We start from the raw sequence: 440,142 nt of genomic DNA, 5'->3' as shown, positions 1-440,142 counted from the left end.
TATGAAAGACTGCTGGCTCAATAACCCGGTGTCAATTAAATCGGGGGAAGATTCCTCGCCAAAGCTGCGCTTTGGCGAGCCGGTTAGCTCTACGTTATGCACTGCACATGAACATCTTTCGAGCGCTGATAATTTGCATCACTATTTTGCTGCCAGCCAGTCACATCCGAGCCGCAGAAAATGACAGCAGTAAATGTACTGCCAGCTGTGCTGCGCTAAAGGCGAAGCTTGCAACACTCGATTGCAACAGTGCCTTGGCTGAAATATCAAGCCTTCTAATCTCTAATAAATCAATCGTTCTTGAGTTTCCAGAAGCAATCCGAAAGCAAAGAAATTCAGTGGCTGAGTTTGAAGCATCTGTTGCAGTTGCATCGCGCGTCACTCAAAACTGCTTGGTGAACAATGCAAAGAGCAAGTCACCGTTAATAAACGTATTGGTCACGATTAATGAATTTCATTATTACGTTTCGCATTGGCTAAACGAGGCTCCGAAGGTGCCACTTGCACTGGAGAAGCAATACCATGACCGGCTCATACGTGGTCACACCAAGACTATCGAGGCAATTTCGACAGCAAGACAGGGTATCTAAGAGTTGCATAACATGGCGCTCAACCTCGCTCCCTTCGGTCGCTGGACGGCGCTAAAGCGCCGCCGGTTAGCTCTACGTTAGGTTTCCGCGCATATGGCAACCATCAAAATAATCCTGCAATGGCTTGGCGGTATTTTTCTGCTGCTGTGTGTCGTCTTTGTTGGTATGGCTATCTCTGCTTTCTTTCAGCCAGAGAAAACCACCAAGGCAAGCCCCAAAGATGTTGAGTTTGTGCTCAACTGGGGCGGCATCGAGAAGAATCAAAAATATTCTGTCGTGTACAGCTACGAGTCGCCGCCAACCTTTAACGGTGACCATGCCATATATCACTGCATCCAGTTGGCCAACTTTGTTGTTGATGCAACACACCAAGCTGAGTGGAGAGCCGGCCCAGAGGCTGACCCGCTTTTCTCAAGTGTTATCGAGAGCGCAGCCGAGAGCGGAAAATACAGGCAATGCTTCTCAAAAGAGGCAAAGCCAAACACCAGCAACGTGCTGGCGTATATGTCGTCGGTCCACCTCTTGGGCCGGTCACAAATTGAAGGAGCCGAGGTACTGCTATATGAACCGGCAACAAAACGTCTGCTCTACTCTAGCCATGAAACCTAACCCGGCGCTCAAGGGCGGACGCTCGGCCAGCCGGCTCACTTCGTGGTTGCGTTTTCACTCGCGCCCCTTAGCTCTACGTTGGGCAGCAAAAAAAGGATCATAGATGTCTTTGCCCGCGCAAACACCACAACCGCCGTACTTTGCTGTCATCTTTACATCCGTCCGCACCGACGGCGACAACGACTATGGTGAAACTGCAAAACAAATGTTGGAGCTTGCCTCCGAACAACCGGGTTTCCTTGGCTTCGAGAGTGCGAGGCAAGAAATCGGGATCTCCGTTTCATATTGGGCGAGCCAAGAGGCAATAGCGGCCTGGAAGGAAAACCTCATTCATCGCCAAGCTCAGAGCCGAGCAAAGGACTGGTATCGGGCATTTCGTGTCCGGGTCTGTCGTGTTGAGCGTGAGTATGGCTTCTGACTTGCTGCCCAACATGGCGCTCAACCCCGCTCCCTGCGGTCGCTGGACGGCGCTAAAGCGCCGCCGGTTAGCTCTACGTTAGGCGTCATAGGAACCATCACTTCATGGCAAGGCCGCCAAAACCTGGGAAATGCATCCATTGCCTCAGAACTCCTGTCGAGAGAAACTGGGACCATGTCTTCCCTGAGTCTTGGTACCCCGAGACCACGCCGGCCAACCTCGCAAAGTGGAAAATTCCAAGTTGCGTTCGATGCAATAGGGAACTCGGCGCGATTGAGAGCGAATTCTTTGTCCGCATCGCACTCTGCCTCGATCCGAACGCACCTGGATTCAAGGGCCTTTCCGAGAAGGCACTCCGCGCTATGAACCCGAAGTACGCCTCAACACCAGCCGACAAACGAGCACGAGAAGCACTTGGACGACGCGTCAGTTCTGAATTACTTCAGGGCGATCAGATACCAAATGAAGGAATCTTCCCTGCACTCGGTGAACGATGGGGAAGGCAGCGCGGCAGCGGCATTGCGCTTGTGATTCCAGCCGAGAGCTTCCGGCGAATTACAGAGAAGATTGTCCGCGGCCTCACATATTTGGAACAGAAGGAATTCATAGAGCCGCCACATGAGATACAGTTCTTCGCGCTCGACGATGAAGGTGCCAAGCCCATTCGAGAGGTTCTCGCCAATGCCGGATCAACACTTGCCCGCGAGCCTGGAATCGTCGTCAGGCGAGCTGTCGCACCGGAGGACGGTGTAAGCGCAATCTACGAAATTGAGTTTTGGCAACAATTCAAAACCTACGCAACCGTCCTCGCAGATGACGCCTAACCCCTCGTTCAAGCGGACGCGCTACGGCAGGACGCCTTGGCCCGGACTGAGGTACGCAATATATTGTCCCAGTCCGGGCCAAGGCGTCCTGCCTTCGCGCACCGGTTAACTCGAACGTTGGGCCCAATAGGACACACCATGTCGAATGTTCAGTATGCATTTATTTCACGGTCGCGCGTCCCGAATCGTTCAGAACTCCAATCCTCAATAGACGCTTTGGGATTCGATCTGAAACTTCACCCTGAGCACACGCCTTTCGAGGATTCTGGATTTTTACCATTTACTCTGAACGGCGAAGAAGGGCCCGGTTTCGAAATTCAGTACGTACCCACAAGTGAAGTCATTGCGGGAGATAAATCGCTACAGGAAATTGCTGCAGGTCGCGATCACTGCATAAGCATGGCGTGGCACGGGAGCATGAAGGACTTGGCTTGCGTGTTGATTGTGAGCTGCGCTCTTATCAAGGATTTCGAATCGGTTGTTTCGTATGAAGGCGATCCCCCTGAGCCGCTTGAAAACTTGCTTTCTGAAATACCGGGAGTCTTATTGGACGCGCAGGCACAAGAAGCCAGGACGACGAACCGTCCAGTACATATAGAGAAGAAAAAACCGTGGTGGAAAATTTGGTAAGGCCCAACCCTGCATTCCACCCGACCAGCTACAGCGGGCTTTGCCAGCTTCCACCGTCGGGTGAATTTGAACGTTGTACGTCAGCTGGCAGGCACTGTCGGCGATGGCCCTGCTGGAGAAGGCGTTGCGCCGGTTTCGCCCGCAGTATTGGCCGCCTCATCCCCAAAACCGCCGCCCAGCGCCAGATGCAGATTCACCCGCTGGGCCAGCCGATCGCCCTGCACCTGCACCAGCGTCATCAAGGCGTTGTAGAGCCGCATCTGCTCCTGCAATACGCCGCGCAAGTCGTTGATCCCCACCTTGTATTGCACGGTGGCCAGTTCCATCGAACGACGGCTGTCGCGCGCCACCTGATCCAGGATCGCCTGCCGCTCGCGCAGCGCGGTTTCGCTTGCCAGCGCCCCTTCCACTTCGTCGAACGCCCGCAGGCCGACCGCCGCGTATTGCGCCACGGCCTGCTGCTGCTCGGCCGTACGGATGTCGACCTGGGCATCGAGCGCGCCGCCGGTAAAAATCGGCCACAGCAATGTCCCGCCCAGCCCCGTGGTGGGGTTGTCCTTGTTTTGCAGCACGATGAGATCGCTGGAAACGGCGCCAAACGTGGCCGTCAGACTGATTTTCGGCAGATGCGCGACGCGCGCTTCCTCGGTGCGGTTGAAGCTCGCCGCCACGCGGCGCTCGGCCGCCACCACGTCGGGCCGGCGCGCCAGCAACTCGGCGGGCAAGCCTGCCGGAACCGGCGCGGGCATCGCGGGCAGACGTGCCGCAGTCTGGATGTCGGCGCCCGGGTAGCGCCCGAGCAGCACTTCCAGCGCACGCAGCGCCTGCGTACGCGCGAACTGGACCTGACGCAGGCGATCGCGGGTCTCGCCCAGGCTGGCCTGTGCCTGCGCCACGTCCTGTTCGTCGCCGATGCCAGACTTGAGTCGCTGCTGCGTCATCTCCACCAGCTTGCTGGCGGATTGCACCATCTCCTGCAGCAAGCTTTCCTGCTGTGTGGTCTGCACCGCCAACAGCCAGCTGCGTACTACCCAGGCAGCCAGCGACTGGCGGGCGTACTGATAATCCAGCTGCGCCGAAGCGTAATCGTCGGCAGCGGCACGCGCGCCGTAACGCTGGCGGCCCCACACATCGATTTCCCAGGTGGCGCCGATCAGGGCGTTTTCCATGCCGCTGTAATCGCCGCTCCATTTGCCGCCGCCCTTGGCCATGGCGGCAACGCCCGGCTTCAGATCCGCTCCGGCCACGGTGACATAGCCCTTCGCCTGCTCGACCCGGGCAGCGCCGGCGCGCAGGTCGGCGTTGTAGGTCAGGGCCTCGCGAATCAGCGCCGCCAGCGCGGCATCGTTGAAACTGTCGAAGGCCTGATCCGCCACCGCGCCGGGCTCGGCCGGCTGCTTCCACTGCTGCGGTAGACTCGCATTGGGCAACGCCTCCTTCTGCAGTTCCGCGGAAGGCGGCGGCGTCTGCAAAGCGCAACCCGCCAGCAGGCTGACGGCCAGAGCCAGGGTGCTGCGCGGAAAAAATCTGGCGGCGCGCATCAGTGCAACTTGGGAATCAGGTAGTTCGTGTAGGACCCCACGCGCAGGATCACCATCCGCAGGATATGGATGGCCTTGAGATGCTGCGAATAGATGGCGGCATCGCCCGCGGCGCCTGCGGCCAGGAAAATGCTTTGATGCCTGGGCTCAACGTCCAGCCTGACCGCGAAGCGGTTGGGAAACTGCGGCGCGGCGCCGGTTTGCGGCAGCGTGCCGGAAACCGGCAGCTGGCCCTGTCCCTGTCCCCAGACGATGGAGTTCACCCGGGCCTTGATGATCTGCCCCGGCAAGGTATTGAGCGCCAGCTCGGCGGCATCGCCCGGTTGCACCTGATGCAGTTCGTTCTGGTGATACAGCGCGATGATCTGGTAGTTGTCCTCGACGAAGGTCATGGCGGGTGCCAGCGGCACGCCCACCACCATCGAGCCGGGACGCAACTGCAAGTTCATCACCCAGCCGTTGGCTGGCGCCACCATCACGGTCTGCGTCAATTCCCAACGCGCATTGTCGAGGTCGGCCTGGGTCGCGGCCAGTTGTGCCTTGGCCGTTGCCACCTTGGCCTTGGCGGTCGCCACGGCCGCCTGATCGCCGCCGGCGCGTGCCGACAACTTGAACTTCGCCTGCGATTCGGACGCCCTGGCAGCAAGCAGTTGCCCTTCCAGTTCGCGCACGCTGGCTTCCCACTGTTCCAGACCGAAGCGGTCGCCGGCGCCGGTGGCCACCAGTTCGCGGTATTCGGCCACCCGCTTTTTCGCGAGCTCCAGGTTGGCCCGAATCGCGCCGGCCTGACCGGCCGCCGCATTCACCGCCTCGCGCATCTCGCCCACGCTGGCGCCGGCCTGACTCAAGCCCGCCAGCGCTTCGTTCATGGCCGCCTGGTTGGCGGCGAGCTTGCCTTCGAGCTGTTTGACGGTATTGCGATAAGGCGTCGGGTCGATCTTGAACAGCACGGCGCCTTTTTTCACGTAGTCGTTGCCGGCGACCGGCACTTCGATGACCCGGCCGCGTACCTGCGGCACCACCTGCACCACGTATTTGATGACGCGGACATCGGCCGACGACGGCGCGAAGATATTCAATAGCAGGATCAGCGAAGCGATGCCGACGATGGGGATGATGACCACGATCACCTGGGACTTGGTGTTCCAGGGCAGCCACTTGAACTTGATGAAAATCAGCCAGACGAAAAAGGAATAAATTCCAAGCAGTATCGCTTCCATCAGCGTGCCCCCTCTGCGCTGGGCGACACAGCCGGCGATAAGGTCTCCGCGGCAATCAGCTGCTCGCGTACCCGCTGAAGTTCCGCCGTGAGATGACCCTTCGCCGCGATCTGGTCGAGCTCCTGGCGCAGCGTGCGGATTTCGTCCTGACTCATTTCCTGCTTCATCGCTTTTTCACCCGCTTCCAGATAGTAGTCGGCATGCTTTTCCGTACCGTAGGCCTGCTTGTATATCACCGGCTTGGTGTAGGCCCACAACCAGGCAAACGGCCACAGCAGGCCGCCGAACACCAGCGACAGCAGACACAGCGTCTTGATCGCATCCTTCTGCGGATGATGGCGCTTCTCGGCAATTTTCTCGGGCAGGATGTGGATCATCCAGAACAGGTAGATGCCGCCGATCGGCATGGCAAAAATAATGAACAGCGCCAGCCATTTCGCCACCGAATCCAGCGCATCGCCTTGCAGGAAAGAGGCCTGCGCTGCCGGAGACAGCAGGCTCAAAACGATGACCAGAGAAATAAGAGAACGCTGATGCTTCATGTCTGAATGCCTTGTCGCTTGATTGGGCTGACTCGCGCTAGTCTGGCCGGAGTTTGCCGTGAAATTTTGCCTCGGCTTTCGCCACCTTCGGCGCCACCACGAACTGGCAGTAGGGCTGTGCGGGATTCCGTTCGAAGTAGCCTTGATGATAAGCCTCGGCAGGATAAAAAGTCACGGCCTCGGCCACCGCCGTCACGATGGGCGCATCGAATTGCCGGGCGGCGGCGAGTTCGGCGATCACCGCTTCGGCTTCGGCTTTTTGCTCAGGCGTATGCCAGAAGATGGCCGAGCGGTATTGCGTGCCGATGTCATTGCCCTGGCGGTTGAGCTGGGTGGGATCGTGCAGGGTGAAAAAGACTGCCAGCAGCTCGCGGTAGGTGATCTCGTCGGGATCGAATGTCACCTGCACGACTTCGGCGTGGCCTGTATCGCCGTTGCAGATGTCCTCGTAGGTGGGATCGGGCGTGTGCCCGCCCATGTACCCGGAAACGGCTGACTCCACGCCGCGCAGGCGCTTGAACACCGTCTCGATGCACCAGAAACAGCCGCCTGCCAGCGTTGCGATTGCATGAGCCATGGGGATTCCTTGTGCGTGAGGATCGGGATTCAGGCAGGCGGTAACGTGTCGACGAACGAAGCACGCGTGGCCAGTTTGTCGGCGAGCCGGGCCAGGTTGGCATGTGCAGCCCGCCAGTCGATTTCAGCGAGACGCAGATCGAGATAACCCAGCATGCAACCGCAGGCAATATCGGCCAGCGTCATGCTGTTGCCAAGGAACCAGGGCTTCTCGCCCAGCGCCTCGGACAGCGCTTCCAGCCCGCGAAACAGGGTTTTCTCCTGCAACAGCAGCCAGTCGCTGCTTTGCTGTTCGGGCGTCCGTTTGCGCTCCAGCACGATCGCCACCGCCGCGTCGGTCACGCCATCGGCCAGCGCTTCAACGCCCCGCACCACCATACGGGTTTTCGGCTCGCCGGGAATGAGGTGGGCAACCGGGCTGACGTGGTCGAGGTATTCGACGATGACGCGCGAATCGAATACCGATTCGCCGCCTTCCAGCACCAGCACCGGCACTTTGCCGAGCGGGTTGAAACTGGGCACGACGCTGTCGGCCTGCCAGGGGTTTTCAACCTGGAGCTGAAACGGGATTTTCTTTTCCTGCAGCACGATCCGGACTTTACGGCCGTAGGGGCTGGTAAGGGAGGTGACGAGTTTCATGGTGTGAATCGGCCGTGATGAGTCGGCGCATTATCCACTGTCGCCGGCACGACACCAACCCGTTCGCGCGGATTGGTCAGGCCTCCGGCCTTGAACCGGGCTGGCCTTGCAGTTTCAGACGTTACAGTCAGGCTGCACTTAGCGGGCGTGTTCGACGATGAACCGCTTGATCGCATTCACATCGGCATCCATGACGTGCTTTTTCTGCGGCTGCGCTTCCAGGTCTTTCAACTCGGCCGGGCGCACCGGCTCGATGCCGAGCGCCTCGCGGATGGCGTCGTCGAACTTGGCGGGCTGCGCGGTTTCCATGCAGATCAACGGCACGCCGGGTTCGCGGTGTTCCATGCCCACTTTCAGGCCGTCGGCGGTGTGCGGATCGATCATGGTGCCGTACACCTCGTACACGGTGCGGATGGTGTCGAGGCGGTTGGCGTGGTTGCTCGAGCCCGAAACCATGCCGAACTCAGCGACGCGCTTGAACAGGTTGCCTGCTTTAACATCGGGGTAGGCATTCAGATCGAAGCTGCCGCCGGATTCGACCGCGCTCCACAGGCTGCGAATCCTGGCAGCGTCGCGTCCGGTCAGGTCGAAGATGAAACGCTCGAAGTTGGACGCCTTGGAAATATCCATTGACGGGCTGGAGGTGTGCTTCGTTTCCGGACGCGGACGGTACACGCCAGTCTTGAAGAACTCGTCGAGCACGTCGTTCTCGTTGGTGGCGACGATCAGCTTGTTGATCGGCAGTCCCATCTGGCGCGCGATGTGGCCGGCGCAGACGTTGCCGAAATTGCCCGACGGCACCGAGAACGACACGCTCTGGTCGTTGCTGTGGGTCGCCGCGAAATAGGCCTTGAAGTAGTACACGCTCTGCGCCGCGACGCGCGCCCAGTTGATCGAGTTGACTGCGCCGATGTGGTGCTTCGTCTTGAAATCGAGGTCGTTCGACACGGCCTTGACGATGTCCTGGCACTGGTCGAACACGCCGCGGATCACCAAGTTGTGGATGTTGGCATCCTGCAGCGCGTACATCTGCGCCTGCTGGAAACGCGTCATGCCGTGCTCGGGCGACAGCATGAACACGCGCACGCCTTTCTTGCCACGCATCGCGTATTCGGCGGCGGAGCCGGTGTCGCCGGAGGTGGCGCCGAGAATGTTCAGTTCGCCGCCGGTTTTTTCCAGCGCGTACTCGAACAGGTTGCCGAGCAGCTGCATCGCCATGTCCTTGAACGCCAGCGTCGGGCCGTTCGACAGCGCCAGCACGTGCAGGCCGGGCTCCAGGGTTTTCAGCGGGGTGATGTCGGCCGCGTTCTCGCCGTTGGTGGTGTAGCGGTAGACGTCGGCGGTGTAGGTTTTATTGATCAGCACGCGCAGGTCGTCGTGCGGGATGTCGTCGATCAGGCGCGACAACACCGCAAACGCCAGGTCGGCGTAGCTCATGCCACGCATCGCCGCGAGCTCGTCGGTGCTGAAGTGTGGATACGCTTCCGGCACGTAGAGGCCGCCATCGCTGGCCAGGCCGCCAAGCAGAATTTCGGAGAAGCGGAGTTGCGGAGCGAGGCCGCGCGTGCTGAGGTAGTTCATTGCCTGACCTTTTTTACTTGGACGCCAGTTCTTCGAGGCGGATGCGCATCACCTTGCCCGCCACGGTATCGAGCGCCTCGATCTTGGCGATCGCGGCGTTGACGTTCTTCTCCACCGTGATGTGGGTCAGCAGGATGATGTTGACCTGCACCTCCCCTTCGGCGGGCTCCTTCTGCACCATGGCGTCGATCGAGATGTTGCTGTCGGCCAGGATGCGGGTGATGTCGGCCAGCACGCCGGGGCGGTCGAAGGCGCGCAGGCGCAGGTAATACGCGGTGCGTACTTCGTCCATCGGCAGAATCGGCGTGTCGGACAACTGATCGGGCTGGAACGCCAGATGCGGCACGCGATGATGCGGGTCGGCAGTGTGCAGGCGCGTGACATCGACGAGGTCGGCCACCACTGCCGAGGCGGTCGGCTCGGCGCCGGCACCGGCGCCGTAATACAGCGTCGAACCGACGGCGTCGCCCTTCACCAGCACGGCGTTCATCGCGCCGTCGACGTTGGCGATCAGGCGGCGCTCGGGGATCAGCGTGGGGTGCACGCGCAACTCGATACCGGCTTCGGCACGGCGGGCAATGCCCAAGAGCTTGATGCGATAGCCGAGTTCTTCGGCGTACTGCACGTCCTCGCGCGTGAGCTTCGAGATGCCTTCGGTGTAAGCCTTGTCGAACTGCATCGGGATGCCAAAGGCAATTGCCGACAGGATGGTGAGCTTGTGCGCGGCGTCGATGCCTTCGATATCGAAGGTCGGGTCGGCTTCGGCGTAGCCCAGGGCCTGCGCCTGTTTCAGCACGTCGGCAAACGCCGCGCCCTTGTCGCGCATTTCGGTGAGGATGAAGTTGCTGGTGCCGTTGATGATGCCGGCCAGCCACTCGATGCGGTTGGCGGTGAGGCCTTCGCGCAGCGCCTTGATGATGGGGATGCCACCGGCGACCGCCGCTTCGAACGCGACCATCACGCCCTTGGCCTGCGCCGCCGCGAAGATTTCGTTGCCATATTTGGCGACCAGATGCTTGTTGGCGGTGACCACGTGCTTGCCGTTGTGAATCGCCTGCAGCACCAGTTCGCGCGCCGGCTCCAGGCCGCCGATCAGTTCCACCACGATATCGATTTCGGGATCGTCGACCACGTCGAACGGGTTGATCGTCAGCGGCAGATCGCCCGCCAGCGCTTTCGCTTTTTCAAGATCGCGCACTGCAGCACGTACTACGCGAATTTCGCGCCCGGCGCGCCGGGTGATTTCTTCAGCATTGCGGCGCAGCACGGTCAGCGTGCCGCCACCGACCGTTCCCAGGCCCAGCAGGCCGACGTTGATGGGTTTCATTAAATAGTCTCAGTCAAAAAATGGAAATCAACGATGCGTGCGATTGCGATCAAGGAAGCGGCTCATGCGCCCGATCGCTTCGGTCAGGTCTTCTTCATGCGGCAGGAACACCACCCGGATGTGATCCGGGTGCGGCCAGTTGAAGCCGCTGCCCTGCACCACCAGTACGCGTTCCTCTTCCAGCAGGTTGAGGATGAACTTCTGGTCGTTGCTGATGTGGTACTGCCTGGGATCCAGCCGCGGAAACAGATACATCGCCGCCTTCGGCTTGACGCACGACACGCCGGGAATCAGCGTCAGCAGTTCGTGGGCCAGATCGCGCTGGCGCGTCAGGCGTCCGCCCGGCGCGACCAGGTCGTTGATGCTCTGGTAGCCGCCGAGCGCGGTCTGGATTGCGTACTGCCCCGGCACGTTGGAACACAGGCGCATCGACGCCAGCATCCCCAGGCCTTCGAGGTAATCCTTCGCGTGACGCTTGTCGCCCGACACGATCAGCCAACCCGAGCGGTAGCCGCAGGCGCGGTAGTTCTTCGACAGGCCGTTGAAAGTCACGATCAGCACATCGTCCGCCAGCGAGGCGATCGAGGTGTGCGTCACGCCGTCGTACAGCACCTTGTCGTAGATTTCGTCGGCATAAATGATGAGCTGGTGCTGGCGCGCGATTTCCACGATTTCCAGCAACAACTCGGTCGGGTACAGCGCGCCGGTCGGGTTGTTGGGGTTGATGACGACGATGGCGCGCGTGTTCGGCGTGATCTTGGCACGGATGTCGTCCAGATCCGGCAGCCAGCCAGCGCCCTCGTCGCACAGGTAGTGGCGCGGCTTGCCGCCGCCCAGGCTCACCGCCGCCGTCCACAGCGGATAGTCCGGCGCCGGCACCAGCACTTCGTCGCCGTTGTTGAGCAAGGCCTGCATCGACATCACGATCAGCTCGGAGACGCCGTTGCCGATGAAGATATCGTCGATCTGCACCCCCGCAATGCCCTTGCGCTGCGTCTCGTGCATGATCGCCTTGCGCGCGGAGAACAGGCCTTTTGAATCGCTGTAGCCGGAGGCGTTCGGCAGATTCAGGATCACGTCCTGCACGATTTCTTCCGGCGCTTCGAAGCCGAATGGCGCGGGATTGCCGATATTCAGCTTGATGATGCGCTGGCCTTCTTCTTCCATCTGTTTGGCGCGCGCCATCACCGGCCCGCGGATGTCGTAGCAGACGTTATCGAGCTTGGCCGATTTATGGATGGTGCGTAAGCATGGCTTGTTGTCAGCCGTCACGTTGAGTTCCCAGTGTGCGTAGAATCATGGCGCGTAAAATCAAGATAAAACAACGCCTTGGAAAACCAGCGATTTTACCGGACGCATCCAGCCCCGGCAAACGTCCTGCGACGCTCTACCCCTGTTTCAGGATGCCGCTCAGGCCATGGACGGTTCAACCTGAAAGCCACAGTTGACTATTCGTCCCACAATTCAAGAGCCGCATGTGTACTTGGATTTTTGGATCAAGCGCGCGGCTAACCCGGCTTGTGTCCGGGGAGCAGCCGTCTGAAAGTGCTTGCGAGGATGCGCAATGGAAATTTGCATAGACGCAGACTAGGGTTGCGTTTCTGGCTCTCCAGCCAGGCGTGCAAGGCCGCGTTGTTCTGGCCGTGGGCTTGCAGGTAATACGCCAGATTGAAGTAGGCTCCCGCACTGGCGTGTCGAAACGTCTTGCGCAAATGCGGATGGAAATTCGCCTCTGTCTGGAATCCGCTACCCAGGCGTTCGCGAATTTCGATACTGGAACGCAGGTGTTTGAGGGTAGTCTCGGCCTGCGAAAAGAAGCCCTGACCTGCGGCCCGCTGACGATACAGCGCGCTCTGGTTGAGCAAGGTTGGGCCATCCAGCGCCGCGCGTAGCGCCCAATCGCAGTCCCATAAAATACAGTGTTCGGTATAGTCGCCTATGCGCTGGAATGCGCTGGCGCGAACGACAATGCGCTGGAATCCCATGGGCACGGTCAGCAGCAGCGCATCAACCAGTGCCGGGCCGAATACCAATGCTTCCGGTTCGACTTCCCGACCTTCTGCATGGTCAAGCAAGCGACGCATGGCCAGTTCGTAGTTTTGCGTCCCACCACTGCTGTAGGGGCCAAACCAAGCCACAGCCATGAAGGTAACGTCAACCTCGTGATGACGCGACAGTAAATTCAAGGCCCGTTCAAGATAGCCCGCTGCATACAGGTCATCATCATCCAGAAAGGCCAACAGCTCCCCGCTGGCAGCATGCGCACCGGCATTTTTGGCGGCGGCACCGCCGAGCGATTGATTGTGGCGCACAACCCGGATCGGAATGCCGTCCGGAGTGTTGAAGTCGGCTGCATTGACCGGAGGGCTGGAGGCATCATCAACAATGATGATTTCCAGCGGCAGGCGAGTTTGCAGACACACGCTATCGACTGCCTCGCGCAGCAATTCAGGCCGATTATGGGTTGGGATGACAACCGATACAGTCGAGCTCACGGCTAGCTACCGCGGCTGGAAATGGCGCGAAACAGGGCATGACCAAAACCACGCCAGGCTTGCGCTGAGGCGGGATGATTGGCGAGAGCGGCGCAGGCCGCGTGCAGCGCGGCGGCGTGATTGCCGAGTTGGCCATTCGCCCAAGCGGCACTCAATCGGCTATCACGCAAGCGTGTCTGGTAGAAGTGCTGCAATTCGGGTTGGGCGCGGGCGGTTACTGCGGCGGCTATGGCTTGCAGTGCGGTCAACCTCGCCAGACCGGCCTTGAGTTGATAAGCCGACTGACGCGTAGCCTGCGCCGCGTGCCGCCGATACGACAACAGCGTATGTGGGTTGTAAATGAAAGACCCGCGCGCCGCCATCTCCAGCCATAGCGCGTCATCCTCGTAGCCACGCATGGCCGTTGTCTGATTGAAGCCGCAGGTCGCTTCGAAGGCGGCGCGGCGCAGCAGCACCAGGCCCGGCGTGACGATGCACGGGCCATGCAACAGTGCGCGCAAAATATCGCCGGACGGGCGCGGGTAACCCAACGCCCCTGTCATAGCGGTGATCTGCCCGGTTTCATCTATGGTGCGGTGGTCGCAATACACTGCATCGGCACCGTCAAACCGGGTCAACAAAGCACCCTGTTGCGCCAGGAAATCAGGATCGAGTAGGTCGTCGCTATCGAGGAATAGCAGCAAGTCGCCACGCGACAGCCGGGCGCCGGTATTGCGCGCTGCGGCTTGACCAGCATTCTGTTGATGGAAAACCTGAATACGACTGCCATAAGCGCTCAACAACTCGGGCGTAGTGTCGGTAGACCCATCGTTGATGACAATGATTTCTGCAGGTGCGACGGTTTGTGCGAGCACGCTGTCGAGCGTTGCCGCGATGAATGCCTCGGCGTTATAGGCTGGGATGATGATGCTGACGCTCGGGGGCATGGCAACATTCAGGCAGCGGTTAACTGACTGCGGAAATAGGCAATGGTTTGCCGAAGTCCGGCATCCAGCGTCACGGTGGGTTGCCAGTCCAGTGCTGCCTTGGCCAGCGTGATGTCGGGACAACGCTGGCGTGGGTCATCCTGCGGCAGCGGCTTGAACACTAGCTCGGCATCGCTGCCCACCAAGCGCAGCACGTGCTGCGCGAGTTCGAGGATGGTGAATTCAGTCGGATTGCCCAGGTTGACTGGCCCGGTGAACTGGTCCGGGCTATTCATCAGGCGGATCAACGCATCAACCTGATCATCGATGTAGCAGAACGAGCGGGTTTGCAAGCCATCGCCATACAGCGTGATAGGCTGGCCTTGCAGCGCCTGCATGATGAAATTGGACACCACACGGCCATCGTCCGGGTGCATGCGCGGACCGTAGGTGTTGAAAATACGCGCGACCTTGATGCGCAGCTTGTGCTGGCGGTAATAGTCGAAAAACAGTGTTTCGGCGCAGCGCTTGCCCTCGTCGTAACAGGCGCGCGGGCCGATCGGATTTACGTGCCCCCAGTACGGCTCTTGTTGCGGGTGCATTTCCGGGTCACCGTACACTTCGCTGGTCGAGGCTTGTAGGATCTTTGCACGCAGCCGCTTGGCCAGCCCAAGCATGTTGATCGCGCCATGCACGCTGGTCTTGGTGGTCTGCACCGGATCGTTCTGGTAATGGATCGGCGATGCCGGACAGGCCAAATTGTAGATTTCATCGACCTCGACAAACAGCGGAAAGGTAACGTCATGACGCAGCAGCTCAAAATGCGGGTGGTCGAGCAGATGCAGGATATTGTCGCGCGTGCCGGTGTAGAAATTATCAGCGCACAGGATGTCGTGGCCTTCCCCCAGTAAGCGTTCGCAGAGATGTGAACCGATGAAGCCTGCGCCACCAGTGATGAGGATGCGCTTACGTGCATGACAGCCGCGTTGCATGGAAACTCCCTGTTATGGTGATGCCAAGCCTATTATTGCCGGTGTATTTGACCTTATCCCCCAAAGAGACTGCAAGCACTTTACGCCCGCAACGCCCTGCGACACAGGAAAGCGAATCTGCTAAGGTTTCGACATGAAACTGCATCTCAATACCGACGCCGGGCAGCGGCTGTTCACCGGCTACGGCACCGATCACGTCCTGATCAACGAGCAGCGCTTCGGCACCAGTTTGCTACTCTCCGCTCAAGGCATCGAGATCGCGCCCTGGGCCGGGCTGGGATTTGACGCCCTTACCGCAGGCCATTTCGAGTGGCTGGCCCAGCACAAGCTGGACATCCTGCTGCTCGGTACCGGCACCCGCCTGCGCTTTCCCCACCCTTCGCTCACACGCGCCCTGATCGATGCACGCATCGGTCTGGAAGTGATGGACATCGGCGCGCTATGCCGCACCTACAATTATCTTGCGGCCGAAGGGCGCAGCGTGGGGGCGGCGGTGTTGATCGAACCGGCTATGCCGGCTTGAGCTGGAGGCGGCCGTAGCTGGCGCATTGCAGCAGTTTGAGCGATTTCACGTCGGCTTGGCATCCCGCAGCAGCGCTGAATGATGATCCAGCGCCCAGCGCGTCTTGGTCTGCTGTTCGCTGTCCCGCTCGGCGCCCACTTCGGCCAGAAACGCCATGAAACCCGCGATGGCGACCGCGGCCTGGATCACCGGGACCTTGATCGACATCTCCATCAAACGCGCACCGTCCTGCCGCTTCCACAGTTCGGCGGTGATGCGCCAGGGACAAGCCGGATCGTCGAACTTCCAGCGATGCGCCTGCAGCGGACCGAGAACGCTCAACGTGTCATAGTCGATGTGCTGTTTGCCGATGGCGGCAAGAAAGTCTTCCTGCTCCTGGGTGAACAGCCTGGCAATGCCCTTTTCCCCGGCGACCACCTGCTTGATCAGGCCGTTTTCCAACGGCATGGTCAGCGAAGCCGATTTGACCATGCCAGTCTCGCTAGCATCGGCCTCGAGCTTGAACCCGTCATATTTGCGCCAGTCCTGCGGCACATCGGCCGGGATGACCGGACGGAACTTCACGGTGCTGTCGTCTTCTTCGCCGACGATGCGCCGTGCCCGGGCGATCATCCCGGCCTTGAACAGATCGAGGTCCGGGGTATCGAAGAAATAGATATGGCGCTCCTCGTCGTTGTCGATGCTCAGCTTGTAATGTTGCAACGCGGCATCGATCTGATGGTCCGGAATCGTCGCCTTGATCTCGATGGCATCGACGCCGTCGAGCTTTTGGGCGACCTGGCCGCGGGTGGCGGCACCCCGTTTCACGGCAGTACTCATGTTGAATTTTCCTTGGGAAAATGCCTGAACAGCGGCCCGACATTCAGCGACGGATGGCATTCATCCTAGACATCGCAGACGCTAATTCAATCGGATCACTTGCCCTTGCTGCAGGGCGGACAGCGTCCAGTCCGGTGCGGCCCGGCGCAGTTCAGCCATGATCGCCGCCTCGTTACCGGGTTTGAGATGGGTAATCCAGACCTGCGGGCGCGGGCCAAGCCGCGCCAAGTCGGCGGCCAGCGAATCCGGCCAGTGGTGCTGCGAATCCCGCGCGATATCGGCGAGTGCGTTTTCGAACGAGGTTTCGACGATGAGGTGGCGCAGTTCGGGGATGGTGTTCAGCGCCGCGACAAAGGCCTCGCTGCGGGTGGTGTCACCGCTGAACACCAGGCTGCCGGCCGGGGTGCGAATCTCGAATGCGCACGCCGGCACCACATGCTGCACCGGCAGCGGAATAAAGCTGCGCGGCCCCAGCGTGCAGCTTTCGCCCAGCGACAAAGGCTCGAAGCGCAGCCACGGCGCGGCGGCGCTGGGGATTTCGCGAAAATCCGGCCACAGCCGCCCGTTGAACAGATCCGTCGCCAGAATATCCAGCACGGCCGGCAAGGCGTGCACTACGACCGGGGTGCGGCGCTGTTCGCCCACCGCGTCGAGCAGCAGTGGCAGGCCCAGCACGTGGTCGAGATGCGAGTGGGTAAGGAAGACGTGATCGATCGTCTGCAGCTGTTCCAGACTGAGCGTAGTGATGCCGCTGCCGGCATCGACCAGGATGTCGTCGTCGACCAGAAAGCACGTGGTGTGACGCCCGCTGCCGATGCCGCCGCTGCAACCGAGGATGGTGAATTTCATGGCGGGTTCCAAGGCTGATTATTTGGTCGAGTATACAAATACGCCATCCCAGTCTGCGGGCGGCGGCGCGGCGCGAAAATGCGCGATGCGTTCCAGATAAACAGTGTAGAGCGTGCGGGGTGCGTGCGCGTTGAGTGTGTGCAACGCGGCTTCGGCGGCGTCCCACTGCTGCGCCTGATAGTGGGCGAACGCCGCTTCGAACGCAGCGGCATCGGCTTGCAGCGCATCCGGCAAACCCGTCTTCGTGCCGAGCGGCTCGAAGATCACCACCGGCAGCGCCTTGCCCTTGACGCGTACCGTATCGACTTTCATGAAGGCATGCAACGGATCGGCCTCGACGGTCGCCTGGGTGACCAGGATGCCGACGCCGTATTGCTTGGTGATGCCTTCGAGCCGCGAACCGAGGTTCACGGCGTCGCCCATCACGGTGTAGGACTGGCGAAATTCCGAGCCCATGTTGCCGACGCTCATGCGCCCGGTATTCACGCCGATGCCGATTTTTACCTCGGGCCAGTTGCGTGCGGCGAACTCGCGGTTGAGCTGCGGCAAGGCGGCCTGCATGTCGAGCGCAGTCTGCACTGCGCGGCTGGCGTGATCGCTCAAATCCACCGGCGCGTTCCAGAACGCCATGATGGCGTCGCCGATGTATTTGTCGATGGTGCCGCGCTGCTGCTGCACGATGCGTGTCATCGTCGACAGATAAGCGTTGAGCACCTCGGCCAGTTCGGCGGGCGGCAGCTTCTCGGAAAAATCGGTGAAGCCGCGGATGTCGGAAAACAGCACACTCATCTCGCGCGACTGTCCTGCCATGGTGTAGTGCGCCGGGTCCAGACTCATCTCGGCCGCCAGTTCGGGCGGCACGTACTGGCCGAACAATTTGGTCATCTGGCGTTTGCTGCGCGTCGTGGCAAAAAAACCATACCCGGTATTCAGCACATACAGCCCCGCCACGGTGAGCATCGGCGCCGCCAGCGGCACCACCCAGAAGCGCGACCATGCCGCCACATATGCAGCCGCCAGAGCGGCCAGCAGCGCCAGCACAGTGGCCAGGCCAACCAGCGGGCTGACGCGCAGCAACACCACGCTCAGCAGGCCTCCCAGCAGCAGCACCGCCAGCAGGCGCGCGTCGTTCGCCCACGGTGGTGTGATGCGCGTGGTGCCGTCGAGCATGCCTGCGAGCAGATGCGCATGGATCTCGACTCCGGGAAAACTGTTGGAGAACGGGGTCACCCGCAAATCGGTGAGCCCAGGCGCGGTGGAGCCCACCAGAACAATGCGGTTTTCCAGTTGCGCCGGCGGTACCGTGCCTGCCAGCACCGCGCCTGCCGAAATATAGGGAAACGGCGCGCCCGCGCGATACGGCACGTATACCTCACCCTCGGCGCCCAGCGGCACGCGCAGGCCGCCCACTTCCAGCCACGGCGTGGCGTAGTGCCGCCCCGCCACGCGCGATCGATCGGCCCCGGCCGCCACCGGTTCCGCGCCGAACGCCACCCGCAAGGTCGAGGTGGACAAGGCCAGATAGGTGCCCGCACGATACGGCGTCAACAGCGGCATTTGCCGGGCGGTGCCGTCGGCATCGGCTCGCATGTTGAAAAATCCCGCGCCCTGCGCCGCGTTCTGCAACAGCGCCAGATTCGCCCCATAGCCGCTGGGCGCGTCGCTGCCCTGGGCCTGCGGCAGTGAAGGCGGCGGCAGCGTGCCGCTTCTGGCGTCGCCCATGCCGGCGGGGATGAAGTAATAACCGAGCGAAACCGGGCGTCCGCTCAACGCCTGGGCAAAGCGGGCGTCGTAGTCGAGGCGCGGCGCAAGTTGTTTCAGGGCTGTCTGAAAATCGCGGCTGGCAGCCAGCTCGTGCTGCGCCAGCTGCTGCAGGGAGGCGAGCCCGGAACTGCTGTCGGGCTCGGCGAATACCACGTCGAACCCGACCGCCGCCACGCCGTAACGGTCGAACAGCTGATCCATCAACAGGGCCATCCGATCGCGGCTCCATGGCCAGCGGCCGACGCTTTTCAGGCTGGCTTCGTCGATGTCGATAATGGCGATGCGGTCGTCCGGCCCGGACGGTGCCGTCCGATGCAGGGTCGTGTCATACAGCCAGGCTTCGGCGCGCTGCATCGGCGCGATCACCCACAGTCCCGCCACATGCGCCGCCATCAGCAACACGAACAGCGCCGACAGCGCGGCCTGTACCCACCGCGACGACAGCGGCTTCACGGGATGCGGTAGAAACGCTTGGCCAAGTCTTTGCCCTGCAGCGCGTCGAACTGCCCGCCCACCGACTCGCCCAGGGCGGTCAGGCGGTCGGCCGGGTGCGGGTGGGTTTTGTACAGCAGGCTGGTGCGTTCATCTTTTGCAGGCAGCCCGGCCAGATCCTGCAGCACGTCGGGCAGACCCCATGGGGTATAGCCCGCGCGCGCCGCGTACACCATGCCGATGCGGTCCGCCTCGTATTCGGCCTGCTTGTCGAGCCCGCGCGCCATCATTTCAGCGCCGTTGCCGATCAGGTTTTGCACCGCCTGGTCACTGCTTTTCGCCTTGCTGCCCGCCACCTGACCCAGCGCACCGATCAGGCTCGACTGCTTGAGCACCTTGAGATGATGCCGCTGGGTGACATGGGCAATCTCGTGCCCCAGCACCCCGGCCAGTTCGGCCTCGTTGTTCAGCCGCCGATACAGGCCCTTGGTCACGAACACGTAGCCGCCCGGCGCGGCAAAGGCGTTGATGTCTTCGGTGTCGAGCACGCCGAAGCGCCACGCCAGCCCCTTGCTGCCGCTTTGCAGCGCCACCCAGTTGCCGACCTGGTTGACGTATCGCTGCAGCTTGTCGTCGCGCACCAGCGGCACCGCGCCCAGCAGGTCGCCCGACACCTGCTTGCCGATGCGGCTTTCCTGCTCGGGGGTGTAGTCGCCGAACAAGGCAAAGCCCAGCTGGTTGACATCGATTTTCTGTTTGGCGGGCGACGTGGCCGTGCCGGGCTGCGTCGCCGGCTCGGCTTTGGGCGCCGGTTGGGAGGATTTGTTCAACTCCTGGTTCAAACGCTCTTCCAGCGCCTTGCCCAGATCGAATCCATGCGCCGTCCCGCCCAGCGCCAGCATCGAAACCAGCAGTGCAATCGTCCGGGTCTTCATTTAATTCACCTCCCACGTAGACGGCGAAGCCGGCGCCTGCGCGGGCTTTGGCTCGACCAGCAGCGGCAGCTTGACTGCGACCAGCCCCGCCTGCCCGGCAAAGCTTCTGCCCTGCGCCGGCGTCATCGTCCATTTGTCCAGTCGGGCCAGTTCTTCCGCATTGAAGCTGGCCTTTTTCAGATCTTCCTCGTTCAGACCACGCAGGCCCGCCACCGCCACCACCCGGCTCGGATCCGATTTCGTGGTCGCCGCGCCCACCACATCGCCGAGGCCGCTACCGCCGAGGCCGCCGGCACCGACGCGCACCGACAGCAAGCGCATCCAGCCGCTTGTCTTGCCGGAGGTGACGCGCAGCCAGCCGCCTTGCTTGGCCAGCACCGTGACACTGGCGCCTTTGGCTGCGCTGCCCGCCACGCTGGCCGTCGCGCTGGGCTGGCTATAAATCTTGTCGGTGCGCAGCACGGTGCCGGACGCCGCCAGCGCAGCACTGGTCGTGGCCATCAGCAGCAGCAAGGCTGCCGGAATCGTATTAGGTTTCATCATGTTGCTATCTCCGTCGAACGGTAAAACTGTATGACCTGCCACCTGGGGAGGCAAGCTGCATCGAAAGCGTTAAGATGCCGCGATGAACTTCCTTGCGGCCTCCATCGAATCCCTCGGCGCCAAGATTGTGGGCGGGCTGAACGTGGGCTATGGCCTGTTCGCCTTGCTGACCGAAGCCGTGCTGGCCCTGCTCGACCGCAACACCTGGAACCGCGCCACCTTCGACGTGGTGATCAAGCAGGTGTATTTCACCGCAGTGCAGATTCTGCCGGTTTTCCTGACCTATGCGCTGGTCATTTCGTGGCTCATCATCAGCATCATCCTCACCACCGCGCGCGACTTCGGTCTGACCGAATTCGCCAGCGAAATGACGATCCGGGTGCTGGTACTCGAACTGCTGCCCTTTCTCACGGCACTCTACATCGCCTTGCGCTCCGGCAGCGCAATGAATACCGAGATCGCGCTGATGCAGGTCAACAATGAGCTAGACGCCCTGGCGCATTGCAAGGTTCCGCCGATGCAGCTCGAATTCCTGCCACGCCTGATCGGCGGGGTGGTGTCGGTGGTCGCACTGGCCACGCTGGCCGGCCTGCTCGCGCTGCTGATGGCTTATCTGGCGATCTACGGCCTGAACCCGGCCGGGTTCGACCCGTTCACCCGCACCCTGGCGAAAATTTTCGATTTCCGGATCGTCGCCGGCCTGTTTTTCAAATGCGCGTTGTTCGGGCTGGCGGTGACGCTGATCCCGATCACGGCCGGACTGGAAACGCCCAAAAAGCTTTTCATGGTGCCGGTCTCGGTACTGCGCGGCATGATGCGGGTGTTCTTCGCCATTGTGGTGATCGAGGTGGTGTCATTAGCGCTCAAATACATCTGACGCCGTTCGCCGACCGCGCTGCGCTGCTGGCGGCGGTTGCCGAACTCGGCGACGACGTGGCGCGGGTCGCCTTCGACCTGCCGCTGCGCGCGAACCTGTCCGCGCTCGACAACATCGCGCTGATTCCGCTGTATCAGCGGCATTACAGCGCGGACGAAGCCGCCCGTCAGGCGCACGCGCTGCTGGCCCAACTGGGGCATGCCGGGATCGCTTCGCTGCGCGACCCCGACCTGACGCCCGCGCAGCGATTCGTGACCCAGCTGGCGCGCGCACTTATGCTCAAGCGTCCCCGACTGGTGATCGACCGCCCCGGCGCGACGCTTTACGATGTGCCCTATCCGGGTTTCATCCGCCAGCTGGCGGCGCAGACCGACACCCCGGGCACCTGGGAAATTTACGATTTCAGCTGGAACCAGCCTCTTTATTCAGAATGAAAACACTGCATTTCAAGGTAGGACTGTTTGCGCTGGCCACCCTGTTGCTGGGGACGGCATTTCTGCTGTATCTGATGTATGCACGCGGCTATTTCGAACACACCTACCGGCTGCAACTCGCCGCCGCCAGTGCCGATGGCGTCGCGCCCGGCATGCCGCTGGTCTTTTCCGGCATCCAGATCGGCAACGTCACTTCACTGGGGCTGAACGACGGCGGCGGTATCGTCATCCAGCTTGAACTGCCGGAATCCCAGGCCAAATGGCTCAAGCAGGACAGCATCTACACCCTGGACAAACCCCTGCTCGGCAGCCCGAAGATCAGCGTGGATTCCGGCAATCTCGGCGGCGAGCCGCTGCCCGAGAATTCCACCATGCTGCTGCTGACGCCCGACATCAGCAAGGACATCCCGCTGCTGATCGCTCGCGTCAATGCGATTCTCGCCAACGTCGAACACATCACGCGCAAGGACGGCGAAGTCAACGCCAGCCTCGCCAACATCCAGACCGTGACCGGACGCATGACGGGCGAATACGGCATGCTCGAAGGCGTGCTCGGCAGCCCGGAAAAAGCCCGCAGCGTGACCGACTCACTCGAGCAGACCCGTGCGCTCATCGGTAAGCTCGACAGCCTGGCACTGAAAATGGACAGCATGGCGGGCAAGGCCGACCAGTGGCTGTTCGCACCCGACGGCGTCGCCGCCAGTACCCGAGATTCGCTGGCCCAGGTCCGGCTCATGCTCGACGACGCGCAGTCCAGCCTGAAAAAGGCCGACGCGCTGATGAGCAACGCAGTTGCCATCTCCGCCGACGTCAAGGCCGGCACCCAGGATCTCGCCGCCCTGCGCGCCGAGATCGACGACGCCGTGCGCAAAGCCAACGCACTGGTCGAGAAGATCAACAACGTCTGGCCATTCGCGCGCGAGCCCGAGGTCAAGCTGCCATGAAATCTGTTTTTGCTTTCGCCTGCATGGTTCTGCTCACCGCCTGCGGCAGTGGCGGACCCCCGCCTCCCGACTGGAAATCCGATGCAGCAGACTTTATCGAGCGGTATCAGAAGCATGCGCTGCGCGGCGAAAACGTCCTCGCCGAGCGCTATTTCCAGCAGGCCATCCAGGCCACCGGCGGCGCCGGACGCATCGCCGACACCGCGCAGCTGTGGCTGGTGCGCTGCGCTACCCGCCGCGCCATGCTGATCGACGACGCCTGCGCCGACTATGCCCGGCTGGCCGGAGCCGAACCCGATGCCACGCAAGAATCCTATTACCGGTTTCTGACCTTGCGCTGGGATACGCTCGACAGCAGCTTGTTGCCGCAGCAGCATCGGGAACTGGTCAGCGCGTCGGCAAGCGCTCGTCCCGCCCTGCTGTCCGGCATTGACGACCCGCTGGCCCGCCTGCTCGACGCCAGCCTGCTCGTCATGCGCCAGGAAGCCGACGCCAGCACCCTGGGCCTGGCGACTGAAACAGCGTCCACCCAGGGCTGGCGACAGCCGCTTCTGACTTACCTCAAACTGCAGCAAACGCGGGCCGCGTCACAAGGCGATGCAGCCGCATCCGCGCGCCTCGCCCAGCGCATTCAACTGGTCGAGCAGAGCCTCTTGGCGGAACCATAAACAAGGTTGGCGAACCCATAAACAGGGCTGTTTTGCCCATAAGAAAAAGTCGTTTCCGGGCTGCTGAAAAAATGACGATTGCATTGACAAGCCAACACGGCATCGTTACCTTCCTGTGTCGAAGCGTCACGCGCCTTCGCAAATCTACCAAGCTGTAACCAAATACTTAAATGGAGGAGTCCCATGAAATACGCATCAATCGCCCTGGCGGCCGCAGCCGTTTTCTCTACCGCAACCCATGCTGCTACCCCTATGTGGTCTGACGAATACACCACTCAGGCATGCGAGACCTGGAACAAGGACGCCACCCTGACCACGGGTCTGGGCGACAAATGGATCAAGAATGACGGCGGCCGCGGCTTCAAGACCATTCGCATCTACCGCACCGAATGCGGCGAAGCGACCCAGACCGAAATGAAGATCGTGCCCAAGGATGGCAAGGCGATTTGCGAATACGGCGGCGCACCCAAGGCTGCCAAAATGGAATACGCGTTCGACTATACGATGCACGCCACCACCGAAAAGTGGACTGAAATGGGTGCAGGCGAATACGGCCCGATGAAGGCGATGATGTTCGGCCGCCTCAAGTTCGTCGGTCCCAAAGTGGAAGCGATGACCGTGATGGGTCCGTTCGAAACCTTCCTGAAACTGCCGGGCAAAATTGCCGGCGACAAGGCCTGCCCTGCCAAGTAAGCAGGACGCGCATAAAAAACCGGGGATTCCCCGGTTTTTTTACGCCTGTGTCAAATGCAGGTCAGATCTCAATGAACGGTCCCGGTTTTGACGTCGAGCGGTCGCCCGTTGTGGATTTCCTCGGGTGTCGCGTCGCGGATATCCACCACGTTCACCAGACAGGTCACGGTCTGGCCGGCCAGGGAAGGATTGCCGTCCAGGGTGAGCTGACCGTTCTCGATCGCCGTCACATAAAACACCTTGGTTTCACCCGACGCGTTCTCGAACAGGACTTCCGCCCCCACCCGGTGAAATTCCGGCGGCACGTTTTCAAGTGTGTCCACAAACACCAGGCTTTCGTCGCGCACGCCGTATCCGTCCTCTGGTGGCAGGGTGATTTCAATCCGCTCGCCGATCTTGCGGCCCGCCACGGCCGCTTCGATGGCGGGCAGAATGCCGCTGTTCGCACCCTGCACATACCCCACTGGGAGATCGTGCTGTTCGACGACCATGCCGCGCTGGTCCAAAATGGAATAGGTGATGAATACGAGTTTATGACGTGCTACGGTAACCATGCTGTCTCATCCTGAACCGTCTAAAAGGGCGCTGCGCACGGCCGGACCGCCACCCGCACAGCGCGCTTATGATACCTTTGAAGCTCTCACAGCACACTGCCTGATCATGACGCCGCTCAAACAACTCCCTGCCTGGAAAGTTCTAGAACAGCACTTCAAGACAATGCGCACGTTCGACATGCGCACGGCATTCCGCGAGGACGCGCATCGCTTCGATCAGCTCTCGCTGCGCTGCGGCAACCTGCTGCTTGATTATTCGAAGAACCGCATCACTGCCGAAACCATGGCCCACCTGATGCAACTGGCCCGCGAATCCGACCTGGAGTCGACGCGCAACGCCATGTTCAGCGGCGAGCGCATCAACTTCACCGAGCGGCGCGCGGTGCTGCATGTGGCGCTGCGCGCGCCGACACGCCCGCGGCTGATGGTGGAAGGGGTGGATGTCGAGCACGAAGTCGCGCTGGTGCTGAAACGCATGCAGCACTTTGTCGAATCCATCCACAACGGCAGCTGGCGCGGCCACAGCGGCAAACCGATCCGCGACGTGGTCAATATCGGCATCGGCGGATCGGATCTCGGCCCGGCCATGGTCTGCGCTGCGCTCGACCATCACGCACTGGAGAGCGTGCGCGTGCATTTCGTATCCAATCTCGATCCCGCGCATCTGGCCACCACGCTCAAGCATCTGGACCCAGAGACCACGCTGTTCATCGTCGCCTCCAAAACCTTCACCACATTGGAAACCCTGGCCAACGCCAATTCGGCCAAGGCCTGGCTGCTGGCTGCGCTGCGTGCGCCGGCTGCAGTCGCCCGCCACTTTGTCGCCCTGTCGACCAACACCGAAGCGGTCGAGGCCTTCGGTATCGACCCGGACAACATGTTCATCTTCTGGGACTGGGTGGGCGGTCGCTATTCGCTGTGGTCGGCGATTGGGCTGTCGATCGCGCTGCAGATCGGCTGGGGCAATTTCCAGGCGCTGCTGGCCGGTGCCCATGCGATGGACGTCCATTTCAAGGAAGCGCCGCTGGAAGCCAACATGCCGGTCATCCTCGGCATGCTCGGCATCTGGTACGCCAACTTCTGGGGCACCGACACCCACGGCATCTTCCCCTACGACCAGCGGCTGCGTTTGCTGGTGCCGTTCCTGCAGCAACTGGACATGGAATCCAACGGCAAGAACGTCAACCGCGCCAACCACATGGTGAACTACAACACCGGCCCGATCGTCTGGGGCGCCCCCGGCACCAACGGCCAGCACGCGTTTTTCGAACTGATTCATCAGGGCACCCGCCTGATTCCCACCGATTTCCTGATGGCTGCGGTCAACCAGACCCCGCTGGCAGACCAGCACGAATGGCTGCTGGCCAACTGCATGGCGCAATCCGAGGCGCTGCTCAAGGGCAAGCCCCGCGGCGTGATCGAAGCCGAACTGATTTCCCAGGGCATGAGCCGCGAAGCCGCCCGGGCGCTGGCGCCGCACAAGGTGTTCCCGGGCAATCGCCCAAGCAACACCCTGCTCTACCAAAAACTCGACCCGCACACGCTGGGCATGCTGCTGGCGCTGTATGAGCACAAGATCTTCGTGCAGGGCGTGGTGTGGCAGATCAACAGCTTCGACCAGTGGGGCGTCGAGCTGGGCAAGCAGCTCGCCCCTCCGATTCGCGCCGCACTCAGTTCGGTGCGCGCGGTCGGCGAGCACGACGGCTCGACCCAGGGGCTGATCGCCGACATCCGCCGCCGGCGCGGACTCAGTACATAGAGCCTGATTCGGCAGGCAAGCGATACGGGGCCCGATTTCTGCTGAATCAGTACCTGACGCGTACCCGGTAGGTCAGCGTCGTCTGCCCCTCGGCCGGCACCGCCACTTTCCACTCGGCGGTGCCGGATGCCGCTTTGGCGTGGGGATGCGATTCGTTCACCATCACCCAGTCGCCCGGCATCGGCTCGCGCACGGTCACCGTCACTGCTTCCGGCTTGGCATTTTTCAGCACGATTTCGTAGGCCGACTCGAACAGATAGTTGTAGCGGCCGCTGCCTGCGAGTTTCTGGAATGCGGTCTGCTTCTTGTCGGCAGTCACGTCGAAGGCATCGCCCAGCTTGAGCCGCACGGTTTCGTTTTTCGGCGTGTGGTCGATGCGGTCTTCGCCGACGAACAGTGCATTGCCCTGGCTGTCCTTCTTGTAGACGCGGATGACGCCCTTGGGCAACGGTATGCCGAGCCCCTCGCCCTTGTTCTGGAAATCGACGAACACGCCGACCTTCAGCTTGCGGCCAATCTCGCCGACCTGCCCCGAGTAGTAATACTCCGCACCCTGCAGCAGGAACTCTTTCTTGACCGGCACCCGCGACGCCGCCATCAACGCCACCTGCTTGGTCTGGTTTTCCGCCAGGGTCGTCGGCCGCTGCAAACTATAGAGGTGGTACTCGAACAGCGATTCCTGCTGCATTTCGGCCGCATTGTCGACCTTGGCCGCCATTGCCATCATCGCGCGCGGTGCAGGCTGCTCCTCCTGCACCCGGTTGAGATCGCCCGCCACCAGCTGCAGTTTGGCGTTGGGGTAGGCGGCACCGCTCTGGTTATTCAGCGTCACCCAGCCGTTCAGGTCGAGCTGGCTGTCATCGGCGTTCAGCTCGGCCACGTAATCCGCGCGCCACGACAGGCCGCCGGTCAGATAGGACAGCTCCAGGTTCTGCACGCCGGCTGTCGGGTTGAGCAGGGTAATCACCAAGGTCGGCTTGTCGCGCAGGGTCTCGGGCACGCTCGGGAAAACCAGTCGTCCCGGCACCCCGGTTTCGATGCGGTCAGCGAATTTGAGCACTACCCCGTTATTGGTCGACAGCACCGTGGCGGTTTCCCGGGTTTCCAGACCGCTGGCGGGATTCGTCTTGACGACCATGACCTCAAGCCCGACATATTTATCCAGCAGCTTCTGCGGCGTCAGCAGATCGAAGTCGAAATTCTGTTCCTGCAGGCGAAACCCGGCCGGGTTCGACATGTTGCGCAGCTGCGCCGTTTCCGGCCGTATCTGCGCCGACACTTCACGCCAGGCCAGGCGGTTGAGTTCGCGATCCAGCCTGACCCGCCGCGCGTCTTTCACCAGTGCCAGATTGTCGTTGTAGATCGTCACCGCCACCGCTTGCTGATCGGCTAGCGTGCTCACGGTTTCATCATGCGGTGCAGCCCAGCTGGCTGGCGCGGCCGCCATCAAGCCCGCGACCACCATGCCCATGCAGTGTGTTGTCCTCATCCGGTTCTCCCTCCCGATAGCAATGACGTATCTTGACCGATGCAGGCGCAAAAGGGTTCACCGCGCTAGAATGAAGATACTCAACACTTGCATGCCCGACATGACGACTGACGACCCCCTCCCCCCCCGTATCGTCGGTGGCGGCATCAATACCCGCGAATCCGAACAGCCTGTCGTCGTCACGCAAATGCTGGGCATCGACGACAGCGAACCGGTGCGGGAAGAAGTCTTGCGTGTGCGTTTTCTGTCGTTCGATCCCCTGTTCGACTCGGCCTCCAATCTGGTTGCGCATCAACTGGTTCTGCGTGGGCGCACCGCAGCAGCCGATGCCCCGCCCGAACTACTGCAGATGGACGAGGACATGCTGCTGACGGGCTTGTACTCCCTCACCCAGGGCAACCTGACCGGCACCCTGCCGCTGCTGGTGCAGATCAGCCCGGGCGTGCTGTTCAGCGACATCCCGCAGCAACTCAATCACCGCCAGCTGGTCTGGCGCATCAACATCGACAATGAGCAGCATCTGGCGCGTGCGCTCGCCCTGCAGGATGCCGGGTTGACCTTCTGCCCCGCGCTCAATCGCGCCAATCCCGTTGTAAAAGAGAGTGAATCCGTCTGGCGCTATCTCGCCTGCGATGCCAACGACACGCCGCCCAGCGTTTCCGCCCGCCCGGTTGTGGATGGCGTGCGCCATGCCCACACCCAGGCCAACTGGCCCGACCACGCGTGGTTCAAGGGCAGCTTCTTTTCCGGCGACACCCAGCCTGCAGACAGCTCACGTGAACTGGCGCTGCAACTCGACCTGCTGGGCATTGCGCTGCGCAGTTCGCTCGACACCCTGATCCAGTTCCTGCGGCTGAATCCGGAAATGGCGCCGCGCCTGCTCGCCATCGCCCACTCGCAGGTGGGCGGCATGAGCCGGCCCGCCGAATCGGCCGCGCACGCCCTCATCATGCTGGGGCCGCAACGCGCCAGCCGCGTGGCCGCTTTGCTCGCGCTGACCGGGATCCACCCCACCGAAGCCAGCCGTCATTACGCGATCACCGCGCTCACCCGTGCCCTGTTCCTCGGCAAGATCACCCGCCTCAGCGCCTCCGCCGAAAATGCGGCCGAAGCCTTCGAAATCGGACTGCTTTCGACCGCCAGCCTGGCCCTGGCCATTCCGCAGGAAAGCCTCGCCCGCAAACTCGGCCTGTCCGCCAGCTGCGCGCGTGCGCTCGGCGTGCACGACTCGGCTGAAGGCGCGCTGCTGCGACTCGCGCACGCCTGCGAAAACAACGACGTCGACACCCTGGCCGCCTATGCCCAGCAGCTGGACGTCCCGCTGCACCAGATTTCCGTGGCCTACCTCGATGCCCTGATTGCCGCGTCGGCGCTCGACGCCGCCTTGCAATAACTCCAGATAATCCGGCAATCCATTCGAACGCAGAATCCGGCGGCCGGGTAACGTAAAATGGCGGTTTTTGCTCGCGCGCCCGCCTCATGCACCCCACCCTGGTTTTCGACATTGAAACCATCCCCGACCTCACCGGGTTCGCCGCAGTCAACGGCATCGACATTGGCAGCCTGCCGCACGCCGAGCTCACCGAAATGGCCTTGCTCGCCCGCCGCCAGAAAACCGGCAGCGACTTCATGCCGCATCACCTGCACCGCATCGTCGCCATTTCCTGCACGCTGCGCAGCGGAAGCACACTCAAGGCCTGGTCGCTCGGCGATCCGGACAGCAGCGAAGCCGAACTGATCCAGCAGTTTTACGACTGCATCGAACACCACACCCCCCAGCTCGTGTCATGGAACGGCAGCGGCTTCGACCTGCCGGTGCTGCATTACCGCGCGCTGATTCATGGCATTGCCGCGGCGCGCTACTGGGACTGGGGCGACGATGACAAGGACTTCAAGTGGAACAGCTACCTCGGCCGCTATCACACCCGCCATCTCGACCTGATGGACGTGCTGGCGATGTACCAGCCGCGCGCCAACGCACCGCTCGACGACATGGCCAAGCTGTGCGGCTTTCCCGGCAAGCTGGGAATGGACGGTTCGCAGGTGCTGGGCGCGTTTCAGCGCGGTGAAATCAACGCGATCCGCAACTACTGCGAAACCGACGCGATGAATACCTGGCTCGTCTACCTGCGCTTCCAGAAAATGCGCGGCACGCTGTCCGACGCGGCTTACACGGCTGAAATCGAACTCGCCCGCAGCACGCTCACCCAGCACAGCGCCCCGCACTGGCAGGCATTTCTGGCGGCCTGGGCATGAGCACAAAATCCGGCAACGTGATCGTCGACATCCTCTCGCTCGACCACGAAGGTCACGGCATTGCGCGCATCGACGGCAAAGTCACCTTCGTCGATGGCGCCTTGCCTGGCGAACAGGTCGAAATCAACGTCTTCCGCCAGCACGCCAAATACAACTCGGCCAATGCCGTGGCCATCCTGAAAGCGAGCGCGCAGCGCACCACGCCTCGCTGCACGCACTTTGGCCGCTGCGGCGGCTGCTCGATGCAGCATCTGGAGCCCAGCGCACAGGTCGCTTCCAAGCAGCGCATTTTGGAAGACAATCTCGCCCACATCGGCAAAGTCCAACCCGAAATCATCCTGCCTGCGTTGCACGGCCCGTCCTGGAACTACCGTTCCCGCGCCCGGCTGTCGGCGCGTCTGGTTGATAAAAAAGGCGGCGTGCTGGTCGGCTTCCGCGAAAAACGCTCCAGCTATATCGTCGACATGACGAGCTGCGAAATCCTCACCCCCGATGTATCGGCGCTGCTGCAACCGCTGCGCGAGCTGACCGTGCAGTTCTCCAACGCCGACCGCATCCCGCAAATCGAAATCGCGGTGGGCGAGCACATCACCGTGCTGGTGTTCCGCCTGCTCGCGCCCTGGAACGACGACGACGCCGCCAAGGTGCGCGCCTTCGCCGAGCAGCATGGCGTGCAGGTGTGGGAGCAGAGCAAAGGCCCCGAAACGGTCCGCCCGTTCTGGCCCGAGACGGCGCCCGAACTTAACTACAGCCTGCCCGAATTCGGCCTCAGCATGCCGTTCAGGCCCACCGATTTCACCCAGGTCAACACCGCCATCAACCGCGCACTGGTCAGTCGTGCCATGCGCCTGCTGCAGCCCCGGACGGGCGAACGCATTGCCGACTTGTTCTGTGGACTGGGGAATTTCACCCTGCCCATCGCCTCCAGCGGTGCAGAGGTGATCGGCATCGAGGGCAGCCCAGAACTGGTCGCGCGGGCGCGCGAGAATGCCTTGCACAACCGCTTGCCGAACGCCCGTTTCGCGGTCGACAACCTGTTTGAAATGACGCCTGAAAAATTCGCTGCGCTGGGACATTTCGACAAACTGCTGATCGACCCGCCGCGTTCCGGCGCGATCGAAGTGGTCAAGTCCCTGCCCGAATGTTCTGAATCGAAACAGCGCGGCGCGCCGCATCGCATCGTCTACGTCTCATGCGACCCCGCCACCCTGGCGCGCGACGCCGAGGTGTTGTGCCACGTCAAAGGCTACCGGCTTGCCGCCGCCGGCGTCGCCAACATGTTCCCGCACACCACACACGTCGAATCGATTGCACTGTTTGAGCGGTAATTTTGGCAACAATCCTTTAAAATCCTGCGCTTAACTTCTGACAACACATCATGGCACTCATCGTACAAAAATATGGCGGCACCTCGGTCGCCAACGTCGAACGCATCCGCGCAGTCGCTGAGCGCGTCGCCAAATTCAAAATGCTCGGGCATCAGGTGGTCGTCGTACTGTCCGCCATGTCGGGCGAAACCAACCGCCTGATCGGACTGGCCAAGCAAATCCAGGCCACGCCCGACCCACGCGAACTGGACATGATGGTGTCCACCGGCGAACAGGTCACCATTGCCCTGCTCGCCATGGCGCTCAAAGACCTGGGGCTCAAAGCCAAGAGTTATACCGGCGCTCAGGTGCGTATCCTGACCGATGATGCCTTCACCAAAGCGCGCATCCTGTCGATCGACGAATCCAGAATGCGCAGCGATCTGGATTCGGGTCACGTGATCGTGGTCGCCGGTTTTCAGGGCGTCGACGAAAACGGCAACATCACCACCCTTGGGCGCGGCGGCTCCGACACCACCGGCGTGGCACTGGCCGCGGCGCTCAAGGCCGACGAATGTCAGATCTACACCGACGTCGACGGCGTCTACACCACCGACCCGCGGATCGTGCCCGAGGCACGCCGGCTCAAGACCATCACCTTCGAGGAAATGCTCGAAATGGCCAGCCTCGGCTCCAAGGTGCTGCAAATCCGCTCGGTCGAATTCGCCGGCAAATACAAGGTCAAACTGCGTGTGCTGTCCAGCTTTCAGGACGAAGGCGACGGCACGCTCATCACCTTCGAGGAAAACGCCAGCATGGAACAACCCGTCATCTCCGGCATCGCCTTCAACCGCGACGAAGCCAAAATCACCGTCGTCGGCGTGCCCGACCACCCCGGCATCGCCTACCAGATCCTCGGCCCGGTCGCCGACGCCAACATCGACGTCGACATGATTGTGCAGAACGTCGGTCACGCCAACACCACCGACTTCACCTTCACCGTCCATCGCAACGACTTTGCCAAGGCCATGGACATCGTCAAGGCCACCGCGACCGCCATCGGCGCACGTGAAATCAGCGGCGACGACAAGATCGCCAAGGTCTCCATCGTCGGCGTCGGCATGCGTTCGCACGTCGGCGTCGCACGCAAGATGTTCGAAACCCTGTCGAAAGAAAACATCAACCTGCAGATGATCTCCACCTCGGAAATCAAGATCTCGGTAGTGGTGGAAGACAAGTACATGGAACTCGCCGTGCGCGCCCTGCATCAGGCCTTCGAACTCGACAAAGCCACCGCTTGAGGTGGCTTTGTCCCGCGCATTCCGCTACAATGCGCGGCGGTTCGGAGACGTGGCCGAGAGGTTGAAGGTACTCCCCTGCTAAGGGAGCATGCGGGCTTAAACCTGCATCGAGGGTTCGAATCCCTCCGTCTCCGCCAAACCAACGAGTTGTGTCACTCACGCGAAATCTGCGTATAATGCGCAACCTCAAATGCGCCGGTAGCTCAGCTGGATAGAGTACTTGGCTACGAACCAAGGGGTCAGGAGTTCGAATCTCTTCCGGCGCACCAAAATACAAGGGGTTAGCTTAGGCTAGCCCCTTTTCTTTTCGGCTTTGTGCCGTTGCCTCCCTATCCACTTGCTAATCAGCAACGGACGCTTGTCACGTTTTGCTGTCCACGCTCATGGTGTTGCAGGCGGGATTGCCGCTGCTCAATTTTGGTGTAATCAAGGGCAAGCAGCGCGAGACCTACTTTGCTGCAGTGCGGACCGGAATGGCTAGAAACCAAGAACCGATGCGGGAGATTTTCAGGCGAGTGGTTCAGGCGAGCAATCAACGGGCTTTAGCTGGCTGCTTGGCAACTGCAGGAGGCAGCGCACGTTCCGCTGCTTTTTTCACGCCTTCGATCGCCATTGAGGAAAGCACGTTAGTGCGCAAAGCGCGCTGATAGTCCTGCTCATTGCGCAAGTGTGGATTCTGCTGAAGTAAGGATTTCGGAGCCATGCCTGCACTATATGGAACATGGAGCGATATTCAACACCGCTAAGGCAAGATTACAAGATTGGCACGGCGCCCGCCTTGTTGGCAGCTAGTCCCCTCCCCCAGATCCACGACGAAACTGACCTCGCAAGCTGATTGCCAACAAAATGAGTAGGACCAGATTCATAAGTGACTGACTCACGCCCTGCGTAAATACCGCCCCATCGTATATTTGTACCCAGGTGTTCTTGGGGGACAGGAAGGCCACGGGGTTAAAACTCTGCATGGACAACGCCAGCCAAGTGTGTTCTCTGTCCCAACGAGGAAGCTGGGCTGTCGCTTTACTTCCACCCTGTTGCTCAACAATTGCAAACCTAGGCTGCCCCGCAGTGGTGTCTTGCTGCTCTTGAATAAGGTAGCCAAAGGTAAATATCGCATTGATTAAAAGCATCCAAAACAAGACACGCCCAGCCGATTGTCCAAACTCTGAAAAAAAGTCGTACAACTGTGAGACAAAATAATGGACCGGCTGTTTTAACCCGAACTCCCGCCGCCTACAACGCATCTCACCAGCAAAAAATCGCGACGCCTCATGTTGAGCCTGATGCTTTGACATTAAGAGCTTCAACGTACGATATGCCCGTGCCTCACCCCCCCAGTTGACTCTGGTGTCCCCCGCCGAAAAAGTTTGTTGGAATTTTTGGAGTACGCGCCCAACAAGTGGAAGCGAGGCAAGCATTTGTTGAACCCTTTTTGTAAGGGCCATTGAATCAAACCTAGCCCCAGTAAAGGAAGTGTCTTGGTGCAAAACCGCTTCATGAAACCGCGGGCAAAGTGCGAACCGTGACCGGGAGAAAATGGTCTGTTTTTTGAACTGACAATCGAGGAACCTGGCTTGGCGCGTAAAAACTGCGCCCTCGAAGTTGGCTAAATCTGGGAATTTTGAGTCGCTGAAATCAACGTTGTCTGAGAAAACCGCCCCCTGAAAGGTGGCTCCTTTTAGAAAGCTCACCTTTCTAAACGTTGTCACACCTAAAAATTTTGCTTCCTCGAAATCAGCAAACCCATTGAAGGTGGCTTCATCTAGAAAACTCAAGCCAGAGAGGATTGACCTATGGAACATTCCTCTATTATGAAATTGGGAGCTTGTGAAATTGGAGCCCAAGGTGAATGCTGCATCTGTGAAATAAGCATCACCCATAAAAATGGAGTTGGGGAAATCAGCATAGCTGGAAAATTCAGTACTACTAAAATACGCATTCCCGGAAAATTTCGTATCCGTCAGTAGCGCCACACCAGAAATCACCGCGTGATTGAAATACACGTCATCTAGGAAGTCTGTATATGAGGCTACTACTTGGCCGAGAAAGCGGGCCTTTGTGAAGTCGACCTCCCCAGAAATGGTTGAGCTAATAAATACCAAGCTTGGTAGGCGGGCCTTAGCCAGACGTAAACTGCCTTCGATTCTTAGCCGATGAAACTCAGCAGTTATCTTCGGCTCGTCGTGCGTCCAGTCATATCTTGATGCTTCCTCTGCAAGACCGCCCAACTTTCTGCAATAGTCACTTACTATTTGCGCATCCACTATGCCAACTAGATCTTGTTTGTTAGGCCGCCCCCCGCTCTCGGCTCTCGGCTGAATTGTGGGGATAAATTCTCTGCGAAAGAATTCTGCGCGGCTCTCAAAGTCTTGTTTTTTCTTTACGCGCTCATCTTCGTCGAGGAACTGAATTTTTGCCTCAGGCGAAGAGTCTGGAGATAAATCTTTCATATGTGAGGAAATAATGCCTTGAATAAGAGACATATCCATAATTGTTTCCGACCGTGGGACTCAAATAACCCCTTGTTCCGGGTAATCATATCTCTTACAAACGTAGCCAAAACGTAACCACATGAAAGCACGCCCCTCATTAACTATGGCTTCGTGGGGCTTCGTATCAATGTTTCGGGTGGTGCCAGACATTGATTAAATACAGTTAATTATCGAATTCCCATCCTACGAACCAAGGGGTCAGGAGTTCGAAACCCTTCCGGCGCATCAAAATACAAGGGGTTAGCTTAGGCTAGCCCCCTTTTATTTGTTCTTCCGGCAGCAGGCCTGATCCGGCAGCGCACAAAAAACCCGGCACATGGCCGGGTTCGGTTTTGCTACCAGAGACTTGAACCCGATTATTTCGGCTTGGCGACCCAGGCGACACAATAGCCTTTGGGGGAAATCTCGGTGTCGCCGGCAAAAATCTTGCAGCCGCCGAGATCTTTTGCCGTTTTGCCCGGGACGAACTGCATGCAAGTTGCACAGCTCTTGTCGCCAAGGGGTTTGTCCTGGTATTTCATCGAGGTGCGCATTGCGGCGTTGGTGGCGGCCATCGCCTTCCCGGATACGGCCAACACGGGAATCATGGCGAGTGCGGCACCGCCGACCTTCAGGAATTGTCGGCGTGAAGTTTTCATGGCTTCGTTCATTACTGATTTCCTTTTCAAGTGGTATCGATCAATCTCACAGCACTCGGTGCTGCGTCTCCAGCCGGTTCGCCTAAAACCCAAACAGGTCTGCAGGCAAAATTAGCTTCTGCCAATATACATCACAAAACAAGATGCTTCTATCCTGTTTTATTGGTTGTTGCCTGAAAATCAGCGACCATAAAGCTGGCGCAGACTATGGTCGATCGACAGCTTTCCCGGGCCAGACAAGACCAGTGGAATCAGCATCGTCAGATACATCAAGGGCAGCTTGAAGCCGTTGTCGCAGACGTTGTAGCCGTTGCCCGCATGGACGGCCTGCCAGGCGACGACATCCAGGATCAGCAGAGAAAATGCCCAGAAACGCGTGCCCAGCCCCAGAACCAGCATGACGGGGCCGATCAGTTCGGTCCAGGTCGACAGGAACCAGCTGGCATCCACCGGCACCATGCTGAACGGAAACGGGAATTGCGACTGGATATCGCCGAACCAGTTGTCGCCGCGAAACTTTTCCACCCCGGACTGCCAGAACTCGTAGGCCAGCAGCAGCCGCAGGCCGAGCATTCCCAGCCAGCCGCCCAGATTGTCAAGAATAGTGAGGCCACGCGTGGCGCAGGTTTTGACGCTAGTGATCATGTTGTTCTCCTGAATAAGCCTGTTGTCGGCCGGGTCGTTCAAACCTTACAAAGCCTTAAAATCGAAGCATGGCAAAATTTGAATCGCTCACTTTCGACAACGGCTTTGCCCGTCTGCCCGAAGCGTATTTTTCGCGCGTCTGCCCGACCCCGGTTCCCGATCCCTATCTGGTTTGCTACAGCCCGGAAGCGCTGGCGCTGCTCGATCTGGATGCCAGCGAAATAACGCGCCCCGAGACGATCCAGACGCTGGCAGGCAACCAGCTGCTGCCCGGGATGGATGCGCTGGCCGCGCTGTATGCCGGCCACCAGTTCGGTCATTTTGTGCCGCAGCTGGGCGACGGCCGGGCGATCCTGCTGGGCGAGGTGAAAAACGCAGCGGGCGAGGGCTGGGAACTGCAGCTAAAGGGTGCCGGGCGCACGCCCTATTCGCGCGGTGGCGACGGCCGCGCGGTGCTGCGTTCGAGCATCCGCGAATTCCTTTGCTCGGAAGCGATGCATGCGCTCGGCATTCCCACCACCCGCGCGCTGTGCATCGTCGGCAGCGACCGCCCGGTCTATCGCGAGGACGAGGAAACCGCGGCGCTGGTGACGCGTCTGGCACCGAGCTTCGTGCGCTTCGGCTCGTTCGAGGTGTTTTATTACCGCAACCAGATCGAGCCGATCAGGCATCTCGCCGACTACGTCATCGCGCGCTACTACCCGGAGCTGGCGACGCGCGCCGAACCCTATGCCGAACTGCTGCGCGAGGTCGCGCGTCGTACCGCCGAACTGATGGCGCAATGGCAGGCGGTGGGCTTTTCGCACGGGGTGATGAACACCGACAACATGTCGATCCTCGGCCTCACGCTGGACTACGGCCCGTTCGGTTTTCTCGACGCGTTCGACCCCGGCTACATCTGCAACCATTCCGACACCGGCGGCCGTTACGCCTTCGACCAGCAGCCGGACGTGGCGGCGTGGAATATCACCAAGCTGGCGCAAACGCTGGTGCCGCTGCTATCGGTGGAAACCGCCTCCGCTGCAATTGCCGACTATCCGCAGCAATTCGGCCAGGCCTATGTCGCGCGCATGGCCGCAAAGTTCGGCCTGCCCGCCAGCGGCGAGACGGTACCGCTCTTGATGGATGCACTACAACTGCTGGCGCAGAACCACGTCGATTACACGATCTTCATGCGCCGCCTGGGCGATTTCGACAGCGCGACAGCGGCCAGCAACGCGCCGCTGCGCGACCTGTTCCTCGACCGCGCCGGCTTCGACGCCTGGGCGCTGCGCTATGCAGCCGCGCTACGCCAACAGGGTTCGGACGACACCGCGCGCGGCCAGGGGATGCGCGCGGTCAATCCCAAATACATCCTGCGCAACCATCTGGCTGAAGTGGCCATCCGCCGTGCGGCGGACGAACGCGACTACAGCGAAATCAACCGGCTGCACCGGTTGCTGGCCCGCCCGTTCGACGAGCAACCAGAAAACGCCGCCTATGCTGCCGAGCCGCCTGACTGGGCACGAAAGATTGAGGTAAGCTGCTCTTCGTGAAACGGACCGCCTTCGCCTGCCTGATAACCCTTCCCCTGATTGCCTGCAGCGGGCACACCATTCAGCGCAAGGACGGCAGTAGCAGCGTACGCAGTTTCAGCATCAAGGATCTGGCCAAGAGCGATGTCGACAGCGTGGTCGAAATCCACCAGCAGGAAGCTATCGCCAGTCTCAAGGCGCTCACGGTCAAGCTCTATCGCTGCAATCCGGACGAATGGAAAAAATCCGGTTACGCCAGCGCCGACGCAGCCACCGCCGCACCGTTCAAAGCCCTGCCCTACTGGCACCTGTCTCCGCATAAAGACCTGGACTGGAAGGACTTGCTGACCCAGGCGAGCCGCTGGGATTTTTCCGGCGACCGGGTGATGGCGATGATGAACGGGCTGCTGATCATGAACATGGCTGCCTACAATCACCAAACCGAGTTCTATCTGCTCTCCGAACTGGACGCGCAGAAGTTTTACAACGCAGCGCGCAACACCGAATATGTCGCGTGGGAGCTTGCCACCACGCGCCGCGATCAAGACGGCTTGCTGCTGCTCGTATCCGACACGCCCGGCAAAAAAAGCTCGAGCGATCTCAGCATAGAGCGCGAATTCGGCAAGCTCATCGGCATCCAGGACACGCTGGCCAAAGTCATCGAAGACAAGAGCAACCGCGCGATCCGCTTTGGCGTGGTCAACGCCGCCGGCACGCTGTTCCTGCCGATCTGACATGGACGATGATGTTCACTACACGAAGCTGACGCGTGACCAGTGGGCCTGGGAATTCCTGCGCCGCAACCCCGCTTATCAAGCCGATTACCGCCAGTTCATCGCCCTGTGGCACGCACTCGAAACCGACTACGGCGCCCCGCCCCATCGCGATTACCCGCGCTGGAAACTCGACCCGCGCGCTTATGGACCGCTGCCGGGCAACGACGCCGTGGATCAGCCCACGGGCGAACTCTGCATTGCTGAAAACGACCGGGTCCTGCTCGAATGCTGGATGGGTGCGAAATGGGGGTTCTACAAATTTCCACTCGATCCGCAACGCCCCGTTCCACCTGGCCCCGACGAGCTGGCATGGCGGCCGCCACCTGCAAACACTGCGCCACTTGACCCGGCTTACCGGCTGGACATCAGCTTCGATCTGTCACTGCCCTTGCCGCCGCAACTGGACGCCGCGAAATTCCGCCTCGTCAGCCGCGCGACTGAACTGCGCCGCAACGGGCTGACCGCACCGAAAATGGTAGCCAATCAGCGCGTACGCTGGGTACAGATGCTGCGTCGGCTGGATGCACAAACGGCAGGTGATTCGGTGGTCGATGAAGACGACGCATTCCTGCAGGAAGCGCTGGCCATGGTACGCGGAGGCTATCTGGACATCCTGCGGCTTGCCGACGCGGAATGAGCGCACAAATAAAAACCGGGGCTGAATGCCCCGGTTTCGATTTCACGGTCTGGCCAAGACTCAGGCGAAATTCGCTTCCGCAAACTTCCAGTTCACCAGATTGTTGAGGAAGGTCTCAACGAACTTGGGACGCATATTGCGATAGTCGATGTAGTAGGCGTGCTCCCACACGTCGACGCACAGCAGGGCCTTGTCGCCGGTGGTCAGCGGGGTGCCGGCGGCGCCCATGTTGACGATGTCGACCGAACCGTCGGCCTTTTTCACCAGCCAGGTCCAGCCGGAACCGAAGTTGCCGACGGCGCTGGTCTGGAACGCGGTCTTGAACGCATCGAAGCTGCCCCACTTGGCGTTGATGGCATCCGCCAGCGCGCCGCTGGGTGCGCCGCCGCCGTTGGGCGTCAGGCAGTTCCAGAAGAAGGTGTGGTTCCACACCTGGGCGGAATTGTTGTAGACGCCGCCGGCAGGCGCGCTCTTGATGATGTCCTCAAGCGACTTGCTCTCGAAGTCGGTTCCCTTGATCAGGTTGTTGAGGTTGGTGACGTAGGCCTGATGGTGCTTGGCGTAGTGGTATTCGAAGGTTTCCTTGGACATGTGCGGTGCGAGCGCATCCATGGCAAAGGGCAGTGCGGGCAAGGTGTGTTCCATAACTCTCTCCTGATATTGAACAAACGGCTACAAACTGTGACGACCCAACGTTACATCCAAGGTGTGACAACACGCGACACCTTAAAGAACACTTTAAAGAAAAAGGGCCGGTCTGAGCCGGCCCTTTCTTATATTTGTGGTCGGGACGAGAGGATTTGAACCTCCGACCACTTGACCCCCAGTCAAGTGCGCTACCAGGCTGCGCTACGCCCCGACGAAGCCCGAGATTCTACCAGACAAGCGCCCCCTGACGGAAGCCAATCAGTCCAATATTTTCAGAATCGCTGAAATTTCGGCACGCAGTCCTGCAACGTCCAGGGCCGGTTTGGCCGCCGCAGGCGCTGATTCGGGGCCCAGCCCCGCCTCATGCTCAAGGCGCTGCCGCGCACCGCTGATGGTGAAACCTTCTTCGTACAGCAGTTCACGGATGCGGCGGATCAGCAAGACTTCGTGGTGCTGGTAATAACGACGGTTACCGCGTCGCTTGACCGGGCTCAGCTGGGTGAATTCCTGTTCCCAATAGCGCAGCACGTGGGCTTTGACTGCGCATAGCTCCGACATTTCACCAATGGTGAAATACCGTTTGGCCGGAATCGGCGGGAGTTCACTCCGGGATGGGCGTTCCAACTTGGGCGCCTTCCACCTGGGATTTGAGTTTCTGGCTGGCGTGGAACGTCACCACCCGACGCGCAGAGATCGGCATTTCTTCACCCGTTTTGGGGTTGCGTCCTGGCCGCTGCGGTTTTTCCCGGCATTGAAAATTGCCAAAACCAGACAATTTGACGATGTCGCCCTTTTCGAGCGACTGGCGTATTTCATCGAAAAAAGACTCGACGACGTCTTTCGCCTCGCGCTTGTTCAAACCCACTTTTTCGAACAGCAATTCGGCCAGATCAGCTTTGGTGAGGGTGGTCATACGTGTTGATAATTGGCGATGAACAGGCTTCAAAAATGCGCATCAAGTACGCAAACTGGCATTGCACTGATTGAGCGCGGTATCGACCAGTTTCTGCACTGCGTCGTCCACTTCCTGATCCGTCAATGTGCGTTGAGTATCTTGCATAACTACCCGGATAGCAAGGCTTTTTTGGTTTTCTGGCACGCCTTTCCCACGGTAATCGTCAAACACCTCGATCGACTGCACCTGGGGCAACGCCGCCTCGCGCAGGGCTGATAGCAAGACTCCGGCTGGCGTATTCACGTCCAGAACAAAGGCCAGATCGCGCCTGACCAGGGGGAAACGCGACAGGCTGGCGTGGCGCGGCACACTGCGTCGCGCGAGCACCGCGCTGTCGATCTCGAACAGGACAGGCGCGCCCGGCAGGTCAAAGGTTTGCACCAGACGCGGATGCAGCGTCCCCAGCCAGCCCACAGCCTTGCCATCGATCCACAGCTCGGCCGACTGCCCGGGATGCAGGGCCGGATGGGTGCCGCGCCGCGTATCCAGCGCATGGCCAAACAGGCGCTCCAGATCGCCCTTGATATCGAAGAAATCGGTTCGCCGCGCGGCCGCCCCCCACTGCTCGGGCTGCACGTCGCCATAGGCCAGACCGCCCAGCTTCATCGGCTGCTCAGCCAGCGACGCGTACACGCGCCCCATTTCGAAAATGCGCACACGCTCCTGCTGGCGGTTGAGATTGTGGCGCAGGGTTTCGAGCATGCCGCCCCACAAGGTGGTGCGCATCGCCGACAACTGGCTGGCGATGGGGTTGGCCAGCACAAGCGGACGCGCGTCGGCATCCAGCGCGCTCTCCCAGGCCGGATCGACAAAACTGTAGGTAATGACTTCCTGATAATCGAGATCGACCATTTTCTGCCGGATGACATCGTCAGCCAGCACGGTTTCATCCTGCGGCAGCATGCGCGAGGGCGCGGCCGGCGGCTGGGCGGGAATGTTGTCGTAGCCGTACAGGCGCACCGCCTCTTCGATCAGGTCTTCCTCGATCGTCAGGTCGAAGCGAAAGCTCGGCGGCGTCACGACAAACTGGTCCGCCTGCCGCTCAACCTGCGCGCCCAGCGCGAGTAGGCCGCGCTCGACCTGATCCGCATCCATCTCGATTCCCACCACGCGCTTCAGGCGAGCCAGGCGCAGGGTAATCGGCGCGCGCGACGGCAATGCAGCCAGCGCCTCGGTGATCGGCCCCGCCTGCCCGCCGCAGATATCGAGCAGCAATTCGGTTGCGCGCTCCATCGCCTGACGGCTCGCGCCAAAATCCACGCCACGCTCGAAGCGATGCGATGAATCCGTGGACAGGCCCAAACGCCGCGCGCGCCCGGCAATCGCCGCGGGCGCAAAGAAGGCCGCCTCGAGGAACACATCGGTCGTTTCGGCTTCCACACTGGTCGGCAGCCCACCCATGATGCCGGCCAGCGCGACCGGCCCACTGGCATCGGCGATCACCAGCATGTCGGGGGCTAATTCAGCCGTCTGGCCGTTGAGCAATGCCAGCTTTTCGCCCGTACGTGCCAGCCGCACCTCGATGCCACCATCGAGGCGCGGCAGGGAAAAGGCGTGCATCGGCTGCCCCAGCTCGAGCAGCACGTAATTGGTGATATCAACCGGCGCCAGCAAGGGACGGATCCCGCTGCGCTCCAGCCGCTCAGCCATCCACAGCGGTGTGGGCGCCTGGGCATTGATGCCGCGCACCACGCGCCCCAGATAAAGCGGGCAGGCTTCGCTGGCCACCACCTGCACTGGCAGGCTGTCCTGGATCTGCACGGGCGCATCGCTTATCTGCGGCAAGCGCGTCGGCGCGCCCGTAATCGCGCCGACCTCGCGCGCCAACCCTTGCATCGACAGGCAATCCGCGCGGTTGGGTGTCAGTTTCAGGGTAATCAGCGTGTCGTCCAGGTTGAGCCAGCTGCGGAAATCCGCGCCCACCGGCGCGTCTGCCGCCAGCACCATCAAGCCCTCAGCCGCGCCTTCCAGTCCAAGTTCTCTGGTTGAGCAGAGCATGCCGAAGGATTCGACACCGCGTACCTTGGCCACCTTGATTTCGATGCCGGGCAGCTTGGCACCCGGGCGCGCGCACGGCACTTTGAGACCAGCTGCAGCGTTGGGTGCGCCGCACACGATGGTGACCGGATGGGCTTCGCCTACATCGACCTGACAGACGCGCAGGCGGTCGGCGTCGGGGTGTTTTTCAGCCGACAGGATTTCGGCCACCAGCACATTGCTGAACGGCGGCGCAACCGGGGCCAGCGCCTCCACTTCCAGTCCGGCCATTGTCACGGCGTGAGCCAGTTGAGCGGTGTCGAGCGCGGGATTAACGAGATTGCGCAACCAGGATTCAGGAAATTGCATGATGAATGCGCTCTAGTTAATTGAATTTCTTGAGAAATCTAAGGTCGTTCTCGAAGAACAACCGCAAGTCATCGACGCCATAGCGCAGCATGGCCAGACGCTCGACTCCGAGGCCAAAGGCGAAGCCGACGAAGCGTTCGGTATCGATTTCAACGTGCCTGAACACATTGGGGTGCACCATGCCGCAGCCCAGTACTTCCAGCCAACCGGTATGCGAACACACCCGGCAACCGTCGCCGCCGCACATCACGCAACCGATATCCATTTCAGCAGAGGGTTCGGTGAACGGGAAAAACGAAGGACGGAAACGCACCGGCAAATCATCGCGCTCGAAAAAGTTGCGCATGAAGTCGGCCAGCACGCCTTTGAGGTCGGCGAACGAAACCGACTCGTCCACCCACAGCCCTTCGACCTGATGGAACATCGGCGTATGCGTGACATCGGAATCGCAGCGATATACCCGACCCGGCGCGATGATGCGCAACGGCGGCTGGTTCGTCTGCATGTAGCGCACCTGGACCGGCGAGGTATGGGTACGCAGCAAGCCCTCGGTCTGCAGATAAAAGGTATCGTGCATGGCGCGCGCCGGATGGTCTTCCGGAATGTTCAATGCAGTGAAATTGTAGAAATCCGTTTCGATCTCCGGGCCGGTCGCCACTTCGAAACCGATCGAGCGGAACAGCGCCTGAATCCGCGTCAGGGTGCGTGAAACCGGGTGCAGCCCGCCATGCGACAGCCCACGCCCCGGCAAACTCACGTCCAGGGTTTCGGCTGCCAGCTGGCGGTCCAGTTCGGCCTGCTGGAGGTCGTCTCGACAGGCCTTGAGGGCCGCTTCCACAGCCTGCTTGGCCTCATTGATGCGCGCGCCCGCCGTTTTGCGCTCATCCGCAGGCATCGCACCCAGGCTTTTCAGCAGTTCCGTCAGCTGGCCACTCTTGCCCAGATAGACCGCCTTGACCTGCTCCAGTGCAGGCAAGTCGGAGCAGGACCGAATCGCGGTAAGGGCATCAGCAACGATTTCGTTGGGATTTCGCATGGCGTGTTCTCAATTAATTCACAAACAAAAAAAGGCCTTGCGGCCTTTTTTTGTTACTGACTGTCAGCTCAGGCTGCCAGCTTGGCCTTGACCTGATCGACGATCTTGGCAAAAGCGTCCTTGTCGAAAATTGCGATGTCGGACAACACCTTGCGGTCGATGCCGATTTCGGCGCGCGACAGGCCGTTCATGAACACGCTGTAGGTCAGGCCGTGTTGACGCGAAGCCGCGTTGATACGGGCGATCCACAATGCGCGGAACTGGCGCTTGCGCTGACGACGGTCGCGATACTGGTACTGACCGGCTTTCATCACCGCTTCGTTGGCGACGCGGAATACGTTCTTGCGACGGCCGCGATAGCCTTTGGCAGCGTTGATGATTCTCTTGTGACTGGCTCGGGCGGTTACACCCCGTTTGACGCGTGGCATCTAAATCTCTCCTTTATGCGTAGGGCAACATGCGCGAAATCGCTTTGTGGTCGCTGGCATTGACTGTTTCCATGCCGCGCAACTGACGCTTACGCTTGGTGCTCTTCTTGGTGAGAATGTGACGCATGAACGCGTGCGAGCGCTTGAACTTGCCGCTGCCCAGCGCGCGGAACCGCTTGGCGGCGCCGCTCTTGCTTTTCATCTTAGGCATGATGCTTCCTTTTATCTCATGCGGCCAGGTGATCCCACGGTGTGGAATGCTTCACCAACCCGACTGCACGTATTGTGTGGCGCTTTAGTCCCCAGCTTGAACCACCGGGGACAGAGACACGCCGGTCTCGTATTCATCTGCATTCAATCGAATACAGAAAAACAACCTCAAATTTTCTTTTTCGGCGCCAGCATCATCACCAACTGGCGGCCTTCCATCTTGGGGAACTGCTCAACGATCGCAATTTCGGCCAGATCGGTGGACACGCGTCGCAACTGGGCCATGCCGATTTCCTGGTGCGCCATTTCGCGGCCCCGGAAACGCAACGTGATCTTGGTCTTGTCGCCTTCTTCGAGAAACTTGGTCAGGTTGCGCAGCTTAATCTGGTAGTCGCCTTCATCCGTTGCCGGTCGAAACTTGATTTCCTTGATCTGCACCTGCTTTTGCTTGAGCTTGGCTTCGTGCTGCTTCTTGCTTTCCTGGTACTTGAACTTGCCGTAGTCCATGATTTTTGCGACCGGCGGCTGTGCCGTCGGCGCAATTTCAACCAGATCCAGATCAGCCTCTTCCGCCTGACGCAGCGCATCGACAATTTTCACGATGCCAAGCTGCTCGCCTTCCACACCGACCAAACGCACTTCCGGGCATGTAATTTCCCCGTTGATGCGTGTCTGTTTCTTTTCTGTTGCGATGAGCCGTTCTCCAAAACATCACCCGGAATCTGCCGGGGCAAAAATGCAAACAAGGCGCGGGTTCCACCCCAGCGCCTTGTCTGACCTATCCTATTGGCGCGCCACGATGTCTGCTTTCAGGCGCGCTATCAAGTCATCCAAACCGAGCTGCCCCAAGTCCTGGTTGCCGCGGGCCCGGACGGAAACTGCACGGGTTTCCATTTCCTTGTCGCCCACGACCAGCAGATACGGCAGCTTCTGCAAGCTATGTTCGCGGATTTTATAGGTAATTTTGTTGTTACTCAAGTCCGACGTGGCGCGGATCCCGGCGGCGCGCAACTGCTTCACGACTTCGAGCGCGTAATCGGCCTGCTTGTCGCTGATATTGAGCACCATGGCCTGCACCGGCGCCAGCCACGCCGGGAAATTGCCCGCGTGGTGCTCGATCAGGATGCCGATGAAGCGCTCCATCGAACCGAGAATCGCGCGATGCAGCATCACCGGCGGTTTGCGGCTGTTGTCCTCATCGACAAATTCGGCGCCCAACCGCACCGGCAAATTGAAATCCAGCTGAATCGTGCCGCACTGCCACAGGCGGCCGAGCGTGTCTTTCAGCGTGAACTCGATCTTGGGGCCGTAGAACGCGCCTTCGCCCGGCTGCAGGTCGTAGGCCAGCCCGTTTTTGTCCAGCGCCGCGGCCAGCGCGGCTTCGGCGACGTCCCACGACTCGTCCGACCCCACCCGCTTGTCCGGCCGGGTCGACAACTTGACCAGCACGTCGCTGAAACCGAAGTCGGCATACACCTTTTGCAGCATGACGATGAAATCGGCCACTTCCGGCTCGATCTGCTCTTCGGTGCAGAAGATGTGGGCGTCGTCCTGGGTAAAGCCGCGCACCCGCATGATGCCGTGCAGTGCGCCCGAAGGTTCGTTGCGGTGGCAGGAGCCGAACTCGGCCAGCCGCAGCGGCAGATCGCGGTAGGAATGCAGGCCGCTATTGAAAATCTGTACGTGACCGGGACAGTTCATCGGTTTCACCGCGTAGTCGCGGTTCTCCGACGACGTCGTGAACATGTTGTCGCGATAGTTGTCCCAATGGCCGGATTTTTCCCACAGGCTGCGGTCCATTACCGCCGGGGTGCGCACTTCCTGGTAGCCATACTCGACAAATTTCTGCCGCATGTATTGCTCGATCTGCTGCCACACGATCCAGCCTTTGGGGTGCCAGAACACCATGCCCGGCGCCTCTTCCTGCATGTGCAGCAGATCGAGCTGCTTGGCGAGGCGGCGGTGATCGCGCTTCTCGGCCTCCTCCAGCCGATACAGATAGGCTTCCAGATCTTCCTTCTTCGCCCACGCCGTGCCGTACACGCGCTGCAGCATTTCGTTCTTGCTGTCGCCGCGCCAATAGGCGCCGGCCAGCTTCATCAGCTTGAAATGCTTGAGCTTGCCGGTCGACGGCACGTGCGGGCCGCGGCACAGGTCGATGAAATCGCCTTCGCGATAGAGCGAGATATCCTCGTTGCTCGGGATCGACGCGATGATCTCGGCCTTGTACGCCTCGCCCATGTCCCGGAAGAAAGTCACGGCCTCGTCGCGCAGCATCACGCTGCGGGTCACCGGAGTATCCTGCTTGGCCAACTCAGCCATTTTCTTTTCGATAGCGGCCAGATCGTCCGGCGTAAAGGGGCGCTTGTAGGCAAAGTCGTAGTAAAAACCATCTTCAATAACCGGACCGATGGTCACCTGCGCGTCGGGGTACAGCGACTTCACTGCATAGGCCAGCAGGTGCGCAGTCGAATGGCGAATCATGTCGAGGCCGTCGGCATCCTTGTCGGTGACAATCGCCAGCGCCGCGTCGGCATCGATGAGATGACTGGTATCGACCAGCTCGCCATTCACCCGCCCGGCGAGCGCTGCCTTGGCCAGGCCGGCGCCGATGCTGGATGCAACCTGGGCGACCGTGACCGGCGCATCGAACTGCCGGACCGAACCATCGGGAAGCGTGACGTTAACCATGACCCAAACTCCAGAATGAAAAAAAGCGCGGACTGCCCGCGCTTTTAGATACTACAAGAAGATGCTTGATGTTTTGTGAACTGCAATGCGCCAGTGTTTATCCAGTGACCCACTTGCTAGTTCGCAGCGACATCGTGTATCCCCAAGGTCATCCCGACCCATAAATATTGGTAGGCGCGAATGGACTCGAACCATCGACCCCCACCATGTCAAGGTGGTGCTCTAACCAGCTGAGCTACGCGCCTAATGCGGGGCGCATCTTAACCGAAACACGCAGGACGTGTCGAGAAAAACCCGTAAACAAGGATATTTTCACTGGCCACCCCGGTCAGTCGACCATGACACAGCGCTGCTGTGCCCACCCGCGCAAACGCTCAAAATCTTCAGCACGGATCACCGAGAGCGGCCGCGTTTGCATCAGTTCGCTTTCAACATGGGCATGCATGAGCGGCCCGTTTGCTGCCAGGGCGGCATATTGGGCGGCAATAATGGCCTGCTCGATTTCTGCGCCCGAATACCCCTCGCTGTGCTCGATCAATCGGGCCATCTGGAAGTGGGCCGGGTCGAGGCCGCGTTTTTTCAGATGTAGCGAGAAAATTACCTCGCGCACGGGGCCCGATGGCAAATCCACGAAAAACAGTTCGTCGAAACGCCCTTTGCGCAGCAATTCGGGAGGCAATTTGCTGATGTCGTTCGCCGTTGCGACCACGAAGACCGACGTGTCGCGCTCGCTCATCCAGGTCAGCAGGGTGCCCAGGATGCGCTGCGAAATGCCATCGTCGGCATCGCCTGCCGAGAGGCCTTTCTCGATCTCGTCCATCCAGAGCAGGCACGGCGCCATACGCGACGCCTCATCCAGAGCCTGGCGCAGATTCTTTTCGGTTTCGCCGATGTATTTGTTGTAGAGCGTCGCGAAATCCAGACGCAACAACGGCAGCTTCCAGCTACCCGCCACCGCTTTGGCCACCAGGCTTTTCCCCGCGCCCTGCACGCCGAGCAGCAAGATGCCCTTGGGCATCGGCAGACCCGGAGCAAGCGCCGGGTTCTGGAAAACCGCCTGGCGTTGCGCGATCCAGGTCTTCAGACGGGCAAAGCCGCCGACCTGATCCAGCGTGACGTCGGGCAAGGTCATTTCCAGCGAGCCGGCCTGCTGATCCTGCTTGAAACGCGCAATGCGTTTGGCGTCATTGAGGTTGAGTTCGCCGTCCACGCTGATTGCCTGGCGGATCAGGCGTTGCGCCTCTTCCTCGCCGAGCCCGGCAAGCTGATGAACCAGAATGGGCAAGCTTTCCCGGTCCAGCACCAGTTGGCGACGCGATTCGCGCTGCCAGCGTTCAATCTCTTCTTTCAGCAAACTGCGCACCCGGTCTGCCGTAATGCCCAGCATCGCAATGCGCGCCGACATGCGCGCAAGCTCGGAGGGCAGCTCAAGACGGGGGCTCACGAACAACAGCGTGCGATCCCGGCGGTAATGATCGAAGGCAATTTCACGCACCAGGCGCGTATTCAGCGGGTTATCGAAAAACGGATGCGCATCGAGGAAGACGTACAGACCGTTTTGCGGTGTGGCATCGACATGCTTCAGGGCATCGGTGAATTCACTGGTGTTGTAGACGGCGTTCGTCTCCGTACTGCGTTTGAGGCCGTCCGCCAGGCTCCACAAAAACAGCGGGACATTCCGCGCATTGCAGATCTCGCGCAAGCGCGCCAAGACCCGCGACTCTTCGTGCGTCTCGCAGAGCAGGATCGGAAAACGCGCATCCAGCAGCGCGTTGAAATCGTCATTGAACTGGGGCATGGCAACAATCAGTCCGGCGTCGGCGAGGCCTCAAGCGCGAAGCGGTCGAGCCGCAAGGTCAAGCGTTCGCCGGATTCCGTCTCGGCCAGCATCCATTCCGTGCCCTCGCGGGCATAGATATCCAGCGGCAACACGCGCAGCGACTCGCCCTCCACGCGTATCTGCAATCGCTGCCGGGTCAACGCGGCAAACTCCAGCCGCTCGTGATCGACGCAGGCGATCGGCCGGTAGTCAGTCACCGCAGGCTTACCCCGGTCTTTTCAAACGGCGTCCACGCCTGGGCGACTGACGCACCCAGACGGCCGGCGAGCCGCTCGGCCAGACCTTCCTGCTGCGTGTAGTCGACGACATCCTCGACCTTGATCACATCGCGGGCGACCGACTCAACGCTGCCGAGGCCGTCAGCCAGACCCAGCTGGATGCTTTTTTCGCCGCTCCATACCAGGCCGCTGAACATCTCGGGGGTTTCCTTCAGGCGTTTGCCGCGGCCTTCACGCACCACGCCGATGAACTGGCCGTGGATCTCTTCGAGCATCTGCTTGGCGAAGGCCTGCTGTTTGGGGTCGACCGGCGAGAAGGGGTCGAGGAAGCCCTTGTTTTCACCGGCGGTCAGCAGGCGACGTTCGACGCCGAGCTTCTCCATGGTCTGGGTGAAACCGAAGCCGTCCATCAGCACGCCGATGGAACCGACGATGCTGGCCTTGTCGACATAAATCCGGTCGGCCGCAGCCGCGACGTAGTAGCCGCCGGAGGCGCAGATGTCGTCGACCACCGCGTACAGCGGAATTTTCGGATACTTGGCGCGCAGGCGCTTGATCTCGTCGTAGATCTGGCCGGCTTGCACCGGGCTGCCGCCGGGGCTGTTGATGCGCAGGATCACGCCTTTGGTTTTCTTGTCTTCGAATGCGCCCTGCAGGCTGGCGATCACCGAATCGGCACTGGCCTGGTCGGAGGCGATGACGCCTTGCAAGTCGATCAGCGCGGTGTGCTCCTTGATCGAGACGCCGTCCGAACCGAACCAGCCCGCAGCCAGAAACAGCACCACGAACAGATACAAAAACGTCAGCGTTTTAAAAAGGATGCCCCAGTGACGGGTGCGCCGTTGCTCCTGCACGGCTGACATCGCCAGCTTTTCCAGCACGCTGCGTTCCCAGTTTGCGGGGGCGGATTTTTCAGGTTCACTCATTGGTTTTCCATCAAGGCGGGTTCAAGTAAATACACATGGCCGTTGCGCTCGACAACGGGCAAGGGGATCAGCCCGCGCCCGGCGCAGCGTCCGCCCACGCACGCGCCGGTGGCAGGATGATACAGCGCGCCATGCGTGGTGCAGATCAGATAGTGCCGCGAGACGTCGAAGAACTCGCCTTCCTGCCAATCGAGTTCCACCGGCACGTGGCCGCACTGATTGAGGAAGGCGCGCGGCATATCGTCGAAACGGATCACAAATGCAGGCTGCGACCGGCCGTGCCGCTCCAGCTCGAAGCGCACCCCCTTGCCCTGCTCGGCGAGATCGCCGGCCGCACAGATCAGGCGTTCGCGTTCAGCCATGCGTGCACCTCGGCAAAACTGTTCATCAAGGCCAGCGGCGCATGCGGGTGCAGATCATCCGGTTCATGCGCGCCGTAGGTCACGCCCAGGCTGGCCACCCCGGCATTCGACGCCATCAGCAGATCATGGCTGGTATCGCCGATCACCAGCGTGCGGGCCGGGTCGGCGCCCAGTTCCTCGATCAGTTCCAGCACCATGGCCGGATGCGGCTTGGAATGTGTCTGGTCGGCACAGCGGGTGGCGACGAACCACTCGCCCAAGCCGCTGGACGCAAGCGCCCGCTCAAGACCGTGACGGCTTTTGCCGGTGGCGACGGCCAGCTGGAATCCGCGGGCATGCAGCTGGCTGATGCCGTCCGCCACGCCGTCGAACAACGGGATGGCGTCGTCGCGCCCCAGGTAGTGATGGCGGTAGCGTTCGACCAGTCGCGGGTAATCGTCGGCCGGCAAATCCGGCAGCAAGGTCTGCAGCGCCTGTATCAGGCCCAGTCCGATAATCAGGCGCGAGGCGCGATCGCTCGGCGCGGCCAGCCCGATGTCTTCGCAGGCGCGCTGGATCGAATCGACGATGACCCCGGCGGAATCCATCAGGGTGCCGTCCCAGTCGAAAATCAGCAGGTCAAATTGGCGGGGGGGGAAGCTCATGGTGTACGCAGGGAATCCAGGAAGGCTGAAAGTTCGTCGGGCAACGGTGCTTCGATCAGCAGCCGCTCCTCTGTAATGGGGTGGACGAACGAAAGCTTGGCCGCGTGCAGAAACATGCGCTTGAGTCCCTGCCTGGCCAGCGTCTTGTTCAATTCGAAATCGCCATATTTATCGTCGCCCGCAATCGGAAACCCCAAATGCGAGGTATGCACGCGTATCTGATGGGTGCGGCCGGTTTTCAGTTCCGCTTCCAGCAGGGTGAAATCGGCAAACGGCTCCAGCCGGCGAAAGATGGTGTGCGCGGTCTGGCCGTCGTCGCGCACGGTGACGCGCTTTTCGCCGTTGTCGTCCACCCGTTTGTGCAGCGGCAGCTTCACGTGCTGAACCGGGTTCGGCCAGCGCCCGGCCACCAGAGTCAGATAGCGCTTTTCGATCTTGCCGTCGCGCATCGCGGCGTGCAGCCCGACCAGCGCGCGCCGCTTCAGCGCGATCAGCAACACCCCGGAGGTTTCACGGTCGAGCCGGTGCACCAGTTCCATATAGCGGCATTCCGGCAACTCCAGCCGCATCTGCTCGATCACCCCGCGCGAGATGCCGCTGCCGCCGTGCACCGCCATGCCGGCAGGTTTGTTCAATGCAATCAAGGCCTCGTCGCGGTACAGGATGCGCGGCAACAGGCGAATGCCGCCCTGCGGCAAATGGGTGGCGGGCGTGATCAGCGGGGTGGCAACCCGCACCGGTGGAATCCTCACCTCGTCACCCAGCTGCAGGCGATAGCTGACGTCGACCCGGCCGCCATTGATGCGCACTTCGCCGCCGCGCACGATCTTGTAAATGCGGCTTTTCGGCACGCCTTTCAGCTTCGCCATCAGAAAGTTGTCCAGCCGCTGGCCATCGGCGCTGTCGTCAATCTTCACGCGGCGGACAGAATCTTTCTCTAAGTCATTATTTTTCATATACACTACTGCCGGTTCAGGCCTTGTTTTGGCTGACAAATTTAGAGGCTAGACCGCTGTCGACTAGACCTCTAGCGAATACCGCCGGTTACAACGCTCACCGGCCGCCGCCTGCCCGGCCCGTCTGGATTCCTGCCGCACCGCTCACAATCGAGCTGGCGCGAACAGTCGAAACCACCCTGCCCCGCCAGTCGGCAAAGCAGCGATGTTATCAATAATGACGCGACAACACGCATACGAAAAACAAGCATTCACGCCCGGCCCATGCCAGCGGGAATCGGAAAGACCGCCTCGGCTCTGCCGACGACACTCTCCAGGAACAGGACAACCTAACCCATGCCGTTTCACTTACAACATCTGTAATCGCATGAGCCGCTGACATCAGCGGCAGTCTGGCCTGTCCCGTATGCACGCGCGCGGGAGTAAACAATGAAGCGCATGCTATTCAACGCAACCCAGGCGGAAGAACTCCGGGTTGCCATCGTCGACGGGCAAAAACTCGTCGACCTTGACATCGAGTCCGCCAGCAAGGAACAACGCAAGGGCAATGTCTACAAGGGTGTCATCACCCGCGTCGAGCCCAGCCTGGAAGCCGCGTTTGTCGATTATGGCTGCGAGCGCCACGGCTTCCTGCCGTTCAAGGAAATTTCCCGCGCCTGCCTGCCCGGCAATGGCCGCGCCCCCGAAAACCTGAAAGAAGGCATGGAATTGCTGGTTCAGGTGGAAAAGGACGAGCGCGGCAACAAGGGCGCCGCCCTCACCACCTACGTTTCGCTGGCTGGCCGCTATGTCGTGCTGATGCCGACCAACCCGCGTGGCGGCGGCGTCTCGCGCCGCATCGAAGGCGAAGACCGCAACGAACTTCGCGACACCCTGGCGCAGCTCGACATCCCCGAAGGCATGAGCCTGATCGCCCGCACCGCCGGCATCGGCCGTACCGCCGAGGAATTCCAGTGGGACCTGAACTACCTGCTGAGCCTGTGGAAAGCCATCGACGGCGCCTCCACCTCGCAAAAAGGCGCGTTCCTGATCTACCAGGAAGGCAGCCTGGTCATCCGCGCCATCCGCGACTATTTCTCGGCAGACATCGGTGAAATCCTGATCGACACCCAGGATATCTATGACCAGGCGCAGCAGTTCATGGCCCACGTGATGCCGGCCAACGTCAACAAGGTCAAGCTCTACCACGACGACGTGCCGCTGTTCTCGCGTTTCCAGATCGAACACCAGATCGAGTCGGCGTATTCGCGTCAGGTCAACCTGCCGTCCGGCGGCGCAATCGTGATCGACCACACCGAAGCGCTGGTGTCGGTCGACGTCAACTCGGCGCGCTCCACCAAGGGCAGCGATGTCGAGCACACCGCCACCGCCACCAACCTCGAAGCGGCAGACGAAATTGCCCGCCAGATGCGCCTGCGCGACCTCGGCGGATTGATCGTGATCGATTTCATCGACATGGAGAATCCAAAGAACCAGCGCGACGTCGAAAATCGCCTGAAGGACGCGCTGCGCCACGACCGCGCGCGCGTGCAAACCGGCAAGATCTCGCGTTTCGGCCTGCTCGAAATGTCGCGCCAGCGACTCCAACCGTCTTTGGGCGAAACCAGCTACAACCCCTGCCCGCGCTGCCACGGCACCGGCCACATCCGCGGCACCGAATCGTCGGCGCTGCACATCCTGCGCATCCTGCAGGAAGAAGCGATGAAGGACAGCACCGGCGCCATCCACGTCCAGCTGCCGGTCGATGTCGCCACCTTCCTGCTGAACGAAAAACGCGTCGACATCTACACCATCGAGTCGCGCCTCAAGGTCAATGTGGTGTTGATCCCCAACATCCACATGGAAACCCCGCACTACACCATGACCCGGCTGCGCCACGACGAGCTGAACCAGCGCGATGTGGCCGAGCCGAGCTACAAAATGGCCACCCTGCCGGAAACCGAATCGGGCTACCAGGCCGAACAGGCGCCCACGCCTGTCCGCCAGGAAGCTGCGGTCAAGTCGATTGCGCCGCCGCAACCCGTAGCGGCCGCGCGCCCAGTCGTCGCAGCGGCGCCGCAGGCCCAGGGCGGCCTGCTCGACCGCATCGTCGGCTGGTTCAAGAAGCGCGCCGACGAGGCGCCCTCCAGCGAATCGGCTCCGGTTGAAGCGGTTGCTGCGATTACCCGCAGTGAACGCAGCGAACGTCCGAACGAACGCCGCGAACGTTCCAGCGAGCGCAAGCCCGGCCAGCGCCGCGGTCGCGGCGAAAGCCGCAATGCCGAAGCGCGCAATGGCGAGACGCGTGGCGAAGCGCGCCAGAATGCGCCGCGCCAAAACGAGGCACGCCCAAGCGATGCAGAAAAACCCGCGCGTCCCCCCCGCCAGCCGAAACCGCGTCCCGAAACGGAAGCTGCACCGCGCGTAGCCGAAGCGGCAGAAGCGCCGCGTGAAAACGGTGCAGAAGAAAAGCGCGAACCACGCAGCCGTCGCGGCCGCGGCAATCGCCGCCCCCGTGAAGCGCGCCCCGAAGGCGCAAGCAGCACGCCGATGGCCGTGATCGAAATCGCCGGCTTCCGCGCCATCGTCGAGATTGCACGTCCACCCAAGGCCGCCGCAGCCCCGCAGACCTCGACGCAGCAACAGGATCTGCAACTGGAAGCCACCGCAGCGCCCAGCCTGCCGCCCACCGCGGTCACGGCTTCGCCGACTGCCATCCTGGCCGGCATGGCGTCGAGCGCCGCCAGCCTGCAGCAGGTGGAAACCCAGGGCATCGCAGCCAGCGCATCGGACGCGCAGGACGCCGGGCGTCCACGCCGTCGCCGTCGCCCGGCTGCCAAGCCCGCGGCTGAAGCGAGCGGACTGATGCAGGTGGAAACCAGCGCAGCGGCAGCCCCCGTCGTCGAGGCCGCAGTGGCCGATGCGCCCCACCCCACGCGTCGCCGCCCGCGTCCGCAGGTCGCAACGACGCAGGAACCGCTGGTTCAGGTGGAAACCCAGGCAAAGTAAGCGCCTGCAATGCAAGAAAAAGAGCCGCTTGATGCGGCTCTTTTTCCGCCATCTGTGTCAGGACATGAATCATTCTCCGTACACAATGCAGCCACATAGCCGCAGTATGCTTGGATCAATATGTCGACCACGCAAACAGACTTAGCCCGAACCCTTCTCGCAGGCGCGCAGGACAAAGTGGATGCCCTCCGCAGCATCCGCCCCTACCTGATCGACTTGTCCCTGCGCGAAAACCCCGTGGGGGCACGTATCGGACAAACACTGGCAGACAAGCTGGCCATTCTGCCCAGGCTGCGTGCATTCGGGTTCAGCAACATCCTGTTGGGCACGCTGGATTACGCCCTGCCGGACGAGCCCGAGGTAGACGACGACTTCATGCTCTACCTGCGCGATCACCAGATCGATATGTGCGGCTGTTTTGCGTTTACCGACATCGGAATCGCCCAGCCCGATGGCAGCTTTACGCCTTCGCCTTCCCTTCTCAAGCTGCAGGCTTATGGCGTGCCCAACACGCTGCACGAAATCTATCTCAGCAAGGCGGGTATGCGGGGACAGTACGATCTCGCGACCTTGTTTCGCAGCCTGCCCGCCAGCATCCAGTGGCTCAACGACAACGTCCGCGGCGACGCGGGCGCCAAGCCGCGCATCCTGATCAACATCGTGGACGGCTGCGATGCCTTTGCCGAGTCCCCCGAGACGGTGTTTTCAGTCCTGAATCTGCTTGCCGGGCTGCCGATCGAAGGCGTCAGCATCGAGGATGACCGCGGCACCTATCTGCCTTTCCAGGTGGGTGCGTACGTCGCAGCGGCGCGGGTGTTCCTGCCGCCGCCGCTGAAAATTCTGGTGCATATGCATGCCGGCGCCGGCTTCGAAAACGCCTCCGTGATCGAGGCGCTGCTCAATGGTGCCGATGGCGCATGGGGCGGTCTGCCCAAACGCGCCGCGATCATCGGCCATGCCTCGCTTGGCGAATTGATTGCCAATCTGGTGCGGGTGGGCAATCCGCACATGCAAGACTACCAGCTCGACCAGTTGCTGCCGCTGGCAAGCGGGTTGCAGACGCTGGACGAAAACGAACCGGTGCCAGACGACCTGCCCATCCTCGGCCGGAATGCCTACCGCTTGCCCCTGAGCTTTTTCCGGCAACAAGCCGATCGCTTTATGGATCTCGTGCCGGAAGCTATCGGCGGCGAATACCGTTACCGTATCTGCCCGGTCGTCAGCGACCCGGCCGTGATCGCCGGGCGGCTGGCCGAAGTCACCGGACATCCAGCGGACTTCTTCCCCGTCGAAGTACTCCAGCAGATGATCCGGCTGATGCGCCGCGACCTGCGTGCCGGGCGGCGCATCGTTTATGATGACCCGGAATCCCTGATGGAACTTTTTGAGCGGGCCTCGCCTGCTTAGGCGCAGTGCGTACCATTCCACATGAGCAATGCAGCAGGAGGAGTCTCGAGCAATGACCGATTTTTCACACGACATTGAAACCGACACTGGCATCTACAAAACCCTGCTGGAATCGACCAAAGCGATTCCGTGGAAAATCGACTGGGCCAGCATGCGCTTCGACTACATCGGCCCACAGATCGAAAGCCTGCTCGGCTGGACGCCCGCAAGCTGGGTGAGCGCCGAGGACTGGGCGACCCGCATGCATCCGGAAGATCGTGCATGGGTGGTGGACTTTTGCGTCTCGCAATCCCAGGCCGGAACCGACCACGAGGCGGATTATCGTGCGCTCACCAAGGCGGGCGACTATGTGTGGATCCGCGATGTGGTGCACGTGATACGCAACGCCGCCGGCGATGTGGAGGCACTGGTCGGCTTCATGTTCGACATCAGCGAGCGGAAAAAAACCGAGCAGAAACTGCTCGACCTGCAAAAGGAACTCGAGGCCCTGTCGTTCAAGGACGGTCTGACCGGCGTCGCCAACCGGCGCATGTTCGATTCGATCATGGAAATGGAATGGGCCCATGCCCGACACAGCAGCCAGCCGCTGTCGCTGATCATGCTGGACATCGATTATTTCAAGCAATACAACGATCACTATGGCCATATACAGGGCGACCAGTGCCTGAAACAGATCGGGCAGGTGCTGACCTCCGCCGCGACCCGCTCACGCGATTTTGTCGCCCGCTTCGGCGGTGAGGAATTCGTACTGGTCCTGCCCGAAACGGACGAGGCGGCCGCCGCCAAAATTGCCGAGCGCTGCCGCAACCTGCTGTTCAAGGAACAGATCCCGCACGAAAACTCCCCGGTGAGCCAGATCCTGTCCGTCAGCATCGGCGTGGGCACCGTCGTTCCCACTCATGCCGATGAGCCTGTCGCATTCATCGAAGCTGTGGACCGGCGGCTGTATCAGGCGAAGGAAAACGGCCGCAATTGCATCGTCAAGGCAGGTTGATCGACTGGCGCGAATTCAGGCGCCAGAGCGTCCGCCGGCCTGGCGATCGCCGGTAATCTCGCGGATCAATCCCTGCACCGCATCCTCGATCATGTCGAGGTTTTCTTCGAAGCCCTGCGGGCCGCCGTAATACGGGTCGACCACGTCCAGATTGGGGTACTTGCGGCTGAACGCCAGCAAGCGTCGAATTTTGCCGTGATACTGCGCCGGCGCACGCTCGACCAGGCGGCTGTGATTGTCGCCATCCATCGCCAGAATGTAATCGAACGCCTCGAAATCCGCGTCCGCCACCTTGCGCCCGCGCAAGCGGCTGATATCGGCGCCGCGCTGACGCGCCGCCTGCTGCGCACGCGGGTCGGGCGCATCTCCGACATGGTAGGCGTGAGTGCCGGCGGAATCCGTTTCCACCTGCTGCTCCAGTCCCGCTTCGCGGATGGCCTTGCGGAACATGCCTTCCGCCATCGGCGAACGGCAAATATTGCCCATGCAAACGAATAAGACTTTGGTCATGTATCGTGCTCTTCCACTCCTCTATTGATTCGATTCGAATCAATAACAATTGAATTTCGGCAGTTATTCATGATTGATTCAGATTTCTGGATCAATCATGAATAACACCTGCTTGAGGTCCTTCAACTGGTCGCGAAGTTCCGCTGCTTTCTCGAATTCGAGATTCTTTGCCGCGTCGGCCATCTCTTTTTCCAGCGTCTTGATTTTCTTCGTCAGCGACTTCTCGTCCATCACCTTGTATGCGGCGACGGTCTGCGCGGCCTTGAGTTCCTGGCGCGATGCGTCGGCATCGTATACGCCATCAATGATGTCCTTGATGCGCTTGACCACTCCGCGCGGGGTGATGCCATGCTCGACGTTGAAAGCCAGCTGCTTGATGCGGCGGCGGCTGGTTTCGTCCATCGCGCGGCGCATCGATTCGGTGATCTTGTCGGCGTACAGAATCGCGCTGCCGTTGAGGTGACGCGCGGCGCGGCCGATGGTCTGGATCAGCGAACGCTCGGAACGCAGAAAGCCTTCCTTGTCGGCATCGAGAATTGCCACCAGCGACACTTCGGGGATATCCAGCCCTTCGCGCAGCAGGTTGATGCCGACCAGCACATCGAACACGCCCAGGCGCAAATCACGCAGGATTTCGACGCGCTCGACGGTGTCGATGTCCGAATGCAGATAGCGCACCTTGATGCCATGTTCGGCCAGGTAATCGGTCAGGTCTTCCGCCATGCGCTTGGTCAGCGTGGTCACCAGCACGCGCTCGCCGACTGCGATGCGTTTGCGGGCTTCGCCCATCAGGTCATCGACCTGGGTGCCGACCGGGCGCACCTCGACCTGCGGATCGACCAGCCCGGTCGGACGCACCAGTTGCTCGACCACCTGACCGGCGTGCTCGGCCTCGTATTTGGCCGGAGTTGCCGACACGAACACGGTCTGCCGCATCAGACCCTCGAATTCCTCGAACTTGAGGGGACGGTTGTCGAGCGCAGACGGCAGGCGGAAACCGTAATCGACCAGGTTTTCCTTGCGCGAACGGTCGCCCTTGTACATGCCGCCGACCTGCGTCACGGTGACGTGCGATTCGTCGATGAACATCAGCGCATCGCGCGCCAGATAGTCGATCAGCGTAGGCGGCGGCTCGCCCGCCTTGCGGCCCGACAAATGGCGCGAGTAATTTTCAATGCCTTTGCAGAAGCCCAGCTCGGCCATCATCTCCAGATCGAAGCGGGTGCGCTGTTCCAGCCGTTGCGCTTCGACCAGCTTGCCGTTGGCGTAGTACCACTCCAGCCGGTCGCGCAACTCGACCTTGATCTGCTCGATCGCGCGCAGCGTGGTTTCGCGCGGGGTGACGTAATGGCTGGACGGGAACACGGTAAATCGCGCCACCTTCGACAGGATCTGTCCGGTCAGCGGGTCGAACAGATGCAGGGTCTCCACCACGTCGTCGAACAGTTCGACGCGGATCGCGGTCTCGGCGTGTTCCGCCGGAAAGATGTCGATGACGTCGCCGCGCACGCGGAAATGACCGCGCGAAAAATCGACGTCGTTGCGCTCGTACTGCATCTGCGTCAACCGCGTGATGACGTCGCGCTGGCTCATTTTTTCGTTCACCCGCAGCAGCAGGATCATGCTGTGGTAATCCGACGGATCGCCGATACCGTAAATCGCCGACACCGTCGCAACGATCACCGTGTCGCGCCGCTCCAGCAGCGACTTGGTCGCCGAGAGACGCATCTGCTCGATGTGTTCGTTGATGCTGGAGTCTTTTTCGATGAACAGGTCGCGCGCCGGCACGTAGGCTTCGGGCTGGTAGTAGTCGTAATAGGAGACGAAATATTCGACCGCGTTTTCCGGGAAGAACTCGCGCATTTCCGAATACAGCTGCGCCGCCAGTGTCTTGTTCGGCGCCATCACCAGCGCCGGCCGCCCGAGACGGGCGATCACATTGGCCATGGTGAAGGTCTTGCCCGAGCCCGTCACCCCGAGCAGGGTCTGGAAAGCCAGCCCGTCCTCGATGCCTTCGACCAGCTTTTCGATCGCGTTCGGCTGGTCGCCGGCCGGCGGGAACGGCTGGAACAGGCGGAACGGGCTATTGGGGAAGGTGACGAACACAGGTAAAATCGCGCGGCAAAAACCAACCGATAGTAGCACTCCGTCAAGACGGATGCATGAAGGAACCAAAGTGGAACTCTCCCGCCGCGTACAGGCCATCAAACCCTCCCCCACCCTGGCCGTCACCGCCCGCGCCGCCGCCCTCAAGGCAACCGGCCGCGACATCATCGGCCTGGGCGCCGGCGAACCCGATTTCGACACCCCGCAGCACATCAAGGATGCGGCCATCGAGGCGATCAACAAGGGCTTCACCAAGTACACCGCGGTGGACGGCACGCCGGGCCTGAAGGCCGCAATCATCGCCAAATTCAAGCGCGACAACGGCCTCGACTACACGCCCAAGCAGATCCTGGTGTCGTGCGGCGGCAAGCAGAGTTTCTTCAATCTGGTACAGGCCGTGATCAACGCGGGCGACGAAGTCATCATCCCGGCGCCTTACTGGGTGTCCTACCCGGACATCGTCATCCTCGCCGACGGCAAGCCGGTGATTGTCGAAGCCGGCATCGAGCAGGGCTTCAAGATCACCCCGGCGCAGCTAGAAGCGGTGATCACCCCGAAAACCCGGCTGGTCGTCATCAACAGCCCGTCCAACCCCACTGGCGCGGTGTATACCGGCGCCGAACTCGCCGCGCTCGGCGCCGTGCTGCGCAAACATCCGCAGGTGCTGATCGCCACCGACGACATGTACGAGCACATCCGTCTGGATGGCGCGCCCTTCGTCAACATCCTGAATGTGTGCCCGGATTTGTATGACCGCACCCTGGTGCTGAACGGCGTGTCGAAGGCCTATTCGATGACCGGCTGGCGCATCGGCTATGCGGCCGGCCCTGAAGCCATCATGCGTGCGATGACCAACGTGCAGTCGCAGTCCACCTCCAACCCCACCTCGATCTCGCAAGTGGCGGCCGAGGCGGCATTGAACGGCGATCAGAGCTGCATCACCCCAATGCTCGACGCCTTCAAAACCCGCCATCGCTATGTCGTCGACGCGCTCAACGCCATTCCGGGCTTCAAGTGCGTGGACAGCGGCGGCGCCTTCTACGCCTTCCCCGACGTGCGCGACGCGATCATGAATCTGCTGGCGCGCGACATCATCGAAGAACCGACCGACATCGCCTTCTCCGAATACCTGCTCGAATCCGCCGACGTCGCCGTCGTGCCCGGCTCGGCTTTCGGCGCCGAAGGCTATATCCGGCTGTCGTTCGCCACCTCGCAGGCCAACCTGGAAAAAGCCATCAAGCGCATTGCCGCCGCGCTGGCATAGCGTGCCGACACGGGCAAGCCTGGATCATGCGCTTTCCCGTCCTGGCTTTTCTGCGTGAGCGCCTGAGCGGGCCGCTCCAGCTCGCCCACACCACCGCGCGTCTGTTCGGCCGCAACGGTCTGCAGAATCACGCGGCGGCGGCGGCTTTCTACTTTCTGTTGTCCGCCACCCCGCTGCTGCTGTTGCTGAGCTACGCCCTGCAGCTGCTTGGCCACATTGCCGAAAACTCGGTGCCTGCCACCATCCTGATGGCCGCGCTCTACGACCAGATGCGGCTGGACAATCTGACCGCGCTGGGCTTTATCCCGCGCCAGGCCCAACTGACAGTGGGCGGCATCGGCCTGCTCACGCTGGTGCTGTCGTCGCGCGGACTGGTCAACGCAGTACAAGGTGCGTTCAACGTGATTTTCCCCAGTCCGGACAAGCGCAACCTGATGCTGTCCTGGGTGTTGCCCCTGATCATTTTGCCGCTGCTGTTTGCGCTGATGGGGCTGGCCATGCTGGCGCAGATGACGCTGAGTTTTCTGGCGCAAAACAATTTCATCGGCAGCGGCAATGCACAACTGCTGCAGACGCTTAATTCATTGTTCGGCTTTGCCATGGTGTGGTCGCTGCTGTTCGCAGCGTATTGGCGGCTGCCGCGCCAGCATCCACCTGCGCGGACTGCGGCGCTGTTCGCCCTCGCGGCCACGCTCAGCCTGGCTGTTCTGCTGTCGCTATTCGGCACATTTTTCAAGCTCGAAAGCCTGCGCAGTCTCTACGGTGCGCCCGGCAGCGTGGTGTTCGTGTTGATGGGCGCCTATTTCAGCTTTCTGTTGCTCTATCTGTGGGCGCAAGCCTTGTACGCCCATGGCAAGGCGGACATCACCGCGCTGGAGAAACTGTTTCTCGGCAACACGAGCGGCATTGGCAGGCTCGAAGCCTTCGTCTTCGGCGACCCCCATCGCCTGCTCGAAAAATACGGCGAAACGCACCCTGCCGGTCACACCCTGATCGAGGAAGGCAGCGATGGCCGTACTTCCTACTTTCTCCACACGGGCCGCGCGGCGGTCTACAAGCGCACCGATGAAGGTCAACACCAGATCGGCAGCCTCAACGCAGGCCAGCTGTTCGGTGAAATGGCTTATTTATTGAATGAAAAACGCACCGCTTCGATCATTGCCCAAACCAACATCACGGTACTGGCCTTGCCGCCGCACATCCTGGAAGAGTTGATGACACACTCGGCCCCGCTGTCGCGCCGCATCATCGACACCCTGTGCCAGCGCCTGCAGCAGATGATATTGGTCAGTTCAGCCTGATTCTCCCCGGCACGGAAGCGCGCCCAATTCCGCAATCTCGGTTAAAGTATCGGGCTTTGTTTCTGCCCGGGTTCGATTTCATGGCCAAATCCCGCGCCGCCACACCCCCAAAAGATTACGAGTCCGCACTGGCCGAGATTGAAGCCATCGTGGCTGAAATGGAATCAGGCCAATTGCCGCTGGACGCCTCGCTGGCGGCCTACAAACGCGGCGCCGAACTGCTGAATTACTGCCGCCAGCAACTGGCCGATGCCGAACAACAGGTGAAAATCCTCGAAAACGGTACGCTGCAGAACTTCAAGCCCGATCCTTCCGCCCAAACCGCGTCTGCCGATGACTGATTTTGCCGCCTGGACGCGCGCCTGCCAGACACGCATCGAAGGCGTACTGGCCGCGCATCTCCCCCCCGCCCACATTGCCCCTGCGCGCCTGCACGAAGCCATGCGCTACGCCGTGCTTGACGGCGGCAAGCGGGTGCGTCCGCTGCTGGCGTTTGCCGCGGGCGAGTTCACCGGCGCCGATGTCGAACAGGTGCAGCACGCGGCCGCGGCAGTCGAATTGATCCATGCCTATTCGCTGGTGCACGACGACATGCCGACCATGGACAACGACACCCTGCGACGCGGCAAACCCACGGTACATGTCGAATTCGACGAAGCCACCGCGCTGCTGGTAGGCGATGCGCTGCAAAGTCTGGCGTTCGACATCCTTGCCGCGCAACCGCTGACTGCCGACGCGAACACCCAGCTGAAAATGCTGCAGCTGCTGGCGCAGGCGGCCGGTTCGCGCGGCATGGCGGGCGGCCAGGCAATCGACCTGGCCAGCGTCGGCAAACCGCTCGACCTGACCGAACTCGAGTTCATGCACATCCACAAAACCGGTGCGCTGATCCGTGCCTCGGTACTGCTGGGCGCCCAGTGCGGATTGCTGTCCGCAGCCACGGCCGGCGCGCTCGATCACTACGCCAAATGCATCGGACTCGCCTTCCAGGTGGTCGACGACGTGCTCGATGCCGAAGCCTCGAGCGCCACGCTCGGCAAGACCGCAGGCAAGGATGCCGCCAACAACAAGCCGACTTACGTCAGCCTGCTCGGCGTGGCGCGTGCACGCGAACTGGCACAGGAGCTGCGTGCCGACGCGCACGCCACGCTGGCGCAGGCCGGCGCATCGGCCGACCGCCTGCGCCAGCTGGCGGATTTTGTCGTCGAGCGCGCTTTCTAAATGACGGGGCCTTTGCTCGACACACTGAATTCGCCGGCCGACCTGCGCGCCCTGGCGCCCGCCGACTTGCCGAAACTGGCGCAGGAACTGCGTACGTTTCTGGTCGAATCAGTCGCGCAAACCGGCGGCCATCTGGCCTCCAACCTGGGCGCGGTGGAACTGACACTGGCCCTCAACTACGTATTCGACACGCCGAGTGACCGCATCGTGTGGGATGTCGGCCACCAGAGCTACACCCATAAAATTCTCAGCGGCCGCCGCGCCGCCATGGCCGGACTGCGGCAGCCGGGCGGCATCGCCGGTTTCCCGCGCCGCGCCGAGAGCGAATACGACGCGTTCGGTGTCGGCCATTCCAGCACCTCGATCTCGGCGGCGCTCGGCATGGCCGAGGCCTTCCGCCAGACAGGCTCCAGCCAGCGCGCGGTCGCGGTGATCGGCGACGGCGCGATGACGGCGGGCATGGCGTTCGAAGCGCTGAACAACGCCGGCGCCACCGACCTGCCGCTGCTGGTGGTGCTGAACGACAACGACATGTCGATTTCGCCCAACGTCGGCGCGCTCAACAACTATCTGGCACGGCTGATGTCCGGCAAGTTTTACGCCGCAGCCCGTCGCGCCGGCGAAAAAGTCCTGTCGGTTGCGCCGCCGATCCGCGAACTCGCCAAGCGTGCCGAGGAACACATGAAGGGCATGGTGACGCCCGGCACGCTGTTCGAGGAATTCGGCTTCAACTATATCGGCCCGGTCGACGGCCACGACCTCGACGTGCTGCTGGATACGCTGTCCAATATCAAGCAGCTCAGCGGCCCGCAATTTCTGCACGTGGTCACCCGCAAGGGCAAAGGCTACGCCCAGGCCGAAGCCAATCCCTGCCTGTATCACGGCGTATCGCGCTTCGACCCGGCCGCCGGCATCGCCGAAAAAACCGGCGGCAAGCCCACCTACACCCAGGTCTTCGGCGACTGGCTGTGCGACATGGCGGCGGCCGATCCGCGACTGGTCGGCATCACGCCGGCGATGCGCGAAGGCTCGGGCCTGGTGCGTTTCTCGCAGGACTATCCCAAGCGCTATTTCGACGTAGGCATCGCCGAGCAGCATGCGTTGACGTTTGCCGCAGGCCTCGCCTGCGAAGGCGTCAAGCCGGTCGTTGCAATTTACTCGACCTTCCTGCAGCGCGCGTACGACCAGCTGATCCACGACATCGCCCTGCAGGATTTGCCGGTGATGCTGGCGATCGACCGCGCGGGCCTGGTCGGCGCGGATGGCCCCACCCATGCGGGCAGCTTCGACCTGAGCTTCCTGCGTTGCATCCCCAACATGCTGATTGCCGCGCCTTCGGACGAAAACGAATGCCGCCGCCTGCTGACCACCGCCTATCTGCACAAGGGCCCTTCGGCGGTACGCTACCCACGCGGCAGCGGCAAAGGCGCGGCCATCGAGCCCGGGCTCGAACCGCTTGAACTGGGCAAAGGCATCCTGCGCCGTAGCGGCCGCGACATTGCCCTGATCGCATTCGGCAGTCTGGTCGCGCCCGCGCTGACGGCCGCCGAAGCGCTCGACGCCAGCGTTGCCGACATGCGTTTTGTGAAACCGCTGGACCTGGATTTGCTGCGCGCGCTGGCCCACCAGCACCGGCTGCTGGTGACGCTGGAAGAAAACGTGGTGGCTGGCGGCGCCGGCGCCGGCGTGGCCGAAGCGCTGTCCGCACTCGGCATTCAGGTGCCCGTGCTGCATCTCGGCTTGCCCGACCGCTTCATCGAACACGGCGACGTGCCTGCCATGCTGGCCGAATGCGGCCTCGATGCGGCAGGAATTGAACGCGCCGTCCGCCAGCGGATAACCCTATTACCCTAGTAGTTTACTCAACTATTATGGCAGTTTATACTGAGTCTAAACTGAACCCATAAGGAGCCTGCCATGAACCAAGTTTGCGATACCGCCGTCTGCATGCCGGACGTACAAAACTCGGTCGACACCCGGCAAATCGCCATCGACAAGGTCGGCATCAAAAGCATCCGCCACCCAGTCCGGGTCGCGGACAAGACAGGCGGCGTCCAGCACACCATCGCCAACTTCAACATGTACGTGTACCTGCCGCACAATTTCAAGGGCACCCACATGTCGCGTTTCATCGAGATCCTCAACACGCGCGAGCGCGAGATTTCGGTCGAAAACTTCGAAGGCATGCTGCGCCAGATGGTCGAACGCCTCGAAGCCGAATCGGGCTACATCGAAATGAGCTTCCCCTACTTCGTCAACAAGACCGCGCCGGTTTCTGGCGTGCAAAGCCTGCTCGATTACGAAGTCACCTTCATCGGCGTGATCGAGAACGGCAAATTCACCCACACCACCAAGGTACTGGTGCCGGTGACCAGCCTGTGCCCCTGCTCGAAAAAAATCTCCGAATACGGCGCGCACAACCAGCGTTCGCATGTGACTGTCACCGCGAGAACCAATGGATTCCTGTGGATCGAGGATCTGGTGCGCAAGGTCGAGGATCAGGCTTCATGTGAACTGTTCGGCCTGCTGAAACGTCCGGACGAGAAATACGTCACCGAGCGCGCCTACGACAACCCCAAATTTGTCGAAGATATCGTGCGCGACGTGGCCGCAGCCATGAACGCCGAGCCGCTGATTGACGCCTACATCGTGGAAGCCGAAAACTTCGAGTCGATCCACAATCACAGCGCTTATGCGCTGATCGAGCGCGACAAGACCAAGCATTGATTTCCGCTGCTTGAATTGAACAAGGCCTGCGATTGCAGGCCTTGTTTTTTGGCACGCGGAGAATCAGAAGCGCTGTGTCAGCGTCATGGTCTGTCCGTCGCGCTTCATTTCCATCCGGTTGAGAAAGCTCATGCCCAGCAGCGGCACACTCAGGCCCGACTCCACCACCATGCCGTCCACCTGATTGAGCACGATCCCGCCCACTTTGACCGTGTTGAATTTGACGTGCCAGGCCGGCACGACGCCCCCTGCCGTATTCACCCCCGTGGCTTGCCCAGCCCGGTAATCGAGTCCGATGCGGCGCGCCTCGGATGCATTGATGGCGATCGTGGTGGCGCCCGTATCGACCAAAAAAGTAACGGGAAAGCCATTCAGGGCGCCCATCGCCGCAAAGTGCCCGCGCGAATCGGCTGTCAGCGACACGGACTGGCGCGTTCCCACCGGCGTTCCACCCGCGAACGATTGCCCCATGGCGAGGCTGCGGCGCTTGCCGTCGACCTCGATGCTGGCGCTGGCGGAATCGGCCGCAACCAGCTTCACGCCCTGCACAGTCTGCCCGACGCTCAGCGTGCGCGGCTTGCCGCCGTCGATGCTGACGATGGCCTTGTCCTTGAACAAGCCCATGACCGAAACGCTGGCTGCCCATGCCGCCGAACTGGCGACACAAACTCCGGCTAAGATAGCGACGGAAATTTTTTGCTTGAGGGTCATCATGAATCCTGTTCTGGTATTTCGTCATTCCCCGACCGAAGGGCCGGGCTATTTCACCACGTTTCTGGATCGCCACGGCATCCCCTGGCAGTTGGTACGCATCGACGCGGGCGATGCCGTGCCCGAAACCCTTAACGGCATCTCCGGGCTGTGCTTGATGGGCGGGCACATGAGCGTCAACGACGACCTGCCCTGGATCCCGCCGGAGCTGAACCTGATACGCCAGGCAGTCGCGGCCGGCGTGCCCGTGATCGGCCATTGCCTGGGCGGACAGCTAATGTCGAAAGCGCTCGGCGGTTCCGTCAGCCAGAACCCGGACAAGGAAATCGGCTGGGGCGATGTCCGCATCACGGATATCGAAGCGGCGCGCCCCTGGCTGGGCGACACCCCGCAGTCAATGCCCGCCTTTCACTGGCACGGCGAGACCTTCAGCGTACCGCCCGGCGCCACCCGGATTCTCGAAAGCGCCTGGTGCACCAACCAGGCCTTCGTTCTGAACGATCGCCATATCGGAATGCAATGCCACGTCGAAATGACACCCGAACTCATTGCCAGCTGGTGCGAAAACGGGGCAGCCGAAATCGCCGCCAGCGGGAGTCCAGGCGTGCAGTCGCCCGATTTGATCCAGACAGACGTCGAAGCGCGTGCCGCCCAACTGCACCAACTGGCCGACAAAATTTATTCCCGCTGGATTCAAGGGCTTAGCCGATAAGCCCCGAGCCCTGCTGGACAGTCGCTTGATGCGGCGTAGGATAAGCGCCGGGTTAAACCCTGCCTTACCCGCATCATCTGAAATAACGGAGGATTTATGGAAAACGTCGACTACACCCATTTCGATTTTGGTGAACGCCTGAATGGTTTCATTCACGAAGTCATGAACTATGGCGGTGCACCCCGCGCCGAGAGCGACCTCACCGAAGGCCAGAAGGTCTTTACGCGGGCAGTCAAGCGCGAGATGGTGAAATACGCCGATCCCAACCGCCATGGCTATCCGCACAACCTGCTGGAACAAATGGAATCCTTCACCCGCACGATCGGGGATCTGCACAATTCCTATTTCGATTCCGGCATGCGCAAGGTCAGCGACTGCCTCTACAACCGCTGGAAAATGCTTTACGACGAGACCAAAAAACTCGCCGCAGCGGGTGGCGACACCAAGCCGGCCTGGGTGGATGTCATCAAGACCGAGCAGACCGACATGCCTGCCTTCTTCGACGCATAAGCCACTGTTTATAAATAAAAAAGCCCGGTTTTCCCGGGCTTTTTTATTGCCCACCCGCAATATCAGCCCCACTTATCCTTTTATAAAAATAAAGCATTATTCATGCGCCAACCGCGGTGCTATCCTGCCCGGACTCTAATACCCACATAAAATCTGAGGAGACAGCATGTCCAAACTGGTACGCCCCCACGGCGGCGGAGAACTCAAACCCCTGTTGCTGACAGGAGATGCCCTTGCCGCCGAGAAAACGCGTGCCGCGTCGCTGCCCAAGATCAAACTGAGCTCGCGCGAAACCGGCGACCTCATCATGATGGGCATCGGCGGCTTCACACCGCTGGACGGCTTCATGACCCGCGCCGACTGGGAGGGCGTATGCGACGGCTACAAGATGGCCAGCGGCCTGTTCTGGCCGATCCCGGTCACCCTCTCCACCGACGACGAAACCATCAAGGCGGGTGACGATGTCGCGCTGCTGGACGGCGAATCCGGCGAGATCATGGGCACCATGAAGGTGACCGAAAAATACGGTATCGACAAGGCCCACGAGTGCATGCAGGTCTACAAGACCACCGACCTCGAACACCCCGGCGTGAAAATGGTCATGGCCCAGGGCAAGTACAACCTGGCCGGCCCGGTCAAGGTGCTGTCCACCGGCAGCTTCAAGGAAGAATACGGCGACCAGTTCATGACCCCCGCCGAAACCCGTGCCAAGTTCGAGCAATTGGGCTGGTCCAAGGTCGCCGCCTTCCAGACCCGCAACCCGATGCACCGCAGCCACGAATACCTGGCGAAAATCGCCATCGAAACCATGGACGGCGTGCTGGTTCACTCACTGCTCGGCGCACTCAAACCGGGCGACATCCCTGCCGAAGTGCGCTCCGAAGCCATTTCGGTACTGGTCGAGAACTACTTTGCGCCCAATACCGTCATCCAGGCCGGTTACCCGCTCGACATGCGCTATGCCGGCCCGCGCGAAGCGCTGCTGCACGCGCTGTTCCGCCAGAACTACGGCTGCTCGCACCTGATCGTCGGCCGCGACCACGCCGGTGTAGGCGACTACTACGGCCCGTTCGACGCACAGAAAATTTTCGACGAGATCCCCAAGGGCTCGCTCGAAACCCAGAACATGAACATCGACTGGACCTTCTGGTGCAACAAGTGCGGCGGCATGGCCTCGCAGCGCACCTGCCCGCACACCAAGGACGACCGCATCCTGCTGTCCGGCACCAAGGTACGTTCGATGCTGTCCGAAGGCCAGGACCTGCCGGTCGAATTCAGCCGTCCGGAAGTCGCCAAGGTGCTGCAGAAGTATTACGCCGGCCTGACTGCCGAACAAAACGTCAAGGTCGAACTGAAAGGCCATTCGGCCGCATGATTTTTTCCGGGCAACCGCCATGCGGTCCCGGACAAGGGTTTTAGGACACGAGCCTACCGGAAGCGGACTCGCGATACGCCCCGGCCAAGGACGGGTTCAGTTCTAATCGGACCGCGACGTACGCGGATTGTTAGCTAACTTTAGGAGACTGTAATGCCAACCTATGTTCGTACCGATAAGTGCGACGGCTGCAAAGGTCAGGATAAGACCGCTTGCATGTACATCTGCCCGCACGATCTGATGAAGCTGGACAAGGACGGTTCGGAGACCGGCCACGCCATGCGTGCATTCAACCAGGAACCCGAGCAGTGCTGGGAATGCTATTCCTGCGTGAAAATCTGCCCGCAACAGGCGATCGAATGCCGCCATTACGCTGACGTTGTGCCGCTGGGCGGCATGGTGCAGCCGCTGCGCGGCTCCGACTCCATCATGTGGACCATCAAGTTCCGCAATGGCGTACTGAAGCGCTTCAAGTTCCCGATCCGCACCACGCCCGAAGGTTCGATCGATCCCTATGGCAATAAGCCCATGCCCAAGATGGCTGAAATCGAATCGACCGGTTCGTTCACCCGCGACATGATGGGTGGCTACCGCGCTGGCAACCCTGCCGAACTGATCCGCAAGTAATCCCGGTTAAATAGAGAGGTAAACGAAATGGCTGGAACATTTGGTAATCCCGAAGTTATCCAGGAGGAAGTAGACATCCTCCTGATCGGCGGTGGCATGGCATGCTGCGGCGCCGGTTACGAAGTCATGCGCTGGGCCGATGCGGCCAAAGCCGAAATGGGCATCGACCTGAAAATCAAGCTGGTCGACAAGGCTGCAATGGACCGCTCCGGCGCTGTGGCGCAGGGTCTGTCCGCAATCAACACCTACATCGGCTCCGAGCAGGATCCCGCCGACTACGCCCGCATGGTCTCCAACGACCTGATGGGCATCACCCGCGACGACCTGGCCTACGACCTGGGCCGCAACGTCGATGATTCCGTGCACCTGTTCGAAGAATGGGGTCTGCCGATCTGGAAAACCGACGAAAACGGCGAGCGTCATGACGGCGCCCAGGGTCTGCCCGCACTGAAGGACGGCGGCAAGCCCGTGCGTTCCGGCAAATGGCAGATCATGATCAACGGCGAATCCTACAAATGGATCGTTGCTGAAGCCACCAAAAAAGCGCTCGGCATGGACCGCATCGAAGAGCGTATTTTCATCGTCAAGCTGGTCAACGACAAGAACGACCCCAACCGCATCGCCGGCGCCGTCGGTTTCTCGACCCGCGACCATAAAGTCGTGGTGTACAAGGCCAAGGCCATTCTGCTGGCTGCTGGCGGTTGCGTAAACATCTTCCGTCCGCGCTCTGTCGGTGAAGGTACCGGCCGCGCCTGGTATCCGGTGTGGAACGCAGGTTCGACCTATGCGATGGCTGCCGAAGCCGGCGCCGAGCTGACCATGATGGAAAACCGCTTCGTGCCCGCCCGTTTCAAGGACGGCTACGGCCCGGTTGGTGCCTGGTTCCTGCTGTTCAAAGCCCAAGCCGTCAACGCCTACGGCGAAGTCTACATGGTGAAGAACAAGGAACTGCTGAACGACTACCCCCCCTACGGGCAGGCAGCCGTTCCCGCATCGTGTCTGCGTAACCACCTGATGCTGAAGGAAATGAAAGAAGGCCGCGGCCCCATTTACATGGACACCGTGACCGCTTTGGCAAAACTGCGTGAAACGCTGACCCCGCGCGAAGTGAAGCACCTGGAAGCAGAAGCCTGGGAAGACTTCCTCGACATGTGCGTCGGCCAGTGCGGTATCTGGGTCGGGGAAAACATCGAGCCGGAGAAGAAAAACTCTGAACTGATGCCGACCGAGCCCTACCTGCTCGGCTCACACTCCGGCTGCTGCGGCATCTGGGTGTCGGGTCCGACCGATATCGGCGCACCGACCTCCGAAGACCACGCCGATGCAGACAAGATCCCGGCTCACCTGCCCAAGGGCTGGAACTGGGGCTACCGCTCGATGACCACGGTCAAGGGTCTGTTCACCGCCGGCGACGGCGTGGGCGCATCCGGCCACAAGTTCTCCTCCGGCTCGCACGCCGAAGGCCGCATGTGCGCCAAGTCCATGGTCAAGTACTGCATCGACAACAAGGATATGAAGCCCGAACTCGACACCTCCGTCGAGCAACTGGTGGAAGACATCTACAAGCCGGTGCGTACCTTCCTGGAGCACAAGGACTACACCACGGCGATCGACGTCAACCCCAACTACATCACGCCCAAGATGCTGCAGTTCCGTCTGCAGAAGATCATGGACGAGTATGTTGCGGGTGTCGCCACCTACTACACGACCAACGCAAACATGCTGGGCGTGGCAGAAGACAAGCTGAACATGCTGAAGGAAGATGCCGAGAAGATGCGTGCAAAAGACCTGCACGAACTGCTGCGCGCGTGGGAAAACTACCACCGCATCCTGACCGCCGAAGCCCACATGAAGCACATCCAGTTCCGCCAGGAAAGCCGTTACCCCGGCTTCTACTACCGCATGGACAAGAACTTTGTCGATGAGGAAAATTGGCACTGCTTCGTGAACTCGGTCTACGACAAGAACTCCAAACAGTGGAACTGCTTCAAGCGCGCCCACGTGGATCTGGTCGACAAGTCCAAGCTGTTCAAGCCCGCTGCGCATTAATCCGCGCATACAGCATGAAGACGGGCACCTTCGGGTGTCCGTTTTTTTTCCGGCAGGCAAAACAGCATGCCCGACAAGGTTTAGCATCCAGCCGAAAGCGCGTAACCTCGCGTTTTCATGTGTGTGTTAAGTAATGGGGTTGCCCCCACAGAAAGCTGAAATGAACGAAAACGAATTCAAAGACCTGATCGACGACTCTCCCTTCGCGGGCAGCCCGGTCAAACCCATCATGCTGGCAGAAGACGCTTCGCTGCAATTCCGTTGCCACCGCAACGTCAAATGCTGGAATGCCTGCTGCAGCAACATCGACATTCCCCTCACCCCCTACGATGTGCTGCGCCTGAAAAAGCGCTTGGACATGTCGTCGGGCGACTTCCTCAAGCAGTACTCGATCCCGTTCGAAATGGACAAGGAAGGCATGCCCGGCATCAAGCTGAATCCAGTCGAAGGCGGGACCGCCTGCCAGTTCATGACACCCGAAGGCTGCGGCGTCTATGAAGACCGCCCCACCGCCTGCCGTTACTACCCGGTCGCGCTGTTGACCATGCGCCGTTCCGATGAATACGTCGATCGCAGCGCCTATGCCCTGGTGCGGGAATCGCACTGCCTCGGCCATTTTGAAGACAAAACCCAGACCATCGAGCAATACCGCGCCGAGCAAGGCGTGGTCGAATATGACGAAAAAGCGCATGCGTGGCGGCAACTGGTGGTCAAGCGCAAGTCGGCCGGCCCCACCATCGGCAAGCCTTCGCCAGTCTCGAACCAGCTGTTCTTCATGGCCAGCTACGACATGGACCGCTTCCGTGCTTTTGTCATGAGCCCGAGCTTCAATGACACCTACGATATTCCGGTCGAAATCATGGCGGCGCTGATCGCCGACGACGAAGTCCTGCTCGATTTCGGCATGAATTTTTTGCGCCACGCCTTATTCGGCGAAGAGTTCGTCAAACAGCATCCGGGTGCCTACGAAAAACGTGTGGCACGCCGCCGCGCCCTGGCCGAGCAAAATCCGGAAGCCGAAATCGAGCAGAAAATGGCGAACGAGGACGACAAATACTCGGGTGAACATTAAGCGATGCGGATGACCTTCGTGACCGGTGTGACAGCCCTGCTGCTGGCGAGCAGCGCGCAGGCTGCCACGCTCAACAAATGCATCGATGCGATGGGACAGGTGACGTATTCCAACCTGCCCTGCCGCAACGCGCACAAGACACAGGCGGTGGAAATCGATCCGGCTCCTGCGCCCGATCCGGTCAAACCGGCTGCGCCCAAGCTGGCTCCGGTGAAAGTCGCGCCGGTGAAAACCCCGCCGGAATCCGACAGCGCACCGCAGCTCAGCACCAACTCCAATGGCAAGCCCGCCAAACCCGCCTCGGCACGCCAATGCGACAGCCTGAGCGACAAATTGGGCTCGATTTTCGACAAGATGGACGAAGCGCGCCGCAAGGGCTACACCCAGGAACAGATGAACAAGTGGAACCAGGAAATTCAGTCCCTCGAAGCCAAAAAACAGCAGTCCGGCTGCTTCTGATTGCCTCCCCATGAACGCACGCACCCTCGACCCCGCCCATCATCTGATCGAAAAAGAGCCTTATTACGAGGCCGTCGGCGACGAAATTCAGCTGTTCGAAGCCGCCTACCGGCAGCAGATTCCGGTCCTGCTGAAAGGTCCCACCGGCTGCGGCAAGACGCGTTTCATGGAACATATGGCCTGGCGCCTGAAGCGCCCGCTCATCACTGTCTCGTGTCACGACGATCTCACCGCGTCCGACCTGGTGGGGCGCTATCTGGTCAAAGGCGGCGAAACCGTCTGGGTCGACGGCCCGCTCACTCGCGCGGTGCGCTGCGGCGGCATCTGCTACCTCGATGAAATTGTCGAGGCGCGCAAGGACACCATGGTGGTGATCCACCCGCTGGCAGACGATCGTCGCAATCTGCCGATGGAAAAACTCGGTCAGGTGGTCGAAGCGCCGCCCGAGTTCTGCATGGCGATTTCCTACAACCCGGGCTATCAAAGCGTGCTCAAGGACTTGAAACAATCCACCCGGCAACGCTTCGTCGCACTTGAATTCGACTACCCCGGCGCAGCGCTGGAGCGCCGCATCGTCGCCACCGAATCCGGCGTCTCCGACGCCATCGCCGACAACCTGGTGCGCTTCGCCCAGATGACGCGCAACCTCAAGGGCAGCGGGCTGGAGGAAGGCGCGTCGACGCGGCTGCTGGTGCACGCCGGCAAACTGATCGCCGACGGCGTCAGCCCCGTTTCGGCATGCAAAGCGGCCGTGGCGCAGGCCGTCACCGACGATGCCGATATGCTGAAAGCCATCCAGGAACTGTCCTCCTCGATCTTCTGATGGCGTCGCTTTAATCATGGCGTTGGCGCCGCTCACTGCCGGCGAAATGGAGGCCAGCCTCCACGTCTGGCTGGACACCGAGTTCACGTATTACAAGGTCGACCAGCTCGCGCGCGAACTGGACCGGCTCACGCGCGACGAGCAGGATTTCATCCTCGGCTGGATCCGCCGCATCGCCTCCACCCACATCACGCTCGCCTGGCAATTCGGCCGCCGTGCGCCGGCCTTGCTGCCGCATATGGAACTGCGCCTGCTCGAAGCCTGGGCGCTGCATACCTGCGACGTGTTCGATCGTACCGGCCTGCAGAATGCGCTGCGCGTGATGGAACAGGTCGACAGCTTCGACGTGGTGCAACACAAGAACGATGCCGCTGGCGCACTGTTTGAAGAAATCTCGCCAGTGCTGGGAAATTTTGTCTGCGGTTTATCGGGGCGCCGCTTGCGGATCGAGGAAGGCGACGCCGCCTGGACCGACGGTGAACGCATCGTGCTGCCGCCGCTGATCGCCGCCCTGCCCGATCGAGACGATAATTTTCAGCTCGCCAAAGTCATGGTGGCGCTACTGTGGGCACAGACCCGCTTCGGTACCCTGCGTATCGATCTGGTCGCCGTCGCAGCCGGCTACCCCGACCCCGAGCGTGCGCTGAATCATTTGTACGCGCTGGAAATCCTGCGGCTGTCGGCGCAGATCAAGCGCGAGTTGCCCGGTTTGCATCGCGCGATGCAAGGTTTGCGCAGCCGACTCGACGCGCCGCTGTCACCCGCATGGCAAGCGTTCGAGACCCGACTCGCCGCATCCGGGGCTACGGTGGACGACAGCCTGGCCCTGCTCGATTCAGCCTATGCCGAAACCGCATGCCCGCAATTTTCGGATCAGGGCTGCCTGCGCCCGGATGCCATCGCCGCCGCCCGTGCCGCACGCCTGGACAAGGAAAAAGCGCGGCTGCGCATCAAGCTCGCCGAACTGCTGGCGGAGCAGCAGGCAACGCAGCCGGAAACCCGGCCTGCATCCGAGCCGCCCCCCGAATTCGAAGTCGCACCACGGGACGAAAACGGCCGGCTCGATTTTGAAATCACCCTCGACGATGCGCCCATCGCGCCGCCCGATGGTGTCAGGCAACTTCTGACCTCGATCTATCTCGACTTTGGCGATATCCCGCCGGACTACCTCACCCCGGCAGGCGAAGGCGAATACGATGCAAGTCGGGTGTTCGACCAGCCCGAAGATCCCGACGCGGTGTGGCAGGGCACCTATCACGAGAAGGGCGCCGAGCTCTACCCGGAGTGGGATCATGGACGCCAGCACTACCGCAAGAACTGGTGTGTGATGCGCGAAAAGACCGTCGCTCCGGTTTACGACAACTTCCACCGCGAGACGCTGGGGAAATACGCGGGCGTAGTGAAACACCTGCGCAAGAAATTCGAGGCGCTGCGCGACGAAAACCGCCTCGACAAGCGGCAAACCCAGGGCGATGAAATCGATCTCGACGCGCTGATCGAGGCGCTGGCGGATGCCCGCGACGGCAGCGAAATGAGCGATCGCCTGTTCCAGCGCATGCACCGTGCCGAGCGCAACATCGCGGTGGTGTTTCTGGTGGACATGAGCGGATCGACCCAGGGCTGGATCAACGAGGCCGAGCGCGAAGCGCTGATCCTGCTGTGCGAAGCGCTGGAACTATTGGGCGACCGCTACGCGATCTACGGCTTTTCCGGCACCACGCGCAAACGTTGCGAACTGTTCCGCATCAAGACTTTCGACGACCGTTACGACGACGAAGTGAAGGCGCGCATCTCCGGTATTCGCCCGCAGGAATACACCCGCATGGGATTTGCACTGCGCCACATGAGCAAACTCCTGAATCAGGTGGAAGCCAAAACCCGCGTGCTGATCACGCTCTCGGACGGCCGCCCGGACGACTATTTCGACGTCTATCGCGGCGTCTACGGCGTGGAAGACACACGCATGGCATTGCTGGAAGCCGCACGCACCGGCATTCACCCCTTCTGCATCACCCTCGACCGCGACGCACGCGACTACCTGCCGCACATGTACGGCGCGGCGCGTTACGTCATTCTGGATGACGTGCGACAATTGCCGGTCAAAGTGACAGACATTTACCGCCGCATCACAACCTGAACCCGCACGACATGAGTCTCGACGAACTGAAAATCGGATACTTCTACAGCAACGGCGCCTATGGCCGCACCTGGGGCGTGCGCCAGCTCGCCGCAATCGGACACGATGCCGAAAGCGGTGAGGCGGTTTATCACTTCAAGGGTGTGGCAGGCATCTGCCGCCGCAAGAAAGGCCATTGCAGCCCGATTGAGTTTGCGCGCTGGGCGCGTTATCAGGTGGCCTTGCAGGAAAACGACTGGAAGCGCGTCGGCGGCGAAGCGTATCCGCCCGACGAGTCGGTCGCGCTTTAACCCGGATAATCCGGCGTCTTGTCGGCCGCCGCCGCTGAGTCCGTCGCGGCCTCATCCCCTGCACGCGCACCCTGCGCAGCCAGATAATCCATGATTGCGTAGGTCAGCGCACTGCATCCCGTGCCATCCAGCGCCGAGATGGCGAACACCGGCCCTGTCCACTGGTAATCCTTGACGAACTGCGCAACGACCGCCTTGCGCTCGGCCTCGTCCACCATGTCCATCTTGTTCAGTACCAGCCAGCGCGGCTTTTCATACAACTGCTGATCGTACTTGCGCAGCTCTTCAACAATCGCCCGCGCCTCGCGCACCGGATCGCTGTCGTCATAACGCGGCGAAACATCCACCAGATGCAACAGCACGCGGGTGCGCTGCAAATGGCGCAGGAACTGGTGGCCCAGACCCGCACCCTCGGCCGCGCCCTCGATCAGACCGGGAATGTCGGCGATGACAAAGCTGCGCTCGCTATCGACCCGCACCACGCCCAGGTTAGGCGCCAGCGTGGTAAACGGATAGTCCGCCACCTTGGGACGCGCCGCCGACACCGCGCGGATAAAAGTCGATTTGCCCGCATTCGGCATGCCCAGCAGCCCCACATCGGCCAGCACCTTCAACTCCAGCGCCAGTTCCAGTTCCTCGCCCGGCTCGCCCAGCGTGTGCTGGCGCGGTGCGCGGTTGGTGCTCGACTTGAAATGCTGGTTGCCCAGCCCACCCTTGCCGCCTCTGGCCAGACAAACCTTCTGACCATTGACGGCCATGTCGGCCACCACCTCGCCGCTGTTGATATCGGTGAACACTGTGCCAACCGGCACGCGCATCGTCAGGTCTTCGCCGCCCTTGCCGTAGCACTGTGCACCGCGCCCGTTCTCTCCCTTTTGCGCCTTGTAAATGCGGGTGTAGCGAAATTCGATCAGGGTATTGATATTGCAGTCCGCCACCGCGTAGACGCTTCCGCCGCGCCCGCCATCGCCGCCATCCGGCCCGCCGTTCGGGATGTATTTTTCGCGCCGGAACGAAGCGCTGCCGTCGCCGCCTTTACCCGCCAGCACCTCGATTTTTGCTTCGTCGATGAATTTCATAGTGGAATAGTCCTAATGCGTGGTCGCAATCAAGGCCGCACAAACAAAAAAGCCCCATCCGGCGGACAGGGCTTTTTGGCGACCGGTTCGGCCTCAGCTCAAATCAAGCAACCAGCGGCTCGATGCGTACCATACGGCGGCGGGCAGCGCCCTTGACTTCAAACTTGACCGTGCCTTCAGCCTTGGCGAACAGGGTGTGATCCTTGCCGATGCCGACGTTATCGCCGGGGTGGAACTGGGTGCCGCGCTGACGCACGATAATGTTGCCGGCCAGAACAAACTCACCGCCGTAGCATTTCACGCCCAGACGTTTCGATTCCGAATCGCGGCCGTTACGCGAACTACCGCCTGCTTTCTTGTGTGCCATTTATCTGCTCCTTATGCGGTAATGCCGCCGATTTGCACTTCGGTGAAGTACTGGCGATGGCCTTGGCTCTTGCGATAGTGCTTGCGACGGCGCATCTTGAAAATCTTGATCTTGTCGCCGCGTGCCTGATTCAGCACCGTGGCGGTGACCGTGGCGCCACGCAACATGGGCGCACCCACTTTGATGTCGGCACCATTGCCCACCATCAACACTTGGTCGAAGGTGATTTCGCTGCCGATGTCGGCCTCGAGCTTTTCAATTTTAAGTTTGTCGCCAGCGCACACGCGATATTGCTTGCCGCCGGTTTTGATGACTGCGTACATGGGGGGTCTCCAACCATTACGAACCCGGGAAAGCGCGAGATTCTAGCGGCGAACCCAGAGTAAGTCAAACCATTCGGCAAGTCTTTATCCGGAACCCGCCCGCTGTGAAAAAGCGGGACGGGGCTGCTACCATGCGGGATTATCTCAATAACAAGCTTGTATAGCCCAAATCGTGTCTCTGGAGAGCCTGCAAACCTATCTGGCCGACGACATGCATGCCGTCGACCATGTCATCCGCCAAAGCCTGTATTCCGACGTGGCCCTCATCCGCCAGGTGTCCGAATACATCATCAATAGCGGCGGCAAGCGGATGCGCCCGGCGCTGGTTCTGCTGTCTGCTGGTTGCTTCAATTATTCGGGCAGCGCCCATCACACCCTCGCCGCAGTGGTTGAATTCATCCACACGGCCACCCTGCTGCACGACGATGTGGTGGACGAATCCGAACTACGCCGCGGCCGCGAAACCGCCAACGCCCTGTTCGGCAATGCCGCCAGCGTACTGGTCGGCGACTTCCTCTACTCGCGGGCGTTCCAGATGATGGTGGCGGTCGACAACATGGAAGTCATGCGCATCCTGTCCGACGCCACCAACACCATCGCCGAAGGCGAAGTGCTGCAACTGCTGAACTGCCACGATCCCGACATCGACGAAGAGAATTACCTGCGCGTCATCCGCTACAAGACCGCCAAGCTGTTTGAAGCGGCCGGTCGGCTGGGTGCGGTTATCAGCGGCGGCACCGATGAGCAGAAAGACGCGCTGGCGCGCTACGGCATGCATCTCGGCACGGCTTTCCAGCTGATCGACGACGTGCTGGACTATTCGGGCGACTTTCTCAAAACTGGCAAAAACATCGGCGACGATCTGGCCGAAGGCAAACCCACCCTGCCCCTGCTTTATGCCATGAAGCACGGCACGCCGGAACAGACCGCCAGCATCCGTCAGGCAATCGAACACGGCGGCCTCACCGAATTCCAGAGCGTGCTCGCCGCAATCAAGGACACGCAGGCCCTGCAGTACACCCGCGAAGTCGCGCAACGTGAAGTTCTGGCCGCAAACGAAGCAATTTCTGTCCTGCCTGATTCAAATTCCAAATCAGCTTTGCTACAATTAGCGGCTTTCGCGGTTGACCGTAGTTTTTAACCGCGCAGTTTTAATCTCCCGTTAGTTCTTCAAATAGAGTTTCAGTTCACCACTGATCTCGCCATCTGCCTCGGGGCGTAGCTCAGCCTGGTAGAGTACTGCGTTCGGGACGCAGGAGTCGGAGGTTCGAATCCTCTCGCCCCGACCACATCCTCATGTGGTTGCCTTTCGCTTCATCACACACACAACGCGCGTCCCGGTCACCGATTGATCCGGTCAAGCAAACTATTTTCCATTAAGAATCAGCCAGATAGGCACCGCCTACGACTAAAGTTGTACATCCATTTTTCTTGATCGGCGCTAAGGTCCTGTCGTGGAATTTCCACGACCAACCAATCTAAGGAGGCAGTATGAAAAAAATGGGTAAATTTGTGCTGATGCTGGTTGCAGGTTTGATGGCGCTCCCGGCGTTTGCCGCGGTCAACATCAACACCGCCACACAATCCGAGCTGGAAGCCGTCAAGGGACTGGGGCCGAGCAAGGCGCAGTCCATCATCGCTTACCGGGATGCCAACGGCAGTTTCAAGAGCGTGGACGACCTGGATAAAGTGAAAGGCTTTGGCAAAGCCAGTATCGACAAACTCAAGGGCGAACTGACTGTTGGCCCGGACAGCAGCAAGAAAAAATAAGCATTGTCCCGAGGCGCTGCGGCGCCTCCTGCGTATCCCGCGGGTGTTCCGCATGCGGGATACGCCCCCATCAATTGCAAGCGAAAGCAGACGGCTCTGGCCGAGCCAGTATAATTCGCGCTTTCCTGGCCGCTCTGCTTCCCCATGTCTACCCTTGCCGTCATTCTGATCGCGACTGCCGCCGGCAGTGTGCTGAGCTTGTTGCTCGCAGCGGCATTGGCCTTTTCGGCGCGTCCCAGCTGGATTCCGGTTCTGGTGAGCTACGCCATCGGCGCGCTGCTGGGCGCTTCCCTGCTGGAGGTTTTGCCTGAGGCCGTGGAAATGGGTGGCGAGATCGAGACCGTCGGCCAGGCCGTGCTGGGCGGCATCCTGATGTTCTTCCTGCTGGAAAAACTGGTGTTGTGGCGACACTGTCACGACGAGGTGTGCGAAGCCCACGGCAGTCACGGCCACGGTCACGACCACGGCCGTTCCGGCGCGATGATCATGGTCGGCGACACCTTCCACAATTTTGTCGACGGCATCATCATCGCCGGCGCGTTCATCGCCGATTTCCGGCTCGGTGTGGTCACCACGCTGGCAATCATCGCGCACGAAATTCCACAGGAAATCGGTGATTTCCTGATTCTGCTGCACTCGGGCTATACACGCACCCGCGCGCTGCTGCTCAACTTTCTGAGCGGTATCGCCACCCTGGTTGGCGCGCTGATCGGGTATTTCGCCCTGTCGATGCTGCAGGGCTGGACGCCAGTTTTGCTGGGGCTGGCCGGCGCGAGCATGCTGTATGTGGCGATGTCGGATCTGATCCCTGGCCTGCACAAACGCGCCGAGATCGGCGCCACCCTGCAGCAGCTAGCGCTGATCGGACTGGGAATCGGCAGCGTCGCCCTGATCGGCCACCTCATCGGCCACGGCCACTGAGCGGCGGCGACGGCCCGGCCGGTCGAATGCGTAGACGAACAAGGCCAGCGGCAACACGCCCAGAAAAACCAGGATGGCCAGCGCCTTGCCGATGCTGCTGGCGGTAATCGCCATCATCAGAATCACATACGCCCAGCCAATCGCTACGATATACATCTCACTGCTCCATCAGGATTGAACGCCATGGTAACCAAAGCTGCTCCCACCCGCTCACCGACCGTCGGTTTCGTTTCGCTCGGCTGCCCCAAAGCGACCGTCGATTCGGAGCGCATCCTCACGCAGCTGCGCGCCGAAGGCTACGGCATCGTGGGCAGTTACGACGATGCCGATGTGGTGGTGGTCAACACCTGCGGCTTCATCGACGCCGCGGTACAGGAATCGCTCGAAGCGATCGGCGAGGCGCTGGCGGAAAACGGCAAGGTGATCGTCACCGGTTGCCTCGGCGCCAAGGCCGACGTCATCCGCGAAGCGCACCCCAAAGTGCTGGCCGTCTCCGGCCCGCATGCACTGGATGAAGTCATGCAGGCCGTGCACACGGCGCTGCCGAAACCGCACGATCCGTTCGAGGACCTGATTCCGCCGGGCGGCGTCAAACTGACGCCGCGCCACTACGCCTATCTGAAAATTTCGGAAGGCTGCAACCACCGCTGCACGTTCTGCATCATCCCTTCGATGCGCGGCGATCTGGTAAGCCGCCCGGTGGGCGATGTGATGCGCGAGGCCGAGGCGCTGGTGGGCGCCGGGGTCAAGGAATTACTGGTGGTGTCGCAGGACACCAGCGCCTACGGCGTGGACGTCAAATACCGCCCCGGCTTCTGGAACGGCCGCCCGCTCAAAACCCGCATGACCGAACTCGCCGGCGCGCTCGGCAGCCTCGGCGCGTGGGTGCGCCTGCATTACGTTTATCCCTATCCCAGCGTGGACGATGTGATTCCGCTGATGGCCGACGGCATCATCCTGCCGTATCTGGACATTCCGTTCCAGCATGCCAGCCCGCGCATTCTGAAACTGATGAAGCGCCCCGGCGCCGTCGAAAAAACCCTCGACCGTATCCAGTCCTGGCGTGCCGCCGTACCCGATCTCACCCTGCGCTCGACCTTCATCGTCGGCTTCCCTGGCGAGACCGATGCCGAGTTCGAGGAGTTGCTGGCTTTCCTCAAGGAGGCGCAACTGGATCGCGTCGGCTGCTTCAAGTATTCGCCGGTCGAAGGCGCGCTGGCCAACGACTTGCCCGACGCGGTGCCGGAAGATCTGAAGGACGAACGTCTGGAACGCTTCATGGAAGTGCAGGCGGAAATTTCGGCAGCCCGGCTCGACGCCAAGATCGGCCGCGAAATCGAAGTCATCGTCGACGAAGAAGATGAAGTCGGCACCCTCGCGCGCAGCCATGCCGACGCGCCGGAAATCGACGGCGTGGTGTATCTCGAAGGCGTGTTCGATCTGGAGCCGGGCACGCGCCTGAAAGTGCGCATCGACGAAGCCGACGAACACGATTTGTGGGCGACGCCGCTCTGATTCTGGAACGCCGGTTCAGGCCAGCATCGCGATAAGCGGACGCGGGCGTCGCCAGATTTTCCAGGCATCCACACGCTGCAACTGCAGCCCCCGGCCATTGACCGGATCGAGCAGCTGCACACCGGTTGAATCCAGCGTACGCAAGGCTGCGCGCAGCGGCACGAACCCGTTCTTTTCCAGCGCCCGCAACGCTTCGCGCCAGCCGTAGGCATCGCCGCACTGGCCGGCCGGCGTCAGTGCATCCAGCAACACCAAGCGCTTCGTTTTCAGCATGGCCGCATCCAGCTGCGGCGGCAGCGGAAAATTTCCGGCCCCGCAGAAGGCGGCCAGCGCACGCGCCGTCGCATCGTTCGCATACAGCGTCGGCGCATCCCCGGGCACGGCAGGCTGACTGCCGCCGCCCCACAACCAAAGTGAATTCACCGGCAGCTCGCCACGCGCTTCGCGTGCCTGATTGACCGGGTGCTCGAACAGCAGCATCTGCAACTCGTTCAGCACACTGCGCAACCGCCGGGCGTCCTCGCCCTGGGGCTGCAAGGGCTGAATGTCGCGCCCACTCGCCACCGACAGGGGCGTGGTACGCAAATCCGGCGGCTGCGCAAAATGCAGATACCAGCGGGTGGGATGCAAGGGCTGCGGACTCAGGCTATCGCCGAAATGCTGGCTGATGCTTTCGACCAGCGCAGCTGCCTCCTGCTGCGTCAATGCAAAGGTCCGGCTGTCCGCCAGCACGATCCGGTCGCGCATCACCCGCAAGTGCACCGGGTCGGCACGCAACCAGTAGCCTGCCCCGCTGCCGCCATCGGCCGCCGCAGTCACCGGTGCCAGCGGCCAGTCCTGCTGGCGGGCGATGCCCAGTGCGCTGCACAGAGCCGCTTCCGTGCCCTCGTCCGGACAGGCTATCCGGGTGCCGCGCGCAAGCAGTGTTTGCAATGCGGGCAGCACCAGGCCCGGCGTGGCCGCTTCGAGCAAACGCGCGGACGGGAACAAATGCGGCACCAGAATGATCATGTGCAAAGTGTAAGCGGATTCGCGACGATCGCGGCCCGGCCGCTGCCAGCCGGACCCGTCGGCTGTGGCATACTCAAAACTCATTTTCAGCGAGTCCTGTTTTGCTTCCCTTCGAACTCCAGATCGGCCTGCGCTACACCCATGCCAAGCGCAGCAATCATTTCATTTCCTTCATTTCCATCGTCTCGATGGCGGGCATTGCGCTGGGCGTGATGGCGCTGATCGTGGTGCTCTCGGTGATGAATGGTTTCCAGGAAGAACTGCGTGCACGCATCCTCGGCGTGGCGGCGCACCTCGAAATCAGCGGCCCCGGCGACCGCCTGCCCGACTGGCGCGGCGTGCTGGCGCAAGCCGCTCAAAACAAGAGCGTCGTAAGCGGCGCACCCTATGCCAACGCGCAAGGCATGCTGGCCAATGGCGGCAACGTGCGTGGCGCGATCATTCGCGGCATCCTGCCGGATAGGGAAAGCCAGGTGGCCGATCTCGCCAGGCACGTCAAGCTGGGCAAACTCGACAACCTGAAGCCCGGCGAATTCGGCATCATCCTCGGCGGCGAACTGGCGCGCATGCTCAACGTGTATCCCGGCGACAAGGTGGTGCTGCTGACGCCGCAGGGCAACATCACGCCGGCCGGCGTGATGCCGCGCGTCAAGCAGTTCACCGTGGTCGGCATCTTCGAGGCCGGCATGTTCGAATACGATTCCGGGCTGGCGCTGATTCACCTGCAGGACGCGCAGAAGCTGCTGCGCATGGGCGACGATGTATCGGGCGTGCGGCTCAAGCTCGACGACCTGTTCCGCGCGCCCTTCGTCACCCGCGAGCTGGCGCAAAGTCTCAGGGGCGATTTCTACCTCACCGACTGGACGCAAAGCCACGCCAACTTCTTTCGCGCCGTCGCCATCGAAAAACGCATGATGTTCCTGATCCTGCTGCTGATCGTCGCCGTCGCCGCATTCAACATCGTTTCCACCCTGGTGATGGCGGTGACCGACAAGCAATCCGACATCGCGATCCTGCGCACGCTGGGCGCAAGACCCGGTTCGATCATGCGCATCTTCATTGTGCAGGGCGCGTTCATCGGCGTGTTCGGCACCCTGCTCGGGGTGGCGAGCGGCGTCCTGCTCGCGCTCAATGTAGAAACCGTGGTGCCGATGATCGAACGCCTGTTCGGCATGGACCTGTTCCCGGCCGACGTCTATTACATCAGCCAGTTGCCGTCCAAACTGATCTGGAGCGACGTCGCCATTATCGGCGGCATCTCGCTGCTCATCAGCCTGCTCGCGACGCTGTATCCCAGCTGGGCTGCGTCGCGCATCAACCCGGCGGAGGCGCTGCGTTATGAATGACATCGTGCTGCGCTGCAGCGGCCTGAGCAAAACCTTCCGCCAAGGCAGGAACGACGTGCCGGTCCTGCGCGGCGTCGATCTCGAAGTCCGCGCCGGCGAGTCGCTGGCCATCGTCGGCGCATCGGGCTCCGGCAAAAGCACCCTGCTGCATCTACTGGGCGGCCTCGATACGCCGACCCAGGGCACGGTCGAACTGCTGGGGCGCAACCCCTTTGCCATTTCCGAAGCAGCGCGCTGCGAACTGCGCAACACCGCGCTGGGATTCGTCTACCAGTTCCATCACCTGCTGCCCGAGTTTTCCGCGCTGGAAAACACCGCGATGCCGCTCACCATCCGCCGGCTCGACCGCACCCAGGCCATGGCGCGCGCGACCGAAGTCCTGACCGAAGTGGGACTGGGCCATCGTCTCCCCCACCGCCCCGGCGAACTCTCCGGCGGCGAGCGTCAGCGTGTCGCCATTGCACGCGGGCTGGTTACCCAGCCCGCCTGCATCCTGGCCGACGAACCTACCGGCAACCTCGACCGCCACACCGCCGATGCCGTGTTCGACCTGATGCGCGACCTCAACCGCAAGCAGGCCACCAGCCTCATCGTCGTCACCCACGACAGCAATCTGGCGGCGCGCATGGATCGGCAGTTGCGGCTGGTCGATGGGATGTTGCAGGCCTAGCGGGCAGTCCGAATTAAGACTATATTCGGCCAATAGCCGCCTGGAGGTACGTAACATGGAACTGTCCACCCGCACCAAACCCATCAGTTATCTGAAAAGCCACGCAGCCGAAATCGTTCGAGAACTGAACGAATGCCGCGAACCCATGCTCATCACCCAAAACGGCGAAGCCCGCCTGGTGGTGATGGATGTCAAATCCTACGAGGCGTATGAAGAAACACTGGCGCTGCTCAAGCTGTTGGCGTTGGGCAGAAAACAAATCGACGCCGGACAGTTTCGCTCTGCCGACGCGGTGTTTGCCGACCTCGACGCGCTGGATAAATGAAGATCGTTTTTCTCAAAGATGCCGAAACCGACCTGCATGACCTGCGCATCTATTTCATCCAGCAGTTTTCCAGCGAGGCGTGGCGCACGCATTCACGCAAACTGAAACAGGCGATCCTGGAACTCGCGGAGTTTCCCCAGATCGGCAACGTGCCGGACGAAATCGCCCACCTTGGACTAACGCATTACCGCCAGTTGATCACTGGGCAAACCCGGGTGATCTACGAAATCCAGCCCGATGTCATCGTCATTCATATCGTGTGCGACACCCGGCGCAACCTGCGCACCTTACTGACGCATCGTTTGCTCAGGGCGTAACCCCCGCGCGATGCGGTTTTATCTCATCGCATTCTGTCTTGGCGTATGGCTGCTGCAACAGCAGGCCACGCTGCCACCCGCGCGCTGGCTGTGGATGTTGCCGCTGCTGGGCAGCGTGTTATGGCTGCCGCGTTTTTCCCAACCCACCCCTGAAGCCCTGCGCCGGCTGGCGGTTGCGCTGCTGAGTCTATCGCTCGGCTTTGCCTGGGCGGGATGGCGTGCCGACCTGCGGCTGGCGGATCGCCTGCCTGGTCATTGGCAAGGGGTGGACATTCGTCTGGAAGGGGTGGTCAGCGACCTGCCGCAAAGCGATGCGCGCGGCGAACGCTTTGTGCTGGACGTCGAACAGGTGTTGACGCCCGATGCGCCGAACCTGCAACGCATCCAGCTCGCGCGGTACTGGCCGCGCGATGACCCCAGCCACACACCCACCGTGCAGGCAGGCGAACGCTGGCAGTTCACCGTGCGGCTCAAAACCCCTTACGGCACCCACAACCCGCACGGCTTCGATCTGGAAGCCTGGATGCTGGAACGCGACATCGCTGCTTCGGGCTATGTGCGCGAACAGTCATCGCCGCAACGCCTGGCAGGCCGCGCCGGCACACTCGCCGCCTGGATCGCCGCCACCCGCGCCACGATCCGCCAACGGATCATGCGCACGCTAGGCGACGCCCCCTATGCCGGCGTGATCAGCGCGCTGGTGATTGGCGACCAGCGCGGCATTCCGCACGAACAATGGCGGGCTTTCACCCGCACCGGCGTCAACCATCTGCTGAGCATCTCGGGACTGCACGTCACCATGATTGCCGCGCTGGCCGGCTGGCTGCTCGCACAGGGCTGGCGGCGTCTGCCGCGCCTGGCGGAACGTGTACCGGCACGGCAGGCCGGCCTCGTCGCGGCCGTGCTGGCCGCAGCGGCCTACAGCCTGCTGGCCGGATTTCAGGTGCCCGCGCAGCGCACCCTGTTCATGCTCGCCGCGCTGGCGCTGGCATTCTGGGGGCGGCGCGAACCGCGGCCCTTTTCGGCGCTGACCTGGGCGCTGTTCATCGTATTGCTGATTGATCCGTGGGCGGTGTTGTCTGCCGGATTCTGGCTGTCGTTTGGTGCCATGGCGGTGATTCTGTGGGTGAGCTTCGGCCGCGTGGCGATGCCTAACAAGCTGCGTGGCTGGATCACCGTGCAGGCCGCGCTGACGCTAGCACTGGCGCCCGCCCTGTTGCTGCTGTTCCAGCAGGTGTCGCTGATCTCGCCGCTGGCCAACGCCATCGCCATCCCGGTAGTGAGCTGGTTGGTCACCCCACTGGCCTTGCTGGGCGTGATCGTCCCGCCGTTATGGCATGCGGCCGCATGGCTGATGGACGGACTGGGACAGGGCTTGCAGTGGGCCAGCGCCCTGCCCTGGGCCGTTGCCGCGCGGCCCGCGCCGGATGGCTGGGCCACCCTGCTGGCCGTCATCGGCACCGTGTGGCTTTTGCTGCCGCGCGGGTTTCCGTTGCGGGCACTGGGCGCCGTGCTGTGGCTGCCGCTGGCGTTTCCACCGCAGGCAAACCTCGCCCCTGGCCGTTTCGAAGCCGACGTGATCGACGTCAGCCAGGGCACCGCCATCCTGATCCGCACTGCCCGCCATACCCTGCTCTACGACACCGGCCCCGCCTTTGCCGACAGCGACGCCGGCGAACGCATCATCGTGCCCTACCTGCGCGCCACAGGCGTCGGCGAACTGTCAGGCATGATCGTCTCCCACGACGACAGCGACCACAGCGGCGGCCTGCGCTCCGTGTTGCGCGACCTGCCCACCGGCTGGCTGCTGCATGGCCTGCCCGCCAGCAGCCCGCTGTTGAAAGGCGCGCCCGCCCCACGCCATTGCCAGCGCGGCCAACACTGGCAATGGGACGGCGTGCGCTTCGATATTCTCAACCCGCCCGCCACGGCCTACGGCGAAGCCAATCGCCGCGACAACGATTACAGTTGCGTATTGAAAATCAGCAGCGGCGGGCAAAGCCTGCTGATCACCGGCGATGGCGAACGGCGCGTTGAGCTCGAACTCATGGAACAGGCGTTACGCAACAACGGCACGGACCTGTCTGCCACCGTCCTGATCGCTGGCCATCATGGTAGCCGCACCTCGTCGCTGGCCGAATTCGTCGAACAGGTGCAACCGCAAATCGGCGTCTTCACTATGGGCTACCGCAACCGCTTCGGTCACCCGCATCCCCAGGTCGTCGCCCAATTCCGGAAGCAGGATGCCCGCATGCTGCGCAGCGATAGCAGCGGGCTCATCAAACTGAGGATCAGCCAAACCGGTGTGGAGACCTTGGAATATCGCCCGTCTCACCGCCGCTATTGGCAGAACAGCTCACCATGAGGCTGCTCTGCCCATGGGGTTCTTTGGAAAATTACGCTTTATCGACAGCCTGATCACTGGCAGTCTCAAGAAAGCTCAGATTGGCATGGCTGTACCCGAGTAGCCGTGAAATCAGTTCATTCATTTGAAGTGATGCACCAAACAAAACAGCCTGGCAAAGCCAGGCTGTTTTGGGGAGATGACCGCCTGAATCCGGCGATCGGCAAGGGTCGTTAAAATTTAAACAAGAATCCACCCGTATACGCATCAACATCGGCTCCATCGACATCGTAGCGTTCCCATTCAGCACGCAGAGTGAAGTAATCACCCATATCGTAACTTACGCCCAAACCGTAATACAGACCCGTACCACTATCCGATTCCGTAGACTGGGTTGCCGTAGTTGCGGTTGGGACGCCAGCAGTGGTGTCTGTAGTCAAGAGTTGCTTACGCCAAAAATTGGCCCCCAGTTTGCCAAACACAGAAAAATCCTGAGTGACCGGATACGATCCCATGGCCGCTAGCATCCAGGCATCACTTTGCTGAGCCAGCCGAGCTGTAGCGGCTGTAGGCGCGGTCGCGGTCACATTTGCGTAGAGATCCTGAAAGGCCATATACCCACCTTCCACTCCGACGAACGGGTTAATTTCATAGCCCGCATAAAATTTCCAGGGAAAGTTCCCATTCGCGTTTGTATTATCGAGATCGGATGTTGCCGTGATGCCGTCGGCCGCGAGGGAAGCGTTAATATTAGATGATTCCCACTTGCTATTACTGGTCTGGCCAATACCCATACCCGCATAGAAACCCCATGGCGTCTGATCTTCTGATGGATCGCCATATTCGCTCACGCCTGGAGCAAGTACCCAGCCCAAGCTCACCCCATATACATTTTGATTCATTCCGATGTCGGCCATACCGATAATATTTTGGTTCCGCGGCGAAGTTTGCGAATTCGTCGGAACACGCATATAAGTGCCGGTTATTTCAAGCTCATCACTGGGCTTGTAGGTAAAACCCACCGATATATGCCTTTCAACAGTAGCCGGCGCTAACGTATTAAATGTCAACTGGGTGTTAGGAATCGTAGTCGCGCCATAGTTGTAGCCTGCACGAACTTGCAACTGACTAGTCACGCCATACTGGATACCCAGCTTATACACAGTCTGATTCTGCCAGCCGAACCCCATGCCTGCATCATTTCCGAGTTCTTTAGACGGATCAACTGTAGAAGGAATGGCTTTTACTGCATTATTTTTTGTGGAAGGACCAGGGCCAGGATATGGGGTTGCAGAAGTGCCCGGCCCCAGGTTACCGAAGGACTTAACATCCCCAAAATTGATCCGTGACACATCAGCGGCAATCACGAGATTCTTCATCGGCTTGATGGAAATGCCTATGCCATAATTTTCGGGAATATCGAAGCCGCCCTGCTCGGCAAACAAGCCCCGGTACTTGTCAAACTTCGTCATTGAAATTCTTGATGTGTACACCAGGCCGACCGTGAGTTTGTCATCCATATACTCACCTTGCCAACCCAGTTTGACTCCCCCACCATAACTGTAATCGTAGCCATTGTTTGTCATATGCGCTGGATCGGATGTGATCGTCGTAAAATCATCAAAAGTCAAAAAAGCACCAAGCCCGTAGGCCTGGAAGCGCGTCGTAGCAAGCACTAACGAAGCACCGACCCCCTGATCTTCGTTGACTTTGTAGGCCACGCTAATCGGAATCAGCACCTGCATCATGTCCACGCCAATTCTGTCGCTTACAGGCGGATCTCCGGCAAACGAAAAGAAATTCGCAGGATAATTGGTGTTCATACCACCGCTGCCTACTACCGCCAAGCCAATCGACAGTTGCTCGGTAAGGGGCATGGTAAAGCCCATTTCCGGCATCAGGAAATACCGCGATTCACTTTCAACATCACCAGTGAACGTACCGGCAAAAGGAGATGTCTGGCCCGCAGGTCTACCTACCGTGGCATATCGTTCCGGGTTAAAAATACTAATGCCCATATCCCCGCGCATACCTGCATTGAGAATATTGACAGGGTTGGCATTGGCAGATAGCGAATCACGTCCATAAGCAATACCGACTCCCCCCATACCCGTCGAGCGGACGCCAGATCCCGGTAGGAAAAAGCCGTTAGTAGCCTGTGCAGAAGTGGTTGTTAGGCAGGCTGCCACCAAGGCAGCATGTTTCAAAGCAAAATGCATAACTCCTCCGTTTGTAATAAATAGTATGTGTTATTAATATTTTGAAAATTGTGCTGATATCTAACCCGTTTTTTGCACAACTATTATTTTTGAACACAAGGGTAGAAATTCTACTAGGGCTTAATGGGAGCCATCCATAATTAACAGCACAAGTTTTTTGGGCTGTTACATTAATGCAGTAAATGAGTAACTTGATCATTGCGGCATTCAATGAAGTTTTCACATTTTCGGAACTGAATCACCATGCAAAAAAATACGGCGGGTTTCCCGCCGTATTTTTTTGCATGCCCGAATTAGATTCAATCCGGGTTTGCAAGCACGACTAACAACAACGTTATTCGTGCTTGCACACCAATTAGGCAACCAGCTTGCGGCGACGTGCAACCATCCCGCCAACCAGACCCAGACCAGCCAGCATCATGCCGTAGGTAGATGCCTCCGGCACAGCAGCAGTAACAGTACCGCTGAGATTCCATACGCCGGTGTTGCCATCAAAAGAGCCGCCGACAATGTAAGACGACCAGTTCAGAGTATAAGAACAGCTATTACCCGAACAGCCCGAAAGCGTGCCGGTTGCAAAAGAGCCGTCAGCCGCACCGTCGACGAGATTCCGGCCGCTACCCTGGTTAAAGTCCGTGCCATTGTAGTTGGCAAACCAAGCGCTCGTGTCCGCCGTAATGCTGGCGCCATTTGTCATGCTTGCAATATTGAATGTTACCGGGGCGAAGCCGGAAATGGTGCCTGCTGCCGAATTAACGTCGCCCAGATTGGCTGCAGCGGTGTAGGTGTTAACCGTTTTCTGGGTTGAACCAGGGATGCCCGCACCGAATCCAAAGCCAACGATCCCGTCCGCGCTAAAAGCGGTATTGGCAACAGCGGAACCGGGGGTGGTGCCGTCATAACCGAGGATATCCGCTGCACCGGTACCAAAGGCTGCAAACGTAATGGGTGCGCCGAAGCCAATCATTTCGAAATTGCCGCCAGTAACAGAAGCGGACGTAACTGTAACAGCCTGCGCGCCCGAAGCAGCGAGAGCCAAAACTGCCGCAGCAGCAATCTTTGTCATTGTGAAATTCATTGTAAATCTCCTCATGTAGATTAAGTATCGATCGATTAAACAACTACATTTGTTGTTACCTACCCGGGCGGAAACTGAGCTCCGATTAATTCCCTTCGCGGCGCTACACATTAAGCAATGGCAATGCCAACCTAATTAAACATTTACTAATACTCTTTGCATATCAACGAAATAAATGTTTATAGCCTCTGGCCAGCCGCCCTCAAATGGTGCTCGCCTATCCGGAAGTGTAAAATTTTCCGACAAAATTCGGGCGGCCAATCGGGTTGTATCCAGTACCAGATATTGATGAGCTATTTGTACTACGTACCAACAAGCAAACTTCCCTAGACAGATCAATTGCTTAAAACATTACCCCGCCATGAGCGCTGCGTGTAAAATTTATCGACAAACCAATATTGATAAATAAAGTTTATTTACGGATAAATTTTATACAGACGATTCGTCTGACAAGGCCATTATTAAGAATGGATTGAATGCTTTGGTGCGTATTCAATCGCTTCAAGTCATTTTGGCTCCACATACGAAAGTGACGACACGGGAAACACGCTGTTCCCCATGCTTAAGGCCTACTAATGGCAGGAACCTGGCGTCTGCTGATCATGGCTGCCGGTATGCGGACACACCTCTATGTATTTAGATGCAAAGGGTAAGGGCTGTAATCTGTCTTGCGCATAAAACTGCTTTGCGGGGTCGTGGATTGCATGCGCCTACAGCGCTTTGGCACCGGCATCCCAGGAAGCCACCATCACCCGGTTGACCACTTTTGCAGCGGATATGCGCCAAGTTTGCAGCCTTGGATGCGGCGGCCGATATTCAGCCTGTTCGCGGGCTACTTCAAGGGGGCGCTGAGATGTCCACACGCGCCAACCCGGCGCAAAGCCGGAATCCAGTCTGATTAACCGAGCTCCGTCCGGATATCTGGGGAGTGTGTAAACAGCAAAACCGCCTGGCGTAGACCCCTGGTAACTTTGGCCGTAAATACGGCACCCCTCGCCCGCACGCGATCAGTTTGCCTAGACGAAGGGGGGCTTCGCCAACAAGAGACTGCGTACCGGGGCTGAAAAACACCTGATGGCGCAAGCTAGGCTAACAGCCCGCTTTTAACACCTTATCAATAAGCGTTCTGATCCCGCCAGACAACCGCCAGGGTCTTGCCAATAATCATGAGATCGAACACGAGCGACCTGTTGCGCATGTAGTCAATGTTGTACTGCACGCGGGCGCGCATTTTGTCGAGGGTTTCGGTTTCGCCGCGCAGGCCGTTGACTTGCGCCCAGCCGGTAATGCCGGGCTTGACCTTGTGGCGCAGCATGTAGCCTTTGATCAGTTTGCGGTATTGCTCGTTGTGGGAGACGGCATGGGGGCGCGGGCCGACGACGCTTATGAGGGGCATCAGCGTATGTCACGCCTGACTGATTCAGCTTGCTCTGTAACCCGCGCTGGTTATACTCCTCAAAACAAATTCAAGAGTATAACCAGATGCCCTACTTCGATGAACTTCCACTCTCAGCCCAGACTGCTTATGCCCAGCTTCTCGATTCGGCGCTATCGGTCGACCATCTCCGCTCGATTGCAGACCTTCCGGGCTCATTTGCGCAAAAGACCGTCAAGGGGACGTCTTATTGGTATTACCAATACTACGAGCCCTCGGGGAAACGTGCCCAGGTGTTCATCGGTCCGGACAACGAAGCGGTCCATCGGCTGATGGCACGCCGCACCCAGCCGGCCGCAAAAGAATCGCTGATACCGCTGGCAAGATCAGCCTTGGCGCTAGGGTGCGCGCCTGTGATTTCACGCCAATTAAAGGTGATCGGCCGGTTGGCTGACTATGGGTTCTTTCGCGCGGGTGGTGTGCTTGTCGGAACCCATGCGTTTCTGGCATACGGAAACATGCTGGGGCTGCGTTGGGGAGATTCGTCACGCACCCAGGATATTGACTTCGCACATTCAGGAAAAAGCGTGTCTCTTGCGCTTCCGGCCACCGTCAAGGTGGAAATGCACAGCGCAATTGAGTCGCTGGAAATGGGGTTTCTGCCAGTGGCCGGACTTTCCGGAAAGTCCGGCGCAACATACCTGAACCCGAAAGAGCCGGAATTCAGGCTGGATTTCCTGACGGTTCCCCACCGAAAGGGCGAGGAGATATATGTACACCCCCAGCTTAATGTCCCGCTCCAGCCACTCAAGTTCATGGAGTTCTCACTGGAAAACATCCAGCAGACCGTCTTGTTCGACGCCGGAAACGCTGTGTTGGTCAGCGTGCCCCATCCCGCCCGCTACGCACTGCATAAGTTGATCGTATACGGAGAGCGGGAAGGTGCCTTTGCCGCCAAGAGCACCAAGGATTTGCGGCAGGCGGCCTCGCTACTCGCATATCATCGAGAGCACCGGCCGTGGGAAATCGACGATGCATGGGCAGATCTCGTGTCCCGCGGAAAAGGCTGGCAGCGTCGTGCCGGGCAGGGCGTGGCAGCCCTGGACAAGTTCTATCCGGATATTGAAGCGGGAAGGTGGCTAACAACAAACTGAATGGAACCGCGCCGCATTTGCCAAACGCGCCAAGAGCATTGCGGACCAGGGCTTGAGGCAATGTTCGTTGTGTGCCAGGGCACGCACGGGCTATCGACGCTCATACGGCCGTGCAACGAACCGGGGTTATCCGCCAGTGGCGCTTATCTCAATTCAGCAGCTTATAGAAAGCGTTGCGCTTTATTCATTCGGCGCTGTCAATACGCGTTCTGATCCCGCCACACAACAGCCAGGGTCTTGCCAATAATCATGAGATCGAACACGAGCGACCAGTTGCGCATGTAGTCGATGTCGTATTGCACGCGGGCGCGCATTTTGTCGAGGGTTTCGGTTTCGCCGCGCAGGCCGTTGACTTGCGCCCAGCCGGTAATGCCGGGCTTGACCTTGTGGCGCAGCATGTAGCCTTTGATCAGTTTGCGGTATTGCTCGTTGTGGGAGACGGCATGGGGTCGCGGGCCGACGACGCTCATGCGGCCTTGCAGCACGTTGATGAACTGCGGCAGTTCGTCGAGCGAGGTGCGACGGATGAAGCTGCCGAAACGGGTGATGCGCGGGTCTTCGCGGCCGGCCTGCTGGATGACCTCGCCTTCCACATGCGGGCGCATGGAGCGGAATTTGTAGATGAGGATTTCGTGGCCGTCGAGGCCGTAGCGGCGCTGCTTGAAGATGATGGGGCCGGGCGAGGACAGTTTGACGCCCACGGCCAGAATGATCAGCAGCGGCCAGATCAGCAGCAGGATGAGGCTGGCGATGACCAGGTCGCTGAGGCGCTTGCCGATGCCGCTGACGCCGAGGGTGGGGGTTTCGGTGAGCGCGACGACGGGCATGCCGTGGATGTGGTCGACCCGCGCCTGGATCAGGTCGGAGACGAAGATGTCCGGCACGAAATAAACCGAGGTGGTGGTGTCGCGCAGGGCGTCGAGCAGGCCCAGGGTGCGCGGCTGGGCGGCCATGGGCAGGGTGATGTAGACGAGGTCGATGCCGTTGCGGTTGACGTACTCGGGGATGGCGACGAGTTTGCCGAGCAGCTTGGCGGGGTCGGTCAGCTCGGTGCGGTCGATGGTGCGGTCGTCGAAGAAGCCGACCACATCCACACCCAGCGCGCTGTCGTCGACAAAGCGGCCGCGCAGTTCGGTGCCCAGGTTGCCTGCCCCGACGATGATGGCGCGGCGGCGGCCGCCTTCGAGCAGCAGCAGGCGCGGCAACAGCTTGCGGGTGATGCGGTGCGCGACGTACATGGCGATGGGGGTGGCCAGCATCCACGCCATCACCAGGTTGGGCGGGAAGAAATCGAGATACCCGGTGGAATAGCCGAACAGCAGGATCAGCCCCGACAGGAAGAACCAGGGCATGACGGACTCATTCCAGAAGGCGCGCAGGGTTACCTCGGGCCATTTGCCCGGAAAGGTCAGGGTAAAGACGATGAGCGCCAGAATCGGATACGGCCCTTTGAAAGGCTCGTCGAAATACAGCGCACACGCAATGAGCACCAGCACGGCCACAAAGGGGTCGAGCAGGATCTTGGTCAGGGAAACAACGGAAAGTTGCTGCCTGAACAGCCACTGGTTGTGGTTTGTCATGACGCGATGTGTATCGTAAACAATGCAGTTGTCCTGAACGGCCCTTAAAAAGGCACTTGGTCTGTTCTTCCTCCGCCACGGGCCGATAGGCTGTGGGCTGGACACATTATCCCGCAAAACTAGCACATTCAGACTACCGGACCTTTAATCGCCGCGCTGCCCAGCAAAACCGCCCCCCAGGCACGCTGCCATGCGGTGCATGCATGGCAGCCCCGCGAGCCGCCATGCTATGCTGAGCGCCATTTTGGAGGGTATGGCGTGATCAAAATCCTGCTGTTGATTGCGATTGGTTTTGTGGTGTGGGCGCTGTTTCGCAGTTACCTGCGCTCGCTCAACAAGCCGCCGGTAGCGAGCCGCGACTCGGTGGTCGAGGACATGGTGAAATGCGCGCATTGCGGGGTCAATCTGCCCCGCAGCGAGGCTATATATAGTAGCGGTGAGTTGTATTGTTCGCCCGAGCATCAGAAACTCGGCAAGAAATGAACGCTGCGACTGCGGCCCGGCCGCGTCTGGCTACTCAGGGCTATTTCGCGTCGCACTGGCGCAGTCTCGACTACTTCAATCTGTATCGCCTGACGCTGACAATGGCGCTGGTGTTCACCGGCGTGCTGTTCGGGGCGTCGGAAATGTTCACCGAAGGTGCGGGCGAACGCTTCCAGGCCTATGCCTTTGCCTATTTAGTCGTCGCCGCCCTGTTTGTGCTGGGCATCCGCGCGCGCTGGCCGGGATTTCAGGTGCAGCTCACGACGCACATCGTCGCCGACATCATTTTCACTGTGCTGCTGATGGGCACCAGCCAGCGACTGGCGGACGGCATGGGCTTGCTGCTGGTAGTGTCGATCGCGTCGGGCGGGCTGGTCGGCAGCGGCCGCCTCACCTTGCTCTACGCTTCCATCGCGTCGATTGCCCTGCTGCTGCAGCACAGCCTCAGTATTCTGGGCTACAGCCCGACTAACAGTTCCTATTTTCAGGTCGGCCTGCTCTGCACCGGCTATTTCGCCATCGGCTGGCTGGCGCACACGCTGACGCAACGCGCCTTGCGCTCGGAAACGCTGGCGCAGCAGCAAGCCGAAGAACTGGCGCTGCTGAATCGCATCAACGCGCTGGCAATCGAGAATTCGCCCGACGGCCTGCTGGCTGTCAGCGGCGACGGCATCGTGCGCCATGCCAGCCCGCGTGCGCTGGCGCTGCTGGGGGTGACGACGCCGGTGGTGCCGGGCCGCACCCGTCTCGAAGCCTGCTCGCCCGAACTGGCGCGCCTGGCACGCCAACTCTCGCCCGACGCCACCCCCACCCTGAATGCACCGAACGGCCCCCTGCGGGTGCGCTGCATCCCGCTGGCCACGGCGGACGGCAGCCGGGTGCTGGTGCTGGAAGACCAAAGCCTGGCGGCGCAGGCGGCACAGCGCCTCAAGCTGGCCGCGCTGGGACGGCTGACCGCCAACATCGCGCACGAAATCCGCAATCCGCTGTCGGCCATCAGCCATGCGGCCCAGCTGCTGAGTGAGGACACCCACGATCCCACCCAGGTCAAACTCACCGGCATCATCGAAAACAACGCACGGCGGCTCGACCGCCTGGTGGAAGAAGTGCTGACGCTGAACCGGCGCGACCGGCTCAAGCCGACCAGCGTCAATCACGCCGCCCTGTCCGCGCTGATCGCCGAATTGCAGCAGGCCGAAGCCATCCCGGCCGACAGGATCAGCGTCAACCTGGACGAGCGCCTGCACTTTCAGTTCGACCCCGACCATCTGCGCCAGATCCTGTGGAACCTGCTGCGCAATGCCTGGCGCGTGTGCAGCAAGAATCCGGGCTGCATCCAGATTCGCCTGCATCAGCAGGCCGAACTGGCATTGCTCGAAATCCAGGACGATGGCACGGGCGTGCCGCCCGAACACCAGAGCAAACTGTTCGAACCCTTTTTCACGACCGACGCACAAGGAACCGGCCTGGGCCTGTTTCTCGCCCGCGAACTGGCCGAGGCCAACCATGCCGTGCTGGCCTACGTGCCGGGCGCCTGGGGGGCGCGTTTCCGCCTGAGTCTGTACGGGAGTACCTAAAATATGGCAAACAGCCCACGTATCCTGCTGGTGGATGACGAACCCGACCTGCTCGACCTGATGGAGCTCACGCTCGTCAAGATGGGGCTGGAAACCGATCGCGCGGCCAGCGTGGCCGAAGCGCGCGCGCAGCTGTCGCACAAGCATTACGACCTCTGCCTCACCGACATGCGGCTGCCCGACGGCGAAGGCCTCGAAGTGGTCGCGCTCGCCAGCGCCCTGGCCGCGCCGGTTCCGGTCGCCGTCATTACCGCCTACGGCAACGCCGGCAATGCGGTGGCCGCGCTGAAGGCAGGCGCGTTCGACTACCTGTCCAAACCGGTGGCGCTCGACCAGTTGCGCGCACTGATCAAATCCGCCATCAAGGTGCCCGGCAGCGCGCAGTCCGACGACCCTGCGCGCGGCCTGATCGGCCAGTCCGCCGCCATGCAGGACATCCGCGCGCGCATCGCCAAGCTGGCGCGCACGCAGGCGCCGGTCCACATCGCGGGCGAATCCGGCAGCGGCAAGGAACTCGCTGCGCGGCTGATCCACCGGCTCGGCAGCCGCGCCGACCAACCCTTCGTCGCGGTCAACTGCGGCGCGATTCCCGAAACCCTGATGGAAAGCGAGTTCTTCGGCTACCGCAAAGGCGCGTTCACCGGCGCCGAGGCCGACCGCAATGGTTTCTTCCAGGCCGCCGACGGCGGCACGCTGTTTCTCGACGAAGTGGCCGACCTGCCGCTGTCGATGCAGGTCAAACTGCTGCGCGTGCTGCAGGAAAAGAAAGTACGCAAGGTCGGCGCCACCGCCGAAGAAGCCATCGACGTGCGCATCGTCAGCGCCACCCACCAAAGTCTGGCCACGCTGGTGGAAGCCGGCCGCTTTCGCCAGGATTTGTACTACCGCCTCAACGTCATCGACCTGCTGATGCCCAGCCTGCGCGAGCGGGTCGAAGACATCCCGGAGATGGCGCGCTTTCTGCTCAACAAGCTGGGCGGGGTCGAGGTCAAACTCGACCGCGACGCCGAGAAGGCGCTCGCCGCCTACGCCTTCCCCGGCAACGTACGCGAACTGGAAAACACCCTGGAGCGCGCGCTGGCCCTGTGCGACAACCAGCACATCCAGGCCGCCGACCTCAACCTTGCTCCTACCCTGCCCGCGTCCAGCACAACGCCCGGCAGCAAATACCCCCTGCAGGATTACCTCGACCAAACCGAGCGCGCCGCCATCCTCGAAGCCCTGGAGCAAACGCGCTACAACAAAACCGCCGCCGCCCGCGTGCTCGGCGTCACCTTCCGCAGCCTGCGCTACCGGCTGGAGCGGCTGGGGATCGAATAGTAGTATGTGTTGTCGCGTCGGATCGCGCCATGGTGGTCTGCTGGCATTGTCGAGATTGATAGCTGACTGGACACCGGCTCACATATGAATTGGCCTCGTAGGTAAATGACTGACCCTCTACAAGAGCTTGCTCTAGCGATTGACGCCGCATGCGGTCGAAATGATGCTGCCTCTCTTCGTAGGGCGCTTGAAATCATCGCGCAATTCGACTACGAATCATTGACGCTTGAGGAGCAAGCCACACTGGATTTCTATGCGGCAAATGCTTACGCGGGACTACGCCGCACGCAGAAAGCTCACCAAGACTGGGCATGGGCTCAGCCACTGTTAGAAAATGAAATCCATCATCTCAGGCTAGCTCTAAACCGACTCGTCAGTGCCCCGAAAGGAAACATAGCGACAGACCTAAAATTTAGGGTAACAACAAACCTTGCGAACGCGCTAAACCATGCTGGCCGCTTTGTCGAAGCGATTGAACTCTGGGATCAGGCTATATCCGAGCATCCGAGTTTTTCGATGGCAATTGGAAACAGGGCGCTAGCCCTATACTGGTATGCGAGATACCTCAACGATGGCACCACACAAGACCTCTTTCTTAAAGAGAGTTATGTGTCATTTCGCTTGGCCGCATCCATTGGTGTCGAAGGCCACGCACAACCCCATATACAAGCCTGGGTGACGCATCTTGGCAACGCAGCCAATTGGGACACGGTGAATCCAAAAGTACCAAGATTCCGAAAGGGCACTTCGAAGGTTGAACGCCAATATCGAAACTGGTGTGTTCAAAATCGACTCGTCCTGAGCCCAGTCAATGACTTGTCGCGAGACTGGGTCAGCCTTCAAGACTCGCTCACTTTACCGGCGATCACATTTACTGCGCGAGAAGCAAGCGCTACGCTGCCGGAAGCGTACGCAATATTCAATCAGCTGAAGCAGGAATATGTCTCCGCGCGTTACCTTGTTTTCGAAGCAATTCAAGAGCAAAGCAAACCACTGCATTTTGCAGATCGAGGCGTAGTCTTATATGACGCCCTTGACTATCGCTACTATCGCCTTTGGATCGAAAAACTAAAGATGGCATTTTTGTCGGCGCACGCAATATTCGACAAGATTGCCTACCTCATCAACGATTATTGGAAGCTCGAATTAGGTGTGCGAGGTGTGAACTTCAATTTGATTTGGTACGCTGACACCTCAAAATCGAAAATCGCTGACAGATTTGCGTCTTCGGATAACTGGCCACTGCGTGGCCTATTTTGGTTGAGTAAGGACTTCTCCTACAAAACAAAGTCTGATCGCGCCGTCGTCGATCCAGAGGCCAAAATTCTGCACGAAATTCGGAATCACATAGCCCATAAATACCTTAGGGTTCATGACCATACGCTGTATGGAACCGCAGAAGCAAGAGCTCGACACGGGCACGACCAAAGCTTCCCGGTTAGCGATCTTGAGCTCAAGGAACAATCAATTAAATTGCTCAAATTGGTGAGAAGCGCATTAATTTACCTTTCGGCGGCCGTCACACATGAAGAAAACAGAAAACTTGAGAAGTTAGAGCCCGGACTTATCGGATCAATGCCAATCACCTCTGTCGGCGACAAATATCGCCTGTAACGAAGAGAGCTATTGAGCACGTATGATTGAGTTCAATTTCCAAGATGCCTGCCCTTCGTTGCCACTCTGTGACATTCATCCTATATCCGCCCGTGCCAAGAGTTGGCTTGCCAGAGCGGCAAAGCAAGACTTGTTAGACAAACCACATGTACAAATTGCGGGCGCGGTCAACATGCTTTCTGGGCTTGACTATCATCATCGCAAGTTCATGCTCCATGTCGAGCAATTGGCGCCCCTTTATACAAGAAGGAATGCGTTTCTGGAGCACGTTGCTGGCCTTCCAGGTGGCAGCACCAGCCACCCCATCTTCCCCACAGTGATAGAGAGAGACCATCTAGATGGTCTTGATCATGAAGCTGTAGCTTACATCGGCAGACTCGGCCAATTCTTTGCCTTTGCGAAAGCAATGCAGCTGGAATCCCTGTTGCCACGGGCTAAAGAATTGATAAGTTTTCGCCACAAACACACTGCCCACAGGTCAATTGACGCCCCCAAAAATGAACCGCTCGAATTGCAGGAAATGCACGCCATGGCATTCAATTTTCATCAGCTGAATAGCGGCCCAAACGACGGCTCATTCCCGTTATTCCAGCTCTATGACCAAGGACGTCACATTACATTTCACATGCGCAACGATCATCCAGTTCTCATGGACGAAGCCATGGCCTTATTTCAATCTTTGCATGCAGTCCTCTAGCATTTACAACAACGTGGGCTGATCCAAGCCCCAGAATGTTACGGAAACAAAAAACCCCGGAAGCCAGGCTTACCGGGGTTTGTGTCAGATAGTGCTACGTGTTGTTATTGAATATTGGTGCCGCTTGTCGGAATCGAACTGACGACCTACCGCTTACAAGGCGGTTGCTCTACCAACTGAGCTAAAGCGGCGACGGGCGACATTATAGCGATGCCGCACGCTTGATTGAGCGATTACTTGACGACTTTGAGCGTCGGCCTTCCCTTGGGCGGGGCCGGTGCTTCACCCGGCGCGGATGGTGGCGCCGGCTCCGGCGGCTCGGTCGCATCGACCGGCTCGAAATGCAGACCCTGACCGTTCTCGCGCGCGAAGATAGCGGCCACCCGTTCGACCGGGATCGAAATCTCGTGCGAGACGCCGCCAAAACGCGCGGAAAACTGGATCCAGTCGTTGTCCAGCATGAGGTTGCGGGTAGCGCCTGCGCTGATGTTCAGCACGATCTGGCCATCTTTGACGAAGCCCATCGGCACGCGGGTGTGCGCATCCACCGAAACCAGCAGCTGCGGGGTGTAACCCGAATCCGTGCACCATTCATACAGCGCGCGGATCAGGTAGGGCTTGGTTGAAAGCTCGGCCACCGTTGTTCCGGAAATGCGCGCTTACTTGCGCAAGGCCTTTTCGGTCGGCGTCAGCGCGTTGATGAACGCGGGACGGCTGAACAGGCGCTCGCGGTATTTGAGTACCGGCGCAGCGACCTTGGGCAGTTCGATGCCGTAATGCTCCAGGCGCCACAGCAAGGGCGCAATGGCGACGTCCAGCATCGAGAACTCGTCGTTCATCAGGTATTTCTGCTTGGTGAGGATGGGCGTGAGTTGCGACAGGCTGTCACGGATTTCCGTGCGCGCCTTGTCCGACGCCTTGCCGAGCGAATGCTGCAGGGTATTCACATGGGTGAACAGGTCGTGCTCGAAATTGAACAGCACCAGGCGGGCACGCGCGCGCATGACGGGATCAGGCGGCATCAGCTGCGGATGCGGGAAGCGCTCGTCGATGTATTCGTTGATGATGTTGGATTCCGTCAGGATCAGATCGCGCTCGACCAGAACCGGCGTCTTGCCGCTGGGGCTGATGCTGGCGATTTCTTCCGGCTTGTTGTGCATGTCGACATCGATGACTTCGAAATCCATGTCTTTTTCGAACAGGACAATACGGCAGCGGTGGCTGTAAGGACAGGTGCTGCCCGAATACAAGGTCATCATGGCGGGGGTTCCCTAATTGTGATGTTGCGTGTGTTTGATGCTTGAAACGTCAACAGCCGGACACAGTCCGGCTGTTGGCTAAAAACAAGTCAGGATCAGTGAATGTCTTTCCAGAACTCTTTCTTCAGGTAGTAAGCCACCACGAAGAAGATCGCCAGGAAGGCCAGCACGATCAGGCCCAGCTGTTTGCGCTGGAGCTGGCCGGGTTCGCCCATCCATACCAGATAGTTGACCAGATCGCCGACCTGGGCATCGTATTCGGCCAGCGTCACGCTACCGGGCTTGGCCAGTTCAAGACGCTCGATGACATCGTGCTCGCCATGTTTCTTGTGGACCGGCACCATTTCGCCTTGCAGGGTCCACAGCACATGCGGCATGCCGACCTTGTCGAACACCAGGTTGTTCCATCCGGTGGCGCGGCTGTCGTCGCGATAGAACGTGCGCAGATAGGTGTACAACCAGTCGGCGCCACGCGAACGGGCAACCACGCTGAGGTCGGGAGGCGCCGCACCGAACCAGGCCTTGGCCTCGCGCCTGGTCATGGCAACCTTCATGAGTTCGCCTGGCTTATCGGCAGCGAACAGCAGGTTGTCCTTGATCTGCTCTTCGGTCAGGCCAATGTCCTGCAGGCGCGAGTAGCGCATGGCGCTTGCACTGTGGCAGTTGAGACAGTAGTTGACGAACATGCGCGCGCCGCGTTGCAGGGAATCCTGATCAGCCAGGTTGACTGGCGCCTTGTCCAGGTGGACACCACCGGCCGATGCAAAAGCCAGGACGGGCGCTGCAGCCAGCAGCAAAAGAAAGTTCTTCAAGCGTTTCATTTAGCCAGTCACCCTTTCTGGTTCCGGTTTGGTTTTATCAATCGAGGTATACCAAGGCATCAGCAGGAAAAACAGGAAGTAAATCACTGAGAACACCTGGGCAAAAATCGTCGCCACCGGAGTGGACGGCAACAGGCCGAGATAGCCCAAGCCAACGAAGGAGATGATGAACAGTGCCAGTGCGACTTTGTAAATCGGGCCGCGATAGCGGATCGATTTGACCTTGCTGCGATCCAGCCACGGCAGGAAGAACATCAGCACGATCGACATGCCCATTGCCACCACGCCGGGGAACTGCGAACCGAACAGCGGCGGCACCGCACGCAGAATCGCGTAGAACGGGGTGAAGTACCACAACGGCGCGATGTGCTGTGGCGTCTGCAGCGGGTCGGCCGGAACGAAGTTGGCCGCTTCGAGGAAGTAGCCGCCCATTTCCGGGGCAAAGAACATGATCGCCGAGAACACCATGAGGAAGACGATCACGCCGACGATGTCCTTCACCGTGTAATACGGGTGGAAGGGAATGCCGTCGAGTGGAATGTGGGTGACCGGGTCCTTGTGTTTCTTGATTTCGACGCCGTCGGGGTTGTTGGAACCGACTTCGTGCAGCGCAACCAGATGCACCACCACCAGACCCAGCAGCACCAGCGGCAGGGCAATGACGTGGAAAGCGAAGAAGCGGTTCAGCGTCGCGTCGCCGATCACGTAGTCGCCGCGAATCCAGATCGACAGGTCTTCACCGATGAAGGGCACGGCAGCGAACAGGTTCACGATCACCTGGGCGCCCCAGTACGACATCTGGCCCCACGGCAGCAGGTAGCCCATGAAGGCTTCGGCCATCAGCGCCAGATAGATCATCACGCCGAAAATCCAGATCAGTTCGCGCGGCTTGCGGTAAGAGCCGTACATCAGGCCGCGGAACATGTGCAGATAGACCACGACGAAGAACATCGACGCGCCGGTGGAGTGCATGTAGCGAATCAGCCAGCCCCAGTCGACGTCGCGCATGATGTACTCGACGGACATGAATGCGAGATCCGCGTCCGGCTTGTAGTTCATGGTCAGGAAAATGCCGGTGACGATCTGCAGCACCAGCACCAGCAGCGCCAGCGAGCCGAAGAAGTACCAGAAGTTGAAATTCTTGGGTGCGTAGTACTCGGACAGGTGCGCCTTGTACGTGGAAGTGAGCGGGAATCGGTCGTCGATCCAACCCATCATTTTTTGCAGGGCAGACATTTATTTAGGCTCCTTTTGCGTCTTCGCCGATCAGCAGCTTGGCGTCGCCGATGTATTGATGAGGCGGAATCACCAGGTTGGTCGGGGCCGGCACGCCTTTGAACACGCGCGCGGCGAGGTCAAAACGCGAACCGTGGCAGGGGCAGAAGAAGCCGCCCGGCCAGTCTGCGCCCAGATCGGCCGCGCCGACTTCGGGGCGATACGTGGGGGAGCAACCCAGGTGGGTACAGATACCGACCGCCACCAGATATTCCGGCTTGATCGAGCGGGTGGCGTTGGTGCAATACTCGGGCTGTTGCGGCTGCTCGCTTTTCGGGTCAGCCAACTGGCCATCGATCGTGGGCAGCTTGGCGAGCATTTCCTTGGTGCGGTTGACCACCCACACCGGCTTGCCGCGCCATTCGACCGTCAGCATCATGCCCGGCTCGACCTTGCTGATATCCACCTCGACCGGCGCGCCTGCTGCCTTTGCGCGCTGGCTCGGCTGCATGCTCATCACCAGGGGAATGGCGACTGCGGCCGCTGCAACACCGCCGACTGCGCTGGTCGCGGCAATCAGAAATTTGCGTTTACTTGGGTTCATTTTTTGTCCATCGACTTCCTGGCTCATGATTACCTGACCTGAACGTGTTGCGATAAAGCCAGCATTCTAACCAATTTGCCGCCCTCACCGGAAGCCTGTTATGGGTATTGAAGAGGGCGCGCTTCGCCCACAGCTATAATCGCCATGTGGCAATTTACGCCAAGTCACTGAATTTACTGAATATGCGCAAAATCTGGTTGCTCTTCGCCCAATCCGCCACCGTGGCGCTGGGCGTGCTGTTCGTCGTCACCCTGTTCAAACCCGATTTGCTGAACAAGCAGCCTGAACCGCAGGGCCTGACCATCCAGCAAGCCCAGCATGCGAGCAGCCCGCACGAGCCGAGCGAATCGTTCGCGACGGCGGCGCAAAAAGTCATTCCGGCGGTGGTGAACATCTTTACCCAGCAAACCATCCGCAGCCCGGCGCACCCTTCCCAGCAGGATCCGGTGTTTCGCTATTTCTTCGGCGACCGTTCGGATGCGCGTCCGCGCCAGGCCTCCAACCTGGGCTCGGGCGTGATCGTCAGTGCGAACGGCTACATTCTCACCAATCACCACGTGGTCGAGGCCGCCGACGAGATCCAGGTCGCCCTGGCGGATGGCCAGACCCTGCCTGCCCGCGTGGTGGGCACCGATCCGGACACCGATCTCGCCGTGCTGAAAATCGATGCCGACAAACTGCCCGCCATCACCTTCGCCCAGGCCGACAGCCTCAAGGTCGGCGACTGGGTGCTGGCGGTGGGCAACCCGTTCGGCGTCGGCCAGACCGTCACTGCGGGCATCGTCAGCGCGCTCGGCCGCACCCATCTCGGCATCAACACTTTCGAAAACTTCATCCAGACCGACGCTGCCATCAACCCGGGCAACTCAGGCGGCGCGCTGGTGGATGCGAACGGCAATCTGGTCGGGGTCAACAGCGCGATCTATTCGCGCACCGGCGGCTCGCAGGGCATCGGCTTCGCCATCCCGGTCAGCATCGCGCGCCAGGTGATGGAACAGATCATCCAGTCCGGCGGCGTCACGCGCGGCTGGGTCGGCGTCGAGGTGCAGGACCTGTCGCCCGAACTGGCTGAGTCGTTCAGTCTGAAAAATGCCGAAGGCGCGCTGATCGCGGGCGTTCTGAAAGGCGGCCCAGCCGATGCCGGCGGCATCCGCCCGGGCGACATCCTGCTGGCGGTCAACAGCAAGAAGGTGACCGACTCGGCAAGCCTGCTCAATCTGATCGCCGCGCTGCAACCGGGTACGCAGGCGCAGCTGACGGTGTCGCGCAAGCAGCAATCGCGCGTGCTGAACATCCAGGTCGGGCGGCGTCCCGTGCAGCGCGCACTGGAATCGGCAGCGGAGCCCGAACTCGACTAGTTGTCGAGTTGCAATAGCGTGTTCCCGGCAACCCGGGAAGCGGGTGGTGTGTAGTCGGGAGCCGCGCGAGGCCTGCTGATACGGGCCGGATCGGCGTGCTTGCCGGGCGCGCTATATAAGCAAAGTCTTGTTGAATATCGGGCCCTCTGCGCCAGCATGAGTAGCGCAGCTGAGTCTCCCAAACCGCCAACGGTTTCAAGATTTGCGCCCTTCTTTCATCCTCTTCCCTGGAGGTGCCCATGAACCAGACAACCACCCTGATCGGCGCCAGCCTCATCGGCCTCGCGCTGGCCGGTCCCATCAGCGCGGCCGACCGGCACACCGAAGTCATCGCGGCCACCTGCATGTCCTGCCACGGTCCCGGCGGAAAAAGCCTCGGCACCATTCCCAGCCTGGTCGACCTCAAGCAGGACGATTTCGTGAAGCGCCTCCAGGAATTCAAATCCGGCAAACGCCTATCGTCCATCATGAAGCGCCACGCGGCCGGCTATACCGACGCTGAAACCGAAGCCCTGGCCGCCTACTTCGCCAGCCTGCAGTAAACCGACGGAGGAAATCCATCATGAGCCTGAATCGTCGCGATTTTCTGAAACTGTCCGGCGCCGGCGCCGCGCTTGCCTTCACCGGATGCGCCAGCCAGTACGGCGCAGCGGCCCGCGGCCATGTCATCGTAGTCGGGGCCGGATTCGGCGGCGCCACCTGCGCCAAATACCTGCGCCAGTGGGGCCCCAACCTCGACGTCACCCTGATCGAGCCGAACGACAGCTTCGTCTCCTGCCCTTTTTCCAACTGGGTGCTGGGTGGCCTGCGCAGCATGGACGACATCACCCACAGCTATGACAAGCTGCCGAAACGCGGCATCCGCATGCTGAAGGACAGCGTCGTCGCCATCGATGCCGACAAGCGCATCGTCAGAACGCAGGGCGGCGCCAGTATCGGCTACGACCGCCTGGTGCTCGCCCCCGGCATCGAAATCCTCACCGACAGCGTCAAAGGCTTCCAGGAAGCCGAAGCTGCCGGCAAGGTCGTGCATGCCTGGAAGGCCGGCCCGCAGACCGCGCTGCTACGCAAACAATTGCAAGCCATGCCGGATGGCGGCACCTTCGTGATGTCAGTACCGGCCGCGCCCTACCGCTGCCCGCCCGGCCCCTACGAGCGCGCCTGCATGGTGGCCTACTACTTCAAGCAGGCCAAGCCCAAGTCCAGGATCATCCTGCTTGACGGCAATCCCGACATCGCCTCCAAAAAGGCCCTGTTCCTATGGGCCTGGAACACCTTCTACCCGGGCATGATCGACTACCGCCCCAACAACGCCCCGCTCGCGGTGGACGGCAACAAGATGACCGTCTCCACCGAGTTCGACGACGTTCGCGGCGACGTGCTGAACGTGGTGCCGAAGCAGCGTGCCGGCACCGTCTGCGATCTCGTCGGCGCGCGCAACGACAGCAACAAGGCCTGGTGCACCGTCAACCTCGCCACCTTCGAATCGACCGCCGCGCCCAACGTCCATATCCTCGGCGACTCGGTGCAATCCAACCTGCCCAAGTCCGGCCACATGGCCACCAACCACGCCAAGGTATGCGCCGCCGCCATCGTCGACCTGCTGGCCGGACGCGCGCCCGACCCCATCCCGGTCGTCGCCAACACCTGCTACTCCGCCACCTCCGGCAGCACCGCTGGCCACGTCGCCAACGTCTACCGCTTCGAGGCCGGCAAAGGCTACGTCAGCCAGCCCGAAGGCGGCGCCACCAGCACGGGCGACGAGGCCAACTTCCACTACGCCGAATCGTGGTCGCAAAACATCTGGGCCGAAGTGCTGGGCTGATCGGGAAATGGCCGCAAACAAAAACGGGGCCGCGGCCCCGTTTTTGTTTGCGGCGTCATCTGCTGAAATCCGCGTGCCTTACACCTTCCGCACAAACTCCGATTTCAAGCCCATCTGGCCGATGCCGTCGATCTTGCAATCGATATCGTGATCGCCCTCGACGAGGCGAATGTTCTTGACCTTGGTGCCCACCTTGACCACCAGCGACGAACCCTTGACCTTCAGGTCCTTGATCACCGTCACCGTGTCGCCGTCCGCCAGCACGTTGCCGTTGGAGTCGCGCACCACCCGTGTGTCATCCGCAGCGGCTACCGCATCCTGCGGCCATTCATGGGCGCATTCCGGGCACACGTACATCGCGCCATCTTCGTAGGCATATTCCGAACCGCACTGCGGGCATTTAGGTGCGCCGCTCATGCTGCACCTCGTTGTACGGTTAAATCACTGTCTTTCACTTCCATTCCGTTTCCCTCTAGCTATTTGTTTTAAATACTTACTTAAAGCCCAAGCAAATCGTGGCCTGAGTTGCTCATCAAATTACGCTTTCCAAACGGATAGAAATGTTAACCAAACAAGCCACCGCACGTTTGCACATCGTCTCGTCGTACTGTCGCGCTCCAAATGATTGGGTACGCCATTCGCCGCTCATCATCTGAAATGCAGCAGGAAGGACATTGCGCAAAAATGTGTAGTCCTGCAGTGGGAGCTTTAGTAGCGCGGCAAGTGTCACTTCACGAACTACTTCCAGATACTCTGTGAGCGATTGAAAGGTTCGCGTATGTCGAGTTCCTGGAATTTTATTAACAATTGAGTCTACATCGCGCAAATTGCGATCCACCTTTGGAAAAAAGTTATCCAATTTAGTGAAAAGCATAGTCTTAGCAATCGCCGCTTCTGTTGCTGCCTTATAAAAATCTCCAGCCTCGATTGATCTTTCAGCTTCCTTTAGCCTTTTTTGAACACCAACATCAGAAACCAAATCGACCAAAGACAAGTCGTCGAAGTCTTGACTGAAGTGATTTTGAAAAGAGGTTCGTAGGAAATCTTCGACGTATGTCTGAAACTTTCCTGCTTCATCTGGCGCAGGAAGATTACCGTAGTGTTTAAAACCAACTCGCGCCTTGTTTAGTTCTATGAGTTTTGCAACATGCTCCAGCACAACACCGGTCTTTTGAACAGTTTCAAGGTTCCCCATAAATGGTGCCCCATCTTTAACCGATATATTTTTCTCTTTGACAAGGGCCCACACATACATTTCGACCGAATCTTGGAAGAGGGATATCGCTAGCCCGCTGGAGACGGAGTCGGAACGTTCGGCAAAAGCCACGCCCTCACCGAAAACTCTCTTACAGAGAAGTAGCTGTTTCACCATGTCTCATTGGCACTTCGAGGATGGCACAGGATTCAAACTACCTTCCGCTCGTACACCACAAAATCAAACCCCAAGGCATCGCCTTTTTCGCCGGTGTGCGACTCGCGGGAGACTTCCCTGAACACGCCGCGATCATAGTCGGGAAACCAGGCGTCGCCCTCGGATTCGATATCGACTTCGGTCAGATACAGCCGATCAGCCAGCGGGATGGCCTGAGCATAGAGGTCGGCGCCGCCGATGAAGAAAACTTCGTCGGCATCCGCGCACAGCGCGAGCGCGGCGGTGATGGAGGCGGCGACCAGGCAGCCGTCCTTGCAATAGTCCGGGTTGCGGGTGATGACGATGTTGGTGCGTCCCGGCAACGGGCGGCCGAGCGACTCGAAGGTTTTGCGGCCCATCAAAATCGGGTGGTTGAGGGTCAGCGCCTTGAAGTGGGCAAGGTCTTCCGGCAGCCGCCACGGCAGGCGGTTTTCGATGCCGATGACGCGGTTTTTGGCGAGCGCGGCAATGACGCTGACGCGGGGTTTGTTTGGGGTCATGTTTTCTCCACTCACTGCTTACCGTTCACCGCTCACTAAACAGCCACCGGCGCCTTGATCGCAGGGTGCGGGTCGTAGCCGCTGAGGGTGAAGTCCTCGAAGCGGAACGCGAAGATGTCTTTCACTTCAGGATTCAGCGTCATCGTCGGCAGCGGACGCGGCGCGCGGGAAAGCTGCTCGCGCGCCTGATCGAGATGGTTGGAGTACAGGTGCGCGTCGCCCAGGGTGTGAACGAAGTCGCCCGGCTCGAGGCCTGTCACCTGCGCCATCATCAGCGTCAGCAAGGCATAGCTGGCGATGTTGAACGGCACGCCGAGGAAGATGTCGGCGCTGCGCTGATACAACTGGCAACTCAGTTTGCCGTCGGCGACGTAGAACTGGAAGAAAGCGTGGCACGGCGCCAGCGCCATCTTGTCGAGATCGGCGACGTTCCACGCCGAGACGATGATGCGGCGCGAGTCGGGGTTGGTCTTGAGCGTCTTCACCACTTCGCTGATCTGGTCGATGGTGCCGCCGTCGGGCTTGGGCCAGCTGCGCCACTGGTGGCCGTAAACCGGGCCGAGGTTGCCGTTCTCGTCCGCCCATTCGTCCCAGATGCTGACGCCGTTTTCCTTCAGGTAGCGAATGTTGGTGTCGCCCTGCAAAAACCACAGCAGCTCGTGGAGGATGGAGCGCAGGTGGCATTTCTTGGTGGTGACGAGCGGGAAGCCTTCGGCGAGGTTGTAGCGCATCTGCCAGCCGAACACCGACAGGGTGCCGGTGCCGGTGCGGTCGTCTTTTCGGGTGCCGTGCTCGAGCACGTGGCGCATCAGGTCGAGGTAGGGTTTCATGGTTGGGCGGGGGCTGCTTGAACGGGTAGATTATCGCCCAGAACGCCTTCGTAATAGCCCGCGAGCTTGCTGGCGGGCGCCTGGCCATAGATATCCCAGAAGGCGATTTCAAAATCGGCATTGTCCTGCACTGCCAGCGCCAGCTGGCGAAAGCGCGCTTCATCCAGCGTTTTCAGCCAGCCGACCAGCAGCATGGACTGGCGGTAAAACTCGTAGACACTGAGATTGGACGAAGCGGCGCGGTGGCGCTTGCCGGGGGCATCACGCAAGTTCAGATTCACCCGCCGCCCGGCACGGATCGCTTCCTCTGTCTGCGCGTCGGTGACAAATTCGGCCCCGCCGCCATTCGCGGTCAGCGACGCCCAGCCTTCGTGAAACCACACGGGCAGGCTGCTGTTGTAATGGCCGATGCGCTGCCCCAGATGCAGATGCGCCAGTTCGTGCGTCAGCAGCGCGGACAAGCGGCGGCTTTCCTTGCCATCGAGATTGGGCGACAGGAAAAGACGGTTATCCGGCACCACAGCAGCGGACAGTTTAGGCGTCAGCACGTAGCGCTTGAAGCAGGCGTCGGTGCCGCACACATACACGCGCGGCGTGCTGGCAAACGCCAGGTAATGCGCGGCCTCGACCTGCGCCATGGCCTGCGGCAAAGCCTTGGCGACGCGCTCGCCATAGGCCTCGTAGCCGGGCTCGACCTGGATGCGCGAATCGGATGCGAGCGGCACGAACCCCTCGACCGGAAGCAGCGCTCGGGAATGGCTGACGGTCAGCGCGCAACCGGCCAGCATCATGCAAATCACAATCAGCAGCCCTGCCTGCATCCGCCATCCTGACGCGACGTTCGACTCGTTCATCTGCGCGCCGTCAACTATATTGACCAGGAGATCGCCCACACCCGCGGCATAACGCATCGGCTGGAGCGTCCCGCTTGATCACAAAGGGAGTCCTGAAAATGAAGTTTTCAACTGTCCGGTTCGCACGCATGTCATGGTTCGCCTTGTTGGGTGCGGGCGTGCTGGCGGCGCTCCCGCCTGCCGGAGCCGCCGCGCCGGTCCCGATGGATCTGACACAATCCGCCGCCGCCATGCCCTGGCTGCGTTACAGCAACTGGACGCGCGCAGACTGGAAAGACTACAACACGCTGACGCAAACCGCATCGCCCGCCTACGCGCCGCCGCCCACACTGACCGGCCCGCTTGCCGGCGACCCCACAAACGGCGAAAAGCTGTCTTTCGACCGCAACCGCGGCGGCAGTTGCGTGGCGTGTCACGTCATGGGCAAGACCACGCCCGCGCTGCCCGGCAGCGTCGGGCCCGATCTGTCCACCATCGGCCTCTGGGGGCGGTCTGACCAGTGGCTGTTCAACTATGTGTACGACCCGCGCAGCGTCAATCCACAATCCATGATGCCGCCGTGGGGCGCCCACCAACTCTTCAGCGTGCAGGAAATCCAGGACATCGTGGCCTTCCTGAAAACGCTCAAGGAACCCAGCACCTTCAAGGATGCGCTGGAGAATCCTGCCAGCCGCCCGATCCCGGTCGAGACACGCGACAACCTAGATCCCTTTACCAACGATGGCATGGCCGCCGTGGAACGCGGCGCACTGGTTTTTTCGCGCGCCGGCACCAGTGGAAAATCCTGTGGCCACTGCCATTTCACGCCAAAAAAGAATTTCAAGAACTGGGCCGCCGGCATGCCGCGCTACGAAGCGCGCCTGAACAAAGTCATCGGGGTAGAGGAGTTCATCGCGCGCCATGCGCGCAGCACCACCGGCGACGCTCTGCTGATGCAAAGCGCGGACAACATCGATCTGTCCATTTTTCTGCGCTATCTCGCCAACGGCACGCCGATCAAGGTGGACACACAATCGAAAGACTCGGTCGCGGCGATCCAACGCGGCAACGCCTTGATGACACGCAAAATCGGCCAGCTCAATTTCGCCTGCATGGACTGCCACAGCCTCGGCGCCAACAAGTGGATCCGCGGCCAGTACCTGACCGAAACCCAGGGCCAGTTCGCCCACTTCCCGACCTGGCGCACCAGCCGCGGCGAAATCTGGGATATCCGCAAACGCTTCCAGTGGTGCAACGTCGCCATCCGCGCCAACGAACTGCCGCCGGACGCGCCCGAATATGGCGACCTGGAAATTGCGCTGGCCGTCATCAACCAGGGACAAAAAATGAACGCGCCGGGCATCCGGCACTAAGCAGCGTTCGCCCGCTGCCGGAAACCCGCGCGGCAATCGGCTCATGCCTGCGTGATCAGCTGCCAGTGCCCGTCGAGCAGGCCTTCCAGCGGCGGGTACTGTTTCTTGTACGCCATCTTGCGGCTGGCCTCGATCCAGTAACCGAGATACAGGTAAGGCAGTTCCAGCCGTTTCGCCAGTTCGATCTGCCACAATACGCCGTACACGCCCAGACTGCCGGCTTCGCGCGCGGGATCGAAAAAGGTGTAGACCGCCGACAGGCCATCGTCGATCTGGTCGATCACCGCCAGCATCACCAGCGTGTCGCCATCGCGGAATTCCACCAGCACGCTGTCGACATTCGAAGACAACAAAAACTGCCGGTACTGGTCGGCGTCATCGCGATCCATGCCGCCGCCAACATGGCGCGCGGCCTGGTAACGCCGGTACAGCTCGAAATGTTCTTCGCGGTAATCGAGCGGCAGGAAGCGCGCGGCGAGATGGCGGTTGCGCTTTTCGCAGCGGCGCTGGCTGCGGTTGGGGACGAATTCGGCCACCCTCACCCGCGCCGGCACGCAAGCGCGGCAGGCCTCGCAATGCGGGCGATACGTGAACTGGCCGCTGCGGCGAAAACCGGCGCGAATCAGCGCGCTGTAGGCATCGGGATCGATCAGGTGGGTGGGGGTAGCGACCTGCGAACGCGAACGCTGACCCGGCAGGTAGCTGCAATCGTAAGGCGCAGTCAGGTAGAACTGGATGCGCTGGAACGGCGGTTCAGTCGGGTACATCGAAAGTCCAGGGGCCGGGTCGATGCGGCAATTTTACCAATTCCGCCAGCCGCGCCACGAACGCCGCGCGCGGCAGGGTGCGCGCGCCCATGCTGGACAAATGCGGCGTCTCCATCTGGCAATCGATCATGCCGAACTCCCACTGCTGCAACTGCTGCGCCAGCCGCACCAGCGCAATCTTTGATGCATCCGGCACGCGGCTGAACATCGACTCGCCGTAAAACATGCGGCCGATGGCCACGCCATACAGGCCGCCCACCAGCTGGCCGTCGTGCCAGATTTCCACCGAATGTGCATAGCCGGCGTCGAACAGTCGGCCGTATGCCGCCACCATCGCTTCCGAAATCCAGGTGCCGGCCGCGCCCTCACCCGGTTTAACCGGGCGTGGTGCGCCGCAGGCGCGCATCACGTCGGCGAATGCGCTGTCGACGCGCAGTTCGAAGCCGCCGTTGCGCATGCGCTTGGCCAGCGAGCGGGTGACGCGGATATCGGCCGGCAGCAACACCATGCGCGGATCGGGGCTCCACCACAGAATCGGCTCGCCGGGATTGAACCAGGGAAAGATGCCGTGGCAATAGGCGTCCAGCAGCCATTCCACCGACAGATCGCCGCCCTGCGCCAGCAAGCCGTTCGGCTCGGTCAGGGCGCTCTCGACCGGCGGGAAGACGCTGAAGTCCGCGTGACATTCGCTCATGCCCCCATGGTAGCGGATGCGTACGGGCTTGCATTCCCGAATAGGATTATATTATGATATGCACATCTTCAATACCGTTATTGTCTTGTCGGCGCATCAAACAAGCGGTGCAGGTTCTGGCCGCTCCCGCTTTTATAATGGCCGATTGACCGGATGCTGTATCGCACACCGGGGAACAGGGCGGTAAGGAAGAATGGCTCAACACACGAACTCGACACAAGCCGGATCGGCGTTGCTTACAGCAGCATGCCCATCCTCCGCGGCCCGGACATCAAACGATCCGCGTGCGCTCCAGCTTGCCGATTCCGGTTTTGCCGTCCGGTTTTTCCCGGTGCTTGCGATGGGTCCGACCTCTCTCCCGGACGCGTTGCGTTACAGCACTTTCTTGCGGGGCGTTTCGTGAGCAGCTCTCCTCGGCTCACGGACGCCCCTTTTTTTTCGGACTGTTTTCACTGCGGCCTGCCGGTGCCTGAAGGCGCCCGCTACCCCATCCAGTTCGAAGGCGAAACGAAAGAAGCCTGCTGTCGCGGCTGCCAGGCGGTGGCGCAAACCATCATCGACAGTGGCCAAGGCGCCTATTACACCCACCGCACCGCGCTGCCCGCCACGCCGCAGGCGGCCGAAGCCGAACTCGCACAACTCGGCCTGTACGACCTGCCGGAAATCCAGGAAAGCTTCGTTCGCGTCGAAGCCGAAAATATCCGCGAGGCGGCACTGATTCTGGAAAACATCGTCTGCGCCGCGTGCATCTGGCTCAACGAGCGCCACATCGCCGCGCTGCCGGGCGTGCTGTCGGTGGAAATCAACTACGCCACCCGCCGCGCGCGGGTGCGCTGGGACAACAGCCGGATCCAGCTGTCGGCGATCCTGAAAGCGGTGTCCGACATCGGCTACATCGCGCACCCGTTCGACCCCGGCCGCTCCGACGATATCTACAAGCGCGAACGCAACATCGCAATCAAGCGTCTCGCCATCGCCGGCCTCGGCATGATGCAGGTGATGATGTACGCCTTGCCGAGCTACACCGCCACCGACATGACCGACGACATCCGCCTGCTGATGCGCTGGGCGAGTCTGGTACTCACCATCCCGGTGGTGCTGTATTCGGCCTGGCCGTTCTTCATCGGCGCCTGGCGCGATCTCAAGCGCCGCACCTTGGGCATGGACGTGCCGGTGGCGCTCGGTGTCGGCACCGCCTTCGTCGCCAGCGTGTACGCCACGTTTTTTGGTCACGGCGAGGTGTATTACGACTCGGTCACCATGTTCATCTTTCTGCTGCTGACCGGGCGTTTTCTCGAAATGAACGCACGCCGCCGCGCTGGTGCGGCGGTGGAAGAACTGGTGAAGCTGATTCCGGCCGCCACCACCCGGCTGCCCAACTGGCCATTACGCGACGAGGAGCAGGTGCCGGTCGCGCGGCTGGCAGTGGGCGACCATATTTTGGTGCGTCCCGGCGAAACCCTGCCCGCCGACGGCGTGGTGGTGGAGGGCGACAGCGCAGTCAGCGAAGCCATGCTGACCGGCGAATCGCTGCCGGTGACAAAAACCATCCATTCAAAAGTGGTCGGCGGCAGCCTCAATCAGGCCAGCCCGCTGGTGGTGAAAGTCGACAAGCTCGGCGCCGACACGCGGCTGGCCTCGATCGTGCGGCTGCTCGACCGCGCGCAGAGCGAGAAGCCACGCATCGGCCAACTGGCCGATCGCGCCGCTGCCTGGTTCGTCGGCCTGCTGCTGGTGATCACCGTGCTGGTCGGTCTCGTGTGGTACGTCATCGACCCGTCGAAAGTGCTGTGGATCGTGGTGTCGATCCTGGTCGTCACCTGCCCCTGCGCATTGGGCCTGGCGACCCCCGCGGCGCTGACCACCGCCACCGGGCGGCTGACCAAACTGGGCTTGCTGACCACGCGCGGCCACGCCCTGGAAACCCTGGCGCGCGCCACCGATCTGGTGTTCGACAAGACCGGCACGCTAACGCAGGGGCGTCTGTCGGTGCGGCGGGTGATCACGCTGAACGGACACACCGAAGACGAAGTGAGCGACATTGCCGCCGCACTCGAAGCCGGCTCGGAACATCCCATCGCGCGCGCGCTGCGTGAAGCGGCGACGGCGACGCGTAGCGCAAGCCAGATTCGCAACACCCCGGGGCGCGGCGTCGAAGGCATGATCGGCGATCAAGTCTACCGCCTCGGCTCGCCCCGCTTTGCCGCGCCTTCCCACACGCTGCCCGAAGCGGCAGAAGGCGCGAGCTGGATCGCGCTGGCTGCCGGCGACGGACTGATCGCCTGGTTTGCGCTGGCCGACACGCCGCGTGCCGATGCGCCCGCCGCGCTGGCTGCGTTGACAGCGCAAGGCCTGCGCCTGCACCTGCTGTCGGGCGACGCCGAAGGCGCGGTGCAGGCGACCGCGCAGCAGCTCGGCATCGCCGACTGGCACGCCGGCGCGTTGCCGGAAGACAAGCTTGCATATGTGAAAACCCTGCAAAGCCAGGGGCGCATCGTCGCCATGGTGGGCGACGGCATCAACGATGCCCCGGTGCTGGCCGGTGCGCAGGTATCGATCGCCATGGGCGAAGGCGCCGACGTGGCGCAGGCCGCCGCCGACATGGTGATGCTCGGCAGCCGGCTGGCCACGCTGTCCGAAGGCGTGGCGCTGGCGCGCAAAACCCAGACCATCATCCGCCAGAACCTCGGCTGGGCGCTCGGCTACAACCTCATCGCCATCCCCGCCGCCGCATTCGGCTATGTCACGCCGTGGCTGGCCGGCATCGGCATGTCGGTCAGTTCACTGCTGGTGGTGCTGAACGCGTTGCGCCTGTCGGACTACAAGCCGAACCCATCAGCCGCCGCATCCACCCACCCCTCGCCGCTCACGGCTCACCGCTGACCCGTTCATGGACATCCTCATCCTGCTCATTCCGCTCAGCCTCGCCATTGTCGGCGTCATCGCCTGGATCATGCTGTGGGCCACCAAGAGCGGCCAGTTCGACGATCTCGAAGGCCCGGCGCACAGCGTCATCATGGACGACGACACGCCGCATCCGCCGCGTGCGGCTCCCGAGGACGAGGCCACACCGCCGTCCTGACGCACGCATCGCGTATGCTGCGGATTTTCAGCCACAGCCTCCGGTGACTCCTGCATGAACGTCCCGCTCCTCTGGTATTTCGCCGACCCGATGTGTTCCTGGTGCTGGGGCTTTTCGCCGGTGATCGAAGCCGTGCGTAACCGCTATCACGAGCGTCTGAAAATCGCACTGGTACTGGGTGGGCTGCGCCCCGGCACCACCACACCGATGACCGCCGCGGCGCGCGACGACATCCTGCATCACTGGCAGCAGGTCCACGCACGCAGCGGCCAGCCCTTCCAGTTCGACGGCGCGCTGCCCGACGGCTTCATCTACGACACCGAACCCGCCAGCCGCGCCGTGGTGACCGCGGGCGGGCTCGATCCGTCGAAAATCTTCGCGATGTTCCAGGCGATCCAGACCGCGTTTTACGCCGAGGGTCGCGACGTCACCCAGCCTGCCGTGCTGGCCGAACTGGCCGCCGGACTCGGCATGGATGCGGCCGCGTTTCAGCAAGCGTTCGACAGCGAAGCGGCCCGTGCCCGCACCCAGGCGCACTTCGCGCAATCGCGCAAAGCCGGTGTGCGCGGCTTTCCCACCCTGATCCTGCAACGCGGCGAACAGCTCGACCGCATCACCGACGGCTGGCAGCCGCTGGATGCCGTGCAGGCGGAACTCGATCGCCTGCTCTTGTGCCCAGGCTGACAAGCCGTCGGGTGCGCAGCGTAAAATGCCGCCAGCTTTCTTACCCCCCGCCATTTCAATTCCGGAGTTCACCATGTCGCGTGCCACCCTATCCGCCAAAGCCGCCCTTTTCCTGCTCACCCTGATGCTCGGCGTAGCCGGTTGCGGCGCCAGCGAGCCGGGCAAGCAAACCGTCTCGACCGCGCCGGCCACTGGCCAACCTGCCAACCCGCGCGTACTGATCGAAACGACCAAGGGCAATATCACGGTCGAAGTCTTCCCCGGCAACGCACCCAAATCGGCGGCGAATTTCCTCGGCTACGTCAACAGCGGCTACTACAACGGCCTCGCGTTTCACCGCGTCATCCCCGGCTTCATGATCCAGACCGGCGGCATGACCCCGGACATGGTCGAAAAGCCCAAGGGTGCGCCGATCCAGAACGAAGCCGACAACGGCCTGAAAAATCTGCGCGGCACGCTGGCGATGGCGCGTACCGGCGAACCGCACTCGGCTTCCTCGCAGTTCTTCATCAACGTCGCCGACAACGCCTTCCTCAACCATCGCGGCAAAAGCTTCGAAGGCTGGGGCTACGCCGTGTTCGGCCAGGTGGTCGACGGCATGAACGTGGTCGACGCCATCGTCGAAGTGCCGCGCGGCAACCGCGGCATGCATGGCGATGTGCCGGTCGAGCCCATCGTGATGACACGGGTGTCCGTGCTGCCCGCCGCTCCAGCGCAACCAGCACCCGCCACTCCGGCCAAGCCGTAAACCACCCTGTCGCCCGCCACCAAACTGCTGCTGCTTGCACTGGCCGCGCCCGCTTCGCTGGCGCTCGGGCTGGCCGCCGGCGCATTGCCGGACGATCGCGAACTGGCGCAGCAGATCCTCACCGAACTGCGCGGCCCGCGCGTCGCCGCCGCCTTCGCCTGCGGCGGCCTGCTGGCGCTGGCGGGCGCGCTGATGCAGACGCTGTTCCGCAATCCCCTGGCAGAACCCTATCTGCTCGGCGTCTCCGGCGGCGCCGGCCTGCTGGCGCTGCTCGGCATGGCCGCAGGGCTGGCGTGGCCGTGGATCTCGGTGCTGGCCTTCGCCGGCAGCCTGCTGGCGCTGGCGCTGGCCGCCCTACTCGGCGGCCGCCTGCTGGCGCGCGACCACACGCCGCTGCTGCTGGCCGGCGTCATGCTCGCCGCCGGCTTCGGCGCGCTGATCGCACTGGTGCTTTCCGTCACCCCCGCCGAGCGCCTGCCCGGCATGCTGTTCTTCCTGATGGGCGACCTGGCGTGGACGGACCAGCCCGCGCTGCTGTGGGCGGCGCTGCTGCTTGCCGTCGCCGCCGCACTGAGACTGGCGCAGCGCCTCGACGTGCTACAACTTGCCCCACTCAAGGCGGCCTCGCTCGGCGTCGCCGTCGCCCCTACCCGCTGGACGCTGTTCGCACTGGCCGGTCTATGCACCTCGCTGGTAGTCGCCCAGGCCGGCAGCATCGGCTTCGTCGGACTGATGGTGCCGCATGCCCTGCGCCGCATCGGTCTTACCCGCCACCGCCTGCTGCTGCCGGCCGCTGCACTCGCCGGCGGCAGCCTGCTGGTGCTGGCCGATGCACTGGCGCGCACGCTGATCGCCCCACGCGAGTTGCCGGTGGGCGTGCTGACAGCGCTGCTGGGGGTGCCGCTGATGCTGTGGCTGTTGCGCAGGCCTTGAAGCAATCTGACGCTTGAAGCCCCGCGTAGCCAGCAGGCGCCCATAAAAAAATCCCTCCGCTCACCTGTCGGCGAGCGGAGGGACAATAAAACTTGAACGTTTAACTAATCGTGCGCTTGCGGCGGCTCGCGGTGTAGCCCACCAGTCCCAAACCCGCCAGCATCATGGCATAAGTGTCGGTTTCCGGCACGGCAGAAGCCTGGTTGGTCATGTTGATGGTGATGCTGTAGTTCCCAGCTCCCAGCACATTGGTCGTCGCCTGGAACAGGCCAGTTCCAGGGTTGTAGGTCAAACCCTGATCAACGCCGGTATTCAGGTTGAAGGCATCGAACGATTCGGTACCGTTATTAATGCCGGTTCCAACTGCGCCGTTTGGCGTCCAACTGAAAACCTCACTGCCATTTTTGCGAATGGTGATATTCATCGTGCCGAAAGCCGTTGCTGCCGGGCCGCTTCCGGCGGCGATGCTGAGATAAGGTGCGGCATTGAATGAAAATGACACGCTGCCACCCGCCAGCAGGCTGAACGAAGCGTTCATGGTATTGGCGCCTGCGGCGTAGCCTTCTGCAGTAACAGAGGAGACTTCGCCAATGCTCGATGCCGACCCCAACCCACCCACAACATTGGAATTGCCGATCTGTGCATCGCCATAGGCATAGTCGCCTGACGTGCCATGCGACATAAATGAATTGTTGTAGCTACTGCAAGCCGCACCGACACAGGCGCCCGCCGCATCTGTTGCACCGTAATTCGCTTCGTCCGACAGTCCATGCGCCGCGACGTCAGTGGTAAAGGTGAACCCGCTGAACGTGCCACTCAAATTGACGAAATCAACGTCGAAATTCGAGATGGTATTGGCGGAAACGGCGTATCCGGCGTGCGCGCTACCACTGGCACCCGCGATCGCCACTGTCAGCGCCAGCAGTTGGCTGGGGACACTCGCGATTAACTTTTTGACCAACATGACCTGCTCCTCTTGTCTCTTATGCTCTAAGCAAAACCAAATCCACCGCGCACGAATTGATAGCCGAAAAGCCCATCAACTGGATGCTCTTTCGGTTCACGCGCGATACGGGTGATTCTGTTATGGCTTCGACCGACTAGTCAGCCGGAGAAACAAGTGGCTCTTGATGGCCTGAGCAGGTTTGTACGTTTCAATTTATTTCTCGTACAAAAAATACTCGGCAGGAAACAAGCAATATCAATGCCGGGTTACACGAAGCAGTCATGGCCTCATAAAAATTCACATCACATCATTAACTTACACATACATAAAATCTATACTCATTAAGGAAGAAAAATTAATCCCTTCAATGTGTAAAAAAATCCGACAAAAAAGGCCATCTAACAAGACCTTCCCATAAAAAAACCCCGCTGCACGCAGACTGCGTGCAGCGGGGTCGTAAGCCGCGCACTGCTTATAAAGTACGTTTGCGACGGCTCACGGTGTAGCCCACCAGGCCCAGACCCGCCAGCAGCATGGCATAGCTGTCAGCTTCCGGAACGGCGCTCACCGATACGTTATCGAACTTCGCGTAATCGCCCTCGCCGTTGTCCATCCAGAAGGCAATCCAGACTTCGGATTGGTTGTTGGCGTCGTTACCAAGCGTGTAGGACTGATTAGTCCAGCTGTTGTTCTGGCTGGCGCGTAGCAGTTGCGTCCAGTTGCCGGTTGTCGTGGGGTTCAAGTCATTTTGGTTGGTGTACCACGGCAAGCTCGTTTTCAGATCTGCAAAGCAGCCCGCCTCGCCATTACCGGTACACGTCCCGAAACCCGCGATCGACCCCACATGGTAACCCACGACGAAACGGTCGCTGGTGGTCGTGAGGAATGTGCGCCAGTCGAAGCTCAGATTGACGTTGTTTAATCCGGTGGTGTCGATCTTGAACAGCATGCCCGCATCGTCTTCCGCCCGACCGGTATGGGTCATGTTGCTGCCACCGCCAAATTTCTGGATGGCCAGATCTTCGTTGATCGAGCCGTTATCCGGCGTTTCAAAGCGAGCGCCGTACCATGCTTCATTCGCGCCTTCGGATGTTTTGGCGATACCCGAATTCACCGGATCCAGAAATGGATCATAGTTGGGGAAGCTTGAATATCCCTCGAAGTTTTCGCTGAACAACGTAACCGCCTGGGCACTATTTGCTGCCGACAAACCTAGCAGCAGGGTGAGCGCGGCCAGCTTGGGCACAGCGCTTCGTTTGTAATTTAGAACAGTGTGATTTAGAACAGGCGCCATCATCAATCTCCTCTTATATTTCCAGCCACAACCAGACTGCTGCGCACACGCTGACGGCGAAAAAGCCCTTCAACGGGATGCTCTTTCGGTTCACGCGCGGCACGTTCTGTTTTGTTGCGGCCTCGGCCAGGCTGGGAGCTGGTGAAGCGACTGGCTCTTGATGGCCAAGAGTGATTTGCACTTAATTGCTTGCTTTTTTTATGTACAAAAATCCTCGCCGAAAATCAAGCAACATCGATGCCGGGTTGGCTAGCCCAGACAAACCCAATCAAATTAACCCAATTAATCATAAAGATGCGACTGATTCAATTTTATTTAACCAGCCCGACATCAAACTGGCGCAATCAATGTGTAAGGAAATCCGACAACAACTCCCTTTCTGGTTGAATGGTTAAGCACCCCGGCCCGAGCGAAATGGAACGGGCAAGCTGCTCAAGGCCCGACCCGGATCACCGTCCCTTCGCGGCGCGGGTCAGCCGCCCCATGCGCTGCGCCGCTTGCCGGCTCGATGGTCACGGCCTGCACCGACCCGATGCTGCCCAGACAGCCCTGCGTACCGGCATCGCCCAAGCCCACGTGGCCCAACTGCCGCAAGGTATCCTGAGCGGCGATACCCAAGCCGGGCCGCATGAAATCCTGCCCACCTTCGCAACTCACCTTGCCCGCCGCATGGGTAACCGACAGGCGCGGCGCAGCGATGGCCTGCTGCATCGTCATGCCGTGGTCGATCAGGTTGAGCGTGACGTTGAGCACGCTGTTGATGATGGTGGCGCCGCCGGGCGAGCCATACGCTGCAACGAAGCGACCGTCCTTGAACAGCATCATGGGTGCCATGCTGGAACGCGGCCGTTTACCGGGCGCGACGTCGTTTGCGCCATCGGCTGCGCTGTCTGTAACGGGCAGAAAGTTGAAATCCGTCAGTTCATTGTTGAGCAGAAATCCGTAGCCCGGCACGGTGATGCCCGATCCCCAAGTGGCTTCGATGGTGCTGGTGTAGCTGACCACGTTGCCCCAGCGATCGATGATCGAAAAGTGCGTGGTATGGGGGCTTTCTGCCGGCAGCCGCGCTGGCTTCTCCGGTATCGCGGTCTTGTCCCAGGGCGTAGGGTCGCCAGCCAGCGCCGTGTTCATACGCTGGCCGGGCTGGATCAGGGCGGCGCGGGTGGCGAGGTACTCACGGTGCAGCAAACCCAGGCGCGGCACCGGCACGGTGTCGTCATCGCCTATCCAGACGGCGCGGTCGGCAAACGCCAGACGCATCGCCTCGATCATGAGATGCAGGGTTTGGGGACTACCGAATCCGTAGCCCTGCGCGCTATCGCCCAGGGGATAAGGCTCCAGCATGCCCAGCATCTGCATGACGGTGAGACCGCCGGATGAAGGGGGCGGCATGCCGGCGAGCGTCCAGCCACGATAGTGGCCGATCAGGGGCGCGCGCAGCGCTGGCTGGTAATGGGCCAGGTCGGCGAGCGACATCCTGCCGCGGCCGGCCGCCCCCAGTTCGCTGCGCGCGCGCTGCTGCGCCTGCACGATGGCTCGCGCCAGCGCGCCTTGATAGAAAGCGTCAGGCCCCTTGGCCGCAATCTGCTTGAACGTTTTGGCGAGATCAGTTTGCACCAGCCAGTCACCTTCGGCCAGCGGCACGCCACCAGGCCGGAAAATTGCGGCCGTTTCAGGCTGCAGCTGCGTGCGGCCGCTGTCCAGACGAATATCCTCGGCAAGAAAGCGGTTGACCCGGAACCCATGCTCGGCCAGTTCGATCGCCGGTGCCAGCGTGGAGGAAAGCTTTTTCGTGCCCCAGCGGCGCAGCGCCAGATCAACCCCCCGCAGCGTACCCGGCACGCCGACCGCAAGGCCGCTGGTCGAGGCCAGGGCAAACGGTATCGGCAAGCCGTCGGGCGCGAACATGTCGGCGCTTGCCTGGGCCGGGGCGCGTTCGCGCGAATCGACGATGACGGTTTCGCCGGTTTTCGCCAGATACACCATCATGAATCCCCCGCCGCCGATGCCGGACGATTGCGGCTCGACTACGTTGAGCGCGAACTGCACCGCGGCGGCGGCGTCGATGGCGTTGCCGCCCTCGGCCAGCATGCGAGCACCGGCTGCGGCAGCAGCCGGATGCGACACCGCCACGACGCCGGCAGGCGAAGCCGCCAGCGCCGCCGTACTCAGCAAACACAGAACCAGGACGTATACGTATTGAAGCAAAGGCATCAGCGAAGGCGATCGTGGACAGAAAAACCGGGCTGCGCGACCGGGGGCGGCGCCGGGCTTTCCAGCTGGACGGCGCAGGGGCAGTGTGCCACCCGCCCCTGCGCGCATCAACCGCAGCGGGCTGCTATGCTAGGCGCGCGCCTTCTTACCTGTGATCCATGCCACCCACTTCATCCCGCCTGAGCGCCCACCGGCTCACCCTGCAAAGCGCCCAACGCACGCTCATCGACGCGCTCGACCTCAGCCTCGAACCGGGCGAGGTACTCGGCATCCTCGGCGCCAACGGTGCGGGCAAATCGACTCTTCTCACCGTGCTGGCGGGCCTAGCCCTGCCTGCTCGAGGCGAGGTCACGCTCGACGGCCAGCCGCTCGCTGCGCTGCCGCCACTGGCCCGCGCACAGCATATCGGGCTGCTGCCGCAAGGCGACACGGGCGGATTTTTCGGCAGCGTCGCCGAGTTTGTCGCGCTGGGCCGCCATCCGTTTGGCGATGCGCCGGCGCAGCTGGTGACGCCGCTGGCGGCGTGGGAACTGGACGAACTGGCCCTACGCCCGCTCGATACGCTGTCCGGCGGCGAACGCCAGCGCGCACGGCTGGCGCAGCTGGCGGTGCAGTTGCCGCAGATCGCGCTGCTGGACGAACCGCTGACGCATCTCGACCCGGCGCACCAGGCGCGGCTGCTGGCCTGGGCGCGCAGCGAGGCCGCCGCCGGACGCAGCGTGGCATTGACACTGCACGACCCCAACTGGGCGGCCTGCCAGTGCGACCGCCTGCTGTTTCTGTACGGCGACGGCCGCTGGCGGCTGGGTAGCACCGCCGAGCTGCTCACACCGGACGCACTAGAGGCACTGTATGGTGCAGGCACCGCAGCGCTGTGGCGGCGGCAGGCCTGATGCCAGCCTGTATAATCGCGCCTTCGGTTTTTTCCACCTTCCGCTCCGCCACTCAATGATTCGTCGCTTCATCAACAAAGTTTTGGGCCGCAAGCCGCGCGCCGCCGGGTCCAGCGCGCAGATCCTGCCGCAGGCCAAACATGGCATCCGCCGCAACCAGCTCGACGAGTGCGCGCTCAAGACCTGCGAAACCCTGGCGCAGGCGGGATTCAAGGGCTATGTGGTGGGCGGCGCGGTGCGCGACCTGCTACTGGGCTTTACCCCCAAGGACTTCGACGTGGCGACCGATGCCAAGCCGGAACAGATCCGCAAGCTGTTCCGCCGTTCGCGCATCATTGGCCGCCGCTTCCAGATCGTGCATGTGATGTGCGGCCGCGAAACCATCGAGGTCACCACCTTCCGTTCCAACGGCCAGAAGGAAGCCGAAGACGACGACGAACAACGGCCGACCGACGAGCACGGCCGCCTGCTGACCGACAACGTGTTCGGCAACATGGCGGACGATGCAGCGCGCCGCGACTTCACCATCAACGCGCTGTACTACGATCCCGCGCGCGACGAAGTGCACGATTATTTCGGCGGTGTCGCCGACTGCAAAAAGCGCGTGATCCGCATGATCGGCGACCCCGAAACGCGCTTCCGCGAAGACCCGGTGCGCATGCTGCGCGCCGCGCGCTTTGCCGCCAAGCTCGACTTCCACATCGACCCGGACACCCGCAAGCCGGTCGCCACGCTGGCACCGCTGCTGTCCAACATTCCACGCGCACGCATCTTCGACGAAGCGCTCAAGCTGCTTTTGTCCGGCCACGCCCTGCGCGGCGTCCACCAGCTGCGCGCCGAAGGCCTGCATCACGGCATGTTGCCGCTGCTCGACACCATCCTCGACGACCCGACCGGCGAACGCTTCATCACCGCGGCGCTGAAAGCCACCGACTTGCGCATCCTGCAGGACAAGCCGGCCTCGCCCGCCTACCTGTTCGGCGCACTGCTATGGCCGCAGGTGCTGCAGCGCTGGAAAGCGCTCGAAGCGGCCAGCGAAAAATCCCAGCCCGCGCTGTTTTTTGCGATGGATGAGGTGCTTGACGCGCAACGCGGCCAGCTCGCCATCCCGCGCCGCTACGACGGCATGATGAAAGAGGTCTGGGCGCTGCAGCCACGCTTCGAGCAGCGCGGCGGACAACGCCCGTATCGCCTGCTGGAACACCCGCGCTTTCGCGCCGCCTACGACTTCCTGCTGCTGCGCGCCGAATCGGGCGAAGTCGCCACCGAGCTCGGCGAGTGGTGGACGCGCTTTCAGGATGTCGGCGACGCCGAACGCGAACGCATGCTGATCGCCGACAACGCGCCCAAGCCGCGCCGCCGCCGCAAGCGCAAGAGCCCGGGCGAGGCCGCCAGCGAGACTTCGCCGGAATGAAAGTCGTCGCCACCGTCGGGCTGGGCGCCAACCTCAACGATCCGGCGGCGCAGGTGGAATATGCGCTGGCCGAACTCGATCGCCTGCCCGCCACCCGCCTGCTTGCCCGTTCCAGCCTGTATGCGTCGGCGCCGGTCGGCTATGTCGACCAGCCCGACTTCGTCAATGCCGTCGCGCAGATCGAAACCGCCCTCGCGCCGCGCGCCCTGCTCGCCGCGCTGCTCGACATCGAACACCGCCACGGCCGCGAGCGCAGCTTCCGCAACGCGCCGCGCACGCTCGATCTCGACCTGCTGCTGTACGGCGCCGCGCATTTCCACGAAGACGGCCTGACTTTGCCGCATCCGCGCATGAGCGAGCGCGGCTTCGTGCTGTTTCCGCTGCTGGAAATTGCGCCCGATGCCGTGATCCCCGGTCGCGGACGCGCCGCCGACTGGGTCGCCCGCTGCGGCGACCAGCACGTGAGCCCCCTCATTCCGCCTGCCGCTGCCGTCAACGCATGAGCCTCTCCCGCTTCAAATACATCGTGGTCGAAGGTCCGATCGGCGTCGGCAAAACCAGCCTGGTGCACAAGCTGGCCGAACGCCTGAACGCCGACACGCTGCTGGAAAACGCGACCGACAATCCCTTCCTGCCGCGCTTCTATCAGGAACCCCGACGCTACGCCCTGCCGGCGCAGCTGCATTTCCTGTTCGAACGCTCGCGCCAGCTGCGCGACCTGGCGCAGGCTGACCTGTTTCGCGGCGGCACGGTATCGGATTTCCTGATCGACAAGGACATGCTGTTCGCCCGCCTCAACCTCGACGACGACGAATTCGAGCTGTACCAGAAGGTCTATGCCGACCTTGCCCCGCAGGCGCCGACGCCGGATCTGGTGATCTATCTGCAGGCACCGATCGACAGCCTGCAGGCACGCGTCAAGCAACGCGGCGTGGAGTTCGAGCGCGGCATGTCGGCCGATTACCTGCGCCGGCTGGCCGAAACCTACAGCGAATTCTTCCATCGCTACGACGCCACCCCGCTGCTCATCGTCAACAGCGAAAACCTCAATTTCGCGCAGAGCGAGGCGGACTTCGAACTGCTGCTCGAACGCATGAGCAAGATGCGCGGACCGCGCGAATTTTTCAGCCGGGCAGCATGAGCAAGGCCACCACCCTTTCCACGCTGAACGCCATGCGCGAGCGCGGCGAAAAAATCGCCGTGCTCACCTGCTACGACGCCAGCTTCGCACGCGTGCTCGATACCGCCGGCGTCGACGTGCTGCTGGTCGGCGACTCGCTCGGCATGGTGGTCCAGGGACACAGCTCGACCTTGCCGGTGAAACTCGCCGAGATGAGCTACCACACGCGCTGCGTGGCGGCGGGCACTGAACGCGCGCTGATCGTCGCCGACCTGCCCTTCGGCAGCTACCAGCCTTCGCCCGAGCGCGCGTTTGCCGCCGCTGCACGGCTGATGGCGGCGGGCGCGCACATGGTCAAACTCGAAGGCGGCGCGGTGATGGTCGAAACGGTGGCCTTCCTCACCCGGCGCGGCATCCCGGTATGCGCGCATCTGGGCCTGCTGCCGCAGTCGGTCAACCAGTTGGGCGGCTACAAGGTGCAGGGGCGCGAAGAGGCCGCCGCCGCGCAACTCATCGCTGACGCGCGCGCGCTGGAAGCTGCCGGGGCCGGCCTGATCGTGCTGGAGATGGTGCCCGCCGCGCTGGCGCAAGCCGTCACCGAGGCGCTTTCAATCCCCACCATAGGCATCGGCGCGGGGATTGAATGTTCAGGCCAGGTGCTGGTGCTGTACGACCTGCTCGGGCTGTACCCGCGCGCGCCAAAGTTTTCGAAGAATTTTCTCGCCGGCGCAGACAGTATCGAAGCCGCCGTGCGCGCCTACGTTGCCGCAGTCAAAGACGGCCGTTTCCCGGCTGCCGAGCACACGTTCTGATGCAGCTTCTGCACACCGCCGCCGAGCTGCGCGCCGCGCTGGCCGGGCAATCAAAAACCGCATTCGTGCCCACCATGGGCAATCTGCACGCCGGTCATGTGTCGCTGGTCGAACTCGCGAAACAGCACGGCCAGCCGGTGGTGGCGAGCATTTTCGTCAACCCCCTGCAGTTCGGCGCCGGCGAGGATTTCGAGCGCTATCCACGCACGCTGGAAGCTGACTGCGGAAAGCTCGAAGCAGCGGGTTGCGACCTCGTGTTCGCGCCGGACGTCGCCGAGATGTATCCCGTGCCGCAAAGCTTCAGCGTGCAACCGTGTAGCCGCCTCACCGGCGAACTGGACGGCGCGTTCCGTCCGGGCCATTTCAACGGCGTCGCAACGGTGGTGTTGAAGCTGTTCAATCTGGTGCAGCCGCGCGTGGCGGTGTTCGGTAAAAAGGACTACCAGCAGTTGTTGGTCATTCGTGAACTGGTGCGGCAATTCAACCTGCCCATCGAGATCGTCGCCGGCGACACCCTGCGCGATCCGGATGGCCTGGCGATGAGTTCGCGCAACGCTTACCTCGACGCCTCCGAACGCATGCAGGCGACGCGCCTGCAGCAAGAACTGGCGGGGATCCGGGCAGCGGTGCAGTCGGGCGAGCGGGATTTCGCCGGCGTGTCGGCCGCCGCCTGCCGCCACCTGAAAATGGCGGGCTGGCGGGTCGATTATGTCGAGCTGCGCGATGCCGGCACGCTGCAGCTTCCCACGCCTGCCAGCACCCATCTGGTGGTGCTGGGCGCGGCCTGGCTGGGCCAGACCCGCTTGATCGACAACCTCGACTTTGCCCTGCCGGAACGGGTTGAAATTTAGGCTGGCCTCAAAGGTATAATAGAAGCCTTTCCTTATTTATTGAGGGCACCGTCATGCAACGCACGATGCTCAAGTCCAAACTCCATCGGGTTACCGTCACCCACGCCGAGCTGCATTACGAAGGCTCGTGCGCGATCGACGAAACCCTGCTGGATGCGGCCAACATCCATGAATACGAGCAGATCCAGATTTACAACATCACCAATGGCGAGCGTTTCACCACGTATGCGATTCGGGCCCAGCGCGATTCGGGCGTGATTTCGATCAACGGCGCCGCCGCACACAAGGCCAACCCGGGCGATCTCATCATCATCGCCACCTACGGGGTGTACAACGAACTCGAAATGGCCCGTTTCGAGCCCGAGCTGGTGTACGTCGACGCCGCCAACCGCATCCTCGACACGCGCCACACGATCCCGGTGCAGGCGGCCTGAGGCCTCTGGTTTTCAGGCGGATTCCGCCGCCTTGGCGACCGCCCGCAGCTTGTCTTTCTTGCTGGGCCGCTTGCCCTTGATGCCACCGTTGCCGGATACGACCGCGGTGGCAGTCTGAACCGGCTCGAAACCGGCAATCCGTTCGCGCAACAATTTCAGTTTCTGGCGTTTTTCGATCAGGCGGAAATGCGCTTCGCTGTCGGCACTCACAAAACTGATCGCCACCCCGCTCTCCCCTGCGCGCCCGGTGCGGCCAATGCGGTGCACGTAATCATCGGCTGAACGCGGCAAATCGTAATTCACCACGACCGGCAACTGCACGATGTCGATGCCGCGCGCGGCCAGATCGGTGGTGACCAGCACATCCCAGCGACTGTCCCTGAATTCATCCAGTGTCTGCCTGCGTGCGCCCTGGCTCAGTCCGCCGTGAAACGAAGTGGCATACAGATCGTCGCGGTTCAGCTTGGCGGCCACCTGTTCGGCGGCATGCTGGGTGGCCACGAATACCAGCACCCGTTCCCAGTGGCTGTCCAGAATCAGTTGACGCAGCAGCTGCGTCCGACGCGTCGCATCGACTTCGATCACCCGCTGCACGATTGCCGGTTCCACGCAGGCTTCGGCCTCGACTGCCACGCGCAGGGGATCCTGCAACAGGCCCTGTGCCAGCGCCACGACGGCGGGCGGAAATGTCGCCGAGAAAAACAGGTTTTGCCGTTGCGTGGGCAAAGCCGCCAGCACCTGCGCCAACTCCTCGGCAAACCCCAGATCCAGCAGGCGGTCCGCTTCGTCCAGTACCAGACAGTTCACTCCCGCCAGCGTCAGGGCGTTGTGCTGCAGCAGATCGAGCAGGCGACCCGGCGTGGCCACGACCCCATCGGCGCCGCCGCGCAGCGCCATCATTTGCGGGTTGATCGACACGCCGCCGAACACCACCGCCAGCTTGAGCGGCGGCGCCAGCGCATGCGTCAGGCGCTGCAATACGTCGCCCACCTGGAGCGCCAGTTCGCGAGTAGGCACCAGCACCAGCGCACGCACCCGCCGCGGGTGTGCGCTGTCGGCGAGCAAGCCCTGCAGCAGCGGCAGCGCAAAGGCCGCGGTTTTGCCGGAACCGGTATGCGCAGTGGCCAGCACGTCGCGTCCGGACAGCACGGCAGGAATGGCGGCTGCCTGGATCGCGGTGGGCGCGGCAAAACCGAGTTCGGCGACCGCGCGGGTCAGCGCGGGGACAAGCCCGAGGGCAGAGAAGGACATGGCGTAAGCACGAATGGAAAACGCCCCCAGTGTAGCCACACTGGGGGCGTTTGTTCCGGGCACGGGCCGGCTGGCTGATTGATGCGCGTCAGGCCGGCCGCAGTTTCCAGATGTCGCGGTTGTATTCGGCCATGGTGCGATCGGTGGAGAAGAAGCCGGACGAGGCGGTGTTGAGGATGCTCATGCGCGTCCAATTGGCCTTGTCATGCCAGGCCAGCGAGACCAGATTCTGGGCATCGACATAACTACGGAAGTCCGCCAGCGTCATCCAGGGATCGTGCGGGCTCAGGATCGCGCCGAGAATCATGTCGAAGATGCCCGGCTCGACCGGATTGAAATGCCCGGAACCGATCAGGTCGATCACGTCGCGCAATTCATGGTCCTGCTCGAGATAGGTATGCGGCTGGTAATGCCCGCGCAGCGCGTCGACTTCGCCCGCACGCAAGCCGAACAGAAAAAAGTTGTCCTCGCCGACGGCGTCGAGGATCTCGATGTTGGCGCCGTCGTACGTGCCGATGGTAAGCGCGCCGTTCATCATGAATTTCATGTTGCCGGTGCCCGAGGCCTCCTTGCCGGCCGTTGAAATCTGCTCCGACAAGTCGGTCGCCGGCGCAATGATTTCCATGCTCGACACCCGGTAGTTGGGCAGGAAGGCCACTTTGAGACGGCCATTGACGTCGGGGTCGTTGTTCACCACCTCGGCCACACTGTTGACCAGTTTGATGATGCGCTTGGCCATCGCGTAGCCCGGCGCAGCCTTGCCGCCGATCAGCACGCAGCGATCAGCCCAGCCCTGCATGTGGCCTTTCTTGATGCGGCTGTACAGATGAATCACGTGCAGCACATTGAGCAGCTGCCGCTTGTATTCATGGATGCGCTTGACCTGCACGTCGAACAGGGCGTCGGGGTTGAACTCGACCCCGCAGTCCGCCTTGACCAACGCAGCCAGGCGTTCCTTGTTGGCGCGCTTGGCCGCATGCCAGTCGGCATGGAAAGCCTTGTTGGAAAGCTCGGCCAGCGGCTTGAGTTTTTCCAATTGCGAAAGGTCGGCCACCCAGCCGTCGCCGATCTCGCGGGTGATCAGTGCACTCATGCCGGGATTGGCATGCGCCACCCAGCGACGCGGCGTCACGCCGTTGGTCTTGTTGTTGAACTTGTCCGGCCACAGGTCGACGAAGTCGCGGAACAGGCCGTCTCTCAACAGCTGGGAATGCAGCGCCGCCACGCCGTTGACCGAGAAGCTGCCGACGATGGCGAGCCAGGCCATCCGCACTTGCTGCACGCCGCCTTCTTCAATGATCGACATGCGGCGCTGGCGGTCGAGATCGCCCGGCCATTTCATCGATACGGTGCGCAGGAAACGCGCGTTGATTTCGTAAATGATCTCCAGCAGGCGCGGCAGCAGGCGCTCGAACAGCGCAACCGACCAGCGCTCCAGCGCTTCGGGTAGTAGCGTGTGATTGGTGTAGGCCATGCACTGGGTGGTGATCGCCCAGGCCTTGTCCCAGTCCAGCCGGTAGTCGTCCATCAGCAGACGCATCAGCTCGGCCACCGCAATGGTCGGGTGGGTGTCGTTCATCTGGAACACGTTGTCATCGGCGAACTTCGACAGATCGCTGTTGCCCGCCGCGTGCCACTGGCGCAGCGCATCCTTGAGGCTGGCCGAGGCGAGGAAGTATTGCTGGCGCAGGCGCAGCTCCTTGCCGTTCTCGCTGCTGTCATTGGGGTACAGCACCATCGAGATGTGCTCGGCATGGTTCTTTTCCTGCACCGCCTCGGTGTAGCTGCCCGCATTGAATTCGTCCAGATTGAAGGCATCGGTCGCGGTCGATTTCCACAAACGCAGCGTATTCACGGCGTGATTGCGATAACCCGAGATCGGCATGTCGAACGGAATCGCCAGCACGTCGCTGGTATCGACCCAGCGCGCATGGCGCACGCCCTCCTTGTCGGTGAAGTGCTCGGTGCGCCCGCCAAACTGCACGCGCTGGATGAACTCCGTCCGCTCGACTTCCCACGGATTGCCGTCGCGCAGCCAGTGATCGGCGTCTTCCTTCTGGTAGCCGTTCTCGATGCGCTGGCGGAACATGCCGTATTCGTAGTGGATGCCGTAGCCCATCACCGGCAGGTCGAGGCTGGCGCAACTGTCCATGAAGCACGCTGCCAGCCGCCCGAGGCCACCGTTGCCGAGACCGGCATCGGGCTCCTCCTCCACCAGCTCCTCCATCGAATGGCCAAAATCCTGCAGCGACGCGCGGGCGGTCTTGTCCAGATCGAGATTCAGCACGTGGTTGGACAGGGCGCGGCCGATCAGGAATTCCAGCGACATGTAGTACGCACGGCGCTTGCCCGGCAGGTCGCGACGGGCATAGGTGTTCATCCAGTCGGACATGAGGCGGTCGCGCAGCGTCCATGCCAGCGCCCGATAAGTGTAGACCGGCGGGCAGTCCTTAAGAATGCGGCCCAGGTGATAGAACTGGTATTGCTTGATGTCCTGCCTGATCGCGTCAGCCGTCACCGGCAAGGATTCAAGCGTGGGCTGGCAAGCCTGTAAAGGCGTTTGATCTGGCATGTTGGTTCCCATAGTTGGCGTCACGGAATTCAGATGGAATACAGGTCGAGATAATGGGCGGCGCTGTCAGACCAGTCGAACGACTGCTGCATGCCGGTTTGCTGCAGGCGGCGCCAGCGCGGGGCCTGCCGGTAGAGCTCGAGGGCGCGCCGAATGGCGTCGAGAAAGCCGGCAGTGTCCGGCGACTCGAACACGAAACCGTTGGCGCTGGCGTCGGCCAGCGCCGCTTCGTCGGCATCCACCACGGTGTCGGCCAGACCGCCGGTTTTGTAGACGATGGGCGGGGTGCCGTAGCGCAGGCTGTACATCTGGTTGAGACCGCAGGGCTCGAAGCGCGAAGGCATCAGGAACATGTCCGCGCCGGCCTCGATCAGGTGCGCCAGCGATTCGTCGTAGCCGATTTCGACGAACACCCGGTCCGGGTGCTGCTTGGCCAGCCGCGTCAGCTTCTGCTCGTAGCTCACCTGACCGCTGCCCAGCAAGACGAAACGCGCATCGGTTTCGGCCAGCATGACAGGGATCGCCGCCAGCACCCAGTCGATCCCCTTCTGCTCGACCAGACGCCCCACCAGCCCCAGCAGCGGGGCGGCCAGCATGGCGTCGTCGACAGCGGGCAAAAAGCGTCCGAGCAACGCCTGCTTGTTGCGGCGTTTGCCGGGCAGGATGCGGGCCGCCGAATAATGCGCGGGCAGGCGCGCGTCGGTGTGCGGGTCCCACAACCGGGTATCGATACCGTTCAGGATGCCGTGCAATTTGTAGCTGCGCGACAGCAGCAGGCCATCCAGGCCATAGCCGAATTCCGGGGTGCAGATTTCGGCCGCGTAGGTCGGGCTCACCGTGGTGATGGCGTCGGCATACACGATGCCGGCCTTCAGCATCGACAGGCCGCCGTGAAACTCGACGCCTTCGGGCGACCACCAGTGGCTGGGCAATTGCAGCCGCACAAAATCACCGTGCGGAAAGTAGCCGCTGTAAGCCAGGTTGTGGATGGTGAATACGGTTTTGGGGCGCTCCGGATGTTCCGCTAAAAACGCTGCCACCAGTCCGGTCTGCCAGTCGTGCGCATGCACCACGTCCGGCTTCCAGCCGAGCTCGAGCGAATCGAGCGCGAGCAATGCCGCCACGCGCGAAAACACCGTGTAGCGCTCGGCGTTATCGAGCCAGTCCTGGCCATTGGCATTGACGTAGGGATTGCCGGGGCGATCGAACAAGGGCGGGCAATCCACCACCCACAGCGGGAACGCGTAGTCCGGGTGACGCGTTTCCAGAATGCGCGCGCTGTCGATGCCCTCCGCGCCGCGCACATCGATCCAGCCGACGATGCGCACCTGCTCGAGCTGGCGCAGCAGGGCCCGATAGCCCGGCAACAGCAGGCGCACATCGGCGCCGCGCGCGTGCACGGCATGCGGCAGGCTGTAAAGCACATCGCCGAGCCCGCCGGTTTTCACCAGCGGATAGGCTTCGCTGGCGACAAATAAAATTTTGAGTTCACCGCGTTTCATTATTTTTTACAGCTCCGCATCGTCGGTTTTTTATGATTATTTTCAAGGGTTAAACGTTATGACTGGGGTTTGAGAAAAATGGCGCCCAAAGGCGGCAGGCTGACTTCGATCGAGTGCTCGAATCCCATCCAGGGCTGGTTTTGGGAATGCAGCAGGCGGCCGTTGCCGAGATTGCTGCCGCCATAAAACTCCGAATCGGTGTTCAGCACTTCGCGCCAGGCCGTGTTGCCGGGCACGCCAATGCGATAGCCCACACGCGGCACCGGAGTGAAGTTCAGCAGCACCACGATCTTGTCGGCATCGTTGTGCCCCTGCCGCACCAGGCTCAGCACCGACTGGTCGGCATCGTGGCAATCGATCCAGCGAAAGCCGCGCGGATCGAAATCGAGCGCGTGCAGCGCCGCCTCATTGCGATACAGGTGGTTGAGGTCGCGCAGCAGCGCGCGGATGCCATCGTGCGCGGGGAAATCGAGCAGCACCCAGTCGAGCTGGCCGGACTCCTTCCATTCGTTCCACTGGCCGAACTCGCTGCCCATGAACAGCAGTTTCTTGCCGGGGTGCGCGTACTGCCAGGCGTAAAACAGCCGCAGGTTGGCAAAGCGCTGCCAGACGTCGCCCGGCATCTTGTCGAGCAAACTTTTCTTCATGTGCACGACTTCGTCGTGTGACAGCGGCAGCACGAAGTTTTCAGTCCACGCATACATCTGGCTGAAGGTCAGCTGGTTGTGCTGGTATTTGCGGTAGACCGGCTCTTTCTCGATGTAGTCGAGGCTGTCGTTCATCCAGCCCATGTTCCATTTCATCGAGAATCCCAGGCCGCCCAGCTCGACCGGACGCGACACCGCCGGCCACGCGGTGGACTCTTCGGCGATGGTCAGCACGCCGGGGAAACGGGCATGGACTTCGGTGTTCATCTCGCGCAGGAAATGGATCGCCTCGATGTTTTCGCGCCCGCCATACTGGTTCGGCAGCCATTCGCCTTCCTTGCGCGAATAGTCGAGGTAAAGCATCGACGCCACCGCATCGACGCGCAGGCCGTCGATGTGGAATTCATCCAGCCAGTACAAGGCATTGGCCACCAGAAAATTGCGCACTTCGTTGCGGCCGAAATTGAAAATCAGCGTGCCCCAGTCCTGGTGCTCGCCGCGCCGCGGGTCGGCATGTTCGTACACGGCGTCGCCGGTAAAGCGCGCCAGTGCCCAGTCATCCTTGGGGAAATGCGCCGGCACCCAGTCGAGCAGCACGCCGATGTCGGCCTGGTGGCAAGCGTCGACAAACACGCGGAAGTCGTCGGGCGAACCGAAGCGCGCGGTCGGCGCGTAGTAGCCCGACACCTGATAGCCCCACGAGGCATCGAGCGGATGCTCGGCCACCGGCAGCAGTTCGATGTGGGTGTAGCCGAGCTCCCGCACATAGGGAATCAGCTCGGCGGTGAGTTCGCCCCAGCTGTAAAAACTGCCGTCGGCGTGACGTCGCCAGGAGCCGGGGTGCAATTCGTAAATGCAGACCGGGCGATGCTGCCAGTCGAAATGCGCGCGGGCGTCGATCCAGCCCTTATCACCCCAGGCATACGGGGTGTCGTCGGCTATGCAACTCGACGTTTCCGGACGCGAAAACATCTGCCGCGCATAGGGGTCGGTCTTTTTGGCCAGATGGCCGTGGCTGCCGAGAATTTCGTATTTGTAGGCCATGCCGGCCGTGAGCCCGGGGATGAACAATTCCCAGATACCGGAGGCGCCGCGGCAGCGCATCGGGTGGCGACGGCCATCCCAGTCGTTGAAATCGCCAATGACGCTGACGCGCTGTACCGCGGGCGCCCACACGGCGAACAGGCAGCCCGCCACGCCGTCGATGGTTTTCTGGCGAGCGCCAAGCACCTTCCAGGCTTCGAAATGCCGGCCTTCGCCGAGCAGGTACAAATCCAGCTCGCCGAGTTGCGGCGGGAAGCTGTAGGGGCTTTGCAGGGTGTGCCATGCGCCCGCGCCCTTGTCTTGCCAGCGCAGTTCGGGATGCGGCTCAAATGTCTGGCCGGACGGCAACAGCAGTTCGAAACAGTCGGTGCCGGGCACGCGCGCCATGCGTGTTCCAGCCACTTCGACCACTTCGGCCGCGGGCAGAAACTCGCGCAGCAACGCGCCGCCGTTCGGTGCGGCATGCGGGCCCAGCACCTCGAAGGGATCGTGATGCGTGCCTTTTTGCAGGCGCAGGATCGGTTCGCTGATGGCGGGCAGAGCAGTCTTCGGTGCAGCTTTAGGGGATGTTTTCATGCGGGGTCCAAGGTTCCACATCGATCAGACATCTGGATGAGGTCTAGCAAGCTGGATGCCAAGTCAGCGGGAATAGCGTTCCACTCAAACCGCCAGGTCCAGTTGCCGTTCTCGGTGCCGGGCGTATTCATCCGCGCTTCGCTACCGAGACGCAACGCATCCTGCAGCGGCAGCACGGCCAGGGCGGCGCGGCTTTGCAGCACGGTGCGGATCATGGCGTCGGCGATCTGCGCGTCGCTCGCCGCTTCCACATCGCCCAGCCCCAGCTGCCAGCGCACGTGCGGGCGCGCCTGCTCGGGCAGGTTGTGCCACCAGCCGATCAGGGTGTCGTTGTCGTGCGTGCCCGTGTAATACACGGTGTCGGTCTGCACGTTTTCGGGCTTGTGCGGATTGTCGGCGTGGGCATCGAACGCAAACTGCAGCACCGCCATGCCGGGCAGGCCGAACTGATGCCGCAGTGCGGTGACGTCCGGCGTGATCACACCGAGGTCTTCGGCGACCAGGGCCAACTCGCCCATCTCGTCGATCACCGCCTGCAACAGCGCAGCGCCGGGCGAGGTCACCCACTGCCCGTGGATCGCCGTCGGCTCGTTGGCGGGAATCGACCAGGCCGCCGCCAGCCCGCGAAAATGGTCGATACGCACCCAGTCGAACCAGTCGAAATGCGCCCGCAGCCGCGCCCGCCACCAGGCGAAGTTGTCGGCCTGCATGTTTGCCCAGTTGTAGTGCGGATTGCCCCAGCGCTGCCCCGTTTCAGAGAAGTAATCCGGCGGCACCCCAGCCACCACGGTCGGCTGGCCGTCGGCATCGAGCAGGAACAGGTCGCGCTGCGCCCACACGTCGGCACTGTCGTGCGCGACAAAAATCGGCATGTCGCCGAACAGTTGAATCCCGTGCTGCGCCGCTTCTGCCCGCATGCCGCGCCAGAACGTGGCGGCACGGAACTGGGCGTGCATGATCTCGCGCAGGGCATCGGCGTGCGCCAGATCGAATGCCGCCAGCGTCGCCGGATCGCGATCCCGCAGCGCCGGCGGCCAGTCGGTCCAGGGCGCGCCCGCGTGCTCGGCCTTGATGACGATGAAGCGGGCGTAATCGTCGAGCCAATGCGCCTGCGCCCGGTGCCAGGGAGAAAAGCGCCGCATGTCCACCCGTATGTCGGCAGGGAACAACGCCGGATTCACCGCGAACGCCGAAGCGCACTGATACGGCGACAGGCCGGTGAGCGGCAAGCCAAGCGGCAGCATCTGCCACACGCTGACCCCGGCCGCCTTGAGGAAGTCCAGCCAGCGCCCGGCATCCGCCAGCGTGCCGGAGGGCAATGAGGTCGGATGCAGCAACAGGCCTGCAGAGCGCTTGTTGAAGTTCATCAGGTATTCCTGCGCATGGTGCCGGCGTTTTCCGCCGCGCCGCCGCCGTGCGACAGCGGCACATCCAGCAAGGCGGGCGGTGCCACGCCGAGCAGGCGGTACAGCTCGCGCAACTGGGTACGGTAAAGCTGCTCGAAATCGCTCACGCTGCCCGCCGGGTTGTGATCGCCGAACCACCAGAACCAGTCCGAGCCTTCGCACACGGCCAGCTGGCGGATGGCCATGGCCTGATGCTCGGCGTCGAGCTTGCCTGCCGCCAGGGTACGGTCATACGCCTGCTTGACCGCGACCAGATAATCCCAGCCGCGGTTCTTGTCGGTGGAGCCGATCCAGGTCGAAAAGCTACCGTACACCCAGCTGCCTGCGGCCAGCCGCTTCAGAGGTTTGGCCGGCGTGCTCGCGGCCTGCTCGGCAAAGGTGCTGACGTTGAGGGTGGGATGACTGGACAGGCGCGAGTAGAGCGCGTCCAGGAAATGATGGCCGTTGTCGGGGTAGTACTCCCAGGCGTTTTCGCCATCGAGAATGACCGACACCACATTCTGGTTCGCCGTTTTGCCCAGCGAGGTCGCAATGTTTTCCAGATGATGGATGAAATCGCCTACCGCATCGTCCGCATGCCAGTCGCTGTACTTGAAGCCGATCAGGTCAGACAGTCCGTCGTCGCGGAAAAATACGCGGGTCTTGAAGCCGTCCACGCGGGTGGGTGAAAACAGGCTGCGCTTGGTTTGCGTTTCGTCGACCGGGCAGCCCGACTTGGCGCAACTGCCGCGCCATACGCCTTCGCCGGTGGCGGTCCAGGCCACGCCCATTTCATCGAGCTGCGCCAGCGCGTCTTCGCTCACCCCGCCTTCGGACAGCCATACGCCCGTGGGCTTGCGGCCAAAATAATGTTCGAACACCCCGACCCCATGCTGCAGATGCCAGCGGGCGCGCACCGCACCGCCCGGATAGACTGCCGCCTCCGGAGCGGGTGCGTCGGGCAGGGCGTCGCGCATGTTCTTGAAGTCGTTCAGCAAGGGCACGATCGGATGGCCGTAAGGCGTCATCGACAATTCGACCTGGCCACGTTCGGCCAGCGCGCGGTAGCGCGGCAGCAAGCCCGCCATGCAGTGTTGCATCACGTAAAGCAGTTCGTGGCGATCGGCGGAAGAGAAGTCGCGCCCCTGCGCCAGCAGGCGCCGTACCAGCGGCAGCGGCCGCAGCGAATTGCCCAGCCAGACCAAGTGGTACCAGGTCAGTAAATCCAGAAAATACTGCTCGGACAAATAGCCCAGATGGGTATGCAGGCGGCTTTCACCATGCCCTGCCTCATAGGTGGCGCCGACCATTTCCAGCAAGCCGCGATACGCCGGATACGGATGGATCATGCGCGGCGCGTGGCAGCGCTGGCAGTCGCGGATGATCGCCAGGCGCGCAGCGGCATCCGAGGGAATGCGCTCGGCGCCGGCGAGCAGATTGATCATGTGGTCCTGCGTCGGCTTGCCCTGTTTCAGCAAGGCGTCCATCTGCTGCGCATAGTCGTCGATCTGCTCGAGCAGGACGGGGGCGAAGTTCACCACCGCCCGCATCGCCGGATAACGCTCCAGATGCGCCGCCATGTCACTGTAGTCCTTGATGCCGTGCAAATACACCCAGGGCAGGTGATACGCGCCCTTGAGGCCTTCGCGGTAATACGGCTGGTGCATGTGCCAGCACAGCACCACATTCAGGGATTTAGTTGTCGTAGTCATTGTGGAGTCTTGCATAGAGGTTCTGCCCCAACATGGCCGATGTCACCAGCACGATGCCCTCGGGCGTGACGTGAAAATGCTTGGCATCCTCGACGGCGTCTTCGCCGATGATCGTGCCGTCCGGAATGCTGGTGCCCTTGTCGATGATCGCGCGGGTAATCCGACAGTTGCTGCCGATACTGACCTTGGGCAGGATCACGCTGTCCTTGATGGTGCTGCTGCCTTCCACCGTGGTGGCAAAAAACAGCACCGAGCGCTTGACCAGCGCGCCCGACAGAATGCAGCCCCCGGCGATCAGCGAATCGATCGCCGAGCCACGCCGGCCCTCGTCGTCGAAGATGAATTTGGCGGGCGGGTACTGCGGCTGGTAGGTCCAGATCGGCCAGTTGCGGTCGTACAGGTTGAGCTCGGGCGCCACCGAACACAGCTCCATGTTGGTCTGCCAGTAGGAATACAGGGTGCCCACATCGCGCCAGTAGTCCGGTTCGCCGGCCTTGTTGCGGAACGGGTAGGCCATCGCGCGCGCGGCCGCAATGCTGGCCGGGATAATGTCCTTGCCGAAGTCGTGCGAGGACGCGGGATTGCAGGCGTCGTCGATCAGCGTCTTGTAGAGGAAGTCCTTAGAGAAAATATAAATCCCCATCGACGCCAGCGCGATGCCGGGCTTGCCCGGAATGCAGTCGGGGTTGTCCGGTTTTTCGGTGAACTTCGTGATGCGCATGTTTTCGTCCACCGACATCACGCCGAATCCGCTCGCCTCCTCGGCCGGCACTTCGATGCTGCCCACGGTGAAGTCGGCGCCGCTTTGCGCATGGGCAAGCAGCATTTCGGAGTAGTCCATGGTGTAGACGTGATCGCCGCCCAGCACCAGCACATACTCGGGATGGTGGCGCTGCATGATGTCCAGATTCTGGAACAGCGCATCGGCGGTACCCTGGTACCACTCCTTCTTGTTGGTGCGTTGCTGCGCGGGAAGAATCTCCACGAACTCGCCGATTTCGGCGCGCATGAAACCCCAGGCACGTTGCAAATGGCGAATCAGCGAATGTGATTTGTACTGCGTCAGCACGCCGATGCGGCGGATGCCCGAGTTCACGCAATTGGACAGCGGAAAATCGATGATGCGGTACTTGCCGCCAATCGGCACCGCCGGCTTGGCGCGCCATGCCGTCAGGTCTTTCAGGCGCGAGCCCTCGCCGCCTGCCAGCACCAGCGCCAGCGTCTTGCGCGCCAGATCCGTCACCGTTTTCGGCTCGGTGTAATAGCGGTACAACTTTTCCTGTTCTTCCTTCGAAATCGTCATGTTTCCTCCGTTCGTACCCTAGATATTGGAATGAGCTTCTGATGTAACGAAATTAACCGCCCTATTGATATTTAAATGCTGCCGGTGAGTCAATCTGGGACTGAACCATTGCACCCTGCACGCCCAGCCGCTTGCAGGTGATCAGAAAAATCGGCGTGCGCTCGACCACGCCGCGCATCCGCCCCTTGTCGGTCGCCGCCGCCATGAAACGCGGCGACTGCATGCGCGCCAGCATGTGCGTCGCCACCCCGCCCGCGATATACAGGCCGCCGAACGGCTGGTACATCAGCGCCACATTGCCCACCCACGCGCCGTACAGATCAATGAACAAATCCAGCGCGGTTTCGGCGGCCGCATCGCCCGACTCCGCACGCACGGCAAGCGCTGCACCATCGACTACCTCGCCAGCCGGGGAATGGCCCAGCTCGGCACAACAAAATCGGTACAAATCCTTTAGTGCCGAACCCGACGCCACCCGCTCCCACGACACGTGCCCCTGGTTGGCGCGCAGGTGTTCAAGCAAGCGCGCCTGCAGCGCATTGGCCGGTGCAAAGTCGATATGCCCGCCTTCGGTTGCAAAACTTTGATAACGCCCCTGAGCATCTGCCAGCATGAACGCCAATCCCAGCCCGGTTCCCGCACCGGTGATCGCACGCACACCACCAGGAGCAGCCGCCTGCGCGTTAAGCGCGATCACGTCAGCATCGGTCAGCGTCGCCACGCCTGCCGCTGCCGCTTGAAAATCGTTGATGAAGCGCACCCTGGCGATTCCCAGTGCGGTCTGCCATTCAGTTGCATCAAGCGTCCAGTCGAGATTGGTCAGGCGCACTCGCTGTGCGTGCAATGGCCCTGGCAGCGCCAGGATCAATTCGTCTGCCTGGCAAGCAGTCTGCGCATCGGCCATGAACTGTCGCAACAAGGCTTCCGCCGAAGCAAAATCAGCACTGACGTAGATCTTCTCGAACCGCAACTGCTGCGCGCCATGGGATGGGATTGCCACCCACGCCAGCCAGCTTTTGGTTCCGCCAATGTCGCCCGCAATTCGTTCCATAGTCGAACTATAAGCCCGCGCGTGGGTAGCTCATGCGGCGAGAGCCGTTAATCGCAGCGGCGTGGCCGCAGGATTTGAGGTTCCAGATTCCACCCACACCAATCTGCTTTTCCGGCGCGCAATACGCACGCAGCTGCGGGCTTGCCGAACGATGCTGCAACCCGGGCGACGCCCCCTGTTTCTCTTTCGCAAACACCGACAAAACCATGAAGCGCTACCTCCTGATTCACCGGATCGTGTGAGCGCTCAACGCTGGCGCGATATCCGATGCCACCCGATTTCCATCAAGCAATGGCTATGCCATTGGCAAAACCGATTCGTAACCAATTGATTAACCTAATTAAAATTAGAGAAATCCTGATTACAAACCTCAATTTACGCCACAAAATCGCGTTAAAGAATCCAGGCATCCCAAAAAGGGGACGGCAATGCACCCAAAAGGTGCTTTTGACGCTCAAGCCATCATACCTCGCGACTTGGTATGCAATTTGCAGTGTTCCAGACAGGAGTGGAAATTGCAGTCAGATTTCCCCGAAAAACGAAATATCCACTTGTTTTTCATCGAAGTTAAATATGGACCCCGTTGCCGGCCTGCCAATCGTTCGGCGGTGACTGTCGAAAATTCGGAGAGAGTGCGCGATATGCATGTTTTGATTACTGGAGGTGCAGGTTTCATCGGATCGCATCTGGCGGAACGCCATTTGGCGGCCGGCGATCAGGTTTATGTGGTGGACAACCTGAGCACCGGTTCGCTCGCGAACATCGACTCCTTCCGCGGCAACCCCGCTTTCCGCTTTGCCGAGGCTGACATCCTGCATTGGAGCGGCCTGGACAAGGCCATCGCCTGGGCCGACCGCATTTACCACATGGCCGCCGTCGTCGGCGTGAAAAAAGTGCTGGAAGACCCGGTGGCCGTGCTGGCGACCAACATGACCGGCACTGAGCGAGTCCTGCGCGCCATCCATAGTGGCGGCTGGAATCCGCAGGTCATCATCGCCTCAACCTCGGAGGTATACGGCTTCAACGAAAAAGACAGCTTCGCCGAAACCGACCACATCGTGCTGCCGTCCGCCGGCCGCCTGCGCTGGGCCTACGCGGTGACCAAGCTGGCGGACGAATTTCTCGCCTTTTCCTATGCACGCAAATACGGCCTGAATATCGTGGTCGTGCGCCTGTTCAACACCGTCGGACCGAACCAGGTGGGCCATTACGGCATGGTGGTGCCCAGTTTTGTTAATCAGGCAGTGCGCAATCAGGCGCTCACCGTCTACGGCGAAGGCAACCAGACGCGCTCTTTCTGCGATGTACGTGACACCGTTGTCGCGCTTGACCGCCTCGCCGGCTGTCCGGAGGCTTGGGGCGAGGTGGTGAACGTCGGCAACGACCAGGAGATTTCCATTCGCGACCTGGCCAAACTGATCGTGCAGCGCGCCCACAGCGCATCGCGCCTGGAGTTCATGTCCTACAAGGACGCCTATGGCGAGGAATTCGAAGACGTCACGCACCGGCGCCCGGTGCTCAACAAGCTGCGGGCACTCACCGGCTTCGAGCCCGTGTGGGCATTAAACGACACCCTGGATGACCTGATCGAGAAAGCGCGCGTAAAAACGCTGCGTGCTGCCTAGAATAGCGCGCCATGGCAACGACTCCCTACTTCATCCTCAGCCCGAACACGGTGCTGAGCATCGTCGGCTTGATCCATGGCCCCGACCAGACCGTCCCCAATCCGGCGGCAGACTGGCGCGACGCCACCGTCGACGTGGTGATCCCTGCCTTCAATGAAGAAAGCAACATCCCGCTGTGTCTGGCCGCCCTGGCGCGCCAGACCCGCAAGCCCACGCGCATCGTCCTGATCGACGACGGCAGCCAGGACCGCACCGTCGAATACGCCCGGACCTTCTGCGAACTGAATGGCATGGAACTGACCACCATTCATCGCGAGCGCTCCATCGGCAAGACCCCGACCTTGAAACGCCAGTCGCGCGAGTCGGACTCGGATGTGGAGTTCATTCTCGACGGCGATACGGTGTTGGAGTCGGACAACTACATCGACCGCGTGGTGGAAGAGCTCTACAAGGGCGCCGGCATCGCCAGCGCCTGCGGCACGGTGCTGCCGCTGCGCGACCGCGACCGCCGCGCCATGCTCGATACGGAAGCGCTGAAGAAATTCCTCGGCGCCCACCCCGAGGCCACCATCTATCCCAAGGTAGGCTGGTTCCACCACCTGCAGCGCGGCATCACCGACATGTACCGCGACGTGCTGTATTACTTCCTGCAGAAATTCGTCTACGTCGGGCAAATGAAATTCTTCGGCAGCATCCTCAACCCGGTGGGCTGCGCCGTCGCCTATCGTCGCAGCGTGCTGAAGACCATCGTGTTCGACCGCTACGAGCCGATCCTCGGCGACGACCTCACCAACTCCGAAGACATCTTCATCGGCTTCGCGATGAACGACAACGGCTACCGCAACATCCAGCTCACCGACATCTACGCCCGCTCGCAGGAACCGGAAGTCGGGCGTGTGCCCGGGCAGATCTACCTGTGGTCCTCGTCCTTCCTGCAAAGCTGCTATTACTTCGACGAGCTGATGCGCAGCCCGTTCAAGGCATTCAAGCGCTATCGCCAGAAGAAGAAAGAGCAGGCCAACCTGGCGGCCGGGCTCGCGGACAAGCGCGTCCACCACGAGCAGTACCGCCAGACCTTCGGCATCGACACCACCATCAAGTATGGCCGCCCGATCGGCTGGGTGCTGTTCATGTCGGCATTCGAGAAAGTGGCGTTTCCGACCACGCTGCTGATCATGATCCTGCTGCAATTGTGGGAGCCGCTGGCGATCACGCTGATTGCGGAAACAGCGGTCGCCACCGGCATCCTGGTGACGGTGGCCAAGGGGCATCGGCTGGAATATTTCTTCAAGGGACTGCTGGTGACGCCATTGCGTTATGCGGTGCTGTTGTTCGAACTCGTCACGATCGGCCGCTTTGCCGCCGACCTGTGGATCTCCCGTAACCGGCGGTGGCGCAAATGAAGCTGCATTGGATAGTCGCATTGGCATTGTGTTCGAGCGCGGCGAACGCAGCACCGCCGATTCCGGATGACGGCCTGCGCGCCGAGATGCAGGGCCAGTGGGCCGCTGCGGTGGAAATCTACCAGCAGTCGCTCAAGGCCAATCCGGCGCAGGCGCATCTGTGGGAACGCATCGCCGACATCCGCGCCACGCAGCTGAAGGACCCCGCGGGCGCAGCCGAGGCGATGCGTGTAGCGGTGAAATACGCCCCGACCGATGCGCGGCTGCATTACAAGCTGTCGCAGGCGCTGGCGGCGGCGCAGCAAGGGCCGGCCGCACTCACTGCGATCAACCGCGCGGTCGAGCTCGAACCCGCCAATGCCACCTATCTGCGCGCGCGCGGTGAACTCGCCACCTGGAGCGGCGACTATGCCTTGGCGCTCGCCAGCTTCGAACGCATTCTTGCCACTACGCCGCAGGACGGCGCCGCCCAGCTCGGTGCCGCGCGCGCCAACTCACGCAGCGGCAAGAAAGACGCCGCCGTGACCCGCTACCGCAGCTACCTCGACCAGCATCCGCAGGACAAGGACGCGATGCTGGAATACATGGAACTGGAAGCCGAACGCGGCAACACCCAGGCGGTGCAGGAAGTCGACGCCCTGTATCGCCAGCGCTTCGGCGAGAGCAAGGAATACTGGCTGCGCATGGCCGACATCTACGCGCTCGGCAACAACCCCACCGCGTCCTCGGCCGCCTTGCAGGAAGCCAGCCGTCTGGCGCCGCAGGACCCCGCCCTGCACTACCGGCTGGCGCAGAGCTACCCGAGCGAAAAGGAGGCCGCGGCCGCCGCGGCGGCGATCGAGCGCGCGGTGGAACTCGAGCCGAAGAACCTGGAATACCTGCGCACCCGCGCCGACCTCGCCGCCTGGCGCGGCGACTACGCGATGGCGCTGGACAGCCACCAGCGCATTCTCGCCATCGCACCGGACGACGCCGGCGCGCACCTGGGGATCGCCCGCGTCAACTACTGGCGCGGCGAGCTGGACAATTCGGCTGATGCCTATCGCACGTATCTGGCGCAGCAGCCCGGCGTTGCCGCACCGTGGGTGGAATACATCGTGGTCGTCACCGAACTGGGCGACTACGCGCGCGCGATGGAACTGCTGGAAGACTATCGTGCGAAATTTGGCGACAACACGGTCTACCGCAAGCAAAAGGCGCGCGTGCTGGCCTGGGCCGAGCGCCCGACGCCGGCGCTCGGCCTCGTCGCCGAGCTCGAGCCCACGCTGCCCGGCGACTATGACCTGGGCTACACCAAGACCGTTGCCCTGCACTACGCCCACCGCCCGCGCGAGGCGCTGGCCAGCCTCGACGAAGTCACCCGCCTGCGTCCGGACAGCGCGGAAACGCTCGACCTGGGACGTTTCATCCGCACCCCGCTGCGCTCCAATGCAACGGTAGGCTTCGGCTACTTTACCGGCTCCGACGATGTCACCATCCGCCATGCCGGCCTCGCCGGCGAATATGTGATCAACCCCGAGACGCGCCTGTTCGGCGGCACCGACCTGCAGCGGATTTCGACCAAGCTCGGCAGCGGCTACGAGATGACGGACGGCGGCACGTCCATCGACTACCAGCGCGCCTGGCTCGGCATCCTGCATCGCCTCTCACCCACGCTGTCGCTCGACGCGCAAATCGGCGGCGGCGACGCGGACGGCGACAGCAGCTTCGTTTACGAAATCGGCGCCAATCTGCAGCCGGCCGACGAACTGGCCATGCGCCTGTCGCACCGGCAGGATATGTATGCCGTGTCGCCGCTGGCGACCGAACTCGGCATCGAGCGCCGCGCCAATTCCCTCTACGCGACCTGGGCCCCCGACCTGCGCTACACCATCGACAGCTATCTGGGCTACGACACCTTCTCCGACGGCAACGACCGCTGGGAAGTGAGTCTCGCCCCGCGCCGCGCCTTCGTGCGCAACCAGCTGCTGAACCTGGACCTGGGCGTGAGCGGGCGCTGGTACGGCTTCGACGAGGATCCGGGCCACGGTTACTACGCGCCCTCGCTCTACCAGCGCTACGCGCTGACCGCCTTCACCTACTGGAAGATCAGCGACGATGACGGCGTCAGCGTGGCATTCAGCTACGGCCCCTACAAGGACAACTCCATGTCCGGCTTCAGTTCCGGCGGCGACATCGTGGTCGAAGGCTTCTTCGGCATCTATCGCGACTGGTATCTCAACGTGAAAGGCGGCGTGTCCAACTACGGCGGCGGCGCCACCGGCGGCTACGATTCGCAGATGTTCGAGATCAACCTGACCCGGCGCTTCTGACGCAGCACAGGAACCTGCGCACCGGACAATGAATATCTGGCTGCTGGTCCTGGCTTTGCTTTTTCCTGGCGCGGCTGCCGCGCAACCGCCTGCCGGTCGCGCGGTCGCCATCACCTTCGATGACCTGCCCTTCGCCGCTGTGCCAGCTGATGACAATGCGAGCCTCGTCGGCGTGACCAGCCGGCTGCTGCAACACCTGCAAGCCGAACAAGTACCCGCAGTGGGCTTCGTCAACGAAGCCAAGCTCTACCGCGAAGGCAGCCTCGACCCGGCACGCGTCGGCCTGCTTCGCAGCTGGCTCCAGGCCGGCTTCGAGCTGGGCAACCATACCGCCTCCCACCCTTCGCTTAACCGCGTGCCGCTCGACGCCTTCGAAGCCGACCTGCTGCAGGGCGAAACCGTCACGCGCCCGCTCATGCAAAGCGCCGGCCGCACCCTGCGCTGGTTTCGCCATCCCTTCCTGCACCTGGGCACCACCCCCGAGGTGCGCGTCGCCTTCCAGGAATTTCTCGCGGCACACGGCTACACGGCGGCGCCGGTGACCGTGAACAATTCGGAATGGGTGTTCGCCGTCGCCTATGCACGGGCGCAGGCAGAAGGCGACACCGAGGCAGCGCAACGCATCGGCGCCGCCTATGCGCCCTACATGGACGCCGTGTTCGCGCGCGCCGAGCAACAGGCGCTCGACCTGTTCGGTCGCCCCATTCCCCATGTGCTGGTACTGCACGCCAACGCGCTCAACGCGGACCACTTCGATGCGCTCGCCGCCATGCTGCGGCAGCGCGGCTACCGTTTCATCGAACTCGCCGACGCCCTCCAGGACAGCGCCTATGCATCCACCGTCGGCTACAGCGGATTCAACGGCGAATCCTGGCTCGAACTCTGGTCGCGTCAGGCCGGCCTGCGTCCATCGCAACAGCCGCCGGTGCCCGGCTTCGTCACGCAGTGGGCGGGCCCCGCCGCCAACCGGGGCTACTGAGATGCACCCGCGCGCCCTCGTCATGGCGGCCGCGCTGCTCATCACCCTGCCTACCGCGGCCGCTGGCTTGCGCGACCTGGCCCAGGCGGCCGGCATCCACTTCGGCACCGCGGTGAACGTCGAGGCCCTGAATACGGATGCGGCCTACGCCCACCTGCTGGCGCGCGAATTCAATCTCGTCACACCGGAAAACGCGATGAAGTTTACTGTCGTGCACCCCGAGCGCGAACGCTACGATTTCACCCAGGCCGACGCCCTGGTCGCCTTTGCCGAAGCGCACGCCATGCAGGTGAACGGCCATGTGCTGGTGTGGCACCAGCAACTGCCGGACTGGCTGATGCAGGGACAGTTCAGCCAGGACGAATTGAAAGCCATCCTGCGCGAACATATCCAGACCCTGGTGACGCGCTATCGCGGCCGCGTCGCATCGTGGGACGTCGCAGCCGAAGCAGTAGGCGAAGACGGCCAGCCGCGCGACACCTTCTGGTCGCGCGGCATCGGCCCGGATTACCTGGCGCTGGCGTTCCGCTGGGCACACGAAGCCGACCCACAGGCCCATCTGCGCTACAACGACTACGGCGGCGAAGGCGCCGGCGCCAAGGCGGACGGCATCTACCGGATCGTGGCCGACCTGCGCTGGCAAGGCGTCCCGATCCACGGCGTCGGCCTGCAAATGCACGTGAGCCCGGATGACGCACCCCCCTCGAAGGACCTGCGCGCCAACCTGCAGCGTCTGGCCGCGCTGGGCCTGGCCACCCACATCAGCGAAATGGACGTGATGCTGCCAGTGCCGGCCAGCCGCGCCAACCTCAACAAGCAAGCAGTGATCTACCGCGACACGCTCAAAGTTTGTTTGGCGCAGCCACAGTGCCGTAGCTTTTCCACCTGGGGCACGACCGACCGTTATTCGTGGATACCGGAATATTTCCCCGGCAAGGGCGCTGCGTTGCTGTTCGGGGAAGACGGCCAACCGAAGCCTGTATACGAAAGCGTCCGGCGAGTTTTGCGCGCAGCGAGAGCAAGCAAGCGTTAAACCACACCGGCAAGTGGACTGCGATCATTGAGGTTGTTGTTTGAAATCTGTGCGGGAGAGGGACTCGCATGAAACGCCGAAAGCCGCGTATTTACTTTGCCTCACAGCATGCTGTGTGAGCTGATACCCGCAGATGTACCCGCAAAACCGGGGCGTGTCTGCTTTACAACACCATCGCCACCCCTCCCAAAACCTCACCCCACTCGCGCGCTGCTCGCGGGCTTTCATGCGCTCGGATAGCGCCTGCTGGATCTCAGGTTTTCTCAGGTTCCCGGGTCCAGCTCGGGACTGAACTTTCGCCCCCCGTGAAACCGCTCAACGATCGCGGCAATGTGGGCCACACGTTCATCCCAGAAAAGGAAGAGACATGCCCCGCCACTTCAAGCCCGACCCCTACAACGGATTCAAGGATGACCGCGAGCGGCGCCGGGCGCTCAATGTCCGCGCCTGCTGCATGGCTCTGGCCGTGGCTTCTTTCAATCCCAACATGCAAGAGATAGTCCGGTTGATACTCGGTCTATTCCGCTGAATCGGTGAGCTAATATCTCGGCTGATCTATGACACAGGAGACCGACATGCCAGAGTCAATGAGCCTCGAAGAGCGAGTGCTCTTTATGGAATTTATGCTAGACGCGATCATTTGGGGGCCCTATCTCGAAGACAGTGAGCACAGGCAGAAAATAGCGTCTCACCTCTACACGTTCATTGAGGCCTCACAGCGTCATCAAGCCCATCCGCTGATCGTCCAAAATGCTCTTCTGCGTTTCGCGGATGCCCTTGCTGAGATCGACAACGTCCCCAGTGCTTTGAAGCCATCCCTAAGGCCCCTGATTGCTCCTGCAGACCCTACCGACTAAAACGCGAACGCATTGGGCATCGCCTGGACATGGCAGAAAAAATCCCGGCACGTGGCTGGGATGGAAGGAAGCCTCAAGGGCGCCAGCGACAGCATGGGCCGTTAAGAGATTGGTGCCGGGAGGGGGACTCGAACCCCCACACTGTTACCAGCGGCGGATTTTGAATCCGCTGCGTCTACCGATTCCGCCATCCCGGCAAAGGGGCCGGAGGCGAACGCGCCCGGCGACAGAGCCGCGCATTATGGCCCAAGCGGGTGGCCTGCTGCAAGGCGGCGGCTACAATCCTTGGTTCCTCGGTTGACCGCTTACCCTCCCCAGGCAAGTCTGATGAATACCAAATATCCCAGCTTCGATGACGTTCGCCCATCGGTTGAGACCGCTACGCACCCGATTGCACGATTTTCAAGTCGCCTGGCTGCGTTGCTCCTCGTTGCAGGGGACGGCCATGCGCCTCCTCGCGCCTTGCCAGCCAACTTGAAAATCGCGCACTCGGGCACGTTCAACCGAGGAATCAAGGATAATCGCGCCCCATGCAGGTTTCTGATTTTGACTTCGATTTACCGGATGAATTGATTGCGCAGCTGCCGCCTACAGTGCGTGGCGGCAGCCGGCTTTTGCATGTCGATGCGACTGGTATGCGGCATGACCGCTGGTTTCGCGACCTGCCCGCGTTGCTGCGTGCGGATGATTTGCTGGTGATGAACGACACCCGCGTGATCAAGGCGCGGCTGTTCGGGCACAAGGATTCCGGCGGCAAGGTGGAGTTGCTGGTCGAGCGCGTGTCCGCTGAATTCGAGGCGCTGGCGTTTATCCGCGCGAGCCACGCGCCCAAGCCTGGCTCGCGGATCATGCTGGCCGACGACGTGTGGGCGGACGTGCTGGCGCGGCAGGATGACCTGACGCAGCTGCGTTTCCAGCGCCCGGTGCTGGAAGTGCTGGAGCAACTCGGCCAGTTGCCGTTGCCGCCTTACATTACCCACACGCCAACCGCCGACGACGAGGCGCGTTATCAAACGGTATATGCGGACGAACCCGGCGCGGTGGCGGCGCCGACGGCCGGGCTGCATTTCGACGATGCGATGCTGGCTGCGCTGCGCGAACAAGGCGTGCGCACTGCGCAGGTGACGTTGCATGTCGGCGCGGGGACGTTTCAGCCGGTGCGGGTGGATCATCTGGCTGACCACAAAATGCACAGCGAGCGTTACACGATTCCGCAGGCGACCGTCGACGCAATCCGCGCCACCCGCACGCGCGGCGGCCGTGTGGTGGCAGTGGGCACCACCAGCCTGCGCGCGCTGGAGGCTGCCGCACAGCATGGCGAATTGCACGCGGGCTCGAACGAAACCGACATCTTCATCACGCCGGGCTATCACTTCAAAGTGGTCGATGCGCTCATCACCAATTTCCACTTGCCCAAATCCACCCTGCTGATGCTGGTCTCGGCGTTTGCCGGTTTCGACAGCATCCGCGCGGCCTATGCCCACGCCATTGCGGAACGCTACCGGTTTTTCAGCTACGGCGACGCGATGCTTTTAGAACGCTCTTCCCCATGAAATTTGACCTGATCACCACCGACGGCGGCGCGCGGCGCGGCCAGCTCCACCTCGCGCACGGCACCATTCAAACCCCGGTATTCATGCCGGTCGGCACCTACGGCACGGTGAAGGCAATGACACCAGCCGAACTCACCGAAACCGGGTTCGAGATGCTGTTGTCGAATACGTTTCACCTGTGGCTGCGCCCGGGGCTGGAGGTGATTGAAAAGTTCGGCGGGCTGCATCGCTTCATGGGCTGGGACAAACCCATCCTCACCGACTCGGGCGGCTTTCAGGTGTTCAGCCTGGGCAAGCTGCGTAAGATCACCGAAGAAGGCGTGAAATTCGCCTCGCCGATCAACGGTGACAAGCTGTTTCTGACCCCTGAAATATCGATGCAGATCCAGCGCACGCTGAACTCCGACATCGTGATGATTTTCGACGAATGCACGCCCTACCCCGCCACAGAACGCGAGGCCGCCGACTCGATGCGGATGAGCCTGCGCTGGGCGGCGCGCTCCAAGGCGGCGCACGCCGGCAATCCGAATGCGCTGTACGGTATTGTGCAGGGCGGCATGTTCGAATCCCTGCGCGACGAATCCACGCGCGAACTCATCGCGATGGATTTCGACGGCTACGCCATCGGCGGCTTGAGCGTGGGCGAACCCAAGGAAGACATGAAGCGCATCCTCGCCCACACCGCGCCCCAATTGCCGGCCGACAAGCCGCGCTATTTGATGGGCGTCGGCACGCCGTCCGATCTGGTTGCGGCGGTGGCACAAGGCATCGACCAGTTCGACTGCGTGCTGCCGACGCGCAACGCGCGCCACGGCATCCTGTTCACCCGGCGCGGCGACATGCGCATCAAGAATGCACGCTGGAAAACCGACACCGCGCCGATCGACGACGAATGCACTTGCCACACCTGCACCCATTTCAGCCGCGCCTATGTGCATCACCTGATCCGCGCCAACGAAATTCTCGGCGCGCGGCTCGCCACCATTCACAACCTGCATTACTACCACCGCCTGATGGCCGAAATGCGCGCAGCCATCGAAGAACATCGCTTTGCCGCTTTCACCGCGCAGTTTCACGAGATGCAAACACGCGGATGGTAGAATCGCCCGGTTTTAATTGATCGTCTTTTGATTTCGGAGTCTTACCCATGATTTCCCTTGCCCACGCGCAAACTGCCGCTGCCGCCCCCGGCGGCGCCGAACTGATCCAGCAGTTTCTCCCGCTCGTCGTCATTTTCGTCCTGTTCTATTTCATGCTCATCCGCCCGCAGATGAAGCGCGCCAAGGAACAGAAGCAGATGCTGGCCGAACTCGCCAAGGGCGATGAAATAGTCACTGCCAGCGGCCAGCTCGGCAAGATCGTCAAGCTGGGCGACCAGTACGTGTCGCTTGAAATCGCCGACGGCGTCATCACCCATGTGCAGAAAGCCTCGGTGCAGACCCTGCTGCCCAAGGGAACCATCAAAGGCTTGTAAGCTCTAGTGAGCAGTATGTCCGACCTGCTGCCCACCCCTCCCCGCTCACTGCTCACCTTAATAAAATGAATCGCTTCCCGCTCTGGAAATATGTGCTCATCGGCGTCACGCTGGTGGTCGCCTTCCTCTACACCCTGCCCAACTTTTACGGCGAAGTGCCGGCGGTGCAGGTGTCGCCGGTTCGCAGCAGCGAAAAAGCAGACATCGCGCTGCTGGGGCGGATCGAGTCCACGTTGAAAACCGCCGGTCTGGCTTCAAGCGGAATCGAGTTGGCAGGCAACAGCATCAAGGCGCGCTTTGCCAATACCGACACCCAGATCAAGGCCAAGGACGCGTTGCAATCGGGCCTGGGCGAACGCTACACGGTGGCGCTGAATCTGGTGTCCGCTTCGCCGGACTGGCTCACCGCCATCGGCGCACTGCCGATGTACCTGGGCCTCGACCTGCGCGGCGGGGTGCATTTCCTGCTCGAAGTGGACATGAAGGCCGCACTGGAAAAGTCGGCGATTCGCTACCAGAACGATTTCCGCACCGAGCTGCGTGCCGACAAGATCCGCTACGGCCGCATCGCCCGCGAAGGCAATGTCGTTTCGGTGCATTTCAATACACGCGATCAGCGCGACGCCGCGATCAACAAGCTGGGCACGGTATTCACCGAACTGATTCTGACGCCGGAAGACCAGGCCGAAGGCTTCAGCTTTTCTGCCCGCCTGCGCCCCGAAGCCGAAACCAAGGTGCAGGAATTCGCCCTGCAGCAAAACATCACCACCCTGCGCAACCGCGTCAACGAACTCGGCGTTGCCGAGCCGGTGATCCAGCAGCAGGGCGCCAGCCGCATCGTGGTGCAATTGCCTGGCGTGCAGGACACCGCCAAGGCCAAGGACATTCTGGGCCGCACCGCCACGCTGGAAATCCGCATGGTGGACGAGCAGGCCGATCCGATTGCGGTCAGCCAGGGCCAGGCGCCCTTCGGCGACGACATCGTCCCCAGCCGCGAAGGCGGCACGATCGCCGTCAAGAAGGATGTCGTGCTGACCGGCGACTCGATCACCGATGCCTCGCCGGGTTTCGACAGCACCAGCGGCCAGGCTGCGGTGCACCTCAACCTGGACGGCAAGGGCGCGCGCATTTTCCAGGACGTCACGCGCGAGAACGTCGGCAAGCGCATGGCGATCCTGCTGATTGAAAAGGGCCAGGCCGAAGCGATTACCTCACCGGTGATTCGCGACGAAATCGGCGGCGGCCGGGTGCAGATCACCGGCATGGAAACCGCGCAGGAAGCGTCCGATGTCGCGCTGCTGCTGCGCGCCGGCGCACTGGCCGCGCCAATGCAGATCATCGAGGAACGTACCGTCGGCCCCAGCATGGGCGCCGAGAACATCGAGAAGGGCTTCCATTCCAATATCTGGGGCTTCGCCGCGGTCGCGCTGTTCATGATCATCTACTACCGCATCTTCGGGCTGTTCTCGGCGGTTGCGCTCGCCATCAACGGCTTCTTCCTGATCGCGCTGCTGTCGATGATGCAGGCCACGCTCACCCTGCCCGGCATGGCCGCCATCGCGCTCACGCTCGGCATGGCGATCGACGCCAACGTGCTGATCAACGAGCGCATCCGCGAAGAACTGCGCAACGGCTCCACTCCGCAAGCGGCGATCCACGCCGGCTACGACCGCGCCTGGGCGACCATTCTCGACTCCAACCTGACCACCCTGATCGCCGGCGTCGCGCTGTTCTGGCTCGGCTCAGGTCCGGTGCGCGGCTTTGCGGTGGTGCTGTGTCTGGGCATCCTCACTTCCATGTTCAGCGCCGTCACCGTGTCGCGCGCGATGGTCAACCTCACTTACGGTCGCCAGGCACGGCTGGCCAAAGTCTCCATTTAAGGCACCGCCATGCTGGAATTTTTCCCTTTCAAACGAACCATCCCCTTCATGAGCTGGGGCAAGGTGACGACGGCCATTTCGTTACTCACCTTCCTCTTCGCCATCTGGGCGCTGTGGCACCAGGGTCTGAATCTGGGCGTCGATTTCACCGGCGGTACGCTGATGGAAGTACGCACCAGCCAGACGGCCGACCTGCATGCGATTCGCGGCGCACTGGACAAAACCGGGCTGCCCGAAGTCTCAGTGCAGAACTTCGGCACCAGCCGCGATGTACTGGTTCGGCTGCCTGCCAAGCACGGCGCCAACGCCGCAACGACCAGCAACACGGTCATGGCCGCGTTGCAAACGGTCGATCCCTCGGTTGAGTTGAAGCGCGTCGACTTTGTCGGACCGCAGGTCGGCAAGGAACTCTACGACAACGGCGCGCTGGCGCTGCTGGTGGTCGCCTTCGGCATCATGGCCTATCTGGCGATCCGCTTCGAATGGCGCTTTGCGGTCGCAGGCATGCTCGCCAACATGCATGACATCGTCATCATCCTCGGCGTATTCGCCTTCTTCCAGTGGGAGTTCACCCTCACCGTGCTGGCCGGCGTGCTGGCTGTTCTAGGCTACTCGGTCAACGAATCGGTGGTGGTGTTCGACCGGATCCGCGAAAACATCCGCAAGATGCGCGGCGCCACCATCCCGGAGATCATCGACGACGCCATCACCCGCACCATGAGCCGCACCATCATCACCCACGGTTCCACCCAGCTCATGGTGCTGGCGATGCTGTTCTTCGGTGGCGAAGCCCTGCACAACTTCGCGCTGGCGCTCACCATCGGCATCATGTTCGGCATCTATTCGTCGGTGCTGGTCGCCTCGCCGCTGCTGCTGATGTTCGGCGTCAAGCGCGAGCACTTCATCAAACCTGTCGAGAAGAAAGAAGAAGCGGTTGTGTAAGCGGGTGAGCGGCAAGCGGTGAACCGGGAACGGAAACCGCTCACCGCTCATCGCACACCGCTCACCGCTCACCGCTCACCCAAAATGCTCCACACCTTCATCGACTGGATCCTCGCCACCGTCCACGACTGGGGCTACACCGGCATCTTCATCCTGATGGCGCTGGAGTCCACGGTGCTGCCGGTGCCGAGCGAGCTGGTCTTGATACCGGCCGGCTACCTGGCCCATCAGGGGCAGATGAATTTCGGATTGATCGTACTGGCTTCGACCGTCGGCAGCCTGGTCGGCGCAGCCTTCAATTACGTCGTGTCGATGTGGCTGGGGCGCCCCTTCCTCGAACGCTGGGGCCGCTATTTCTTCGTGCGCCCCGAGCTGCTGCACAAAACCGATGCCTTCTTCCTCAAGCACGGTGCGGTCTCCACCTTCACCGGCCGCCTCATCCCCGGCATCCGCCACCTGATCTCGATCCCGGCCGGACTCACCCGCATGAACCCCGGCGCCTTCGCGTTCTACACCTGCCTCGGCGCCGGTCTGTGGTCGCTGATCCTTACCCTGTTCGGCTATTTCCTCGGCGGCAACGAAGCACTGATCCGGGAATACCAGCATCACATCACCATCGGCGTGATCGTGTTCGTCGCGCTGATCATTGGCGGCTATGTGTGGTGGCAGCGGCGTAAGTAAACGCGCTGAAACGGGCAAGCTGACTCGGTTTTCCTCAGTCCACAGCCAAGCCGCGCACAGCAGATTCCATGTCTGCACGGGTCACACAGAACCCACATCAGATGCCGGATATACGACTGCACGCAATTCCAACCAGCCACAACTATCGATCTGGTTTCTTACTATTGGGGGGAGTCCGTATACGCAGTGTTAGGTATTGGCTTACCACCGTCTTCTTGCTTTCGCGGTTCCGATTTGCCTGGTAGCTGGAGCTTGGCTTTGTACTCGGGAAACAGAAAATCCATAGCTCCAGGACGATAGACACCGTTTCCGTCAGCAAAGTACCAGCTTTTGCCACCGTCAGACGTGGATGCCAAGTAAAAGGAATCGACGATATACGTCTCACCTTCGAATACAAATTTTGCAGAGTACGGCAGGATGCACACGATACTTGGCGAAACGGCTGCGCAGGATCGCTCTTTGACATGGAATCGAAAATTACTAAACGACAGATTGTCTAGTTTCTTCCGAAGAATCTCGATCAAAGCCGCTTCGCCGCCCAATATCTCAACGAGCTTCCGATTCGTTTGGGATGAGATGCGTTTGAAGTCTCGAAAATTCAGTGCACTCTCGAACGCGTCTGACGCTCGCCAGAGACCTTCTTTCGAGTAGTTCGCGCTAGCAACTGCGTAGGAGGGAAGGCAGCTTAGGAGCGCGATGATACCTAGCGATAATCTATTCATGTTCACCCATTCGTAACTGGCACGCTAACGTGAATTGAATGGCAAACCTGCCGTATAACCAGGCGGCGCTTGCCAAATAACGCCAGCAATTCACTCACAACTAGTTGGTTTTATTTGGCAGTGCATCGGCCAGAAATCGCCACTCACCCCGCCGCCTCCACCATTAGCCGCTTCATTTCCGCCACCGCCTCTTTCCACCCCACGAACAGTGCCTGCGCGACAATCGCGTGGCCGATGTTGAGTTCGTGGATGCCGGGCAACGCGGCGATGGGCTGGACGTTATGGTAGGTGAGGCCGTGGCCGGCGTTGACGGTGAGGCCGATGCTCTGGGCGTAGGCAACGGCCGTGCGGATGCGCTCGAATTCGGCCGTGCGGGCTTCTTCCGTCAGCGCATCGGCGTAGGCGCCGGTGTGGATTTCGACGACCGGCGCCCCGCACTGGCGGGCGGCGTCGAGCTGGGCAAAGTCGGGGTCGATGAAGAGTGAAACGCGAATTCCGGCATCGCCCAGACGCTTGCAGGCATCGGCAATTTTGCCCGACTGGCCGTTGGCGTCGAGGCCGCCTTCGGTGGTTAGCTCCTCGCGCTTTTCCGGTACTAGGCAAACGTCCTGTGGCTGGGTGGCGATGGCAATGCCGAGCATTTCCTCTGTCACCGCCATTTCGAGATTCATTTTGGTTTTGAGCACCTGGCGCAGGATGGCGACGTCGGCATCCTGGATGTGGCGGCGGTCTTCGCGCAGGTGCAGGGTGATCGAGTCGGCGCCTGCGGTTTCGGCCATCAATGCGGCTTCGAGCGGACTGGGATAACGGGTTTTGCGCGCTTGGCGCAGGGTGGCAATGTGGTCGATGTTGACGCCGAGATAGATGCTCATGATTCAGGCAGAAGGATTCAGGTCGGGGGATTCAGTTCGGTGAGCTCGCGCAATAACTGGCGAGTATAAAGTGGCTTGGCGCCGAGCGTATGGTTGATGAGCATGCGCATCAGGGACTTCGATTCGCTCAATGTCAGCGGCCGCTCGAAGCTGTCGGACGCCAGGTCGAGCAGCGTCTGGCCGGATACCGGACAACCCGGCTGGCCGTCGGCGGTGAGGCTGTCGAGGGCGTGCAGTGCGCCGCGCTCTGGCTGGAACACGTAGCGGCGGGCGGCGTGAACCGGCGCGCCGCTGTCGGCGTCGATATCGAAGGTGGCGCCGTAGCCGATCTCGCCGAGCAGCCGTTTTTCAAAGCGCCGCAGGATGCGTTCGAAATCGACGCTGGCCGCTTCGCCTGCCAGCTGATCGAGGGCATCCATGTAGTGCGCGTAAAGCGCCTCGTGCGCATCGCCGCGCGCCAGCAGCCGCAGCAACAGTTCGTTGAGATAGAAGCCGCACATCAATGCACGGCCCTGCGGCGGTGCAATGCCGCCGTGCCACTCGGCGGCGTGCAGGGTTTTCAGATCGGACTTGCCAAACCAGGACAGCAGCAAGGGCGTGAAGGGCTGCATCAGGCCGCGCAGCGCGGAATTTGGCCGGCGCGCGCCCCGTGCGATCAGGGCGACGCGGCCGTGGCTGCGGGTGAACACCTCGGCCACCACGCTGGTTTCCTTGAAGGGATAGGTGTGGAGGATGAAGCCGGGTTCGTTGTTGATGCGGGCGTCGGTGGACATCTTCTTTGATCCGCGAGTGCCCTTTGGGGCATGCTGCCTTTCAGTCCAGTCCCAGCGATTTCAGCATCCGCACGTCATCGGCCCAGCCGCCTTTGACCTTGACCCAGACTTCCAGATACACCTTGCTGTCGAAGGCGTGCTCCATGTCGAGACGCGCCTGGGTGGAGATGGTTTTGAGCTTTTCGCCGCCCTTGCCGATGACGATGGCCTTGTGGCTGTCGCGATCGACCAAGATGGTGGCGAAGATGCGGCGCAGATTGCCCTCCTCCTCGAATTTGTCGATCTGTACGGCGACCGCATAGGGAATTTCCTCGCCGCACAGGCGAAACACCTTTTCGCGGATCAGCTCGGAAGCCAGCTGGCGTTCGGTCTGATCGGTCACGTCGTCCTCGCCGAACAGCGGCGCATTCTCGGGCAGATGCGTTTGCAGGGTTTTCAGCAGTTCTTCCAGATTGTTGGACTGCTTGGCCGACACCGGGACGATCTCGGTGAACGGATGCGCCGCTGCCACTTCCTGCAGAAACGCCATCAGTTCGCCGCGGTCGCTGACCTGGTCGATCTTGTTCACCACCAGAATGACCGGACGATCCGTCGGCAGCAGATCGATGACCTGACGGTCTTCCTTTTTAAGGCGACCGGCTTCCACCAGCAGCATCACCACGTCGGTATCCGACAGGGTTTCGCGCACGCGCTTGTTCATGGCGCGATTCATGGTGCCCGCGTAGCGGGTCTGGAACCCCGGGGTATCGACAAACACGAATTGCGCTTCGTCGGTGGTGTGGATGCCCATCACCCGATGGCGCGTGGTTTGCGCCTTCCTTGAGGTGATACTGACTTTCTGCCCGACGATGCGGTTGAGCAGCGTCGACTTGCCGACGTTGGGTCGCCCGACAATGGCGATGAGGCCGCATTTATACGGCGTGGGTTCGTCTGACTGGCTCATTTTTGCAATGCGTCGCACGCCAGGCGTGCGGCCTCCTGTTCGGCTGCACGGCGGCTTTTACCGACGCCGCGGGTGATGCGTGCGGGCTTGCCCAGCACGCACTCAACGATGAAATTCTGGTCGTGCGCCTCACCTTCGGTACTGATCAGGCGGTACTCGGGCAAGGGCTGGCGGTGCGATTGCAACCACTCCTGCAACTGCGTCTTCGGGTCCTTGCCCGAGGCTTTGGGGTCGATCTGCGCGAGCAACGGATCGAACAGATGGCGCACCACACGCGCCGCCTCGTCGAACCCGGCTTCCAGAAAGATCGCGCCGAACAGGGATTCCAGCGCATCGGCCAGAATCGAGGGCCGCCGGAATCCGCCGCTCTTGAGCTCGCCCTCGCCCAGCCGCAGGGTGTCGCCCAGGCGCAGGGTAACGGCAATTTCGGCCAGGGTTTCCTGCCGGACCAGATTGGCGCGCAGACGCGACAGGCTGCCTTCAGGCAAGCCGGGGAAGGCGTCGTAGAGCGCGCGGGCAACGGTGCAGTTCAGGACGGAGTCGCCAAGGAATTCGAGCCGCTCGTTGTTGAGCGAGCCATAACTGCGGTGAGTCAGCGCCTGCGTCAACAGCTCGGCGCGGATAAAGGTATATCCCAGCGCCTGTTGCAGGCGCTGGGTGAGAATCGGGTTATTCAACCTCGACAGGCGCCGCGTTGGGGTCTGAGCTGGCGCTGAAATCGACCACCAGGCTGATGTTCGCAACCAGCGGGGTGCGGAAAACGTACTCCACTTCGATGAGCGGCACGCCACCCGGACGCGACACGCTGAGGTCTTCCGGTTTCACCACCGTGACATAGCCCACGCTGGCGCGTTTCAGGAAGTCGGTACGGATCTCGGCGTTGCTCTTCGATTTGAGCTCGCCGTCCTGCCCCATCGCGGACAGGATTTTCTTCACCGAGAAGAACTCGATGTAAGCCGGCACCAGTTTCATTGCCAGCATGGCGATACTGATAAACACAACGGCGAAAAACAGAAAACTGAACATGGTCAAACCACGTTGCTGCGCCTTGGAGGACAGGTTCTGCATGAGATCTCCTTGATTATTGAATGGTGGTACCGATGCGGCTGAAATCGTCAAAACTCATCCAGATGAAAAACGCCTTGCCGACGATGTTCTTGTCCGGAACGAAACCCCAATAGCGGCTATCGTTACTGGCATCGCGGTTGTCACCCATCATGAAGTACTGCCCTGCGGGCACCTTGCAGGTAAAGCCTTCGCCTTCGGCATTGTAGGAGCAGTTTTCACGATAGGGGAAGTCCATCACCTGCGGCGGAAATACCGATGGCTTGTCGGGCTCGGTCATCATGGTGTGAGGGGTGGACTTGAGCGATTCGTCGTATACCGCTGCGCTGATGTAGTTCAGGCCATTGCCCACATAGCTGTAGGTGCCTGTATTGGCGGTGAGAACCGGCTTGCCGTTCACCGTCAGCCGCTTGTCGCGGTATTCGACCAGATCGCCCGGCACGCCGATCACGCGCTTGATGTAATCGAGGCTGGGGTCGGCGGGATACCGAAACACCATGACGTCGCCGCGCTCGGGGTTGTTCATCTGCACGATCTTCTGATTGATGACCGGCAGCCGGATGCCGTAGGTGTATTTGTTGACCAGAATGAAGTCGCCGATCAGCAGCGTCGGCATCATCGAGCCGGACGGGATCTTGAACGGTTCGACCAGAAAGGAACGCAGGCCGAACACGACCAGGATGACCGGGAAAAAACTCTTGGCATACTCGACCAGCATCGGCTCGCGCTCATCGGGGCCCCGGCTGCGTTTGAGCAGCAAGGCGTCGAGCAACCAGATACCGCCAGTGATCACCAGCGCACTAAAGAGAATGAGGGCGAAGTTCATGAGGATTACTTGTCCGAGACCTGGAGAATCGCAAGAAAGGCTTCCTGCGGAATTTCGACGTTGCCGACCTGCTTCATGCGGCGCTTGCCGGCCTTCTGTTTTTCGAGCAGCTTTTTCTTGCGGCTGATGTCGCCGCCGTAGCATTTGGCCAGCACGTTCTTCCGCAACGCCTTGACGTTCTCACGCGCGATCACGTTGGCGCCGATGGCCGCCTGCACCGCCACGTCGAACATCTGGCGCGGAATCATCTCGCGCATCTTCGACGCCAGCTCGCGCCCGCGATAGACGCTGGTGGCGCGGTGAACGATCAGCGACAGCGCATCGACTTTCTCGGTGTTGACCAGAATATCCAGCTTGACCAGATCGCCCGCGCGGTATTCCTTGAATTCGTAGTCGAGCGAGGCGTAGCCGCGGCTGGTCGATTTCAGCTTGTCGAAAAAGTCCATCACCACTTCGTTCATCGGCAGGTCGTACACCAGCATCACCTGGCGGCCGTGGTATTGCATGTTCACCTGCATCCCGCGCTTCTGGTTGCACAGGGTGATGACGTTGCCGACGTATTCTTCCGGCACGAAAATCGTCGCGGTGATGATCGGCTCGCGGATTTCCTCGATTTTCGACAGGTCGGGCAGTTTGGACGGGTTCTCGACGTTGAGCATGGTGCCGTCTTTCATCAGCACTTCGTACACCACCGTCGGCGCGGTGGTGATGAGGTCCATGTTGTATTCGCGCTCGAGACGTTCCTGCACGATGTCCATGTGCAGCAGGCCGAGGAAACCACAGCGGAAACCAAAGCCCAGCGCCTGGCTCACCTCCGGCTCGAACTGCAGCGCCGCGTCGTTCAACTGCAACTTGGTCAACGCATCGCGCAGCGCCTCAAAGTCGTGCGACTCGATCGGATACAAGCCGGCGAATACCTGCGACTGCACTTTCTTGAACCCGGCCAGCGGTTCGCTCGCCGGATTGTCGAGCAGGGTGATGGTGTCGCCCACCTGCGCCGATTTCAACTCCTTGATGCCAGCGATCACGAAGCCCACTTCGCCCGCCGACAACTGGGGACGGTCCACCGATTTCGGCGTGAACACGCCGACGTGTTCGGTCAAATGCTGCGCACCGCTCGCCATGAAACGGATTTTGTCCTTGGGCTTCAACACGCCGTCAACCACGCGCACCAGCATCACCACGCCGACGTAGTTGTCGAACCAGGAGTCGATGATCAGCGCCTTCAGCGGCGCGTCTTCCTTGCCACGCGGTGCGGGCACCTGCTTGACCACCACTTCGAGAATCTCGGCGATGCCAATGCCGGTCTTGGCCGAGGCACGCACCGCCTGGCTGGCGTCCAGCCCCACAATGTCCTCGATCTCTTCCGCCACCCGATCCGGGTCGGCGGCGGGCAGGTCGATCTTGTTCAATACCGGGATGACTTCGACGCCAAGGTCGATCGCCGTGTAGCAGTTGGCCACCGTCTGCGCTTCCACGCCTTGCGAAGCATCCACCACCAGCAGCGCGCCTTCGCACGCCGACAGCGAACGCGACACTTCGTAGGAAAAGTCCACGTGCCCGGGCGTGTCGATCAGGTTCAGACGGTAGATCTGGCCGTCCTGCGCCTTGTAGCTCAAGGCAGCGGTTTGCGCCTTGATCGTGATGCCGCGTTCCTTTTCCAGATCCATCGAATCGAGCACCTGCGCCTCCATCTCGCGCTCCGACAGTCCGCCGCAATACTGGATCAGGCGGTCGGCAAGCGTGGACTTGCCGTGGTCGATGTGGGCGATGATGGAGAAATTACGGATCAGGTTCTGCGACACAGCAAAACGGGCACGTTTCCGTGCCCGGTCAGGGATGAGATAACTATGTGGATTTTAACGGATTTACGGGGCTGGCGGGGAGGATGGCCAGACTGCTTTTGATGCATTTACAGCGGCCGCCTCCTTGCTGCCCCGGAACGATCACACCTGCGGGTGCGCCCGCTCCAGCTTTGAATCCAGCTTGTTCAGCGCGTGCAGATAGGCCTTGGCCGAAGCCGCCACAATGTCGGTGTCGGCCCCCTGCCCGTTCACGACGCGACCGTCCTTGGCCAGACGCACCGTGACTTCACCCTGGGCATCGGTTCCGCTGGTGATGTTGTTGACCGAATACAGCAACAGATCGGCGCCGCTGGCCACCACCGACTCGAGCGCCTTGAAGGTGGCGTCGACCGGGCCGGAACCGATGCCTTCGGCCTGCTTTTCCACGCCGTTGTCGGTGAACACCAGGCGCGCGTTCGGGATTTCTCCTGTTTCGGAGCAAACCTTCAGCGACACCAGCTTGTAACGTTCGTGTTCGGCGGCATACCCCTCGGTGCTGACCAGCGCCTGCAGGTCTTCGTCAAAAATCTCGCGTTTCTTGTCGGCGAGCTCCTTGAAACGGGCAAACGCCGCGTTGAGCGCTTCCTCGCTGTCGAGCACGATGCCCAGTTCGCCCAGCTTGGTCTTGAATGCGTTGCGGCCGGACAGCTTGCCCAGCGTCAAGCGGTTGGCATTCCAGCCCACGTCTTCGGCGCGCATGATTTCGTAGGTTTCGCGATGCTTCAGCACGCCGTCCTGATGAATACCGGATTCATGCGCGAAGGCGTTGGCGCCGACGATGGCCTTGTTCGGCTGCACCGGATACCCCGTGATGGTGGACACCAGCTTTGAAGCCGGCACGATCTGCGTGGCATCGATGCGGGTATCACAGGAAAACACGTCCTTGCGGGTACGCACCGCCATGACGATCTCTTCCAGCGAGGCATTGCCGGCGCGTTCGCCCAGCCCGTTGATGGTGCACTCGACCTGACGCGCGCCATTCATCACGGCGGCGAGCGAGTTGGCCACCGCCATGCCGAGATCATTGTGGCAGTGGGTCGACCAGATCACCTTGCCGGAATTCGGCACGCGCTCGATCAACTGTTTCATGCGCTCGCCCCACAAGGCGGGAATGCTGTAGCCGACGGTGTCGGGCACATTGAGCGTCTTCGCGCCGGCCTTGATGACTTCGTCGAACACCTGCACCAGAAAATCCATTTCCGAACGCACGGCGTCCTCAGCCGAGAACTCCACATCGTCGGTGTACTCAAGCGCGAGCTTGACCGCTTTCACCGCCGCCTCGATCACCTGATCCGGATGCATGCGCAACTTCTTTTCCATGTGGATGGGCGAGGTGGCGATGAAGGTATGGATGCGCCCGGACCGTGCCGGCTTGATCGCGCCGCCGGCTGCATGAATATCGCGCTCGTTGGCGCGTGCCAGCGAACATACCGTGGATTCCTTGATCGCTTCCGCGATGGCGTGGATGGCATCGGCATCGCCCGGGCTGGCGACCGCAAATCCTGCCTCGATCACGTCGACGCCGAGCTTTTCCAGCTGGCGCGCAATGCGCAATTTTTCATCCTTGGTCATTGATGCGCCGGGACTTTGCTCGCCGTCGCGCAAGGTGGTGTCAAAAACAAACAAACGGTCTTTCATGGTTCGCTCCATGGTCAGTCAGCGCCGGAGTCAAGGTGACTTGGGCCGACGCATTATAAAGGGCTTGCCGCGTGAAGCTGACGGCACGGGGTACTGCAGGGAGGGGGATTTAATGTGCGCGCGCGGGGCGCAGCAGCAGGCCGCCGAACAGGACGTTCGTCAGGCAGGAGAACAACACGGAACGGTGCGACTGTTTAGACATGGTCTAAATTGTATCTATTTTTCGTCGCCCGGCAAGGGGGGGCTTGCCGGGCCTTTCTTCCGGCCGCGCACGAAGCGCATCAGCCCATCGCCATAGCCCGACAGGCCATACAGCACAAAGACGCCGAACAGCACTTCCGGCGGACTGGTCGATACCAGAATGAAGGCCAGCACCACCAACAGGATGACGAAGAACGGGACACTCTTGCGCAGGTTGATTTCCTTGCCGCTGTAATAACGGAAATTGCTGACCATGGTCAGGCCGCCAAACAGGGCGATCACGGCAGCCAGCCAGCGCACGTCATGACCATCCACGCCGTACTCGACCATCACCCAGACAAAGCCGGCGATCAGGGCCGCTGCCGAGGGGCTGGGCATCCCCTGGAAAAAACGCTTGTCCGTCACGACGTCGAGCTGGGTATTGAAACGCGCCAGCCGCAAGGCGGCCCCCGCGCAATAGACAAAAGCCGCAATCCAGCCGATCTTGCCAAGGCTCTGCAAGGCAAACACGTAAATCACCAGCGCGGGTGCAACGCCGAACGAAACCATGTCGGACAGGCTGTCGTACTCCGCGCCAAACGCGCTTTGCGTATGCGTCATGCGGGCCACCCGCCCATCCAGCCCATCGAGCACCATGGCAATGAAAATGGCCACGGCAGCATGCTCGAAGCGTCCGTTCATCGCTTGCACCACCGCGTAAAATCCGGCGAACAGCGCCCCCGTGGTAAACAGGTTCGGCAACAGATAAATACCGCGATCACGCATGCGTGTGCGCGCCAATTCGGCTTTACGGTGTTGAAATTCAGGCATGTGTGGGGATGATTACCAGCGAGCCAATATGGTACGCCCGCCGGTCACTTTCTGGCCAATCGAAACTTCGGTACGCGCGCTTGTCGGCAGATAGACATCCACCCGCGAACCAAAGCGGATAAAGCCGTAACGCTGGCCGCGCGCCAGCTTGTCGCCGACACGGGCGTAGCACAGGATGCGCCGCGCAATCAGGCCGGCGATCTGCACCGACGTGACATCACCGTGCGGGGTCTGGATCCACAGCGCATTGCGCTCGTTTTCGGTCGAAGCCTTGTCGAGATCGGCGTTCACAAAACTGCCCGGCGTATACCAGACACCCTTGATCTCGCCATCCACCGGGCTCTTGTTCGAGTGCACGTTGAACACGTTCATGAACACGCTGATTTTCAGCGCATCGCGATCAAGATAGGTATCGCGCACTTTTTCAACCGCAACGATACGGCCGTCGGCGGGCGAAATGACCGCATCGGCGTCGCCCGGCGGGATGCGGGCCGGATCGCGGAAGAACTGCAGCGCAAAGACCGCCCAGATCCAGAAGGGGATCGACCACGCGCCAAGGAATACGGTTGCCAGAATCGCCGCGGCGAATGCCGCCAGCAGTACCAGCCAGCCCTCGCGGGCAATGAGAGGATGTGTCATGAATTCGCTCGGGTATGAGGATGGATGTGAAAAACGAAAGGGGTGAGGCGCTCGGGCAATCCGCCCTTGCGCCTCACCCCTAACGCCTGTCACGCATCAGTTCTTCGATTGATCGACCAGCTTGTTCTTGCTGATCCACGGCATCATCGCGCGCAGCTTGGCGCCGACGACTTCGATCTGGTGCTCGGCGTTGAGGCGGCGACGCGCGGTCATCTCGGGGTAATTGGTGCGACCTTCGAGGATGAACTGCTTGGCGTAGTTGCCGTTCTGGATGTTGTCCAGGCATTCCTTCATCGCGGCTTTGGATTGTGCGTTGATGACCTTGGGGCCGGTCACGTATTCGCCGTATTCCGCGTTGTTGGAAATCGAGTAGTTCATGTTGGCGATGCCGCCTTCGTACATCAGGTCGACGATCAGCTTCAGTTCGTGCAGACACTCGAAGTAAGCCATTTCCGGCGCGTAGCCCGCTTCGGTCAGGGTTTCGAAACCGGCTTTCACCAGATCGACGCAGCCGCCGCACAGCACGGCCTGCTCGCCGAACAGGTCGGTTTCGGTTTCTTCGCGGAACGAGGTTTCGATCACGCCGCCCTTGGTGCCGCCGTTGGCGCAGGAATACGACAGCGCGAGGTCACGCGCCTTGCCGGTTTTGTCCTGATACACCGCGATCAGCGAGGGGACGCCGCCGCCCTGGGTGTAGGTCGAACGCACCAGATGGCCGGGGCCCTTGGGGGCGATCATCACGACGTCGAGGTCGGCGCGCGGAGTGATCTGGTTGTAATGCACGTTGAAGCCGTGAGCGAAGGCCAGGGTGGCGCCTTTTTTCAGGTTGGGCTCGATGTCGCTGTAATAGGTGCCCGCCATCAGTTCGTCGGGGATCAGGATCATCACGAAGTCGGCTGCTTTGACCGCATCGCCGATTTCCTTGACGTCGAGGCCGGCCTTCTTGGCCTTGTCCCACGATGCGCCGCCTTTACGCAGGCCGACGGTGACCTTGACGCCGGAATCCTTCAGATTGTTGGCATGCGCATGCCCCTGCGAGCCGTAGCCGATGATCGCGACCTTGCGCTTCTTGATGAGGGAGAGGTCTGCGTCCTTGTCGTAAAAAACTTTCATGGTGAATTCCCAGGCAAAAAATAAATGAGTACAGCGATTTGAAAAATATAGGCGATTCGAAAATCAGGCTTTGAGACTGCGCTCGCCACGTCCGATGCCAGACGCGCCGGTGCGCACAGTTTCGATGATGAAGACGGGGTCGATCGCCTCCAGGAAAGCATCGAGCTTGGAGCCGGTTCCGGTCAGCTCGATGGTGTAGGTAGCGTCGGTGACGTCGATGATGCGGCCACGAAAAATGTCGGCGGTGCGCTTCATTTCCTCGCGCCCAGCGCCGACTGCCTTGACCTTGACCAGCATCAACTCACGCTCGATGTGGCTGCCTTCGGTCAGATCCATCACCTTGATCACGTCCACCAGCTTGTTCAGCTGCTTGGTGATCTGCTCGATGACCTCTTCCGAACCCACCGTGACAATGGTCATGCGCGACAGCGTCGCGTCCTCGGTCGGCGCAACCGTCAAGGACTCGATATTGTAGGCACGCGCAGAAAACAGGCCGGCCACGCGCGACAGCGCACCCGCTTCGTTTTCCATCAACAGCGAAATAATATGGCGGCGCACCATCACAGCTCCTCCGCCAGAATCATTTCAGACAATCCCTTGCCGCCTTCCACCATGGGGAAGACGTTCTCGGTCTGGTCGGTCTGGAAGTCCATGAACACCAGGCGCTCTTTCAGCGCGGGCGAGAAAGCTTCCTTCAACGCGGCTTCGACGTCTTCCGGTTTGTCGATGCGCATGCCGACGTGGCCGTAAGCCTCGGCCAGCTTCACGAAATCAGGCAGCGATTCCATGTAGGACTCAGCGTAGCGGCTGCCGTAGAAGAACTCCTGCCACTGCCGCACCATACCCATGTAGCGATTGTTGAGCGTAATGACCTTGACCGGAATGCGGTACTGCTTGCAGGTCGACAGTTCCTGTATGCACATCTGGATGCTGGATTCGCCAGTGATGCAAGCCACCTGCGCATCAGGAAAGGCGAGCTGCACGCCCATCGCATACGGCAGACCGACGCCCATGGTGCCGAGACCGCCGGAATTGATCCAGCGGCGCGGCTTGTCGAACTTGTAATACTGCGCCGCCCACATCTGGTGCTGGCCCACATCGGAGGTAACGTAAGCATCACCCTTGGTCACTTCCCAGAGCTTTTCCACTACGTACTGCGGCTTGATGATGTTGCCGTTGCGGTTGTACTTGAGGCAATCCTTCGAACGCCACAGCTCGATCTGCGTCCACCATGCATTCAGCGCGGCAGCGTCGTTCTTTTCCTTGGACTGTTTCAGCAATGCGATCAGGTCGTCGAGCACGTTTTTCACGTCGCCGACGATGGGCACATCGACCTTGACGCGCTTGGAGATCGACGACGGATCGACGTCGATGTGAATGATGCGGCGCTGTTCACGCGCGAAATGCGCGGGGTTGCCGATCACCCGGTCGTCAAAACGCGCACCCACCGCGATCAGCACATCGCAGTGCTGCATCGCCATATTGGCTTCGTAGGTGCCGTGCATGCCGAGCATGCCGAGGTTCTGCCTGTCGGTAGCGGGATAGCCACCCAGCCCCATCAGCGTGTTGGTGCAGGGAAAGCCCAGCAAGCGGGTCAGTTCGGTCAACTGCGTCGCCGCATCGCCCAGCACCACGCCACCGCCGGCATAAATCATCGGCCGCTTGGCTTCGAGCAGCATCTGCACAGCACGCTTCAGTTGCCCGCTGTGGCCCTTGACCACCGGGTTGTAGGAGCGCATTTCGACCGTCGCGGGATACACGAACTCGGTCAGGTGCGCGGTTACATCCTTCGGCACATCGATCAGCACCGGACCGGGGCGACCGGACGCCGCAATATGGAACGCCTTTTTGAAGGTCGCGGCTAGGTCCTTGACGTCCTTGACCAGGAAATTATGCTTGACGCAGGGACGGGTAATGCCGACCGCATCGACTTCCTGGAACGCATCCAGGCCGATCGCCGGCGTCGGCACCTGGCCGCTGATGACGACAATGGGAATCGAATCCATGTACGCAGTGGCAATCCCGGTCACCGCGTTGGTGACGCCGGGCCCCGAAGTCACCAACGCCACGCCGACACGGCCTGTTGCGCGTGCGTAGGCATCGGCAGCGTGGACCGCTGCCTGCTCGTGGCGCACCAGTACATGCTTGAATTTGTCCTGCTTGAAGATCGCGTCGTAAATATTGAGCACGGCTCCGCCGGGGTAGCCGAACACAAATTCGACCCCTTCTTCGGCCAGACAACGTACGACGATCTCAGCGCCCGTAACTTCCATAAACTGGCAAAAAATCAATTCGTTGGTGAACCTGTGAGGGTAATCGTTTTGCCCTGTTTTGGTCAAGAAATCCTGCTCTGCGAAGACACTTGGCCGCGATTCCATCAAAACACGCCATTTTCATGCACGCAATCCTGTCTCGCGCGCATGAAAAAGCCCTCCAGATGGAGGGCTTGAACGTGCGACACGTTCCAGGCTGCGCAACAGCTTTATTCGTGCGCAGCTTCGGTCAGTGCCTGCATGATTTGATTCAGCGAGCCTTCCGCGTTGTCGAACAGGCACACCATGTTGCCTGAACTGCACACGGTCACGGTGTCGCCCTGGACGATCCAGCCCTGCGATGGCGACCAGCCCCGCATCTGCGAAAACAGCGACAGCAGATCGGTGTTGCCCGACACCATGCGGCGATACCACTGGGCAAATTTCGCAAGCCGCTCCATCAACTCGGGGGGCAGCATGCCGTCGGCCTCCATGACCACACCGTCGTCACGAAAGCGACACACGGCCGTTACGCCATCAAGAACCAGGATTTTTCTCAGCGACATATGCGCTCCTCAGGCAGCCTGCAAGGCTTTGAACGCAGCCTCATAGTCGGCATCGCGATTGCGGACGACGACGCCGCAATTGCCATTGACCACTACCGACCACTCCAGACCCACGACCGAGAAACCCTTGAGCGGCTGGAACCCGCCCTGCCCCGTCACCGCTTCCCAGCCACGCGCTTCCATGTTGGCAATGGCCAGATTGGCCACGCAGGAATGCGCCAGCAGGTCCAGCACCTGCGGCGTGAGCTCGGTTCCTTCGCGCAGCACGTGCGCTTGCAGGTCTCCCTTGTCGGAATACGTAAACGCCGCCATCGCGCCCGGCAAGTCCATCATTTTGTCCAGATTCATCCCTGTGTCTCCTTTGGTATAGATTTCAGTACAGCGCTTCCCGGGTGTCGCCCCCGATTTTGGAATACAGGTTGGCCAGCAGGTCATCCCGTATATCCCCCACCTTGGCGCGCATGATGGTCATGACGTCATTCAGCAACTCGTCACGGTTTTCGATAAAGGCAAAATAATTGCCGACTACGCAGATAGTGACCAGATTGCCGTGCGCAATCCAGCCCTGCACCGGCCGGCAACCGCAGCCCTCGGCGAACGAGTCGACGATTTCGGTTTGCATATTGATCGCCAGGGTATTTGCACGACACAGAATCGACGCCATCCGGGCAAACTCGTCAGTCAGCGCACCCTCGTACGAAAAACGGTCACCGCGAAAGGCAAACTCGCCTGCGGCAATCACACCAGGAATAGCCATGAGTTGCTTTACGATATTCATCGAGCCTTCTCCAAGTTATGTTTTCTTACGGCTGGATCTCGCTTCAGCACGTTGTGGCAATTTGTCGCGCCAAGCTGCAATATAGAGCCACCATGCAAGACAACGCAATAGCCTCCGTTTCCGCCCCGCTGCCAATTCGAATCGCCGTCATGGTTTACGAATTGCTGCTGGTGACCGCAGTCATATTTGTCGCTGCGCTGCCATTTCTTTATCTGGTAGGCAATGCGCAGACCGGCTGGCTGCACCATGTTTTCCAGCTTTATCTGGTCGGCGTGCTGTTTGCCTACTTCAGCGCATTCTGGCTACGCAGCGGCCAGACACTGGCGATGAAGACATGGCGCATCCGCCTGGTGAATCCCGATGGCCAGCCTGTCACGCTGAAACAGGCCGCACTGCGCTTCTCGCTCGCTCTGCTGGGACTGCTGCTTGCAGGCGCGGGGTTCTGGTGGGCATTGTTTGATCGCGACCGGCAGTTTTTTCACGACCGCATCGTCGGCACCCGCCTCGTACGCGTGCCCAGGAAGACCTGACCATGCCTTGGCGCGACCAGATTCAGCGCCACTTGCTGGAGCAACGCCCCGAGAGCGTATGCGCACTGGACGAGGCGGCGTATCGGATGGCTCAGGCCATCTTGCCCGCCACACCGGTATCCCGACCCGACAACCCGCCGAACACCCTCTGTACGCTGGCATTGGGAATCGACGTCCTCAGCCATTTGAACGCACCGCAAGCCCACCGCCTGATCAACCACACCCGCCTGTATGTCGCGCCGCGTATCCTGCTTGCCGCCCAACCGGATTGCGCCCTCGATGCAGCCGCCTTCCGGGCGCTCGGCTTCATGCTGTCCGCAACCGACCCGGCCGACGCCACCCGCGTTTTTCACTACGACCTGGACACCTATAAAACCGTGCCGGACTGGCTCAACGCCCGTTACTGGGCACACCCTGAACGCTGGAATACCTGAGCACCCGTGGTACGACGCGCATTGCGCGGCGGCCATCGGTTAAACTGCTTCCACCCTCGTGCGAAAGCCTGCCTCCCATGAATTTCATTCCCCACAACACACTCGAAGAACAGCTGGCTGCGGTCCATGCCGGCTCGCTCGATCCCGAAGCCTTCGTCCTGCAACTGATCGACCAGCAACTCTTCATGCCGGTGCGCGACGAAAAGAACCCGATTCAGGGCTTCCAGCGCTCGACCCAGGCCGATCTGCTGGTCATCGAAGACGAAGACGGCGAACGCGTGCTGGCGGTATTTACCAGCCCCGAGCGCGCCAAGCCCTTTGTCGAGCATTACCCGGAATTTGCGGGCGGCATCCTCACCGAATTTTCCTGGCTGCTGCGCCGCATCGGCGGCGGCGTGCCGATTGCGCTCAATCCCGGCTGGGATATCGGCATGGACTTTGATGCCAACATGATCGCCCAGCTGATTGCGCAACTGCCGCCCGAGCACACCAGCTGAACCCTGTTTCGCCATGCTGCCCGAACGCGCGCTAGCCGAATTCCGCTCCGTCCTGGGCGCCGACCGCGCCCTCGACGATGCAGCCACGCGCGCGCTCTACAGCCACGACGAAACCCCGCGCCAGATCGTGCCCGAAGCCGTCCTGTTTCCGGCTTCGCACGACGATGTCGCCGCACTGACGCAAATTGCTTTCCGGCATCGTATTGCCCTCACGCCGCGCGGCGCGGGCTCCGGCAACGTCGGTGGCGCACTGCCCGCAGCAGGCAGCGTTGTCGTCAGCTTCGAATGCATGCAACGCGTGCTTGAGTTCGATCAGGACAACCGGCTCATCGTCGTCGAAGCAGGCATCGTCACCGATGAAATCAATCGCATCGCACGCAGCGCAGGCCTGTTTTACCCGCCGGACCCCGGCAGCAGCGCCTATTGCCGGTTAGGCGGCAATCTCGCGATGAATGCCGCCGGGCCGCACGCGGTCAAATATGGTGTCACCCGTGATCACGTCCTCGGGCTGCGTGCCGTCACCGGCAGCGGAGAAACCATTCGCACCGGTTGCCGCACCACCAAAGGCGTCACCGGCTACGACCTCACCCGCCTGCTGATCGGTTCGGAAGGCACGCTTGCGCTCATCACGGAAGCAACGCTGAAACTGCTGCCCGCACCCGAAGCCGTCGCCACCCTGCGCGTGTGTTATGCCAGCAACCATGCTGCGCTCGCCGCGGTCAGCCGCATCATGCGCCAGCCGGTCGTACCCTGCGCGCTCGAATTCATGGACCATCGCGCCATTGACGCCATCCGCCCCACCGGTACGGCAGACGACCTGCCGTCCGGCACCCGTGCCTTGTTGATGGTCGAGGCCGATGGCGCAACGCAGGACTTGCCGCGCCAGATTGCCGCACTGCAACACGCGCTCGCGGGCGACGGCCTGCTCGAACTGCGCAGCGGTTTCAAGCGCGATGAAATCGCCGAACTGTGGACAGCACGCAAATCGCTGTCGCATGCCGTCAAGCGCATCGCACCGCTCAAAATCAATGAAGACGTGGTGGTGCCGGTTTCGTTGCTGGCCGGATTTGTCGACTTCATCGACCACACAGCCAGCACGTATCGCCTGCCCGTGGTCTCGTTCGGCCATGCCGGAAACGGCAACCTGCACATCAATCTCATGGTGCACCCGGACGACAGCGAAGAAATGACGCGCGCCCACCATGCGCTCGACGCCATCATTCAGCGTGTACTGGAACTGGGCGGCACCCTCTCGGGCGAACATGGCATCGGCACCGAAAAGCGCCGCTTCATCCCCCAGGAAATCGATCCCGCCACGCTCGGCGTCATGCGCGCCATCAAACAGCAGTTCGATCCGCTCGGCCTGCTCAATCCCGGCAAACTTTTTCCCGATTAAGTTCGGGCGAATGCTTTACAAGCGCGCGCGGCGTCTATAGAATGCGCGGCTTCGTTGGGGGTATAGCTCAGCTGGGAGAGCGCTTGCATGGCATGCAAGAGGTCAGCGGTTCGATCCCGCTTACCTCCACCAACTAACAGGAAGTCCGATGCACAAACTGGGCGTCATCACCACGTTGCTGGCGTTGATTCTGAGTGTGGTCGGGTTGATCGTTGGCTTCTGGAAGATGCTGAATGGAGTTGAACTGGCCGAAGTTTGGCTGGGACTGGTACCATTGGGTTTCGTCGGTTTGTTGCTCGGCGTCACCTTGACGCAGCTTTCAAACAAGAAGTAACGACGCAAGTCGGAGCAGTAATTTAGACGGTTCATGCCGTCGTCCAGGTCCCCATCGTCTAGAGGCCTAGGACACTACCCTTTCACGGTAGGTACCGGGGTTCGAATCCCCGTGGGGACGCCACCATCCTTTCAGGATCGTGACAAATTCAAACAATCAGCATTCAATCACACGGCGATACACACGACCGATGTGTTTTGTTGCGCCCGTAGGCCGCGCTGCCCAGCAAGGCCGTGGCCGCCCACAAAAACCTGTCCCGATTTGTCTCTTTGCGCCTTGGCCCATTATCGTCGTTATGCTACTTGGCTAGCCCTGACCCTAGATTTTTGGTTTTTGTGGTCCTCGGTTCGCCGGGTCCGTTTTTATGTATATGACGGCAACGGGGTATCTGCCCTGACGGAGTACTGTTTCTCCGCTGACTGGGATCACCCAACTTTATCCATAGTCTTATCCCTTAAGGATTCGTCATCATGCTGATAGGATTTGTGAAACGCGATAGCCCAGAAAGGGATAGGACACGAGCATGAAGGGTCAATGGATTGGCCGGTACACCGGCGCCAACGAAGGATACATCCTTGTCAATATTGATGAGCGGCAAGCGGCATTCGAGGGAATGGCTTTCGTTAACGACAAGAGTGATCACCTTCCCAATCTTGCCGCTTTCTTTACAACGCCCAGCAAGCACCAGGAAATTTCTTTCCGCACCAGCCAGATTTTGCCAATCAACCCCCATACCGGAACAACAGATTCCTGGGATAACGTGAAGCAGTTCTTTGGCAAGGACATTGCCATTCCACAGTACGCTGATGTGGCATGTGAATGGACCGAGACCGTTCTGAAGATGACTTGGAAAACGAATATTGATACCCATGGCTATTGCGAATTACCTTGCTCCAGAGCGGGCGACCACTCAGAGCTTCAACCCCACCCAGAGGTAAGCGATTGGGCCGCCTATAAAAAACATGTGCTAGCGCTGGAGGGGAATCGTTACCTATTCAGAGGCCAGAGCAAACCATGGCGGCTTCGCACGTCATTTCACCGCACTTCTAGAGCAAATTTGCACCGCTACCTTAACGAGGATATTCAGGTCCTCCACAAGCACCTAAGTGCAAGGACGCGGCATGTATTTAACTTAGAAAATCCGAACGAGAACGGGGCGTTCTACAATCTGGTACAGCACCACGGATACCCGACGCCATTATTGGACTGGACATATTCGCCATACGTTGCTGCGTATTTTGCGTATCGGGGAATTACTAATCAGGAAGCGGCTAAAGCGTTGCCAACCGATAAAGTGAGAATTCACGTCTTTGACCAAGCGCAGTGGAAGGCCGATTTACCGCAAATGCGGCAACTGCTTCATTTCGCACCACATTTAAGTATTGGGGAATTCCTAGCAATCGAAAACGAACGGATGATTCCACAACAAGCCGCCTCTACGGTGACGAATATTGATGACATAGAAAGTTACATCCAATTCCATCACGAAAACACCGGTCGATCGTATCTTTGGGCCATCGATCTACCAGTGTCTGAGCGACGGGCAGTGATACAAGAATTGAGCTACATGGGCATTACTGCGGGTTCGCTGTTCCCCGGACTTGATGGTGCTTGCGAAGAGTTAAAGGAAAGAAATTTTGAGGACTAGTATGGAGCGATTGATCATCCCAGCCTCTAGCTAAATCGCCTCCGCCAGATGATGCAAAAGGACGGTTGCAACCGTCTTTTGATGTGCCAGAACTCAACCTCAAAGGACTCGCAGCGGCAACAGAGCGCGCGATTTTTTAGATTCGCCATCCAGAAGAGCAATCCTTGTAGCTCTTGTTTTTACTGGTGCCCCGAAGACGAATCGAACGTCCGACCTACCCCTTAGGAGGGGGTCGCTCTATCCACTGAGCTACCGAGGCGTGGCGCGATTCTACCGAATCCTGCACGGATTACCGAACGACGCTGAATCCGCGATCAACCTGGGTTAAATTGGCGCGTCTTGGGAGAGCACATGACCAAACTGATATTGGGTGGACTGGCTGCATTGCTGGTGTTGGCGAGCGTGGTGCTGTGGATGCTGCGGCCGGGCACGCAGCGTGTGGAAGGCAGCATGGCGCCGGATTTCAGCCTGACGGATCAACATGGAAAAATGCATCGTCTCGGCGATTACGCCGGACGCTGGCTCGTGCTGTATTTCTATCCCAAGGACGACACGCCAGGCTGCACGCAGGAGGCGTGCCGCTTTCGCGATGACATCGGGGTGCTGGGCGATCTGGGCGCGACGGTGCTGGGGGTCAGCGTGGACGACACCCGTTCGCACGCTGCCTTTGCCCGCAAATATCAGTTGCCGTTTCCGCTGCTGTCCGATCCGGACGGGCGCACGGCGGCGGATTACGACAGCCTGCTGAATCTTGGTCTGGTGAAATTCGCCCGCCGCCGCACTTTCATCATCGGGCCGGACGGCCGCATCGCTGCGCGCTTCGACAAGGTCGATCCGGCTCTGCATGTGCAGGAAGTGGCGCATACCCTGCGCACGCTGCAGCGCGCGACTCAGTAAGGTTTCAGCTTTCCCCTGCACGTTCGCGACGTGCCTTGGCCCCCCATATCCAGACGTATTGCACGCCCGATACCACGGCAATGATGAACACGCCGACGAACAAGGGATTCAACCAGGCATCGATGTCGAGTACGCGCGCCAGATCGGCGAGCACCAGTACCAGCAGCACAAACTCTGCAAACACATGCGTCTTGCCTAGCCAGGTGGGATGGATTTCCAGATGTCCCGCCATCCCGCGATAACTCAACGCCCCCAGCACGATGATGCTGTCGCGCAACAGGATCGCCAGCGTCACCCACAGCGGTATCGCACCCGCCTGCGTCAGCAACACCAGAGCCACTACGCCCAGCGCCTTGTCGGCGACACTGTCGAGCGCGGCGCCCAGCTGCGTCATCTGATTGAGCCAGCGCGCCAGCAGGCCGTCGATGCCGTCCGATACGGCCGCGGCCAGAAACAGCCAGCAGGCCGGCTCCCAGCGTTGCTGCAGAATCAACCATGCCACCAGCGGCACGGCTGCCAGCCGCAGTATCGAAATGGCATTCGGCAGATTGAGGATGCGTTCGCTCATGGGGTGAACCCTACTCAATGCAGCGGCTGCCTGGCAAGCTCGTCCCACAGTTTGTCGAGGCGCTTGGCCGACACCGGGTACGGGGTTTTCAGTTCCTGCGCAAACAGCGATATCCGCAACTCTTCCAGTTGCCAGCGGAAGTCGTCCAGTGCCGCCGGCAGTTCACCCTTCACCTGCGCACGCCGCGCCAGATACTTGTTCTGCAGCGTCAGCACGCTGGCCATGCCGCGCGCATCGCGCACTTCGGAGGCCGGCAGTTTTTCCAGCCGTTTGAGTATGCCGCGCAGGTAACGCGTCAGATCGCGCAGATGCGCCCAGGCGGTGACGGTGATGAAATCAGGCGGAACCAGCGCCGCCAGATGCGCAGTTTCATCGCGCATCGCCGCAGTGAACTGAGGCTTGGCATTCAGACGCGCGGCCACCTGGGCATGCAGGTCGAGAATGTCCGCCACTTCGCGCAACAGCGCCTGTTTGACCACCGCAACCCGGGGCTTGGCGCGCTCTTTCTGCTTGTCGAATTCCTTCAGCTTGCGCGGCGTGTCGTCGTCGCCCAACAAGGCGCGGGTGGCGATCGCATCGATCAGCGCCTCGCGCAAAGCCTCGGCGCTGCCAAAGCTGCGGAATTTGAGCGCCAGCGCCGTTTCGCGCGACAAGTCTTTATCGAGCTGCTTGAACTGGGCCGCCAGGGCGATGCGCAACAGCCGCACCACGCCACGCCGGGTTTCGTTTGCAGCCGCGTCGACCGTATCGAGCAGGCGCAGATCGACGCTCTCGCCGGTATCGACCAGCGCGGGATAGCCGGTCAGCTCACGTCCGCCACGCTTGAACTTCACCTGCTCCGGCAGGTCGCCGAAACTCCACTCCATCAAGCCGGTGCGCTCAAATTCGCTGTCTTCGGCGCCGCCGCCATAAGTTATCCGCGCCGCGCCGCCGAGTTGCTGACGCAGCGCAACAAGATCGCGCCCGCTGGCGAGTTCCTGCCCGCTGTCGTCGATCACGCTGAAGTTCATTTTCAGATGGGCCGAAAACTCGCCCGACCATTCATCGGGATGAATGTCGGTGCCGGTCTTCTTGCGGATATACGCGGCCAGCGCCTGAGTCAGCACCTGCTCGCCGGACTTCGCCACGCCGAGAAAGGCCGTCACCGTGTCGGGCAAGGGAATCAGCGGGCGGCGCTTGTCCTTGGGCAGCAGCTTCAACAAGGCCGTGAGCTTTTCGCGAATCAGGCCGGGCACCAGCCAGTCGGCCTGCGCCGCCTCGACGCGGTTGAGCAGGTACAGCGGCAGCTGCAGCGTCACGCCGTCGAGCGGATGGCCCGGCTCGAAGCGGTATTTGAGTTTGCACGCGACGCCGTCGACCAGCATGGTTTCGGGGAACAGGGTGTGATCCGCGCCCAGGGCTTCGCCCAGAATGTCCTCGCGCTGCAGGAACATGATTTTCGGGTTCGCGGCCTCAGCTTGCTGCCGCCATTTCTCAAACGCCGCGCCGTTGTGAATGTCGGCGGGGATGCGCGCGTCGAACACGCGGAAGATGCGCTCTTCGTCCAGCCACACGCCCGACTTGCGCGCCTTGTGTTCAAGGTCCTCGATCTCCTGAACCAGTGCGCGGTTGTGTGTCAGCCATTTCGCCTGCGTGTCGTAATCGCCCGCCACCAGCGCGCCACGGATGAACAGTTCGCGCGACAGCAGCGGATCGATGCTGCCGTAGTGAATCTTGCGGCGCGCCACCAGGGTGATGCCATACAGGCTGACGCGCTCGAACGCGACCACGCGCGCGCCCTCCTTCTCCCAGTGCGGCTCGATGAACATGCGCGTCAGCAGATGCCGGCCCGCCGCCTCGATCCACTCCGGCCGCACTTCGGCAACGGTGCGCGCCAGCAGCCTACCCGTATCAGTGAGTTCGGCCGCCATGATCCATTTCGGTCCCTTTTTCGCCAGTGCCGAGCCGGGATGGATGGCCAGCTTGATACCACGCGCACCCTGGTAGTTGCCTTCGCCCGGCTTAGCGCGCCCCGCGCCTTCATTTGACTTGGCGCGTGCCTTGATGTCATCCGACTTGAAACCGATATTGCCGAGCAGACCGGTGAGCAAAGCCTGATGGATCGCGTCGTAGCCGGCGACCTTCTCGTTCTCCTTCAAACCCAGCTCGCTGACCTGCGCATGCAGCTGGCCGTGGATGTCGCGCCACTCGCGCATGCGCCGCGGCGACAGAAAATGATCCTGCAGCAACGTCTGCAGCTGGCGGTTGGTTTTCTTGTGCTGCACCTGCTCTTCGTACCAGCGCCACAGCTTGAGCCAGCCCATGAAATCGGAGCGCTCGTCGGCGAACAACTTGTGCTTTTCATCGGCCGCCTGCGCGCGTTCCATCGGCCGGTCGCGCGGGTCCTGCACCGACAGCGCGCTGGCGATGATCAGCACTTCGTTGACGCAACGCTGCTGTTCCGCCGCCAGCAGCATGCGCGCAATGCGCGGGTCAAGCGGCAGCTTGCCGAGCTTCTTGCCGATGTCGGTGAGCCGCCCCTGCTCGTCCAGCGCGTGCAGTTCGGCCAGCAATTGATAGCCGTCGCTCACCAGCCGCGAACTGGGTGGGTCGATGAAAGGAAAACCCACCACGTCGCCGAGGCCCAGCGTCTTCATGCGCAGAATGACGCCGGCCAGCGAGGAACGCAGCAGCTCGGGATCGGTGAAGCGCGGCCGGTTGGCGAAATCGGCCTCGTCGTATAAACGAATGCAGACGCCGTCCGCCACCCGGCCGCAACGTCCGGCGCGCTGGTTGGCCGAGGCTTGCGACACCTTTTCGATCAGCAGTTGCTCGACCTTGTTGCGCGCCGAATAACGCTTCACCCGCGCGGTGCCGGGATCGATCACGTAGCGGATACCCGGCACGGTGAGCGAGGTTTCCGCCACGTTGGTCGCCAGCACGATGCGCCGCGACTGATTGGAGGGTTTGAAAATAGCGTCCTGCTCGGCCACCGACAAACGTGAAAACAGCGGCAGGATTTCGGTGCCGGGCGGGTGGTGTTTGCGCAGCGCCTCGGCAGTGTCGCGGATCTCGCGCTCACCCGGCAGGAACACCAGAATGTCGCCGGAACCGAGGCGCGCCAGTTCGTCGGTGGCGTCGAGGATGGCGGCAATCTGGTCAGGCGCGTCCTTGTCTTTTTTCTCGCGCTCGCCTTTGGCCGGCGTCGCAGGTTCTTCACGCTCGATCGGCCGCCAGCGCATCTCCACCGGATAGGTGCGCCCCGACACCTCGATCACCGGCGCATTGTTGAAATGCTGGGAGAAGCGTTCGGCGTCGATGGTGGCCGAGGTGATCACCACGCGCAGGTCGCTGCGCTTTTCCACCAGCGTTTTCAGATAGCCGAGCAGGAAATCGATATTGAGGCTGCGCTCGTGCGCCTCGTCGATGATGATCGTGTCGTAGCGCGACAGCAGCGGATCACCCTGGCTTTCGGCCAGCAGGATGCCGTCGGTCATCACCTTGATCGCCGCGTCGTGGCGGGTGGTGTCGGTAAAGCGCACCTTGTAGCCCACCCGGCTGCCCAGCTCGGGCCCCAGTTCCTGCGCAATGCGTGCCGCCACCGAACGTGCGGCGATGCGGCGCGGCTGGGTGCAGCCGATCAGCTTGCCCGGACGCACGCCCATTTCCATGCACATCTTGGGAATCTGCGTGGTCTTGCCCGAGCCGGTTTCGCCGCACAGGATCAGCACCCGGTTCTGTTGCAGTGCGGCAAGTATGTCGTCGCGACGGGCGCTGACGGGCAGGTCGGGGTAGTGGATATTCAAATCAGGGCTCGACAATTCAAAACGATCCGCGCGGCAGCGCGAAGATAAAAGGTTTACTTGTTCTGGATATACCGCGCATCGTCAAAGCTTTCGACCCAGTCGGGACGGTAAACCGCCATCACCGTGACCATCATGCCGGTTGTGAACGCCTCGCCCCAGCTGATCATCAGGGCATACGGCGTGTAGTGGGTGAGCAGGTAATCGAGCGTATAGGCGCCGCCCAGCGCCATCAGCGCAGTTGTCGCCAGGCCGACCGCCACCACCGACAACGCCGCACCGAAGAAGCCATTCCCCAGCACATAGATGAAAAAATGATTCGGCAGGAAACGGTCCAGCAGGCGGAAGATACCCCAGCTGACTGCAGCAGGCAGCGCTGCCGTCAGCAGGGCATCCACCCCCAGCGCCTCCCAGCTGCCGCGCCCGAAGACGGCGTTGGCAAACAGGATCAGCACGCCCGCGCAGGTGGCGCGCCAGAATCCGAACATCAGCGTCAGCGCCGCCATGCCATACAGATGAAACGACAGGCCCGGCTTCACCCCGGCGCGGATTTGCCACAAGGCCAGCACCACCACAGTGGCGCCGAGAAACAGATTCAAGCGCTGCGGATCAGCCAGTTGCCGCCAGTCGCCCGACATCAGCCAGCGCCATGCCAGAAACACCAGCCCCAGCCAGCCAACCCACTGAAATGATTCAGGGAACACAGATGCAAACAGGGCGGGCGCGGTAAAATTCATGGCCGAATTTTACGCGATGCGTCCCCACCCCGCCGCCACGAAAGCGCTTATGACTTCCACCTCCAACAAAGCCTTGACCGACAACGAACTGGCCGCCTACAGCGATCTCATACACGACATCGCCGAGCGCGCCGACATTGCGCTGTCGCTCGAAGGCATCGACGGCTTCGCCACCGCGCTGCTGGTTGCGCCCCGTTCGATCCCGCCGGAAGAGTTTTTACCCGTGCTGCTGAGCGAAGCGGACGCCCGCGCGTTCAAGGACGAGGCCGAGCAACGGCAATTCATGGACTACTTCAACCGCCGCTGGAATGAGATCAAGCGTGCGCTGGCTGCCCCGGTTGAGAACCTGGCCGACCCCAAGGCGCTGGCGCCGCTGATCATGGACTGGGAAGGCCTGCTGAGCGAACTGCCCAAAAAGGAAGCCGATGAAGTCCGGCAGGACATGCCCGCCTACGGACAATTGTGGGCCGCGGGCTTCCTGATCGTGGTCGAACACTGGGAAGACGACTGGTCGCTACCCGAAGACAGCAAGGACGAAACCTTCGTCGACGCCTGCCTCGACCCGTTCTACGCGCTGATCACCCCGGAAGCCGACTGGACGCCCGAGGAACGCAAGCTCAACCGCGACGAACACGTCGCCAGCGCGATCTGGGGCGCTTACGACCTGCGCGAATTCTGGCTCGACCGCGGCTTCGTTCCGCACGCCCCGATCCGCAAGGAACCCGAACCCGGCCGCAATGACCCCTGCCCATGCGGCAGCGGCAAGAAATTCAAGAAATGCTGCGGCGCGGACGACACCGTGCATTGAGTAGAACCCATCTTGCCTGACGGCCGCCTGACGCCCTGTCGGGTCACAAAATAACCGCGCAGCAAAAGGGACGACTAGCCCTGAATGCTTAAATGCCACCAGAACCACAGCAATCCACCAATGCTGCTGATGCTGAATATCAGACACCAGAGCGAATCAAGCAGGTCTGTGTGATTGTTCATCATCGCGGGCATCATCAGGCTGGCTGCTTGCCGACGAGTTGGTCGCCATGCTCCTGCTTGAGCGTTTCCAGCGCATGCATGGCTTCGCGGCGGCGGCCTGCATCGGCATCTTCGCGCCCGGGGCGGGCAGGGGCGGCCAAGGCACGTTTCAGATGCTCGGCTGCCTTCGCATACTCACCCTGGTCGGCGAGCAGATCCGCATAGAAGTAATGGGGGTCGATCCCGTTCGGATTGAGGGCGAGTGCCTTCTCGAAATAAACCTTCGCTTTCTTCTTGTCGCCAAATCCGAGCGGCCAGCCCGGCACCTTGGCGTAGAGACTGCCGAGCGAGTTGTAGACGGAGCCATCCAGCGCAGCCGGATTGATTTTCTCGGCCGCAAGCAGGCAGTCGCGTGCGTCTTTGGCCTTGCTGAGTCCGCCCAGCCCGCCTTCAGCTTTGGCTGCACTGGCGAGAACGATGGCCAGCCAGATCAGCGGCTCGGGTTTGCCGGGAAAGATTTGGGTGAGTTGCTGGGCCTGCGCGATTAGCGGGGCGAAGGCGGCTTCGCGGCCGGACTCCGGGGTCTGGTAAGACACCTTCGCCCAGCGATGGCCGATGTCGGCAATGGCGTCATCCAGGGTGGGCTGCGCGGCCATGCCAGCCGCATTCAGGCTGGCAAATAGGATCAGGGTGGCGATGGATTTGCGGAACATGGGATTCTCCGGGTAAGGGGGTTAACGGGTGGATTCGGTGGCAAAGGGACGCATCTGGCCGACCTGCTTGATCAGGCTGGGGTCGACCAGGCGCGGCAGGATGGAATTGATGCGTACGAACAGCTTCTCGGGCCAGCCGAGGTAACGCTCCCGGTCATTGCGCTCGATGGCGGCAATGACGCTGGCCGCGACGCTTTCCGGATCGTCCTGGTTCATCTTCAGGGCATTGGCCATGCGGGTGACTGCGCTACGGTTGAACGCGGTCTTGGTGAAGCGCGGGGCGACGTAGGTGACGCCGACGCCAGTTCCCGCCAGTTCGCGCCGCAGCGCTTCGGAGAAACCGCGCAGCGCAAACTTGCTGGCCGAATAGGTGGCGAAACAGGGAAAGCCGATTGAGCCGAAAATCGAACCCAGATTGACGATCTGTCCCTTGCCCGCCTTCAGCATGTGCGGCAGCACGGCGTTGGTCAGCGCGATCGGCGCGACGGTATTGATCTGGAACAGCGTCGCCGTGTCGGCGGCACTTTCCTCGGCAAAGAAACCGAAGTTCTGCACCCCGGCGCAATTGATCAGGATGTCGATGCTGCCGGACTGGGCGAGCGCATCCTGAACAATACGCGCCGGCTCGCCGGGCTGGGCAAGGTCGCCGGCCAGCGGGATGGGCTTGCCGCCTGCAGCATCGAGTTCAGCCGCGAAGGCCGCCAGCTTGTCGCCGTCGCGGTTGACCAGGATCAGTGTCGCGCCGCGCTGCGCCAGCTGGCGGGCGATGGCGCCGCCGATGCCGCCGCTGGCGCCGGTGATCAGGATAGTGCTGCCGGAAATTTTCATGCGACCTCCTCGATTTCGATGCTGCGAAACACATTGCCGTAGAGGCGGAAGAAGGTCTTGGCGTGGCTCAAGACGGCTTCGCGGTCAGCGGGCGTGTCGAGGCGATTGACCAGTTGCTCGAAATCGCCGATGTGTTCGACGTCGAGTGCGCCATGGCTGCTCAGGTAGCTGAAGGCGCTGGGCGGCAGTTCGAGGGCATCCTGCAGCACGTGGGCCGCATTCGAAGCGAGGCTGACGCTGGTGCCCTCGAGCACATACACCATGCCGAAAAAGCCGATCGGGTTACGCCGCATCACCGTGTCGTAGGCATAGGCAACCATCACGTCGGTGTCGAAATCGGGCGCGCTGGCCCGCACGGCAGCGGCATCGCCGCCGGCCGCCGCGATGTCGTTGAGGATCCATTCGTGATGGCCGAGCTCTTCCTCGATGTAGTGGGCAACGGCGCTGCGCAGCCATTCCTGGCGGTCGGGCAGGCGCGAACCGCAGGCCATCAGCAGCGGCACCGTATGCTTGACGTGATGGAAGGCGCGACTGAGAAACTGGAGGTAGTGCTGCCGGGTCACCTGGCCTGCCAGCGCGGCCGTGATCAAGGGTGCCGAAAACAGGGTGGCGCGTTCGTTGACGGTGGCGCGCTGCAGCTGCTGATAGAAGTCCATGGAATTCCTGTGCTGATTAAGATTGATATAAGGCATCGATATGGGCGGCGTACTTGCCCAGGATTGCAGTTCGGCGCAGGCGGCCGTTCGCTGTCGACAGGCCGTTGCCGGGAGTGAACGGCTCGGCGGCGCTGATCCAGCGCTGCACCTGCGCGTAGTCGGGTAGCTGGCGATTGGCCTGCGCCAATGCCGCGTCAATGGCGCCAGCCGGGGTGCCCGGGTAAGGCACGATCACCGCGCAGTTGAAGGGCCTGGCCTCGCCGAAGATCGCGGCCTGGGCAATGCCGGCATGCGCCACCAGTTCGCCTTCCACCCATTCCGGTGCGACGTTGCGGCCGAAGGCCGTGATGAACAGGTTTTTCTTGCGCCCGGTCAGGAACAGGAAGCCGTCGGCGTCGAGGTGGCCGAGGTCGCCGGTGGCGATGCCGTCCGTTGCCGGTGCGCTGGGTTCGCCGAGATAGCCGAGCCAAGGCAGGCCGCGAACCCGGATTTCGCCGTCGTCGGCGAAGTCGATCCGTACATGCGGCAGGGGCTTGCCAACACTGCCAGCGCGCTGTGTGCCCGGGCGGTTGACCGCGACCACGGAGCCACATTCCGACAGGCCGTAGCCTTCAAAAACAGGCAGGCCCAGCGCCCGCGCGTTCTCCAGCAATCGCAGCGAGACCGGCGCACCGCCGACCGCCAGATAACGCAGGTTGCGCGGCAGCGGCGCACCGGCCTGGCCGGCCGCCACCACGGCCTGCAGCATCTGCGGCACCATGATTGCGCTGCTGGCTTGCCATTCGCCGAGTGCCGCCAGCAGGCGCCCGACATCCAGCCCGGAACTGCCGGACAGGCCCACCGCGGCGAGCAGCGGCAGGCAAACCGTGGCACCCGCCAGCAGCGGAGCGTAGAGGCCGCCGACGTTCTCCAGCAGCGTGGCCAGCGGCAGCAGGCACAGATGGCGGTCGTCGCGGCGGGCCTCGCTGGCGTAGCCCAGCGACTCGGCCACGGTTTCCATCGCTTCCCGAGCGAGGCACACGCCCTTCGGCTCGCCCGTCGTGCCCGAGGTGAAGGTCACCTTTTGCGTGCCGTGAGGCAGGGGGGCGGCGTCATCCGCACGTGTCTGCAGATGAACCCGCTGCAATGAGCCGTAACAAGGCACCGCCTGCAGGTCCGGCTGCTGGAATGCGAGCTGCAGCCGTTCGGGATGGTCGGTCAGCACCTGATCGATCCCCGCTGTTCTGATCACGTGGGCAAGCTGGGCGGCAGAAAAGAACAGCGGCAGCGGAATGGTGGGGATGCCGGCTGCGTGTGCGGCGAGATCGGCCAGCGCCCACGCCGTGCCGTTGTCGGCCAGGATGCCCAGCACACGCGGGTTGCTCGCCTGCAATTGCTGGGCCAGCGCGTCGATTGCCGGCAGCAGCTCGCCATAACTGAGCGAGCGGGTCTCGTCCTGCAGCGCCAGTTTCCAGGGATCGCTGGCGGCATGACGCTGCAGGGCAGCGATGATCCGACTCACGCAAATTCCTTTGGCTGCGCCTTGTCTGTCGCGGGCGGGGGCAGCATGGCCCGGTAGCCTTCCGCGATATTGCCGACCAGCACACGCGGTCCATGCGCGTAATAACTGCCCCAGGCGGCGCGTTCTTCGACCGGCAGGCGGTCAATCGTGGCCGCCTGGATGTCGATCGGGCACAGGCCAAGGCGGCAGAATGCATTGCGCAGACTGGTGGTGCCGGTGAATACCACCCATTCGTAGCCTTCGCGGCGCAGGCGTTCCGTCAGCAGTCCGATCATGGCGCGAACCACGCCCGGAACGGCTCCGGAGAAGTGGCCGACCTCAACGATGAGCCGGCGTTCGACCGTGACGCCGACGCGCTCTGCCAGGGTTTTCTCGATCGGCGTGTCGAGATACTGTTCGAGAAACAGATTGCGGCTGGCCGAGCGCAGGCCGAAGGCGCCGCAGATCTCGCCCTCACGGTTGCGCACGCTGAACAGGCGCGGCATGAAGCCTTCGATGCGGGAGCCGAAGCTTTCGGCAAAGCGCTGGCTGATGAAGCTCTCTACGGCTGCGCGGTCGGCCCCGGCATGCTCGACCAGTTCGAAAGACGGGCGGGAGGCTCGCTTGGTGGCAGCGGAAGCATCTTGTTTCGCACCCTGGCTGCTGGGGAAAAGAAAGCTGTGCAGGGCGTTCAGCGATGAACGGATTTCCAGGGGCAGCAGTGGGGCATGGGTCAGGGAAGACATCGGATTCCTTGGCATGAGGTGCGGCGAGGCCGCAGGGCAGATGCCAAAGACAGTGCAAACCCAGTGCCAGCTAGCCTGGAAATCCAAAAAATATGTTCAAGCCATTGATGTTGAATGCGAAAACAAATTCGCGCGCGTGTACTCGGGGGCTGTCACGGCGTGCGCACCGCTGCTTTGCTGCAAGTCTTGTTGACCAAACTTGCAGACCACTACTTGGGGCAGGGGGGCAATTCGCCGACCGTCAGGACGACCGTGACGCCCTGTTCCGGAATGCAGGTCGACACATAGCCGATCGCGCCGGGCGTGGAACGTACAAACAGAATGACCGCTTCTTCCGACTCCAGTACGTGCGGCGGCAGCACGCCGTGGAAGTACATTGTGCGCCAGTAGTCTTCCATCTCCGCCGGCAGTTGCCCCAGCAGGCTTTGCGAAAAGACGCGGCGCAGCGGGTGGGAAGCGGGCAGGTTGACCGGCTGGACGCGGGTGCCGTTTCCCCAGTATTTCTGCTTGCGCTTGAAGATCAGCGAAATGGCCTCGCGCGACGGCCGATAGTCGGAGACGCCGGGCGCAGTGATGACAGCAAACGGGCGTTCCGCCGCCCAGGCGTCGGGCACGGCAAAGGCAAAGATCAGCAGCGTGGAAGCCAGCAGGGACGGAAGCGTCGGCATGCCGGGCTTCAGAAAAGAATGCTGAGCGAGGACATGAAGCCTTCCGGGGCGCCGCTCTGATTGTTCCTGCCGGCGATCCATTCGGCCTTCAGCACGACCGCGGGGGTGTAGCGGTAATTCAAACCGGCAACGAACAGCTGGGTCGCCTGCGTTGCCCCGGCCGGCTGGTACACCTCGTAGCGGCCCACGGCGTAGGTTTTTTCGGCAAGCGGTACGACCAGCTGGCCGAAGGCGCCGCGCTCATCCCTCAGGTGTCCCTTTTCCGAGAACCGGTAGGCCGCCTCGGCGCTGAACTCATAGCGATTGCGCGCCCAGACGAAATCCAGTCCGGCGATCTGCCGGGTCTCGTCCGGGTCGTCTTCCTGCTCGAACATGGCGAGGGAAAACCCGACTTGCCCCTCGCTCGAAACGGGGAGGGTTGCGTGCGCCCCGAAGACTTCGTCAAACGTGTCGATGCCCGGATTGGGGCGGATCTCGTTGCCTCGCGAGCCGTACAGGGTGTACTCGAAGCCCGTTGCCACGGCGGGCAGGGTGCCGTAGAGCATCAGGCCGGTGACGTTGGTCGGAAAGATGCGGGTGGTGGTGAGGGGGCGTGAAGTGGTCCACACCAGCGGCGTGGCATGGATCAGGTTCCAGCGGCCGATCGGGGTGAGGAATTTGCCGGCGCGGAGGGTGGCCGTATCGGTGACGTCGTAGTCGAGGTACAGGCGCTCCAGTGCCAGGTAGCGCTCTTCGCCCTCCTGGCCGGCCGAGTTGGACGCCAGCACGTTCTCGTAATCCAGCTCGGAAAAGAATTTCCAGCGGCCTTCGCCCTGCCACCAGACGAACAGGCTCAGGTTGTCGAGGGCGACACGCGACGGCGCGTGCTGCAGGTCCTCGTAGCTGGCGGTGGCATAGCCGCCCAGCGAGAGGCCGGTGTCCGCCACTTGCAGGCCATGGCCCAGCCGGTAGTCGATGTCGGAAAGCGTGTTGTCGGCGGCGGCCACAATGCCACTGAACAGCAGACAGAAACTGGCGATCAACCGCACGGCAGCACACAGGCGCTGCCGCAGCGCTCGCGTTGGCCGGCCCGCTGGCAAAACAGGGGGCGGCGTCATACGGGATTTTTCATGGACTGCTTACGCTCCGGTCTCATTCCAACATTCATTCGGCTACCATTCCGCTGTGACCATACGCAAGACGCTACTCGTCGCCTTCCTCAGCGTCGGCCTTCTGTCCGCCATACTTCTGGCCAGCCTGGCTTTTGTCAAGGCGCGCGAGGCGGTGCAGGCAGAAATCGAACGCAACCTCGCCATCCAGGCGACCGGGGTCGCCGCGGACATCGACAAGATGATGTTCGAACGTCTGCAGAACGCGGCCACCTGGAGCCAGCTCGACATCATGCAGGACATGCAGGTTCGCGATGTGGACAAGCGGCTCTCGCATTTTCTGGCGGGCCTGCAGGCCGGCTACCAGGATGTCTACCTCGACCTGTCCTGCGTCGATCCGCAGGGCCGCGTCGTCAGCAGCAGCGACGCCGCCCGGGTTGGCCAGCAGGTGGCGAGCCAGCCGGTCTGGCTCGGCGCATCGCTGTCCAATGCCCGCATCGAACTCGAATCGCCGGTCGCGGGCGAGGCCGGCGCGCTGCTGATGCGGGTGCCTCTGGTTTCGACCTTTGCCAGCGGCACGCTCGGCCAGTTGCGGCTGAAACTCGACTGGTCGGAAATGAACGACATGCTGGACCAGGCCACCCGCGGCGGCGGCGGCCGCACCCTCGCCATCCTCGACCGCGAAGGCCGGCTGATCGCGGCCTCGCGGTCGTTGCGCGAGCGCGGCTTGTTGCTCGGCACAGCGCTCGCCGGCTGGCGCACGGGAACTGGCCAGGCGGTGTCGCTGCGCGCGGGGGCGCCGGTGGCCGCTTCCGAGGTCATCGTCGGCGCCGCCCGCTCGCATGGCTATGCCAACTTCGCCGGCTTCGGCTGGACCACACTGATCATCCAGCCAGTCGACCAGGCGCTGGCGCCGGTGCATCGCATGGCGCTAATTTTCCTCGGCCTGCTCAGCCTCATCGCACTGCTGACCGTTTCCATGGCCACCTGGGTCAGCCGCGAGATCGCGCGGCCTATCACCGCCCTCACCGGGTTTGCCCGCGGCTACATGCGCAACAAGGTGCTGCAGGTGCCACCAGTCGCACAAGGCGGCGAGGTGGGCGAACTGACCGAAGCCTTCGTGCAGATGGTGCGCGACATCGACCAGTCGCAGCAAAACCTGGTGCGCGCCTCCAAGCTGGCGGTGGTCGGCGAGATGTCCTCGGTGATCGCGCACGAGGTGCGCACGCCGCTGGGGATTCTGCGTTCCTCGGCGCAGATGCTGCAGCGCGAATCCGCCCTCAGCGACGAGGGCCGCGAGCTGGTCGGTTTCATCGAGAGCGAGACCGAGCGCCTCAATCGTCTGGTGTCGGCCATGCTCGATACCGCACGGCCGCGTGCGCCCTCCTACGTGGCAGTGGACATGCACGACCTGATCCGCAAGAGCATTGCCATGCTGGGCGCGCAGGCCGGCAAGAAGCAGGTCAGCGTGACTGCGTCGCTCCTGGCGGCGCAGCCGGTGGTCGAATGCGACGCGGAACAAATGACCCAGGTCCTGCTCAACCTGCTGATGAACGGGCTGCAGATTCTGGCGCAGGGCGGCCACATCGAAATCGCCACCCACGATGACGCGCGCACACTCTTCATCGACATCGCCGACGACGGTCCGGGCATCGCCCCGGCAGAACGGGCGCGCGTGTTCGAGGCTTTCTTCTTCAAGCGCGAAGGCGGCATCGGGCTCGGGCTCGCCATCGTGCAGCAGATCGTCAGCGCGCACGGCGGCGAAATCGAAGCGCTGGAAAGCAGACTGGGAGGAGCGCTGTTCCGCATCCGCCTCCCCCGCACACCGACTGGAGCAGTATGAAAGGCAAACAGATCCTCGTCGTGGACGACGAGCCGAAGATGCGGCGCGTCCTGGAAATCCTGCTGCAGAAGATGGGCCACCGCGTGCTCGGGGCCGGCAACGGCGTCGAGGCACTGGCGCTGTTTCAGGCCAACAGTGTCGACCTCGTCATCACCGACCTGCGCATGCCCGAAATGGACGGTATCGAACTGCTGGCTGCGCTGCGGGCGCAGGCGTCGGAGGTGCCGGTGATGGTGATCACCGCGCATGGCACCATCGAAACCGCGGTGGCCGCCATGAAACACGGCGCCAGCGATTACCTCCTGCGACCGTTCGATATCGATGTGGTGGAACTCGCCGTCGCGCGCGTGCTAAACGGCGCTGAGGTGGCACGGCAGAATGCCTTCCTGCGGCAGGAAATCAATCGCGGCTGGGATGCCTTCATCGGCACCAGCCAGCCGATGCAGGCCGTGTATGAACTGATCCAGCGCGTGGGACCGAGCAAGGCCTCGGTGCTGATCACGGGTGAGACGGGCACCGGCAAGGAATTGGCGGCGCGGGCGGTACACAATGCTTCGCCACGCAGGGACAACCTGTTTGTTCCGATCAATTGCGCAGCGATTCCGGCAGACATCCTCGAAAGCGAACTGTTTGGCTACGAAAAAGGCGCATTCACGGGGGCGGTCAAGGAGCGCATCGGAAAATTCGAACTGGCCGATGGCGGCACGATTTTCCTCGATGAGTTGACCGAAATGCCCATGGCCCTGCAGGCGAAGCTGCTTCGGGTTCTCCAGGAAAACACCATTGAGCGCCTGGGTGGCAACCGCGTGATCAACCTCGACCTGCGCGTCATCGCTGCCACCAACCGTGATCCGCTGGAAGGTGTGCGGGGGGGCAAACTGCGTGAAGACCTGTACTACCGGGTCAACGTTTTTTCGATTGAGTTGCCGCCGCTGCGCAAGCGGAAGGAAGACATCGCAGGCCTGGTCGAACACTTTATTGCCAAGCATGGGCATTCGACGGCCGACACAAAACTGGCCCCCGGGGTGCTCAAGCGACTTGAGGAATACGCTTGGCCCGGAAACGTCCGCGAACTCGAAAACATGGTTGAGCGGGCGCTCATCCTGAGTGGGGGCGGACTGCTGAAAGAGGTGCATTTTCTGCTTGAGCCCAAACCGGCTGAAGTCATGCTCAAGACATCCAGTTTGCCGGCCGAAGGATCGAAAACAACGCCCCCGTTGAACCAGGCGGTTGAAGATCTCGAAGCACGCCTGATCGATGAAGCGCTGACCCAGGCCGAAGGCAACAAGGCCCGCGCCGCCGCGCTACTCGACATCAGCGAACGCACCCTCTGGTACAAACTGAAGAAATACCGTCCCGACCAGAATCCCTCCTGAGCGCGATCACCAGGCCCGGAAGCACGAAGATCGTTGGCGCTTTTCCTACTGAAGCAACTGCCTGGGCTGATTGTTGTGCATGAGGGTGTTGCCCGAACACCCAATCATGTATCGGTCGACCAGGCCGCCCGGTCTATCCAGGCTGCGGTTTGCTGCTTGCCGTGTATCGCCGACACGGGTAAGGATGCGCCGTTTTTCCAGCACGACAACGCCTCGCGCTTGCCCGCTCCCGTGACCACAAACCACACCTGCTGACTGCGATTCAATCGCGCGACTGACAGGCTGACACGTTCGGGCGGCGGTTTCGGCGCGTCGTGAACGGCCAGCACGTCCGCGCCGTTCCAATCGTGGCCGGGAAACAGACTGGCGGTGTGGCCATCCTCGCCCATGCCGAGCAGGACCAGATCGAAATCAGCCACGCCAGCCAGCCACGCGCCATACGATTCAGCCGCAGCGCGCGAACCCAGCTCAGCCGGTATCGGCCGCCGGTTTTCCGGCGGAATGGCCGATGCCGCCAGCCAGGCTGCTTCGATCGCTCCGCTGTTGCGCTCGGGGTGGTCGACCGGTAAACAACGTTCGTCGCCATACCAGACATGCCAGCGCGCATCGCCCACCTGCTGACTGGCCAGCGCCCGATACAGCGCGAGCGGCGTGGTGCCGCCTGCCAGTACCAGATGAAAGTCACCGCGCGCCGCAATCGCGGAAGCTGCTTCGGCACACAGCGCGGCGCTCAACTCGGCCACCAACGCGTTGGCGTCGGCAAAAACGTGCCAGGCCGGCAGACTCACAACTCGTTGCGCCAGGTCTGGTCGTCGTTGTCGAACAGACGGTTGGAATCCGCCGGGCCCCAGCTGCCGGCCGCATAGGTGGGGATGTAGTCGCGTTCGACCGTCCAGTGCTTGAGAATCGGATCGACCACCCGCCACGCCCACTCGACTTCGTCGAAGCGCAAAAACAGCGAGCGATCGCCTTCGATCACGTCGAGCAGCAGGGTTTCGTAGGCGTCGAGCGTTTCCTCGTCGGTTTTCAGGAAGCTCGCGTTCATCTGCATCATGCGCGTATCCATGTCGAGCCCCGGCTGCTTGACGTGGATTTCCATGCGCATCGATTCGTCCGGCTGGATCGACAGCAGGATCCAGTTGGGCTCGATCGATTCGAGCGGGGTTTCACGGAACAGCTGCTGCGGCGGATGACGAAAACGGATCGCGATCATCGAAGTCTGGTGCTTCATGCGCTTGCCGGTGCGCAGGTAGAACGGCACCCCGCGCCAGCGCCAGTTGTCGATGTAGAACTTGGCGGCGACATAGGTTTCGGTGATCGAGTTGGGCTCGACGTTTTCCTCTTCCTGATAACCCAGTACCGGCTGGCCCTCGACATTGCCGCGCGCGTATTGCGCGCGGATCGCGTGCGCGTGCACCGCGCGCTTGGCGATGGGCCGGATCGAGCGCAGCACTTTCACTTTTTCGTCGCGCAGCGCGTCGGCTTCCAGCGCGGGCGGCGGCTCCATCGCCACCACGGTCAACAACTGCATCAGGTGGTTCTGCAGCATGTCGCGCAGCGCGCCGGCGCGGTCGTAATAATCGGCGCGCTTTTCGATGCCGATGGATTCGGCCACGGTGATCTGCACGTGGTCGATGAAATTACGGTTCCACAGCGGCTCGATCAGGGTGTTGGCAAAGCGGAACACCAGCAGGTTCTGCACCGTTTCCTTGCCGAGGAAGTGGTCGATGCGATAGACCTGTTCCTCGCCGAAGTTCTGGTGCAGCAACTGGTTCAGCACGCGCGCCGATTCGATGTCCTCGCCGAAGGGCTTTTCGATCACCACCCGGTTCAAGCCGCGCGGCTTGTTGAGGCCGACCGCTTCGAGGTTGTGGATGACGGCGGAAAACTCGGCCGGCTTGATCGCCAGGTAAAACACCGTGCTGGAGCAGGCCGACTCCGGCGGCAGGCGATCGGCCAGCGCCTGGTACGACGCAACATTGTTGAGGTCGCCCTGCTGGTAGCGGAAGCGCGCGATGAAGCGCTGGAATACCGGTGTGTCGAGGCTGCCCTTGACCTTGCTGCCCAGCACCTCGCGCATGTGCACACGCCATTCTTCATCGCTCCAGGGGCGGCGTGCAAACGCCACGATGCTCAGCGATTCGGACAGCCGCGCGGCGACTTCCAGGTGGTACAGCGCGGGCAGCAGTTTGTTGCTGGCAAGGTTGCCGGTGGCGCCAAAAATAACAAACGTGCACGGCAAAACTATTTCGTGATCAACACTCATGTGGACTCTTCCTTGATTGCATGGCCGCCAAAGCCCTGGCGCATTTTGGCGAGCATTTTGGCTGCGTAATCGTTCTTGCCCTGCGTGGCGAAGCGCATCATCAGGGACAGCGACATGACCGGCGTCGGCACGCCCTGCTCGACCGACTCGAGCACGGTCCAGCGGCCTTCGCCCGAATCCGACACATAGGGCTCGATGCTGTCGAGCGCCTGGTCCTTCGCCAGAAAATCCGCCGAAAGATCCAGCAGCCAGGAGCGCACCACACTGCCGTGCCGCCACAACTCGGCGATGTCGCTCATGTCGAGATCGAAATCCGACTTGCCTTTCATCAGCGCAAAGCCTTCGGCGAACGCCTGCATCATGCCGTACTCGATCCCGTTGTGAACCATCTTCACGAAGTGTCCCGAGCCGACCGGGCCGGTGTGCAGCCAGCCGGTGGTGGGGGTCGGCGCAAAGGCTTCCATGTAGGCCTTGAGCCGGGCAGCGGCGGCATCGCTGCCGCCGAACATGATGCAGTAGCCGTTCTCCAGACCCCATACTCCGCCCGACACGCCGGCATCGGCATAGTCGATCTGCTTTGCGGCCATCAGCTCGGCACGGCGCTGATCGTCCTTGTAATAGGCGTTGGCGCCGTCAACCACCAGATCGCCCGCACTCAACAGCGGGGTCAGTGCCGCCAGTGCCGACTCGGTGGCCTCGCCTGCCGGCAACATCAGCCAGACGATGCGCGGGGTCTGCAATGCCGCCACCAGATCGGGCAAGCTGGCGCAAGCGAGGTGCCCGGTCTCGGCGGCGATGGCTTCGCTGACTTCATGGCTGCGATTGTGGATGGCAATCTTGACGCCCTTGCGCGCCAGACGCCGCGCCATGTTTCCACCCATGCGACCCAACCCGATAATTCCAAATTCCATTTTGACTCCTCGTTGAAGCTAGGTAGCTACCTGCATGGCGCAACAATCGTGCCAACAGCCAACTCGTGAAAGGACGCGCGTTTGACGCGCGATGAAGATATACCGTGCACCTGTCAGGGGCACCATGCACCGCATCAGGCCAGCAAGCCCGGAAACAGCGTGCCCAGCCCGGTCGCGATCATTTCAATTGAAATGGCCGCGATGATCAAGCCCATCAGCCGCGTGACCACATGGATCCCGGTCTTGCCGAGCCGCCGCGCAATCGCCGGCGCTGCGCGAAACGACAGCCACACCGATAACGCCACCAGCGCTACCGGAATCAGCAAGGCCATCTGTTGCACCCAGTTTCCATGCGTTGCCCCCGCCGCCACGATCACATGGGTAATGGCGCCTGGACCCGCCAGCAACGGGATGCCCAGCGGGACCACGCCGACCGCATCGCGCGCCTCGGCCTCCACGGCCTCATCGCGCGTTTGCCGTTGCGGACTGACGTGCGCCTGCACCATCGACAAGGCCAGCAGAAGCAGCAGCAAGCCGCCGGCAACCGAAAAAGCGGCGAGGCGAATGCCGAAGAAACCGAGGATGGGTTCGCCAAGGAAGGCGAACAGGGTCAGCACGCCCAGCACGGTCAACGCCGCAATGCGCGCAGCCGAACGGCTTTGCGCCTGCGAGTAGCCCTGGGTGGCGACGAGAAACAGCGGAATGACGCCGACCGGGTCGACGATGGCGAATAGGGCGAGTGCGGCCTTGGCGAGTTCAGCGATATCCATGCCGTGCATCATAGCCGCACGGCATGAGGCTTATTCGATTCGCGTGAAGACCAGATCCCACACCCCGTGCCCGAGGCGGATGCCGCGCTGCTCGAACTTGGTGAGCGGGCGCGTTGCGGGACGCGGTGCATAGTCGGCCACCGTATTCACCAGCAGCGGTTCGGCTGCGAGCACGGCGAGCATTTGCTCGGCGTAGTCCTGCCAGTCGGTTGCCAGATGGAGGTAGCCGCCCGGACGAATGCGGCTGGCCAGCAAGGCGACCAGCGGCGCCTGAATCAGGCGGCGCTTGTGGTGGCGCTTCTTGTGCCAGGGATCGGGGAAGAAAATGTGGATGCCCGCGAGGCTGGCCGGGGCAAGCATGCGCGTCAGCACCTCGACGGCATCGTGCTGGACCACCCGCACATTGGTGAGGCCGCGCTCGCCCACCTGCTTCAGCAGCGCGCCCACGCCCGGCGTATGGACCTCGACCCCGAGGTAATCGTTTTCGGGATGGGCCGCCGCAATCTCGGCCAGCCCCTCGCCCATGCCAAAGCCGATCTCCAGGATACGTGGAGCAATCCTTCCAAATGCCGCATCAAGATCGAGCAAGCCGGGCTGGAACGCCACCATGCACTGTGGTCCGATTTCGGCCAGCGCACGCGCCTGCCCGGGGCCGACCCGGCCGGCACGCAGTACATAGGAGCGGATGCGCGGATGCGCGCCAGATGCGTCAGTCATCGCTTACTTTTTGCCTGCGCTTTGTTGATCAGTAATAAGACCGCTGGTCGGCGAACTCGGGCTGGCCTGGTAGATTTTCTTCGGCATGCGGCCCGCCAGGAAGGCCTCGCGCCCGGCCTCCACCGCTTTTTTCATCGCCGACGCCATCAGCACCGGATTGCCTGCGCCGGCAATGGCCGTATTCATCAGCACCGCGTCACACCCCAGCTCCATCGCAATCGTCGCGTCGCTGGCAGTGCCGACGCCGGCATCCACAATCACCGGCACCGACAGACGGTCGATGATGATCTGCAGATTCCACGGATTGAGGATGCCCATGCCGGAGCCGATCAGGCTCGCCAGCGGCATCACCGCGACGCAACCGATGTCTTCCAGCTGCTTGGCGGCAATGGGATCGTCCGAGGTGTAGACCATCACCTGGAAGCCGTCCTTCACCAGTACCTCGGCGGCCTTGATCGTTTCGGCCACATTCGGATACAGCGAGGCCGGGTCGCCCAGCACTTCGAGCTTGACCAGACTGTGGCCATCCAGCAGCTCGCGCGCCAGCCGCAAGGTTCGAATCGCATCGTCTGCCGTATAGCAGCCTGCGGTATTCGGCAGATAGGTGTATTTCGACGGCGGCAGCGCGTCGAGCAGACTGGGCTGGCCCGCGTCCTGGCCGATATTGGTGCGGCGGATGGCGACAGTGACGATTTCCGCCCCCGAGGCCTCAACCGCGAGGCGGGTCTGTTCGAAGTCCTGGTATTTCCCGGTCCCCACCAGCAGGCGGGAGGAATAGGATTGTCCGGCAATGACGAGTGGGCTCATATATTCAAGTAAAGCGTCAGATGTAAAAACGAAGGCGCGATGGGGCAGGCCGGGGTTTCACCCCTGACACCCCGGCCGCGTCAGCCGCCGCCGACGGCGACGACGATCTCCAGACGATCGCCGCTGACAAGCGACGTGGCGGCATGCTGGCTGCGCGGTACGATCTCGCCATTTTTTTCGATCGCGATGCGTTTGCCCGCCAAATCCAGCGATTCGATCAATTGACTTACGGTAAGCGGTGCAGGAAAGCGGCGGGGCTCGCCATTGATATGAAGTTCAATCACAGGACACTTCTTCTATCCGGGGGACGTGAGTTTCAGTAGAATGCCGGATTCTACCCTGAAGCACCCAACGGGACATGAAGCTGCATCCCTGCCGTGCGGGCGTCGTATAGTGGCATTACCTGAGCTTCCCAAGCTCATGAGGAGGGTTCGATTCCCTTCGCCCGCTCCAAATCCCGGCATCAAAATACCCTGCCAGCCTGCCGCCATTCAATTTTCCGCCCGATTCAGCCGTTAACTGACGGCCATGTCTGCTTCGCTCGACCCGACTTCTGCCGTTGCGCTGCTCCACGAAGTGGAGCAGCGCATGGCGATTGCGCTGGAAAACTTTTTCCAGCGCAATCGCGAGGAAATCCAGGACACCCTCCTGCGCGCCATTGCCACCCAGATCACGCCAACAATACTGGCCGCCGGGCAAACCTCGCTGGACTGGATCAATGCCTATCCGGACACCCTGTCGACAGCCTTTGCCGAGCAGTTTCGCCAGCAACTCGACCAATCTCAAACTTTTGAACAGCAAACCAGCAACCAGTCGGCTCCTCTTCAACTGGTGGATGACGATGTGTTGGGGCGACAGCTGGCAGAAGACAAAATCGCCGCCCAGCTAACGGAGAGCCTGCGTCCCGAATTGCTGCTGCTGTTCAGCCGCCTGCAGTCCCTGATGAAAACCGCACAGCGCGAGCCCGAGCATACCCGGATGTTTGGCCCGCCACCCGTCATCCACGCGCTCTCGCGCGCCCTCGATACGCTGGACTTGACCCCGCTGAGCGGCACCCTGCTGATGCAAAGCACGATCAGCCCGCTATGCGATACGCTGAAGCACACATACAGCGCGCTCGATCAGTTTCTGAAAGAACAGGGAATCGAAGAAAGCACCACCATTCGCACCCTACCAGGCCCCACATCGCGACGCACTGAATCAGCCCTCGGCGTGGATATTCTGGCGCACATCCAGTCGGTTGCGGCGCAAAGCACGGCCGCCCAACCGACTGCCGCGCACCCATCGGCCACCGGAAGCAATCCGTCGTCCGGCACCCGTGAGCGGCTAGCCATCCTGCCAAGCTTTATCGACAGCCTTGCCCATTGGCAAAGCCAGGCAAGTCCCGCTCCAGGCAGCATCGCATCCGCGCCCTCCGCCCAACTGTTGCGACAATTGCAGCAAAGCGCCCGCCAAACCGATGCGGGAAGTCTCGATCTTGCGGTACTGGATGCGCTGGCGGGTCTGTTCGAGTTCATCCTGGGCGATCCGGATGTTTCGGCAAGCTATAAAGCTGCGATTGCGCAGCTGCAAATCCCGACCCTGCGCGTCGCCCTTGAATCGCCGGCTTTTTTCAGCGACGACCACCACCCGGCACGCCAGCTGATCGACCTGCTTGGCCAGTTTTCACGACGCTTCCCCGACACGCACCCAGCCTACGCCGATGCCCTGCAACAGGTCGAGATGGCTTGCGGGCACATCGCAGACTCTCCGCTGCGCCCAACTGAAGCATTCGAGCAGGCGCTGCGCGAACTCGGCATCTGGCTGGAAGATGAAAACACCCGTGCAGAAGCCGAGCTGAAGTCTGACGTCGCCCATCTGCAACACATCGAAAGACAGGAACTGGGCACCCTGCTGGCACTGCAAAACCTGCACGATCTCACTGCGCGTTTCCCCGCCCCCGAAGCCGTTCTGCGGCGGCTGGAAGCCGCCTGGGTTCCCTACATGGCTTCGCTCTATGTAGCCGAATCCGGCGAGGGGGCGAGCTGGCGCGATGCCTGTTCCACCTTGCTGCAGTTGTTTCAAAGCCTGCAAGCACCGCCGCCAGAAGCAAGGGAAGCCCGCTTGCGTTCCATCCCCGCAATCAGTTCTGCACTGCGCAGCGGGCTGCAGGCACAGGGTGCCGATTCCGCGCAGCTCAAAAATTTTTTCAGCGCCATCACCACAGCCCAGGAGTGCTGGATTCGCCCGGATGTCAGCCAGCCTGCCAGCGTAGTCGATACGTTCGTGCCCCAGCCCATTTCACAGGGTGAAATCGAATCGCTGGCGCGGCACCTGGCGCCCCCCGCCCCGGATGACCCTGCCCTGCTGCAAGCCGAACAACTGCTCGAAGGCGACTGGGTCGATTTCGAGCCCCCCTACGAAGGCCTGGCAACGGCGCGTGTGGCCTGGGTAGGGGTACATGGCTACCTGCTGTTTTGCGACGACGCCGAAGAACAGCGCTTTTCGCTCGACTGCACCCAGCTCGCAGCCGAAATACGTGCCGGCCGTGCACGCATTCCGGAGCAATCGCTTACCCGGAAAGCCATGCTGCGTCTCAAATCGCATTTGCTAGACAGCGCAGCGTAAATTTTTTTCCTGCAGCCCCTCAAGTTCCCCTGAAAGCCGTCGATAGATCAGCTATGCGATGTTGCGTCTGTTTCACAGGCGTATGCGCTGATCACCGAACAGGGCAAACCCGCCGCGAGACGGGGACGCAAAGTTTCCGGTCTCGATCACCCAGATCGAGATAGCGGGACTGCCGGTAGCACTCCGGCTTGACCGCCTTCCCTCGTTCCCTGATTGGCGCATCGCACATGCAGCGAGGTGAACTCATGGAGCGCGAAATGTCTGAAAACTCAGTCGTAGTCAATCTCAATCAATTCGACCGTTCACGCCGCGCCTCGTCGGGAGCCCAGGTCTCTGCCGAGACCCTGACCATGCTGAACGACTGCCGCGACCAATTGATCGAAGGGGCGACCCGCACCCTGACCCATCAGATGGAAGCCATGGAAGGCACGCTGCTGGCGATGGCCGACCGCGCGCCCCTGCTCGATACACGCAACGTCTATTACGGCGCCCAGGGCATTCTCAACAAGCAGGCGAACGAATTGCTGAGCGCATGCAAGGACGCGTATTGCCAGGGGTTCAGCAAATTCACCCTGGGGCGCGAAAAGCCCGCCACACTCGAACTCTCCGAACTCTCCCTGGTAGGCGACCAGGATTTTGAGCTCACCCTGGCCGTCGACAAGGCCACCTCGCGTCTGCGCTTCAATTGCGCCGAAGAACTGGTTGCCCTGGATGCGCGCATCGCCCATCTGGCGGCACGCCCGAATCTGGGCGAAAACGACAATCCCCTGGGGCCGCGCGCACTGTGCGAGGCGCTGCTGGACGGCATCACCCAGATGAATGTGTCGCAGGAAATCAAGATCGTGCTGATGAATCAGTTCAATCTGGTGCTCACGACCGAGCTTGCGGGCATTTATCAGGCCATCAACCGTTACCTGGTGAACCACGCCGTTCTCCCGGACCTGAAGGCCGGCACCAAGGCGCGCGCGCAGAGCCAGCCTTCGTCTGCCTCCGTTCAAGCTGCTGGCGCCGCTCAAGCAGCGGCTGGCGGTGACATGTTCAACCTGTTTGAACAGCTCGCCGGTGGCGGCAAAGGCGCAGGCGGATCCGGCGCGGGCGCCTCAGGTGGCGGTGGGTTTTCGGGTGCCGCGGGCGGGGGCGGCTTCAGCCTGCTCGACTCGCTCAGTCAGCTGCAGCTCGGCGCCATGAGGTTGCCTGACGGCGGCAGCTTCGAATTGCCGATTCTGGAAGCGGCCTCCATCCAGAACGTGCTGCGCAGCTTGCAGCAAAGTCCGGTCATGCAATCGGCCAGCCCGCTCGACGCCGTGCTGGTGGATGCCGTCGCCATGCTTTTCGATGTGGTATTCGACGAAGCCGCGATCCCCGACCGGCTGAAAGCGCAAATCGCACGGCTGCAGATTCCGGTACTGAAGGCGGCCATGCTGGATCGCAATTTCTTCTCGGAACAAAACCATCCGGTGCGGCGCATGCTGGACGCCATCGCCACCCTGTCGATCCATCTGCCCGACAACGAAGCGGGCAATGCCCGCCTTGATGCCATTTCAAACATCGTCAGCCGGGTGCTCGACACCTTCGAACAGGACATTGCCGTGTTCGACTCTGCCGCTGCCGAACTGGAGGCGATGGGCGCAACGCTGGAAGAAACCCTGGAGGAAACGGTCGATGTCAGCCTGCAACAGGATATCGCCCAGATCAAACAGGCCGAACGTGCCGAACTCGCACCGGTCATCGTGCACGATTTCATCAATCGCGCCCTCAAGGACCAGCCGGTGCCGGAAGCCGTGCGCGAATTCCTGCGGCGCGACTGGTCGCGGCTGCTCACTACGGACTACATCGAAGAAGGCGAGCAAGGCGCGCACTTCAGCAGCAGCGTCGAGACCATGCGCGAACTGGTCTGGAGCGTGCAATCCAAAGCGGATATGGATGCCCGCCTGATGCTGGTACGCATTCTGCCGGGCTTGTTGAAACGCCTGCGCGAAGGCACGACCAAAATCAACTTCCCGGCCAAGCTGGCAGACCGTTTCTACGCCACACTGGTCATCCTGCATGCCAACGCGGTGCGGCCCAACACCCAGCCCGTGCCGCTACCGGAGGCGACGCCGGCAGAAGTGGTGGAAGAGGTCGCGGCCATCGAGCAGTTCGAAGCCGAAAACACCGTTGCCGATGTGCCTGCAACAACGGAGGCCGAATCGGAACCAGCCGCCCCCGTGTTCGAAGACCTGTTCAGCCTGCGCGCCCGCTCGCTCAATAAAGGCGACTGGGTGGAGTTTCACTACGAAGACGGCACCATCCGCTGGGCGCGTCTGGGCTGGGTCAGCGGCGTCAAAAACACCTATCTGTTCTCGGATCAGGATGGCCTGAACAGCTTCTCCATCGGCCTGCACCGCCTGGCCGACAAACTGCGGCGCGGCGAGGCTGTCCTGGTCGAACGCAAGTCCATTACCGAGTCCGCACTCGGCAAGTTGATGAACCTGTTCCGCCAGAAACTCGGTCACGCCTGAGCCCTCTCCCGCCTGCCTGGGCATGTGGGGGAGTGTTACCCTGCCGGGGTGAAATCATTTGCTTCCCGCGTCATCCACTGGCAACAGCACAACGGCCGTCATACCCTGCCGTGGCAGGGCAGTCGCGACCCCTACCGCATCTGGCTGTCCGAAATCATGCTGCAGCAGACCCAGGTTGCCACCGTCATTCCCTATTTCGAACGTTTTGTCGCACGCTTTCCCAGCCTGCCCCAACTGGCAGCGGCCGACGAGGACGATGTGCTCGCACTGTGGAGCGGGCTCGGCTATTACAGCCGCGCCCGCAACCTGCACGCTGCCGCTCGATACATCATCGAGCAACACGCCGGCGTGTTTCCGGACACGCCCGAACAGATCGCCCGCCTGCCCGGTGTCGGGCGCTCCACCGCCGCCGCGATCGCAGCGCTGGCGCATGGACAGCATTGCGCGATTCTCGATGGCAATGTCAAACGCGTCCTGGCGCGCCATGGCGGGATAGCGGGCTGGCCCGGCGACAAGAAAATCGAAGTCACCTTGTGGCAACTGGCCGAGGCGCTGTTGCCGACCGGCACACTGCACCACGCCGGCGCCATCGAGACCTACACGCAGGGCATGATGGATCTGGGCGCGCTCGTCTGCATCCGCAGCCAGCCGAACTGCGCCGCCTGCCCGCTCAATGCCGACTGTGTCGCCCGCATGCAGGGCCGCACCGCCGAACTGCCTGCGCCGCGTCCCAAAAAACAATTGCCCGAGAAACAGGTGCAAATGCTGCTGCTGCTTGACCGCGGTGAGCTGCTGCTGGAAAAGCGTCCTGCACGAGGCATCTGGGGCGGCATGTGGAGTCTGCCCGAGCTTGCGGTCGACGACGACCCGGGCCGGCATTGCCAGGAACACTACGGCGTGGCCGCCCGATCGCAAAAAATCTTGCCGAAACTGAGCCACAGCTTCACGCACTTCAAGCTGCATATCCAGCCGGTGCAACTGCATCTCGCGTCCCGCCTTGCCACCGCGCCCGGCCAGATCTGGCTGCCTCCGGCCGATGCGCTGGATGCCGCCCTGCCCTCGCCCATACGCAAACTTGTTGTGCAACTGATGAAAGATTGAGTGATAACTACTGACTGTTTCGCTGACTCCATGCTATAAATCGCGGAGCTCATCACCTGCCCAGCCACCCCTTGTGACCTTTGTACGAATTGCATCCTGTTGGCTGATTGGACTGACCCTGCTGACAAGCCCACTGACTGTCATGGCCGAAGTCATCGTCAACCCGAGTGTCAGCGTGAACAGCATCAGCGCATCCAGCCTGCGCAACATCTACACCCTGCGCCAAACCAACTGGCCCGGCGGCCAGATGATTGTGGTGTTCGTGTTGCCGGACAACCACCCTGCACATGAAACTTTTACCAAGGAAAAACTCGGCCTCTACCCCTACCGGTTGCGCCAGATCTGGGACCGCCTCAGCTACAGCGGCATGGCCAGCGCGCCGATAGAGGTCAAGGACGAGAATGAACTGCGCGCACGCGTACGCGCCACACCCGGAGCAATCGGTTATATAACCAAGGACGCAAGCAAGGACACACGCCATGACGGCATCAAGACGCTCACGCTGGAGTAGCCTGCTGCTGGCAGGCTTGCTGGAGGCAACCGCCGTCCACGCAGACGGCCTTGCCGATACGCGTTTCCGCATCCAGGGGTTTGCTGCACAGACGCTCATCAGCAGCACCAACAATAATTTTTTTGGCGAAAGCCGCGACGCCATCAGCACCGATTTCACCGAAATCGGGCTGCAGGCTTTCTGGTTGCCGGTTAAATCATTGCAGCTGTCCGGCCAGATTTTGTACCGCGAAGCAGGCGAAGGGGACGAGGAAGGCCTGCGCCTGGATTACGCCCAGGCCGACTGGCGGTTTTACCAGAGCGATGCTGCCCAGTTCGGGATCAAGCTCGGCAAGGTCAAGGTGCCGTACGGCCTTTACAACGAAACGCGCGACGTCCCGTTTACCCGTCCCAGCATTCTGTTGCCGCAAGCCATTTATCTGGATAGCAGCCGCAGTGTGCTGATCGCCGCACCGGGCGCCATTTTCCACGCCAGTGCGATCGGTGCGCAGGGCACGCTCGACTTCACGCTGGGCTGGGCGCAACCCGACTTCGACAGCGAAGCGGTGGAGTACGTCTTCCTGGGCAGAAACCGGCCGGGGGCGCTGAAAGACTCCTCGGCATTCAGCAGCAGTCTGCGCTGGGAGGCTCCGACCGACACCACGCTGATGCTGACCTACGTCGACGCCAATGCCGACTACGAACCCGGCACACCGGACACCCTTGGCGCAGGCGAGATCCACTTCCGCAATCTGCTGCTGTCATTTCAGCAGCGACTCGACACCGTGACGCTGACTGCCGAGTATGGCCAGCCGCGCACCGACCGCTCCGGTTTCGGCCCGGCTTTTCCCGATGGCGGGCGCGACTCGATCACGCGTTACGTGCAGGGTGAATGGCGCTTCCATCCCGAATGGGAGGTGGTGCTGCGCAACGAGGTCAACTACCGCGACAAGACGGATAAAACCGGCAGGAAACTGCAGGCGGCCACCGGATTGCCGGCGCATGCCATGTACAGCGACGACTGGGTAATCGGCTTGCGCTGGGATGTCACGCCCAATTTCATGCTGCGCGCGGAGTACCACCACGTCGATGGCACCAGCTGGGTGCCGGGGCTGGACAACCCGGACATTTTCGCCACCGAACAGCGCTGGAACATGGGCTTGCTGCAAGCAGCCTACCGATTCTGACACCATGTTCATCCCGCGCTTCGTCAGCCTGAAATGGAAGCTGCTGCTGCCGCTCACGCTGGCCATGGCAGCCGGCACCATCGCGCTCACCTGGGTGAACGACGCCAATCTGCGCAACACCGTTGAACAGAGCCGGCGTGACGACGCCATGCGCAACGAGGCGCTGCTGCGCTTTCTGATTCAGCAGAATGAACGCCAGTTGCTGGATGCGGGCACCGCGCTGGCCGACTTTCTGGTGGTCGGCAGCACCGGCTCGCTCGAGCTGGACTCTGCCGCCTTCCTGCAACCCTACTGGGATCAGCTCAGTCTGAACCAGGGATTTGAAAGCCTGCGACTTTACGATGTCAGCCAGGATCTGGTCATCGGTTTTGGCAACGTGCCCCCGGCTGACCGCCAGATTCGCGCCAAACTGGCTGAAGTGCTGCGTCAGGAGCACCCGTCCAGCGCCTTGCATTGCACCGAAAGCTGTCTGTTCGTCGGCATGGTGCCCGTGCTGCGCCAGGGCGTCACCGCCGGGGCTGTGGTGGTCACCATGGATCTTTCGGGTTTGCTGAGCGCCTTCGCCAAGAGCAGCGGACGCGATCTCGCGGTCGCGATCGACCGTGCGGGAGCGCCCCGCGTGCTGAGCGCCACCACGCCGCCGCTCAAAACGCTGCTCGGCGCGATCGACTTCACCCCTTACCCGCAGCTTCCGCACATCGAATCGGCCATCAGCCACAACGACAGCAAGACCTACGAATGGCAGAAGCTGCAACCACTGGAGGCTGCAGCCAACACGCCTTACTTCATTGCTCGCAAGGAAGTCACCGCAGACGAGCAGGCCATCAAGCGCGTGTTCATGAGCAACTTGTTCACCGGCATCGGCGTATTCGTACTTGCTGAAGTCGCGCTCCTCATTGCGCTGATCTGGTTTATGCGGCGCATGAACCGCGTCAGCTCCTGCCTGCCCCTGCTCGGCCAGGGACACTGGCAGCAGGTTCGCCAGTATCTGCGCATCCCGGACAAGGAGCCGCGCGACGAAATATCCACGCTGAAGGATGCTGCGCTATCGCTCGCGGGCCAGCTTGAAACGCTGGATACCGCCACACGCAACCAGCAAAACGACCTCGGTAAACTGGTGGACACCCTGTCGCACGAGCGCGATTTCATCACCGGCCTGCTCGATACCGCCCAGGCGTTGATCCTGACGCAGGACCAGCGCGGCGTGATCCGCATGGCCAACCATTACTGCGAAAACCTTACCGGCCTCACGGAAAATCAGCTCATCGGCAAGGATTACTTCGACCTGATGGTTGCCCAGCAGGAGCGCCAGGAATGGCGTTCCCGCCTGCTGACGCATTTCACCCGCGACCTGACGCCGCTGCGGTTTGAAGCGCCGCTGGTCACTGCGGACGGCCTGCGCAACATTACCTGGGTGCATTCCCTGATCGGCCAGGCCAGCGGCAGCGATCCCCTCATCCTGTCGGTCGGCCTCGATCTGACCGAGCTCAAGAGCGCGCAGGCGCGCGCCAGCTATTTGTCCGATTACGACACGCTCACCGGTCTGTACAACCGCCAGGGCTTCCAGCGCCGTCTGGACCAGATTCTGCTTGGCGCGCAAGGCGGCGCACTGTTGCTGATCGACCTCGACGATTTCAAGGCCATCAACGATCTGGCCGGCCACAGCGCAGGGGATGCGGTGATCCAGCGCATGGCCGAACGGCTGCGCGAACTCAAGCCCGAACCACGTCTGGCTGCGCGTCTGGGCGGCGACGAATTCGCGCTGTTTTTCGATCCCATGCCCGACGCTTCTCTGCTGCAAACGGCCCGCCTGCTGTGCAAAGGTGAGCAGAAGCAGCATATCGCCACAGCCTGCATCGGCATCACCACGCTGCAGCCGAATGGACCAGGCGCCAACACCGAATCCCTGATGGGACAGGCCGACCTCGCCCTGTCGCAGGCGCGCAGCAAAGGCCGCAGCAACTGGCATTTGTACAACCCCAAGGACGGCATTCGCGAAAACCTGCTTGATCGCACCGAACAGCTCGCCCTGATGACAGACGCCCTGCAGAACGACCGGCTGGAGTTGTACCTGCAGCCCATCATCGAGGTGCGAACCGGCCGGCCGGCCCATTACGAAGCCCTGCTGCGTGTCCACACGGCGGACGGCCAGACGCTGCCGCCCGCCCCGCTGATCGCCGCAGCCGAGGCTTCCGGCCTGATCCGCGAAATCGACCTGTGGGTGCTGCAACGCGTCATCGAACTGATCGCCCGCTGGCCCGGACTGCATCTGGCTGCCAACCTGTCTGCGCGTAGCCTCGACAACCCCGAGCTCCCTGCACTGCTGCACAATTTGCTGCAGAAACATCAGGTCGACCCGCAGCAGCTGACCCTGGAAATCACCGAAACCGCAGCGCTCAACCAGCTTGCCCATGCCGAGGTTCTGCTCAGCGGCATCCGGGCGCTCGGCTGCAAGCTGGCGCTCGATGATTTTGGCGTCGGCTTCTCGACCTTCCAGTACCTGAAGCATCTGCCGGTGGATTTCGTCAAGATCGACGGCTCCTTCATCCGCACCCTCGATCAAAGCGAGGACGACCAGCTGTTCGTCAAGGCCCTGGTCGAGGCGATCCACGGCTACGGCAAGCAGGCGGTGGCGGAATATGTCGAGAACGAGGCCATCCTCAAACGGGTCAGCGCACTGGGCATCGATTTCGCACAGGGTTACCACTTCGGCCGCCCGCAACCGGTTGAAAAGGTGCTCGGCGGCAGCCCGCCATGACACAGCTAGCCGATTGAGTTCATAGTGCTATATATAGGGTCGTAGCCTCTGAGCAAGGAGTTGCCATGACCCCGAGCAACAACCATTCAGCCCTCTTCGATTCCAGCGGTTTCCTGATCGACCCGAACGTGTGGAGCATCACGCTGGCTGACCGCATTGCCCAGGCCGACGGCCTGGGCGAGTTGAACGACCTGCAGATCGGCCTGCTGCACGCCCTGCGTAGCGAGTATGCCAAGCACGGATGCGTCACCGCGCTCAGCCACGTCTGCCATCTCACCGGACAAAGCGCCGACTGCATGCAGCATCTGTTCCCTAACCCGCGCATCGCCTGGCGCGTCGCCGGCCTGCCCGATCCCGGCGAGGAGGCTCGCGCTTACCTGTAAACAAGCGGTTTCACGCTTCGCGTCGCAAAGATTCCGGTAAAATCCGGATTTCCCTTTGTTACGAGAACCCCACCATGTCCATGGCCGACCGCGACGGCGTCATCTGGTACGACGGCAAGCTTGTCCCCTGGCGCGAAGCCACCACCCACGTCCTCACCCACACCCTGCACTACGGCATGGGCGTATTCGAAGGCGTGCGCGCATACAAAGCCGAACAGGGCACGGCAATTTTCCGCCTGCAGGAGCACACCGACCGGCTGTTCCGCTCCGCCCACATCCTCGGCATGAAACTGCCCTACGACAAAGCCACGATTTCCGAAGCGCAACGTACCGTCGTGCGTGAGAACGGACTCGAATCCGGCTACCTGCGCCCGATGGCGTTTTTCGGCTCGGAAGCGATGGGCATTTCGGCGAAGAATCTGTCGGTGCACATCATCGTCGCCGCTTGGCCCTGGGGCGCCTACATGGGCGAGGAAGCGCTGACCAAAGGCATCCGCGTCAAGACCAGCTCGTTCTCGCGCCACCATGTCAACATCACCATGTGCAAGGCCAAGGCAAACGGCAACTACATGAATTCCATCCTCGCTCACAAAGAGGCCGAGATGGATGGCTATCAGGAAGCGTTGCTGCTCGATGTCGACGGCTTCGTTGCCGAAGGTTCGGGCGAGAACGTCTTCATCATCCGCAACGGCAAGCTCTACACGCCGGATCTGACCAGCGCGCTGGAAGGCATCACCCGCGATACGATCATCCAGCTCGCCGCCGAAATCGGCCTGCAACTGGTGGAAAAACGCATCACCCGCGACGAAGTGTATTCCGCCGACGAAGCCTTTTTCACCGGCACTGCAGCCGAGGTCACCCCGATCCGCGAACTCGACAACCGCACCATTGGTGAAGGCACGCGCGGTCCGCTGACCGCGAAATTGCAGGCGATGTATTTCGACTGCGTGCACGGCCGTGCTGCCGCCCATACCGGCTGGCTCACGCCCGTCAAGTAAGCGAGCGGGCATGAGCGAACTGCATGACAACACCCAGCGCGTCATCGAGGTCAACGAGGACGATTTGCCCCTGCACTGCCCGATGCCGCAACACGCGGACTGGAACGCCCATCCGCGCGTCTATCTGCCGATTGAAGTCCGCGGCGACGCGTTGTGCCCGTATTGCGGCACGCTCTATCGCCTGAAAGGCAAGCCCAGCGGCGGCTCACACTAATTGAAGCCTGCAGACCCCGCGCCGGCCCGCCTATGAGCCCGTCCGTGTTCGCCACCCCGGAATCCGCCGAATCCGCCTTCTACATGGCGTTTGAAGCCCGCAACCTCGACGCCATGATGGCGGTATGGGCCAGCCACGAAAGCATCGTCTGCATCCATCCGCTGGTCGCACCGCTCAACGGCCGCGTGGCGGTGGCGGCGGGCTGGCGCAGCATCTTCGAAGCGGCTGGGCAGTTCCGCACGCAGGTCGAGCTTGTGCACGAAATACGCGATGCCGACCAGGTCATCCGCGTCGTGCGCGAATACCTCGTCATCGGTCAGGAAACCACACCGCGGCCACCGATCCTGGCGACCAATATCTACCGCAAGGATGCCGACGGCTGGCATATCGTGCTGCACCATGCCTCGCCGCTGCAGGTCGGCGGCAGCACGCCGCCCGATCGCACGACGCCGGTACTGCATTGATCCTGCCAAACGCCGTGCCCGGCCCCTACCGCGCGCCTGCATGGCTCCCCGGCGGCCACGCGCAAACCCTCTACAGCAGCCTGTTCATCCGCGTGCCGCCGGTGGAATACCGGCGCGAGCGGCTGGAGCTGGATGACGGCGATTTTCTCGATTTCGACTGGGTGGATGGCGACCCCGGGCAAGCGGTCGTGGTGCTGTTTCATGGCCTCGAAGGCAGCTCGGCCAGCCATTACGCCTACGACCTCATGCGTCGCGTCCGCCAGCGTGGCTGGAGCGGTGTGGTGGCGCACTTCCGCGGCTGCTCGGGCGAGGACAACCGCCTGCCGCGTGCGTATTTCGCTGGCGACAGCGTGGAAATCGGCCGCATCCTGCGCCACGTCAAATCGCGCCATCCCGACGCGCCGCTGCACGCTGCCGGCGTCTCGCTCGGCGGCAACGCACTGCTGCGCTGGCTGGGCGAGTCCGGTGCGGCGGCGCAGGCGCTGGTCGAGCGCGCAGCCGCCATTTCTGCCCCGCTCGATCTCACTGCGGCCGGCAATGCACTCGACCGCGGCTTTAACCGCCGGGTCTACACCGCACACTTCCTCGCCACGCTGAAGCAGAAGGCGCTGAAAAAAGCCCGGCAGTTCCCCGGTACGCTCGATGCCGACGCCATTGCCCGCGCCGCCAGCTTTCGCGAATTCGACACCCTGGTGACGGCACGGCTGCATGGCTTTCGCGACGCCGACGATTACTGGCTGCGTGCCTCGTCCAGGCCCGTGCTGCCCGCAATCCGCGTGCCGACGCTGATCGTCAACGCCCGGAACGATCCTTTTCTGCCGGCTTGGGCGCTGCCGACCGCCGCCGCGGTAGCGTCCGACGTGACGCTGGAACAGCCGGAAACCGGTGGCCACGTCGCCTTCCCGTCTGGCCCATTCCCCGGCAATATCGACTGGATGCCACAACGGCTGATGCAGCATTTCGACACCGTCCAAAGGTAGAATCGGCGCACCCTCAATCAGGAGTGCGCTGTGGAATACCCCAAGGAAATCTTCAAGGCCTACGACATTCGCGGCATCGTCGGCAAAAGCCTCACCCCGGAAATCGTCGAGGCCATCGGCCACGCGCTCGGTTCCGAAGCGCTCGCCCGCAAGCAAACCGAAATCTGCATCGGCCGCGACGGCCGCCTGTCCGGCCCCGAACTCGCCGCTGCGCTGGCGCGCGGCATCCGCAAGGCCGGCATCGGCGTGGTGGACCTCGGCATGGTCGCCACCCCGATGACCTACTTCGCGGCCTATCAACTGGGGACCAACAGTGCAGTGATGGTGACCGGCAGCCACAACCCGCCCGATTACAACGGCCTGAAAATGGTGCTCGGCGGCGAGACCCTGTCGGGCGACACCATCCAGAAACTGCGCCAGCGGCTGGTCGACAACGACCTCGCGCACGGCGACGGCAGCTACCGCGAATACGACATCGCCGGCGAGTACCTCGCGCGCATCGTCTCCGATGTGAAACTGGCACGGCCGATGAAAATAATCGTCGACTGCGGCAACGGCGTACCCGGCGCGTTTGCGCCCCAGCTCTACCGCGACATGGGCTGCCAGGTGGAAGAACTGTTCTGCGAAGTTGACGGCAACTTCCCCAACCACCACCCCGATCCCTCGCAACCGAAAAATCTGCAGGATCTGATCGCCGCGCTGAAAACCAGCGACGCCGAAATCGGCCTGGCCTTCGACGGCGACGGCGACCGCCTCGGCGTGGTCACCAAGGACGGCAGCATCATCTTCCCCGACCGCCAGCTGATGCTGTTCGCCGACGACGTGCTGTCGCGCAACCCCGGCGCCGAGATCATTTTCGACGTCAAGTCGACACGCAATCTGTTCAGCTGGATCACCGACCGCGGCGGCCGTCCGCTGTTGTGGAAAACCGGCCACAGTTTCATCAAGGCCAAGATGAAGGAAACCGGCGCGCTGCTGGCGGGTGAAATGTCCGGCCACGTGTTTTTCAAGGAGCGCTGGTTCGGCTTTGACGACGGCATGTATGCCGGCGCACGCCTGCTCGAATACCTGAGCAAGCAGGCCGACATCAACGCCACCCTGCATGGCTTGCCCGACACCGTCAACACGCCCGAACTGAACATCCAGATGGCGGAAGGCGCGCACTACGCGCTGATGGACACGCTGCAGAAAACCGCGACCTTCCCCGACGCGCAGGAAGTCATCACGCTGGACGGCCTGCGCGTCGAATACGCCAACGGCTTCGGCCTCGCCCGTCCCTCCAACACCACGCCAGTGATCGTGCTGCGCTTCGAGGGCGACAGTCCCGAGGCGCTGGAAAAAATCCAGGCCGACTTCCGCCGGGTGATCCGGCAGGCGGCGCCCGATCTCGCGCTGCCGTTCTGAACCGGCACGCGATCAAAAAAGCCGCCGCATGTCTTGGTGAAGACATGCGGCGGCTTTTTCACACCTGACGAAGCGTCCTCAGGCCCTAATCCATCTGCAGCAGTTCCGGGCGGTGCAACAGATAGCCCTGCACAAAATCCACGCCCAGCGTTTTCAGACACCCCAGCTCGCCCTGCGTTTCCACCTGCTCGGCCACCGTTTGCTTGCCCAGCTCGTGCGCCAGCGTGTGCATGGCTTTGACGATGGCGAGATTCTCGCGGTTGTGATCCAGGCCGCGCACGAAATCGCCGTCGAGCTTGAGGTAGGCCGCGGGCAGGCGCTTCAGGTAGCCCAGCGAAGACTGCCCCTTGCCGAAGTCGTCCAGCGCAAACTGGATGCCGCGTGATTGCAGCGTCAGGATCAGACGTTCGCACGCATCGAGGTTGTCGATCGCAGCCGTTTCGGTGACCTCGAAACTGATCCGGGCAGGGTCGAGCTTGTAGCGATCCAGTTCTTCCAGCACAAAATCCGCAGTGCCCTGGTCGCTGAGACTGCGCCCCGACAGATTCAGCGCATACCAGGCCTGATCTTCCGGATGGGTGTCGAGATAGGCGAACAGGTTGCGCACCACCCAGCGGTCGAAACTCGGCGCCAGACCGTAACGCTCGGCCGCCGGCAGGAATTCGCCCGGTGAAATGATCACGCCATCCTCGCCCCGCAGACGCAGCAGGATTTCGTAATGCGGCTGGGCGATCCCGGGCGCCAGCGCGACCTTCTGCTGGCGGTACAAGACAAAGCGGTGCGCCTCGAACGCCTTGGTGATCGCGCTCACCCACTGCATTTCGTCGCTGATTTTCTGCAATGCGGGATGGGTCTTCTCGTAGACCTGGATCATGCTGCCGCCGAGCGACTTGGCGTGGTAACACGCGGTATCCGCCTGCGCCAGAATCTCGCCGATATCGGTCATGCCGCTGTGCAGTTCGGTCACGCCGATGCTCACGCCCAGGCGGAATACTTTCTCGTCCCACTCGAAGCGAAAGCGGTCAATTTCGTCGCGCATGCCCTGGATGTATTCCAGCGCCGCCGGCAAAGTGGTGTCGACGAACAGCAGGCCGAACTCGTCCCCGCCCAGGCGCGCCAGAAAATGCTGCTCGCTTTCGGCGCGCCGGGCCAGCAACGCAGTCAGCCGCTGCAACAGGGCATCGCCCGCACGATGGCCGCAGGTGTCGTTCACCAGCTTGAAGCGGTCGAGATCGATGTAGCAAAAAATATAGCGCTGCCCTTTTTGCTGCACGCCCTGCAAGGCCGCGGCCAGCCGGTTTTCCATGGCGCGGCGATTCCACAGGCCGGTGAGATGGTCGCGCTCGGCCTGCTGCGCCAGCCGCTGCATCAGGCGGCGCATTTCGCTTTCATCGTGGAACACCAGCACGCCGCCCAGCACCTTGCCCTCGCGCGAGCGGATCGGCGCGGCGGTGTCGCTGATCGCCAGCGTCGCCCCGCTCGGACGCACAATCACGGAATGGCTGGCCAGCTCGACGACCTGGTTGCCCCGCAGGGCAAGCTCGAGCGGATTGGTCACCGGCGCACCGCTGTCTTCGTTGAACAGCGGCAACACCTCGGACACTGGCCTGCCGCGCGCGTGGCTGCTGCTGTAGCCGGTCAGTTCCTCGGCCTTGGGATTGATGAATTCGATCAGGCCGCGCGAGTCGGTCACGATGACGGCATCGCCGATGGACTCGATCGTCACCCGCAGGCGTTCCTTTTCAACCAGTAAATCCGCATGCTCGCTTTCCAGCGCGCTCACCAGCTGGCTGACGTGGTCGGCCATGTGGTTGAACGCCAGCTTGGTTTCGCGCACCTCGGGGGACGAACCATGCGCCAGGCTCACGCGCGCGCGCAGGTTGCCGGTTTCGATCGCGCGCGCCGCTTCGCGCAAGGCGGCCAGACCCCGACGGTTGCGCCCCAGCAACCAGTTCAGCAAGAGCATACTGACCGCGAGGCCGATAATCACCAGCCAGGTAAAGCGCACGGTGAGGCTCCACAAGCCTTGTACCGACGGCGTCGGATCCAGCATCACGCTCATCCTGCCGTAGTTGCTTCCGCCCACTTTTACATCCGACTCCGCCAGCGGTGCAGGCAAATCGAGCATAAGGGAAAACCACGCTGGGGAAGTCGGATGTACGGACGGGGTCCGTGCTTCATAAGAAAAGCCGGGCGAAACAAATCGCGCCAGCAAAATATGCTCATGCCTGGTCCGCGCTGCGATCAGCTGCTCGATAGCAGGATAGTCACGCAGCAGCACCTGATCCTGGATCACGGTCATGAATGCGCTGAGTTCGCGTTCAGTCGCCAATTCCAGATTCTTCTGGGCACGTTCCCGCAGCGAGAACCCCAGGCCGATCAGCGTCACCAGATACATCAGCAGAATCAAGGCAAACACCGCGCCCAGGATATTCGCCGTCAGGCTGTAGCGGGTGGCGCGCACGCCCATGTGCTCATTCATTGAGCGGGACCAGGGTAGCTTTGAGGAACGCCCGGTAATTGTCGTAATCACGCTCGTCGGCCGGGGCAAACCCCCACGCCTTGGAGGCGCCGACCTCCCGTGCCGCCGCCTGCAGCACACGCTGCCCTTCCGGGTCTTCGGTCATGCCGACAAAGGCCGCACGAACCTTCTCGCCATCGGTCTGGCTGACGCGCGGCGATGCCATGACTGCCAGATCGTAGTAAGGATCGGAATCGCTCAGCACGCGGTACTTCAAGCCGTGCCGCTTGGCGAAATCCGCCATCACCTGATGGTTGACCCCGGCGGCGGCCACTTCACCCGACACCAGCTGCCCCATTGCCGCCTCCTGGTTGCCGGCAAATACCGGAACCACCTTGACTCCGGCGCGCAGCAAGGCATCCATCGGCACGTAGTAGCCGGTAAAGCCATAGGGATTGGCAAACGCCACCGGCTTGCCCGCCAGTGCCGCAAGCGATCTCACTGGCGAGGAATCGAGCACGACCAGCTGACCGCGAATACCGGCCGAATTCTGGCGCGCCAGCACGCGCCAGCCGAGCCGGTCGCGCTTGGGGGTGAACAAATGATTGGTATAGGCAAAATCCAGTTTGCCTGCCGTCACGCGGTCGGTGGTTTCGTTGGCGGTACGTCCGATGTGCAGTTCCAGCGGCACGCCGGAGCGGGTCGTCACATAACTCAGGATCGGGTTCCAGTAAGCCGCCGTTGCCTGCAGGCTGCGCTGGTTCAGCACGCCGAACGCGTAGGGGCTGGGGGATGCGGCGTGACAAGCCGTCCCCAGCATCAGGATCAGACTGATCCAGAATGACTTCATGTTGTCTCCTGCTCATCGTTATTGTTGGACTGCGATTGCTTTTGCGCTGCGGCAGCATGCTGCGGTCACGGAACAGCCCGCACGAATGGATGCGTTTTAATCCGTACCGCTATGACGGTCAGGAACGGGCCAAAATTGAGCCCACAGAACCTGAATCCGCGTGTATTTGATCTGAACACGCCCTAAAATTGCCGCAGTTTCCCGCATCGACCCCGGAGCCCATCATCGACTGCCTGCTGTTCCACGACTCAAAGGCCGAAGCCATCGCTTTCGACGCCATCAGCGACCATGTCGGACAGGATGGCCGCTTCATCTGGATCGAGCTGAAATCGCCCGACAGCGCCCTCATCACTCGCCTGGGCGAGGAACTCGGCCTGCACGCGCTGGCGCTCGAAGACGCCATTTCCACGCACCAGCGCGCCAAGCTGGAAGACTACGAGGGCCACCTGTTCATCGCCCTGCGCACCGCGCAACTGTGGGAAGCGCGCATCGAATTTGGCGAAACCCATCTGTTCGCCGGCAGCAACTGGCTGGTCGCGATCCGCCACGACAACGGCAGCGGCTACCAGCGCGTCAGCGAGAAGCTGCAACGCTGCCCCAGCGGCATCAAGCCGGGTACGCCCTATGCGCTGTATCTGGTGCTCGACCTGATTGTCGACCAATACCGTCCGGTGATCGACGGCATGCAGGACCGTTTCCTGTCGCTGGAAGCCCAGTTGACGGGCGGGGCCAAGCCGGGACGCGGCATGCTGGACCGGCTCTACGCCTTGAAGCGCGACCTCACGGCCCTGCGCGATGCTGCCGAACCGATGCAGGAAATCACCCACAACCTGTTGCGCCTGCATCCCGAACTGGTCACCAAATCGCTCAAGGCGTATTACCGCGACATCGACGACCACGCGGTGCGGGTCGCGGCGGCGATCGACCGCCTGCGCAATTCGGCTTCGGATGCCATGCAGTTCCATCTCGCCTCGCTGTCGGTCAAGCAAAACGAATCGGTGCAGAAGCTGGCGGGCTGGGGCGCGGTGCTGGCGATCCCGACGGTGATATTCAGTCTGTACGGGATGAATTTCGAGTTCATGCCGGAACTGAAATGGCGCTGGGCCTATCCCGCGGTACTGCTGGTGACCGGCGTCGCCATGGTCTATCTGATCCGGCGGCTGCGCAAACGCGGCTGGATCTAAGCTCCGCCGGCTATTTCCACTGCGCGCGGGCGTAGCGCACGCGCGTCCCGTCGGCACGGCGGTCCAGCCACACCAGATGCAGCCTGCCGCGCTCGTCTAGCGCGGCCACCGGGTCGCTCTGATCGCCCGGCCCCGACGCTGCCGACACGGCGACGTTGTCGCTGAAACCGCTCCCCTCCCAATTCGCCAGCCAGACGTCGGACGTGCCGTCGCGCGCGTCGTCCCACACGGCTGTCAGCCGCGTGTCGTCGGCAACGACGCTGGCATGCCACTGGACGATGCTATCGCCAAAACTGTCCTGCACGCGCAGGTTGGGGGTGTAAGGCCCGCTGCCGGTATCGAAGGCTGCATACACGTCGTAACCCGAGAGGAAGTCGCGCTTGTCGAGCCACACGGCGACCGTGCCCTGTTTCCAGGTCGCCAGCTTGGGCCGCATCGCCCCCAGGCCCGCGCCCAGCCCGTTCATGCCGCCACTGGCCTGATCGGTGATGCGCAGCGGCTCGGCGAAGGCCAGCCCGGCATCGCCCCGGCTGGCCATGGGCACCGTGTGATGGGCGCGGCGGTCTTCCCAGGCCACCGTCACCCCGCCGCTGCCGCTGACCGCCAGTGCGGGCCAGGCTTGCCCGTCCGCCGGCAGGCCGGATTCGACCGGCTGCACGCGCGCCAGTGCCAGCCTATTGCCGTCAAGCGCCAATGCGGCCACCACGATGCGCCGATGGGCACCGGCTTGTTCCGCCCACGCGGCATGGATGTTTCCGTTGCCCGTGGCCAGCGTCACCTGTGCGGCGTCACCCGCGCTCAGGCGCAGCGGCGGCCCGTCCGGCAGCACGCGCGCGTGCACCCTGCCCGCCTCTTCCCAGGCGGCCAGAAAGCGCCCCTGCCCCAGCGGCGCGACCACCGGCTCGTAGCATTCGCCGTCGCTGAGCGCGCGCTCAGGCTGGAACACCGCAGCTGTGGCCGGCTTGATCGCCGCATAACAGCGCGGCGCGCCACTGCGGTTGTCTTCCCACACCACCGCCACCGCGCCCCCCGCTGCAGCCACCCCCTGACGGTTGGCCGATTCCAGATGCGGAAAAATCGCCGGGCCATGGGCCGAGTTCACCTCAAGCGCCGCTTCCCAGCCCCAGCCCGCATGCCCCGGCATGGCCAGCAAGGCGAGCAAGCCCAGCGCCGCCCTCACGGTCTGCCCCCGAGGAACTCAAGCAGCGTCTGCTGTTTGTAATGTCCGCCGCGCACGTAGCGGTCGTAGTCGCGAAAATCCTCCACGGTCTTGAATCCGGGAATCTGCACGATCTGCTCGCCCGCCGGCGTGAGGTAAGCGAACAGCGGCGTGGCAAAGGCGTTCATCCGCACGCCCAGCTCGGCCTCTGTGATGCGTTCGCCGCTCGGCAGGGTGACGCGCCGCCCCGATTCCGAGTCGACATACACCAGCTCGTAATGCGCGCTGTACAGCTTTTTCAGCGCGGGATCGGAGAAGGTGGTCTTGTTGGTGTGGGCGCACCAGCCGCAACCGTAGCGGCCGAAGTACAGAAAAACCGGCTTGCCGCTCGCGCGCGCCGCCTTGAGGCCGGCGCTGTAGTCGACAAAGGGATAGCCCGCAGGCGGGTCCGCCCATGCGGTTGTGGCGGCAAAAAACAGGGCAAGCCATAACAGGGGCTGTTTCATGATTGATCTCCTCGGGTATTGGAGGTCATTCTGATAAATTCGGCGCTTTCCGCAAGCAGACATTCAGACCATATGCCCCACGACCCCCTCCGCATCGGCCTTGTTTCCATCAGCGACCGCGCCAGCAGCGGCGTGTACGAAGACAAGGGACTGCCCGCGCTCGAAACCTGGTTTGCCGGGGTGCTGCGCAATCCGGTGCAGTTCGTCACCCGCCTGATTCCGGACGAGCAGGCGCTGATCGAAACCACGCTGATCGAGCTGGCCGACACCGAACGCTGCGCGCTTATCCTCACCACCGGCGGCACCGGCCCCGCCGCCCGCGACGTGACGCCGGAAGCCACGCTGGCGGTCGCACACAAGGTACTGCCGGGATTCGGCGAAGCGATGCGCGCGGTGTCGCTGAAATACGTGCCGACCGCGATCCTGTCGCGCCAGGTCGGCGTGACGCGCGGCGCCAGCCTGATACTCAACCTGCCGGGACAACCCAAGGCGATCAAGGAAACCCTCGACGGCATCTTTGCCGCCGTCCCCTACTGCATCGATCTCATCGGCGGGCCTTACCTCGAAGCGTTGCCCGGCAGCATCGCGGTGTTCCGTCCCAAGTCCGCCCTACGACCCGCGGCGGAGTGATGCAGTAGTTCAGTCCGGCGCAGCATATTGCTGGCGAAAGCCGGCGTCGACATTGATCTCGTGAGCGGTCTGCGCGCCGATCGTGCACTGCGCCAGGCTGGGCGGCATCACGATATTGCCTGCCGCGTTGACGTAGCGCCCCGCCATGATTTCAGCCGCCGTGCGCGGCATGCCCTCCGGCCAATCCGGCTCGGCGTAGCCCTGCGGATAGAGCGGCCGCCCGCCGGGGCCATACTTGTCTGACGCACCCAACGCATGCATCAATTCGTGCGCGATGACGATGTTGTTCTGCTGCGCCTGCCGCGGATCGGCGAAGGCGTGCACCACGCCGATCAGGCCCTTTTGCAGACCCAGAGAATGTTCCAGCGCAACGCCATCCTGCGGCGCGTGATACAGCACGAAGAGATTGATGCGGCCGAGCTGCGGCATCGCTTGCCCAGAATGCTGATACACCCACCAGCGCAGCTGCAGGCTCCACCAGATGGTTTTCAGCACATTGCGGTCGTGCGGCGGCGCAGGCGGTTTGTCTGCCAGCTCCGGCTTCAGGGTGATCTGCATGGCTTGATTCTGCTTCACGCCGTAGCGCGCGGTCTCGCGTTGCAGGAAAGCATTGATGTCGTCGAAGTCGCTCGCCTGCAGCGCCCGGATCGTTTCCACCGCCTGTTCCGAGCCATCGCCATTGATCGGCGTGATTGCCACATCGAGCGGCGCCTGCCAGCCTCGCACCAGGGTCTGTTCCAGCCAGTTCAGGCTGAATGCGCCGGCCAGCACACCGAGCAGGATAAGAATACGGAATCGGCGAAAAGTCATGAATGCGGGCGTCCAGCGGAGGAGCAGTCCTTAACGGCCGGCCCGGCGGCCGCTTGAGCTGTCACGGCTGCGCCGCCGGCGCGGCTGCCGGCGCGGGGTTCCCCGATCCAGCTGCACCCAGCACCAGCTTGCTGCCAATCATCTTGTCCTTGACTGGCTGTTCGAGCGGGGCAGCCACGCTGACACGCCCGGCTGCCAGGCCGTACTGGATCAGGCCGTCACGCAGGGTCTGGCCGCGCGCCTGCGCCAGCCGGATCAGCGCGGCATCGTCGACGACGACATGCTGCGTGAGTTGCTCCAGCAGCTCCAGATGAAACGGCGACGCCGGGCCGCTGTCGCGCGATTTGAACAGGCGGCCGAGCCGCTCGACGGTCGCGCTGTCGGTGATCGCGTTGCCGCCATCCTTGGCCTTGTAGCTGGCGCGTAGCGTCTGGTACTGCGCCTTGCCGACGCGTTCGGCGTAGCGGTCTTCGAGCCAGGTCTGCACCTTGTAGCTGTTGACATCCACCGGGCCGGGCGCCTCGTCCGGCGCCAGCTTGATCCCCATGACGATCGCCACTTCACGGCGCAGCGCCTGCTCCTGCAACGCGCGCCGGTCGGCCAGCGGGTCGAAGCCCGGTTCGAGACTGAGCGTCAGCGCGGGCCGTTTGTCCATGGCCTCGGCCAGCGTTTTGAGTTTCTCCTGTTCCGGCGGCAACAGCACGCCGCTGCCGGGCTCGAAGCTGACGCCATCGAGCTTGTCGGCATTGACGCCCAGCAGCTTGCCCAAGGCACGGAAAGGCGCGGTCACCAGCTTGGTCAGCACGTTGACGATCGCTTTCCAGATGATTCTGCCGTAGCTGAATTTCGGGTCGTCGAGGCTGCCGGATATGGGCAGGTCGAGGTCGATGATGCCATTGCTGTCTTCCAGCAGGGCGATGGCCAGGTCGAGCGGCAGATGCTTGACGTCGGGGCCCTCGACCCGCTCACCCAGCTTGATCCTGTTGATGACGAACTTGTTTTCCCCCGCCAGCTGGCGCTGCTTGACCTTGTATTCGAGGTCGACCGAGAGCGTGCCGGACTCGATGCGACGGCCGGCGAACTTGCCCGAATACGGCGTCAGGTTGGCCATTTGCAGATTGTGGAAGGCGAGCGTGACATCGGTGAACTCGGTCGCCTTGAACGGTTGCAGCGAGCCGCGGATCCGCGCCGAACCGAACTCGTCGACCTTGCCGTCGAGCTCCAGCTGCGCCACGGTTGCGGGGTCGTTGGACACCCCGTTGATCACGCCGGACAGGGTGTGCATCAGGGTGCCGAATTTGGGCGTCAGCGAAAGATCGGCGAAATCCAGCTTGCCGTTGTCGACGCGGACCTGCGCGATATCCAGCGGAAACGCCGGGGGGGCGGATGGAACCGAAGCCGTTTGCGCCGGGGCGGGCGAGCGGGCCGCTGGCGCCGCATCGTCCGGCGTCTCCGCGCGCTCTGCCCCGGCCTGAGCCGCCGCTGACGGCGCCGGCTGGACGGGCTGATCGCGCATCAGCGTCTGGATATTGCGCCGGCCGTCTTCGTGGATCAGGATTTTGGCGAACGGCTCGGTTGCGCGCAGCATGGTCATGCGTACCCGGTTGGGATGCAGCCCCACCTGCAGGTCGTCGCTCGCCAGGCGTTTCCAGCCGAGGAAGGACGCGCCGCTCAGTTCTTCGGTGATGTCGAGCCGGTCGACGCTGAAGCCCCCCTTGAACGCAAGCGTCAGCGGCTTGCCCTTGGCCGCCGCCAGTTTCAGCCGGCCGGCGGTGTTCGCCGTGCCGCGGTTGAGGTTCAGCCGCACGAGGGTGTTGATATAGGGTGCAAACGGTGTCAGCGACAAACCGGCCAGCTTGAGTTTCAGCTCGCCCGTCAGCGGCGCGGGCGCCAGCGTGCCGCTGGCATCGAAACGCCCGCCCTGCTTGACGGCAAACCCGGCCTCGACCGGCAGCGGGCGCGCCTGATCCAGACTCAGTCCGGCCAATCTGACGAAACCATCGGCGAGATCGAGCCTGACCGGGCGAATCGTGGTGTGGTCGGTGAATCCAACAGCAACGCCTTCGAGTGAAAACCGCGCCAGCGCAAGCTGCAGCGGCGGGGCTTGCGCATCCTGGGATGCAGGCGCGGCCGTACCCGGGCCTTTCTGCAGAATGCGCGCCCAGTTGAGCGTCGCGTCCTTGTCCCGCGTCACCTCGGTCGTCAGCCCCGACAGCGTCAGCGCGTCGATGTCGAGACGCCTGTCGGCCAGCGCCATGCGCGCATTGTCGAGTTCGGCACGCGCCAGCTTCGCCACCGGCGCATCGCCCGAACGCAGTTCGACCGGGCCCAGCGTCGCCTTGACCGGGCCGACCGTCAGCGCAGCCGTGGCGCCGATTTCTCCCGCCACGGCGGCGCTCAGGTCGAAGCGGCCGACATGGGCGGTCAGCGGCTGCGCGAACGTCTGGTCGGTGAGTTGCGCCGTCCACCCGTCCAGCGCGATTTCGCGCACCGCGAGCTTCCATGGTGCTGTGGCGGCGGCGGGCGGCGGGGCCGCCGCAGGCGCAGCTACAGGTGCACTGACGGGGGCGAACAGGGTCTGCCAATCCAGCACGCCTGCCGCGTTGCGGGTTGCCACGATCTGCGCGCCGCTCAGGCGCACACTTTCTACATCGATGCTGCGGCGCAACAGGTCGGCATTCGCATGGTTCACGCTCGCCTCGCGCAATTGCAGCACAGGTGCGCCGCCGCCTTTCGGTGCGACGACCAGATCATTCACCCGCAGGTTGGCGCCCTGCACCTGCAGCGAGGGCAGGTCCTCGCCCGCTTTCGTCCGCACCATGGCGAACTGGTAATTGAGCCCGGCGGCCAGTACGCCCGCAGGCAATTCAAAATTGCGCGGGCTCTTGATCACGTGCAGCAGCTTGCCCAGGCGCACGTTCTCCAGGCCGATCTGGCCGGCCGACGCCAGCGGGTTGAGGCCGACGTCGCCTTTCCATTTGAGCGTGCCGCCCTGCTCCGGCAGCTTCGCGGCAACCAGATAGTCGCCGCGGTCCTCGGGCAGGGTGGACAGGCCGTCGAGCTCGATACCAAGCGGTTCGAGCGAGACCTTGAACGGCGGGCCGCTGCGGTTGGCATCGGTGTAGTCGATGTCGCCGTCGACAATGCGGATGTGGTCGATCAACACGCGCGGGACGGTATCCGACGGCGGTTCCTTGTCTTCTTTCAGCTTGTCGAGCAGGTCCTGCCAGTTGAGCCGCCCGCCGGGTTGCACCCGCAGCGTGGCAGCCGGCCTGTCGAGCTGGATATCCTGGATACGCCAGGCCCAGCGGAACAGCCCGGTGGTGCCGAGATTGAGGTAAAGGCGCTCGAAACCGGCCAGCGGCGCGCCGTTTTTTTCTGCCAGTTTGAGGCCGGTCACGGTGGCTTCGAGGGTAAGCGGGTTGAACTCGACCCGCTGCGCGGAAAGCTGGCTGGCCAGCTTGTGCTCGCCCACCCAGGGGAGCAGCTTTTGCGCCAGCGGATTGACCAGGAAGAAGCCGAAAATCAGATAGGTGCCGAACAGCCCCGCAGCGATCAAAAACGGCAGGCTCAACGCAATTTTGACCACCCGTCCCCACATGCTGCGCTCCCCCTGTCGGCGATTTCCCGCACGCCCCGCAGGGTCTGTGCGGATAACTCAGTTTTTCTCCAGCGCCTCGCGAATCACCCGAAAAATCTCGCGAAAGGCTTTCGGCGGCTTGCTGCGCGCCGCTTCGTCGCGCGCATTGCGGATCAGCTGCCGCAAATGCGTGGCGTCGGCATCGGGGTGCGCATTGAGAAATAGGGTCAGTGCCTCATTGTCCGCAATCAGCTTGTCGCGCCACTTCTCAGCCTGGTGAAACTTGGCGTTTTCCGCCACCGACACGCCGTTGAACACATCGAGCTGGGCCTGGATCGGCGCCGGGTCGATGCCGCGCATCAGTTTGCCGATGTACTGCTTCTGCCGCCGCAGCGCGCCGTTCTGGGTGATTTTGCGGCAGTCGGCCACGGCGATACGCAAGGTTTCCGGCAGTTCGATGCGCTTGAACTGGGCTGCGGGCAGTTTGACCAGGATTTCCCCCAGATCCTGCAGGGCTTCGACATCGCGTTTTTGCTGGCTTTTGCTGGGCCCACTGTAGACCTCGTCGGGGTCGAATTCCAGCTCGGCATCGGGATCGATCAGGCGCACGGTGGGGCTTTCGGTTGCTGTTATGATCGCCATTGTAGTTTCCAGCCCAACAAAACGCCCAAAAAAACATCGCCGCCCCCCTTCCCTTTTCGCCTACACGCCATGTCCCGTTCCCATTTCAGCTACACCCGCGACCAGCTCATCAGCCTGTCCCAGACCGTCATCGAGCACGCGATGAAAAGCGGCGCCACCGCTGCCGACACCGAAATCTCCGAAGGCATCGGCCAGAACGTTTCGGTGCGCCAGGGCGAAATCGAAACCATCGAATACAACAAGGACAAGGGCGCGGGCGTCACGGTCTACGTCGGCCAGCGGCGCGGCCATGCGTCCACCTCCGACCTGTCCGAAGCCGCCCTCAAAAGCGCCGTCGACAAGGCGCTCACCATCGCCCGCTACACCGCCGAAGACGAAGCGGCCGGCCTGCCGGACGCCGACAAACTGGCACAAAACGTGCCCGACCTCGATCTCTATCACCCCTGGGCGCTGACGGTGGAAGAAGCCGCTGCGCGCGCGCAGGCCTGCGAGGCCGCCGCGCTGGCGGTCGACAAGCGCCTCACCAATTCCGAAGGCGCGGGCGTCTCCACCCACACCTCGCAGTTCATCTTTGCCAACAGCCTCGGCTTCTGCAACGGCTACGCCGGCTCGCGCCACGGCATCTCGGTCGCGGTGATCGGCGAAGACGCAAGCGGCATGCAGCGCGACTACTGGTACAGCAGCGCGCGCAACGGCAACGACCTCGACGCCCCCGAAATCGTCGGCCGCACCGCCGGCGAGCGCACCGTGCGGCGCCTCAACGGCCGCAAGCTCGACACCCGCACCTGCCCGGTCGTGTTCGAAGCGCAGATCGCCACCGGCTTGATCGGCAACTTTGTTGCCGCAGTGTCGGGCGGCAGCCTCTACCGCCAATCCTCCTTCCTGCTCGACAGCCTCGGCAAAACCGTCTTCGCGCCGCACATCAGCATCCGCGAAATGCCCTTCGTGCGCGGCGGCCTCGGCAGCGCGCCGTTCGACAGCGAAGGCGTTGCATGCCTGGAACGCGACGTGGTGAAAAACGGCGTGGTCGAAGGCTATTTCCTCTCCACCTATTCGGCGAAGAAACTCGGCATGGCGACGACGGGCAATGCCGGCGGCAGCCACAACCTCATCGTCTCCCACGGCGACCTCGATCTGGCCGGCCTGCTGCGCAAAATGGGCACCGGCCTGTTCGTCACCGAACTGCTCGGCCACGGCGCCAACATGGTCACCGGCGACTACTCGCGCGGCGCGGCGGGTTTCTGGGTGGAAAACGGCGAGATTCAGTACCCGGTCGAGGAAATCACCATCGCCGGCAACCTGGCCGAGATGTTCAAGGGCATTGTTGCGATCGGCAAGGATGTCGAGCGGCGCGGCAGCAAGCAGGTGGGGTCGATTTTGATTGACAGGATGACGCTGGCGGGGAATTGAACCAGCAGGGTTAAAGGTGTTGAGACAGGAGGCCAAACATGTCCAATAGTTTTTATTCCGTCAGGCGACTGCTATTTAACGTTAAACATCAGAATGGGAAGCGTTATGGAAACTGAAACCGACCTGCATCAACTCTCTAAGCTTGCCGACGCGCGTTTGAGCGTAGCGGAGAATTTGGGCTGGCCACTTGCTGCTCTTGCAGCAACATCTGTTTACCTGAAGTGGGAAAGCTGGTTACTCGCGCTTGGCGTTGCGGTCGCTGGCTACGTCTTGGCCACAATGAAATACCGCCGCGACGCGGCGAAAGCCGAGGACGAATATTTCCGAATCGCAGGACTTGGAAAATACGCTGTGCAAGAGAACTGAAACGGTCAGCCTCGCAATAAAAAGTAATACGAAGCTGGACCACCACCCTAGCAAACCATGCATCCGATCGGGCTCTCCATCCTCCTGCTCACCCTCAGCAATGTCTTCATGACATTCGCGTGGTACGCCCATCTCAAGGAGCTGAACCAGAAACCCTGGCTCGTCGCGGCGCTGATCAGCTGGGGCATCGCGTTCTTCGAGTACATGCTGCAGGTTCCGGGCAACCGCATCGGATTCACGGTGCTGTCGGTGGCCCAGCTCAAGATCCTGCAGGAAGTCATCACGCTCAGCGTGTTCGTGCCGTTCGCCTACTTCTATATGAAGGAACCACTGAAGCTCGATTACCTGTGGGCCGCTCTGTGCATCCTCGGCGCGGTGTATTTCGTGTTTCGCAGCAAGCTGGGCGCTGCATGACGCGCGCCATTCAACGCGCCCTCTTTGCACTGTTCGCCCTGCTGCTGCTCGCCGCGTGCGACCGCGCGCCGACCTTGCCCAAACTGGGTCCGCACGATGTCATTCTCGCTTTTGGCGACAGCCTCACTTACGGCACCGGCGCAGCCCCAAGCGAGGCCTACCCGGCGCAGCTGGTCGGCTTAACGCAACGCGCAGTGGTCAACGCCGGGGTGCCGGGCGAGACAACGGCCGAAGGCCTGAAGCGACTGCCGGCCCTGCTGGATGAACACCGCCCCAAGCTGGTGCTGCTGTGCCTCGGCGGCAACGACATGCTGCGGCGACTGCCCGAAGCCGAAACCGAAAACAATCTGCGCCTGATGCTGCAGACGCTGCGCGCCAGCGGCATCCAGGTGGTGCTGATCGGCGTGCCCGAGCCGAAGCTGTTCGGCGGTGCGCCGGACTTTTACGCGCAACTGGCGGAAGAATTCGAACTGCCCTACGACGGCGACACGCTCAACGCGGTGCTGAAGGACAACGCGCTCAAATCCGACCCCATCCACCCCAACGCCGCCGGTTATCAAACGATAGCCCGGCAGCTTGCCGACTTGCTGAAGGAATCCGGCGCCCTATGAAAACACTGCTCGCCCTGGCACGCGCGATCGACGCGCTCACCGAGCGCATCGGCGGACTCGTCATCTGGCTGGTGCTGGTCGCGACCCTGATCTCGGCAGGCAATGCGCTGGCACGCTGGGCTTTTGGCGCAAGCTCGAATGCCTGGCTGGAAGTCCAGTGGTATCTGTTCGGCGCGGTATTCCTGCTGGCGGCGGGCTACACGCTCAAGCACAACGGCCATGTGCGGATCGATATTTTCTACGGGCGGCTGAGCGCCCGGGGCCAGGCGCTGGTCGACCTCATCGGCGGACTGCTGTTTCTGCTGCCGATGGCCGGGCTGCTGGTCTGGCTAGCGTGGCCGATGTTCATGGACGCCTGGCGCTCACATGAAATGTCGCCCGACGCCGGCGGCCTGCTGCGCTGGCCGGTGAAGCTGCTGCTGCCGCTGGGCTTCGGTCTGCTGGCGCTGCAGGGCGTGGCCGAAATCATCAAGCGCATCGGCGTGCTGACCGGTGCGCTGACGCTGCCCGCCGAAGCCCCTGCGGAGGAGGTGTGATGGAGAACCTTGCTCCGTTCATGTTCCTCGGCCTGGTGTTTTTTCTGCTGCTCGGCTATCCGGTGGCGTTCGCGCTCGCCGCCAACGGCCTGCTGTTCGCCGGAATCGGGCTGGCCAGCGGCGTGATCGATTTCTCGCTGATGCAGGCGCTGCCCGAGCGCGTCTACGGCATCGTCGCCAACCCGACCTTGCTGGCGATTCCCTTCTTCGCGCTGATGGGGCTGATCCTCGAACGCTCGGGCATGGCCGAAGACCTGCTCGACACCATCGGCCAGCTGTTCGGCGCGGTACGCGGCGGCCTGGCCTACGCGGTGATCCTGGTCGGCGCGCTGCTCGCCGCCACCACCGGCGTGGTCGCCGCGTCGGTGATCGCGATGGGGCTGATTTCGCTGCCGGTAATGCTGCGCTACGGCTACGACAAGCGGCTGGCGTCCGGCGTCATCGCCGCCTCGGGCACACTGGCGCAGATCATCCCGCCCTCGCTGGTGTTGATCGTGCTGGCCGATCAGTTGGGCGCGTCGGTGGGCGACATGTACAAGGGCGCGCTGTTGCCCGGGATGGCGCTGGTCGGCCTGTATCTGCTCTACGTATTCGTCCTCACCCTGGTCCGCCCCGCTGCCGCGCCGGCGATGCCCGCCAGCGCGCGCACCCTGCACGGGTCGGCACTGCTGCTGCGCGTGCTGACCACGCTGGTGCCGCCGCTGGTGCTGATCTTCCTGGTGCTTGGCACCATCTTCCTCGGCGTCGCCACCCCCACCGAAGGCGGTGCAATGGGCGCGGCCGGCGCGCTGCTGCTGGCGCTGGTGCGCGGCCGGCTGACCCGGCTGCAGCTGACGCAGGCAGTCGACAGCACCACCAAACTCACCACCTTCGTCATTTTCATCCTCATCGGCTCGACGATCTTCACCCTGGCCTTTCGCGGCCTCAGTGGCGACCTCTGGGTCGAGCATCTGTTCAACCAGTTGCCCGGCGGCGTGCTCGGCTTCCTCGTCGTGGTCAACCTGATGGTGTTCGTGCTGGCGTTCTTTCTCGATTTTTTCGAGATCGCCTTCATCGCCGTGCCGCTGCTGGCCCCAGTCGCCGCCAAGCTCGGCATCGACCCGATCTGGTTCGGCGTGATGCTCGCGGTCAACATGCAGACCGCGTTCATGCACCCGCCATTCGGCTTCGCGCTGTTCTACCTGAAGAGCGTGGCGCCCAAATCCATTCGCACCAGCGATATCTACTGGGGGGCGATCCCCTTTCTCGTCATCCAGCTCATCATGGTCGCGACCGTGCTCGCCTTCCCGCAGATCGTGCTGCGCGACGCCCCGCCCGAGGCCAGCAGCGTCACCGACATTCCGATCGAGGTCGATCCTGCTGCGGGTTACCTGCCGGCTGAATGGCGCTGAATCGATCCGGCCGGTCACCTGTTAGAATGCTGCCCCGAGTCCAATTTCCTATTTAAAATCATGTCCGAACTCATTATCGAAGACCTCGTCGTCGGCACCGGCGACACCGCAACCGCAGGCCAGACCGTGGTCGTGCATTACACCGGCTGGCTCACCAACGGCACCAAGTTCGATTCCAGCCTCGACCGCAACGATCCCTTTGACTTCAAACTCGGCATGGGCCGCGTCATCGCCGGCTGGGACCAGGGCGTGGCCGGCATGCAGGTAGGCGGCAAGCGCAAGCTCACCATCCCGCCGCATCTGGGCTACGGCGAACGCGGCGCAGGCGGCGTGATTCCGCCGAACGCGACGCTGGTGTTCGACGTGGAACTGCTGGCCGTACGCTAAGTCGAATCAGCAGCCCGCCTTGTCGCAAGGCGGACAGGAGGCCAGGCAGGGAATAACCCTCCTGGCCTCCTGTCTTTTCTGCCCCGCCTGACCGGTAAAATCGCTCCATGACACCCGCTCTGTTCTCCCACCGCAAGCACTGGGCCGCCCGCTTCGGCACCGCGCCCTTCCTGCCGATGTCGCGCGCCGAAATGACCACGCTCGGCTGGGATGCGTGCGACATCATTCTGGTGACGGGCGACGCCTATATCGACCATCCCAGCTTCGGCATGGCGCTGGTCGGACGGCTGCTGGAGGCGCAGGGCTATCGCGTCGGCATCATTGCGCAGCCCGACTGGCATTCGGCCGAGGCCTTCCGCGCACTGGGACAGCCGACGCTGTATTTCGGCGTGACGGCGGGCAACATGGACTCGATGGTCAACCGCTACACCTCCGATCGCAAATCCCGCTCCGACGATGCCTATACCCCGCATGGCGCGCCCAACAAGCGCCCCGACCGCGCGGTCACGGTCTACGCCCAACGCTGCCGCGAGGCCTTTCCCGGCACCCCGGTGATCATCGGTTCGATCGAAGCGAGCCTGCGCCGCATCGCCCACTACGACTACTGGTCGGACACGGTGCGCCGCTCGGTGCTGCCGGACTCCAAGGCCGACCTGCTGATTTTCGGCAACGCCGAGCGCGCTCTGCTGGAGGTCACCGAACGCCTGGCCAAAGGTGAAAAGATCGCCGACATCCGCGATGTGCGCGGCACCGGTTTCATGGTGGGACGCGAGTGGAAACCCGCCGACAACTGGCTGGAAGTGTTGTCCACCGAACTCGACACGCCGGGCGCCATCGATGCCCACGTCGATCCGTATGCCATGACGCCCAGCGGCCCGACCGCGCAAACACCGGAAGGCACCGCCCCGGTTCGCATCGTGCCGAGGGCCGAGCGGCTCGCGGCCAAACAGGACGTGCGCGAGCGCACCGTGATCCGCCTGCCCGATTACGACCAGGTCAAAAACAACCCGTCGTTTTACGCGCACGCCTCGCGCGTGCTCCACCTCGAATCGAATCCGGGCAACGCCCGCGCGCTGCGGCAGGCGCACGGCGAACGCGACGTCTGGCTCAACCCGCCGCCGATTCCGCTGTCGACCCCCGACATGGACGGCGTCTACGACCTGCCCTACGCGCGCGCGCCGCACCCGAGCTACGGCGACGCCAAGATTCCGGCGTGGGAAATGATCCGCTTCTCGGTCAACATCATGCGCGGCTGCTTCGGCGGCTGCACCTTCTGCTCGATCACCGAGCACGAGGGCCGCATCATCCAGAGCCGCAGCGAAGATTCGGTGATCAAGGAAATCGAGGCGATCCGCGACAAGACGCCCGGCTTCACCGGCGTCATTTCCGACCTCGGCGGGCCGACCGCCAACATGTACCGCATGGCGTGCAAGTCGGAAAAAATCGAGAAGGCCTGCCGCCGGCTGAGCTGCGTGTTTCCCGACATCTGCGACAACCTCAACACCGACCACACGCCGCTGATCCACATGTACCGCCGCGCCCGCACGCTGCCAGGGATCAAGAAAATCCTGATCAGCTCGGGCCTGCGCTACGACCTCGCGGTGCGTTCGCCCGAATACATCAAGGAACTGGTGCAGCACCACGTCGGCGGCTATCTCAAGATCGCCCCCGAGCACACCGAAGCCGGCCCGCTGTCGAAAATGATGAAGCCCGGCATGGGCGCATACGACCGCTTCAAGACCCTGTTCGAAGCCGCCTCGAAATCCGTCGGCAAGAAGCAGTACCTGATCCCCTACTTCATCGCTGCCCATCCAGGCACCACGCTGGAAGACATGCTGAATCTGGCGCTGTGGCTCAAAAAGCACGACTTCCGCCTGGATCAGGTGCAGACCTTTCTGCCGACGCCGATGGCGCTGGCGACGACCATGTACCACACCGAAAAGAACCCGCTCAAGAAGGTGCTGGGCGGCAAGGGCGAAGCGGTCGACGTCGTCAAGCAAGGCCGTATCCGCCGCCTGCACAAGGCCTTCCTGCGCTATCACGACGCCGAGAACTGGCCGATGCTGCGCGAGGCGCTGAAGGAAATGGGACGCGAGGACCTGATCGGCAACAGCAAGAAGCACCTGATCCCGCTGTTCCAGCCCGCCGGCACCGGCAAGCGCCCCGAAGGCGCGCGCATCCTGCGCGACGTGCCGGTCAAGGGCGAGCCGCGCGTCGCGCCCCCCGCCTCGCGCGGCCGCCCGCCGCAAGTCCCCAAACATCCCCTGAGTCAGCGCCGCGGAGGCGGAAAAGGCCGTCCATCATGAATTCAAGCGTTCATCACGCCGAGCGCGAAGTCCTGCGCGCCAAGCTCGTCCTCGAAACCGCCCGGCTCGGCTGGAAAGAACTCGAACGCCACTTCGCGCGCGGCGACGTGATCCGGGTCGCCGTGGGCACCGACCTGATCGACGCCGCGCTGCTGATTGCCGAAAACGATACGGCCGCGGCCCAGGCCTGGCTCGCCGATGGCCACATCGCCCGCGCAGAAATGCATGACGCCGAGGACTGGCATGCGCGGCAGCCGCAATTCTGGGCCGTGGTGGTGGCGCCGTGGGTGCTGGTGCAGGAAGTGCTGAAGGAACTGGATTCGGCGTAAAAAAGCAGGAACGGCCGCTCAGCGTTATAGCCATGACGGCCATCGTGCCCCGGAACCGGGGTTAGCTCAGGTTCCGTCCCCGGTTGTTCACTCTCCCGGATTAGGGGTGCAGTCCTTTAATTCCTCCTTTATCCACGCGATAAAGACTTTGGTGCGCGCCGGCAGCAGCCGTGCATGCGGATAGATCACATGAATGGGCTGCGGGGGCGGTTCGAATGGTTCGAGCACGATTTGCAGACGCTTCTTCTCGATGTGATGCGCAACCTGATAAGAGATGAACATGCCGAACCCAAGCCCGGCCAGGCAGGCGTCGGCTGCCGGGGCGACCTGATTGAACTCGAGGTTGCCGGTCACAGGCACGGAGAACTGCCTGCCGCCTTCGTAAAATATCCAGCCCGGACCCATGCCGCCTGAGAACTTCACGCAGTTGGCTTTGAGCAGGTCCCGTGGGTGTTCGGGTACGCCACGCCGGCTGAGATAGTCCGGGCTGGCGACGACCATGCGGCGAACGCTGCCCAGGGGCTGCGCAACCAGGGACGAATCCTCCAGCGCGCCGATGCGTATCCCCACGTCGATATTTTCTTCCAGCAGGTTGACCACGCGATCCAGCAGCATGAGATTGACGCGCACCTTGCTGTATTGCTGCACAAAGCGCGTCACGGCAGGCGCGACATAGATCTGCCCGAACAACACGGGCGCGGTGATGGTGAGTTGGCCGCTGGGCTCGACTGCGTCCGTGGTCAAGGCCGATTCGGCATCCTTGACGGCCGCCAGCAACTGGCGGCAGCTTTCGATGTAGTGACGACCTTCTTCGGTGAGCGAGATGCGTCGTGTGGTGCGGTTGAACAGGCGGACGCCCAAATGGGCTTCCAGTGCCGCCAGCGTACGCACGACGGCGGGGGGCGACGAATCCAGCGCCGCGGCAGCAGCCGTCAGGCTGCCTTCATCGGCAATGCTGACAACGGTTTGCATGGCCTTGAGTTTGTCCATGCGCCAATTATTCCACTTAGTGGATCAGTCATGTTCGGAACACGCCATTTATTCATCAAGTGGCGGTGATCACAATGCATCCGGACACTTTCCCCATTTCAAAAAGGAGTTGATTGTGAATACCGCTGCCGTTTTTCCTGCACGCCCCATCAAGCTTCACCGCTTCTTTCTCTCCGGCCACAGCCATCGTGTCGAGCTGTTTCTGTCGCTGCTCAAGCTGCCCTATGAGCTGGTGGACGTGGATCTCGCAGCCAACGCACACAAGCAACCCGCGTTTCTGGCCATGAACGCGTTTGGCCAGGTTCCGGTGATCCAGGATGGCGAGATCACCCTGGCCGACTCCAATGCGATCCTGGTGTATCTGGCGGGCAAATATGACGCTGGCCAATGGCTCCCGCGTGATCCGGCCGCTGCCGCCGCCGTGCAACGCTGGCTGTCGGTAGCGGCCGGGCAGGTCGCATCTGGCCCAGCAACGGCACGACGGGCGACGCTGTTCAAGGCTCCCGTCAATGCCGAAGAAGCCATTGCGCAAACCCATGCGCTGTTTGCCGTGATGGAAGCCGAACTGAACATCTCGCCCTTTCTGGCGGGCAACACACCGACCATCGCGGACATCGCCAACTACAGCTACATTGCCCACGCACCTGAAGGCAATGTCTCGCTTGAGCCCTATCCCAATCTGCGCAGCTGGCTGAAACGGATCGAGGCGTTGTCGGGATTCGTCCCCATGGCGAGTTCCAGGGTTGGGTTGGCTGCCTGAAATGAAATCGCCTGAGGAACCACCGGTGTTTCACCCGGGCGAATGCCGGGTGCAGGCGCGCGTGGGGGTGCGTGATCGCATGGCGGCAATCGGAGAGAACGCGATACGCACGTCCATGCCCGAACAACAGCGGACGTTTTTCGCCCAGCTGCCGTTCGTCATGGTGGGCAGCATGGATGCCGAGGGACAGCCCTGGGCATCCGTACTGCCTAACCCGCCGGGATTCATAAGCAGCCCCGATGCACGCCATCTTCTGATTCGCGCCCGGCCCGCCGTCTTCGATCCTCTACGCGAGACGCTTGCCACCGGCGCGCCCATTGCCCTGCTGGGAATAGAGCAGGCTACGCGTCGCCGTAACCGCATGAACGGCCGCGTCGAACGCATGGACGATGACGGCTTTCTGGTCGGCGTACAGCAAAGCTTCGGGAACTGCCCAAAATATATCCAGGCACGCCAGGTCGAATACCAGGCTATCGAAAGCCCCGGCGCTGTTCATTCCGCCACAGTCCATTTCGCCACGGCGCTGAATGAAGCGACCCGGCAAATCGTCGCGCGCGCGGACACCCTGTTTATCGCCACCGCCCACCCCGGCGCCCACCATGGAACCGCGCGATCACACGGGGTGGACGTGTCGCACCGTGGAGGCGAGCCCGGTTTTGTGCGCGCAGAGGGCGACGACACCTTGATCCTCCCCGATTTCGCCGGCAACCGCTTCTTCAATACGCTCGGCAACATCATGCTGAACCCGCGCGCGGGCCTGCTCTTCATCGATTTCGAAACCGGCGACCTGCTCTACATTGCGGCTGACGCACAGATTATTTTCGACAGCCCTGAAATGGATGCTTTTGCTGGGGCGGAACGCCTGCTGCGATTCGGGATACGGCACGTCAGGCAAGTTGTCGGCGCGCTGCCCCTGCGCTGGATTGGTGAAGTGCAAATATCGCCTTTTCTGGCGAACACAGGAGACTGGGTGACGACTTGAACGCGCCCCAGCCTGAAGCGACAAAGCCCGCGAATGCGGGCTTTGTCGTAGGCGCTAAACCGCTCACGCAGTCAGGCTGTCCTTCACCCGTAGCAGACGGGCGCGTGCCTCGGTGGCGACGCCGTGCACGGCGGAGTTGCTCACCAGCTTGACCATGATGCCGGGGTCGAGGAAGGACACCGTCACCTTGCCGTCGGCTTCCTCGCGCACCACCACATTGCACGGCAGCAGCATGCCGACATCGAGCTCGGCCGTGATGGCCTGATGCGCCAGCGGCGGGTTGCAGGCGCCGAGGATGCGGTAGGGGCGCAAGTTGACATCGAGCTTGGCTTTCATGGTGGCCTGCACGTCGATGTCGGTCAGCACGCCGAAGCCTTCCGTTTTGAGGGCGGCGGTGACCTTGTCCACGGCTGCGTCGAAGGGGCCGTTGATCTGGGTGTCGAATCCGTATTCGCTCATGGTTTGACTCCTGATGGGGGAAGTTGAGGCGGACAGTTTACCAGCCGCTCCGGCAGGAAAATCCACACCCGTGGAGCGGAATACGGGGCATGCCCACATTTTCCCGGCGTCCTGCCAATACGGGTAAATGGGAGTTTGATAGTATGCCAAGGCTTTCAAGCGCTGGTTCCGGGCGCGCTTCCCGGAATGAATGCGTCCCGTCCAAACCCATACGGAAACAATCCATGAACCCATCCAAACTCAAGCAGCCTGTTCTGGCCATCACCCTTGCCGGCCTCGCGTTCACCGCGCTGCCGGTTGCCGCCGAGTCGTCCGCAAGCACCCCCTGGGCATTCACCGTGACGCCCTACCTGTGGCTGCCAACCATCAACGGCTCGCTGAAATACGACCTGCCGAGCTTCAATACCAACGCCGAAGTGGAAACCGGCCCCAACGACTATTTGAGCCATCTCGAATTCGCCCTGATGATCAGCGGCGAAGCGCGCAAGGACAAGTGGTCGATTTTTACCGATTTGATCTACCTCGATTTCGGCGACGAGAACAGCCGGGTCAAAACAGTCGGCGGAAGCCATGTCAGTGCCACGGTCGACCTCGGCACGCAGTCTTCCATCACCGGCGGGGTCTGGACCCTGGTCGGCGGTTATGCGGCGGTGCAGAGCCCTCAGGCCACGCTCGACGTCATTGGCGGTTTTCGCTACCTGAGCCTCGAAGCCTCGACTGACTGGACGCTGTCCGGCCCCATCGGCCTGCTTCCACCGGCCGGGGGCGTTTCGGATAAGGAAGATCTGTGGGACGCCGTCGTCGGCGTGCGCGGACGGGTGAAGCTCGGTGAAAACAGCCACTGGTCGATGCCGTATTACGCCGACGCCGGCGCCGGCTCTTCCGCCTTGACCTGGCAGGCGATGGTGGGCGTGGCGTACAGCTGGAACTGGGGCGATGTCGGCCTGGTTTACCGTCACCTGAGCTACGACATGGAAGGCGACAAACTGCTGCAGGATGTCGAGTTCAGCGGTCCCGCACTGGGCGCGGCGTTCCACTTCTAAGCCTTCCGGCGGTCGCATGACCGCCGACCCACCCTGCTTGCGTTTCAGAGCGACCGCGTTTAGTCAGTCGTCTTCCACTATCGGGTCGACAGGCAGCAGCCCGTCCAGCGCCCTCCGCATGTTGCGCCAGTGCGAGCCTTCCCAGTACACGCGCCCGCACCCATCGCACAGGCTGAAGCGCTCGTAATGGGCCCGCACCCGGGGCGGCAAACGATCCAGCACGCTGGCCTTGTCGACCGGACGCAGCGGCATATTGCAGTGCAGGCAGCGGGTAAAGGGCCGTGCGCTGCGCGTGAGGTCGAGCCGCTCGACTACCTCGCGCAACTGCGCCTCTGATTTCAACGCATGCACATAACAGCCATGCGTCACCGCCCGCCGCTTGAGCAACTCGCGATCGCGCGTCAGCACAATGCGGCCGTCCCGTTCGGCAATCACCACGATTTCGTCATCGTCAAAATGGTTGTCGTACAGCGTGTCGTACCCCAGCATGCGCAGCATGTGGGCCAGGCCGCCCAAATGCGCGTCGGCCACGAAGCGCGGCTGCCGCAGGGGCTGTTCGCGCACCCGCAGCAGCGGCGTCACGTCCATCGCCTCGAAGCGGGGATATACCGCCACCCGGTCGCCGTCCTGCAACAGATAACTGAACCCCACCGATTCGCCGTTGACCAGGATCAGTTCAACCTCGGTGTGCGGCACGCCCAGCGCCTCGATCATGTGCTTGGTCGTCGCCGCCTGCGCGCACGGCACGGTGAATTCCTGCTTGCGCCGTTTCGGTGCCAGAAAGTCATTCAGTTCTTCATAGAAGCGGAAGGTGGCGGTGACCATATGCGAGCTATTGTCGCCATTTGCATGCCTCCGGAAAACCCGCCAGTTCGCCCATGATTCGACATGGAATTACAGTTGTGAAAACGCCACCTGAACGGTGGCGTTTTCCTGATCCCAAAAAATCAGTGCTGGGTTTTTTCCGGCTTGCCTGATTTGGGTGGGGTGATGAACGATCCCACCGGAACCACGACCTGTTTCGGCTTTTTGGGTTTCTTGGCTTCCTTGTTTCCGCGTACCTGACCTTTTGCCATGCTCATTCTCCTTGCAACGGCTACAGAAGTGCTGGTCTGTGCATAGATAACCGCACACACAACACAGGCTGATCATAGGCCGATGCGCAAGAATAGGTGCCTTACTGTCCACGCGGTCGGAAACGACCATCAATCCGTCTAAATCCGGCTCGCCGTCTGCCGCATCACGTTGGCCGCCAGACGCATCGCTTGTTTGACCGGCAGCGGCAACGGCGCGCCGCCGTGGTCGACAGCGGTCTGCGCGTGCTTGATCTCGTCGGTCTTCATCTGCTCGACAACCGCACGGCTCTTCGCGTCGGCTTCCGGCAACTGCTGCAGGTGGCCGTCGAGGTGCGCCTCGACCTGGCGTTCGGTTTCGGCCAGGAAACCGAGGTTCCATTTGTCGCCCAGCAGGCCAGCGACGACGCCCATGCCAAACGCGCCGCCGAACCACAGCGGGTTGAGCAGGCTCTTGCGGCCTCCGAGTTCGTTGATGCGCTGTTCGCACCAGGCGAGGTGGTCGGTTTCCTCGCGCGCGGCCTGTTCGAGTTCGCCGCGCACTTTTTCATTTTTCGCGGTGAGCGCCTGCCCGGCGTAGAGCGCCTGGGCGCAGACTTCACCGACGTGATTGACGCGCATGAGCGCGGCGGCGTGGGCCTTTTCGGCTTCGCTCATTTCCGCTTCGGGCGCTGCGGCTGCAGGATAGGGCCGGCTGGCATGCGGCGTGGCGAAGACGGTGCGCAGTCCGAGGTCGAAGGTGGTGATGAAACGGTCGAGTGGATTCATGGCTATTTCACGTAATAGTTGAAATTGGAGTATGCCGCCTCGTTGACCTTGAACCACTGGAACTCGGTATCGCGGAATTTCTTCCATGGGCGGTAGATGGCCGCGAAGTCGGGATTGATTTTCGCTTCTTCCTCATACAGCTCGAAGGTGGCGCGGCGCGCAGCCAGCATCACGTCCTTGGGGTAGGGGTGCAGCTTGACTCCCTGCCCCACCAGCCGCAGCAGCGCGGGCGGGTTTTTGGCATCGTACTGGGCCAGCATCAGCTGGTTGGCCTCGGCAGTGGCCACTTCGAAGGCCTGGCGATACGCCTCGGGCAAGGCCTGCCACGCCGTCTGGTTCACATAAAAACTCAGTTGCGGACCGCCCTCCCACCAGCCGGGATAGTAGTAGTGCTTGGCGATTTTGTGGAAGCCGAGCTTTTCGTCGTCGTACGGCCCCACCCATTCCGCCGCGTCAAGCGCGCCACGCTCCAGCGCAGGATAAATGTCGCCGCCGGGCAGGGTTTGCGGCACCGCGCCGAGGCGGGCCATGACCTTGCCGCCTAGCCCCGGGATACGCATTTTCAGTCCCTGCAGGTCGGCCAGCGAGTTGATCTCCTTGCGAAACCAGCCGCCCATCTGGGTGCCGGTGTTGCCGCCGGGAAATTGCAGCACGCCGTATTTCGCGTACAGCTTGCGCAGCAGTTCGAGGCCGCCGCCGGCGTACATCCACGCATTCTGCTGACGGGCCGTGAGGCCGAACGGTACGGCCGTATCGAATGCCAGCGCCAGATTCTTGCCCACGTAGTAATAGCCCGCCGAGTGGCCACATTCGGCGGTGCCGTTGCCCACCGCGTCGAGCACCTGCAGGCCGGGCACCAGATCGCCGCCCGCAAACACGCGAATCTGGAACTTGCCCCCGGTCAGGGCCGCCACGCGCCTGGACAGGGTTTCGGCCGCGCCATAAATGGTGTCCAGGCTTTTGGGGAAGCTCGATGCCAGACGCCAGCGAACGGCCGGTAGCGAGCCGGATTCAGCAACCGCGGCCTGTGCTGTGCCCAGCGGCAGCAAGGCGGCGGTGCCCGCCAGGAAATCACGGCGATTGAAACGCATGGACACTCCGGTCACGGTTAACAGGGAAACTGGGGAACAGGATGCAAAGGTCTAGAATTATAAAGATACCTTCACGATCCATACCGAATGCCTTTCAATATCCGACTTGCCCTGGGACTGGGTGGCGTGCCGCCCCACGACAATTCCCGCGCCTATCAGTGGGAAAAGCGCCTGCATTGGCCCATGCTGATCGTGACCTTGCTGGCCCTGCCTGCGTTTTATCTGGGCGAACTGGCGGCCGAGCCGGATTTGCAATGGCTTGGCCGCATGCTGGATCGCGCAGTGCTGCTGGCGTTTTCGGTCGAACTGCTGCTGATGCTAAATGTCACCACCCAGCGCACGCGCTATCTGCTGCACAACTGGCTATCGCTCGCCATTATTGCCGCCACCGCCTTGTCGCTGCTGATTGCACACCTGCCCGGAGAATTATCAGCGCTGTTGCGGCTGCTGCGCATTGCGCTCGCCGGACTGCTGATCGCGCGACTGGCGCACCAGATGCGCTCGATCACGCCCGGCTCAACGCCCTATATCCTGGTGCTCGGTTTTGGCCTGATGCTGTTATCCGGCGCAGGGTTCTACTGGATGGAACCGACCGTGCACAGCTATTGGGACGGCGTCTGGTTGGCGTTCACCAGCGGGCTCACGGTGGGTTACGGCGACCTCACCCCCACCACCCATGCAGCCCGGCTGTTTGCCAGCGTGGTCATCGTGCTGACCTACGGCATGATGTCGCTGGTCACCGCTTCGCTCGCCGCCTTTTTTGTCGGGCAGGAAGAACGGCGCATGCGGCTGGAAATGCATCATGACCTGAAGGCTTTGCGCCAGGAGATTGCCTACTTGCGCGAGCGTTTGGAACAGCCCCCCGCAAAGTCGAAGGCTGACGAAATACCAGGCAGCTGAACGGCTGTCACGCGTTCTCCGACGCGCTTTGCTAAAATGCCGGTTTTCGCGTTCCGGACTCCGCCATGTTTGCTCCTCTGCCCCTTTCCCAGACCGACCCCGACCTGTGGGCGGCGATTCAACAAGAAGATAAACGCCAGCAGGATCACATCGAGCTGATCGCGTCGGAAAACTACACCAGCCCGGCGGTGATGGAAGCGCAGGGCTCGCAGCTCACCAACAAGTACGCCGAAGGTTATCCGGGCAAGCGCTACTACGGCGGCTGCGAATACGTCGACATCGTCGAGCAGCTGGCCATCGACCGCGTCAAGGCGCTGTTCGGCGCCGAAGCTGCCAACGTGCAGCCGAACTCCGGCTCGCAGGCCAACCAGGCGGTATTCATGGCCTTCCTCAAACCCGGCGACACCATCATGGGCATGAGCCTCGCCGAAGGCGGCCACCTCACCCACGGCATGGCGCTCAACATGTCGGGCAAGTGGTTCAACGTCGTTGCGTATGGCCTGAACGAAGAACAGGCCATCGATTACGACAAGATGGAAGCGCTGGCCCGCGAGCACAAGCCCAAGCTCATCATCGCCGGCGCATCGGCCTACGCGCTGCGCATCGACTTCGAGCGCTTCGCGAAAATCGCCAAGGAAATCGGCGCGATCTTCATGGTCGACATGGCGCACTACGCCGGCCTGATCGCCGCGGGCGTCTATCCCAACCCGGTGCCGCACGCCGACGTCGTCACCTCGACCACCCACAAAACCCTGCGCGGCCCGCGCGGCGGCATCATCCTGATGAAGGCCGAGCACGAGAAGGCGATCAACAGCGCCATCTTCCCCGGCCTGCAGGGCGGCCCGCTGATGCACGTCATCGCCGGCAAGGCCACCGCGTTCAAGGAAGCATCGACCAAGGAATTCAAGCACTATCAGGAACAGGTCGCCGCCAACGCGCTGGTGATGTGCAAGGTGCTGATCGAGCGCGGGCTGGCCATCATTTCCGGCCGTACCGAGAGCCATGTGTTTCTGGTCGACCTGCGCGCCAAAAACCTGACCGGCAAGGAAGCCGAAGCCCTGCTCGGCAGCGCCCACATCACGGTCAACAAGAACTCCATTCCGAACGATCCGCAAAAGCCGTTCGTCACCAGCGGCATCCGCATCGGCACCCCGGCCATGACCACGCGCGGCTTCAAGGAACTCGAAGCCGAACAACTCGCCAACCTGATTGCCGACCTCCTCGACGCGCCAAACGACACCGCCGTGATCGCACGCGTCAAGGGCGAAGTGGCGAAGTTGACGGCGAAGTATCCGGTTTATGGGTGAATTTATGGGTGAACGGTAAGCGGGAAGCGGTGAACGGTTAACCCCGCTCACCGCTCACCGCTCACCGCTCACTGCTCACCGCCCCCCCAAAATGAAATGCCCTTTCTGCGGTTCCCTCGATACCCAGGTCATTGACTCCCGCGTCAACGAGGGGGGCGATGCAATCCGTCGCCGTCGCCGCTGTGCGCAGTGCGACAAGCGTTTTACCACCTGGGAAACCGCCGAGTTGCGGCCGCCGCAGATCGTCAAGAGCAACGGCATGCGGGCGGACTTCGACGAAGGCAAGCTGCGCGAAGGCTTTCGCCGCGCACTGCACAAGCGGCCGGTTTCGACCGAGCTGGTCGATGCGGCCGTCGATCGCATCCGCCAGCGCCTGCTGACCCTGGGCGAGCGCGAAGTGCCTGCGCGCGAAATCGGCGAACTGGTGATGCAGGAACTCAAAAAGCTCGACAAGATCGCCTACATCCGCTTTGCCTCGGTCTACAAAAGCTTTCAGGACCCGGACGACTTTCGCGAGATGCTGCAGGATCTGGAGCGCAGCCCACCGCACGGTGTGGGCGACTTGTTCGAATAACCCCTCGCAGGCTCGCCCAACCCAGGCGACAATCAGGCATGGCCGCGATCGGGCTTGGCGGCGATCGGGCCTGTACAGCAGGCACCCGAGCCATCCGCGACCGCTGTCCGGACGGCTCGACTTTTTTCATCCGGCGCGTCGATAATCCGGCTATTCCGTTTCTGGCTGCTGCCCACTCCCAACCATGCGTTTCTCTGCTGCCGACCACGCCCACATGGCGCGCGCGCTGCAACTCGCCGCGTACGGGCTGGCCACCACCAGCCCCAACCCGCGCGTCGGCTGCGTCATCGTCAAGGATGGGAAAATCGTCGGCGAGGGCTGGCATCAGCGCACCGGCACGCCGCATGCCGAAGTACATGCGCTCCAGGCGGCAGGCGACGCCGCACGCGGCGCAACGGCCTACGTCACACTCGAACCCTGTTCCCATCACGGCCGCACCCCGCCCTGCGCCGAATCGCTCATCCGCGCCGGCGTGGCGCGCGTGGTGGCGGCGATGACCGATCCCAACCCGCTGGTTGCGGGCGGCGGCATCGACATGCTGACGCTGGCCGGCATCGAAGCCGAGGTCGGATTGATGGAAGCCGAGGCGCGCGCGCTCAATCCCGGCTTCATTTCGCGCATGACACGGCAGCGTCCGTGGGTGCGACTGAAAACCGCATCGACGCTGGACGGCAAGACCGCCCTCGCCAACGGCCAGTCGCAATGGATTACCGGCGCGGCCGCGCGTGCCGACGTGCAACGCCTGCGTGCCCGCGCCTGCGCCATCCTCACCGGCAGCGGCACCGTGCTGGCCGACAATCCGCGCATGAACGTGCGCGACTTCGACATCGGCCGCCAGCCGCTGCGCGTGGTGGTCGATTCCGCCCTACGCACGCCGGCGGACGCAGCGATCCTGCCCGCGCTCATCGCCTGTCATCACGCCGATCCGGCTGCACGCACTGCGCTCGAACACGCCGGCGCAGAGGTGGTTGCGTTGCCCGCAGCAGACGGCCGCGTCGATCTGTCCGCTCTGCTGACATTGCTGGCACAACGCGGCGTCAACGAACTGCACGTCGAAGCGGGCGCCGGATTGAACGGCGCCTTGCTCGCCGCAGGTCTGATCGATGAGTGGGTGGCTTACCTCGCCCCCATGGCTGCAGGCGACAGCGCGCGCGGACTGTTCGACCATCCACCCTTGATGACGCTGGCAGAGGCTGCCCGCTTCCGCTTGAGCGACGTGCGTGCGGTCGGCAACGACCTGCGCCTGACGCTGCTGCCGCAATGAGCGACTTCAAAGACCACTTTTCTACCGCCTCCGAACGCTACGCCGCGTTCCGCCCCGACTACCCTGCCGAGCTGTATGCCTGGCTCGCCAGCCTCAGCGCTGAACGCAACCTGGCGTGGGACTGCGCCACGGGCAGCGGCCAGGCGGCGCTCGGTCTGGCGCCGCATTTCCAGTGCATCGTCGCCACCGACGCGTCGGCCGAACAGATACGCCACGCCGCACCACACGCCCGCATCGACTACCGCGTGGCGACCGCCGAAGCGAGCGGGCTGGCCGATGCCAGCGTCGATCTCGTCACCGTCGCGCAGGCCGCGCACTGGTTCGACCTGCCGCGCTTCCATGCCGAGGCGAAACGGGTGCTCAAGCGGAACGGCGTGATCGCGTTATGGGGTTACGGCCGCATGGTGCTGCCGGGCGAACTCGATGCACCCTTCCAGCGCTTCTACGCCGAGACCGTCGGGCCCTACTGGCCACCCGAGCGCGCGCTGATCGACGACGCTTACAAGAGCCTGCCGTTTCCGTTTGCGGAAATCGCTGCCCCCAACTTCGCGATCAAGGTCGAGTGGACCCTGCCACGCCTTGTCGCGTATCTCTCGACCTGGTCGGCGGTGAAGCGTTATCAGGGCACGCAGGGTCACGATCCGCTGCCGGCGCTGGCAGCCGAACTCGGACTGCTGTGGGGGACACCGGACGCCGCCTTGCGCCTGAGCTGGCCGCTATTCCTACGCGTCGGGCGCTGATAACTGAGCACGTAGGTTGGGCTGAAAAGCCCAATTGCATGAGTGATTGTCTGCCTATGTGCGATGGCCTGCGTTGGGCTTCATTTCATTCTGCCCAACCTACGTGCTGGCCTTCCTTGCCACAGGTGCCGCCACCCTGCTCGCGGCGATCGTCCTGTTCGGCGACGACTTGCTGCGGCAGCTGCGCCAGCGGACGCACACCCGCTGCCAGACGGTGTTGGAGCGTGCGATGAAAATGACTTCGTATTCGGAGGCGAGGCTCGCCATCACCTGGATCACGCGCGGGTTCGGCGAATGGGTGGCCTCCGTGGCGCCGATGGAGGTGGGGGACGACCCGCACGGGCTGTTCGCGCATGCAATGCGCTTCGATGACGCGCCCTACACAAACGGCTCACTTTGCCTGCTGACCCACCCGGTCGCCGTAAAGCGCAGACAGCAGATCGAGCCGCGTCACGATACCTATCAGGCGGCCGTCAGTTTCAATAACGGGGAGATGATTGATCCCGTGCTCCGAGAAAGTCAGGAAGGCTTCGGTAAGCGGGGTATCGACGCGAGCCGTGATAACCGGCGCACTCATGATGCGCTCGGCAGTGGATGGCGATTTGCGTTTGAAGGCGTCTTTCAGCCGGTGAATGAAGCTCTCGCAAATACGCCAGTCCACGGCATTGAGAAAATCCACGATGGTGACCATCCCTACCACCCTGCCATCCTGACCCAGGACCGGCACGCCGCGAATGCCGTGTTTTTTCATCTGTGCCCACAGCGCCCGCAGATCCGTATCCGCCTTCGTCGTCACGACATCATGCGTCATGATGTCGCCCAGGCTCATGCCGCCAAAGCCACGCTGGTGGGCGTGTAACGTGGCGAGGCCATAGATGCGGGTGAGGTCTTCGCCGCTGACGTCAATGTAACCGTCCATCTCACGCAGGGCAGTGCGCAGATCTTCCTGGTCAAAGCTCAGCTTGACCGGGGATGGGGTTTCATCTCCATGGTGCGCTTCCGTCTTGCTGTGGAGAACGATGTTGGCGGGATAGCGACGCCCCGGAATGAGGTTGTTGATTATCAGCGCCACCCCCAGCAGAACCACCACATTCACAAGAACCGGCATCAGCATGAAATGAAAGCCCAGCATATGGATTTTCTGATCGCCGATAACCGTCAACAAGGCAGTTGCGCCACCCGGTGGGTGCAGGCAGCGCAGGTAATACATGGCGCTGATGGACAGGCCGACAGCCAAGCCCGCCGCCAGATAGACATTGGGAATAGTCGTCGCGCAGCTAATGCCGACAAACGACGAAACCAGATGCCCGCCAGCGAAAGCCCAAGGCTGAGACAAGGGGCTATGCGGTGCGCCCAGCAATAGCACTGTGGAAGCCCCCATGGAGGCCAGCATGAAAGGGAGCGTGACGCCGCCGATATAACGCTGCGCAATCAGCGTGGTGAGAAAGATGGCAAGAATTCCTCCCAGTCCCGAAAGCACCCGCTCGCGATGCGAGACAGTGGCTTGCTGCGGGAACAGTCTGGAGAGGAGGTTTCTCATGACTACATGTTCAACTGCTTCACTAACAAACGGCCCATGAACAGACAGGAAGCATCACGATTAAAGATGCGCCCCAAGTCCGTGAACCCTGCGTGCTTGAATCCGTCCCGCTCACGCCGTCCCGCCCACCGTCAACCCATCGATCCGCAGCGTCGGCTGGCCCACGCCGACCGGCACGCTCTGCCCTTCCTTGCCGCAGGTGCCGACACCGGAATCCATTTCCATGTCGTTGCCGATCATGGAGACGCGCGTCAGCGCATCGGGGCCGTTGCCGATCAGGGTGGCGCCTTTGACCGGGTAGGTGATCTTGCCGTCTTCGATCATGTAGGCCTCGGCGGCGGAGAAGACGAATTTGCCGCTGGTGATGTCGACCTGGCCGCCGCCGAAGTTGACGGCGTAGAGGCCGTTCTTCACCGAGGCGATGATTTCGTGCGGGTTCTTGTCGCCGTTCAGCATCAGGGTGTTGGTCATGCGCGGCATGGTGAGGTGGGCATACGATTCGCGCCTTGCATTGCCGGTGACCGGCATGCCCATCAGGCGGGCGTTCATCATGTCCTGCATGTAGCCGGTGAGGATGCCGTCTTCGATCAGCGTGGTGCGCTGGGTCGGGTTGCCTTCGTCGTCGACGTTGAGCGAGCCGCGGCGCAGCGGGATGGTGCCGTCGTCGATCACCGTCACACCGGGGGCCGCCACTCTCTCACCAATCCGGCCGGAGAAGGCCGAGCTGCCCTTGCGGTTGAAGTCGCCTTCGAGGCCGTGGCCGATCGCTTCGTGCAGCAGGATGCCGGGCCAGCCGGAGCCGAGCACGACGGTCATGCTGCCGGCGGGCGCGGGGCGCGCGTCGAGGTTGACGCTGGCCTGATGCACGGCCTGGCGTGCGTATTTGTCGAGGATGTCGTCGGTGAAATAGCTGTAGTCGAAACGGCCGCCACCACCACCGCTGCCTTGCTCGCGACGGCCATCCTGCTCGGAAATCACCTGCAGCGACAGGCGCACCAGCGGGCGCACGTCGGCGGCAAGATGGCCGTCGGAGCGCGCGACGAAAATCACTTCGTATTCGGAAGCGAGGCTCGCCATCACCTGGATCACGCGCGGGTCCATGGCGCGTGCCTTTTTCTCCAGCCGTTCCAGCAGAGCGACCTTGTCGGCGTCGGCGAGGCTCACTAAAGGATCGACCGCGTTGTACAGCAGGCGGCTGTCGCCGCGGCGCGCCACCGCAGTCTGCCGCTGCTGCCCGGCGCGGGCGATGGCGCGGGTGGCATCGGCGGCGGCGCCGAGCGCGTCGAGGCTGATGTCGTCGGAATAGGCGAACGCGGTTTTCTCGCCCGAGATCGCGCGCACGCCGACGCCCTGGTCGATGTTGAAGCTGCCCGATTTGACCTGGCCTTCTTCGAGGCTCCAGCCTTCCGAACGCGAATACTGGAAGTAGAGGTCGGCATAGTCGACGTCGTGCGACATCAGGCGCGAAAACACCGGCGCGAGCTTGTCGGCGTCGAGCCCGTTGGGTTTCAGCAAGGTGGCCTCGGCGGACTGGAACAGTTGCTCGGCGGTCTGGATCGGAACGAAGGCGTCAATGGGATTCATGGGGGATGTCCTGGATTATTTGGTGGCCTTCTCGCGCGACGCGGCAACACGTCGCTCGGCCACGCTGGTGCCGATCTGCTCGCACTTGATGAAACGGTGTTTCAGCGCCGGCAAGCTGTTGCGCAGGCTGGCCTGGTAAGCCGGGTTGATGTTGGCGATAACGACGCCGGAGCCGCGCGGCAGGCGGTCGAGCACCACGCCCCAGGGATCGACGATCATGCTGTCACCGTGGGTTTCGCGGCCGGACAGATGGTAGCCGCCCTGCGCCGGCGCGATCACATAGGCCAGATTCTCGATGGCGCGTGCGCGGATCAGGGCCTCGAAATGGGCGCGGCCGGTGGTGGCCGTGAACGCCGACGGCACCACGATCAGATCGACCTCGGGCATCGCGCGGTAGAGCTCGGGAAAGCGCAGGTCGTAACAGATCGACAGGCCGATGCGACCGAACGGGCTGTTGATCACCACCACCGAATCGCCCGGCTCGATCAGCTTGGCTTCCTGATAATGCTCGTTGCCAAGGTCGAGCCCGAACAGATGGATCTTGTCGTAGCGCCCCACCTGCTTGCCGCGTTCGTCGTACACCAGGCAGCTGTTGCGCACCTTGTTCGCCACGCTGGCTTCGAGCGGCACCGAGCCGCCGATCAGCCAGATGCGATGCTTTTTGGCCATGCGCGACAGAAACGACTGGATCGGGCCGCTTCCTTCCGGTTCGCGTGCCTTCACCACTTCGCTGTCCTTCAAGCCCATGATGCAGAAAAACTCCGGCAGCGCGACCAGACGCGCGCCGGCCTCGACGGCCAGCTCGATCAGCTGTTCGGCCTCGGCCAGATTCGCCGATACATTGGAGCCCGACGCCATCTGAATGGCCGCCACCCGCACCGTGTCGGCCTGCGGCGCCGATTTTTTGACCTGGGCGCCTTTGGGGCGCGCCACGCTGGATTTGCCCGGGCCCGGTTTGGCCGTACTGGATTTGGCTGGGCTGGATTTAGCGGGGACAGCTTGGGTGATTTTTTTTGTCGTCATGATCAAGTTCCACAATCAAGGTTCGTTTGCCTGGGCATCCGGTTTGGGCTGAGGGTTCACTATACGGGTGACTTCGGGCGCCAGCCATGGTCCCGTCACCATGAAACTCCGGCTGCTGGCTTCTTCGATCGGATCGCGCATCAGCTTCTGCGCGGCCAGTACGCCGACGCCGACCAGCGGCCCGCCGATCAGTGCGCCGGCCACCGCCACGCCTTCGGATAATTTCGGGACCACTTTCAGGCGCAGCTGCACCGACTCCTGATTCAGGTCGGCCAGCCCCGACATGTGGACCGTGGCGGCCGGACCGCGCATCTTGAAATCATCGCTGTAAACCACACCCCGCGCAATGCGCAGCGCGGCATGCATATCGTCGAAGGCAAAGCCCTTGGTGAAGATATCACGGAAATCCAGGCTCAACCGGCGCGGCAGGGATTGCAGGCTCAACACGCCGAGCAGCTTGCCCGCACCGGGATTGATATTCAGGAATTGCCCCTCCCTGGCCGAGAAATCCAGCTGGCCGGCGAGCGTGCCCAGACTGAAGTCGGCAGGCGATCCGGCCCAGCTCACATTGCCGGCGATCTTGGCACTGCCGCGCTTGAGCGCGTCCTCGTAACCGAATCGGGTGAGGAACTTGCCCGCATCCAGCACCTGCAAATTCAGCTCGGCCCGCGTCTCGCTGATGCCCTGTTCATGCCACAGGCCGTTCATGCGAAACACGCTGTCGGCATGCGTCAGCTGCAGGTTGTCGATCAGCAGGCCCTGCGGCGTGCCATGCGCCAACACCTCCAGCCGGCCCAGGGGACGTGCCTGCAAGCGGAAGTCCTCGACCGTCACTTCCAGCTGCGGAAATTCAGCCGCCGTCATCGTCATCGCATCCGCCTCGGCGCCCGGCGTGGTGGCAACCGGCCCCGCGCCCGCATCCGGAATGGTCAACTGCCTGAACTGCGCCGATACGCGGGCCGTGAGTTCGCCTGCCGGACGATAGTTCAGCACCCCGTTCACGCCGCGACCGCTCACCTGCGTACGGAACAGGCCGTTGCGGTTGGCGCCCAGCAAGCGGATATCCTGAAAACGCCGCCCCAGCAGGTCCAGCGAATCGAATCGCAAATCCAGCGCCGACAGCGGCAACGCCTCGCCGCCTTGCGTATCCGGCAGCAAGGCCAGCCAGCCGCTGACATCCAGGCCGCGCCCGCTGCCGGCCAGGCGCAAGCCGGACGCCGCCGGCAAGACCGGGGCGCCGCCAAAGCGAAGCTCGCCGCGGGCCAGACGGCCGTCGGCCGTGCTGCGCCAGACCGCGCCGACGGTTTGTCCCACGCGCACCTCAACCTGTTTCTCGGCGCCTTGCGGCTGCATGCTGATCAGCAAAGGCAGGGGCTGGGCGGCGGGCTTGGCCAGCGGTGCCGGCAGGCGCGACTGCAGCCCCAGCAAATCGGACTCGATGCGGACGCGTTCACCTTCGGGCAGCAGATCGATCTGGCCGCGCCAAGCCGTCTGTCCGGCCAGATATTTAGCCAGGTCCGCTTTAAGCCAGTTCGCCGCCGCGTCGACGCTTGCTTGCCCCTGCGCCAGAATCTGCACCTGCGCCGGGGCCTGCCCCTGTCCCGGGCGGGTGACGGCGTCGACCCGCAAGCGCCCTCCCAGAAACTGCGCGCCGATGTTTTTTGCACCCAGGCTTTTCTCGGTGAAATCGATATCGCCGCGTGCCCGCTCGACAGGCGGCAGGCCGCTCCACATCAGGCTGTTGTCGCGCAGGCTCAGCTTGCCCGAGAGGGTGGTGTCGTCGCTGTGGCGCATGGGAATCTGCATTTTCAGGCCCAGTTGCATCGTGCCCTTGGCATCGAGCGTCTTCATGAAACCGCGCAAGTGATCGCCAACTGGACTGGCATTGGCATAGCGCACGAAATCCTGCGCCGGACCGCGCGCCACGCCCTCGATCAACAACAGGTTATCGAGCAGCAGCAAGTCCGGAATGAACGCCCGCACCGGCGCCAGCGCCACGTTATAGATGCGTGCCTGGCTGCTGGTGACCTCCATTGTCTTGCCCTTGAACAGCATGCGCGCCTGGATGCCTTCGATGCGCGGCCAACCGGGCGCATAGTCGATCACCGCCCCCTGGATCTGCGAGTCCACGCTGAACGCGCCTTCGCCGTGCTCGAAGGGAAATTTCGCCAGATCGCCTTTGAGCACCAGCCGCACATCGTTCGAGCCCCCTGTGACAACGGCGGCCTTGACCCAGTCGACGGTGTCGTCGCCGATCATGTTGGGCAAATAGCGGTACACCGCACGGCCGTCGGCGCGGGTGAGATGCGCGCCCAGATCGATCACGCCGGGTTGACCGGCAATCAGCTCGTACTGCCCGCTGGCCGTTCCCGCGGCATCGGCATTGGCAAACGCCAGAGCGTCCAGCACCAGCAAACGCCCGCGCGCCGTTTTCTTCCAGCCGCCGCGCGCGGTGAACTGATCGAACCCGATCCGCGACTCGCGAAACAGCATCGGCAGATCGATCGCCAGCTTGGGCGCGTCGATTTCGAAGCGGCCTGCCTGCGCATTGCCCTCGATGCGCCCGCTCAGGTTGAGCACGCCCGGCTGCTGTCCCGACGCCGCCACACCCAGTCCGCGAAAACGGGCCGTCAGGGAGAAGTTGTCCAACCCCGGCTGGGCGCCCTTCCAGCGCAGGCGCATATCCTCCACCACGCCCTGCGCGTGCAGGCCTTGCAGCCGCTGGCGCAGCGCGGCGTCCATCGGCAGGCTCGGCAACATCGGCTGCCAGCCGCTCAGCCGCACGGCCTGCGCGGAGAATTCGCGCGCCGCGCCGCTCCACGCCAAGCCAACACTCATCGGCTCGCCCAGCGCGCCGCCCGGCAAGGCCACGCGCAGATTGTCGAAGCGCACCTGCTGGCCGCCGGCCTGGCGCTGCCACTGCGCCTGCCCGCGCACCTGCGCCAGTTGCAAGGCCGGCAAGCCTTCCCCAAGGGTCGTTTCGATCCGGCGCAGATCGACCCCGGCGGTGACCGCGCTCAGCGCGCCTTGGACCACATCGAAGCGCACCCGCAGCGCGCCCTGCCCCTGCTGCGGTTGCACAGGCAGGGACAGCCAGCGTGCCAGCTCTGCAAATGACACGCCCGACACCTCCGCCTCGATCCGGCCATTCCAGGTCCGGATGTCATCCAGCTTGCGCGCGCGCATCTCCGCAGTGATGGCGAGCGGCCGCGCCAGGCTGGCGGGCGGCGTGGCGCGCAGGTCCAGTTGATGGGTACGCAGACGCCTGCTGAGCGTAAAGTCCACGGCCGTGAGCACCAGCGGCGCGGCGGCACGCACCTCGTCCCGCCAGGTCAGGGTGGCCTGGCTGACATGCACCTGGCCCTGGCGCAACAGCCAGTCGGTGAAGCCGCTATCGGGCGCGGCTGGATTGATGGGGATGCCGCCGACGTAATAATGGCCGTCGCGCGCGCGCCGCACGTCGAGCGTCAGGCCCTGCAATTCGATCTTGCTGAAGCGCGGTTCCAGCACCAGCAGCGAACGCCAGGCAAACTGCGCCTGCAGGTCGGGCAAATACAGCGCCGGGCGATTCTGCCGGTCGTACAGGCGAACGCCCTGCAAATGGAACTCCGGCCGCGTTTGCTGCCACACGCCCGACACCGCCTGCAGCGTCACCCGCTGACCGAGCGCGCGCGACATCAGCTGCGCCACCGTGTCACGGTGATCGGCGATATTGGGCAGCACCCAGAAGAACATCCATGCGGCAGCGGCCGCAAAGCCCAGCGCGGCAAGCGCCGTCAAAACGGCCAGCCAGCGTGCGGCGCGGCGCAAAAATCGGGAAAACACAGAAGAAACAATCATGAAAGGGGCTTGAACCCTATCGATTTTATGCGTTTACGGCCCCCTTTAGGGCGCGCGTCCCAGCTATATTCGTGTGCATCACGCATCGGTAAAACGATGGATCTGCCGCCGGTCACGTTTGGTGGGACGCCCGCGCAGGGCCGCCCCCGGCGTGTCCAGCAACTTGCGATCGCTGAGCTGCTGCTGGCGGCGCGCCAGGCTGGCGGGGTCTTCCTCGTACAGCGCCTGCGCCACCGGCGCCGGGCCGCGCTGCGTCGACAGGCCACGCACCGTCAGCTTCCAGTCGGCCTCGCCCGCATGGATGTCTAGCCGGTCGCCCGTTTTGATTTCGTGTGCCGGTTTGACGCGCGCGCCATTGAGCTTGACCCGGCCGTTGTCGACCGCCTGGGTGGCGAGGCTGCGCGTCTTGAAAAAGCGTGCCGCCCACAGCCATTTGTCGAGCCGGATTTTTTCGGCCGGCTGCTGGTCAGAATTCATCCCGCCCCGCCTGCCGCGCACGGCAAGCGGCGCCGGCTTCGATATAATTTTCCATTTCGCGCAAACCTACCTCATGCCCAAAATTCTCGCCTTCTCCGGCAGCATCCGCCGCGATTCCTGGAATCGCAAACTCATCAAGACAGCCGTCGACGCCACCCGCGCCGCAGGCGGCGAAGTCACCTTGATCGACCTTGCCGACTATCCGCTGCCGCTCTACAACGGTGACCTGGAAGACCGCGACGGCCTGCCCGACAACGCGCTGCGCCTGAAAGCCCTGTTCAAGGAACACGATGCCCTGCTGATCGCCAGCCCGGAATACAACAGCTCGATTCCGCCGCTGCTGAAAAACAGCCTCGACTGGGTCTCGCGCGAATGGCAGGGCGAATCCGGGCTGGTGCCTTATCAGAACAAGGTCGCCGCCATCCTCGCGGCCTCCCCCGGCAGCCTGGGCGGCATGCGCATGCTGCCGCACCTGCGCCAGATCCTGAACACCCTCGGCGTGCTGGTCCTGCCTGGCCAGTTTTCGCTGGCGCAGGCCGATCACGCCTTCGACCCGGAAAACGGCGCGCTGAAATCCCCCGCGCGCCTGCATGCGCTGGTGCTGGAACTGGTCAATCACACCCGCGCCCTGAACCGGGCGTAAGCGACCCGCCCCCAGCAGACCGGGGACAGCCGCGCCTTACTGCGACAGCATCCGGTCTTTGGCCGCAAAATACTTGCGGGCAAACGCCACCACCTGCGCATCGCTCGGGTGGTCCACCGTTTCCACCCCCACCACCTGATCGGCGACTTTGGGGTCGTGCGCATGGATGTGCTTGATCAGCTCGAGCTTGGCCTGACCGGGCCCGACAATCAGGACCTCCTTCGCGCCGCTCATGGCCTCCACCACCTCATGGTAGAAATGCTGGTCTTCGGGCTGGCGACTGCCGCTGACCGAGCCGCGCTTGCGCTGCAGGTTGCGATGCGGCGTCGCTGGCTTCACCACGGATGTTTCAACATCTTCCGGGCTGATATGCATGATGTGAGCTTCGTTATGGTCGAGCCAGACGACTGCATGGTAGTGCGACATACGCTTCCTTTCGGGTTATAAAGACAAATATGTCCTTATTATAAATGGGATGCGGGCATGAAAACTCAAGCCCGGTCACCGACAAAAAATCCGCCCCTTCACGCCACACTCCAAACGGGCCGATAGTAGGCGTCCGGCTATGCGTAAAAGTAGACGCCATCGCGCCCGATTTCAAATCGGGCGCCCGGACACTCCTGCCGGGCAATCTCCTTGGCGAGGCCGTTGAGAAAATCGTTCCGCGGATAAGCGGAATACGGGGCGGCGGCAAGCCAGCGCTCCGGATCGGGAACGGCGACAAACGCAATGCAGTCGCCCCCGCCGAATTCCCAGTAAAACTGCACGCACTGCCCCTCGATGGCCACCCGGACCTGACCGCTCCGTCCAGCCTTCTCTATCGATACCTGACCGTAAAAATCCATCGCAACGCGCGCCTCGATCCTTGAATAGCTGAATGTGCGCAGATTTGGGGTCAGGCTGACCCCTTATCGCGCCGTTGCCCCGCTTTAGGTGGAACCGTTGGACGCTTACTGTTGTTCTTCATCGCCGATTCGATTTATCGCCGCTGTTAGGCCTTTTTCCAGCGCTGATCCTTCATCAGCATTGACATACGTCAGGCATCTCTTGAGCGCATTTAAATCACTCGCTTCGAGAATTAATTTTTCTAAAAATTCGGGGTGGCTAACAAGTAGTTCTTCAATAGGACCAGCCCCAAGACGATTTAAAGCACGCTCACTCGGTTTTCGTTTGATGATCTGTAATATTTCTTCAAATGCATCACCTGGATTCTCCAAAATTAATTCAAGCAGGCCAACCACTGCATCTTCGTCTTTCGCGCTCAAAGGGAAGCCCCGCAACTGGCCTTCTGTTGCCTCGATCCAATTGGCAGCTAAATTTCTAATCATCTCAATACCCCGGTGATGAGTTTCTAGGAGTGCTGGGCAAGGGACAAGGTGTTTGCAACCAATCATATGCCTTGGGAGGAACGGGGCAATTCTTGGCCTCTGCCTTAGCCACGAGTCTAGATAAATGAAGTTTTGTTTGTTCAAACGCAGGAACATGATCCTCCCATTGATTTTTCTTGTCTCTGCACTGGTGCATGCAGCAAAACCGGCACAAAACCGGGGTCACACAAAACCGCAAAACCGGGGTCAGGTCTTGCCTTTTGCCTCCGGCCACCCTATTCATAAGTCGCAATGATTCTGCTCACTCGCGACACCGACAACCCCACTTCCCGCGCAATCGCACTGAGGGTGTGACCACCCTCGCGGCAGGCCCGTACCATCGCTTCATTCCGTTCATAGGCATTCAAGTATGCCTGGATCGAATCCGGTCGGGTTCGACGCTGCAGGCGCGGCACTTCAGCCGCACGAATCCGCTCGGGCTCCAGCAAGGCCTGCATGCGCTGGATGAACGAATCATCGCCCAGATAAATCTGCTGCTTGAGCGCATCGTCCCATAGCCGTACATCCTTGCCCTGCGCGACCAGCTTTTCATAACGTACTACGGCGCGCTTGGCGTCACGGCCAGTGGCAACATCTCGCCCCAGCAGATAGCCATGCACAGCAGGGGTATCCAGCCAGGGCAGCGCCGAGTCGATCCCCACGTGCGCCCGATAGCTGCTCCAGTGCCAGTCAACCGGATGCCCAACCATATGAGCACGCACCGGATTCAAATCGACGTAGCGGCACACTTCCAGCAGATAGGCATCCTGATCGACCAGAATCGCCTTGAAGCGGCCTTGAAACAAATGCCCGACTTTGCGATGACGCCGGTTATACGCTTGGGTGTACACCCCGTTGATGTGGCGCATCAGCATGGATAGGTTGGCACGGCGCGTGTGCAGGACCAGATGGTAATGGTTGTCCATCAGGCAATAAGCCAGGGCGCAAGCATCGAACCGGTCAAGTGCCGCGCCGAGCGTATCCAGAAACACCCCCCGATCCGCGTCATCGTCGAATATCGGCTCACGCCGATCCCCCCGCGAGGTGACGTGGTAAATCGCGCCGGGAAATTCTATACGGAGGGGACGGGACATGATTCAAGGTAGAGGGGGTAGAGGCAAAAGGCAAGACCTGACCCCCTTCTTTGGATGACCCCCTTCTTTGGAAAACCGCCATCAAAAACAGCGGGCGGGGAAGGTGTTCGCGCTTGAATACGGTTGGCTAATGGGTGGCCCCTTTGATTCAGGGGGAACGTGAGTGGCAGATGCTTGATTAGTCCGTCCGGAAAACCTGGGCTAGCTCACCGAGTTTCCGAAGTTTCGCGGGCTAATCGGTGACTCCATTTATTCGTTTATAGGCGTTGCCTTTTACCAGCACCTCTACAGAGGAGAACGGGCTATGCTCGACCATCAAATATTCACACTTTGCAGAAAACGCGCTGGCGCTTTCACGATTTAAAAATAGCCCATACGAATTGAGTTGTTCCGTTAGGCCAGGGCAATTAGCGGTCACTTCAATCAAGCCCTTCTGTCCGCTATATAACAAACTAGCACTTAGAGAGTCGTCGCAAACGTCGAACCCCAACGAAACCCAACCAGCTTTCAACAGTTCAGCATACGTAATTTCACATCCATAGTACCCGTCCGCAAGATCAACACGATATGCCTGCCTACTAAGGCCGATTGTCAACGATGCAAATGCTACGACAACAACATCTTTCAAAACATCGACTTCAGTATCGAGCCAGGTTCTCGGCAGACAAACGAGCATCGACATGTCTAGAGGGCTAATCAACGATGTCTCCTCGCGGTCAAGGGTGGATGCAGCACGCTGTAACAAAGCCTCGCGACCAAAACCATCAACCTGCGGCCACTCGTTCACGTCAATCGTGAGTGGGTTAGCCTCCTTATCGGAGGGGTAACAGCGGAAATCAAAACCAAGTACTACAGGTATGACATCAGACATTTGTTTTCCCTTAGTGCAAGCGACATCAATACGAAGCGAAGGGGCATGTGGGAGCCCAAAATGCCTTAAACCAAAGCACGCCAAGCCCTCCCAAATTGCTGACTTTGTTCCAGCGACAAGAGCAATCAGGCCCCTGAATCATTTGAAATAAATGAGAGTGCTCTGGGGTGTCAAGACCGTGCCCACCACCGGACCCCGGGGTCAGGTCTTTCATTATCACACCACCCCTTCACCGAGCCCTCGTACGCGCTCACCAGCCTGCTCACCGTCGTGTAGTGCACCCCGAAATGCTGCGCGATGGCAGCCATCGTGTGCTGGCCCGACAAATACGCTCGCGCAATCGCCTCATTACGTTCGTAGCGACGCTCGAAATCCGGCAGCGCCTGCGTCAAGGCACGCCGCTGGGCACGGGGAATTTCATCCAGGGCAGGCTTCTTCTCGATCTGTGCCTGCATCCTTTTTACGAAAGCATCTGACCCCAGATAAATCTGCCCCTGCAACTGCGTCCATACGCTGGGCAGACGCGCACCTTCATGTACAAACTCGACGTATTTGCGGATCGCGTTGGCGCGTTGCCGTCCAAACTGCGCCAGTATCCAGTCCGTCTGCAAGCATTCGGTCGCAGGCGCCTGACCGCAGGTGGCAAGATAGCTGCTCCATGGCCAGGCTTCCAGCCGCTTCACCATTTTCGCGCGCAAGGGGTTCAGCACAATGTAGCGCGCCAGTTCCAGCAGGTAGCTGTCGCGCTCAACCAAGATGGCTTTGTAGCGCCCTTGAAACACATGCCCGACGCGCCCATGGGCGCGGTTGAAGCGCTGGGTATACACGCCGTTGAGTTGCCGCATGCCCTTGGACAGGTTGGCTTCGGGGGTTTCGATCAGCAGATGGTAATGGTTGTCCATCTGGCACCAGGCATGACATACCCAGTTAAAGCGCTTGCAGACCTGGCCGAACACCTCCAGCCACATTTCACGGTCCGCCTCCGACAGGTAAATATCTTCGCGCCCATCGCCTCTCGCGGTGACGTGGTAAAGACCTCCGGCAAATTCAAGTCTCAGGGGGCGTGCCATGCGGGGGGAGTATGGCATGGGGGATGTGATAATGAAAGACCTGACCCCGGCCTTTGGACCTGACCCCGGCCTTTGTGACCCCGGCCTTTGTGAGACCTGACCCCGGCCTTTGATGACCCCGGCCTTTGACCCCGGCCTTCGATGCCCCGGGGCGATTCATGACCCCTGATTTCTTCCGGGTTTCTTATTTCCCTGCGGAATCGCCGGTATAACCCCCTTGTTCGGCAAACTTGAACCAAAAGTCGGCCTCCAAAGTATCCTGTCGAACGCCTATACCTTCCGCGTAGTTTTGACCAACGTAATGGGCCGCGTACGCAGCAGGGTCTTGCAAGCCCTCGCCGTGGTAAGCCGCTTGGCGAAACCATTTGAGCGCCTCGTCTCGATTGCGAGAAATTCCCCAACCGTATGCATAAATTTGGCCTAAGAGGTATTTGGCTTGCTTGTGTCCGACCATAGCGAGTGCTTCAAGCTTTGATCTGGCTGGCTCATATCGCCCAGTCTTCATCTCCATCACCGCACGATCAAAAAGGTTAGTTACACCGTAAGAAACTCCCACAACGATAACCACTAAGAAAACTACGACACTAAGAATTGGCTTTACCATCCTGCGGGTCATCTCATCACCTTAAGCGTGTTTGAACCATTCTCACGTTGCAATAGGCTATCGATCCTATTGTACTGACGCATCGTCTTTATATTTTCTGGATCTGCGGTGATACATCCTAGTGATATTTGACCAGGGTGAAGCATAAAGCCACACCGTTCCAAGCCCAGTCTGCATTTCCATCCAGGAATCTCTGGATTAGGCTCCAACCGCCAGAATCCTTCATTGCCTGGGCGGTCATCCTGATTCAATCTGTAATTCCCAGGTGAGATAGGACCTTCATTCTCATTGCTGGAGCAATCTGGGTTATTCCTACACTGCCCCGGGACACCAGAAAAGACTCCTACTGGGCCAAGTGTTATCGCCCCACCTCCTGAGTTAGGCGTGCATACAAGCGTATGTGAAGAAATAGAGTAAGTGCAGGAAGCCAATCCCTCGGGATCAACCAACGAAAGTGGATTCCCTTCAACATAGGTGTACACATTCGGTCCGCCATCAAGCCCAATCGGATCCGCCTCCACGTACCTGCCTGTGGTCGGATCGTAATCCCTGAAGTAGTTGTAATGCAGCCCCGTCTCCCGATCAAAGTACTGGCCGGGCAACCGCAGGTTGTTCTCGACCGTCGAGACCTTCACGGTCGCCTTGCCGAACGGCTCGTAGCCCGCCTGCCACTCAACCAAGCCCTTGGTATTGGTCATCACTTGCGGCGTGCCGAGGTGATCGACGTGGTAGTAGTAGATCACCGTACCGTAATCGATCCGTGCCAAGGGGCGGCCTTCCAGCCAGACGTATTCCTTTGTGTTGCCGTTGGCATCCCGTTCGTACAGCAGCTCGCCGTTCTGGCCGTAGTGGAAGACGGTTTGCAGGCCGTTCTGGTTGCGCTTCTTGATGCGCTGGCCGAGGGCGTTGTAGGTGTAGGTGGTGGTCTCGCTGGCGGTGACGCTGGTGGCCAGCCGGTTGAAGCCGTCGTAGGTGAAGCTGGCGACGCCGCTGATCGATGCGGTGTTGCCGTTTGCTGTCTTGCTGCGGCTGTCGCTGCCGCGCTGGTACAGCCAGTTGCTGCCGGTGGGGCTGTAGACGTAGGGCATGGTGCCGGCGTTGCGGGTCTCGCTCTGGCGGTTGCCGTTCTGGTCGTAGGTCCAGGCAAGGCTGCCGAAGCTGCCGGTGGCGGTATTGAGGGCAGAGACGAGACGACCCGTGGCGTCGTAGCTGTAGGCGAGTGCGCCATTGCTCACATCGTTGAGGTTCTTCAGGTTGCCGGCTTCGTCGTAGGTGGCAAGCTTGGTACGGGGGCCGTCGGTACTATTCGAGAGACGATAGTCCTGATCGCGGCTTTGATAGAACGTCAGGCCGTTTCCGTAGTTGAAGCTCTGCGGGCCGGCAAAGGGGTAAGCATAGACAAAGTTGCTGGCAAGCACGATATCGAAGCCGCCGTTGGTGGACACCTGGCTGATGCGGCCTTGGATGTCATAACTGTAGGTGACGCTACGGCCGCCGGGATAGACGATTCGGTTGGGTCGCCCATACGAATCGTACAGATGCTGGCTGGAATACGCGCTCACGCCGGGGATGGTGCCCAGCTGGTAGGTGCGCCGCCCCTGCACGTCGTAGCTGAAGGACAGGTGGGCGGTGGCGTTGCTCAGGATGGCACACAGACGGCCTTTGCCGCAACTGTCGTAGCCATAGGTATAGGTCGGGCTGCCCACCTGTGAGCTGGTTTTGCTGGTCACACGGTTGAGGGCGTCCCAGGTGTAAGTGACGGTGACGCCGCGCGCGTCTTTCTCGGTCTTGAGGTTGCCGGCTTCGTCGTAGGTGCGGACGGTGGTGCCGGTGTCGGCGCTGACGGTCTGGGTGACGTCGCCGAGGGCGTTGACGGTGTGGGTGGTGGCCTGGTTGGCGGGGTCGATGACTTTCGTGGTCTGGTCGAGGGCGTTGGGCTTGTATTGCTCGATGCCGCTGTCGGCGTTGAGGGTTTGGGTGAGGCGGTCGAGGGTGTCGTAGCTGCGGGAGACGATATCCGTCACGTCGGTGCGGGCGCCGTCGATCTGCTTCATGTTGCCCTGGGCGTCGTATTCGTAGGTGACGGTCTGGTTGAGCGCGCCGATGTCTTTCCACAACCGGCCGAGGGCGTCGAATTCGCGGCGGTGGGTGTAGTAGACGTAACCGCCATCTACGGCGGTGATCTCTTCCTTGGTGCGGTTGCCGGCGGGGTCGAGGGTGTAGGTGAGGCGGCTGCCGTCTTGCTGGACGATGGCGGTGAGGCGGTGGGCGGGGTCGTATTCGAAACCGGTGAAGCTGGCGTCGGGACGGGTGAGCTTGATGAGCTGGCCGACGCCGTCGTAGTCGAAGCGGGTGAGTTCGCCGCCGACGTCGCGGGTTTCGAGCCAGCCGCGCGGGGTGTAGGCGAGCGTGGTGACGAGGCCGTTGGGATCGGTCATTTTAAGGACATGACCGTGGGCGTCGTATTCGTCGTAACGGGTGACGTGGCCGAGGGCGTTAGTCACTTGTTTGACCTGGCCACGACAGCCGTAATGGCCGCCGAGGCAGGCTTCGTCGGGGGCGTAATAGTCGGTGGTGGTGGTGTCCGTCACGTCGATGCGCGGGCCGTTGTCGACCTTTTGCACCAGCACGCCGGGGACGCTGGCGTGGTAGGTGTAGGCGGTGCTCCAGCTGCGGGTTTTGTTGAGCGCGGTGTCCTTGATGCTGGTGCTGGTGACGTTGCCGTGCGTGTCGTAAGCGGTACTGGTTTCGCGGCCGGCTTCGGTGATTTTGGTGGGCAGGCGAAAGCTGGTGCTCCACTCGGTGAGTATCTTGCGCTCGGCGCTGTTGGCGGCGGGGGTGTAGGTGGCGAGGTTGGTGGGGCATGCGGTGCCGGATGCCAGACCTTCGACGCGCGCGATTTCGAGGTTGCGGGTGAGGTCCCAGGCGTAGCAGATCTGGTGGCCGTTGAAGTCGGCGCGGCTGGCGACGTTGCCGTTTTCGTCGTAGGTGGTGGCGCTGGAGGCCGGGCCGCAACCGGAGCCGCCGGGCTGCGACTGGCCGGTGCTTTTGACGACGCCGAGGATGGTGGTGAAGGTGTGGGTGCGCTGAGTGCCGAGCGGGTCGGTGACGGTGGTGCTGTCGGTGCCGTACGTCAGCGTGTGCAGGTCGGCGCCGTTGGCATGTCCGGTGGAGATGGCTTTGCCGTCGGCCTGGTATTGATAGGTGGCGTAGCGGTCGCCGTTTTCGTCGGTGATGCCGGTGAGGGCGTTGGGTAAGTTGGCGCCGCTGGTGTTGGCGGATTCGTTGTAGTGGTAGGTCTTGCTGCGGCCGTCGGGGAACTGGACGGAGACGAGGTTGCTCTGGGCGTCGTAGCCGTAGGTGATGACGCCGCCGGCGGGATCGGTGACGGTGGCGATGCGTTTGTTGGTGTCGTAGGCAAAGACAAGCTGACGGCCAGCGTCGTCAGTGACAGTGTCGAGGGTGTCAGGGTTGCCGTCGCCGCCGCTTGCGGCAGGTATGTCGTAAGCAAGGGTCTGGGTGCGGCCGGTGCGGTCGGCTATGGACAACAGCTTGCCGTTGGCAGAGAAAGTTTCGACTGAATTGTCCCCGGCTACGGTGTAGCGCCAGCCAGTGCGAACGTTGTTGGCGTCTTTAAGTTCGGTGAGGCGGTCTGGGATGTCGGACTCGGGACCCCATACTCCGTCGGCTAGATTCGCAAAGAAAAACGTCTTGCCATCGGGCCGATAGGCCATAGCAGTATTAATTCCTAGGGTTTTGGCGAGGATAACGGAGCGGTCATATGTCCCACGCCAGCTTTTACCAAATCGACTTGGCACAACTTTTTTTTCACTGTTGTAATGACGTTGCAAACTCAAACGAAAAACCGACTCATTGTTGAAATCAGTCTCGAGTTGATATTTGTTCCCTACGGATGGACTGATTGGATTGCCAACGCTGGGGCATATTGCCCCAGCGTTCTTAAGTGGTGCAATAGCTGTACCCGTGGGCGATATTGTGGAATTGGCACTAAGCTTGGGCGTGCCGCCATAACTGTCATAACCATCACATTTTGAATACCAATAGGTGCCTAGATACTGAGCAGGAGAACATGCACCTACGCTAAACCGGTTAGGGATCATGCTCCCTGAAGTCGCTGAGATGATATTTGCCTGCTCGAAAATAAGCTCGGCGCAACTATGGGGGTCAGGGGCACTACTTGAAATACCTCGAGACGCTGATGGCCAGTTCCACTTGCAGACCCAGGCTGCAGGGGGTGTGGGTGTTGCTGCATAACCATAGTCGATTGAAAACCCAGATAACAGCAACAAAGCTAACGGGACTAGGTCTTTCGCCCGCGCACGCCAAAACCTAACTGCCAATTTTGGGCCGGCGCCTTTTGGTAAACAATCCCGGACTTGATCAAACTCACATGCGCCTTGCGCGCACGAACGCATTCCTTTCGTCATACCCCTCCCCTTCGCGTCTTGCATTTAATTGTTTGTTCTTCCGCAAGGTCGGCGCGCGTACGTTGCGCGTGCCGTGATAGTGGCCGGACTCTAATCGAGCCTTGCTGGATGCGTCAATCGCACGGATGTTGCAATGGTGGTGAGCCGTTCACGCCCACAGGGCGATAAAAAGGCCGCTTCCCGTGTGGGAAGCGGCCTTTCCATATCTGCGCGCCAGACAACGCGCTTACTTCACGGCTTCCTTCAACTGATCGAGGATGGCCGGGTTTTCCAGGGTGGAAATATCCTGCGTGATGTCCTCGCCCTTGGCGATCGCGCGCAACAGGCGGCGCATGATTTTGCCGGAGCGGGTTTTCGGCAGGTTGTCGCCGAAGCGGATTTCGTCGGGCTTGGCGATTGGGCCGATTTCCTTGCCGACCCAGTCGCGCAGTTCGGCCGCGATCTTTTTCGCTTCCTCGCCGACGGCGCGCGCGCCCTTCAGCACAACGTAGGCCACGACGGCCTCGCCCTTGATGTCGTGCGGACGCCCCACCACGGCGGCTTCGGCGACGCGCGGGTTGGACACCAGCGCGGACTCGATTTCCATGGTGCCCAAACGGTGGCCGGACACGTTCAGCACGTCGTCGATGCGCCCCATGATCCAGAAGTAGCCATCCTTGTCGCAGTGGGCCGAATCGCCGGCGAGGTAGGTGGTGCCGCCGAGCTCGTCAGGAAAGTAGGTGTGCCTGAAGCGGTCGGGGTCGTTCCACAGGGTGCGCAACTGGCTGGGGAACGGCCGTTTGATCACCAGCAGGCCGCCATGACCGGACTCGACGGGATGACCGGTTTCGTCGACCACCGCGGCCATGATGCCGGGCAGCGGCAGGGTGCATGAGCCGGGTTTGGTCGCGACGGCGCCGGGCAGCGGCGAAATCATGTTGGAACCGGTTTCGGTCTGCCACCAGGTGTCGACGATGGGGCAGCGGCCGCCACCAATGACTTCGTTGTACCAGATCCAGGCTTCGGGATTGATCGGCTCGCCCACGGTGCCGAGCAGGCGCAGCGAGCTGAGGTCGTGTTGCGCGGGCAGTTCGGCGCCCAGCTTGATGAGGCTGCGGATCGCGGTCGGCGCGGTGTAAAACGTGGTGACCTTGTGTTTGGCGATGACTTCCCAGAAACGGCCGGCGTGCGGGTAGGTCGGGATGCCTTCGAATATGACTTCGGTCATGCCCAGCGCCAGCGGGCCGTAGGCGACGTAGGTGTGGCCGGTGATCCAGCCGACGTCGGCGGTGCACCAGTAGACGTCGGTATCGGGCTTGGCGTCGAACACCCATTGCATCGACAGCATCGCGCCCAGCAGGTAGCCGCCGGTGGAGTGCTGCACGCCCTTGGGCTTGCCGGTGGAACCCGAGGTGTAGAGGATGAACAGCGGGTGTTCGGCCGATACCCACACCGGTTCGCTGGTGTCGGCCTGGGTTTGCGTGAGTTCGTGCCACCACAGGTCGCGCTTGCCCCAGTTGACCGCGCCGCCGGTGCGGCGATACACGATCACGCGCTCGACGCAGGTGGTGTCGCCCATCGTCAGCGCTTCGTCGACGGCGCGCTTGAGCGCCACGGCCTTGCCGCCGCGCATGCCTTCGTCGGCGGTGATCACCACTTTGGCGCGGGCGTCTTCGATGCGCTCGAACAGGCTCTTGGCGGAAAAGCCGCCGAACACCACCGAGTGGATCGCGCCGATGCGCGCGCACGCCTGCATCGCGACGACTGCTTCAAGGCTCATCGGCATGTAGACGATGACGCGATCGCCTTTTTCCACGCCCAGCGATTGCAGGCCGTTGGCGAGCTGGCACACACGTGCGTGCAACTGCCTGTAGCTGAGCCGGGTGACATTGCCGTCGTCGGCTTCGAAGATCAGCGCTGTCTGGTCGCCGCGCGTCGCCAGATGACGGTCGAGGCAGTTGTACGACACGTTGAGTTCGCCGTCCTCGAACCACTTGTAGAACGGGGCATGCGTCTCGTCGAGCGAGCGGGTGAAAGGCGCATGCCAGTCGATATGCTGGCGCGCCAGCCCTGCCCAGAAACCCGCGTAATCGGCTTCCGCCTTTTGGCTCAACGCGCGGTACGCCGCCATGCTGGATACGTTGGCCTGCCCGACGAAATCGTCCGCCGGCGGGAACACTCGGGTTTCGGTCAAAATCGACTCGATGTCTGCCATATCGCCTCTCCGCTGATAAAGTTGTGCTAATCGATCATTCTAATTCAAGCCCTTCGATACTCGCCATGAGCCATTCCGCCCTTGACCGTGTTGCCCGCTGTTCGCGTTTTGGCCGCCGCCTGCTGGAAGCGCAGCCGCAGTTGGCCGACGCGGTGGCCGCATGGATTGAACAGGGGGTCAGTCGCGAGGCGATGCAAACATTTCTGGCCGAGCCGCCGCCGGCGGACGAAGCGGGCTTGCACCAGCGGCTGCGCCAGTTGCGGCAGCGCATCTGGCTGGCCATCACGGCACGCGATCTGGCAGGTACGGCTGATCTTGCCGAGGTGACCGCGGCCTACAGCGCGTTGGCCGAAGTCTGCACCACGACAGCCCTCGCGTTTCACCACGCCGTGCTCGCCGAGCGCCACGGCGAACCGCGCGACGCATCCGGCCAGCCGCAGCAGCTGGTGGTGGTCGGCATGGGCAAGCTGGGCGGCGGCGAACTCAACGTGTCGTCCGACATCGATCTGATTTATCTCTACCCCGAGGAAGGCAATACCGACGGCGGTACTTCATCCACGCCGAGACCCCTCACCAACCATGAGTTTTTCATACGCCTGGGACGCAAGCTCACCGCCGCGCTGTCGGAGAACACCGCCGACGGCTATGTGTTCCGCGTCGATCTGAGGCTGCGTCCGTGGGGCGACTCGGGACCATTCGCAATGGGCTTTGCGATGCTGGAGGACTATCTGGTGGCGCAGGGACGGCCATGGGAACGCTACGCCTGGATCAAGGCGCGCCCGCTCACCGGCACGCATCACGATGCGCTGATGGAGATCGTGCGGCCCTTCGTGTTCCGCAAATACCTCGACTTCGACGCCTTTGCCGCGATCCGCGACCTGCACGTGCAGATCCGCCGTGAGGTTGCGCGCCGCGAGATGGCGCACAACGTCAAGCTGGGGCCAGGCGGCATCCGCGAAATCGAATTCACGGCGCAGGTATTTCAGCTGATACGCGGCGGCCAGATTGCCGCGCTGCGCCAGCGCCCGACGCTGACGGTGCTGGCCGAACTGGCGCGTAGCGGGCTGATGACGACGGACGCGCAGCAGGAACTGGCCGCCGCCTACGACGTCCTGCGCCGGGTGGAACACCGCCTGCAATATCTCGACGACGCGCAAACCCAGTTGTTGCCGGACGATGCCGCGTCGCAGGCGATGCTCGCCGAGTCGATGAACCTGCCCGACTACGCCGCGCTGATCGCCATGCTGGACCAGCATCGCCACAAGGTGACCCGCCATTTCGAGCAAGTGTTCGCCGCCCCGCAAACCGACCAGAACAGCCACCCGCTCACTGCGGTGTGCTGCGGCACGGCGGACGCCGCCACCACGCATGCCCTGCTGGAAAACGCCGGCTACGCCGATCCGGACCGGGTGCTGGCGCTACTCGATACGCTGCGCCAGCACGTGGCGCGCCTCAGCGAATCGACCCAGCAGCGGCTCAACACGCTGCTGCCGCCCGCGCTCGAAATCATCGGTAGCCAGCCCGATCCGCTGGCCACGCTGGAGCGCTTTGCCACGTTGCTGCAGGCCATCGCGCGGCGCAGCACCTATCTGGCGCTGCTCGGCGAATACCCGGCCGCCCTGCGCCAGCTGGTGCGCCTGCTGGCGGCCAGCCCGTGGGCGGCGCAGATGATCACGCGACAGCCGCAACTATTGGACGAGCTGATCGCACCGCAACATCTGATGCAACTGCCCGACTGGACCCAGCTGAGCGCACAACTGCACGCCGAACTCGATGCCCGCCCCGGCGACACCGAAGCGCAGATGGACGCGCTGCGCCGCTTCAAGCAGGTGCAGACCTTGCGCCTGCTGGCGCAGGACGTGGCGGGCCGGCTGACGCTGGAAGCGCTGTCGGACCATTTGTCGTATCTGGCCGCCACGCTGCTCGCCGAAACCCTCGCGCGCTGCTGGGGTGGACTGACGATCCGCCATCGCGACAGCCCGCGTTTTGCCATCGTCGGCTACGGCAAACTCGGCGGCAAGGAACTCGGCTACGCCTCCGATCTCGACCTGGTTTTTCTGTACGACGATGACGATGCACGTGCGCAGGAAATCTATGCGCGCCTGGCTCAGCGTATCAACACCTGGCTCGGCACGCTCACCTCGGCCGGCATGCTGTACGAAACGGATTTGCGGCTGCGCCCGGATGGCGCGTCGGGACTGCTGGTCAGTTCGACGGCTGCCTTCCGCGACTACCAGTTGCACCACGCCTGGACCTGGGAGCACCAGGCGCTGACGCGGGCGCGCTTTGTCTGCGGCGATGCAGCCATCGGCGCCCATTTCGAGGCCTTGCGCCGCGAAATCCTCTGCGCACCGCGCGATACCGCCAGGTTACGCGACGAAGTGCTGGCCATGCGCGAGAAAATGCACGCGGGCCATCCCAATGACAGTGGATTGTTCGATCTGAAACACGATGCCGGCGGCATCGTCGATGTCGAGTTCAGCGTGCAGTACTTGCTGCTGACACACGCCCACGCCTTTCCCGAGCTCAGCGACAACGTCGGCAACATCGCCCTGCTCAAACGCGTCGCCACGCTCGGCCTGCTGCCCGAAGGCGTCGCCCTGCCCGCAGCGGATGCCTACCGCGAACTGCGCCGCCTGCAGCACCAGATCAAGCTCGCCGGTGCCGAGCATGCGCACGTCGACGCGACCAGCGTGGACGGCCATCCGGCCGCGGTGCGCGCGCTCTGGCAGGCGGTGTTTTACCCGGCCTAGCTGCGGCCCGCGATCAGCCGAACAGGCCGCTGAAGAACAGGCGGATGCTGTCCCACACGCGGCGGAAGAAGCCGCCCTGTTCCACTGCTTCCAGCGCGATCAGATCAACCGACTTCACCACTTTGTCGCCGCGGCGGATCTCAACCTTGCCGATCACCGCGCCCGGCTTCAGCGGCGCAATCAATTCCGGGTTCACCACGGTCTGCGTCGTGAATTGAGCCGCATCACCACGCGGCATGCTCATCGAAACATCGGCATTCACCCCGGCTTTGACCGTGCGCGCGGCGCCTTTCCAGACCTCCGCCTCGGTCAGCACCGCGCCTTTCCTGTAAAAGGTTTTGGTCTCGAAAAACAGGAAGCCGTAACCCAGCAGCTTGGCGGTTTCGGTGGCGCGTGCGGCTTCGCTGTCGGTGCCGAACACGGCGGCGATCAGGCGCTGATCGTTCTTTTTGGCCGACGCCACCAGACAGTAACCCGCCTCTTCGGTATGCCCGGTTTTCAGGCCGTCGACGCCGTCGTTGCGCCACAGCAGCAGGTTGCGGTTGGGCTGCTGGATGCCGTTCCACAGAAAATACTTCTGCGCGTAGATCGCGTAGTGCGCCGGGTCGGCATTGATGATGGCGCGCGCCAGAATGGCCATGTCGCGGGCCGTCGAGTAATGGTCAGGTGCGGGCCAGCCAGTGGCATTCGAAAAATGGCTGTTGCTCATGCCCAGGCGTTTGGCCTCGCCGTTCATCAGCGCGGCAAAGGCTTCCTCGCTGCCGGCGATATGTTCGGCCAGCGCCACGCTGGCGTCGTTGCCCGACTGGATGATGATGCCGTGGAACAGATCGTTGACCGACACCTGCTTGCCGACGTCGATGAACATTTTCGAGCCGCCCATGCGCCAGGCTTTTTCGCTGATGGTGACCTGTTCGTTTTCCTTCAGTTCGCCGCGCTGGATTTTCAGGGTGGCGATGTAGGCCGTCATCAGCTTGGTCAGGCTGGCGGGCGGCAGGCGCTCGTCGCCCAGCTGGTTGACCAGAACGGCCCCGCTGGCAGCATCCATCAATATGTAGGATTTGGCGGCGAGGGGCGGCGGCGGCGGGGTAATCTGCGCGCTCCATGCCGTGGGGACGATCAACAGGGTGAACAGCAATACCAGGCGCTGCAGGAAATACGGGGTCATCATCGGTGTCGTAATCACGTAAAGGGGATTTTTGAGGGCTGAAAGTGCTCATTCGCGCGGGCTTGACGCGCGGACTTGAGGATACACCGAGCCGCCGCCCCGAAACAGTCCGGATCGCCCCTGTTAAACTCGCGTCAGTCACTTTTCTGTCCCTATCCATGCTTTATTCCTTTCTGCGACCCGCCCTGTTCAGCCTCGATCCCGAAGACGCACACGGGCTGACCCTGACCAGCCTCGATCTGGCGCAACGCCTCGGCCTGCTCGGGCTGCGGCCCAGTGCAACGGGGACACCGGTGCACGTGATGGGCCTGAACTTCCCGAATGCCGTGGGACTGGCGGCGGGGCTCGACAAGGACGGCGCGCATATCCAGGCACTGGCGGCGCTGGGCTTCGGTTTCATCGAAATCGGCACGGTGACGCCGCGCCCGCAAGCCGGCAACCCGAAGCCGCGCCTGTTCCGCCTGCCGGCGGCCGAAGCCATCATCAACCGCATGGGCTTCAACAACCTGGGCGTCGACAATCTGGTGAAGAACGTCGAAGCCGCGGGCTACCAGGGCGTGCTCGGCATCAACATCGGCAAGAACAAGGACACGCCCAACGAGCACGCAGTGGACGACTATCTGACCTGCCTCGACAAGGTGTATGCGCACGCCAGCTACGTGGCGGTGAACATCTCGTCACCCAACACCCAGAACCTGCGCGAACTGCAGAAGGACGAAGCGCTCGATGCGCTGCTGTCCGCGATCAAGCTGCGTCAGTCCGAACTTGCGCAGCGCCACGGCCGCTATGTGCCGATCGCGCTGAAAATTGCACCCGACCTCGACGACGCCCAGATCGCCGCGATCGCCGCGCTGCTGATGATGCATCGCATTGACGCGGTGATCGCCACCAACACCACGATTGCGCGCGATGCGGTGGCCGGGCTGCCGAATGCGGGCGAGGCCGGCGGCCTCTCCGGCGCGCCGGTACGCGCGGCCGCAACCCGCGTGGTGGCGGCGCTAGCGCATCACCTGAAAGGCGAAGTGCCGATCATCGGCGTCGGTGGCATCCTGTCGGGCGACGATGCCCGCGAAAAAATCGCGGCGGGGGCCTCGCTGGTACAGCTGTATTCCGGGCTGATCTATCGCGGCCCCGATTTGATCCGCGACTGCGTGCTGGCGCTCAAGTCATGAGCCTGCGCCTGATCGCCGCCCTGCTGTCGGGCCTGCTGCTGCAGGCAACGGCCCATGCCCAGGCGCTGGAACAGGCCGTCATCACCCACTTCGCCCAGCCTGGCCTCGGCGCCGACCAGCTCGGCGTGATCGTCAACGACGACGACCCCGACAGCGTCGCCATCGCCGCTTATTACCAGGACAAGCGCAGCATCCCGGCGGCCAATCTGATCCATGTCCGCTTCAAGCCGGGCAGCAGCACCCTGAGCCGCGAGGAATTTGCCCGGATCAAGCGCCAGGTCGACCGTGCCGCCCCCAAAACCGTACAGGCATTCGCGCTGACCTGGGCGCAGCCCTACCGGGTCGATTGCATGTCGATCACCTCCGCCTTCGCTTTCGGCTTCAACGCCGCCTATTGCGCCAGCAGCTGCAAGCCGACCCGCATCAGCCCCTACTTCAACAGCAACGTGGCGCAGCCGTACAGCGCCTACGCCATGCGCCCGACCATGAGCCTGGCCGCCGCCAGCGTGGCCGAGGCCAAAAAACTGATCGACCGCGGCCTCGCCTCCGACAACAGCAATCCGGCAGGCACGGCCTATTTGATGAGCACCTCGGACAAGGCGCGCAACGTGCGGGCGGCCGGTTTCGATGCCTTGCGCACCCTGATGAACCCCATCATCCCGACCGACATCGTCAAAGCCGATGTACTGAGCGACAAGCAGGACGTGATGTTTTATTTCACCGGCCTCACCCATGTGTCCGCGCTCGACAGCAACACATTCTTGCCGGGCGCCATCGGCGACCACCTCACGTCGGCCGGTGGCGTGCTGTTCGGCGGCGGGCAGATGAGCAGTCTCAAATGGCTGGAAGCCGGCGCGACCGGCAGCTATGGTGCGGTAATCGAACCCTGCAATTACCCGAACAAGTTCCCTATCCCCGGCGTGGTGATGGCGCACTATTTAATGGGCGAAACCCTGATCGAGGCGTACTGGAAAAGCGTGCAGATGCCGGGACAGGGCATCTTCATCGGCGAGCCGCTGGCCCGTCCGTTCGCCGGTGTGGCCACCCGCGCAGGCGACAACGGACTGAGCGTGTCGGCACGGGTGATCGCACCCGGGCTGTACGACGTGCAGGCCGCGCCGTCGATGATGGGACCGTACCGCACCGTCGCCCGCCTGCCGGTCGGCTGGGGCACCCGCGAGCTCAAGCTCGGCAAGGTGCCGCCGGCGTATTACCGCTTCGAGCGCCGCGCCGAAACCGTGCCCACCCCATAAATCAAATCACGGAGCTCATCCGCATGCACATCGGCATCCCCAGGGAAATCAAGAACCACGAATACCGCGTCGCGCTCACCCCGGCAGGCGCACGGGCACTTGTCGCCGCCGGACATGCGGTCAGCGTCGAAACCGGCGCAGGTGTGGGCTCCGGCTTTGCCGACGCGGCCTATCGCGCCGCCGGCGCCAGCATTGCCGCCAGTTCGAAAGACGTGTGGCAGGCCGGGCTGGTGCTCAAGGTCAAGGAACCGCAGGCGGTGGAAGTGCCCCATTTGCGCGACGGCCAGATCCTGTTCTGTTACCTGCACCTCGCGCCGGCCCCCGCGCTGGCGCGCAGCCTGATGGCCAGCGGCGTCAGCGCCATCGCCTACGAAACGGTCAGCGATGCGGGCGGCGGCTTGCCGCTGCTGGCGCCGATGTCCGAAATCGCCGGCCGGCTGGCGCCGCAAATGGGCGCGCTCGGCCTGCACTCCAGCAACGGCGGCAGCGGCGTACTGGTCAGCGGCATGCCGGGTGTGCCGCCGGCGCACATTGCCATCATCGGCGCCGGCATCGTCGGCATGAGCGCAGCCCGTGTGGCGATCGGCCTCGGCGCCCGCGTCACCCTGCTCGACCGCGTCGCCGCGCCGCTTTCCCGCGCCGAACAAAACTTTGGTGCGCGCGTCGAAACCCGCTACTCGACGCCCGACGCCATTGCCGACACGCTCCCCTGCGCCGACATCGTGATCGGTGCAGCACAGATTCCAGGCCGCCATGCACCGCGCCTGATTTCGCTGGCCCAGCTCAGGACCATGCGGCGCGGCAGCGTGCTGGTCGATGTCGCGATCGATCAGGGCGGCGTGGCCGAAACCTCCCGCCCCACGACCCACAGCGATCCGTTTTTCATTGCCGAAGGCGTGGTGCATTACTGCGTCGCCAACATGCCGGGTGCGCTCGCACGCACCGCAACCGAAGCCCTCACCCACGCCACCCTGCCGTATGTGCTGGCGCTGGCCGCGCAGGGGCTGGCAGCGCTCGACGCCGATTCCGGACTGAAAGCCGGCCTGCAAATCCACGCCGGCGCCATCACCCACGCCGGACTCGCAGAAGATCTGGCGGGGGCCTGAGCCCCGTGCCGCAGCGCCAAATCGCTGCGCAATCAGACAACTAGCAACATCCCATATCTTTCCTAAGATGCGCTAGGTGCGACAACTTGACACAGAATTAAAAGAAGATATATTTATCTGCATATACGAACGTGCAGTGACGTTCGTATAGACCAATTTGAGTAATCAATCACGGGAGACGTGTATGGAAGCGACAACCTACAACTATAAGGTCGTCCGCCAGTTCGCCATCATGACGGTGGTGTGGGGGATAGTCGGAATGCTGGTCGGGGTCATCCTGGCAGCAATGCTGATCTGGCCGGAAATAACCTATGGGATCGAATGGCTGTCGTATGGCCGTCTGCGTCCGCTGCATACCAATGCGGTGATCTTCGCCTTTGGCGGTTCGGGGCTGTTCGCCGTCTCGTACTACATCGTGCAGCGCACCTGCCAGGTGCGGCTGTGGGCAGAGGGCCTGGCGGCCTTCACGTTCTGGGGCTGGATGGCGGTCATCGTACTGGCTGCGGTCACCCTGCCGATGGGCTTCACCAGTTCCAAGGAATACGCCGAACTGGAATGGCCGATCGACATCCTGATCACGCTGGTCTGGGTGGCCTACGCGCTGGTGTTCTTCGGCACCATCGCCAAGCGCAAGACCAAGCACATCTATGTGTCCAACTGGTTCTTCGGCGCCTACATCCTGACCATCGCGATTCTGCACATCGTCAACAACATGGAAATCCCGATCGCTTTCTTCGGTGGCTCCATGCTCAAGTCCTACTCCGCCTACGCCGGCGTGCAGGACGCGATGGTGCAGTGGTGGTATGGCCATAACGCGGTGGGCTTCTTCCTCACCACCGCCTTCCTCGGCATGATGTACTACTTCATTCCGAAGCAGGCCGGCCGTCCGATCTACTCTTATCGACTTTCAGTTGTCCACTTCTGGTCGCTCAACTTCATCTACATGTGGGCAGGTCCGCACCACCTGCAGTACACCGCGCTGCCCGACTGGGCGCAAAGCCTGGGCATGGTGTTCTCGCTGATGCTGCTGGCTCCGAGCTGGGGCGGCATGATGAACGGCATCATGACCCTGTCCGGCGCATGGCACAAACTGCGCACCGACCCGATCCTCAAGTTCCTCGTTACCGCGCTGTCGTTCTACGGCATGTCGACCTTCGAAGGCCCGATGATGGCGATCAAGACGGTGAACGCATTGAGCCACTACACCGAATGGACCATCGGCCACGTGCACTCCGGCGCGCTGGGCTGGGTGGCGATGATCACCATCGGTTCGATGTACTACCTGATTCCGCGCCTGTTCGGCCGCGAATCGATGTTCAGCACCAAGCTGATCGAATGGCACTTCTGGCTCTCCACCATCGGCGTGGTGCTGTATATCGCCTCGATGTGGATCGCCGGGGTGGCACAGGGCCTGATGTGGCGCGCTTCGAACGCCGACGGCACGCTGACCTACAGCTTCGCCCAGGTGCTCAACACCATGTATCCGTTCTACGGCATCCGCCTGCTGGGTGGCACCCTGTTCCTCAGCGGCATGTTGATGATGGCCTACAACGTCTGGCGCACCGTGCGCATCGGCCGTGTCGTCAACGACGCAGCCATTCCGCAAGCCGTTCACGCCTAAGGAGACCGAACATGTTTTCGCATGAAACTATTGAAAAGAACCTCGGCCTGCTGATCGTGCTGACCATCCTGGTGGTCAGCGTGGGCGGTCTGGTGCAGATCGTGCCGCTGTTTTTCCAGACCTCGACCACCACCCCGGTGGCCGGCCTGAAGCCCTACACCGCGCTGCAACTGTCGGGCCGCGACATCTACATCCGCGAAGGCTGCGTCGGCTGCCACTCGCAGATGGTGCGTCCGTTCCGCGCCGAGACCGAGCGCTACGGCCACTATTCGGTGGCGGGCGAATACGTCTACGACCGGCCGTTCCTGTGGGGCTCCAAGCGCACCGGCCCGGATCTGCAGCGCGTCGGCGGCCGTTATTCGGACGCCTGGCATATGGCGCACCTGAACAATCCGCGCGACGTGGTACCGGAGTCCAACATGCCGGCCTATCCCTGGCTCGACCGTCCGCTGGAGGACGCGTCGATCCAGGCCAAGATGCGCGCGCTGAACGCGGTAGGCCACGGCTACACCGAGCAGGAAATCAGCGAAGCGCCCGCCGCGCTGGAAGGCAAGACCGAGCTCGAAGCGGTCATCGCCTACCTGCAGAGCCTCGGCATCCACGCCCCCAAAACCTGAGGAACGGCACATGGATAGCGGAACCCTGAGCGGCATCGCCACCGTTGTCTGCCTTGCAACCTTCATCGGCATCGTCTGGTGGGCGTACAGCAAGGACAACAAGCAGCGGTTTGAAGAAGACGGCAAGCTGCCCTTCGCTGACGACGACGTACCTGCCAAATAAGGAGACAAGCAATGAGCGACTTTACTAGCGGCTTCTGGCCGCTCTACATCAGCCTGATCACGGCGGTGAGCATCATCGGCACCTGGATTTTCCTGCGCTCGCACACCACCCGCAAACTCGCGCCCGGTGAAAAGGCCGAACTGATCCAGCACACCTGGGACGGCGACCTGCAGGACTTCGACAACCCGCTGCCGCGCTGGTGGCTGGGCCTGTTCTACGGCACCATGATTTTCTCGGTCGGCTACCTGATCCTGTGGCCGGGCATGGGCAACTTCGAAGGCGTGCTGGGCTGGTCTTCGCGGGGCGAGTACGAGGCTGAGGTGAAAGCCGCCGAAGCCAAGTTCCAGCCGGTCTATGCGGGCTTCATGAAGCAGGATATCGCAACGGTTGCCGCCAATCCCGAAGCGCGCGCCATCGGCAAGAATCTGTTCCTGACCTACTGCTCGCAGTGTCACGGTTCGGACGCGGCCGGCGCCACGGGTTTCCCCAACCTGACCGACAGCGACTGGCTGTATGGCGGCGATCCCGCCACCATCCAGGCCACCCTCACCAACGGCCGCGGCGGCGTGATGCCTGCGCTGGGCGCTGCCATCGGTCCGGAAAAAACCAAGGATGTCGCGAACTACGTGATGTCGTTGTCGGGCCGCAAGCATGACGCTACGCGCGCAGCCTCCGGCCAGGCGGTGTTCGCCGAAAACTGCGCCGCCTGCCACACGCCGGCCGGTACCGGAATGCAGGCGCTGGGCGCGCCCAACCTGACCGACAAGATCTGGCTGTATGGCGGCAGCGAAGCCACCATCATCGAGACCATCACCAAGGGCCGCAACGGCGTCATGCCCGCCATGGCGCAAACCCTGGGCACCACGTCCAACAAGGACGCCAAGCTGCACCTGCTGGCGGCCTATGTGTACGGGCTGTCGCAAAAGCAGTAAGCAGTGAACAGCGTTGCCGGAGCAATCCGGCAAGCTGCCTGAGCGTATTGGCCAAGCGCCGATCTAGTATGCTCAGGCAGCTCAGACATCTCTGGTTAAGCGCAACGTGACCGACGAAAACAAACCCGCCTCCGCAGAAACGCCGATCGAGCAGCAGCTTTATGCGATCCGGCAGACCATCCAGACACGCGCGGTGCACGGCGTATTCGCCAACTGGCGCGTTGCGCTGGTGCTGATCACGCAACTGGTCTATTACGGCCTGCCCTGGCTGCAGTGGGAAAACCGCCAGGCCGTGCTGTTCGATCTGGCGGCGCGCAAGTTCTATATCTTCGGCCTGGTGTTCTGGCCGCAGGATTTCGTCTATCTCACCGGCCTGTTGATCCTGGCGGCGCTGTCGCTGTTCCTGTTCACCGCGGTGGCCGGACGGCTATGGTGCGGCTACGCCTGCCCGCAAACCGTGTACACCGAAATTTTCATGTGGGTGGAAAGCTGGCTGGAAGGCGACCACGTCGCGCGCAAAAAACTCGACGCCTCGCCGTGGAATGCCAACAAGCTTAAAAAACGCGGCCTCAAACATGTCGCGTGGTTCGCGCTCGCGCTGTGGACCGGCTTCACCTTCGTCGGTTACTTCACGCCGATCAAGGAATTGGCGGTTGAATTTGTCAGCTTCGGCCTCGGTCCGTGGGAAGCCTTCTGGATTTTCTTCTACGCCTTCGCCACCTGGGGCAACGCCGGCTTCATGCGCGAGCAGGTCTGCAAATACATGTGCCCCTATGCACGCTTCCAGAGCGTGATGTTCGACTCCGACACGCTGACCGTGACCTACGACAACTCGATCGGCGAACCGCGCGGTCCGCGCAGCAAGAAAACCGACTACAAAGCCGCCGGCCTCGGCACCTGCGTCGACTGCAACGTCTGCGTGCAGGTCTGCCCCACCGGCATCGACATCCGCAACGGCCTGCAATACGAATGCATCGGCTGCGCCGCCTGCATCGATGGCTGCGACCAGATCATGGACAAGATGGGCTACCCGCGCGGCCTGATCCGCTACACCACCGAAAACGTGGTGAAGGGCAAATACCCCGACAGCGGCATCCTCAAGCACATCCTGCGCCCGCGCACCATCATCTATACCGTGCTGCTCACGGCCATCGCCAGCGCGTTTCTCTATAGCCTCGCCACCCGCGTGCCCTTGCGTGTCGACGTCGTGCGCGACCGCGTCGCCCTGTCGAAGGAGACCGACGAGGGCATGATCGAAAACGTCTACCGTCTGCAGCTCATCAACAAGGACGACCAGACCCACCGCTACACGATCCAGGCTGAAGGCATCAACGGCCTGCAGGTGGTGACCGCCAGCCGCGAGGTGTCCGCCGCACCGCTGCAGACCATCGACATCCCGGTCAGCCTGATTGCCGACCCGGTCGACCTGAAGGGCCGTTCGATCGAGGTGACGTTCAACATCCGTTCCACCGACGATCCGGGCATCCATACCGAAGTCGGCACCAAGTTCTTCAACCGTTGATCGCCATGAGGAATGACGCCGTGATGAATACCACCCTGCAACCCAAGCCCTGGTACCGCGAGTTCTGGCCGTGGTTCCTGATGAGCCTGCCTGCCACCGCCGTTGTCGCAGGCATCACCACGGTCGTGATTGCAGTGCAAAGCGCGGACGGCATGGTGGTCGGCGATTACTACAAGGCCGGGCTGGCCATCAACCAGACGCTGGCGCGCGACAACGTCGCCTACGCGATGGCGCTCAGTGCCACCGTCCGCAACGAGGATGGCACGCTGCGGCTGGCCCTCGGCGGACGCTTACCCGCCTACCCCGAACAGCTGAGCCTAAGTCTGGCGCATCCCACCCGCTCCGGGATGGACCAGGCTCTGACGCTGCATCATGCGGGCGACGGGCTGTATCGCGTCGCCATGCCTAGCCTGCCTGCCGGCAAATGGCACGCCGAACTGGCCGATGCAGCGTCTACCTGGCGCGTGTCCGGCATCCTGCATTTGCCGTTGACGCAACCCGTCACCCTATCCGCTTCCACCGTTCGACCACTACCACAAGGAGACTGACATGAACGCTGCACTCGACCTCTTGTTCACCAGCGGAATTGGCCTGTTGAGCCTGTTCACCATTATCTTCATCATCGGCATGGGCTTTTTCATGGTGAAGCTGGTCAAGCGCAAGATGAACGAACCGGAAGAATGATCCGGCTCAAACGATCAACCCGAGTCCGCCCCTGCTCACGCAGGCCGGATCGATGAGGAGGAAGCACCCATCATGCTGCAGCGCCTGATCCACATCCTGTGGCCATCCTTCCTTGTGGCGGGGGTGGCCGACATCCTCTTCACCACCCTGTTCGACCCGCTGGAAATCCTCTACCGCGGCGAACCTCTGATCGAGCAGCGCCTGGCCGCCTACACGGTCGGTTTTTTCGTATTCTGGCTGCTGGGCATCGCGTCCTCCGCCATGACCTGTTACTTCCAGCGCAGCGCCGACGAAATCAACCGCTGTCCGCTGCCCCCGCGCAAGCGTCCCGAGGGCTGCCCCAAGCGGGATGACGGCAGCAATTGCTGCTGAGCTGAGCGCGCGCCCGCTTACAAGGCCCGCCGTTCTCGCCTCACGGCGCAGCGGCTGGGTAGACCCTATTCTGTTAGTGATATTTATAAATGCGAAGCGACCCCTTTGGTTTCGTCGGCCAGATGCTGCCGCAGTTCTCTCAGGTCAAGTGACCGGTCAATCCTGCGGAGGGGGATGATTCATGGCCCGACTCATTTTGGGGCTATGCGTCACGCACGATTTCACGCTGCAGTATTTCCAGCTCATCCAGAATACGGATGAACTTTTCACCAAATGCCGTAACCCGATACTCGACACGTGGTGGAGATTCGTCGTAGGCGACGCGATCGATGATGCCAAATTCTATGTTTTTACGTAGGCACTCGTTGAGTACTTTCGTCGTCAGCCCTTCAACGTTACGCACCATTTCGCCTGGCCGGTTGATGCCGATCGCCAGTAGTTGATAAACGGTAAGAGACCATTTACAGCCATAGATGGTCTCAACCATGCGTGCACTCCGTTCAGGAGCGGATTTTCTGGAAAATTTTTTGTCTTGATTGCTCATCAACTTGTACCGATTAGTACCTGACGCACCTCTTTGTGCCTGCTTTTCATAGAGCGTCCTGGCTTCCTAATATGCGGCCTCCCGTGACTTTTGATAAGAGGTGGTGTGATGGAAAATTCTGTACAACCCTTGGCCCTGATTGTGGGTGGATCCAGTGGAATGGGCTTTGCGACGGCAAGGATACTGATGAATCAGGGTATCAAGACAGTGATTGTGGGCAACGCATCCGAAAAGCTGGATAAGGCACAGCGTGATCTTTCGGCCTTTGGCAATGTCGAGGCAATCCAGGCTAACTTGTACGAACCAGATGGGGTGCAACGCATCGTTGCCTTTGCCGAGAATAAAAATTGCCACATTAAATACCTGGTGAATGCGGCGGGCTATTTCAAGCCGTCGTCTTTCCTTGAACATGACCACAAGACCTATGACACATATCTGGATCTGAGCCGTGCCTTGTTCTTCATTTCGCAGGCAGTGGCCAGAAACATGGCAGCGAACGGCGGCGGATCGATTGTTCATATTGGCTCAATGTGGGCAAAACAGGCGATCAAGGCGACACCATCTTCTGCGTATTCGATGGCGAAGGCCGGACTGCACGCACTCACGCAACATATGGCGATGGAGTTGGCCGACCTTAATATCCGGGTAAACGCAGTTTCGCCTGCCGTGGTTAAAACGCCGATTTATGAATCATTCATTGATCCAGAAAAAATTGACGAAACACTTTCCTCATTCAACAGCTTTCATCCGATCGGCCGGATTGGCACTTCGGATGATGTTGCAAAAACCATCGCATTCCTTCTCGGTGACGATGCCAGTTGGGTGACAGGTGCAATATGGGATGTCGACGGTGGTGTGATCGCGGGACGCAACTGATACGTAATACCACTGGAGATATCGCCATCAGGATTCGGAAATCACCTGATGGCTGATTCAATGTTTTGGCATTCAGCAAGCTGCCGACTTAGGCCGAAAAGGCATCGGCACCGGGCAGCGCCTCCGTCGTTCGCGCCCGCTAAACCCCAGGCTGCAGCAGATCGATCCGGAAGTCCGCCTCGTAAGGCGGCACATTGCATTCAATGATGTCGGACGGCGCCACGTCGAGGCGCACGCCGACAATATCGGTGCGCACCGGCAATTTTGCCACGCCGCGATCGACCAGCACCACGGTGCGAATTTCGGCGGGTTGTTTGCCGGCCAGATATTCCACCGCGCGCAGCATCGAATGGCCGCGATACATCACGTCATCGACCACCAGCACGGTCTGGCCTTCGAGATTGATCGCGGCGTGAACCGGGTTTTCGGTCAACCGGGTTTCCGGATACAGCAGGGTCAGGTCATCCGCATAACGCTTGATTTGCAAGTCCAGTCTCGTGCACTCGGTCAGGCCATAGTTCTCTGCCAGATGTGCGTGCAGCCTATCGGCCAGCGGCGTGCCGCGCCGCAGAATGCCCACGATCACCACGCGGGTTCGCCCCGTCAGCAAACCCGCCGCCTGGCGCGCCATGTCGGCAACGATGGCTTCCAGTTGGACCTCGGTGTAAAGGCAGGTCCGCCTGCCCGCTACCGTATTCATGTCCAGGCTTACGCGGTGCGCGAATAGCGCGGCTGATCGCTGGCCGCCTGTTTCAGATAGCGGTCGAAGCACATGCCGATATTGCGCAGGAACAGGCGGCCGCTGGGCGTGACGCTGATTTTTCCGGTGCTGATTTCCACCAGGCCGTCGTCGGCCAGCGGACGCAGGTCGCTCAGGGCGTCGGCGAAGTAGTCGGTAAAGGCGATGCCCCATTCGCTGCCGAAGGCGGCGAAGTCCAGCTCCAGGTCGCACATCACGCGGGTGATCGCTTCGCGCAGAATCTGGTCGTCGCGGGTGAGTTTAAGGCCGCGCTCGACGGCGAAGCCGGTAGCGGCGACGCGCTCCTGATAGCGCTTGATGTTCTTCTCGTTCTGCATGTAGACGTCCGCCGTCTGGCTGATGCTTGAAGCGCCGAAGGCAAGGATGTCGCAGTCCTTGTGGGTGGTGTAACCCTGAAAATTGCGCCACAGGGTTTTGGTTTGCTGCGCGCGCACCAGTTCGTCGTCGGGCAGCGCAAAGTGGTCGAGGCCGATGTTGACGTAACCCGCTGCGCCCAGCGCCTCGTTCACCGCCTGCTGCAAGCCCAGGCGCGTGGCCGGATCGGGCAGGTCGGACTGGATAATCAGGTTCTGGTGTTTTTTCAGCCACGGCACATGGGCGTAGCCAAACACCGCCAGGCGGTCGGGCGCCCATTCGGTAATGCGTTGCAGGGTGCGGCTGAAACTCGCCACGGTCTGCTTCGGCAGGCCGACGATCAGGTCCAGATTGATGCTGGAAAACCCCAGTTCGCGCGACCAATCGAGCACCTGCTGGATCAGCGCCTCGGACTGGATGCGGTTGACCGCCTGCTGCACCGCCGGGTCCATATCCTGCACGCCGAACGACAGGCGATTGAAGCCGGATTCGCGCAGGGCCTCCAGATGCGCCCGCGTCAGTTCGCGCGGATCGACTTCGCAGCTGATTTCGGCATCGTCGGCCAGGGTGAAATGGCTGCGCATCATCGCCATCAGGCGGCGAATGTCGTCGGGATTGAGATAAGTCGGCGTGCCGCCGCCCCAGTGCAGCTGACGCACCGGGCGACGGGTGTCGACCTGCTGCGCGGTGCGCGCCATTTCCTGATCGAGCGTGGCGAGATAAGGCTGGGTTTTGCTGTAATCGTGCGTCGCCACCATGTTGCAGCCGCAGTAATAGCAAAGCGAGTCGCAAAACGGGATGTGGGCGTACAGCGAAATCCCGCGGTCGGGCGCGGGTTCGGCCAGCGCTTCGAGCCAGTCCGCCTCGCCAAAACCGGTGTGGAAATACGGTGCGGTGGGGTACGAGGTATAGCGCGGGCCGGCTACGCTGTATTTCTGCAGCAACTCCAGAGTCGTCGTCATTGCGGCGTCCTTATGAGGATATATTTATCTTTTTATTATATCGCTTCAAGCAAAATCCGGGCAAGCCAGCCTCAAGGAACCCGCCCGCTTTTGCGGTAAAGTTCGGTGCTAGAAAGCCGTTGTCTCCTCCACACACGCGCCCGGATACCTTATTCATGTCCCGCCTCATTTTCCTGCTCCGCCTGTTCCGCATGCTGGCCCTCAGCCTGTTGCTGGCGACGTCGGCCGCGCATGCCGACGAGGCCTCGGCGCTTGCGCAAAAGGTCTACGACCGCCCGAACGGCCGCGATCTGGTGACCCAGGGGCGCATGGTGCTGACCGAAAAGGGCCGCGCCCCGCGCATCCGCGAACTCGTCACGTACCGGCTCGACAAGGCGAACGGCGAAACCGCCAACCTGATCCGTTTTCTCGACCCGGAAGACATTGCCGGCACCGGTCTGCTCAGCATAGACCAGGCTGACGGCAGCACCGACCAGTGGCTGTATCTGCCTGCGCTGGACCGGGTGCGGCGCATTTCCAGCGACCGCAAGGGCGGGCGCTTTGTCGGCTCCGACCTGTATTTCGAGGACCTGCAGGAACGCAAGCCCAGCGAAGACCGCCACCGCCTGCTCGGCAAGCAGACCGAGAACGGCATCCTGTGCGACGTGCTGGAAAGCGTGCCGGTCGATCCCGACAATTCGGTCTATCGCAAGCGCATTCTCTGGGTTGACCCCGCGACCGCCATCGTCCAGCGCACCGACTATTTCGAGAAAGACCCCGACACCCCCAGCAAGCGCTGGCTGCTGCGCGGCAAGAAGCGCAACCAGGGCTACTGGACGCTCACCGACAGCCGCGTGATCGACCTGACCAGCGGCCACGAAACCCGCATGGTGATCGACTCTGCGCTGTACGACCAGAAACTGCCCGCCAAACTCTTCACCTCGCAAGCCCTCGCTGACGAAAACCTGGAATCGGAATATCGCCCATGAAAAAGCTGCTGCTGAATCTGACGCTCTCCCTCGCTACCCTGCCGGCGCTGTTGCCCGCACACGCCTCGGCTGCCGACGATCTGCCACCGCCACGCGCCGCCGAAGCGGGCAGCGCAGACGACCTGCCCCCACCGCGCACATCCACTCGCAAGCCGCCCGCGGCAGCCGCCGGCACAACAACCGCCCAAGCCGCTGTACCGCTTGAAGGCGCAGATGACCTGCCACCACCCGGTGCCAAAAAAGCCAAGCCACGCAGCGCGCAGCCGACGCTCAAATACGGGGTCGACGACCTGCTGCTGGAAGCCGGCGGCCTGCCTGATGCCACCGAGGCCGACACCTATTCCACCCTGCGTGCCAAGGCCTATGTGCTGTGGCAACCGAACCGCGACTGGGAACTGCGCGCGGGCGCACGGGTGGATGGCGCCATGCAGAATGGCGGGGTAGCCGATTTCAACGACATGTCGGCCGATTTCACCGACACCTACGTGCGTTACCGCAGCGGCGACACGCGGCTGACCCTGGGCGCGCAAACCATCATCTGGGGGCGCGTCGACGAGATCCCGCTGGCCGACCGCGTCAGCCGTGCCGACCTCACGCGCTTTACGCTGGACGAGCTGCCCGAGCGTCGCCGCGCCGAACTGGCGGCCCGCTGGGAACAAACCCTGGGTGACTTCAAGCTGGATGCCGTGTGGCTGCCGGTCTTCAACGCCGCTGAACTGCCCGACGCATCCAGCGTCTGGAGCCCGATCAATCTCACCACCGGCGAAATCGTCGGCATTGCCCCCAGCCCGGCGGTTGCCGCGCTGGTGCAAAACGCCGTCATCAGCGAGGACGAACACGGCAGCGGCGGCGGCGGCGTACGCCTGACCAAAACCGGCGGCGCCGTCGATTATGGCGTCACCCTGGCTCGCAGCCGGCAGTCGCAACCGTACTACCTGATCGGCGGCATCCCTCTGGCGCCCACGCTCACCGCCATCCATCCGTTCAACAATTTTGCCGGCGCCGATATGGAACTCGAAAGCAACGGCATCACCTGGCGCATGGAACTGGGCTACACCGACAACATTCCCGTCACCTTGCCCACCACTGCCACCACCTACGTCCCTTCGCTCGACTGGGTGGGCGGCATCGAATTCTTCCCCGGCGGTGCGGACACGCGCATCAATCTGCAACTGGTCGCCCAGGCCCTGCAAACCGACCAAAGCATACTGCAGCTGACCGAGTACTACGGCGCCAACGGTGAAATCGAAACCACGTTCGGCCAGGGCCGCTGGACCGCAGGCCTGCGTTTCTTCGGCGGCCTCAACGTGAAGAACCTCTACCTCAACCCCGAAATCAGTTACGTCGCCTGGGAGCCCTTCGCGGTGTATGCGGGCTACCACTACTTCAATGGCGACGACCGCACCCTGGCGGGTTTCCAGGAAGACCACTCGATGGGTGTGCTGGGCATCCGCGGCCAGTTCTGAATTCCGTGACGACGTGAACCTCCTGAAATCCTGGCTCAATGGCAGCCGCATGCTGCCGCCCTGGCTGGCGCTGGGCATCCTGCTGTTCATCCTGCTGGGTTCGTTGCCCCTGGTTTTCAAGCTGCACTTCAACAACGCGGGCGACATTTACTCGCCGCCCGACGCCCCCATCATCCAGCTGCGCGAATCGCTGTTCAAGGAATTCCCCAACGACGAAGCCTTGATCGCGCTGTTCGAGGGCGACCAGCTCTACACCCCCGCGTTTCTCGCCGCGTTGCACCGCACCGCGATACGGATGGAAAAACACCCGGCGGTGGACCGGGTGCTGACGCTCACCACCGCCGAGCACATCGATGCCACCGACGACGGCTTCGCGGTTTCCATACTGATCGACCCGGACCATCTGGAAGCACGCACCCCTGCGCAATGGAAAGCGCGCGTGCTGGGCGACGCCTTTGCACCGGGCCTGATCGCCTCGCGCGATGGCCGTGCGGTCGCGCTGGTGGTGCGCCCCAAGTTCCTCAAGGAAAGCCTGACCCGCCGCGACATCCAGATCGAACTCGACAAGGCCATCGCCGCTGAAAACCTCGAGCAGGCACGCACCGCAACCGCCGGCACCATCGCGCAGACGGTCGAGGAACTGCGCTCGATCTGGCGCGACAGCGCGATCTTCATCCCCCTCACGGTGGTGATCGGCATGGCCCTGATGTGGTGGGTGGTCGGCCGGATACGTCCCATGGTGGTCGGCGGCGTCGCGATGGGCGCCGTGGTCGCCGCCAGCGTGGCGGGGCTGGTGGCTGCCGGGCAGCCCTACACGCCGATCACCGCCATGATTCCCACCCTGATGGCGGCCTACACCACGGCCACCCTGCTGCACTTCTACGCCGCCATCCAGCGTGCCCGTATCGCCCTGCTGGCGCGGCCACAGCGCATCGAGCGCGCGCTAAGGGAAACCCTAGTGCCTGGACTTTTCAATGTGCTGACCACCGGTGCCGGCATGCTGAGCCTGCTGCTGGTGAATATCCCGCCGGTGCAGGCATTCGGCCTGTCGGGCGCCATCGGCACGCTCATCGTTTTCATCGTGGTGTTCGTGCTGGTGCCACCGATCCTGCTCAAATGGGACACCCCGCGCTGGCCGCGCCGCAGCTCCGGCATGGCGCACGCGCGCCATATCGCGGCTGCGGTATCGGTGTTCAGCCTGCGCCATGCAAAAGCAGTCCTGATTACGACTGCCCTGGTGCTGACTGCGGCGATTCCGTTGGTTTTGCAGGTCAAGGTCGAATCCAACCTGCTCGAGTTTTTTGCCCCCGAGCACAGTATCAGCCGCAGCACCGAACGCGTCGAAAGCGCGCTCGTCGGCGTCACCGGCCTGGAAGTCGTGCTGACCGGCAGCACCCGCGACAGCCTGAAAGACCCCGTCACGCTGGCTCAGATCAAGGCACTGCAAACCTGGCTGGAACAGCAACCCGAAATCGACCGCAGCTTCTCGATGGTCGACGTGCTGGAAGAAATGAACCGCGCATTCAACGGCGGCGACGTGGGGCCTGACGCTCTGCCTGCCGAACGCAAACTGATCGAACAGCTGATGCTGATTTACGACGGCAAGGATTTGTACGAGCTGGTCAATCGCGAGTTTCAGCGCGGCCGCATCACCCTGAGCCTCAACGTGCATGGCGCCAATGAAATCAGCCGGGTGATCGAGCGGATCCGCGCCCATGTCGCCGAACAACCGGTCAAGGGCATGTCGGTCGAACTGGCCGGTTTCGGCCGCATCTTCTCGGACCAGGAAGACCGCATCGTCGACGGCCAGGTGAAAAGCTTCGGCGCCGCCTTCCTGCAGATATTCCTGTTGCTCGCCCTGTTGTTCCGCTCATTCCGCGGCGCACTGATCTGCATGGTGCCCAATCTGGCGCCGCTGTTTTTCATTTTCGTGGTCATGGGTGCAGTCGGCATTTCGCTCGACGTCGCCACCGTACTGATTGCCAGCATCATTCTCGGCATCACCGTGGACGACACCATCCATCTCTATCACGGCTACCAGCACCGTCTGCGCCGCGGCGTCAGCCCGGCGTTCGCCATCATCCGTAGCATGGAAAGCTCGGGGCGCGCCGTGATTGCGATTTCGATGGTGCTGATTGCCCAGTTCATCCTGCTGGGCCTGTCCGATTTCCGCCCCACTGCGCACTTCGGCATTCTCTGTGCGGTCGGCCTGTTTGCGGGTCAGGTATTCGAGTTGCTGCTGATGCCGGCTCTGCTCGGCCTGCGCCTTCGCAAGCAGGAAAAAACTATCACGGCACAGTAAGCCTGAGCGCGCCGAACGCGTCGTTGAACAACGCGACTTCGTCGCCCGATGCAAATTGCCAGCCTTCCAGATGGCCGAAGTCGAGGCTGGATTTCGGGTTCAGCTCAAGCATGAAGCGCTTGGCCGTCGACGAAGCGGGATTGCGTACCACCAGCGACACGGCCAGATAGCGGTCGCTCGTATTGCGGATTTCGGCCACCAGGCCTTGCCCAAGAAAAGAAGCCCGGAAGTCGACCACCACCGGCAAGGCCGGCTTGGCCGAAACGACCGCCTGATAATCGCTTTCCTTCCAGGCCAGCTGCGCTTTCAGCTGCTCGATATCGCGCAGACTGTTGGTCAGCAGATTGCGCGTCTCGATCAGATAGCGTTCGGTCTGCTGACGGACTTCGACTTCCTTGGCAAGCCGCCGCTTGCCGTCGTCGATATCCACTTTGAGCATGAAGGCATACAAGGCCAGACCGCATACCAGCATGAACAATACGGCATTGACGGTGATCGAAACGATCAGCCCGCGCCGCTGCGGCAACGCGGGATTGCTCGCTTGCGTGCCGGGCCTCATCCGGTGTTGCGCATCCCCGCCGCGATGGCGTTGATCGTGCGTTTCAGCGGCGTCAGCCAGGTGTCCTGTTCGGATTCCCACACGCTGCCGCTGCGGTAGCGCTTCAACATGCGCACTTGGATGTGGTTGATCGGATCGATGTAGGGCCGGCGGCGCGAAATCGAGCGCGACAGTGACGGGTTTTCTTCCAGCAGCGCCTCAATTTGTGCAACCTGCTTGACCCCTGCCACGGTGCTGCCGAACTCGTCCGCGATCACGCGGTACACCGCCATGGTGTTGGGGTGTTCGCACAGGCGTGCATATTCCTCGGCGATTTCCATGTCGGCCTTGCTGAGCGCCATCTGCACGTTCGACAGCAGACCGCGGAAGAAAGGCCACTCGCGGTACATCGTCTGCAATTGCGCCAGGCCATCCGGCTGCCGGGCAATGAAGCCGGACAGCGCGCTGCCGATGCCGAACCATGCAGGCAGGGTGTGGCGCGATTGCGCCCAGCCGAACACCCAGGGGATCGCCCGGATCGAACCGAGCGAGCGGTCGGCTTTCTTGCGGTGCGAGGGCCGGCTGCCGATATTGAGCAGGCCGATTTCGGTGACCGGGGTGCTTTCGTAGAAATAGTCGATGAAGCCCGGCGTGGCGATCAGCGCACGGTACGCAACTTCGCCTGCAGCCGCCATGTCGCGCATCCAGTCGAGATATTGCTGCGGGTAGCGCACCTCGTTTTGCGCCAGCGCGGTGGCGCTGGCTTTCATCAGGCCGGTGACGCCCATGCCGATTTCGTAATTGGCGGTTTCCGGATTGCTGTACTTGTAATACAGCATCTCGCCCTGCTCGGTGAACTTGATTTCGCCGTTCACGGTGCCAGGCGGCTGCGACAGGATGGCATCGTGGGTGGGGCCGCCGCCGCGCCCGACGGTGCCGCCGCGACCATGGAACAGGCGGCACTCGACGCCGTAGCGCTGGGTCAGCGCGATGATGGACAGCTGCGCCTGATAGAGATTCCAGTTCGATGCCAGGGTGCCGCCGTCCTTGCATGAATCCGAATAGCCGAGCATGACTTCCTGGTGGTTGCCGTTCGCGGTCAGCAACGCGCGGTAGGCCTTGTTCGACAGCAACTGGTCGAGGATCGCCTCGCTGTGCTGCAGGTCTTCCACCGTCTCGAACAGCGGTGCAACCAGGATGCGGCAGAACCAGTCGCGGCCGTTGTGGCCGGCGAGTCCGACCAGGCGCGCCAGCAGCATCACTTCCATCACGTGCGACGCGCTGTGCGTCATCGAAATCACGTAGGCGCCGAACACCTCGTCGCCCACCTCGGCCTGCAGTTTGGCCATGCGGCGGAACACGGCGACCGCTTCGCGCGCTTCGTCGTCCAGTGCGGAATCGTCAATGGCAATCGGGTCGATATGGCCGATCCACGCTGCCAGGCGCTGCAGGCGCTCGCTCTCGTTCGCCGCCGGATAATTGAAATCGGGGTCGATTTGCTGCAGCACACCCGTGACGGTACGCGTATGCACAGTCGATTCCTGACGGATGTCGAGTTGCAACAGATGGAAGCCGAAGCTTTCCACCAGCCGGATCAGCGCTTGCAGATCTTGCTGGGCAACGATGCGGTCGCCATGGCTGATCAGCGAGTCGCGCAACAGGTACAAATCGTCGAGGAAAACCGATGCGTTTTCATAGGCCAGATGCGAGGTGAAGCTCGGCACATCGGCCAGACACTGGTGGATGTAGGACAGATTGGCATCCAGCCGCGCCAGCATCATCGCTGCCATGCGCCGGTACGGTTCGCGGCTGTAGATCTGCACCGCCGTACCACGGAACACCTGTTCGCCGTACTCGGCCTCATACTCGGCCAGCCGCTCCAGGAAGGGCGCGGAAGGCGTGCACCAGCCGCTGCTGTGGGTGAGCGTCTGCCGCAGTTCCAGCACACGTTTTCGGTATTCGTCGAGCGCGGCCTCCATCTGCGTATGCACGGTCCATTCGGTGACATCGGCGGTCACAAAGGGATTGCCGTCGCGATCGCCGCCGATCCAGGAACCGAAGCGGATGAAGCTTGGCACGCTGATCGGCGCCACGCCTTCGGCATTGACGCCGTAATGCTTGCGCAGCGCCTTTTCAAAGAAATGGTAGGCCTTGGGCACCGCCTCGAACAGGCTTTCGCGCACGTAATACAGGCCATTGCGCACCTCGTCCCGCACTTCGAGCTTGGCGCTGCGCAGTTCGTCGGTACGCCACATCACCTGGATCTCGGCGACCAGTTGCGCTTCCAGTTCGCGCTGGTCGTTCACCCCGAGGATGGGGCTGTAGAGCTGGTCGCAAATCAGGAACACCCGGCGCATCCCTTCCATCACGGCGCGACGGCGCGCCTCGGTCGGATGCGCGGTGAACACCGGCGCGTAATGCAGGCGGTTGATCATGCCCTGCAGGGTATCCGGCGACAGGCCCTGGATCTTGAGCTCGGCCACAGTACGGTCGAACGATCCATCCCACAGCGCCATCCCGTGCGACAGCATGCGGCGGCGGTTGCGGTGGGCGTAGCTTTCTTCCGCCACGTTCACCAGCTTGAAATAGCTCGAGAATGCGCGCACCACCAGTTCGACCTTGTCGGCCGGCATGGCGTCGATCATCTCCATCAGCTCGGTGCGGCGCTGCTGGTTTTCCTGCTGCTGCAATTCGGCAAAGCCGCGCCGCAAGGTTTCCACTGCGTTGAAAACGTCTTCACCGGCAAATTGCAGCAACACCTGACCGAGCAGAGTGCCCAGCAGTCTGACCTGCGCGCGCAGGTGGTCATCCGTCAGTAGGTTCTCGGGAGCAGTCATGGGGAATCGATTCAATTAAGCGTGACGGGATGGACGTGCAGGGCGGATTTTCTCATATCGAGAGGCATCACCCAACCGCGAGGCGGGCATTACGGAACATCCGCATCCATGGACTAGCATGTGCCATGCCAACCGGTTTCCACGACAACTGCGCGGCGCGGAACACGCGTTCGGGGTGCGGCATCAGGATGCTGAAGCGGCCATCGCCCGTGGTAAAGCCGGTCAAGCCGCCAGCCGAACCGTTGGGGTTGAGCGGATAGGTCTCGGTGGGAACGCCGTGATGATCGACGTAGCGCACGCTGGCCAGCGCCTGTGCGGCATGCGCGGAATCGCGGAAAACCACGCGGCCCTCGCCGTGCGACACCGCGATCGGCATCGTCGAACCGGCCATGCCGGCAAAGAACAGCGACGGCGAATCCAGTATTTCAACCTGGGCGAAGCGGGCCTCGAACTGCTCCGACAGATTGCGCTCGAAACGCGGCCACGCCTCGGCGCCGGGGATCAGTTCATGCAACTGGCTCATCATCTGGCAGCCGTTGCAGACCCCCAGGGCAAAGCTGTCGGTGCGCTGAAAGAACGCAGCAAACTGGTCGCGTGCACGCAAATTGAACAGGATCGACTTGGCCCAGCCGCCGCCGGCGCCCAGCACATCGCCATAACTGAAGCCGCCGCAGGCCGCCAAACCAGTGAAATCGCCCAGACTCACCCGGCCGGACAGGATGTCGCTCATGTGCACGTCGACCGCCGCGAAGCCCGCGGCATCGAACGCAGCCGCCATCTCGACCTGGCCGTTGACGCCCTGTTCACGCAGCACAGCCACGCGCGGACGCTTGCCGGTGGCTATGAAGGGCGCCGCGACATCGGCCCCGGCATCGAAGCTGAGCTTGAAGCCCAACCCTGGATCGGCCGCATCCGCCTGCGCTGCAAACTCCTGCTCCGCGCAGGCCGGGTTGTCGCGCAACTTCGCCATTTCGTAGCTGGTGCGCGCCCAGGCGGCCTGCAGATCGGTGCGCGCCTCGTCGAAGAACGCCTGGTTGCCGCGCAGGATGCGCACCCGGTCATCCGCATTCGGTTGCCCGATGACATGAAACTCGCCGCGCAACCCGGCCACCATGAAAGCCTCCATCACAGCCTGCGTGTCGGTGCGGCGCACCTGCAGCACCGCGCCCGCCTCCTCGTTGAACAGCACGTTGAAGATACGCTGCGACACATCGCTTTCAGTCAGCAACTCGGGTTCCGGCAAGCCCTCGTCTTCGACCTCATGGCGGATCTGCTCGAGGCACAGCTCGTCCACGTCGAGGTCCAGCCCGCAATGCCCGGCGAACGCCATTTCGGCCAGCGCGACGAACAACCCACCGTCGCTGCGGTCGTGGTACGCCAGCAGTTTGCCATCGGCGTTGAGCGCCTGCACCGTGTCGAAGAACGCCGCCAGCGCCCGGGGTGTCGGTGCGTCCGGGCAGCGGTCGCCCACCTGCTTGTAGGCCTGGGCAAAGCTCGATGCGCCGAGACGGTTTTTACCCAGGCCGAGGTCGATCAGGATCAGGTCGGTCTCGCCGCACTGCTCTCCATGCAAATCGGTGCGCAGTTGCGGCGTCAGATGCTGCGTCGCATCGGGGCTGTTGGCGAAGGCCGAAATCACCAGCGAAATCGGCGAGGTCACGGCCTGCTTCGCGCCGTCGGCCTCCCACACCGTTTTCATGCTCATCGAGTCCTTGCCGACCGGGATGGAAATGCCCAGCGCCTGGCAATAAGCCGAAACCGCAGCCACGGTGTCGAACAACGCGGCGTCTTCACCTGGATGGCCGGCCGGCGCCATCCAGTTGGCCGACAGCTTGACCTGGTGCAAGCCTTCGACCCGCGCCGCCGCCAGATTGGTGATCGCCTCGACAATCGCCATGCGCCCCGATGCGGGGGCATGGATCAGCGCCAGCGGCGCTTTCTCGCCGATGGAAAACACTTCGCCCTGCGTGGTCTGGTAACCCGCCAGCGTGATCGCGCAATCCGCAACCGGCACCTGCCACGGTCCCACGCACTGGTCACGCGCGGTGAGGCCGCCGACCGTGCGGTCGCCAATGGAGATCAGGAACATCTTCGACGCCACGCCGGGCAGCGCCAGCACCCGGTAAGCCGCCTCGTGCAGCGCAATGCCCTCGAGCGCCAGCGGCGCAGGAACGGCCGCCTGATGCGCCACTTCGCGCGTCATTTTCGGCGGCTTGCCGAGAATCACGTCGAGCGAAATATCCACCGGCGCATTCTGGAAATGCGCGTCGGTCACCTGCAGATGGTTGTCTTCGACCGCTTCGCCCAGCACCGCAAACGGGCAGCGCTCGCGCTCGCAGATGGCGCGGAATTCGCCGATGCGATCAGGCGGAATCGCCAGCACATAGCGTTCCTGCGCCTCGTTGCACCAGATTTCGCGCGGCGACATGCCAGACTCTTCCGACGGTACGGCGCGCAACTCGAAACGGCCGCCGCGGCCGCCGCCGTGGACCAGTTCGGGCAACGCGTTCGACAGTCCGCCGGCGCCGACGTCGTGGATCGACAGGATGGGATTGTGGTCGCCCAGCTGCCAGCAACGGTCGATGACTTCCTGCGCGCGCCGCTCCATTTCGGGGTTGCCGCGCTGCACCGAATCGAAGTCCAGATTCGCCGCGTTGCTGCCGGTGTCCATGCTGGACGCCGCGCCGCCGCCCAGACCGATCAGCATGCCGGGACCGCCCAGCTGGATCAGCAGGGTGCCGGTCGGCAGCATCTTTTTGTTCACATGGTCGTCGCGAATGCTGCCGACGCCGCCCGCCAGCATGATCGGCTTGTGATAACCGCGGCGCTGTCCGGCGACGGTTTCTTCAAAGGTGCGGAAATAGCCGGCCAGATTGGGGCGGCCGAATTCATTGTTGAACGCCGCCGCGCCGATCGGGCCTTCGAGCATGATGGCGAGCGGCGACACGATGCGTTCGGGCTTGCCGTAAGCGTCGGCCTCCCAGGCCTGGGTGGCGCCGGGAATATTCAGGTTCGATACCGAAAAACCGCACAGCCCGGCCTTGGGTTTGGAACCGGTGCCGGTCGCGCCTTCGTCGCGGATTTCGCCGCCGCTGCCGGTGGCCGCGCCCGCAAACGGCGAAATCGCGGTCGGGTGGTTGTGCGTCTCCACCTTCATCAGCACGTGGGTGAGCTCGCTGCTGTAGGCGTAGCTGCCGTCGGCGCGCGGATAGAAGCGCTCGATCTGCGCGCCTTCAATCACGGACGAATTGTCCGAATACGCCACCACCGTGCCTTCCGGGTGGGCGGCGTGGGTATCGCGGATCATGCCGAACAGGGATTTGGCCTGCGCGGCGCCGTCGATCACCCAAGCAGCGTTGAAAATCTTGTGGCGGCAGTGCTCGGAATTGGCCTGCGCGAACATCATCAGTTCGACGTCCGTGGGATTGCGTCCGATACGGGTGAAGTTGTCGACCAGATAATCCAGCTCGTCGTCCGACAGCGCGAGCCCAAGGTCGCGGTTGGCGCCTTCCAGCGCGGCACGGCCGCCGGCCAGCACGTCCACCGTCGCCAGTTCGCGCGGCGGCACGTGCTGGAACAACACACTGGCGTCTTCCAGCGAGGCCAGCACGGTCTCCGTCATGCGGTCGTGCAGCAGCGGCAGCAAGGCTGTCAGCGCCTGCGCCGGCAAGGCTGCGCCCTGCGCATCGCACGCGCGCCAAGCCACGCCGCGCTCGATCCGGCGCACTGAAGCCAGCCCGCTGTTCCTGAGAATGTCCGTCGCCTTCGACGACCACGGCGAGATCGTGCCCGGGCGCGGTGTCACCAGACACTGCACGGCATTCGCGGCCGGCGCATCGGTCGGCGTGCCGTAGTCGAGCGCCTGCCCGAGTACCTGCATGGCGGCGGCGTCGAGTTCGCCTTCGATCTCCAGAAAATGCCAGTAGCGCGCGCTCAACTCACCCAGCACGATCCCCGAACGGGCGGCTTCCTGGCGGATTTTGTCGAGTCGGAAAGTGGACAGCGCGGCACTGCCGGGAAGAGAAACGATTGAAGACATGAGCGTCTTTGCAAATGGGCAAAGACGCTATTTTAGCTGATCGACGCGGCCTGTCAGACCCGCTTGTTGGCGAGCGTGGCCCGCTTTTGCCAGACCGCGAGGCAATCCAGCCCGCAAAAATGGTGAACGTAATCCTGAACGTCGCTCACTTTGACCGAGTCTGCCGGGACATCCTTGAGGCAGATCTCGCAACTGAATACCGTGCAGGCCTCTTCATCGGCACATTGCATCAAAAGGCCGCCTGCCGGGGTGCGATGACGTGTATCCATTGCAGCCTCCTTCCGGCCCGAAACACACCCTATCAGTGTAGATTCTCGCCACCGGCTTACAAGCTGGCGGCGATCCGGGACATCCTCGGCTGCGATTTTTCACAGTGTTATTTGATGGGCCGGGCCATGCCGCCAGACACGCTGGCGGCATGGCTGCAAGAGTCCGGCTGGTCTCAGCCGTCAATCGCAGCGCAGCTTGAGCCCGCAGGCTGAACCGCTGCGGCGGCTCAGCCCGCCAGACTCAGCACATCCGTTTTTTCAGGTAAGCGGCGAACTCTTCGCTGACTTCGGCGTGCTTCAGCGCATATTCCACCGTGGCCTGCAGGTAGCCGAACTTGCTGCCGCAGTCGTAGCGAATGCCGTCGAATGCGTAAGCCAGCACCTGCTGCTCTTTCAGCAAGGCGGCAATGGCGTCGGTGAGCTGCAGTTCGCCGCCGGCGCCCGGCTTGAGCTGCTGGATATGGTGAAAAATGCGCGGCGTGAGGATGTAGCGACCGACCACGCCCAGATTGGACGGGGCGTCTTCGGGCTTGGGTTTCTCGACGATGGCATTGACGCGCGACACGCGCTCGGCCATCGGGGTCGCATCCACGATGCCGTAGGACGCCGTCTCCTCGGGCGCCACGGTCTGCACGCCGAGCACCGAGCACTGGTAATAACCATATTGATCGACCATCTGCTTCATCACCGCCGGTTTGCCGTCGAGCAGGTCGTCGGCCAGGATGACCGCAAAGGGTTCGTTCCCCACCACCGGCTGGGCGCACAGCACGGCATGCCCCAGCCCCAGGGCTTCCGCCTGGCGGATATAGATGAAGTTGATGCCTGCCGGACGGATCGACTGCACCAGTTCCAGCACGCGCTTCTTGCCGCGCGCTTCGAGCTCGGTTTCCAGTTCGTAGGCCTTGTCGAAATGATCTTCTACCGTGCGCTTGGTGCGGCTGCTGATGAAAATGATGTCGGTGATGCCCGCATCCATGGCCTCTTCAACGGCATACTGGATCAGCGGCTTGTCGACGATGGGCAGCATTTCCTTGGGACTGGCCTTGGTGGCCGGCAAAAAACGCGTGCCCAGACCGGCTACGGGAAATACGGCTTTTCTGACTGTTTGCATGACTCTTCCCTGTGTTTCTTGGTTTTAAAAATTCAGCGTGAATTGCCCGGGAGCTTCATCGGCGGCCAGCAACGCCAGCAAGCCGGCCTCATCCAGTATGACGACGCCCAGCTCGCGCGCCTTGTCCAGCTTGCTGCCTGCCTCGGCACCCGCCACCACGTAATCCGTTTTCTTCGACACCGAACCTGCCACTTTGCCGCCGGCGGCCTCGATCCGCTCCTTCGCCGCATCGCGCGTCAGCGTGGGCAAACTGCCCGTCAGCACCAGCGTCTTGCCGGCCAGCATACCGGCCGATTGTTGCACGCCGGTTGATTCGGACCAATGCACGCCGGCGCCGCGCAATATGGCGATCACCTCGCGGTTATGCGGTTCGGCGAAGAACTGCAGGATGGACTCCGCGACGATCGGCCCGACATCCCGTACCGCCAGCAAGCCGGCTGCGTCGGCGGCCATCAGCGCATTCAGCGAACCGAAATGGCGTGCCAGATCCTTGGCGGTGGTCTCCCCCACGTTACGGATACCCAGAGCAAAAATAAAGCGCGCGAGCGTGGTGGTCTTGCTGGTTTCGACGGCGGCGAGCAGATTGGCTGCCGATTTTTCGGCCATGCGGTCCAACCCGGCGAGCGTGTCGAGGCTCAGACCATACACGTCGGCCGGCGTGTGCAGCAGGCCGCGCTCGACCAGTTGCTCGACCAGCTTGTCGCCCAGCCCCTCGATATCCATCGCGCGGCGGCCGGCGAAATGCAGCAGCGCCTGCCTGCGCTGCGCCGGGCACACCAGGCCGCCGGTACAGCGCGCCGCTGCCTCGCCTTCGAGCCGCACCACGTGCGAACCGCACTCCGGGCAAACCGGGCAGGTTTGCAGAATATCGAAACGCGGCGGCGCGGGCTGCGGGCGCCGCTCCGGTACGGACGCGACGACTTCCGGAATCACGTCGCCTGCGCGCCGCACGATCACGGTATCGCCAACGCGCACATCCTTGCGGTCGATCTCGTCCTGATTGTGCAGCGTGGCGTTGGTCACGGTCACCCCGCCGACGAATACCGGCGCCAGCCGCGCCACCGGCGTCAGCTTGCCGGTGCGCCCCACCTGCACGTCGATGCCGAGCACCGTGGTGAGCGCCTCCTGCGCAGGATATTTGTGTGCCACCGCCCAGCGCGGCTCGCGCGTGACGAAGCCCAGCTGGCGCTGCAAGTCGAAGCGGTTGACCTTGTACACCACGCCGTCGATGTCGAACGGCAGCTGGTCGCGGCGAGCCGCGATGTCGTCGTGAAATTGAATCAGGGCTGCCGCGCCCTGCCCGGTGATGCGCTCGGCGCAAACGAGAACCCCCATCTGCTCCAGCGCCGCCAGTGTCTTGCTGTGGGTGTCGGGCGCACCGTGCCAGCCCTGCACTTCACCCAGGCCATAGGCAAAAAAGGACAAGGGACGCTGCGCGGCGAGCCTGGGATCGAGCTGGCGGATGCTGCCGGCTGCGCCATTGCGCGGATTCACCAGCGTGGGTTTGCCCGCATCGCGCTGCCGGGCGTTGTAGCGTTCGAAATCGTCGCGCCGCATGAACACCTCACCGCGTACTTCGAGCACGGCAGGCAAGGCATCGCCGACGAGGCGCAGCGGAATGGCATGCACGGTGCGAATGTTCTGCGTCACGTCCTCGCCGGTTTCGCCGTCGCCACGCGTGGCGGCCTGCACCAGCAGGCCATGTTCGTAACGCAGGTTGATCGCAAAGCCATCGAATTTCAGTTCGGCCGCATACTCGACTGGCGGATCGGACTCGGCCAGTTCCAGCTCCTTGCGCACCCGCGTATCGAATGCCTGCGCACCGCTGGCCTCGGTATCGGTTTCGGTACGGATCGACAGCATCGGCACCACATGCCGCACTTTGGGGAAGGCGTCGAGCGGCGTGCCGCCAACGCGCTGGGTGGGTGAGTCGGGCGTCAGCAGTTCCGGATGATCGGCTTCGAGCGCCTGCAGTTCGCGAAACAGGCGATCGTATTCCGCGTCTGGAATCGTCGGCTGATCGAGTACGTAATAAGCGTGATTATGGCGTTCGATTTCCCGACGCAGCGCAGTCACGCGCGCCAGCACGTCGGGCGAAGCCATCAGGAAAACAGACGCAGCGCCCGCCGGGAGCCGGATGGAACGCCGCGCGCTTCCATGCGTTCGTAGATGTGCGCAAGCTGCGTGCGGATTTTTTCAATGCCGGTGTCGGTCAGCGGACGCAGATTGTCGTCCACCAGGATCCCACCGACTTCGTTGGCCAGCTTGCGGCCAAACGCCACCATGCCGTCGAACACTTTGAGCCCGTCGGGCACGCGCGGCACGTCGAATTGCAGGGTCACGCCCTGCGAGGTTTGCCCCTCGACCACTTCGTTGCTGAAGGGCTCGGCATCGTGGTTGCACAAGGCGTAAAGCTGTTCGCTGCGGCTGTCGAGCAGCTGGAACACGCCATCCATCCCCAGCACCATGCCGCTGCCTTCGGCCTCGCGCACGATGCGGGTCAGGTTCACCGCGCCTTCGCCACGCGCCACCACGTTCAGGCCGATCAAGACGTCGACGTCGACGCAGAAACGGTCGATCGCCTGCGCCCGTTCCAGCGCCTCGACCACGTCGTCGCAGGCGATGCGCAGGCCGTGGTTCTGTGCCAGGGTCTGCATCATTTCGCACAGGCCCGTGAGTTGCTCTTCCAGCACCGCGCCATTGCGGTCGGCGAGCTGCATGGTGACAACCAGCTGCTGGTAATGCAGGTCGCGCCATGGCTGGACTTCTTCCCATTGCGTCGCGCCCACCGGCACGCCGATCCAGCGCACGCTCTTGCCCAGGGTGCGGGTGTGGCTGAATGCGTCGGCCAGTGCATTGGCCTGCACGCCGTCACTGCCGAGACGAATGCGGTATTCGATCAGTTCGTCGTAGGGTGCAACCGCGATCGGAGCGGCGGCACTGGCTGGCTGCGCCGAAACTTCGGCGGCGGCGCGCATGACATGCGCCATGTCGTCGGCAGCCGTCGTCGCAGCGCTCGTTGGTACAGGATTGCTGTCGATGTGCAAATGCGGCTCTTGGGCTTCGGCCAGGTCGTGTGCATCGTTTGCATCGAATGCGGGCTCGACCCGCTTGTGCGGGTCACGCGCAGACGGGGCGCTGCCGGGTTGCATCAGCACATCCGCGACCGGCGACTCGAACGCGGCATTCGCCTGGTTGCGGAAGCGCCGTTCCTGAAACCAGTTGAACGCCAGTATTGCCACCACGATGGCCGCGCCGATCGCCAACAAGCTGATTTGCAAATCACTCATGCGTTTTTCCAGACTGAACCGAATGGGCCGGCACCACGCGGATGAACCACTCGTCCGCCGCGATCATGCCCAATTCATTGCGCGCGCGCTCTTCAATCGCGTCACGCCCCTGTTTGAGGTCTCCCAACTCGGCGAGCAAACCGGCATTGCGCGCTTGCAGACGCTGATTCAATGCCTGCTGGATGTCGATTTCCCGAGCGCGCTCCCGCACGCTCAACCAGCCGCCCGCCCCCAGCCACAGCGGGTATTGCAACAACACGATCGCGGCAGCCAGCGCCCAGGTCAGCCCCTGGCTGCGTACACGCGCGGCAAAGCCGCTCGCGCTGAAATTAGCCGCGCTGGCGGAACGCATCACGCCCAGGGTAGCTTGCCGTGTCGCCGAGTTCTTCTTCGATGCGCAGCAGCTGGTTGTACTTGGCCATGCGGTCGGAACGCGACAGCGAACCGGTCTTGATCTGGCGCGCATTGGTGGCGACGGCCAGATCGGCAATGGTTGTGTCCTCGGTTTCGCCCGAGCGATGCGAGATCACTGCGGTGTAGCCGGCCTGCTTGGCCATTTCGATGGCCTGAAAGGTTTCCGAGAGGGTGCCGATCTGATTGACCTTGATCAGGATCGAGTTGGCGATGCCCTTCTCGATGCCTTCCTTGAGGATTTTGGCGTTGGTGACGAAAAGATCGTCGCCCACCAGCTGCACGCGCGCGCCGAGCTTTTCGGTGTGGACCTTCCAGCCGTCCCAGTCGCCTTCGGCCATACCGTCCTCGATGCTGATCAGCGGGTATTTGTCGCACCAGGCCGCAAGATAATCGGTCAACTGCGCCGATGTCAGCTTCAGGCCTTCGGATTCGAGATGGTAGAGGCCATCCTTGTAAAACTCGGAGGCAGCGCAATCGACGCCGATGGCGACATCGATACCGGGCTGCAGGCCGGCTTTTTCGATGGCCTGCACGATCAGCTTCAGCGCCGCCTCGTGCGATTCCAGGTTGGGGGCAAAGCCGCCTTCGTCGCCCACGGTCGTCGCCATGCCGGCGTCGTCGAGCAGTTTCTTCAGCGCATGAAACACTTCGGCGCCGTAGCGCAGCGCTTCACGGAAGCTCGGCGCACCGACCGGAATGATCATGAATTCCTGCATGTCGATGTTGTTGTTGGCATGCGCACCGCCGTTGATGATGTTCATCATCGGCACCGGCATGGCCATCGGCGCTGCGCCGCCGAGATAGCGATACAAAGGCAGGCCGGCCTGTTCGGCGGCGGCGCGCGCGCACGCCATCGACACAGCGAGCAGCGCATTGGCGCCCAGACGCGACTTGTTCTCGGTGCCGTCGAGCTCGATCATGGTCTGATCGATGAAGGCCTGATCTTCGACGTCGAGGCCGATGATGGCTTCGCAAATTTCGGTGTTGACGTGTTCGACGGCGTTCAGCACGCCCTTGCCGAGATAACGGGACTTGTCGCCGTCACGCAATTCGATGGCTTCGCGGCTGCCGGTGGATGCGCCGGACGGCACGGCGGCACGCCCCATCACGCCGGACTCCAGCAGCACGTCGACTTCTACAGTGGGATTGCCGCGAGAGTCGAGAATTTCCCGGGCGATGACATCAATGATTGCGCTCAATTTATTTCCTTAGATTCCAGATAAGAGAACGATAGTGGTCACGCGACCCCCCGTCCCTCCGTTCAGACTTTCATTATTTTGTGTTCAATAAATCCGCGCTGTTTCACCAGCACGTCGATTTCTTTCAGGGTTTCCAGCAGTTCTTTCATCATGTCGAGCGGCCAGGCATTGGGGCCGTCCGACAGCGCGCAAGCCGGGTTCGGATGCGTTTCGGCAAAGACACCCGCCACGCCCACCGCCACCGCCGCGCGCGCCAGCACCGGCACGAATTCGCGCTGGCCGCCGCTGGTGGCGCCCTGCCCGCCAGGCTGCTGCACCGAGTGGGTGGCGTCGAACACCACCGGGCACTGCGTGCCACGCATGATCGCCAGGCCACGCATATCGGACACCAGCGTGTTGTAACCGAAGCTCACGCCACGCTCGCACACCATGATCTGCTCGTTGCCGACTGCGCGCGCTTTGTCGACGACGTTCTGCATATCCCACGGCGCCAGAAACTGGCCCTTCTTGATATTGACCGGCAAGCCGACGCGCGCAACGTTCTGGATGAAATTGGTCTGGCGGCACAAAAACGCCGGCGTTTGCAGCACGTCCACCACCGCCGCCACTTCATTCAGGGGCGTGTCTTCGTGCACGTCGGTCAGCACCGGCACGCCGATTTTCGCTTTCACCTCGGACAGGATGCGCAGACCTTCTTCGACCCCCAGACCACGAAACGACTGGGTCGACGAGCGGTTGGCCTTGTCGAACGACGATTTGTAGATGAACGGAATGTCCAGCGCGGCGCACATTTCCTTCAGCGCACCGGCTGTATCCATCGCCAGTTGCTCGGATTCGATGACGCAGGGGCCGGCAATCAGGAACAGCGGCTTGTCCAATCCAGCTTCAAAGTGACAGAGCTTCATGCACGCTTCTCCTGTTGGTGAGTCAGTGCGGCTTGTACAAAGGCGATGAACAGCGGATGGCCGGTGCGCGGATTGCTGGTGAATTCGGGATGGAACTGGCAGCCCACGAACCAGGGATGCACCGATTGCGGCAACTCGACCATTTCGCACAAATCGGTTCCCGGTGCGCGACCCGCCACCACCAGGCCCTTGGCCTCGAGTTCGGCGAGCAGCGTGTTGTTGACTTCGTAACGGTGGCGATGGCGCTCGGTAATGTCGGCTGCGCCATACACTTCGCGCGCCAGGGTACCTTCCTTCAGGTTGCAGGGCTGGCCGCCCAGACGCATGGTGCCGCCCAGATCGGACTGTTCGCTGCGGGTTTCGATCTGGCCACCGCGGTCCAGCCATTCGGTGATGAGGCCGATGACCGGATGCGTGGTGGCGGCGTCGAATTCGGTGGAGTGCGCATCGGCCATGCCCGCGACATCGCGCGCATATTCGACCACCGCGAGCTGCATGCCCAGACAGATACCGAGATACGGCACTTTGTTTTCGCGCGCGTAGCGGATCGCGGCAATCTTGCCTTCGACGCCGCGCTTGCCAAAACCGCCGGGCACCAGGATCGCGTCCATGTCCTTCAGGCTGCCGGTGCCGGATTGCTCGATCTGTTCCGAATCGATGTAGTGAATCTTCACCTTGCTGAGGGTATGCATGCCGGCGTGGATCATCGACTCCGACAGCGATTTGTAGGACTCGGTGAGATCGACATACTTGCCGACGAAGGCGATGTTGACGGTGTGTTTGGGGTGTTCCAGCGCGTTGACCAGCTTTTTCCAGATGGTCAGATCGGCCGCGCGCGCCAGGATATTGAGTTTGTGGCAGACGATCTCGTCCAGCATCTGGTCGTGCAGCATTGCCGGGATCTTGTAGATCGAGTCGGAATCCAGCATCTGGATCACCGCTTCCGGCCGCACATTGGTGAACAGCGCAATCTTGCGGCGCTCGTCGACCGGGATTTCGCGGTCGGCACGGCACAGCAGGATGTCGGGCTGGATGCCGATTTCACGCAGCTCCTTGACCGAATGCTGGGTCGGCTTGGTTTTCAGCTCGCCTGCGGTGGGAATGTAGGGCAGCAGCGTCAGATGGATGAAGCAGGTATTTTCCGGACCATCTTCAAAGCCCATCTGGCGGATGGCCTCGAGGAAGGGCAGCGATTCGATGTCGCCCACCGTGCCGCCGATTTCCACCATCGCCACGTCGGAGCCTTCAGCGCCGGCGCGGATCGAGGCCTTGATCTCGTCGGTGATGTGCGGAATGACCTGCACGGTGCCGCCGAGATAATCGCCGCGCCGCTCCTTGTCGATCACCGACTTGTAGATCTGGCCGGTCGTGAAATTGTTGCGTTTACCCATCTTCGCGCTGGAAAAGCGCTCGTAATGGCCCAGGTCGAGGTCGGTTTCCGCACCATCGTCGGTCACGAACACCTCGCCGTGCTGGAACGGGCTCATGGTGCCGGGATCGACGTTGATGTACGGGTCGAGCTTTAACAGGGTGACACGGATGCCGCGCGATTCGAGCAGCGCAGCGAGTGAGGCGGAGGCGATCCCTTTCCCGAGGGAAGAAACCACTCCACCAGTGACAAACACATACTTCGTCATTTTACTAAGCGGGGGCGGGTGATGACGGATTCTACTCCATCACCCATGATGGCTCAATGACGATGCAGTTGAACGGCCGACATCGGTGCGATTTATTGCGGAATCTGCTGCAGCGGCTTGACCGGGTTGGTATGCACGCCGATGTCCTCGATCTCACGCACGCTGCTGACAAAATGGTTGGTTTCGCCATAGCAGGTGGTGGGGATGCCACGGTGCTCTTCATAGTAAACGACGATACGCTTGCCTGCCAGCGCATTCAGCTGCCTGGCCACCGCCGCGTCCTTGACCGTGAAATTCCACAGTACCGGCGCTACCCCCGGCACGGTGGTCATGGCCAGTTCGCCTTCGTAGGTCTTGCACAACCAGCCCTTGTGCGAGAACCGTTGCAGATACCCGGCACGCTCGCCTTCGGAATACGACCAGTTCAGTACAAACGCCAGATAAAGCGCGAAAAGCAGCAGTGGCAGCCCGGCCAGCCACACAATCCATTTCAGTCCGCTCTTGCGTGGGCTCGTCGTCGGTGCCTGCATGTCATCTCCCTGATAAGGCCGACAAAATATCACGCCAGCGCGAGGCGTTGCCAGGTTGCTACCACGCTATCCGGATTGAGCGAAAGCGAGCCAATGCCCTGCGCCACCAGCCAGTCGGCCAGATCGGGATGATCGCTCGGCCCTTGGCCACAGATGCCGATATATTTGCCGTGTCGCTTGCAGGCGGAAATCGCCTCGGCGAGTAGCTTTTTCACCGCCGGATTGCGTTCATCGAAGCCGCCGGCGACCAGACCGGAATCGCGGTCGATGCCGAGGGTCAGCTGGGTGAGATCGTTGCTGCCGATGGAGAAGCCATCGACGTACTGCAGGAAGTCATCGGCCAGCAACACGTTGGACGGTATCTCGCACATCATGATCAGGCGCAGGCCGTTTTCGCTGCGCTTGAGGCCGTTGGCCGCCAGCAAGTCGACCACGGCTGCGCATTCCTCCAGCGTGCGCACGAAGGGAATCATCACTTCGACATTGTCGAATCCCATGGTCTCGCGCACCTGCTTCAGCGCGCGGCACTCCAGCACGAATGCCGGGCGGAACAGCGCCGACACATAACGCGCCGCGCCGCGCAGGCCCAGCATGGGATTTTCTTCCTTCGGCTCGTAGCGCTCCCCGCCCAGCAGGTTGGCGTATTCGTTGGACTTGAAGTCCGACAGGCGCACGATCACCGGCTGCGGCCAGAATGCCGCCGCCAGGGTGGAAATACCCTCGGCCAGCTTGTCGACATAGAACGACACCGGATCGGCATAGCCGGCGATGCGCTGATCGATTTCATCGCGCAGTGCCGGCGTCTGGTTGGCGTATTCCAGCAGCGCCAGCGGATGCACGCCGATCATGCGCGCGATGATGAATTCCAGCCGTGCCAGCCCGACGCCATGATTGGGGATCTGCGCGAACTCGAAGGCGCGCTCGGGGTTGCCGACGTTCATCATCAATTTCACGGGCGGCTGCGGCAGTGTCCCGCTCGCCAGCATCTCCACCGAGAACGGCAACTGGCCGGCGTAGACAAACCCGGTATCGCCCTCGGCGCACGACACCGTCACCATTTCGCCGTCTTGCAATACGGTGGTCGCATCGCCCGCACCCACTACCGCGGGAATGCCCAGTTCGCGCGCCACGATCGCCGCATGGCAGGTGCGCCCGCCGCGGTTGGTGACGATCGCCGCGGCGCGCTTCATCACCGGCTCCCAGTCGGGGTCGGTCATGTCGCTCACCAGCACGTCGCCCGATTGCACCCGCTCCATTTCCGCCGGGCTGGCCACAATCCGCACCCTGCCGGCGCCGATTTTCTGGCCAATGGCGCGACCGCTGATGCGCACCGTGCCGGACGCTTCCAGCACGTAGCGCTCCCCGCCGCCCTGAACGCGGGTCTTCACCGTTTCGGGTCGCGCCTGCACGATGAACAGCTCGCCGGTCTCGCCGTCCTTGGCCCACTCGATATCCATCGGGTGACCATAATGCTGCTCGATCGCCATCGCCTGGCGCGCCAGTTCCAGCACCTCGGCATCGGCCAGCGAGAAACGCCGGCGCAGTGCCAGGGGCGTGTCCTCGACCCGCGTCACACCGTCGTGCCAGACCATGCGAACCGCCTTTTCGCCCAGCTCGCGCCGCACCACGGCAGGAAACCCCCGGGCCAGCATCGGCTTGTGCACATAAAATTCGTCGGGATTGACCGCACCCTGCACTACCGTTTCACCCAGCCCATAGGCCGCCGTAATGAACACCGCATCGCGGAAACCGGATTCGGTGTCGAGCGTGAACATCACGCCGGCGCTGGCACTGTCCGAACGCACCATGCGCTGCACCCCCGCCGACAGCGCCACCCCGCCATGGGCGTATCCATGGTGTACACGATAGGCAATCGCGCGATCGTTGTAGAGCGAAGCAAAGACTTTTTTCACATGCGCGAGCAAGGCCACCTCTCCGCACACATGCAGGTAGGTATCCTGCTGGCCGGCAAACGAGGCGTCGGGCAAGTCCTCGGCGGTTGCGGATGAGCGCACTGCCACCGACACCTCGTCTCCCAGCGCGCGATAGGCTGCACGCAGGCCTGCCTCCAGCAGAGGCGGCAAAACAACCGCTTCCACCCAGGCGCGAATCTGCGCACCGGCCGCAGCCAGCGCCGTCACATCCGCCACATCGAGCGCATCCAGCCGCGCCTGAATGCGCGCGTGCAAATCGTTGTGATCGAGCACATCCCAGAACGCTTGCGCCGTGGTGGCAAAGCCGCCCGGCACCTTGACACCTGCGCCGGCCAGATGGGCGATCATCTCGCCGAGCGAAGCATTTTTGCCGCCCACGCGCGGTACGTCGGCCATCGATAAGGCCTCCAGCGGAACGATATAGTCAGCCATGTTGCGCGCGCTCAAGTCCTGCATCATTCACTCCTTCCCGGTTCATCGTGGCACTGCGTGCAGGCGACAGAGGACCGCCTGGGTGTTCTGCCTTCGAGTTTAGACGTTATTGGCTGCCCAGATTCTGCAAGGCTCCACCCTGACCGACTCGCATTCATAAAAATCCATCCGCCCCTGTTTTTCGCCGAATCAAAGCCGTTAAGCGTTGACTCTCGTCATTTTTTGCATATCGACACGTCTGTCCTTGCCCTGATCAAGCGTCATGCCAGCACAAACCGAGACCGCGTCACACCCTGTTCGCCCGGCCGCCTGGCGCGCCGCGTTATTTGCCGGGTTTGTCGTACAGCTTTTGCTCATTCTGTTCGTCACGATGATCGGACTGCGGCAGCTGGGCGTCACCACCGACAATCTCAATCGGGTTGTCGACGTGCACATGCGCAAGCAGAACATCACCAAGACGTTGTTGAGTATCGCGCGCGAGCGCACGTTGATCATGCTCACCCTGAGCAAAATCGGGGACCCTTTCGAACGGGACGAACTGCTCACCCGTTTCAACGAAAAAGGGGCGGAGTATGCGGTGGCCCGCCAGGCCCTGCAGGACATGCCCTTGAATGAGCGGGAACGCAAACTGATCCTGCGCCAGCAAAAACTAGTCAAGATCGCCCAGCCCATCCAATCACAAGTCATCGACCTGATCAGCAGCGAGCACAACCTGGAGGCGGAAAAACTTGCCATCTCCCGCGTTATTCCCATGCAGAACAAGGTACTGGCCGTGTTGTTCCAACTCGACGTCGAAACCCAGCGCGTTGCACTGGACGCCAGCCGCAAGGCCTATGAAGCGCAAAAGGTGGCGCGTTTCTGGATGTATCTGCTGTGTGGCGCAGCCCTGCTGGTGGGCGTGATCGTGTCCGCTGTGGTGCTGCGCTACACCACGCGCATCAGCCGTGAGCGCGAACACCTGGCCATTCACGACGCGCTGACCGGCCTGCCCAATCGTCGCCTGCTGTTGGAATGCCTTGAACAGGCGCTGGCCCACGCGAGGCGGCACAAGACCCTGATAGGCGTGCTGTTTATCGACCTCGACAATTTCAAGCGCGTCAACGACACCCTCGGCCATGCGGTCGGCGACCAGCTCATCTGCAACGTAGCCAAACGCCTGCGGGCTACCGTACGCGCCGAAGACATCGTCGCACGGCTGGGCGGCGATGAATTTGTTGTCGTCATCAGCGATGTGAACGAGGTCACGCAGGTCCTGCAACTGGTGGACAAGATCCTCGCAGTCATGGTGGCGCCTTATCAGATCTCCGAACGCGAACTGTTCAACAGCTGCAGCATCGGCATCGGCATGTATCCGACCGACGGCCTCAATTCCAGCGACTTGCTGAAAAACGCCGACACCGCGATGTACCACGCCAAGAGCAGTGGCAAAAACCGCTACCACCTGTATGACGCCGCCATGAACGCCATGGCCGAGGAAAGGCTGCAGCTCGACACCGACCTGCACTATGCGCTGGAGCGCAATGAGTTCGTCTTCTATTACCAGCCCCAGGTCAACCTCGACAGCGGACGCACCGATACCGTCGAAGCCTTGATCCGCTGGAACCATCCGGTCAGGGGCCTGCTCAGCCCAGCCGCTTTCCTCGACATGCTGGAAGACACCGGCGAAATCATCCCGGTCGGACGCAAGCTGCTCAACACGGCCTGCGCCCAGACTGCGCGCTGGCATGCGGCGGGATTCAACGAACTGTCTGTCGCCATCAATGTGTCCAGCAAGGAGTTCTGGCACAAGGACTTGCTCGCCCAGGTGGAAGCTGCGCTCGACCGATCCGGACTGCCGCCGCATTCCCTGCAACTGGAACTGACGGAAGGCATCTTGATGGGCGACATGGATGCCGCCTCCAGCAGAATCCTGGCCCTGAAAGCGCTGGGCGTCTCGATCGCCATCGACGATTTCGGCACCGGCTATTCATCGCTGGCGCATCTGAAACGGTTCCCGCTCGACCTTCTGAAAATCGACCGCTATTTCGTCAAGGACATTCGCCACGACTCGGTCAACGAAGCCCTCGTCAATTCGATTCTCGCCCTCTGCAAAGGCCTCAATCTCGACACCGTTGCCGAAGGGGTGGAGAACCGGAGCCAGCTCGACGTTCTGCGCAAGATCGGCTGCCCGGTCGTGCAAGGTTATTACATCAGCCGGCCCGTTCCTGCCGAACAAATCCTCTCGTTGCTGGAACGCGACTGGTCTCAGTTCTTCATCGATACCACCTGATCACCCACTGTCTGGACAAGCAGCCCACTCAACGGGCCGCCCGGTGTGCGCCTTTGCTCAAGTTTTGCTTCTGGCAACCGCTTTACCCGTCACAAAATTGCCAACATCCTCTCTATCGACGTCTTTTGCATCCCTCCAGGAGTCTCTATGCTTCACCCCAGCTCGCTTTCCCAGACACTTATCGCGGCGGCGCTCATGTGTCTGCCTCTGCTTTCGCATGGTGCTGACTACCGCTTTGGCGTGTTTGCCGGTAGCGCAAGCAAGGATAACCAGTCCGAGTTGCGCGAGGAATTCAAACCCCTGGCCGATTACCTCGCCAAGGAAACCGGTTCCAACATCAAACTGGAAATCAGCCAAAGCTTCAAGAACATGGAACGCCGCCTGAACAATGCGAGTCGCTTCGCTCTTCTGCTCGCCCCGGCCCAAGTCACCGCCGATGCAATTGAAGATGGCTACAACCCGGTCGCCAAGTGGAACAAGCCACTGTATGGATTGTTTGTGATCGCGGTGGACAAGCCGTATGGCAACATCGCCGCCCTCAAAGGCGCGCGACTTGGTCTTGCCTCACGCGACACGGCCGTCGGCCCCCTGTGCATGGATTCGCTCAGCAAGACCAAGCTGCGGACCGACCGCGACTTCGCCTCGGTTTACGAGGGCAAGTTCATGGACGTATTGACGAAGGAGCTCAAGACCAAGAGCCTGGATGCCATCTGCATCAGCCCCATCGCCTGGAAGACACTGAACGCTGAAGCCCCCGGCGCATTCAAGGTGCTGGGCGAGACTGCTCGCATTCCCGGGTTTGCGTTTAGCCTCGACAATGCCCTGTCGACCCAGGAAAAGAAAAGCCTGACAGCGGTACTGGCCAGCATCGGGGCCAAACCCGAAGGCAAGGCAGCGCTGGCGGCAATTACCGGATCGGCCAGCGGGGCAACCGCAACCCTGCCCGCCAGCAGCGCGGAATATACGAACGCCAACCGCCTGCTGGAACAAGGTAAACAGCTGTACGACCAGCAAATGCCCAAGTAAGCGGCAGTCTTGCTAAAAACACGGCCTCGATTAGAGGCCGTGTTTTCATCTGGCCAAGCAGTTATCGATGCCGTTGCCGCACCACCTCGAAAACCGCCACCGCCAACGCAGCAGACGCATTCAGCGACTCCACCCGACCAGGCATGGGAATCTGTGCGCACAGGCTTGCATGCGTGGTCACTGCCGGGGACACACCGCTGCCCTCGTTGCCCACGATCAAGGCCATCGGTCCCACACAATCCTGCGCATAAAAATCGTTGGCCTGCCCCAATGCCAGCGCGATGCTGCGGCCGGCAAAAGCATGCAGCCACACCGCCAGTTCCACGCCCAGCAGCATCGGCAGCACAAACTGCGCGCCCTGCCCACCGCGCAAGGCCTTGGGCGACCACGCGTCGTGGCAGCCCTTCGACAGCACGGCGAGCGTGGCCCCGGCCGCCGCGCCGCTGCGCAGCATGGAACCGAGGTTGCCCGGATCCTGTATGTCTTCCAGCACGATGACGAGCGGCGTGGCGTCGATGGCAGGCGGCGCAAGCCAGGCGGCCTCGGCCAGCATGCCGGTCGGCGTGGAAACCGGAGAGAGCGCGGCGAACAGCGCGTCGGGCAGCACGATGCGCTTGGCCTGCAGACAACGGGCAGCCAACGCTTCAAAAGTAGCGGCATCGAACGAAGTCGCACGCACCAGGGTATGCGGCTGGCCGCCGGCGTCGAGATACGCCGCCAGCAGATGCTCGCCGTCGAGCAAGGTCATCCTTGCTTCGCGCCGCGCGCGCGCGGATTCGGCCAGCTTCTTCAGCCGCTTGAAAATCGGGTTGTCGTGCGACGAAATGGGGGTTTCTGTCATCCGCCCAATTATCCGCGAATCGCCTCGCCCGGCGTAAAATCGCGCGCATGCGCATCGCACTCATCACCCCGTATGGCGCGGCCCATCGCAACGGCAACTGGCACACAGCCGCACGCTGGGCGCGCTTCCTGCGCGAGGCGGGGCACACGGTTCGGGTACAGACGGAATGGGACGGCCGCCCAGCCGACCTGATGCTGGCGCTGCATGCGCGGCGCAGCTTTGCCTCGATCCACGCGTTCGCCGAGCGTTTTCCCAGCCGGCCGCTGCTGCTGGCGCTGACCGGCACAGACCTGTATCGCGACATCCATGAAGACGCCAATGCACAGCAGGCGCTGGAGCTCGCACACCGGATCATCGTGCTGCAAGAGCGCGGCGTTGACGAGCTCGCTACCCATCTGGCCGCCAGGACACGGGTGATTTACCAATCATCGCCCGACACCGCACGCAAATCCGTGCGCGCCAAAGCCTTCGAGGTACTGGTCATCGGCCACCTGCGTCCAGAAAAAGATCCGTTCCGCGCTGCGCTGGCGACCGCCTATCTGCCCGATTCCTCGCACATTCAGGTCACCCACCTGGGTGGCGCGCTGAGCGAGGACATGGCCGCCACCGCCGAACTGGCACAGGGCAAGCTGCCGCGCTGGCACTGGGCAGGCGATGTGCCGCACAAAACGGTGCTGAACCGGCTGGCGCGCGCGCGACTGATGGTCATCAGCTCGGTCATGGAAGGCGGCGCCAATGTCATCTGCGAAGCGCTGGCGGCCGATGTGCCGGTACTCGCCTCGCACATGCCCGGCAACATCGGCATGCTGGGCGAGGGCTATCCCGGTTATTTTCCAGTGGGCGACGAGCGGCGACTGGCCGAGTTGCTCTCGATGGCCGAGCGCGATCCCGATTTTTATGCCGAGCTGCTACGGCACGCCCGCACGCGCCGCGCGCTGATGCGGCCTGAGCAGGAAGCCAGCCGACTGCGGCAGGTCGTCGCGGAATTCGAGCAGATGCCTATCATTTGACGCCTCACTTGACGCATGGCTTATGCTGTCGGCAGTTCAAAATCGGGCCACCCCAATGTCAGCCACCGAGCATTTCATCCCCGGCAAGGACGCTTCGCTCGAAGCCTCCATTGCCACCCTGCAATCCAAACTCGACGCACTGGGATTTCATATCGAGGAGCGCTCCTGGCTCAATCCGGTGGAAGGCGTGTGGTCGGTGCATATCCGCGACCGCGACTGTCCGCTGCTGTTCACCAACGGCAAGGGCGCTTCGGAACTGGCCGCGCGGGCAAGCGCGCTGGGCGAGTATTTCGAGCGCTTGTCGACCAACTACTTCTGGACGCATTTCTATCTGGGCGAAACGATCGCCCAGCGCAGCTACGTCCACCACCCCGACGAACGCTGGTTTGACGTGATCGACAGCGATAGCGACGCCTGGCCGGCCGGTTTGCTCAACCCGGAATTGCACGCGTTCTACAACCCGGATGACCGCGTGCGTGCCGACCAGCTGATCGATCTGAACTCCGGCAACGCCGAACGCGGCATCTGCGCCATCCCCTACCAGCGTCTGCGCGACGGCAAGACAGCGTATTTCCCAGTCAACCTGATCGGCAATCTCTACGTCAGCAACGGCATGTCGGCCGGCAATACCTTGATGGAAGCGCGCACCCAGGCGCTGGCCGAAATCTTCGAGCGCCACATCAAGTTCCGCATCATCGAAGAAGGGCTGTGCCTGCCCGACGTGCCCGAGGCCGTGATCAATCGCTACCCGCACATCGCCGCCGGCATTCGCGGCCTGCGCGAAGCGGGCTTCGGCATCCTGGTGAAGGACGCCTCGCTCGGTGGCCGCTATCCGGTGATGAACGTCACCCTGCTGCATCCGGACGATCAGGGCTGCTTCGCCAGCTTCGGCGCGCACCCGCGCTTCGAGGTGGCGCTGGAGCGCGCGCTGACCGAGTTGTTGCAGGGCCGCGCGCTCGATTCGCTGGCGGGCTTCCCCGCCGCCGGCTTCGATCAAACCGAAATCGCCGATCCGCAAAATCTGGAAATCCATTTCGTCGATTCCAGCGGCGTCATCAGCTGGCAGTTCCTGCGCGACACGCCCGACTACGAATTCGTCGACTGGAATTTCGGCACCACCACCGAAGAGGATTACCACTGGTCGGTCGATGCGCTGCACGCCGAAGGCCACGAGATCTACATCGCCGACTTCACCCATCTCGGCGTCTACGCCTGCCGCATCCTGGTGCCCGGTGTATCCGAAATCTATCCGGTGGAAGAGCTCGAGTACGAAAACAACAGCGTCGGCAATCTCATTCGCCCAGCCCTGTCGCGCCTGCCCGAGTTGAGCGACGACGAATGCGCCGACCTGCTTGATCTGATGGATGAGCTGGAACTGGCTGACGACCGCTTGGTGACGGTGCTGATCGGACTCGCGCCCGACCCCGGCTCGCCATGGACCGATATCCGCGTGGGCGAAATCAAATTGCTGCTGGCGCTGGCAATCGGCGACGATGACGCCATCATCGATGGCTGCACCTGGATCGCGCAATACGGCCAGCGCAGCGAAGCGCGACTGAAGGTCTACCGCTGCATCGCCGATCTTGCGCGGCTGGCCGAGCCCAGTCCGTTCGAATCGTCATTGGCGCTGCTGTACGGCCGCGAAACCCTGCAGACTGCATTCGCATTGTTCAATCAGGACCAGCGTTTTTTCGGGCTGACCGCACTCGGCAGCAATTTTGAAGGCAGCGCGATCCATCAACGCCTGCTGGAGGCTTACCGCAAGGTGCGGGCCTGAATGAAAAAAGCCGGGGCGGCAACGCGACCCCGGCTTTTTTCATTTGTAATCGATCCGGCGTATTTGCTTGGTGAATGTGCAGGACGTTCAGCAAAGAGGCAGGATCAAAAACCGCTTACTTGTATTTTCTTGGCATGGACGGAGGCATTTGAACCTGGGTGTCCTTGTGGCGGAAATTGATCCGCCCCTTGGTCATGTCGTAAGGCGACATTTCAATCGTGACCTTGTCGCCGGTCAGGATGCGGATGCGGTGTTTGCGCATTTTTCCGGATGCGTAGGCAATGATTTCAACACCATTGTCGAGCGTCACGCGAAAACGCGTTTGCGGCAACACCTCGTTTACTACACCTTCAATTTCTACCAGTTCTTCTTTTGCCATAGTGTGTCCCTAAATTGATAAGCCCATAACGCGGCGAGCCATGCGCCAGCGCTGAGAATGCTTCGGCTCGTCATGCGAACCGCAGCAAACGCGCCAAATGGCGGATGTCAGTACAGATAGCCAGGAAAAAGGCAAACCAAAAGACCCGTCCGGTCGATAAGTATGCAGGGCACGCGCCCACTTGGCAAGAAAAAGCCTCAAACCCGTCAACAACAGCACGGTTCAGGAACGTTGTCGCACCGTTTCATAGAGGCACAGGGCAGCCGAAACCGACACATTGAGGCTCTCGACCGTGCCGCCAAGCGGAATCCGGGCAACCTGGTCGCAACTTTTTTTGACCAGACGCCGGATCCCCTCGCCTTCCGATCCCAGCACCCAGGCTATGCCCGCTTTCGCGTCGATACCGGACAGCGTCTGCTCGCCGTCCATGTCGGCCGCGATCACCCAGATGTTGTGTTCCTTGAGGTCGTCGATCGTGCGCGCCAGATTGGTGACCATGATGTAAGGCACGGTTTCGGCCGCACCTGAAGCCACCTTTTCAACCGTGGCATTGATACCGACAGCGTTGTCTTTCGGCGCAATCACCGCATGCACGCCGAAGGCGTCGGCAGACCGCAAAATCGCACCCAGATTGTGCGGGTCGGTCACGCCGTCAAGAATCAGCAGCAACGGTGCGCCCTGAATGTTTTCCAGGATGTCGTCAAGCGACTGGCTGAGTTTGACCGGCTTCACCCGCGCCACCACGCCCTGGTGCTTGATTTCCTTGCCCACCAGTCGCGCCAGACGCGCAGGTTCGACCTGCGCGAGGTTGACCTGGCAGGCCTTGGCCTGCGCGACCAGATCGCGCGCGCGCGCATCGCGGCGGGTGAGATCGAGGTAGATATCGATCACGCCTGCCGGGTCATGGCGCAGGCGCGCCAGCACGGCATGAAAGCCATAAATCAGCTTTTCAGGAGACTTCTCGCTCATTTCCTGTGGCCACCGGCTTTTGTCCGACCCGATTTCTTTTTCGCAACAAACGACGTATCAGCGGCATCGTCTGCAGACTCGACCGTCTCGACCAGCGCAAAATCAATCTTGCTGGTTTCGATGTCGGCACGCATCACCTTGATGCGCACGCGGTCGCCCAGGCGATACCGCTTGCCCGTGCGCTCGCCAAGCATCATGTGCTTGGCCTGATCGTAGTGGAAATAATCCTGGCCGAGTTCGGACACGTGGACCAGACCTTCGATGAAGATGTCGTCGATCGCGACGAACATGCCGAAGCTGGTCACCGCGCTCACCGTACCGTCGTATTCGTCGCCGATGCGGTCCTGCATGAAGTAGGTCTTCAGCCAGGCGTCGACGTCGCGGGTGGCGTCATCGGCGCGACGCTCGGTCAACGAGCAATGCACCCCGACTTCCGCCAGCCCTTTTCCGGGCAACTTTTCGCCTTTCAACACGGCCTTGATGCCGCGATGCACCAGCAGATCGGGGTAGCGACGGATCGGCGAGGTGAAGTGGGTGTACGCCTCGTAGGCCAGGCCGAAGTGGCCTTTGTTGTCCGGGCTGTAAACCGCCTGCTTCAACGAACGCAGCATCACGGTCTGCAGCAGGCCGTGGTCGGGACGGTCCTTGATTTTCTCCAGCAAGGCGGCGTAATCCTTGGCATGCGGTTTGTCGCCGCCTGTCAGATCCAGGCCAAACTCGGCCATGAAACCACGCAGCGCAGCGAGCTTTTCCGGAGTCGGGCCTTCATGCACACGGAACAGCGCGGGCTGCTCGTTGACGTGCAGGTAATCCGAAGCACACACGTTGGCCGCCAGCATGCATTCCTCGATGATGCGGTGGGCATCGTTGCGAATCACCGGCACGATGGCCTTGATCTTGCCATCGTCATCGAACTGCATCTGCGTTTCAGTCGAGCCGAAATCGATCGCACCGCGTTTGGCGCGTGCCTTCAACAAGGTGCGGAACAATTTATCCAGCGCCTGCAAATGCGGCATCAATTCAGCCTGCCCGGCATCCGGTTTGACTGCGCCGGACAACCAGTCCCACACCTGGTTGTAGGTCAGGCGCGCGTGCGAAAAAATCACCGCCGGGTAGAAGCGGTATTCCTTGATGCTGCCGGTGCTGCTGACCTGCATGTCGCACACCATCGACAGGCGGTCCACTTGCGGATTGAGCGAACACAAGCCGTTGGACAGCGCCTCGGGCAGCATGGGAATGACGCGCCGCGGGAAATACACCGAGTTGCCGCGCTCGTATCCTTCCGTGTCGAGGGCGTCATGCGGTTTGACGTAATGGCTGACGTCGGCAATCGCGACGACCAGGCGGAAACCGCTGCGGCCGAGCGGCTCGCAATACACCGCATCGTCGAAATCGCGCGCGGTTTCGCCGTCGATGGTGACCATCGGCAGGTGGCGGATGTCTTCGCGTCCGGCCATGTCTTTTTTCAGCACCTTGTTCGGCAAGGCAGCGGCCTGCTTTTCAACCTCCGGCGGAAACACGTAGGGCAAGTCGTGCTTGCGCAGGGCAATCTCGATCTCCATGCCCGGGCCGGTATAACTCCCCAGCACTTCCGTCACGCGGCCGATCGCTTCGCTATGCGCGCCAGGTTGTGCAACGATTTCCACCGTCACGACCTGACCGGGCTGCGCCGCGCCCGCGTTGCCGGCGGGGACGAGAATGTCCTGGTTGATGCGGCGATTTTCCGCAATCAAAAAGCCGATGCCCTCTTCCAGGTAATAGCGGCCGACCACGAACTGGTTGACGTGCTCCAGCACCTCGACGATCTTGGCTTCGCGCCGCCCACGCCGGTCAAAGCCGGCCACCCGCACCAGCACTTTGTCGCCATGCAACACACGGTGCATTTCCTTGGGCGACAGGAACAGGTCGTCGCCGCCTTCATCGGGCGCGACAAAGCCGAACCCGTCCGGATGGCCTTCGACGCGTCCCTTGATGAGGTCCAGCTTGTCCGGCAGGCAAAGCAGGCGCTTGCGGTTCAGCATCAGTTGGCCATCGCGCTGCATCGCGCCCAAGCGGCGCTGGAACAGTTCGCGTTCGTCATCCGTGATGTGCAACTGCTCGGCCAGCGCATCCGCCTCGACCGGACAACCCGCCTCGGTCAGCAGTTGCAGGATGTATTCGCGACTGGGCAAGGGCGATTCATAGCGTTCGATTTCACGTTCATAGAACGGATCGGCCAGACGGATCGCCGGAATTTTGTGCTTCGCTGCACGGCTACGTGATTTGTTCGTTGACAATTTATTCTCTGCTCTCTAGAATGCGCGCCTTATTGCCCAGATGGCGGAATTGGTAGACGCGCACGGTTCAGGTCCGTGTGCCGCAAGGTGTGGAGGTTCGAGTCCTCTTCTGGGCACCAGTTGTAAGCAAAAAGCCGACCTCGTGTCGGCTTTTTGTTTGGTTGATTTGGATGTCCGGCATTACGCCTCGAAGGGGTGACGACGCACGATGGTCTCCACCCGATCCGGTCCGGTCGACACCACGTCCACCGGTACTTCGCACAAGGCCTCCATCCGCTTCAGGTAGGTCTGCGCCTTTTGTGGCAGCTTGTCGAATTCCTGCACGCCCACCGTGGTGTCGCTCCAGCCCGGCAGGTCTTCGTAAATGGGCTCGACATGGGTGATCGATTCAGCACCCACCGGCAGGATGTCGCACACTTCGCCATCGATCTTGTAGCCGACGCACACACGCACGGTTTCCAGTCCGTCAAGCACATCGAGCTTGGTCACGCACAAGCCCGACACCCCGTTGATCTGGATCGAGCGCTTGAGCGCCGCGGCGTCGAACCAGCCACAGCGACGCGCGCGACCCGTAGTGGCGCCCACCTCATGGCCTTTCTCGCCGAGATACTGGCCGACGTCATCGAACAACTCGGTCGGGAACGGGCCGGATCCAACGCGCGTGGTATAGGCCTTGGTAATGCCCAGCACGTAATGCAGCGTGTTCGGTCCCACCCCGGCGCCGGTGGACGCGCCGCCGGCAGTGCAGTTGGACGAAGTCACGAAGGGGTAGGTGCCGTGATCGATGTCGAGCAGCGTGCCCTGCGCACCCTCGAACAGCAGGTTGCCGCCCGCCTTGTTGGCCTCGTAAAGGCTGCGAGGCACATCGGCGACCATCGGCTTTAGGCGGTCGGCCATCGCCATCATGCTGTCGAGCGTCTGGTTGAAGCTCACCACGTCGGCCTTGTAGTAGTTCTTCAGCATGAAATTGTGGTGGTCAAGGACTTCGCCCAGCTTGGCGGCAAACCGTTCGCGGTGGAACAGGTCCTGCAGGCGCAGCGCACGCCGCGCCACCTTGTCTTCGTAGGCAGGGCCGATGCCGCGCCCGGTGGTACCGATTTTGCCGGCGCCTTTGGCGATTTCACGCGCCTGGTCGAGCGCTACGTGGTGCGGCATGATGAGCGGGCAGGCCTCGCTGATTTTCAGGCGGCTGGCGACATCGACGCCAGCCGCAATCAGCATGTCCATTTCTTCCAGCAGCGCGGTCGGCGACAGCACCACGCCGTTGCCGATATAGCAGGTGACGTTGTCGCGCAGAATGCCCGATGGAATCAGGTGCAGCACGGTTTTCTTGCCCGCAACGACGAGGGTGTGGCCGGCATTGTGGCCCCCCTGAAAACGCACCACGCCCTGTGCGCGATCAGTCAGCCAGTCGACGATTTTTCCCTTGCCCTCATCCCCCCACTGGGTGCCGATGACGACGACGTTTTTTGCTGCCTCATTTTTTGTTGCCACAGAGAAATCTCCCTTATTGTGTTGCCACTTTATCAAGCCACGGAGCTGGCAATGGCCAGCTCGCGCAAATCCAGACTGAAACCGGTCGCCGGACGCGCCCGCCCGAACACCCGCCCCACTTCATCGTAGCGTCCGCCCTGCGCGATCGCATGGCTGCGCCCGCCCGTGTAGGCGGCGAACACGACACCACTGTGATAACCGTAGCCGCGCAGCTCGGCCAGATCGTAGGCCGAGTCCACCCCATCCAGGCCGCGGTCGATCGACTCCAGCGTATCCAGCGCAGCCTGCACTGTCGCCAGTTGCGGCAGGCGCGCACGCGCCTCAACCAGCACGCTGCGGTCGCCATACAGCTGCGGCAATGCAGCAAAGGCTTGCTGCAAGCTGGCCGGCAGCCCTGCCGTCAGCGTGGCTACGGCGCTGCTGTCCTTGGCCTGCAGGGCGCCGAACAGCTGATGCTCGAGCTCGCCGTTCAAGCCCGCTTCTTGCGCCAGCGCACGGTAAACCCCGACATGACCGATATCGAGTTGCAAGGTGCTGACACCGCATGCGGACAAGCCCTGCAACATCAGGGTCAGAATTTCGAGATCGGCTGCAGCACCCGGTTCGCCATACAACTCGGCCCCGATCTGGATCGGCTCGCGGGAACGATGAAAACCGTCGGATTGCGTATGCAGCACGCTGCCCGCATAACACAGGCGGTTCACCGCATTGGCCGCCAGCAGGTGCGCGTCGATCCGTGCGACCTGCGGCGTGATATCTGCACGCACGCCCATCAGACGTCCCGACAGCTGATCGACCAGCTTGAAGGTTTTGAGATCGAGATCCGCCCCCACCCCGGTCAGCAACGATTCAACGTATTCCATCAGCGGCGGAATCACCAACTGATAGCCTCGGCTACGGAACAGGTCGAGCAGCGCACGCCGCATGTCCTCCATGCGCCAGGCTTGCGGCGGCAGGACATCTTCTACATTTTCAGGGAGCAGCCAGGCGACCATTGCGGTTCAACAATTCAATTCAACAACATCAACAAAAAAACGCCGCCCAACATCGAGGCAGCGCCAATGAAACGCAATTGACCATCGCTAAGTTCCAGCATCCGGCGAAAGCCATCGCGCCAGACGGTGGGTGCCGCGAACGGCAGCACCCCTTCGATCACCAGCAACACGCCAATTGCAGCAAGCCAGTCAATGCCGGTCATTGACCGCCAGCAGCACGCGGATTCTTCATGTATTTGAAGAAAGCAGCGCTGGGGTCAAGCACCATCATGTCGCTCTTGCTCTTGAAGCTTTCACGATAAGCCTGCATCGAACGATAGAACGCATAGAACTCGGGGTTCTTGCCATAGGCCGCCGCGTAAACCGCAGACGCTTTGGCATCGCCCTCGCCCTTGACGCCCTGTGCATCGCGATAGGCCTCGGCAACGATCACTTCCTTCTGCTTGTCGGCGTCGGCCTTGATTTTTTCGGCTTCCGCCGCGCCGGTCGATCGCAACTCGTTGGCCACCTTCTTGCGTTCGGCCTCCATCCGGCGATACACGTTTTCTGAAACAGACGCCGGCAACTCAACCCGCTTGATGCGCACATCGACCACCTGCACCCCCAGCGTGCTGGCGAAGCGATCCGCCTGATTCCGGATCGCTTGCATCACTTCGTCGCGTTTGCCGGAAACCACATCGTTGATCGTGCGTTTGCCGAACTCGGCGCGCAAACCGTCATTCACGGTCTGCTTCAGCCGGATGGCCGCACGGCTCTCGTCGCCACCCACCGAAACGTAGAACTGCTTGGCATTGACGACACGCCACTTGATGAAGGAATCCACCAGCACGTTTTTCTTTTCCGAGGTAATGAAACTCTCCGGATCGGCATCGTCGAGTGTCAGAATGCGCGTATCGAAAAAACGCACGTTCTGCACCAGCGGCAGCTTGAAATACAAGCCCGGTTTCGTTTTTACCGATACGACTTCTCCGAGCTGGAACACCAGCGCATTCTGGGTCTGGTTGACGGTAAACATGCTCCCGCTCAGCACCACAGCCAGCACGACAAGCCCGATCAAAACGGGCGCAAAGTTGAATTTCATGGCCGATCCTCCCGGTCACGGCTGCGGAAAGCATCGCGCGAGCGCGGGTCAGCCGGTGTTGCGGCCGGCGCCGACTCGCTGACTGGCAATTGCGACAACGCGTCGGCAGCAGCAGGCTGACTGACAATCTGCTGCAGTTTATCGAGCGGCAGATACAACAGGCTGTTGCCCTTCTGGTCGACGATGATTTTCGTCGTGTTGTTCATCACGGCCTGCATGGTATCGAGGTATATCCGCTCACGCGTCACCTGCGGCGCCTTCGCGTACTGCGTGACAATCATAGAGAAGCGGTTCGCTTCACCCTCGGCATTTGCGATCACCGACTGCTGATAACCCTGGGCCTCTTCCTTGAGGCGCGAAGCGAAACCGCGCGCGCGTGGCACCACGTTATTGGCGTAAGCCTCGGCCTCGTTCTTCAGCCGCTCTCGGTCCTGCCCGGCCTTGACGGCGTCATCGAATGCGGCCTGTACCTGTTCGGGCGGCTGAATGTTCTGTAGAGTCAACTGGCTGATCGTGATGCCCGTCTTGTAGCGGTCGAGAATCTGTTGCGTCAGCGCTTTCGCACGCGCTGCGATATCCGCACGCCCCTCGTACAACACGAAGTCCATTTTGTTTCTGCCGACGATCTCGCGCATCGCGCTCTCGGCCACCTGCCGCACCGCTTCTTCCGGGGCGCGGTCGACAAACAGGAAATCTTTGGGGTCCTTGATGATGTACTGCACGGCGAATTGCAGATCGACGATATTTTCGTCGTCGGTGAGCATCAGCGACTCACGCAGCATCTCGTTTTTGACATTGGTGCGATAGCCGATTTCGACCGTGCGCACCTGATCGATGTTCACCACTTCGCGGGATTCGATCGGCCACGGAATGTGCCAGTTCGGCCCCGGCTGGGTGGTTTCGACGTATTTGCCGAAGCGCAACTCCACGCCGCGCTGCCCCTGGTCGACAATGTAAAACCCGCTGGCCAGCCATACCAGCACCACCAGCCCTGCCAGCAAGCCTGCCAGATTGCCGCCGCCCGGCATGACGTCGGGAGACCCACCTTCCGGTCCGCCCCCCTTGCCGCCGAACATGCCGTTCAGCCGCGCGTTAATGCGGCGCCACATCTCGTCCAGGTCAGGCGGACCGCTGTTTTTGCCGCCGCTCCCTTTATTGCCCCATTGCGGGTCGTTCCAAGCCATATTTGATTACTTTACGCAGTGTGAACCATAGGAGAGAAAGCCGTTTCATCGTGTGCCGCAGTCTCGTTCTGAACGCGATTGGCGCCCAGGATTTCTGACAGCGCCTCGCGTAAGAGTTCAAGCCCCGCGCCGGTTTGCGCGGACACATAAACGCTCTGAAGTTTACCATATTCGTCGCGCCCCACCCCCGGCGCAACGCCCGTCAAATCAAGCTTGTTGTAAACGCGAAGCTGCGGAACCGAATCGGCGCCGATCTCGCCCAGCACTTTTTCGACAGCCTCGATCTGCCGTTCGCGCCCCGGGCTCGAAGCGTCAATTACATGCAGCAGCAAATCGGCTTCGGCGGTCGCCTCGAGCGTGGCACGGAACGCCGCCACCAGATCGTGCGGCAGGCGCGTAATAAAGCCGACCGTATCCGACAGCACGATTTCACCCAGCCCGGGCAGGTACAGCTTGCGGGTGGTGGTGTCCAGCGTGGCAAACAGCTGGTCGGCAGCGTAGGCACCGGCACGTGTCAGAGCATTGAACAGCGTGGATTTTCCGGCATTGGTGTAACCCACCAGCGCCACTGACAATACCTGCTGACGATCACGCGAACGCCGCTGGGTACGGCGCTGCTTGCCCAGCCTGGCGAGCCGTTCGCGCAGCGCCTTGACGCGCACGCCAAGCAGGCGGCGGTCGGTTTCGAGCTGCTTCTCGCCAGGCCCCCGCATGCCCACCCCGCCACGCTGCCGCTCGAGGTGGGTCCAGCCGCGTACCAAGCGGGTGGACAGGTGCTGCAACTGGGCCAGCTCGACCTGCAGCTTGCCCTCTGCGCTTTGCGCGCGGCTGGCAAAGATATCCAGGATCAGGCTGGTGCGATCGATCACCCGGCATTGCAGGCGGCGTTCCAGATTGCGTTCCTGTGCCGGGGACAATTCATGATTGAAAATCACCACATCGGCCTCGGCGGCAGCGACCAGGGCAGCGATTTCGTCTGCCTTGCCGCTTCCTGCGAACAATGCAGCGTCCGGGCGGCTGCGCTTGCCCTGTACCTCCCCGAGGATTTCCAGCCCGGCGCCGGTCGCCAGCAGCCGCAATTCGGCCACGCTTTCGGCGAAGTCGGGCGTGCCGAAATCGAGCGCGACCAGAATGACGCGTTCACCTCCCTGATGGCGATCAAACAACCGAACGTCCCTTTATATCCGCCATTCTGCCCACCGTTCCTTTACCCTTTGCTCAAACCAGTTGGGGGCGACCGAAATGCCAACCCTGGCCGTAATCCACGCCCATGTCAGCCAATATGCGGGCTGTTTCTGCATCTTCAACATGCTCGGCCACGGTCAGCACCCCTTCCTTGCGCGCAAAATTCGCCAGACTCTCGACGATACCGGCGACTTTGCGGTCCTTACTCATGTTTTGCACCAGCCATCCCTCGATTTTGAGGAAGCTCACCGGCAGGTTCGCCAGATACAGATAGGACGAATAGCCGCTGCCAAAATCATCCAGCGCCAAGCGAAAACCAAAATCGATGAAGGGCTGCAGATCGGCACGCAGCTTGTCCAGACTGACTACGTGCTGACGCTCGGTCAGTTCCAGCACGATGGGCTTGACCGGCCCCAGCGTCACACCGCAACCCTGGCAAAAGCTCATGGCATTGCCCAGCAGCTCTTCGACCAGATCATGGCGCGCCAGAAACTGCGGCGACACATTCACGAAATGCGCGAAGCCCGACGCGCCGCCGCTCTCCATCCGCGCCACGCAGGTCCGCATCACATCGCGCGTGACCTGACGATCGATTTCGGCCATCAAACCCAGACCTTCGGCCAGCTCGACGAAGTCCTTGGCCTCGACAATGTCGCCAGATGGCGTCTCGATCCGAGCCAACGCCTCGTCGGCCACCACTTGGCCGCTCTGCAGATCGACGATCGCCTGCGCGGCATAGCGCACCCGCCCGTCCGCCAGCGCCTGGCGCAGCAGCGACCCATTCCAGGGCGTCTTGCCCCCACGCTGTCCGGCCAGCCGGATCTGGTCGCGGCCGTTGGCCTTGGCCTGATACAGGACATGGTCGATTCTTTCCAGCACGACCTCGATATCGGTATCTTGCGGCTCAAACGCCGCCACCCCCGCCGAAAAACTCAAGGGAATCCCGCCGATGCTGGTCTGCACCGGTTCTGCACGGCACTGATTGAGCAAGCGCCCCATGATGCCGACCGCGTCGTCCGCCAGGCTGCCGTGCAGTACGAACAGAAACTCTTCCCCGCCCCAACGCGCAACCCAGTCGCCTTCGCGTTGCCCGGCTTCAAAACGGTGCGCCATGACCTTCAGCACCTCATCCCCGACCGCATGGCCATAACGGTCGTTCACCATCTTGAAGTGATCGATATCCAGCAGCACCAGCGCGAAGCCGTTGCCGTCGCGCGAAAATCGCGCGACCTCCATCTGCAGCCGCTCCTCGGCCGCGCGCCGGTTGGGCAGGCCGGTCAGCGGATCGGTCAAGGCAATCTGCTCAAGCAACCGCTTCTGCGCGGCCTGATGCAGCGTATTGCCCAGCCAGTCCGCAATTAATCCCATGTAGGCGATATCGACCGCCAGGGGCGGCACGTCGCAGCGCTGGCGCAAAAAAGCCAGCACCCAGCGCGCATCGTCCCCGGCCGTGACGGGCAAGCCCGAGTAGGTCCGCAGCCCGAGCTGGTTCACCAGCGCGTGGTTGGCATACACCGGGTGTTCGCGCAGATCGGGAATATGGCTGGGTTCGCGGCTGAGGTGCACCGCATGGCAGAGCACCGCCTCCACCACCATTTGCGTACCCTCTGGAAGCACGCCAAGCCGGTCGCTGACATAGCGCGCCGTGTAGTTCTCGCCGAAATCGCCCAGCATCACCAGGTCCATGTCCAGCACGTCCGCCGCCATGTCCAGCATGGCGTGGATACGCTCGGCGTCACTGAGCCCGGGTTGCACAGACAGCTTCCACAATGCGTTCAAACGCACGACGTGTGCGTCGCCATAGCTGGCGAGCGCCTGTTCGGGAGGGGGAAGATGGGCTGTCGGCATGGCAAGCCTTGCAACAGTTAACAGACCCCCATTCTAGCCCTACCCGATTGCTACAAAGCGATTGCGCGCAAACGTTCGGCGGCCTGTTCCGGATTGATGGTGTTGACGAACAGGCCCGAGCCCAGCTCGAAGCCGGTTGGAATCGAGGTGCGCGGGCAGATTTCCAGGTGCCAGTGATAACTGTGCGCGTGTGCGCCCTGCTGCCCGTCATGCGGCACCGTGTGTAGAAAGAAATTGTATTGCGCCCCGCCGATGACGGCATCCAGCCGCGCCATGGTGCGTTTCAGCACCCGGGCCAGATCGGGTAGATCCTCTGCACGCAGGTCCAGGAAGTCGGCCTGGTGGGCGAGCGGCATAATATGCACCTCCCACTCATAGCGGCTGGCAAACGGTTTGATCGCGATGAATTTTTCGCCGCGCTCGACCACATACTGACCGACGTTGATCTTGCGTCGCACGGCGCCGGACGCGCGATCGTAAATCGTCGCTTCGAAAGTCAGCGCCTCGTCGATCAACGCGCAGAAAATGCAGTGATGGTGTTTGTCGTAGTGCGCGGCGCTGTTTTTCACCTCGGCATCGACGTTGACCGGCACCACCGGCATGGCGATCACCTGACTATGCGTGTGCGGGATCGAGGCCCCGGCCGCAGGCCCGAAATTCTTGAAAATCAGCACGTATTTCAGGCGCTCATCCGATTCGAACAGCTGCCGCATCCGCGTCTGATAGACGCCAAACAGGCCGGCCAGATGCGATTCGGACATTTCATGCACCGCGATGCCGTGTTCGTGGTGATCGATGATGACTTCATGGCGCCCGTAGCCATCAATGGTCTGCTGCAAGCCGAAATTGAAGCCGGCCTGGGCGCGGTCGTCGCCCAGTACCGGATAGAGATTTTCCACGATGCGGATATCCCAGTCGCCCGCCCCCGGCCAGGCCATGATCTGCGGCGGGGTTTTGTGTTCGTTGCCGCGGCAGAACGGACAGGTTTCGACGTGCTTGCGCGTATCGCGCGGCGCCAGTTCCTCGGCCTTTTTCGGGCGCATGCTGCGCGCGGTGGCCACCAGAACCGATTCGCTCGGCACAATCGGGTTGATGCGGATTTCGCGGACATCTTGGGTGTCGGCTTGGATTTCGGACATGGGCACTTCCTCCTTCCGCAAGCATAAAACAGCCTTATGACGACGGCAGTTCATTCTGCTTATGCCCCCACTCGGACACTTTATCCCCCCTGCAATCAGGGCCTTGCGTTGACGTGGCACGGGCCGGCACCGACAATGTCAGGACTTTGCCGACACTCTGGAGCCCTCCCCATGGACAATGAAAAAGCCCTGCACGACGAACAGCGCCTGATGCGCATGATGCGCAAGACGCTGACTTCCATCGTGCGCGACACCGCGCCGCGCAACGGCAACCCCAGCCCGCTGTCCGAAGCCACCGTACTCGGTATCAAGGATTGCCTGATGGTGATTTCCGTCCGGGAAACCGAACTGTCGCAACTGACCGGCCGCACCCTGGACGAGCGCCCGCACTTCACCGACGACACGCCGAACACCCATGCCGTCAAGATCAGCAGCATTCCCAAAAAGTCGCACTGAAACCCGCCCGAGATGCCGCAAGCCACCAGCCTGTTCACCGATGTCGAATCGAAAGTCGTCGGCACCTCGGCGGTGGTGATTTATTCGCCTTCCGGCAAAAAGCGCAATCGCTTCCCCGAAGGCGTTGTCGAGGTCTATGCCAGCGAAGCCGACGCGCTGGCGCACGCCGATCCGGAAAAAAGCCGCCATGCCGCACTTGCCAGCGGCCCGTCGCGTTCGTCCGAAGGCTTCAAGCTGTTTTATCTGGTGCGCTGGCTGGACTGAAGCCGCCGTTGATCCAGTCCGGCAGGCGCGCCAGAAAGTCCGCTTCCGGCATCGGCCGCGCACAGTAGAACCCCTGCACGTCATCGCATCCCAAGGTCCGCAGCAATTCGAGCTGCGCGCCAGTTTCAACGCCTTCAGCGGTCACTTTCAACCCCAGCGCCCGCGCCAGCCCCATCATGCTGATCACGATGACACGCGCTTCGGCATCCTCGACCATGTCCGCGACGAAACTGCGGTCGACTTTCAAGCGGGTGGCGTCGAGTTGCCGCAGGTAGGCGAGACTGGAATAGCCGGTGCCGAAATCATCAATGGCCAGACGCACGCCTTCTTCCGACAGGCGACCCAGCATGGCCGAGCCCACCAGGGTTTCCTGCATGATGGTCGTCTCGGTCAACTCGAGTTCCAGTAGATTTGCCGGCAAGCCGGTCTCCTGCAACACCTCGGCCACCCGGCCATCGAAGCCCGGGCGACGCAACTGCAGGGCCGACACGTTCACCATGACCGGTACCGCCAGCGTACCTTGACGGTTCCATCGCTGCGCAGCGCTGCAGGCCTCGGCGAGAATCCAGTCCCCCAGCGGCACGATCAGGCCGGAATCCTCGGCCACCGGAATGAAGCGCGCCGGCTCCACCCGCCCCCACTCCGGATGATGCCAGCGCACCAGCGCCTCGACCCCGGTGAGGCCGCCATGCGCCAGCGAAAACACCGGCTGGTAATACAGCACGAACTCGCCGTGCGCGAGCCCCTGGCGCAGGCCGGTTTCGATCGAAAGCCGTTCCCGCGCGCGCGCATTCTGCAACGGGTCGGCGAACTGGTAGGTGTTGCGGCCGCTGTCCTTGGCCGCGTACATGGCGCGGTCGGCGCAGGCCAGCCAGCCTGCCGAATCGAGCGCATCGTCGGGATACTGCGCGATCCCGATGCTCACGCCCACCGACACGCTCTGGCCACCCACCGTGATCGGTTTGGCCAGTTCGGCAATGATTTTCTCGGCCACGTGGCGCGCATCATCGTCATGCAGATACTCGGGCAGCAGAATCACGAACTCGTCGCCCCCCAGCCGTGCCACGGTGTCGTCCTCGCGTACCAGCGCACTCAAGCGCCTGGCCACCTCGCACAGCAAAGCGTCGCCCATGGCATGGCCGAGCGAGTCATTGACGTTCTTGAAGCGATCAAGATCGAGAAACAGGATCGCCGCCCGGCTTTCCATCCGGTGCGCGTGCGACAGCACTTGGTGCATGCGATCGGCCAGCAGGCGTTGATTGGGCAGACCGGTGAGGCTGTCGTGATGCGCCTGTTCGTACAGCTGATCTTCGGACGACTTGAGCCGCGCAAGCTCCTTGCGGGTACGGGTGCGCTGGCGCAGCATCAGACCGGACACCAGCACGAATGCCAAGGTCGCGCCAAACGGCAGCAAGGCCGCCTGCCATAACGCACGCTGCCATTGACGGGCATCGACATCGAGCCCCAGTACCGCCAGCACCCGCCCGCTTTGCGGGTCGACATGCGGCACCAGCGCGCTGACCCACACACCCCAGCGATCCTCGACCGGCCCCTCGGTGAGCGCCTGCCCCCCGGAAAACAGGCCGACCAGCTGCGGGGTCGCCTCGCCATACGCCATGCCGGAAGGCGAAAAATCGGGCGAGCCCGGAGGCTCGGAGTCCGCCAGGAAACGGACATCGTCCTTGCCGCGCAGGACCATCAGATAGACGAAGCGGTACTGCGGGCTCACGCTGCGCAAGGTTTCGAGCTGTTGTTTGATGCGGACATATTCGGGCCGTGTCGCATCGCCCGGCTCGCCACGCAGCGCCTGTACCGCGGTCCAGTCGAACGTGCGTTCCATCAAACGGACTTCGGTCAGCCGTTGTTCGCGCATGCGCGCATCGGCCGCGCTCAAGGTCTGCAGGGTAAACAGGATCCCCAGCAGCACGCCGGCCAGCACCAGCAGCGCTGGTGCGTATTTGGCAAACAGATGGCGCACGAACGACTCAGTCCGAACCGTAGACCTTGCGGCGCACCCGTTTCTTGCGCCGCATCCGCGTCGCCTCGCTTTCGGTGAGCGGCGCGCGTGCCTTGCCTTCATACGGGTTCTTGCCCGTATCTTCCTTGACCTGGATGCGCAGCGGTGTGCCCTGCAGCTTGAACGCCTTGCGGAAGCTGCTTTCCAGATAGCGCTTGTAATCGTCGCGCAGGCCTTCCAGCGCATTGCCGTGCAGGATGATCACGGGCGGGTTTTTGCCGCCCTGGTGCGCGTAGCGCGGTTTCGGGCGGAACAGCCCGGATTTGGGCGGGGCATGCTGCTCCACCGCCATTTCCAGCACGCGCGTGAGCTTGGGCGTGGAGAGCTTGATGAAGGCGGCGGCATGCGCCGCTTCAACATCCTTCAGCAGATTTTCCAGCCCTTTGGCTTTCAGCGCGGAAATGTAGTTGAAACGCGCGAAGTCGAGGAAAGCCAGTTTGCGCCCGATATCGCGCTTGATGTCGTCGCGCTGCTCGGGCGACAGACCGTCCCATTTGTTGATCGCCACCACCAGCGCACGTCCGGCCTCCAGAATGAAGCCCGCCAGATGCGCGTCCTGCTCGGAAATATTTTCCCGCGCATCGAGCACCAGCACCACGACGTTGGCATCCTCGATCGCCTGCAGGGTCTTGATGACCGAAAACTTCTCTACCGTTTCAAATACCTTGCCCTTGCGCCGCACGCCGGCGGTGTCGATGAGGGTGTAGGGTTTGCCGTCGCGTTCGAAATCGACATAAATCGAATCGCGCGTCGTGCCCGGCTGGTCGAATGCAATCACGCGCTCTTCGCCGACCAGCGCATTGACCAGCGTCGACTTGCCAACGTTGGGGCGCCCCACCAAGGCGATTTTGGGGATGCCGAAGTCGTCGGATTTTTCTTCGTCGACCGGAAACGGCGCCAACGCCAGATTCACCAGATCGGCAATGCCATCGCCATGCGCCCCTGAAATCGCCAGCGGATCACCCAGGGCCAGTTCGTGAAACTCTGCCGTGATCACGGCAGAGTTCATGCCTTCTGCCTTGTTGACCGCGAGCCATACGGGGCACGATGCACGGCGCAGACGGTCGGCGATCACCTTGTCCTGCGCGGTCATGCCGCTGCGCGCATCGACCATGAAAATGACGGCGTCGGCTTCGTCAATGGCCTGCAATGTCTGGCGGGCCATTTCGGCCATGATGCCTTCCTTGGCCACCGGCTCGAGGCCGCCGGTGTCGACCACCAGATACGGCTTGTCGCCGATGCGGCCGCGGCCGTAGTGGCGATCGCGCGTCATTCCGGGCATGTCGTGCACCAGCGCGTCGCGGGTCCCGGTGAGGCGGTTGAATAGCGTGGACTTGCCGACGTTAGGGCGTCCGACAAGTACCAGGGTGGGAAGCATGCTTATCCTTGCTGGCAGGCAGATTCGATCTGCATGCCGGTCTGTATGAAGTAATTAATTGAGCTTGAAGGCAACCACGTCGCCCTTGCCCGTCTGCACCGCGAAACCCGGCCCGATATCGACCGGCGCGGTGCGCACGGCGCCGCCCGCCTGGGCGCGCGCCACGAAACTGCCGTCGTCCGCCGACAGCACATGCACGTAGCCTTCGCTGTCGGCCACCACCACCCACGCCCCCAGCGCCAGCGGCGCCGTGATCTGGCGGCGCGCCAGTTTGTCCTGCTTCCAGCCAGCGCGGCCGCTGGATTTATCGTAGGCGGTCACGGTGTCCTTGTCGTCGCTGACATACACATTGCGCTCGTCCATCGCCAGGCCGCTGTTGCTGGAGGTTTCGCGCGCCCACAGCGGCGCACCGCTGGTACGGTCGAAACAGGCGACGCGCCCCTGATAGGCCACGGCGCAGACCTGGCGCATATCGACGACCGGATTACCCATCACATCGGCCACCCGCTCCAGTTCCGTCGCGCCGCGTGGTAAGGCCACCGTGGCCTCCCACAACTGCGCGCCGTTGGTAGCGTTCAAGGCCACCAGCTTGCCGCCGGGAAAACCCGCGTAGAGCACGTCGTCGCGCACCACCATGCCACCTGATCCACGCAGGCTCAACACCGGCAGATTGCGACTGTACAACCATTTGCGGCTGCCGTCGGCGATGGCCAGTCCCTGCACCCGGCCATCGCCGGTGCGGACGATGACCGTATCCGACTGCACCCGCATTTGTCCGATCACTTCGCTCGACAGCGCGACTTTCCAGCGTTGCTGGCCCGTCTGCTGATCGAGCGCGAGCAGTTCGCCTTTGCTGCCGCCCGCCAGCACCAGCCCCTGTCCCACGCCGGTTCCGGCCGACAGTTTCGCTTCGGATTCGACTTTCCAGTGGGTGCGTCCGCTCGACAGGCCAATGCTCACCACCTGATCGCCTCCCGCCGCATAGACCGCGTCGCCATCGGCCTGCGGGCTGAACAGATAGCCCTGCGACTCGCCGCTCTCGGCTTTCCAGGCTTGGCTCAGCGCAGCCGTCGCGGTGAATTCAACCAGCGCTGCGGGCTTGGGCTTGTCGGGCCCCATGCCGACCCAGTCGCTGACCGTGCTGCACCCCGAAACAGCCAGTATCAGACTGGCAACGAGCAGTGGCTTTTTCACTTGGAAGCGCCCCCCAGTGCGTCAAGCTTCAGCTCGACGATGCTGCGGTACGCGCTGTCTTCGGCCATCTTGCCGAACGCAGCCTGGTAGGCGGCACGCGCGTCGGCCGGTTTGCCCTGCGCCAGCAGGACATCGCCTTTCAGGTCGAGAAAGCGGAACGCATAGGCATCGCTATGCGTTGCACCCAGGGTTTTCAGGGCGGCATCGTACTGCTTCTGGTCTAGTTGCACGCCGGCCAGCCGCAGCCGCGCCAGATCCTTGACGAACGGTTCCTTGCTGTTGCTCGCAGCCCATTCCAGCTGGGTCTGTGCGCTCTTCAGATCCTTGCCCATCACGTTCAGCTTGGCCAGCAGCAGCGCCGCGCGCGGGGCATAGGCGGTGTCCTGGTACTTGTCGATCAGCATGGCGCCCGCCGCACGTGCTGCCTTGGCATCGTTGGCCGCCAGCGACTGGGTCAGGTTCTGGTAGACGCTGCCGGCTTCCAGGCTTTGCGTCAGGGTGCGGTTCTGCCAGTAGCGCCAGCCTGCTGCTGCCGCGACGACGATCGCCAGCGCGAGCAGGGTCACACTGCCCCAGCGTTTCCACCAGGCTTTCAGGGAGTCGAGCTGTTCCTGCTCGTCCAGATCGTAAGTTGCCATCGTGCTTTACCTTTAAATGTGTTGCTTGATTCGGAAATTCAGCGCTTCAGATAGTCGATTGCGCGCGCCAGTTCAGCCCGGATTTGCTCTGCGCCATCACGCAAAGGCTTAAGGGTGACCTGCTGCGCGGCGGCCTCGTCGTCGCCGATGATCAGCGCGTAGCGCGCGCGACTGGCGTCGGCCTTTTTCATTTGCGACTTGAAACTGCCGCCACCGCAATGCAGCACGGTATCCAGCCCCGCACCGCGCAGCGCGGCGGCCACTTGCCAAGCATAACGCTGCGCCGCATCGCCGGCGTGAACGATGTACGCGTCGGGCACCGGCGTCGCCAGCGCGACGCTGCCGGTTTCCATCAGCGCCAGCAAGCGCTCGATCCCCATGGCAAATCCTGCTGCAGGTGCGGGCTTGCCGCCCAGCTGCTCGATCAGGCCGTCGTAGCGGCCGCCCGCACACACCGTCCCCTGCGCGCCGAGCTGGTCGGTCACCCACTCGAACACGGTGCGGTTGTAGTAATCGAGACCGCGCACCAGACGCGGATTGATCTCGAACGCAATGCCGTTGTCGCGCAGGATGGCCTGCAGGGCATCGAAATGCGCCAGCGCGTCTGCGTCGATTTCATCCATCAGCCGGGGCGCGGCGTCGTTCAGCGCCTGCATCGCAGGATTCTTGCTGTCGAGAATACGCAGCGGATTGCTGTGCAGCCGGCGTTTGGCATCCTCGTCGAGCGCATCCTGATGCGCCTCGAAATACGCGATCAGTTTGGCACGGTGACGCTGCCGCGATTCGGGGTCGCCCAGGGTATTGATCTGCAGGCTGGGGGCGATCCCCAAACGCTTCCACAGATCGGCGCACATCACGATCAGTTCGGCGTCGGTATCCGGCCCGGCAAATCCCAGCGCCTCGACCCCCACCTGATGAAACTGCCGGTAGCGGCCCTTTTGCGGCCGCTCGTGACGGAACATCGGGCCGGCATACCACAGCCGTTTACCGCCGTCGTACAGCAGATTGTGCTGGATTACCGCGCGCACCGCCGACGCCGTGCCTTCCGGACGCAGGGTCAGCGACTCGCCGTTGAGTTCGTCGACGAAGGTATACATTTCCTTCTCGACGATATCGGTCACTTCGCCGATGGCGCGCTTGAACAAATGCGTCTGCTCCAGAATCGGCGTACGCATCTCGCGGTAGCCGTAGCGCCGCAGCCAGTCTCGCACGATGGACTCGAATGCCTGCCAGGTATCGCTCATCTCGGGCAGGCAGTCGTTCATGCCACGCACGGATTGAATGTTGTTGCTCATGTTTGAATCGTCTTTGTTGATCCGCGAACAGCCTGATGGCGGTTCGCGGACATGGGTTTGTTCAATTTCCGTACCGCTGCCGCACATAGTCTTCGACTATGGCCTGAAATTCATGCGCGATCCTGTCGCCCTTTAGGGTGACGGTTTTCTCTCCATCAACGTACACCGGCGCGACCGGCACTTCGCCGGTACCCGGCAGCGAGATGCCGATGTTGGCGTGCTTGGATTCGCCGGGACCATTGACCACGCAGCCCATCACCGCCACCTGCATCGACTCGACGCCGGCGTACTGGCCGCGCCACACGGGCATCTGGGTACGCAGATAGGTTTCGATGTCCTGCGCCAGTTCCTGGAACACGGTCGAGGTGGTGCGGCCGCAACCCGGACACGCCGTGACTTGCGGCGTAAACGCACGCAAGCCCAGCGCCTGCAGGATTTCCTGGCCGACCTGTACTTCCTTGGTGCGCTCGCCGCCCGGCTCGGGGGTCAGGGAAATCCGGATGGTGTCGCCGATGCCCTGCTGCAGCAGCACGGACAAGGCCGCGGTCGATGCCACGATACCCTTGCTGCCCATCCCCGCTTCGGTCAACCCCAGATGCAGGGGATAGTCGCACGCAGCGGCAAGATCCTGATACACCGAGATCAGGTCCTGTACCCGGCTCATCTTGCACGAGAGGATGATCTTGTCGCCGCCGAGGCCGAGCTCCTCCGCCTTGCGCGCCGACTCCAGCGCCGAAGCGACCATCGCGCGGCGCATCACCACTTCGGCATCTTCCGGCTGCGGCAGACGTGCGTTGTCGTCCATCATGCGCACCGCCAGCGCCTGGTCGAGGCTGCCCCAGTTCACGCCGATGCGCACCGGCTTGTCGTAGCGGCAGGCCACTTCGATCAGGGTCGCGAACTGCTCGTCGCGCTTGTTGCCACGCCCGAGATTGCCGGGATTGATGCGCAACTTGGCCAGTGCCTCGGCGCACTCGGGCACCTGCGTCAGCAGCTTGTGGCCATTGAAATGAAAGTCGCCGATCAGCGGCACCCGGCAACCCAGCGCGTCCAGACGATCGCGGATGCGCGGCACCGCCGCCGCCGCCTCCAGCGTATTGACGGTGATGCGCACCAGCTCCGAGCCGGCTTCGGCAAGCGCCTGCACCTGCTGCACGGTGGCCGTGATGTCGACGGTATCGGTGTTGGTCATCGACTGCACCACTACAGGCGCATCGCCGCCGACCAACACGTTTCCGACCCGCACCTGGCGGGAATTGCGACGCACTATCTGAGACATCATTCTTCCAGCGTGGCTATTCTTCGAGGGTGAAACGGGCAACCGTCACATCGACAAATGGCTTCAGATCGATGGGGCGGCCGTTATAGGTGAGCTTCGCCTGCGCCGCGTTGCCGATCACCAGGTTGAACGGGGGCGTGCCTGAAACATCCACGCTGCTCCCCGCCGTATTGAGTTTGCGCAAGAGCATGTTGCCGCTGGCATCCTTGATCTCGGTCCAGGAGTCTGCGCCGAACTCCAGATGCAACGCCCCTTTTGCCACCCCCGGCACCGACGCCGCGGGCGCCCCGGCATCGGCCGGCACAGCAGGCGGAACCACAGCAGGCTCGGCCGGCGCGGCCTCCGGCAAGACAACGGGCGGTGCGGCAAGCGGCACTTCCATCGCCGGCGCGGGCACAACTGCAGGCGCAGCTGCGGGTACCGGAACAGGAGCGGGGGCAGAGCGTGAATGTTGCACAGGTGCAGGCGCAGGAGACTCTTCCACATCGCTGTTGAGCCACCAGTACAAGGCAACGGGGATCGCCCCCAGCAACAGCGCCCCCAGCAACAGCAGGAGCAGCCAGGGCGAAGTCAGCCATGATCGGGACGATGGCGTCGGCAAAGGACTCACCGTTGCGGGTTCGGCCGGTGCGCCTTCCATCCGCGCCAGCAAGCCTTCTGGCGCCAGGCCCAGCAGGCGCGTATAGTTGCGCACGAAGCCGCGCGCAAACACGGGCTGTCCGAGGCTGGAAAAATCATCCGCCTCCATCGCTTCGATCTGGCGCTGCATCAAATGCAGACGAATCGCCGCATTTTCCAGGGCAAGCCCCTGCGCCTCGCGCGCTTCGCGCAATATCTGGCCAACCGATGCCTGAACCTGTTCGCTCATTCGTACTTCCCAGCCTGCAACAATTGCGCTTCGTTTGAATCGGGAAAGCGTTTGCGCAATTGCAATCCATACGCCGCTTCCTGTGCGCGGTCGCCCAGTTTGCGTTCCAGACGCACCCCCAGCCACAGACTGGCCGCCGACGGCTGCGCCAGTTCGTCATGCCGGTCCAGCAAGCGACGCGCATCCATCAGGCGCCCCTGACGGAAATTCAGGTCCGCCAGGCTCAGAAGGGTCGCGGGGTTGTCGGGCTGCAGTTTCAGCGCTTTCAGCATGTACTGCTCTGCCTGCGACATGTCGCCTTTCTTTTCGGCGCACAGGCCCGCATTGATCAGGGCGCGTTCAGGCTGGGCGTACAGCGGATTGTTCAGCGCCTCGGTGAACTGGGCCTGCCCGGCCTCGTACTGGCCGCGCGTACACAGAAACCAGCCATAGTTGGTGCGCGCATTGGAATCCAGCCGGTTCAGATCGATGGCGCGACGAAAATTGTCATCGGCCAGCTTGTCCTCACCCAGCGCCATGTAAACCAGGCCATAGACGTTATAAGCGGGGCCATAATCACTTTCCGCAGCAATCGCCTTGCGCAGTTCATCGAGCGCGATTTTGTACTGGGCGCGATCGTAATAGGCTGCCGCCAGTTCAGTGAAGGTACGCGCGCGCTGGGTCGCCGCGCTGGCGCTGCTGATCTGGGCAAATCCGCTGGTTTTTTGTTCAGGTGCTTTCTTGCTTGTCGTACAACCGGCAACAAGCAAGGCCGCGGCCAACACCATCCATTTTTTCACGCTGCCTCCTGATTCATACGTTTCATCACGCGTCCGCTCTTGTCGGCCACCTTGCCTGCAAGCTGGCCGCACGCCGCGTCGATGTCGTCGCCTCGCGTCTTGCGCGTGGTGACGACATAGCCCGCGTCCTGCAATATTTCACGGAACGCGCGCAGCGTGTCGTGACGCGGTTTTTCATAACCCGAATCGGGAAACGGATTGAATGGGATGAGATTGAATTTGCACGGCACATCGCGCGTCAGTTCGATCAACTGGCGTGCGTGCTCGGGCTGGTCGTTCACCCCGGCCAGCATGACGTACTCGAAGGTAATGAAATCGCGCGGCGCATGCACCAGATAGCGCCGACATGCCGCCATCAGCTCGCGCAACGGATACTTCCTGTTGATCGGCACAATCTGGTCGCGCAGCGCATCGTTCGGGGCATGCAGCGACACGGCCAGCGCCACCGGACAGCGCTCAGCCAGCCGGTCCATCGCCGGCACGATACCCGAGGTCGACACCGTCACGCGCCGCCGCGACAGACCATAAGCATGGTCATCGAGCATGACGCCGAGCGCCGTCACCACATTCTCGAAATTCGCCAGCGGCTCGCCCATGCCCATCATCACCACATTGCTGACTGGTCGCTCGGCGATTTCGCCTGCGCCGTGATTGGACGCGGTGCGATTGACTTCACCACGCAGGCTGCGGTTGGCGACCCACAACTGGCCGATGATTTCCGCCACGCTGAGGTTGCGGTTGAAGCCCTGCCGCCCAGTCGAGCAAAACGTGCATTCCAGCGCACACCCTACCTGCGACGACACGCATAGCGTGCCGCGGTCGTCTTCCGGGATGAAAACCGTCTCGATACCGTTGGCAACGCCGACATCGAACAGCCACTTGCGCGTGCCATCGTTTGAGGTATGCGCATAGCTGATTGCAGGCGCCTGCACTACGGCATGCAGCTGCAGCTTTTCGCGCAGGCTTTTGGCGATATCCGTCATCTGCGCGAAATCGGCCACGCCGGACTGGTGTATCCAGTGGAACACCTGTTTGGCACGAAAGGGCTTCTCGCCGAGTTCAGTGAACCAGGCTGTCAGTCCTTCGAGATCGAAATCGAGCAGGTTTTGCGGCATCCAGTCAACCGATCAGCGGCTATACACTTCGCTCGCGGGGAAGAAGTAGGCGATTTCCTGCGCAGCGGTTTCCGGCGCGTCGGAGCCATGCACGGCATTGGCGTCGATGCTCTCAGCGAAATCAGCGCGAATGGTGCCGGGTTCGGCCTTTTTCGGGTCGGTTGCGCCCATCAGTTCGCGGTTCTTGGCAATCGCGTCTTCGCCTTCCAGCACTTGCAACACCACCGGGCCCGAGATCATGAAGTCGACCAGATCCTTGAAGAAAGGACGCTCGCGATGCACGCCGTAGAAACCTTCGGCTTCCTGACGCGACAGGTGTTTCATCTTCGATGCCACCACCTTGAGGCCATTGCTCTCAAAGCGGCTGACGATCTTGCCGATCACGTTCTTGGCGACGGCATCGGGTTTGATAATGGAAAAAGTGCGTTGGACAGCCATGTGTTGCTCCAGAAAGTTAGGTAAAACGTTCAAAAAACCATGTAAATCAGCCCGCTAGCATAGCACGAGGCCCTCTTGCCGACCCCATCTATCGTCGACAAAACGGCTATATGACGCATTCACCCCGCCCGACAACCCGCGGTTGCACCCCGGCTTCGCCGGGCGCGGCAAGCGCATCGGCATCCAGCCCGATGTGCGCCGCCCACAATAGCTGGCCGTTGCACCATAGCAGCGGCAAATGACCGCGCTGCCAGGGCGGGATGGAGTGCTCCTGCAGCAGGTTTTTCAGGCTGCGGTGCGGGCCGCCCGGATGCAGGCGCAGGCGCTCGCCACCCTGACGCACGCCCAGCGTCACCTCCCCCGCATCCAGCAGGGCACACTTCAAGCCGGCGCCTTCAACCGTCTCAAGACTGACGGCCACGCCGGCTGCGGGAACCTGCAGAACCGCCTCGCCCTGCCAACGCACCGGCGCAGCGTAGGCAGGCGCCGCCGGCACCAGATAGGCGCCGCCGCGATAGCGCCACAGCGCGTCGTGCCCCAGACCGACGCATACGCGGGCGTCCTGACGGGCGTCGCGCAACTGCTGCAGGGCCTCGTTGAGTTGCCGCATATTGGGCTGAGGGTGGCCGCGTTGCTCGATGAAGTAGCGCAACAGGTTGCGCGCGCGCGGCCCCGACAGCGCATCGAGACACGCGCAATCCAGCCGCTCGCCTGCAATCGCCGTCGCGGCATCCAGCCGCGCCAGATCATCGAGCAATCCGGACGCCTCGGCCTGCAGGCCGGCCGCCCGTGCAAGGGTTGCGTCCGCACCGGGGAAATGAGCGTTCAACAAGGGCAGGACGGACTGGCGCAAGGCATTGCGGCGGTAGCGCAGATCCTGATTGCTTTCGTCTTCCACCCACGCCAGTTGATGCACGCGCGCATAGTCGAGCAAGTCTGCGCGCGTCATGCCCAGCAGCGGCCGCCAGTGCGTCGCCCGCCAGCCGCGCCGCGCCTGCATCGCCGCCATCCCCGCCAAGCCTTTCGGCCCGGCACCGCGCAGCAACTGCAGCAGCAGGGTTTCCGCCTGATCGTTGAGGTGGTGCGCGGTCAGCAGGAAGTCGGTGTCAAGCGCAGCAAAAATTGCCTGGCGTTCACGGCGCGCCGCCGCTTCGATGCCCGCCGCATCGTCACGCGCAATCCGCACCCGATGAACCGTCAGTTCAAGCGCATGCGCCGAACACAAATCAGTACAAAAATCCGCCCAGGCGTCGGCGTGCGCCGACAGGCCATGGTGAACGTGAACCGCATTGAGATGAAACGGATGATGGGCACGCAACGCCAGCAGCGCGTGCAGCAGAACGACCGAGTCCACCCCGCCCGATAAAGCCAGCGTCAGCCGGGCGTGTGGCGCAACGTGGCGCGCCAGTCCGGCCGCCACGGCGGCAGGGACAGGGCTATTTGGCAGGCGCTTCCTTGAAGCTGCCATACGCACGCAAGCGTTTGTAACGCGCGTCCAGCAGCGCATCCAGCGGCTGTTTGCGCAACTCGCCCAGGGTATCGGTCAGCGCGCGGCGCATCGTCTGGAACAACGCATCCCAGTCGCGTTGTGCACCGCCCACGGGTTCTTCGACGATGCGATCGACCAGGCCATTGGCTTTCAGCTTGTCGGCCGTGATCGCCAGCGTTTCAGCGGCCACCGACGCCTTGTCGGCGCTTTTCCACAGAATGGACGCGCAGCCTTCGGGCGAGATGACCGAATAGGTCGAATATTGCAGGATCAGCGTACGGTCGCCGACGCCGATCGCCAGCGCGCCGCCCGAGCCACCTTCGCCGACGATGGAGCAGATCACCGGCGTACGCAGCTCGGCCATCACGTAAAGATTGCGGGCGATGGCTTCGGACTGGCCGCGCTCCTCCGCGCCGATGCCAGGATAGGCGCCCGGCGTATCGATGAAGGTGAAAACCGGCATGCCGAATTTTTCCGCCAGCCGCATCAGCCGCAGCGCCTTGCGATACCCCTCGGGGCGCGGCATGCCGAAATTGCGGTAGATCTTTTCCTTGGTGTCGCGGCCCTTCTGGTGGCCGATCACCATTACCGGCTCGCCGTTGAAGCGCGCCATGCCGCCGACAATCGCCGCGTCGTCGGCAAATGCGCGGTCGCCATGCAATTCGGAAAAGTCGGTAAACAGACCCGCCACATAATCCAGCGTATAGGGCCGCTGCGGGTGCCGCGCCACCTGAGACACCTGCCAGGCGTTGAGCTTGGCGTAGACGTCCTTGGTCAGCGTCTGGCTTTTTTTCTGCAGGCGGCGGATTTCTTCCGAAATGTCCAGGGCGGAGTCGTCCTGCACAAAGCGCAGCTCTTCGATCTTGGACTCAAGTTCGGCAATGGGCTGTTCAAAGTCGAGAAAGGTAGTTTTCATTGAAAGTCTGGAGCAAACCGTCACAGAGAACAGGTAGCCGAGCATTTTAACCCGGACACTTCATGAAGTGTCCGGGGAGACAGCCCGGCCGCATTTATCCCATACGAATCAATGATGGTGGTGGCCGTGCTCGCCGTGTGCATGGCGATGCGTAATTTCATCCGCCGTCGCTTCACGCACGTCGGACACCACGCACTGGAAATGCACCGCCTGCCCGGCGTACGGGTGATTGCCATCGACCACCACTTTGTCTTCGGCGATATCGGTCACGGTGTAGAGCATTTCCTCGCCGCCGCCGTCGGGTGAACCGACGAACTGCATGCCGACTTCGATGTCGGCCGGAAAACTTTCGCGCGGCTCCATGCGCACCAGATTTTCGTCAAACTCGCCGAAAGCGTCGGCTGGCTGCAACTTCATTTCCACTTTTTCGCCCGTGGTCTTGCCGTCGAGCGCCCGCTCGACCAGCGGGAAAATATTGTCGTAGTCGCCGTGCAGGTAGCTGACGGGCTCATTGCTCTCCTCGAGCAGGTTGCCGTCTGCATCCTTGACGATGTAGGTGAGGGTTACAACGGTGTTTTTGACGATATTCACTTGAGTTCCTTTGGCAATGAAAATGAGGGTATTCCGGGTTGCGACCTAGATGAGGCGAGTTCCCGAATACGGAGGCTGCCACGTAATTTCCGGCAGCATTCTAACAGGCCGCCCCCGACGGCATCGTTATAATCGGCGGTATGACCCAAACCCTGCTCGGCGGCTTGAGCCCCACCCGTTTCCTGCGCGACTACTGGCACAAACGCCCGCTGTTGATCCGCAATGCCGTGCCGGGCTTTTCCGGCCTGCTGACCCCCGACGCCATGCAGCAGCTGGCAACGCGCGAAGACGTCGAATCGCGACTGGTCCAGGGGGCTGGCCGCCACTGGCAATTCGACCACGGCCCCTTCAGGAAAAGCGATTTCAAACGGCTGCCCAAGCGCGAATGGACGCTGCTGGTGCAATCGCTCAATCATGTGCTGCCTGAAGCGGATGCCCTGCTGGCCCGCTTCAATTTCATCCCGCACGCCCGGCTGGACGATCTGATGGTGAGTTATGCCGTGCCCGGCGGCAGCGTCGGCCCGCACTTCGATTCGTATGACGTGTTTTTGCTGCAAGGCCAGGGACACCGCCGCTGGCAGATCAGCACCCAGACCGACCTGACGATACTGGACGATGTACCGCTCAGGATCCTGCGCCATTTCGAGCCCGAGGAGGAATGGCTGCTTGGCCCCGGCGACATGCTTTACCTGCCGCCGCATGTGGCGCATTACGGCGTCGCCGAAGATGCCTGCATGACCTATTCGATCGGCTTCCGCGCCCCCACGACCCACGAACTGGCGCAGGGCTTCCTGATGCACCTGCAGGACAGCGTGACACTGGAGGGCCGCTACGCCGACCCCGACCTGCGCCTGCAAGCCCATCCCGGAGAAATCGGCCGCGCCATGCTGCGCCAGATCGAAGCCATGATCGCCCGCATCCACTGGAGCAAGCGCGATATTGCGGAGTTCACCGGGTGCTACTTGTCCGAACCCAAGCCGAATGTGTTTTTCGACCCGCCCGAGGCCCCCGTCAGTTTCGCGGCCTTCAACAAGCGCACCGGAAAAACGGGTGTCACGCTGAATCCCAAGTCCCGTCTGCTGTTCATCGGCAGCCGCTTTTTCATCAACGGCGAAGCCTTCGACAGCACGGCGGATGAGACCGCCGCCCTGCAACAACTCGCTGACCACCACCAGCTTGCCGCCGTTCCAGCCACGCTGCGCGAGCGTTTTTACGAATGGTACGAAGCCGGCTGGCTGGAGATCGCCCCATCATGACTGAGTTCGCAACCCCTTCTGAATTGCACGCAGCCTTCGATGCGCTGCTGGCGCGCACCCATCGCCAGCTGCGCGTGTATGACTCCGACCTGAGCCTGCTCGACCTCGACCACCTGCCGCGCCATGCCGCCTTGCGCGCCCTGTGCGTGGCCGGCAGCGGGCATCGCATCGAGCTCTTGCTCGACAACATTCATCACCTCAGCCGCGATTGCCCGCGCCTGATGCAATTGCTGCGCGACTTCAGCCACGTCCTCGAAATTCGTCAGGCCGACCCGGATATGCCGCGTCCCGATCAGGCGTTTGCCATGGCCGACCATCACAGCGCGCTGATCCGCGCGGACAAAGCCGCCTTGCGCGGCGTGCTCTCTCTGGACGATCCCAGCCGCACCGTCAACCTGCACCAGAGCTTCGAGGCGATGTGGCAGCGCGCGCAAACCCACGTCTCGGCCACAACTCTGGGCCTGTAAGTTACAGCCGGCTCAGCCAGTCGAGTTCGGGCTGACTGAAACCGGCCTGACGGCGCGCTTCGAGATTGAACGGCGGCTTCAGTGGCGGCGCATCGTACTCGACCAGCAACTGGCGGAACGTCGCCGCCGGTTCCAGCCCGCGCGCACGGCACAGCTGCTCGAACCAGTGACTGCCGATCGCGACATGGCCTATCTCGTCGCGCTCGATCACCCCCAGAATCTCCACCATGCGCAGGTCCTGCGCAGCCTTCAGCTTGCCGACGATCAGCGGCGTGGCGTCGAGCCCACGCGCTTCCAGCACGCGCGGCACCAGCGCCATGCGCACCAGTGGGTCATCTGCGGTTCTCAGCGCCATCTCCCACAAACCGTTGTGTGCAGGAAAGTCGCCATAGGTATGGTCAAGCGTGGCCAGGTGCGCATTCAGCAAATCGAAATGCAAGGCTTCTTCGTCGGCCACCTGCAGCCAGTCGGCGTAATACGCGGGCGGCATGCCGGCGAAGCGATGCGCGGCGTCGAGCGCCAGGTTGATCGCGTTGAATTCGATATGCGCCAGCGCATGAATCAGGGCCGCCCGGCCGGCCAGGCTGTCGGCGCGGCGGCGCGGCACCTGCTGGGGCGGAATCAGCGCAGGCTGATCGGGCTGCCCGGGGCGGTCGATCGGGGTACGCACGGCGTCACAGTCAACGGCCACATGGCCGGCCAGCCAGTCGGCCTGCAAGGCATGCACACACGCCACCTTGTCTGTCGGCTGGCGCGCACGCAAGCATTCAGCCAGGCGCCGGGGCAGAGGCATCAGCGCCGATCCACCCAGCGTATGCCGAGCAGGGCGATCGTCAGGAAGATCAGCAACGGCAGGGTGGCCACGGCCACGGCCGGCCAGTCGTTCAACAGGCCGAGATGACCGAACAGGCGACTCAGCAGGTGAAAGCCGAGGCCGGCCAGAATGCCCATGAAAATCTTGCTGCTGGTGCCGCCCGAACGCGGTCCCTGGATGGCAAACGGCATCACGATCAGCATCATGATCGGGATGACAAACGGGCTGATGAACTTCGTCCACAGGGCGAGTTCGTAGCGCGTCGCCTTCTGGCCGTTTTCCTTCAGATGCGCCACGTAACGCCAGAGCGTGCGCGCCGACATTTTCTCCGGCGCAATCAGCAACACGCTGAGGATATCGGGCGTCAGTACCGACTGCCAGTCCTGGCTGGCGCGCCGGCTGGCCGTGATGCCGTCGGCGCTGAAGCGCGTCTCCACCACCTGCTGCAGGCTCCAGGTCTGATTGCCGCGCCAGTTCGCCTGTTCGGCGGAACGCGTCCAGCCGAGGCGGCCGTCGGGCTCAAAGCCATAAATATCGACACCGCGCAGCGTGCTGTCCGGCATGACCTCGCGCACATTGATGAAGCGCGAACCATCCTTGACCCACAAGCCCGAGCGAAACTGCTGCGCCACCACCGAATGTGTCGCCAACAGCTTGTAGCGCTGCGCAGCCTGCTCCGACCAGGGTGCAATGTACTCGCCCAGCAGCAGCGACAGCAGCGCCAGCATCACGCCGATCACGCCGAAATAGCCCGCCACCCGCCAGGTCGACAAACCCGACACCCGCATCACGGCGAATTCCGAGTTGCCGACCAGCCGCGACAAGGCCAGCAAGGTGCCGATCAGAGCCGCCACCGGCATGATCTCGTACAAATGCCCTGGGACTTTCAGCAACACCACGACCACGGCCTTACCCAGGCCGTAACTGTTGCGGCCCACGCTGCCGATCTCGTCGACCACGTCAAAAAACGTGAACAGCAGGAGCAAGCCCAGCAGCACCAGTCCGGAAGTCGCCAACACCTGGCTCGTCAGGTAGCGTGCCAGCAGCTTCATGGCCGCACCCCGCGCGGCCGATGGGCGCGCGTGCGCATGTAGAACAGCGCAAGCACGGCAAACAGCATCAATATGTGCGTCGCGAACATCCCCACCCAGGGGTTGAGCTTGTCCTGCGCCACCCAGGCTTGCGAAAGCGACAGCAGATTGTTGTACACAAAATAGAGCAGGAGTGCGATCAACAGGCCGTAGGAACGGCGCGAGCGCATGTTGACGAAGCTGATCGGGATTGCCATGACCGCGAGCACCAGCGCGGAAACAGGCACCCCCAAACGCCACAGCAACTCGGCGCGGGCAGGCGGCGATGCATCGTCGATCAACGCGTTGAGCGGTTTCTGCCGGATGCCGGGTTCGGAAGCCTCGACATCCGCCCGGTCAAGCCTCATCCAGTAGCGTTCAAACTGCACGATGCGGTAATCGAGTTGGCCCGGTATGCCTTCGTAGCGCCGCCCGTTCTTGAACACCAGATAGCGGGAGCCGTCGAACAGCTCGGTGTGATACCCCTCGCGCGCCACCACCAGCCCGAGCTGGCCATCGATGCGCGACTGCATGAATACATTGCGCACGATGCCGGTCAGAGGATTGAGCGACTCGACGTAATACACGCGCTGTCCCGCATCGGATTCGGCGAACAGCCCGGGCGCGATCAGGCTGCTTTCACTACGGCTGCGCAAATCCTGTCGATACTCGTCTTTCTTGGTCTGCACCCAGGGATTCAACACCAGCGTCAGCAGCAGGATGACCAGCGTAAACGGCACGGCAAAAGCCAGCACCGGGCGCAGCCATTGGGTAAGCGACAGCCCGGCGCTGAACCAGACCACCATCTCGCTGTCGCGCCACATGCGCGACAGCGGCAGCAGCACGCCGGCAAACAGCGCGATCGTCATCAAAACCGGCAGGAAATACAGCAACGAAAAGCCGAGAAAGGTGAACACCGCCTCATTGGCCAGCTCACCGCGTGCCACGTCGCCCAGCAGGCGGATAAACAGAATCACCAGAGCAATCGCCATCAGCACCGTGAGCACGGCACCCGTGGTTAGAGCCAGCTCACGCGTCAGCGCACGGCGATAAAGCATTAAAAGATCCGGGAAGGGTTCGGCACACGAACGGGGTTTTGACATTCCGCCGCGCCTGCGCCAATAATCGACGCGGAATGTACCGACGCCCGACCGACAACCTGCAATTTATTGAGCACAGACATGGACAACAAGGAAATCGAACTTGAATTTAGCATAAAAAGCGGTGCGCCCGAAAAGCAGCGCAGCGCCTGCGTTGTCGTCGGCGTGTTCGACAACCGCAAGCTGTCGGAACCGGCTGCCGACATCGACCGCGCCAGCGATGGTTACCTGTCCGAAATCCTGCGGGGCGGCGACATGGATGGCAAGGCCGGTAGCACCCTGCTGCTGCACAAAGTACCCAAGGTATTGGCCGAACGCGTCCTGCTGGTGGGCCTGGGCAAGGAGCGCGATTTCCACGAAAAGGCCTATCGCGATGCTATTTCCAGTGCAATCAAGACCCTGCGTGACACCGGCTCGATGGAAGCGGCGATCACGCTCTCCGAAATCCCGGTCAAAAAACGCGATACCGCGTGGAACATCGAACAGGCCGTCATCAGCACGCACGACACGCTGTACCGCTTCGACCACCATAAAAGCAAGCCGAACGAAGTCCGCCGCCCGCTCAAGCGCGTGATTTTCTCGGTGTCGCGACGCGGCGAACTGAAGCAAGGCGATGCCGGTCTGGCCCGCGGACTGGCGATTGCCCACGGCATCAACCAGGCCAAGGATCTGGGCAATACGCCGTCCAATATCTGCACCCCCGAATATCTGGCAGGCGAAGCGAAGAAACTTGCCAAAGCCCACGGCTTCGGCTGCGAAATCCTCGACTACGCAGCCTGCGAAAAACTCGGCATGGGTTCCTTCCTGTCGGTGGGCAAAGGCAGCGACAAGCCGCCGCGCTTTATCGTCCTCAAGCACGAAGGCGGTGCCAAAAACGCCAAGCCGGTGGTGCTGGTAGGCAAGGCTGTCACTTTCGACGCGGGCGGCATTTCGCTCAAACCGCCGGCCGAAATGGACGAAATGAATTACGACATGAGCGGCGGCGGCGCCGTCATCGGTGCGTTCCGCGCCATCGGCGAACTCGGCCTCAAACTCAATGTCGTCGGCCTGATCCCGGCGTGCGAAAACATGCCCGATGCCAAGGCCAATAAGCCGGGCGACATCGTCACTTCGATGTCCGGCCAGACCATCGAGATTCTCAACACCGACGCTGAAGGCCGCCTGATTCTGTGTGATGCGCTGACCTACGCCGAACGCTTCGAGCCCGATGCCGTCATCGACCTGGCAACGCTGACCGGCGCCTGCGTGATAGCACTCGGCGCGCATCCGAGCGCGCTGTACAGCAACCACGACCCGCTCGCGCGCGAAATCGAACATGCCGCCGATCACGCCTGGGATCGCGTCTGGCGCATGCCGCTGTGGGACGACTATCAGGAGCAGCTGAAAAGCAGCCTCGCCGACATGGCCAACATCGGCGGCCGTCCCGGCGGCTCGATTACCGCAGCCTGCTTCCTGTGGCGCTTCGCCAAGAAATACCACTGGGCGCATCTCGATATCGCCGGCACCGCCTACAAGGGCGGCCGCGACAAGGGCTCGACCGGTCGCCCGGTCTCCCTGCTGGTGCATTGGCTGATCAACCGCGCAGCGCGGCCCTGATTTTAGAACAGTGACCGAAATCACCTTTTACACGTTTGCCGACGACCCGCTCGACGTGGCGCGCCGCGTCGCTGCCAAGGCGCACGGCCAGGGCAAACAGGTGATGATTTACGCACCCGACCCGGCAGTGGCCGATGCTATCGACCGGCTGCTGTGGACGAAGCCCGCACTCGGCTTTGTGCCTCACTGCCGCGACAGCGACGCACTGGCGGGCGAAACCCCGGTACTGATCGGCGCCAATGCCGATGCGCTGCGCACAGCTGACGTCATGATCAACCTGCACAGCGAGCAGCCCGCCGCATTTGCCCGCTTCGAACGTCTGGTCGAAATCATCGGTCAGGACGACGTCGGCCGCGAACAGGGGCGTGCACGCTATCGCTACTACCAGGCCCGCGGCTATGCGCTCAAATCGCACGACCTGCGGCAGGCGGATTGAGGCAAGCCATGAGCGACAGCCCACTGTTGAACAAAATGGACGCGCTGCTGAAGAAGCATCGCGGCGGCAGTGAGGATGCAGGGAACGACGACGCATCGCTCTCCGCAACGGCAGAATTGCCCAGCGCTTCCGCCTGCCCGCCCGCCGATGCATGGCTGCCGGTTCTGACCGACTTGATTCAGCGTGGTACGCCGCCTGTCGCTGCCCCAGCCGTTGAAGTCGCTGACGTCGTCGCCGCCGTTGTGCCGCCTGCCGAGCAGCCGATCTCGCCAGTTGAAGCACCGCCGTCCATCGAGACGGTCAACGACACCCTGACCGAACAGTTGATGAGTGAGCTGGCGCCCCGGCTGTCCGAGGTGATGGAGCAACAGGTCTCTGCCGAACTGCGCAAAAGCCTCGACCAGACCGTCTCCAACCTGCTCAGCCAGTTTGACGTCAGCGTGCGCGAAATCGTGCGCGAGGCCATCGCCGAAAAGCTTAAGGCCCCACGTGACCCGTCGAACTGACGGGGCGTCGGCAACGATATTTCCAGGGTAGACGGCTAGCTTTTTGGGGTGTGTCCCGGGCTTTTTGGGACGCGTCCCAGGCTTTTTTGGGATAATGACGGTTTTGCGCGCACGCCATGGAACTCGCCAAATCGTTTGAACCAGCCGACATCGAAAAACGCTGGTACGCCCACTGGGAAAGCGCCGGCTATTTCAAGGCAGGCAATGCGCCCGCCGCCCCCGCCCCCGCCTACTGCATCATGCTGCCGCCGCCGAACGTCACCGGCACGCTGCACATGGGCCACGCTTTCCAGCACACACTGATGGACGCGCTCACCCGCTACCACCGCATGTCGGGCGACAACACCCTGTGGCAGCCCGGCACCGACCACGCGGGCATCGCCACCCAGATCGTGGTGGAACGCCAGCTCGACGCACAAGGCATCTCACGCCACGAACTGGGCCGCGAAAAATTCCTCGACAAGGTCTGGGAGTGGAAAGAGCAATCCGGTTCCACCATCACCCGCCAGATGCGCCGGCTCGGCACCAGCCCCGACTGGAGCCGCGAGCGCTTCACCATGGATGCCGGGCTGTCCAAAGCCGTCACCGAAGTGTTCGTGCGCCTGTATCGTGAAGGCCTGATCTATCGCGGCAAGCGGCTGGTGAACTGGGACCCGGTATTGGGCACTGCGGTATCCGACCTCGAAGTCGTCAGCACCGAAGAAGACGGCTTCATCTGGGAAATCAACTACCCGCTGGAGGATGGCGCAGGTTTTCTGACCGTCGCCACCACCCGCCCGGAAACCCTGCTCGGCGACACCGCAGTGGCGGTGCATCCGGAAGACGAGCGTTACGCCCACCTGATCGGCAAGCACGTCCGCCTGCCGATTGCCGAGCGCAGCATTCCCATCATCGCCGACGATTATGTCGATCGCGAATTTGGCACTGGCGTGGTCAAGATCACCCCGGCGCACGACTTCAACGACTGGCAAGTGGGCCAGCGCCACAAGCTGGTGGCGATCAGCGTGCTGACGCTCGATGCCAAAATGAACGACCTCTGCCCCACCGAATACCAGGGACTGGATCGCTACGTCGCGCGGCAACAGCTGCTCGACGATCTGCAGGCGAAAGGCCTGCTGGTGTCGGCCAAGCCGCACAAGCTGATGATTCCGCGCGGCGACCGCACCCACGCGGTGATCGAGCCGATGCTCACCGACCAGTGGTTCATGAGCATGGAAGGCCTCGCCAAACAGGGGCTGGACGCGGTCGAGTCGGGCGAGCTGAAATTCGTCCCGGAAAACTGGACCACGACTTACCGCCAGTGGCTAGAGAACATCCAGGACTGGTGCGTGTCGCGCCAGCTGTGGTGGGGGCATCGCATACCCGCCTGGTACGACGAGGACGGCAATTTCTACGTCGCCGCCAACGAGGCCGACGCCGTCAAGCAAGCCGGCGGCAAGAAGCTCACGCAGGACAACGACGTGCTCGACACCTGGTTCTCCAGTGCGCTGTGGCCGTTTTCCACGCTGGGCTGGCCCGAGCAGACACCCGAACTGGAACGCTATCTGCCGACCTCGGTGCTGGTCACCGGCTTCGACATCATCTTCTTCTGGGTCGCGCGCATGGTGATGCTGTCCAAGCACCTCACCGGCAAAGTGCCGTTCCGCGAGGTCTACGTTACCGGCCTGGTGCGCGACTCCGAAGGCCACAAGATGAGTAAATCAAAGGGCAACGTGCTCGACCCGATCGACCTGATCGACGGCATTGCTATCGACGAACTGGTCACCAAGCGCACCACCGGGCTGATGGATCCCCGCAAAGCGCCGGGCATCGAAAAACGCACCCGCAAGGAATTCCCCGCAGGCATCGCCGCCTACGGCACGGATGCACTGCGTTTCACCTTTGCAAGCCTCGCCACGCACGGCCGCGACATCAAGTTCGACCTGCAGCGCGCCGAGGGCTACCGCAATTTCTGCAACAAACTGTGGAACGCCACCCGCTTCGCGCTGATGAACCTGGAAGGCCACGACTGCGGGCAGGATGCCAGCCAGCCGATGGACTTTTCGGACGCCGATCGCTGGATCGCCGCGCGTTTGCAGCAAGCCATCGCCGAGGTGCACGAAGCCTTCGCCGCCTATCGCTTCGATCAGGCCGCACGCGCTGTCTACGAATTCGTCTGGGACGAGTTCTGCGACTGGTATCTCGAACTCGCCAAGGTGCAGCTCACCCACGGCACGCCTGAGCAGCAGCGCGCCACCCGCCGCACCCTCGCCAGCGTGCTCGAAGCCACGCTGCGCCTGGCCCACCCCATCATTCCCTTCATCACCGAAGAGCTGTGGCAGAAAGTCGCGCCGCTCGCCGGCGTCGCCAGCGACAGCATCATGCTCGCCGCCTACCCGCAGACCGATGCTGCGCAGGCCTGGCCAGACAGCGTCGCCCGCATCCAGCTGCTGAAGGAACTGGTCAACGCCTGCCGCACACTGCGCGGCGAAATGAACCTGTCTCCCGCGCTACGGGTGCCGCTCGTCATCGAAGGCGATGCCGCCGTAATCAATGCACTGGCACCCTACATCACGGCGCTCGGCAAGCTCAGCGAAGTCAGCGCCATCGCCGCCCTGCCCGAGGCTGACGCCCCGGTGCAACTGGTCGGTGCCATGCGATTGATGCTGGTGGTGGAAATCAACAAGGACGAAGAGCGCGCCCGGCTGGCCAAGGAAATCGCCCGCATCCAGGGTGAAATCAACAAGGCGCAAGGCAAGCTCGCCAACGCCAGCTTCGTCGACCGGGCGCCCGCCGCCGTGGTGCAGCAAGAGCAGGCGCGACTGGCCGATTTTGTCGGCATGCTGCAAAAACTCGAGGCGCAACACGCCCGCCTGATCTGATCGCGGATTACGCAGACATCAGACATAAAAAAGCCGGGGTCTTGCGACCCCGGCTTTTTTTATCAGCCCGGCAAGCGCTGAATTTACATTTTCCAGCTGTACTGGAAACCCAATGAGTTCTGGTACATGGTGGTCGTATCGACGCCGCCACCAAAACCGGCAGGACGATTGCCACTCACGTCATTCTCAAAGCCATGCATGTAAGCCACGGTCATCTCATCGCCAGAAGCCGTGGTGTAGGTCATGCCCAGAGTGATGTGATGTTCGATCACACCCGGTGCGATGATGTTGAACGTAGCTTCCGCAGGAGCATCACCGTCAATCGGGCTTTCACCATAGCTATAACCGGCACGCAAGGTCATCTGCTGGTTGAGTTTGTATTCCGCGCCCAGTTTCCAGACATCCATATCGGCCCAGCCAAAGCCGGAACCATTGTCCAAACCCAGAATACCGCCCGTGGCGTAACTGTCGCTGGCGTTACCGATCGAGTTCACACCGCTGTAATTGATGCGCTGGTAGTCAGCAGCCAGTTTGAGTTCTGGCGTTGCTTGCCAGGCTATGCCCAGATTATAGTTTTCGGGCAAATCCAGATCGCCTTGCTCGGCAAACAAACCCTTGTATTTGCTGAACTCGTCGAAGTCCACCTTGGTTGAATAGGCTGCACCAATCGACACGGCACCGAATTTGCCCATGTAACCAATGCGCAAGCCATAACCGAAAGCATCATCGTTACCCTGGTTGGTCAACGCCGTACCATCAGACGAAATTGGCGCAAATCCTTGCAGGCCGGTAGCTGCAAATTTCTGATAACCCAACAACGGAGAAACACCGATTGAGTGATTCGGCGCCACTTTGAACGCTGCGGTCGGGGCAATGATCAACTGCATCAAATCCACACCCAGTGCGCCTTGGCCACCCAGCGAGTTCGTCGTGCCGAAAGCACCACCCAGCGCCGGGTAATCCGTATTCATGCCGCCCTGACCGTACACCGTCACGCCCAGCGCGAGGGTATCGCTCACCATGTAGTTGTAACCAAACTCCGGGATCAGGAAGTACTCAGCTTCACTTTCGGCACCCACAGCCCCAGGTCCGAAACCAGCCGGCGGGGCGTTTCCTCCCACATTCACGGTCTCGCGAATCGGGCTGAACAGATCCACGCCCAGATCAAGACGATTGCCCGCAAAAGCAGCAGCAGCTGGGTTGTTGGCGCCAAAAAATGCGTCATCCGAGCTGGCAGTGGATGCACCGGCCATGCCCTTGGATTTCATGCCGTAGCCATGCGAGAACATGCCGTTGGTTGCGAAGGCGCTGCCGGCCAGACCGGCCAGCGCCATGAATGCGAATACGCGAGTAAATTTCATTTTATGTCTCCTTGTGGATAAATTTTTTCAGCCATGCTTTCGATGACCTGACGCGGATACTACGCCCACACCTGAAGCCCGTATCGGCAAGGAATGGTAATTGCTTGAGTAATTCTGGAGCGATGTTGCACAAATAACACATAAAAAAAGAGCCGAACGAGTCGGCTCTTTTCATACTGCTGCAATCAGCAGACGGGATACTGAACTTAGATGAACAGACAGATATCCGTATCGCCGGCGAATTCGAAGAAGGTGGCTGCGCCAACGTATTCGATGCCGTCAATGAAGTCAGTATGTTCAAAACCGAACAGCTCAACCGTCATCTGGCAGGCGAGGAATTTGACTTCCGCTTCCTGACACAGGCTGCGCAGGTCGGAGATGGTGGCCACGCCGCAGTTGGCAATGGTCATTTTCATCAGGCCGGTGGCGACGCTTTCGTAGCCGGGAACCAGTGACTGGATGGCGTTGGGGATGTTCCAGTTGATGCCTTTGAACCACTTGGGGCCAAACGGCATTTTCATCGGCATGCCGGGGTTGCCCAAGGGGCTGACCTTGAGGCCGGACAGATCCTTGCGAACCATTTGCAGGCCGTAGAACGTGAAGAAAATTTGCACTTCATAGCCCAGTGCGGCTGCAGTCGAGGCCAGAATGAACGGGGGATAAGCCCAATCCAAGGTGCCCTTGGTTGCAATGATGGCCATTTTTTTGGTGTCGTCCATGCTCGTCTCTCTCCTTGTGTTCCGCTTAAAAAAACAGCGCCGTGTGTTCCAGGAACAGACGGCGCTTGTTTGAATGGGTTGCTTACTTTTTCTTCATGAAGAAGGTGAACTCACCACCCGCTTCGGCAGTCGACAGCAACTCGTTGCCGGTTTGCTTGGCGAAAGCCGCGAAGTCTTTGACCGAACCCGGGTCGGTGGACAGGATTTTCAGCACTTGGCCGCTTTCAACTTCAGCCAGGGACTTCTTGGCGCGCAGGATGGGCAGGGGGCAGTTCAGGCCACGTGCGTCGAGTTCTTTATCAAAATTCAAAATATTCTCCTTACATTGAGTTTGGTATGACTGTACTAAAAATGCTGCGAAACATTAAACCAGAAGCGTTCTTATTGCAACCTAAAAATTGCTGCGAAGCTGGATAATCCGGCCTTGGCTGCCGTATCAGCGCGCCGGGCTGATGGCGTTTCCTGAACGTGCCCACGCCATGATCCCGCCAGACAGGTTATGCATATTGCTATAGCCCCTGGATGCCATGAACGAGCAGGCTTGCGCCGAACGCGCACCGGAACGGCAATAAATGACAACCGGCCTGTCTTGCGGGATATCTGCTGCGCGCAAGGGCAGCAGATGCAGGGGAATATGAATCGCACCATCAATCACGCCATGCGCCACTTCGTCCGCTGTGCGCACATCGATCAGGTGCGCGCCACTGGCAGCGATTGCCTTCACGGCGGTTGCATCCACTTCCTTGAAACCATTCAGTCCAAACATGCGTATTCCATCCTGAATTGTCAAAATTAGAATTTGCTAATTTACCAAAAAAACAGGGACACGCCTATGGTGTCCCTGTCGATCAATGGAAGCAGTTTACGGTTTAGCAGCGCTGGGCGCCGTGATACAGGTTAACCACGTGGCGCGCTTCCGCGAAAAACAACCAGCGCTCAACCGCGGCGCCGACAATTCCGGTGATGACAGCGACGATGGCCGCTACCTGCCCGCCCTGCTGGTTGAACACCCAGACCAGCATCAAACCCGGCAAGGCAAAACCCAGCACAAACACCACAATCTTCAGCAAACCGGCTTTTTGGCGAGCGATCTGGAAGCCGAATTCCTGGGTCAGGAAGGTTCCATGGGTGTGGCCGGTATCCAGCAACTTGACCTTGGCGCGGGTCAGACCCGTTGCCGTATTGATGGTGGGGCCCAGGCCGGGGCTGCTGATCCAGAAGTAATAGATGGCCTTGAGTACCGCTGCGATCGACAGAATCAGCGCCGACATGGCGATATAAGGTGTGGTGTCCAATCCCGAAACCACGGCCCCCAGCAGGAGCAGGAGGCTGCCGCTGGCGTAACCGAGGGCAAGATAGTTGGCTGGAACCAGCGGGGTGTTCCATTGGCGGATCGTTTTCAGACAGGCGTAGATCATGCCGGTCGAAAATACGGTGATCCAGGCCAGTACGGCTGTCAGAAAACCGCTGGTCTCGCGCAGCCACAGCGGCGCGTCAAACCAGATGCTGGCCAGGTAAACCAGCGCCAGCGGCATGAACAGCACCGCAAACACGCCTTCGCGTGACAACCACGAGGTACGGAAGCGGCTGAACGCACGCCACGCGTTTTTGGGATTGGCCAGGTGGAAGGTGGAAGACAACAGGCCAAACACCACCAGGGCCATGGCCATCAAGCCGCCAATGATGAGTTGTTCGCGTTCGAACCCACCACCCAGCTTGAATACGTCGGCAATGAACAGCAGCGAAAACAGGCCAAAACCCGCTCCCGAGGCCACGGTAAAGAAGATGACTGAAAATGCTGGATGCATATCGATTTCCTAATGGATCAGTATCCGGCTTGCCGGCGCGGCCCCTTCAAATCGGGGTGGCGCCAATAAGCCTGATGCATGGTTATTCCTGCTTGTGTCTATTCAGGTTCAACGACGAACCAGTTTGTTGGCAAACTGCTTGATGCTTTCCTTGAGGCCACCACGGGGATGGGCCTCGATCGGAATCACCGGTTTGCTGCGCGGCGGCAGATACTGGTTGGTCGGGTTGTAATTGAGTTCGGGCATGAGACCGAATCCGCCGCGCTCACGCACGGTGCGTGACACCGCCGAATCGGGATCGTCGAAATCGCCGAACATGCGAGCGTGCGCCGGGCAGGTCAACACGCACGAAGGCTGACGCTCCTCGACCGGCAACTCCATGTCATAGATACGGTCGACGCACAGCGTGCATTTCTTCATCGTGCCCGAACTCCGGTCAAGTTCGCGTGCACCATAAGGGCAAGCCCAAGAGCAGTAATTGCAACCCATGCACTTGTCCTGGTCAACCAGCACGATGCCATCCTCGGCGCGCTTGTACGACGCGCCGGTCGGGCACACGGTGACGCACTCGGCGTCCTCGCAATGGTTGCACGACATCGGGAAATTGACCGTTTTGTTGTTCGGATACTCGTCCATTTCATAATGGCGAATCCGGTTGAACCACACACCGGATGGCTCAGCGCCATACGGCTGGTAGTCGGACAACGGGCCGGTGGTGCCGGACGCGTTCCATTCCTTGCAGGCGATGGCGCAGGCATGACAGCCCACGCACACATCGAGGTCGATGACCAATCCAAGTCTCATTTTTCTCTCTCGCTTAAATTCGCTTTAGTGCTGCTTTTAGTTTTTTTCGTGGCTGCGCGCGTCATAGCGCAGCACATCGGGACGCTCATAACGTTCATCGCCCGGCAACGCCTTCAGCGTATCGAACTGCGGCCACGAACCGGCTTCGCCCGGCTCGGCTTTCCACAGGCGCACGCGCAGATCGAACCACGCGGCCTGCCCGGTCACCGGGTCGGAGTTGGTGACGCGGCGCTCGCCGGATTTTTCCGGCAGCAGCTCGGAAATCAGGTGATTGAGCAGGAAGCCCTTGGTCGCCTCTGACGCGTTGTCCTTCAGGCCCCACGCGCCTTTCTGCTTGCCGATGGCGTTCCAGGTCCAGATGGTGTCTTCCTGGGTGCCTTCCATGGTTTTCACCTGGCAGCGGATCTTGCCGTTGTGCGACTCGACCCAGATCCAGTCGAAGTCCTTGATGCCCATTTCGGCGGCCTTGCGCGCGTTCATGTACATGTAGTTCTGCGCCATGATCTGGCGCAGCCAGACGTTCTGCGAATCCCACGAGTGGTACATGAACATCGGACGCTGGGTCAGCGCGAAGAAGGGATACTTTTCCTTGTCGACGCGTTGCTGTTCGAGCGGCTCGTACCACATCGGCAGCGGGTCGAAGTATTTCACCAGACGTTCGCGGTCGACCTGGTTGTTCGGCTGCGGACCATCGTACAAACCCTGCCCGGCCAGACGGAATTTCTGTAGCGGCTCCGAGTAGAACTGCATGATGATGGGCTCGACCTTGCCGACGAAACCGGCATCCGCCGCGACTTCCAGATAATCCTGGTTGGCGAAACGCATGTATTTCTGGTTGTCGGGCCAGTGGTGTGCGTGAAAACTCTGGTTCTCGATGTACTTTTCCCACTGTTTGGGATTCGGCTCGCCTTTCAGCGACTTGGTACCGTCGACGCCGCGCCAGCCGGAGAGGAAACCGATGCCGGGCGAGCGCTCGTAGTTGACGATGAAGTCGGGGTAGTCCTTGTACTTGCGCGTGCCGTCGGGCTTGGTGAACGCAGGGAATTTCAGACGCGACGCCAGCTCAACCATCACCTCCTGCCACGGGCGCACATCGCGATCGAGCTTGATCAGCGGATAGCGGATCGCATCTGCAGCCGAATCGGGCTCGGAAATCGGCCGATCCAGCAGCGAGATACAGTCATGACGCTCAAGATACGTGGTGTCCGGCAGGATCAGGTCGGCGAAGTTGGTCATTTCCGAATGGAACGCGTCGATCACGACCAGGAACGGGATCTTGTACTCGCCGAAGTTTTCCTCGTCCTTTTGCCGCAGCATGTCCTGCACGTTGGCGGTGTTCATGGTCGAGTTCCACGCCATGTTGGCCATGAACAGGATCAGCGTGTCGAGCGCATAGGGATCGTGGTTGGTCGCGTTGGTGATAACCATGTGCATCAGGCCGTGCGAGGCGATCGGCACCTCCCACGAGTAGGCCTTGTCGATGCGCAGCGGGTTGCCGAACTCGTCGATCACCAGGTCTTCCGGACGCGTCGGGAAGCCGAGCGGCGGACGCGACAGCGGCGTATTCGGCGCGTTGATGATGTCGATATTGTTTTCCGGCAGCTGGTGCGGCGGGATCGGCTTCGGGTACGGCGCACGCGCGCGGAAATTGCCCGGCGCGTCAAGTGCGCCCAGCAGCATCTGGATCATGTGGATCGCGCGGCAGGCGTGGAAGCCGTTGGAGTGCGCGGCAATCCCGCGCATGGCGTACATCGCCACCGGACGCCCCACCACCTTGTCGTGCTTGCGCCCCCACACGTCGGTCCATTCGATCGGCAGTTCGATCGTTTCCTTGAACGCGATATGCGCCATTTCCAGCGCAATGCGGGTGATCGACTCGGCAGGCAAGCCGCATTCCAGCGCCACATTCTCCGGCGCATAGCGCTCGTCGAGATAGCGCTCGGCCATCATCGACATCACCGTCTTGACGCGACGGCCGTCGGGCGCGACATATTCGCCAAACAGCGCAGGCGCGATCTCGCCATCCATGCCGTTCTTGAAAGCTTCCTTCTCGATGTCCCAGATCAGCGGCTGATTGTTTTCGTCGCGCAGGAACAGGCCATCGCCCACCTGCCCCGGCGTCTGCACCACCAGCCACGAGGCATTGGTGTAGCGCACCAGGAATTCATAGTCGAACTGCTCGTGCTTCAGCAGCACATGCACCATCGACATGGCGAGCAAGCCGTCCATGCCTGGCTTGATCGGCAACCATTCATCGGCGATTGCCGAATAGCCGGTGCGCACCGGGTTGACCGTGACGAACTTGCCGCCGCGGCGCTTGAGCTGTTCCAGACCGATCTTGATCGGGTTGGACGAGTGATCCTCGGCCACGCCCCACATGATGAAATACTTGGCGTAATCCCAGTCCGGCGCACCGAATTCCCAGAACGAGAAACCAATCGAATACAGGCCGGCCGCAGCCATGTTGACCGAACAGAAACCGCCGTGCGCCGACCAGTTCGGCGTGCCAAACTGCTGCGCCCACAGGCCGGTCAACGCCTGCATCTGGTCGCGTCCCGTGAAGAAACCGAGCTTGGAGGGGTCGGTCGAGCGGATTTCTTCCAGGCGGTCGGTCAACACATCGAGCGCCTGCTCCCAGGAAATCGGCTCATATATGCCATCGCCACGCTCGGTGCCCGGCTTGCGCATCAGCGGCTGGGTCAGCTTGGCGGTCGAGTACTGCTTCATGATCCCCGCAGAGCCTTTGGCGCACAGCACACCGCGATTGGTTGGGTGATTGCGGTTGCCCTGGATGAAGCGAACCTTGTTGTCTTCCAGCGTGACCTTGATGCCGCAGCGGCAGGCGCACATATAACAAGTGGTGTACTTGATTTCCTGCGCGTCGTGATTTTCGAGTTTGATTTTGGCGTTCATACGGCCTCTAGGTTCAAAATTATCCCCTCGGCTTCAAGGAAGCCGCGCATTTCCTTGCGTGGTTGTCCATACTAGGCGAGTGCTTGAGGCAACACCAGTGCGGCTGCACTCAATGTTGCAGGGGACGTTTGTATATTAAACATTCCGAATATAGCGTTATTTTGCACGTCGATTGCCCGCGCTGGCAATTAAAACCGCTAATAACCCCATTAGCTAGACTGATTGAATTCCTTGCTATTTTTGTGGCTTTTGATCAAAAAGTGTCCGAAACAGGGGCTTTTTCAATGAAGTAATTTTATAGCGTGCATCACGCGCCCGCTGCGTTTATCCCGCAGCCAACCTTTGCCAGTGGCCCGAACGCCCTCCCAGCTTTTCCTGCAGCTGGATATCGCCCAATACCATGCCGCGATCGACCGCCTTGCACATGTCATAGATGGTCAGCAATGCGACGCTGACGCCGGTCAGCGCCTCCATTTCCACCCCGGTCTTGCCAACGGTTTCTGCGGTCACCGTGCAGGTGATCGAGGATTCCACTTCATCATGACTGAACTCGACACTCACCCTGGTCAAGGCAATGGGATGGCACAGGGGAATCAACTCGGCAGTGCGCTTGGTCGCCTGGATCGCGGCGATGCGCGCAATCCCCAGCACGTCGCCTTTGGCAGCCTGTCCTCCGAGAATGCGCGACAGCGTATCGGGTAACATGCCTATGCGGCCGCTTGCCACGGCGACGCGGCGCGTATCGTCCTTGTCTGCCACGTCAACCATGACCGCCCGGCCGCGCTCATCAAAATGGGTGAATTCGCTCATATTCAGGAACCTTGTCGATAACACGCGCATCGTAATCGAAATGCTGTCCCGCTCCCGTATCCGCAGGCCACTGCTGCATGGCCTGCTCGCACTCAGCCTTGCGATCCAGCCAGCTTGGGCCATTGACCTGCCCGATCTGGGCGAGGTGTCGCGCCAGTACTTTTCGGATCAGGACGAGCAGGCACTCGGACGCGCCATCATGCGCGACGTTTATGCCGATCCCCGCTACCTGGACGACCCCGAAACCGAAAACTATCTCAACCAGCTGGGTTACCGGCTGGTCTCGGTCAGCACGCGCAACCAGCGCGAATTCATCTTTTTTGTCGTCGACGACCCCAGCATCAACGCCTTTGCCATGCCCGGCGGCAATATCGGTGTCCATACCGGCCTGCTGCTCACCGCGCAAAGCGAATCCGAACTGGCCAGCGTCGTCGGACACGAAATCGCACACGTCACCCAGGATCACATCGCCCGCATGGTTGCGGCCCAAAGCCAAAGCTATTGGCCCACCTTGGCCGCGCTCGCGCTCGCACTGCTGGCGGCGCGCTCCAACCCCAACGTGGCAGGCGCGGCGATCGCCTCCACCCAGGCCTATGCGGCGCAAAACCAGCTCAACTACAGCCGCGATTACGAACGCGAAGCCGACCGCCTGGGCTACGAAATGCTGACCCGGGCGCAATTCGACCCACGCGGCATGAGCGCATTTTTCAGTCGCTTGCAACGCGCCAGCCGGTTTTATGACAGCAGTGCGCCCGCCTACCTGCGCACCCACCCGCTCACCAGCGAGCGCATATCCGACATGGAAGCGCGCAGCGAAGCCGCGGCCTACCTGCAAGTCCAGGACAGCCTCGATTTTCAGCTGGTGCGTGCACGCCTGCGCGCGCGCGAGGGCGGCCCGGCGGACGCCGTCGCCAATGCCCGCAGCACCCTGCAGGACAAACGCTATGCCAGCGAAACCGCCGCCCGCTACGGACTGGTGAGCGCTTTATTGCGGACACGCCAGTTCAACGAAGCTGAAACAGAGGCACAAAAAATGCTGGCCAGTCCGGACATCCGGCCCATGGTGCTGCAACTCGCCGCCCAAACAGCACTCGCTGCCGGCAATGCCACGCTGGCCCTGCAACGCTACCAGACCGGCAGCCAGGCTCACCCCGACTACCGGCCCCTGCAATACGGCTACATAGCCGCCCTGCTGACCACCCAGCGCGCGGGCGATGCACTGAAACGTGTCGACAAGGAACTGACGCTTTACCCGGATGACCGCCGGTTATGGATGCTGGCGGCAAAAGCCCACGCCCAGCTTGGACACCGGCTCCTGAGCCATCGCGCACAAGCTGAAGCCGCCGCATTGAGCGGAAATCTGATTGCCGCGGTCGAACAGATCAGCCTGGGCATCAAGGCCGGCGACGGCAGTTTCCACGAAATGTCGGTGGCCGAAGCGCGGCGACGCGAGTGGCTGGCACTCGAGAAGGCACTACGCAAAGAATAGGCGGCGAAGCACAAGCCCCCACCCCGCAAGGCTGGTAGGAATTTACCCCGCGTTTTGCGCGGAAAAACTGCAATACGAACTTGCATGACAAAAACCAATTCAACTATCCTTTGCCACATCCGTTACCGGATAGCGCGAACTTATGGCGAACCCGATCCGGCAAGCGCTTTCAATACCACGTTAAATAAATTAGGAGGATGACCATGCGAAAGTTGCATCACGTAGCAGCGGCCTGCGCAATCAGCGCCATCATGCTGTCGGGAAATGTGCTGGCTCAAGCGGCAGCAACCCCAACTGCGGCTGCGACCCCCAAAAAGGAAGAAACCGGCAAGGACATCGCATTTAACCGCACCAAAGGCAACTGCCTGGCCTGCCACGGCATGCCCACCGTGCCCGATGCGGAATCTACCGGCACTTACGGCCCCCCCCTCATCGCCATGAGCGCCCGCTTCCCCGACAAAGCCAAGCTGCGTGCCCAGATCTGGGACGCAACCGCATCGAACCCGGCCAGTTCCATGATTCCGTTCGGCAAACACCGCGTTCTGACGGAACAGGAGATCGATAAGGTCACCGACTTTGTCTACGGTCTATAAATCCAGTTTTCATCATTCGAGCCAGGAGAAGTATCCAAATGAATGCACTTCGCAGAAACGTACTTAAAGGCGCCGCTGGCGCCAGCACCGTGGCCATCGCTATTGCCGCCGGCATGCTGAAACCCACCCAGGCCATGGCTGCCTGGAACGCACCCGCGTTCGACGCCAAAAACGTCGGCGACGCAATGAAAGGCCTCGGCGTTTCCGCTCCGGCCGACAGCAAGGACATCCTCATCAAGGCGCCGGATATCGCTGAAAACGGCGCAGTCGTGCCGGTTGAAGTGACCAGCAAGATCGCCGGCACCACCAGCATCGCCATCCTCGCCGAGAAAAACGGCACCCCGCTGGTGGGCGATTTCACACTGTCCGGCGGCGCTCAGGGCTTCATCTCCACCCGCATCAAAATGGGCCAGACGTCGCTCGTTCGCGCCGTGGTCAAGGCCGGCGGTAAATCCTACACCGCAGCCAAGGAAGTCAAAGTCACCATTGGCGGTTGCGGCGGTTAATTCCCCGCATCACTTTCAAGCCGAATCGAATCGTTCAATTTCAGAAAGGAAAGCCAAATGGCTGAACCCATGCGTATCCGTGCCACCATGTCTGGCGATGTTGCCGACATCAAGGTGCTAATGAATCACCCGATGGAAACCGGTCAGCGTAAAGACGCAAAAACCGGTCAACTCGTCCCAGCCCACTTCATCCAGGATGTGACGGCCACCATCAACGGCGCCACCGTGCTGTCCGCCAACCTCGGCAGCGGTGTGTCCAAGAATCCCTACCTCGGCTTCAAGGTCAAAGGCCCCAAAGCCGGCGACAAAGTCGTCGTCAACTGGACCGACAACAAGGGCGACAAGAACACCGCCGAAACCGCTATTGCTTAAAGCTGGGCAGCAATCGAGCGGAGCCAGGGCTCCGCTCCCGCTTCAATTCATCAGGTATCTGGAGGACGGCATGAAACAACGAATGATTATGAAACTGCTGGCAGGGATGACGGGTCTGGGCATCGCCCTCGGCGCTGCCACCGTTCACGCAACGCCCGAAGGGGATCGACAGGAACTCGCCAAGTTCTACACGAGCAAATACCCCAACATCAAACTCGAAGACTACGTCTACGGCGCCCTGGCATTCGATGCTGACAGCAAGGCTCAGTACGAAGCGATCATGGAATTTCCGCCGTTTGAGTCCGAAATCGAAAAAGGCCGCAGGATGTGGGAGACCCCGTTCAAGAACGGTAAAACCTATGCCAGCTGCCTGCCCAATGGCGGTAACCAGATCGCCGGCAACTACCCGATGTTCGACGAAGCCCAGGGCAAGGTCGTCACGCTGCAGGACGCCATCAATGCCTGCCGCACGGCCAATGGCGAAGAGGCCTACAAGCTCAGCGACATGAAAACCATGGGGGTGCTCACGGCCTACATGCGCACATTGTCGAATGGCATGATCATGAACATCAAGGTCGAAAGCCCGAAGGCGGTTGCTGCCTATGAAGCCGGCAAAAAGACGTTTTACAGCCGCAGCGGCCAGCTCAATTTCGCCTGCTCCAGCTGTCACGTGCAAAATGCCGGCAACCGCCTGCGCTCGGAGCTGATTTCCCCCGCGATCGGCCACGCCGTGCACTGGCCTGTATTCCGCGGCGGCGACAATCTGGTGACGCTACAGAACCGTTATACGGGCTGCTTCAAGCAGGTCCGGGCGGTACCCCCCCCTGTGGGCGGTACCGTCATGAACAACCTGGAGTTCTTCCACTCCTCGCTGTCCAACGGCCTGCCAATGAAAGCCTCGGTGTTCCGCAAGTAAGCTTCATCGTGTGTGAAAAAGCCCGGGCAACCGGGCTTTTTTATTTGAAGACCACACAAATTAATCGAACAGGATGAGCTAGAGCTACTATTTACCGCGTCGGCACGTACACCGAAAATAGCTTCATCCCCTTCAGAGGAAAACCTCATGCACATGAATCGCCGCGAATTCCTGCAGTTGCTCGCCGTCGCCGCCGCCTCCGGCATGGCGCTGGACAGCAAATCCGCACTGGCGGGAAACGCACCCGCCAACTTTTACGACGTACCCCGTCACGGCAACGTCTCTTTCCTGCACTTCACCGACTGCCACGCCCAGTTGCTGCCTGTCTGGTTCCGCGAGCCCAACGTCAACCTTGGCGTGGGCAGCTCCTTTGGCAAAGCACCACACCTGGTCGGCCAACATTTACTGAAGCAGTACGGCATCAAGCCCGGTAGCGCAGAGGCACACGCTTTCACCTATCTCGACTTCGCCGAAGCGGCCAAGGTCTACGGCAAGGTCGGCGGATTCGCCCACCTTAAAACCCTGGTCGACAAAATGCGCGCCCAGCGCCCCGGCGCCTTGCTGCTCGACGGCGGCGACACCTGGCAAGGCTCGGCCACCTCGCTGTGGACCAATGCCCAGGACATGGTCGACGCCTGCATCAAGCTGGGTGTCAACGTCATGACGCCGCACTGGGAAGCGATGTTCGGCGCGGATCGCATGATGGAAATCATCAACAATGACTTCACGAAAGCGGGGATGGATTTTGTCGCGCAGAACGTCGTCACCAACGACTTCGGCGATCAGGTATTCAAACCCTATGTGATGAAGGAAATGAACGGGGTGAAAGTGGCCATCATCGGCCAGGCCTTCCCCTACACCCCCATCGCCAACCCGCGCTACCACGTGCCGGACTGGAGCTATGGCATCCGCGACGACAGCATGCAGAAATGGGTCGACGAAGCGCGCGCCAAGGGCGCCCAGGCCGTCATCCTGCTGTCGCATAACGGCATGGACGTCGACCTCAAGCTGGCTACCCGCGTCACCGGCATCGACGCCATCTTCGGCGGCCATACCCACGACGGCGTGCCGCAACCGGTGAAGGTCAAGAACGCCAAAGGCATCACGCTGGTCACCAATGCCGGCTCCAACGGCAAGTTCCTCGGCGTGATGGATTTCGACGTTCGCGGCGGCAAGGTGCAAAGCTACAAGTACCGCCTGCTGCCGGTGTTCTCCAACCTGTTGCCGGCCGACCCGGAGATGGATGCGCTGATCAAGAAAGTGCGCGCGCCGTATGAATCCAAGCTGAACGAGAAGCTCGCAGTCAGCGATGACTTCCTCTACCGCCGCGGCAACTTCAACGGCACCTGGGACCAACTGCTGGTCGATGCCCTGATGGAAGTCAAAGGCGCTGACGCCGCGTTTTCACCCGGCTTCCGCTGGGGCACGACCTTGCTGCCCGGCGAAGACATCACAATGGAACGTCTGATGGACCAGACTGCGATCACCTATCCGCAGACCACGCTGACCAACATGACCGGCGAAACCATCAAGACCATCATGGAAGACGTCGCCGACAACCTGTTCAATGCCGACCCCTACTATCAGCAGGGCGGCGACATGGTGCGGGTCGGCGGCATCGAGTACACCATCGATCCGACCAAGAAAATCGGCCACCGCATCAGCAACATGACCATGAAGGGCAAACCGGTCGACGCCAGCAAGACCTACATCGTCGCCGGCTGGGCCCCCGTTGCGGAAGGCGCGACCGGCGAACCGGTGTGGGACGTGGTCGCCAGCTACCTGCGCGACGTCAAGGTCATCAAAGGCGTCAAGCTGAACACGCCGAAAATCGTCGGCGTCGGCAAAAACAACCCTGGCATCGCGAATTACGACGGTTCGTATTCCTGAGCCTGCGTGCAGGGGGGTAACAAAAAAGGGGCGCATGCCCCTTTTTTGTTGCCCGCCAGGGCTTCGTTCGAACCCGCCCCGCCAGGGCTTCGTTCGAACCCGCCCCGCCAGGGCTTCGTTCGAACCCGCCCCGCTATGTCTTCGTTCGAACCAGCAACGCCTCCCAGGCCGGTCGGCCCAGCACTTCCAGCGTCTCGATATTGCGCTGGTAGATGGTTTCCGCTTCGGGAAACGCCTCCACCGCGCGGGCGATGCTCGCCTCGCGCAGCAGATGCAGCGTGGGATAGGGCGCGCGATTGGTGAAATTGCCCATGTCGTCGGGCGCCGTCCCTTCGAACTGGAATTGCGGATGAAAACTGGCGATCTGGATCACGCCTTCCAGCCCGTGCTCTTCGACGGCGGCCTCAGCCAACTGCATGAAATCATTGAAGTCGAGAAAATCCGGCAACAGGGTCGAATGAATCAGCAAGGTCGTATCGACCTGCTCGGGATCGGCCTCGGCCAGAAAATCCAGCTCGCGATCAAGGTCTTCCAGCCAGCCGTCCAGATGTTTGGCCGCGCTGACCACAAAACGGACCTGGTTTTTCACGTAAACCGCCTTGGCAAACGGGCACAGGTTGAGCCCAATGACGGCCTTTTCCAGCCATTCCCGTGTCGCCGCGATCACTTCGTCTTCACCCATTTTCGCCACTCCAAGCGCCTGTAAGAGCGGAACTTTAGCGGATACAATGCCCCATTGTTCGACGAACATGCCGCCGCCACCCTTTAACGTCCGCCAATAATCATGAAAAGCAGCGCTATCCGCCAGAGTTTTCTCGACTTCTTCGCATCCAAAGGCCACACCGTTGTCGCTTCCAGTTCGCTGGTTCCGGGCAACGACCCCACGCTGCTGTTCACCAACGCCGGCATGGTCCAGTTCAAGGACGTGTTCACCGGCCAGGACACGCGCGCTTACACCCGTGCAGTGTCGTCGCAGCGTTGCGTGCGCGCAGGCGGCAAGCACAACGACCTGGAAAACGTCGGCTACACCGCGCGCCACCACACCTTTTTCGAGATGCTGGGCAACTTCAGCTTCGGCGACTATTTCAAGCAGGATGCGATCAAATACGCATGGGAATACCTGACTACAGTGTTGAATCTGCCGACCGAAAAGCTCTGGGTCACGGTCTATGCCGAGGACGACGAAGCGTTCGACATCTGGCACAACGACATCGGAATTCCCAAGGACCGCATCATCCGCATCGGCGACAACAAGGGCGCACGCTACGCCTCCGACAACTTCTGGGCGATGGGCGACACCGGCCCCTGCGGCCCCTGCACCGAAATCTTCTACGACCACGGCGAAGGCATCTACGGCGGCCCGCCCGGCTCACCCGAAGAAGACGGCGACCGCTACATCGAAATCTGGAACAACGTGTTCATGCAGTTCAACCGCGACGAGGCCGGCACCATGCATCCGCTGCCCAAGCCCAGCGTGGATACCGGCATGGGGCTGGAGCGCATATCGGCGGTGATGCAGCACGTGCATTCCAACTACGAGATCGACCTGTTCCAGGCGCTGATCGCCGCCGCCGCGCGCGAGACGCAGACCGCCGACCTGACCAACAACTCGCTCAAGGTCATCGCCGACCACATCCGCGCCTGTTCCTTCCTCATCGTCGACGGCGTCATCCCCGGCAACGAAGGCCGCGGCTACGTGCTGCGCCGCATCATCCGCCGCGCCATCCGCCACGGCTACAAACTGGGCGCGCGTGCCGCCTTCTTCAACCGCATCGTGCCCGATCTCGCCGCGCAAATGGGCGAGGCCTATCCGGAACTCGCCAAGGCGCAAACGCGCGTGACAGACATCCTGCGGCAAGAAGAAGAACGTTTCTTCGAAACCATCGAACACGGCATGGGCATCCTCGACAGCGCGCTCAAATCGCTGCCCGCAGGCGGCGTGTTCGACGGCGTGTTGGCATTCAAGCTGCACGACACCTATGGCTTCCCGCTCGACCTGACTGCCGACATCTGCCGCGAAGCGAATGTCGCCGTCGACACCGATGCCTTCGACGCCGCGATGGCGCAGCAGAAATCGCAGGCGCGCGCAGCGGGCAAATTCAAGCTCGGCGCGGGCCTCGCCTATAGCGGCGAAGCGACCACCTTCCACGGCTACGACACGCTGGCGCACACCGGCAAAGTCCTCGCGCTGTACCGCGATGGCAGCACCGTCGACGAACTGCGCGAAGGCGAGCTTGGCGTCGCGGTGCTCGACCACACTCCCTTCTATGCCGAGTCCGGCGGCCAGGCGGGCGACTGCGGCGTGTTGCAGGCGGCCGGCGGCGTGTTCGGAGTGGAAGACACGCTCAAAATTCAGGCACACGTATTCGGCCACCATGGCGTCGTCAAAACCGGCAGCCTGAAAGTCGGCGACGAAGTGCAGTCCAGGGTGGACGAGGACAATCGCGCGCGCACCATGCGCAATCACTCGGCCACCCACCTCATGCACAAGGCCTTGCGCGAGGTGCTGGGCGAGCACGTGCAGCAGAAAGGCTCGCTGGTCGATGCCGACAAGACCCGCTTCGACTTCGTCCAGCCTTCGCCGCTGAGCGATGCGCAGATTCACGAAGTCGAGCGGCGCGTCAACGCGGAAATTCTGGCCAACACCGCCACCCAGGCACGCGTCATGGCCATCGAAGACGCGCAGAAAACCGGCGCGATGATGTTGTTCGGCGAGAAGTACGGCGACGAAGTGCGCGTGCTCGATATCGGCAGCTCGCGCGAGCTGTGCGGCGGCACCCATGTGGCGCGCACCGGCGACATCGGCCTGTTCAAGATTCTCGCCGAATCGGGCGTGGCCGCCGGCATCCGTCGGGTGGAAGCGACCACCGGCACCGGCGTGCTGAACTACCTGAGCGAAACCGAAAAGAATCTCGGAACCGTGGCACATCTGGTCAAGTCCACGCCGGCCGATACCGCCGAACGCGTGACGCAGCTGATCGAACACAGCCGTACGCTGGAAAAGGAACTGGACCGGCTGAAATCGAAACTCGCGGCCAGCCAGGGCGACGAATTGCTGCAACAGGCCGTCGAGGTGGCGGGCGTGCGCGTGCTCGCCGCCCGGCTTGACGGCGCGGATGCCAAGAGTCTTCGCGAAACAGCTGACACGCTGCGCGACAAACTGAAGTCCTGCGCACTGGTGCTGGCCACTGTCGCCGACGGCAAGGTCAGCCTGATCGCAGCCGTCACCCCCGATGTCATCGCGAAAATCAAGGCAGGCGAACTGGTCAACTTCGTCGCCACCCAGGTCGGCGGCAAAGGCGGCGGCAAACCGGATCTGGCAATGGCCGGGGGCAGCGATGCAAGCAGGCTGCCGGCTGCGCTCGAGTCGGTGTACGCATGGGCGCAAGGCAAGCTGACTTGAGCGCGCTGGTACGGATTTTGCCAATCAACCCGTAAAGACCCCACACACTCTTCACCGGTAAGCAGACATCATGAACTCACTGGCCGCCAAATTCGCATCTGGAATCGCTCGCCTCACCCCATTCGGCAAGGGGGACGAAGACCCGATCGGCAGCGTCAAGGCGGCCACGCGCTGGATTGCGGCATTGCCGATCGGCGATGCGTTCAAATGCCAACAATCCATCCTCGGCGAACTCAAGCGGCTCAACGAGAACTCGTCACATTTCACGAAAGATCGACTGGCGGTGTTGATGCTGCTGGACGAAAAGGCCCAGGACCTGCAAGACACCCTGGTCCAGCAATACCTGCGCAACCCGCGCATGTCGCGCTCAGTGGAAAGCCAGCTGTGGCACGCGGTATATGGCCTGTATTGGGAAAGCGCGCGCGGTTACTACACCTTCGTCCAGCTGTTCTCAACCCGCTCCGAAAAAAGCACGTACGAAAGCCTGATTCCGCTCATCACCCTGCGTGCGATCCGGGCGTTCGGCCACCTGCTGAAGTGGCGCTCGATTCGCTACCTGCCCGCGGGCGAGAAACTCTGGCTGCGCCTGCATAACCTGTATCGCATCGCCGAAAGCGAAGGTTTCAGCCGGCAACCCATGCTCGCCTACGCCGACGACAGCGCCGCCTGCAGCTGCGAATCGGCCTACCTGCACATTTCGATGGTGAGCCTGGCCAATTCCGGCACGCTCTATCCCAAACAGCTCGATCTGCTCGATCAATGGCTCAGAAGCTGGCAAATGCACCTGCAGCTGGACCGGCGGATGAGTCCCGACGCCCCCAGTTTTGTCGTCGACCTGTCAGCCGATCACGGCCCGCGCCGCGCGCGCAAACCCGATCTCAACAAACCCATGCGCTTCTGGACGACTTCGGCCCTGCTCCTCAAGCTGGACGAACTAAGCGCCGCCTTGCACGCAGGCAGCGCGCCGGGGCAGCTGGGACTGACCGAAAACGCCCGCACCGCCGAAAGCCTGGATCTGCTCAAACACCTGCAGCTCAGTTGGTCTTCGCTGACTTCCCGGGAACAGCGCCGCGCCCCACGCGAAAACATGAAGCGCATGTTCGATGTCGCGCATGGACACAGCGCCATCATCAGCCAGCTCAAGGTGGCGGATGCCCCCACCCAGCAGGTATCACCCTACGGCTCGGGACTGAGCTACAACGAGGCCGACGACGTGCAGGTGTACGGTTTCATCACCGAACGCACCCGCGAGCGCGTCTCGCAAATGCAGGCCCCCGTCATCCGGAGTTCCCCCGATGTCGAAAGCTGGGTGATGCATGACGAAAGCGAATGCGGCTTCGGCGCCATCGTCGAGTCGCGCGACAAGGACTGGCTGCGCGTGGGCGCGCTCATTTGTCTCAAACCGCACGAATCCCAGCAGTGGCAACTCGGCATTGTTCGCCGCCTGTCGCGTGTCAACGACGACAGCAGTTCGGTCGGAATCGAAACCCTTGCCGAACCCCCTTCCCTGGTGATGTTGTATGACCCGCCTGCCGTGTCGACCTATACGGTGGACGGCGTCGACCTGAATGGCACGAGCCAGGCGCACGCCAGTCTGTGGCTGGGCAACGGCAGCGGCAGCGGCCAGGAGAGCGTCGTCATCGATCCAGTCAATTTCATCCCCGGCAGGGCCTTCCAGATTCACGGCGTGTCCGAGATCAGAAAGTTCTCGCTGGGCAAGCCGATTGATCGCAGCGAAGGCTGGATCCGCGTCGCAGTCGAGCCCTATGTCGAGCCCGGCAAACCCGACCTTGAGCCCAGCACCGCAGCGGTCGACGACTAGAACCGGATCACGCCCAGCCTGTTTCACCTGACTGTCCGCTGAGGCGGGACCTCACACCCCGCAGCGGTCAGGTTTTACTTTCACCCGCTCTCTGGCACAATCGACGGAATTCCGACACGCGCACGATCCACTCCACCGCGATAGGTGCATGCGCGTTTGCGGCACCCACGATCTGGAGACTCAGTGGCCCAAACCAATAAACCCAGCCTGCTAATCGTCGACGATGACCCGCTCATCTCCGATACGCTTACTTATGTCCTGAGCAAGGACTTTGAAATCTCGGCCGCCGAGTCGCGCGCACAAGTGCGCAGCCTGCTGACGCAACTCGACGAACCGCCGCAACTGGCGCTGGTCGACCTCGGGCTGCCGCCGCACCCGCACAAGCCCGACGAAGGCTTTGCCCTGATCGCCGACCTGCTGAGCATCTCGCCCAGCATCAAGATTCTGGTTTTGTCCGGCCAGAGCGACGAAGCCAATGCACGCCATGCCCGCGCCCTCGGCGCGATCGATTTTGTCGCCAAGCCGTGCGAACCCGAACGCCTGAAATCGCTGCTGTTCAACGCCCTGCTGGTACAAGGCGCAGAACGCAGCGCCGACAAGGCGCCGGTTCCGGTCAAGGATTCCGGCATCGTCGGCGAGAGCCCGGCGATGGACAAACTGCGCCAGCAAATCAAGCAATACGCCGCCGCGCCCTTCCCGGTCCTGATCGAAGGCGAATCCGGCAGCGGCAAGGAACGCGTGGCTTCCAGCCTGCATCAGTTGTCGCCGCGTGCGGCCAAACCCTATCTCGCCCTCAACTGCGCGGCGATTTCGCCGACGCTGGTCGAACCCACCCTGTTCGGCTACGCCAAGGGCGCCTTTACCGGTGCGACCACGGCGCGGGCGGGCTATTTCGAAGAAGCCGAAAACGGCACGCTGTTCCTCGATGAAATCGGCGAATTGCCGCTGGAGCTGCAGGCCAAGCTGCTGCGCGTGCTGGAAAACGGCGAGTACCAGCGGGTCGGCGAAACCCAGCCGCGGTTTTCCAACGCCCGCATCGTCACCGCAACCAACCGCGACCTGCGTGCCGAAATCAAGGCCGGCCGCTTCCGTGCCGACCTCTACCACCGTCTGTCGGTGTTCTCGATCGCGGTTCCGCCGCTGCGCGAAATGGGACAGGACAAGCTCACCCTGCTCAACCACTTCCGCGACTTTTACGCCCGCGAAGCAAAGAGCCAGGCGTTTCTGCTCGACCCGCGCGCGCAACAGATGTGGGAGGACTATCACTTCCCCGGCAACGTACGCGAGCTGCGCAACATTGCGATTCGTCTCACCACCAAATACCCCGGCATGTCGGTCAACGCCCAGCAGCTGGAAGCCGAGCTCGACACCGATCAGGCCTATCCGCAGGAAATCCCGCTCGCCAACGACGGCAAGGCGCTGATCGAACTGGCGCGCAAGCAATTGCAGACCCAGGCCAACTTCAACCTCGATGTCACGCTGCGTCTGTGGGAGAAAGCCTACGTCGAGGCCGCGCTCAACATGACCCACGGCAACCTGTCCCAGGCCGCCAAGCTGCTCGGCATCAACCGCACCACGCTCTACAGCCGCATGCAGACCTACGGGACAGACTAGGGCGTGTTAATGCTCATTTCACGCCTGCGACGCGTTCAATTTGGGTGCAGTCCGCGAAGCGAGACGCGCCGCAGTGTCCTCACTGCAAGTGGCTCGCGACAAAGGAATGCGCCCAAATCGAACCCGTCCCTCCGGGTTGTCGCGAGAAAGCGTGTCTGCGGCGTTGCGCCGCTTGGCAAGAGATTACCCTTGCCGGTGCGACGCGCCTTGCATCCATCGCTTTCTCGCGGCAACGCAGACGCGAAATGAGCATTAACACGCCCTGATCCTGTGTACTTTGACTATTTCGGTCTAAAGGAAGCCCCCTTCCGCATCACGCCGAATACCGAATACTGGTATGCCGGCGGCCAGCGCGGGGAAATGCTCGCCGCCCTGCTGTACGCCATCGGCCAGGGCGAAGGCATCATCAAGGTGGTCGGCGAAGTCGGCAGCGGCAAAACCATGCTGTGCCGCAAACTGGTCGGCCAACTCCCCGATACCATCGACAGCATTTACCTCGGCAACCCGACCCTGCCGCCCGACGACATGCTGGCGGCGATTCTGGCCGACCTCGGCATCGACACCCCGGAAAACGGCCGCCAGGCGCGGTTGGCCCAGCTCAACACCAGCTTGCTGGCGCGCCACCAGACCGGACGGCGCGTCGTGGTGTTTGTCGAGGAAGCGCAAGGCATCGCGCTCGACAACTTGGAATTCCTGCGCCTGCTGACCAATCTGGAAACCGCGACCGACAAGTTGCTACAGATCGTCCTGTTTGGCCAACCCGAGCTGGACGCACATCTGGCCGAGCCGAGCATTCGCCAGCTCAAGGACCGCATCACCCTAAGCCTCAACCTGTCGCCCTTGAGCGAAAGCGAAGTCGCCGACTATCTGCGCGCCCGCCTCAGCGTGGCGGGCTACCGCGGACCCGATCTGTTCTCGTCCGCCCTGGTCACGCGCATGACGCGGCTTTCGGGCGGCCTGTCGCGCCGCATCAATGTGCTGGCCGACAAAACCCTGCTGGCGGCCTATGCCGGACAAACCCATACCCTGACTCCGGCCCATCTGGACGCGGCGGCAGGCGATGCCGAGATGCAGCCGCAGCGCTTCCGCAGCGGGCTCGGACCGCCCCGCTGGACCTGGCTCGCCGTCGGACTCGCAGCCGGCGTGGGGCTGCTGGCGTTCGTCGCCTGGATGGCGCTGACGCCGCCTGCGGCCATGCCCACCGCGCGTCCGACGCCAGCGCCTGTTGTCGCTCCGGCCGATCGCGTGGCTGAACAAGCCCGGCAAGCCGAGCGCTGGCTGGCCGCCGCCGCGCCCGGAACCCATGTCGTCCAGCTTGCCGCGGTTAAAGATGCCACGCAGGCAGCCGTAGTAATGGGGAGCCTGAAAACCGCCACCCCTCGACCGGTGCGGGTGTTGCATGTGCTAAGCCGCGGTACGCCTGCCTGGGTCATCCTGGCGGGCGAGTTTCCCGACCGCAACACTGCGCAAGCCGCGCTGGACAAGCTCCCTGCCGCCCCCGCCAGCCAGGATCTGCATCGGGCAACACCGTTTCTGCGCACGGTAGGCAAATTGCGCAGCGTAGTCTTGCCGACAGGATGACTGATTTCGTGTTTAACCGTGCCGTGTTTGAGCTCCCCGCCTTGCGTCACACCGGACCGACGGCCCTGGCACTGTGCAGCCTGCTTCTGGCGAGCGCCTGCGCCCCCCTGCCGACCTACGGCCCCTCGCCCTACCATATCCAGCAACCGGCCCCGTCTGCTACGGCCAGCAGCCCCCCCCCGGCGCCGGTCAAGGCCGCCCCTACCCTGGCGCCACCCAAGCTCTCTGCCCCGGTGCCAACGTATACGGTGGTGGTGAACGATGTGCCGGTGAAAGACCTGCTGTTTTCGATTGCGCGCGACACCCAGTACAACATCGACCTGTTCCCCGGCATCAGCGGGCGCGTCACCCTCAATGCGGTGAACGAACCGCTGCCGTCGATTCTCGACCGCATCGCGCGCCAGGCCGACCTGCGCTACGAAACCCACGGCAAGACGATCTCGGTCATGCCGGACACGCCCTACCCCAAAACCTATCGCGTCAACTATGTGAACGTGGCGCGCAATACCACCTCCAGCGTCGGCGTGGCCGCACAAATCGCCAGCACTGGCAGCGGTACCAGACAGTCCGGCAGCAGCGCCGGCACCTATAGCGGCAATTCATCCTCGACCACGGTATCCAGCCAGACCACCAACGATTTCTGGAGCGTGCTGGCGGAAAACCTGCGTTCGCTGCTGGCAGGCACCCGCGCCATCAAGCAGAGCGGCGAAGAAAAAGCCGCCCGGCTGCAGGCCGAAAAGGACGCGCGCGCCGAGCGTGTTTCGCAAACCGAAGCGGCCAGCAAGGCAGGCGGCGGCGCCGCCACCCTGTTTACGGCCGCATTCGGCAACCAGCCCGCCGACAGCAAGAACGATGTCGCGGTCAACCCGATGACCGGCACCGTATCGGTGCTCGGCACTGCGCGGCAGCACGAGGTGGTCCAGCAATACCTGGACAGCGTCACGCAGACTTCGCAGCGCCAGGTGATGATCGAGGCGACCATTGTCGAAGTGCAGCTCAAGGACCAGTTCCGTGCCGGCGTCAACTGGAACGAACTGGCATCAGGGATGACCGGATGGGCGATCAATACCGGCGGTGCGCTGACCAATTTCGCCAATACGCTGCAGCCTTTCTACTCGATTTCCTACACCAGTACGCCGCAATCGAACTTCAAGGCCACCATCGACCTGCTGGAATCCTTTGGCAACACCAAGGTGCTCTCCAGCCCCAAGCTGATGGCGCTGAACAACCAGACCGCACTGCTCAAGGTGGTCGACAATCTGGTGTATTTTTCCATCGAAGTGCAGCAGGGCACGCTCTCCTCCACCGGTTCGCCGCTCACCCTGCCGACCTACACCACCACCCCCAACACCATCCCGGTGGGCATCGTCATGAGCGTCACCCCGCAGATCGGCGAGAACGGCATGGTCTCGCTCACCGTGCGTCCGACCATTTCGCGCGTGGTCGGATTCAAGGAAGATCCCAACCCGGCGCTCAAGCAACTCAACAACAACATCCAGAATCTGGTGCCTGAAATCCAGGTACGCGAAATGGAATCCCTGCTGCAGGTCCGAAGTGGCCAGACCGTCATTCTCGGCGGTCTGATCCAGGACAACACCAGCTCGAACCGCGACGGCCTGCCCGTGCTGTCGCGCCCCGACGGGTTCGGCGCGCTGTTCGGCCAGCATGAGCGCAAGAACAGCCAGTCCGAACTGGTGATCTTCCTGCGCCCCGTGGTGGTCACCGATCCCAGCCTGGAAACCAGCGAGCTGCGCCAGTTCCAGCACCTGCTTCCCGATGCGCGGAGCGTGCAGTGAGCCTGCTGCTCAAAGCGCTCAAACAGGCAGAATCCGCCAACACCAACAAGTCTGGCGCAGGCCGTTCTGAGCCGCGCAAACCGCACGAGGGCGACCTTGAACTGGAGCCCGTCAGCGCCGACGACGCACAAACCGACCCGGCCCAGGCACGCGAATGGGTAGAGCCGCCCGACCTGCTGTTTGACAGCAGCGGGGTTGTACCTAAAGCAGCACCCCGCCGCAGCCGCGCCTTCCGCTGGCCGCAGCTTTCGCTGGTACCGTTCACCGCCGCGCTGGCGGCCGTGATCGCGCTGGGCTACGGCATCTATCTTTACTTCGCCCTGCAACCGCCAGCGCCGGTCGAGCTGCCGGCGGCGACCGTTGCCGCGCCGGCCCCGCTGGAGCCGGCCCCAGTCGCGGCGGTTACGGTTGTGCCAGTCGCCCCGGCATTGCCCGCGCCGCCGGCCCAGACGGCTGCAGTCGAGCCTGCGCCCACCATTCCACAGGCTGCGCCCGAACCCCGCACACCAGCGGAATCCGCTGTGTCGCCCGCGACGCGTAGCGCGCCGCGCACCAGCGGCGCCTCTACGCCAACGGCATCGCCGGCATTCCGCCCCGATGTGCAAAGCACTGTGTTAAATCAGGCCTACGCGGCCTATCAGCGCGGTGCCCTGTCCGAGGCGCAACGGCTCTACACCCAGGCGAATGCCGGTGGGAACAATGTCGACGCCTTGCTGGGTCTGGCCACCGTCGCCAGCCTGCAAAACCGCGAGGCCGACGCCCAGCAGCTGTATCGCAAGGTGCTCGCCGTCGATCCGCGCAACGCCACGGCGCAGGGCGCCCTGCTCGACCTGCTCGGCAACACCGACGGCCAGGCCACCGAAAGCCGCCTGAAAGCCCTGATCGAACGCGATCCCAGCCCGCATCTCCATCAAACCCTGGGCAACCTCTACGCCGGCCAGGGGCGCTGGAACGACGCCCAGGCCGCTTATTTCGAAGCCTGGCGCGGCGCCCCGGGCAACGCCGATTACGCATTCAACCTCGCGGTCAGCCTCGACCAGCTGCATCAGGCGGCGGCTGCACTGACGTATTACGAAAAAGCCCTCGCGACGCCAGGTGCTCATCGCTTTGATCGCGCCGAGGCCGAAGCGCGCGTACAGCAACTGAAGCCGGTTCGTTAAGAGCAGTCGTATGGAGCGCCGTAAAAAACTCCGCATGGGCGAAACCCTGGTCAGCCAGGGACTCATCACGCTCGACCAGCTGCGTATCGGCCTGAAGGAACAGAAAATCTCCGGCCTGCCGATCGGCCGCCAGCTGGTCGCGCTGGGCTTCATGACCGAAGCGGTGCTGCGCGACCAGCTCGCCAATGCACTCGGCAGCCAGGGCATCGATCTCACGCAGGTAGTGGCCGACCCCGAAGCGCTGCACCTGGTGCCGGAAGACTTCGCGCGCCGCCACCACCTGCTGCCAATTGCGCACGATGCGACGCGCAACGTGTTGACCCTGGCGACCACCGACATGTTCAACGTGGTCGCGCTCGACCAGTTGAAAGCCGCGCTCGGCGGCCAGCTCGAAATCGACACCCTGCTGGCGGGCGAGGCCCAGCTGCTCGAGTGCATCGACAAGTTCTACGGCTTCGATCTGTCGCTCGACGGCATCCTGCGCGAAATCGAAACCGGCGAAGTCGATTACGCCAGTCTCAATCCCGACACCGAGGAATACACCCAGCCGGTGGTGCGGCTGGTGGGTGCGCTACTCACCGACGCGGTCAAGCGCGAATCCTCCGACATCCACTTCGAACCCGAGCATTCCTTTCTGCGCATCCGCTACCGCATCGACGGCGTACTGGAGCAGATCCGCAGCCTGCACAAGGCCTACTGGCCGGGCATTCTGGTGCGGTTGAAAGTGCTGTCGGGGATGAACATCGCCGAAACGCGGGCGCCGCAAGACGGCCGCATGTCCTTGACGCTGAACGGCCGCCCGATCGACTTCCGGGTATCGTCGCAGCCCGGCATCCACGGCGAAAACCTGGTGCTGCGGATTCTCGACCGCGAAAAGTCCATCATGCCGCTGGAGTACATGGGGTTCACCGACGATGCCCTGCGCGAGCTGCAACTGATGATGGCGCGGCCGGAAGGCATCCTGGTCGTCACCGGCCCCACCGGCTCCGGCAAAACCACCACGCTGTATTCGATGTTGTCGCACCTCAACAACGAGACCGTCAACATCATGACGCTGGAAGACCCGGTCGAATACCCAGTCACCCTGATGCGCCAGAGCTCGGTCAACGAAACCCTCAAGCTCGATTTCGCCAACGGCATCCGTTCCATCATGCGCCAGGACCCGGACATCATTCTGGTCGGCGAAGTGCGCGACAAGGACACCGCCGAAATGGCGTTCCGCGCCGCCATGACCGGCCACCAGGTGTTCACTACCCTGCACACCAATTCGGCACTCGGCGTGTTTCCGCGCCTGATGGACATCGGCATCCTGCCCGGCATCCTGTCCGGCAACATCATCGGCGTCATCGCCCAGCGGCTGGTGCGCAAGCTGTGTCCGCGCTGCAAGGAAGCCTACACCCCGGACGAACACGAAGCCCGCATCCTCGGTGCCGACCCGGAAAACCCGCCGACGATCTATCGCGCCACGGGTTGCCCCGCCTGCAGCAACAAAGGCTACAAAGGCCGGCTGGCGCTGATCGAAGTGCTGCGGATGGACCCCACCCTCGACGAACTGGTGGCCAACCACGCGCCGCTGCATGACATCCGCCGCGCCGCGTTCGAGCATGGTTACCGCCCGCTGGCCGAAGACGGCCTGCAGCGCGTGCGCGATGGCATTACCACGCTGGATGAAGTGGCGCGGGTGGTGGATTTGACGGGGCGGGTGTGAGGATGGGACGCGCGTTATTTTTACCGTCAGCGGTTCTGCAATGGCTTCGCGTTTCGCCTGCAGGCGAGTCACTTTCTTTTGCTTCGCCAAAAGAAAGTAACCAAAGAAAAGGCGACCCCTGGTGTGTCGGCCTTCGGCTCCCCTGCGATGCTCGCCGCCCGAGGCAGGGCTGGAACTCGCCCTGGCAGGGCACACAAAACGTGCCCTGCTGCGGAGCTCAGACACCCAGCCCCTTTTTCCCTCGGGCTGCTGCGCTTCTCGGCGACACACAAGGGGCTTCACTGCGAGCACCTGCGCTTGGTCAAAGAATGGCTTCACTCGCTGGCGGCTCCCGGGTTTACTCCCCTTCAGCGCTGCCGATTGGGTGTGTGCGGGCGGGGAAAAAGTGGAACCGTGTCCGAGTTCCGCAGCACGGGGCGGTTTGTGCCCCGTGCCAGGGCGAGTTGGTGGAACGCCCGCCCGCGCGCGCCCAATCGGGAACCCGCAGGGCAGCGATGTGGGGTCGCCTTTTCTTTGGTTACTTTCTTTTGGCGAAGCAAAAGAAAGTGACTCGCCCAAAGGCGAAAAGCGAAGCCTCCGCCCACGCACAAAACATAACGAAGAAAAGCTAACCCATGCCCTTCTTCGACTACCGCGCCATCGATCAGACCGGCCGTTCCGTCAAAGGCACGCTGTCGGCCGTCAACGACGTCGATCTCGAGCTGCGGCTGAAACGCATGGGGCTCGATCTGGTCACGCTGGCCGAGCTGTCGCGGCAGTACGCGCCGCAGGGGCGTGAGCGCGTCACCCGGCGCGATCTGGTGACGTTCTGCATCCACATGCGCTATATCACCCGCGCTGGGATTCCGCTGCTCGACGGCCTGCGCGATCTGCGCGACACCATGGACAAGCGCGGCTTTCGCGACGTGCTGACCGCACTGCTGGAAGATCTGGAAGGCGGCAAGGTGTTGTCGCAAGCGCTTGCCGCGCACCCGGCGGTGTTCGGCGCGGTGTTCGTCCACAGCATCAAGGCGGGCGAGCAGACCGGCCTGCTGGATACGGTGTTCGAGCGCCTCGGCGAGTCGCTGAAATGGCAGGAGGAAGTGGCGTCGAAGGCCAAACGGCTGATGATTTACCCGGCCATGGTGCTGGTCGTCGTCGGCGCGGCCATTCTGTTCCTGATGATTTATCTGGTGCCGCAGGTGCTTACGCTGGTGCAGACCATGGGGGTGGCGCTGCCCTTGCCGACGCTGATCCTGATGGCGATCTCGAACGCGATGCGTTCCTACTGGCTGATCGGCCTGCTGCTGATACTGGCGGTGGGCATCGGCTTGCCGCTGTGGGTCAGGAAAAGTGAATCCGGCCGCGATTGGTGGGACCGCACCCAGTTGCGGCTGCCGGTGATCGGGCCGATCGTGCAGAAAATCGTGCTCTCGCGTTTCACCAACACGTTGTCGATGATGTACCGCTCCGGCGTCACCGTACTCGACGCGCTGCGTGCCGGCGAAATGGTCGCCGGCAACCGTGTCATTGCAAGCGGCATCCGGCGCGCCGGTCAGCAGATCGCCGATGGCCGCGGCCTGTCCGAAAGTTTCCAGTCGCTGGGACTGTTCCCGCCGCTGGTGATCCGCATGCTGCGGGTCGGCGAGACCACCGGCGCGCTCGACGAGGCGCTGGACAACGTGACGGTTTTCTATAACCAGGAAGTGCTCGACTCGATCGATAGCGGCCTGAGAATTCTGGAGCCCGCGCTGACCGCCATTCTCGGCCTGCTGCTCGGCGGCATTCTGGTGTCGGTGCTGTTGCCGGTTTACGACCTGATCGGGAACCTGCCGCTATGAGCCTGGCCAGTCTGTTCGATCACCAGTTGATCCTGCTCGCCACGCCGCGCCAGATTGGCGTGCTCAACTGGCGTCCGGGACAGATGCACTGGCTGGGCGAGTTTGCCGCCGATGCCGCGGGGCTGGCGGGTTTCAACAAGCTCATCCTCAAGCACGCGAAGCTGCCGGTTTTGCTGGTGGTCGACACGGTGGATGAAGACTATCGCAGCGATATCCTGCCGCATGTGCTCGGGCGCGCACGCGACGAACTGCTGGCGCGCAAGCTCAAGCAGGTGTTCCGCAACGCCCGCTTCATGGGCGTCTGGCGGCAGGCGCGCGAAACGACCGGCCGCCGCGACGACCGCTACCTGCTGGCCGCGCTGACCGATGCCGACTGGCTGACGCCCTGGCTCAGCATCCTGCACCGCGAAAAAGTGCCGCTGTCCGGCATCGTCCCGCTGGCGCTGGCCTGCCAGCATCTGCTGCTCAAGCTGCGCCAGCAGGAAACGCACACCCTGCTGGCGTACCGCCTCAACAACAGCCTGCGTTTGTCCTATTACCACGACGGCCTGCTGCGCTTTTCCCGCCTGATCGGGGGCGACACCCCAACGCAACTGCCCAGCAATGCGGCCGACGAAATCGGCAAAACCCAGCTTTATCTCACCGGGCAGCGCATTCTGCCGCGTGAGGCCCGGCTTCATGTGCTGCTGATCGACCCCAGTGGCCAGCTCGACTCCGCGCTCGCGCCGCTCAACGCCGACCCCGCGTTCAGCGCCCGCCTGATCGATCTCCCCACGCTGGCGCGGGCGCTGCGCATTCCCGACAGCTTCCTCGCGGCCACGCCCGAAATCGCACCGCTGGCCGCGCTTGCCGGCGAAGCGCTGCAGCTGAATCTGGCGCCGCCCGAACTGCTGCAGCATCACCTCGAATTCCGCTGGCGGCGCGGCCTGCACGCAGTGGCCGCCGGCATCGCCCTGCTCGGCGCAAGCGCCAGCGCCGCCTATTGGCTGCACGCGCAGGACCTGAACGAGCAGGCCCGGCAACTGAGCCAGCAACAAGTCCAGGTCGATGCCCGCTACCAGGCGATCGCACGCGGCTTTCCCACCCGGGCCGCGACCCCCGAGCAGCTGGCGCAGACCGTTGCGCTGGCGCGCCAGCTCAGCATTCCCGAACCGGATAGCGCCGCGCTGATGGTGGCCGTCAGTCAGGCCATGCAGGCTTCGCCCATGATCCGGCTCGATACCCTGAACTGGGTCAACGCACCCGAGCCGCAGGGCCCGGCGACCATCACGCTTGACGCTGCGCTGACGCCGTTCGACGGCAACTACCGCGCCGCCATGCAACAGATCCAGAATTTCATCCAGACCCTGCAGGCGGTACCCGGCCTGCACAATGTGAGCCTGGCCAGCAGCCCGGTCAACGCCGACTCCAGCCAGACGCTGACCGGCAAAACCTACGCGGCCAGTCTGGCCGACACCCCGTCGGCGCGTTTCAGCCTCACGCTGGAATTCCGTCCGGACAATCAGGAGGTCCGGCCGTGAAACGCCCGCCTGTTCCCGCGCTCAAACTGCCGCTGCTGCTTCTGCTGGCCGTCCTGCTGCTGGCGATCGTCGGCATCGCCTGGACCCAGGCCCAATCGCGCCAGGCCGAGTCGGCCCTGTTGCAGCAGCAAAGCGCCCTCAATGCCGCGCGCCAGCAGCTCGATCACAGCCGCCAGCAGGAGCGGCTGATCGCCACCCATCTGACCGCCTACCAGGCCCTGGTCGAGCGTGGATTCGTCGGCACCGAAGACCGCCTGGCCTGGATCGAGGCCGCGCAACACGCCAACCGCGACGCCGGACTCTACGGCCTCGATTACCGGCTGACGCCGCGCACCGCTTCGCCCGCCGCGCTGGCCCAGGGCCTGCCGCTCGGCCAGACCGTGATGACACTGACCCTGCCGCTGTTGCTGGAAACCGACCTCAGCCGTTTTCTGGACGCGCTGAAGGCACGCGCGCCGGGCGTGTTTCGCGTGCAGGGCTGCCGCTTGTCGCGCATCAACGAAGCGTACGCAGGCGCAGGCCGCGCACCCCAACTCAGCGCGGAATGCGATCTGCTGTGGTTCACCGTGGCCGAAAAAACCGCACCCGCCAACGCCAATCCACCCGACGGAAACCCCGCGCCATGAAGACGCCCGACCGCAAACGCAAGAACCTGCCGGCCCGGTTCATTCTGCGCAGCCTGACGATTGCTTGGCTGACGCCGCTCCCGCTGGGCGCGGCAGACGCTCAGGCTGCCGAACTCGAACGCCTGTTTTTCACCCCGGCGCAACGCGCCGAAATGCAGGCCGGTCGTGCCCGGCCGTCGGCCGCCCGTTTGCAGCCGGGACTGCCGGGCGAGCTGGATGCGCCGCCCGCACCGGTCCAATTCGACGGCGTGCTGATCCGCTCCGACGGCAAAACCACGCGCTGGGTCGATGGCAAGGTGCAGGCCGGCACCGCCGGCATCGCCAACATGAAGCCGGGGCAGATCCGCGCCAACGGCAAACTGTACGAACCGTATCAGGTGCAGCGTCCCCAGCCCGACACGGACACCGAAAAGGAACCCACGCCATGATCAAGACCACGCGCGGCTTCACCCTGATCGAGATGGCCATCGTGCTGATCATCATCACCATCCTGATCGGCGGGCTGGCGGTGCCGTTGTCGGCGCAGATCCAGGCGCGGCGGATTGCGGAAACCAAAAAAATCATGGAAGAAGCGCGGGAAGCCATTGTGGGCTATGCCATGTCCCACTCATGTAGTTGTGTCTATGACGCCACCGGCACACTGATACCAGCCACACCGACACCATCACCAACCACATGCACATCAACCTGCCCCGCCAACGACTCCAGTTTGGCCGGTGTCACACTTCAACACGCGTATTTACCTTGCCCTGACACCTCCGGCACTACCAACGGAAACGAAGACCGGAATTTCGCCAGTGGCGCCTGCGAAGAACAAGTTGTCGGTAGCGGGCTATCCCACGGCTATCTACCGTGGGTCACTCTGGGCGTTGCGCAGCAGGATGCATGGGGCAATCGCTTGCTCTACGCAGTCAACACCACTTATTCGCACAAATATAGAGGGTTTTCAACCAGCACCGCGCTGGACGATCCCTTGCAGATCTGCAGCACGCACAGCTGCGCCACCCCGGATGTCGCAGCGAATGTTGTATTTGTTCTGGCTTCATTCGGTCCTAACGGCTGGGGCGCGCTCAATGTCAACGGCAACACGCTGGCCGCGCCAACGGGCGCCGACGAACTGGAAAACAAAGAAATCCCCCCAGACTCCACGTATGTAAGTCGCATCCCCACCCAGGTCGGCGGTCCGGGCGGCGAATTCGACGATTTGCTTGTTTGGGTTTCAGACAGCCTGCTTAAAGCGCGTGTCTGCCCTACGGGTTCGAGCTGTTCTCCGTAGCCTGCAGGCAAAAGCTCACCCGCCCCGCCTCGTTGTCCGTCAACTCCAGCCGATAGCCGACCCGCGCCGCCTGCCGCGCCGCCTGATACAAGCCAACTCCGAGGCCGAAATCCGACGCCACCGGACTCATGAACAGGTTGCGCGCCACATGCTCGGGCGCGGCCACGCCACTGTCCGTCACCGTCAGGCTCACCAGCGGATGCAACCCCAGCCGTACCTCCACTGCCACGCCGGGCTCGGTCTGGCGTTTGCGCAGCGCATTGGTCAGCAGGTTGTCCACCACACTGTCGAACAGATCCTGCGGCAAAGGCGTGTCGTCGAGCGCGTCGGCAAAAAATTGCACGTCGTCGTGCTCATAGCGAAGTTGCAATGCACTCCACCAGTTCTGCGCCGGCTGCTGCGCCACGTCCATTTCGTTGGGCTGCTTGAGTTTGTCGACGGTCTGCGACAGCCGCGCCGCCAGCTGCGGCAGCTGGCGTTTCATCAGCGCCAGCAGGCGATCGCTGTCTTCGGGGGTCGACATGTCGGCCGCCGCGAGCAGGGTTTTCATCGATTGCAGAATGTTCTTCACATCGTGCGTCAGCCGCGCGCCGGTGTCGTGGATCGCCTGGCTGTAGGCCTGTTCGCGCAGGGTCTGTTCGCGTACCTTGGCCGCGTAAAAATAGCCCAGCAACTGCGACAGCAGCCGTACATGCAGGGCCAGCGCGGGGGTCAGCGGACGCTGCGACTGCCAGGTCAGCGCCAGCCCATGAAACGCATGGCTCACGCTGTGTTCGGCCGGCTCGCCGAACGTGCCCTCGCCGCGCGCCGCCTGCCAGTGCCCACCGCGGATCCAGGTCAGTTCCTGCAGGTCGGCCAGCGCGTCGCGCACGAAGGATTCAGGATCGCGTTCGCGCTCGGCGCGCGTGGCCAGCCGTTGCGCCCAGCCTTCGAACGGCAGCCCCACCGACAGCAGATAGCGCGAGGTCACCTGCCCCAGCCCGCTGAACCCGGCGCGCGGATTCCACAGCCACGACAGCACCAGCAGCAGCGCCGCCATCCCCAGCAGCGTCTGCACCAGCGCCCAGGCATAACTCACCTTGGCCACCGCCACCACGGCAAATACGCCCAGTGCCATCACCATGATCAGCAGCGACAGCATCAAGCCGTAAATGAAATCGAGCGTGGACGAGGTGCTGCGCTGGCGGCTGGCGGGCAAAAACAGGATCGCCAGCGGCAACAGCGGCAGGCCGAAGCGCACCGCATCCTGAAAGCCCTCGGGCAAGGCTGCGGCACCGCCCAGACTTTGCGGCAACACCCAGGCCAGCAACAGCGCCAGCAGGTACGCCAGCGCCAGCAGATACGCCCAGCGCGGCCCGCGTTCGTTTTGCGAAGTGGCCACCGCGCCCACCAGCCCCGCCAGAATTGCCAGCCACAAGGCCATCACCCAGCTGCCATCCAGCAACACCAGCATCGCGGCCATGGCAAAAACAGGCAGCGCCAGCCGCGGCTCGATGCGCGTTTCGCTGCGCACCAGCGGTTGCCACAGCAGAAACAAACCGTAATGCGCGAGCAGGAATGCCCGCGTCAGTGCCACGTCAGCATCGAACACCACCGCCGCGTGCAAGGCCAGCAGCATCAGCGCCAGCCAGCGCCCAGGCGCCACCCGCGTGAAGAGGGAGGTCAGCGAGGTCAGCCAGGCCTGGCGCGGCGGCAATTCAATCGATTCAGTCATGAAAAACAGGTCAAAGAAAACAAGGCGGTTAAGGACATTTGCGACATCCCACTGTTACGGCATTGCTGCGGCGAAATGGAGCAGGCCTCCAACCAGCGCCACGCGAATTTGACGGAAACCCGGCGGGGGTGTCGTGTTTTCGTCAAACCGCCTTGCTCGACCGGCCACATTTTGTGGGTTTTTTCTTTAAAAACATAAGCCTAAAAACAGACCCTCCCTGGCACGAGTTTTGCAAAATATTCAGCAAGCCATAATAAACGGAGCGCTTCGCAATGACTCACCCCCAAATCAAACGACGCCAGTCGGGTTTCACGCTGATCGAAATCGCCATTGTGCTGGTCATCATCGGCCTGTTGCTGGGTGGCATTTTGAAGGGGCAGGAGCTGATCAACAATGCTCGGGTGAAGAATCTCGCCTCCGATTTCCGCAACATTCCAGTATTCATTTACGGCTATCAGGACAAATTTAAGGCACTACCAGGCGACGATATTGCGGCAAGTACGCACATGGCCAACGCTGACAATGCAAGCACTGGCGGCACACTGGGGAACGGACGGATTGAGGGCGCCTGGGACAGCACAACTGACACTGATGAGTCCTTCCTATTTTGGCAACATGTGCGTTTAGCCGGCTTAGCGCCCGGACCAACCGACCAAACCGCACTTGATTATCGGCCTGTAAACGCTGTTGGGAGCCCCATCGGCATTCAGAGCGCCGCGCCATTTACCGGCATGACTGGCGGCACCTATTTCATTTGTTCTAGTGGAATATCCGGGAAGTTCGCTAAGCAGCTCGACGCTCAACTAGACGACGGCAATACAGCGTCTGGTTCCATGATGGCGGGAACCGCGCTCCCAGCAAGCATTGCAACCGCGTCTATCGTTGACACCACAAACTACACTGTTTGCATGGGAATTTAATTCTCCCATCGCATGACCCAAGCCCGCTTCGGCGGGCTTTTTCTTGTCCCTATCGCACTGTTCGTGCTGAACACATCACCCCTGCAGCACCCTGAACTCCGCCGCCGCCAGCCCATCGGCGGCGCCGCGCAGCATCAGCACATCGCCCACCCGCACTTCCGTCTCGGGCTGGGGGTCCACGCCCTTGATGCCCTGGCGGCGAATCGCTACTACCTCCACCAGCAATTCATCCAGCATCAGTTCTGCCAGGCTGCGTCCCACGGCTGCGGCGCCTTGAGTAACCAGAACGGTATGCAGGCGCGGCTGGCTTTCCTGATCCAGTGTGCTGTCGGCGTCCGATGCGCCGCGAAAAAAGCCGCGCATCATAGCGTAGCGTGATTCGCGCACCATGCGGATGCGCTTCAGCACCTGCGACAGCGGCACGCCCAGCAGCATCAGGGCATGCGACGCCAGCATCAGCGAGCCTTCCATCACTTCCGACACCACTTCGGTGGCGCCGGCTTCCTTCAGCGCATCGATATGCGCATCGTCCATGGTGCGCACCACCACCGGCAGTTCCGGCCGCAGTTCGCGCACATGCCGCAGGATGGCCATGCTGGAGGGCAGATCGGAATAGGTGACGACGATGGCCTGCGCGCGCGACAACCCTGCCGCCACCAGCACTTCGCGCCGGCTCGCATCGCCGTACACCACGGATGCGCCCGACGCGGCCACGGCGCGGATGCGTTCAAGGTCGGCATCGAGCGCGACGAAACTGATGTCCTCGGCCTCCAGCAGACGCGCCAGGTTCTGTCCACTGCGGCCATAGCCGCAAACGATGACGTGCCGGGATTTGCCGAAGGTCTTGACTGCGATGTCGTGTACTTCCTTGGCCCGCCCAGCCCATTCGTTGCCGGCGATCAGCCGCGTCAGAACGTCCATGTGGTTGATCACCAGCGGCGCGATCAGCATCGACAGCACCATGGCTGCCAGAACCGGCTGGGTGATTTCGCTGCCCAGCAGTTTCAGGTCGGCGGCCTGCGCCAGCAACACGAAACCGAATTCGCCCGCCTGCGCCAGCCCCAGCGCGGTACGGACGGCCGTGGGGCGGGTGCTGCCGAAAGCCATGCCCAGTCCCGCCACCAATGCAGCCTTGCCGATCATGATTGCCGCCACCAGCAGCAACACGTCGCCCCAGTTCGCTGCGATCAGCATCAGATCGAGCCGCATGCCGATGGTGACGAAGAACAGCCCCAGCAGGACGTCACGGAAGGGCTTGATGTCGTCTTCCACCTGGTAGCGGTATTCCGTTTCGGAGATCAGCATGCCCGCCAGAAACGCGCCCAGCGCCAGCGACAGGCCGGCGGTCTCGGTCATGAAAGCCAGGCCGAGGGTGAAAAACAGGAGGTTCAGCGTGAACAGTTCGGGCGATTTGCGCGACGCAACCCACTGAAACCACGGGCGCATGACACGCTGGCCGACGAACAGCAGAAAGCCCAGCACCAGAACCGCCTTCAGTATCGCCAGCGCCAGAATCGAGGCCATTTCATCCGATTCGCGCGCAAACGCCGGGATCAGGATCAGCAGCGGCACCACGGCCAGATCCTGGAACAGCAGTGCACCAAAAATCTGGCGCCCATGCGCTGTCTGGATTTCCAGCCGTTCAGCCAACAGCTTCGATACGATCGCTGTCGACGACATCGAGATGATGCCGCCCAGCGCAATCGCGGCCAGCAGCGGCAGATCGAGCAGCCAGGCAATCAGCGCAGCCAGCGCGATCGTCAGCCCGACCTGCGCACCGCCAAAGCCGAACACCGTCATGCGCATGGTCGTCAGGCGCGGCAGGCTGAATTCGAGTCCGATGGAAAACATCAGGAACACCACGCCGAATTCAGCCAGGTAACGCGCCTCTTCGCTTTCCGGAATCCAGCCCAGCGCGAACGGCCCGATTGCAATACCGGTCACCAGATAGCCCAGCATGGTCGGCAGGCGCAAGGCGCGTGCAGCAGCCGTCACCAGTACGGCAACGGCAAGCAAAATCAGGACGAGTTGGAGACTGCTGTGCATACGCGTTTTTTGGATTTCAGCCCATCCCGACAGTCGGGGGCCCGCTTGCGGGACATCGGGGGATGGGGGCCGAACAGGCTGCCGGATCGTGGTTACGAGGAAGGCTTTAGTATACTTGCCGACCATGCGAGCCCAAGCCCACTCCCCCGAACATTTGCTCACCCTTGCACGCCAGGTGCTCGACATCGAGGCCGACGCGTTGCGTGTGATGTCGTCCCGTCTCGACAGCGGTTTTGCCGAAGCCGTGAACCTGATCCTGGCCTGCAGCGGCCGCGTCGTCGTATCCGGCATGGGCAAGTCGGGCCACGTCGGCGGCAAGATCGCCGCCACCCTGGCGTCCACCGGCACCCCCGCGTTTTTCATGCATCCGGGCGAAGCCAGCCACGGCGACCTCGGCATGATCGCCCCCAACGACGTGGTGCTGGCGCTGTCGAACTCGGGCGAAAGCAACGAAATCGTCAGCATCGTGCCGCTGATCAAACGGCGCGGCGCCAAGCTGATCGCCATGACCGGCAACCCCGCTTCGACCATGGCGCAGGAGGCCGATGTGCATCTCGATGCCAGCGTCGACAAGGAAGCCTGTCCGCTCAACCTCGCGCCCACTGCCAGCACCACCGCTGCGCTCGCGCTGGGCGACGCGCTTGCGGTCGCCCTGCTCGATGCACGCGGCTTCTCCGCCGACGACTTCGCCCGCACCCATCCGGGCGGCAGCCTCGGGCGGCGCCTGCTGATTCATGTGCGCGACGTCATGCACACCGGCGACGCGCTGCCGGCGATCGATCGCGAAGCCTCGCTCAAAACCGCCCTGCTCGAAATGACGCAAAAGGGGCTCGGCATGACGGCCGTGGTCGACGCTGCCGGCAAAGTTGCGGGCGTCTTCACCGATGGCGATTTGCGCCGCGCACTGGAACACGCGCTCGATCTGCAGCAAGCCCGCGTGATCGACCTGATGACACCGAATCCCAAAACAATCCGCGCGGACGAACTCGCCGTGGCGGCGGTAGAGAAAATGCAAACCCTGAAAATCAACGGCCTGCTGGTGGTCGATGCCGACCACCAGCTGGTAGGCGCACTCAATATGCACGACCTCCTGAAAGCGGGCGTGGTGTGATGACCGTGGAAACCATGAATCCGGCCCTGATCGCCCGCGCCCAAAAAATCAGACTGATCGCATTCGATGTCGATGGCGTGATGACCGACGGCACCCTGTTTCTGGCCGACGACGGACAGGAATACAAGGGCTTCAATTCGCTCGACGGCCACGGCCTGAAAATGCTCAAGAGCAGCGGTGTCGAACTCGCCATCATTACCGGTCGCACGTCGCGGGTTGTGACGCAGCGCGCCAGCAACCTCGGCATCGAAATCATCCACCAGGGCGCGCACGACAAACTGGCGGTGTACGAAGCCTTGTGCCGCGAACTCGATATCGCCTGCGAAGCCACCGCCTACATGGGCGACGACGTGGTCGACCTGCCGGTGATGCGGCGTGCCGGTCTGGCCATCAGCGTGCCGGCCGCGCCCGAGCTGGTCAAGGCGCACAGTCATTACATCACCGCGCGCGAGGCCGGACACGGCGCCGTGCGCGAAGCCTGCGAATTCCTGATGCGGGCGCAGGGCACGCTCGATGCTGCGCTGGCGCCCTATCTGAAGTGATGCGCCGGACCCGCTTCTTCCCTGCCGGCGGCCCGGGCGTCTGATGAACGCTCGCGGGTCACTGTGGCTGCCGCTGGTCGTCCTGCTGCTGCTGGCTGCGCTGAGCTACTGGATCGAGCGCGCGGTACAAGCGCCGTCAGCCAACGGACAAGTGACGAAAACCAGCCCGGAAGGCATCATGGAAAATTTCGAAGCCTTGCGCACCGACATGACGGGCAAACCCCAATACCGGCTGTCGGCAACGCGCCTCAAACACTACACCGGCACCAAACGCACCGAGATGGAATCACCGCACTTTATCCAGTTGAGCACCGAGACGGGCGAGATCGACACCACGGCCAGGCAGGCTACCGTTTCAGCCGAAGGCGATGAAATCGACCTGCAGGGCGATGTCAGGGTCGTGCGCGCCGCCCGCCCGGGGCAATCGGCCATGACCCTGCGGACTGCGCGGCTGCTGGCCTATCCCGAAAGCGATCTGCTGCGCGCCCCGGGTCCGGTCGACATCCATGACGACACGCTGGACATGCGGGCGGGCGGCATGACGTATTACGCCAAACGCCGCTCCATCGAACTGAGCGGACGCGTCAAAGCCACTTACCTTTCCAGAAAGTCATAAGCACCATGCACATCTTGAAAATGGGAATTTACGCCGCGCTGTGCGCCGGCCTGCTTGTCTCCCCGGCGCATGCCGAGAAGGCGGACCGCGACAAGCCCGTCAACATCGAGGCCGATAGCGTCACCCTCGACGACGTCAAGAAAATCAGCGTTTACGCCGGCAATGTCATCCTCACGCAGGGCACCCTGATGCTGCGTGCCGACCGCATACAGGCCACGCAAAACGCCACCGGTCTCGACAAACTCAGTGCCGTCGGCCGCCCGGTGGCGTTCCGCCAGAAGCTGGACGACAGCGAAGACGTAATCGAAGGCGTGTCCGACCGTATCGAGTTCGACAGCGTCACCAACCAGATCGAACTGATCGGTCAGGCGCACTTGCAGCGCGGCAGCGACGAACTGCGCGGTGCGCGGATTTCCTACAATGCCAACACCGGGTTTTACAAGGTGGTGGGGCAACCCAACGCCACCGACCCCACCGGCCGCGTGCGTGCCACCATCCTGCCAAAACCGCGCGCAGCGCAGCCTGCCGCCCAACCATGAGCCAGATTTCCGCCCGCAACCTGAAAAAAACCTACGGCAAGCGAACCGTGGTACACGACGTCTCGTTCGACGTCGGCAGCGGCGAGGTCGTCGGCCTGCTGGGCCCCAACGGGGCGGGCAAGACCACCTGTTTCTATATGGTGATCGGGTTGGTGGGCGTGGATGGCGGCAACGTCCACCTGGATACGCACGACCTCACCCACATGGCGATCCACCAGCGCGCGCGCATGGGGCTGTCCTATTTGCCACAGGAACCGTCCATCTTCCGCAAACTGACGGTGGAAGAAAATGTCCGCGCCATTCTCGAACTCAAGTCTTACAGCAAAAGCGAACGCGAAGACCATCTCGACAATCTGCTGAATGACCTGCACATCGAACATTTGCGCGAAGCCACTGCCGTCAGCCTGTCGGGCGGGGAGCGTCGCCGGGTGGAAATCGCCCGCGCCCTGGCAATCAACCCGCGTTTCATCCTGCTCGACGAACCCTTTGCCGGCGTCGACCCCATCGCCGTGCTCGACATCCAGAAACTGGTGCATTTCCTGGTCGAACGCGAGATCGGCGTGCTGATCACCGACCACAATGTGCGCGAAACCCTGGGCATTTGCGATCGCGCTTACATCATCAACGAAGGCCGCGTGCTCATCTCGGGCACACCAGACCTCATCATTCAGGATGAGATTGCACGCAAAGTGTATCTGGGTGAAAACTTTCGCCTGTAGCCTTTATATATGTCGGACAATCGCTTCACGAACTTCTCAAGACGGCACGGTTTTTGCCGTAGACCCATGCTATGAAGCACAGCCTCCAGCTAAAACTTGGTCAGCACCTCACCCTGACGCCCCAACTGCAACAGTCCATCCGGCTGTTGCAGTTGTCGACGCTCGAGCTGAACCAGGAACTGGAGCAGATGCTGCAGGACAATCCGCTGCTGGAACGCGAGGAAGAGGACGACGTTGCAGCTGCCGCAGCCGAGCTCCCGGCGCACACGGCCGAAGCCGAGGCGCAAACCACCGACGCCCCCCCCGCTGACGCACCGGAGAGCGCCGACACCGAAACGGCGACCTCGCTGGACGACTCCGACTGGAACGATTACAGCGCGGCGGGGGGCGACGACGACGATACCGATTCGGCGCAAGGTTCGGTTTCGGGTGCCAGCCTGCGCGAGCACCTGCTGAATCAATTGATCGTCAGCCCGCTCACCCTGCGGGACCGCACCCTGGTCGCCGCGCTGATCGACGATCTCGACGAGGCGGGCCTCCTCACCCAGCCGCTGCCCGACATCGTCGCCGGCCTGCAAGCCGAAATCGAAGAGCTCGATCCGGAAGAAGTCGATACCGCCCTGAAGCACCTGCAGAACATGGACCCGACCGGGGTCGGCGCGCGCAATCTGGCCGAATGTCTGACCCTGCAATTGCGCGCCTTGCCGGCCGACACACCGATACGCGACATCGCCATCGAATTGACCTCGCATCATCTCAGTCTGCTGGCCGCGCGCGATGTCGGCAAGCTCAAGAAAATGCTCGGCATCGACGACCCGACCCTGCGTGCCGTACGCGCCCTGATTCTGTCGCTCAACCCGCGCCCGGGCGCCCGTTTCGCCGCAGACGAAACGCATTACGTCATCCCCGATGTCTACGTCCGCCGCGTCAAGGGCATGTGGATCGCCAGTCTCAACGCCGACGCCATGCCCAAGCTGCGCGTCAACCGCGTGTACGCCGACATCCTGTCGCGCCATCGCGAAAGCGGCGGCAGCCAGCAGCTGGCCAGCCAGTTGCAGGAAGCCCGCTGGCTGATCAAGAACGTGCAACAACGCTTCGACACCATCCTGCGGGTATCGCAGGCCATCGTGGACCGCCAGAAGAGCTTTCTCGAACACGGCGAAGTGGCCATGCGTCCCCTGGTGCTGCGTGAAATCGCCGACGTGGTGGAATTGCACGAGTCGACCATTTCGCGCGTCACCACGCAAAAATTCATGATGACGCCGCGCGGCCTCTACGAACTCAAGTACTTCTTCGGCAGCCATGTCTCCACCGACAGCGGCGGCGCCTGTTCGTCGACCGCCATCCGCGCCCTGATCAAGCAGCTGATCGCCGCCGAAAGCCCCAAAAGACCGCTTTCGGATGGCCAACTCGCGGACGAACTCGGCCGTCAGGGCATCGTTGTCGCACGCCGCACCGTGGCCAAATATCGCGAATCGCTGCAGATCCCGACCGCCAACATGCGGCGCGCACTCTGAGCATTCAAGACCTTATGGTCTATTCGGCTCAATTTTTTGCACTGCGCTTGAATGTGCCCCACTTTCGTCCCACAATGAAAACGAGCGGGACGAATCGCTCCTGCAATGGGTGTCGCGCATCCCATTTCAGTTTTCCCCAGCAGACCTAGGAGGCTTTATGAATTTGACGATTTCCGGCCATCATCTGGAAGTGACCCCTTCCATTCGCAGCTACGTTTCCGAGAAGCTCGACCGCGTTAAACGTCACTTCGACCATGTCATCAACATCAACGTCATCATGCAAGTCGAAAAGCTGGTGCACAAAGTTGAAGCCACCCTGCACGTTAAAGGCCACGACTTCCACGCGCATAGCGAGGATGGCAACATGTACGCCGCAATTGACCTTCTGGCCGACAAACTGGATCGCCAGATCGTCAAGCACAAGGAAAAAACCTCAGACGTCCACCAGGGTGACGGCGGCTTGAAACACCAGCCGACCGAAACCGCAGCCTGAATACGTGCCTGGGGCGGTTTCTCCCCCCAGGCGTATAATTTACCGGCTCCGGACACCCTCAACCGGTCTAGCCATCAGCATGAACCTCATCGCCCCCCTCATTACTGCAGACACAGCCTTGCTGGATGTCAGCTTTACCAGCAAGAAAAAGCTGTTCGAACACGCTGCCGATCTGTTTGCGCGGATTCACGGCCTCAAGTCCTCCGATATCTTCACCAGCCTGTTTGAACGTGAACGGCTGGGCTCGACCGCGCTGGGCTGCGGCATCGCCATACCGCACGGCCGCATCAAGGGCCTGAAAAATGCCTGCGGCGTGTTTTACCGCCTGCAAACCCCGCTCGAATTCGACGCACCCGACAACCAGCCGGTCTCGATCTGCTTCGTTCTGCTGGTGCCGCAAGACGCCAACGAGCAGCATCTGCAAATCCTCGGCGAACTGGCGCAGCTGTTCGGCGACGATGCCATGCGCACGAAGCTGCTGGCCATCGCCACCCCGGACGAGCTCATTGCGCTGGTCAGCGCATGGACAAGCTGAACGCGCCTTTCTGCGCATGAACGATCTCGTCCACGTTTCCGTCGAGAGCCTGTTCCGCGACATGGCGGAACAGCTAAACCTCAACTGGATTGCTGGCCACAACGGCGGACAACGCAGCCTGTCTTCGGAAACCATCCAGAAACCGACGCTGGCACTCATCGGTCACCTCAACTTTGTTCACCCCAACCGGGTGCAAGTGCTGGGCTGCGCCGAAATGGACTACCTGCGCGGCCTGACGCCCGCCGGCCTGCAATACGCGATCAACCACCTGTTTTCGACCGAGCTCGCCGCCATCATTGTGTCCAATGGCGAAGACGTGCCCGAGACCTTGCGCGAAAGCGCCGAGAAAACCCAGACCCCGCTGTTCACCTCGAATCTGGCAAGCCCGATTCTGATGTCTCATCTGGGGCATTACCTGACCCAGCGTCTGGCCGATGCCACCTCGATCCATGGCGTCTTCCTCGAAGTGCTGGGCACCGGCGTTTTGATCAAGGGCGATGCCGGCGTCGGCAAGAGCGAACTGGCGCTGGAACTGATTACCCGCGGCCACCGTCTGGTTGCCGATGACGTGGTCGACCTCAAACATGTTGCGCCGGAAATTCTCGAAGGCACCTGTCCATCGCTGATCCGCGACTTTCTCGAAGTGCGCGGGCTCGGCATCCTCAATATCCGCTTCTTGTTCGGCGAAACGGCGGTGAAGCTGCAGAAGAACCTCAAGCTCATCGTCGAACTGGTCCACCCCGAAGAAATCGGCGAGGTCGGCCTCAACCGCATCGACATGGTGGCGTCGACCGAAACCATACTCGGCGTCGCCATTCCCAAGGTGCGCGTCCCGGTTGCGGCAGGCCGCAACCTCGCGGTGCTGGTCGAGGTCGCAGTGCGCAACAACATTCTCAAAAGCCGCGGCATCAACCCGGTCGAGCAGTTCATCAAGCGCCAGCAGGCGGCGATCGACGAGGCAAGCTGAATGCAGATCGTTCTGGTTTCCGGCTTGTCTGGCTCGGGCAAAAGCATCGCCATCGCGGTGCTGGAAGACATCGGCTTTTACTGCGTCGACAATCTGCCGCTGGCGATGCTGCCGGCGCTGGTCGAGCAGCTGACTGCCGATGGCCATACCCGCATCGCCATCGCCATCGACGCGCGCAGCGGCGCGAGTTTCGCGCAACTGCCGCAGATTGCCGACACGCTGCGTGAGCAGGGTTCCGATCTGCGGATCGTTTTTCTCGAAGCCAAAACCCTGTCGCTGGTCAAACGCTTTTCCGAAACCCGGCGCCGCCACCCGCTGTCCAGCGACAGCGTTTCCCTGCAGGAAGCGATCCAGCTCGAACGCGAAATGCTGGCCGACATCGCGCCCCTGGGGAGCCGTATCGACACCAGCGACCTGTCCCCCTCGGCGCTGCGGCTATGGATCAAGGAACTGATCGGCCAGGACCGTTCGCGCATCACGCTGCTGTTCGAGTCTTTCGGGTTCAAGCACGGCATACCGCTCGACGCCGACATGGTGTTCGACGTGCGTTGCCTGCCCAATCCGCATTACGTTCCCGAATTGCGCCCGCTCACGGGCCGCGACCAGCCGATTCGGGATTACCTCGAGGCCAGCCCTGACGCCATGGCGCTGCTGGCCGACATCCGTGCTTTTGTCGAGAACTGGCTGCCCTGCTTTATCCGCGACCACCGCGCCTACCTCACGGTCGCCATCGGCTGTACCGGCGGCCAGCACCGCAGCGTGTACTTCGCCGAAACCCTGGCTGCCGCCTTCCGCGAACGCGAACAAGTGCTGGTGCGGCACCGCGAGTTGTCCTGATGCGGTTTATCCGGGAGCTGAATTGAGTGTGCTGCGCATCGGCGACATCGGCGTGTTGCTGGCGGGCAGCAGCCTCGTGGCGGGGTTGACGATGTGGGCCTGGGGCGGCGACCGCGGCGATGCGGCCATCATCCGTGCCGCTGGTCAGGTGGTTGAAACAGCCTCGCTCACGCACGCGCAAACCTTCACCGTCAACGGCCCGCTCGGCATCACCCGGGTTGAAATCCAGCCCGGCCGCGCCCGCATCGCACGCGATCCTTCGCCGCGACAGCTGTGCGTCAAGCAGGGCTGGCTCACGCAATCCGGCCAAGCGGCGCTGTGCCTGCCGAATCAGGTCAGCCTCGAAATCCGCGGCCGCGACCGCGCCTATGACACGCTCGGCTATTGAACTGCCGGTCAACGCCGACGACCGCCGGATTGCCCGCCTAGCCGCATGGGCCATTGGCCTGACGCTGGCCGAGGCTGCCATCCCCAGCCCGCTCCCGGGCGTCAAACCGGGGCTCGCCAACATCGTCATCCTGCTGGTGCTGCTGCAACACGGCTGGCGGGCAGCGGCCTGGGTGTCCGCCCTGCGCGTGCTGGCCGGCGGCCTGCTGTTCGGCAGCCTGTTTGCGCCGGGCTTCTGGCTGTCGGCCGCGGGCGCCTGTAGCAGCCTGCTGGTACTGGCGCTGGTGCGCTACCTGCCGCGCAGCCATTTCGGTCCGGTCAGCCTGTCGGTGCTGGCGGCGTTCGGTCACATCGGCGGCCAGCTCGCGCTGGCTGGATGGTGGCTGCTGCCGGGCGTTGCGCTGATCAAACTGCTGCCGGTTTTCGCCGCTGCCGCCCTGGTTTTCGGGGCAGTCAACGGCATTATCGTGGCACGCGTGCTTGCCGCCCCTGCATCAGACAGGCGACAATCCGGGCCATGCCTACTTCCCTGACTCCCCAATGAACGCTGTCACCCTCGCCCTGTCCGGTGCCTCCGGCATGGCCTATGGCCTGCGTTTGCTCGAATGCCTGCTGGCTGCCGACATCGACGTGAATCTGCTGGTTTCGCACGCCGCGCATCTGGTCACCAAACAGGAACTCGGCGTGGCATTGCCCGCTCGCGCCAGCGATCTCGAATACCAGTTGTCGGAAAGCCTCGACACCCGCGACGGCCAGCTGCGCGTGTATGGCCGCGAAGACTGGAATGCCCCGGTCGCCTCCGGCTCCAATCCGGCCGACGCGATGGTGATCTGTCCCTGTTCGATGGGCACGCTCGCCGCGATTGCGCATGGCACGTCGGACAACCTGATCGAGCGTGCGGCCGACGTCATGCTGAAGGAGCAGAAGAAGCTGATTCTGGTACCTCGCGAAGCGCCGTTTTCCACCCTGCATCTCGAAAACATGCTGAAGCTGTCACGCATGAATGCGGTGATCCTGCCGGCCAATCCCGGCTTCTATCACCGCCCGCAATCGGTCGAGGACATCATCGACTTCATCGTCGCGCGCATCCTCGACCAGCTCGGCGTCGAGCACGCGCTGATGGAACGCTGGGGTGAAACACGGTGATCGCCCATATTGAGTGCAGCACGCTGCCCTTGTTCCCGCTCAATACGCTGGTCTTCCCCGGCGGCCGTTTGCCGCTGCGCATCTTCGAGCAGCGCTATCTCGACATGGTCAAACAGGCCATCGCCGACAACACGCCATTCGGCATCTGCGCCATCCGCGAAGGCAACGAAGTTGGCGCGCCTGCGACGCCTTACGACATCGGCACCCAGGTACGCATCACCGACTGGGACATGCCGCAAACCGGCATCCTGCATATCGACACCCAGGCGCAGGAGCGCTTCGTCGTCCGCAGCATCCAGGCCCAAGCCAACGGCCTGCTCATCGGCACCGTGGAGCCGGTCAGCGTCGAAACCATTGCCCCCATCCCTGGCGACCTGCTGCTCGCGGCCGAAATCCTGCGCCACATCGTCAAGGAATACGGCGATGCGCATTTCCCGACGCCGCACCATTTCGACGACGCGGTATGGGTGGGCTACCGCCTGTCCGAAGTGTTGCCGCTCAAACTCAGCACCAAGCAGAACCTGCTGGAAATGAACGACAGCGTGGAGCGCCTGCGCATCCTCAGCGAAATCCTCAAGAAACAGATCAACTGATGGCGCGTTTCTACCCGGAACTCGAAGCCCGGCACTGCGACTTCATCGCAGCGCAGAAAATGTTCTTCACCGCCAGCGGCACCGCCAGCAGCCGCCTCAACCTCTCGCCCAAAGGCATGGACAGCCTGCGCGTACTGTCGCCCAGCCGCGTTGCTTACCTTGACCTAACCGGCAGCGGCAACGAAACCGCCGCCCATCTCAAACACGATGGCCGCATGACGCTGATGTGGTGCAGCTTCGACGCCGACCCGCTCATCCTGCGGCTCTATGGACGCGGCCGCGCCGTGCGCCGGCAGGATGCCACATGGGGCGAACTGCGCGCGCACTTCCCCGCGCTGCCTGGCGAACGCCAGCTCATCGTGCTCGACATCGAATCGGTGCAAACCTCGTGCGGCTACGCCGTGCCGCGTTACACCTATGCGGGCGAACGCGACACGCTGGCGCGCTGGGCCGAAAAAAAGGGCACCATCGGCCTGCTGGAGTACTGGCGCGAAAAAAACCAGCTCAGCATCGACGGCCTGACAACCGGTTTACTGGAGAACACCTGATGAAACGCATCCTGATCCCACTGGCTTTGTTCTTGAGCGCTTGCGACGCCAGTCCGCCGCCACAACCGCAAACCGAGCGCCAACCCAATCCGGTATTCGAAACCCAGATTCAGGCAGTGAAAAAAGCCGAAGCGGTCGAGGGGCAAGTGATGGATGCGGCCGAAGCGCAGCGCAAACAGATGGAAGAAGCGGCGCAGTAATAAGCGCTGCGAAGAGTTCAAACGCGTTGTCCGGCTGCCGCTGAAGCCAGGGAAACACGCCGAGTGATCGCTTACCGATCCGCAATCAATTGCTGCACCACGGCGCCTGCCAGCATCAACCCGAACAGCGGCGGCATGTAGCTGATGGTGCCGTTGACGGCGCGTGCACGGCCGCGGCCTTCCACCGGCTGCGGCGGCAGCGGCGCGCGTCCGGGCTCGTCGGAAAACACGGTCAGCACGCCTTTCGGAATCCCGCGCTTGCGCAGCCGTTTGCGCATCACCGATGCCAGCGGGCACATCTCGGTTTTCGAAATATCGGCGATCTGGATGCGGCGCGGATCGAGCTTGTTGCCCGCGCCCATGCTGGAGGCCACCCGCAGCCCGCGTTCGAAGCTGCTGGCCACCAGCGCAACCTTGCAATTGAGCGAGTCGATGCAATCGATCACGTAGTCGACGTCGGCCGGCACGATGTCGGCCACGGTTTCGGGCACCAGAAATTCACGAATCACGGTCAGTTCGCACGCCGGATTGATGTCGCGAATGCGCGCCGCCATCAGCTCGGCTTTCGCCTGCCCCACGGTAGACAGCAGCGCGGGCAACTGGCGGTTGATGTTCGAGGTAGCGACCACGTCGTGATCGATGATCGTCAGCCGCCCCACCCCCGCACGCGCCAGCGCCTCGGCGCAATAGGAGCCGACACCGCCCAGCCCGGCCACCAGTACGTGCGCCTGGGCAAGCCGCGTCTGCTCGCTGGGTTCGAGCAGAATCCGGGTACGTTCAAATTGGGGCGGCTGGGGAGCATCCATCGGCTAAAATTCTCTTATGGTGAAATGGCTGGTCACACTGCTTCTGGCATTACTGATCCTGGGCCTGCTCACGCCATGGCTCAATCGCCTCGGCCTGGGCCGTCTGCCCGGCGACCTGCAGATCAAACGCAAGCGCGGCGTATTTTACTTCCCCTTCACCAGCGTCATTCTCACGTCGCTGTTTCTTTCCTTGCTCACTTACCTGTTGGGCCGATGAACAAAGCTTTCGTAAAAGAATCCGACGCAGCCGACGACGACGTGGACGACCTCGCCGCGCCCGCCCTGCCTGTCGGTACCAAGAATTACATGACGCCCGCGGGCTATGCGCAGCTCGATGCCGAATTCAACCAGTTGTGGAAAGTCGAACGCCCCAAGCTGGTGGAAACCATCCACTGGGCCGCGAGCAATGGCGACCGCTCGGAAAACGGCGATTACATCTACGGCAAAAAACGCCTGCGCGAAATCGACCGCCGCATCCGCTTCCTGTCCAAACGGCTTGAGCACGCAGAGGTCGTCGACCCCGCCACCCGCGAAGACACCGACCAGGTATTTTTCGGCGCCACCGTCACCGTCGCCGACCGGGACGGCAAAGAATCCACCTACGCCATCGTCGGCGTCGACGAAGCCGACGCCGGACGCGGCCACATCGCCTGGATTTCGCCGATGGCGCGCGCGCTGCTGAAAGCGCGCGAAGGCGATACCGTCAGCGTGCAAACGCCGGACGGACGGCGCGAGGTGGAAATCATCGAGGTCCGCTACGTCGCGCTGGATTAGGCTGGGACCAGCTCAGGCAATGGCACGTAATCCATGCATTGATTTCGGCGCGGCTTCGCCGCACAAAGCCCCCTGAATCCTGGCCCCTGAATCCTGATCCCTGCTCCTCAGTTCAGCACACTCGCCAGCAGCCGCCGATAACGGCTCACCAGTTCGCCGCCGCCCAGCAGATCGAACACGGTCAGCAACGTCGTGCGGCCGACGTCGTCCTGAAAGCCGCGGTCGCGGCGCACGATTTCGAGCAGCTGCTCCATGCCATCCTCGTAACGCTGCCCGGCAATCGCCAGCTTGGCGAGCGCGAGGCGGGCTTCGAGGTCGTTGGCGTCAGCGGCGATGCGCGCCTGCAGCGCCATTTCGTCGGCGCCCGCCGCGCCCAGAAACTGCAGCCGCGCCTTGAGATGCGGCACGCGTGGGTCGGCATCGTCCGCCACGTTGCCGATCAGGCGTTGCGCTTCTTCGGCTTCGCGCAGATCCAGCATGATTTCCGCAGCGTCGAGGCGGATGCCGACATCATCAGGGCTCAGTCTGGACGCGTCGGCCAGCAGTTGCAGCGCCGCGCCCGGATCGCCCGCCGCGCGTGCCACGGCGGCTTGCGCGCGCAACTCGTCCGCCGGGCCGGGAATCAGCCGGTCGAGAAATGCGCGCACCTCGGCCTCAGGCAGCGCGCCGGAAAACTCATCGACCATTTCACCGTTGACGAAGGCCTTGACGGCCGGGATGCCGCGCACGCCGTATTGTTGCGACAGCGCCTGGTTGTCGTCGGCATTGACCTTGGCGAGACGAAATTTGCCGCCATATTCGGCGGCCAGTTTTTCCAGAATGGGTTTGAGCGATTTGCACGGCCCGCACCACGGCGCCCAGAAATCGACCACGACCGGGCGCGTACGGGATTCGTCGAGAACGGCCACCTGAAAATCAGGCAGGTTGATGTCGAGATCAAAATCAGCCATGCGGGTTCCCCCTTAAATCTGGCGCGCCAGTTCCGCCGCCACGCCGGTGTAGCTGGCTGGCGTCATCGCCTTGAGGCGCGTTTTCTCGGCGGACGGAATCGCCAGCCCGTCGATGAACAGATGCAGCGCTGCCTGCGTGATGCCGCCCTTGCCGCGCGTCAGCTCTTTCAGCTGCTCGTAAGGATTGGCGATGCCGTAACGGCGCATCACGGTCTGCACCGGTTCCGCCAGCACGTCCCAGCTCGCATCGAGGTCGGCGGCGAGCGCAGCCGGATTGGCTTCGAGCTTGCCCAGACCGCGCAGGCAGGACTCGTAGGCCAGCAGGCTGTAGCCGAAACCGACGCCCATGTTGCGCAACACAGTGGAATCGGTGAGATCGCGCTGCCAGCGCGAGATCGGCAGCTTTTCGGCCAGGTGGCGCAGCATCGCATTGGCCAGCCCGAGATTGCCTTCGCTGTTTTCGAAGTCGATCGGATTGACCTTGTGCGGCATGGTGCTGGAGCCGACCTCGCCGGCTTTCACCTTCTGCTTGAAGTAGCCGACCGAGATATAGCCCCAGACATCGCGGTTGAGATCGATGAGGATGGTATTGGCGCGCGCGATGCCATCGAACAGTTCGGCCATGGCGTCGTGCGGCTCGATCTGGATGGTGTAGGGGTTGAAACCGAGGCCCAGATCGCGTACGAATCCCTGTGCGAAGCCTTCCCAGTCGAAGTCCGGATAGGCTGCCAGATGCGCGTTGTAGTTGCCGACCGCGCCATTGATCTTGCCCAGCAGCTCGATCGAGCTCAAGGCATCCCAGGCGCGGCGCAGGCGGTACACCACGTTGGCGATTTCCTTGCCGACGGTGGTCGGCGAGGCGGGCTGGCCGTGGGTGCGCGACAGCATCGGCAAGTCGGCGAATGCGTGCGCCAGCTCGGTCAGGCGCACGATCAGCTTTTCCAGCGCCGGCAGCAGCACGCCATCGCGCGCGCCTTTCAGCATCAGGCCGTGCGACAGGTTGTTGATGTCTTCCGAGGTACAGGCGAAGTGAATGAATTCCGACACCGCGGCGATTTCGGCGTTGCCCTGGGTCTTTTCCTTGAGGAAATACTCGACCGCCTTGACATCGTGATTGGTCGTCGCCTCGATGGCCTTCACGCGCTCCGCATCCGCCACCGAAAAGGTGTCGGCGATGCCGTCCAGCAGGCCGATGGCGGCTGCCGAAAACGCCGGCACTTCGGCGATGGAAGCTTCCGCCGCCAGCGCCTTCAACCATTCGATCTCGACGATGACACGGTATTTGATCAGCGCGTATTCGCTGAAAAAATCGCGCAGGCTGGCGGTCTTGCTGCCGTAGCGGCCGTCGAGCGGCGACAGGGCGGTGAGTGCGGTGAGTTCCATCGAGTTGTCCGGTATTAGGTTATTAAGGTTCAGAATTAAAATGTCCTCCCGAAAAAATTCGAGAGAGCGTCACGGCTTTAACGTGGAATATCAGCCAATTCCACCGGCGCGTCCACCGCTCCACGCCGCGCTGAGATATCGCGCTCGGCGGTCTCGATCATGCCTTTGAGCAACTGCGTATTCTTGCTCATGGTGTCCAGCGCCTGGCTGCGGAAGGTGTCCATCGCATCCATCGCGCGACTGGTATTGTCGAACGCGGTTTTCAGTTGCTCGACTGCGATGACGGGGTCGGATGAAAACGCGCCGGTGGTTTCCACATGCTTGCCGATCATCACCGAGGTTTGCTCGATCAGATCGCCGATGGCGGCTGAACCCGCGTTGAGCATTTCCATGACCTTGGTTTGTGCACCGACAGCGCGCGCGACGGCCTGAGCGGTGGCGAGTGCGCTCATGCCGGTGGTTGCCATGCGGTCGCAACCGTTGACCAGCTCGCGACCGGTTTTTTTCAGGATGCCGATCTGGCGATAGGCGTTGATATTCACCAGTTGTTGCGCCAGCAAATCGGAATGCACCTGCCGCACATAGAACAGCACTTCCTGCTCCACTGCTTCCGCTTTTAGCAAGTTGGTTTGCTTTAAGCTGGCGACTTCACTGACCAGACGCCCGTCGAGTTTCTCGGCAAAGAATGCCGCTTCGCGAATGCGGTTCATGCCTTCCCACAATTGGCCTTCCATGTCGGCCAACGCGGTGATGTCACGCTTGATTTCTTCCTGCGCGGTGCGCAGTTCGCGCATCAGTTTGGCGATTTCGCCACCTGCCGAATCAAACTTGCGGAAGTAGGCTTGCAGTTTGTTGCCGTAGGGGATCAGGCCGAATAACTTGTGTGGCGACAGCAAGTCGCCCGCGCGTGACGGATTGAGGTCAGCGAATATCGTGCGCAGCTCGTTGATGGTTTTGAACGCAAGGCTGTCGGAAAAGCCAACGAAATTCTTGTCCATGAAACGCCCGGTGAGCGCGCTCGAACTGGCAATCGACTGCCGCCCCAACGCGTTCGCTGCATCCAGCTTGACACGGAACTCTTCGCTGCCGAGATCCGCAGCGAGCAGGCCCTGCACATAGGTTTCAACCTGCATTGCGAGCGCGTCGGCACGCTCGGGTTTGAGTGCGACGATCAGGTTGGCGTCAGCCGTTGCAACCGGAGTCAGCACCTCGGGTGGCGTCAGGACGATGGGCGTGTTTTGCGTTTCCATGTTCAGCCCTCCTGCGTGAGCGTGGATTGGGCAGGCGGGTTGGGGGGGGCAAATAACGATGCGCCGATCCGCCCCGACAAGCCTTCGGTAATGCCGACTTCGTTCAGCAGCGAATCGATCAAGGGCTGCTGGGCGCGATAGGCCAGCGCTGCCGACACGGCCTGCTCAGCGAGATTGCCGTTTGTCGTGGATTCGGCCGCATGGCCACCGCCGCCGGTGCGATTCAGCCCATCGACCTGAATGATTTTGATGCCCTCGATGCGTTCCATCGGCTTGACCGACGCGGCAATGATGGCGGGCAGCGCACGAATGAGCTCGATCTTGACGTTCATCGCGATCTGCTCGGGTGAGAGCACGTTGACCGCATCATTGAGCTTGCGCTTGCCCTCGGCTTCGACTTCGTAGTTGGTCGCGTTGGCTTCGGCCAGGGTGCGGATAGCATGGGCCTGGTCTTCTGCCGCCTGCCGCTCGGCCTCGGCGGCGACGGTCATTTCGATTGCCCGGCGTTGCGCATCTTCCTCGGCTTTAACCATCGACACCTGTTTTTCGCGCTCAGCGCGCGCGACTTCTTCCGCGGTCACCACGCTTTGTGCGGCTTTGACCGCTTCGGCGCGGGCCAGGTTGGCCTGCGCCTCGGCAACCGATTGCTGCTCGGACTTTTGCGCGATGGCAATCGCGCGTTCCTGCTCGGCTATCTCGATCGAACGCTGCTGTTCAATCGCCGCCACTTTCAGTCCACGCTCAGCCTCGATCTGCTTTTGCTTGACGCTGCGATCACGCTCAACCTCGGCTTCCTTGACCTGCCGTTCCGCTGTGATGCGCGCCTGCTCTGACTCCTGCTTTTTGACCGCTTCGTATCCCGCCACCTGCGCGCTTTGCTCGGCCTGCTTGTTGGCGACTTCCTGTTCTTGTGCCAGCACTGCCAGCGTTTGCTGTTGTGCGATCCGCAGTTGCTCCTGCTTGGTGGTGAGGTTTTTCTCGGCGATCTCGACTGCGGTGTCCTGCTCGATGGCGTTGCGCTGCTTGGTGCGCAATTGCGTTTCCTCGGTCAGCTTGGTCAAGCCTTCGGCGTCGAACGCATTATTAGGGTCGAAGAATTGCATCGCGGTCTGGTCGATGCGTGTGAGTGATACCGACTCGAGTTCGAGGCCATTTTTGGTCAGGTCTTCCTGCACGGTGTTCTGCACCGCCTGGATAAAGTCCTGCCGCTTGTCGAGCAGCTCCTGCATGGTCATCGACACGGCGGCGGCACGCAGCGCGTCAACAAATTTGTCTTCGACCAACTCTTTCAAGGCACTCGGATCCATCGTCCGCTGTCCCAGCGTTTGCGCCGCCTGTGCGATGCCTTCGAGCATCGGTCGCACCCTCACGAAAAACGCGGCGACCGCATCGACCCGCATCCGGTCTTTGGTAAACAGGCTGTCCTTGCCGCTGCGCGAGACTTCGAGCTTGAGCGTGTTCATGTTGACCGGAATCACCTGATGAAAGCCCGGCAATACAATCGCGCCGCCATCCATCACCACCTTTTGCCCGCCCAGACCCGTGCGCACAAACGAAAGCTCTTTCGATGCCCGCTGATACAAGCGGACGATAATGATGCCGATAACCAGCAGTGCCAGCAAAACGACCGCGCCCATGACCAGCACGGGATACAAATTTTCCAGCATGGTGTGACTCCCTCGGTTTGTTATTCAGTACGGCAAATCCTTACTCGGCGATGGGGTTGGCGACGGCTTGATAACGCCCCGTGCTCAATTCGCGCAATAGCAACACGCGCTCCCCTGCACGCAGCGTAATCGACTTCGCGTCCGGCTCCACCATTACATAATGCGTCTGCCCGTATTCGTCCTGGAATCGCGCTTCTGCGGCTTTCCCGGGTTTCGCTTCACCCGATACTAGCGTCGCCGTGCGTCCCACAAAGCTGGCGTCGGAGATCGCGGCCGACTCGTCGCGCGGCATGATGCGCACTAAAGCAGAACCGACTGCACGCGTGGCGGGCAACGCGCCGAGCAAGGCCAGCGGTGCAGCCGCCAGTGCGGGTAGCTCCTTGCCAATAACCGCCGCCACCACGCCTTGCAGCCCCAATCCCAGCAACGCAAACAGCGTAAGAAGCAAAACCACGATGACCAGAAACGGCAACCTGCCCACATGCAGCCAAGCCAACCCCCCCGCTTCCGGCGCGTCGCCGACCAGACCTTCCATCATGGATGACAGCGAGCCGCCGACCAGCACGGCCAGTAACTCAAGTACGCCTATCCCCGCGACAACCACCAGCGCTGCCGAAAACAGCCAACTACCGTCACTTAGCAGAAAATCCATTGGGCCTTCGTACCTCGTCAGTCATACGATTGAACTATGCGCCGGCGCACTCTGCATTAAACAGGCGTCTGTCGCGTTAATTTAAACGGTGCGCCTGTCCCGTACGGCCTGCGCCAGCGTACCGCTGTCCACGTATTCGAGTTCACCGCCGACCGGTACGCCGCGCGCCAGCCGGCTGACCTTGATGCCGCGCGCTTTCAGCAGTTCGCCAATGGTGTGCGCGGTGGCCTCGCCTTCGGGCGTGAAGTTGGTGGCGAGCAGCACTTCCTCGACCACGCCGTCGAGCGCGCGGGCGATCAGGCGGTCGAGATGGATCTCGCGCGGGCCGATGCCGTCGAGCGGGCTCAGGCGTCCCATCAGCACGAAGTAGAGCCCGCTGTAGCTTTGGGTCGCTTCCATCATGTTGAAGTCGGCCGGCATTTCGACCACGGCCAGTTGCCGCTTGTCCCGACGCGGGCTGGCGCAGACCTCGCACACCTCGGCCTCGGAAAAATTGTTGCACAGGCGGCAATGGTGCAGATGCGTCAGCGCATGGTTGAGTGCGCCTGCCAGCGCCTCGGCGCCGCGGCGGTCGCGTTGCAGCAGGTGGTAGGCCATGCGCGCGGCAGACTTGGGGCCGACGCCGGGCAGCACGCGCAGCGCACCGATCAGGTTTTCCAGCGCGGCCGGTTGCATCGCGGTTGCGCCTTAGAAAGGCAATTTCATCCCGGGCGGAATCGGCAGGCCGGCGGTGACGCTGCCCATTTTTTCCTGCACGGTGGCTTCGACCTTGCGCACCGCGTCGTTGACGGCGGCAGCGACCAGATCTTCCAGCATTTCCTTGTCGTCGCCCATCAAACTGGGGTCGATGGTGACGCGGCGAACGTCGTATTTGCAGGTCATCGTGACCTTGACCATGCCGGCGCCGCTTTGACCCTCGATTTCGATTTCTGCCAGCTTGGCCTGCATTTTGGCCATGTTTTCCTGCACCTGCTGGACCTGCTTCATCATGTTGCCAATGCCGCCCTTCATCATGTGGATTCTCCTAGGGGTTGTATGGTTGTGGCGTCGATCTGGCCGCCAAACTGCTCGACCAGTTCACGCACGAATGGATCGGATTCGATCGACGCCACGGCCTCGGCCTGGCGTTCATCCTTGATACGGGTACGCACCTGCTGCGGCGTCTTTTCGACCGCCGCGCCCAGTTCGACGGTGACTTTGAGACCTGCGCCATATTTGTCGCGCAGCGCGGCAATCAGCTTGTCCTGATAGGTGCGGTCGAGCAGGTGCTTGTCCGCTTCGCCGACGCGCAGCGTCACCGCGTCGGCGGTCTGCGCCACCAACTCGCAATGGTCGGCCAGCATCTTGGCCATGCCGCCGAGGCGCAGCGAGGCGACCACGGCGAGCCAGTCCCAAGCGGCATGCGGCGTCGATTCGCTGGCAATCATTGCGGGTGCCGCGGGCGTTGCGGAAACAGGCTCAATGTACGGCGTGGTTGCGGCAAGCGCGACAGGTACAACCGGCGCTACGGCCGCTGCGAGCACAACGGCCGGCGTAGCCTCGGGTTTGGCCGCGGCACGCGGGGCGGGTTCGGTCTGCGGCATGGGCGCGGCCCGCGCGGGCGCCGGTGGAACCCGCGGCGCGCGCGGGTCCGAACCGGGCGCGAACGCCAGCATGCGCAGCAGCGTCATGCAAAACCCCGACAGTTCATCCGGCGCATACGGCAAATCCCGCCGGCCGTTAAGCGCGATCTGGTAATACAGCTGCACGGTTTCGGCATCGAGACGGCTTGCAGCCGCCTGCATCCGCTCATCGCCGGCGCTCACATCTGCCGCACCGTGCCCTGCCAGATTGGGCGCATGCAGCATCACGGCCAGCTGCGTCAGCAGACTGCCCATGTCCTGCAGCGCCGCATCGAACGCCATGCCGCCCTCGGCGAGCTGTTGCGCCTGTTGCATCAGGCCGTCGGCGTCGTTCGCCGCCAGTGCATCGAGCAGATCGAACAGGTAATCGCGGCGCACCGTGCCGAGCATCGCCTCGACGCCCGCCGCTTCAATGGCGCCGCCGCCGTAAGCAATCGCCTGATCGGTGAGCGAAAGCGCGTCGCGCATCGACCCTGCCGCGGCGCGCGCCAGCAGAGTCAGTGCCGCGACTTCAGCATGGATGTTTTCATCGGCCAGCACCTCGGCCAGATGCTGCGCCACCAGCGCGGGCGGCATCGGCTTGAGGTTGAATTGCAGACAGCGCGACAGCACCGTCACCGGAATTTTTTGCGGGTCGGTGGTGGCGAGGATGAATTTGACGTGTGCGGGCGGCTCTTCCAGCGTCTTCAACATCGAGTTGAACGCCGGCTTCGACAGCATGTGCACTTCGTCAATGATGTAGACCTTGAAGCGCCCCACCGTCGGCGTGTATTGCGCGTTGTCGAGCACCTCGCGCATGTTGTCGACACCGGTGTTCGACGCCGCGTCGAGCTCCAGCAGGTCGACGAAACGCCCGGCATCGATCTGTGTGCACGCCGAGCACACACCGCACGGCGTGGCGGTGACGCCGGTTTCGCAGTTGAGACACTTGGCCAGAATCCGCGCCAGCGTGGTCTTGCCCACCCCGCGCGTGCCGGTCAGCAGATAAGCGTGATGCAGCCGTCCCTGCGTCAGCGCGTTGGACAGCGCGCGCACCACATGCTCCTGCCCCTTGAGATCGGCAAACGCGCGCGGCCGCCACTTGCGCGCCAGCGCCAGTGCGGGAGAAGCCGATTCGCCGAAGAGATCAGTCATGGGTTATGTAAGAAGGCGGGAACCATTCCAGGCGGCATTCGGGTGAAGACAAGGCGGAGCACCGCATGCAGCACCGTGAGTACGGCAAGGCGCGACAACGCGCCGTGTTTAATTAAACCCACTCGCCCGAATGCCGCCTGGAATGGCGAGCCTGACCCCGGCACTGGCATCACTCGCTGGGGCTGCTTCCTTCCGGACCTGACCCGATTCACGAACTAGCCATGCGGGGAGACCCGCCGCGGGCATTTTAACGCAGATGCGCGGCGCGCCCTATAGAAAAACCGGGGCAATCGCGCTGAATCGTCGCTTTATTCCTCGTCTGCCGGCAGCGTCAAGCGCCGCTTTTTCACGGCATCCGCCAGCAGCCGCAACAACGGCACCGTATCGTCCCAGCCGATGCAGGCATCGGTGATCGATTGAGCGTAGGCCAACGGCTGGCCGGGGACGAGGTCCTGGCGTCCGGCATTCAGATGGCTTTCGATCATCATGCCGATGATGCGGGTGTCGCCGCCCGCCACTTGCGCGGCGACATCGGCGCCGACATCGATCTGGCGCTGGTACTGCTTGCTGGAATTGGCGTGCGAGAAATCGATCATCAACTGTTGACGCAGCCCCGCTGCCGCCAGCTCGCCGCAGGCCTGGTTGACGCTCGCCGCGTCGTAGTTGGGCGCCTTGCCGCCGCGCAGGATCACGTGGGTGTCCTCGTTGCCGGAGGTGCTGAACACGCCGACGTGTCCCGATTTGGTAATCGAGATGAAGTGATGGCGCGCCGCTGCCGCCTTGATTGCGTCGACCGCGATCCGGAGGCTGCCGTCGGTGCCATTCTTGAAGCCGACCGGGCACGACAGCCCCGACGCCAGCTGGCGGTGCGACTGCGATTCGGTGGTGCGCGCGCCGATCGCGCCCCAGCTCACCAGGTCGGCGATGTATTGCGGTGAAATCAGGTCGAGAAACTCGGTGGCGCAGGGCAGGCCGATTTCGTTGATTTCGAGCAGGAGTTTGCGCGCCAGCCGCAGGCCTTCGTTGATGTCGAAGCTTTCGTCGAGGTGCGGATCGTTGATGAGGCCCTTCCAGCCCACGGTGGTGCGCGGCTTTTCGAAATACACGCGCATGACGATGACGATTTCGTGCGTCAGTTCGTCGGCCAGCGGCTTCAGCTTTTTCGCATAATCGATCGCGGCGGCCGGGTCGTGGATCGAGCACGGCCCGACGACGATGAACAGGCGATCGTCGGCACCGCGCAGCACGTCGTGAATGGCGCTGCGTGCATGCGCGACGTGCGCGTGCACCGCTTCGCTGCCGCGCAGCTCGCGCATGATCTGCATCGGGGCCAGCAGTTCGCCGCTTTGTTCGATGCGGGTGTCGTCGGTGCGGGTGGTCGTCATCATGAAGCTCCTGGGGTTTGCGGCGGCTGAAACAAAAAACCGCCAGTGGACTGGCGGTTTCGTTAAGTCTGCTGAACGTTTCAGCGCCTCCCGACCGCCTTGTGCGAGGGATAAAAGCAGCTAAAAAAGGTCAGCATGGCCGGGTTCATGCGCGCCAGTCTATCAAAACCCGCCGCCCTGCGACAACCGCTTTCCACCCGGCCCCATTCTGCCTCGCCGCATTCCCGCCCGCCCGCCCCTATAATCGGGAAAAATCAATGTAAGGCAGGGGGAAGGATGGACAACCAGATCGACAACCAGCGCGCCGGCCAGGAACAGCGGCGCGACAAGCGTTTTCAGGTTTCTCAGGCCGCCATCATCACGCAGCTCGGGCATACCGAAATCGCCTGCGAAATCCGCGACTTCTGCGTGGGCGGGCTGTTCCTCAAATTCACCAATCCCGAGGTGGCGATCGCAGCTCTGGCCCAGCGCGCCAATGCCGAGGTGGAAATCGTTTTCACCGCGGCCTCGAGCACCGCGACCAACACCTTTCAGGTCCCCGCCCAACTCAAGCGGCTGAGCCCGCTCGGCGTCGGCGTTTCGTTCATCCGCCAGCCGCACGAAGCCTTGCGCGCATTGCAAAAGCTGCGCATGGCCAGTCATCGCCAGAAACTGGCCGCCCTGCCCACTTCGGAGGCTTTCCCGCACTTGCGCCAGGCCAGCACCACGCTGTTGAACGAGACCCTGCTGCAGGCGCACGATCAGATGATGCAGGTACTTGGCGACAAGCTCAGTGCCGCCGCCGTGCAAGCATCGGGGATTACCGAACACAGCGCCTTGCTGAGCGCGATGCACGAGTTCGGCCAACAGGCCGCCGGGGTGCAGACCCGCTTTGTGCAGCAGGTAATGGATGCTCTGAGCCAGACCGGCGCTGTCCAGCCGCAGGTCAAATCGAGCAGCAACGAAGGCGGCCTGGCGCTGGTCGACGAACTGGACTTCGAAGACTGGCTCGCCACTTCGACCGAAGCCCACAAGCTGGAAGAGCAGTTTCACGAGCAGCTGGCCGATATCGAGCCGCGCATCGGCCAGCTATTCGGCTTTGCCTGCGACCACAGCACCAATCCGTTCGGCCCCAATGTCATCGGCCATGCTTTCCGCAGCGCGGTGCAGGATGTTCCGGTATCGGCGCGCGCGCGGCAGGTGGCCTATGCCACCTTGCGCGACGTGCTGTCCGACCAGCTGGCGCCGCTGTATGCCGAGTTGCTGGCGATGCTGCCGATTTCGCAGGCTGAAACCCAGTCGCCGCAAACCCACCCGGCTCCGCCCCCCACCGAAGCCGACAAGCCCGCGCCCACCGAGGCCGGCAGCCCGCCCTTCGCCCAGTCTGAAGGTGCGCCCGCCGCACCACCGCCCAAAGGCGCGCTCAGCCGCCTGACCAGTTCCCTGATGGATTTCTTCCAGGGCAATCAGGGCCAGGCTGCAGCGGCCGCGCCGACCGCGGCGAACGCTCCGGCACCCCAGGCCGGCCAGGGCGGCTATGCGCAACCCGCCGCAGCGGGCGGCCAGACGATGCCATCGAGCGTGCCCGGTGTGGCGCATTCGCCGGTGTTGCAGCGACTGGCGGCCGCCGGCGCCCTGCCGCCTGCGGTCACGCAGGAGATGCAGCGCTCGGTCGACATGTTCGGCGCGCTGTTCGATACCATGCATGCCGAAAAATCGGTCAGCGAAGGCATGCGGCCGTTTTTCCAGCAGCTCGAAACCAGCCTCATCAAGCTGGCGATGTCCGACCCGCAGTTCCTCAACTCACCCAGCCACCCGGCGCACAAGGTGCTGAATACGCTCGACCGCATCAGCATGGTGGCGGGCGACGACGGCAAGATCAGCGATGCGCGGCTGATGCGGCTGATGAGCCGCTGGACCGACCGCATCAACGCCGAAGCCGACAAGAACCCGGGCGTATTCGAAGAAGCACGCACCCAGCTCGAACGCGTGGTCAAGCCACTGCTGAGCGAGCGCGCCGCGCGCGTTTTCCGCTTGCAGGAAATGTGCGAAGGCCGCCAGAACGCCGAGATCGTCAAGCAGCGCATCCTGCGCGAACTGCTGGCGCAGCTCGACACTCACCCAGTGCCCAATGCGGTGATCGAACTGCTGAACGGCGGCTGGCGCAATGTGCTGTTCATCGAGGAAATGCGTCACGGCATCGACAGCGACGAAGCGCGCCAGGCCTGGCAGGTGCTGCGCCAGTTGTGCGGCTGGCTCGACCCGGACCTCGCCGAAGCGCCCTCGGCCAGCGACATCCAGGCCTTGCTGCAGCGCATCGACCAGGCGCTGACGCATGTGTGCGCCGACAAGTTCGCGCAAGACCGCATCGTCGACCAGCTCGCGACCGCCCTGTTCGAAACCGACAAGACGCAGCACCCGCGTACGGCGATCGGCGCCCGCCTGATCGACGCCGCCAGCGAGCCACTCACCGAAGAGCAGGACAACCTGGCCGAGCGCTTGCGCGTCGGCGACTGGCTGCAGTTCAAATCGCAGGACACGCCGCTCAACCTGATCTGGATCGGCGACCAGCCCCACGTGTACGTGTTCGCCAACTATCGCGGCATCAAGAAGCTCGACCTCAAGCGGGCGGAACTGCTGCAAACGCTGGAAGCCGGCGAGGCGCAATGGACCGAAGACCTCGAACTGCCGCTGATGGACCGCTCTTACAGCGCAATGATCCAGAAAATGCAGCGCGACCTGCTGTGGCAGGCTTCGCACGATTCTGCTACCGGCCTTGCCAACCGCAAGAGCTTTTTCCGCTCGATCCGCCGCGCCTGGCTGCGCAGTCAGGCCACGGAGGGCGGCTTTGCCGTCGGCGTCATCCAGTTCGACATCCTCAACCCGGCTGGCGAAGCCGCGGCAAGCGATATCCGCATTCCGATCCTGCGCGAACTGTCCCAGCTGCTGCCCACTTTGCTGCCCGCCAGCGCCGAGTTGGCGCGCGCCGGCGAATCCGGGCTCGCCTTCTGGATCGAGGCGACCGACAGCGACGCCGCACAGGCGCAGGCCGCAAACCTGCTGCGCACCCTGACCGCGCAGCCGCAGGAAATCAACGGCATCCGCTACCGCGTGCAGATGGCGGCCGGCCTGATGTGGACCAACGACTGTCTGAGTCCGGAAACCTATTTCGACAACGCCAACGCCGCCAGCGCGCGCGCCCGCGAATCCGGCCAGCCGGTGGTGCTGTACAGCAGCGAAATCAACGACAGCGGCGTGCTGGCGCTGGCGCAATGGGCGCACGAACTGACCGCCATCCTGGCCAATAACCAGCTCAGCCTCAACTGTCAGCCCGTGGTGGCCGCGGCCGACCCGGCGCGCACCCCGCTCTATTTCGAGGTGCTGCTGCACCCCACCGCGCACGACGAACGCGCCATCGCCACGCGCGACCTGATCGATGTCGCCGCGCGCCTCCAGCGCATCACCGAGATCGATCGCTGGGTGGTCAAAACCGTCCTGCACTGGATGCGCGACCATGCGGATCGCCTCGCCGTAATTGGCGGCCTGTCGATCAACCTATCCGGCCAGTCGATCACCAACCCGCTGTTCCTGAAGTTCCTGCTGGCCGAACTGGCGCGCGGCGACATTCCCGGCAACAAGCTCATTTTCGAAATCAGCGAAGCCGATGCCGTGGAAGGCCACGCCCAGACCCAGCTGTTCATGCGTCAGCTCCAGCGCTACGGTTGCCGCTTCACGCTCGACGACTTCGGCATCGGCAGCAGCTCGTACACCAGCCTGAAGAGCATGAAGCTCGACTATCTGAAAATCGACCGCGCCCTGGTTCGCGAAATCGGCACCAGCATGATCGACGAAGCCTTGGTGCGCTCGATCCTGGAAACTGGCAGCTTCCTCGGCATCAAGACCGTGGCCGGCTTCATCGAAGACCCCGAGCGCCTCGCCACCCTGGTCGAAATGGGGGTCGATTGCGTACAGGGCTATCTGATCGGCGAACCGCGCACGCTGGACAGTCTCGGATAAGCCGGCCCGCTTCTGCCTGCATGGCAAACCCGGAGCGGACCGGCACAGGCGCGTGATCCGGCGAGCCTCGTCCGGAGCGCCGGCACCACAAAGGCCCGCATGCCTGCGGGCCTTTTCTCGCCTGCGCGTAATCTGATACGTTCAGGTTTCGTCTTTTTCGATCCTCAACCCAGGAGATTTTCCGATGTACAACACCTTCAAACCCGAACAGGCGATGGGCCTGATGGACTTCGTTCGCGCAGCCAAATCCTGCGTCAAGGAAATTTCCCCGCAGACCCTGCTGGACAAACTCAGCGCCCGGGAAGACCTGCTGCTGATCGACGTGCGCGAGCACAGCGAGTACGAGGCCGGCCACATCAAGGGCGCCCATCTGGTTCCGCGCGGCATCATCGAGGCGGCCGCCGACCCCGCCTATCCGAAACACCTGCCCGAACTGGCCGCGGCGCGCGACCGTCAGATCGTCGTCTATTGCGCCACCAGCGGCCGCTCGGCCATGGCCGCCGCGGTGCTGCAGATGATGGGCTTCAAGAATGTGCTGAACATGGAAGGCGGCTACGCCCGCTGGGAAGCCGACGGCATGCCCCAGGTACACGAGGCTGCGTATTGATTTTGCCGCGGCCCGCTAGATGCGGGCCTGCCGGCGCCGGCTTTATCCGTACAGCTGCACCGCAAAGCCGTCCCGCTCCCACGTCTGAACCCGCTGCCAGCCCGCGCTTGCGGCGATGGCGCTGAATTCGTCACCGCGGAATTTCCAGGAATTCTCGGTATGCACGCTTTCGCCCAGCGCGAAATGGAAACGCTGCCCCGCGACACGGACGGTTTGCCCAGTCAGGCTGATCAAATGCATTTCGACGCGCCCGGCGACCGGATTGTAGAAGGCGTAGTGGCGGAACTGGCCGAGGTCGAAATCGGCTTCGAGTTCGCGGTTCAAGCGCGCCAGCAGGTTGAGGTTGAAGGCTGCGGTCACGCCTGCAACGTCGTTATAGGCGCGGTGAAGCTCGACCGGGTCTTTTTTGAGGTCGAAGCCGATCAGCAACTGGCCCGCCTCGCCCGCCAGCTTGCGAAAGCGCGCGAGCAGGGCGGCAGCCTCGGCCGGCGTGAAGTTGCCGATGCTGGAACCGGGGTAATAGACCAGCCGCCGACCGCCCATGAGGTAAGGCGTAGCGTCTTCCAGGCTGCGGATGAAATCCATGCCCAGCGCGCTGACCGCCACGCCGGAATATTCCAGCGCCAGCGCGCCGGCGGCAGCGGCGAGCGGTTCGCCTGCGATGTCCAACACCACCAGCTGGCTGGGGTGCACGGTGTCGAGCAGGGCGCGGACTTTGACGCAGTCGCCCGCGCCCGGCTCGATGATGCAATCGACCGCGCCGATGGCGGCAGCGATTTCGGACAGGTGCGCGTCCATGAGCGCACGCTCGGTACGGCAGAGGGCGTATTCGGGCTGTGCGCAGATGGCCTCGAACAGGCGGCAGCCGGCTTCGTCGTAAAAGTATTTGGGCGGGATGGACTTGGGCTGCGCGGCCAGTCCCGCCAGCACGTCGGCGCGCAGGTCGTCGTGCGCTGCAGGCAAGTCGACAAAGCGAAACGACATTCAGGCAACAACCGTGACGTTCGTTCCCGCATGCAGGCCGCCGATTTCCACCGCGCCGGCAAAGCCGTGCCGGTGAAACAGGTCGAGCACGGCCTGGCGCGCTTCGGGCGCGCAGCTCACCAGCAGGCCGCCGCTGGTTTGCGGGTCGGTGAGGACAGCCTGCTGCCAGTCGGCGAGCGGGCCGATACTGACTTCAGCGCCGTAGCTCGCCCAGTTGCGCTGGCTGGCGCCGGTGGTCAAGCCGGCTTGCGCCAGTTCGGCGACCCCCGGCAGCAGCGGCAGGCGCGCGAATTCGACGCGGGCAGCCAGCTTCGAGGCGCGGGTGATTTCCAGCAAATGTCCGGCCAGGCCAAAGCCCGTGATATCGGTCAGCGCGTGGACGCCGTCGAGGCCGGCAAGGTCGGCGCCGGCAGTGTTGAGCTGGGTGGTGGCGGCGATCATGGCGGCGTATTGATCGGCGCTGAGCGCTTCTTTTTTCAGTGCGGCGCTGTAAATCCCCACCCCGAGCGGCTTGCCGAGGATCAGCACGTCGCCCGCCTGGCCGCCCGCGTTGGTCTTGACGCGGCGCGGATCGACCACGCCGATGCCCACCAGGCCGTAGATCGGCTCCGGCGCGTCGATGGAATGCCCGCCCGCGATCGGAATGCCGGCCGCCTTGCACACCGCTTCGCCGCCGGCGAGGATCTGCCGGATGACGTCGTTGGGCAGCTTGCCGATCGGCATGCCGACGATGGCCAGCGCGAACAATGGCCGCCCACCCATGGCATAGACATCGGACAGGGCATTGGTGGCGGCGATGCGGCCGAATTCGTAGGGATCGTCCACGATCGGCATGAAGAAATCGGTGGTGGCGACAATGGCCTGCTCGTCGTTCAGCCGATACACGGCAGCGTCGTCGCCATGCTCGATGCCCACCAGCAAGTCCGGATAGGCCGCCGCCATGTGCGAGGTAAAAGGCGTGTCGGCGAGAATTTCGCGTAGCACGGACGGCGCGATTTTGCAGCCGCAGCCGCCGCCGTGGGAGAACTGGGTCAGGCGGATGGGGGCATTAAGGATGGGCTCGCTCATGTTCTGAATTCACCTGTGGTTTAAAGTGGAAGCCTAGATTGAGAGTACCTATATAGCATGAACCTTGATCGCCCCGTCAGCGGCTACACGCCGGAGCAGCTCATCGCCAGCCTGGCGCTGGTGCGCGATCAGCTGCGCACGCTGGCCGGCTACCTGCCTGCAGACGGCTGGCTGGGACCACGCGACCCGATCCTGAATCCGCCGCTGTGGGAAATCGGCCACATCATATGGTTTCAGGAGCGCTGGTGCCTGCGGGCGCGGGCGGACGACCGTTTCGCCGACAGCCTGCTGCCGGGTGCCGATGCACTTTACGATTCGTCCGCCGTGCCGCACGACACGCGCTGGGATCTGGCCTTGCTGCCGCCCGCCGAACTCGATGCCTACACCGAGCGGATAACAGCCGCCGTGACGGCCCGCTTGCTCAGCGAATTCACGCCCGCGCTGGCCTATCTGGCCGAGCTGTGCCTGTATCACGAGCTGATGCATATCGAAGCCTGGTGGATGGCGTTTCAGTACCTGGGCTATGCGCCGCCTGTTGCACTGAGGCTGCCGGGCGATCTGCCCCTGCTCGCCCAACGCCTGGCCTTAGTCGAGACCGAGGCGACACTGGGCAGCGGCCTCCACGCAGGCTTCATTTTCGACAACGAAAAATGGCGGCACAGCGTGCGCGTTCCCGCATTCGATATCGACGCCACGCCGGTGAGCGAAGCGGCCTTTGCCGCCTTCGTCGACGCCGGCGGCTATCAGCACCGCGCGGCGTGGTCCGAAGCGGGCTGGGCCTGGCGCTCGGCCAGCGGTGCGAGCCACCCGGCGTACTGGCGCAAGGCCGACGGCGGCTGGCAGGTGCGCCGCTTTGCACAATGGACGCCATTGCATGCAGGCGCGCCCATGCTGCATGTCAATGGTTTTGAAGCAGAGGCGTGCGCCGCCTGGCTGGGACGCCGCCTACCCAGCACCGCCGAATGGCAGCACGCGACCGGGGCGGTTGATTTTGTCTGGGGGGCGGGCTGGGAATGGACACGCGACACCTTCGCGCCCTACCCCGGATTTGAGCCCGACCCCTACCGCGACTATTCGCAGCCCTGGTTTCACAGCCATCGGGAATTGCGCGGCGGCGGGCCGGTGACCGATACGCGGCTCAAACGACCGGGGTTCCGCAATTTTTATTTGCCGGAGCGGCGCGATGTGTTCGCCGGATTCCGCACGGCAAGTCGTTAAGCCAGAAACAATTCCAGCAGGTCATTCAAAAAGCGTTGTCCCTGCAGGCTCGGTTTCAGCCGGGCCGCGTCGGGCAGCAACAAGCCCTGCGCACGCGCTTTCTCCAATGCGTCGGTGCAGACGATCAGCGGCAGCCCGGTGCGCGCCTCGAACAAGGCGGCAGGCACGCCCTCGTTCAGGCGCAGCGCATTCATCATGAACTCGAACGGCAGGTCGCCGCGGGTCAGCGTGCGGACGTCGGCGATGTGCGTGCCCTGCCCGACTGCGTCCATGTATTGCTGCGGATGCTTGGTACGCATCTGGCGCAGGATGCGGTCGTGAAAACTGAGCTTGGAATGCGCGCCCGCGCCGATGCCGAGGTAATCGCCGAACTGCCAGTAGTTGAGATTGTGGCGGCTGGCGTGATGCGGCCGCGCATAGGCCGAAGTTTCGTAGTGCTGCATCCCCGCCTCGCCCAAACGGGCTTCGATGGCCTGTTGCATGTCGGCGGCCACGTCGTCATCCGGCAGATTGGGCGGCGCAGTATGGCCAAACGGCGTGTTGGGTTCGAGCGTGAGGTGATAGGCCGACACATGCGGCGGCTGGAAGCCGAGCGCGATGTCGATGTCGGCCAGGGCCTCGGCCAGGGTTTGCCCCGGCAGCGCGTACATCAGGTCGAGGTTGAAGGTGTCGAAATGAGTGGCAGCCAGCTCGGCCGCACGGCGCGCCTCGCGGTCGTCGTGGATCCGCCCCAGCGCCTGCAGGTGACGCGGATTGAAACTCTGGATGCCGAGCGAGACGCGGGTCGCCCCCGCCGCGCGAAAGCCCGCAAATTTGGCCGCTTCCACCGTGCCCGGGTTGGCTTCCAGCGTGATCTCGGCACCGGGCATCAGCGGCGTCAGGGTGCGCACGCCGGTGAGAATGCGGTCGATCCCTTCCGCCGAAAACAGGCTCGGCGTGCCGCCGCCGAAAAACACCGTGTGGATCTTGCGCCCCCAGATGTCCGGCAAGGCCTGCTCCAGATCCAGCAGCAAGGCATCGATATAAGCGGCTTCGGGAAGCGTCTGCAGCGCATGCGAATTGAAGTCGCAATACGGGCATTTCTTTACGCACCACGGCAGGTGGATGTAGAGCGACAGCGGCGGCTGGGTTGTCAGGCCGCCGTTGAACAAACGGATGACGGACTCAGCCAATCCGCTTCAGCTGCCGCAGCTTATCCACCAGATCGCGCAGTGCCTGGCCGCGATGGCTGATGTCGTTCTTGGTGTCCTCGTCGAGTTCGGCGCCAGTCTTGCCGAACTGCGGGACGAGGAAATACGGGTCGTAGCCGAAACCGTTCGCGCCGCGCGGCGTGTCGATGATTTCGCCGTGCCAGCGGCCTTCCGCGATCACCGGCTCGGGGTCGTCGGGGTGACGCACGTAGACCATGACGCAGGTGTAGTGCGCGCGGCGATTGGCCTCGCCGGCCAGCGCGGCGATCAGCTTTTCGTTGTTGCGCTGGTCGGATTTGGGTTCGCCGGCATAGCGCGCGGAAAACACCCCGGGCGCGCCGCCCAGCGCCTCGATGCAGATGCCGGAATCGTCGGCCAGCGCAGGCAGGCCGCTGTGCGCGCTGGCATGGCGCGCCTTGGCCAGGCAGTTCTCGACGAAGGTGATGTGCGGCTCGGGGCAGTCGGGCACGTCGAATTCGGATTGCGGGACCGCCTGGATATCCAGCGGGGCGAGGATGCGGGCGATTTCGCGCAGTTTGCCGGCATTGCCGGAGGCGATGACGAGTTTGCTCATGCTTGCAGCGCCGCGAGCTGGGCGGCGGTGATTTCCGTGATGCCTGCGCTGGCCAGGTCGATCAGCTTGTCCATGTCGGCGCGAGAGAACGGCACGCCTTCGGCGGTGCCCTGCACTTCGACGATGCCACCCGTACCGGTGATCACCACGTTCATGTCGGTATCGCAGCCGGAGTCTTCCAGATAATCGAGATCCAGCACCGCCACGCCCTGATAGAGGCCGACCGAGACCGCGGCGATGCTGTCGTTCAGCGGCGTTTCCGCGAGCTTGCCGTCGCGCAGCAGGCCAGCGACGGCATCGGCAACCGCGACGTAGGCGCCGCAAATGCTGGCGCAGCGCGTGCCGCCATCGGCCTGCAACACGTCGCAATCGATGTGCAGCGTGCGTTCGCCGAGTTTCTTCAGATCGACCACGGCGCGCAGGCTGCGCCCGATCAGGCGCTGGATTTCCTGGGTCCGTCCGGACTGTTTGCCACGCGCAGCTTCACGGTCGCTGCGGGTGTGGGTGGAACGCGGCAGCATGCCGTATTCGGCGGTGACCCAGCCTTCGCCGCTGCCTTTCTTGTGCGGTGGAATCTTGTCGAGCACGCTGGCGGTGCACAGCACGCGGGTATCGCCCATGCTGACCAGCACCGAGCCTTCGGCATGCTTGGTGTAACCACGGGTAAACGTCAAGGCGCGCAGCGCGTCGGGCGCGCGGCCACTGGGGCGGGTGATGGCAGTCATGGCAGCAGACAGAAAAGAAAGCGCGAGTTTACCGCGCCGCCGGCCTCCCGCTTACGCGGTGTGCCGGCTCGGCCTATTTGACCGAGATTTTCTGGATCGCCTGCTGGATTTCGGCGATGGCGCGCTCGATTTCGTCGTCCGACACCGCAGCGGCGCCGGGAACCGGGCGATGCGCATTGATCTGGGTGGTGACGCCGCCATCGGGCAGCGCCAGCGTGGAGATGGAATCCTTGCTCGGCATGCGCGCCTCGCCCCAGGTCATGGCGATCAGGCTGAGGTTGTCGCCGTGCTCGCCGCCGCGAAACTCGGCATGGTCCATCAAATGGCGCACCGCGTCTTCCAGCGTATACGCATGCAGCAGCGCTGACAGTTCCTGGCCATTGATCATGCCCCAGATGCCGTCGGTGCACAGCAGCATGGTGTCGCCGTCGGTCAACGGGATCGGCGCATTGCATTCCACCTGCGGAATGGCGTAACCGCCGAGGCAGTTGGAGACTTTGTTGCGCTCCGGGTGGTTGCCCGCTTCCTCTTCGCTGATGATGCCGTCGCGCACCAGTTGCGCCACCGCGGTGTGGTCTTCGGTACGCGCGATCAGCGCGCCGTCACTGAACAGGTACAGGCGCGAATCGCCGACGTGCGCCCAGTAGGCCGTGCCGTCCTGCACCACCGAGGCCACCAGGGTGGTATGCGGGATCTCGAGCAGATCCTGCGCAACGGCGTAATCGTTGATCGCGCTGTGCGCCAGCGCGGTCGCGTCGGCGAGGAAAGCCAGCGGATCGGAAAGCCGCGGCTTGGCCATTTTCTGGAACAGGTCGGTCAGCGTCTGCACGGCGATCTGCGCAGCGATCTCGCCGTACAGGTGACCGCCCATGCCGTCCGCCACCACCATCAGCAGGGCATCCCGACTGTAGGAATAGGCCACGCGGTCCTGGTTGTTTTTGCGGCCACCCTGACGTGACGCCTGGTAAATGGTGAATTTCATCGCGTTCGCTTTAGAACAGACCTGCTTTAAAACAGATCCTTGGTCAGTGAGTGCTTGATGCTGCTTAACAAGGAGGGACGCGGCAACGCCATCGAGGTTCGATCCATCAGCACTTTTTGCAAGCTAAACACACTTTGCGGGCGTTCCATATAGTTGAGCTTGAGACAGTTGTCGATGGTTTCGAGCAATTGCGCGGAATAGGTCCCTCGCCAGTTCACCGTGGCCGGCACCATTTTGTCGTTGAGCAGGCGCGCGTCGGCCGCCTGCGGCGGGTAACCCGCAAGGCAGGCGTACAGGCTGGCACCCACGCTGTAGATGTCGCTCCAGGGGCCGAGACGCTCGCGGTTGTGGTATTGCTCGGGCGCGGCAAAACCCGGGGTGTACATGGGCTGCAGCTTGCTTTCTTCCTGGGTCAGGGTTTGCCGCGCCGCGCCAAAGTCGATCAGCACCGGCGAGCCATCCAGCCGGATATAGATGTTGGACGGCTTGATGTCCAGATGCAGCAATTTGTGCGTATGTACTTCGCGCAGGCCGTTCAGCAACTGCGCAAACACGCGGCGGATAAAGCTTTCGCGGATGCTGCCGCGGTTGGCCTGGATATGCTGCTGCAGGGTTTTGCCGCGCTCGAAGCGCATCACCATGTAAACGGTGTCGTTGGCGCGGAAGAAATTGACCACGCGGATGACGTTGGGATGATTGATGCACGCGAGCGCCCGGCCTTCCTCGAAGAAGCACTTCATGCCGTGACGGAAAATATTGTTGTTCTCGGTCGAATTGGCCTGCACGATGACCGAGCCTTCGGTACGCAACACCAGCGCACCTGGCAGATATTCCTTGATCGCCACCGGCTGGTTGGCATCGTCGCGCGCCAGATACACCAGGCTGAAACCACCGCCGCCGATTTTGCGGACAATGGTGTATTCGTTCAGCCGGTATCCGTTGGGAAGTGCCTGGTTGGGTTGAGTCGCCATAGTCGAACGTCTATTATCTTTGTCAGTTTACTGGCTGCGCCAGCTTTCAATACACCCTGGCCACGCGCCAGCAACACGATTAAACCTGCCTATATCTTATGACCGCCAGCATGACCGGGTTCGCCGCCCACAGCATCAACCTCGAGCATGCCAGCCTCAATTTTGACCTGCGTAGCGTCAACCAGCGCTATCTCGAACTGCATTTCCGCCTGGCCGACGAAGTACGCATCCTGGAACCACAGCTACGCGAGCTCATCCAGCAGCGCCTCTCGCGGGGCAAAGTGGAATGCCGCATCGCACTCAACCCGAATCCCGCCGCCACGCCCGATAACGGTTTGAATCCGGCAATTCTTGAGCGACTGGCCCAGTGGCAAGCCGAGGTGCAGCACAGGCTGCCGGACAGCGCGCCCCTGAGCGTCAGCGAAATCCTGCGCTGGCCGGGTGCGGTACCCGCCGCCACGCAATCGCAGGATACGCTGAACGAGGCCGTACTGGCCGGGGTGCGCGCCACGCTGGACGACATGGTGGCCAGCCGCCAGCGCGAAGGCGCCAAGCTGCGGCAGCACATACTCGACCGCCTCGCGGCCGCCGAATCCGAGGTGGCGACCCTGCGCCCCCTGCTGCCGGCCCTGATCGCCGCCCAGCGCGACAAGCTGTCCGAGCGCCTGCACGAAGCGCTCGGCGAAGCCGGGCACGAGCGGCTGGCGCAGGAAATCGTGCTGGCCGCGCAAAAAGCCGATGTCGACGAAGAGCTTGCGCGCCTGACCACCCATTTTGCCGAGGTGCGCCGGGTATTGGCGCAGCCCGGCGCAGTCGGCAAACGGCTCGATTTCCTGATGCAGGAGTTGCACCGCGAGGCCAACACGCTGGGCTCAAAGTCGGTGGCCGTCGAAACCTCGCGCACCTCGCTCGAACTCAAGGTGCTGATCGAGCAAATGCGCGAACAAGTGCAAAATATCGAATAAGCAGAACAAACCGAACCTGGAACGATCATGAACCCATCCCACACAAGCGGTGTGCTTTACGTTGTCAGTGCGCCGTCCGGCGCCGGCAAGACCAGTCTGGTGAAAGCCCTGCTGAAAACCGACCCGGCCATCCGCCTGTCGGTCTCCCACACCACCCGCGCGCCGCGTCCCGGCGAAACCAACGGGCGCGACTACCATTTCGTCAGCCGCGAGCAGTTCCAGATCATGCTGGCCGACGGTGAGTTTCTGGAGCATGCCGAGGTGTACGGCAACTTCTATGGCACGGCAAAAGGCGGCATCACCCACGATCTCAACGCAGGACACGACGTGCTGCTGGAAATCGACTGGCAGGGCGCCGACCAGATCAAGCTGCATTTCCCGCATTCCGCCTCGATTTTCATCCTGCCGCCTTCGTTCAGCGCGCTGCGCACGCGGCTGGCCGGACGCGGGCAGGACAGCGACGAAGTAATCGAGCGCCGGCTCGCCGCCGCCGCCCACGATGTCGCTCATGCCGGGGCGTTCGACTATATAATCGTCAATGATGATTTCGAGCACGCCTCACAGGATCTGCTCGCCATCACCCGCAGCATTCGCCTCGAAACGGCGCGCCAGATGGCCCGGCACACCGCACTTTTCGAGGAATTCAGGCGTATCTGATTGATCCATACTCAATTTACCCGGCGCGATTTGTCCGTGATGAATTGATTGAACCCAACACCCATGGCGCACCCGCGCCAGCTGAGCAGGAGTAGCCCTATGGCTCGTATTACCGTCGATGATTGCATTCCCATGTTCCCCAACCGCTTCGAACTGACCCTCGCGGCGACCTATCGCGCCCGTCAGCTGGTGCAGGGATCGCAGCCCATGGTCGAATCGAGCGACAAAGCCGTGGTCACCGCGCTGCGCGAAATTGCAGCCGGCAAGGTCGGGCCGGAAATCCTCAATCGAGGCCGTGCCTGAGCATCAAACGACTCCTCAACCGGCGCACCCGCAGCGTGCGCCGCTGTTGACTCACGAATTCGACTCGCTGCGTCCGGCGCTGGCCTATCTCACGCCGGACGAAATCAGCACCCTCGAAGAAGCCTACGAATTCAGCCGCAGCGCCCACGAAGGCCAGTTCCGCAAGAGCGGCGAACCCTATATTTCGCACCCGCTGGCGGTCGCCGGCATTCTCGCCGAATGGCATCTTGACGCGCAGACCCTGATCGCCGCCCTGCTGCACGACGTGGTGGAGGACACCCCGGCCACCGCGGGCGAAATCGAAGCGCGCTACGGCAAGGCGGTGGGCTTGCTGGTCGACGGCGTATCCAAGCTCGACAAGTTGGCGTTCGAATCCGAGCAGCAGGCGCAGGCGGAAAACTTTCGCAAGATGCTGCTGGCGATGGCGCAGGATGTGCGGGTAATCCTGGTCAAGCTGGCCGACCGCCTGCACAACATGCATACCATGGACTCGATGCCGGTCGAGAAGCGCCGCCGCATCGCCACCGAAACCCTGGAAATCTACGCCCCCATCGCCAACCGCCTGGGCCTGCATGCGGTTTACCAGGAGCTGGAAGACCTCGGCTTCCGCTACAGCCACCCCAACCGTTATCAGGTGCTGGCCAAGGCCGTCAAAGCCGGGCGCGGCAACCGCCGCGAGCTGGTCGAACGCGTTCGTGTCGCCATGCAGGAAAAGCTCGAACAGGTCGGCATCGAGGCCACCATCAGCGGTCGCGAAAAACACCTCTACAGCATCTACAGCAAGATGCAGGAAAAGAACCTGGCGTTCTCCGAAGTGTTCGACATCTACGGCTTTCGCGTGGTGGTGCGCGACCAGCCGACCTGCTATCTGGCGCTGGGTACGCTGCATTCCCTGTACAAGCCGATTCCCGGCAAGTTCAAGGACTACATCGCGATCCCCAAGGCCAACGGCTACCAATCGCTGCATTCCATTCTGTTCGGCCCCAACGGCACACCGATCGAGGTGCAGATCCGTACCACCGACATGAACCGGCTGGCCGAGTCGGGCGTCGCCTCGCACTGGATGTACAAATCTGCCGATACCGCACTGTCCGACGTGCAGACCCGCACCCACCGCTGGCTGCAGTCACTGCTCGACATCCAGGCCGATCACGGCGACTCGCCCGAGTTTCTCGAACACATCAAGGTCGACCTGTTCCCCGACGAAGTCTATGTGTTCACCCCCAAGGGCAAGATCATGGCGATGCCGCGCGGCGCGACTGCGGTGGATTTCGCGTTTGCCGTGCACACCGATGTCGGCCGCCATTGCGTCGCCGTCAAGATCAACTACGAACTGATGCCGCTGCGTACCCAGCTGCGCAACGGCGACCACGTCGAAATCATCACGGCGTCGAACGCCAGCCCCAACGCAGCCTGGCTCAATTTCGTCGCCACCGGCCGCGCGCGCTCGCATATCCGCAACTACCTGCGCAACACCCGGGTCGAGGAAGCGGCTGCGCTGGGCGAGCGCCTGCTCAACAATGCGCTGGCCGCGCTCAACCCCGAGGCGGTCTCGCCCGACCCCGCTGTGTGGGAACGCGTGATCAAGGACTACGGTGTGCAAACCCGGCAAGAGCTGTTTACCGGCATCGGCCTCGGGCGCAAACTGCCGCTGGTGGTGGCGCACCAACTGCTCCACGTGCAGGGCGAAAAATCCGGTGCGCCGGCGCATCCCCACGCCATCAGCATTCGCGGCTCGGAAGGTATCGCCGTCGAACTGGCGCAGTGTTGCCACCCGATTCCCGGCGACCCCATCCTCGGCTTCATCCACAAGGATCGCGGGCTCATCATCCACACCCACGACTGCCCGTCGATCCGCACCTTCCGTGCCGATCCGGACAAATGGCTGGACGTCGAATGGGAAGCCGAACCCGGACGCATGTTCGACGTGCAGATCAAGGTCGTCGTCGGCAACCAGCGCGGCGTGCTGGCCAAGGTCGCGGCCGCGATCGCCGAGCACGGCTCCAACATCGGCAATGTGGCGATGGAGGAGGAAGACGGCAGCCCCTACACCATCCTGTTCTTCACCGTGCAAGTCGAAAACCGCATGCACCTCGCCCGCGTCATGCGCGGCCTGCGCGTGCTGCCCGACGTGGTGCGGATTTTTCGCATCAAGGGCAAGAAGGACGGCCGCGCCACGCAAACCCAATAACCCATCCCGCAACAGGACCCAGCATGAACAAGCGCATCATCCAGACCGCCGACGCACCTGCCGCCATCGGCACCTATTCGCAGGCGGTTCGCGTCGACCACACGGTGTACATGTCCGGCCAGATCGGCCTCGATCCCGCTTCCATGCAACTGGTGGACGGCATCGACGCGCAGATCCATCAGGTGTTCAAGAATCTGGCTGCCGTGGCCGACGCCGCCGGCGGTTCGCTGGCCGACGTGGTGAAACTCAACGTGTTCCTCATCGACCTCGCGCATTTCCCCAAGGTCAACGAAATCATGGCCACCTACTTCAGCCAGCCCTACCCGGCGCGCGCGGCGGTCGGCGTGGCCGCGCTGCCGCGCGGTGCGCTGGTCGAAGCCGACGCCGTGATGGTCATCGGATAAGACCTGCGTGAAAGCGGAAAAGAAAAACGGCGCGGCCTCGCCGTTTTCCTTTCCCGTCAGCCCGGCGCTCACGGTCAAACTCGCCAAACTGGGCCTCACCCGCGACGCCGATCTGGTGTTGCACATTCCGCTGCGTTGGGAAGACGAAACCCGGCTGACGCCGATCCGCGACTTGCTGCCGGGGGACACCGCGCAAGTGCAGGCGACGGTGACGGAAGCCGCCATCGCCTACCGTCCGCGCCGCATGCTGACCCTGTCGGTGCGCGACGCCGGCGGCGGTGTGCTCGGCATCCGCTTCCTGCATTTTTATCCCAGCCACAGCAAGCTGTTCCAGCCGGGCGAAACCTTCCGCTTCATCGGCGAAATTCGCGGCGGCTTTCTCGGACTGGAGATGGTGCATCCGCGCTTCGTCAAGGCAGGCGACGATACGCCGCTGCCGAGCGGCCTCACCCCAGTCTATCCCACCACCGCCGGCCTCGGCCAGGCGGCGCTGCGCAAGGTCGTCGCCCGTGCGCTAGAGGCCCCCATCGAAGACACCCTGCCCGCCAACTGGCTGAGCAAACTGCAACTGCCGGCACTCGATACCAGCATCCGCACGCTGCACCAGCCGCCCGCCGATGCCGCGCTGGCCGAGCTGGATGCGCACCGCCATCCCGCCTGGCAACGCCTGGCGTTCGACGAACTGCTGGCGCAGCAGCTGTCGCTGGCCGCCGCACGCGCACAACGGCGCACGCTGACCACGCAGCCCCTGCCCGCCCAGCAGCGCCTGACTGCCGATTTTCTGAGCACGCTGCCGTTCGCCCTCACCGCCGCGCAACAGCGCGCCTGGGAAGAAATCAGCCCCGATCTCGCGCAGCCGCACCCGATGCGTCGACTACTGCAAGGCGACGTCGGCAGCGGCAAGACCGTCGTCGCCGCGCTGGCGTGCCTGCAGGCAGTGGAAAACGGCCTGCAGGCCGCATTCATGGCACCCACCGAAATCCTCGCCGAGCAACACGCGAAGAAGCTCACGCCGCTGTTCGAATCGCTCGGCCTGCGCTGCGCCTGGATCTCCGGCAGCCAGCGCAAATCGGCGCGCACCGCTGCCTGGCAGGCGGTGGCGGCGGGCGAAGCAGACGTCGTGTTCGGCACCCACGCGCTGTTTCAGGAAGCCGGCAGCTTCAGGAACCTGGGGCTGGTGGTGGTCGACGAACAGCATCGCTTCGGCGTCGGCCAGCGCCTGGCCCTGATGCAGAAAGGCAGCGAGCCGCACCAGCTGATGATGAGCGCGACGCCGATTCCGCGCACCCTGGCGATGAGCTTCTTCGCCGACCTCGACGTCTCCACCATCGACGAACTGCCGCCCGGCCGTACCCCCATCGTCACCAAGCTGGTGAGCGCGGCGCGGCGCGACGACGTGCTCGCGCGCGTGCGCGAGGCCTGCCTCGAAGGCGGCCAGACCTACTGGGTCTGCCCGCTGATCGAGGAATCCGAGAAACTGCAACTGCAAACCGCCGAAGACACCCACGCCGCGCTCACCGCGCAATTGCCCGAACTCAACATCGGCCTAGTCCATGGCCGCCTCAAGCCGGCGGAAAAACAGGCGGTGATGGACGCATTCCAGGCAGGCGACATCCACCTGCTGGTCGCCACCACCGTCATCGAAGTCGGCGTCGACGTGCCCAACGCGGCGCTGATGGTGATCGAGCACGCCGAGCGCATGGGCCTCGCGCAACTGCACCAGCTGCGCGGCCGCGTCGGGCGCGGCAGCCGCGAATCGGCCTGCGTGCTGCTGTTCGAAACGCCGCTGTCGGAACTGGCACGGGCGCGCTTGAAAGTGATTTTCGAATCGACCGACGGCTTTGAAATCGCGCGTCAGGATTTGCTGCTGCGCGGGCCGGGGGAATTATTGGGGCACCGGCAGAGTGGGTTGCCGATGTTGCGTTTTGCCGATCTAGAGCGGGATGTCGAGCTGCTCGAAGCTGCGCGCGAACTGGCTCAACGCTGCCTCAAGCAACATCCGGAAATTGCTGCGCGGCATGTGGAGCGGTGGTTGGGGGGGCGGCAGGGGTTGGCGGGGAGTTGAGGTTTTAGTGGATCTGCTGCCAACTACAACCCTCACTTCAACCCCCACAAACTCACCCCCGGCACATAAGTCAACACCATCAACCACCCCAGCAACACAACCAAAAACGGCAACGTAGCCCGAAACACCGCCAGCACCGGCCGTTTGAACCGCTGGCTAGCAAGAAACAGATTGATCCCCACCGGCGGCGTGAGATAGCCGATCTCCAGGTTGGCAAGAATCACAATCCCCAGATGTACCGGATGGATGCCAAAGTGCGTCGCCAGCGGCAGCAGCAGCGGGGTCACGATGACGATGGCGGAAAAGATATCCATCATGCAGCCGACCGCCAGCAGGGCGAGGTTCATCCACATCAGAAATTCCAGCGGGCTGGTGACTTTGGCCTGCACCCATTCGAGCAGGTGCATCGGCACCTGCGCGTCGATCAGCAGGTTGGTGAGGCCCAGGCTCAAGCCCAGAATGATGAACAGGCTGCCGACCAGCACGGCGGCTTCGTGCGCCACCCACACCAGCTGTTTCAGGTTGATCTCGCGATGGATCAGGGTTTCCAGCAGCAGGGCATACAGCGCGGTGCAGGCGGCGAGTTCGGCCACGGTGAGGTAACCGCCCGCCAGCCCTCCGATGACACCGACGGGCAACAATAAATCAGCCCAGCCCGCGCGCGCGGCGAGGGCAAGTTCACGCAGGCGAAAGTGATGACGGGGTGCGCCACGTGCACCGCGCAACAGCGCATAGCCGCCGACCATCACGAACAGCAGTGCGGTCGGCAGCAAGCCGGCAACGAACAGGTCGCCGATATCAACCTGCGCCACCACGCCATACAGCAGCACGGCCAGGCTGGGCGGCAGCAACAAGCCCATCGAGCCGCCGGCAGTGATGAGGCCGAGCGCAAACTTGTCCGGGTAATCCTCATGCTTGAGCATGGGGTACAGCAAGCCGCCAAGTGCGAGGATGGTGACGCCGGACGCGCCGGAAAATGCGGTGAACACCATGCACGTCAGCACCGCCACCCAGGCGATGCCTGCGGGCATCCAGCCCAGCAAGGCGTTGAAGAAGCGCACCAGCCGCTTCGGCGCGCCGCCCTGCCCCAGCACCGCTCCGGCCAGCACAAACAGCGGAATCGCCACCAGATTGGGCGACGCGGCGAGACGCGCAAACTCCACCATCAGCAGGGCGGGGTCGAGCTGCGCCTCGCGGGTGGCCGTGAGCGCGGCCGCACCCAGCACGACAAACAACGGCAGGCCGACCAACGCCAGCAGAATGAACAGCAGCGTGCTCATGCAGCCTCGTCCGACGCGATCCGATCCGGAAGCGCCAGCACCGCGCGCAGCAGAAAATGCAGTGCCAGCAAACCGAAGGCAATCGGCAGGATCAGGCCCAGCCAGGCCAGCCAGATGGCTTCGCCCGACTGATAAAGCCATTCATCCTGCCAGTAGGCCCACGCCGCCTGGGTGAGCAGCGCACAGACGAGCGCGGCCCCCAAGTTGAAGGGAATTGCGGTGAGCTTTTGCCATGCCGGGCGCGCGGCGAGGTTGGCGGGGTCGAGATGCAGATGGCGCTGCGCGGCCACCGCCAGCGCGGCGCCGGGCAAGGCCACCCACAGTACCAGTTGGCGCAGCACCAGATCGCCGCCGGGCAGGGTGGCGTGAAACAGGTTGCGGCCGACGATGTCGGCCACCGACAGCCCCAGCATGGCCGCGAAAGCGAGCAGCGCTGTGCCGAGCTCGACCCGCGTCAGGGCTTGCTCCAGCCAGCGGCAGGCACGCAGAAAGATCACTTGGGCTGGCGGCTCCGATAGCGGGTGAGTGCGGCGTCCACCTGACGATCCAGATCGGCTGATAGATACGCCTTGGCTTCCAGTGCGGCGACGGCCTTGCGCGAAAGCGCGGTTTGTTCGGCCAGATCGAGCGTGTTTTGCTGCATGCCCGCCAGCGGGCGGGTGGCTTTGGCCAGCACCTCCAGCGATTTCTGATCGTCGCGCCGGGTGTCGGCAATCAGCTTTTTCGATAGCGGCGCACCGCTGCTTTTCAGCAAGGCCTGCAGGTCGGCAGGCAATCCGGCGTAGAACTTGTTCGACACCACCACCGCGCCGATGCCGGTCGCCATCGACTGATCGCTCATGTAGGGCGTTTTGCTGGCCCACTGCAGGGCAATGCTGGCAAGCGGCGTGCTCACGACGGTGTCGATCATGCCGGTGGACAGCCCGGTGTACACCTCTGTGATCGGCAGCGCGACCGGCGACCAGCCGTTGGCGTTGAAGAAGGCATCCATGAAACGGTCGCCCTGCCATTGCCAGATGCGGCGACGCGCCAGTTCTTCGAGACTGGCCAGCGGCTTGGTCGAAAAGAAGTGGATATTGCCGACTTCCATCCAGGCGAGCAGTTCGTATTGGTGCGCACGAAAACCGGCATCGATGGCAGGCTGGATGGTGGCGCGCACGACGTCGATCTCAGCGTGGCTGCGGAACAGGAACGGCGTTTCGAGGATGCGTGCAGGCGGATAGATCTCGCCCACGCCATGCCCGGACAGGGCCGCACCCTGCAACTGGCCGAAGCGGATTTTGCGCAGCATGTCGGGCTCGTCGCCCGAAATGCCGCCGGGATAGAACTTGACTGTGAGCCGTCCCTGGCTTTTTGTGGCGAGTTCCTTGCCCCAGGCGTCGAAGGCCTTCATCCAGGTCGAGCCTTGCGGCGCCAGCGTGGCGAACTTGAGTACGTAGGCGTCTGCCGCATGGGCAAGTGGCGTCCCCAGCAAGGCCAGGGCACACAGGGTTCGAAACATGAGTCTGCGCATCAAAACAAATCCTTTTCCTGGGCGAGCAAGGCGGCGGCTTCCTGTTTGGCCACCGCGTTGGCGAGATTGAAGTCGGGGGCGTAGGACTGCGTTTCGATCACGCGGGTTAGCGTGCTGTGGAACGCTTCGCGCTCGCCCATTTGCCGCAGCAAGTAGCGCGCACGATAAACCTCAACCAGCAATAACTGATTTTGATTGATAGCTGCGGCACGGTCGAAATGCCTGGCCGCGCGTGCGAAATCACCGCCGAACATCGGCGCACGGCCGCCATAGTAAGCGCCAAAAAACAGGTGCGCGCCGCCGTAATAATAGGTTTCGTCCAGGTCCTGCACCCGCTGCATCATCGCTTCGACACGCGGCAATTCGGCCAGCCGCGCCGGGTCGTCAAGCTGCAGTTCGATCCATTTCCCCCAGGTCGACGCGGTCCAGAACAGCGCCGGCACCGCATCAGGGCCGAGCGATGCCACAGTCTTTTCGAACTGAGCCATATCGCCATTGAGTATCGCCGCGGACATCCCGGCGTGGTCGAGCGCGATCAGCGCATGCGCACGTGCACGCTGGTACAGGCTGGCAGCACGGTCCGGCTCGGCAGGTTCGACGAAGGCCATCGAATAGCCGTAAAACCCCATCGCTGCCTGCAACTGAAACGCGGTATTGCCGGGGTCGGCAACCAGCAGCGCTTCGAGCATTTTGAGGTTGGCCGGCATGCTGGCGCGCGCCAGCCCAAGGTCTGTCTCGCGGTTCATCGCCGTCACCCCGTTGTCGATCAGGGGTGCGGCGCCACGTGCGACCAACTGTCCGGTCGAACAGGCGGACAAAAGCAGCAGGCTCATGACGGCGCTGAGTCGTAACAGCATTCGGTCTCCTCGTTTGATGTCATTGGAATGCGGCCGTCATGCTAGCACTGTCCGCAACCGGCCGCTGGCATAATGCACCTTTCATCTGGACTCCGCAGTGACTGCTTCCCGGCATCCTCCACTCCGACACACACCGCTTCGGCACGGCTGGCTGGCACACGCCTTTCGCGCACCACGCACCTTGCGCGGCAAGCTGTCGGATCGAGGTTCGCTCACCCAGCGCTTGCAGGCGCAACATGCCGACTTCAAGGTCCAACTGCTGACGCGCGGAATCACCCGGCCAAACAGGGACGAATCCCAGGCCTTGCACCTGCGTCCGGCATCCCGCGCCTATGGACGCGATGTTCTGCTGCTGGGCGGGGGAATCGCCCGCGTATTCGCCCACAGCGTGCTGCCGCGCGCGAGCCTGCGCGGCGGCTGGAATGGCATCACCCGGCTGGGAAACAAACCGCTGGGCGAAGCCCTGTTTACCAACCCGCGCATCCGGCGGCTTGGCCTGTCCCTGCGCCGTCTTGATGCACGCCATCCGCTGTATCGCGCAGCGCGACGCCACGCAGGGTTCACCGCACGCCATGTGTGGGCGCGCCGCTCGGTGTTTTGTCTCAACGGCCACCCGCTGCTGGTCACCGAGGTTTTTCTTCCTGCCCACGACGCTTTATGAAACTGACCGAACGCCTGAGTCATTACGAAAAACTGATGCGGCTGGACAAGCCGATCGGCATCCTGCTGCTGCTGTGGCCGACCCTGTGGGCCCAGTGGCTGGCCAGTCATGGCCAGACTGACTGGCTAATCCTGTGGATCTTCACCATGGGCGTGGTGCTGATGCGTTCTGCGGGCTGCGTGATCAACGATTACGCTGACCGCGATATCGATCCGCATGTGGCGCGCACCCGCGAGCGACCGCTTGCTGCGGGAAAAGTATCCCCCAGGGAAGCCTTGCTGCTGGCGGCCGGGCTGGCGCTGCTGGCTTTTTTGCTGGTGTTGCCGCTGGGCAAGCTGGTGATCGCCCTGTCGTTCGTCGCGCTTTTTCTGGCCGCCAGCTATCCGTTCACCAAACGCTTTTTTGCCATTCCGCAGGCCTATCTCGGCATTGCGTTCGGCTTTGGGATCCCCATGACCTATGCCGCACTGTGGGGCGAGGTTCCGCTGGAAGCGTGGTTGCTGCTGACCGCCAATGTGTTCTGGGCTGTCGCCTACGATACCGAGTACGCCATGGTCGACCGGGCGGACGATCTCAAGCTTGGCATCAAGACTTCGGCCATCACCTTCGGCCGCTACGACCTGGCCGCAATTGCGCTGTGCTACGCCGGAACCCTGGCGCTGCTTGCCTGGGTTGGCTGGCAACGCCAGATGGGGATGGCTTTCTACGGTGGATTGCTGGTGGCTGCGGCGATTGCGCTCTATCACATGAAACTGATCCGCCACCGCGAGCCCCAGCGCTGCTTCCAGGCGTTTCTGCACAACAGCTGGCTGGGGGCGGCGGTGTTCGGCGGCATTGTGCTGAACTACCTGCTGCCTGGCTTATGAGCGACAGGCCACGCGCGATTGCTGGCTGTTGGGGTAGGCCTGCTTGATGGCATCCAGGCTTTTCAGGGCATCGGCATCTTCACTGCGGATCACGAAGTAGAAATCGGTTCCCTTGCGGGGCAGCACTTCAACCTGCGTGCCCAGCACACCCTTGCCTTCCACTTCACGCACCCGGCGTTCCGCTGCCTCGGTATTGGCATACAGACCCAGTGAAATCGCGTTATGCCAAGCAGCATCTTTCACCACAAAAGCGTCCTGCACGCCTGCTGCTGCCAGTTCATTGAGTTTCGCTGCCGCTGCCTGGGCCGTGGGCAAGGGCGGAAATATCACCCAGATACGGGTATTCAGGGGCACTTCGGTGAACGACATCACCCGCTCCCCAGCCAAAGCCTTGAGCTGCTCACGCACCAGCGAAAACTCGTCCCGGCTCAAGCCACGCCACTCCACGCACAAGGACTTCGTTTCCAGCCTGGCCACGCGCGTGGGCGGACTTTTTTCAACGGTCGCCGACGCACTCTGGCTGCGCAAGCTCAAACGGTCGACGTTGAGCGGCGCGTTCTGCTCCGCTTCAGTCCGCGGCCAATAGTCACGTCCGACAAAAAATCCCGCCACGCCCAAATTGGCCAGCAGCAGAATCCAGGTAATCCATTTCATCCGGCAACATCCTCTCTGACCACGCGGTCGATCCCTTCCAGTACCAAATAGGGCGCATGCTCTGCGGTTAAACCCAGGTAGGGCTGCAACAGGAGGGCATCCCCGCCTGTCAGCACGCAGTAAGGCTCGCATCCGCACTGACGGGCAAGCTGCGCATACTGCTGGCGAACGGCGCCGCACAAGGCAGCGATGATGCCGCTGTGCACGGCATCGGCTGTCGAGCGTGGAAACGGCTGACAGCCCCCCAATGTCGCCTCAATCTGAGCGGTGCCCTGCAGTAGCGATTGCTGCATCAAGCTCCGCCCTGGAACAATCAGCCCGCCTAAAAAGTGTCCCTCCGCCGACAAGGCATCCACCGTCAATGCCGTTCCTGCCGACACCACCAGTGTGGCGGAGCGCGAGCGCAAGCGCGTTGCCAGCATGCCCATCCAGCGATCCACGCCCAGTTGCGCGGGATTCACATAGGTATTGATGACGTCCTGAAACTGCGCCGTAGCCGCCAGCCATCGCGGCTTGATGGCGTATCGGGTAAGCAGCGTTTTGAGTTGATCCTCATGATCGACACGCGTTACGCTGGCAATCGTGCATTTCATTCCGGCAGACAGCACCGATGCCAGCGCAGACAAGTCGCCGTAATCCGAGTTGCCGTGGTCTTGCCATTGACCATCGACGACAAGGACCCATTTCAAACGCGTGTTACCCGCATCGATCAACACATGCCGCGTATTCATGAACGCGGCCTCAATCGCAAGCTGATCTCGCCGCCGTTATAGGCGACCAGATTATTGTCAGCGTCGCGGAGCAGAAACGCACCCGTTTCATCAATCCCCGCCGCCACGCCGTGAACGGCCTGCGTATTTGGCAACAACAAACTCACGTCCTTGCCCACATAGGCATCCAGTTCCATCCAGGCCGCACGCAGCGCCGCGAACCCGTGCTCCCTGAACAGCTGCAATGCCGAATGCAGTTCCCGCAGGCAATCCGCCAATAATTGGTTGCGGCCTGCTGTCACTCCCATTTCAGCCAGGTCGATAACGGCCTGATCTATATTTTCGCGTTGCGCCTCACGCAGATGGACATTCAAACCCATGCCCACCACGGCGAACGCCGCTCCATTCATGTCACCCTGCACCTCGACCAGAATCCCGCCCAGTTTGCGGTACCCAACCAGCACATCGTTGGGCCACTTCAACTGTGCAGGATGGCGGCTATGCTTATTTATTGCGCGCGCCAGCGCCAGTCCCGCCACCAGGCTCAACCCGGCCATTGACTGCAGCCCACGCTCAAACCGACATAGAACCGAGAAGGTCAAGCCGCCTCCCAGCCCGGCCTGCCAACGACGGCCGCGCCGTCCCTTGCCGGCGTACTGATGCTCTACACAGAACACAGCGCCGTCCGGCGCACCCGCCAGCGCAGCGGCCATCAGTACCGAATTCGTCGAATCCGCGCTGTCGTCGATACGGATACTGAAGTCACCCCCGATCGTCCCCAGCTCTCGCAGCACCTCGCCCTCGGCTAGCCATTCGACCTTGTCAGGCAGTTTGTATCCCTTACCGCGAACCGCATGAATGGTGACACCCAGCGACTCAGCCTGATTGATCACATTGAAGACGCTTGCGCGGGAAAGTCCGAACTCGTCGGCCAATTTTTGCCCAGAATGGAACTGTCCATTGTTGATGCGTCGGAGGATGGGAA

The 440,142-nt window shown here is 62.1% G+C and carries 412 protein-coding genes, 12 tRNA genes, 1 other RNA gene, 1 pseudogene and 1 riboswitch; of the genes and pseudogenes, 208 read left to right on the top strand and 218 right to left on the bottom strand.

The genetic code is table 11. The features are described from left to right. The coding region (locus IV098_RS08685) for a hypothetical protein (RefSeq protein ID WP_296888135.1) at positions 1-184 on the top strand (184 nt) is incomplete at its 5' end. On the opposite strand, the gene IV098_RS08680 is transcribed toward IV098_RS08685, so the two are convergent. Further along, entirely contained in the window at positions 161-382 is a 222-nt protein-coding gene (locus IV098_RS08680) for a hypothetical protein (RefSeq protein WP_296888133.1), read from the bottom strand. The two genes, IV098_RS08685 and IV098_RS08680, sit on opposite strands and share 24 nt — an antisense overlap. A gap of 301 nt (positions 383-683) precedes the next feature. Here IV098_RS08680 and IV098_RS08675 point away from each other — a divergent pair, with 301 nt between their 5' ends. From IV098_RS08675 to IV098_RS08660, 4 genes are all read left to right on the top strand, one after another. Continuing rightward, entirely contained in the window at positions 684-1,199 is a 516-nt protein-coding gene (locus IV098_RS08675; protein WP_296888130.1) for a hypothetical protein, read from the top strand. A gap of 103 nt (positions 1,200-1,302) precedes the next feature. Then, positions 1,303-1,617 (top strand): antibiotic biosynthesis monooxygenase, encoded by a 315-nt coding sequence (locus IV098_RS08670; RefSeq protein WP_296888129.1) that lies wholly within the window; start codon positions 1,303-1,305, stop codon positions 1,615-1,617. A gap of 362 nt (positions 1,618-1,979) precedes the next feature. Beyond that, complete coding sequence (locus IV098_RS08665) at positions 1,980-2,441, top strand: hypothetical protein (RefSeq protein WP_296888127.1); 462 nt, start codon at positions 1,980-1,982, stop codon at positions 2,439-2,441. A gap of 138 nt (positions 2,442-2,579) precedes the next feature. Further along, on the top strand, positions 2,580-3,071 hold the full coding sequence (locus tag IV098_RS08660) for a hypothetical protein (protein WP_296888125.1): 492 nt from the start codon (positions 2,580-2,582) through the stop codon (positions 3,069-3,071). An 80-nt stretch (positions 3,072-3,151) separates the two neighbouring features. On the opposite strand, the gene IV098_RS08655 is transcribed toward IV098_RS08660, so the two are convergent. The 11 genes from IV098_RS08655 to IV098_RS08605 form a co-directional block, all read right to left on the bottom strand. Then, positions 3,152-4,612 carry an efflux transporter outer membrane subunit gene (locus IV098_RS08655; protein ID WP_296888123.1) on the bottom strand — a complete coding sequence of 487 codons (1,461 nt, stop codon included), beginning with the start codon at positions 4,610-4,612 and terminating at the stop codon, positions 3,152-3,154. Beyond that, complete coding sequence (locus IV098_RS08650; RefSeq protein WP_296888121.1) at positions 4,612-5,832, bottom strand: HlyD family secretion protein; 1,221 nt, start codon at positions 5,830-5,832, stop codon at positions 4,612-4,614. Before IV098_RS08650 ends, IV098_RS08655 begins: the two co-directional genes overlap by 1 nt. After that, complete coding sequence (locus IV098_RS08645) at positions 5,832-6,374, bottom strand: DUF3302 domain-containing protein (protein ID WP_296888119.1); 543 nt, start codon at positions 6,372-6,374, stop codon at positions 5,832-5,834. Before IV098_RS08645 ends, IV098_RS08650 begins: the two co-directional genes overlap by 1 nt. 37 nt (positions 6,375-6,411) lie before the next feature. Beyond that, positions 6,412-6,951, bottom strand: a complete 540-nt coding sequence (gene msrA / locus IV098_RS08640) for a peptide-methionine (S)-S-oxide reductase MsrA (protein ID WP_296888116.1) — start codon at positions 6,949-6,951, stop codon at positions 6,412-6,414. A gap of 29 nt (positions 6,952-6,980) precedes the next feature. After that, positions 6,981-7,589 (bottom strand): glutathione S-transferase, encoded by a 609-nt coding sequence (locus IV098_RS08635; RefSeq protein ID WP_296888114.1) that lies wholly within the window; start codon positions 7,587-7,589, stop codon positions 6,981-6,983. 138 nt (positions 7,590-7,727) lie between these two features. Continuing rightward, on the bottom strand, positions 7,728-9,170 hold the full coding sequence (thrC, locus tag IV098_RS08630) for a threonine synthase (protein WP_296888112.1): 1,443 nt from the start codon (positions 9,168-9,170) through the stop codon (positions 7,728-7,730). Between the two features lie 13 nt (positions 9,171-9,183). After that, positions 9,184-10,497, bottom strand: coding sequence for a homoserine dehydrogenase (locus tag IV098_RS08625; RefSeq protein WP_296888110.1), 1,314 nt, complete (start codon positions 10,495-10,497; stop codon positions 9,184-9,186). 27 nt (positions 10,498-10,524) lie between these two features. Then, complete coding sequence (locus IV098_RS08620; protein ID WP_296888108.1) at positions 10,525-11,769, bottom strand: pyridoxal phosphate-dependent aminotransferase; 1,245 nt, start codon at positions 11,767-11,769, stop codon at positions 10,525-10,527. 236 nt (positions 11,770-12,005) lie between these two features. After that, the gene (locus tag IV098_RS08615) at positions 12,006-12,992 is read right to left on the bottom strand and encodes a glycosyltransferase (RefSeq protein ID WP_296888106.1); all 987 of its coding nucleotides are present in this window, start codon (positions 12,990-12,992) and stop codon (positions 12,006-12,008) included. A 2-nt stretch (positions 12,993-12,994) separates the two neighbouring features. Next, positions 12,995-13,918, bottom strand: coding sequence for a glycosyltransferase family 2 protein (locus tag IV098_RS08610; RefSeq protein WP_296888105.1), 924 nt, complete (start codon positions 13,916-13,918; stop codon positions 12,995-12,997). An 8-nt stretch (positions 13,919-13,926) separates the two neighbouring features. Then, positions 13,927-14,889 carry a UDP-glucuronic acid decarboxylase family protein gene (locus IV098_RS08605; RefSeq protein WP_296888102.1) on the bottom strand — a complete coding sequence of 321 codons (963 nt, stop codon included), beginning with the start codon at positions 14,887-14,889 and terminating at the stop codon, positions 13,927-13,929. 133 nt (positions 14,890-15,022) lie between these two features. On the opposite strand from IV098_RS08605, the gene IV098_RS08600 reads away from it, so the two are divergent. Beyond that, the gene (locus IV098_RS08600; protein WP_296888101.1) at positions 15,023-15,412 is read left to right on the top strand and encodes an Mth938-like domain-containing protein; all 390 of its coding nucleotides are present in this window, start codon (positions 15,023-15,025) and stop codon (positions 15,410-15,412) included. Between the two features lie 45 nt (positions 15,413-15,457). On the opposite strand, the gene IV098_RS08595 is transcribed toward IV098_RS08600, so the two are convergent. The 5 genes from IV098_RS08595 to IV098_RS08575 form a co-directional block, all read right to left on the bottom strand. Then, positions 15,458-16,231, bottom strand: a complete 774-nt coding sequence (locus IV098_RS08595) for a hypothetical protein (RefSeq protein WP_296888099.1) — start codon at positions 16,229-16,231, stop codon at positions 15,458-15,460. Positions 16,232-16,312: 81 nt separating this feature from the next. Then, positions 16,313-17,080 (bottom strand): 3',5'-cyclic-nucleotide phosphodiesterase, encoded by a 768-nt coding sequence (locus IV098_RS08590; RefSeq protein ID WP_296888097.1) that lies wholly within the window; start codon positions 17,078-17,080, stop codon positions 16,313-16,315. A gap of 18 nt (positions 17,081-17,098) precedes the next feature. Further along, positions 17,099-19,297 carry a CHASE2 domain-containing protein gene (locus IV098_RS08585; protein ID WP_296888095.1) on the bottom strand — a complete coding sequence of 733 codons (2,199 nt, stop codon included), beginning with the start codon at positions 19,295-19,297 and terminating at the stop codon, positions 17,099-17,101. After that, positions 19,294-20,211 carry a M48 family metalloprotease gene (locus IV098_RS08580; RefSeq protein ID WP_296888093.1) on the bottom strand — a complete coding sequence of 306 codons (918 nt, stop codon included), beginning with the start codon at positions 20,209-20,211 and terminating at the stop codon, positions 19,294-19,296. Before IV098_RS08580 ends, IV098_RS08585 begins: the two co-directional genes overlap by 4 nt. Beyond that, positions 20,212-20,754 (bottom strand): SH3 domain-containing protein, encoded by a 543-nt coding sequence (locus IV098_RS08575; RefSeq protein ID WP_296888091.1) that lies wholly within the window; start codon positions 20,752-20,754, stop codon positions 20,212-20,214. Positions 20,755-20,836: 82 nt separating this feature from the next. On the opposite strand from IV098_RS08575, the gene IV098_RS08570 reads away from it, so the two are divergent. From IV098_RS08570 to IV098_RS08550, 5 genes are all read left to right on the top strand, one after another. Further along, complete coding sequence (locus tag IV098_RS08570) at positions 20,837-21,631, top strand: ABC transporter permease (RefSeq protein ID WP_296888088.1); 795 nt, start codon at positions 20,837-20,839, stop codon at positions 21,629-21,631. Between the two features lie 56 nt (positions 21,632-21,687). Further along, positions 21,688-22,065, top strand: a complete 378-nt coding sequence (locus IV098_RS08565) for a hypothetical protein (RefSeq protein WP_296888086.1) — start codon at positions 21,688-21,690, stop codon at positions 22,063-22,065. Then, entirely contained in the window at positions 22,062-23,009 is a 948-nt protein-coding gene (locus IV098_RS08560; RefSeq protein WP_296888084.1) for an MlaD family protein, read from the top strand. Before IV098_RS08565 ends, IV098_RS08560 begins: the two co-directional genes overlap by 4 nt. Next, positions 23,006-23,677: a hypothetical protein gene (locus tag IV098_RS08555; protein ID WP_296888082.1), complete on the top strand. Its 672-nt coding sequence runs from the start codon at positions 23,006-23,008 to the stop codon at positions 23,675-23,677. Before IV098_RS08560 ends, IV098_RS08555 begins: the two co-directional genes overlap by 4 nt. 183 nt (positions 23,678-23,860) lie before the next feature. After that, complete coding sequence (locus tag IV098_RS08550) at positions 23,861-24,370, top strand: SCP2 sterol-binding domain-containing protein (RefSeq protein WP_296888080.1); 510 nt, start codon at positions 23,861-23,863, stop codon at positions 24,368-24,370. 68 nt (positions 24,371-24,438) lie between these two features. On the opposite strand, the gene IV098_RS08545 is transcribed toward IV098_RS08550, so the two are convergent. Then, positions 24,439-24,924: a peptidylprolyl isomerase gene (locus IV098_RS08545; RefSeq protein WP_296888078.1), complete on the bottom strand. Its 486-nt coding sequence runs from the start codon at positions 24,922-24,924 to the stop codon at positions 24,439-24,441. Positions 24,925-25,030: 106 nt separating this feature from the next. On the opposite strand from IV098_RS08545, the gene pgi reads away from it, so the two are divergent. Next, complete coding sequence (pgi, locus tag IV098_RS08540; protein ID WP_296888076.1) at positions 25,031-26,683, top strand: glucose-6-phosphate isomerase; 1,653 nt, start codon at positions 25,031-25,033, stop codon at positions 26,681-26,683. Positions 26,684-26,729: 46 nt separating this feature from the next. Here the strand turns inward: pgi and IV098_RS08535 are convergent, their stop codons facing one another. Further along, positions 26,730-28,148: a DUF4139 domain-containing protein gene (locus IV098_RS08535; RefSeq protein ID WP_296888154.1), complete on the bottom strand. Its 1,419-nt coding sequence runs from the start codon at positions 28,146-28,148 to the stop codon at positions 26,730-26,732. 124 nt (positions 28,149-28,272) lie between these two features. Here IV098_RS08535 and IV098_RS08530 point away from each other — a divergent pair, with 124 nt between their 5' ends. From IV098_RS08530 to IV098_RS08500, 7 genes are all read left to right on the top strand, one after another. Further along, the gene (locus IV098_RS08530) at positions 28,273-29,565 is read left to right on the top strand and encodes a signal transduction protein (protein WP_296888074.1); all 1,293 of its coding nucleotides are present in this window, start codon (positions 28,273-28,275) and stop codon (positions 29,563-29,565) included. A gap of 86 nt (positions 29,566-29,651) precedes the next feature. Beyond that, positions 29,652-30,428, top strand: a complete 777-nt coding sequence (locus IV098_RS08525) for a 3'-5' exonuclease (RefSeq protein WP_296888072.1) — start codon at positions 29,652-29,654, stop codon at positions 30,426-30,428. After that, complete coding sequence (gene rlmD, locus IV098_RS08520) at positions 30,425-31,756, top strand: 23S rRNA (uracil(1939)-C(5))-methyltransferase RlmD (RefSeq protein WP_296888071.1); 1,332 nt, start codon at positions 30,425-30,427, stop codon at positions 31,754-31,756. The genes IV098_RS08525 and rlmD overlap by 4 nt, the downstream gene beginning before the upstream one ends. A gap of 50 nt (positions 31,757-31,806) precedes the next feature. Then, positions 31,807-33,036: an aspartate kinase gene (locus IV098_RS08515; RefSeq protein ID WP_296888069.1), complete on the top strand. Its 1,230-nt coding sequence runs from the start codon at positions 31,807-31,809 to the stop codon at positions 33,034-33,036. Positions 33,037-33,079: 43 nt separating this feature from the next. Continuing rightward, a tRNA-Ser gene (locus IV098_RS08510) sits at positions 33,080-33,173 on the top strand. Positions 33,174-33,228: 55 nt separating this feature from the next. Next, positions 33,229-33,305, top strand: a tRNA-Arg gene (locus IV098_RS08505). 99 nt (positions 33,306-33,404) lie between these two features. Then, entirely contained in the window at positions 33,405-33,683 is a 279-nt protein-coding gene (locus IV098_RS08500; RefSeq protein ID WP_296888068.1) for a hypothetical protein, read from the top strand. Positions 33,684-33,824: 141 nt separating this feature from the next. Here IV098_RS08500 and IV098_RS08495 read toward each other — a convergent pair whose 3' ends face one another. The 3 genes from IV098_RS08495 to IV098_RS08485 all read right to left on the bottom strand — a co-directional run bounded on the left by IV098_RS08495 (position 33,825) and on the right by IV098_RS08485 (position 36,811). Beyond that, on the bottom strand, positions 33,825-35,525 hold the full coding sequence (locus IV098_RS08495; protein WP_296888066.1) for a pentapeptide repeat-containing protein: 1,701 nt from the start codon (positions 35,523-35,525) through the stop codon (positions 33,825-33,827). A 359-nt stretch (positions 35,526-35,884) separates the two neighbouring features. Next, positions 35,885-36,178, bottom strand: a complete 294-nt coding sequence (locus IV098_RS08490) for a high-potential iron-sulfur protein (protein ID WP_296888064.1) — start codon at positions 36,176-36,178, stop codon at positions 35,885-35,887. 168 nt (positions 36,179-36,346) lie between these two features. Further along, on the bottom strand, positions 36,347-36,811 hold the full coding sequence (locus tag IV098_RS08485; RefSeq protein WP_296888062.1) for a DoxX family protein: 465 nt from the start codon (positions 36,809-36,811) through the stop codon (positions 36,347-36,349). Positions 36,812-36,879: 68 nt separating this feature from the next. On the opposite strand from IV098_RS08485, the gene IV098_RS08480 reads away from it, so the two are divergent. Genes IV098_RS08480 through IV098_RS08470 form a run of 3 tightly spaced genes read left to right on the top strand, consistent with a single transcriptional unit; the run spans position 36,880 to position 39,738 of the window. Continuing rightward, the gene (locus IV098_RS08480) at positions 36,880-38,346 is read left to right on the top strand and encodes a YdiU family protein (RefSeq protein ID WP_296888060.1); all 1,467 of its coding nucleotides are present in this window, start codon (positions 36,880-36,882) and stop codon (positions 38,344-38,346) included. Next, complete coding sequence (locus tag IV098_RS08475) at positions 38,343-39,059, top strand: hypothetical protein (RefSeq protein ID WP_296888058.1); 717 nt, start codon at positions 38,343-38,345, stop codon at positions 39,057-39,059. The genes IV098_RS08480 and IV098_RS08475 overlap by 4 nt, the downstream gene beginning before the upstream one ends. Before the next feature lies 1 nt (position 39,060). Beyond that, positions 39,061-39,738: a DUF6499 domain-containing protein gene (locus IV098_RS08470; RefSeq protein ID WP_296888056.1), complete on the top strand. Its 678-nt coding sequence runs from the start codon at positions 39,061-39,063 to the stop codon at positions 39,736-39,738. Positions 39,739-39,798: 60 nt separating this feature from the next. Here the strand turns inward: IV098_RS08470 and IV098_RS08465 are convergent, their stop codons facing one another. The 17 genes from IV098_RS08465 to IV098_RS08385 form a co-directional block, all read right to left on the bottom strand. Next, positions 39,799-40,383: a Fe-Mn family superoxide dismutase gene (locus IV098_RS08465; protein WP_296888054.1), complete on the bottom strand. Its 585-nt coding sequence runs from the start codon at positions 40,381-40,383 to the stop codon at positions 39,799-39,801. Positions 40,384-40,520: 137 nt separating this feature from the next. After that, positions 40,521-40,597: transfer RNA gene (locus IV098_RS08460), tRNA-Pro, on the bottom strand. Between the two features lie 47 nt (positions 40,598-40,644). Next, positions 40,645-41,010, bottom strand: coding sequence for a MerR family transcriptional regulator (locus IV098_RS08455; protein WP_296888052.1), 366 nt, complete (start codon positions 41,008-41,010; stop codon positions 40,645-40,647). Beyond that, on the bottom strand, positions 40,988-41,299 hold the full coding sequence (locus tag IV098_RS08450) for an integration host factor subunit alpha (protein ID WP_296888153.1): 312 nt from the start codon (positions 41,297-41,299) through the stop codon (positions 40,988-40,990). The genes IV098_RS08455 and IV098_RS08450 overlap by 23 nt, the downstream gene beginning before the upstream one ends. Positions 41,300-41,341: 42 nt before the next feature. Next, on the bottom strand, positions 41,342-43,687 hold the full coding sequence (pheT, locus tag IV098_RS08445) for a phenylalanine--tRNA ligase subunit beta (protein WP_296888050.1): 2,346 nt from the start codon (positions 43,685-43,687) through the stop codon (positions 41,342-41,344). 16 nt (positions 43,688-43,703) lie between these two features. Then, entirely contained in the window at positions 43,704-44,723 is a 1,020-nt protein-coding gene (pheS, locus tag IV098_RS08440; RefSeq protein ID WP_296888048.1) for a phenylalanine--tRNA ligase subunit alpha, read from the bottom strand. Positions 44,724-44,791: 68 nt separating this feature from the next. Next, positions 44,792-45,151 (bottom strand): 50S ribosomal protein L20, encoded by a 360-nt coding sequence (gene rplT / locus IV098_RS08435; RefSeq protein WP_296888046.1) that lies wholly within the window; start codon positions 45,149-45,151, stop codon positions 44,792-44,794. A 13-nt stretch (positions 45,152-45,164) separates the two neighbouring features. Then, positions 45,165-45,362, bottom strand: a complete 198-nt coding sequence (rpmI, locus tag IV098_RS08430; RefSeq protein ID WP_296888044.1) for a 50S ribosomal protein L35 — start codon at positions 45,360-45,362, stop codon at positions 45,165-45,167. Between the two features lie 167 nt (positions 45,363-45,529). Then, on the bottom strand, positions 45,530-46,054 hold the full coding sequence (gene infC / locus IV098_RS08425; RefSeq protein ID WP_296888151.1) for a translation initiation factor IF-3: 525 nt from the start codon (positions 46,052-46,054) through the stop codon (positions 45,530-45,532). Positions 46,055-46,144: 90 nt separating this feature from the next. Beyond that, positions 46,145-48,052 carry a threonine--tRNA ligase gene (gene thrS, locus IV098_RS08420; RefSeq protein WP_296888042.1) on the bottom strand — a complete coding sequence of 636 codons (1,908 nt, stop codon included), beginning with the start codon at positions 48,050-48,052 and terminating at the stop codon, positions 46,145-46,147. Positions 48,053-48,220: 168 nt separating this feature from the next. Further along, positions 48,221-48,297 (bottom strand) — tRNA-Val (locus tag IV098_RS08415). A gap of 83 nt (positions 48,298-48,380) precedes the next feature. Next, entirely contained in the window at positions 48,381-49,850 is a 1,470-nt protein-coding gene (locus IV098_RS08410) for an AAA family ATPase (RefSeq protein WP_296888040.1), read from the bottom strand. An 8-nt stretch (positions 49,851-49,858) separates the two neighbouring features. Next, positions 49,859-50,089 (bottom strand): transcriptional antiterminator, Rof, encoded by a 231-nt coding sequence (locus IV098_RS08405; protein WP_296888038.1) that lies wholly within the window; start codon positions 50,087-50,089, stop codon positions 49,859-49,861. Further along, positions 50,086-51,036 (bottom strand): S49 family peptidase, encoded by a 951-nt coding sequence (locus tag IV098_RS08400; RefSeq protein ID WP_296888035.1) that lies wholly within the window; start codon positions 51,034-51,036, stop codon positions 50,086-50,088. Before IV098_RS08400 ends, IV098_RS08405 begins: the two co-directional genes overlap by 4 nt. Next, on the bottom strand, positions 51,033-51,398 hold the full coding sequence (locus IV098_RS08395) for a Rieske 2Fe-2S domain-containing protein (protein ID WP_296888033.1): 366 nt from the start codon (positions 51,396-51,398) through the stop codon (positions 51,033-51,035). The genes IV098_RS08400 and IV098_RS08395 overlap by 4 nt, the downstream gene beginning before the upstream one ends. Then, a complete protein-coding gene (locus tag IV098_RS08390) occupies positions 51,377-52,042 on the bottom strand; it encodes an HAD-IA family hydrolase (RefSeq protein ID WP_296888030.1) in 666 nt (221 codons plus the stop codon). The genes IV098_RS08395 and IV098_RS08390 overlap by 22 nt, the downstream gene beginning before the upstream one ends. Continuing rightward, the gene (locus tag IV098_RS08385) at positions 52,039-52,998 is read right to left on the bottom strand and encodes an RluA family pseudouridine synthase (protein ID WP_296888027.1); all 960 of its coding nucleotides are present in this window, start codon (positions 52,996-52,998) and stop codon (positions 52,039-52,041) included. Before IV098_RS08385 ends, IV098_RS08390 begins: the two co-directional genes overlap by 4 nt. Before the next feature lie 429 nt (positions 52,999-53,427). Here IV098_RS08385 and IV098_RS08380 point away from each other — a divergent pair, with 429 nt between their 5' ends. From IV098_RS08380 to IV098_RS08370, 3 genes are all read left to right on the top strand, one after another. Next, positions 53,428-55,986, top strand: a complete 2,559-nt coding sequence (locus IV098_RS08380) for an Rne/Rng family ribonuclease (protein WP_296888025.1) — start codon at positions 53,428-53,430, stop codon at positions 55,984-55,986. Positions 55,987-56,163: 177 nt separating this feature from the next. Then, entirely contained in the window at positions 56,164-57,393 is a 1,230-nt protein-coding gene (locus tag IV098_RS08375; RefSeq protein ID WP_296888022.1) for a homocitrate synthase, read from the top strand. 52 nt (positions 57,394-57,445) lie between these two features. Continuing rightward, the gene (locus tag IV098_RS08370; RefSeq protein WP_296888020.1) at positions 57,446-58,387 is read left to right on the top strand and encodes a sensor domain-containing diguanylate cyclase; all 942 of its coding nucleotides are present in this window, start codon (positions 57,446-57,448) and stop codon (positions 58,385-58,387) included. Between the two features lie 15 nt (positions 58,388-58,402). Here IV098_RS08370 and IV098_RS08365 read toward each other — a convergent pair whose 3' ends face one another. Both IV098_RS08365 and uvrB read right to left on the bottom strand, forming a co-directional pair. Next, positions 58,403-58,897, bottom strand: a complete 495-nt coding sequence (locus IV098_RS08365; RefSeq protein ID WP_296888018.1) for a low molecular weight protein-tyrosine-phosphatase — start codon at positions 58,895-58,897, stop codon at positions 58,403-58,405. A 78-nt stretch (positions 58,898-58,975) separates the two neighbouring features. Further along, complete coding sequence (gene uvrB / locus IV098_RS08360; protein WP_296888015.1) at positions 58,976-61,003, bottom strand: excinuclease ABC subunit UvrB; 2,028 nt, start codon at positions 61,001-61,003, stop codon at positions 58,976-58,978. Positions 61,004-61,073: 70 nt separating this feature from the next. Between uvrB and IV098_RS08355 the strand changes: the two genes are divergently transcribed. From IV098_RS08355 to folE2, 6 genes are all read left to right on the top strand, one after another. Then, positions 61,074-62,267 (top strand): pyridoxal phosphate-dependent aminotransferase, encoded by a 1,194-nt coding sequence (locus tag IV098_RS08355; RefSeq protein ID WP_296888011.1) that lies wholly within the window; start codon positions 61,074-61,076, stop codon positions 62,265-62,267. Between the two features lie 26 nt (positions 62,268-62,293). Next, complete coding sequence (locus IV098_RS08350; protein WP_296888008.1) at positions 62,294-63,568, top strand: YhjD/YihY/BrkB family envelope integrity protein; 1,275 nt, start codon at positions 62,294-62,296, stop codon at positions 63,566-63,568. Between the two features lie 80 nt (positions 63,569-63,648). Further along, positions 63,649-63,909, top strand: a complete 261-nt coding sequence (locus tag IV098_RS08345; RefSeq protein ID WP_296888005.1) for an exodeoxyribonuclease VII small subunit — start codon at positions 63,649-63,651, stop codon at positions 63,907-63,909. Beyond that, positions 63,902-64,789, top strand: a complete 888-nt coding sequence (locus tag IV098_RS08340) for a polyprenyl synthetase family protein (protein WP_296888002.1) — start codon at positions 63,902-63,904, stop codon at positions 64,787-64,789. The genes IV098_RS08345 and IV098_RS08340 overlap by 8 nt, the downstream gene beginning before the upstream one ends. Further along, a complete protein-coding gene (gene dxs, locus IV098_RS08335) occupies positions 64,790-66,643 on the top strand; it encodes a 1-deoxy-D-xylulose-5-phosphate synthase (protein ID WP_296887999.1) in 1,854 nt (617 codons plus the stop codon). Positions 66,644-66,706: 63 nt separating this feature from the next. Next, entirely contained in the window at positions 66,707-67,516 is an 810-nt protein-coding gene (gene folE2 / locus IV098_RS08330; RefSeq protein ID WP_296887997.1) for a GTP cyclohydrolase FolE2, read from the top strand. Between the two features lie 63 nt (positions 67,517-67,579). Here the strand turns inward: folE2 and IV098_RS08325 are convergent, their stop codons facing one another. Then, positions 67,580-68,230 carry a TIGR02281 family clan AA aspartic protease gene (locus tag IV098_RS08325; protein WP_296887995.1) on the bottom strand — a complete coding sequence of 217 codons (651 nt, stop codon included), beginning with the start codon at positions 68,228-68,230 and terminating at the stop codon, positions 67,580-67,582. Between IV098_RS08325 and IV098_RS08320 the strand changes: the two genes are divergently transcribed. From IV098_RS08320 to IV098_RS08275, 10 genes are all read left to right on the top strand, one after another. Further along, complete coding sequence (locus IV098_RS08320; protein ID WP_296887993.1) at positions 68,229-68,939, top strand: type 1 glutamine amidotransferase; 711 nt, start codon at positions 68,229-68,231, stop codon at positions 68,937-68,939. The two genes, IV098_RS08325 and IV098_RS08320, sit on opposite strands and share 2 nt — an antisense overlap. Before the next feature lie 96 nt (positions 68,940-69,035). Further along, positions 69,036-69,449, top strand: coding sequence for a hypothetical protein (locus tag IV098_RS08315; protein WP_296887990.1), 414 nt, complete (start codon positions 69,036-69,038; stop codon positions 69,447-69,449). 166 nt (positions 69,450-69,615) lie between these two features. Beyond that, positions 69,616-70,824: a sulfate adenylyltransferase gene (gene sat / locus IV098_RS08310; RefSeq protein WP_296887989.1), complete on the top strand. Its 1,209-nt coding sequence runs from the start codon at positions 69,616-69,618 to the stop codon at positions 70,822-70,824. 153 nt (positions 70,825-70,977) lie between these two features. After that, positions 70,978-71,451 carry an adenylyl-sulfate reductase subunit beta gene (aprB, locus tag IV098_RS08305; RefSeq protein WP_296887987.1) on the top strand — a complete coding sequence of 158 codons (474 nt, stop codon included), beginning with the start codon at positions 70,978-70,980 and terminating at the stop codon, positions 71,449-71,451. A gap of 27 nt (positions 71,452-71,478) precedes the next feature. Then, positions 71,479-73,500 carry an adenylyl-sulfate reductase subunit alpha gene (gene aprA, locus IV098_RS08300; RefSeq protein WP_296887985.1) on the top strand — a complete coding sequence of 674 codons (2,022 nt, stop codon included), beginning with the start codon at positions 71,479-71,481 and terminating at the stop codon, positions 73,498-73,500. 160 nt (positions 73,501-73,660) lie between these two features. Beyond that, a complete protein-coding gene (locus IV098_RS08295) occupies positions 73,661-74,572 on the top strand; it encodes a YkgJ family cysteine cluster protein (RefSeq protein WP_296887983.1) in 912 nt (303 codons plus the stop codon). A gap of 9 nt (positions 74,573-74,581) precedes the next feature. Next, on the top strand, positions 74,582-75,031 hold the full coding sequence (locus IV098_RS08290) for a DUF4124 domain-containing protein (protein WP_296887981.1): 450 nt from the start codon (positions 74,582-74,584) through the stop codon (positions 75,029-75,031). A gap of 10 nt (positions 75,032-75,041) precedes the next feature. Beyond that, positions 75,042-75,854, top strand: a complete 813-nt coding sequence (locus IV098_RS08285) for a CbbQ/NirQ/NorQ/GpvN family protein (RefSeq protein ID WP_296887979.1) — start codon at positions 75,042-75,044, stop codon at positions 75,852-75,854. A 16-nt stretch (positions 75,855-75,870) separates the two neighbouring features. Further along, the gene (locus IV098_RS08280) at positions 75,871-77,991 is read left to right on the top strand and encodes a nitric oxide reductase activation protein NorD (protein WP_296887977.1); all 2,121 of its coding nucleotides are present in this window, start codon (positions 75,871-75,873) and stop codon (positions 77,989-77,991) included. Positions 77,992-78,002: 11 nt separating this feature from the next. Further along, positions 78,003-78,281, top strand: coding sequence for a hypothetical protein (locus IV098_RS08275; protein ID WP_296887975.1), 279 nt, complete (start codon positions 78,003-78,005; stop codon positions 78,279-78,281). Here IV098_RS08275 and cgtA read toward each other — a convergent pair. The 3 genes from cgtA to rplU form a co-directional block, all read right to left on the bottom strand. Further along, on the bottom strand, positions 78,278-79,360 hold the full coding sequence (gene cgtA, locus IV098_RS08270; RefSeq protein ID WP_296887973.1) for an Obg family GTPase CgtA: 1,083 nt from the start codon (positions 79,358-79,360) through the stop codon (positions 78,278-78,280). The genes IV098_RS08275 and cgtA overlap by 4 nt on opposite strands. Positions 79,361-79,463: 103 nt before the next feature. Next, positions 79,464-79,727, bottom strand: a complete 264-nt coding sequence (gene rpmA / locus IV098_RS08265) for a 50S ribosomal protein L27 (RefSeq protein WP_296887971.1) — start codon at positions 79,725-79,727, stop codon at positions 79,464-79,466. Positions 79,728-79,738: 11 nt separating this feature from the next. After that, on the bottom strand, positions 79,739-80,050 hold the full coding sequence (gene rplU / locus IV098_RS08260) for a 50S ribosomal protein L21 (RefSeq protein ID WP_296887969.1): 312 nt from the start codon (positions 80,048-80,050) through the stop codon (positions 79,739-79,741). 172 nt (positions 80,051-80,222) lie between these two features. On the opposite strand from rplU, the gene ispB reads away from it, so the two are divergent. The 4 genes from ispB to IV098_RS08240 all read left to right on the top strand — a co-directional run bounded on the left by ispB (position 80,223) and on the right by IV098_RS08240 (position 82,741). Then, positions 80,223-81,191, top strand: a complete 969-nt coding sequence (gene ispB / locus IV098_RS08255) for an octaprenyl diphosphate synthase (RefSeq protein WP_296887966.1) — start codon at positions 80,223-80,225, stop codon at positions 81,189-81,191. A 71-nt stretch (positions 81,192-81,262) separates the two neighbouring features. Then, positions 81,263-81,339: transfer RNA gene (locus tag IV098_RS08250), tRNA-Pro, on the top strand. Positions 81,340-81,541: 202 nt separating this feature from the next. Beyond that, positions 81,542-81,820, top strand: a complete 279-nt coding sequence (locus IV098_RS08245; protein WP_296887964.1) for a helix-hairpin-helix domain-containing protein — start codon at positions 81,542-81,544, stop codon at positions 81,818-81,820. Positions 81,821-81,964: 144 nt separating this feature from the next. Then, positions 81,965-82,741, top strand: coding sequence for a ZIP family metal transporter (locus IV098_RS08240; RefSeq protein WP_296887962.1), 777 nt, complete (start codon positions 81,965-81,967; stop codon positions 82,739-82,741). Here the strand turns inward: IV098_RS08240 and IV098_RS08235 are convergent. Next, positions 82,673-82,897 (bottom strand): hypothetical protein, encoded by a 225-nt coding sequence (locus tag IV098_RS08235; RefSeq protein WP_296887960.1) that lies wholly within the window; start codon positions 82,895-82,897, stop codon positions 82,673-82,675. The genes IV098_RS08240 and IV098_RS08235 overlap by 69 nt on opposite strands. A gap of 27 nt (positions 82,898-82,924) precedes the next feature. Here IV098_RS08235 and rimO point away from each other — a divergent pair, with 27 nt between their 5' ends. After that, positions 82,925-84,256 carry a 30S ribosomal protein S12 methylthiotransferase RimO gene (rimO, locus tag IV098_RS08230; RefSeq protein WP_296887958.1) on the top strand — a complete coding sequence of 444 codons (1,332 nt, stop codon included), beginning with the start codon at positions 82,925-82,927 and terminating at the stop codon, positions 84,254-84,256. A 15-nt stretch (positions 84,257-84,271) separates the two neighbouring features. Here rimO and IV098_RS08225 read toward each other — a convergent pair whose 3' ends face one another. Next, positions 84,272-85,351: a hypothetical protein gene (locus IV098_RS08225; protein ID WP_296887956.1), complete on the bottom strand. Its 1,080-nt coding sequence runs from the start codon at positions 85,349-85,351 to the stop codon at positions 84,272-84,274. Between the two features lie 17 nt (positions 85,352-85,368). On the opposite strand from IV098_RS08225, the gene IV098_RS08220 reads away from it, so the two are divergent. From IV098_RS08220 to IV098_RS08200, 5 genes are read left to right on the top strand one after another with little or no spacing between them, the layout of a single operon-like run. Then, positions 85,369-86,613, top strand: a complete 1,245-nt coding sequence (locus tag IV098_RS08220) for a lipoprotein-releasing ABC transporter permease subunit (protein ID WP_296887954.1) — start codon at positions 85,369-85,371, stop codon at positions 86,611-86,613. Beyond that, positions 86,606-87,283 (top strand): lipoprotein-releasing ABC transporter ATP-binding protein LolD, encoded by a 678-nt coding sequence (lolD, locus tag IV098_RS08215; RefSeq protein ID WP_296887952.1) that lies wholly within the window; start codon positions 86,606-86,608, stop codon positions 87,281-87,283. Before IV098_RS08220 ends, lolD begins: the two co-directional genes overlap by 8 nt. Before the next feature lie 55 nt (positions 87,284-87,338). Continuing rightward, positions 87,339-87,608: a type II toxin-antitoxin system Phd/YefM family antitoxin gene (locus tag IV098_RS08210; RefSeq protein ID WP_296887950.1), complete on the top strand. Its 270-nt coding sequence runs from the start codon at positions 87,339-87,341 to the stop codon at positions 87,606-87,608. Beyond that, complete coding sequence (locus tag IV098_RS08205) at positions 87,605-87,925, top strand: type II toxin-antitoxin system RelE/ParE family toxin (RefSeq protein ID WP_296887948.1); 321 nt, start codon at positions 87,605-87,607, stop codon at positions 87,923-87,925. Before IV098_RS08210 ends, IV098_RS08205 begins: the two co-directional genes overlap by 4 nt. A 10-nt stretch (positions 87,926-87,935) precedes the next feature. Beyond that, positions 87,936-90,290, top strand: coding sequence for a DNA internalization-related competence protein ComEC/Rec2 (locus IV098_RS08200; RefSeq protein ID WP_296887946.1), 2,355 nt, complete (start codon positions 87,936-87,938; stop codon positions 90,288-90,290). 212 nt (positions 90,291-90,502) lie between these two features. Here the strand turns inward: IV098_RS08200 and IV098_RS08195 are convergent, their stop codons facing one another. The 3 genes and pseudogenes from IV098_RS08195 to IV098_RS08185 all read right to left on the bottom strand — a co-directional run. Then, a complete protein-coding gene (locus IV098_RS08195; RefSeq protein ID WP_296887944.1) occupies positions 90,503-92,488 on the bottom strand; it encodes an outer membrane protein transport protein in 1,986 nt (661 codons plus the stop codon). 355 nt (positions 92,489-92,843) lie between these two features. Further along, positions 92,844-93,566 carry a PEP-CTERM sorting domain-containing protein gene (locus IV098_RS08190; protein ID WP_296887942.1) on the bottom strand — a complete coding sequence of 241 codons (723 nt, stop codon included), beginning with the start codon at positions 93,564-93,566 and terminating at the stop codon, positions 92,844-92,846. A gap of 1,114 nt (positions 93,567-94,680) precedes the next feature. After that, positions 94,681-94,953: pseudogene (locus tag IV098_RS08185) on the bottom strand (sugar transferase); the annotation flags it as partial. A 95-nt stretch (positions 94,954-95,048) separates the two neighbouring features. Between IV098_RS08185 and IV098_RS08180 the strand changes: the two are divergent. Then, a complete protein-coding gene (locus IV098_RS08180) occupies positions 95,049-96,095 on the top strand; it encodes a nucleotidyltransferase domain-containing protein (RefSeq protein ID WP_296887940.1) in 1,047 nt (348 codons plus the stop codon). A gap of 197 nt (positions 96,096-96,292) precedes the next feature. Here the strand turns inward: IV098_RS08180 and IV098_RS08175 are convergent, their stop codons facing one another. Further along, positions 96,293-97,675: an undecaprenyl-phosphate glucose phosphotransferase gene (locus tag IV098_RS08175; RefSeq protein ID WP_296887938.1), complete on the bottom strand. Its 1,383-nt coding sequence runs from the start codon at positions 97,673-97,675 to the stop codon at positions 96,293-96,295. A gap of 258 nt (positions 97,676-97,933) precedes the next feature. Between IV098_RS08175 and IV098_RS08170 the strand changes: the two genes are divergently transcribed. The 5 genes from IV098_RS08170 to IV098_RS08150 all read left to right on the top strand — a co-directional run bounded on the left by IV098_RS08170 (position 97,934) and on the right by IV098_RS08150 (position 103,366). After that, positions 97,934-98,158 (top strand): PP0621 family protein, encoded by a 225-nt coding sequence (locus IV098_RS08170; protein ID WP_296887936.1) that lies wholly within the window; start codon positions 97,934-97,936, stop codon positions 98,156-98,158. Continuing rightward, positions 98,155-99,735, top strand: a complete 1,581-nt coding sequence (locus tag IV098_RS08165) for an ATP-binding protein (RefSeq protein ID WP_296887934.1) — start codon at positions 98,155-98,157, stop codon at positions 99,733-99,735. Before IV098_RS08170 ends, IV098_RS08165 begins: the two co-directional genes overlap by 4 nt. A gap of 3 nt (positions 99,736-99,738) precedes the next feature. Beyond that, positions 99,739-101,055: a sigma-54 dependent transcriptional regulator gene (locus tag IV098_RS08160; RefSeq protein WP_296887929.1), complete on the top strand. Its 1,317-nt coding sequence runs from the start codon at positions 99,739-99,741 to the stop codon at positions 101,053-101,055. Positions 101,056-101,160: 105 nt separating this feature from the next. Then, the gene (locus IV098_RS08155) at positions 101,161-102,669 is read left to right on the top strand and encodes an LA2681 family HEPN domain-containing protein (protein WP_296887927.1); all 1,509 of its coding nucleotides are present in this window, start codon (positions 101,161-101,163) and stop codon (positions 102,667-102,669) included. 22 nt (positions 102,670-102,691) lie between these two features. Further along, positions 102,692-103,366: a hypothetical protein gene (locus tag IV098_RS08150; RefSeq protein ID WP_296887925.1), complete on the top strand. Its 675-nt coding sequence runs from the start codon at positions 102,692-102,694 to the stop codon at positions 103,364-103,366. A gap of 115 nt (positions 103,367-103,481) precedes the next feature. Here IV098_RS08150 and IV098_RS08145 read toward each other — a convergent pair. From IV098_RS08145 to petA, 6 genes are all read right to left on the bottom strand, one after another. Then, positions 103,482-103,557 (bottom strand) — tRNA-Thr (locus tag IV098_RS08145). A gap of 42 nt (positions 103,558-103,599) precedes the next feature. Continuing rightward, positions 103,600-104,004, bottom strand: coding sequence for a ClpXP protease specificity-enhancing factor (locus tag IV098_RS08140; protein ID WP_296887923.1), 405 nt, complete (start codon positions 104,002-104,004; stop codon positions 103,600-103,602). Between the two features lie 21 nt (positions 104,005-104,025). After that, on the bottom strand, positions 104,026-104,625 hold the full coding sequence (locus tag IV098_RS08135) for a glutathione S-transferase N-terminal domain-containing protein (RefSeq protein ID WP_296887921.1): 600 nt from the start codon (positions 104,623-104,625) through the stop codon (positions 104,026-104,028). 95 nt (positions 104,626-104,720) lie between these two features. Continuing rightward, on the bottom strand, positions 104,721-105,446 hold the full coding sequence (locus IV098_RS08130) for a cytochrome c1 (protein ID WP_296887919.1): 726 nt from the start codon (positions 105,444-105,446) through the stop codon (positions 104,721-104,723). Continuing rightward, positions 105,447-106,682: a cytochrome bc complex cytochrome b subunit gene (locus IV098_RS08125; protein WP_296887917.1), complete on the bottom strand. Its 1,236-nt coding sequence runs from the start codon at positions 106,680-106,682 to the stop codon at positions 105,447-105,449. Between the two features lie 4 nt (positions 106,683-106,686). Beyond that, the gene (gene petA, locus IV098_RS08120) at positions 106,687-107,292 is read right to left on the bottom strand and encodes a ubiquinol-cytochrome c reductase iron-sulfur subunit (protein ID WP_296887916.1); all 606 of its coding nucleotides are present in this window, start codon (positions 107,290-107,292) and stop codon (positions 106,687-106,689) included. 155 nt (positions 107,293-107,447) lie between these two features. On the opposite strand from petA, the gene IV098_RS08115 reads away from it, so the two are divergent. The 3 genes from IV098_RS08115 to IV098_RS08105 all read left to right on the top strand — a co-directional run bounded on the left by IV098_RS08115 (position 107,448) and on the right by IV098_RS08105 (position 110,448). Then, complete coding sequence (locus IV098_RS08115; RefSeq protein WP_296887914.1) at positions 107,448-108,623, top strand: Do family serine endopeptidase; 1,176 nt, start codon at positions 107,448-107,450, stop codon at positions 108,621-108,623. Between the two features lie 239 nt (positions 108,624-108,862). After that, positions 108,863-109,165, top strand: a complete 303-nt coding sequence (locus IV098_RS08110) for a c-type cytochrome (RefSeq protein ID WP_296887912.1) — start codon at positions 108,863-108,865, stop codon at positions 109,163-109,165. A 20-nt stretch (positions 109,166-109,185) separates the two neighbouring features. Continuing rightward, positions 109,186-110,448, top strand: a complete 1,263-nt coding sequence (locus tag IV098_RS08105; protein WP_296887911.1) for an FAD-dependent oxidoreductase — start codon at positions 109,186-109,188, stop codon at positions 110,446-110,448. Between the two features lie 78 nt (positions 110,449-110,526). Here the strand turns inward: IV098_RS08105 and IV098_RS08100 are convergent, their stop codons facing one another. The 5 genes from IV098_RS08100 to IV098_RS08080 form a co-directional block, all read right to left on the bottom strand. Then, positions 110,527-110,865, bottom strand: coding sequence for a zinc ribbon domain-containing protein YjdM (locus IV098_RS08100; RefSeq protein WP_296887908.1), 339 nt, complete (start codon positions 110,863-110,865; stop codon positions 110,527-110,529). 115 nt (positions 110,866-110,980) lie between these two features. Beyond that, positions 110,981-111,820 (bottom strand): hypothetical protein, encoded by an 840-nt coding sequence (locus IV098_RS08095; protein ID WP_296887906.1) that lies wholly within the window; start codon positions 111,818-111,820, stop codon positions 110,981-110,983. A gap of 32 nt (positions 111,821-111,852) precedes the next feature. Next, positions 111,853-112,359: a dihydrofolate reductase gene (locus tag IV098_RS08090; RefSeq protein ID WP_296887904.1), complete on the bottom strand. Its 507-nt coding sequence runs from the start codon at positions 112,357-112,359 to the stop codon at positions 111,853-111,855. A gap of 35 nt (positions 112,360-112,394) precedes the next feature. Beyond that, positions 112,395-113,189, bottom strand: coding sequence for a thymidylate synthase (locus IV098_RS08085; protein WP_296887902.1), 795 nt, complete (start codon positions 113,187-113,189; stop codon positions 112,395-112,397). After that, entirely contained in the window at positions 113,186-114,100 is a 915-nt protein-coding gene (locus IV098_RS08080) for a hypothetical protein (RefSeq protein ID WP_296887900.1), read from the bottom strand. Before IV098_RS08080 ends, IV098_RS08085 begins: the two co-directional genes overlap by 4 nt. Positions 114,101-114,141: 41 nt before the next feature. On the opposite strand from IV098_RS08080, the gene soxA (IV098_RS08075) reads away from it, so the two are divergent. Beyond that, a complete protein-coding gene (gene soxA / locus IV098_RS08075) occupies positions 114,142-115,395 on the top strand; it encodes a sulfur oxidation c-type cytochrome SoxA (RefSeq protein ID WP_296887898.1) in 1,254 nt (417 codons plus the stop codon). A 41-nt stretch (positions 115,396-115,436) separates the two neighbouring features. Here soxA (IV098_RS08075) and IV098_RS08070 read toward each other — a convergent pair whose 3' ends face one another. Together IV098_RS08070 and aat are read right to left on the bottom strand one after the other, a co-directional pair. After that, a complete protein-coding gene (locus IV098_RS08070; RefSeq protein WP_296887895.1) occupies positions 115,437-116,162 on the bottom strand; it encodes an arginyltransferase in 726 nt (241 codons plus the stop codon). Continuing rightward, entirely contained in the window at positions 116,149-116,856 is a 708-nt protein-coding gene (gene aat / locus IV098_RS08065; RefSeq protein WP_296887893.1) for a leucyl/phenylalanyl-tRNA--protein transferase, read from the bottom strand. The genes IV098_RS08070 and aat overlap by 14 nt, the downstream gene beginning before the upstream one ends. Positions 116,857-117,255: 399 nt before the next feature. Between aat and IV098_RS08060 the strand changes: the two genes are divergently transcribed. The 5 genes from IV098_RS08060 to IV098_RS08040 all read left to right on the top strand — a co-directional run bounded on the left by IV098_RS08060 (position 117,256) and on the right by IV098_RS08040 (position 122,303). After that, a complete protein-coding gene (locus IV098_RS08060; protein ID WP_296887891.1) occupies positions 117,256-119,739 on the top strand; it encodes a heavy metal translocating P-type ATPase in 2,484 nt (827 codons plus the stop codon). A gap of 7 nt (positions 119,740-119,746) precedes the next feature. Then, positions 119,747-119,938: a cbb3-type cytochrome oxidase assembly protein CcoS gene (gene ccoS / locus IV098_RS08055; protein ID WP_296887889.1), complete on the top strand. Its 192-nt coding sequence runs from the start codon at positions 119,747-119,749 to the stop codon at positions 119,936-119,938. Between the two features lie 54 nt (positions 119,939-119,992). Beyond that, positions 119,993-120,622, top strand: a complete 630-nt coding sequence (locus IV098_RS08050) for a DsbA family protein (RefSeq protein ID WP_296887887.1) — start codon at positions 119,993-119,995, stop codon at positions 120,620-120,622. 73 nt (positions 120,623-120,695) lie between these two features. Beyond that, positions 120,696-121,370, top strand: coding sequence for a peptidylprolyl isomerase (locus tag IV098_RS08045; RefSeq protein WP_296887885.1), 675 nt, complete (start codon positions 120,696-120,698; stop codon positions 121,368-121,370). 84 nt (positions 121,371-121,454) lie between these two features. Beyond that, a complete protein-coding gene (locus IV098_RS08040) occupies positions 121,455-122,303 on the top strand; it encodes an iron ABC transporter permease (RefSeq protein WP_296887883.1) in 849 nt (282 codons plus the stop codon). A 100-nt stretch (positions 122,304-122,403) separates the two neighbouring features. Here IV098_RS08040 and IV098_RS08035 read toward each other — a convergent pair whose 3' ends face one another. The 3 genes from IV098_RS08035 to ggt all read right to left on the bottom strand — a co-directional run bounded on the left by IV098_RS08035 (position 122,404) and on the right by ggt (position 126,757). Then, positions 122,404-123,267: an EDSAP-1 family PEP-CTERM protein gene (locus tag IV098_RS08035; protein WP_296887881.1), complete on the bottom strand. Its 864-nt coding sequence runs from the start codon at positions 123,265-123,267 to the stop codon at positions 122,404-122,406. A gap of 454 nt (positions 123,268-123,721) precedes the next feature. After that, complete coding sequence (locus IV098_RS08030; protein ID WP_296887879.1) at positions 123,722-124,495, bottom strand: PEP-CTERM sorting domain-containing protein; 774 nt, start codon at positions 124,493-124,495, stop codon at positions 123,722-123,724. Between the two features lie 480 nt (positions 124,496-124,975). Beyond that, positions 124,976-126,757, bottom strand: a complete 1,782-nt coding sequence (ggt, locus tag IV098_RS08025) for a gamma-glutamyltransferase (protein ID WP_296887877.1) — start codon at positions 126,755-126,757, stop codon at positions 124,976-124,978. Between the two features lie 158 nt (positions 126,758-126,915). On the opposite strand from ggt, the gene IV098_RS08020 reads away from it, so the two are divergent. Genes IV098_RS08020 through panD form a run of 7 tightly spaced genes read left to right on the top strand, consistent with a single transcriptional unit; the run spans position 126,916 to position 132,281 of the window. Further along, positions 126,916-127,650, top strand: coding sequence for an ABC transporter ATP-binding protein (locus IV098_RS08020; protein ID WP_296887874.1), 735 nt, complete (start codon positions 126,916-126,918; stop codon positions 127,648-127,650). A gap of 55 nt (positions 127,651-127,705) precedes the next feature. Beyond that, positions 127,706-129,064 carry a polynucleotide adenylyltransferase PcnB gene (gene pcnB, locus IV098_RS08015; protein ID WP_296887872.1) on the top strand — a complete coding sequence of 453 codons (1,359 nt, stop codon included), beginning with the start codon at positions 127,706-127,708 and terminating at the stop codon, positions 129,062-129,064. Continuing rightward, complete coding sequence (gene folK / locus IV098_RS08010; RefSeq protein ID WP_296887869.1) at positions 129,061-129,567, top strand: 2-amino-4-hydroxy-6-hydroxymethyldihydropteridine diphosphokinase; 507 nt, start codon at positions 129,061-129,063, stop codon at positions 129,565-129,567. Before pcnB ends, folK begins: the two co-directional genes overlap by 4 nt. Beyond that, the gene (locus IV098_RS08005) at positions 129,564-130,205 is read left to right on the top strand and encodes a deoxynucleoside kinase (protein WP_296887867.1); all 642 of its coding nucleotides are present in this window, start codon (positions 129,564-129,566) and stop codon (positions 130,203-130,205) included. Before folK ends, IV098_RS08005 begins: the two co-directional genes overlap by 4 nt. Continuing rightward, positions 130,202-130,996 (top strand): 3-methyl-2-oxobutanoate hydroxymethyltransferase, encoded by a 795-nt coding sequence (gene panB, locus IV098_RS08000; RefSeq protein WP_296887865.1) that lies wholly within the window; start codon positions 130,202-130,204, stop codon positions 130,994-130,996. The genes IV098_RS08005 and panB overlap by 4 nt, the downstream gene beginning before the upstream one ends. Continuing rightward, complete coding sequence (gene panC, locus IV098_RS07995; RefSeq protein ID WP_296887863.1) at positions 130,996-131,847, top strand: pantoate--beta-alanine ligase; 852 nt, start codon at positions 130,996-130,998, stop codon at positions 131,845-131,847. Before panB ends, panC begins: the two co-directional genes overlap by 1 nt. Before the next feature lie 53 nt (positions 131,848-131,900). Beyond that, complete coding sequence (gene panD, locus IV098_RS07990; RefSeq protein ID WP_296887860.1) at positions 131,901-132,281, top strand: aspartate 1-decarboxylase; 381 nt, start codon at positions 131,901-131,903, stop codon at positions 132,279-132,281. Positions 132,282-132,293: 12 nt separating this feature from the next. On the opposite strand, the gene IV098_RS07985 is transcribed toward panD, so the two are convergent. The 8 genes from IV098_RS07985 to glk form a co-directional block, all read right to left on the bottom strand. Then, positions 132,294-133,532 (bottom strand): DEAD/DEAH box helicase, encoded by a 1,239-nt coding sequence (locus IV098_RS07985; RefSeq protein WP_296887858.1) that lies wholly within the window; start codon positions 133,530-133,532, stop codon positions 132,294-132,296. 88 nt (positions 133,533-133,620) lie between these two features. Beyond that, entirely contained in the window at positions 133,621-136,104 is a 2,484-nt protein-coding gene (locus IV098_RS07980; protein ID WP_296887856.1) for a glycogen/starch/alpha-glucan phosphorylase, read from the bottom strand. Between the two features lie 29 nt (positions 136,105-136,133). Further along, the gene (gene glgA / locus IV098_RS07975; RefSeq protein ID WP_296887854.1) at positions 136,134-137,606 is read right to left on the bottom strand and encodes a glycogen synthase GlgA; all 1,473 of its coding nucleotides are present in this window, start codon (positions 137,604-137,606) and stop codon (positions 136,134-136,136) included. A gap of 56 nt (positions 137,607-137,662) precedes the next feature. Further along, the gene (gene glgB / locus IV098_RS07970) at positions 137,663-139,873 is read right to left on the bottom strand and encodes a 1,4-alpha-glucan branching protein GlgB (RefSeq protein WP_296887852.1); all 2,211 of its coding nucleotides are present in this window, start codon (positions 139,871-139,873) and stop codon (positions 137,663-137,665) included. After that, a complete protein-coding gene (malQ, locus tag IV098_RS07965; protein WP_296887850.1) occupies positions 139,870-141,240 on the bottom strand; it encodes a 4-alpha-glucanotransferase in 1,371 nt (456 codons plus the stop codon). Before malQ ends, glgB begins: the two co-directional genes overlap by 4 nt. Further along, positions 141,240-142,970, bottom strand: coding sequence for a glycoside hydrolase family 57 protein (locus IV098_RS07960; protein ID WP_296887848.1), 1,731 nt, complete (start codon positions 142,968-142,970; stop codon positions 141,240-141,242). The genes malQ and IV098_RS07960 overlap by 1 nt, the downstream gene beginning before the upstream one ends. Then, complete coding sequence (glgC, locus tag IV098_RS07955; RefSeq protein ID WP_296887847.1) at positions 142,954-144,273, bottom strand: glucose-1-phosphate adenylyltransferase; 1,320 nt, start codon at positions 144,271-144,273, stop codon at positions 142,954-142,956. The genes IV098_RS07960 and glgC overlap by 17 nt, the downstream gene beginning before the upstream one ends. 61 nt (positions 144,274-144,334) lie before the next feature. After that, a complete protein-coding gene (glk, locus tag IV098_RS07950; RefSeq protein ID WP_296887845.1) occupies positions 144,335-145,324 on the bottom strand; it encodes a glucokinase in 990 nt (329 codons plus the stop codon). Positions 145,325-145,965: 641 nt separating this feature from the next. Here glk and IV098_RS07945 point away from each other — a divergent pair. From IV098_RS07945 to IV098_RS07915, 7 genes are all read left to right on the top strand, one after another. Continuing rightward, entirely contained in the window at positions 145,966-146,949 is a 984-nt protein-coding gene (locus IV098_RS07945; RefSeq protein WP_296887843.1) for an NAD-dependent epimerase/dehydratase family protein, read from the top strand. Between the two features lie 11 nt (positions 146,950-146,960). Then, positions 146,961-148,352, top strand: a complete 1,392-nt coding sequence (locus tag IV098_RS07940; RefSeq protein WP_296887841.1) for a glycosyltransferase family 2 protein — start codon at positions 146,961-146,963, stop codon at positions 148,350-148,352. Continuing rightward, the gene (locus IV098_RS07935) at positions 148,349-150,664 is read left to right on the top strand and encodes a tetratricopeptide repeat protein (RefSeq protein ID WP_296887839.1); all 2,316 of its coding nucleotides are present in this window, start codon (positions 148,349-148,351) and stop codon (positions 150,662-150,664) included. The genes IV098_RS07940 and IV098_RS07935 overlap by 4 nt, the downstream gene beginning before the upstream one ends. 28 nt (positions 150,665-150,692) lie before the next feature. Next, entirely contained in the window at positions 150,693-151,643 is a 951-nt protein-coding gene (locus IV098_RS07930; RefSeq protein ID WP_296887837.1) for a polysaccharide deacetylase family protein, read from the top strand. 1 nt (position 151,644) lies between these two features. Next, the gene (locus IV098_RS07925; RefSeq protein ID WP_296887835.1) at positions 151,645-152,676 is read left to right on the top strand and encodes an endo-1,4-beta-xylanase; all 1,032 of its coding nucleotides are present in this window, start codon (positions 151,645-151,647) and stop codon (positions 152,674-152,676) included. A gap of 367 nt (positions 152,677-153,043) precedes the next feature. Further along, positions 153,044-153,205: a hypothetical protein gene (locus tag IV098_RS07920; protein WP_296887833.1), complete on the top strand. Its 162-nt coding sequence runs from the start codon at positions 153,044-153,046 to the stop codon at positions 153,203-153,205. A 46-nt stretch (positions 153,206-153,251) separates the two neighbouring features. Beyond that, entirely contained in the window at positions 153,252-153,533 is a 282-nt protein-coding gene (locus tag IV098_RS07915) for a hypothetical protein (RefSeq protein WP_296887831.1), read from the top strand. A 110-nt stretch (positions 153,534-153,643) separates the two neighbouring features. Here the strand turns inward: IV098_RS07915 and IV098_RS07910 are convergent. Further along, a tRNA-Leu gene (locus IV098_RS07910) sits at positions 153,644-153,730 on the bottom strand. A gap of 333 nt (positions 153,731-154,063) precedes the next feature. On the opposite strand from IV098_RS07910, the gene queA reads away from it, so the two are divergent. The 6 genes from queA (at position 154,064) to IV098_RS07880 (ending at position 160,063) form a co-directional block, all read left to right on the top strand. After that, on the top strand, positions 154,064-155,086 hold the full coding sequence (gene queA, locus IV098_RS07905; RefSeq protein ID WP_296887829.1) for a tRNA preQ1(34) S-adenosylmethionine ribosyltransferase-isomerase QueA: 1,023 nt from the start codon (positions 154,064-154,066) through the stop codon (positions 155,084-155,086). Further along, entirely contained in the window at positions 155,083-156,186 is a 1,104-nt protein-coding gene (tgt, locus tag IV098_RS07900) for a tRNA guanosine(34) transglycosylase Tgt (protein WP_296887827.1), read from the top strand. Before queA ends, tgt begins: the two co-directional genes overlap by 4 nt. Positions 156,187-156,233: 47 nt before the next feature. Beyond that, entirely contained in the window at positions 156,234-156,560 is a 327-nt protein-coding gene (gene yajC / locus IV098_RS07895; protein ID WP_296887825.1) for a preprotein translocase subunit YajC, read from the top strand. Between the two features lie 65 nt (positions 156,561-156,625). Next, the gene (gene secD, locus IV098_RS07890) at positions 156,626-158,440 is read left to right on the top strand and encodes a protein translocase subunit SecD (RefSeq protein WP_296887823.1); all 1,815 of its coding nucleotides are present in this window, start codon (positions 156,626-156,628) and stop codon (positions 158,438-158,440) included. A 9-nt stretch (positions 158,441-158,449) separates the two neighbouring features. Beyond that, entirely contained in the window at positions 158,450-159,382 is a 933-nt protein-coding gene (secF, locus tag IV098_RS07885) for a protein translocase subunit SecF (protein WP_296887821.1), read from the top strand. Between the two features lie 84 nt (positions 159,383-159,466). Then, complete coding sequence (locus IV098_RS07880) at positions 159,467-160,063, top strand: DedA family protein (RefSeq protein ID WP_296887820.1); 597 nt, start codon at positions 159,467-159,469, stop codon at positions 160,061-160,063. 865 nt (positions 160,064-160,928) lie between these two features. Here IV098_RS07880 and pdxJ read toward each other — a convergent pair. The 16 genes from pdxJ to IV098_RS07800 form a co-directional block, all read right to left on the bottom strand. After that, the gene (pdxJ, locus tag IV098_RS07875; RefSeq protein WP_296887818.1) at positions 160,929-161,657 is read right to left on the bottom strand and encodes a pyridoxine 5'-phosphate synthase; all 729 of its coding nucleotides are present in this window, start codon (positions 161,655-161,657) and stop codon (positions 160,929-160,931) included. Positions 161,658-161,674: 17 nt separating this feature from the next. Continuing rightward, a complete protein-coding gene (recO, locus tag IV098_RS07870) occupies positions 161,675-162,430 on the bottom strand; it encodes a DNA repair protein RecO (RefSeq protein WP_296887816.1) in 756 nt (251 codons plus the stop codon). 40 nt (positions 162,431-162,470) lie between these two features. Continuing rightward, positions 162,471-163,373, bottom strand: coding sequence for a GTPase Era (gene era / locus IV098_RS07865; protein WP_296887814.1), 903 nt, complete (start codon positions 163,371-163,373; stop codon positions 162,471-162,473). Next, the gene (gene rnc / locus IV098_RS07860; RefSeq protein ID WP_296887811.1) at positions 163,370-164,050 is read right to left on the bottom strand and encodes a ribonuclease III; all 681 of its coding nucleotides are present in this window, start codon (positions 164,048-164,050) and stop codon (positions 163,370-163,372) included. The genes era and rnc overlap by 4 nt, the downstream gene beginning before the upstream one ends. Further along, positions 164,043-164,441, bottom strand: a complete 399-nt coding sequence (locus IV098_RS07855) for a DUF4845 domain-containing protein (RefSeq protein WP_296887808.1) — start codon at positions 164,439-164,441, stop codon at positions 164,043-164,045. The genes rnc and IV098_RS07855 overlap by 8 nt, the downstream gene beginning before the upstream one ends. A gap of 13 nt (positions 164,442-164,454) precedes the next feature. Continuing rightward, positions 164,455-165,264 carry a signal peptidase I gene (gene lepB, locus IV098_RS07850; protein WP_296887805.1) on the bottom strand — a complete coding sequence of 270 codons (810 nt, stop codon included), beginning with the start codon at positions 165,262-165,264 and terminating at the stop codon, positions 164,455-164,457. Positions 165,265-165,269: 5 nt separating this feature from the next. After that, complete coding sequence (gene lepA / locus IV098_RS07845) at positions 165,270-167,069, bottom strand: translation elongation factor 4 (RefSeq protein ID WP_296887803.1); 1,800 nt, start codon at positions 167,067-167,069, stop codon at positions 165,270-165,272. 141 nt (positions 167,070-167,210) lie between these two features. Continuing rightward, positions 167,211-168,746, bottom strand: a complete 1,536-nt coding sequence (locus tag IV098_RS07840) for a 2-isopropylmalate synthase (protein WP_296887801.1) — start codon at positions 168,744-168,746, stop codon at positions 167,211-167,213. Positions 168,747-168,962: 216 nt separating this feature from the next. Further along, on the bottom strand, positions 168,963-169,757 hold the full coding sequence (gene pssA / locus IV098_RS07835) for a CDP-diacylglycerol--serine O-phosphatidyltransferase (protein WP_296887799.1): 795 nt from the start codon (positions 169,755-169,757) through the stop codon (positions 168,963-168,965). 12 nt (positions 169,758-169,769) lie between these two features. Continuing rightward, on the bottom strand, positions 169,770-170,396 hold the full coding sequence (locus IV098_RS07830) for a phosphatidylserine decarboxylase (RefSeq protein WP_296887797.1): 627 nt from the start codon (positions 170,394-170,396) through the stop codon (positions 169,770-169,772). Positions 170,397-170,492: 96 nt separating this feature from the next. Beyond that, entirely contained in the window at positions 170,493-171,509 is a 1,017-nt protein-coding gene (ilvC, locus tag IV098_RS07825) for a ketol-acid reductoisomerase (RefSeq protein ID WP_296887795.1), read from the bottom strand. A gap of 63 nt (positions 171,510-171,572) precedes the next feature. Further along, positions 171,573-172,070, bottom strand: coding sequence for an acetolactate synthase small subunit (ilvN, locus tag IV098_RS07820; protein WP_296887793.1), 498 nt, complete (start codon positions 172,068-172,070; stop codon positions 171,573-171,575). Then, a complete protein-coding gene (locus IV098_RS07815) occupies positions 172,070-173,782 on the bottom strand; it encodes an acetolactate synthase 3 catalytic subunit (protein WP_296887790.1) in 1,713 nt (570 codons plus the stop codon). Before IV098_RS07815 ends, ilvN begins: the two co-directional genes overlap by 1 nt. Before the next feature lie 209 nt (positions 173,783-173,991). Beyond that, entirely contained in the window at positions 173,992-174,327 is a 336-nt protein-coding gene (locus tag IV098_RS07810; RefSeq protein ID WP_296887788.1) for a DUF2173 family protein, read from the bottom strand. 9 nt (positions 174,328-174,336) lie between these two features. Continuing rightward, positions 174,337-174,675 (bottom strand): DUF2173 family protein, encoded by a 339-nt coding sequence (locus tag IV098_RS07805; RefSeq protein WP_296887786.1) that lies wholly within the window; start codon positions 174,673-174,675, stop codon positions 174,337-174,339. Between the two features lie 25 nt (positions 174,676-174,700). Then, entirely contained in the window at positions 174,701-175,105 is a 405-nt protein-coding gene (locus IV098_RS07800) for a DUF2173 family protein (RefSeq protein WP_296887784.1), read from the bottom strand. Positions 175,106-175,197: 92 nt separating this feature from the next. Here IV098_RS07800 and IV098_RS07795 point away from each other — a divergent pair, with 92 nt between their 5' ends. The 8 genes from IV098_RS07795 (at position 175,198) to IV098_RS07760 (ending at position 179,944) form a co-directional block, all read left to right on the top strand. After that, complete coding sequence (locus IV098_RS07795) at positions 175,198-175,635, top strand: RDD family protein (protein WP_296887782.1); 438 nt, start codon at positions 175,198-175,200, stop codon at positions 175,633-175,635. Between the two features lie 2 nt (positions 175,636-175,637). After that, positions 175,638-176,069: a DUF6231 family protein gene (locus IV098_RS07790; protein ID WP_296887780.1), complete on the top strand. Its 432-nt coding sequence runs from the start codon at positions 175,638-175,640 to the stop codon at positions 176,067-176,069. A gap of 77 nt (positions 176,070-176,146) precedes the next feature. After that, entirely contained in the window at positions 176,147-176,566 is a 420-nt protein-coding gene (locus IV098_RS07785) for an SseB family protein (protein WP_296887778.1), read from the top strand. 13 nt (positions 176,567-176,579) lie between these two features. After that, positions 176,580-177,962, top strand: a complete 1,383-nt coding sequence (locus IV098_RS07780; protein WP_296887776.1) for an FAD-linked oxidase C-terminal domain-containing protein — start codon at positions 176,580-176,582, stop codon at positions 177,960-177,962. A gap of 56 nt (positions 177,963-178,018) precedes the next feature. Then, positions 178,019-178,094 (top strand) — tRNA-Ala (locus IV098_RS07775). A gap of 16 nt (positions 178,095-178,110) precedes the next feature. Next, a complete protein-coding gene (locus IV098_RS07770; protein WP_296887774.1) occupies positions 178,111-178,296 on the top strand; it encodes a hypothetical protein in 186 nt (61 codons plus the stop codon). A 47-nt stretch (positions 178,297-178,343) separates the two neighbouring features. Beyond that, positions 178,344-178,419 (top strand) — tRNA-Glu (locus IV098_RS07765). Positions 178,420-178,819: 400 nt separating this feature from the next. After that, positions 178,820-179,944 carry an FRG domain-containing protein gene (locus IV098_RS07760; RefSeq protein WP_296887771.1) on the top strand — a complete coding sequence of 375 codons (1,125 nt, stop codon included), beginning with the start codon at positions 178,820-178,822 and terminating at the stop codon, positions 179,942-179,944. 183 nt (positions 179,945-180,127) lie between these two features. Here the strand turns inward: IV098_RS07760 and IV098_RS07755 are convergent. Further along, positions 180,128-180,203, bottom strand: a tRNA-Arg gene (locus IV098_RS07755). Positions 180,204-180,295: 92 nt separating this feature from the next. Here IV098_RS07755 and IV098_RS07750 point away from each other — a divergent pair. Beyond that, positions 180,296-180,841: a peroxiredoxin gene (locus IV098_RS07750; protein ID WP_296887769.1), complete on the top strand. Its 546-nt coding sequence runs from the start codon at positions 180,296-180,298 to the stop codon at positions 180,839-180,841. Positions 180,842-180,845: 4 nt separating this feature from the next. Here the strand turns inward: IV098_RS07750 and IV098_RS07745 are convergent, their stop codons facing one another. The 3 genes from IV098_RS07745 to IV098_RS07735 are packed head-to-tail and all read right to left on the bottom strand — an operon-like array spanning position 180,846 to position 185,928. Continuing rightward, positions 180,846-181,409, bottom strand: coding sequence for a CDP-alcohol phosphatidyltransferase family protein (locus IV098_RS07745; RefSeq protein WP_296887767.1), 564 nt, complete (start codon positions 181,407-181,409; stop codon positions 180,846-180,848). A 14-nt stretch (positions 181,410-181,423) separates the two neighbouring features. After that, a complete protein-coding gene (gene hrpA / locus IV098_RS07740; protein WP_296887765.1) occupies positions 181,424-185,194 on the bottom strand; it encodes an ATP-dependent RNA helicase HrpA in 3,771 nt (1,256 codons plus the stop codon). Positions 185,195-185,247: 53 nt separating this feature from the next. Then, the gene (locus IV098_RS07735) at positions 185,248-185,928 is read right to left on the bottom strand and encodes an energy-coupling factor ABC transporter permease (protein WP_296887763.1); all 681 of its coding nucleotides are present in this window, start codon (positions 185,926-185,928) and stop codon (positions 185,248-185,250) included. Between the two features lie 49 nt (positions 185,929-185,977). Here IV098_RS07735 and IV098_RS07730 point away from each other — a divergent pair, with 49 nt between their 5' ends. After that, entirely contained in the window at positions 185,978-186,736 is a 759-nt protein-coding gene (locus tag IV098_RS07730) for a UPF0149 family protein (protein ID WP_296887761.1), read from the top strand. Positions 186,737-186,932: 196 nt separating this feature from the next. On the opposite strand, the gene IV098_RS07725 is transcribed toward IV098_RS07730, so the two are convergent. From IV098_RS07725 to IV098_RS07695, 7 genes are all read right to left on the bottom strand, one after another. After that, positions 186,933-187,610 carry a tetratricopeptide repeat protein gene (locus tag IV098_RS07725; RefSeq protein WP_296887758.1) on the bottom strand — a complete coding sequence of 226 codons (678 nt, stop codon included), beginning with the start codon at positions 187,608-187,610 and terminating at the stop codon, positions 186,933-186,935. 21 nt (positions 187,611-187,631) lie between these two features. After that, complete coding sequence (locus IV098_RS07720; protein WP_296887755.1) at positions 187,632-188,438, bottom strand: SDR family oxidoreductase; 807 nt, start codon at positions 188,436-188,438, stop codon at positions 187,632-187,634. Further along, complete coding sequence (locus IV098_RS07715; protein WP_296887752.1) at positions 188,435-189,094, bottom strand: iron-containing redox enzyme family protein; 660 nt, start codon at positions 189,092-189,094, stop codon at positions 188,435-188,437. Before IV098_RS07715 ends, IV098_RS07720 begins: the two co-directional genes overlap by 4 nt. 16 nt (positions 189,095-189,110) lie before the next feature. Further along, positions 189,111-190,595, bottom strand: a complete 1,485-nt coding sequence (locus IV098_RS07710) for an AMP-binding protein (protein WP_296887749.1) — start codon at positions 190,593-190,595, stop codon at positions 189,111-189,113. Next, positions 190,592-191,320, bottom strand: a complete 729-nt coding sequence (locus IV098_RS07705) for a thermostable hemolysin (protein ID WP_296887746.1) — start codon at positions 191,318-191,320, stop codon at positions 190,592-190,594. Before IV098_RS07705 ends, IV098_RS07710 begins: the two co-directional genes overlap by 4 nt. 209 nt (positions 191,321-191,529) lie before the next feature. Then, positions 191,530-191,988, bottom strand: a complete 459-nt coding sequence (locus tag IV098_RS07700; protein WP_296887743.1) for a hypothetical protein — start codon at positions 191,986-191,988, stop codon at positions 191,530-191,532. Positions 191,989-191,996: 8 nt separating this feature from the next. Next, positions 191,997-193,016, bottom strand: coding sequence for a hypothetical protein (locus IV098_RS07695; protein WP_296887741.1), 1,020 nt, complete (start codon positions 193,014-193,016; stop codon positions 191,997-191,999). 136 nt (positions 193,017-193,152) lie between these two features. Between IV098_RS07695 and IV098_RS07690 the strand changes: the two genes are divergently transcribed. Both IV098_RS07690 and IV098_RS07685 read left to right on the top strand, forming a co-directional pair. Then, positions 193,153-194,919 carry an ATP-binding protein gene (locus tag IV098_RS07690; protein WP_296887737.1) on the top strand — a complete coding sequence of 589 codons (1,767 nt, stop codon included), beginning with the start codon at positions 193,153-193,155 and terminating at the stop codon, positions 194,917-194,919. Next, positions 194,916-196,295 carry a sigma-54 dependent transcriptional regulator gene (locus tag IV098_RS07685; protein WP_296887734.1) on the top strand — a complete coding sequence of 460 codons (1,380 nt, stop codon included), beginning with the start codon at positions 194,916-194,918 and terminating at the stop codon, positions 196,293-196,295. Before IV098_RS07690 ends, IV098_RS07685 begins: the two co-directional genes overlap by 4 nt. Positions 196,296-196,399: 104 nt before the next feature. On the opposite strand, the gene pgl is transcribed toward IV098_RS07685, so the two are convergent. The 7 genes from pgl to thiS form a co-directional block, all read right to left on the bottom strand. After that, positions 196,400-197,083 (bottom strand): 6-phosphogluconolactonase, encoded by a 684-nt coding sequence (pgl, locus tag IV098_RS07680; RefSeq protein WP_296887731.1) that lies wholly within the window; start codon positions 197,081-197,083, stop codon positions 196,400-196,402. Then, the gene (gene zwf, locus IV098_RS07675; RefSeq protein WP_296887729.1) at positions 197,080-198,561 is read right to left on the bottom strand and encodes a glucose-6-phosphate dehydrogenase; all 1,482 of its coding nucleotides are present in this window, start codon (positions 198,559-198,561) and stop codon (positions 197,080-197,082) included. The genes pgl and zwf overlap by 4 nt, the downstream gene beginning before the upstream one ends. After that, positions 198,558-199,472 (bottom strand): phosphogluconate dehydrogenase (NAD(+)-dependent, decarboxylating), encoded by a 915-nt coding sequence (gene gnd, locus IV098_RS07670; RefSeq protein WP_296887726.1) that lies wholly within the window; start codon positions 199,470-199,472, stop codon positions 198,558-198,560. Before gnd ends, zwf begins: the two co-directional genes overlap by 4 nt. A 134-nt stretch (positions 199,473-199,606) precedes the next feature. Beyond that, positions 199,607-200,242, bottom strand: coding sequence for a MarC family protein (locus tag IV098_RS07665; protein WP_296887724.1), 636 nt, complete (start codon positions 200,240-200,242; stop codon positions 199,607-199,609). Positions 200,243-200,272: 30 nt separating this feature from the next. Beyond that, positions 200,273-200,959 carry a tRNA (guanosine(46)-N7)-methyltransferase TrmB gene (gene trmB / locus IV098_RS07660; protein WP_296887722.1) on the bottom strand — a complete coding sequence of 229 codons (687 nt, stop codon included), beginning with the start codon at positions 200,957-200,959 and terminating at the stop codon, positions 200,273-200,275. A 3-nt stretch (positions 200,960-200,962) separates the two neighbouring features. Then, positions 200,963-201,766: a thiazole synthase gene (locus tag IV098_RS07655; RefSeq protein WP_296887720.1), complete on the bottom strand. Its 804-nt coding sequence runs from the start codon at positions 201,764-201,766 to the stop codon at positions 200,963-200,965. An 80-nt stretch (positions 201,767-201,846) separates the two neighbouring features. Next, positions 201,847-202,050, bottom strand: a complete 204-nt coding sequence (gene thiS / locus IV098_RS07650) for a sulfur carrier protein ThiS (protein ID WP_296887718.1) — start codon at positions 202,048-202,050, stop codon at positions 201,847-201,849. A 95-nt stretch (positions 202,051-202,145) separates the two neighbouring features. Between thiS and IV098_RS07645 the strand changes: the two genes are divergently transcribed. The 13 genes from IV098_RS07645 (at position 202,146) to IV098_RS07585 (ending at position 216,852) form a co-directional block, all read left to right on the top strand. Then, positions 202,146-202,219, top strand: a tRNA-Gly gene (locus tag IV098_RS07645). Between the two features lie 75 nt (positions 202,220-202,294). Beyond that, positions 202,295-204,373, top strand: a complete 2,079-nt coding sequence (locus IV098_RS07640) for a DUF1631 family protein (protein WP_296887716.1) — start codon at positions 202,295-202,297, stop codon at positions 204,371-204,373. Positions 204,374-204,465: 92 nt separating this feature from the next. Beyond that, positions 204,466-204,550, top strand: a riboswitch (cyclic di-GMP riboswitch). An 80-nt stretch (positions 204,551-204,630) separates the two neighbouring features. Further along, positions 204,631-206,874: a DUF1631 domain-containing protein gene (locus tag IV098_RS07635; RefSeq protein ID WP_296887714.1), complete on the top strand. Its 2,244-nt coding sequence runs from the start codon at positions 204,631-204,633 to the stop codon at positions 206,872-206,874. A gap of 48 nt (positions 206,875-206,922) precedes the next feature. Further along, entirely contained in the window at positions 206,923-207,975 is a 1,053-nt protein-coding gene (mutY, locus tag IV098_RS07630; RefSeq protein WP_296887712.1) for an A/G-specific adenine glycosylase, read from the top strand. A gap of 142 nt (positions 207,976-208,117) precedes the next feature. Then, positions 208,118-208,486: a substrate-binding domain-containing protein gene (locus IV098_RS07625; RefSeq protein ID WP_296887710.1), complete on the top strand. Its 369-nt coding sequence runs from the start codon at positions 208,118-208,120 to the stop codon at positions 208,484-208,486. Beyond that, complete coding sequence (locus IV098_RS07620; protein ID WP_296887708.1) at positions 208,455-209,651, top strand: hypothetical protein; 1,197 nt, start codon at positions 208,455-208,457, stop codon at positions 209,649-209,651. Before IV098_RS07625 ends, IV098_RS07620 begins: the two co-directional genes overlap by 32 nt. A gap of 4 nt (positions 209,652-209,655) precedes the next feature. After that, positions 209,656-212,409: an EAL domain-containing protein gene (locus tag IV098_RS07615; protein ID WP_296887706.1), complete on the top strand. Its 2,754-nt coding sequence runs from the start codon at positions 209,656-209,658 to the stop codon at positions 212,407-212,409. Between the two features lie 65 nt (positions 212,410-212,474). Next, positions 212,475-212,792, top strand: coding sequence for a TusE/DsrC/DsvC family sulfur relay protein (locus IV098_RS07610; protein WP_296887704.1), 318 nt, complete (start codon positions 212,475-212,477; stop codon positions 212,790-212,792). A 74-nt stretch (positions 212,793-212,866) separates the two neighbouring features. Beyond that, positions 212,867-213,790, top strand: a complete 924-nt coding sequence (locus IV098_RS07605) for a branched-chain amino acid transaminase (RefSeq protein WP_296887701.1) — start codon at positions 212,867-212,869, stop codon at positions 213,788-213,790. 10 nt (positions 213,791-213,800) lie between these two features. Continuing rightward, positions 213,801-214,004, top strand: coding sequence for a zinc-finger domain-containing protein (locus IV098_RS07600; protein WP_296887700.1), 204 nt, complete (start codon positions 213,801-213,803; stop codon positions 214,002-214,004). A gap of 32 nt (positions 214,005-214,036) precedes the next feature. After that, positions 214,037-214,468 carry a nuclear transport factor 2 family protein gene (locus IV098_RS07595; RefSeq protein WP_296887698.1) on the top strand — a complete coding sequence of 144 codons (432 nt, stop codon included), beginning with the start codon at positions 214,037-214,039 and terminating at the stop codon, positions 214,466-214,468. After that, positions 214,465-215,448, top strand: a complete 984-nt coding sequence (locus IV098_RS07590; RefSeq protein WP_296887695.1) for an alpha/beta fold hydrolase — start codon at positions 214,465-214,467, stop codon at positions 215,446-215,448. The genes IV098_RS07595 and IV098_RS07590 overlap by 4 nt, the downstream gene beginning before the upstream one ends. 30 nt (positions 215,449-215,478) lie before the next feature. Next, positions 215,479-216,852, top strand: a complete 1,374-nt coding sequence (locus tag IV098_RS07585) for a phosphomannomutase/phosphoglucomutase (protein WP_296887693.1) — start codon at positions 215,479-215,481, stop codon at positions 216,850-216,852. Between the two features lie 85 nt (positions 216,853-216,937). On the opposite strand, the gene IV098_RS07580 is transcribed toward IV098_RS07585, so the two are convergent. Both IV098_RS07580 and IV098_RS07575 read right to left on the bottom strand, forming a co-directional pair. Further along, positions 216,938-219,334 (bottom strand): EAL domain-containing protein, encoded by a 2,397-nt coding sequence (locus IV098_RS07580; RefSeq protein WP_296887691.1) that lies wholly within the window; start codon positions 219,332-219,334, stop codon positions 216,938-216,940. Beyond that, complete coding sequence (locus IV098_RS07575) at positions 219,327-220,163, bottom strand: phosphate/phosphite/phosphonate ABC transporter substrate-binding protein (protein WP_296887689.1); 837 nt, start codon at positions 220,161-220,163, stop codon at positions 219,327-219,329. Before IV098_RS07575 ends, IV098_RS07580 begins: the two co-directional genes overlap by 8 nt. A 188-nt stretch (positions 220,164-220,351) precedes the next feature. On the opposite strand from IV098_RS07575, the gene IV098_RS07570 reads away from it, so the two are divergent. Next, a complete protein-coding gene (locus IV098_RS07570) occupies positions 220,352-221,347 on the top strand; it encodes a magnesium and cobalt transport protein CorA (protein ID WP_296887687.1) in 996 nt (331 codons plus the stop codon). 10 nt (positions 221,348-221,357) lie between these two features. Here the strand turns inward: IV098_RS07570 and IV098_RS07565 are convergent, their stop codons facing one another. Both IV098_RS07565 and IV098_RS07560 read right to left on the bottom strand, forming a co-directional pair. Then, a complete protein-coding gene (locus IV098_RS07565) occupies positions 221,358-222,527 on the bottom strand; it encodes a hypothetical protein (RefSeq protein ID WP_296887685.1) in 1,170 nt (389 codons plus the stop codon). Further along, a complete protein-coding gene (locus IV098_RS07560; RefSeq protein ID WP_296887683.1) occupies positions 222,524-223,012 on the bottom strand; it encodes a thioredoxin family protein in 489 nt (162 codons plus the stop codon). The genes IV098_RS07565 and IV098_RS07560 overlap by 4 nt, the downstream gene beginning before the upstream one ends. Positions 223,013-223,084: 72 nt before the next feature. Here IV098_RS07560 and mog point away from each other — a divergent pair, with 72 nt between their 5' ends. After that, positions 223,085-223,642: a molybdopterin adenylyltransferase gene (gene mog / locus IV098_RS07555; protein WP_296887681.1), complete on the top strand. Its 558-nt coding sequence runs from the start codon at positions 223,085-223,087 to the stop codon at positions 223,640-223,642. Positions 223,643-223,651: 9 nt separating this feature from the next. On the opposite strand, the gene IV098_RS07550 is transcribed toward mog, so the two are convergent. The 3 genes from IV098_RS07550 to yjgA all read right to left on the bottom strand — a co-directional run bounded on the left by IV098_RS07550 (position 223,652) and on the right by yjgA (position 228,674). Next, complete coding sequence (locus IV098_RS07550; RefSeq protein ID WP_296887679.1) at positions 223,652-224,452, bottom strand: hypothetical protein; 801 nt, start codon at positions 224,450-224,452, stop codon at positions 223,652-223,654. A 61-nt stretch (positions 224,453-224,513) separates the two neighbouring features. Further along, positions 224,514-228,053 (bottom strand): DUF748 domain-containing protein, encoded by a 3,540-nt coding sequence (locus IV098_RS07545; protein ID WP_296887677.1) that lies wholly within the window; start codon positions 228,051-228,053, stop codon positions 224,514-224,516. 57 nt (positions 228,054-228,110) lie between these two features. Next, complete coding sequence (yjgA, locus tag IV098_RS07540; protein ID WP_296887675.1) at positions 228,111-228,674, bottom strand: ribosome biogenesis factor YjgA; 564 nt, start codon at positions 228,672-228,674, stop codon at positions 228,111-228,113. Positions 228,675-228,743: 69 nt separating this feature from the next. Between yjgA and pmbA the strand changes: the two genes are divergently transcribed. From pmbA to IV098_RS07495, 9 genes are all read left to right on the top strand, one after another. After that, complete coding sequence (gene pmbA, locus IV098_RS07535; protein ID WP_296887673.1) at positions 228,744-230,084, top strand: metalloprotease PmbA; 1,341 nt, start codon at positions 228,744-228,746, stop codon at positions 230,082-230,084. Between the two features lie 105 nt (positions 230,085-230,189). Next, positions 230,190-230,450, top strand: a complete 261-nt coding sequence (locus IV098_RS07530) for a hypothetical protein (RefSeq protein ID WP_296887671.1) — start codon at positions 230,190-230,192, stop codon at positions 230,448-230,450. Positions 230,451-230,507: 57 nt separating this feature from the next. Continuing rightward, complete coding sequence (locus tag IV098_RS07525; protein ID WP_296887669.1) at positions 230,508-230,864, top strand: DMT family protein; 357 nt, start codon at positions 230,508-230,510, stop codon at positions 230,862-230,864. Next, the gene (locus IV098_RS07520; protein WP_296887667.1) at positions 230,861-231,475 is read left to right on the top strand and encodes an arylesterase; all 615 of its coding nucleotides are present in this window, start codon (positions 230,861-230,863) and stop codon (positions 231,473-231,475) included. The genes IV098_RS07525 and IV098_RS07520 overlap by 4 nt, the downstream gene beginning before the upstream one ends. After that, positions 231,472-232,011 carry a TRAP transporter small permease subunit gene (locus IV098_RS07515; RefSeq protein ID WP_296887665.1) on the top strand — a complete coding sequence of 180 codons (540 nt, stop codon included), beginning with the start codon at positions 231,472-231,474 and terminating at the stop codon, positions 232,009-232,011. Before IV098_RS07520 ends, IV098_RS07515 begins: the two co-directional genes overlap by 4 nt. Further along, positions 232,011-233,402, top strand: coding sequence for a TRAP transporter large permease subunit (locus tag IV098_RS07510; RefSeq protein WP_296887663.1), 1,392 nt, complete (start codon positions 232,011-232,013; stop codon positions 233,400-233,402). Before IV098_RS07515 ends, IV098_RS07510 begins: the two co-directional genes overlap by 1 nt. A gap of 60 nt (positions 233,403-233,462) precedes the next feature. Then, complete coding sequence (locus tag IV098_RS07505) at positions 233,463-233,789, top strand: FKBP-type peptidyl-prolyl cis-trans isomerase (protein ID WP_296887661.1); 327 nt, start codon at positions 233,463-233,465, stop codon at positions 233,787-233,789. Between the two features lie 107 nt (positions 233,790-233,896). Next, complete coding sequence (locus tag IV098_RS07500) at positions 233,897-236,095, top strand: YgiQ family radical SAM protein (RefSeq protein ID WP_296887659.1); 2,199 nt, start codon at positions 233,897-233,899, stop codon at positions 236,093-236,095. Continuing rightward, positions 236,092-236,424 carry a DUF2288 domain-containing protein gene (locus IV098_RS07495; RefSeq protein WP_296887657.1) on the top strand — a complete coding sequence of 111 codons (333 nt, stop codon included), beginning with the start codon at positions 236,092-236,094 and terminating at the stop codon, positions 236,422-236,424. Before IV098_RS07500 ends, IV098_RS07495 begins: the two co-directional genes overlap by 4 nt. 87 nt (positions 236,425-236,511) lie before the next feature. On the opposite strand, the gene IV098_RS07490 is transcribed toward IV098_RS07495, so the two are convergent. Next, complete coding sequence (locus tag IV098_RS07490) at positions 236,512-237,414, bottom strand: LysR family transcriptional regulator (RefSeq protein ID WP_296887655.1); 903 nt, start codon at positions 237,412-237,414, stop codon at positions 236,512-236,514. 115 nt (positions 237,415-237,529) lie between these two features. Between IV098_RS07490 and IV098_RS07485 the strand changes: the two genes are divergently transcribed. Next, entirely contained in the window at positions 237,530-238,174 is a 645-nt protein-coding gene (locus tag IV098_RS07485; RefSeq protein ID WP_296887652.1) for a glutathione S-transferase family protein, read from the top strand. A gap of 1 nt (position 238,175) precedes the next feature. Continuing rightward, the gene (locus IV098_RS07480) at positions 238,176-239,156 is read left to right on the top strand and encodes a pyridoxamine 5'-phosphate oxidase family protein (RefSeq protein WP_296887639.1); all 981 of its coding nucleotides are present in this window, start codon (positions 238,176-238,178) and stop codon (positions 239,154-239,156) included. A 63-nt stretch (positions 239,157-239,219) separates the two neighbouring features. On the opposite strand, the gene IV098_RS07475 is transcribed toward IV098_RS07480, so the two are convergent. After that, the gene (locus tag IV098_RS07475) at positions 239,220-239,615 is read right to left on the bottom strand and encodes a DUF302 domain-containing protein (RefSeq protein WP_296887636.1); all 396 of its coding nucleotides are present in this window, start codon (positions 239,613-239,615) and stop codon (positions 239,220-239,222) included. A 224-nt stretch (positions 239,616-239,839) separates the two neighbouring features. Between IV098_RS07475 and IV098_RS07470 the strand changes: the two genes are divergently transcribed. Next, positions 239,840-240,658, top strand: a complete 819-nt coding sequence (locus IV098_RS07470) for a hypothetical protein (protein ID WP_296887634.1) — start codon at positions 239,840-239,842, stop codon at positions 240,656-240,658. A gap of 63 nt (positions 240,659-240,721) precedes the next feature. Here the strand turns inward: IV098_RS07470 and IV098_RS07465 are convergent, their stop codons facing one another. The 4 genes from IV098_RS07465 to IV098_RS07450 form a co-directional block, all read right to left on the bottom strand. Further along, positions 240,722-241,483 (bottom strand): Mut7-C RNAse domain-containing protein, encoded by a 762-nt coding sequence (locus IV098_RS07465; RefSeq protein WP_296887632.1) that lies wholly within the window; start codon positions 241,481-241,483, stop codon positions 240,722-240,724. Positions 241,484-241,605: 122 nt separating this feature from the next. Further along, positions 241,606-241,734 carry a hypothetical protein gene (locus IV098_RS07460; RefSeq protein WP_296887630.1) on the bottom strand — a complete coding sequence of 43 codons (129 nt, stop codon included), beginning with the start codon at positions 241,732-241,734 and terminating at the stop codon, positions 241,606-241,608. A 138-nt stretch (positions 241,735-241,872) separates the two neighbouring features. Continuing rightward, positions 241,873-242,499, bottom strand: coding sequence for a 2-polyprenyl-3-methyl-6-methoxy-1,4-benzoquinone monooxygenase (gene coq7 / locus IV098_RS07455; RefSeq protein WP_296887628.1), 627 nt, complete (start codon positions 242,497-242,499; stop codon positions 241,873-241,875). A 2-nt stretch (positions 242,500-242,501) separates the two neighbouring features. After that, positions 242,502-243,590, bottom strand: a complete 1,089-nt coding sequence (locus tag IV098_RS07450; RefSeq protein WP_296887626.1) for a TRAP transporter substrate-binding protein — start codon at positions 243,588-243,590, stop codon at positions 242,502-242,504. An 87-nt stretch (positions 243,591-243,677) separates the two neighbouring features. Here IV098_RS07450 and IV098_RS07445 point away from each other — a divergent pair, with 87 nt between their 5' ends. The 5 genes from IV098_RS07445 (at position 243,678) to IV098_RS07425 (ending at position 248,375) form a co-directional block, all read left to right on the top strand. After that, positions 243,678-244,490, top strand: coding sequence for a potassium channel family protein (locus IV098_RS07445; RefSeq protein WP_296887624.1), 813 nt, complete (start codon positions 243,678-243,680; stop codon positions 244,488-244,490). 65 nt (positions 244,491-244,555) lie between these two features. Continuing rightward, positions 244,556-245,797 (top strand): serine hydroxymethyltransferase, encoded by a 1,242-nt coding sequence (gene glyA / locus IV098_RS07440; RefSeq protein ID WP_296887622.1) that lies wholly within the window; start codon positions 244,556-244,558, stop codon positions 245,795-245,797. 91 nt (positions 245,798-245,888) lie between these two features. Further along, positions 245,889-246,371 carry a transcriptional regulator NrdR gene (nrdR, locus tag IV098_RS07435; RefSeq protein ID WP_296887620.1) on the top strand — a complete coding sequence of 161 codons (483 nt, stop codon included), beginning with the start codon at positions 245,889-245,891 and terminating at the stop codon, positions 246,369-246,371. Positions 246,372-246,555: 184 nt separating this feature from the next. Next, on the top strand, positions 246,556-247,635 hold the full coding sequence (gene ribD, locus IV098_RS07430; RefSeq protein ID WP_296887618.1) for a bifunctional diaminohydroxyphosphoribosylaminopyrimidine deaminase/5-amino-6-(5-phosphoribosylamino)uracil reductase RibD: 1,080 nt from the start codon (positions 246,556-246,558) through the stop codon (positions 247,633-247,635). After that, positions 247,632-248,375: a class I SAM-dependent methyltransferase gene (locus IV098_RS07425; protein ID WP_296887617.1), complete on the top strand. Its 744-nt coding sequence runs from the start codon at positions 247,632-247,634 to the stop codon at positions 248,373-248,375. The genes ribD and IV098_RS07425 overlap by 4 nt, the downstream gene beginning before the upstream one ends. 391 nt (positions 248,376-248,766) lie before the next feature. Here the strand turns inward: IV098_RS07425 and IV098_RS07420 are convergent, their stop codons facing one another. The 5 genes from IV098_RS07420 to IV098_RS07400 all read right to left on the bottom strand — a co-directional run bounded on the left by IV098_RS07420 (position 248,767) and on the right by IV098_RS07400 (position 256,839). Further along, on the bottom strand, positions 248,767-249,915 hold the full coding sequence (locus IV098_RS07420) for an HPP family protein (RefSeq protein WP_296887616.1): 1,149 nt from the start codon (positions 249,913-249,915) through the stop codon (positions 248,767-248,769). 111 nt (positions 249,916-250,026) lie between these two features. After that, a complete protein-coding gene (gene tldD, locus IV098_RS07415) occupies positions 250,027-251,499 on the bottom strand; it encodes a metalloprotease TldD (protein ID WP_296887614.1) in 1,473 nt (490 codons plus the stop codon). A gap of 15 nt (positions 251,500-251,514) precedes the next feature. Next, complete coding sequence (locus tag IV098_RS07410) at positions 251,515-252,522, bottom strand: carbon-nitrogen hydrolase family protein (RefSeq protein ID WP_296887612.1); 1,008 nt, start codon at positions 252,520-252,522, stop codon at positions 251,515-251,517. Between the two features lie 15 nt (positions 252,523-252,537). Then, entirely contained in the window at positions 252,538-256,362 is a 3,825-nt protein-coding gene (locus IV098_RS07405; RefSeq protein WP_296887610.1) for a YhdP family protein, read from the bottom strand. Positions 256,363-256,440: 78 nt separating this feature from the next. After that, positions 256,441-256,839 (bottom strand): RNA-binding S4 domain-containing protein, encoded by a 399-nt coding sequence (locus tag IV098_RS07400; RefSeq protein WP_296887608.1) that lies wholly within the window; start codon positions 256,837-256,839, stop codon positions 256,441-256,443. Between the two features lie 73 nt (positions 256,840-256,912). Here IV098_RS07400 and IV098_RS07395 point away from each other — a divergent pair, with 73 nt between their 5' ends. Continuing rightward, positions 256,913-257,482: an NADPH-dependent FMN reductase gene (locus tag IV098_RS07395; RefSeq protein WP_296887606.1), complete on the top strand. Its 570-nt coding sequence runs from the start codon at positions 256,913-256,915 to the stop codon at positions 257,480-257,482. 36 nt (positions 257,483-257,518) lie between these two features. Here the strand turns inward: IV098_RS07395 and IV098_RS07390 are convergent, their stop codons facing one another. The 9 genes from IV098_RS07390 to acs form a co-directional block, all read right to left on the bottom strand. Further along, a complete protein-coding gene (locus IV098_RS07390; protein ID WP_296887604.1) occupies positions 257,519-257,908 on the bottom strand; it encodes a translational machinery protein in 390 nt (129 codons plus the stop codon). A 137-nt stretch (positions 257,909-258,045) separates the two neighbouring features. After that, the gene (locus IV098_RS07385; RefSeq protein ID WP_296887602.1) at positions 258,046-258,327 is read right to left on the bottom strand and encodes a hypothetical protein; all 282 of its coding nucleotides are present in this window, start codon (positions 258,325-258,327) and stop codon (positions 258,046-258,048) included. A 105-nt stretch (positions 258,328-258,432) separates the two neighbouring features. Beyond that, complete coding sequence (locus tag IV098_RS07380; RefSeq protein WP_296887600.1) at positions 258,433-258,810, bottom strand: DUF6869 domain-containing protein; 378 nt, start codon at positions 258,808-258,810, stop codon at positions 258,433-258,435. 275 nt (positions 258,811-259,085) lie between these two features. After that, complete coding sequence (locus IV098_RS07375) at positions 259,086-259,943, bottom strand: transposase (protein WP_296887598.1); 858 nt, start codon at positions 259,941-259,943, stop codon at positions 259,086-259,088. Between the two features lie 232 nt (positions 259,944-260,175). Next, positions 260,176-260,814 carry a hypothetical protein gene (locus IV098_RS07370; RefSeq protein ID WP_296887596.1) on the bottom strand — a complete coding sequence of 213 codons (639 nt, stop codon included), beginning with the start codon at positions 260,812-260,814 and terminating at the stop codon, positions 260,176-260,178. A 170-nt stretch (positions 260,815-260,984) separates the two neighbouring features. After that, entirely contained in the window at positions 260,985-261,884 is a 900-nt protein-coding gene (locus IV098_RS07365) for a transposase (protein ID WP_296887594.1), read from the bottom strand. A 184-nt stretch (positions 261,885-262,068) separates the two neighbouring features. After that, positions 262,069-262,500, bottom strand: a complete 432-nt coding sequence (locus IV098_RS07360; protein ID WP_296887591.1) for a hypothetical protein — start codon at positions 262,498-262,500, stop codon at positions 262,069-262,071. Then, entirely contained in the window at positions 262,497-266,609 is a 4,113-nt protein-coding gene (locus IV098_RS07355; RefSeq protein WP_296887589.1) for an RHS repeat-associated core domain-containing protein, read from the bottom strand. Before IV098_RS07355 ends, IV098_RS07360 begins: the two co-directional genes overlap by 4 nt. 553 nt (positions 266,610-267,162) lie before the next feature. Next, positions 267,163-269,130: an acetate--CoA ligase gene (gene acs / locus IV098_RS07350; RefSeq protein WP_296887587.1), complete on the bottom strand. Its 1,968-nt coding sequence runs from the start codon at positions 269,128-269,130 to the stop codon at positions 267,163-267,165. A gap of 65 nt (positions 269,131-269,195) precedes the next feature. Between acs and glnE the strand changes: the two genes are divergently transcribed. Continuing rightward, positions 269,196-271,883, top strand: a complete 2,688-nt coding sequence (glnE, locus tag IV098_RS07345) for a bifunctional [glutamate--ammonia ligase]-adenylyl-L-tyrosine phosphorylase/[glutamate--ammonia-ligase] adenylyltransferase (RefSeq protein WP_296887585.1) — start codon at positions 269,196-269,198, stop codon at positions 271,881-271,883. Positions 271,884-271,896: 13 nt separating this feature from the next. Here the strand turns inward: glnE and IV098_RS07340 are convergent, their stop codons facing one another. Further along, positions 271,897-273,054, bottom strand: a complete 1,158-nt coding sequence (locus IV098_RS07340) for a D-alanyl-D-alanine carboxypeptidase family protein (RefSeq protein WP_296887583.1) — start codon at positions 273,052-273,054, stop codon at positions 271,897-271,899. 155 nt (positions 273,055-273,209) lie between these two features. Between IV098_RS07340 and IV098_RS07335 the strand changes: the two genes are divergently transcribed. The 11 genes from IV098_RS07335 to IV098_RS07285 all read left to right on the top strand — a co-directional run bounded on the left by IV098_RS07335 (position 273,210) and on the right by IV098_RS07285 (position 282,493). Beyond that, entirely contained in the window at positions 273,210-274,223 is a 1,014-nt protein-coding gene (locus IV098_RS07335; RefSeq protein ID WP_296887581.1) for a quinone-dependent dihydroorotate dehydrogenase, read from the top strand. Continuing rightward, positions 274,220-275,476 carry a TIGR03790 family protein gene (locus IV098_RS07330; protein WP_296887579.1) on the top strand — a complete coding sequence of 419 codons (1,257 nt, stop codon included), beginning with the start codon at positions 274,220-274,222 and terminating at the stop codon, positions 275,474-275,476. Before IV098_RS07335 ends, IV098_RS07330 begins: the two co-directional genes overlap by 4 nt. Positions 275,477-275,499: 23 nt before the next feature. Next, the gene (gene ald, locus IV098_RS07325; protein ID WP_296887577.1) at positions 275,500-276,582 is read left to right on the top strand and encodes an alanine dehydrogenase; all 1,083 of its coding nucleotides are present in this window, start codon (positions 275,500-275,502) and stop codon (positions 276,580-276,582) included. Between the two features lie 184 nt (positions 276,583-276,766). Next, a complete protein-coding gene (gene ccoN / locus IV098_RS07320) occupies positions 276,767-278,203 on the top strand; it encodes a cytochrome-c oxidase, cbb3-type subunit I (protein WP_296887575.1) in 1,437 nt (478 codons plus the stop codon). Between the two features lie 11 nt (positions 278,204-278,214). Continuing rightward, positions 278,215-278,820 (top strand): cytochrome-c oxidase, cbb3-type subunit II, encoded by a 606-nt coding sequence (gene ccoO, locus IV098_RS07315; protein WP_296887573.1) that lies wholly within the window; start codon positions 278,215-278,217, stop codon positions 278,818-278,820. A gap of 10 nt (positions 278,821-278,830) precedes the next feature. Further along, positions 278,831-278,983: a cbb3-type cytochrome c oxidase subunit 3 gene (locus IV098_RS07310; protein ID WP_296887571.1), complete on the top strand. Its 153-nt coding sequence runs from the start codon at positions 278,831-278,833 to the stop codon at positions 278,981-278,983. Between the two features lie 11 nt (positions 278,984-278,994). Beyond that, positions 278,995-279,915 (top strand): cytochrome-c oxidase, cbb3-type subunit III, encoded by a 921-nt coding sequence (gene ccoP / locus IV098_RS07305; protein WP_296887569.1) that lies wholly within the window; start codon positions 278,995-278,997, stop codon positions 279,913-279,915. Between the two features lie 106 nt (positions 279,916-280,021). Beyond that, positions 280,022-281,437, top strand: a complete 1,416-nt coding sequence (ccoG, locus tag IV098_RS07300) for a cytochrome c oxidase accessory protein CcoG (RefSeq protein WP_296887567.1) — start codon at positions 280,022-280,024, stop codon at positions 281,435-281,437. Between the two features lie 23 nt (positions 281,438-281,460). Then, positions 281,461-281,985, top strand: a complete 525-nt coding sequence (locus IV098_RS07295; protein ID WP_296887565.1) for a FixH family protein — start codon at positions 281,461-281,463, stop codon at positions 281,983-281,985. 1 nt (position 281,986) lies between these two features. Then, on the top strand, positions 281,987-282,121 hold the full coding sequence (locus tag IV098_RS07290) for a DUF3149 domain-containing protein (RefSeq protein WP_296887563.1): 135 nt from the start codon (positions 281,987-281,989) through the stop codon (positions 282,119-282,121). Positions 282,122-282,193: 72 nt separating this feature from the next. Continuing rightward, positions 282,194-282,493: a hypothetical protein gene (locus IV098_RS07285; protein WP_296887561.1), complete on the top strand. Its 300-nt coding sequence runs from the start codon at positions 282,194-282,196 to the stop codon at positions 282,491-282,493. Between the two features lie 202 nt (positions 282,494-282,695). Here IV098_RS07285 and IV098_RS07280 read toward each other — a convergent pair whose 3' ends face one another. Next, a complete protein-coding gene (locus IV098_RS07280) occupies positions 282,696-282,980 on the bottom strand; it encodes a helix-turn-helix domain-containing protein (protein ID WP_296887559.1) in 285 nt (94 codons plus the stop codon). Between the two features lie 165 nt (positions 282,981-283,145). On the opposite strand from IV098_RS07280, the gene IV098_RS07275 reads away from it, so the two are divergent. Further along, entirely contained in the window at positions 283,146-283,913 is a 768-nt protein-coding gene (locus tag IV098_RS07275; protein ID WP_296887557.1) for an SDR family NAD(P)-dependent oxidoreductase, read from the top strand. 139 nt (positions 283,914-284,052) lie between these two features. On the opposite strand, the gene IV098_RS07270 is transcribed toward IV098_RS07275, so the two are convergent. Both IV098_RS07270 and hemN read right to left on the bottom strand, forming a co-directional pair. Continuing rightward, positions 284,053-284,613: a bifunctional pyr operon transcriptional regulator/uracil phosphoribosyltransferase gene (locus IV098_RS07270; protein WP_296887555.1), complete on the bottom strand. Its 561-nt coding sequence runs from the start codon at positions 284,611-284,613 to the stop codon at positions 284,053-284,055. A gap of 8 nt (positions 284,614-284,621) precedes the next feature. Further along, positions 284,622-285,989 (bottom strand): oxygen-independent coproporphyrinogen III oxidase, encoded by a 1,368-nt coding sequence (gene hemN / locus IV098_RS07265; protein ID WP_296887553.1) that lies wholly within the window; start codon positions 285,987-285,989, stop codon positions 284,622-284,624. 155 nt (positions 285,990-286,144) lie between these two features. Between hemN and IV098_RS07260 the strand changes: the two genes are divergently transcribed. The 3 genes from IV098_RS07260 to IV098_RS07250 are packed head-to-tail and all read left to right on the top strand — an operon-like array spanning position 286,145 to position 290,725. Beyond that, positions 286,145-286,957 carry an outer membrane lipoprotein-sorting protein gene (locus tag IV098_RS07260; RefSeq protein WP_296887552.1) on the top strand — a complete coding sequence of 271 codons (813 nt, stop codon included), beginning with the start codon at positions 286,145-286,147 and terminating at the stop codon, positions 286,955-286,957. Next, positions 286,954-288,423: a hypothetical protein gene (locus IV098_RS07255; RefSeq protein ID WP_296887549.1), complete on the top strand. Its 1,470-nt coding sequence runs from the start codon at positions 286,954-286,956 to the stop codon at positions 288,421-288,423. The genes IV098_RS07260 and IV098_RS07255 overlap by 4 nt, the downstream gene beginning before the upstream one ends. A gap of 13 nt (positions 288,424-288,436) precedes the next feature. Next, a complete protein-coding gene (locus IV098_RS07250; RefSeq protein WP_296887547.1) occupies positions 288,437-290,725 on the top strand; it encodes an MMPL family transporter in 2,289 nt (762 codons plus the stop codon). Here IV098_RS07250 and IV098_RS07245 read toward each other — a convergent pair. The 13 genes from IV098_RS07245 to ppsA all read right to left on the bottom strand — a co-directional run bounded on the left by IV098_RS07245 (position 290,712) and on the right by ppsA (position 309,860). Next, positions 290,712-291,284: a hypothetical protein gene (locus IV098_RS07245; protein ID WP_296887545.1), complete on the bottom strand. Its 573-nt coding sequence runs from the start codon at positions 291,282-291,284 to the stop codon at positions 290,712-290,714. The two genes, IV098_RS07250 and IV098_RS07245, sit on opposite strands and share 14 nt — an antisense overlap. Beyond that, on the bottom strand, positions 291,281-294,100 hold the full coding sequence (gene ppc / locus IV098_RS07240; RefSeq protein ID WP_296887543.1) for a phosphoenolpyruvate carboxylase: 2,820 nt from the start codon (positions 294,098-294,100) through the stop codon (positions 291,281-291,283). The genes IV098_RS07245 and ppc overlap by 4 nt, the downstream gene beginning before the upstream one ends. 67 nt (positions 294,101-294,167) lie before the next feature. Beyond that, positions 294,168-298,139 carry a phosphoribosylformylglycinamidine synthase gene (purL, locus tag IV098_RS07235; RefSeq protein ID WP_296887541.1) on the bottom strand — a complete coding sequence of 1,324 codons (3,972 nt, stop codon included), beginning with the start codon at positions 298,137-298,139 and terminating at the stop codon, positions 294,168-294,170. A gap of 53 nt (positions 298,140-298,192) precedes the next feature. Then, on the bottom strand, positions 298,193-298,408 hold the full coding sequence (locus IV098_RS07230) for a DUF3330 domain-containing protein (RefSeq protein WP_296887539.1): 216 nt from the start codon (positions 298,406-298,408) through the stop codon (positions 298,193-298,195). Between the two features lie 241 nt (positions 298,409-298,649). Then, complete coding sequence (galU, locus tag IV098_RS07225; protein ID WP_296887537.1) at positions 298,650-299,519, bottom strand: UTP--glucose-1-phosphate uridylyltransferase GalU; 870 nt, start codon at positions 299,517-299,519, stop codon at positions 298,650-298,652. 24 nt (positions 299,520-299,543) lie between these two features. After that, positions 299,544-301,622 (bottom strand): NAD-dependent DNA ligase LigA, encoded by a 2,079-nt coding sequence (gene ligA, locus IV098_RS07220; protein ID WP_296887536.1) that lies wholly within the window; start codon positions 301,620-301,622, stop codon positions 299,544-299,546. Further along, on the bottom strand, positions 301,622-302,809 hold the full coding sequence (locus IV098_RS07215) for a cell division protein ZipA C-terminal FtsZ-binding domain-containing protein (RefSeq protein WP_296887534.1): 1,188 nt from the start codon (positions 302,807-302,809) through the stop codon (positions 301,622-301,624). Before IV098_RS07215 ends, ligA begins: the two co-directional genes overlap by 1 nt. Then, entirely contained in the window at positions 302,802-303,161 is a 360-nt protein-coding gene (gene ftsB / locus IV098_RS07210) for a cell division protein FtsB (RefSeq protein WP_296888148.1), read from the bottom strand. Before ftsB ends, IV098_RS07215 begins: the two co-directional genes overlap by 8 nt. Beyond that, positions 303,139-304,422 carry a phosphopyruvate hydratase gene (gene eno, locus IV098_RS07205; RefSeq protein WP_296887532.1) on the bottom strand — a complete coding sequence of 428 codons (1,284 nt, stop codon included), beginning with the start codon at positions 304,420-304,422 and terminating at the stop codon, positions 303,139-303,141. Before eno ends, ftsB begins: the two co-directional genes overlap by 23 nt. Before the next feature lie 62 nt (positions 304,423-304,484). After that, on the bottom strand, positions 304,485-305,327 hold the full coding sequence (kdsA, locus tag IV098_RS07200) for a 3-deoxy-8-phosphooctulonate synthase (protein ID WP_296887530.1): 843 nt from the start codon (positions 305,325-305,327) through the stop codon (positions 304,485-304,487). Further along, entirely contained in the window at positions 305,324-306,964 is a 1,641-nt protein-coding gene (locus IV098_RS07195) for a CTP synthase (RefSeq protein ID WP_296887528.1), read from the bottom strand. Before IV098_RS07195 ends, kdsA begins: the two co-directional genes overlap by 4 nt. 92 nt (positions 306,965-307,056) lie before the next feature. Continuing rightward, entirely contained in the window at positions 307,057-307,494 is a 438-nt protein-coding gene (locus IV098_RS07190) for a hypothetical protein (RefSeq protein ID WP_296887526.1), read from the bottom strand. A gap of 29 nt (positions 307,495-307,523) precedes the next feature. After that, positions 307,524-309,860, bottom strand: a complete 2,337-nt coding sequence (ppsA, locus tag IV098_RS07185) for a phosphoenolpyruvate synthase (protein WP_296888146.1) — start codon at positions 309,858-309,860, stop codon at positions 307,524-307,526. A gap of 262 nt (positions 309,861-310,122) precedes the next feature. On the opposite strand from ppsA, the gene IV098_RS07180 reads away from it, so the two are divergent. Next, entirely contained in the window at positions 310,123-312,129 is a 2,007-nt protein-coding gene (locus IV098_RS07180; RefSeq protein WP_296887524.1) for an EAL domain-containing protein, read from the top strand. 195 nt (positions 312,130-312,324) lie between these two features. After that, positions 312,325-313,155, top strand: coding sequence for a PhnD/SsuA/transferrin family substrate-binding protein (locus IV098_RS07175; protein ID WP_296887522.1), 831 nt, complete (start codon positions 312,325-312,327; stop codon positions 313,153-313,155). Between the two features lie 61 nt (positions 313,156-313,216). Here the strand turns inward: IV098_RS07175 and IV098_RS07170 are convergent, their stop codons facing one another. Further along, the gene (locus tag IV098_RS07170) at positions 313,217-313,996 is read right to left on the bottom strand and encodes an RNA methyltransferase (RefSeq protein WP_296887520.1); all 780 of its coding nucleotides are present in this window, start codon (positions 313,994-313,996) and stop codon (positions 313,217-313,219) included. A gap of 47 nt (positions 313,997-314,043) precedes the next feature. On the opposite strand from IV098_RS07170, the gene senB reads away from it, so the two are divergent. Both senB and ycaO read left to right on the top strand, forming a co-directional pair. Next, positions 314,044-315,006, top strand: coding sequence for a selenoneine biosynthesis selenosugar synthase SenB (gene senB / locus IV098_RS07165; RefSeq protein WP_296887518.1), 963 nt, complete (start codon positions 314,044-314,046; stop codon positions 315,004-315,006). 55 nt (positions 315,007-315,061) lie between these two features. Continuing rightward, positions 315,062-316,783 carry a 30S ribosomal protein S12 methylthiotransferase accessory factor YcaO gene (ycaO, locus tag IV098_RS07160; protein WP_296887516.1) on the top strand — a complete coding sequence of 574 codons (1,722 nt, stop codon included), beginning with the start codon at positions 315,062-315,064 and terminating at the stop codon, positions 316,781-316,783. Positions 316,784-316,898: 115 nt separating this feature from the next. Here the strand turns inward: ycaO and infA are convergent, their stop codons facing one another. The 3 genes from infA to rnr all read right to left on the bottom strand — a co-directional run bounded on the left by infA (position 316,899) and on the right by rnr (position 320,407). Continuing rightward, positions 316,899-317,162: a translation initiation factor IF-1 gene (gene infA / locus IV098_RS07155; RefSeq protein WP_296887514.1), complete on the bottom strand. Its 264-nt coding sequence runs from the start codon at positions 317,160-317,162 to the stop codon at positions 316,899-316,901. A gap of 222 nt (positions 317,163-317,384) precedes the next feature. Next, positions 317,385-318,131 carry a 23S rRNA (guanosine(2251)-2'-O)-methyltransferase RlmB gene (gene rlmB / locus IV098_RS07150; RefSeq protein ID WP_296887512.1) on the bottom strand — a complete coding sequence of 249 codons (747 nt, stop codon included), beginning with the start codon at positions 318,129-318,131 and terminating at the stop codon, positions 317,385-317,387. Beyond that, positions 318,128-320,407 (bottom strand): ribonuclease R, encoded by a 2,280-nt coding sequence (gene rnr, locus IV098_RS07145; protein WP_296887509.1) that lies wholly within the window; start codon positions 320,405-320,407, stop codon positions 318,128-318,130. The genes rlmB and rnr overlap by 4 nt, the downstream gene beginning before the upstream one ends. 34 nt (positions 320,408-320,441) lie before the next feature. Here rnr and IV098_RS07140 point away from each other — a divergent pair. Beyond that, positions 320,442-320,526: transfer RNA gene (locus tag IV098_RS07140), tRNA-Leu, on the top strand. A 61-nt stretch (positions 320,527-320,587) separates the two neighbouring features. Here IV098_RS07140 and IV098_RS07135 read toward each other — a convergent pair. From IV098_RS07135 to IV098_RS07100, 8 genes are read right to left on the bottom strand one after another with little or no spacing between them, the layout of a single operon-like run. Next, on the bottom strand, positions 320,588-321,901 hold the full coding sequence (locus tag IV098_RS07135; RefSeq protein ID WP_296887507.1) for an adenylosuccinate synthase: 1,314 nt from the start codon (positions 321,899-321,901) through the stop codon (positions 320,588-320,590). Between the two features lie 32 nt (positions 321,902-321,933). Continuing rightward, positions 321,934-322,896, bottom strand: a complete 963-nt coding sequence (locus tag IV098_RS07130) for an ATP phosphoribosyltransferase regulatory subunit (protein WP_296887505.1) — start codon at positions 322,894-322,896, stop codon at positions 321,934-321,936. A 14-nt stretch (positions 322,897-322,910) separates the two neighbouring features. Further along, positions 322,911-323,099, bottom strand: a complete 189-nt coding sequence (locus tag IV098_RS07125) for a DUF2065 domain-containing protein (RefSeq protein WP_296887503.1) — start codon at positions 323,097-323,099, stop codon at positions 322,911-322,913. Continuing rightward, positions 323,096-323,977: a protease modulator HflC gene (hflC, locus tag IV098_RS07120; protein WP_296887501.1), complete on the bottom strand. Its 882-nt coding sequence runs from the start codon at positions 323,975-323,977 to the stop codon at positions 323,096-323,098. Before hflC ends, IV098_RS07125 begins: the two co-directional genes overlap by 4 nt. Then, positions 323,974-325,161, bottom strand: a complete 1,188-nt coding sequence (hflK, locus tag IV098_RS07115) for an FtsH protease activity modulator HflK (RefSeq protein ID WP_296887499.1) — start codon at positions 325,159-325,161, stop codon at positions 323,974-323,976. Before hflK ends, hflC begins: the two co-directional genes overlap by 4 nt. 11 nt (positions 325,162-325,172) lie before the next feature. Then, positions 325,173-326,327, bottom strand: coding sequence for a GTPase HflX (gene hflX, locus IV098_RS07110; RefSeq protein WP_296887497.1), 1,155 nt, complete (start codon positions 326,325-326,327; stop codon positions 325,173-325,175). A gap of 52 nt (positions 326,328-326,379) precedes the next feature. Then, positions 326,380-328,194, bottom strand: coding sequence for an EAL domain-containing protein (locus IV098_RS07105; RefSeq protein ID WP_296887495.1), 1,815 nt, complete (start codon positions 328,192-328,194; stop codon positions 326,380-326,382). Positions 328,195-328,244: 50 nt separating this feature from the next. Further along, complete coding sequence (locus IV098_RS07100) at positions 328,245-329,333, bottom strand: galactose-1-phosphate uridylyltransferase (protein ID WP_296887493.1); 1,089 nt, start codon at positions 329,331-329,333, stop codon at positions 328,245-328,247. A 171-nt stretch (positions 329,334-329,504) separates the two neighbouring features. On the opposite strand from IV098_RS07100, the gene IV098_RS07095 reads away from it, so the two are divergent. Further along, on the top strand, positions 329,505-329,789 hold the full coding sequence (locus IV098_RS07095; protein ID WP_296887491.1) for a hypothetical protein: 285 nt from the start codon (positions 329,505-329,507) through the stop codon (positions 329,787-329,789). 12 nt (positions 329,790-329,801) lie between these two features. Continuing rightward, complete coding sequence (locus IV098_RS07090) at positions 329,802-330,053, top strand: hypothetical protein (protein WP_296887489.1); 252 nt, start codon at positions 329,802-329,804, stop codon at positions 330,051-330,053. Here IV098_RS07090 and IV098_RS07085 read toward each other — a convergent pair. The 13 genes from IV098_RS07085 to IV098_RS07025 all read right to left on the bottom strand — a co-directional run bounded on the left by IV098_RS07085 (position 330,019) and on the right by IV098_RS07025 (position 344,050). Next, positions 330,019-332,031, bottom strand: coding sequence for an EAL domain-containing protein (locus IV098_RS07085; RefSeq protein ID WP_296887487.1), 2,013 nt, complete (start codon positions 332,029-332,031; stop codon positions 330,019-330,021). The two genes, IV098_RS07090 and IV098_RS07085, sit on opposite strands and share 35 nt — an antisense overlap. A gap of 7 nt (positions 332,032-332,038) precedes the next feature. Beyond that, entirely contained in the window at positions 332,039-333,448 is a 1,410-nt protein-coding gene (gene der, locus IV098_RS07080; RefSeq protein WP_296887484.1) for a ribosome biogenesis GTPase Der, read from the bottom strand. 54 nt (positions 333,449-333,502) lie between these two features. Continuing rightward, on the bottom strand, positions 333,503-334,642 hold the full coding sequence (gene bamB, locus IV098_RS07075; protein WP_296887482.1) for an outer membrane protein assembly factor BamB: 1,140 nt from the start codon (positions 334,640-334,642) through the stop codon (positions 333,503-333,505). Further along, positions 334,639-335,280, bottom strand: coding sequence for a tetratricopeptide repeat protein (locus IV098_RS07070; RefSeq protein WP_296887481.1), 642 nt, complete (start codon positions 335,278-335,280; stop codon positions 334,639-334,641). The genes bamB and IV098_RS07070 overlap by 4 nt, the downstream gene beginning before the upstream one ends. 38 nt (positions 335,281-335,318) lie before the next feature. Next, positions 335,319-336,575, bottom strand: a complete 1,257-nt coding sequence (gene hisS, locus IV098_RS07065; protein ID WP_296887479.1) for a histidine--tRNA ligase — start codon at positions 336,573-336,575, stop codon at positions 335,319-335,321. Positions 336,576-336,636: 61 nt separating this feature from the next. Next, entirely contained in the window at positions 336,637-337,857 is a 1,221-nt protein-coding gene (gene ispG / locus IV098_RS07060) for a flavodoxin-dependent (E)-4-hydroxy-3-methylbut-2-enyl-diphosphate synthase (protein ID WP_296887476.1), read from the bottom strand. A 13-nt stretch (positions 337,858-337,870) separates the two neighbouring features. Next, positions 337,871-338,722, bottom strand: coding sequence for a RodZ domain-containing protein (locus IV098_RS07055; RefSeq protein WP_296887475.1), 852 nt, complete (start codon positions 338,720-338,722; stop codon positions 337,871-337,873). Next, positions 338,719-339,501, bottom strand: coding sequence for a type IV pilus biogenesis/stability protein PilW (pilW, locus tag IV098_RS07050; protein ID WP_296887473.1), 783 nt, complete (start codon positions 339,499-339,501; stop codon positions 338,719-338,721). Before pilW ends, IV098_RS07055 begins: the two co-directional genes overlap by 4 nt. Further along, complete coding sequence (rlmN, locus tag IV098_RS07045; RefSeq protein WP_296887470.1) at positions 339,498-340,616, bottom strand: 23S rRNA (adenine(2503)-C(2))-methyltransferase RlmN; 1,119 nt, start codon at positions 340,614-340,616, stop codon at positions 339,498-339,500. The genes pilW and rlmN overlap by 4 nt, the downstream gene beginning before the upstream one ends. A gap of 12 nt (positions 340,617-340,628) precedes the next feature. Continuing rightward, on the bottom strand, positions 340,629-341,054 hold the full coding sequence (ndk, locus tag IV098_RS07040) for a nucleoside-diphosphate kinase (protein WP_296887466.1): 426 nt from the start codon (positions 341,052-341,054) through the stop codon (positions 340,629-340,631). Between the two features lie 106 nt (positions 341,055-341,160). Beyond that, on the bottom strand, positions 341,161-342,522 hold the full coding sequence (tilS, locus tag IV098_RS07035) for a tRNA lysidine(34) synthetase TilS (protein WP_296887463.1): 1,362 nt from the start codon (positions 342,520-342,522) through the stop codon (positions 341,161-341,163). Then, a complete protein-coding gene (locus IV098_RS07030) occupies positions 342,491-343,459 on the bottom strand; it encodes an acetyl-CoA carboxylase carboxyltransferase subunit alpha (RefSeq protein WP_296887461.1) in 969 nt (322 codons plus the stop codon). Before IV098_RS07030 ends, tilS begins: the two co-directional genes overlap by 32 nt. Before the next feature lie 108 nt (positions 343,460-343,567). After that, positions 343,568-344,050: a peptidylprolyl isomerase gene (locus tag IV098_RS07025; protein ID WP_296887459.1), complete on the bottom strand. Its 483-nt coding sequence runs from the start codon at positions 344,048-344,050 to the stop codon at positions 343,568-343,570. A gap of 140 nt (positions 344,051-344,190) precedes the next feature. Between IV098_RS07025 and IV098_RS07020 the strand changes: the two genes are divergently transcribed. Both IV098_RS07020 and IV098_RS07015 read left to right on the top strand, forming a co-directional pair. After that, a complete protein-coding gene (locus IV098_RS07020; RefSeq protein WP_296887453.1) occupies positions 344,191-345,306 on the top strand; it encodes a cupin domain-containing protein in 1,116 nt (371 codons plus the stop codon). After that, complete coding sequence (locus tag IV098_RS07015) at positions 345,303-345,773, top strand: hypothetical protein (RefSeq protein WP_296887447.1); 471 nt, start codon at positions 345,303-345,305, stop codon at positions 345,771-345,773. The genes IV098_RS07020 and IV098_RS07015 overlap by 4 nt, the downstream gene beginning before the upstream one ends. Position 345,774: 1 nt before the next feature. Here the strand turns inward: IV098_RS07015 and IV098_RS07010 are convergent, their stop codons facing one another. From IV098_RS07010 to lptF, 3 genes are read right to left on the bottom strand one after another with little or no spacing between them, the layout of a single operon-like run. Next, positions 345,775-346,566, bottom strand: coding sequence for a ferritin-like domain-containing protein (locus tag IV098_RS07010; protein WP_296887445.1), 792 nt, complete (start codon positions 346,564-346,566; stop codon positions 345,775-345,777). Beyond that, positions 346,566-347,639, bottom strand: a complete 1,074-nt coding sequence (gene lptG, locus IV098_RS07005) for an LPS export ABC transporter permease LptG (protein WP_296887443.1) — start codon at positions 347,637-347,639, stop codon at positions 346,566-346,568. Before lptG ends, IV098_RS07010 begins: the two co-directional genes overlap by 1 nt. Next, positions 347,636-348,715: an LPS export ABC transporter permease LptF gene (lptF, locus tag IV098_RS07000; protein ID WP_296887441.1), complete on the bottom strand. Its 1,080-nt coding sequence runs from the start codon at positions 348,713-348,715 to the stop codon at positions 347,636-347,638. Before lptF ends, lptG begins: the two co-directional genes overlap by 4 nt. A 123-nt stretch (positions 348,716-348,838) precedes the next feature. Here lptF and IV098_RS06995 point away from each other — a divergent pair, with 123 nt between their 5' ends. The 4 genes from IV098_RS06995 (at position 348,839) to IV098_RS06980 (ending at position 354,156) form a co-directional block, all read left to right on the top strand. Then, positions 348,839-350,353 (top strand): leucyl aminopeptidase, encoded by a 1,515-nt coding sequence (locus tag IV098_RS06995; protein WP_296887439.1) that lies wholly within the window; start codon positions 348,839-348,841, stop codon positions 350,351-350,353. Between the two features lie 10 nt (positions 350,354-350,363). After that, positions 350,364-350,789 carry a DNA polymerase III subunit chi gene (locus IV098_RS06990; RefSeq protein ID WP_296887437.1) on the top strand — a complete coding sequence of 142 codons (426 nt, stop codon included), beginning with the start codon at positions 350,364-350,366 and terminating at the stop codon, positions 350,787-350,789. An 8-nt stretch (positions 350,790-350,797) separates the two neighbouring features. Further along, positions 350,798-351,295 carry a hypothetical protein gene (locus IV098_RS06985; protein ID WP_296887435.1) on the top strand — a complete coding sequence of 166 codons (498 nt, stop codon included), beginning with the start codon at positions 350,798-350,800 and terminating at the stop codon, positions 351,293-351,295. Between the two features lie 116 nt (positions 351,296-351,411). Next, entirely contained in the window at positions 351,412-354,156 is a 2,745-nt protein-coding gene (locus tag IV098_RS06980) for a valine--tRNA ligase (protein WP_296887433.1), read from the top strand. Between the two features lie 83 nt (positions 354,157-354,239). Here the strand turns inward: IV098_RS06980 and IV098_RS06975 are convergent, their stop codons facing one another. From IV098_RS06975 to moaC, 8 genes are all read right to left on the bottom strand, one after another. Then, a complete protein-coding gene (locus tag IV098_RS06975; protein ID WP_296887431.1) occupies positions 354,240-355,517 on the bottom strand; it encodes an OmpP1/FadL family transporter in 1,278 nt (425 codons plus the stop codon). A 206-nt stretch (positions 355,518-355,723) separates the two neighbouring features. Next, entirely contained in the window at positions 355,724-356,236 is a 513-nt protein-coding gene (locus tag IV098_RS06970) for a DsrE/DsrF/DrsH-like family protein (RefSeq protein WP_296887429.1), read from the bottom strand. Positions 356,237-356,318: 82 nt separating this feature from the next. Next, the gene (locus IV098_RS06965; RefSeq protein ID WP_296887427.1) at positions 356,319-356,546 is read right to left on the bottom strand and encodes a sulfurtransferase TusA family protein; all 228 of its coding nucleotides are present in this window, start codon (positions 356,544-356,546) and stop codon (positions 356,319-356,321) included. A 126-nt stretch (positions 356,547-356,672) separates the two neighbouring features. Continuing rightward, entirely contained in the window at positions 356,673-357,002 is a 330-nt protein-coding gene (locus IV098_RS06960) for a rhodanese-like domain-containing protein (RefSeq protein ID WP_296887424.1), read from the bottom strand. A 103-nt stretch (positions 357,003-357,105) separates the two neighbouring features. After that, positions 357,106-358,044 (bottom strand): DmsC/YnfH family molybdoenzyme membrane anchor subunit, encoded by a 939-nt coding sequence (locus IV098_RS06955; protein ID WP_296887422.1) that lies wholly within the window; start codon positions 358,042-358,044, stop codon positions 357,106-357,108. A 108-nt stretch (positions 358,045-358,152) separates the two neighbouring features. Continuing rightward, positions 358,153-358,848: a 4Fe-4S dicluster domain-containing protein gene (locus IV098_RS06950; protein WP_296887420.1), complete on the bottom strand. Its 696-nt coding sequence runs from the start codon at positions 358,846-358,848 to the stop codon at positions 358,153-358,155. Positions 358,849-358,884: 36 nt separating this feature from the next. Continuing rightward, positions 358,885-361,761, bottom strand: a complete 2,877-nt coding sequence (locus IV098_RS06945; protein WP_296887418.1) for a molybdopterin oxidoreductase family protein — start codon at positions 361,759-361,761, stop codon at positions 358,885-358,887. Positions 361,762-362,085: 324 nt separating this feature from the next. After that, complete coding sequence (gene moaC, locus IV098_RS06940) at positions 362,086-362,571, bottom strand: cyclic pyranopterin monophosphate synthase MoaC (RefSeq protein WP_296887416.1); 486 nt, start codon at positions 362,569-362,571, stop codon at positions 362,086-362,088. A 40-nt stretch (positions 362,572-362,611) separates the two neighbouring features. On the opposite strand from moaC, the gene IV098_RS06935 reads away from it, so the two are divergent. The 6 genes from IV098_RS06935 to soxB all read left to right on the top strand — a co-directional run bounded on the left by IV098_RS06935 (position 362,612) and on the right by soxB (position 368,337). Continuing rightward, a complete protein-coding gene (locus IV098_RS06935; protein WP_296887414.1) occupies positions 362,612-364,060 on the top strand; it encodes a M48 family metalloprotease in 1,449 nt (482 codons plus the stop codon). Positions 364,061-364,257: 197 nt separating this feature from the next. Next, the gene (gene soxX / locus IV098_RS06930; protein ID WP_296887412.1) at positions 364,258-364,653 is read left to right on the top strand and encodes a sulfur oxidation c-type cytochrome SoxX; all 396 of its coding nucleotides are present in this window, start codon (positions 364,258-364,260) and stop codon (positions 364,651-364,653) included. 38 nt (positions 364,654-364,691) lie between these two features. Then, a complete protein-coding gene (gene soxY, locus IV098_RS06925) occupies positions 364,692-365,159 on the top strand; it encodes a thiosulfate oxidation carrier protein SoxY (protein ID WP_296887410.1) in 468 nt (155 codons plus the stop codon). A 57-nt stretch (positions 365,160-365,216) separates the two neighbouring features. Next, a complete protein-coding gene (gene soxZ, locus IV098_RS06920; RefSeq protein ID WP_296887408.1) occupies positions 365,217-365,531 on the top strand; it encodes a thiosulfate oxidation carrier complex protein SoxZ in 315 nt (104 codons plus the stop codon). Positions 365,532-365,601: 70 nt separating this feature from the next. Next, complete coding sequence (gene soxA, locus IV098_RS06915) at positions 365,602-366,447, top strand: sulfur oxidation c-type cytochrome SoxA (RefSeq protein ID WP_296887406.1); 846 nt, start codon at positions 365,602-365,604, stop codon at positions 366,445-366,447. A gap of 147 nt (positions 366,448-366,594) precedes the next feature. Further along, entirely contained in the window at positions 366,595-368,337 is a 1,743-nt protein-coding gene (gene soxB / locus IV098_RS06910) for a thiosulfohydrolase SoxB (protein ID WP_296887404.1), read from the top strand. 133 nt (positions 368,338-368,470) lie between these two features. Here the strand turns inward: soxB and IV098_RS06905 are convergent, their stop codons facing one another. Then, positions 368,471-369,019 carry a DUF1415 domain-containing protein gene (locus IV098_RS06905; protein ID WP_296887402.1) on the bottom strand — a complete coding sequence of 183 codons (549 nt, stop codon included), beginning with the start codon at positions 369,017-369,019 and terminating at the stop codon, positions 368,471-368,473. Between the two features lie 102 nt (positions 369,020-369,121). Here IV098_RS06905 and alaS point away from each other — a divergent pair, with 102 nt between their 5' ends. From alaS to IV098_RS06845, 12 genes are all read left to right on the top strand, one after another. Further along, the gene (gene alaS, locus IV098_RS06900; RefSeq protein ID WP_296887400.1) at positions 369,122-371,740 is read left to right on the top strand and encodes an alanine--tRNA ligase; all 2,619 of its coding nucleotides are present in this window, start codon (positions 369,122-369,124) and stop codon (positions 371,738-371,740) included. Between the two features lie 70 nt (positions 371,741-371,810). Then, entirely contained in the window at positions 371,811-373,562 is a 1,752-nt protein-coding gene (locus IV098_RS06895; RefSeq protein WP_296887398.1) for a hypothetical protein, read from the top strand. Positions 373,563-373,745: 183 nt separating this feature from the next. Continuing rightward, a complete protein-coding gene (locus tag IV098_RS06890; protein ID WP_296887396.1) occupies positions 373,746-375,176 on the top strand; it encodes a sigma-54 dependent transcriptional regulator in 1,431 nt (476 codons plus the stop codon). Between the two features lie 270 nt (positions 375,177-375,446). Beyond that, positions 375,447-376,757 carry an AAA family ATPase gene (locus tag IV098_RS06885; protein WP_296887395.1) on the top strand — a complete coding sequence of 437 codons (1,311 nt, stop codon included), beginning with the start codon at positions 375,447-375,449 and terminating at the stop codon, positions 376,755-376,757. Between the two features lie 8 nt (positions 376,758-376,765). After that, a complete protein-coding gene (mshL, locus tag IV098_RS06880; protein ID WP_296887392.1) occupies positions 376,766-378,553 on the top strand; it encodes a pilus (MSHA type) biogenesis protein MshL in 1,788 nt (595 codons plus the stop codon). Then, entirely contained in the window at positions 378,550-379,713 is a 1,164-nt protein-coding gene (locus IV098_RS06875) for a hypothetical protein (protein WP_296887390.1), read from the top strand. Before mshL ends, IV098_RS06875 begins: the two co-directional genes overlap by 4 nt. A gap of 10 nt (positions 379,714-379,723) precedes the next feature. Next, positions 379,724-381,421: a GspE/PulE family protein gene (locus IV098_RS06870; RefSeq protein WP_296887388.1), complete on the top strand. Its 1,698-nt coding sequence runs from the start codon at positions 379,724-379,726 to the stop codon at positions 381,419-381,421. A gap of 614 nt (positions 381,422-382,035) precedes the next feature. Then, on the top strand, positions 382,036-383,241 hold the full coding sequence (locus tag IV098_RS06865; RefSeq protein WP_296887386.1) for a type II secretion system F family protein: 1,206 nt from the start codon (positions 382,036-382,038) through the stop codon (positions 383,239-383,241). Further along, a complete protein-coding gene (locus IV098_RS06860; protein ID WP_296887384.1) occupies positions 383,238-384,761 on the top strand; it encodes a monoheme cytochrome SoxX in 1,524 nt (507 codons plus the stop codon). The genes IV098_RS06865 and IV098_RS06860 overlap by 4 nt, the downstream gene beginning before the upstream one ends. After that, positions 384,758-385,387 (top strand): hypothetical protein, encoded by a 630-nt coding sequence (locus IV098_RS06855; protein ID WP_296887382.1) that lies wholly within the window; start codon positions 384,758-384,760, stop codon positions 385,385-385,387. The genes IV098_RS06860 and IV098_RS06855 overlap by 4 nt, the downstream gene beginning before the upstream one ends. After that, the gene (locus tag IV098_RS06850) at positions 385,384-385,815 is read left to right on the top strand and encodes a hypothetical protein (RefSeq protein WP_296887380.1); all 432 of its coding nucleotides are present in this window, start codon (positions 385,384-385,386) and stop codon (positions 385,813-385,815) included. The genes IV098_RS06855 and IV098_RS06850 overlap by 4 nt, the downstream gene beginning before the upstream one ends. Further along, a complete protein-coding gene (locus IV098_RS06845; RefSeq protein WP_296887378.1) occupies positions 385,812-386,663 on the top strand; it encodes a prepilin-type N-terminal cleavage/methylation domain-containing protein in 852 nt (283 codons plus the stop codon). The genes IV098_RS06850 and IV098_RS06845 overlap by 4 nt, the downstream gene beginning before the upstream one ends. Here the strand turns inward: IV098_RS06845 and IV098_RS06840 are convergent. After that, the gene (locus IV098_RS06840; RefSeq protein WP_296887376.1) at positions 386,638-388,377 is read right to left on the bottom strand and encodes an ATP-binding protein; all 1,740 of its coding nucleotides are present in this window, start codon (positions 388,375-388,377) and stop codon (positions 386,638-386,640) included. The two genes, IV098_RS06845 and IV098_RS06840, sit on opposite strands and share 26 nt — an antisense overlap. A gap of 272 nt (positions 388,378-388,649) precedes the next feature. On the opposite strand from IV098_RS06840, the gene IV098_RS06835 reads away from it, so the two are divergent. Beyond that, the gene (locus IV098_RS06835; protein WP_296887374.1) at positions 388,650-389,297 is read left to right on the top strand and encodes a prepilin-type N-terminal cleavage/methylation domain-containing protein; all 648 of its coding nucleotides are present in this window, start codon (positions 388,650-388,652) and stop codon (positions 389,295-389,297) included. A 75-nt stretch (positions 389,298-389,372) separates the two neighbouring features. On the opposite strand, the gene IV098_RS06830 is transcribed toward IV098_RS06835, so the two are convergent. After that, positions 389,373-391,343, bottom strand: coding sequence for a monovalent cation:proton antiporter family protein (locus tag IV098_RS06830; protein WP_296887372.1), 1,971 nt, complete (start codon positions 391,341-391,343; stop codon positions 389,373-389,375). A gap of 124 nt (positions 391,344-391,467) precedes the next feature. Between IV098_RS06830 and IV098_RS06825 the strand changes: the two genes are divergently transcribed. From IV098_RS06825 to IV098_RS06750, 16 genes are all read left to right on the top strand, one after another. Then, the gene (locus IV098_RS06825) at positions 391,468-392,454 is read left to right on the top strand and encodes a KpsF/GutQ family sugar-phosphate isomerase (protein WP_296888144.1); all 987 of its coding nucleotides are present in this window, start codon (positions 391,468-391,470) and stop codon (positions 392,452-392,454) included. After that, a complete protein-coding gene (locus IV098_RS06820; RefSeq protein ID WP_296887370.1) occupies positions 392,454-392,996 on the top strand; it encodes an HAD family hydrolase in 543 nt (180 codons plus the stop codon). Before IV098_RS06825 ends, IV098_RS06820 begins: the two co-directional genes overlap by 1 nt. 43 nt (positions 392,997-393,039) lie before the next feature. Next, positions 393,040-393,612 carry an LPS export ABC transporter periplasmic protein LptC gene (gene lptC / locus IV098_RS06815; protein WP_296887368.1) on the top strand — a complete coding sequence of 191 codons (573 nt, stop codon included), beginning with the start codon at positions 393,040-393,042 and terminating at the stop codon, positions 393,610-393,612. A gap of 5 nt (positions 393,613-393,617) precedes the next feature. Next, complete coding sequence (lptA, locus tag IV098_RS06810) at positions 393,618-394,151, top strand: lipopolysaccharide transport periplasmic protein LptA (RefSeq protein ID WP_296887366.1); 534 nt, start codon at positions 393,618-393,620, stop codon at positions 394,149-394,151. Further along, on the top strand, positions 394,148-394,870 hold the full coding sequence (gene lptB, locus IV098_RS06805) for an LPS export ABC transporter ATP-binding protein (RefSeq protein WP_296887363.1): 723 nt from the start codon (positions 394,148-394,150) through the stop codon (positions 394,868-394,870). The genes lptA and lptB overlap by 4 nt, the downstream gene beginning before the upstream one ends. Positions 394,871-394,941: 71 nt before the next feature. Then, positions 394,942-396,387: an RNA polymerase factor sigma-54 gene (locus IV098_RS06800; RefSeq protein WP_296887361.1), complete on the top strand. Its 1,446-nt coding sequence runs from the start codon at positions 394,942-394,944 to the stop codon at positions 396,385-396,387. A gap of 157 nt (positions 396,388-396,544) precedes the next feature. Beyond that, positions 396,545-396,880 carry a ribosome-associated translation inhibitor RaiA gene (gene raiA, locus IV098_RS06795; protein WP_296887359.1) on the top strand — a complete coding sequence of 112 codons (336 nt, stop codon included), beginning with the start codon at positions 396,545-396,547 and terminating at the stop codon, positions 396,878-396,880. Positions 396,881-396,959: 79 nt separating this feature from the next. Continuing rightward, entirely contained in the window at positions 396,960-397,415 is a 456-nt protein-coding gene (locus tag IV098_RS06790) for a PTS sugar transporter subunit IIA (protein WP_296887356.1), read from the top strand. 16 nt (positions 397,416-397,431) lie between these two features. Next, complete coding sequence (gene hprK / locus IV098_RS06785) at positions 397,432-398,382, top strand: HPr(Ser) kinase/phosphatase (protein ID WP_296887354.1); 951 nt, start codon at positions 397,432-397,434, stop codon at positions 398,380-398,382. Then, positions 398,383-399,219, top strand: a complete 837-nt coding sequence (gene rapZ / locus IV098_RS06780; protein ID WP_296887352.1) for an RNase adapter RapZ — start codon at positions 398,383-398,385, stop codon at positions 399,217-399,219. A 28-nt stretch (positions 399,220-399,247) separates the two neighbouring features. After that, complete coding sequence (locus IV098_RS06775; RefSeq protein WP_296888141.1) at positions 399,248-399,607, top strand: NusG domain II-containing protein; 360 nt, start codon at positions 399,248-399,250, stop codon at positions 399,605-399,607. Next, the gene (locus tag IV098_RS06770) at positions 399,588-400,139 is read left to right on the top strand and encodes a Gx transporter family protein (RefSeq protein WP_296887351.1); all 552 of its coding nucleotides are present in this window, start codon (positions 399,588-399,590) and stop codon (positions 400,137-400,139) included. Before IV098_RS06775 ends, IV098_RS06770 begins: the two co-directional genes overlap by 20 nt. 7 nt (positions 400,140-400,146) lie before the next feature. Further along, positions 400,147-400,752, top strand: coding sequence for a flavin prenyltransferase UbiX (locus IV098_RS06765; RefSeq protein WP_296887349.1), 606 nt, complete (start codon positions 400,147-400,149; stop codon positions 400,750-400,752). Next, the gene (locus IV098_RS06760) at positions 400,749-401,345 is read left to right on the top strand and encodes an LON peptidase substrate-binding domain-containing protein (protein WP_296887347.1); all 597 of its coding nucleotides are present in this window, start codon (positions 400,749-400,751) and stop codon (positions 401,343-401,345) included. Before IV098_RS06765 ends, IV098_RS06760 begins: the two co-directional genes overlap by 4 nt. Then, complete coding sequence (locus IV098_RS06755; protein ID WP_296887345.1) at positions 401,345-401,893, top strand: pyridoxamine 5'-phosphate oxidase family protein; 549 nt, start codon at positions 401,345-401,347, stop codon at positions 401,891-401,893. Before IV098_RS06760 ends, IV098_RS06755 begins: the two co-directional genes overlap by 1 nt. Continuing rightward, complete coding sequence (locus IV098_RS06750) at positions 401,893-402,093, top strand: hypothetical protein (RefSeq protein ID WP_296887343.1); 201 nt, start codon at positions 401,893-401,895, stop codon at positions 402,091-402,093. The genes IV098_RS06755 and IV098_RS06750 overlap by 1 nt, the downstream gene beginning before the upstream one ends. A 71-nt stretch (positions 402,094-402,164) precedes the next feature. On the opposite strand, the gene IV098_RS06745 is transcribed toward IV098_RS06750, so the two are convergent. Beyond that, the gene (locus IV098_RS06745) at positions 402,165-402,899 is read right to left on the bottom strand and encodes a tRNA threonylcarbamoyladenosine dehydratase (RefSeq protein WP_296887341.1); all 735 of its coding nucleotides are present in this window, start codon (positions 402,897-402,899) and stop codon (positions 402,165-402,167) included. Positions 402,900-402,915: 16 nt separating this feature from the next. Between IV098_RS06745 and IV098_RS06740 the strand changes: the two genes are divergently transcribed. Further along, entirely contained in the window at positions 402,916-403,116 is a 201-nt protein-coding gene (locus IV098_RS06740; RefSeq protein WP_296887339.1) for a DUF2905 domain-containing protein, read from the top strand. Further along, positions 403,113-403,673 (top strand): transcription elongation factor GreB, encoded by a 561-nt coding sequence (gene greB, locus IV098_RS06735; protein WP_296887337.1) that lies wholly within the window; start codon positions 403,113-403,115, stop codon positions 403,671-403,673. Before IV098_RS06740 ends, greB begins: the two co-directional genes overlap by 4 nt. 107 nt (positions 403,674-403,780) lie before the next feature. Here the strand turns inward: greB and IV098_RS06730 are convergent, their stop codons facing one another. The 10 genes from IV098_RS06730 to IV098_RS06685 form a co-directional block, all read right to left on the bottom strand. Next, positions 403,781-404,623: a co-chaperone YbbN gene (locus tag IV098_RS06730; RefSeq protein ID WP_296887335.1), complete on the bottom strand. Its 843-nt coding sequence runs from the start codon at positions 404,621-404,623 to the stop codon at positions 403,781-403,783. A gap of 12 nt (positions 404,624-404,635) precedes the next feature. After that, positions 404,636-406,006 (bottom strand): adenylosuccinate lyase, encoded by a 1,371-nt coding sequence (gene purB, locus IV098_RS06725; RefSeq protein ID WP_296887333.1) that lies wholly within the window; start codon positions 406,004-406,006, stop codon positions 404,636-404,638. A 77-nt stretch (positions 406,007-406,083) separates the two neighbouring features. After that, positions 406,084-407,256: a toxic anion resistance protein gene (locus IV098_RS06720; RefSeq protein ID WP_296887331.1), complete on the bottom strand. Its 1,173-nt coding sequence runs from the start codon at positions 407,254-407,256 to the stop codon at positions 406,084-406,086. Between the two features lie 2 nt (positions 407,257-407,258). Continuing rightward, positions 407,259-408,923, bottom strand: a complete 1,665-nt coding sequence (locus IV098_RS06715) for a flotillin family protein (RefSeq protein WP_296887329.1) — start codon at positions 408,921-408,923, stop codon at positions 407,259-407,261. Between the two features lie 40 nt (positions 408,924-408,963). Next, the gene (locus IV098_RS06710) at positions 408,964-409,575 is read right to left on the bottom strand and encodes an OB-fold-containig protein (RefSeq protein ID WP_296887327.1); all 612 of its coding nucleotides are present in this window, start codon (positions 409,573-409,575) and stop codon (positions 408,964-408,966) included. An 81-nt stretch (positions 409,576-409,656) separates the two neighbouring features. After that, complete coding sequence (recR, locus tag IV098_RS06705) at positions 409,657-410,250, bottom strand: recombination mediator RecR (protein ID WP_296887325.1); 594 nt, start codon at positions 410,248-410,250, stop codon at positions 409,657-409,659. Positions 410,251-410,262: 12 nt separating this feature from the next. After that, complete coding sequence (locus IV098_RS06700) at positions 410,263-410,586, bottom strand: YbaB/EbfC family nucleoid-associated protein (protein WP_296888139.1); 324 nt, start codon at positions 410,584-410,586, stop codon at positions 410,263-410,265. Beyond that, positions 410,586-412,331 (bottom strand): DNA polymerase III subunit gamma/tau, encoded by a 1,746-nt coding sequence (gene dnaX, locus IV098_RS06695; protein ID WP_296887323.1) that lies wholly within the window; start codon positions 412,329-412,331, stop codon positions 410,586-410,588. Before dnaX ends, IV098_RS06700 begins: the two co-directional genes overlap by 1 nt. Before the next feature lie 141 nt (positions 412,332-412,472). Next, positions 412,473-412,569: signal recognition particle sRNA small type (ffs, locus tag IV098_RS06690), an RNA gene on the bottom strand. A gap of 70 nt (positions 412,570-412,639) precedes the next feature. After that, positions 412,640-413,716 carry a 3-deoxy-7-phosphoheptulonate synthase gene (locus tag IV098_RS06685; protein ID WP_296888137.1) on the bottom strand — a complete coding sequence of 359 codons (1,077 nt, stop codon included), beginning with the start codon at positions 413,714-413,716 and terminating at the stop codon, positions 412,640-412,642. Between the two features lie 276 nt (positions 413,717-413,992). Here IV098_RS06685 and IV098_RS06680 point away from each other — a divergent pair, with 276 nt between their 5' ends. Beyond that, the gene (locus tag IV098_RS06680) at positions 413,993-417,712 is read left to right on the top strand and encodes a DUF1631 family protein (protein ID WP_296887321.1); all 3,720 of its coding nucleotides are present in this window, start codon (positions 413,993-413,995) and stop codon (positions 417,710-417,712) included. A gap of 184 nt (positions 417,713-417,896) precedes the next feature. Next, a complete protein-coding gene (locus tag IV098_RS06675; RefSeq protein ID WP_296887319.1) occupies positions 417,897-418,319 on the top strand; it encodes a rhodanese-like domain-containing protein in 423 nt (140 codons plus the stop codon). A gap of 42 nt (positions 418,320-418,361) precedes the next feature. Here the strand turns inward: IV098_RS06675 and egtD are convergent, their stop codons facing one another. Then, positions 418,362-419,303, bottom strand: coding sequence for an L-histidine N(alpha)-methyltransferase (gene egtD, locus IV098_RS06670; RefSeq protein ID WP_296887317.1), 942 nt, complete (start codon positions 419,301-419,303; stop codon positions 418,362-418,364). Continuing rightward, positions 419,304-420,371: a selenide, water dikinase SelD gene (selD, locus tag IV098_RS06665; RefSeq protein ID WP_296887315.1), complete on the bottom strand. Its 1,068-nt coding sequence runs from the start codon at positions 420,369-420,371 to the stop codon at positions 419,304-419,306. A 57-nt stretch (positions 420,372-420,428) separates the two neighbouring features. Here selD and senA point away from each other — a divergent pair, with 57 nt between their 5' ends. Further along, on the top strand, positions 420,429-421,589 hold the full coding sequence (gene senA / locus IV098_RS06660) for a selenoneine synthase SenA (protein ID WP_296887313.1): 1,161 nt from the start codon (positions 420,429-420,431) through the stop codon (positions 421,587-421,589). On the opposite strand, the gene hemW is transcribed toward senA, so the two are convergent. From hemW to IV098_RS06635, 5 genes are all read right to left on the bottom strand, one after another. Next, positions 421,586-422,761 carry a radical SAM family heme chaperone HemW gene (hemW, locus tag IV098_RS06655; RefSeq protein WP_296887311.1) on the bottom strand — a complete coding sequence of 392 codons (1,176 nt, stop codon included), beginning with the start codon at positions 422,759-422,761 and terminating at the stop codon, positions 421,586-421,588. The two genes, senA and hemW, sit on opposite strands and share 4 nt — an antisense overlap. Next, the gene (gene rdgB, locus IV098_RS06650) at positions 422,754-423,353 is read right to left on the bottom strand and encodes an RdgB/HAM1 family non-canonical purine NTP pyrophosphatase (protein WP_296887309.1); all 600 of its coding nucleotides are present in this window, start codon (positions 423,351-423,353) and stop codon (positions 422,754-422,756) included. Before rdgB ends, hemW begins: the two co-directional genes overlap by 8 nt. Next, entirely contained in the window at positions 423,350-424,078 is a 729-nt protein-coding gene (rph, locus tag IV098_RS06645; RefSeq protein WP_296887307.1) for a ribonuclease PH, read from the bottom strand. Before rph ends, rdgB begins: the two co-directional genes overlap by 4 nt. Positions 424,079-424,151: 73 nt before the next feature. Then, entirely contained in the window at positions 424,152-425,060 is a 909-nt protein-coding gene (locus IV098_RS06640) for a protein phosphatase 2C domain-containing protein (protein ID WP_296887305.1), read from the bottom strand. A gap of 26 nt (positions 425,061-425,086) precedes the next feature. Then, on the bottom strand, positions 425,087-426,031 hold the full coding sequence (locus IV098_RS06635; protein WP_296887303.1) for a serine/threonine-protein kinase: 945 nt from the start codon (positions 426,029-426,031) through the stop codon (positions 425,087-425,089). 98 nt (positions 426,032-426,129) lie between these two features. On the opposite strand from IV098_RS06635, the gene IV098_RS06630 reads away from it, so the two are divergent. The 6 genes from IV098_RS06630 (at position 426,130) to recG (ending at position 432,616) form a co-directional block, all read left to right on the top strand. Continuing rightward, positions 426,130-426,996, top strand: coding sequence for a YicC/YloC family endoribonuclease (locus IV098_RS06630; protein WP_296887301.1), 867 nt, complete (start codon positions 426,130-426,132; stop codon positions 426,994-426,996). A 27-nt stretch (positions 426,997-427,023) separates the two neighbouring features. Further along, positions 427,024-427,653: a guanylate kinase gene (gene gmk / locus IV098_RS06625; protein ID WP_296887299.1), complete on the top strand. Its 630-nt coding sequence runs from the start codon at positions 427,024-427,026 to the stop codon at positions 427,651-427,653. Positions 427,654-427,752: 99 nt separating this feature from the next. Then, on the top strand, positions 427,753-427,956 hold the full coding sequence (rpoZ, locus tag IV098_RS06620; RefSeq protein ID WP_296887297.1) for a DNA-directed RNA polymerase subunit omega: 204 nt from the start codon (positions 427,753-427,755) through the stop codon (positions 427,954-427,956). After that, a complete protein-coding gene (locus IV098_RS06615; RefSeq protein WP_296887295.1) occupies positions 427,949-430,147 on the top strand; it encodes a bifunctional (p)ppGpp synthetase/guanosine-3',5'-bis(diphosphate) 3'-pyrophosphohydrolase in 2,199 nt (732 codons plus the stop codon). The genes rpoZ and IV098_RS06615 overlap by 8 nt, the downstream gene beginning before the upstream one ends. Positions 430,148-430,170: 23 nt before the next feature. Beyond that, positions 430,171-430,551 carry a RidA family protein gene (locus tag IV098_RS06610; RefSeq protein ID WP_296887293.1) on the top strand — a complete coding sequence of 127 codons (381 nt, stop codon included), beginning with the start codon at positions 430,171-430,173 and terminating at the stop codon, positions 430,549-430,551. Positions 430,552-430,558: 7 nt separating this feature from the next. Next, positions 430,559-432,616, top strand: coding sequence for an ATP-dependent DNA helicase RecG (gene recG, locus IV098_RS06605; protein ID WP_296887291.1), 2,058 nt, complete (start codon positions 430,559-430,561; stop codon positions 432,614-432,616). Positions 432,617-432,648: 32 nt separating this feature from the next. Here the strand turns inward: recG and IV098_RS06600 are convergent, their stop codons facing one another. The 4 genes from IV098_RS06600 to IV098_RS06585 are packed head-to-tail and all read right to left on the bottom strand — an operon-like array spanning position 432,649 to position 436,266. Further along, a complete protein-coding gene (locus tag IV098_RS06600; protein WP_296887289.1) occupies positions 432,649-433,896 on the bottom strand; it encodes a TRAP transporter large permease in 1,248 nt (415 codons plus the stop codon). After that, positions 433,893-434,393 carry a TRAP transporter small permease gene (locus tag IV098_RS06595; protein ID WP_296887288.1) on the bottom strand — a complete coding sequence of 167 codons (501 nt, stop codon included), beginning with the start codon at positions 434,391-434,393 and terminating at the stop codon, positions 433,893-433,895. The genes IV098_RS06600 and IV098_RS06595 overlap by 4 nt, the downstream gene beginning before the upstream one ends. Then, entirely contained in the window at positions 434,390-435,409 is a 1,020-nt protein-coding gene (gene dctP, locus IV098_RS06590) for a TRAP transporter substrate-binding protein DctP (RefSeq protein WP_296887286.1), read from the bottom strand. Before dctP ends, IV098_RS06595 begins: the two co-directional genes overlap by 4 nt. Beyond that, entirely contained in the window at positions 435,409-436,266 is an 858-nt protein-coding gene (locus IV098_RS06585) for a TRAP transporter TatT component family protein (RefSeq protein WP_296887285.1), read from the bottom strand. The genes dctP and IV098_RS06585 overlap by 1 nt, the downstream gene beginning before the upstream one ends. A gap of 97 nt (positions 436,267-436,363) precedes the next feature. On the opposite strand from IV098_RS06585, the gene IV098_RS06580 reads away from it, so the two are divergent. Further along, entirely contained in the window at positions 436,364-436,927 is a 564-nt protein-coding gene (locus IV098_RS06580) for a chorismate lyase (RefSeq protein WP_296887283.1), read from the top strand. Continuing rightward, positions 436,924-437,793, top strand: a complete 870-nt coding sequence (gene ubiA, locus IV098_RS06575; RefSeq protein ID WP_296887281.1) for a 4-hydroxybenzoate octaprenyltransferase — start codon at positions 436,924-436,926, stop codon at positions 437,791-437,793. Before IV098_RS06580 ends, ubiA begins: the two co-directional genes overlap by 4 nt. Here ubiA and IV098_RS06570 read toward each other — a convergent pair. The 3 genes from IV098_RS06570 to IV098_RS06560 all read right to left on the bottom strand — a co-directional run. Beyond that, a complete protein-coding gene (locus tag IV098_RS06570) occupies positions 437,788-438,447 on the bottom strand; it encodes a hypothetical protein (RefSeq protein WP_296887280.1) in 660 nt (219 codons plus the stop codon). The two genes, ubiA and IV098_RS06570, sit on opposite strands and share 6 nt — an antisense overlap. Further along, a complete protein-coding gene (locus IV098_RS06565; protein ID WP_296887278.1) occupies positions 438,444-439,178 on the bottom strand; it encodes a type III pantothenate kinase in 735 nt (244 codons plus the stop codon). Before IV098_RS06565 ends, IV098_RS06570 begins: the two co-directional genes overlap by 4 nt. After that, positions 439,175-440,142, bottom strand: a 968-nt coding sequence (locus IV098_RS06560) for a biotin--[acetyl-CoA-carboxylase] ligase (RefSeq protein ID WP_296887275.1), incomplete at its 5' end; no start/stop codon positions are given. The genes IV098_RS06565 and IV098_RS06560, both read right to left, overlap by 4 nt.

Origin of the sequence: Thiobacillus sp. (genome assembly GCF_018780105.1) — a bacterium.
Classification (GTDB): Bacteria; Pseudomonadota; Gammaproteobacteria; order Burkholderiales; family Thiobacillaceae; genus Thiobacillus.
This window is presented reverse-complemented; position numbering and strand designations above follow the sequence as displayed.

Coding starts and splice junctions, on each gene's coding strand:
- IV098_RS08675 (WP_296888130.1), top strand. CDS start 684: ATGGCAACCATCAAAATAATCCTGCAATGGCTTGGCGGTATTTTTCTG.
- IV098_RS08670 (WP_296888129.1), top strand. CDS start 1,303: ATGTCTTTGCCCGCGCAAACACCACAACCGCCGTACTTTGCTGTCATC.
- IV098_RS08665 (WP_296888127.1), top strand. CDS start 1,980: ATGAACCCGAAGTACGCCTCAACACCAGCCGACAAACGAGCACGAGAA.
- IV098_RS08660 (WP_296888125.1), top strand. CDS start 2,580: ATGTCGAATGTTCAGTATGCATTTATTTCACGGTCGCGCGTCCCGAAT.
- IV098_RS08655 (WP_296888123.1), bottom strand. CDS start 4,612: ATGCGCGCCGCCAGATTTTTTCCGCGCAGCACCCTGGCTCTGGCCGTC.
- IV098_RS08650 (WP_296888121.1), bottom strand. CDS start 5,832: ATGGAAGCGATACTGCTTGGAATTTATTCCTTTTTCGTCTGGCTGATT.
- IV098_RS08645 (WP_296888119.1), bottom strand. CDS start 6,374: ATGAAGCATCAGCGTTCTCTTATTTCTCTGGTCATCGTTTTGAGCCTG.
- msrA (WP_296888116.1), bottom strand. CDS start 6,951: ATGGCTCATGCAATCGCAACGCTGGCAGGCGGCTGTTTCTGGTGCATC.
- IV098_RS08635 (WP_296888114.1), bottom strand. CDS start 7,589: ATGAAACTCGTCACCTCCCTTACCAGCCCCTACGGCCGTAAAGTCCGG.
- thrC (WP_296888112.1), bottom strand. CDS start 9,170: ATGAACTACCTCAGCACGCGCGGCCTCGCTCCGCAACTCCGCTTCTCC.
- IV098_RS08625 (WP_296888110.1), bottom strand. CDS start 10,497: ATGAAACCCATCAACGTCGGCCTGCTGGGCCTGGGAACGGTCGGTGGC.
- IV098_RS08610 (WP_296888105.1), bottom strand. CDS start 13,918: ATGCCCCCGAGCGTCAGCATCATCATCCCAGCCTATAACGCCGAGGCA.
- IV098_RS08605 (WP_296888102.1), bottom strand. CDS start 14,889: ATGCAACGCGGCTGTCATGCACGTAAGCGCATCCTCATCACTGGTGGC.
- IV098_RS08600 (WP_296888101.1), top strand. CDS start 15,023: ATGAAACTGCATCTCAATACCGACGCCGGGCAGCGGCTGTTCACCGGC.
- IV098_RS08595 (WP_296888099.1), bottom strand. CDS start 16,231: ATGAGTACTGCCGTGAAACGGGGTGCCGCCACCCGCGGCCAGGTCGCC.
- IV098_RS08590 (WP_296888097.1), bottom strand. CDS start 17,080: ATGAAATTCACCATCCTCGGTTGCAGCGGCGGCATCGGCAGCGGGCGT.
- IV098_RS08580 (WP_296888093.1), bottom strand. CDS start 20,211: ATGAAGACCCGGACGATTGCACTGCTGGTTTCGATGCTGGCGCTGGGC.
- IV098_RS08575 (WP_296888091.1), bottom strand. CDS start 20,754: ATGATGAAACCTAATACGATTCCGGCAGCCTTGCTGCTGCTGATGGCC.
- IV098_RS08570 (WP_296888088.1), top strand. CDS start 20,837: ATGAACTTCCTTGCGGCCTCCATCGAATCCCTCGGCGCCAAGATTGTG.
- IV098_RS08560 (WP_296888084.1), top strand. CDS start 22,062: ATGAAAACACTGCATTTCAAGGTAGGACTGTTTGCGCTGGCCACCCTG.
- IV098_RS08555 (WP_296888082.1), top strand. CDS start 23,006: ATGAAATCTGTTTTTGCTTTCGCCTGCATGGTTCTGCTCACCGCCTGC.
- IV098_RS08550 (WP_296888080.1), top strand. CDS start 23,861: ATGAAATACGCATCAATCGCCCTGGCGGCCGCAGCCGTTTTCTCTACC.
- IV098_RS08545 (WP_296888078.1), bottom strand. CDS start 24,924: ATGGTTACCGTAGCACGTCATAAACTCGTATTCATCACCTATTCCATT.
- pgi (WP_296888076.1), top strand. CDS start 25,031: ATGACGCCGCTCAAACAACTCCCTGCCTGGAAAGTTCTAGAACAGCAC.
- IV098_RS08535 (WP_296888154.1), bottom strand. CDS start 28,148: ATGGTGGTCGCGGGCTTGATGGCGGCCGCGCCAGCCAGCTGGGCTGCA.
- IV098_RS08530 (WP_296888074.1), top strand. CDS start 28,273: ATGACGACTGACGACCCCCTCCCCCCCCGTATCGTCGGTGGCGGCATC.
- IV098_RS08525 (WP_296888072.1), top strand. CDS start 29,652: ATGCACCCCACCCTGGTTTTCGACATTGAAACCATCCCCGACCTCACC.
- rlmD (WP_296888071.1), top strand. CDS start 30,425: ATGAGCACAAAATCCGGCAACGTGATCGTCGACATCCTCTCGCTCGAC.
- IV098_RS08515 (WP_296888069.1), top strand. CDS start 31,807: ATGGCACTCATCGTACAAAAATATGGCGGCACCTCGGTCGCCAACGTC.
- IV098_RS08495 (WP_296888066.1), bottom strand. CDS start 35,525: ATGGATATGTCTCTTATTCAAGGCATTATTTCCTCACATATGAAAGAT.
- IV098_RS08490 (WP_296888064.1), bottom strand. CDS start 36,178: ATGAACGAAGCCATGAAAACTTCACGCCGACAATTCCTGAAGGTCGGC.
- IV098_RS08485 (WP_296888062.1), bottom strand. CDS start 36,811: ATGATCACTAGCGTCAAAACCTGCGCCACGCGTGGCCTCACTATTCTT.
- IV098_RS08480 (WP_296888060.1), top strand. CDS start 36,880: ATGGCAAAATTTGAATCGCTCACTTTCGACAACGGCTTTGCCCGTCTG.
- IV098_RS08470 (WP_296888056.1), top strand. CDS start 39,061: ATGGACGATGATGTTCACTACACGAAGCTGACGCGTGACCAGTGGGCC.
- IV098_RS08465 (WP_296888054.1), bottom strand. CDS start 40,383: ATGGAACACACCTTGCCCGCACTGCCCTTTGCCATGGATGCGCTCGCA.
- IV098_RS08450 (WP_296888153.1), bottom strand. CDS start 41,299: ATGACCACCCTCACCAAAGCTGATCTGGCCGAATTGCTGTTCGAAAAA.
- pheT (WP_296888050.1), bottom strand. CDS start 43,687: ATGCAATTTCCTGAATCCTGGTTGCGCAATCTCGTTAATCCCGCGCTC.
- pheS (WP_296888048.1), bottom strand. CDS start 44,723: ATGCGAAATCCCAACGAAATCGTTGCTGATGCCCTTACCGCGATTCGG.
- rplT (WP_296888046.1), bottom strand. CDS start 45,151: ATGCCACGCGTCAAACGGGGTGTAACCGCCCGAGCCAGTCACAAGAGA.
- rpmI (WP_296888044.1), bottom strand. CDS start 45,362: ATGCCTAAGATGAAAAGCAAGAGCGGCGCCGCCAAGCGGTTCCGCGCG.
- thrS (WP_296888042.1), bottom strand. CDS start 48,052: ATGGTTAACGTCACGCTTCCCGATGGTTCGGTCCGGCAGTTCGATGCG.
- IV098_RS08410 (WP_296888040.1), bottom strand. CDS start 49,850: ATGCCCCAGTTCAATGACGATTTCAACGCGCTGCTGGATGCGCGTTTT.
- IV098_RS08400 (WP_296888035.1), bottom strand. CDS start 51,036: ATGAGTGAACCTGAAAAATCCGCCCCCGCAAACTGGGAACGCAGCGTG.
- IV098_RS08395 (WP_296888033.1), bottom strand. CDS start 51,398: ATGGCTGAACGCGAACGCCTGATCTGTGCGGCCGGCGATCTCGCCGAG.
- IV098_RS08390 (WP_296888030.1), bottom strand. CDS start 52,042: ATGAGCTTCCCCCCCCGCCAATTTGACCTGCTGATTTTCGACTGGGAC.
- IV098_RS08385 (WP_296888027.1), bottom strand. CDS start 52,998: ATGAAAAATAATGACTTAGAGAAAGATTCTGTCCGCCGCGTGAAGATT.
- IV098_RS08380 (WP_296888025.1), top strand. CDS start 53,428: ATGAAGCGCATGCTATTCAACGCAACCCAGGCGGAAGAACTCCGGGTT.
- IV098_RS08370 (WP_296888020.1), top strand. CDS start 57,446: ATGACCGATTTTTCACACGACATTGAAACCGACACTGGCATCTACAAA.
- IV098_RS08365 (WP_296888018.1), bottom strand. CDS start 58,897: ATGACCAAAGTCTTATTCGTTTGCATGGGCAATATTTGCCGTTCGCCG.
- IV098_RS08350 (WP_296888008.1), top strand. CDS start 62,294: ATGCGCTTTCCCGTCCTGGCTTTTCTGCGTGAGCGCCTGAGCGGGCCG.
- IV098_RS08345 (WP_296888005.1), top strand. CDS start 63,649: ATGGCCAAATCCCGCGCCGCCACACCCCCAAAAGATTACGAGTCCGCA.
- IV098_RS08340 (WP_296888002.1), top strand. CDS start 63,902: ATGACTGATTTTGCCGCCTGGACGCGCGCCTGCCAGACACGCATCGAA.
- dxs (WP_296887999.1), top strand. CDS start 64,790: ATGACGGGGCCTTTGCTCGACACACTGAATTCGCCGGCCGACCTGCGC.
- folE2 (WP_296887997.1), top strand. CDS start 66,707: ATGAACCAAGTTTGCGATACCGCCGTCTGCATGCCGGACGTACAAAAC.
- IV098_RS08320 (WP_296887993.1), top strand. CDS start 68,229: ATGAATCCTGTTCTGGTATTTCGTCATTCCCCGACCGAAGGGCCGGGC.
- IV098_RS08325 (WP_296887995.1), bottom strand. CDS start 68,230: ATGATGACCCTCAAGCAAAAAATTTCCGTCGCTATCTTAGCCGGAGTT.
- IV098_RS08315 (WP_296887990.1), top strand. CDS start 69,036: ATGGAAAACGTCGACTACACCCATTTCGATTTTGGTGAACGCCTGAAT.
- sat (WP_296887989.1), top strand. CDS start 69,616: ATGTCCAAACTGGTACGCCCCCACGGCGGCGGAGAACTCAAACCCCTG.
- aprB (WP_296887987.1), top strand. CDS start 70,978: ATGCCAACCTATGTTCGTACCGATAAGTGCGACGGCTGCAAAGGTCAG.
- aprA (WP_296887985.1), top strand. CDS start 71,479: ATGGCTGGAACATTTGGTAATCCCGAAGTTATCCAGGAGGAAGTAGAC.
- IV098_RS08295 (WP_296887983.1), top strand. CDS start 73,661: ATGAACGAAAACGAATTCAAAGACCTGATCGACGACTCTCCCTTCGCG.
- IV098_RS08290 (WP_296887981.1), top strand. CDS start 74,582: ATGACCTTCGTGACCGGTGTGACAGCCCTGCTGCTGGCGAGCAGCGCG.
- IV098_RS08285 (WP_296887979.1), top strand. CDS start 75,042: ATGAACGCACGCACCCTCGACCCCGCCCATCATCTGATCGAAAAAGAG.
- IV098_RS08280 (WP_296887977.1), top strand. CDS start 75,871: ATGGCGTTGGCGCCGCTCACTGCCGGCGAAATGGAGGCCAGCCTCCAC.
- IV098_RS08275 (WP_296887975.1), top strand. CDS start 78,003: ATGAGTCTCGACGAACTGAAAATCGGATACTTCTACAGCAACGGCGCC.
- cgtA (WP_296887973.1), bottom strand. CDS start 79,360: ATGAAATTCATCGACGAAGCAAAAATCGAGGTGCTGGCGGGTAAAGGC.
- rpmA (WP_296887971.1), bottom strand. CDS start 79,727: ATGGCACACAAGAAAGCAGGCGGTAGTTCGCGTAACGGCCGCGATTCG.
- rplU (WP_296887969.1), bottom strand. CDS start 80,050: ATGTACGCAGTCATCAAAACCGGCGGCAAGCAATATCGCGTGTGCGCT.
- IV098_RS08245 (WP_296887964.1), top strand. CDS start 81,542: ATGAAAAAAATGGGTAAATTTGTGCTGATGCTGGTTGCAGGTTTGATG.
- IV098_RS08240 (WP_296887962.1), top strand. CDS start 81,965: ATGTCTACCCTTGCCGTCATTCTGATCGCGACTGCCGCCGGCAGTGTG.
- IV098_RS08235 (WP_296887960.1), bottom strand. CDS start 82,897: ATGTATATCGTAGCGATTGGCTGGGCGTATGTGATTCTGATGATGGCG.
- rimO (WP_296887958.1), top strand. CDS start 82,925: ATGGTAACCAAAGCTGCTCCCACCCGCTCACCGACCGTCGGTTTCGTT.
- IV098_RS08225 (WP_296887956.1), bottom strand. CDS start 85,351: ATGAGTTTTGAGTATGCCACAGCCGACGGGTCCGGCTGGCAGCGGCCG.
- lolD (WP_296887952.1), top strand. CDS start 86,606: ATGAATGACATCGTGCTGCGCTGCAGCGGCCTGAGCAAAACCTTCCGC.
- IV098_RS08210 (WP_296887950.1), top strand. CDS start 87,339: ATGGAACTGTCCACCCGCACCAAACCCATCAGTTATCTGAAAAGCCAC.
- IV098_RS08205 (WP_296887948.1), top strand. CDS start 87,605: ATGAAGATCGTTTTTCTCAAAGATGCCGAAACCGACCTGCATGACCTG.
- IV098_RS08200 (WP_296887946.1), top strand. CDS start 87,936: ATGCGGTTTTATCTCATCGCATTCTGTCTTGGCGTATGGCTGCTGCAA.
- IV098_RS08195 (WP_296887944.1), bottom strand. CDS start 92,488: ATGCATTTTGCTTTGAAACATGCTGCCTTGGTGGCAGCCTGCCTAACA.
- IV098_RS08190 (WP_296887942.1), bottom strand. CDS start 93,566: ATGAATTTCACAATGACAAAGATTGCTGCTGCGGCAGTTTTGGCTCTC.
- IV098_RS08180 (WP_296887940.1), top strand. CDS start 95,049: ATGCCCTACTTCGATGAACTTCCACTCTCAGCCCAGACTGCTTATGCC.
- IV098_RS08175 (WP_296887938.1), bottom strand. CDS start 97,675: ATGACAAACCACAACCAGTGGCTGTTCAGGCAGCAACTTTCCGTTGTT.
- IV098_RS08165 (WP_296887934.1), top strand. CDS start 98,155: ATGAACGCTGCGACTGCGGCCCGGCCGCGTCTGGCTACTCAGGGCTAT.
- IV098_RS08160 (WP_296887929.1), top strand. CDS start 99,739: ATGGCAAACAGCCCACGTATCCTGCTGGTGGATGACGAACCCGACCTG.
- IV098_RS08155 (WP_296887927.1), top strand. CDS start 101,161: ATGACTGACCCTCTACAAGAGCTTGCTCTAGCGATTGACGCCGCATGC.
- IV098_RS08150 (WP_296887925.1), top strand. CDS start 102,692: ATGATTGAGTTCAATTTCCAAGATGCCTGCCCTTCGTTGCCACTCTGT.
- IV098_RS08135 (WP_296887921.1), bottom strand. CDS start 104,625: ATGATGACCTTGTATTCGGGCAGCACCTGTCCTTACAGCCACCGCTGC.
- IV098_RS08130 (WP_296887919.1), bottom strand. CDS start 105,446: ATGAAACGCTTGAAGAACTTTCTTTTGCTGCTGGCTGCAGCGCCCGTC.
- IV098_RS08125 (WP_296887917.1), bottom strand. CDS start 106,682: ATGTCTGCCCTGCAAAAAATGATGGGTTGGATCGACGACCGATTCCCG.
- petA (WP_296887916.1), bottom strand. CDS start 107,292: ATGAGCCAGGAAGTCGATGGACAAAAAATGAACCCAAGTAAACGCAAA.
- IV098_RS08115 (WP_296887914.1), top strand. CDS start 107,448: ATGCGCAAAATCTGGTTGCTCTTCGCCCAATCCGCCACCGTGGCGCTG.
- IV098_RS08110 (WP_296887912.1), top strand. CDS start 108,863: ATGAACCAGACAACCACCCTGATCGGCGCCAGCCTCATCGGCCTCGCG.
- IV098_RS08105 (WP_296887911.1), top strand. CDS start 109,186: ATGAGCCTGAATCGTCGCGATTTTCTGAAACTGTCCGGCGCCGGCGCC.
- IV098_RS08100 (WP_296887908.1), bottom strand. CDS start 110,865: ATGAGCGGCGCACCTAAATGCCCGCAGTGCGGTTCGGAATATGCCTAC.
- IV098_RS08095 (WP_296887906.1), bottom strand. CDS start 111,820: ATGGTGAAACAGCTACTTCTCTGTAAGAGAGTTTTCGGTGAGGGCGTG.
- IV098_RS08090 (WP_296887904.1), bottom strand. CDS start 112,359: ATGACCCCAAACAAACCCCGCGTCAGCGTCATTGCCGCGCTCGCCAAA.
- IV098_RS08085 (WP_296887902.1), bottom strand. CDS start 113,189: ATGAAACCCTACCTCGACCTGATGCGCCACGTGCTCGAGCACGGCACC.
- IV098_RS08080 (WP_296887900.1), bottom strand. CDS start 114,100: ATGCGTTATGCCGCGGGTGTGGGCGATCTCCTGGTCAATATAGTTGAC.
- soxA (WP_296887898.1), top strand. CDS start 114,142: ATGAAGTTTTCAACTGTCCGGTTCGCACGCATGTCATGGTTCGCCTTG.
- IV098_RS08070 (WP_296887895.1), bottom strand. CDS start 116,162: ATGTACCCGACTGAACCGCCGTTCCAGCGCATCCAGTTCTACCTGACT.
- aat (WP_296887893.1), bottom strand. CDS start 116,856: ATGAGCGAATGTCACGCGGACTTCAGCGTCTTCCCGCCGGTCGAGAGC.
- ccoS (WP_296887889.1), top strand. CDS start 119,747: ATGGACATCCTCATCCTGCTCATTCCGCTCAGCCTCGCCATTGTCGGC.
- IV098_RS08050 (WP_296887887.1), top strand. CDS start 119,993: ATGAACGTCCCGCTCCTCTGGTATTTCGCCGACCCGATGTGTTCCTGG.
- IV098_RS08045 (WP_296887885.1), top strand. CDS start 120,696: ATGTCGCGTGCCACCCTATCCGCCAAAGCCGCCCTTTTCCTGCTCACC.
- IV098_RS08035 (WP_296887881.1), bottom strand. CDS start 123,267: ATGTTGGTCAAAAAGTTAATCGCGAGTGTCCCCAGCCAACTGCTGGCG.
- ggt (WP_296887877.1), bottom strand. CDS start 126,757: ATGCCTTTGCTTCAATACGTATACGTCCTGGTTCTGTGTTTGCTGAGT.
- IV098_RS08020 (WP_296887874.1), top strand. CDS start 126,916: ATGCCACCCACTTCATCCCGCCTGAGCGCCCACCGGCTCACCCTGCAA.
- pcnB (WP_296887872.1), top strand. CDS start 127,706: ATGATTCGTCGCTTCATCAACAAAGTTTTGGGCCGCAAGCCGCGCGCC.
- folK (WP_296887869.1), top strand. CDS start 129,061: ATGAAAGTCGTCGCCACCGTCGGGCTGGGCGCCAACCTCAACGATCCG.
- IV098_RS08005 (WP_296887867.1), top strand. CDS start 129,564: ATGAGCCTCTCCCGCTTCAAATACATCGTGGTCGAAGGTCCGATCGGC.
- panB (WP_296887865.1), top strand. CDS start 130,202: ATGAGCAAGGCCACCACCCTTTCCACGCTGAACGCCATGCGCGAGCGC.
- panC (WP_296887863.1), top strand. CDS start 130,996: ATGCAGCTTCTGCACACCGCCGCCGAGCTGCGCGCCGCGCTGGCCGGG.
- panD (WP_296887860.1), top strand. CDS start 131,901: ATGCAACGCACGATGCTCAAGTCCAAACTCCATCGGGTTACCGTCACC.
- IV098_RS07985 (WP_296887858.1), bottom strand. CDS start 133,532: ATGTCCTTCTCTGCCCTCGGGCTTGTCCCCGCGCTGACCCGCGCGGTC.
- IV098_RS07980 (WP_296887856.1), bottom strand. CDS start 136,104: ATGCCAGATCAAACGCCTTTACAGGCTTGCCAGCCCACGCTTGAATCC.
- glgA (WP_296887854.1), bottom strand. CDS start 137,606: ATGAAACGCGGTGAACTCAAAATTTTATTTGTCGCCAGCGAAGCCTAT.
- glgB (WP_296887852.1), bottom strand. CDS start 139,873: ATGAAAACATCCCCTAAAGCTGCACCGAAGACTGCTCTGCCCGCCATC.
- malQ (WP_296887850.1), bottom strand. CDS start 141,240: ATGAACTTCAACAAGCGCTCTGCAGGCCTGTTGCTGCATCCGACCTCA.
- IV098_RS07960 (WP_296887848.1), bottom strand. CDS start 142,970: ATGACTACGACAACTAAATCCCTGAATGTGGTGCTGTGCTGGCACATG.
- glgC (WP_296887847.1), bottom strand. CDS start 144,273: ATGACGATTTCGAAGGAAGAACAGGAAAAGTTGTACCGCTATTACACC.
- glk (WP_296887845.1), bottom strand. CDS start 145,324: ATGGAACGAATTGCGGGCGACATTGGCGGAACCAAAAGCTGGCTGGCG.
- IV098_RS07945 (WP_296887843.1), top strand. CDS start 145,966: ATGCATGTTTTGATTACTGGAGGTGCAGGTTTCATCGGATCGCATCTG.
- IV098_RS07940 (WP_296887841.1), top strand. CDS start 146,961: ATGGCAACGACTCCCTACTTCATCCTCAGCCCGAACACGGTGCTGAGC.
- IV098_RS07935 (WP_296887839.1), top strand. CDS start 148,349: ATGAAGCTGCATTGGATAGTCGCATTGGCATTGTGTTCGAGCGCGGCG.
- IV098_RS07930 (WP_296887837.1), top strand. CDS start 150,693: ATGAATATCTGGCTGCTGGTCCTGGCTTTGCTTTTTCCTGGCGCGGCT.
- IV098_RS07925 (WP_296887835.1), top strand. CDS start 151,645: ATGCACCCGCGCGCCCTCGTCATGGCGGCCGCGCTGCTCATCACCCTG.
- IV098_RS07920 (WP_296887833.1), top strand. CDS start 153,044: ATGCCCCGCCACTTCAAGCCCGACCCCTACAACGGATTCAAGGATGAC.
- IV098_RS07915 (WP_296887831.1), top strand. CDS start 153,252: ATGCCAGAGTCAATGAGCCTCGAAGAGCGAGTGCTCTTTATGGAATTT.
- queA (WP_296887829.1), top strand. CDS start 154,064: ATGCAGGTTTCTGATTTTGACTTCGATTTACCGGATGAATTGATTGCG.
- tgt (WP_296887827.1), top strand. CDS start 155,083: ATGAAATTTGACCTGATCACCACCGACGGCGGCGCGCGGCGCGGCCAG.
- yajC (WP_296887825.1), top strand. CDS start 156,234: ATGATTTCCCTTGCCCACGCGCAAACTGCCGCTGCCGCCCCCGGCGGC.
- secD (WP_296887823.1), top strand. CDS start 156,626: ATGAATCGCTTCCCGCTCTGGAAATATGTGCTCATCGGCGTCACGCTG.
- secF (WP_296887821.1), top strand. CDS start 158,450: ATGCTGGAATTTTTCCCTTTCAAACGAACCATCCCCTTCATGAGCTGG.
- IV098_RS07880 (WP_296887820.1), top strand. CDS start 159,467: ATGCTCCACACCTTCATCGACTGGATCCTCGCCACCGTCCACGACTGG.
- pdxJ (WP_296887818.1), bottom strand. CDS start 161,657: ATGAGCATCTATCTCGGCGTCAACATCGACCACATTGCCACCCTGCGC.
- recO (WP_296887816.1), bottom strand. CDS start 162,430: ATGTCCACCGACGCCCGCATCAACAACGAACCCGGCTTCATCCTCCAC.
- era (WP_296887814.1), bottom strand. CDS start 163,373: ATGAGCCAGTCAGACGAACCCACGCCGTATAAATGCGGCCTCATCGCC.
- IV098_RS07855 (WP_296887808.1), bottom strand. CDS start 164,441: ATGCAGAACCTGTCCTCCAAGGCGCAGCAACGTGGTTTGACCATGTTC.
- lepB (WP_296887805.1), bottom strand. CDS start 165,264: ATGAACTTCGCCCTCATTCTCTTTAGTGCGCTGGTGATCACTGGCGGT.
- IV098_RS07840 (WP_296887801.1), bottom strand. CDS start 168,746: ATGAAAGACCGTTTGTTTGTTTTTGACACCACCTTGCGCGACGGCGAG.
- pssA (WP_296887799.1), bottom strand. CDS start 169,757: ATGCCTGAATTTCAACACCGTAAAGCCGAATTGGCGCGCACACGCATG.
- IV098_RS07830 (WP_296887797.1), bottom strand. CDS start 170,396: ATGACACATCCTCTCATTGCCCGCGAGGGCTGGCTGGTACTGCTGGCG.
- ilvC (WP_296887795.1), bottom strand. CDS start 171,509: ATGAAAGTTTTTTACGACAAGGACGCAGACCTCTCCCTCATCAAGAAG.
- ilvN (WP_296887793.1), bottom strand. CDS start 172,070: ATGGTGCGCCGCCATATTATTTCGCTGTTGATGGAAAACGAAGCGGGT.
- IV098_RS07815 (WP_296887790.1), bottom strand. CDS start 173,782: ATGGAAGTTACGGGCGCTGAGATCGTCGTACGTTGTCTGGCCGAAGAA.
- IV098_RS07810 (WP_296887788.1), bottom strand. CDS start 174,327: ATGTCGCTGAGAAAAATCCTGGTTCTTGATGGCGTAACGGCCGTGTGT.
- IV098_RS07805 (WP_296887786.1), bottom strand. CDS start 174,675: ATGAATCTGGACAAAATGATGGACTTGCCGGGCGCGATGGCGGCGTTT.
- IV098_RS07800 (WP_296887784.1), bottom strand. CDS start 175,105: ATGAATATCGTAAAGCAACTCATGGCTATTCCTGGTGTGATTGCCGCA.
- IV098_RS07795 (WP_296887782.1), top strand. CDS start 175,198: ATGCAAGACAACGCAATAGCCTCCGTTTCCGCCCCGCTGCCAATTCGA.
- IV098_RS07790 (WP_296887780.1), top strand. CDS start 175,638: ATGCCTTGGCGCGACCAGATTCAGCGCCACTTGCTGGAGCAACGCCCC.
- IV098_RS07785 (WP_296887778.1), top strand. CDS start 176,147: ATGAATTTCATTCCCCACAACACACTCGAAGAACAGCTGGCTGCGGTC.
- IV098_RS07780 (WP_296887776.1), top strand. CDS start 176,580: ATGCTGCCCGAACGCGCGCTAGCCGAATTCCGCTCCGTCCTGGGCGCC.
- IV098_RS07770 (WP_296887774.1), top strand. CDS start 178,111: ATGCACAAACTGGGCGTCATCACCACGTTGCTGGCGTTGATTCTGAGT.
- IV098_RS07760 (WP_296887771.1), top strand. CDS start 178,820: ATGAAGGGTCAATGGATTGGCCGGTACACCGGCGCCAACGAAGGATAC.
- IV098_RS07750 (WP_296887769.1), top strand. CDS start 180,296: ATGACCAAACTGATATTGGGTGGACTGGCTGCATTGCTGGTGTTGGCG.
- IV098_RS07745 (WP_296887767.1), bottom strand. CDS start 181,409: ATGAGCGAACGCATCCTCAATCTGCCGAATGCCATTTCGATACTGCGG.
- IV098_RS07735 (WP_296887763.1), bottom strand. CDS start 185,928: ATGAATTTTACCGCGCCCGCCCTGTTTGCATCTGTGTTCCCTGAATCA.
- IV098_RS07730 (WP_296887761.1), top strand. CDS start 185,978: ATGACTTCCACCTCCAACAAAGCCTTGACCGACAACGAACTGGCCGCC.
- IV098_RS07725 (WP_296887758.1), bottom strand. CDS start 187,610: ATGTTCCGCAAATCCATCGCCACCCTGATCCTATTTGCCAGCCTGAAT.
- IV098_RS07720 (WP_296887755.1), bottom strand. CDS start 188,438: ATGAAAATTTCCGGCAGCACTATCCTGATCACCGGCGCCAGCGGCGGC.
- IV098_RS07715 (WP_296887752.1), bottom strand. CDS start 189,094: ATGGACTTCTATCAGCAGCTGCAGCGCGCCACCGTCAACGAACGCGCC.
- IV098_RS07705 (WP_296887746.1), bottom strand. CDS start 191,320: ATGTCTTCCCTGACCCATGCCCCACTGCTGCCCCTGGAAATCCGTTCA.
- IV098_RS07700 (WP_296887743.1), bottom strand. CDS start 191,988: ATGCCGACGCTTCCGTCCCTGCTGGCTTCCACGCTGCTGATCTTTGCC.
- IV098_RS07685 (WP_296887734.1), top strand. CDS start 194,916: ATGAAAGGCAAACAGATCCTCGTCGTGGACGACGAGCCGAAGATGCGG.
- zwf (WP_296887729.1), bottom strand. CDS start 198,561: ATGAGTGTTGATCACGAAATAGTTTTGCCGTGCACGTTTGTTATTTTT.
- gnd (WP_296887726.1), bottom strand. CDS start 199,472: ATGGAATTTGGAATTATCGGGTTGGGTCGCATGGGTGGAAACATGGCG.
- IV098_RS07665 (WP_296887724.1), bottom strand. CDS start 200,242: ATGGATATCGCTGAACTCGCCAAGGCCGCACTCGCCCTATTCGCCATC.
- trmB (WP_296887722.1), bottom strand. CDS start 200,959: ATGACTGACGCATCTGGCGCGCATCCGCGCATCCGCTCCTATGTACTG.
- IV098_RS07655 (WP_296887720.1), bottom strand. CDS start 201,766: ATGAGCCCACTCGTCATTGCCGGACAATCCTATTCCTCCCGCCTGCTG.
- IV098_RS07640 (WP_296887716.1), top strand. CDS start 202,295: ATGTCTGCTTCGCTCGACCCGACTTCTGCCGTTGCGCTGCTCCACGAA.
- IV098_RS07635 (WP_296887714.1), top strand. CDS start 204,631: ATGTCTGAAAACTCAGTCGTAGTCAATCTCAATCAATTCGACCGTTCA.
- IV098_RS07625 (WP_296887710.1), top strand. CDS start 208,118: ATGGCCGAAGTCATCGTCAACCCGAGTGTCAGCGTGAACAGCATCAGC.
- IV098_RS07620 (WP_296887708.1), top strand. CDS start 208,455: ATGACGGCATCAAGACGCTCACGCTGGAGTAGCCTGCTGCTGGCAGGC.
- IV098_RS07615 (WP_296887706.1), top strand. CDS start 209,656: ATGTTCATCCCGCGCTTCGTCAGCCTGAAATGGAAGCTGCTGCTGCCG.
- IV098_RS07610 (WP_296887704.1), top strand. CDS start 212,475: ATGACCCCGAGCAACAACCATTCAGCCCTCTTCGATTCCAGCGGTTTC.
- IV098_RS07605 (WP_296887701.1), top strand. CDS start 212,867: ATGTCCATGGCCGACCGCGACGGCGTCATCTGGTACGACGGCAAGCTT.
- IV098_RS07600 (WP_296887700.1), top strand. CDS start 213,801: ATGAGCGAACTGCATGACAACACCCAGCGCGTCATCGAGGTCAACGAG.
- IV098_RS07595 (WP_296887698.1), top strand. CDS start 214,037: ATGAGCCCGTCCGTGTTCGCCACCCCGGAATCCGCCGAATCCGCCTTC.
- IV098_RS07580 (WP_296887691.1), bottom strand. CDS start 219,334: ATGAATGAGCACATGGGCGTGCGCGCCACCCGCTACAGCCTGACGGCG.
- IV098_RS07575 (WP_296887689.1), bottom strand. CDS start 220,163: ATGAAGTCATTCTGGATCAGTCTGATCCTGATGCTGGGGACGGCTTGT.
- IV098_RS07560 (WP_296887683.1), bottom strand. CDS start 223,012: ATGAAACAGCCCCTGTTATGGCTTGCCCTGTTTTTTGCCGCCACAACC.
- mog (WP_296887681.1), top strand. CDS start 223,085: ATGCCCCACGACCCCCTCCGCATCGGCCTTGTTTCCATCAGCGACCGC.
- IV098_RS07550 (WP_296887679.1), bottom strand. CDS start 224,452: ATGACTTTTCGCCGATTCCGTATTCTTATCCTGCTCGGTGTGCTGGCC.
- IV098_RS07545 (WP_296887677.1), bottom strand. CDS start 228,053: ATGTGGGGACGGGTGGTCAAAATTGCGTTGAGCCTGCCGTTTTTGATC.
- yjgA (WP_296887675.1), bottom strand. CDS start 228,674: ATGGCGATCATAACAGCAACCGAAAGCCCCACCGTGCGCCTGATCGAT.
- pmbA (WP_296887673.1), top strand. CDS start 228,744: ATGTCCCGTTCCCATTTCAGCTACACCCGCGACCAGCTCATCAGCCTG.
- IV098_RS07530 (WP_296887671.1), top strand. CDS start 230,190: ATGGAAACTGAAACCGACCTGCATCAACTCTCTAAGCTTGCCGACGCG.
- IV098_RS07525 (WP_296887669.1), top strand. CDS start 230,508: ATGCATCCGATCGGGCTCTCCATCCTCCTGCTCACCCTCAGCAATGTC.
- IV098_RS07520 (WP_296887667.1), top strand. CDS start 230,861: ATGACGCGCGCCATTCAACGCGCCCTCTTTGCACTGTTCGCCCTGCTG.
- IV098_RS07515 (WP_296887665.1), top strand. CDS start 231,472: ATGAAAACACTGCTCGCCCTGGCACGCGCGATCGACGCGCTCACCGAG.
- IV098_RS07510 (WP_296887663.1), top strand. CDS start 232,011: ATGGAGAACCTTGCTCCGTTCATGTTCCTCGGCCTGGTGTTTTTTCTG.
- IV098_RS07505 (WP_296887661.1), top strand. CDS start 233,463: ATGTCCGAACTCATTATCGAAGACCTCGTCGTCGGCACCGGCGACACC.
- IV098_RS07500 (WP_296887659.1), top strand. CDS start 233,897: ATGACACCCGCTCTGTTCTCCCACCGCAAGCACTGGGCCGCCCGCTTC.
- IV098_RS07495 (WP_296887657.1), top strand. CDS start 236,092: ATGAATTCAAGCGTTCATCACGCCGAGCGCGAAGTCCTGCGCGCCAAG.
- IV098_RS07490 (WP_296887655.1), bottom strand. CDS start 237,414: ATGGACAAACTCAAGGCCATGCAAACCGTTGTCAGCATTGCCGATGAA.
- IV098_RS07480 (WP_296887639.1), top strand. CDS start 238,176: ATGAAATCGCCTGAGGAACCACCGGTGTTTCACCCGGGCGAATGCCGG.
- IV098_RS07475 (WP_296887636.1), bottom strand. CDS start 239,615: ATGAGCGAATACGGATTCGACACCCAGATCAACGGCCCCTTCGACGCA.
- IV098_RS07470 (WP_296887634.1), top strand. CDS start 239,840: ATGAACCCATCCAAACTCAAGCAGCCTGTTCTGGCCATCACCCTTGCC.
- IV098_RS07465 (WP_296887632.1), bottom strand. CDS start 241,483: ATGGTCACCGCCACCTTCCGCTTCTATGAAGAACTGAATGACTTTCTG.
- IV098_RS07460 (WP_296887630.1), bottom strand. CDS start 241,734: ATGGCAAAAGGTCAGGTACGCGGAAACAAGGAAGCCAAGAAACCCAAA.
- coq7 (WP_296887628.1), bottom strand. CDS start 242,499: ATGAATCCACTCGACCGTTTCATCACCACCTTCGACCTCGGACTGCGC.
- IV098_RS07450 (WP_296887626.1), bottom strand. CDS start 243,590: ATGCGTTTCAATCGCCGTGATTTCCTGGCGGGCACCGCCGCCTTGCTG.
- IV098_RS07445 (WP_296887624.1), top strand. CDS start 243,678: ATGCCTTTCAATATCCGACTTGCCCTGGGACTGGGTGGCGTGCCGCCC.
- glyA (WP_296887622.1), top strand. CDS start 244,556: ATGTTTGCTCCTCTGCCCCTTTCCCAGACCGACCCCGACCTGTGGGCG.
- nrdR (WP_296887620.1), top strand. CDS start 245,889: ATGAAATGCCCTTTCTGCGGTTCCCTCGATACCCAGGTCATTGACTCC.
- ribD (WP_296887618.1), top strand. CDS start 246,556: ATGCGTTTCTCTGCTGCCGACCACGCCCACATGGCGCGCGCGCTGCAA.
- IV098_RS07425 (WP_296887617.1), top strand. CDS start 247,632: ATGAGCGACTTCAAAGACCACTTTTCTACCGCCTCCGAACGCTACGCC.
- IV098_RS07420 (WP_296887616.1), bottom strand. CDS start 249,915: ATGAGAAACCTCCTCTCCAGACTGTTCCCGCAGCAAGCCACTGTCTCG.
- tldD (WP_296887614.1), bottom strand. CDS start 251,499: ATGAATCCCATTGACGCCTTCGTTCCGATCCAGACCGCCGAGCAACTG.
- IV098_RS07410 (WP_296887612.1), bottom strand. CDS start 252,522: ATGACGACAAAAAAAATCACCCAAGCTGTCCCCGCTAAATCCAGCCCA.
- IV098_RS07405 (WP_296887610.1), bottom strand. CDS start 256,362: ATGATTGTTTCTTCTGTGTTTTCCCGATTTTTGCGCCGCGCCGCACGC.
- IV098_RS07400 (WP_296887608.1), bottom strand. CDS start 256,839: ATGAATTCTGACCAGCAGCCGGCCGAAAAAATCCGGCTCGACAAATGG.
- IV098_RS07395 (WP_296887606.1), top strand. CDS start 256,913: ATGCCCAAAATTCTCGCCTTCTCCGGCAGCATCCGCCGCGATTCCTGG.
- IV098_RS07390 (WP_296887604.1), bottom strand. CDS start 257,908: ATGTCGCACTACCATGCAGTCGTCTGGCTCGACCATAACGAAGCTCAC.
- IV098_RS07385 (WP_296887602.1), bottom strand. CDS start 258,327: ATGGATTTTTACGGTCAGGTATCGATAGAGAAGGCTGGACGGAGCGGT.
- IV098_RS07380 (WP_296887600.1), bottom strand. CDS start 258,810: ATGATTAGAAATTTAGCTGCCAATTGGATCGAGGCAACAGAAGGCCAG.
- IV098_RS07375 (WP_296887598.1), bottom strand. CDS start 259,943: ATGTCCCGTCCCCTCCGTATAGAATTTCCCGGCGCGATTTACCACGTC.
- IV098_RS07370 (WP_296887596.1), bottom strand. CDS start 260,814: ATGTCTGATGTCATACCTGTAGTACTTGGTTTTGATTTCCGCTGTTAC.
- IV098_RS07365 (WP_296887594.1), bottom strand. CDS start 261,884: ATGGCACGCCCCCTGAGACTTGAATTTGCCGGAGGTCTTTACCACGTC.
- IV098_RS07360 (WP_296887591.1), bottom strand. CDS start 262,500: ATGACCCGCAGGATGGTAAAGCCAATTCTTAGTGTCGTAGTTTTCTTA.
- IV098_RS07355 (WP_296887589.1), bottom strand. CDS start 266,609: ATGATCCCTAACCGGTTTAGCGTAGGTGCATGTTCTCCTGCTCAGTAT.
- acs (WP_296887587.1), bottom strand. CDS start 269,130: ATGGCAGACATCGAGTCGATTTTGACCGAAACCCGAGTGTTCCCGCCG.
- glnE (WP_296887585.1), top strand. CDS start 269,196: ATGAGCCATTCCGCCCTTGACCGTGTTGCCCGCTGTTCGCGTTTTGGC.
- IV098_RS07340 (WP_296887583.1), bottom strand. CDS start 273,054: ATGATGACCCCGTATTTCCTGCAGCGCCTGGTATTGCTGTTCACCCTG.
- IV098_RS07335 (WP_296887581.1), top strand. CDS start 273,210: ATGCTTTATTCCTTTCTGCGACCCGCCCTGTTCAGCCTCGATCCCGAA.
- IV098_RS07330 (WP_296887579.1), top strand. CDS start 274,220: ATGAGCCTGCGCCTGATCGCCGCCCTGCTGTCGGGCCTGCTGCTGCAG.
- ald (WP_296887577.1), top strand. CDS start 275,500: ATGCACATCGGCATCCCCAGGGAAATCAAGAACCACGAATACCGCGTC.
- ccoN (WP_296887575.1), top strand. CDS start 276,767: ATGGAAGCGACAACCTACAACTATAAGGTCGTCCGCCAGTTCGCCATC.
- ccoO (WP_296887573.1), top strand. CDS start 278,215: ATGTTTTCGCATGAAACTATTGAAAAGAACCTCGGCCTGCTGATCGTG.
- IV098_RS07310 (WP_296887571.1), top strand. CDS start 278,831: ATGGATAGCGGAACCCTGAGCGGCATCGCCACCGTTGTCTGCCTTGCA.
- ccoP (WP_296887569.1), top strand. CDS start 278,995: ATGAGCGACTTTACTAGCGGCTTCTGGCCGCTCTACATCAGCCTGATC.
- IV098_RS07295 (WP_296887565.1), top strand. CDS start 281,461: ATGAATACCACCCTGCAACCCAAGCCCTGGTACCGCGAGTTCTGGCCG.
- IV098_RS07290 (WP_296887563.1), top strand. CDS start 281,987: ATGAACGCTGCACTCGACCTCTTGTTCACCAGCGGAATTGGCCTGTTG.
- IV098_RS07285 (WP_296887561.1), top strand. CDS start 282,194: ATGCTGCAGCGCCTGATCCACATCCTGTGGCCATCCTTCCTTGTGGCG.
- IV098_RS07280 (WP_296887559.1), bottom strand. CDS start 282,980: ATGGTTGAGACCATCTATGGCTGTAAATGGTCTCTTACCGTTTATCAA.
- IV098_RS07275 (WP_296887557.1), top strand. CDS start 283,146: ATGGAAAATTCTGTACAACCCTTGGCCCTGATTGTGGGTGGATCCAGT.
- IV098_RS07270 (WP_296887555.1), bottom strand. CDS start 284,613: ATGAATACGGTAGCGGGCAGGCGGACCTGCCTTTACACCGAGGTCCAA.
- hemN (WP_296887553.1), bottom strand. CDS start 285,989: ATGACGACGACTCTGGAGTTGCTGCAGAAATACAGCGTAGCCGGCCCG.
- IV098_RS07260 (WP_296887552.1), top strand. CDS start 286,145: ATGTCCCGCCTCATTTTCCTGCTCCGCCTGTTCCGCATGCTGGCCCTC.
- IV098_RS07255 (WP_296887549.1), top strand. CDS start 286,954: ATGAAAAAGCTGCTGCTGAATCTGACGCTCTCCCTCGCTACCCTGCCG.
- IV098_RS07245 (WP_296887545.1), bottom strand. CDS start 291,284: ATGAGGCCCGGCACGCAAGCGAGCAATCCCGCGTTGCCGCAGCGGCGC.
- ppc (WP_296887543.1), bottom strand. CDS start 294,100: ATGACTGCTCCCGAGAACCTACTGACGGATGACCACCTGCGCGCGCAG.
- purL (WP_296887541.1), bottom strand. CDS start 298,139: ATGTCTTCAATCGTTTCTCTTCCCGGCAGTGCCGCGCTGTCCACTTTC.
- IV098_RS07230 (WP_296887539.1), bottom strand. CDS start 298,408: ATGGATACACGTCATCGCACCCCGGCAGGCGGCCTTTTGATGCAATGT.
- galU (WP_296887537.1), bottom strand. CDS start 299,519: ATGCAAACAGTCAGAAAAGCCGTATTTCCCGTAGCCGGTCTGGGCACG.
- ligA (WP_296887536.1), bottom strand. CDS start 301,622: ATGGCTTCGCCCGACGTGCTGGCGCGCGTGACTGCGCTGCGTCGGGAA.
- IV098_RS07215 (WP_296887534.1), bottom strand. CDS start 302,809: ATGAGTGATTTGCAAATCAGCTTGTTGGCGATCGGCGCGGCCATCGTG.
- ftsB (WP_296888148.1), bottom strand. CDS start 303,161: ATGCGTTCCGCCAGCGCGGCTAATTTCAGCGCGAGCGGCTTTGCCGCG.
- kdsA (WP_296887530.1), bottom strand. CDS start 305,327: ATGAAGCTCTGTCACTTTGAAGCTGGATTGGACAAGCCGCTGTTCCTG.
- IV098_RS07195 (WP_296887528.1), bottom strand. CDS start 306,964: ATGACGAAGTATGTGTTTGTCACTGGTGGAGTGGTTTCTTCCCTCGGG.
- IV098_RS07190 (WP_296887526.1), bottom strand. CDS start 307,494: ATGCAGGCACCGACGACGAGCCCACGCAAGAGCGGACTGAAATGGATT.
- ppsA (WP_296888146.1), bottom strand. CDS start 309,860: ATGGCTGACTATATCGTTCCGCTGGAGGCCTTATCGATGGCCGACGTA.
- IV098_RS07180 (WP_296887524.1), top strand. CDS start 310,123: ATGCCAGCACAAACCGAGACCGCGTCACACCCTGTTCGCCCGGCCGCC.
- IV098_RS07175 (WP_296887522.1), top strand. CDS start 312,325: ATGTGTCTGCCTCTGCTTTCGCATGGTGCTGACTACCGCTTTGGCGTG.
- IV098_RS07170 (WP_296887520.1), bottom strand. CDS start 313,996: ATGACAGAAACCCCCATTTCGTCGCACGACAACCCGATTTTCAAGCGG.
- senB (WP_296887518.1), top strand. CDS start 314,044: ATGCGCATCGCACTCATCACCCCGTATGGCGCGGCCCATCGCAACGGC.
- ycaO (WP_296887516.1), top strand. CDS start 315,062: ATGTCAGCCACCGAGCATTTCATCCCCGGCAAGGACGCTTCGCTCGAA.
- infA (WP_296887514.1), bottom strand. CDS start 317,162: ATGGCAAAAGAAGAACTGGTAGAAATTGAAGGTGTAGTAAACGAGGTG.
- rlmB (WP_296887512.1), bottom strand. CDS start 318,131: ATGAGCGAGAAGTCTCCTGAAAAGCTGATTTATGGCTTTCATGCCGTG.
- IV098_RS07130 (WP_296887505.1), bottom strand. CDS start 322,896: ATGGTCGCCTGGCTGCTCCCTGAAAATGTAGAAGATGTCCTGCCGCCG.
- IV098_RS07125 (WP_296887503.1), bottom strand. CDS start 323,099: ATGACCGGCATTGACTGGCTTGCTGCAATTGGCGTGTTGCTGGTGATC.
- hflC (WP_296887501.1), bottom strand. CDS start 323,977: ATGAAATTCAACTTTGCGCCCGTTTTGATCGGGCTTGTCGTGCTGGCT.
- hflK (WP_296887499.1), bottom strand. CDS start 325,161: ATGGCTTGGAACGACCCGCAATGGGGCAATAAAGGGAGCGGCGGCAAA.
- IV098_RS07105 (WP_296887495.1), bottom strand. CDS start 328,194: ATGCCGACAGCCCATCTTCCCCCTCCCGAACAGGCGCTCGCCAGCTAT.
- IV098_RS07100 (WP_296887493.1), bottom strand. CDS start 329,333: ATGTCCGAAATCCAAGCCGACACCCAAGATGTCCGCGAAATCCGCATC.
- IV098_RS07095 (WP_296887491.1), top strand. CDS start 329,505: ATGGACAATGAAAAAGCCCTGCACGACGAACAGCGCCTGATGCGCATG.
- IV098_RS07090 (WP_296887489.1), top strand. CDS start 329,802: ATGCCGCAAGCCACCAGCCTGTTCACCGATGTCGAATCGAAAGTCGTC.
- der (WP_296887484.1), bottom strand. CDS start 333,448: ATGCTTCCCACCCTGGTACTTGTCGGACGCCCTAACGTCGGCAAGTCC.
- IV098_RS07070 (WP_296887481.1), bottom strand. CDS start 335,280: ATGGCAACTTACGATCTGGACGAGCAGGAACAGCTCGACTCCCTGAAA.
- hisS (WP_296887479.1), bottom strand. CDS start 336,575: ATGAGCAACAACATTCAATCCGTGCGTGGCATGAACGACTGCCTGCCC.
- ispG (WP_296887476.1), bottom strand. CDS start 337,857: ATGATGTCTCAGATAGTGCGTCGCAATTCCCGCCAGGTGCGGGTCGGA.
- IV098_RS07055 (WP_296887475.1), bottom strand. CDS start 338,722: ATGAGCGAACAGGTTCAGGCATCGGTTGGCCAGATATTGCGCGAAGCG.
- rlmN (WP_296887470.1), bottom strand. CDS start 340,616: ATGCCGCAAAACCTGCTCGATTTCGATCTCGAAGGACTGACAGCCTGG.
- ndk (WP_296887466.1), bottom strand. CDS start 341,054: ATGGCTGTCCAACGCACTTTTTCCATTATCAAACCCGATGCCGTCGCC.
- tilS (WP_296887463.1), bottom strand. CDS start 342,522: ATGGCAGCTTCAAGGAAGCGCCTGCCAAATAGCCCTGTCCCTGCCGCC.
- IV098_RS07030 (WP_296887461.1), bottom strand. CDS start 343,459: ATGAAAACTACCTTTCTCGACTTTGAACAGCCCATTGCCGAACTTGAG.
- IV098_RS07020 (WP_296887453.1), top strand. CDS start 344,191: ATGACCCAAACCCTGCTCGGCGGCTTGAGCCCCACCCGTTTCCTGCGC.
- IV098_RS07015 (WP_296887447.1), top strand. CDS start 345,303: ATGACTGAGTTCGCAACCCCTTCTGAATTGCACGCAGCCTTCGATGCG.
- IV098_RS07010 (WP_296887445.1), bottom strand. CDS start 346,566: ATGCCTCTGCCCCGGCGCCTGGCTGAATGCTTGCGTGCGCGCCAGCCG.
- lptG (WP_296887443.1), bottom strand. CDS start 347,639: ATGAAGCTGCTGGCACGCTACCTGACGAGCCAGGTGTTGGCGACTTCC.
- lptF (WP_296887441.1), bottom strand. CDS start 348,715: ATGCTTTATCGCCGTGCGCTGACGCGTGAGCTGGCTCTAACCACGGGT.
- IV098_RS06995 (WP_296887439.1), top strand. CDS start 348,839: ATGGACAACAAGGAAATCGAACTTGAATTTAGCATAAAAAGCGGTGCG.
- IV098_RS06985 (WP_296887435.1), top strand. CDS start 350,798: ATGAGCGACAGCCCACTGTTGAACAAAATGGACGCGCTGCTGAAGAAG.
- IV098_RS06980 (WP_296887433.1), top strand. CDS start 351,412: ATGGAACTCGCCAAATCGTTTGAACCAGCCGACATCGAAAAACGCTGG.
- IV098_RS06975 (WP_296887431.1), bottom strand. CDS start 355,517: ATGAAATTTACTCGCGTATTCGCATTCATGGCGCTGGCCGGTCTGGCC.
- IV098_RS06970 (WP_296887429.1), bottom strand. CDS start 356,236: ATGGACGACACCAAAAAAATGGCCATCATTGCAACCAAGGGCACCTTG.
- IV098_RS06960 (WP_296887424.1), bottom strand. CDS start 357,002: ATGTTTGGACTGAATGGTTTCAAGGAAGTGGATGCAACCGCCGTGAAG.
- IV098_RS06955 (WP_296887422.1), bottom strand. CDS start 358,044: ATGCATCCAGCATTTTCAGTCATCTTCTTTACCGTGGCCTCGGGAGCG.
- IV098_RS06950 (WP_296887420.1), bottom strand. CDS start 358,848: ATGAGACTTGGATTGGTCATCGACCTCGATGTGTGCGTGGGCTGTCAT.
- IV098_RS06945 (WP_296887418.1), bottom strand. CDS start 361,761: ATGAACGCCAAAATCAAACTCGAAAATCACGACGCGCAGGAAATCAAG.
- moaC (WP_296887416.1), bottom strand. CDS start 362,571: ATGAGCGAATTCACCCATTTTGATGAGCGCGGCCGGGCGGTCATGGTT.
- IV098_RS06935 (WP_296887414.1), top strand. CDS start 362,612: ATGCTGTCCCGCTCCCGTATCCGCAGGCCACTGCTGCATGGCCTGCTC.
- soxX (WP_296887412.1), top strand. CDS start 364,258: ATGACCATGCGAAAGTTGCATCACGTAGCAGCGGCCTGCGCAATCAGC.
- soxY (WP_296887410.1), top strand. CDS start 364,692: ATGAATGCACTTCGCAGAAACGTACTTAAAGGCGCCGCTGGCGCCAGC.
- soxZ (WP_296887408.1), top strand. CDS start 365,217: ATGGCTGAACCCATGCGTATCCGTGCCACCATGTCTGGCGATGTTGCC.
- soxA (WP_296887406.1), top strand. CDS start 365,602: ATGAAACAACGAATGATTATGAAACTGCTGGCAGGGATGACGGGTCTG.
- soxB (WP_296887404.1), top strand. CDS start 366,595: ATGCACATGAATCGCCGCGAATTCCTGCAGTTGCTCGCCGTCGCCGCC.
- IV098_RS06905 (WP_296887402.1), bottom strand. CDS start 369,019: ATGGGTGAAGACGAAGTGATCGCGGCGACACGGGAATGGCTGGAAAAG.
- alaS (WP_296887400.1), top strand. CDS start 369,122: ATGAAAAGCAGCGCTATCCGCCAGAGTTTTCTCGACTTCTTCGCATCC.
- IV098_RS06895 (WP_296887398.1), top strand. CDS start 371,811: ATGAACTCACTGGCCGCCAAATTCGCATCTGGAATCGCTCGCCTCACC.
- IV098_RS06870 (WP_296887388.1), top strand. CDS start 379,724: ATGGAGCGCCGTAAAAAACTCCGCATGGGCGAAACCCTGGTCAGCCAG.
- IV098_RS06865 (WP_296887386.1), top strand. CDS start 382,036: ATGCCCTTCTTCGACTACCGCGCCATCGATCAGACCGGCCGTTCCGTC.
- IV098_RS06860 (WP_296887384.1), top strand. CDS start 383,238: ATGAGCCTGGCCAGTCTGTTCGATCACCAGTTGATCCTGCTCGCCACG.
- IV098_RS06850 (WP_296887380.1), top strand. CDS start 385,384: ATGAAGACGCCCGACCGCAAACGCAAGAACCTGCCGGCCCGGTTCATT.
- IV098_RS06845 (WP_296887378.1), top strand. CDS start 385,812: ATGATCAAGACCACGCGCGGCTTCACCCTGATCGAGATGGCCATCGTG.
- IV098_RS06840 (WP_296887376.1), bottom strand. CDS start 388,377: ATGACTGAATCGATTGAATTGCCGCCGCGCCAGGCCTGGCTGACCTCG.
- IV098_RS06835 (WP_296887374.1), top strand. CDS start 388,650: ATGACTCACCCCCAAATCAAACGACGCCAGTCGGGTTTCACGCTGATC.
- IV098_RS06830 (WP_296887372.1), bottom strand. CDS start 391,343: ATGCACAGCAGTCTCCAACTCGTCCTGATTTTGCTTGCCGTTGCCGTA.
- IV098_RS06825 (WP_296888144.1), top strand. CDS start 391,468: ATGCGAGCCCAAGCCCACTCCCCCGAACATTTGCTCACCCTTGCACGC.
- IV098_RS06820 (WP_296887370.1), top strand. CDS start 392,454: ATGACCGTGGAAACCATGAATCCGGCCCTGATCGCCCGCGCCCAAAAA.
- lptC (WP_296887368.1), top strand. CDS start 393,040: ATGAACGCTCGCGGGTCACTGTGGCTGCCGCTGGTCGTCCTGCTGCTG.
- lptA (WP_296887366.1), top strand. CDS start 393,618: ATGCACATCTTGAAAATGGGAATTTACGCCGCGCTGTGCGCCGGCCTG.
- lptB (WP_296887363.1), top strand. CDS start 394,148: ATGAGCCAGATTTCCGCCCGCAACCTGAAAAAAACCTACGGCAAGCGA.
- IV098_RS06800 (WP_296887361.1), top strand. CDS start 394,942: ATGAAGCACAGCCTCCAGCTAAAACTTGGTCAGCACCTCACCCTGACG.
- raiA (WP_296887359.1), top strand. CDS start 396,545: ATGAATTTGACGATTTCCGGCCATCATCTGGAAGTGACCCCTTCCATT.
- IV098_RS06790 (WP_296887356.1), top strand. CDS start 396,960: ATGAACCTCATCGCCCCCCTCATTACTGCAGACACAGCCTTGCTGGAT.
- hprK (WP_296887354.1), top strand. CDS start 397,432: ATGAACGATCTCGTCCACGTTTCCGTCGAGAGCCTGTTCCGCGACATG.
- rapZ (WP_296887352.1), top strand. CDS start 398,383: ATGCAGATCGTTCTGGTTTCCGGCTTGTCTGGCTCGGGCAAAAGCATC.
- IV098_RS06770 (WP_296887351.1), top strand. CDS start 399,588: ATGACACGCTCGGCTATTGAACTGCCGGTCAACGCCGACGACCGCCGG.
- IV098_RS06765 (WP_296887349.1), top strand. CDS start 400,147: ATGAACGCTGTCACCCTCGCCCTGTCCGGTGCCTCCGGCATGGCCTAT.
- IV098_RS06755 (WP_296887345.1), top strand. CDS start 401,345: ATGGCGCGTTTCTACCCGGAACTCGAAGCCCGGCACTGCGACTTCATC.
- IV098_RS06750 (WP_296887343.1), top strand. CDS start 401,893: ATGAAACGCATCCTGATCCCACTGGCTTTGTTCTTGAGCGCTTGCGAC.
- IV098_RS06745 (WP_296887341.1), bottom strand. CDS start 402,899: ATGGATGCTCCCCAGCCGCCCCAATTTGAACGTACCCGGATTCTGCTC.
- IV098_RS06740 (WP_296887339.1), top strand. CDS start 402,916: ATGGTGAAATGGCTGGTCACACTGCTTCTGGCATTACTGATCCTGGGC.
- greB (WP_296887337.1), top strand. CDS start 403,113: ATGAACAAAGCTTTCGTAAAAGAATCCGACGCAGCCGACGACGACGTG.
- IV098_RS06730 (WP_296887335.1), bottom strand. CDS start 404,623: ATGGCTGATTTTGATCTCGACATCAACCTGCCTGATTTTCAGGTGGCC.
- purB (WP_296887333.1), bottom strand. CDS start 406,006: ATGGAACTCACCGCACTCACCGCCCTGTCGCCGCTCGACGGCCGCTAC.
- IV098_RS06720 (WP_296887331.1), bottom strand. CDS start 407,256: ATGGAAACGCAAAACACGCCCATCGTCCTGACGCCACCCGAGGTGCTG.
- IV098_RS06715 (WP_296887329.1), bottom strand. CDS start 408,923: ATGCTGGAAAATTTGTATCCCGTGCTGGTCATGGGCGCGGTCGTTTTG.
- IV098_RS06710 (WP_296887327.1), bottom strand. CDS start 409,575: ATGGATTTTCTGCTAAGTGACGGTAGTTGGCTGTTTTCGGCAGCGCTG.
- recR (WP_296887325.1), bottom strand. CDS start 410,250: ATGCAACCGGCCGCGCTGGAAAACCTGATCGGTGCGCTGCGCGTGCTG.
- IV098_RS06700 (WP_296888139.1), bottom strand. CDS start 410,586: ATGAAGGGCGGCATTGGCAACATGATGAAGCAGGTCCAGCAGGTGCAG.
- dnaX (WP_296887323.1), bottom strand. CDS start 412,331: ATGACTGATCTCTTCGGCGAATCGGCTTCTCCCGCACTGGCGCTGGCG.
- IV098_RS06685 (WP_296888137.1), bottom strand. CDS start 413,716: ATGACGACCACCCGCACCGACGACACCCGCATCGAACAAAGCGGCGAA.
- IV098_RS06680 (WP_296887321.1), top strand. CDS start 413,993: ATGGACAACCAGATCGACAACCAGCGCGCCGGCCAGGAACAGCGGCGC.
- IV098_RS06675 (WP_296887319.1), top strand. CDS start 417,897: ATGTACAACACCTTCAAACCCGAACAGGCGATGGGCCTGATGGACTTC.
- egtD (WP_296887317.1), bottom strand. CDS start 419,303: ATGTCGTTTCGCTTTGTCGACTTGCCTGCAGCGCACGACGACCTGCGC.
- selD (WP_296887315.1), bottom strand. CDS start 420,371: ATGAGCGAGCCCATCCTTAATGCCCCCATCCGCCTGACCCAGTTCTCC.
- senA (WP_296887313.1), top strand. CDS start 420,429: ATGAACCTTGATCGCCCCGTCAGCGGCTACACGCCGGAGCAGCTCATC.
- rdgB (WP_296887309.1), bottom strand. CDS start 423,353: ATGAGCAAACTCGTCATCGCCTCCGGCAATGCCGGCAAACTGCGCGAA.
- rph (WP_296887307.1), bottom strand. CDS start 424,078: ATGACTGCCATCACCCGCCCCAGTGGCCGCGCGCCCGACGCGCTGCGC.
- IV098_RS06640 (WP_296887305.1), bottom strand. CDS start 425,060: ATGAAATTCACCATTTACCAGGCGTCACGTCAGGGTGGCCGCAAAAAC.
- IV098_RS06635 (WP_296887303.1), bottom strand. CDS start 426,031: ATGGCGACTCAACCCAACCAGGCACTTCCCAACGGATACCGGCTGAAC.
- IV098_RS06630 (WP_296887301.1), top strand. CDS start 426,130: ATGACCGCCAGCATGACCGGGTTCGCCGCCCACAGCATCAACCTCGAG.
- gmk (WP_296887299.1), top strand. CDS start 427,024: ATGAACCCATCCCACACAAGCGGTGTGCTTTACGTTGTCAGTGCGCCG.
- rpoZ (WP_296887297.1), top strand. CDS start 427,753: ATGGCTCGTATTACCGTCGATGATTGCATTCCCATGTTCCCCAACCGC.
- IV098_RS06610 (WP_296887293.1), top strand. CDS start 430,171: ATGAACAAGCGCATCATCCAGACCGCCGACGCACCTGCCGCCATCGGC.
- IV098_RS06600 (WP_296887289.1), bottom strand. CDS start 433,896: ATGAGCACGCTGCTGTTCATTCTGCTGGCGTTGGTCGGCCTGCCGTTG.
- dctP (WP_296887286.1), bottom strand. CDS start 435,409: ATGCGCAGACTCATGTTTCGAACCCTGTGTGCCCTGGCCTTGCTGGGG.
- IV098_RS06585 (WP_296887285.1), bottom strand. CDS start 436,266: ATGCTGTTACGACTCAGCGCCGTCATGAGCCTGCTGCTTTTGTCCGCC.
- ubiA (WP_296887281.1), top strand. CDS start 436,924: ATGAAACTGACCGAACGCCTGAGTCATTACGAAAAACTGATGCGGCTG.
- IV098_RS06570 (WP_296887280.1), bottom strand. CDS start 438,447: ATGAAATGGATTACCTGGATTCTGCTGCTGGCCAATTTGGGCGTGGCG.
- IV098_RS06565 (WP_296887278.1), bottom strand. CDS start 439,178: ATGAATACGCGGCATGTGTTGATCGATGCGGGTAACACGCGTTTGAAA.